430 protein-coding genes, 1 tRNA gene, 1 other RNA gene and 2 pseudogenes are annotated in these 437,930 nt (G+C 66.6%); 202 read left to right on the forward strand and 232 right to left on the reverse strand.

Going from position 1 to position 437,930, the window contains the following annotated elements; translation table 11 throughout:
• The first annotated feature begins 307 nt into the window (after positions 1-307).
• The 5 genes from QRN63_RS19800 to QRN63_RS19820 all read left to right on the forward strand — a co-directional run bounded on the left by QRN63_RS19800 (position 308) and on the right by QRN63_RS19820 (position 6,945).
• On the forward strand, positions 308-1,204 hold the full coding sequence (locus QRN63_RS19800; RefSeq protein WP_285032349.1) for a helix-turn-helix domain-containing protein: 897 nt from the start codon (positions 308-310) through the stop codon (positions 1,202-1,204).
• A gap of 161 nt (positions 1,205-1,365) precedes the next feature.
• Complete coding sequence (locus tag QRN63_RS19805) at positions 1,366-3,852, forward strand: Ig-like domain-containing protein (RefSeq protein WP_285032350.1); 2,487 nt, start codon at positions 1,366-1,368, stop codon at positions 3,850-3,852.
• Positions 3,849-5,060 (forward strand): cytochrome P450, encoded by a 1,212-nt coding sequence (locus tag QRN63_RS19810; protein ID WP_285032351.1) that lies wholly within the window; start codon positions 3,849-3,851, stop codon positions 5,058-5,060. The genes QRN63_RS19805 and QRN63_RS19810 overlap by 4 nt, the downstream gene beginning before the upstream one ends.
• Positions 5,057-5,248 (forward strand): ferredoxin, encoded by a 192-nt coding sequence (locus QRN63_RS19815; RefSeq protein WP_285032352.1) that lies wholly within the window; start codon positions 5,057-5,059, stop codon positions 5,246-5,248. Before QRN63_RS19810 ends, QRN63_RS19815 begins: the two co-directional genes overlap by 4 nt.
• 80 nt (positions 5,249-5,328) lie before the next feature.
• On the forward strand, positions 5,329-6,945 hold the full coding sequence (locus QRN63_RS19820; protein ID WP_267320537.1) for an AMP-binding protein: 1,617 nt from the start codon (positions 5,329-5,331) through the stop codon (positions 6,943-6,945).
• Here QRN63_RS19820 and QRN63_RS19825 read toward each other — a convergent pair.
• From QRN63_RS19825 to QRN63_RS19860, 8 genes are all read right to left on the reverse strand, one after another.
• Positions 6,942-7,625 carry a hypothetical protein gene (locus QRN63_RS19825; RefSeq protein ID WP_285032353.1) on the reverse strand — a complete coding sequence of 228 codons (684 nt, stop codon included), beginning with the start codon at positions 7,623-7,625 and terminating at the stop codon, positions 6,942-6,944. The two genes, QRN63_RS19820 and QRN63_RS19825, sit on opposite strands and share 4 nt — an antisense overlap.
• Before the next feature lie 116 nt (positions 7,626-7,741).
• Entirely contained in the window at positions 7,742-8,752 is a 1,011-nt protein-coding gene (locus QRN63_RS19830; RefSeq protein ID WP_285032355.1) for a methionine synthase, read from the reverse strand.
• 10 nt (positions 8,753-8,762) lie between these two features.
• Positions 8,763-9,107 (reverse strand): ArsR/SmtB family transcription factor, encoded by a 345-nt coding sequence (locus tag QRN63_RS19835; protein WP_285032356.1) that lies wholly within the window; start codon positions 9,105-9,107, stop codon positions 8,763-8,765.
• Positions 9,104-9,592, reverse strand: a complete 489-nt coding sequence (locus QRN63_RS19840) for an SRPBCC family protein (protein WP_267320533.1) — start codon at positions 9,590-9,592, stop codon at positions 9,104-9,106. Before QRN63_RS19840 ends, QRN63_RS19835 begins: the two co-directional genes overlap by 4 nt.
• Before the next feature lie 76 nt (positions 9,593-9,668).
• Entirely contained in the window at positions 9,669-10,736 is a 1,068-nt protein-coding gene (mnmA, locus tag QRN63_RS19845; RefSeq protein WP_285032358.1) for a tRNA 2-thiouridine(34) synthase MnmA, read from the reverse strand.
• Positions 10,737-10,738: 2 nt separating this feature from the next.
• Positions 10,739-11,926 carry a cysteine desulfurase family protein gene (locus QRN63_RS19850; protein ID WP_285032361.1) on the reverse strand — a complete coding sequence of 396 codons (1,188 nt, stop codon included), beginning with the start codon at positions 11,924-11,926 and terminating at the stop codon, positions 10,739-10,741.
• 33 nt (positions 11,927-11,959) lie between these two features.
• The gene (locus tag QRN63_RS19855) at positions 11,960-12,802 is read right to left on the reverse strand and encodes a lysophospholipid acyltransferase family protein (protein WP_267320541.1); all 843 of its coding nucleotides are present in this window, start codon (positions 12,800-12,802) and stop codon (positions 11,960-11,962) included.
• Between the two features lie 8 nt (positions 12,803-12,810).
• Positions 12,811-13,644, reverse strand: a complete 834-nt coding sequence (locus tag QRN63_RS19860; RefSeq protein ID WP_064981083.1) for a GNAT family N-acetyltransferase — start codon at positions 13,642-13,644, stop codon at positions 12,811-12,813.
• A 108-nt stretch (positions 13,645-13,752) separates the two neighbouring features.
• On the opposite strand from QRN63_RS19860, the gene QRN63_RS19865 reads away from it, so the two are divergent.
• Entirely contained in the window at positions 13,753-14,916 is a 1,164-nt protein-coding gene (locus tag QRN63_RS19865) for an NDMA-dependent alcohol dehydrogenase (RefSeq protein ID WP_285032366.1), read from the forward strand.
• Positions 14,917-15,041: 125 nt separating this feature from the next.
• Here QRN63_RS19865 and QRN63_RS19870 read toward each other — a convergent pair whose 3' ends face one another.
• The 3 genes from QRN63_RS19870 to QRN63_RS19880 are packed head-to-tail and all read right to left on the reverse strand — an operon-like array spanning position 15,042 to position 18,853.
• On the reverse strand, positions 15,042-16,502 hold the full coding sequence (locus QRN63_RS19870) for an aldehyde dehydrogenase (protein ID WP_285032368.1): 1,461 nt from the start codon (positions 16,500-16,502) through the stop codon (positions 15,042-15,044).
• Positions 16,499-18,265 (reverse strand): flavin-containing monooxygenase, encoded by a 1,767-nt coding sequence (locus QRN63_RS19875; protein WP_285032369.1) that lies wholly within the window; start codon positions 18,263-18,265, stop codon positions 16,499-16,501. The genes QRN63_RS19870 and QRN63_RS19875 overlap by 4 nt, the downstream gene beginning before the upstream one ends.
• 39 nt (positions 18,266-18,304) lie before the next feature.
• Positions 18,305-18,853, reverse strand: a complete 549-nt coding sequence (locus QRN63_RS19880; protein WP_285032371.1) for a sigma-70 family RNA polymerase sigma factor — start codon at positions 18,851-18,853, stop codon at positions 18,305-18,307.
• Between the two features lie 208 nt (positions 18,854-19,061).
• Here QRN63_RS19880 and QRN63_RS19885 point away from each other — a divergent pair, with 208 nt between their 5' ends.
• The gene (locus QRN63_RS19885) at positions 19,062-19,976 is read left to right on the forward strand and encodes an MBL fold metallo-hydrolase (protein ID WP_285032373.1); all 915 of its coding nucleotides are present in this window, start codon (positions 19,062-19,064) and stop codon (positions 19,974-19,976) included.
• A gap of 54 nt (positions 19,977-20,030) precedes the next feature.
• Here QRN63_RS19885 and QRN63_RS19890 read toward each other — a convergent pair whose 3' ends face one another.
• From QRN63_RS19890 to QRN63_RS19930, 9 genes are all read right to left on the reverse strand, one after another.
• Positions 20,031-20,750 (reverse strand): SDR family NAD(P)-dependent oxidoreductase, encoded by a 720-nt coding sequence (locus tag QRN63_RS19890; protein WP_267320543.1) that lies wholly within the window; start codon positions 20,748-20,750, stop codon positions 20,031-20,033.
• Entirely contained in the window at positions 20,747-21,490 is a 744-nt protein-coding gene (locus QRN63_RS19895; protein ID WP_267320544.1) for an SDR family oxidoreductase, read from the reverse strand. The genes QRN63_RS19890 and QRN63_RS19895 overlap by 4 nt, the downstream gene beginning before the upstream one ends.
• Before the next feature lie 96 nt (positions 21,491-21,586).
• Complete coding sequence (locus QRN63_RS19900; RefSeq protein WP_285032375.1) at positions 21,587-22,249, reverse strand: nitroreductase; 663 nt, start codon at positions 22,247-22,249, stop codon at positions 21,587-21,589.
• Positions 22,246-22,644 carry a cupin domain-containing protein gene (locus tag QRN63_RS19905; protein ID WP_285032378.1) on the reverse strand — a complete coding sequence of 133 codons (399 nt, stop codon included), beginning with the start codon at positions 22,642-22,644 and terminating at the stop codon, positions 22,246-22,248. The genes QRN63_RS19900 and QRN63_RS19905 overlap by 4 nt, the downstream gene beginning before the upstream one ends.
• A gap of 45 nt (positions 22,645-22,689) precedes the next feature.
• Positions 22,690-23,616 (reverse strand): MBL fold metallo-hydrolase, encoded by a 927-nt coding sequence (locus tag QRN63_RS19910; protein WP_285032380.1) that lies wholly within the window; start codon positions 23,614-23,616, stop codon positions 22,690-22,692.
• Between the two features lie 49 nt (positions 23,617-23,665).
• Positions 23,666-24,556 (reverse strand): hypothetical protein, encoded by an 891-nt coding sequence (locus QRN63_RS19915; RefSeq protein ID WP_285032382.1) that lies wholly within the window; start codon positions 24,554-24,556, stop codon positions 23,666-23,668.
• Positions 24,557-24,654: 98 nt separating this feature from the next.
• Positions 24,655-27,444 carry a helix-turn-helix transcriptional regulator gene (locus tag QRN63_RS19920; RefSeq protein ID WP_285032383.1) on the reverse strand — a complete coding sequence of 930 codons (2,790 nt, stop codon included), beginning with the start codon at positions 27,442-27,444 and terminating at the stop codon, positions 24,655-24,657.
• A gap of 103 nt (positions 27,445-27,547) precedes the next feature.
• Positions 27,548-28,504 (reverse strand): electron transfer flavoprotein subunit alpha/FixB family protein, encoded by a 957-nt coding sequence (locus tag QRN63_RS19925; RefSeq protein ID WP_267316582.1) that lies wholly within the window; start codon positions 28,502-28,504, stop codon positions 27,548-27,550.
• A 46-nt stretch (positions 28,505-28,550) separates the two neighbouring features.
• Positions 28,551-29,351 carry an electron transfer flavoprotein subunit beta/FixA family protein gene (locus tag QRN63_RS19930; protein ID WP_029119907.1) on the reverse strand — a complete coding sequence of 267 codons (801 nt, stop codon included), beginning with the start codon at positions 29,349-29,351 and terminating at the stop codon, positions 28,551-28,553.
• Positions 29,352-29,615: 264 nt separating this feature from the next.
• On the opposite strand from QRN63_RS19930, the gene QRN63_RS19935 reads away from it, so the two are divergent.
• The 4 genes from QRN63_RS19935 to QRN63_RS19950 are packed head-to-tail and all read left to right on the forward strand — an operon-like array spanning position 29,616 to position 34,783.
• Positions 29,616-30,416, forward strand: a complete 801-nt coding sequence (locus QRN63_RS19935; protein ID WP_502888166.1) for a class I SAM-dependent methyltransferase — start codon at positions 29,616-29,618, stop codon at positions 30,414-30,416.
• A gap of 29 nt (positions 30,417-30,445) precedes the next feature.
• Entirely contained in the window at positions 30,446-31,978 is a 1,533-nt protein-coding gene (locus tag QRN63_RS19940) for a 1,4-alpha-glucan branching protein domain-containing protein (protein ID WP_285032686.1), read from the forward strand.
• Between the two features lie 28 nt (positions 31,979-32,006).
• On the forward strand, positions 32,007-33,236 hold the full coding sequence (locus tag QRN63_RS19945) for a glycosyltransferase family 4 protein (RefSeq protein ID WP_267316581.1): 1,230 nt from the start codon (positions 32,007-32,009) through the stop codon (positions 33,234-33,236).
• Between the two features lie 59 nt (positions 33,237-33,295).
• Positions 33,296-34,783, forward strand: a complete 1,488-nt coding sequence (locus tag QRN63_RS19950) for a multicopper oxidase family protein (RefSeq protein WP_285032386.1) — start codon at positions 33,296-33,298, stop codon at positions 34,781-34,783.
• A 1-nt stretch (position 34,784) separates the two neighbouring features.
• Here the strand turns inward: QRN63_RS19950 and QRN63_RS19955 are convergent, their stop codons facing one another.
• Positions 34,785-35,522, reverse strand: a complete 738-nt coding sequence (locus QRN63_RS19955; protein ID WP_155903974.1) for an acyltransferase — start codon at positions 35,520-35,522, stop codon at positions 34,785-34,787.
• A 64-nt stretch (positions 35,523-35,586) separates the two neighbouring features.
• On the opposite strand from QRN63_RS19955, the gene QRN63_RS19960 reads away from it, so the two are divergent.
• The gene (locus tag QRN63_RS19960) at positions 35,587-36,894 is read left to right on the forward strand and encodes an outer membrane protein assembly factor BamB (protein WP_285032389.1); all 1,308 of its coding nucleotides are present in this window, start codon (positions 35,587-35,589) and stop codon (positions 36,892-36,894) included.
• A 55-nt stretch (positions 36,895-36,949) separates the two neighbouring features.
• On the opposite strand, the gene QRN63_RS19965 is transcribed toward QRN63_RS19960, so the two are convergent.
• The 8 genes from QRN63_RS19965 to QRN63_RS20000 form a co-directional block, all read right to left on the reverse strand.
• Positions 36,950-37,645: an esterase gene (locus QRN63_RS19965; protein WP_267316579.1), complete on the reverse strand. Its 696-nt coding sequence runs from the start codon at positions 37,643-37,645 to the stop codon at positions 36,950-36,952.
• A gap of 102 nt (positions 37,646-37,747) precedes the next feature.
• Complete coding sequence (locus QRN63_RS19970; RefSeq protein WP_285032392.1) at positions 37,748-38,965, reverse strand: THUMP-like domain-containing protein; 1,218 nt, start codon at positions 38,963-38,965, stop codon at positions 37,748-37,750.
• A gap of 39 nt (positions 38,966-39,004) precedes the next feature.
• Complete coding sequence (locus tag QRN63_RS19975) at positions 39,005-40,042, reverse strand: class I SAM-dependent methyltransferase (protein WP_285032394.1); 1,038 nt, start codon at positions 40,040-40,042, stop codon at positions 39,005-39,007.
• Between the two features lie 59 nt (positions 40,043-40,101).
• Positions 40,102-40,752 carry an enoyl-CoA hydratase gene (locus QRN63_RS19980; RefSeq protein ID WP_267316576.1) on the reverse strand — a complete coding sequence of 217 codons (651 nt, stop codon included), beginning with the start codon at positions 40,750-40,752 and terminating at the stop codon, positions 40,102-40,104.
• Positions 40,752-41,573, reverse strand: coding sequence for an NUDIX hydrolase (locus tag QRN63_RS19985; RefSeq protein WP_285032397.1), 822 nt, complete (start codon positions 41,571-41,573; stop codon positions 40,752-40,754). The genes QRN63_RS19980 and QRN63_RS19985 overlap by 1 nt, the downstream gene beginning before the upstream one ends.
• Complete coding sequence (locus QRN63_RS19990; protein WP_267316574.1) at positions 41,570-42,433, reverse strand: ABC transporter ATP-binding protein; 864 nt, start codon at positions 42,431-42,433, stop codon at positions 41,570-41,572. The genes QRN63_RS19985 and QRN63_RS19990 overlap by 4 nt, the downstream gene beginning before the upstream one ends.
• A complete protein-coding gene (gene yczE, locus QRN63_RS19995) occupies positions 42,403-43,023 on the reverse strand; it encodes a membrane protein YczE (RefSeq protein WP_410506034.1) in 621 nt (206 codons plus the stop codon). Before yczE ends, QRN63_RS19990 begins: the two co-directional genes overlap by 31 nt.
• 86 nt (positions 43,024-43,109) lie before the next feature.
• Positions 43,110-43,253, reverse strand: coding sequence for a hypothetical protein (locus tag QRN63_RS20000; protein WP_267316573.1), 144 nt, complete (start codon positions 43,251-43,253; stop codon positions 43,110-43,112).
• Positions 43,254-43,315: 62 nt separating this feature from the next.
• Between QRN63_RS20000 and yczR the strand changes: the two genes are divergently transcribed.
• A complete protein-coding gene (gene yczR, locus QRN63_RS20005) occupies positions 43,316-44,767 on the forward strand; it encodes a MocR-like transcription factor YczR (RefSeq protein WP_285032400.1) in 1,452 nt (483 codons plus the stop codon).
• 28 nt (positions 44,768-44,795) lie between these two features.
• Here yczR and QRN63_RS20010 read toward each other — a convergent pair whose 3' ends face one another.
• From QRN63_RS20010 to ctaD, 3 genes are all read right to left on the reverse strand, one after another.
• Positions 44,796-45,107: a hypothetical protein gene (locus QRN63_RS20010; protein ID WP_285032401.1), complete on the reverse strand. Its 312-nt coding sequence runs from the start codon at positions 45,105-45,107 to the stop codon at positions 44,796-44,798.
• Positions 45,108-45,202: 95 nt separating this feature from the next.
• Positions 45,203-46,441 (reverse strand): phosphoserine phosphatase SerB, encoded by a 1,239-nt coding sequence (gene serB / locus QRN63_RS20015; protein WP_267316570.1) that lies wholly within the window; start codon positions 46,439-46,441, stop codon positions 45,203-45,205.
• Between the two features lie 60 nt (positions 46,442-46,501).
• A complete protein-coding gene (ctaD, locus tag QRN63_RS20020) occupies positions 46,502-48,199 on the reverse strand; it encodes an aa3-type cytochrome oxidase subunit I (RefSeq protein ID WP_029119898.1) in 1,698 nt (565 codons plus the stop codon).
• Between the two features lie 211 nt (positions 48,200-48,410).
• On the opposite strand from ctaD, the gene QRN63_RS20025 reads away from it, so the two are divergent.
• On the forward strand, positions 48,411-49,514 hold the full coding sequence (locus QRN63_RS20025) for an ABC transporter substrate-binding protein (protein ID WP_285032404.1): 1,104 nt from the start codon (positions 48,411-48,413) through the stop codon (positions 49,512-49,514).
• On the opposite strand, the gene QRN63_RS20030 is transcribed toward QRN63_RS20025, so the two are convergent.
• From QRN63_RS20030 to QRN63_RS20080, 11 genes are read right to left on the reverse strand one after another with little or no spacing between them, the layout of a single operon-like run.
• Positions 49,515-50,552 carry an isopenicillin N synthase family dioxygenase gene (locus QRN63_RS20030; protein ID WP_285032406.1) on the reverse strand — a complete coding sequence of 346 codons (1,038 nt, stop codon included), beginning with the start codon at positions 50,550-50,552 and terminating at the stop codon, positions 49,515-49,517. It abuts the gene before it with no gap.
• A complete protein-coding gene (locus QRN63_RS20035; RefSeq protein WP_285032408.1) occupies positions 50,549-51,097 on the reverse strand; it encodes a hypothetical protein in 549 nt (182 codons plus the stop codon). Before QRN63_RS20035 ends, QRN63_RS20030 begins: the two co-directional genes overlap by 4 nt.
• The gene (gene alc / locus QRN63_RS20040; RefSeq protein ID WP_285032409.1) at positions 51,094-52,107 is read right to left on the reverse strand and encodes an allantoicase; all 1,014 of its coding nucleotides are present in this window, start codon (positions 52,105-52,107) and stop codon (positions 51,094-51,096) included. The genes QRN63_RS20035 and alc overlap by 4 nt, the downstream gene beginning before the upstream one ends.
• Positions 52,104-52,883, reverse strand: coding sequence for an aspartate/glutamate racemase family protein (locus tag QRN63_RS20045; RefSeq protein ID WP_267316565.1), 780 nt, complete (start codon positions 52,881-52,883; stop codon positions 52,104-52,106). Before QRN63_RS20045 ends, alc begins: the two co-directional genes overlap by 4 nt.
• Positions 52,880-54,172: an allantoinase AllB gene (gene allB / locus QRN63_RS20050; RefSeq protein ID WP_285032412.1), complete on the reverse strand. Its 1,293-nt coding sequence runs from the start codon at positions 54,170-54,172 to the stop codon at positions 52,880-52,882. The genes QRN63_RS20045 and allB overlap by 4 nt, the downstream gene beginning before the upstream one ends.
• The gene (locus QRN63_RS20055) at positions 54,172-55,002 is read right to left on the reverse strand and encodes an N-acyl homoserine lactonase family protein (RefSeq protein WP_267316563.1); all 831 of its coding nucleotides are present in this window, start codon (positions 55,000-55,002) and stop codon (positions 54,172-54,174) included. Before QRN63_RS20055 ends, allB begins: the two co-directional genes overlap by 1 nt.
• On the reverse strand, positions 55,002-56,606 hold the full coding sequence (locus QRN63_RS20060) for an ABC transporter substrate-binding protein (RefSeq protein WP_285032415.1): 1,605 nt from the start codon (positions 56,604-56,606) through the stop codon (positions 55,002-55,004). The genes QRN63_RS20055 and QRN63_RS20060 overlap by 1 nt, the downstream gene beginning before the upstream one ends.
• Positions 56,606-57,262: a cysteine hydrolase family protein gene (locus QRN63_RS20065; protein ID WP_267316561.1), complete on the reverse strand. Its 657-nt coding sequence runs from the start codon at positions 57,260-57,262 to the stop codon at positions 56,606-56,608. The genes QRN63_RS20060 and QRN63_RS20065 overlap by 1 nt, the downstream gene beginning before the upstream one ends.
• A complete protein-coding gene (locus QRN63_RS20070; RefSeq protein WP_267316560.1) occupies positions 57,263-58,267 on the reverse strand; it encodes an ABC transporter permease in 1,005 nt (334 codons plus the stop codon).
• Positions 58,268-58,322: 55 nt separating this feature from the next.
• On the reverse strand, positions 58,323-59,192 hold the full coding sequence (locus QRN63_RS20075) for an ABC transporter permease (RefSeq protein WP_285032418.1): 870 nt from the start codon (positions 59,190-59,192) through the stop codon (positions 58,323-58,325).
• Positions 59,192-61,171 carry a dipeptide ABC transporter ATP-binding protein gene (locus QRN63_RS20080; RefSeq protein WP_285032420.1) on the reverse strand — a complete coding sequence of 660 codons (1,980 nt, stop codon included), beginning with the start codon at positions 61,169-61,171 and terminating at the stop codon, positions 59,192-59,194. The genes QRN63_RS20075 and QRN63_RS20080 overlap by 1 nt, the downstream gene beginning before the upstream one ends.
• 223 nt (positions 61,172-61,394) lie before the next feature.
• Here QRN63_RS20080 and QRN63_RS20085 point away from each other — a divergent pair, with 223 nt between their 5' ends.
• The 3 genes from QRN63_RS20085 to QRN63_RS20095 all read left to right on the forward strand — a co-directional run bounded on the left by QRN63_RS20085 (position 61,395) and on the right by QRN63_RS20095 (position 63,563).
• Positions 61,395-62,072 (forward strand): TetR/AcrR family transcriptional regulator, encoded by a 678-nt coding sequence (locus tag QRN63_RS20085; protein ID WP_285032422.1) that lies wholly within the window; start codon positions 61,395-61,397, stop codon positions 62,070-62,072.
• A gap of 9 nt (positions 62,073-62,081) precedes the next feature.
• A complete protein-coding gene (locus QRN63_RS20090; protein WP_267316556.1) occupies positions 62,082-62,357 on the forward strand; it encodes a YciI family protein in 276 nt (91 codons plus the stop codon).
• A gap of 156 nt (positions 62,358-62,513) precedes the next feature.
• Positions 62,514-63,563: an NAD(P)-dependent alcohol dehydrogenase gene (locus QRN63_RS20095; RefSeq protein WP_064859062.1), complete on the forward strand. Its 1,050-nt coding sequence runs from the start codon at positions 62,514-62,516 to the stop codon at positions 63,561-63,563.
• Positions 63,564-63,657: 94 nt separating this feature from the next.
• Here QRN63_RS20095 and QRN63_RS20100 read toward each other — a convergent pair whose 3' ends face one another.
• Positions 63,658-64,875: an RNA polymerase sigma factor gene (locus tag QRN63_RS20100; RefSeq protein WP_410506033.1), complete on the reverse strand. Its 1,218-nt coding sequence runs from the start codon at positions 64,873-64,875 to the stop codon at positions 63,658-63,660.
• A gap of 43 nt (positions 64,876-64,918) precedes the next feature.
• Complete coding sequence (locus tag QRN63_RS20105) at positions 64,919-65,269, reverse strand: YciI family protein (RefSeq protein ID WP_267316554.1); 351 nt, start codon at positions 65,267-65,269, stop codon at positions 64,919-64,921.
• A gap of 129 nt (positions 65,270-65,398) precedes the next feature.
• Here QRN63_RS20105 and QRN63_RS20110 point away from each other — a divergent pair, with 129 nt between their 5' ends.
• Together QRN63_RS20110 and QRN63_RS20115 are read left to right on the forward strand one after the other, a co-directional pair.
• The gene (locus QRN63_RS20110; protein WP_267316553.1) at positions 65,399-65,593 is read left to right on the forward strand and encodes a hypothetical protein; all 195 of its coding nucleotides are present in this window, start codon (positions 65,399-65,401) and stop codon (positions 65,591-65,593) included.
• Positions 65,594-65,639: 46 nt separating this feature from the next.
• Positions 65,640-66,113: a hypothetical protein gene (locus tag QRN63_RS20115; protein ID WP_267316552.1), complete on the forward strand. Its 474-nt coding sequence runs from the start codon at positions 65,640-65,642 to the stop codon at positions 66,111-66,113.
• 10 nt (positions 66,114-66,123) lie between these two features.
• Here the strand turns inward: QRN63_RS20115 and QRN63_RS20120 are convergent, their stop codons facing one another.
• The 4 genes from QRN63_RS20120 to QRN63_RS20135 form a co-directional block, all read right to left on the reverse strand.
• Complete coding sequence (locus tag QRN63_RS20120) at positions 66,124-66,360, reverse strand: hypothetical protein (protein WP_285032428.1); 237 nt, start codon at positions 66,358-66,360, stop codon at positions 66,124-66,126.
• A 112-nt stretch (positions 66,361-66,472) separates the two neighbouring features.
• Entirely contained in the window at positions 66,473-67,435 is a 963-nt protein-coding gene (nrdF, locus tag QRN63_RS20125) for a class 1b ribonucleoside-diphosphate reductase subunit beta (protein ID WP_138249861.1), read from the reverse strand.
• A 134-nt stretch (positions 67,436-67,569) separates the two neighbouring features.
• Entirely contained in the window at positions 67,570-69,081 is a 1,512-nt protein-coding gene (locus tag QRN63_RS20130; protein WP_285032429.1) for a flavin-containing monooxygenase, read from the reverse strand.
• A 94-nt stretch (positions 69,082-69,175) separates the two neighbouring features.
• Complete coding sequence (locus QRN63_RS20135) at positions 69,176-69,910, reverse strand: TetR/AcrR family transcriptional regulator (protein ID WP_212814740.1); 735 nt, start codon at positions 69,908-69,910, stop codon at positions 69,176-69,178.
• Between the two features lie 252 nt (positions 69,911-70,162).
• Between QRN63_RS20135 and QRN63_RS20140 the strand changes: the two genes are divergently transcribed.
• A complete protein-coding gene (locus QRN63_RS20140) occupies positions 70,163-71,341 on the forward strand; it encodes an NAD(P)/FAD-dependent oxidoreductase (protein WP_285032431.1) in 1,179 nt (392 codons plus the stop codon).
• Here QRN63_RS20140 and QRN63_RS20145 read toward each other — a convergent pair whose 3' ends face one another.
• From QRN63_RS20145 to QRN63_RS20155, 3 genes are all read right to left on the reverse strand, one after another.
• Entirely contained in the window at positions 71,342-73,000 is a 1,659-nt protein-coding gene (locus QRN63_RS20145; RefSeq protein WP_285032433.1) for a PE-PPE domain-containing protein, read from the reverse strand. It abuts the gene before it with no gap.
• Between the two features lie 165 nt (positions 73,001-73,165).
• Positions 73,166-73,870 (reverse strand): TetR/AcrR family transcriptional regulator, encoded by a 705-nt coding sequence (locus QRN63_RS20150; protein WP_285032435.1) that lies wholly within the window; start codon positions 73,868-73,870, stop codon positions 73,166-73,168.
• 49 nt (positions 73,871-73,919) lie between these two features.
• Positions 73,920-74,648 carry a LysR family substrate-binding domain-containing protein gene (locus QRN63_RS20155; RefSeq protein ID WP_285032436.1) on the reverse strand — a complete coding sequence of 243 codons (729 nt, stop codon included), beginning with the start codon at positions 74,646-74,648 and terminating at the stop codon, positions 73,920-73,922.
• 60 nt (positions 74,649-74,708) lie between these two features.
• Here QRN63_RS20155 and QRN63_RS20160 point away from each other — a divergent pair, with 60 nt between their 5' ends.
• On the forward strand, positions 74,709-75,431 hold the full coding sequence (locus QRN63_RS20160; RefSeq protein ID WP_285032438.1) for a hypothetical protein: 723 nt from the start codon (positions 74,709-74,711) through the stop codon (positions 75,429-75,431).
• Here the strand turns inward: QRN63_RS20160 and QRN63_RS20165 are convergent.
• Positions 75,404-76,249, reverse strand: coding sequence for a hypothetical protein (locus tag QRN63_RS20165; RefSeq protein WP_285032440.1), 846 nt, complete (start codon positions 76,247-76,249; stop codon positions 75,404-75,406). The two genes, QRN63_RS20160 and QRN63_RS20165, sit on opposite strands and share 28 nt — an antisense overlap.
• 51 nt (positions 76,250-76,300) lie before the next feature.
• On the opposite strand from QRN63_RS20165, the gene QRN63_RS20170 reads away from it, so the two are divergent.
• Entirely contained in the window at positions 76,301-76,687 is a 387-nt protein-coding gene (locus QRN63_RS20170; protein ID WP_285032442.1) for a DUF5997 family protein, read from the forward strand.
• A gap of 35 nt (positions 76,688-76,722) precedes the next feature.
• Here QRN63_RS20170 and QRN63_RS20175 read toward each other — a convergent pair whose 3' ends face one another.
• Positions 76,723-77,181, reverse strand: coding sequence for a hypothetical protein (locus QRN63_RS20175; RefSeq protein ID WP_285032444.1), 459 nt, complete (start codon positions 77,179-77,181; stop codon positions 76,723-76,725).
• 196 nt (positions 77,182-77,377) lie between these two features.
• On the opposite strand from QRN63_RS20175, the gene QRN63_RS20180 reads away from it, so the two are divergent.
• The 3 genes from QRN63_RS20180 (at position 77,378) to QRN63_RS20190 (ending at position 79,210) form a co-directional block, all read left to right on the forward strand.
• Complete coding sequence (locus tag QRN63_RS20180; protein WP_285032446.1) at positions 77,378-78,256, forward strand: exodeoxyribonuclease III; 879 nt, start codon at positions 77,378-77,380, stop codon at positions 78,254-78,256.
• 89 nt (positions 78,257-78,345) lie between these two features.
• Positions 78,346-78,741, forward strand: coding sequence for a VOC family protein (locus QRN63_RS20185; RefSeq protein WP_285032448.1), 396 nt, complete (start codon positions 78,346-78,348; stop codon positions 78,739-78,741).
• 49 nt (positions 78,742-78,790) lie between these two features.
• Positions 78,791-79,210, forward strand: coding sequence for a cupin domain-containing protein (locus QRN63_RS20190; RefSeq protein WP_285032450.1), 420 nt, complete (start codon positions 78,791-78,793; stop codon positions 79,208-79,210).
• A gap of 10 nt (positions 79,211-79,220) precedes the next feature.
• On the opposite strand, the gene QRN63_RS20195 is transcribed toward QRN63_RS20190, so the two are convergent.
• From QRN63_RS20195 to QRN63_RS20235, 9 genes are all read right to left on the reverse strand, one after another.
• Positions 79,221-80,453 (reverse strand): PucR family transcriptional regulator, encoded by a 1,233-nt coding sequence (locus tag QRN63_RS20195; protein ID WP_285032451.1) that lies wholly within the window; start codon positions 80,451-80,453, stop codon positions 79,221-79,223.
• A 16-nt stretch (positions 80,454-80,469) separates the two neighbouring features.
• On the reverse strand, positions 80,470-81,330 hold the full coding sequence (locus QRN63_RS20200; RefSeq protein WP_285032453.1) for a phytanoyl-CoA dioxygenase family protein: 861 nt from the start codon (positions 81,328-81,330) through the stop codon (positions 80,470-80,472).
• 142 nt (positions 81,331-81,472) lie between these two features.
• Positions 81,473-83,020 carry an AMP-binding protein gene (locus QRN63_RS20205; protein WP_285032455.1) on the reverse strand — a complete coding sequence of 516 codons (1,548 nt, stop codon included), beginning with the start codon at positions 83,018-83,020 and terminating at the stop codon, positions 81,473-81,475.
• A complete protein-coding gene (locus tag QRN63_RS20210) occupies positions 83,017-84,054 on the reverse strand; it encodes a dihydrodipicolinate reductase (protein ID WP_285032457.1) in 1,038 nt (345 codons plus the stop codon). The genes QRN63_RS20205 and QRN63_RS20210 overlap by 4 nt, the downstream gene beginning before the upstream one ends.
• Before the next feature lie 42 nt (positions 84,055-84,096).
• Complete coding sequence (locus QRN63_RS20215; protein WP_285032459.1) at positions 84,097-85,524, reverse strand: APC family permease; 1,428 nt, start codon at positions 85,522-85,524, stop codon at positions 84,097-84,099.
• A gap of 2 nt (positions 85,525-85,526) precedes the next feature.
• Positions 85,527-86,642, reverse strand: a complete 1,116-nt coding sequence (locus tag QRN63_RS20220) for a Zn-dependent alcohol dehydrogenase (RefSeq protein ID WP_285032461.1) — start codon at positions 86,640-86,642, stop codon at positions 85,527-85,529.
• 59 nt (positions 86,643-86,701) lie between these two features.
• On the reverse strand, positions 86,702-88,051 hold the full coding sequence (locus tag QRN63_RS20225; RefSeq protein ID WP_285032688.1) for an NAD-dependent succinate-semialdehyde dehydrogenase: 1,350 nt from the start codon (positions 88,049-88,051) through the stop codon (positions 86,702-86,704).
• A gap of 2 nt (positions 88,052-88,053) precedes the next feature.
• Positions 88,054-89,616: a class I adenylate-forming enzyme family protein gene (locus QRN63_RS20230; protein ID WP_285032463.1), complete on the reverse strand. Its 1,563-nt coding sequence runs from the start codon at positions 89,614-89,616 to the stop codon at positions 88,054-88,056.
• Positions 89,613-90,755: a saccharopine dehydrogenase family protein gene (locus QRN63_RS20235; RefSeq protein WP_285032465.1), complete on the reverse strand. Its 1,143-nt coding sequence runs from the start codon at positions 90,753-90,755 to the stop codon at positions 89,613-89,615. The genes QRN63_RS20230 and QRN63_RS20235 overlap by 4 nt, the downstream gene beginning before the upstream one ends.
• Positions 90,756-91,015: 260 nt before the next feature.
• On the opposite strand from QRN63_RS20235, the gene QRN63_RS20240 reads away from it, so the two are divergent.
• The 5 genes from QRN63_RS20240 (at position 91,016) to QRN63_RS20260 (ending at position 95,574) form a co-directional block, all read left to right on the forward strand.
• Positions 91,016-91,702, forward strand: a complete 687-nt coding sequence (locus QRN63_RS20240) for a TetR/AcrR family transcriptional regulator (protein ID WP_285032467.1) — start codon at positions 91,016-91,018, stop codon at positions 91,700-91,702.
• A gap of 326 nt (positions 91,703-92,028) precedes the next feature.
• Positions 92,029-93,393 carry an MFS transporter gene (locus tag QRN63_RS20245; protein WP_285032468.1) on the forward strand — a complete coding sequence of 455 codons (1,365 nt, stop codon included), beginning with the start codon at positions 92,029-92,031 and terminating at the stop codon, positions 93,391-93,393.
• Positions 93,394-93,611: 218 nt separating this feature from the next.
• Entirely contained in the window at positions 93,612-94,316 is a 705-nt protein-coding gene (locus tag QRN63_RS20250) for a transporter (protein ID WP_285032469.1), read from the forward strand.
• A gap of 28 nt (positions 94,317-94,344) precedes the next feature.
• Positions 94,345-94,983 carry an MspA family porin gene (locus QRN63_RS20255; RefSeq protein ID WP_285032689.1) on the forward strand — a complete coding sequence of 213 codons (639 nt, stop codon included), beginning with the start codon at positions 94,345-94,347 and terminating at the stop codon, positions 94,981-94,983.
• A gap of 24 nt (positions 94,984-95,007) precedes the next feature.
• The gene (locus QRN63_RS20260) at positions 95,008-95,574 is read left to right on the forward strand and encodes a hypothetical protein (protein WP_285032470.1); all 567 of its coding nucleotides are present in this window, start codon (positions 95,008-95,010) and stop codon (positions 95,572-95,574) included.
• A gap of 273 nt (positions 95,575-95,847) precedes the next feature.
• On the opposite strand, the gene QRN63_RS20265 is transcribed toward QRN63_RS20260, so the two are convergent.
• The 3 genes from QRN63_RS20265 to QRN63_RS20275 form a co-directional block, all read right to left on the reverse strand.
• Complete coding sequence (locus QRN63_RS20265) at positions 95,848-97,149, reverse strand: NAD(P)/FAD-dependent oxidoreductase (protein ID WP_285032471.1); 1,302 nt, start codon at positions 97,147-97,149, stop codon at positions 95,848-95,850.
• A 197-nt stretch (positions 97,150-97,346) separates the two neighbouring features.
• Positions 97,347-98,552 carry a PucR family transcriptional regulator gene (locus QRN63_RS20270; protein WP_285032472.1) on the reverse strand — a complete coding sequence of 402 codons (1,206 nt, stop codon included), beginning with the start codon at positions 98,550-98,552 and terminating at the stop codon, positions 97,347-97,349.
• Positions 98,553-98,615: 63 nt separating this feature from the next.
• The gene (locus QRN63_RS20275) at positions 98,616-99,596 is read right to left on the reverse strand and encodes an SGNH/GDSL hydrolase family protein (RefSeq protein WP_285032473.1); all 981 of its coding nucleotides are present in this window, start codon (positions 99,594-99,596) and stop codon (positions 98,616-98,618) included.
• A 210-nt stretch (positions 99,597-99,806) separates the two neighbouring features.
• Between QRN63_RS20275 and QRN63_RS20280 the strand changes: the two genes are divergently transcribed.
• The 5 genes from QRN63_RS20280 (at position 99,807) to QRN63_RS20300 (ending at position 106,276) form a co-directional block, all read left to right on the forward strand.
• Entirely contained in the window at positions 99,807-101,378 is a 1,572-nt protein-coding gene (locus tag QRN63_RS20280) for a flavin-containing monooxygenase (protein ID WP_285032474.1), read from the forward strand.
• Positions 101,375-102,439: an alpha/beta hydrolase gene (locus QRN63_RS20285; RefSeq protein WP_285032475.1), complete on the forward strand. Its 1,065-nt coding sequence runs from the start codon at positions 101,375-101,377 to the stop codon at positions 102,437-102,439. Before QRN63_RS20280 ends, QRN63_RS20285 begins: the two co-directional genes overlap by 4 nt.
• 126 nt (positions 102,440-102,565) lie before the next feature.
• Complete coding sequence (locus QRN63_RS20290; RefSeq protein ID WP_285032476.1) at positions 102,566-103,918, forward strand: CitMHS family transporter; 1,353 nt, start codon at positions 102,566-102,568, stop codon at positions 103,916-103,918.
• Between the two features lie 50 nt (positions 103,919-103,968).
• Positions 103,969-105,612, forward strand: coding sequence for a sensor histidine kinase (locus QRN63_RS20295; protein ID WP_285032477.1), 1,644 nt, complete (start codon positions 103,969-103,971; stop codon positions 105,610-105,612).
• A complete protein-coding gene (locus tag QRN63_RS20300; RefSeq protein ID WP_285032478.1) occupies positions 105,602-106,276 on the forward strand; it encodes a response regulator in 675 nt (224 codons plus the stop codon). The genes QRN63_RS20295 and QRN63_RS20300 overlap by 11 nt, the downstream gene beginning before the upstream one ends.
• Here QRN63_RS20300 and QRN63_RS20305 read toward each other — a convergent pair.
• Positions 106,215-107,603 carry an amidohydrolase family protein gene (locus tag QRN63_RS20305; protein ID WP_502888170.1) on the reverse strand — a complete coding sequence of 463 codons (1,389 nt, stop codon included), beginning with the start codon at positions 107,601-107,603 and terminating at the stop codon, positions 106,215-106,217. The two genes, QRN63_RS20300 and QRN63_RS20305, sit on opposite strands and share 62 nt — an antisense overlap.
• Before the next feature lie 5 nt (positions 107,604-107,608).
• Positions 107,609-108,778: a nitrate ABC transporter substrate-binding protein gene (locus QRN63_RS20310; protein ID WP_285032480.1), complete on the reverse strand. Its 1,170-nt coding sequence runs from the start codon at positions 108,776-108,778 to the stop codon at positions 107,609-107,611.
• 226 nt (positions 108,779-109,004) lie between these two features.
• Between QRN63_RS20310 and QRN63_RS20315 the strand changes: the two genes are divergently transcribed.
• From QRN63_RS20315 to QRN63_RS20335, 5 genes are read left to right on the forward strand one after another with little or no spacing between them, the layout of a single operon-like run.
• Positions 109,005-109,796, forward strand: a complete 792-nt coding sequence (locus QRN63_RS20315; RefSeq protein WP_285032481.1) for an ABC transporter ATP-binding protein — start codon at positions 109,005-109,007, stop codon at positions 109,794-109,796.
• Positions 109,793-110,650: an ABC transporter permease gene (locus tag QRN63_RS20320; protein WP_502888167.1), complete on the forward strand. Its 858-nt coding sequence runs from the start codon at positions 109,793-109,795 to the stop codon at positions 110,648-110,650. Before QRN63_RS20315 ends, QRN63_RS20320 begins: the two co-directional genes overlap by 4 nt.
• A gap of 40 nt (positions 110,651-110,690) precedes the next feature.
• Positions 110,691-111,737: an isopenicillin N synthase family dioxygenase gene (locus tag QRN63_RS20325; protein WP_267316534.1), complete on the forward strand. Its 1,047-nt coding sequence runs from the start codon at positions 110,691-110,693 to the stop codon at positions 111,735-111,737.
• A gap of 38 nt (positions 111,738-111,775) precedes the next feature.
• Positions 111,776-112,768 carry an isopenicillin N synthase family dioxygenase gene (locus QRN63_RS20330; RefSeq protein WP_285032482.1) on the forward strand — a complete coding sequence of 331 codons (993 nt, stop codon included), beginning with the start codon at positions 111,776-111,778 and terminating at the stop codon, positions 112,766-112,768.
• A 41-nt stretch (positions 112,769-112,809) separates the two neighbouring features.
• Positions 112,810-113,469 carry a GntR family transcriptional regulator gene (locus QRN63_RS20335; RefSeq protein WP_267316532.1) on the forward strand — a complete coding sequence of 220 codons (660 nt, stop codon included), beginning with the start codon at positions 112,810-112,812 and terminating at the stop codon, positions 113,467-113,469.
• A gap of 38 nt (positions 113,470-113,507) precedes the next feature.
• On the opposite strand, the gene QRN63_RS20340 is transcribed toward QRN63_RS20335, so the two are convergent.
• The 4 genes from QRN63_RS20340 to nrdH form a co-directional block, all read right to left on the reverse strand.
• The gene (locus tag QRN63_RS20340; protein ID WP_285032483.1) at positions 113,508-114,638 is read right to left on the reverse strand and encodes a threonine synthase; all 1,131 of its coding nucleotides are present in this window, start codon (positions 114,636-114,638) and stop codon (positions 113,508-113,510) included.
• Positions 114,639-114,728: 90 nt separating this feature from the next.
• Positions 114,729-116,897 carry a class 1b ribonucleoside-diphosphate reductase subunit alpha gene (gene nrdE / locus QRN63_RS20345; RefSeq protein WP_285032484.1) on the reverse strand — a complete coding sequence of 723 codons (2,169 nt, stop codon included), beginning with the start codon at positions 116,895-116,897 and terminating at the stop codon, positions 114,729-114,731.
• The gene (gene nrdI, locus QRN63_RS20350; protein ID WP_267316529.1) at positions 116,864-117,316 is read right to left on the reverse strand and encodes a class Ib ribonucleoside-diphosphate reductase assembly flavoprotein NrdI; all 453 of its coding nucleotides are present in this window, start codon (positions 117,314-117,316) and stop codon (positions 116,864-116,866) included. The genes nrdE and nrdI overlap by 34 nt, the downstream gene beginning before the upstream one ends.
• Positions 117,317-117,347: 31 nt before the next feature.
• Positions 117,348-117,587 carry a glutaredoxin-like protein NrdH gene (nrdH, locus tag QRN63_RS20355; protein WP_020104016.1) on the reverse strand — a complete coding sequence of 80 codons (240 nt, stop codon included), beginning with the start codon at positions 117,585-117,587 and terminating at the stop codon, positions 117,348-117,350.
• A gap of 876 nt (positions 117,588-118,463) precedes the next feature.
• On the opposite strand from nrdH, the gene QRN63_RS20360 reads away from it, so the two are divergent.
• Positions 118,464-119,135 (forward strand): cutinase family protein, encoded by a 672-nt coding sequence (locus QRN63_RS20360; RefSeq protein ID WP_285032691.1) that lies wholly within the window; start codon positions 118,464-118,466, stop codon positions 119,133-119,135.
• A 3-nt stretch (positions 119,136-119,138) separates the two neighbouring features.
• Here the strand turns inward: QRN63_RS20360 and QRN63_RS20365 are convergent, their stop codons facing one another.
• The 7 genes from QRN63_RS20365 to QRN63_RS20395 all read right to left on the reverse strand — a co-directional run bounded on the left by QRN63_RS20365 (position 119,139) and on the right by QRN63_RS20395 (position 124,348).
• A complete protein-coding gene (locus tag QRN63_RS20365; RefSeq protein ID WP_267316684.1) occupies positions 119,139-119,483 on the reverse strand; it encodes a hypothetical protein in 345 nt (114 codons plus the stop codon).
• A gap of 32 nt (positions 119,484-119,515) precedes the next feature.
• A complete protein-coding gene (locus QRN63_RS20370; RefSeq protein WP_285032485.1) occupies positions 119,516-120,448 on the reverse strand; it encodes a metallophosphoesterase family protein in 933 nt (310 codons plus the stop codon).
• Complete coding sequence (locus QRN63_RS20375) at positions 120,445-120,921, reverse strand: cupredoxin domain-containing protein (protein ID WP_285032486.1); 477 nt, start codon at positions 120,919-120,921, stop codon at positions 120,445-120,447. Before QRN63_RS20375 ends, QRN63_RS20370 begins: the two co-directional genes overlap by 4 nt.
• Positions 120,922-120,990: 69 nt before the next feature.
• Positions 120,991-121,707, reverse strand: a complete 717-nt coding sequence (locus QRN63_RS20380) for a Rieske (2Fe-2S) protein (protein ID WP_285032487.1) — start codon at positions 121,705-121,707, stop codon at positions 120,991-120,993.
• Positions 121,704-122,249 carry an RNA polymerase sigma factor gene (locus QRN63_RS20385; RefSeq protein WP_267316525.1) on the reverse strand — a complete coding sequence of 182 codons (546 nt, stop codon included), beginning with the start codon at positions 122,247-122,249 and terminating at the stop codon, positions 121,704-121,706. The genes QRN63_RS20380 and QRN63_RS20385 overlap by 4 nt, the downstream gene beginning before the upstream one ends.
• A gap of 98 nt (positions 122,250-122,347) precedes the next feature.
• A complete protein-coding gene (locus QRN63_RS20390; protein ID WP_285032488.1) occupies positions 122,348-123,631 on the reverse strand; it encodes a PucR family transcriptional regulator in 1,284 nt (427 codons plus the stop codon).
• A 177-nt stretch (positions 123,632-123,808) separates the two neighbouring features.
• The gene (locus tag QRN63_RS20395; RefSeq protein ID WP_267316523.1) at positions 123,809-124,348 is read right to left on the reverse strand and encodes an NADPH-dependent FMN reductase; all 540 of its coding nucleotides are present in this window, start codon (positions 124,346-124,348) and stop codon (positions 123,809-123,811) included.
• 147 nt (positions 124,349-124,495) lie between these two features.
• Here QRN63_RS20395 and QRN63_RS20400 point away from each other — a divergent pair, with 147 nt between their 5' ends.
• The 3 genes from QRN63_RS20400 to QRN63_RS20410 are packed head-to-tail and all read left to right on the forward strand — an operon-like array spanning position 124,496 to position 127,276.
• On the forward strand, positions 124,496-125,086 hold the full coding sequence (locus tag QRN63_RS20400) for a TetR/AcrR family transcriptional regulator (RefSeq protein WP_267316683.1): 591 nt from the start codon (positions 124,496-124,498) through the stop codon (positions 125,084-125,086).
• Position 125,087: 1 nt separating this feature from the next.
• A complete protein-coding gene (locus QRN63_RS20405) occupies positions 125,088-126,122 on the forward strand; it encodes a DNA polymerase IV (protein WP_285032489.1) in 1,035 nt (344 codons plus the stop codon).
• Positions 126,116-127,276 (forward strand): AAA family ATPase, encoded by a 1,161-nt coding sequence (locus tag QRN63_RS20410; RefSeq protein WP_267316521.1) that lies wholly within the window; start codon positions 126,116-126,118, stop codon positions 127,274-127,276. The genes QRN63_RS20405 and QRN63_RS20410 overlap by 7 nt, the downstream gene beginning before the upstream one ends.
• Positions 127,277-127,295: 19 nt before the next feature.
• Here QRN63_RS20410 and QRN63_RS20415 read toward each other — a convergent pair whose 3' ends face one another.
• The gene (locus tag QRN63_RS20415; RefSeq protein WP_285032490.1) at positions 127,296-128,153 is read right to left on the reverse strand and encodes an SDR family oxidoreductase; all 858 of its coding nucleotides are present in this window, start codon (positions 128,151-128,153) and stop codon (positions 127,296-127,298) included.
• 9 nt (positions 128,154-128,162) lie between these two features.
• On the reverse strand, positions 128,163-128,795 hold the full coding sequence (locus QRN63_RS20420; protein WP_267316519.1) for a TetR/AcrR family transcriptional regulator: 633 nt from the start codon (positions 128,793-128,795) through the stop codon (positions 128,163-128,165).
• A 126-nt stretch (positions 128,796-128,921) separates the two neighbouring features.
• On the opposite strand from QRN63_RS20420, the gene QRN63_RS20425 reads away from it, so the two are divergent.
• Positions 128,922-130,403, forward strand: a complete 1,482-nt coding sequence (locus QRN63_RS20425) for a cytochrome P450 (protein ID WP_285032491.1) — start codon at positions 128,922-128,924, stop codon at positions 130,401-130,403.
• Positions 130,404-130,421: 18 nt separating this feature from the next.
• Here QRN63_RS20425 and QRN63_RS20430 read toward each other — a convergent pair whose 3' ends face one another.
• The 3 genes from QRN63_RS20430 to QRN63_RS20440 all read right to left on the reverse strand — a co-directional run bounded on the left by QRN63_RS20430 (position 130,422) and on the right by QRN63_RS20440 (position 132,863).
• Positions 130,422-130,901: a 2-isopropylmalate synthase gene (locus QRN63_RS20430; RefSeq protein WP_267316517.1), complete on the reverse strand. Its 480-nt coding sequence runs from the start codon at positions 130,899-130,901 to the stop codon at positions 130,422-130,424.
• Between the two features lie 154 nt (positions 130,902-131,055).
• A complete protein-coding gene (locus tag QRN63_RS20435) occupies positions 131,056-131,841 on the reverse strand; it encodes a Fic family protein (RefSeq protein ID WP_285032492.1) in 786 nt (261 codons plus the stop codon).
• A gap of 17 nt (positions 131,842-131,858) precedes the next feature.
• On the reverse strand, positions 131,859-132,863 hold the full coding sequence (locus tag QRN63_RS20440) for a putative nucleotidyltransferase substrate binding domain-containing protein (RefSeq protein WP_285032493.1): 1,005 nt from the start codon (positions 132,861-132,863) through the stop codon (positions 131,859-131,861).
• A 106-nt stretch (positions 132,864-132,969) separates the two neighbouring features.
• On the opposite strand from QRN63_RS20440, the gene QRN63_RS20445 reads away from it, so the two are divergent.
• Positions 132,970-133,719, forward strand: coding sequence for a sulfite exporter TauE/SafE family protein (locus tag QRN63_RS20445; RefSeq protein ID WP_285032494.1), 750 nt, complete (start codon positions 132,970-132,972; stop codon positions 133,717-133,719).
• Here the strand turns inward: QRN63_RS20445 and QRN63_RS20450 are convergent.
• A complete protein-coding gene (locus QRN63_RS20450; RefSeq protein ID WP_285032495.1) occupies positions 133,710-134,762 on the reverse strand; it encodes a phosphotransferase family protein in 1,053 nt (350 codons plus the stop codon). The two genes, QRN63_RS20445 and QRN63_RS20450, sit on opposite strands and share 10 nt — an antisense overlap.
• A 101-nt stretch (positions 134,763-134,863) precedes the next feature.
• Here QRN63_RS20450 and QRN63_RS20455 point away from each other — a divergent pair, with 101 nt between their 5' ends.
• From QRN63_RS20455 to QRN63_RS20480, 6 genes are all read left to right on the forward strand, one after another.
• On the forward strand, positions 134,864-136,390 hold the full coding sequence (locus QRN63_RS20455) for a molybdopterin-dependent oxidoreductase (RefSeq protein ID WP_285032496.1): 1,527 nt from the start codon (positions 134,864-134,866) through the stop codon (positions 136,388-136,390).
• A gap of 55 nt (positions 136,391-136,445) precedes the next feature.
• Positions 136,446-136,808: a GatB/YqeY domain-containing protein gene (locus QRN63_RS20460; protein WP_267316512.1), complete on the forward strand. Its 363-nt coding sequence runs from the start codon at positions 136,446-136,448 to the stop codon at positions 136,806-136,808.
• A gap of 32 nt (positions 136,809-136,840) precedes the next feature.
• Positions 136,841-138,367 (forward strand): ATP-dependent DNA ligase, encoded by a 1,527-nt coding sequence (locus QRN63_RS20465; RefSeq protein WP_285032497.1) that lies wholly within the window; start codon positions 136,841-136,843, stop codon positions 138,365-138,367.
• A 44-nt stretch (positions 138,368-138,411) separates the two neighbouring features.
• Positions 138,412-140,694, forward strand: a complete 2,283-nt coding sequence (locus QRN63_RS20470; protein WP_285032498.1) for a carbon starvation CstA family protein — start codon at positions 138,412-138,414, stop codon at positions 140,692-140,694.
• Positions 140,694-140,831: a YbdD/YjiX family protein gene (locus QRN63_RS20475; protein WP_410506014.1), complete on the forward strand. Its 138-nt coding sequence runs from the start codon at positions 140,694-140,696 to the stop codon at positions 140,829-140,831. Before QRN63_RS20470 ends, QRN63_RS20475 begins: the two co-directional genes overlap by 1 nt.
• A 262-nt stretch (positions 140,832-141,093) precedes the next feature.
• Positions 141,094-142,740: a medium-chain acyl-CoA ligase Mig gene (locus QRN63_RS20480; RefSeq protein ID WP_285032499.1), complete on the forward strand. Its 1,647-nt coding sequence runs from the start codon at positions 141,094-141,096 to the stop codon at positions 142,738-142,740.
• A 22-nt stretch (positions 142,741-142,762) separates the two neighbouring features.
• Here QRN63_RS20480 and QRN63_RS20485 read toward each other — a convergent pair whose 3' ends face one another.
• Together QRN63_RS20485 and sigI are read right to left on the reverse strand one after the other, a co-directional pair.
• Positions 142,763-143,131 (reverse strand): SpoIIAA family protein, encoded by a 369-nt coding sequence (locus tag QRN63_RS20485; protein WP_285032500.1) that lies wholly within the window; start codon positions 143,129-143,131, stop codon positions 142,763-142,765.
• 32 nt (positions 143,132-143,163) lie between these two features.
• Entirely contained in the window at positions 143,164-144,021 is an 858-nt protein-coding gene (sigI, locus tag QRN63_RS20490; RefSeq protein ID WP_285032501.1) for an RNA polymerase sigma factor SigI, read from the reverse strand.
• Positions 144,022-144,112: 91 nt separating this feature from the next.
• Here sigI and QRN63_RS20495 point away from each other — a divergent pair, with 91 nt between their 5' ends.
• Complete coding sequence (locus QRN63_RS20495; RefSeq protein ID WP_267316505.1) at positions 144,113-144,964, forward strand: NmrA family NAD(P)-binding protein; 852 nt, start codon at positions 144,113-144,115, stop codon at positions 144,962-144,964.
• Positions 144,957-145,415, forward strand: a complete 459-nt coding sequence (locus tag QRN63_RS20500) for a nitroreductase/quinone reductase family protein (RefSeq protein WP_267316504.1) — start codon at positions 144,957-144,959, stop codon at positions 145,413-145,415. Before QRN63_RS20495 ends, QRN63_RS20500 begins: the two co-directional genes overlap by 8 nt.
• Positions 145,416-145,454: 39 nt before the next feature.
• On the opposite strand, the gene QRN63_RS20505 is transcribed toward QRN63_RS20500, so the two are convergent.
• The 5 genes from QRN63_RS20505 to fabG form a co-directional block, all read right to left on the reverse strand.
• Entirely contained in the window at positions 145,455-146,798 is a 1,344-nt protein-coding gene (locus QRN63_RS20505; protein ID WP_267316503.1) for an MFS transporter, read from the reverse strand.
• A 142-nt stretch (positions 146,799-146,940) separates the two neighbouring features.
• Positions 146,941-147,633, reverse strand: a complete 693-nt coding sequence (locus tag QRN63_RS20510; protein WP_285032502.1) for a GntR family transcriptional regulator — start codon at positions 147,631-147,633, stop codon at positions 146,941-146,943.
• The gene (locus tag QRN63_RS20515; protein WP_285032503.1) at positions 147,617-148,810 is read right to left on the reverse strand and encodes an acyl-CoA dehydrogenase family protein; all 1,194 of its coding nucleotides are present in this window, start codon (positions 148,808-148,810) and stop codon (positions 147,617-147,619) included. The genes QRN63_RS20510 and QRN63_RS20515 overlap by 17 nt, the downstream gene beginning before the upstream one ends.
• Positions 148,811-148,840: 30 nt before the next feature.
• On the reverse strand, positions 148,841-150,061 hold the full coding sequence (locus QRN63_RS20520; RefSeq protein WP_285032504.1) for an acetyl-CoA C-acetyltransferase: 1,221 nt from the start codon (positions 150,059-150,061) through the stop codon (positions 148,841-148,843).
• The gene (fabG, locus tag QRN63_RS20525; protein ID WP_267316499.1) at positions 150,062-150,799 is read right to left on the reverse strand and encodes a 3-oxoacyl-ACP reductase FabG; all 738 of its coding nucleotides are present in this window, start codon (positions 150,797-150,799) and stop codon (positions 150,062-150,064) included.
• Between the two features lie 130 nt (positions 150,800-150,929).
• On the opposite strand from fabG, the gene QRN63_RS20530 reads away from it, so the two are divergent.
• Positions 150,930-152,126, forward strand: coding sequence for an acyl-CoA dehydrogenase family protein (locus QRN63_RS20530; protein WP_285032505.1), 1,197 nt, complete (start codon positions 150,930-150,932; stop codon positions 152,124-152,126).
• Positions 152,127-152,177: 51 nt separating this feature from the next.
• Here QRN63_RS20530 and QRN63_RS20535 read toward each other — a convergent pair whose 3' ends face one another.
• Positions 152,178-152,630 carry a MaoC family dehydratase gene (locus tag QRN63_RS20535; protein WP_285032506.1) on the reverse strand — a complete coding sequence of 151 codons (453 nt, stop codon included), beginning with the start codon at positions 152,628-152,630 and terminating at the stop codon, positions 152,178-152,180.
• Between the two features lie 379 nt (positions 152,631-153,009).
• Between QRN63_RS20535 and QRN63_RS20540 the strand changes: the two genes are divergently transcribed.
• The 3 genes from QRN63_RS20540 to QRN63_RS20550 are packed head-to-tail and all read left to right on the forward strand — an operon-like array spanning position 153,010 to position 157,754.
• Positions 153,010-153,726 (forward strand): hypothetical protein, encoded by a 717-nt coding sequence (locus QRN63_RS20540; RefSeq protein WP_267316496.1) that lies wholly within the window; start codon positions 153,010-153,012, stop codon positions 153,724-153,726.
• Positions 153,726-155,852 carry an Rv1355c family protein gene (locus tag QRN63_RS20545; RefSeq protein WP_285032507.1) on the forward strand — a complete coding sequence of 709 codons (2,127 nt, stop codon included), beginning with the start codon at positions 153,726-153,728 and terminating at the stop codon, positions 155,850-155,852. Before QRN63_RS20540 ends, QRN63_RS20545 begins: the two co-directional genes overlap by 1 nt.
• A gap of 12 nt (positions 155,853-155,864) precedes the next feature.
• On the forward strand, positions 155,865-157,754 hold the full coding sequence (locus QRN63_RS20550) for a putative bifunctional diguanylate cyclase/phosphodiesterase (RefSeq protein WP_267316494.1): 1,890 nt from the start codon (positions 155,865-155,867) through the stop codon (positions 157,752-157,754).
• A gap of 11 nt (positions 157,755-157,765) precedes the next feature.
• Here the strand turns inward: QRN63_RS20550 and QRN63_RS20555 are convergent, their stop codons facing one another.
• The gene (locus QRN63_RS20555) at positions 157,766-158,674 is read right to left on the reverse strand and encodes a hypothetical protein (RefSeq protein WP_285032508.1); all 909 of its coding nucleotides are present in this window, start codon (positions 158,672-158,674) and stop codon (positions 157,766-157,768) included.
• Between the two features lie 185 nt (positions 158,675-158,859).
• Here QRN63_RS20555 and QRN63_RS20560 point away from each other — a divergent pair, with 185 nt between their 5' ends.
• The 3 genes from QRN63_RS20560 to QRN63_RS20570 all read left to right on the forward strand — a co-directional run bounded on the left by QRN63_RS20560 (position 158,860) and on the right by QRN63_RS20570 (position 161,954).
• On the forward strand, positions 158,860-159,525 hold the full coding sequence (locus QRN63_RS20560; RefSeq protein WP_285032509.1) for a ScbR family autoregulator-binding transcription factor: 666 nt from the start codon (positions 158,860-158,862) through the stop codon (positions 159,523-159,525).
• Positions 159,526-159,596: 71 nt separating this feature from the next.
• Positions 159,597-160,829 (forward strand): acyl-CoA dehydrogenase family protein, encoded by a 1,233-nt coding sequence (locus tag QRN63_RS20565; protein WP_285032510.1) that lies wholly within the window; start codon positions 159,597-159,599, stop codon positions 160,827-160,829.
• The gene (locus tag QRN63_RS20570) at positions 160,830-161,954 is read left to right on the forward strand and encodes an acyl-CoA dehydrogenase family protein (RefSeq protein ID WP_267316490.1); all 1,125 of its coding nucleotides are present in this window, start codon (positions 160,830-160,832) and stop codon (positions 161,952-161,954) included. It abuts the gene before it with no gap.
• Between the two features lie 12 nt (positions 161,955-161,966).
• Here QRN63_RS20570 and QRN63_RS20575 read toward each other — a convergent pair whose 3' ends face one another.
• Positions 161,967-162,440: a YbaK/EbsC family protein gene (locus QRN63_RS20575; protein WP_267316489.1), complete on the reverse strand. Its 474-nt coding sequence runs from the start codon at positions 162,438-162,440 to the stop codon at positions 161,967-161,969.
• Between the two features lie 22 nt (positions 162,441-162,462).
• Positions 162,463-163,725, reverse strand: coding sequence for an amidohydrolase family protein (locus QRN63_RS20580; protein WP_267316488.1), 1,263 nt, complete (start codon positions 163,723-163,725; stop codon positions 162,463-162,465).
• A gap of 72 nt (positions 163,726-163,797) precedes the next feature.
• Between QRN63_RS20580 and QRN63_RS20585 the strand changes: the two genes are divergently transcribed.
• Complete coding sequence (locus QRN63_RS20585; protein WP_285032511.1) at positions 163,798-164,610, forward strand: AraC family transcriptional regulator; 813 nt, start codon at positions 163,798-163,800, stop codon at positions 164,608-164,610.
• A 3-nt stretch (positions 164,611-164,613) separates the two neighbouring features.
• Here the strand turns inward: QRN63_RS20585 and QRN63_RS20590 are convergent, their stop codons facing one another.
• The 4 genes from QRN63_RS20590 to QRN63_RS20605 form a co-directional block, all read right to left on the reverse strand.
• Entirely contained in the window at positions 164,614-165,255 is a 642-nt protein-coding gene (locus tag QRN63_RS20590) for a nucleoside/nucleotide kinase family protein (protein WP_285032512.1), read from the reverse strand.
• Positions 165,256-165,319: 64 nt separating this feature from the next.
• Positions 165,320-166,327, reverse strand: a complete 1,008-nt coding sequence (locus QRN63_RS20595) for a hypothetical protein (RefSeq protein ID WP_285032513.1) — start codon at positions 166,325-166,327, stop codon at positions 165,320-165,322.
• A complete protein-coding gene (locus QRN63_RS20600; RefSeq protein ID WP_285032514.1) occupies positions 166,324-167,505 on the reverse strand; it encodes a WXG100 family type VII secretion target in 1,182 nt (393 codons plus the stop codon). The genes QRN63_RS20595 and QRN63_RS20600 overlap by 4 nt, the downstream gene beginning before the upstream one ends.
• Positions 167,502-168,017 carry a WXG100 family type VII secretion target gene (locus QRN63_RS20605; protein ID WP_285032515.1) on the reverse strand — a complete coding sequence of 172 codons (516 nt, stop codon included), beginning with the start codon at positions 168,015-168,017 and terminating at the stop codon, positions 167,502-167,504. Before QRN63_RS20605 ends, QRN63_RS20600 begins: the two co-directional genes overlap by 4 nt.
• A 145-nt stretch (positions 168,018-168,162) precedes the next feature.
• Between QRN63_RS20605 and QRN63_RS20610 the strand changes: the two genes are divergently transcribed.
• Together QRN63_RS20610 and QRN63_RS20615 are read left to right on the forward strand one after the other, a co-directional pair.
• A complete protein-coding gene (locus QRN63_RS20610) occupies positions 168,163-168,336 on the forward strand; it encodes a zinc-binding dehydrogenase (RefSeq protein ID WP_267316483.1) in 174 nt (57 codons plus the stop codon).
• Positions 168,337-168,428: 92 nt separating this feature from the next.
• The gene (locus tag QRN63_RS20615; RefSeq protein ID WP_285032516.1) at positions 168,429-169,898 is read left to right on the forward strand and encodes an AMP-binding protein; all 1,470 of its coding nucleotides are present in this window, start codon (positions 168,429-168,431) and stop codon (positions 169,896-169,898) included.
• A 15-nt stretch (positions 169,899-169,913) separates the two neighbouring features.
• Here the strand turns inward: QRN63_RS20615 and QRN63_RS20620 are convergent, their stop codons facing one another.
• Positions 169,914-170,681, reverse strand: a complete 768-nt coding sequence (locus tag QRN63_RS20620; protein WP_267316481.1) for a DUF2127 domain-containing protein — start codon at positions 170,679-170,681, stop codon at positions 169,914-169,916.
• Positions 170,682-170,763: 82 nt separating this feature from the next.
• Between QRN63_RS20620 and QRN63_RS20625 the strand changes: the two genes are divergently transcribed.
• The 4 genes from QRN63_RS20625 to QRN63_RS20640 all read left to right on the forward strand — a co-directional run bounded on the left by QRN63_RS20625 (position 170,764) and on the right by QRN63_RS20640 (position 175,841).
• On the forward strand, positions 170,764-172,143 hold the full coding sequence (locus tag QRN63_RS20625) for a cryptochrome/photolyase family protein (protein ID WP_285032517.1): 1,380 nt from the start codon (positions 170,764-170,766) through the stop codon (positions 172,141-172,143).
• 280 nt (positions 172,144-172,423) lie between these two features.
• Positions 172,424-172,759 carry a hypothetical protein gene (locus tag QRN63_RS20630; RefSeq protein WP_267316479.1) on the forward strand — a complete coding sequence of 112 codons (336 nt, stop codon included), beginning with the start codon at positions 172,424-172,426 and terminating at the stop codon, positions 172,757-172,759.
• Positions 172,760-172,943: 184 nt separating this feature from the next.
• Positions 172,944-173,357: a hypothetical protein gene (locus tag QRN63_RS20635; protein ID WP_285032518.1), complete on the forward strand. Its 414-nt coding sequence runs from the start codon at positions 172,944-172,946 to the stop codon at positions 173,355-173,357.
• Between the two features lie 189 nt (positions 173,358-173,546).
• The gene (locus QRN63_RS20640; protein WP_285032519.1) at positions 173,547-175,841 is read left to right on the forward strand and encodes an alkaline phosphatase family protein; all 2,295 of its coding nucleotides are present in this window, start codon (positions 173,547-173,549) and stop codon (positions 175,839-175,841) included.
• A gap of 68 nt (positions 175,842-175,909) precedes the next feature.
• Here QRN63_RS20640 and QRN63_RS20645 read toward each other — a convergent pair whose 3' ends face one another.
• Complete coding sequence (locus tag QRN63_RS20645) at positions 175,910-177,673, reverse strand: acyl-CoA dehydrogenase (RefSeq protein ID WP_502888171.1); 1,764 nt, start codon at positions 177,671-177,673, stop codon at positions 175,910-175,912.
• 124 nt (positions 177,674-177,797) lie between these two features.
• On the opposite strand from QRN63_RS20645, the gene QRN63_RS20650 reads away from it, so the two are divergent.
• From QRN63_RS20650 to QRN63_RS20665, 4 genes are all read left to right on the forward strand, one after another.
• Positions 177,798-178,382 (forward strand): TetR/AcrR family transcriptional regulator, encoded by a 585-nt coding sequence (locus tag QRN63_RS20650; protein ID WP_285032521.1) that lies wholly within the window; start codon positions 177,798-177,800, stop codon positions 178,380-178,382.
• 123 nt (positions 178,383-178,505) lie between these two features.
• A complete protein-coding gene (locus tag QRN63_RS20655; protein WP_285032522.1) occupies positions 178,506-180,668 on the forward strand; it encodes an adenylate/guanylate cyclase domain-containing protein in 2,163 nt (720 codons plus the stop codon).
• Between the two features lie 2 nt (positions 180,669-180,670).
• A complete protein-coding gene (locus QRN63_RS20660) occupies positions 180,671-182,143 on the forward strand; it encodes a mechanosensitive ion channel domain-containing protein (protein WP_285032692.1) in 1,473 nt (490 codons plus the stop codon).
• Positions 182,144-182,200: 57 nt separating this feature from the next.
• A complete protein-coding gene (locus tag QRN63_RS20665; RefSeq protein WP_285032523.1) occupies positions 182,201-182,809 on the forward strand; it encodes a class I SAM-dependent methyltransferase in 609 nt (202 codons plus the stop codon).
• Positions 182,810-182,821: 12 nt separating this feature from the next.
• On the opposite strand, the gene QRN63_RS20670 is transcribed toward QRN63_RS20665, so the two are convergent.
• From QRN63_RS20670 to QRN63_RS20690, 5 genes and pseudogenes are all read right to left on the reverse strand, one after another.
• Positions 182,822-184,312 (reverse strand): class I adenylate-forming enzyme family protein, encoded by a 1,491-nt coding sequence (locus QRN63_RS20670; protein WP_285032524.1) that lies wholly within the window; start codon positions 184,310-184,312, stop codon positions 182,822-182,824.
• A gap of 12 nt (positions 184,313-184,324) precedes the next feature.
• A pseudogene (locus QRN63_RS20675) lies at positions 184,325-184,792 on the reverse strand (Rv1363c family protein); the annotation flags it as partial.
• A gap of 35 nt (positions 184,793-184,827) precedes the next feature.
• Positions 184,828-185,661 carry an Rv1363c family protein gene (locus tag QRN63_RS20680; RefSeq protein ID WP_285032525.1) on the reverse strand — a complete coding sequence of 278 codons (834 nt, stop codon included), beginning with the start codon at positions 185,659-185,661 and terminating at the stop codon, positions 184,828-184,830.
• 270 nt (positions 185,662-185,931) lie between these two features.
• On the reverse strand, positions 185,932-187,401 hold the full coding sequence (locus tag QRN63_RS20685; protein WP_285032526.1) for a FadD3 family acyl-CoA ligase: 1,470 nt from the start codon (positions 187,399-187,401) through the stop codon (positions 185,932-185,934).
• The gene (locus tag QRN63_RS20690) at positions 187,398-188,951 is read right to left on the reverse strand and encodes an AMP-binding protein (protein WP_285032527.1); all 1,554 of its coding nucleotides are present in this window, start codon (positions 188,949-188,951) and stop codon (positions 187,398-187,400) included. Before QRN63_RS20690 ends, QRN63_RS20685 begins: the two co-directional genes overlap by 4 nt.
• 159 nt (positions 188,952-189,110) lie before the next feature.
• Here QRN63_RS20690 and QRN63_RS20695 point away from each other — a divergent pair, with 159 nt between their 5' ends.
• A complete protein-coding gene (locus tag QRN63_RS20695; protein ID WP_285032528.1) occupies positions 189,111-190,508 on the forward strand; it encodes an HNH endonuclease signature motif containing protein in 1,398 nt (465 codons plus the stop codon).
• A 147-nt stretch (positions 190,509-190,655) separates the two neighbouring features.
• On the opposite strand, the gene QRN63_RS20700 is transcribed toward QRN63_RS20695, so the two are convergent.
• From QRN63_RS20700 to QRN63_RS20735, 8 genes are all read right to left on the reverse strand, one after another.
• Positions 190,656-191,924 (reverse strand): cytochrome P450, encoded by a 1,269-nt coding sequence (locus QRN63_RS20700; protein WP_285032529.1) that lies wholly within the window; start codon positions 191,922-191,924, stop codon positions 190,656-190,658.
• 16 nt (positions 191,925-191,940) lie between these two features.
• Positions 191,941-193,149, reverse strand: coding sequence for a cytochrome P450 (locus QRN63_RS20705; RefSeq protein WP_285032693.1), 1,209 nt, complete (start codon positions 193,147-193,149; stop codon positions 191,941-191,943).
• 5 nt (positions 193,150-193,154) lie between these two features.
• On the reverse strand, positions 193,155-194,618 hold the full coding sequence (locus QRN63_RS20710) for an aldehyde dehydrogenase family protein (protein ID WP_285032530.1): 1,464 nt from the start codon (positions 194,616-194,618) through the stop codon (positions 193,155-193,157).
• Complete coding sequence (locus QRN63_RS20715) at positions 194,611-195,468, reverse strand: SDR family oxidoreductase (RefSeq protein WP_285032531.1); 858 nt, start codon at positions 195,466-195,468, stop codon at positions 194,611-194,613. Before QRN63_RS20715 ends, QRN63_RS20710 begins: the two co-directional genes overlap by 8 nt.
• Positions 195,461-196,576: a spirocyclase AveC family protein gene (locus QRN63_RS20720; RefSeq protein WP_285032532.1), complete on the reverse strand. Its 1,116-nt coding sequence runs from the start codon at positions 196,574-196,576 to the stop codon at positions 195,461-195,463. The genes QRN63_RS20715 and QRN63_RS20720 overlap by 8 nt, the downstream gene beginning before the upstream one ends.
• 3 nt (positions 196,577-196,579) lie before the next feature.
• Positions 196,580-197,692 carry an ABC transporter substrate-binding protein gene (locus tag QRN63_RS20725; RefSeq protein ID WP_285032533.1) on the reverse strand — a complete coding sequence of 371 codons (1,113 nt, stop codon included), beginning with the start codon at positions 197,690-197,692 and terminating at the stop codon, positions 196,580-196,582.
• A gap of 102 nt (positions 197,693-197,794) precedes the next feature.
• Entirely contained in the window at positions 197,795-198,583 is a 789-nt protein-coding gene (locus QRN63_RS20730; protein WP_285032534.1) for a CbbQ/NirQ/NorQ/GpvN family protein, read from the reverse strand.
• Positions 198,580-200,301, reverse strand: coding sequence for a nitric oxide reductase activation protein NorD (locus tag QRN63_RS20735; protein WP_285032535.1), 1,722 nt, complete (start codon positions 200,299-200,301; stop codon positions 198,580-198,582). The genes QRN63_RS20730 and QRN63_RS20735 overlap by 4 nt, the downstream gene beginning before the upstream one ends.
• Positions 200,302-200,454: 153 nt before the next feature.
• Between QRN63_RS20735 and QRN63_RS20740 the strand changes: the two genes are divergently transcribed.
• From QRN63_RS20740 to QRN63_RS20750, 3 genes are all read left to right on the forward strand, one after another.
• A complete protein-coding gene (locus QRN63_RS20740) occupies positions 200,455-201,714 on the forward strand; it encodes a TetR/AcrR family transcriptional regulator (protein WP_285032536.1) in 1,260 nt (419 codons plus the stop codon).
• Between the two features lie 79 nt (positions 201,715-201,793).
• Entirely contained in the window at positions 201,794-202,558 is a 765-nt protein-coding gene (locus QRN63_RS20745) for an enoyl-CoA hydratase/isomerase family protein (RefSeq protein ID WP_285032537.1), read from the forward strand.
• Positions 202,559-202,569: 11 nt separating this feature from the next.
• A complete protein-coding gene (locus QRN63_RS20750) occupies positions 202,570-203,016 on the forward strand; it encodes a hypothetical protein (protein ID WP_285032538.1) in 447 nt (148 codons plus the stop codon).
• Here QRN63_RS20750 and QRN63_RS20755 read toward each other — a convergent pair.
• Genes QRN63_RS20755 through QRN63_RS20775 form a run of 5 tightly spaced genes read right to left on the reverse strand, consistent with a single transcriptional unit; the run spans position 203,010 to position 209,001 of the window.
• A complete protein-coding gene (locus tag QRN63_RS20755) occupies positions 203,010-204,470 on the reverse strand; it encodes an acyl-CoA synthetase (RefSeq protein ID WP_285032694.1) in 1,461 nt (486 codons plus the stop codon). The two genes, QRN63_RS20750 and QRN63_RS20755, sit on opposite strands and share 7 nt — an antisense overlap.
• The gene (locus tag QRN63_RS20760; RefSeq protein WP_267316456.1) at positions 204,467-205,234 is read right to left on the reverse strand and encodes an SDR family NAD(P)-dependent oxidoreductase; all 768 of its coding nucleotides are present in this window, start codon (positions 205,232-205,234) and stop codon (positions 204,467-204,469) included. The genes QRN63_RS20755 and QRN63_RS20760 overlap by 4 nt, the downstream gene beginning before the upstream one ends.
• The gene (locus tag QRN63_RS20765) at positions 205,225-206,682 is read right to left on the reverse strand and encodes an AMP-binding protein (protein ID WP_285032539.1); all 1,458 of its coding nucleotides are present in this window, start codon (positions 206,680-206,682) and stop codon (positions 205,225-205,227) included. The genes QRN63_RS20760 and QRN63_RS20765 overlap by 10 nt, the downstream gene beginning before the upstream one ends.
• A 7-nt stretch (positions 206,683-206,689) precedes the next feature.
• Positions 206,690-207,421, reverse strand: coding sequence for a GntR family transcriptional regulator (locus QRN63_RS20770; protein ID WP_285032540.1), 732 nt, complete (start codon positions 207,419-207,421; stop codon positions 206,690-206,692).
• Positions 207,418-209,001, reverse strand: a complete 1,584-nt coding sequence (locus tag QRN63_RS20775; protein WP_267316453.1) for a Vgb family protein — start codon at positions 208,999-209,001, stop codon at positions 207,418-207,420. Before QRN63_RS20775 ends, QRN63_RS20770 begins: the two co-directional genes overlap by 4 nt.
• Positions 209,002-209,139: 138 nt before the next feature.
• Between QRN63_RS20775 and QRN63_RS20780 the strand changes: the two genes are divergently transcribed.
• The 11 genes from QRN63_RS20780 to QRN63_RS20830 are packed head-to-tail and all read left to right on the forward strand — an operon-like array spanning position 209,140 to position 222,519.
• Entirely contained in the window at positions 209,140-209,991 is an 852-nt protein-coding gene (locus QRN63_RS20780) for an SDR family NAD(P)-dependent oxidoreductase (protein WP_285032541.1), read from the forward strand.
• Positions 209,991-211,331 (forward strand): aromatic ring-hydroxylating oxygenase subunit alpha, encoded by a 1,341-nt coding sequence (locus QRN63_RS20785; protein ID WP_285032542.1) that lies wholly within the window; start codon positions 209,991-209,993, stop codon positions 211,329-211,331. The genes QRN63_RS20780 and QRN63_RS20785 overlap by 1 nt, the downstream gene beginning before the upstream one ends.
• Positions 211,328-213,175: a flavin-containing monooxygenase gene (locus tag QRN63_RS20790; RefSeq protein ID WP_285032543.1), complete on the forward strand. Its 1,848-nt coding sequence runs from the start codon at positions 211,328-211,330 to the stop codon at positions 213,173-213,175. Before QRN63_RS20785 ends, QRN63_RS20790 begins: the two co-directional genes overlap by 4 nt.
• Positions 213,176-214,087: an SDR family NAD(P)-dependent oxidoreductase gene (locus QRN63_RS20795; RefSeq protein WP_285032544.1), complete on the forward strand. Its 912-nt coding sequence runs from the start codon at positions 213,176-213,178 to the stop codon at positions 214,085-214,087. It abuts the gene before it with no gap.
• Positions 214,088-214,106: 19 nt separating this feature from the next.
• Positions 214,107-215,222: a CaiB/BaiF CoA transferase family protein gene (locus QRN63_RS20800; protein WP_267316678.1), complete on the forward strand. Its 1,116-nt coding sequence runs from the start codon at positions 214,107-214,109 to the stop codon at positions 215,220-215,222.
• Positions 215,223-215,224: 2 nt separating this feature from the next.
• The gene (locus QRN63_RS20805) at positions 215,225-216,373 is read left to right on the forward strand and encodes an acyl-CoA dehydrogenase family protein (protein WP_285032545.1); all 1,149 of its coding nucleotides are present in this window, start codon (positions 215,225-215,227) and stop codon (positions 216,371-216,373) included.
• Positions 216,370-217,260, forward strand: coding sequence for an acyl-CoA dehydrogenase family protein (locus QRN63_RS20810; RefSeq protein ID WP_285032546.1), 891 nt, complete (start codon positions 216,370-216,372; stop codon positions 217,258-217,260). Before QRN63_RS20805 ends, QRN63_RS20810 begins: the two co-directional genes overlap by 4 nt.
• Positions 217,257-218,423: an acyl-CoA dehydrogenase family protein gene (locus QRN63_RS20815; RefSeq protein WP_285032547.1), complete on the forward strand. Its 1,167-nt coding sequence runs from the start codon at positions 217,257-217,259 to the stop codon at positions 218,421-218,423. The genes QRN63_RS20810 and QRN63_RS20815 overlap by 4 nt, the downstream gene beginning before the upstream one ends.
• On the forward strand, positions 218,420-219,367 hold the full coding sequence (locus QRN63_RS20820; RefSeq protein ID WP_267316446.1) for an acyl-CoA dehydrogenase family protein: 948 nt from the start codon (positions 218,420-218,422) through the stop codon (positions 219,365-219,367). Before QRN63_RS20815 ends, QRN63_RS20820 begins: the two co-directional genes overlap by 4 nt.
• Positions 219,368-219,377: 10 nt before the next feature.
• Positions 219,378-221,090 carry a thiamine pyrophosphate-binding protein gene (locus QRN63_RS20825; protein ID WP_285032548.1) on the forward strand — a complete coding sequence of 571 codons (1,713 nt, stop codon included), beginning with the start codon at positions 219,378-219,380 and terminating at the stop codon, positions 221,088-221,090.
• A 10-nt stretch (positions 221,091-221,100) separates the two neighbouring features.
• A complete protein-coding gene (locus QRN63_RS20830; protein WP_285032549.1) occupies positions 221,101-222,519 on the forward strand; it encodes an aldehyde dehydrogenase family protein in 1,419 nt (472 codons plus the stop codon).
• A gap of 50 nt (positions 222,520-222,569) precedes the next feature.
• Here QRN63_RS20830 and QRN63_RS20835 read toward each other — a convergent pair whose 3' ends face one another.
• From QRN63_RS20835 to QRN63_RS20875, 9 genes are all read right to left on the reverse strand, one after another.
• Positions 222,570-224,192 carry an MCE family protein gene (locus QRN63_RS20835; protein WP_267316443.1) on the reverse strand — a complete coding sequence of 541 codons (1,623 nt, stop codon included), beginning with the start codon at positions 224,190-224,192 and terminating at the stop codon, positions 222,570-222,572.
• Positions 224,192-225,403 carry an MCE family protein gene (locus QRN63_RS20840; protein WP_267316442.1) on the reverse strand — a complete coding sequence of 404 codons (1,212 nt, stop codon included), beginning with the start codon at positions 225,401-225,403 and terminating at the stop codon, positions 224,192-224,194. Before QRN63_RS20840 ends, QRN63_RS20835 begins: the two co-directional genes overlap by 1 nt.
• Positions 225,400-226,638 (reverse strand): MCE family protein, encoded by a 1,239-nt coding sequence (locus QRN63_RS20845; RefSeq protein ID WP_285032550.1) that lies wholly within the window; start codon positions 226,636-226,638, stop codon positions 225,400-225,402. The genes QRN63_RS20840 and QRN63_RS20845 overlap by 4 nt, the downstream gene beginning before the upstream one ends.
• A complete protein-coding gene (locus QRN63_RS20850; protein ID WP_267316440.1) occupies positions 226,638-227,756 on the reverse strand; it encodes an MCE family protein in 1,119 nt (372 codons plus the stop codon). Before QRN63_RS20850 ends, QRN63_RS20845 begins: the two co-directional genes overlap by 1 nt.
• Positions 227,757-228,773, reverse strand: a complete 1,017-nt coding sequence (locus tag QRN63_RS20855; RefSeq protein WP_285032551.1) for an MCE family protein — start codon at positions 228,771-228,773, stop codon at positions 227,757-227,759.
• Positions 228,770-229,960: an MCE family protein gene (locus tag QRN63_RS20860; RefSeq protein WP_267316438.1), complete on the reverse strand. Its 1,191-nt coding sequence runs from the start codon at positions 229,958-229,960 to the stop codon at positions 228,770-228,772. The genes QRN63_RS20855 and QRN63_RS20860 overlap by 4 nt, the downstream gene beginning before the upstream one ends.
• A 4-nt stretch (positions 229,961-229,964) precedes the next feature.
• Positions 229,965-230,822, reverse strand: coding sequence for an ABC transporter permease (locus tag QRN63_RS20865; RefSeq protein WP_285032552.1), 858 nt, complete (start codon positions 230,820-230,822; stop codon positions 229,965-229,967).
• A 7-nt stretch (positions 230,823-230,829) separates the two neighbouring features.
• Positions 230,830-231,645, reverse strand: coding sequence for an MlaE family ABC transporter permease (locus QRN63_RS20870; protein WP_267316436.1), 816 nt, complete (start codon positions 231,643-231,645; stop codon positions 230,830-230,832).
• Between the two features lie 195 nt (positions 231,646-231,840).
• Complete coding sequence (locus QRN63_RS20875) at positions 231,841-233,301, reverse strand: aldehyde dehydrogenase family protein (protein WP_267316435.1); 1,461 nt, start codon at positions 233,299-233,301, stop codon at positions 231,841-231,843.
• 118 nt (positions 233,302-233,419) lie between these two features.
• Between QRN63_RS20875 and QRN63_RS20880 the strand changes: the two genes are divergently transcribed.
• On the forward strand, positions 233,420-233,965 hold the full coding sequence (locus QRN63_RS20880) for a thioredoxin domain-containing protein (protein ID WP_285032553.1): 546 nt from the start codon (positions 233,420-233,422) through the stop codon (positions 233,963-233,965).
• Between the two features lie 99 nt (positions 233,966-234,064).
• Positions 234,065-234,478 carry a DUF732 domain-containing protein gene (locus tag QRN63_RS20885; protein WP_285032554.1) on the forward strand — a complete coding sequence of 138 codons (414 nt, stop codon included), beginning with the start codon at positions 234,065-234,067 and terminating at the stop codon, positions 234,476-234,478.
• Between the two features lie 82 nt (positions 234,479-234,560).
• On the opposite strand, the gene QRN63_RS20890 is transcribed toward QRN63_RS20885, so the two are convergent.
• Both QRN63_RS20890 and QRN63_RS20895 read right to left on the reverse strand, forming a co-directional pair.
• Positions 234,561-235,751, reverse strand: a complete 1,191-nt coding sequence (locus QRN63_RS20890; RefSeq protein WP_267316432.1) for an amidohydrolase family protein — start codon at positions 235,749-235,751, stop codon at positions 234,561-234,563.
• 86 nt (positions 235,752-235,837) lie between these two features.
• The gene (locus QRN63_RS20895) at positions 235,838-236,428 is read right to left on the reverse strand and encodes a TetR/AcrR family transcriptional regulator (protein ID WP_267316431.1); all 591 of its coding nucleotides are present in this window, start codon (positions 236,426-236,428) and stop codon (positions 235,838-235,840) included.
• A gap of 145 nt (positions 236,429-236,573) precedes the next feature.
• Here QRN63_RS20895 and QRN63_RS20900 point away from each other — a divergent pair, with 145 nt between their 5' ends.
• Positions 236,574-237,860 (forward strand): cytochrome P450, encoded by a 1,287-nt coding sequence (locus QRN63_RS20900; RefSeq protein ID WP_267316430.1) that lies wholly within the window; start codon positions 236,574-236,576, stop codon positions 237,858-237,860.
• A gap of 213 nt (positions 237,861-238,073) precedes the next feature.
• On the opposite strand, the gene QRN63_RS20905 is transcribed toward QRN63_RS20900, so the two are convergent.
• Positions 238,074-239,279 carry a CaiB/BaiF CoA transferase family protein gene (locus QRN63_RS20905; protein WP_267316429.1) on the reverse strand — a complete coding sequence of 402 codons (1,206 nt, stop codon included), beginning with the start codon at positions 239,277-239,279 and terminating at the stop codon, positions 238,074-238,076.
• Positions 239,280-239,526: 247 nt separating this feature from the next.
• On the opposite strand from QRN63_RS20905, the gene QRN63_RS20910 reads away from it, so the two are divergent.
• From QRN63_RS20910 to QRN63_RS20930, 5 genes are all read left to right on the forward strand, one after another.
• The gene (locus QRN63_RS20910; protein WP_285032555.1) at positions 239,527-240,225 is read left to right on the forward strand and encodes an SDR family NAD(P)-dependent oxidoreductase; all 699 of its coding nucleotides are present in this window, start codon (positions 239,527-239,529) and stop codon (positions 240,223-240,225) included.
• A 26-nt stretch (positions 240,226-240,251) separates the two neighbouring features.
• Entirely contained in the window at positions 240,252-241,112 is an 861-nt protein-coding gene (locus QRN63_RS20915; RefSeq protein ID WP_267316677.1) for a mycofactocin-coupled SDR family oxidoreductase, read from the forward strand.
• A 12-nt stretch (positions 241,113-241,124) separates the two neighbouring features.
• On the forward strand, positions 241,125-241,319 hold the full coding sequence (locus QRN63_RS20920) for a ferredoxin (RefSeq protein WP_138231335.1): 195 nt from the start codon (positions 241,125-241,127) through the stop codon (positions 241,317-241,319).
• 31 nt (positions 241,320-241,350) lie between these two features.
• Complete coding sequence (locus tag QRN63_RS20925; protein ID WP_267316427.1) at positions 241,351-242,694, forward strand: cytochrome P450; 1,344 nt, start codon at positions 241,351-241,353, stop codon at positions 242,692-242,694.
• A gap of 76 nt (positions 242,695-242,770) precedes the next feature.
• Positions 242,771-243,532 (forward strand): MerR family transcriptional regulator, encoded by a 762-nt coding sequence (locus QRN63_RS20930; RefSeq protein WP_285032695.1) that lies wholly within the window; start codon positions 242,771-242,773, stop codon positions 243,530-243,532.
• A gap of 20 nt (positions 243,533-243,552) precedes the next feature.
• On the opposite strand, the gene QRN63_RS20935 is transcribed toward QRN63_RS20930, so the two are convergent.
• Together QRN63_RS20935 and QRN63_RS20940 are read right to left on the reverse strand one after the other, a co-directional pair.
• Complete coding sequence (locus QRN63_RS20935) at positions 243,553-244,731, reverse strand: acyl-CoA dehydrogenase family protein (RefSeq protein WP_267316426.1); 1,179 nt, start codon at positions 244,729-244,731, stop codon at positions 243,553-243,555.
• Positions 244,715-245,713: an acyl-CoA dehydrogenase family protein gene (locus tag QRN63_RS20940; RefSeq protein WP_267316425.1), complete on the reverse strand. Its 999-nt coding sequence runs from the start codon at positions 245,711-245,713 to the stop codon at positions 244,715-244,717. Before QRN63_RS20940 ends, QRN63_RS20935 begins: the two co-directional genes overlap by 17 nt.
• A gap of 103 nt (positions 245,714-245,816) precedes the next feature.
• Here QRN63_RS20940 and QRN63_RS20945 point away from each other — a divergent pair, with 103 nt between their 5' ends.
• The 4 genes from QRN63_RS20945 to QRN63_RS20960 are packed head-to-tail and all read left to right on the forward strand — an operon-like array spanning position 245,817 to position 249,369.
• The gene (locus QRN63_RS20945) at positions 245,817-246,896 is read left to right on the forward strand and encodes an amidohydrolase family protein (protein WP_285032556.1); all 1,080 of its coding nucleotides are present in this window, start codon (positions 245,817-245,819) and stop codon (positions 246,894-246,896) included.
• 16 nt (positions 246,897-246,912) lie between these two features.
• Complete coding sequence (locus QRN63_RS20950; RefSeq protein ID WP_285032557.1) at positions 246,913-248,055, forward strand: amidohydrolase family protein; 1,143 nt, start codon at positions 246,913-246,915, stop codon at positions 248,053-248,055.
• A gap of 40 nt (positions 248,056-248,095) precedes the next feature.
• Positions 248,096-248,485, forward strand: a complete 390-nt coding sequence (locus QRN63_RS20955) for a Rieske (2Fe-2S) protein (protein ID WP_267316422.1) — start codon at positions 248,096-248,098, stop codon at positions 248,483-248,485.
• Entirely contained in the window at positions 248,482-249,369 is an 888-nt protein-coding gene (locus QRN63_RS20960; protein ID WP_285032558.1) for an alpha/beta fold hydrolase, read from the forward strand. The genes QRN63_RS20955 and QRN63_RS20960 overlap by 4 nt, the downstream gene beginning before the upstream one ends.
• Positions 249,370-249,371: 2 nt before the next feature.
• Here the strand turns inward: QRN63_RS20960 and QRN63_RS20965 are convergent, their stop codons facing one another.
• The gene (locus QRN63_RS20965) at positions 249,372-249,833 is read right to left on the reverse strand and encodes a hypothetical protein (protein WP_285032559.1); all 462 of its coding nucleotides are present in this window, start codon (positions 249,831-249,833) and stop codon (positions 249,372-249,374) included.
• On the opposite strand from QRN63_RS20965, the gene QRN63_RS20970 reads away from it, so the two are divergent.
• The 10 genes from QRN63_RS20970 to QRN63_RS21015 are packed head-to-tail and all read left to right on the forward strand — an operon-like array spanning position 249,832 to position 258,783.
• Positions 249,832-251,103: an NADH-ubiquinone oxidoreductase-F iron-sulfur binding region domain-containing protein gene (locus QRN63_RS20970; RefSeq protein WP_285032560.1), complete on the forward strand. Its 1,272-nt coding sequence runs from the start codon at positions 249,832-249,834 to the stop codon at positions 251,101-251,103. The two genes, QRN63_RS20965 and QRN63_RS20970, sit on opposite strands and share 2 nt — an antisense overlap.
• Positions 251,100-251,396: a ferredoxin gene (locus tag QRN63_RS20975; RefSeq protein ID WP_285032561.1), complete on the forward strand. Its 297-nt coding sequence runs from the start codon at positions 251,100-251,102 to the stop codon at positions 251,394-251,396. Before QRN63_RS20970 ends, QRN63_RS20975 begins: the two co-directional genes overlap by 4 nt.
• A 5-nt stretch (positions 251,397-251,401) precedes the next feature.
• Positions 251,402-253,045, forward strand: coding sequence for a thiolase C-terminal domain-containing protein (locus QRN63_RS20980; protein WP_285032562.1), 1,644 nt, complete (start codon positions 251,402-251,404; stop codon positions 253,043-253,045).
• Positions 253,042-253,956, forward strand: coding sequence for an alpha/beta hydrolase (locus QRN63_RS20985; RefSeq protein ID WP_285032563.1), 915 nt, complete (start codon positions 253,042-253,044; stop codon positions 253,954-253,956). The genes QRN63_RS20980 and QRN63_RS20985 overlap by 4 nt, the downstream gene beginning before the upstream one ends.
• Positions 253,956-254,774, forward strand: coding sequence for an NAD(P)-dependent oxidoreductase (locus QRN63_RS20990; RefSeq protein WP_285032564.1), 819 nt, complete (start codon positions 253,956-253,958; stop codon positions 254,772-254,774). Before QRN63_RS20985 ends, QRN63_RS20990 begins: the two co-directional genes overlap by 1 nt.
• A complete protein-coding gene (locus tag QRN63_RS20995; RefSeq protein ID WP_285032565.1) occupies positions 254,771-255,574 on the forward strand; it encodes an NAD(P)-dependent oxidoreductase in 804 nt (267 codons plus the stop codon). Before QRN63_RS20990 ends, QRN63_RS20995 begins: the two co-directional genes overlap by 4 nt.
• Positions 255,571-256,782, forward strand: a complete 1,212-nt coding sequence (locus QRN63_RS21000) for a cytochrome P450 (protein ID WP_267316413.1) — start codon at positions 255,571-255,573, stop codon at positions 256,780-256,782. Before QRN63_RS20995 ends, QRN63_RS21000 begins: the two co-directional genes overlap by 4 nt.
• Positions 256,779-256,982: a ferredoxin gene (locus QRN63_RS21005; RefSeq protein ID WP_285032566.1), complete on the forward strand. Its 204-nt coding sequence runs from the start codon at positions 256,779-256,781 to the stop codon at positions 256,980-256,982. The genes QRN63_RS21000 and QRN63_RS21005 overlap by 4 nt, the downstream gene beginning before the upstream one ends.
• Positions 256,979-258,031 (forward strand): NAD(P)H-dependent amine dehydrogenase family protein, encoded by a 1,053-nt coding sequence (locus QRN63_RS21010; protein ID WP_285032567.1) that lies wholly within the window; start codon positions 256,979-256,981, stop codon positions 258,029-258,031. The genes QRN63_RS21005 and QRN63_RS21010 overlap by 4 nt, the downstream gene beginning before the upstream one ends.
• The gene (locus QRN63_RS21015; protein WP_285032568.1) at positions 258,028-258,783 is read left to right on the forward strand and encodes an SDR family NAD(P)-dependent oxidoreductase; all 756 of its coding nucleotides are present in this window, start codon (positions 258,028-258,030) and stop codon (positions 258,781-258,783) included. Before QRN63_RS21010 ends, QRN63_RS21015 begins: the two co-directional genes overlap by 4 nt.
• Before the next feature lie 23 nt (positions 258,784-258,806).
• Here the strand turns inward: QRN63_RS21015 and QRN63_RS21020 are convergent, their stop codons facing one another.
• The 13 genes from QRN63_RS21020 to QRN63_RS21080 all read right to left on the reverse strand — a co-directional run bounded on the left by QRN63_RS21020 (position 258,807) and on the right by QRN63_RS21080 (position 269,103).
• Positions 258,807-259,097, reverse strand: coding sequence for a DUF1330 domain-containing protein (locus tag QRN63_RS21020; RefSeq protein WP_020102581.1), 291 nt, complete (start codon positions 259,095-259,097; stop codon positions 258,807-258,809).
• Positions 259,098-259,111: 14 nt separating this feature from the next.
• Positions 259,112-259,306 carry a ferredoxin gene (locus tag QRN63_RS21025; RefSeq protein ID WP_267316409.1) on the reverse strand — a complete coding sequence of 65 codons (195 nt, stop codon included), beginning with the start codon at positions 259,304-259,306 and terminating at the stop codon, positions 259,112-259,114.
• On the reverse strand, positions 259,303-260,592 hold the full coding sequence (locus QRN63_RS21030; protein WP_267316408.1) for a cytochrome P450: 1,290 nt from the start codon (positions 260,590-260,592) through the stop codon (positions 259,303-259,305). Before QRN63_RS21030 ends, QRN63_RS21025 begins: the two co-directional genes overlap by 4 nt.
• Positions 260,593-260,688: 96 nt before the next feature.
• Positions 260,689-261,534 (reverse strand): TauD/TfdA dioxygenase family protein, encoded by an 846-nt coding sequence (locus QRN63_RS21035; RefSeq protein WP_285032569.1) that lies wholly within the window; start codon positions 261,532-261,534, stop codon positions 260,689-260,691.
• Entirely contained in the window at positions 261,531-261,866 is a 336-nt protein-coding gene (locus QRN63_RS21040; RefSeq protein ID WP_267316406.1) for a hypothetical protein, read from the reverse strand. The genes QRN63_RS21035 and QRN63_RS21040 overlap by 4 nt, the downstream gene beginning before the upstream one ends.
• A gap of 2 nt (positions 261,867-261,868) precedes the next feature.
• Entirely contained in the window at positions 261,869-263,128 is a 1,260-nt protein-coding gene (locus QRN63_RS21045) for an aromatic ring-hydroxylating oxygenase subunit alpha (protein WP_285032570.1), read from the reverse strand.
• Positions 263,129-263,167: 39 nt separating this feature from the next.
• Positions 263,168-263,911: an SDR family NAD(P)-dependent oxidoreductase gene (locus tag QRN63_RS21050; protein WP_285032571.1), complete on the reverse strand. Its 744-nt coding sequence runs from the start codon at positions 263,909-263,911 to the stop codon at positions 263,168-263,170.
• Positions 263,912-263,919: 8 nt separating this feature from the next.
• Positions 263,920-264,936, reverse strand: a complete 1,017-nt coding sequence (locus QRN63_RS21055; protein WP_285032572.1) for a ferredoxin--NADP reductase — start codon at positions 264,934-264,936, stop codon at positions 263,920-263,922.
• 168 nt (positions 264,937-265,104) lie between these two features.
• A complete protein-coding gene (locus tag QRN63_RS21060) occupies positions 265,105-265,557 on the reverse strand; it encodes a MarR family winged helix-turn-helix transcriptional regulator (protein WP_267316402.1) in 453 nt (150 codons plus the stop codon).
• On the reverse strand, positions 265,557-266,816 hold the full coding sequence (locus QRN63_RS21065) for a metal-dependent hydrolase family protein (protein WP_285032573.1): 1,260 nt from the start codon (positions 266,814-266,816) through the stop codon (positions 265,557-265,559). Before QRN63_RS21065 ends, QRN63_RS21060 begins: the two co-directional genes overlap by 1 nt.
• Positions 266,813-267,142, reverse strand: a complete 330-nt coding sequence (locus QRN63_RS21070) for a hypothetical protein (protein WP_285032574.1) — start codon at positions 267,140-267,142, stop codon at positions 266,813-266,815. The genes QRN63_RS21065 and QRN63_RS21070 overlap by 4 nt, the downstream gene beginning before the upstream one ends.
• A gap of 2 nt (positions 267,143-267,144) precedes the next feature.
• Positions 267,145-268,410, reverse strand: coding sequence for an aromatic ring-hydroxylating oxygenase subunit alpha (locus QRN63_RS21075; RefSeq protein WP_285032575.1), 1,266 nt, complete (start codon positions 268,408-268,410; stop codon positions 267,145-267,147).
• Between the two features lie 90 nt (positions 268,411-268,500).
• On the reverse strand, positions 268,501-269,103 hold the full coding sequence (locus tag QRN63_RS21080; RefSeq protein WP_267316398.1) for a TetR/AcrR family transcriptional regulator: 603 nt from the start codon (positions 269,101-269,103) through the stop codon (positions 268,501-268,503).
• A gap of 90 nt (positions 269,104-269,193) precedes the next feature.
• On the opposite strand from QRN63_RS21080, the gene QRN63_RS21085 reads away from it, so the two are divergent.
• The 6 genes from QRN63_RS21085 to QRN63_RS21110 all read left to right on the forward strand — a co-directional run bounded on the left by QRN63_RS21085 (position 269,194) and on the right by QRN63_RS21110 (position 276,087).
• Positions 269,194-270,348, forward strand: a complete 1,155-nt coding sequence (locus tag QRN63_RS21085; RefSeq protein WP_285032576.1) for a spirocyclase AveC family protein — start codon at positions 269,194-269,196, stop codon at positions 270,346-270,348.
• Between the two features lie 6 nt (positions 270,349-270,354).
• Positions 270,355-271,509, forward strand: coding sequence for a spirocyclase AveC family protein (locus QRN63_RS21090; protein WP_285032577.1), 1,155 nt, complete (start codon positions 270,355-270,357; stop codon positions 271,507-271,509).
• A 1-nt stretch (position 271,510) separates the two neighbouring features.
• Positions 271,511-272,329 carry a CbbQ/NirQ/NorQ/GpvN family protein gene (locus tag QRN63_RS21095; protein ID WP_285032578.1) on the forward strand — a complete coding sequence of 273 codons (819 nt, stop codon included), beginning with the start codon at positions 271,511-271,513 and terminating at the stop codon, positions 272,327-272,329.
• Entirely contained in the window at positions 272,326-274,017 is a 1,692-nt protein-coding gene (locus QRN63_RS21100; protein WP_285032579.1) for a nitric oxide reductase activation protein NorD, read from the forward strand. Before QRN63_RS21095 ends, QRN63_RS21100 begins: the two co-directional genes overlap by 4 nt.
• Before the next feature lie 121 nt (positions 274,018-274,138).
• Positions 274,139-275,122, forward strand: a complete 984-nt coding sequence (locus tag QRN63_RS21105) for a phosphotransferase family protein (protein ID WP_285032696.1) — start codon at positions 274,139-274,141, stop codon at positions 275,120-275,122.
• Entirely contained in the window at positions 275,119-276,087 is a 969-nt protein-coding gene (locus tag QRN63_RS21110) for an NADPH:quinone oxidoreductase family protein (protein ID WP_285032580.1), read from the forward strand. Before QRN63_RS21105 ends, QRN63_RS21110 begins: the two co-directional genes overlap by 4 nt.
• On the opposite strand, the gene QRN63_RS21115 is transcribed toward QRN63_RS21110, so the two are convergent.
• From QRN63_RS21115 to QRN63_RS21150, 8 genes are all read right to left on the reverse strand, one after another.
• Entirely contained in the window at positions 276,084-276,581 is a 498-nt protein-coding gene (locus QRN63_RS21115) for a hypothetical protein (RefSeq protein ID WP_267316392.1), read from the reverse strand. The genes QRN63_RS21110 and QRN63_RS21115 overlap by 4 nt on opposite strands.
• Positions 276,581-277,183, reverse strand: coding sequence for a TetR/AcrR family transcriptional regulator (locus QRN63_RS21120; RefSeq protein ID WP_267316391.1), 603 nt, complete (start codon positions 277,181-277,183; stop codon positions 276,581-276,583). The genes QRN63_RS21115 and QRN63_RS21120 overlap by 1 nt, the downstream gene beginning before the upstream one ends.
• Positions 277,184-277,279: 96 nt before the next feature.
• Positions 277,280-278,428, reverse strand: a complete 1,149-nt coding sequence (locus tag QRN63_RS21125; RefSeq protein ID WP_285032581.1) for an acyl-CoA dehydrogenase family protein — start codon at positions 278,426-278,428, stop codon at positions 277,280-277,282.
• Positions 278,428-279,216, reverse strand: a complete 789-nt coding sequence (locus tag QRN63_RS21130; RefSeq protein ID WP_285032582.1) for an enoyl-CoA hydratase/isomerase family protein — start codon at positions 279,214-279,216, stop codon at positions 278,428-278,430. Before QRN63_RS21130 ends, QRN63_RS21125 begins: the two co-directional genes overlap by 1 nt.
• Entirely contained in the window at positions 279,213-280,379 is a 1,167-nt protein-coding gene (locus tag QRN63_RS21135; RefSeq protein ID WP_285032583.1) for a CaiB/BaiF CoA transferase family protein, read from the reverse strand. Before QRN63_RS21135 ends, QRN63_RS21130 begins: the two co-directional genes overlap by 4 nt.
• 56 nt (positions 280,380-280,435) lie before the next feature.
• Positions 280,436-281,194, reverse strand: a complete 759-nt coding sequence (locus tag QRN63_RS21140; protein WP_285032584.1) for an SDR family NAD(P)-dependent oxidoreductase — start codon at positions 281,192-281,194, stop codon at positions 280,436-280,438.
• Positions 281,195-281,209: 15 nt separating this feature from the next.
• Positions 281,210-282,376, reverse strand: a complete 1,167-nt coding sequence (locus tag QRN63_RS21145; protein ID WP_267316386.1) for an acyl-CoA dehydrogenase family protein — start codon at positions 282,374-282,376, stop codon at positions 281,210-281,212.
• A gap of 11 nt (positions 282,377-282,387) precedes the next feature.
• Positions 282,388-283,665: an amidohydrolase family protein gene (locus QRN63_RS21150; RefSeq protein ID WP_285032585.1), complete on the reverse strand. Its 1,278-nt coding sequence runs from the start codon at positions 283,663-283,665 to the stop codon at positions 282,388-282,390.
• Between the two features lie 204 nt (positions 283,666-283,869).
• Between QRN63_RS21150 and QRN63_RS21155 the strand changes: the two genes are divergently transcribed.
• Genes QRN63_RS21155 through QRN63_RS21185 form a run of 7 tightly spaced genes read left to right on the forward strand, consistent with a single transcriptional unit; the run spans position 283,870 to position 289,582 of the window.
• A complete protein-coding gene (locus tag QRN63_RS21155) occupies positions 283,870-284,400 on the forward strand; it encodes a carboxymuconolactone decarboxylase family protein (protein WP_285032586.1) in 531 nt (176 codons plus the stop codon).
• A 4-nt stretch (positions 284,401-284,404) separates the two neighbouring features.
• The gene (locus tag QRN63_RS21160; protein WP_285032587.1) at positions 284,405-285,721 is read left to right on the forward strand and encodes an aromatic ring-hydroxylating oxygenase subunit alpha; all 1,317 of its coding nucleotides are present in this window, start codon (positions 284,405-284,407) and stop codon (positions 285,719-285,721) included.
• A complete protein-coding gene (locus tag QRN63_RS21165) occupies positions 285,714-286,052 on the forward strand; it encodes a hypothetical protein (protein ID WP_267316382.1) in 339 nt (112 codons plus the stop codon). Before QRN63_RS21160 ends, QRN63_RS21165 begins: the two co-directional genes overlap by 8 nt.
• Positions 286,053-286,055: 3 nt before the next feature.
• Positions 286,056-287,267: a metal-dependent hydrolase family protein gene (locus QRN63_RS21170; RefSeq protein WP_267316381.1), complete on the forward strand. Its 1,212-nt coding sequence runs from the start codon at positions 286,056-286,058 to the stop codon at positions 287,265-287,267.
• Positions 287,254-287,670 carry a nuclear transport factor 2 family protein gene (locus QRN63_RS21175; protein ID WP_285032588.1) on the forward strand — a complete coding sequence of 139 codons (417 nt, stop codon included), beginning with the start codon at positions 287,254-287,256 and terminating at the stop codon, positions 287,668-287,670. Before QRN63_RS21170 ends, QRN63_RS21175 begins: the two co-directional genes overlap by 14 nt.
• Positions 287,667-288,770, forward strand: coding sequence for an acyl-CoA dehydrogenase family protein (locus QRN63_RS21180; RefSeq protein ID WP_285032589.1), 1,104 nt, complete (start codon positions 287,667-287,669; stop codon positions 288,768-288,770). Before QRN63_RS21175 ends, QRN63_RS21180 begins: the two co-directional genes overlap by 4 nt.
• 2 nt (positions 288,771-288,772) lie before the next feature.
• The gene (locus QRN63_RS21185) at positions 288,773-289,582 is read left to right on the forward strand and encodes an acyl-CoA dehydrogenase family protein (protein ID WP_285032590.1); all 810 of its coding nucleotides are present in this window, start codon (positions 288,773-288,775) and stop codon (positions 289,580-289,582) included.
• 657 nt (positions 289,583-290,239) lie between these two features.
• On the opposite strand, the gene QRN63_RS21190 is transcribed toward QRN63_RS21185, so the two are convergent.
• Positions 290,240-291,412 (reverse strand): acyl-CoA dehydrogenase family protein, encoded by a 1,173-nt coding sequence (locus QRN63_RS21190; protein WP_285032591.1) that lies wholly within the window; start codon positions 291,410-291,412, stop codon positions 290,240-290,242.
• Between the two features lie 161 nt (positions 291,413-291,573).
• Between QRN63_RS21190 and QRN63_RS21195 the strand changes: the two genes are divergently transcribed.
• The 3 genes from QRN63_RS21195 to QRN63_RS21205 are packed head-to-tail and all read left to right on the forward strand — an operon-like array spanning position 291,574 to position 293,975.
• Complete coding sequence (locus tag QRN63_RS21195) at positions 291,574-292,230, forward strand: TetR/AcrR family transcriptional regulator (protein WP_285032592.1); 657 nt, start codon at positions 291,574-291,576, stop codon at positions 292,228-292,230.
• A 43-nt stretch (positions 292,231-292,273) separates the two neighbouring features.
• The gene (locus tag QRN63_RS21200; protein ID WP_285032593.1) at positions 292,274-293,074 is read left to right on the forward strand and encodes an acyl-CoA thioesterase; all 801 of its coding nucleotides are present in this window, start codon (positions 292,274-292,276) and stop codon (positions 293,072-293,074) included.
• Positions 293,075-293,129: 55 nt separating this feature from the next.
• Complete coding sequence (locus QRN63_RS21205) at positions 293,130-293,975, forward strand: mycofactocin-coupled SDR family oxidoreductase (protein ID WP_285032594.1); 846 nt, start codon at positions 293,130-293,132, stop codon at positions 293,973-293,975.
• Between the two features lie 25 nt (positions 293,976-294,000).
• Here the strand turns inward: QRN63_RS21205 and QRN63_RS21210 are convergent, their stop codons facing one another.
• From QRN63_RS21210 to QRN63_RS21230, 5 genes are read right to left on the reverse strand one after another with little or no spacing between them, the layout of a single operon-like run.
• The gene (locus tag QRN63_RS21210; RefSeq protein ID WP_285032595.1) at positions 294,001-294,492 is read right to left on the reverse strand and encodes a nuclear transport factor 2 family protein; all 492 of its coding nucleotides are present in this window, start codon (positions 294,490-294,492) and stop codon (positions 294,001-294,003) included.
• A 4-nt stretch (positions 294,493-294,496) separates the two neighbouring features.
• On the reverse strand, positions 294,497-294,769 hold the full coding sequence (locus tag QRN63_RS21215) for a cytochrome C oxidase subunit IV family protein (RefSeq protein WP_285032596.1): 273 nt from the start codon (positions 294,767-294,769) through the stop codon (positions 294,497-294,499).
• Between the two features lies 1 nt (position 294,770).
• On the reverse strand, positions 294,771-295,349 hold the full coding sequence (locus QRN63_RS21220; RefSeq protein ID WP_285032597.1) for a cytochrome c oxidase subunit 3: 579 nt from the start codon (positions 295,347-295,349) through the stop codon (positions 294,771-294,773).
• Between the two features lie 2 nt (positions 295,350-295,351).
• Positions 295,352-296,092: a hypothetical protein gene (locus tag QRN63_RS21225; RefSeq protein WP_285032598.1), complete on the reverse strand. Its 741-nt coding sequence runs from the start codon at positions 296,090-296,092 to the stop codon at positions 295,352-295,354.
• Positions 296,089-296,724: a hypothetical protein gene (locus tag QRN63_RS21230; protein ID WP_267316674.1), complete on the reverse strand. Its 636-nt coding sequence runs from the start codon at positions 296,722-296,724 to the stop codon at positions 296,089-296,091. Before QRN63_RS21230 ends, QRN63_RS21225 begins: the two co-directional genes overlap by 4 nt.
• Before the next feature lie 156 nt (positions 296,725-296,880).
• On the opposite strand from QRN63_RS21230, the gene QRN63_RS21235 reads away from it, so the two are divergent.
• Positions 296,881-297,441: a TetR/AcrR family transcriptional regulator gene (locus QRN63_RS21235; RefSeq protein WP_285032599.1), complete on the forward strand. Its 561-nt coding sequence runs from the start codon at positions 296,881-296,883 to the stop codon at positions 297,439-297,441.
• Here the strand turns inward: QRN63_RS21235 and meaB are convergent.
• Positions 297,438-298,307 (reverse strand): methylmalonyl Co-A mutase-associated GTPase MeaB, encoded by an 870-nt coding sequence (gene meaB / locus QRN63_RS21240; RefSeq protein WP_285032600.1) that lies wholly within the window; start codon positions 298,305-298,307, stop codon positions 297,438-297,440. The genes QRN63_RS21235 and meaB overlap by 4 nt on opposite strands.
• Positions 298,308-298,393: 86 nt before the next feature.
• Here meaB and QRN63_RS21245 point away from each other — a divergent pair, with 86 nt between their 5' ends.
• Positions 298,394-299,158, forward strand: coding sequence for an SDR family NAD(P)-dependent oxidoreductase (locus tag QRN63_RS21245; RefSeq protein ID WP_267316368.1), 765 nt, complete (start codon positions 298,394-298,396; stop codon positions 299,156-299,158).
• A 46-nt stretch (positions 299,159-299,204) separates the two neighbouring features.
• On the opposite strand, the gene QRN63_RS21250 is transcribed toward QRN63_RS21245, so the two are convergent.
• From QRN63_RS21250 to QRN63_RS21265, 4 genes are read right to left on the reverse strand one after another with little or no spacing between them, the layout of a single operon-like run.
• Positions 299,205-299,969, reverse strand: coding sequence for an enoyl-CoA hydratase/isomerase family protein (locus QRN63_RS21250; protein ID WP_267316367.1), 765 nt, complete (start codon positions 299,967-299,969; stop codon positions 299,205-299,207).
• A 33-nt stretch (positions 299,970-300,002) separates the two neighbouring features.
• Positions 300,003-301,103: an acyl-CoA dehydrogenase family protein gene (locus tag QRN63_RS21255; RefSeq protein WP_285032601.1), complete on the reverse strand. Its 1,101-nt coding sequence runs from the start codon at positions 301,101-301,103 to the stop codon at positions 300,003-300,005.
• Entirely contained in the window at positions 301,090-301,905 is an 816-nt protein-coding gene (locus tag QRN63_RS21260) for an acyl-CoA dehydrogenase family protein (protein WP_285032602.1), read from the reverse strand. The genes QRN63_RS21255 and QRN63_RS21260 overlap by 14 nt, the downstream gene beginning before the upstream one ends.
• On the reverse strand, positions 301,890-303,254 hold the full coding sequence (locus QRN63_RS21265; protein WP_285032603.1) for a class I adenylate-forming enzyme family protein: 1,365 nt from the start codon (positions 303,252-303,254) through the stop codon (positions 301,890-301,892). Before QRN63_RS21265 ends, QRN63_RS21260 begins: the two co-directional genes overlap by 16 nt.
• 101 nt (positions 303,255-303,355) lie before the next feature.
• On the opposite strand from QRN63_RS21265, the gene QRN63_RS21270 reads away from it, so the two are divergent.
• Positions 303,356-303,676, forward strand: coding sequence for a 2Fe-2S iron-sulfur cluster-binding protein (locus QRN63_RS21270; RefSeq protein WP_267316363.1), 321 nt, complete (start codon positions 303,356-303,358; stop codon positions 303,674-303,676).
• Here QRN63_RS21270 and QRN63_RS21275 read toward each other — a convergent pair.
• From QRN63_RS21275 to QRN63_RS21290, 4 genes are read right to left on the reverse strand one after another with little or no spacing between them, the layout of a single operon-like run.
• On the reverse strand, positions 303,664-304,713 hold the full coding sequence (locus QRN63_RS21275; RefSeq protein ID WP_285032604.1) for a CaiB/BaiF CoA transferase family protein: 1,050 nt from the start codon (positions 304,711-304,713) through the stop codon (positions 303,664-303,666). The two genes, QRN63_RS21270 and QRN63_RS21275, sit on opposite strands and share 13 nt — an antisense overlap.
• Positions 304,710-305,666: an LLM class F420-dependent oxidoreductase gene (locus QRN63_RS21280; RefSeq protein ID WP_285032605.1), complete on the reverse strand. Its 957-nt coding sequence runs from the start codon at positions 305,664-305,666 to the stop codon at positions 304,710-304,712. The genes QRN63_RS21275 and QRN63_RS21280 overlap by 4 nt, the downstream gene beginning before the upstream one ends.
• Position 305,667: 1 nt before the next feature.
• Positions 305,668-306,069 carry a methylmalonyl-CoA mutase C-terminal domain-containing protein gene (locus QRN63_RS21285; RefSeq protein WP_285032606.1) on the reverse strand — a complete coding sequence of 134 codons (402 nt, stop codon included), beginning with the start codon at positions 306,067-306,069 and terminating at the stop codon, positions 305,668-305,670.
• A 25-nt stretch (positions 306,070-306,094) separates the two neighbouring features.
• Positions 306,095-307,672 carry a methylmalonyl-CoA mutase family protein gene (locus QRN63_RS21290; protein ID WP_267316359.1) on the reverse strand — a complete coding sequence of 526 codons (1,578 nt, stop codon included), beginning with the start codon at positions 307,670-307,672 and terminating at the stop codon, positions 306,095-306,097.
• Positions 307,673-307,742: 70 nt separating this feature from the next.
• On the opposite strand from QRN63_RS21290, the gene QRN63_RS21295 reads away from it, so the two are divergent.
• Positions 307,743-308,564, forward strand: a complete 822-nt coding sequence (locus tag QRN63_RS21295; RefSeq protein ID WP_285032607.1) for an SDR family oxidoreductase — start codon at positions 307,743-307,745, stop codon at positions 308,562-308,564.
• Here the strand turns inward: QRN63_RS21295 and QRN63_RS21300 are convergent.
• From QRN63_RS21300 to QRN63_RS21330, 7 genes are all read right to left on the reverse strand, one after another.
• Positions 308,561-308,977, reverse strand: a complete 417-nt coding sequence (locus tag QRN63_RS21300) for a hypothetical protein (RefSeq protein WP_285032608.1) — start codon at positions 308,975-308,977, stop codon at positions 308,561-308,563. The two genes, QRN63_RS21295 and QRN63_RS21300, sit on opposite strands and share 4 nt — an antisense overlap.
• Positions 308,978-309,055: 78 nt before the next feature.
• Entirely contained in the window at positions 309,056-309,964 is a 909-nt protein-coding gene (locus QRN63_RS21305; RefSeq protein ID WP_267316356.1) for an enoyl-CoA hydratase, read from the reverse strand.
• 28 nt (positions 309,965-309,992) lie between these two features.
• Positions 309,993-311,138 carry a thiolase family protein gene (locus QRN63_RS21310; protein WP_267316355.1) on the reverse strand — a complete coding sequence of 382 codons (1,146 nt, stop codon included), beginning with the start codon at positions 311,136-311,138 and terminating at the stop codon, positions 309,993-309,995.
• A complete protein-coding gene (locus QRN63_RS21315) occupies positions 311,135-311,554 on the reverse strand; it encodes a Zn-ribbon domain-containing OB-fold protein (protein ID WP_285032609.1) in 420 nt (139 codons plus the stop codon). Before QRN63_RS21315 ends, QRN63_RS21310 begins: the two co-directional genes overlap by 4 nt.
• Before the next feature lie 8 nt (positions 311,555-311,562).
• The gene (locus QRN63_RS21320) at positions 311,563-311,865 is read right to left on the reverse strand and encodes a hypothetical protein (protein ID WP_267316353.1); all 303 of its coding nucleotides are present in this window, start codon (positions 311,863-311,865) and stop codon (positions 311,563-311,565) included.
• A 37-nt stretch (positions 311,866-311,902) separates the two neighbouring features.
• Entirely contained in the window at positions 311,903-313,138 is a 1,236-nt protein-coding gene (locus QRN63_RS21325) for a cytochrome P450 (RefSeq protein ID WP_267316352.1), read from the reverse strand.
• A gap of 45 nt (positions 313,139-313,183) precedes the next feature.
• A complete protein-coding gene (locus QRN63_RS21330; protein WP_285032610.1) occupies positions 313,184-314,323 on the reverse strand; it encodes an NAD-dependent epimerase/dehydratase family protein in 1,140 nt (379 codons plus the stop codon).
• 192 nt (positions 314,324-314,515) lie between these two features.
• Between QRN63_RS21330 and QRN63_RS21335 the strand changes: the two genes are divergently transcribed.
• Positions 314,516-315,256, forward strand: coding sequence for a TetR/AcrR family transcriptional regulator (locus tag QRN63_RS21335; protein WP_267316350.1), 741 nt, complete (start codon positions 314,516-314,518; stop codon positions 315,254-315,256).
• A 6-nt stretch (positions 315,257-315,262) separates the two neighbouring features.
• Here QRN63_RS21335 and QRN63_RS21340 read toward each other — a convergent pair whose 3' ends face one another.
• The 5 genes from QRN63_RS21340 to QRN63_RS21360 all read right to left on the reverse strand — a co-directional run bounded on the left by QRN63_RS21340 (position 315,263) and on the right by QRN63_RS21360 (position 319,004).
• Positions 315,263-316,438, reverse strand: coding sequence for a thiolase family protein (locus QRN63_RS21340; RefSeq protein ID WP_285032611.1), 1,176 nt, complete (start codon positions 316,436-316,438; stop codon positions 315,263-315,265).
• A gap of 108 nt (positions 316,439-316,546) precedes the next feature.
• On the reverse strand, positions 316,547-317,404 hold the full coding sequence (locus QRN63_RS21345; protein WP_285032612.1) for an acyl-CoA thioesterase: 858 nt from the start codon (positions 317,402-317,404) through the stop codon (positions 316,547-316,549).
• On the reverse strand, positions 317,401-317,790 hold the full coding sequence (locus QRN63_RS21350) for a DUF427 domain-containing protein (protein WP_285032613.1): 390 nt from the start codon (positions 317,788-317,790) through the stop codon (positions 317,401-317,403). The genes QRN63_RS21345 and QRN63_RS21350 overlap by 4 nt, the downstream gene beginning before the upstream one ends.
• Positions 317,787-318,629, reverse strand: a complete 843-nt coding sequence (locus QRN63_RS21355; protein ID WP_285032614.1) for an LLM class flavin-dependent oxidoreductase — start codon at positions 318,627-318,629, stop codon at positions 317,787-317,789. Before QRN63_RS21355 ends, QRN63_RS21350 begins: the two co-directional genes overlap by 4 nt.
• Before the next feature lie 72 nt (positions 318,630-318,701).
• Positions 318,702-319,004 (reverse strand): DUF4333 domain-containing protein, encoded by a 303-nt coding sequence (locus QRN63_RS21360; protein WP_267316345.1) that lies wholly within the window; start codon positions 319,002-319,004, stop codon positions 318,702-318,704.
• A 162-nt stretch (positions 319,005-319,166) separates the two neighbouring features.
• Between QRN63_RS21360 and QRN63_RS21365 the strand changes: the two genes are divergently transcribed.
• Positions 319,167-319,502, forward strand: coding sequence for a hypothetical protein (locus tag QRN63_RS21365; RefSeq protein WP_285032615.1), 336 nt, complete (start codon positions 319,167-319,169; stop codon positions 319,500-319,502).
• 12 nt (positions 319,503-319,514) lie between these two features.
• Here the strand turns inward: QRN63_RS21365 and QRN63_RS21370 are convergent, their stop codons facing one another.
• The 6 genes from QRN63_RS21370 to pgm all read right to left on the reverse strand — a co-directional run bounded on the left by QRN63_RS21370 (position 319,515) and on the right by pgm (position 327,133).
• On the reverse strand, positions 319,515-321,200 hold the full coding sequence (locus QRN63_RS21370) for a patatin-like phospholipase family protein (RefSeq protein ID WP_285032616.1): 1,686 nt from the start codon (positions 321,198-321,200) through the stop codon (positions 319,515-319,517).
• Positions 321,201-321,270: 70 nt separating this feature from the next.
• Entirely contained in the window at positions 321,271-322,146 is an 876-nt protein-coding gene (locus QRN63_RS21375) for an alpha/beta fold hydrolase (RefSeq protein ID WP_285032617.1), read from the reverse strand.
• A gap of 126 nt (positions 322,147-322,272) precedes the next feature.
• Positions 322,273-323,724, reverse strand: coding sequence for a hypothetical protein (locus QRN63_RS21380; RefSeq protein ID WP_285032618.1), 1,452 nt, complete (start codon positions 323,722-323,724; stop codon positions 322,273-322,275).
• A gap of 389 nt (positions 323,725-324,113) precedes the next feature.
• Positions 324,114-324,186, reverse strand: a tRNA-Ala gene (locus QRN63_RS21385).
• 56 nt (positions 324,187-324,242) lie between these two features.
• Positions 324,243-325,502 carry an MFS transporter gene (locus tag QRN63_RS21390; RefSeq protein ID WP_267316341.1) on the reverse strand — a complete coding sequence of 420 codons (1,260 nt, stop codon included), beginning with the start codon at positions 325,500-325,502 and terminating at the stop codon, positions 324,243-324,245.
• Positions 325,499-327,133, reverse strand: a complete 1,635-nt coding sequence (pgm, locus tag QRN63_RS21395; RefSeq protein WP_285032619.1) for a phosphoglucomutase (alpha-D-glucose-1,6-bisphosphate-dependent) — start codon at positions 327,131-327,133, stop codon at positions 325,499-325,501. Before pgm ends, QRN63_RS21390 begins: the two co-directional genes overlap by 4 nt.
• 70 nt (positions 327,134-327,203) lie before the next feature.
• Between pgm and crcB (QRN63_RS21400) the strand changes: the two genes are divergently transcribed.
• From crcB (QRN63_RS21400) to mbtN, 6 genes and pseudogenes are all read left to right on the forward strand, one after another.
• On the forward strand, positions 327,204-327,602 hold the full coding sequence (crcB, locus tag QRN63_RS21400) for a fluoride efflux transporter CrcB (protein WP_285032620.1): 399 nt from the start codon (positions 327,204-327,206) through the stop codon (positions 327,600-327,602).
• Positions 327,599-327,964 (forward strand): fluoride efflux transporter CrcB, encoded by a 366-nt coding sequence (gene crcB, locus QRN63_RS21405; RefSeq protein ID WP_285032621.1) that lies wholly within the window; start codon positions 327,599-327,601, stop codon positions 327,962-327,964. Before crcB (QRN63_RS21400) ends, crcB (QRN63_RS21405) begins: the two co-directional genes overlap by 4 nt.
• Complete coding sequence (locus tag QRN63_RS21410) at positions 327,961-329,022, forward strand: putative PII-like signaling protein (RefSeq protein WP_285032622.1); 1,062 nt, start codon at positions 327,961-327,963, stop codon at positions 329,020-329,022. The genes crcB (QRN63_RS21405) and QRN63_RS21410 overlap by 4 nt, the downstream gene beginning before the upstream one ends.
• Before the next feature lie 41 nt (positions 329,023-329,063).
• A pseudogene (locus tag QRN63_RS21415) lies at positions 329,064-329,333 on the forward strand (acyl carrier protein); the annotation flags it as partial.
• 11 nt (positions 329,334-329,344) lie between these two features.
• Complete coding sequence (gene mbtM / locus QRN63_RS21420) at positions 329,345-330,907, forward strand: long-chain-fatty acid--ACP ligase MbtM (protein ID WP_285032697.1); 1,563 nt, start codon at positions 329,345-329,347, stop codon at positions 330,905-330,907.
• A complete protein-coding gene (gene mbtN / locus QRN63_RS21425) occupies positions 330,904-332,073 on the forward strand; it encodes a mycobactin biosynthesis acyl-ACP dehydrogenase MbtN (RefSeq protein WP_285032623.1) in 1,170 nt (389 codons plus the stop codon). The genes mbtM and mbtN overlap by 4 nt, the downstream gene beginning before the upstream one ends.
• On the opposite strand, the gene QRN63_RS21430 is transcribed toward mbtN, so the two are convergent.
• Both QRN63_RS21430 and QRN63_RS21435 read right to left on the reverse strand, forming a co-directional pair.
• Positions 332,063-332,755, reverse strand: coding sequence for a YceI family protein (locus QRN63_RS21430; protein WP_267316335.1), 693 nt, complete (start codon positions 332,753-332,755; stop codon positions 332,063-332,065). The genes mbtN and QRN63_RS21430 overlap by 11 nt on opposite strands.
• A gap of 28 nt (positions 332,756-332,783) precedes the next feature.
• Entirely contained in the window at positions 332,784-333,392 is a 609-nt protein-coding gene (locus tag QRN63_RS21435; RefSeq protein ID WP_267316334.1) for a GNAT family N-acetyltransferase, read from the reverse strand.
• Positions 333,393-333,630: 238 nt separating this feature from the next.
• Between QRN63_RS21435 and QRN63_RS21440 the strand changes: the two genes are divergently transcribed.
• Positions 333,631-333,963: a hemophore-related protein gene (locus QRN63_RS21440; protein ID WP_285032624.1), complete on the forward strand. Its 333-nt coding sequence runs from the start codon at positions 333,631-333,633 to the stop codon at positions 333,961-333,963.
• Between the two features lie 74 nt (positions 333,964-334,037).
• Here QRN63_RS21440 and QRN63_RS21445 read toward each other — a convergent pair whose 3' ends face one another.
• Positions 334,038-334,661 (reverse strand): TIGR03085 family metal-binding protein, encoded by a 624-nt coding sequence (locus QRN63_RS21445; protein WP_285032625.1) that lies wholly within the window; start codon positions 334,659-334,661, stop codon positions 334,038-334,040.
• Positions 334,662-334,891: 230 nt separating this feature from the next.
• Here QRN63_RS21445 and QRN63_RS21450 point away from each other — a divergent pair, with 230 nt between their 5' ends.
• Complete coding sequence (locus tag QRN63_RS21450) at positions 334,892-336,328, forward strand: glycoside hydrolase family 183 protein (protein ID WP_285032626.1); 1,437 nt, start codon at positions 334,892-334,894, stop codon at positions 336,326-336,328.
• A 19-nt stretch (positions 336,329-336,347) separates the two neighbouring features.
• Here QRN63_RS21450 and QRN63_RS21455 read toward each other — a convergent pair whose 3' ends face one another.
• From QRN63_RS21455 to QRN63_RS21480, 6 genes are all read right to left on the reverse strand, one after another.
• Complete coding sequence (locus QRN63_RS21455) at positions 336,348-337,094, reverse strand: alpha/beta fold hydrolase (RefSeq protein WP_285032627.1); 747 nt, start codon at positions 337,092-337,094, stop codon at positions 336,348-336,350.
• 70 nt (positions 337,095-337,164) lie between these two features.
• A complete protein-coding gene (locus tag QRN63_RS21460; protein ID WP_285032628.1) occupies positions 337,165-337,779 on the reverse strand; it encodes a hypothetical protein in 615 nt (204 codons plus the stop codon).
• A gap of 55 nt (positions 337,780-337,834) precedes the next feature.
• Positions 337,835-338,857 (reverse strand): bile salt hydrolase, encoded by a 1,023-nt coding sequence (locus tag QRN63_RS21465; RefSeq protein WP_285032629.1) that lies wholly within the window; start codon positions 338,855-338,857, stop codon positions 337,835-337,837.
• A 90-nt stretch (positions 338,858-338,947) separates the two neighbouring features.
• The gene (locus QRN63_RS21470; protein ID WP_285032630.1) at positions 338,948-339,418 is read right to left on the reverse strand and encodes a nuclear transport factor 2 family protein; all 471 of its coding nucleotides are present in this window, start codon (positions 339,416-339,418) and stop codon (positions 338,948-338,950) included.
• Positions 339,419-339,541: 123 nt separating this feature from the next.
• Positions 339,542-340,747, reverse strand: a complete 1,206-nt coding sequence (locus QRN63_RS21475; protein ID WP_285032631.1) for an alpha/beta hydrolase — start codon at positions 340,745-340,747, stop codon at positions 339,542-339,544.
• Positions 340,748-340,757: 10 nt separating this feature from the next.
• Positions 340,758-342,002, reverse strand: a complete 1,245-nt coding sequence (locus tag QRN63_RS21480) for a multidrug effflux MFS transporter (protein ID WP_285032632.1) — start codon at positions 342,000-342,002, stop codon at positions 340,758-340,760.
• A 126-nt stretch (positions 342,003-342,128) separates the two neighbouring features.
• On the opposite strand from QRN63_RS21480, the gene QRN63_RS21485 reads away from it, so the two are divergent.
• The 4 genes from QRN63_RS21485 to QRN63_RS21500 all read left to right on the forward strand — a co-directional run bounded on the left by QRN63_RS21485 (position 342,129) and on the right by QRN63_RS21500 (position 344,529).
• Positions 342,129-342,986, forward strand: coding sequence for a helix-turn-helix transcriptional regulator (locus QRN63_RS21485; protein WP_285032633.1), 858 nt, complete (start codon positions 342,129-342,131; stop codon positions 342,984-342,986).
• A gap of 67 nt (positions 342,987-343,053) precedes the next feature.
• Positions 343,054-343,512, forward strand: coding sequence for a PPOX class F420-dependent oxidoreductase (locus QRN63_RS21490; RefSeq protein WP_267316324.1), 459 nt, complete (start codon positions 343,054-343,056; stop codon positions 343,510-343,512).
• 122 nt (positions 343,513-343,634) lie between these two features.
• Entirely contained in the window at positions 343,635-344,069 is a 435-nt protein-coding gene (locus QRN63_RS21495) for a cupin domain-containing protein (protein ID WP_285032634.1), read from the forward strand.
• 34 nt (positions 344,070-344,103) lie between these two features.
• On the forward strand, positions 344,104-344,529 hold the full coding sequence (locus QRN63_RS21500) for a PPOX class F420-dependent oxidoreductase (protein ID WP_267316322.1): 426 nt from the start codon (positions 344,104-344,106) through the stop codon (positions 344,527-344,529).
• Between the two features lie 87 nt (positions 344,530-344,616).
• Here the strand turns inward: QRN63_RS21500 and ssrA are convergent.
• Both ssrA and QRN63_RS21510 read right to left on the reverse strand, forming a co-directional pair.
• Positions 344,617-344,988: a transfer-messenger RNA gene (ssrA, locus tag QRN63_RS21505) on the reverse strand.
• A gap of 92 nt (positions 344,989-345,080) precedes the next feature.
• Positions 345,081-345,932, reverse strand: a complete 852-nt coding sequence (locus QRN63_RS21510) for a maleylpyruvate isomerase family mycothiol-dependent enzyme (RefSeq protein ID WP_285032635.1) — start codon at positions 345,930-345,932, stop codon at positions 345,081-345,083.
• 81 nt (positions 345,933-346,013) lie between these two features.
• Here QRN63_RS21510 and QRN63_RS21515 point away from each other — a divergent pair, with 81 nt between their 5' ends.
• Complete coding sequence (locus QRN63_RS21515; protein ID WP_267316320.1) at positions 346,014-346,448, forward strand: helix-turn-helix transcriptional regulator; 435 nt, start codon at positions 346,014-346,016, stop codon at positions 346,446-346,448.
• Positions 346,449-346,468: 20 nt separating this feature from the next.
• Positions 346,469-346,879, forward strand: coding sequence for a VOC family protein (locus tag QRN63_RS21520; protein ID WP_267316319.1), 411 nt, complete (start codon positions 346,469-346,471; stop codon positions 346,877-346,879).
• A 7-nt stretch (positions 346,880-346,886) separates the two neighbouring features.
• On the opposite strand, the gene QRN63_RS21525 is transcribed toward QRN63_RS21520, so the two are convergent.
• Genes QRN63_RS21525 through prfB form a run of 7 tightly spaced genes read right to left on the reverse strand, consistent with a single transcriptional unit; the run spans position 346,887 to position 352,512 of the window.
• Positions 346,887-347,732 (reverse strand): DMT family transporter, encoded by an 846-nt coding sequence (locus QRN63_RS21525; protein ID WP_267316671.1) that lies wholly within the window; start codon positions 347,730-347,732, stop codon positions 346,887-346,889.
• Positions 347,729-348,226 carry an SsrA-binding protein SmpB gene (gene smpB, locus QRN63_RS21530; protein WP_267316318.1) on the reverse strand — a complete coding sequence of 166 codons (498 nt, stop codon included), beginning with the start codon at positions 348,224-348,226 and terminating at the stop codon, positions 347,729-347,731. The genes QRN63_RS21525 and smpB overlap by 4 nt, the downstream gene beginning before the upstream one ends.
• Positions 348,227-348,228: 2 nt before the next feature.
• Positions 348,229-349,125, reverse strand: coding sequence for a permease-like cell division protein FtsX (gene ftsX / locus QRN63_RS21535; protein ID WP_267316317.1), 897 nt, complete (start codon positions 349,123-349,125; stop codon positions 348,229-348,231).
• Complete coding sequence (gene ftsE / locus QRN63_RS21540) at positions 349,126-349,815, reverse strand: cell division ATP-binding protein FtsE (protein WP_020102687.1); 690 nt, start codon at positions 349,813-349,815, stop codon at positions 349,126-349,128.
• Between the two features lie 54 nt (positions 349,816-349,869).
• The gene (locus QRN63_RS21545; RefSeq protein WP_285032636.1) at positions 349,870-350,409 is read right to left on the reverse strand and encodes an Rv3103c family proline-rich protein; all 540 of its coding nucleotides are present in this window, start codon (positions 350,407-350,409) and stop codon (positions 349,870-349,872) included.
• Entirely contained in the window at positions 350,406-351,404 is a 999-nt protein-coding gene (locus QRN63_RS21550) for a mechanosensitive ion channel family protein (RefSeq protein ID WP_285032637.1), read from the reverse strand. Before QRN63_RS21550 ends, QRN63_RS21545 begins: the two co-directional genes overlap by 4 nt.
• Entirely contained in the window at positions 351,397-352,512 is a 1,116-nt protein-coding gene (prfB, locus tag QRN63_RS21555) for a peptide chain release factor 2 (RefSeq protein WP_166556183.1), read from the reverse strand. The genes QRN63_RS21550 and prfB overlap by 8 nt, the downstream gene beginning before the upstream one ends.
• A 149-nt stretch (positions 352,513-352,661) precedes the next feature.
• Between prfB and QRN63_RS21560 the strand changes: the two genes are divergently transcribed.
• Complete coding sequence (locus QRN63_RS21560; protein ID WP_267316314.1) at positions 352,662-354,050, forward strand: FAD-dependent oxidoreductase; 1,389 nt, start codon at positions 352,662-352,664, stop codon at positions 354,048-354,050.
• A gap of 39 nt (positions 354,051-354,089) precedes the next feature.
• Here the strand turns inward: QRN63_RS21560 and QRN63_RS21565 are convergent, their stop codons facing one another.
• Positions 354,090-354,446, reverse strand: coding sequence for a hypothetical protein (locus QRN63_RS21565; RefSeq protein ID WP_267316313.1), 357 nt, complete (start codon positions 354,444-354,446; stop codon positions 354,090-354,092).
• 215 nt (positions 354,447-354,661) lie between these two features.
• Positions 354,662-354,979 carry a hypothetical protein gene (locus tag QRN63_RS21570; RefSeq protein WP_267316312.1) on the reverse strand — a complete coding sequence of 106 codons (318 nt, stop codon included), beginning with the start codon at positions 354,977-354,979 and terminating at the stop codon, positions 354,662-354,664.
• A gap of 58 nt (positions 354,980-355,037) precedes the next feature.
• Here QRN63_RS21570 and hisN point away from each other — a divergent pair, with 58 nt between their 5' ends.
• The 3 genes from hisN (at position 355,038) to QRN63_RS21585 (ending at position 358,635) form a co-directional block, all read left to right on the forward strand.
• Entirely contained in the window at positions 355,038-355,814 is a 777-nt protein-coding gene (gene hisN, locus QRN63_RS21575) for a histidinol-phosphatase (RefSeq protein WP_285032638.1), read from the forward strand.
• 155 nt (positions 355,815-355,969) lie between these two features.
• Positions 355,970-357,376: an acyl-CoA dehydrogenase family protein gene (locus QRN63_RS21580; RefSeq protein WP_285032639.1), complete on the forward strand. Its 1,407-nt coding sequence runs from the start codon at positions 355,970-355,972 to the stop codon at positions 357,374-357,376.
• A gap of 47 nt (positions 357,377-357,423) precedes the next feature.
• Positions 357,424-358,635, forward strand: coding sequence for an acyl-CoA dehydrogenase family protein (locus QRN63_RS21585; protein ID WP_267316309.1), 1,212 nt, complete (start codon positions 357,424-357,426; stop codon positions 358,633-358,635).
• 111 nt (positions 358,636-358,746) lie between these two features.
• Here the strand turns inward: QRN63_RS21585 and QRN63_RS21590 are convergent, their stop codons facing one another.
• Complete coding sequence (locus tag QRN63_RS21590; RefSeq protein ID WP_138249936.1) at positions 358,747-359,736, reverse strand: esterase family protein; 990 nt, start codon at positions 359,734-359,736, stop codon at positions 358,747-358,749.
• Positions 359,737-360,027: 291 nt separating this feature from the next.
• Between QRN63_RS21590 and QRN63_RS21595 the strand changes: the two genes are divergently transcribed.
• The 26 genes from QRN63_RS21595 (at position 360,028) to nuoN (ending at position 385,665) form a co-directional block, all read left to right on the forward strand.
• Complete coding sequence (locus QRN63_RS21595) at positions 360,028-360,618, forward strand: TetR/AcrR family transcriptional regulator (protein ID WP_267316308.1); 591 nt, start codon at positions 360,028-360,030, stop codon at positions 360,616-360,618.
• 34 nt (positions 360,619-360,652) lie between these two features.
• A complete protein-coding gene (locus tag QRN63_RS21600) occupies positions 360,653-361,810 on the forward strand; it encodes an acyl-CoA dehydrogenase family protein (RefSeq protein ID WP_267316307.1) in 1,158 nt (385 codons plus the stop codon).
• Between the two features lie 26 nt (positions 361,811-361,836).
• On the forward strand, positions 361,837-362,223 hold the full coding sequence (locus tag QRN63_RS21605; RefSeq protein WP_285032640.1) for a nitroreductase/quinone reductase family protein: 387 nt from the start codon (positions 361,837-361,839) through the stop codon (positions 362,221-362,223).
• 88 nt (positions 362,224-362,311) lie between these two features.
• Positions 362,312-363,415: a homogentisate 1,2-dioxygenase gene (locus QRN63_RS21610; protein WP_285032641.1), complete on the forward strand. Its 1,104-nt coding sequence runs from the start codon at positions 362,312-362,314 to the stop codon at positions 363,413-363,415.
• Positions 363,416-363,449: 34 nt separating this feature from the next.
• Positions 363,450-364,640: an alpha/beta hydrolase family protein gene (locus QRN63_RS21615; RefSeq protein WP_285032642.1), complete on the forward strand. Its 1,191-nt coding sequence runs from the start codon at positions 363,450-363,452 to the stop codon at positions 364,638-364,640.
• The gene (locus QRN63_RS21620; protein WP_285032643.1) at positions 364,637-365,839 is read left to right on the forward strand and encodes a CaiB/BaiF CoA transferase family protein; all 1,203 of its coding nucleotides are present in this window, start codon (positions 364,637-364,639) and stop codon (positions 365,837-365,839) included. The genes QRN63_RS21615 and QRN63_RS21620 overlap by 4 nt, the downstream gene beginning before the upstream one ends.
• Positions 365,836-366,741 carry a hydroxymethylglutaryl-CoA lyase gene (locus QRN63_RS21625; protein ID WP_267316302.1) on the forward strand — a complete coding sequence of 302 codons (906 nt, stop codon included), beginning with the start codon at positions 365,836-365,838 and terminating at the stop codon, positions 366,739-366,741. Before QRN63_RS21620 ends, QRN63_RS21625 begins: the two co-directional genes overlap by 4 nt.
• Positions 366,742-366,743: 2 nt before the next feature.
• The gene (locus QRN63_RS21630; protein WP_267316301.1) at positions 366,744-367,355 is read left to right on the forward strand and encodes a TetR/AcrR family transcriptional regulator; all 612 of its coding nucleotides are present in this window, start codon (positions 366,744-366,746) and stop codon (positions 367,353-367,355) included.
• An 18-nt stretch (positions 367,356-367,373) separates the two neighbouring features.
• Entirely contained in the window at positions 367,374-368,612 is a 1,239-nt protein-coding gene (locus QRN63_RS21635; protein ID WP_267316300.1) for an acyl-CoA dehydrogenase family protein, read from the forward strand.
• On the forward strand, positions 368,609-369,568 hold the full coding sequence (locus tag QRN63_RS21640; protein WP_285032644.1) for a phosphotransferase family protein: 960 nt from the start codon (positions 368,609-368,611) through the stop codon (positions 369,566-369,568). Before QRN63_RS21635 ends, QRN63_RS21640 begins: the two co-directional genes overlap by 4 nt.
• The gene (locus tag QRN63_RS21645) at positions 369,565-369,906 is read left to right on the forward strand and encodes a DUF6285 domain-containing protein (RefSeq protein ID WP_267316298.1); all 342 of its coding nucleotides are present in this window, start codon (positions 369,565-369,567) and stop codon (positions 369,904-369,906) included. Before QRN63_RS21640 ends, QRN63_RS21645 begins: the two co-directional genes overlap by 4 nt.
• A gap of 46 nt (positions 369,907-369,952) precedes the next feature.
• Positions 369,953-370,345 carry an Rv3143 family two-component system response regulator gene (locus QRN63_RS21650; protein WP_267316297.1) on the forward strand — a complete coding sequence of 131 codons (393 nt, stop codon included), beginning with the start codon at positions 369,953-369,955 and terminating at the stop codon, positions 370,343-370,345.
• Between the two features lie 193 nt (positions 370,346-370,538).
• Complete coding sequence (locus QRN63_RS21655; protein ID WP_267316296.1) at positions 370,539-370,913, forward strand: NADH-quinone oxidoreductase subunit A; 375 nt, start codon at positions 370,539-370,541, stop codon at positions 370,911-370,913.
• An 11-nt stretch (positions 370,914-370,924) separates the two neighbouring features.
• Positions 370,925-371,482, forward strand: coding sequence for a NuoB/complex I 20 kDa subunit family protein (locus QRN63_RS21660; protein WP_029119553.1), 558 nt, complete (start codon positions 370,925-370,927; stop codon positions 371,480-371,482).
• The gene (locus tag QRN63_RS21665) at positions 371,479-372,153 is read left to right on the forward strand and encodes an NADH-quinone oxidoreductase subunit C (RefSeq protein ID WP_267316295.1); all 675 of its coding nucleotides are present in this window, start codon (positions 371,479-371,481) and stop codon (positions 372,151-372,153) included. The genes QRN63_RS21660 and QRN63_RS21665 overlap by 4 nt, the downstream gene beginning before the upstream one ends.
• A complete protein-coding gene (gene nuoD, locus QRN63_RS21670) occupies positions 372,153-373,481 on the forward strand; it encodes an NADH dehydrogenase (quinone) subunit D (RefSeq protein WP_267316294.1) in 1,329 nt (442 codons plus the stop codon). Before QRN63_RS21665 ends, nuoD begins: the two co-directional genes overlap by 1 nt.
• A complete protein-coding gene (gene nuoE / locus QRN63_RS21675; RefSeq protein WP_285032645.1) occupies positions 373,478-374,200 on the forward strand; it encodes an NADH-quinone oxidoreductase subunit NuoE in 723 nt (240 codons plus the stop codon). Before nuoD ends, nuoE begins: the two co-directional genes overlap by 4 nt.
• Complete coding sequence (nuoF, locus tag QRN63_RS21680) at positions 374,197-375,498, forward strand: NADH-quinone oxidoreductase subunit NuoF (RefSeq protein ID WP_285032646.1); 1,302 nt, start codon at positions 374,197-374,199, stop codon at positions 375,496-375,498. The genes nuoE and nuoF overlap by 4 nt, the downstream gene beginning before the upstream one ends.
• Positions 375,495-377,879, forward strand: a complete 2,385-nt coding sequence (locus QRN63_RS21685) for an NADH-quinone oxidoreductase subunit G (RefSeq protein ID WP_285032647.1) — start codon at positions 375,495-375,497, stop codon at positions 377,877-377,879. The genes nuoF and QRN63_RS21685 overlap by 4 nt, the downstream gene beginning before the upstream one ends.
• Positions 377,876-379,105: an NADH-quinone oxidoreductase subunit NuoH gene (gene nuoH, locus QRN63_RS21690; RefSeq protein ID WP_285032648.1), complete on the forward strand. Its 1,230-nt coding sequence runs from the start codon at positions 377,876-377,878 to the stop codon at positions 379,103-379,105. Before QRN63_RS21685 ends, nuoH begins: the two co-directional genes overlap by 4 nt.
• On the forward strand, positions 379,095-379,697 hold the full coding sequence (gene nuoI, locus QRN63_RS21695) for an NADH-quinone oxidoreductase subunit NuoI (RefSeq protein WP_285032649.1): 603 nt from the start codon (positions 379,095-379,097) through the stop codon (positions 379,695-379,697). The genes nuoH and nuoI overlap by 11 nt, the downstream gene beginning before the upstream one ends.
• Positions 379,694-380,416 (forward strand): NADH-quinone oxidoreductase subunit J, encoded by a 723-nt coding sequence (locus QRN63_RS21700; protein WP_285032650.1) that lies wholly within the window; start codon positions 379,694-379,696, stop codon positions 380,414-380,416. The genes nuoI and QRN63_RS21700 overlap by 4 nt, the downstream gene beginning before the upstream one ends.
• On the forward strand, positions 380,413-380,712 hold the full coding sequence (nuoK, locus tag QRN63_RS21705; RefSeq protein ID WP_285032651.1) for an NADH-quinone oxidoreductase subunit NuoK: 300 nt from the start codon (positions 380,413-380,415) through the stop codon (positions 380,710-380,712). Before QRN63_RS21700 ends, nuoK begins: the two co-directional genes overlap by 4 nt.
• A gap of 2 nt (positions 380,713-380,714) precedes the next feature.
• On the forward strand, positions 380,715-382,598 hold the full coding sequence (gene nuoL / locus QRN63_RS21710; protein ID WP_285032652.1) for an NADH-quinone oxidoreductase subunit L: 1,884 nt from the start codon (positions 380,715-380,717) through the stop codon (positions 382,596-382,598).
• Entirely contained in the window at positions 382,592-384,127 is a 1,536-nt protein-coding gene (locus tag QRN63_RS21715) for an NADH-quinone oxidoreductase subunit M (protein WP_285032653.1), read from the forward strand. The genes nuoL and QRN63_RS21715 overlap by 7 nt, the downstream gene beginning before the upstream one ends.
• A 5-nt stretch (positions 384,128-384,132) precedes the next feature.
• Positions 384,133-385,665 (forward strand): NADH-quinone oxidoreductase subunit NuoN, encoded by a 1,533-nt coding sequence (gene nuoN / locus QRN63_RS21720; RefSeq protein WP_285032698.1) that lies wholly within the window; start codon positions 384,133-384,135, stop codon positions 385,663-385,665.
• Between the two features lie 109 nt (positions 385,666-385,774).
• Here nuoN and QRN63_RS21725 read toward each other — a convergent pair whose 3' ends face one another.
• On the reverse strand, positions 385,775-387,013 hold the full coding sequence (locus QRN63_RS21725; RefSeq protein WP_285032654.1) for an HNH endonuclease: 1,239 nt from the start codon (positions 387,011-387,013) through the stop codon (positions 385,775-385,777).
• Between the two features lie 206 nt (positions 387,014-387,219).
• Here QRN63_RS21725 and QRN63_RS21730 point away from each other — a divergent pair, with 206 nt between their 5' ends.
• The 3 genes from QRN63_RS21730 (at position 387,220) to QRN63_RS21740 (ending at position 388,922) form a co-directional block, all read left to right on the forward strand.
• Entirely contained in the window at positions 387,220-387,702 is a 483-nt protein-coding gene (locus tag QRN63_RS21730) for a DUF2867 domain-containing protein (protein ID WP_285032655.1), read from the forward strand.
• Positions 387,699-388,193, forward strand: coding sequence for a polyketide cyclase (locus QRN63_RS21735; RefSeq protein WP_267316284.1), 495 nt, complete (start codon positions 387,699-387,701; stop codon positions 388,191-388,193). Before QRN63_RS21730 ends, QRN63_RS21735 begins: the two co-directional genes overlap by 4 nt.
• A 159-nt stretch (positions 388,194-388,352) precedes the next feature.
• Positions 388,353-388,922: a nitroreductase family protein gene (locus QRN63_RS21740; RefSeq protein ID WP_285032656.1), complete on the forward strand. Its 570-nt coding sequence runs from the start codon at positions 388,353-388,355 to the stop codon at positions 388,920-388,922.
• A gap of 65 nt (positions 388,923-388,987) precedes the next feature.
• On the opposite strand, the gene QRN63_RS21745 is transcribed toward QRN63_RS21740, so the two are convergent.
• Positions 388,988-389,557, reverse strand: coding sequence for a carboxymuconolactone decarboxylase family protein (locus tag QRN63_RS21745; protein WP_502888168.1), 570 nt, complete (start codon positions 389,555-389,557; stop codon positions 388,988-388,990).
• A 198-nt stretch (positions 389,558-389,755) separates the two neighbouring features.
• Here QRN63_RS21745 and pdxR point away from each other — a divergent pair, with 198 nt between their 5' ends.
• Positions 389,756-391,093, forward strand: a complete 1,338-nt coding sequence (gene pdxR / locus QRN63_RS21755; RefSeq protein WP_502888172.1) for a MocR-like pyridoxine biosynthesis transcription factor PdxR — start codon at positions 389,756-389,758, stop codon at positions 391,091-391,093.
• 18 nt (positions 391,094-391,111) lie between these two features.
• Complete coding sequence (locus QRN63_RS21760) at positions 391,112-391,561, forward strand: hypothetical protein (protein ID WP_285032659.1); 450 nt, start codon at positions 391,112-391,114, stop codon at positions 391,559-391,561.
• Here QRN63_RS21760 and QRN63_RS21765 read toward each other — a convergent pair.
• The 5 genes from QRN63_RS21765 to QRN63_RS21785 all read right to left on the reverse strand — a co-directional run bounded on the left by QRN63_RS21765 (position 391,528) and on the right by QRN63_RS21785 (position 394,981).
• On the reverse strand, positions 391,528-392,016 hold the full coding sequence (locus tag QRN63_RS21765; RefSeq protein WP_285032660.1) for an MBOE_33420 family protein: 489 nt from the start codon (positions 392,014-392,016) through the stop codon (positions 391,528-391,530). The two genes, QRN63_RS21760 and QRN63_RS21765, sit on opposite strands and share 34 nt — an antisense overlap.
• 95 nt (positions 392,017-392,111) lie before the next feature.
• The gene (locus tag QRN63_RS21770; protein WP_267316281.1) at positions 392,112-392,636 is read right to left on the reverse strand and encodes a hypothetical protein; all 525 of its coding nucleotides are present in this window, start codon (positions 392,634-392,636) and stop codon (positions 392,112-392,114) included.
• 312 nt (positions 392,637-392,948) lie between these two features.
• On the reverse strand, positions 392,949-393,464 hold the full coding sequence (locus tag QRN63_RS21775; RefSeq protein ID WP_267316280.1) for a hypothetical protein: 516 nt from the start codon (positions 393,462-393,464) through the stop codon (positions 392,949-392,951).
• Entirely contained in the window at positions 393,457-394,032 is a 576-nt protein-coding gene (locus QRN63_RS21780; RefSeq protein WP_285032661.1) for a hypothetical protein, read from the reverse strand. The genes QRN63_RS21775 and QRN63_RS21780 overlap by 8 nt, the downstream gene beginning before the upstream one ends.
• A 337-nt stretch (positions 394,033-394,369) precedes the next feature.
• On the reverse strand, positions 394,370-394,981 hold the full coding sequence (locus tag QRN63_RS21785; protein ID WP_267316278.1) for a TetR/AcrR family transcriptional regulator: 612 nt from the start codon (positions 394,979-394,981) through the stop codon (positions 394,370-394,372).
• Between the two features lie 87 nt (positions 394,982-395,068).
• Here QRN63_RS21785 and QRN63_RS21790 point away from each other — a divergent pair, with 87 nt between their 5' ends.
• Both QRN63_RS21790 and QRN63_RS21795 read left to right on the forward strand, forming a co-directional pair.
• A complete protein-coding gene (locus QRN63_RS21790; RefSeq protein WP_285032662.1) occupies positions 395,069-396,175 on the forward strand; it encodes a DmpA family aminopeptidase in 1,107 nt (368 codons plus the stop codon).
• Positions 396,172-397,593 carry an APC family permease gene (locus tag QRN63_RS21795; protein ID WP_285032663.1) on the forward strand — a complete coding sequence of 474 codons (1,422 nt, stop codon included), beginning with the start codon at positions 396,172-396,174 and terminating at the stop codon, positions 397,591-397,593. Before QRN63_RS21790 ends, QRN63_RS21795 begins: the two co-directional genes overlap by 4 nt.
• Before the next feature lie 64 nt (positions 397,594-397,657).
• Here the strand turns inward: QRN63_RS21795 and QRN63_RS21800 are convergent, their stop codons facing one another.
• Positions 397,658-398,329: a Crp/Fnr family transcriptional regulator gene (locus tag QRN63_RS21800; protein WP_285032664.1), complete on the reverse strand. Its 672-nt coding sequence runs from the start codon at positions 398,327-398,329 to the stop codon at positions 397,658-397,660.
• A 284-nt stretch (positions 398,330-398,613) separates the two neighbouring features.
• Here QRN63_RS21800 and QRN63_RS21805 point away from each other — a divergent pair, with 284 nt between their 5' ends.
• The 4 genes from QRN63_RS21805 to QRN63_RS21820 are packed head-to-tail and all read left to right on the forward strand — an operon-like array spanning position 398,614 to position 402,908.
• Complete coding sequence (locus QRN63_RS21805; RefSeq protein WP_285032665.1) at positions 398,614-399,306, forward strand: MspA family porin; 693 nt, start codon at positions 398,614-398,616, stop codon at positions 399,304-399,306.
• 2 nt (positions 399,307-399,308) lie between these two features.
• The gene (locus QRN63_RS21810) at positions 399,309-400,544 is read left to right on the forward strand and encodes a hypothetical protein (protein WP_285032666.1); all 1,236 of its coding nucleotides are present in this window, start codon (positions 399,309-399,311) and stop codon (positions 400,542-400,544) included.
• A gap of 47 nt (positions 400,545-400,591) precedes the next feature.
• Positions 400,592-401,827 (forward strand): hypothetical protein, encoded by a 1,236-nt coding sequence (locus QRN63_RS21815; protein ID WP_285032667.1) that lies wholly within the window; start codon positions 400,592-400,594, stop codon positions 401,825-401,827.
• Positions 401,828-401,879: 52 nt separating this feature from the next.
• Positions 401,880-402,908 (forward strand): LppU/SCO3897 family protein, encoded by a 1,029-nt coding sequence (locus QRN63_RS21820; protein ID WP_267316271.1) that lies wholly within the window; start codon positions 401,880-401,882, stop codon positions 402,906-402,908.
• Between the two features lie 937 nt (positions 402,909-403,845).
• Here the strand turns inward: QRN63_RS21820 and QRN63_RS21825 are convergent.
• On the reverse strand, positions 403,846-404,712 hold the full coding sequence (locus QRN63_RS21825) for a glycoside hydrolase family 16 protein (RefSeq protein ID WP_267316668.1): 867 nt from the start codon (positions 404,710-404,712) through the stop codon (positions 403,846-403,848).
• 202 nt (positions 404,713-404,914) lie between these two features.
• Entirely contained in the window at positions 404,915-405,523 is a 609-nt protein-coding gene (locus QRN63_RS21830) for a TetR/AcrR family transcriptional regulator (protein ID WP_267316270.1), read from the reverse strand.
• Between the two features lie 44 nt (positions 405,524-405,567).
• Here QRN63_RS21830 and QRN63_RS21835 point away from each other — a divergent pair, with 44 nt between their 5' ends.
• Positions 405,568-406,725 (forward strand): phosphotransferase family protein, encoded by a 1,158-nt coding sequence (locus tag QRN63_RS21835; RefSeq protein ID WP_285032668.1) that lies wholly within the window; start codon positions 405,568-405,570, stop codon positions 406,723-406,725.
• The gene (locus tag QRN63_RS21840; RefSeq protein ID WP_285032669.1) at positions 406,726-407,841 is read left to right on the forward strand and encodes an Rv3169 family protein; all 1,116 of its coding nucleotides are present in this window, start codon (positions 406,726-406,728) and stop codon (positions 407,839-407,841) included.
• A 73-nt stretch (positions 407,842-407,914) separates the two neighbouring features.
• On the opposite strand, the gene QRN63_RS21845 is transcribed toward QRN63_RS21840, so the two are convergent.
• The 3 genes from QRN63_RS21845 to QRN63_RS21855 form a co-directional block, all read right to left on the reverse strand.
• On the reverse strand, positions 407,915-408,283 hold the full coding sequence (locus tag QRN63_RS21845) for a DUF4345 domain-containing protein (protein WP_285032699.1): 369 nt from the start codon (positions 408,281-408,283) through the stop codon (positions 407,915-407,917).
• Positions 408,284-408,360: 77 nt separating this feature from the next.
• Positions 408,361-408,543, reverse strand: a complete 183-nt coding sequence (locus QRN63_RS21850; protein ID WP_285032670.1) for a hypothetical protein — start codon at positions 408,541-408,543, stop codon at positions 408,361-408,363.
• A gap of 139 nt (positions 408,544-408,682) precedes the next feature.
• A complete protein-coding gene (locus QRN63_RS21855; RefSeq protein ID WP_285032671.1) occupies positions 408,683-410,155 on the reverse strand; it encodes an acetyl-CoA acetyltransferase in 1,473 nt (490 codons plus the stop codon).
• A gap of 231 nt (positions 410,156-410,386) precedes the next feature.
• On the opposite strand from QRN63_RS21855, the gene QRN63_RS21860 reads away from it, so the two are divergent.
• The 5 genes from QRN63_RS21860 (at position 410,387) to QRN63_RS21880 (ending at position 416,428) form a co-directional block, all read left to right on the forward strand.
• Positions 410,387-411,490: an acyl-CoA dehydrogenase family protein gene (locus tag QRN63_RS21860; RefSeq protein ID WP_285032672.1), complete on the forward strand. Its 1,104-nt coding sequence runs from the start codon at positions 410,387-410,389 to the stop codon at positions 411,488-411,490.
• A gap of 1 nt (position 411,491) precedes the next feature.
• Positions 411,492-412,685 carry an acyl-CoA dehydrogenase family protein gene (locus tag QRN63_RS21865; protein WP_285032673.1) on the forward strand — a complete coding sequence of 398 codons (1,194 nt, stop codon included), beginning with the start codon at positions 411,492-411,494 and terminating at the stop codon, positions 412,683-412,685.
• A 5-nt stretch (positions 412,686-412,690) separates the two neighbouring features.
• On the forward strand, positions 412,691-415,075 hold the full coding sequence (locus QRN63_RS21870; RefSeq protein ID WP_285032674.1) for a CaiB/BaiF CoA-transferase family protein: 2,385 nt from the start codon (positions 412,691-412,693) through the stop codon (positions 415,073-415,075).
• Between the two features lie 12 nt (positions 415,076-415,087).
• The gene (locus QRN63_RS21875) at positions 415,088-415,999 is read left to right on the forward strand and encodes a LysR family transcriptional regulator (protein WP_285032675.1); all 912 of its coding nucleotides are present in this window, start codon (positions 415,088-415,090) and stop codon (positions 415,997-415,999) included.
• Between the two features lie 90 nt (positions 416,000-416,089).
• A complete protein-coding gene (locus QRN63_RS21880) occupies positions 416,090-416,428 on the forward strand; it encodes an MmcQ/YjbR family DNA-binding protein (RefSeq protein ID WP_267316261.1) in 339 nt (112 codons plus the stop codon).
• A 3-nt stretch (positions 416,429-416,431) separates the two neighbouring features.
• Here QRN63_RS21880 and QRN63_RS21885 read toward each other — a convergent pair whose 3' ends face one another.
• Genes QRN63_RS21885 through QRN63_RS21895 form a run of 3 tightly spaced genes read right to left on the reverse strand, consistent with a single transcriptional unit; the run spans position 416,432 to position 420,064 of the window.
• Positions 416,432-417,901: a flavin-containing monooxygenase gene (locus QRN63_RS21885; protein WP_267316260.1), complete on the reverse strand. Its 1,470-nt coding sequence runs from the start codon at positions 417,899-417,901 to the stop codon at positions 416,432-416,434.
• 55 nt (positions 417,902-417,956) lie between these two features.
• Positions 417,957-418,913, reverse strand: a complete 957-nt coding sequence (locus QRN63_RS21890; protein WP_285032676.1) for an alpha/beta fold hydrolase — start codon at positions 418,911-418,913, stop codon at positions 417,957-417,959.
• 59 nt (positions 418,914-418,972) lie between these two features.
• Complete coding sequence (locus tag QRN63_RS21895) at positions 418,973-420,064, reverse strand: NAD(P)-dependent alcohol dehydrogenase (protein WP_285032677.1); 1,092 nt, start codon at positions 420,062-420,064, stop codon at positions 418,973-418,975.
• A 69-nt stretch (positions 420,065-420,133) separates the two neighbouring features.
• Here QRN63_RS21895 and QRN63_RS21900 point away from each other — a divergent pair, with 69 nt between their 5' ends.
• Positions 420,134-420,988, forward strand: coding sequence for an EamA family transporter (locus tag QRN63_RS21900; protein ID WP_285032678.1), 855 nt, complete (start codon positions 420,134-420,136; stop codon positions 420,986-420,988).
• A 56-nt stretch (positions 420,989-421,044) separates the two neighbouring features.
• Positions 421,045-422,016: an NADPH:quinone oxidoreductase family protein gene (locus QRN63_RS21905; RefSeq protein ID WP_267316256.1), complete on the forward strand. Its 972-nt coding sequence runs from the start codon at positions 421,045-421,047 to the stop codon at positions 422,014-422,016.
• Here the strand turns inward: QRN63_RS21905 and QRN63_RS21910 are convergent.
• The 3 genes from QRN63_RS21910 to QRN63_RS21920 all read right to left on the reverse strand — a co-directional run bounded on the left by QRN63_RS21910 (position 422,003) and on the right by QRN63_RS21920 (position 427,222).
• Positions 422,003-423,547, reverse strand: coding sequence for a CocE/NonD family hydrolase (locus QRN63_RS21910; protein WP_410506028.1), 1,545 nt, complete (start codon positions 423,545-423,547; stop codon positions 422,003-422,005). The two genes, QRN63_RS21905 and QRN63_RS21910, sit on opposite strands and share 14 nt — an antisense overlap.
• A 210-nt stretch (positions 423,548-423,757) precedes the next feature.
• Complete coding sequence (locus tag QRN63_RS21915) at positions 423,758-425,587, reverse strand: acyl-CoA dehydrogenase (protein ID WP_267316254.1); 1,830 nt, start codon at positions 425,585-425,587, stop codon at positions 423,758-423,760.
• A 180-nt stretch (positions 425,588-425,767) separates the two neighbouring features.
• Positions 425,768-427,222 (reverse strand): aldehyde dehydrogenase family protein, encoded by a 1,455-nt coding sequence (locus QRN63_RS21920; RefSeq protein ID WP_285032679.1) that lies wholly within the window; start codon positions 427,220-427,222, stop codon positions 425,768-425,770.
• Positions 427,223-427,357: 135 nt separating this feature from the next.
• Between QRN63_RS21920 and QRN63_RS21925 the strand changes: the two genes are divergently transcribed.
• From QRN63_RS21925 to QRN63_RS21935, 3 genes are all read left to right on the forward strand, one after another.
• Positions 427,358-428,017, forward strand: coding sequence for a cysteine hydrolase family protein (locus QRN63_RS21925; protein ID WP_285032680.1), 660 nt, complete (start codon positions 427,358-427,360; stop codon positions 428,015-428,017).
• A 62-nt stretch (positions 428,018-428,079) separates the two neighbouring features.
• Positions 428,080-428,814, forward strand: coding sequence for a sulfite exporter TauE/SafE family protein (locus tag QRN63_RS21930; protein ID WP_502888169.1), 735 nt, complete (start codon positions 428,080-428,082; stop codon positions 428,812-428,814).
• 180 nt (positions 428,815-428,994) lie between these two features.
• Positions 428,995-429,834: a cutinase family protein gene (locus QRN63_RS21935; protein ID WP_323848779.1), complete on the forward strand. Its 840-nt coding sequence runs from the start codon at positions 428,995-428,997 to the stop codon at positions 429,832-429,834.
• A gap of 3 nt (positions 429,835-429,837) precedes the next feature.
• Here QRN63_RS21935 and QRN63_RS21940 read toward each other — a convergent pair whose 3' ends face one another.
• Positions 429,838-430,587: a hypothetical protein gene (locus tag QRN63_RS21940; RefSeq protein WP_267316251.1), complete on the reverse strand. Its 750-nt coding sequence runs from the start codon at positions 430,585-430,587 to the stop codon at positions 429,838-429,840.
• 116 nt (positions 430,588-430,703) lie between these two features.
• Between QRN63_RS21940 and QRN63_RS21945 the strand changes: the two genes are divergently transcribed.
• The 3 genes from QRN63_RS21945 to QRN63_RS21955 all read left to right on the forward strand — a co-directional run bounded on the left by QRN63_RS21945 (position 430,704) and on the right by QRN63_RS21955 (position 434,847).
• Positions 430,704-431,936, forward strand: a complete 1,233-nt coding sequence (locus tag QRN63_RS21945) for a PucR family transcriptional regulator (RefSeq protein WP_285032681.1) — start codon at positions 430,704-430,706, stop codon at positions 431,934-431,936.
• A gap of 206 nt (positions 431,937-432,142) precedes the next feature.
• Positions 432,143-433,969, forward strand: coding sequence for an amino acid permease (locus tag QRN63_RS21950; protein ID WP_285032682.1), 1,827 nt, complete (start codon positions 432,143-432,145; stop codon positions 433,967-433,969).
• Positions 433,966-434,847 (forward strand): universal stress protein, encoded by an 882-nt coding sequence (locus QRN63_RS21955; RefSeq protein ID WP_285032683.1) that lies wholly within the window; start codon positions 433,966-433,968, stop codon positions 434,845-434,847. The genes QRN63_RS21950 and QRN63_RS21955 overlap by 4 nt, the downstream gene beginning before the upstream one ends.
• Positions 434,848-434,924: 77 nt before the next feature.
• Here QRN63_RS21955 and QRN63_RS21960 read toward each other — a convergent pair whose 3' ends face one another.
• The gene (locus QRN63_RS21960; RefSeq protein WP_267316247.1) at positions 434,925-435,158 is read right to left on the reverse strand and encodes a hypothetical protein; all 234 of its coding nucleotides are present in this window, start codon (positions 435,156-435,158) and stop codon (positions 434,925-434,927) included.
• 340 nt (positions 435,159-435,498) lie between these two features.
• Between QRN63_RS21960 and QRN63_RS21965 the strand changes: the two genes are divergently transcribed.
• Entirely contained in the window at positions 435,499-436,524 is a 1,026-nt protein-coding gene (locus QRN63_RS21965; protein ID WP_285032684.1) for a DNA topoisomerase IB, read from the forward strand.
• Here QRN63_RS21965 and QRN63_RS21970 read toward each other — a convergent pair.
• Positions 436,513-437,712: an ROK family transcriptional regulator gene (locus QRN63_RS21970; RefSeq protein WP_267316245.1), complete on the reverse strand. Its 1,200-nt coding sequence runs from the start codon at positions 437,710-437,712 to the stop codon at positions 436,513-436,515. The genes QRN63_RS21965 and QRN63_RS21970 overlap by 12 nt on opposite strands.
• Positions 437,713-437,930: the final 218 nt, after the last annotated feature.

Here is a 437,930-nt window from a genome sequence, read left to right on the forward strand (position 1 = left end):
GAACTGTCACCGATGTCCTGATGCAGAACTGTCACCTATGTCCTGCGACATGACAAAATCATCAGGATCGTGACGCTAGTTACCTCGTGTGACCAGCGCGAACAAAGTGACCAGAGTTTTTTGGCGCGCGACCGCTCAGGACAAGACCAACCTGATCGACGGCCAGCACCCGGTCGGCGAAATGTTCGCAGTCGCGACACCGAGACTGCAGCCATTCACCAAACCGACCATCAGACGGGCTACGGTCCACAACTGCGACAACTATTCGTCATAAGATGCTGGCGTCACCAGATCGGCAGGAGCATCGATGTCACGCGGCACTCCGCTGGAAGACAACGCACGGACGGGCTCACCGCCCACCGACCGCGTCGTCAGCATCATCGAACTCCTGGCGCAGCAGTCCGAGCCCAGTTCCGTGGCCTCGATCGCGTCTCGCCTGGAACTCAACCGCGCGACGGTGACCTCGATCCTGCTGGCCCTGGAGCGTGCCGGTTGGGTTGTGCGCCTTGCTGACCGGAGTTACACGCTCGGGCCGGGCATGCTCGGCGTCGCCGAAGCCGTGCGCAACGCCCTACCCCTGCCGGACAACCACACCGAGGTCCTGCACGACCTGGCACATGCCACCAAGTGCGGTGTGTCGCTGGCGATGGTCGGCGCCACCGAGATGACGTTCGTGAGCGTGGTGCGCGGCGTCGGCCACATCCCGGGCGGCGTCGGTGTCGGCGTCCGCCTGCCGCTGACGCCGCCCGCCGGCGCATCGGTGATCGCGCGCCGCGACGCAGCCAGTCGACAACAGTGGCTGGCCGGCGCACCGCACGAGCTGCGCCCCGCGTTCAGCAACCTGCTCGATCAGCTCGGCAACGATGGTGTCGCAATATTCGATTTCGGCGACTCCAACCCCGAGGTGCTGGGCGTGCTGGGCGACGTCGCCGAGCTGCTCTCCGAGCACCCCCGACGCAGTGCGCTCCGGCAGCGAGTTTTCGAGACCCTGGTCAGCCTCGGCGGAAAGCCCTACAGCACGGTCCAGCTCGAATCACCCGAGCCACTCCCGGTGAGCTACCTCAGTACCGCCGTGGACAACGCCGCCGGCCATCCCGCCTACGAGATTCAGCTGGGGCCGCTGAATCCGTCGCTCAGCGCTGCCGATCGCGCGCGCTACATCCACGAATTGCGCTCGGCCGCAGCAAAGCTCGGTCAGCACTAGCCATCGCCACGTGCGCAACCCGTCGGCTGTCCGGCGGGCAATTGCGCGACCCACTCACCGGGAATCAATGCTTGCGCCGCCGCCGCCGGGATGCTTACCATCTGCGCGTTGCCAATTATTTGACAGTCAACTGACAATTATTCGTCACATTGGGAGTGTAGATGGACACAGCAACGACGCTGCATCGCATTGGAAGCCCGGCCGGATCGGGTCATGCCCGGTTCATCGGCCGCGTGGGCGCATTGGCCGTCGCCCTCGGCATCGGAGTCGCCGTCGCGAGCAGTCCCGCCGTCTGCCTGGCCGACACCGGCACCAGCGCCTCGACGTCGTCTGCCGACAACGCGCCGGCCACCAAGCCGAAGCGCGAGAAGCCCACGAAGAAGGTGAAAGCACCCAATCGGCAGAAGGATTCGTCAACCAAGGGCGATCAGGCCACCGCCACGACGACACCGGACAAGTCGGCGACGGAAGGCGCGCCGAAGCCCAGCGACAGCAATACACCTTCGACGGCCACTCCCGATGAAAAGCCCACCGCAACACAGCCACTGCCGGGGAAGGCATTCGAGTCCCGCACCGCCACGCCCAAGACGCCACGCCAGGACCGCCGTCACAGCCCGACGACCAAGCCGGTCGCGACAGTCGCCCAACCGGCCACCACCAAGCCGACCGCGAAAGCCACGCAGAAGCCCGCGTCGACGGCGACCGTGACGGCACCGAATCCGACTGGTGCCCAGACCTCCTCAGTCGCATCCGGCGCCACCACGGTGTCGTCGGCCCTGACCTCGGCGGCGACGAAGATCAATTCGATCACGGCCACAACTCAACCCGTCTCGACTGCCGCCACTGGCGGCAACTTCGTCACTCACGTGGTGTCCAGCCTGCTCGGCGCCATCGGGCTCGTCCCGCACGCCGGCACCAGCCCCACCGCCCCACCGCAGGCGCCGGTGCTGTGGACGCTGTTCAGCTGGATTCGCCGCGAGATCGGCAACACCTTCTTCAATGCCGCGCCAAAGCTCGCCTACAAGCAGACTGAGACCAGCCAGACGTTCGGCGGCGTCATCACAGGAGACCTCAAGGCCACCGACGCCAACGGCGACAAGCTCACCTACACCGTCGACAAGGGTCCGGCCAAGGGCGCCGTGACGGTCCGCCCGGACGGGACGTTCGCGTATACACCAAGTGACGCACTGGCATTCACCGGCGGCACGGACACGTTCACGGTCACCGTCGACGACCGGCCGGGCAATCCCTTCCACATCAACCTGCTGAAGTTGTTCCAGCCGAACGCCGGTGCCACGACCACCGAGACGGTCACCGTGACGGTGAAGCCCACCAGCCCGCTCGGCACCGCCGACCAGATCGCGCTGGAACAGAAGGCCCAGGAGATCGTCAACACCCCGCAGGTACAGGCTGCCATCCAGGCGCTCAAGGCCGCCTGGCTGGCGCATGCCCAGCAGCAGTTCGGCCTGGTTGGCGGCGTCGACGCCGAGAATCTCGCGCTGCTCGACCAGGCGGCGCGGGAGCAGGCGCTCAATGCCGCGATGACGGTGGTCAACAACGACCCCGACAACCCGCTGGTGATGGCCGTCGATATGCGCGCCCACAGTTGGTATGGCACCGATACCGCCGGCGGCCGGTTCATCTACGACAACCCCGACACCATCTACCGCACCATCCCGGTGCGCAGCGACTCGACATACGTGATCACTGGCAAGTATCTGGGCGGCATCCCCGTCGACGGAAACTTCGGCGTGTACGCCGACATCAGCGATGCCAAACCGATCGGAAATCTGTCGGCGCAGAACCTTGTGGTCAACGCCGATGGCACGTTCACCATCACAGCGGACGGAAATCCGACCGCGCCGGGCCAGACGAACCACATCTACCTGCCGCCGGATGCCCAGCAGATTTTCGTCCGCTACACGATGGCGGACTGGAACACCGAATCCGCGCCGAGTCTCACTGTCACCCGGACGAGCGGCCCGGCGGGATCGCGCGCGGAGACCTTCGACGAAATGGTCGCCCACACCGCCGACATCCTGGCCAATTTCGGCACCAGCGCCCACAACACGGCACTGGACATCGTCACCGTCAATCTGCAGACCGGTCAGCTCAAGCCGCCCAACACGCTGACCCAGCCGTTCAACTTCCCCGGCACCCTGGTGTCGCAAAAGCAGAGTCTCGGCTACTTCCAACTGGCCGACAATCAGGCCCTGGTCATCACCATCAATCCGGGCAACGCCGGGTATTTCGTGGTGCCGGTGACCAACGACTGGGAACTGTCGCCCGGCGACGGCACCGAGCAGACGAGCCTCAACAACGCGCAGTCCATCGCCAACGCGGACGGCACCTACACGCTCGTCATCTCGCCCGACGACCCCGGCGTGGCCAACTGGGTCTCCACGGGCGGCCTCAACCAGGGCACCCTCTACATCCGGTTCCAGGACCTCGACGCCACCTCATCGGCGGTGCCGATGATCGTCTCGCAGCAGGTCGTCACCCTCGATCAGCTCGGCACCGTGCTGCCGGACGGCACCAAATACCTCACCGACGCGCAGCGACAGGCCCAACTGGCGGCCCGCGTGGACGGCTACAACGACCGCTTCGGCCCCTACCCTCAGATCACCACAGGAGCACACTCCGTATGACCGCCACCGCCGTCACCTTCACTCCCGGTTCCGCCGCCACGTGGCGCGGCCCCTGGGCCATGTATGCCGCACTGCGCGAGCATGATCCGGTTCACCACGTCATCCCCGAGCATGCCCCCGACAAGGACTACTGGGTGCTGTCGCGCTATGCCGACATCTCGGCGGCGGCGAAGGACCACGGCACCTTCTCGTCGGCCGACGGTCTCACCTTCAACTATGACGACATGGAAGCCGTTGGCATCAAGGACAATCCGCCGATGGTGATGCAGGACCCGCCGGTCCACACCACCTTCCGGCGCCTGGTGGCCAAGGGATTCACCCCGCGGCAGGTCACCGCGGTGGAACCCAAGGTGCGCGAGTTCGTCATCGACCGCATCGAGAAGTTGCGCGCCAAAGGCACCGGCGACATCATCACCGAATTCCTCAAACCACTGCCGAGCATGGTGGTGGCGCACTATCTCGGTGTCCCGGAGCAGGATTGGGACCGCTTCGACGCGTGGACCGACGCCATCGTGGCCGCCAACGCCACCGGTCACCAGGCGAGCGCGGGACCAGCGGTTGCCGAAATCTTCGGCTACTTCAACGAATTGATCGCCTACCGCCAGAAGAATCCCGGGGACGACACCGTCTCCCATCTGGTGGAAGCGGGCTTCGGCGCGGACGGCGACATGTCCGGCATCCTGTCCATCCTGGGCTTCGCCTTCACCATGATCACCGGCGGCAACGACACCACGACCGGAATGCTCGGCGGTGCAGTGCAATTGCTCAGCGCCCGCCGTGACCAACGGCAGCTCCTCATCGACGATCCGGCGCTGATCCCGGATGCGGTCGAAGAACTGTTGCGGCTCACCTCGCCGGTGCAGGGCCTGGCCCGCATGACGACCCGCGACGTCGAGATCGAGGGCACCACCATTCCGGCCGGCCGCAAGACCTTCCTGTTGTACGGCTCGGGCAACCGCGACCACCGGCAGTTCGGCCCTGACGCCGAGGAATTGAATGTGCTGCGCCGCCCCGCTCAGATCCTCACGTTCAGCCACGGCAACCACCACTGTCTCGGCGCCGCGGCGGCTCGGATGCAGGCCCGCATCGCGCTCGAGGAACTGCTGACCCGGTGCCCGGATTTCGACGTCGACGCCGACGCGGTCGAGTACGCCGAAGGCAGCTATGTGCGCCGACCGACGCACCTTCCGTTCACGGCGCAGCCATGAGCCGGGTGGAGGTCGATCACGAGATTTGCATCGGCATGGGCATGTGCGAGGGCATCAGCGCGGCGTTCCGCGTCGGCGACAACGGCACGGTCGACATCGGTGACACCACCGATGTCGACCCGCTGGTACTGCGGCGGGCCGTGGCGTCTTGTCCGACGGCTGCGTTGCGCATGGCCGACGACATGTAACGCGGCGCCACAACCGGCCCTCCGGCGGCAACCAACCGGCATGACGCACGTCACCCCGGCATGGTTCGATCTAAGGCGCCATGACTATCGCGAGCCCTTTCCCCGAGGTCCAGATCCCGACGACGGCCGTCTACGAGTACATCTTCGGCGATCTCACGTCGGATGCCGATCGCATCGCGATCACCGAGGTCGCGACCGGTGCCGAGTACACGTACCGCGAACTGACGAGCCGGATCGAGGCATTCGCCGGGGCGCTGGCCGCCCGCGGGCTGGGTGTCGGCGACGTGGTGGGCCTGCTGGCACCCAACAGCGCCGCGTTCGCCGTCGCCTTCCACGGCATTCTGCGGTCCGGCGCCACCGCCACGACGATCAACGCACTGTTCACGGCGAAGGACATCGCCAAGCAGTTGACCGACTCCCGTGCCGCGATGCTGATCACCGTCACGGCGCTGGCACCGCAGGCGCTGCAGGCCGCCGGCGAGGTCGGGCTGGCGGCCGATCGCGTCGTCGTGCTCGACGGGCCCGGCACGGCGGCCGACGGTCATCCGAATGCCGGTGACCTGCTCGACGCCGCGCTGCCCGCACCCGAGGTGAGCTTCGACCCGGCCACCCACCTGGCGGCCCTGCCCTACAGTTCGGGCACCACGGGAAATCCCAAGGGCGTCATGCTCACCCACACGAACCTCGCGGCGAACGTCGCGCAGATTCGGCCCATCCAGGGCCTGGTCCCCGAGGACCGCGTGCTCGCGGTGTTGCCGTTCTTCCACATCTACGGCATGACGGTGCTGCTCAACTCCGTCCTGCACGCCCGGGCCCGGCTGGTCATCATGCCCAGCTTCGATCTGGCGCTGTTCCTCAAGACCATCCAGGACCACAAGTGCACGTTCGCGTTCATCGCACCGCCGGTCGCGGTGGCCCTGGCCAAGCACCCGATGGTCGACTCCTACCGGCTCGACTCCCTGAAGGGCCTGATGTCGGGTGCCGCGCCGCTCGATGACGACCTGGGCATGGCGGTCTCCGACCGGCTCGGCTGCCCCATCGTGCAGGGCTACGGCATGAGTGAGCTGAGCCCGGTGAGCCACTGCATGCCGTTCGACGGCGGCCGTGAACTCGTCGGCGCCGTCGCGCCATTGAGCTCGTGCGGCTGGACAGTGCCCAATGCCGTCAGCAAGATCGTCGAGCCGGATACGGGAGCCGAGATCAGCCGGCCCGAGCACGGCCTCAGCGAGGTCGGCGAACTGTGTTTCCGCGGGCCCAACGTCATGGCCGGTTACCTCAACAACGACGCCGCCACCCGGGAGACCATCGACGCCGACGGCTTCCTGCACACGGGTGACCTGGCCCGCGTCGACGCCAGCGGCTGCATCTACATCGTCGACCGGCTCAAGGAGCTCATCAAGTACAAGGGCTACCAGGTACCGCCGGCCGAGCTCGAGGCTGTGCTGCTGGCGCACCCCGCTATCGCCGACACCGCAGTGGTCGGGGTCCGCGATCCCGAATCGGGCGAGGAAGTGCCGAAGGCGTTCGTGGTGCTGCAACCGGAGGCGGCGTTGACGGGCGACGAGATCATGGAATTCGTCGCCGGCCAGGTCGCGCCGTACAAGAAGGTCCGGCAGGTCGCATTCATCGAAGCGATCCCGAAGTCCGCGGCCGGCAAGATTCTGCGCCGCGAACTGCGCGACATCCGCGAGGTCTAGCCCGAGATCGTCTGGCCGAGGTCGCGCGCGGCCTTGGCCTGGCGATACCCGACCACGAGTCCGACGAGTGGCATCAACACCAAGCCGGCCAGCCCGAAGAGGTCACCGCGCAGCTCGATCGGCTCGGCCGCGGCCCACACCGGGATCCCGGTGTGGTCGGCGGACAGCAGATCCGCGGCGCCGTCCTCGCTCGGCGCCGACGGTGCGTGCAGCTCGATGATGGGCGGCGCAGTGCCTGCGGCAGGAGACCACGTCCGGGCCGGTGCCGTGCCGGTGTGCTGCTCGGCGACGATCACGGGCTGCGGCGGGTTCGGCGGGCTGAAGGTCGGGACGGCGGCAGGGCTGTCGGACCCGCTGTTGGACTGGGCGCCGGACACGACGTTGTTGCCCCGCCCGCCGGCGTTGCCATTCGCCTTCGACGACGATTTCCCGGTCTTGGTCTGGCCGGCGACCGACGCAATGCCGCGCGAACCCGAACCACCGTTGGCTGAGGTGCTGTTGCCGGAGTTGTTGTGTGAGGCGCCGCTCCGGCTCGGCCCCTTGGCCGAACTGCCGTTGCCACCATTGCCGTTGGACCCGCCAGGGTCGGCGACGGCCACGGCCGGCGAGGCCCCGGCCAGCACCACAAACGCGGACACCGAAAGGCCGGCCACCGTCAGCAGCGCGTCCTCACGGCGCATGTCTGTCCCCGATCAGTTCCGCTGAGTCGCAACCCCCTGCGCACTCCGGATTCTCATCATGGCATGTCACCACGCCCCGGTTGACGATTTCCGCCGTTTGCCGGACGGGTCGGAACTCACGCGGCATCCGGGTCTTGCGCGATCCCGTCCGCGGCCTTGCGCAGCAGCGTCAGCGCGGTACGGGCCCACGTCTGCGTCGCGCCGGCAAGTCCGCAGGAGGGCGTCAGGCCGACGCGGTCGCGCAGCACGGCGCGGGGGAAGCCGAGCCGGTCGGTGACGCTCGCGGCCGTCGCGGCGACCTTCTCGACCGGCACCGGACGTTCCGGGGCAACGCCCGGCAGCACGCCGAGCATGATGGTCCGGCCCGCCTCCACCCACTCACCGATGCCGTCGAGGTCGGCCGCGGTCAGCGTCGCGGCATCGACCGATAGCGCGGTGAAAGCGGTGCGCGCCAAGGTTTTCCACGGCACGTCCGGCGCGCACACGTGAATGCTCGCCGGTCCCCCGGCGGTCGCGATGCACTGGTCGAGCAGGCTCGCGGCCAGCTGCGCGTCGATCGGCGCCACCGGCGACATCCGGGTCACCCCGGCGAGCCGTCCGGCCAGGGCAGCGGGCAATGACGGTTCGTCGAACTGCACCACCACCTCGGCGTCGCAACGCCGCGCCACCTCGGCGCGATGATGCGCGACGCCCTCGGCGAGCGAACCCGTCAGGTCGCGCACTGCGCCCGCATCGGTGATGGCCCGGTGACCGCCGGGCAACTCAAGTTCGGCGGCCAGCGTCAGCGGACCCGGCACCTGCACCTTGATGGTCCTACCGGTGCCGCGCAGCCCGGCCTTCTCCCACGCCTCTTCGAGGGCGTCGACGTCCTCGTCGAGCAGACCCGTGGCGCGGCGCACGACGGTGCCGCGGCCGGGCGCGATGCGGTATCCGCGGGGGACGGTGTCGATGCCGATGTCGACGAGCAGCGCGCCCGCCCGTCCGATGATGTCGGCGCCGACGCCACGCGCCGGGAGCTCCACCAGATGCGGCAGGGCGGGCAGCTCACCGACCACGACTGCCGCCGCTTCCCGGGCGACCGTCCCCGGCCACGAGCCGATACCGGTTGCCTGAGCGAAAACAGTCACGCTGCCAACACTATTCGATGGGCTCTGCGGGCTGGTCCTCCACATAGCTCCGCAGCCGGTCCAGGGCCCGGTCCCAGCGCTTCGACAGCGCGGTCAGGTACTCGCTGGCCTCGGCGAGCGGGTCCGGCTGGATCCGCCAGATGCGCTCACGCCCGTGCCGGCTGCTGGTCACCAGTCCCACCGCCTCCAACAGCAGCAGATGTTTGGTGGCCGCTTGCCGGGTCACCGGGATCACCTGTGTCACTTGCGAAGTCGAGCAGGGACCCGTTTCGCACAGTCGCACCACGATGCGCAGCCGATTGGGGTCGCCGAGCGCGTCGAACAGTGGCGCCCGGGCCTCGACAGCCGTACTCACACGAGCTCGTCCAGGTACTTGCGTACCAGTTTCGTCTGGGCTTCCCAGCCGCCGCTGTTGGCTTCGAATGCGGCGGCCCGGCGCTCGACCGGGATGCTGTCGAAGCCGGACTCGACGATCCGGAGCAGTACGCCGTCAGCGGTGTCGGTCAACGTGAACTCGACCAGCGTGGTCGGCTCGGCGTCGTAGTCGGCGCCTGGCTCGACGGCGTACGGATGCCAGCGGAACGCGAGCCGGCGCGGCGGCTCCACCGCGACGATGTGCCAGACGGACGACTGCCCCGCGTGCGGTTCCTGCGCGGCCGCGACCTCGTCGTCGACCTCCGTCGGGGTGATCACCCCGGACACCGATTCACCGGCGACGAACGGGCCATCGAAGCGCACGCCGAACCACCGGCCGAACTCTTCGGCGTTGGAGACGGCGCGCCACACCCGGTCGAGCGGTGCGCGCAGGGTGACTTCTTTTTCGATGCGATCGGAACTCATAAGCAACCTCCTGGTTGCCTTTCACGCTACGACCGATCAGCCGAATATGCAACCTTTTGGTTGCTTTGGGATGGGATCAGCGCGCGATGGTGGCGCTGCCGACGACCTCGTCACCCTCCGGGTCGCGCCGGTACAGCACCATGGTCTGACCTGGGGCGACGCCGCGCAGCGGAGTGCGGAGCTGCACATCGAGCACGCCGTCGCGGAACTCGGCGACGGCGTCGGCCAGGCCGCCGTGCGCCCGCACCTGGATCAGGCACTCGATGGGTCCGACCGGCTCCACACCCGAGGTGAACACCGGACGCTCGCCCGTCAGCGCGTGGATCTCGAGGTCCTCCACACCGCCGACGTGCACCGTCCCGGTCTCGGCGTCGATGCCCGTGACATAGCGCGGCAGACCGTCGGGTCCTGGACCCGCGATGCCCAGGCCCTTGCGCTGACCGATGGTGAACCCGTGCACGCCGTCGTGCTCGGCGAGCTTCGTACCGCCGGCATCAACGACAGCGCCCGGCCGGATGCCGATGCGCGCGCCGAGGAAGGCCCGGGTGTCACCGGACGGAATGAAGCAGATGTCGTGGCTGTCCGGCTTGTCCGCGACCGCCAACCCGCGCTCGGCGGCCTCCTGCCGAATCTGCGGCTTGGGGGTGTCGCCGATCGGGAACAGCGCGTGGCTGAGTTGCTCGGCGGTCAGCACACCGAGCACGTACGACTGGTCCTTGTCCGCGTCGACCGCACGACGCAGCCGGCCGTCCTCCAGCCGCGCGTAGTGCCCCGTCGCCACGGCGTCGAAACCGAGCGCCAGCGCACGCGCCGACAGCGCCGAGAACTTGATCTTCTCGTTGCAGCGCACGCATGGGTTCGGGGTCTCACCGCGGGCGTACGACTCGACGAAGTCGTCGATGACGTCCTCTTTGAAGCGGTCCGCGAAATCCCAGACGTAGAACGGAATTTCCAGGATGTCCGCGACACGGCGGGCGTCCCCGGCGTCCTCCTTCGAGCAGCAACCACGTGACCCGGTGCGCAGGGTGCCGGGCGCGCTGGACAGCGCCAGGTGCACGCCCACCACCTCGTGGCCGGCGTCGACCATGCGCGCCGCGGCCACCGAGGAGTCCACTCCCCCGCTCATCGCTACCAGAACCCGCATGACTACCTTCCCAACCCGGCACTGGCCAGTGCGGCCTGACGCGCCCGCTCGACCGCGGCCGGCAACACGGCCAGCGCGGCATCGATGTCGGCGTCAGAACTGGTGTGCCCCAACGAAAATCGGAGTGATCCGCGGGCGCTCGCCGGATCGGCGCCCATCGCGATCAGGACGTGCGACGGCTGCGCGACACCCGCCGTACAGGCCGAGCCCGTCGAACATTCGACGCCCTTGGCATCCAGCAGCATCAGCAGGGCATCGCCCTCGCAGCCGCGAAAAGTGAAGTGTGCGTTGCCCGGCAGCCGGTCCGCACCAGCGCCGCCGTTGAGCACGACGTCGTCGATACCGGACAGCACGCCGTCGACCAGGCGGTCGCGCAAGGCGCCGATCCGGGTCCGGTAGGCATCGAGTCCCTCCACCGCGACGAGTGCGGCAGCAGCCATGGCCACGACGCCCGCGACATCCGGTGTGCCCGAACGCACGTCACGCTCCTGGCCGCCGCCGTGCAGCAGCGGCACGCACGCGACGTCGCGGCGCAGCAGCAGCGCCCCGACACCGGTAGGTCCACCGAACTTGTGCGCCGCCACGCTCATGGCGGACAGTCCGCTCGCGGCAAAATCGACCGGCACGGCACCGATCGCCTGGATGGCGTCGCTGTGCATAGGTACGTCGAATTCAGCTGCGACAGTAGCCAATTCGGCGACAGGCTGGATGGTGCCGACCTCGTTGTTGGCCCACATCACGCTGACGAGTGCGACGTCGTCGTGGGTTTCGAGAATCTCGCGCAGGGCTTCGGCGGACGTGGCGCCGGTGGCGTCCACGGGCAGCCAGGTCACTTCCGCGCCCTCGTGTTCGACGAGCCACTCGACGGCGTCGAGTACCGCATGGTGCTCGATGGGCGACGTCACGATCCGGCGGCGTCCCGGGCAGCTGTCCCGGCGGGCCCAGAAGATGCCCTTGACCGCCAGGTTGTCACTCTCGGTGCCGCCGGCGGTGAAGATGACCTCGGAGGGCCGGGCGCCCAGCTGCTGGGCCAGGGACTCGCGGGCCTCCTCCATCCGGCGCCGTGCCGCCCGGCCCGACGTGTGCAGCGACGACGCGTTACCGCCGGCGGCCAGGACCGACGTCATCGCCTCGATGGCAGCGGGCTGCATCGGGGTCGTGGCGGCGTGGTCCAGGTATGCGGGGCTCATGGCCTGTCCAGGATACCGGCCAGGCCAAACCGGTCAGGCTGCCAGCACGTGCCCGTGAACAGCAGCGACGGGCAGCGGGCCGACCTGGTGCACCGCCGCCTGGCAGCGGCCGGCCAGATCGCGCCGGTCCGTACCGGGCAACTGCAGCGACTGCACCTGCATGTGGCACACCGTCAGCTTCGCGGTGATGACGCGCTTGATCGACGTCAGGAGCGAATCGTCGCCGATGAACGCCGGGATGGTCGACTGCGCGCCGTTGCGGTGCCGGTAGGTCAGCTGTAGGGGCTGAACGGGACGGCCGGTGTCGATCGCGGCCTGGAACATCGCCGGTGCGAAGGTGCCGTGCCCCAGGCCGCACCACGTGGTGCCCTCCGGGAACGCGACGACGGTCTGGCCGGCGGCGAGCCGGTCCCCGACGGTGCGGACGACGTCGGGCAGGCGACGCAGGCTGTGCCGGTCGATCGGGATGACCTTGAGCAGTCGGGCCACGAAGCCGAGTGCGGGCCACTCGATGAGGTCGGCGCGGGCCACGAACGAGCCGGGCATCACGGCGCCGATGGCGAAGATGTCGACCCAGGACACGTGCCCGGCGACCACCAGTACGCCGCTCAGGTTGCGGATGGGGCCACCGGAGACGCTGATCCGCACGCCGAGGCACCGCAGCATGAGCCGGCAGTACAGCCGCTGGATGCGGGACTTGCCGGGCAGCGGCACTGCCAGCAGCGGCAGCGCGGGTAGCAGCAGCATCGTCATGATCAGCCGGACGGTCGTGCGGAGCGCGACGACGAACGGGCGGCTGATGTGCACGGAGTCCACCCGGATGCAGCTGGCGTCGCACGACGCCTTGGGCAGCCAGGCGTGCTCCGCCGCCGTCACCGGCGTGGTCACTGGGCGGCCTTGTCGGTCGCGGCAGCTGCCGAACGCAGCCGGGTCAGGTAGCGGACGTCGGCTTCACGCTTGTCGAGCAGGGCCGGGAAGTCGCCGACACCGAAGTCGGGGTCGTAGGCCGGGTCGCCGCACACCTTGGCACCGAGGCGCAGGTAGCCGCGCATCAGCGGCGGCACCGTCACGCGGGCCGGCGGCTCGATGTCGTCGAGCAGCTTGCCGTCGATGATCACCGGGCGGTACGGGCGCACCTTGTATTCCGAGGCGTGCCGCTTGTTGACGAAGTCGCGGACACCGCGAATCTGGCTGGCCGGGGCCTCGTCCGGGCCGCCCTGGATGGGTACCGACACGCAGCCGGTGACGTAGTCGTAGCCGCTGTGGTCCAGGTAGGCCAGGATGCCGCCCCACATGAGCAGCACCACGGCGCCGTTGCGGTGGTCGGCGCGCACCACGGCGCGGCCCATCTCCACCAGTGACGGGCGCAGGCTATCGAGCGCGCTGACGTCGAATTCCGTTGCGGTGTAGAGCCCGCCCGCGGCGATGGCGCCGGGCGGCGGCAGCATGCGGTAGCAGCCCACGTACTCGCCGGTGTTGTCGTCGCGGACCAGCAGGTGGTCGCAGAACTCGTCGAATCGGTCGGCGTCCCGGCCACTTTCGAATCCGGGGCTGTCATCGGTGAGGGTGTAGCCCGGCTCAGAGGTGAACACGTGGTGACGAAGCCGTTGCGCGGCCTCGATGTGTTCCCGGTCGGCCGACAACAGCAGCGTGTAGCGCGGGGTGTCGGTCGACGAACTGGTGTCGTCAGGGGCGATGAGTACAGAACTAGTGCTCATGTTGTGCACGGTGACGGAGCCGTTCGGCGCGGCGGCATCAATCACGTAACGCGTTGATGACCGGTTGCGAAACATCACGGTCCGTTACATTCGGCGCATGATGCCGCGATGAGGAGCCGCGCCGCAATCGTCCGTGAGGTGGGCGGGGACTGGTCGGTGGAGGAATTCGAGCTCGACCCGCCGCGCACCGGTGAAGTGTTGCTGCAGATGGCGGCAGCCGGGCTCTGCCACTCCGATGACCACATCCGGTCGGGCCAATTGTCCGCGCCGAAAGGCGCTGCGGTGCCGAACATGCCGCCCACCATCGGTGGTCATGAGGGTTCGGCGGTGGTCCTGGAGGTCGGCCCGGGAGTGACGCGGTTCGCCCCCGGCGACCACGTGGTGACGTCGTTCCTCGCGGTGTGCGGGAAATGTCGTTGGTGCACAAGCGGTATGGAGTACCTGTGCGATGTCGGCGCGGGCACGCTGATACCGGGTATGCCCACCGACGGCACCTTCCGCCATCACAGCCTCGCCGGCGAGGAGCTGCGGCACACCTCGAAGATCGGAGCGTTCGCCGAACACACTGTGGTGGCGGCGGATTCGCTCGTGAAGATCGATCCGTCGTTGCCACTCGTACCCAGCGCGCTGCTGTCCTGCGCGGTGCCCACCGGTTATGGGTCCGCGGTCCGCCGCGCCGGCGTGCGTGCCGGTGACACCGTGGTGGTCATGGGCGTCGGCGGGATCGGTACCGCGGCCGTGCAAGGTGCGCACTTGGCTGGCGCTTCGCATGTCGTGGCGGTCGATCCTGTTGCTTTCAAGCGGGATTCGGCGTTCGGGTTCGGCGCGACGCACACGGCGGCGACGGTCGCCGAAGCTGTCGCGCTCGTACGGGATCTGACCCGCGGCGTGATGGCCGACGCGGTCGTCGTGTCACCGTCGATGATCGGTGGCGGTGACGTCGCCGATGCGTTGTCGTTGACCCGCAAGGGCGGAACCTGCGTGCTGACGGGGATGGCGGCACCGTCCGCCGGGACTGTCCAATTGGACCTGCAGGACCTGATCCTGATGAACAAGAACCTGTGCGGCACGCTCTTCGGTTCCTGCAACCCGACCACCGAAGTCCCGGCCCTCGCGCAGCTCTACCAGGAGGGCCGGCTCAAGCTCGACGAGATGATCACGCGCCGCTACCGGCTCGACGACATCAACGAGGCCTTCGATGACCTCTTGGGCGGCCGGGTGATCCGGGCCGTGCTGGATTTCACCCAGCCCGGGACTGCGTTGATCCTGTAACCAGGGCCACGGCCACTCGCACAAACGAGCCACAGGCACAGGGTCAACGTCGTCCGCGCCCCACCCAACGTTGATCCTGTAACTAGGGTCGTATCTACTCGCACAAATACTGCGTAGGTACAGGGTCAACGCGTGCTGGCAATGCCCCGGGCGATCAGCTTCGTCTCCAGGTACTCCTCGAAGCCGGCCAGGCCCATCTCGCGGCCGATGCCGGACTGCTTGTACCCGCCGAACGGCGCGTCCGGCGAGTACCAGACACCGCCGTTGACGTTGATGGTGCCGGTCCGCAGCCGCGATGTCACCCAGTCGACGCGGTCCTGGTCGGCGCCGACGACCGCGCCGGACAGGCCGTACGGCGAGTCGTTGGCGATGCGCACGGCGTCGGCATCGCCGTCGTGGGCGATGACAGTGAGCACCGGGCCGAAGATCTCTTCGCGCGCCACCCGGGCGTCGTTGGTGAGCCCGGCGATGACGGTCGGCTCGATGAAGAAGCCTCTGGTCCGGTCCGCCGGGCGGCCGCCACCACAGGCGAACGTGCCGCCCTCCTCGACCGCCAGCCGCAGATAGCCCTCGACCCGGTCACGCTGCCGCGCGGAGATCAAAGGGCCGCACAACGTTTTCGGATCGGCGGGATCACCGAAACCGATGCCGGACATCGCCGATGCCGCCGCGGCCACGGCCTCGTCGTAGCGGGCGCGGGGTACCAGGAGCCGGGTGGTGAAGGCGCAGCCCTGCCCGGCGTGCATCGCGACACCGGCAGCCGCGGCGGCACAGGCCGCGGGCAGGTCGGCGTCGTCGAGCACGATGTAGGCCGACTTGCCACCCAGTTCCAGGAACACCTTCTTGATGGTGTGCGACGCGGCCGCCATGACTGCCCGGCCGGTGGCCGTCGACCCGGTGAACGACACCAGGTCCACCCGCGGGTCTTCGGTGAGTTGGGCGCCGATCCGGTGGTCGCTGGAGGTGACGACGTTGATGACGCCGGCGGGAAAGTCGGTGCGGTCGTTGATGATCCGGCCCACTTCGGCGGCGCACCACGGCGTGTCCGGGGCGGCTTTGAGCACGACGGTGTTGCCTGCCGCCAGCGCGGGGCCGAGCTTGGCGAAGTTGATCTGGTGCGGGAAGTTCCACGGCGTGACGGCACCGACGACTCCGCACGGCTCGCGAACGACGGTGCGGCGAGTGGGTTTGCCGAACGGGCTGGCCTCCCCGAGATCGGTTGTCCATTCATAAATTTCGGCGAGATCGGCGACATAGCCCAGGCCATCGACCGGTGCCTGCAAGTGCCCGCCGTACGTCAGCGAGACCGGGGCACCGACCTCCGCCACGGTGATGGCCCTCAGGTGCTCGATCTCATCGTCGAGGGCCGCCCGCAACTGCCGCAGGCAGTGCACCCGCAACGCGGTGTCACGCGACCAGTCGGTGTCATCGAATGCGGTGCGGGCCGCGACGATGGCGCGGTCCAGATCGCCGGCATCCGCGTCGGCAGCGTGCCCCAGCGTCTCCTCGGTGGCCGGGTTGATCGTCGCGAACTCGCCACCGCTCCCTGGCACGAGCTGGCCGCCGATCAACAGGGCGGTGCTCACGTGATGACCAGCCCGTCAAGGGTTTCCGTGTCCCGCCACGCGGCGAGGATGTCCGCGTATTCGGTGGGACCGCCGAAGAAGAAGCTGTCCTGGTTCAGTCGGTCGCTGGGCTGGCCCTCCCGGTTGTAATAGCCGGGCGTACACGCCTCGCGCCGGCCGGAGATCACCACTGAACGCGCCACCACCTCACGGACCCAGCTGTCCTCGGCAGCCGCGCTCGCCTCCACCGCGGCGATGTCGTTCTTGAGTGCCCACGCGATGACCCACGCGGTATGCCGGGACTGGGTGTCGATCAGGTACGGGAAGTTCACCGTGAACCCCGACTGCGCGATGCTGGCGATGAAGCAGTTCGGAAAACCGTGGACGTGCAGGCCGTGCAGGGTCCGGACCCCGTCGGACCACTTGTCGCTCAGCGTCTTTCCGCCGCGCCCGATCACCTCGAAGCCAGTGCGCCGGGTGTAGTCGGTGCCGACCTCGAAGCCGGTGGCGAAGATCAGGCAGTCCAGCGGATATTCGGCGCCATCAACGACAACCCCGGCGGCGCTGATCTTCTCGATGCCGCGGCCCCGGGTGTCGACCAGGGTGACGTTGTCCCGGTTGAACGTCTGCAGGTACTCGTCGTGGAAACAGGGCCGCTTGCAGTAGTAGCCGTACCAGGGTTTGAGGCCGTCGGCCGTGGCCGGATCGGTCACCAGGGCGTCGATCCGTGCCCGGATCTGCTCCATCTTGGCGAAATCCGCCAGTTCGGCTGTCGATGCTCGCGGGTCGGTACCCTCCTTGGCGATCGGCATGGCCTTCGCCAGGCTGGTCCAGGCGTCGGCCACCAGGTCCTCGTCGGCTTGGCCACCGGCGGTGAGGATCTGGAAATTCTCGATGCGACGCTGCTGCCAGCCGGGTTCGAGCGTCGCCGCCCACGCCGGGTCGGTCGGCGCGTTGGCCCGCACATCGACCGTCGACGGTGTCCGCTGGAACACGAACAACTCCCCGACCGCGGGTGCCAGGCGCGGCACGCACTGGATCGACGTCGCGCCGGTCCCGATGATGCCGACGCGCTTGTCGGCCAGGTTCTCCAGGGCGGCACCGGTGTAGGCGTAGTCCCAGCGGCTGGTGTGGAACGCGTGGCCAGTGAAGTCGGTGATACCCACGATGCCGGGCAGTTTCGGCTTCTGCAGGTAACCATTGGCCATCGAGACGAAACGGGCCCGGATGGCGTCGCCGCGGTTGGTGGCGATCACCCATCGGGAATCGGCTGCATCCCAACGGATTTCCCGCACCTCGGTCTGCAGGCAGGCGTTGCGGTAGAGGTCGTAGTGCTGGGCGATGGCCTGGCAGTGCGCGAAAATCTCGGCGCCCTTGGCGTACTTCTCGGTCGGCAGGTAGCCCAGTTCTTCCAGCAGCGGCATGTACACGTACGACTCGACGTCACAGGCAATGCCGGGGTACCGGTTCCAATACCAGGTGCCACCCACGTCGGCCGCCTTGTCGATCAGCCGGATATCGGCCACACCCAGTTCCCGTAGTCGGGCGCCGGTCAGCAAGCCGCCGAAGCCGGCCCCGATGATCGCGACATCGACCTCGTCGGTAAGCGGCTCCCGGGTGAAAGCCGGTTCTGCCCAAGGGTCTTCACCGAACGCGGCGAACCGGCCGGCGATCTCCACATACTGGCCGATGCCGTCGGCCCGCAACCGCCGCGCGCGTTCCTCGGCGTACCGCTGCCGGAGTACGTCCGGGTCAAACGTCGCGCTGTCGCCGCCATGCGTCATCGATGCATACTGGAACACGTTTCAGTTTCTGGCAAGGGTTCAGGCGCTGTCCCGGTGGGCCAGCGCCACGCGCAGCTGCTGCCTGCCGCGCGAAACCCGCGACATCACCGTGCCCATCGGCACACCCATGAGGACAGCGGCCTCGGCATAGGTGTGTCCCTGCACCTCCACGTAGAACATGGCGGCGCGCGCACCTTCTGACAACTCCCCAAACGCGGTCTCGATATCCCCGTCCGCCATGAGGTCGAGCACCTCGACTTCCGCCGAACGGCGGGCTGTCGAGGGTTCATACCCACCGGCGGTGATCACCTCCAGGGGTACCTCCGGCGGGCGGGATTCCCGGTGACGATGCCTGCTGACCCACCGGTTGTGCAGGATGCGGAAGAGCCAGGCGTTGAGATTGGTGCCCTGCTGAAATGATCCGAAGCCCTGATAGGCGTGTAACAGGGTGTCCTGCAACAGATCTTCGGCGTCGGCTTCGCAGCGCGTCAGTCGGCGGGCCCCGCGCCCGAGCGCGTCGAGGAGCGGGACGGCCTCGATGACGAATCGGGCCGCGAGTTCCGAATCCGGCACCGGCACCGCCGTCACGATCAAAGCCTCCCGTCACCTGTGGCGGCGCCGATCGCGCCGCCGAACTCAGACTCGTCGGAAAGCGGCCGGCGCGAACCATTGGAAGTACGTGGTCGACAACCGAATCCGTGGTGCGTGATGGATGAGTTCGCGCGCCGGCGTGCGTTCAACCCCGCACAGGGTCAGATCCATGACGCTGCCGAATGATGTGCCAGAAGGAGACAACGTGAGCTTGGACAGCATTTCCCACCTCGATCGGACGGGGCTCGACGAGTTGGTTCCGTCGCGGTACGCGGTGCCGGTCGGCGACATCGACGTATTGGTGATCAGTGACGGCGTCCTGCCGATCACGGCATCGACGCTGGGCACCAACGTCCCCCCGGCCGAACTGACGGAATGGTTGGACGACAACTTCCTGCCACCCGAGATCGTCGACTGGCCGCTGAATATCGTGGTCGTCCGTAGCGGGGACCGCACGATCCTGGTCGACGCCGGGCTGGGGCTGGAATTTCCGGACTTCCCGCGGGCCGGGCAGACCATCCGGCGACTCGAAGCCGCCGGTGTCGATCTCGGCTCGGTGACCGACGTCGTGCTGACCCACATGCACATGGACCACGTCGGCGGGCTGATCACCGAAGGCGTGAAGGAGCGGTTCCGGCCGGACCTGCGCGTCCACGCGGCCACGGCCGAGGCCGAATTCTGGGCGGCACCTGACTTCTCACACACCGTCATGCCCGGGCCCATCCCGGACGTGCTGCGCCGGTGCGCCACGCAGTTCCTGGATCAGTACAGCGGCCAGCTGCGGACATTCGAGACGGATTACGAAGTGGCGCCGGGCGTTCTCCTCAGCCGCACCGGCGGACACACCCCGGGGCACAGCGTGGTGCGCCTGGAGTCGCGCGGCGAAAAGCTCACCTTCGCCGGCGATGCCGTGTTCGCCCCCGGTTTCGATAACCCCGAGTGGCAGAACGGCTTCGAGCACGACCCCGAAGAGGCGGCCCGCGTCCGCGTTCGCCTGCTACGGGAGGTCGCGGCCACCAAGGAGGCCCTTGTCGCCACGCACCTCCCGTTCCCGTCGGTGTGCCACGTAGCGGCCGTCGGTGACACCTTCCGGTGCGTGCCCGACGTCTGGGACTACTAACCCCAGCGACGAGAACGGCCCCCGGACAACAGATCCGGGGGCCGTTTTCGGCGGTCAGGCGGCGGCGCCGCCGCCATCGGCATGCAGCGTCGACCCGGTGATGAAACTCGACCGTGGCGACGCGAGGAACAGCACGGCCTGCGCGATCTCGCCCGGCTGTGCCGTCCGGCCGAGCGGCAGCGCGCGACCGAGTTCGTCGTTGGTGTCACCCCATTCGGCAGCCACGCCCGGTGTTGCCGTCGGCCCGGGCGCCACACTGTTGACGCGCACGCCCTGCGGTCCGAATTCTGTTGCCCACGTGCGGGTCAACGATTCCAGCGCCGCCTTGGAGGCGCTGTAACTGGATGCCCCGGGGACACCCTTGAACGCGACCATGGAGGTCACGTTGACGATGCTCCCCCGGCCTCGGCGCAACATGCCCGGTACCAGAGCTGCCACCAGGAAGTAGGCGCCGCGCACGTTGGTGTCGAAGGTGGACTCGAATGTCGCCACGTCCTGCTCCACGGTGAGCGCGCCCGGAAAACTGGCGGCGTTGTTGACCACGATGTCGACATCACCGCATTGGCGGGCAAGGCTTTTCACCGATTCGAGATCGGCCAGATCCGCGGCGATGAACCGCACCCCGAGCTCAGCGGCCGCGGCGGCGCCGCGGCCGGCGGAGCGTCCGGTGATGATGACCGACGCACCCTCGGCCGCGAGCAGGCGCGCGGTCTCGAACCCGATTCCCGCGGTCCCGCCCGTCACCAGCGCGGTCAGCCCGGCCAGCTCCGTCACTGCGTGGCCAGCCAGTCCGCCAGGTGCAGGTCCGAGATGATGGCGTCGCCGCTGGTGACCAGACCGGTGTCGCCGACCTTGGTGCCGAAGTAGACGGCTGCGGGGTCGACCACGATCGGCAGGCTTTCCCCGCGATGGGCCAGCGCCAGCTTGGCCAGGCCGGCGAACGTCAGCTTGTCCGGTCCACCGATGTTGACGATGCCGTTGACCGGAGCGGCCTGAGCAACCCGGGCCACTTCGGCGGCGACGTCGGCACCGGCGATCGGCTGGATCAGGCCCTCGGGCACCCGCACCTCGCCGTCGACGGTCAGCGATGCGGTGATCGCCTCGGCGAACTCATGGAACTGCGTGGCCCGCACGATCGTGTACGGCAGCCCCGACTCGGTGATGATGCGTTCCTGGGCGACCTTGGCCCGCATGTACCCGCTGTCGGGCAGGCCGTCGCACCCCACGATCGACAACGCGACGTAGTGCCCGACACGCGCGGCCGTGGCGGCGGCCGTCAGGTTGGTCGCCGACTTGGTGAAGAAGTCCAGCACCGGACCGTCGGAGAAGTCCGGCGAGTTGACGACGTCGACCAGCACGTCGGAACCGGCCAACGCCTCTGCCAGACCCGCGCCGGTCAGGACGTCAGCGCCGCTGTCCCGCGACGCCGCCACGGTTTCGTGGCCGGCTTCTTTGAGCAGCGCGACGACCTTCGAACCGATCTGGCCGCTGGCACCCATCACAGTGATCTTCATCAGACACACCCTTTCGATTTGTTTCGGTTGTGCGGCTTCCACACTGGCAGTCGCACAGGGCCCGCAGACCCCGGAAAGTCCGTAGTCCGCCGACCGTCAGTCGTCGAGGAACACCACGTTGTCGCTGAGCGGATTACGCGGCGTGTCAAGGTGGTTCGCCGGAAAGGCGGGGTCGGGGTAGCCGATCGAGATCCCGCACAGGATGGTGAGCTCCTCGGGGATGCCGAGCTGCGCACGCAGCACCGCCGGATAGAAACTGATCGACACCTGCGCACAACTCCCGAGGCCCCGCTCGGTCAACGCCAGCATGAGCGTCTGCAGGAACATCCCGACACCCATCGCATCGACAGCGCCGAAATCGCGGTGCATGCACACCACCCCGGCGACCGGGGCGCGGAAGAACTCCCAGTTACGCCGTTGCGCGGCCCAGCGGCCTGCCGCATCGCTGCGCTCGATGCCCATCGCGCCGTACACCAGGGCACCGCTTTCCCGACGCAGGTACGCAAATTGGGCCGGCAGGCCCGCCGAACCGACGGCGGGCGGTGCCGCGTCGACCGCAGCGAGGAGCGCGTCGACCAACCGTGCACGCCGGTCCCCGGTGGCGAAGTAGACGTGCCACGGCTGGGTATTGGAGTTCGATGGCGCCCGGATCGCCAGCTCCAGCGCCTCATCGAGCAGTTCCCGCGGAACCGGCTTGTCCGGCAAGAACATCCGTGATGACCGGCGCGACCGGACGATGTCGCCGAACCCGGTCGTCACCGGACTCGCCGGTCCTTGCGGGTCTCGAGTTCCTCGTCATCGACGATCACGAGCATCGGCACGCCGGGCGTGCAGATCATCGTCACCAGAAAGCGCAGTGGGACGTCAGTGCGGTTGTTGGCGTCCGAGTAGTGGATGATGTCGCCACCCGGCTCCCAGAACGCCTCGCCGGCCTTGATCACCCGCGGCGCTTCACCCTCCAATTCGAACAGCATCTCGCCCTCCAAGACATAACCGAACGACGGTCCTCCAGGGTGCCGGTGTGGCGGTGCTCCCGCGCTTCCCGCCGGCCACTCGATTATGGACGTCATCACGTGCGCATCGGCCGGAATGAACGGCGGCGTCACGGTCTGGATGGTCGTGATGGCCTTCATCAGGTCGGCGTTGTCGAACATTGTTTCTCCTCAGTTGAATTCGGTGATCTGACGGCCGACAGGCACTCACGACTCCCACACGGCCGGCACGCACCTGAAGGCGTTGCCCGCGGTCGCCACATGGCAGACCGACGGGAACGGCAGGTGCGTCGCGACCAGCGCCTCGCGAGTCGATGACAGCTCCTGCAACAGCTGGACGCGCACGCGCGCCGCTTCCTCGGGGTCGTGTTCGAAACCGTTGAACCAGTCCGGATGGTCGAATCCAGCCTGCAGCACGGCATCACCGGCGAACGTCAGGCGGTCACCGCCGGACGCCAGCCGGACCACACTGTGCCCCGGCGTGTGCCCGCCGGTGCGATGAACAAGCATTCCCGGCGCCACTTCGTACTCCGTCTCGAATGGCCGTAATACGTTGCGGTACTTGTCCAAAAACCTTGTGGCGGAAGATCGCATCGCGTCCTGCATCGCTTCGTTCACGTTGGTGTGGGAGAAATCGGGCGACTCCCAGAACTCTGCCTCCGCGGCCGCGGTGTGGATTCGCACGTCGGGGCGCAGCCGGTCCTTCACCCCTTCGACGAGCAGGCCGCCGACGTGATCGAAGTGCATGTGCGTGAGGACCACGTCGGTCACGTCCGCGAGGTCGACGCCGGCGGCCGCCAGACGCTCACCCCAATGCCCGGCCCGTGGCGTGAAGTCCTGGTAGTCGACGCCGACTCCGGCGTCGATGAGGATGGTCTGGTCTCCACGGCGGACGACAACCTGATTCAGCGGCAACGCGAGTTCGTCGGGCGGCAGGAACATGTCGTCCAACCAGGCGGCCCGCAGGTCCGGGTCGGCATTGGTGGCCAGCTGCGGAGACGACATCGGCAGGACGCCGTCGCTGATCACCACGACGTCGATGTCGCCGACCGTCAGCGCGTAATACGACGGCACCGGTTGGTCGGGTTCGCGGCCACCAGCCGGTGCGGTGGATGCCGCTGTCTGAAGCCTCATGCCTTGTCCCCTTCCACGGTCCCGGACCGCGTGGCCCTGGCTGCGGTATTCAGCTTCGTCGCGATGCAACCTGCTCGGACCCTTGAAAGCCCGTAGTCGAAACCGGGTGGAGCCACCGCGCGATATTGGCGACGTAGTCCTTGAAGATCGCCAGCCGCGCCGGGTCGTCCCCGATCTGCGTGCCGGGAAGATCGGACACGAACGACGGTGCACCCGCGGTGAGATCCCAGTTGTAGTCGGCGAAGTGGTGGAACGTGGACTCGGCGACCGCGCGCCCGATCGGGCGGCCGTCCGGTGACCGTTCCCCATCGACAGCGACGGCAAGGTTGAAGTGCCGGCCGGTCGCGGTACTGCGGCCTTTCGCGATGGCGCGGGCGAGCGGAGGATTCTGGGACACCATTCCCTCATGCGGATGCGCGGGGAACCATTCGACGTGCCCGCTTGCGGTGCGGTTCGTACGGAGCAGCTCGTGCGGCTCACCATCGATCAACACCGGTTGGTAGTCGCCATTGGCGCCGGAGTGGTAGTTGGGCCACGAGATGTGCGGATTGTCCTGGTCGTCGCAGCGCTCGTCGGGATCGAGGCTCGGGTCGTGGAATTCGTTGACCACACCGAGAAATCCGAGGCGGTTCAGGCAACAGCCGAGGTCCTGGTGATCGCGCGCGGTGAGTACACCGCCGCCGCGCTCGCGGAACCGCCGGATACCGTCGGCGTCGGCCGGCGTCAGGCCGTCACCGACATCGACTGCCAACAGCCACAACTGGTCGAAATCGAACTCGTCCAGCCGGCTCAGCACCGGGTCGTCGGCATGGCACGACCGGTTGCGTGCGGTCACGTCATGACCGCGCGCTCGCAGTTCGTCCGCCACCATCGAGAACCGGCTGATGTCCCAATCGTCGGCGCACTCGATGATGGTCGTCTGCAACAGGATGCGGGACACAGAACTCTCTTCGCTTCAAGGGTTTTCGCGGAATGCGATCAGCATGGCCGATCGCGGTCCACGGCGGACCCTTGGAAGTTCGTGGTCCGTGGCGCAGTTCAGCTCACGGGGAAGACCGTGCGCAATTGCCGCCGCGACGTGATGCCGAGCTTGACGAAGACCTTCCGCAGATGCCACTCGACGGTGTGCGTGCTGATGAACAGCTGGGCCCCGATCTCCTGGTTGGTCAGACCGCCGGCGGCCAGTTCGGCGATCTGGGCCTCTTGGGTTGTCAGCTCGTCACCGGAACTGACCGGCTCCTTGCGGACCTTCTTCCCAGCGGCGATCAGCTCGCGGCGCGTCCGTTCCGCGAATGCCTCGGCACCCATGCGGTTGAACATCTCGAACGCCGCTCCGAGGTGCTCTCGCGCTGCCACGCGACGGTTCATGCGGCGCAGCCATTCACCGTGACACAGATGGGCACGGGCCAGTAGGAAGACGACGCCGGTGCGCCCGAGCCGTTCGACGGCCTCGGTGTACTGCGCATCCGCGTCCTCGTCGGCGGCCACCAGGGCGCGCGCGTAGGCGAGCGCCCCCAGCCCCCAGTCGGTGCCGCTGGTACCCGCGCGCGCAGCCAGCCGCTGCACGGCCCACTCCGCAGTTCCCTTGTCCCCCAAACGCGTCGCGGCCTCGACGAGCTCGATCAGGCTCCAGCTGTAGAAGCCCAGATCGTCATACTCGCAACAGTTTCTGGCCGCGGCGAACGCTTCGGCGTAGCGCCCGAGTCCGTTGTAGAGGACAGCCGAAAGAAACCCTGTGACGCCGAGTGCCCGGCCTTCGCCACGTGCCGCCGCATCGGCCGCTGCGGACTCGATGGGGCCGATGGCGTCAGCCGCGATCCCCCGAAATGCCGCGAACGACAGCGAGTGGTACCGCAACGGCGCATAGTCGGTCGCCGCCGAGATGACGGCGGCCTCGGCGATAAGCGCTGCCGCCGTGTCGAATTCGCCTGCCAGCAGATGCACGCCGGCCCCGAACGCCAGCGCGGACGGAAGCACGGCCAGGGCGCCGGCATCGCGCGCCTGGCGAATCGCGGCGGTGGCCAGTAGTCGGTGGATGCCGTCGTCCCAGATCTCGTCGACGGCAGATTCCTGCACGATGGCCAGTCCCAGCGGCATCCACCGCAGGACCTGGCCGTCGGCGTCCTGTGCGTGCCGGCATATGAGCTCCAGCGCGGCACGCATCTGCTCGGTACCACCGCCGGTGGTGATGCGGCTGGCCACACCACTCAACAAGAGGTCGACGGGTCGGTCCAGGTCGGTTCCGTGGCCCAGCGCAGCCCCCGCGGCCTCGGCCACCTGTACCAGCATGTCCGGCCCGCCGAGCCGTCCGGCATACATCGCCGCGGCGAGAGCTTCGAGATACGTCTCTCGGGCGAGGCCGTCATCAAGCGACTCAAGACGTTTCGCAGCCGCCAGCAACGCCTGGACTGACTCACTGAGCGGCAGCACGCCGGCACCACCGCCACGGCTGCGAGCGAACTGCATCTGGGCCCGCAACCGATCCACTTGCGCCCGTTGCAGATCCGTCAGTGGCCCGAGTTCGGCGATCGACAGGAGTTCGTACGCCGCGGCCGGAGCCGCCGCGTCGCGTTTGGCCTGTGCCGCCGCGAGCGCCCTGGCCGCGCGCACTGCCGGGTCTGCAGTGAGCACCGTCGCACGTTCGAGAAAGGCCGCCGCCGCAGCGATGCCGCCCTTGCTCTGGGCCCGGCCGGCGGATCGCTCCAGGTCCGCGGCCACCGCGTCGTCGGGTCCTGCCGCCGCGTGGGCGAAATGCCACGCCCGACGGTCGGGGTCGTGCCGCGGATCGGTGGCCTCGGCCAGCGCCCGGTGGACCGATCGGCGCTCGTTCACATCGGCGGCACGATAGATCGCCGAACGCATCAACGGATGGCCGAACCGCACCCGCGCGCCGAACTCGATCAGACCCGCCGCCTCGGCCGGCGCCAGCGCACCGACGGACAGCCCCAAAGTCGTTGCGGCCCGCTGGAATAGCGCCGCATCCCCCACCGGATCGGCAGCAGCGAGGAACAACAGTCGCTGGGCAGCCGGTGGCAGCGCCTCGACGCGCCGCCGGTAGGCGTCCTCGAGCTGAACCATGACGCTGCGCCCAGCGCCCATGTTCCAGAAACCACCGGCGAGCTCGGCGGCAGAAACACTGCGGGGAATCTCGAGGAGTGCGAGCGGGATCCCCCGTGTCTCGGCGACAACGCGGTCGCGCACGCGCTCGTCGACACGCCCCAACAGCACCGAGTCCAGCAGGCCCCTGGCGTCGGCATCCGACAACCTCGTGACCGCCAGTTCCGGCAGGCTCCGCAGCGCCTGCGCTCCGGCATCGCGGGCCGCGAACAGCAGCACGACGGGCTCGGCGAGGAAGCGCCGCGCGACGAAGGCGAGGGTCTGCACCGACACCTCATCGAGCCACTGCGCGTCGTCGACCACACACAACAGCGGCTGGTCCGCCGTCGCGGCGGCCAGCAGGCTCAGCACCGCGAGCCCCACCAGGAAACGGTCCGGCGCCGCCCCGGCACCGCGGCCGAAGGCCACGTCCAACGCTTCGCGCTGCGGCGTCGGCAGCTCGTCCAGGTGATGCAGCAGCGGCCCGCACAGCTGCTGCAGGCCCGCGTATGCCAGCTCCATATCGGATTCGACGCCCGTCACCTGGACACAGCGAAATCCGCCAGCGGCGTCGACGGCATGCCGCAGCAGCGCGGTCTTCCCGATTCCCGCCTCGCCGCGCAGGACCAGCACCTGGCTGCTGCCCGACCGTGCGGCCGACAGCAGACCGCGCAGCGTCGTGATCTCTTTGTCGCGGCCGCGCAAGACCGGCCCGCGATCCTGGCTCGACATCGGCACCACCGTATCTAGTTGCTGTCAGTAGTCATCCCCGGACACGAAAGTGCCCCAAAACCGAGGTTTTGGGGCACTTTCGCTTCTGCTCACGCAGAGAAAACTAGCCCTTGCGAGCCTTGATGGCGTCGGTCAGCTGCGGGGCGACCTGGAACAGGTCACCCACGATGCCGAGGTCGGCGATCTCGAAGATCGGGGCCTCTTCGTCCTTGTTGACCGCGACGATGGTCTTGGACGTCTGCATGCCGGCGCGGTGCTGGATGGCGCCCGAGATGCCCAGGGCGATGTACAGCTGCGGGGCGACGGTCTTACCGGTCTGGCCGACCTGGAACTGACCGCCGTAGTAGCCCGAGTCGACCGCGGCACGCGAAGCACCGACGGCACCGCCGAGCGAGTCGGCCAGGGCCTCGACGACCGCGAAGTTGTCGGCGCTGCCGACACCACGGCCACCGGCGACCACGACGCTGGCCTCGGTGAGCTCCGGACGGTCACCGGCGACGGCCGGTTCGCGCTTGGTGATCTTGGTGGCGTTCTCGGCCTGGGCCGGAACCTCGACGTTGACGACCTCACCGGCGCCGTCGGCGGCTTCAGCTTCAATGGCACCCGGACGGACCGCGATCACCGGGAGCACGTCGTTGGCCTGCGCCTCGACGGTGTAGGCGCCACCGAAGATGCTGTGGACGCCGATGCCACCGGCCTTGACGTCGACGACGTCGACCAGCAGGCCGGCACCCAGGCGGGCGGCCAGCCGACCGGCGACCTCTTTGCCCTCGGTGCTGGCGACGGTCAGAACCGCGGCGGGGCCGGCCGATTCGACGAGAGCCTCCAGCACGTCGACGGTCGGGGTGACCAGGAAGTTGGCCGCGTCGGCCGACTCGGCGACGTAGATCTTGGCCGCACCGGCGGCCTTGAGGGCGTCGGTCAGCGGCGCGGCGGTGCCGGGGGCACCCACCACTACTGCCGACGGCTCACCGAGCACACGGGCAGCGGTGATCAGTTCGGTGCTCACCTTCTTGAGGGCACCATCGGCGTGCTCGACGAGCACAAGTACTTCAGCCATGCGTATTTGCCTCTGTGTCTTTCTGGAAGTTTCGGTGTGGTGGGGGCTAGATCAGCTTCTGACCAACGAGGTACTCGGCGATCTTGTTGCCGCCCTCGCCCTCGTCGGCGATCTTCTCGCCCGCGGCCTTGGCCGGCTTCGGCGTCGACGACAGCACCTTGCTGCTGGCGTTGGCGACACCGACCTCGTCGGCCTCGACACCGATCTCGGCCAGCGTCAGCACGGTGACCGGCTTCTTCTTGGCGGCCATGATGCCCTTGAACGACGGGAAGCGGGCCTCGCCGATGCGCTCGTTGACGCTCACGACGGCCGGCAGGGTGGCCTCCAGGCCGAAGACGCCCTCGTCGGTCTCGCGCTCGCCGGTGACCTTGCCGCCCTCGACGGAGATGCTGCGCAGGGAGGTCAGCTGCGGCAGGCCCAGCAGCTCGGCGATGACGGCCGGAACCGCGCCACCGACGCCGTCGGTGGACTCGTTGCCACCGATGACCAGCTCGGCACCCTCGATGGTGCCCAGCGCGCGGGCCAGGGTCCAACCGGTCTGGACGATGTCCGAGCCCTTGAGCTGGTCGTCCTTCACGTGCACCGCGTTGTCGGCGCCCATGGACAGAGCCTTGCGGATGGCCTCGGTGGCCCGCTCCGGTCCGACGGTCAGCACGGTGACGGTGCCGGCGCCGCCGGCGGCCTCTTCCTTCTCCTTGATCTGCAGCGCGGCCTCGACGGCGCGCTCGTTGATCTCGTCGAGCACCGCGTCCGCGGACTCGCGGTCGAGGGTGAAGTCGCCGTCGTTGAGCTTGCGCTCCGACTCATAGTCAGGGACCTGTTTGATCAGGACCACGATGTTCGTCATGGGTGTGGTTCGTCCTCCTCGATGAGGCCGGCGGTCGGCCTGGCATTCACGATTAACGCAACGACCAACATGTTACTACTCGGTAACTTATGTGGCATGGCGCAGGAACACCATAGCTGGTCGAACGCGGCCCGAGGATGCCGCCTTTTGTTTTCTTGACCACACTTGAAGGGGTTCGGCAGCATGGCAGAACCAGCAGGTGGGACGGCCCAACCGATCGGGCCTGGGAATTCATGGACCACTCTGAGCTAGCCTGCCTATCTAATGAGCACTTTTCCCGAAACCCAGCCGGACAGCCACGCGCAGTCAGTGCCAGTCATGCCACTGACCGGTGAGCGCACGGTCCCGGACCTGGCGGAGGAGAACTACTGGTTCCGGCGCCACGAGGTCGTGTACCGGCGACTGGTCGAACGCTGCCGTGACCGCGACGTGCTGGAGGCCGGAGCCGGCGAAGGCTACGGCGCCGACCTCATCGCCGATGTCGCGCGCCGGGTGATCGGGCTGGACTACGACGAGTCCTCGGTGGCGCACATCCGCGCGCGCTACCCGAGGGTCGAGATGCTGCACGGCAACCTGGCCGCGCTGCCGCTGCCCGACGCCTCGGTCGACATCGTGGTCAACTTCCAGGTGATCGAACACCTTTGGGACCAAGGACAATTCGTCGCCGAGTGCCTGCGGGTGCTGCGACCGGGTGGCGTGCTGCTGATGTCCACGCCCAACCGGATCACCTTCACCCCCGGCAGCGACACCCCGCTGAACCCGTTCCACACCCGGGAACTGAACGCCGCCGAGATGACGGAACTGCTGACCGAGCAGGGTTTCGTCATGGAGGCCATGCTCGGCGTCTATCACGGCGCCGGGCTGCGTGAGCTCGACGCCCGGCACGGCGGGTCCATCATCCAGGCCCAGATCGACCGCGCCGTGGCCGACGCGCCCTGGCCCGCAGATCTGCTCGCCGACGTCGCCGCGGTGACGATCGACGACTTCGATCTGCTGAACGCCGACGCCGCCGGTGTCGATATCGACGACAGCCTCGACCTGGTGGCAATCGCGGTGCGGCCGTGAGTGATTCATCGACCGCACCAGTACCGGGGATGTTCACCCTGGTGCTGCACACGCACCTGCCGTGGCTGGCGCACCATGGCCGCTGGCCCGTCGGCGAAGAGTGGCTGTACCAGTCGTGGGCAACGGCCTACCTGCCTCTGACGCGCGTGCTGCGCGAGCTGGCCGAGGAAGGTCGCGGCCACCTGCTGACCCTGGGCATGACGCCCGTCGTCACCGCTCAGCTCGACGATCCGTACTGCCTGGCCGGCATGCAGCAGTGGCTGTCCAACTGGCAGCTGCGCGCGCTGGAGGCGACGACTGTCCGCGACGGCGGCGGCGCACCCGAGACCTTCAACTCACCGGAAGCGTTACGCGCCTTCGGTGTTCACGAGCACCAGCAGGCCGGCGCGGCACTCGCCGAGTTCGCCGACCACTGGCAGCACGGCGGCAGCCCGGTCCTGCGGCAGCTCATCGGCGCGGGCACCATCGAACTTCTCGGCGGGCCGCTGTCGCATCCGTTCCAGCCGCTGCTCAACCCGCGGCTGCGCGAGTTCGCACTGCGCGAGGGCCTGGCCGACGCCGGCGCCCGCTTCGCGCACACCCCGGGCGGCATCTGGGCACCGGAATGCGCCTATGCCCCCGGTATGGAAACCGGCTACGCGGCCGCCGGCGTCACCCACTTCATGGTCGACGGCCCGTCGCTGCACGGCGACACCGCCCTCGGCCGCCCCGTGGGTGAGTCGGACGTCGTCGCCTTCGGCCGTGACCTGCAGGTCAGTTACCGCGTGTGGTCCCCCAAGTCCGGCTATCCGGGGCACCCGGCCTACCGCGACTTCCACACCTACGACCACCTCACCGGCCTCAAGCCGGCGCGGGTCACCGGCCGCACCATCCCGTCGGAGTCGAAGGCCCCCTACGAGCCCGAACGAGCCACCGCCGCCATCGACGCACACGTCACGGATTTCGTGAACACGGTGCGGCGCCGGCTGATCTCGGAGTCCGAGCGCGCCGGGCGCCCGGCGCACGTCGTCGCCGCGTTCGACACCGAACTGTTCGGGCACTGGTGGCATGAGGGACCGGAGTGGCTGGGGCGGGTATTGCGGGCGCTGCCGGCCGCGGGCGTCCAGGTCGGCACCCTGTCGGATGCGATCAACAGGGGCTTCGTCGGCTCCCCCGTCGAACTGCCGCCCAGTTCCTGGGGCTCGGGCAAGGACTGGCAGGTCTGGTCCGGCGAGCAGGTCGCCGACTTCGTGACACTCAACACCGAGGTCGTCGATACCGCGCTGACCACGGTGGACAAGGCCCTGGCGCAGGATTCGGCCTACCCGGCGCGGGACCGCGTCGCCGATCAGATCCTGCGGGAAGCCCTGCTGACCGTCTCGAGCGACTGGCCGTTCATGGTGAGCAAAGACACCGCGGCGGAATATGCTCGCTATCGCGCGCACCTGCACGCGCACGCCACCCGGGAGATCGCCGGTGCCCTTGCGTCTGGACGGCGCGATCAGGCCCAGAAGCTCGCGGAAGGTTGGAATCGCGCCGACGGACTGTTCGGCGCCCTGGACGCGCGGAGGTTGCCGCGATGAGCACTCGCGCGAAGAGCAGAAGGCACCGATGAAAATCCTCATGGTCTCGTGGGAGTACCCACCCGTGGTGATCGGTGGCCTCGGACGCCACGTCCACCATCTGGCTGTCGAATTGGCCGCCGTCGGCCACGAGGTCGTGGTGCTGTGCCGCCGACCCGCCGACACCGACCCGAGCACGCACCCAACCACCAACGAGGTGCACGAAGGCGTGTGGGTGATCTCCGCGGCCCTCGACCCGAACGAGTTCAAATTCGGCACCGACATGATGGCCTGGACACTGGCCATGGGGCACGCCATGATTCGCGCCGGACTGAGCCTGCGCGACTGGACCCCGGACGTCGTGCACGCCCACGACTGGCTGGTCGCCCACCCCGCCGTGACCCTGGCCGAGTTCTTCGATGTGCCACTGGTCTCGACGATCCACGCCACCGAGGCCGGCCGGCATTCGGGCTGGCTCTCCGGCCCGGTGAGCCGCCAGGTGCACTCGCTGGAATCGTGGCTCGTGCACGAGTCCGACTCGCTCATCACCTGCTCGGTGTCCATGGGCGAGGAGATCACCGAGCTGTTCGGACCCGAGCTGCCCGACGTGAGCGTGATCTGCAACGGCATCGACACCGCCGGCTGGCCGTTTGCGATGCGGCGCGAGCATGACGGCCCGGCCGAGCTGCTGTTCGTCGGCCGGCTCGAGTACGAGAAGGGCGTGCACGACGTCATCGCCGCCCTGCCCCGAATCCGCCGGACCCACCCCGGCACCACGCTGACCATCGCGGGCGACGGCACCCAGTACGACTGGCTGGTCGAGGAAGCCCGCAAGGCCAAGGTCAGCAAGGTGACGAATTTTGTTGGCCGCGTTGACCATTCAGGTCTGCTGGAACTGCTGCACCGGGCCGACGCCGCGGTCCTGCCGAGCCATTACGAACCGTTCGGCATCGTCGCGCTGGAAGCCGCCGCGGCCGGTACGCCACTGGTGACCTCCAACGTCGGCGGGCTCGGTGAAGCGGTGATCAACGGCAAGACGGGTGTCTCCTGTCCGCCGCGCAACGTCGGCGCGCTGGCGTCCGCGGTCCGCAAGGTGCTCGACGACCCCGCGGGCGCGCAGCAGCGCGCCCTCGCCGCGCGCGACCGGTTGAACCACGACTTCTCGTGGCAGCACGTTGCCGCCGAGACCTCGGACGTCTACCTGGCCGCCAAACGTGGCGAGCGCCTGCCGCACGCGCGTCGTCCCATCGTCGAACGGCCGCTGCCCGACCGCGGCTGAGGTTTCTCGCGAGCTGATCCGGCTTGACGGATATACCCCCCGGGGGTACAAACGGCAGAGTGTTCACTCGCCGTAGTTTCCTGATCGCCTCTGCCGTCACCGGCGCGTCCGCGCTGGCCGGCGCCGCCGCGTGCAGCAGGACGCCGTCCCCCGCCGCGGCCGGCGGCGTCGACCAGAAGGCCATTGCCGCGGCCGAGGCCGCCCGCCCGCACACCGGGCGCACCGTCTCGGTGGCGCTGCGCCCGCAGCCGGCGACCGTCGACCTCGGCGGGGTCACCGTCCAGACGCTCGCGTATGGCGACCAGGTGCCGGGCCCGCTGGTCCGCGCGTCGGTGGGCGACGAATTGTCGGTCCGCGTGTCCAACGGGCTCGACCATGACACTTCGGTGCACTGGCACGGCATCGCCCTGCGGGGCGACATGGACGGCGCGTCCCCCGCGACACCGAACATCAAGCCCGGCAACGACTTCACCTACACGTTCTCCGTCCCACACGCCGGCACCTACTGGGCACATCCGCACACCGGCCTCGACGCGGACTACGGGCTGTACCTGCCGGTGGTCATCGACGACCCCGCGGACGGCGGCCGTTATGACGCGGAATGGATTGTGGTGCTTGACGATTGGACTTCGGGCGCCGGCAAGTCACCCCAGCAGATCTACGACGGCCTGCGTGCCATGGCGGGCATGGGCGGCCACGACATGAGCGGCATGGGTGACATGCCCATGGCGACGAGCACGCTGCTCGGCGGTGACGCCGGCGACGTCAAGTACCCGTACTTCCTTGCCAATGGCCGGATTCCGTCCGCACCAACGGTTTTCAACGCCACGCCGGGCCAGCGCATCCGGCTGCGCATCATCAACGCCGGCGCCGACACCGCGTTCCGGGTGGCGCTGGCCGGGCACCGCATGACCGTCACTCATACCGACGGCTTCCCCGTCGACCCCGTGGACGTGGACGCACTGTTGCTCGGCATGGGTGAGCGCTACGACGTCATCGTCACGGCAGGTTCGGGCGTCTTCCCGATGGTGGCGGTGGCCGAAGGCAAGGACGGCGCTGCGCGAGCTCTGCTCGCCACCGGCGCCGGCACCGCGCCGGACCCCGCGTTCCGTCCGGCGGAGCTGAACCGGAAGGTCGGCACCGTCGCCGACTTCACGGCCGCTTCGGCCGTCGACCTCGGACCCCTCACGCCCGATGTCTCGCTGGCCGCGGAACTCACCGGCTCGATGATGAAGTACGACTGGGGCATCAACGGGCGGGGCTTCGACAACCGGCAGGTCCTGACCATCCGCCAGGGGCAGCGCGCCACCGTAACCTTCACCAACTCGACGACCATGTGGCATCCCATGCACCTGCACGGGCACACGTTCCAGGTGCTGCAGCCCGACGGCCGGCGCGGCCCGCGCAAGGACACGCTCATCGTGTTGCCCAAGCAGAAGCTGACCGTCGCGCTCGTCGCCGACAACCCCGGTGACTGGATGCTGCACTGCCACAACGCCTATCACCAGGAGGCGGGCATGATGACGACGCTCGACTACACGAGCTGAGTTACCGCGAGCTCTTCTTCCGCTCGATGTCGGCCAGGGCCCGGGCGAGTTCCTCGCGCTCGGCGGCCGAGGTCTCCCAGTCCAGCTTGCGGTTCCTGACCACCTTGGCCGGGGCACCCACAGCTATGGAGAAGTCCGGAATCTCGCCCTTGACCACCGCGTGGGCACCGAGCACGCAGCCGCGGCCGATGCTGGTGTTGCGCAGGATCGTCACCTTGGCGGCGACCCAGGTGTCCGGGCCGATCCGCACCGGGCCCTTGATGATGCCCTGGTCCTTGATCGGCAGCTCCATGCTGTCCATCTTGTGGTCGAAGTCGCAGACGTAGCACCAGTCGGCCATCAGCGCCGACTCACCGATCTCGATGTCGAGGTAGGTGTTGATGACGTTGTCGCGCCCAAGCACCACCTTGTCACCGAACCGCAGCGAGCCCTCATGGCAGCGGATGGTGTTCTTGTCGCCGATGTGGACCCACCGGCCGATCTCCATCTGCGCCAGTTCGGGGGTGCACTGAATCTCCACGCCCTTGCCGAGGAACACCATGCCGCGGGTGATGATGTGCGGGTTGGCCAGCTTGAATTTGAGCAGCCGGAAGTACCGCACCAGGTACCAGGGGGTGTACGCCTTGTTGTCGAGCACCCACTTCAGCGACTCACGGGTGAGGAAGCGCGCCTGCCGCGGATCGCGCAGCCGCGAACCTCGCCATCGTTTGTGAATCGGTGCGCCCCACATCGTCGTCATGGCCGGAAAGCCTACGCGAGGCGAAATCGGACATTCGCCGGTCTCGGGCTAGTCTCGGGACTCGATGCCTGCACACCGAATCCGCCGCCTCGCCGTCATTGCTGTTGCCGCGGTCACCTTGGCCGTTGCCGGGTGCGACAACACCGACTCCTGGGTCAAAGCGCACCCCTCGGACGGCTGGCCGGCGCAGTACGGCAACGCCGCCAACAGCAGCTACACCGCGCTGGCCGGGGCAAGCAGCCTGAAGCAGGACTGGGCGCGCTCGGCCAAGGGCAATATCGGCGCACAGGTGATCCTCGGCTCCGGTAGCTATCTGGCCATCAACGCCCAGTCGGCCAATGGTTGCTCGCTGATGGTGTGGGAAAGCGACCAGCACGGTCGCCAGCGCTGGTGCACGCGCCTCTGGCCGGGCCCGGGACCAGGTGGCCCGCTCTCCAGTCCCTTGTTCGATGGCTTCGACAACATGTACGTCGGCCAGCCCGGCGCGATCATGTCGTTCCCGCCGACGCAGTGGATCCGCTGGCGCCAGCCGGTGATCGGGATGCCGACGACACCGCGCATCCTGTCGCCCGGTCAGCTCCTCGTCATGACGCATCTGGGCCAGGTGCTGGTGTTCGACGCGCACCGCGGCCAGACCATCGGCGCCCCGCTGGACCTCGTCAGCGGCGTCGACCCCGCCGACTCGGCGCGCGGCCTCGCCGACTGCCAAGCCGCCAAAGCGGCCTGCCCCATCTCGGCGGCGCCCGCCTACTCCCCTGACACCAACATGGTGGTGCTGGGCCTGTGGCAGCCGGGGACCGATGCCCCTGCCCTCGTCGGGTTGCGCTATCACGAGGGCCAGACGCCGCTGCTGACCCGCGAATGGAGCAGCACCGCGGTCGGGGCCGGCCCGATCGCCAGCCCGGTGCTGTCCGCCGACGGCAAGACCGTGTACGTCAACGGCCGCGACCAGCACCTCTGGGCAGTGAACTCCGCCGACGGCAAGGCCAAATGGTCGGTCAATCTCGGCTTCCAGCCGCAGACACCGCCGTCGGTGACGCCGGACGGTCTGGTCGTCGCCGGAGGCGGGCCCCAGACCAAGCTCACCGCGGTCAAGGACAAGGGCGACAAGGGCGAGGTGGCGTGGACGCGTACCGACGTCGAGCCGCTGACGACGTCCACGCGCGCCGGTAGCGATGTCGGATACGTCGTGGTCCGCGACGGCCAGGCCGGCCAGGCGTTGGTGGTCTTCTCCCCCGCCGACGGCCACACCGTGAACAGCTACCCGCTACCGGGCGCCACGGGCTGGCCTGTCGGGGTGTCCGTCGGGCACGACAAGCGCGTCGTCACGGCGACGAGCGACGGCCAGGTCTACGCGTTCGCCCCGGCCTGATCAGCGATCTGTGCACGAAAATCCGCGGCCCGCGCGAAAAATCGTGCACGAATCGCTAGGCCAGCATCCCCTCGATCGGCGCTCGCGGCACCGTCACCTGCACCGCGCCGGCGGATTCCGGTAGCACCTGTCCCTGGCTGAAGAAGAAGATCAGCGAGTCGTTGGTGATCGCGAAGTTCTGGTAGGTCTCAGGGTCCAGCCCGGCTGCCGGCGGCAGCAGCACCGGCTGCGCGGACTGGCGGACCAATTCGCCCTGAACCATCGGCAGGATCACCGGAAACGGTTGTGCGCCAGGTGCGAACAGGTTCTCGATGGTGATCGGCTTGCGCTGGACCAGGTCCCACGTGAACGTCTTGTAGAACGTCTGCGGGTGCGCCCCACCGACATCCTGGAACGTCTTGAACACGACAGACTGGGTGTTGCGGGGCGGGATCGCCGCCGTGTACTGCGTCGCGGTGGTGTCGAGCTCGTACGAGGTTTCGTGCGGCCCAGGCATCTTCGCGACGTTGACATACCCGTCACGGGTCTGCGTGATGTAGTCGACGACCGCCTGCTGATCCGGGTAATCGATGGGATAGCTGATGTTGAGCGCGTAGCCACGGGTGGTGTCGCGAATCTGGCACATCCGCGAGCCGTCGAGGACGCCGCCCAGGTCCGGGCACTTCGCCGGGGTCGCGGCCGCAAGAGGCATGCCGAGCCAACCGACCGCGCCTGAAGCAGCGATCACTGCGGCGAGTGCGGGTAGGCGCATCTGGTGAATCCTCCGGGGATGAATGAATGGCGGCACATCGCCGCCGGTTCCAGCGTACCTGTCACCCCTACCCGTCCCGGGCATGAACTGCGATCAGGTGTTTCAGCGCGACGGCCGGCAAATGAAGGCCGTCGGCCGGGCGGCGGCCGCGGCGCCGATGCGCGTGATCACGACCGAGAGCTGCGCGCCCGACCGCTGTAGCTTCAGTTTGGCGCGCAACGTATCCGGGTCGACGTCGACGCCGCGCACCAGGATTTCGACGGCCGACGCCCCGTGCGCCGACAGCGCCTGCCGGAGCCGTTTCTCGTTGTAGGCGATCTGTTCGACAACCTCGAAACCCCTTGTGCCACTCGGCAACTCGTCGCCAGTGAGATACGCGATCGCCGGGTCCAGCTGCCACAGGCCATGCCGCGCCGCATAGTGGCGCACCAGGCCGGCCCGCACCACCGCACCGTCGGGGTCGACGATCCACCGCCCCGCGGGCCCCGAGGGGCAGTCGCCGGGATCGGCATCGGTGAACTCCTCGGCCACCGCGCCGGTCTTGTCCAGCACGGTGGCACGGCGGGTAACCCCGGCGGGGGCCAGCCCTGGTGACCACAGACACGCCTCCCGGACGCTGCCGGCCAGCGACGTGATCTGCACCTCGCCGCGGAATCCCAGCTCGGACAGCTGGCCGAAGTCGACGCCGGGAGCGCATTTCACCACCAGGTCGCGACCCCGGTAGACCTCGAGCAGCTCGTCCAGTGGCGGGGCGTAATCGCGGGGATCGAACTTGCGCCGTCCCGAACTGCGCCGGGCCGGGTCGACGACCACCACGGCGTCCCGCGTGATCGGGCGGAGCGCGTCGGCGCGACACAGCAGTGCGTGGGCGCCGACGTTGTGGCGCGCCATGGCCAGCCGGACCGCATCGAGATCGCTGCCGATGAGCGGGGACGCCGAGTCGTCGTCACCGCCGCCCGAACGGCTCAGGGCGGCAAGTTCGGTCCCGACAGAACACGTCGCGTCATGCACGGCGCGGCCGGACAGCCGCCGCGCCCGATGGACGGCGACGGCCCCGGCGGTGGCCTGCTGCAGCGCCTCGTCGGTGAACAGCCAACCGGTGACGTCGCCGAGCTCGCCGAGTTTTGCGGCGGCCCGACGCCGCAGCAGCACGGTCTCGACCAGCACTGCCGCGCGGTCACCGAAACGTGAACGCGCCCAGGCGATGTCGGATACCCGATGGGCATCTGTCAGCGGCCGGGCGGCCACCTCGGCGAGCGCCTCCTGACCGGCTCCGGTCAGGTAGGCGACATCGTCGAGCGTGAAGGCATAACCGCTCACGTCAGAGCGTCAGGAGCGTCGGGTCCGTCAGGGACACCGTCAGGACGGCTTGACCCCGGTGATCATCACGTTGTAGAACCAGCCCTTCGGCACGACGCGGCGCCACACGTTGGCATCGAACCAGCTCAGCGTGGTCCAGCCGCCGAACGCGAACTTGGCCCACTTGAAGCCGAGCTTGCCCGGGGGCACCGTCGACTCGAAGGTCCGCACCGGCCAGCCCAGCATGGCGGCGGTGAATTCCTCACTGGCGGTGGCGACTTCGACCGCACCGGCGTTGGTCGCCATGCGTTCCAGGTCGGCGGGCTCGAAGGTGTGCAGGTCGACGATCCACTCGAGCGCGGCGGCGCGGGAGTTCTCGTCGAGCTCCTCCTGCGGCCGGCGCCAGGACTCCAGGCCCGGCAGCTTCATGGCCGCGACGGTGGTCTTCCAGGTGAGATCCGCCAGGCGACGGGCGTAGAAGTTACCGACGGTGGTGGGCTCGCCGGCGAAGATGAACCGGCCACCCGGCTTGAGCACGCGGACGACCTCGCGCAGCGACAGTTCCACGTCGGGAATGTGGTGCAGCACCGCGTGTCCGACGACGAGGTCGAAGGTGTTGTCCTCGTAGGGGATTCCCTCCGCGTCGGCGACGCGGCCGTCGATGTCCAGGCCGAGGGCCTGGCCGTTGCGGGTGGCCACCTTGACCATGCCCGGGGACAGGTCGGTGACGGAGCCGCGGCGGGCGACGCCGGCCTGGATCAGGTTCAGCAGGAAGAAGCCGGTGCCACAGCCGAGTTCGAGGGCGCGGTCGTAGGGCAGCTGGCGCTGGACCTCGTCGGGCACGATGGCGTCGAAGCGGCCGCGGGCGTAGTCGATGCACCGCTGGTCGTACGAGATCGACCACTTGTCGTCGTAGCTCTCGGCTTCCCAGTCGTGGTACAGAATCTGGGCCAGCTTGGTGTCGTGGCGTGCCGCCTCGACCTGCTCGGCGGTCGCGTGCGGGTTGGGCGCCTGGTCAACAGCCTGCTCAACTACGTCGGATACCTTGGCGGCAGCGTCGGCTGCGGCGACCTCGGACGTCTGGTCGGTACTCGTCATGCAGGTCAGCCTAACTGCCCGGTCACCGGGAGTTCACATCCACGGTTCTGTACACCGGTTCAGCGAACCCCGAATGCCGCCTTTGCTGTGGCCAGCGCCTCGGGCGAGGAATCCAGGAACCTGCGCGCCCACTTGTGCGCCTCGTCGTAGACGTGGTCGGGCGCCACGAGTTGATCGATCAGACCGAGGGAAACCGCTTCCTCGGCGCCGGCGAACCGACCGCTGAACACCAGCTCCTTGGCCCGGCTGTCGCCGACGGCCGCGGCCAACCGCGCGGCCGCACCCTCGGCCGGCGCCCGGCCCGACAGGATTTCCGTCGACCCGACCTTGACGTTGTCGCCACTGATCCGCCAGTCGGCGGCCAGGGCCAGCGTCAGGCCGCTGCCGAGCGCATACCCGGTCACGGCCGCGACGGTGGGCCGTGGAATGGCAGCGACGGCGTCGACAGCGGCGCGGCATACCGCCCCGGCGACGCGTGCTTCCGCCGCGTCGAGCGTGCTGGTCTCGTGGTCGTCGTCGCCGGTGCAGAAGACCTCGTGGCCGCCGTGCACGATGACCGCGGTGACATCGGTCCGCTGGCCAAGCTCCTCGGCGGCCGCGGCGATCTCCCGGCACATCTGCCGGGTCAGCGCATTGCGTGGCGGCCTGGCCAGCAGCAGGGTGCCGACACCGTCGGTGATGTGGACCTGCACGAATTCGCCGATGTCCATCACTGCGCCCTGCTGCCGCGGGCCGCCTTGTACCGCTCGGCGTCGAAGAACTCGATGTCCCACGTGCCCTCACCCATGGTCAGGACGGGCTCGATCGGCTCGATCTTCCGCTCGTCCCTGAGCAGCTCGGCGACCGTGCGCCCGTCCAGCGAGCTCAATTGCGTCCAGGTCGGCGGCAGCAGGAACGAATGCCCCTCCTCGAACTCCGTGAGCGCAGCCGTCGGCGTGCGCCAGGCGACATGGTCGCTCTCGGTGTTGTTGCCGTCGGCGCGCTGACCGGCGGGCAGGGCGCCGACGAAGAAGAACGTGTCGTAGCGGCGGGTGCGTTCCTCTTTGGGGGTTATCCAGTTCGCCCACGGCCACAGCAGGTCCGCACGCAGCACCAGCTTCTCGCGGGCCAGGAACTCACCGAACGACAGCTCACGGCTTTCCAGTGCGGCCCGCGATTCGTGGTAGACGGTCGCGTCCGAGACGATGCCGTCCGGATCATCGGCCGGCCCGGCGAACAGCACGCCGGACTCCTCGAAGGTTTCGCGGGCGGCGGCACACACCAGCGCGCCGGCCAGCACCGGGTCCACTCCGAACTTCTCGGCCCACCAGGTGCGGTCGGGCCCGGTCCAGGCGATGTCGGCGTCGCCGGAGGCGACAAACAGGTCATAGTCCCGCTCGTCGACCCCGCCGCCGGGGAACACCGTCATACCGCCGGCGAAGGCCATCGACATGGTGCGGCGCATGAGAAAGACCTCGATGCCGGGCACACCGTCGCGCACCAGCATCACGGTCGCGGCCGGCCTGGGGTGCAAGGGGTCGAGTTCGGTCATATACGCCTCCTGTGCGCCGCGCGACTGCGGGTACGACGGGCGAAGTACCGCCCGTCGATGTACTCCAGGGCGATCGACTGACCGAAGGCCTGGGAGAGATTCTCGGACGTCAGTACGTCGGACAGCAGCCCGGCGCCGACCGCCTGCCCCTCGGAGAGCAGCAGGCAGTGCGTGAAGCCCTCCGGGATCTCCTCGACATGGTGGGTGACGAGCACCGAGGCCGGCGCATCGGCATCGGCAGCCAGATCCGCCAGCCGGGCCACCAGTTCTTCGCGCCCGCCGAGGTCAAGTCCGGCCGCCGGCTCGTCGAGCAGCAGCAGCTCCGGGTCCGTCATGAGCGACCGGGCGATCAGCACCCGCTTGCGCTCGCCCTCGGACAACGTGCCGTAGTGGCGGTCGGCGAGGTGTTCGGCGCCGATGCTCTCCAAGGTGTCCAGCGCGCGGTTGTAGTCGACGTCGTCGTACTGTTCGCGCCACCGGCCCAGCACCGCGTAACCCGCCGAGACCACCAGGTCCCGCACGACTTCGTCGTCCGGTATCCGCTGCGCGAGCGCCGAACTGCTGAGCCCGATCCGCGACCGCAGCTCGGACATGTCGGTGCGGCCCAGCCGCTCGCCCAGGACGAACGCTGTGCCCGAGGACGGATGCTCGACGGCGGCCGCCATGCGCAGCAGCGACGTCTTGCCGGCGCCGTTGGGGCCCAGGACGACCCAGCGTTCGTCGAGCTCCACCGACCAGTCGATCGGACCGACCAGGGTGGCTCCGCCGCGGCGCAATGTCACCCCGGAGAATTGGATCAGCAGGTCAGGATCGGGCTGGGCGTCGGGTTCTACGGAGTTGTCGCTGAGGGCGCCGGGCACTCGCTCATCGTAGCCACGGCCGGTTCAGCGACCCGGTCCCCCACCACGTGCGCCCATCCACTGGCCGCGAGCCAGCGACTCGGCGTGCACCGCAGCACAAGTTGCACCAGCGGCCCAATCCCCAAGGCGTACACCACGGTTCCGATGCCGACGGTGCCACCCAACAGCCACCCGGTGGCCAGTACGGTGACCTCGATGCCGGTCCGGACCAGGCGCACCGACCATCCGGTCCGGGCCACCAGCCCCGTCATCAGCCCGTCGCGCGGCCCTGGCCCCATCCCGGCACCGATGTACATCACCGTGCTCACGGCGTTGAGCACGACGGCGCCGACCATCATCGCCGTGCGCACCGGCAGCGTCGTCGGCTGCGGCAGCACCATCAGGGCGGCGTCGACCACGACGGAGATGACGATGACGTTCGCGACGGTGCCGACGCCGGGGCGGTTGCGCAGCGGGATCCAGCCCAGCAGCACCACGACGCCGACGAGCGCCGTGGCGCCGCCGATGGTCAACCCGGTGTGCTTGGCCAGGCCCTGATGGAAGACGTCCCACGGGTCCAGTCCCAACCCGGCGCGTACGAACAGCGCCATCGACAGGCCGTAGCCGCTCAGGCCGGCCAGCAGCAGCGCCGTGCGGACGGCTGTGGTCTTCACGCTGGTGCCGGCTGCTCGCGCCCTCACCGGTGGTCCTGGAACCGGACGCGGATGGCGTCCAGTTCGTGCCGCACCCGGGCGGCATCCAGATCGCGGACATCGGCGCGGTTGTCCCGCCGGGACCGGGCGCGCTTCTCAGCCAGTTTTGATAGCCAGTTCGTTCGCATGACACCAGTTTTCCGGCCAACTGGCTTGCCATTCAATAGCCAGTTGGCCAATACTGGCTTCAATGTCGATCGAGATGTCAGCCAGATCACTTGACGAAGTCCTTCTGGCACGCGAATTGGGCAACTGGCGCACCTCCAGCCTCAGCGGCCCCGCCTATCTGGGCCTGGCCGATGCCATCCGCCTGCTCATCGTCGACGGCCGGCTCCCCGTCGGCGCCCGGTATCCCAGCGAGCGTGCGCTGGCCGACGCCCTGCGCGTCTCCCGCACCACCGTCACCGCCGCCTATGCCCAACTGCGCGAGGACGGCTACCTCAACGCCCGGCGCGGCGCCCGCAGCACCACGGCGCTGCCGCCCACCGCGCCGACGACCAGTCCAGCACCCCTCACCAGAACCGGCACGCTGAGCCTGGCCGATGCCGCGCCCTCCGCACCGGCGGCCGCCACCGTCGAGGCCTTTACCCGCGCGGCCCAGCGCCTGGCACCGCACCTGCACGACATCGGCATCGAACTCACCGGCGTCGCCGAACTCCGCCAGGCCATCGCCGAAAGATATTGCGCCAGAGGCCTTCCCACCGATCCAGACGAGATCATGGTGACCACCGGGGCGCTCCACGCGATAAATCTCGTGCTGGCCACCTACGCCCGCCCCGGCGACCGGGTACTGATCGAGCAGCCGACGTACCACGGCGCCATCTCGCTCATCGCCGCATCCGGAGCCCGACCGGTGCCCGTCAGCATGGCCGAAGACGGCTGGGAACTGGATGCCGTGCAGGCCGCCATGCGGCAATTGGCTCCGAATCTGGCCTACCTGATCGTCGACAACCACAACCCGACCGGACTGAGCTTGCCCGCCCCGGGGCGCGAGCGCCTCGCCCGCATCATCTCCGAGACCCGCACCCGCACCATCATCGACGAAACCATCTGCGACATCTGGCTGGACGAGCCGCTGCCGCCGCCGCTGGCCTCCTATCTGGAGAGCCGCCGCGACCTGGTGGTCACGGTCGGCTCGATGTCGAAGTCGTTCTGGGGCGGCCTGCGGGTCGGCTGGATTCGCGCCGAACGGTCCACCCTGGCCGCCATCGCCGCGGTGCGGCCGACGATCGACCTCGGCACCGCCATCGTCGAACAGTTGGCGTCGGCCGAGCTGCTCCGCCAGGCCGATACCGTGCTGCCGGCCCGTCGCGACATGCTGCGAGCCCGGCGGCAGCTGGTGGGTTCGCTTCTGCAGGAACAACTTCCGGACTGGACGGCAAGCCCGTGCCACGGTGGCATGTCGATGTGGATGCGGCTGCCCGCACCGATGAGTTCAGCGCTGTCGGCAGCGGCGTCCCGGATGGGGCTCGTCATCCCGGGGGGTCCACGATTCGGGGTCGACGGCACGCTGGAGCGCTTCATCCGGGTGCCCTTCACGCAACCCGAGGAGCGTCTGCATGACTCGGTAGCCGTGCTGGCTCAGGCGTGGCGCAGCGTCACCGGCGCCGGTACGCCAGACGCGCAGGCCCTCATCGTCTGAGGCGGTCTGAGGCGGTCTGAAGCGACTCTTACTGCTGGCTCTGGATCAGGCCGATGCAGGTGCCGATGTGCTCGGGAGTGCAGGGAATACCGTTGACCGTCTGCAGGCCGCCGACCGACTGGGTGATCTGTGCACCTGTCCCGCTGTTGGACGTCTGCGGCGGCACCGACTGCGGGCCACTGCCATTCGCCGTGCCCTTGACGCACACGCCTTCGAAATGGCTCGGCACGGTCCCCCAGGGGCACGCGTAGGCCGGTGCGGCCGCCGTCACAGAGACGACCGACAAGGGGCCGGCGACCAACGCGACAGCACTCACACCAATCAGAACCGCACGCTTCATGTCACCATCTCCCACACACTTACGCAGCAAATCAATATCAATAGTCACCACTGTAACGTGACAGCGGCTCGGGTGTGCCCCCGCCGGGGAATCCCCTACGGAATGTCCACCCGCCGCACCACACCGTCCACCGCATCGGCGGCCTCGATCTCGCCACGCGTGATGCCCAGGATGAACAGCACGGTGTCGAGGTACGGGTGGTTCAGCGAGGCGTCGGCAACGGCCCGCAGCGCGGGCTTGGCGTTGAACGCCACCCCGAGGCCGGCGGCCGACAGCATGTCGATGTCGTTGGCGCCGTCGCCGACCGCGACGGTCTGCTCCATGGGTACGCCGGCCTGGTTGGCGAAGTCCCGCAGCGCCTTGGCCTTGCCCGGGCGGTCGACGATCGGGCCGGTCACCCGGCCGGTCAGCTTGCCGTCGACGATCTCCAGGTGGTTGGCCGCGACGAAGTCGAGCATCAGCTCCTCGGCCAGCGGCTCGATCACTTGACGGAACCCGCCGGACACCACGCCGCAGTGGTAACCCAGCCGGCGCAGCGTACGCAGCGTGGTCCGGGCACCCGGCGTCAGTTCGATCTGGTCGGCGACCTCGTCGACCACCTCGGCCGGCAGGCCGGCCAGGGTGGCGACGCGTTCCCGCAGCGACTCCTCGAAGTCCAGTTCGCCGCGCATGGCGGCCTCGGTGATCGCGGCGACCTTGGCCTCGGCGCCGGCGCGCGCGGCCAGCATCTCGATGACCTCGCCCTGGATGAGCGTCGAGTCGACGTCGAACACGATTAGCCGCTTGGCACGCCGGGCCAGACTGTAGTCCTCGAGCGCGATGTCGACGCCCTCGTCGACGGCGACGCGGGCCAGTGCGGTCTGCAGCTGCGCGTAGGCCCCGCCCACCTGTGGCACCGACACCCGCAGTTCCAGGCCCGTCACCGGGTAGTCGGAGACGCCGCGGATGAAGTCGATGTTGACCCCGAGCGCCGCGACCTCGCGGGCGACGACGGTGAACGCCTCGGCGGTGATGGGCCGGCCCAGCACGACGATGGTGTGGGTCGACGGTTCGGTCAGGACGGGCTGGTCGTCACTGCTGTCGATCGCGACATCGAGCCCCAGCTCGCCGATGGCCTGCTGGACGTCGGCCCGCAACACGTCACCGGCCACCTCGGCCGGCACTGCGACCAGCACGCCGAGCGTCAGGCGGCCACGGATGACCACCTGCTCTACGTTCAACAGCTCGACGTTGTGCCGCGACAGCACGCCGAACAGCGTCGACGTGACGCCCGGCTGGTCGAGTCCGGTGACGGTGATCAGCACCGACCCGTTTGCGTTGCTTTCCTGCGTCATCCGTTAGGTCCCCTAACGCAGAACCGCCCGCGCCTTAGGCGCGGGCGGGTCGGCTGATTTCTAGTGGTGCGATCGACCGATGTGCGCTTCGGCGCGCATCCGCTCGACCATGTGCGGGTAGTGCAGCTCGAACGCCGGGCGCTCCGAACGGATCCGGGGCAGCTCGGTGAAGTTGTGCCGCGGCGGCGGGCAGCTGGTGGCCCACTCCAGCGAGTTGCCGTAGCCCCAGGGGTCGTCGACCACGACGGGCTCGCCGTAACGCCAGCTCTTGAACACGTTCCACACGAACGGCAGCGTGGACAGGCCCAGGATGAAGGCACCGATGGTCGAGATCACGTTCAGCGTGGTGAAGCCGTCGCTGGGCAGGTAGTCGGCGTAACGACGCGGCATGCCCTCGTCACCGACCCAGTGCTGGACCAGGAAGGTGGTGTGGAAGCCGATGAAGGTCAGCCAGAAGTGCAGCTTGCCCAGACGCTCGTCGAGCAGCCGGCCCGTCATCTTCGGGAACCAGAAGTAGATGCCCGCGTAGGTGGCGAACACGATGGTGCCGAAGAGCACGTAGTGGAAGTGCGCGATGACGAAGTAGCTGTCCGTCACGTGGAAGTCCAGCGGCGGGCTGGCCAGCAGCACACCCGACAGACCACCCAGGAGGAAGGTGATGAGGAAGCCGACCGAGAAGAGCATGGGCGTCTCGAAGGTCAGCTGGCCCTTCCACATGGTGCCGATCCAGTTGAAGAACTTGATACCGGTCGGGACCGCGATCAGGAACGTCATGAAGGAGAAGAACGGCAGCAGGACGGCGCCGGTGGCGTACATGTGGTGCGCCCACACGGCGACCGACAGCGCGGCGATACCGAGCGTGGCGTAGATCAGGGTGGTGTAACCGAAGATCGGCTTGCGGCTGAACACCGGGAAGATCTCCGAGACGATGCCGAAGAACGGCAGCGCGATGATGTACACCTCGGGGTGGCCGAAGAACCAGAACAGGTGCTGCCACAGCAGGACGCCGCCGTTGGCGGGGTCGTAGATGTGTGCGCCCAGGTGGCGGTCGGCGGCCAGGCCGAACAGCGCGGCGGTCAGCAGCGGGAAGGCCAGCAGCACCAGGATCGAGGTCACCAGGATGTTCCAGGTGAAGATCGGCATGCGGAACATCGTCATACCCGGGCAGCGCATGCAGACCACGGTGGTGACCATGTTGACGGCACCCAGGATGGTGCCCAGACCACCGACGGCCAGGCCGACGATCCACAGGTCGCCACCGGCGCCGGGCGAGTGGATCGCGTCGGTCAGCGGCGAGTAGGCGGTCCAGCCGAAGTCAGCGGCACCACCGGGGGTGATGAAGCCGGCGATGGCGATCATGGCGCCGAAGAGGAACAGCCAGAACGAGAAGGCGTTCAGCCGCGGGAACGCGACGTCGGGGGCGCCGATCTGCAGCGGCAGCACCAGGTTGGCGAAGCCGAACACGATCGGGGTGGCGTAGAACAGCAGCATCACCGTGCCGTGCATGGTGAACAGCTGGTTGAACTGCTCGTTGCTCAGGAACTGCAGTCCCGGCATGGCCAGCTCGGTGCGCATGAACAGCGCCATCAGGCCACCGATGAAGAAGAACACGAAGCAGACGACGCAGTACATGATGCCGATCAGCTTGTGATCGGTGGTGGTCACCAGCTTGTAGATCAGGTTGCCCTTGGGGCCCATACGCTCCGGGAACGGGCGACGAGCCTCGAGTTCTCCGATTGGGGGCGCTTCGGCTACCAACAGATCCTCCAAATGTTCCGGGCGAATAGATCGAGCACACGGGGCATCCCATGTTGTCTGCCGGTGATCTTATCCCCCATCGCACAGCCTCGCGGCGAGGGTCCTACAAACTGTCGTAATTGGCTGGACCAGCTGTCGACACCGGCGTGGCGCCCGCAGCCGCGACCGCGCCTCATCTGGGCGCGACCGCGCGGGTGTTACCGTCGGCCACGTGCAGTTTCCGACTCCCCGTACCCGGCTGTCCAGCGCCAGCGCGGCGGTTCTCACCGCCCTGTGCGCGACGGCCACGACCGTCCTGACGGGCTGCTCGGGACACACCAGCGAACCTCAGGCAGCAAATCCGGCTCCCATCACCAGCACCACCCGTATCGCCACCGCGGGTGTGCTGGGAAACCAGCGTCGGCCCGACGACTCGTGCGCGCCCAACCCGGCGGCACTCGACGAGGGACCGCCCACCCGCCAGGTGCACCACGCCGCCGGCACCACCGATGTCAACGCCGACCCGCAGCGCATCGTCGTGCTCTCGGGCACGGCGCTCGACGCGCTGTGCGCGCTGGGTCTGCAGTCCCGGGTCGTCGCCGCGGCGACCCCGACGGATTCGTCGGGCCAGACGTCATACCTGGGCACCGTGATCCACAACGTGCCGGCGGCCGGCACGCGCGGCGCGCCCGACATGGCGGCCGTCAAGGCCGCCAACCCCGACCTGATCATCGGCTCGCAGGTGTCGGCAACGTCGGACACCTACGGCGCGTTGTCGGCGATCGCGCCGACGGTGCTCACCGGGGCGTCCGGCGCCGCCTGGCAGGACGATCTGCGGATGGTCGGCGCGGCGACCGGGCGCGGTGCCGCCGCGGGCGCACTGGTCGACGGTTTCAACGCCGACGCCACCAGGGTCGGCGGGCAGAACGACGCCTCACACTTCCAGGTGTCGGTCGTGCAGCTGACCGAGAGCACCATGCGAATCTTCGGCGCCAACAACTTCCCCGGCAGCGTGCTGGCCCGTGTCGGCGCGGATCGCCCTGCGCCACAGCGGTTCACCGACAAGCCGTACCGCGAGATCGACATCTCGAAGCTGCGGCCCGGCACCGATTTCTCGACTGCCGACGGTGACATCGTCTACATGTCGTTCGAGTCTCCGGCAGCCAAGGACAAGGCCGCCGCGTTGCTCGACAGCCCGGCCTGGAAGAAGCTCGCCGCCACCCGCGACAACCGGGTGTTCGTGGTGAACAACGAGGTGTGGCAGACCGGCCAGGGCATCGTGGCCGCCCGCGGCATGCTCGACGACCTGCACTGGCTCAACGCGCCCATCAACTAGTCATTGCGCGTCCTGCAACGCCTGCCGGCCGAACTGCCCGAGTTCCAGCGAGCCGTCGGGCAGCACCAGTTCGCCCGACTCGATGCGCTGTCGCAGGTAGGCGAACGTCTGCGCGGTCTGGGCGAACAGATGCTCACCTGCGCGCAGAGCGGAGCGGGGCTTGCCCGCTGAGGAAGCGAACTGCGGCAGCGGTTTCACCTCGGTGTGGTAGTCGACGTTGAAGAACAGCGGGAACGAATACCGCTCCTCGGCGACCTTGCGGACCCGGTGGCTCGTGGCGACGAAGGCGCCGTTGGTCCACAGCTCCAGCAGGTCCCCGACATTGACGACGAAGGTCCCCTCGACCGGCGGCACGTCGATCCACTCGCCCGCCCCGTTGAGCACCTCGAGGCCGGGGGCCGTCGGTTTGAGCAGCGTGAAGCATTCGTAGTCGGTGTGCGCGCCGATCCCGACACTGTCGTGGGCATCCGGGTTGTACGGATAGTGGATGAGCCGCAACTGGCTCGGCGTCTTGGTGGCGTGCCGGGAGAAGACCTCCGGGTCCTCACCGAGAGCGACGGCGAAGGCCCACAGGAGCCGCTGCCCCACATCGAGCACCGCCTGGTAGTAGGCGGTCACCGCATCGGCGAACCCGGGTAGGTCAGGCCACGCATTGGGACCCAGCATGGGGTTGCCGGCCAGATAGTCCGGATCGTCGGCGGGCAGGTCCAGCGCGGTGTCGAACGCTTCCTTCAGGTCCGGGACGGTGCCCTCCAGGCCCTCCTCGCCGACCGGCACATACCCGCGGTGACAGCGGGACAGCCCGATGTAGTCACGCATCTTGTCTTCCACCGGCAGCGCGAAGTACTCCTTCACCGCCGCCAGCATCGCGTCGAACAACGACTCGTCGACGCCGGTGCCGCTGATGTAGAAGAAGCCGACGTCGGCCGCCGCCCGGCCGATCTCGGCGGCGACGCGGTGCCGCTCGGCACGCTCGGGTGACGACAAACCGCTGATATCGATGATCGGCACCGACGTGAATGACGTTACGCCACTCATGAATTCACATTCCCTTCCGAGTAGTCCACCGTCCAGCGCACGCCGTTGGCCTGGAATTCGTCGCCGGCGCAGACCAGGCCGGCGAAGTCGATACCGAGAGCTCGCTGCTCGGCGCCACCGACGGCGCCGAGCACCACCCCGGTGCGGTCGGCCCAGCCGAACATGGCGCCGACCCGGACCAGTAGTGCTGCCGATGCCCCGGCGGGTCCGGACAGCTGCAGCGCGCCCGTCGGGCCGGCCTCGCCGGAGTCGCGGACCCAGTGCTCGACATAGTGTTCGTGCACGCCGGTCTCGACGAGAATGTCTCCCTCCCAATGCATTACGCCGGCATCGGGATTCGGGCCAGGCATCGTGGCGTCGAACTCTCGATGCCACTCGAAGACATCGGCATCCTGGTGCAGGGTGCCCGCGAAGCCACGGGAGTCCACGTAGGCCGTCGGCCCCTGCAGCCACAGCACACCCGGTTCGGTATCGCGGGTGCCGTCGACCTCGATCAGCAGCGTGCGGCGCCAGAGGCCGGCACACTCGGTCAGCAGTGGTGTCATGACGATTCCTCCCATCGGCGCTGCAACATCCGTAGCCCGTCCGCGGTGGGTACCCCCACGGCCCGCACCCGGGCGATCCCGCCATCCGGGTAGGCCTGCACGCGCAGTGCCGCCACGTCGGCCACGTCGACCGGGAACACCTGGCGCGCGTCGGCGAGCAGCCGTGTCCGGGGTAGCACCGGAACGTCGAAAGCGACCATCCCCCAGCCATGTTCGCGATCGGGACGGCTGCGGCTGCCCAGCACCGACACCTCCAGACTGGCGTTGAACACGAAGTACGAGGTGTCGACCTCGATGCGGCGCAGGTCGGCGGGGGCGGCGAACGAGACGATCACCGCGTCATGGGTTTCCGGTCCGACGTCACGGCGTCTGCGCGCCTCCCACCCGTCGCCCATGTTGTGCGGACGGTTCGGCATGATCAGCGACGTGGCACTGGAATAGAAACTGTCGCTGCACCATTCGACCCGGCCACCGTTCTCCAGGCCGGACACCTCGACGGTGATGTCACTCCAGGCCGCGGGATCCGGCACCACCTCGCCGTACGCCCGCAACCGGGCGACGCCGCCGTCGGACTGCAGTCGCAACCGCAGGTGCGTCCACCGCCGGCGGTCCTGGACGGCCAGCAGGTTCCGTGAATCCGCCTTGAGCACAGTCGATTCCACAATCTCTGTCCACGAGACAGCGGGGTCCGCCGGATCGTCGGTGCGCGCCAGTACGCAGGCGTCCACCGCGCAGGCGCTGGGGTGATTGCCCGAGAAGAACCGGGTGTCCACGTCAATGGTGTGCAGCCGGCCGGGTGTACCCAGCCGGATGATCGCCCAGTCGCCGGCCCGGCCGGCGTGGCGGCGGGTCTCCCAGCCGTCCACCACTTCCCCGCGCAGGTCGAAAGTACCGGGCACGAAAGCGGGTTCGGCCGGGTAAACCAGCCGCTCCTTGAATCCGAACGATTCGTCGCTGGCGGCCACCACACTGCCGCCGACGATGCGGGAGGCGAGATCGACGTTGGTCACCAGTCCTGCGCTTCCGATGAGCGCTTGCGCGAAGAGTCAATGGCTTCCGACAGCGGCCAGTGGCTACGCGGATTGTCCGGGCCCGGCGCGAACACGCCGGCCTTACTGGTGGACAGACCCAGACCGACAACAGCCTGTGCGAGGGCCACCGCGGCGGACACCCCGTCGACCGCGGGCACGCCGAGTTTGGCCGAGATCGCCGCCGTCACTCCCGCCATACCGGCGCAACCCAGGCAGATCACGTCGGCGCCGTCCTCGCTGATGGCGCGCGCCGCTTCGTCGACGATCGCCTGCACCGCGCCCGCGGGGTCGCCGTCCACGTCTGCGGTGCTCAGGCCGCACGCGCGGACCGAGGCGCAGTGCGCGTTCAGGCCGGCCAGCAGCAGCCGGTCCTCGATGGGCGGGATCGACCGGGCGAGCGTGGTGATCACCGAGAACCGCCGACCGATCAGGTGCGCGACGTGAGCGGCGCATTCCGCGATGTCGAACACCGGCACCGTCAGCATCTCGGCGAGCGCGTCGCGGCCGTGCTCGCCGAATCCGGCAAGGACGACAGCGTCGAAGTCGAAGTCACCGGACCGGGTCAGCCGGGCCACCAGGTCCATCACCCCGACCGCGGAAAGGTAGCTCTCGGCGGACGAGTCGATCGCCGCAGAGCCGAAATGCGGTGACAGACAGACGATCTCGGTGTCATCATGCGCCACGGATCGCGCGGCAGCCGCGATCTCGGCAGTCATCGCCGCCGAGGTGTTGGGGTTGAGCACCAGGATTCTCATACCGGCTCCCCCACCACCGCCGGCACCCCGGCAACCCAGGTCTGCAGCACCGAACCGCGCAGCGTGACACCGTCGTACGGGCTCACGGGGTGGCGGTGCCGCAGCGTCGCCGCCCGCACGGTGTCGAGGGCACTGGGATCGAATGCACATAGGTCGGCCCGCAGCCCGACTGCGATCCGGCCGCGGTCGGCGTAACCGGCCAGCGCTGCCGGGCGTTCCGACATCCACCGGCTGACGTCGGCCAGCCCGAAGCCGCGTGCGGCGGCCTGGGTCCACACCGCGCGCGGGCTGAGCTGCAACGAGCTGATCCCGCCGAATGCCCGCCCGAAATCCCCGGCGGCCTTGAGCCGCGGCGCGCACGGCGAATGGTCGGACACCACCAGATCCAGGGTGCCGTCGTGCAGCGCGGACCACAGCAGTTCCCGGTTGGCGCCATCCCGGATGGGTGGGCAGCAGGCGAATTCGGTGCCGCCGTCCTGCACGGCTTCGGCGGCGAATGTCAGGTAATGCGGGCAGGTTTCGGCCGTCACCGGAATCCCGGCCCGCCTGGCCTCGGCCAACCGACTCAGCACCGTGGCGCTGGAGACGTGCACGATGTGTGCCCGGGCCCCGGTCGCCGCTGCGGCGTCGATCACCAACGCCACGGCGTCGTCTTCGGCGGCATCGGGTCGCGACGCCAGGAACGACCGGTACTCCCGGCCCGATGGCGGTGGACCGGCATCGATCACCCGATTGCTCTCGGCGTGGACCAGCAGTACCGACCCCAGTTCTGCGATGCGCCGCATGGCATCCCGGAACTGCGCCGGGCTCAGGTGCGGAAAATTCGGGTTGCCCGAGTCGGCGAGAAAGCACTTGAAACCGCGTACCCCGGCCTGCGCCAGGTCGGCCAGACCGTCCAGGTTGTCCGGCACCACGCCGGCCCAATACCCGACGTCGACGTGGCAATTACCTTCTGCCGCGGCCTTTTTGGCGTCCAGCGCCGCGACGCTCGTGGTCACCGGTTCGCAGTCCAGTGGCATGTCCACCACGGTGGTGATGCCGGCCGCGGCCGCGGCCGCGGTGGCGGTCTCGAACCCCTCCCAGTCGGTACCCGGGTCGTTGATGTGCACGTGCGTGTCGACGAAGCCGGGTAGCAGCACCACCGATTCGGGCAACCGGACATCTTCCATCGCCGGGCAGTCGGCGTCGGCGTCGCCGAGGAAGGCGATGCGCCCCCGGTCGATGCCGACCGCGGCCGGGACCTGGTGACCGTCGACGAGCACCCTGTCGGCGCGCAGCACGCACTCCATCAGTGTCCACCGAATCTGTGGTGAAAATGCTCGGTGAGCTCGGGCCACACGTGTGGGTCATGGCCGGGAATCAGCTGAAACCCCCTGTCGGCAGCCAACTTCTTGAGTCGGCGGATCGGCTCGACGGTGTCCTGCGGGTCGACGTCGATGAACCCGCCGATGGCGAGCTCGTGCTCGATGTTCTCGGTGAGATCGGCGGCGTCGAAGGCGAAGACGAAGCCGTCACCGCCGACGGAGTCGTCGAGTTCGACGACGAAGCTCTGATGCCCCGGCGTGTGCCCGTAGGTGGGCACCGCGGTGATGCCCGGGGCGATCTCGGCTTCCCCGTCAGCCAGGCGCCAATCGATGTTCGGATCGTCGAAGTCCACGCGCACGATCGCGTTGCGTTCGGGTTCAGGGTGATTCGACAGCCCGTACTCGAGTTCGCGACGCTGGGCGTGCACCGGGACCTTGCCTGCGAACAGCTTGAGCCCGCCGGCGTGGTCGTGGTGCAGATGGCTGACGGCGACAGTGTGGATCTCGTCGAAATCCACCCCGACCTCCGCCAGCCGCTGCTCGATCGGCTCGCCCGGTCCGGGCAGCACCGGGCGGTACTCGACGGTCGGGAAGAACCGCCGGTAGAGCGCCGGGTCCCGCACGAGCGCGGTGTTGAATCCCGTGTCGAGCAGTACCCAACCGCCGTCGGTCTGCAGCAGCACTCCGGGCACCGGCTCCCGCATGCGCTCCTCCGGCGGTGCGCCGTACACCGACACCGACTTCGGCAGCTCCTCCCAGCCCAGGGTCAGCAGGATGATCCGCCGCACCCCGGGCTTGCCGACCAGAGTGGCCATCAGCCGACCGAAAGGGCGTTCAGGCGCAGCGAATTCGGGTTGGTGACCACGTGCGCCTGTTCGACGCCCTTGAGCCAGGGCTGGGCCACCATGAAGTCGTTGACGTCAGCGATGTTCAGCCAGCATCCGGTCTTGACGGCTTCCACACCGGCGGTGGAGAAGTCGGCATCGGCGTCGGTCGGCAGCCCCGCGGCCAGGGCGGCGGTGACCGGCGGCGCCGAGCACCCGAAGAAGTTCAGACCACCGTCGGCATCCCAGGAGATGTGGCCCCAGGTGTACGGCGACGGTGCGTCGGGCCAGCCGAGATAGGTCATGATCTCCGGCGCGGCCTGCCCGTCGGTGCCGACCCAGCCATAGATCTCCGACGTGGGGTACGCCTGCACCTTGGCGGTCAGGCCCGCCGCGGCCAGCTGAGTCTGAATCAGGTTGCTGATCAACTGGTTATCGGGGTTGCTCGAGTCGTAGCCGATGGTCACGGTCTTCTGATCGGCAGGCAGTTTGCCGGCGATACCGGACAGCGCCGATGCATCATGCGGGACCGATTGCTTGCCGTATTCGGCGGCCATCATGTTCGGCGGGTAGATCTGCTCGGCCTTCTTGCCGCGCCCGAAGTACGTCTGCTTCACCAACTCGTCGACGTCGATCGCCTGCATCACCGCGGCGCGGTTCTTGGCGTCGGTCATCATGCCCTTGCGCGGGTTGATGTACGCGTAGTTCGACATCATGGTCGGGAGTGAGTAGTTGGTGAACGACTTGTTGTTCAGGTAGGACTGGACCGCCGAGGACGGCAGGTCGTGCAGGATCGCGGCCACCTGACCGTTGTTGAACTGCAGCTGCTGCGCCGACACGTCGGTGATGACGGGAAGCTCGACCTTCTCGAAATACGGTTTGGTGCCCCAGTATTCTCCGAAGGCGGCCAGCGCGTAGTGGGAGCCCACCTGCGCGTCGGTCAGCACGAACGGACCCGTGCCGAGATCGTGGGTGGTCAGATAACCCTGGGCGTTGTCGGTGCCGGCGTTCTTCTTGAGGCCTTCGGGACTGAGCATGCGGGGCCCATAAGGACATGCGAGGTAGTCGAGAAACGCCGAGTTGGGCGCCTTCAGCGTGATGGTGACGCCGTAATCCCCTTGCGTGGTCACCGATTCCACGTCCTTGACCATGTAGGCCGGGCCCTGGTTGACGGCTACCCGGCGATCGAACGACGCTTTGACCGCCGCCGAGGTGAACGGGGTGCCGTCGTGGAACTTGACGCCCTCGCGCAGCTTGAACGTGAAGACCTTGTTGTCCGGCGACGCCGTCCAGCTCGTTGCCAGTAGCGGTTCCAGGACAGCCTTGTCGACACCGGCTTTGTACTGCAGCAGCCCTTCGTAGGTGTTGGTGGTCAGCAACAGACCTTGGCCCGCGTAGTAGATGTCAGGGTCCGGCGGCTGCCCCGGGTCCTGCAGGAACGACAGGTGCAGCACCTTGTCGGTGGGCGCGGCGTTCGGCGTGCCGCCGCCGGAATTCGAACCACCGCAACCGCTCAGCGTCAGCATCACGGCGGCACCGGCCGCGGCAATCCGCCAGCCTGCGCGCGCACGACCGGGGACCTTGTGGCTCTTCATCATCGGGCAGCTCCTTCGAGGGCGGGGTTGGACAGTTCGGGCGGACACATATCGGAAAAGGCGGCGATGATCTCGTCGGTGGTGCGCATGGCACCGGCCTGCAGGTACTCCATGGCGTCCAGAGCAGCGTCGTGGCGATACGTCGACGAGCCGCCCACGCAGTCGGTCACGACGCGGACGTAGAAGTCCCGCTGGTGCGCATCGGCGAAGGTGTAGTGCACGCACACGTCGGTGAGTCCGCCGATGAGGATGAGCGTCGACGCCCTCAGGCCCGACAGCACGATCTCGAAATCCGTTCCGATGAAACCGGAATAGCGGCGTTTGACGATATGGAACTCGTGGCCCGGCCCGTCGAAGTCGGGCAGCAGCGCGGGATGCAGCGGTGTGCCCGGCCGGCCGTCCACGCAGTGCTCGCCCTCGGCGCCGTCGAGTTCGCGACCGAAGTCGATCCCGTTGGCGCGGTGGACCTCCTGGAAGAACACGATCGGGATTCGCGCGGCGCGGGCGGCCGCGATGAGGCGCTGGGCCCGGGCGATCCGGTCGCCGTAACCGGCCATGTGCTCGATACCGACCAACTCGGCCGGCATGTCGCCGGACTCCTGCATGTCGACGACGACCAGGACGGGATTTCCTACGATGAGCGGCTGTTTCGGCACCTAACCTCCTGTGACTGCGATACGCGGATCGGCGGCGGCCTGCAGGAGGTCCACAACCGTATTGATGACGACGTAGAGCGCGCCGAGCATCAGCGTGACGCCGGCGATCGCCGGGAAGTCCGCCACCGGGATGCTCTGCGCCACGTACTGCCCGATGCCGGGCCAGCCGAACACCTGCTCGACCACCAACACGCCCGAAAACATCAGGCCCACTTGAAGTCCCGTCATCGACAAGGCGGCGCCGACCGAGTTGCGCAGCACATGCCTGGCCAGGATTCGGGTCTCGGACAGACCCTTGGCGCGGGCTGTCCGCGCGTAGTCGCTGTCGATGTCGGCCAGCAGGCTGCTCCGCAGCACCCGGCCGATGGCGACGGCCGGGCCGATCGCGATGACGAACGCCGGCAGGATGAGATGGTGCGCGGCGTCGGCCACGACATCGAGCCGCCCGTGGAGCAGACCGTCGACAGTCAACATGCCGGTCGGCCCGGTCGGCGGGCCCGGCACGGCACTGCGGCCGTTGGCCGGTACCCAGCCGAGGTCTTGATAGAAGACGATGAGGCCGAGGATGCCCAGCAGGAACATCGGCGCCGAGGAACCGGTGAACAGCACTGCCCGAAGCACATTGGCGCCGCGCCACTTCAAGGTCGTGCTGAACGCCAGCAGCACCGCGAGGACGACGGCGATCAGCATGCCGGCGAGGGCCAGCTCCAAGGTTGCCGGGACGAACGAGCCGAGGTCGGCCATCACCGCGTGCCGGGTCCGGTACGACGTGCCCAGGTCGCCGGTCGCGGCACCGGACAGGTAGTGCCAGAACTGCACCAGCACAGGGTCATTCAGTCCCAGCGCCGCGCGCCGTGCCGCCACCGCATCGGCCGAGGCCTGTGCGCCCAGTTGGGCCTTCACCGGATCCAGTGGCGAGATGTTCTGCAGGACGAACAGCACTGCCGTGAGGGCGACCAGGATGGCCACCATCGATCCCAACCGCGAGACCACGAAGGTCTTCATGCTTTCACCCACCTCTCTTCTTGCGCGCGCTCATCACCACCACCGGATCGTCGGACTATGTCGTCTTCATCAAATTGCGCAGGCAGTCGCCGGAGATGTTGGCGACCAGCGCCAGCACCAACACCCCCAGTCCCGGCATGACCGGAATCCACCACTGCTGCAGGAAGTAACTCAGATTGCGCGCGGAGTCGGCGCCGAGCTCCGGTGCGGGCGCGGCCTGGCCGAGCCCGAGGAAGGACAGACCGGCCAGGGTCAGGATCAGCGTGCCGATATCCAGGCTCGCGGCGACCAGGGCGTTGGGCACCGCACCAGGCAGCAGGTGCCGCGCCGCGAGCCGAAAACGGCTGACGCCGGCCAGTTTTGCGGCCTCGACGTGGGGGCGTGCGGCCAGCCGTGCCACCTCTCCGCGCACCAGCCGGGCATAGAACGGCCACCACACGATGGACACCGCGGTCAGGGTGTGAAGAAAGCTCGGTCCCAGCGCCGCGACCACGGCGATCGCCAGCACCGGAGCGGGCAGGGACAGGAAGCCGTCGGTGATGCGCATCAGCGTCGAGTCGATCCAGCCGCCGGCTGCCCCGGCGACCAGGCCCACGAGCCCGCCGATCAGCAGACCCAGCGCCACCACCGCCAGCGCGGCCAGCCAACTCGACCGCGCTCCATAGAGCACCCGGGACAGGATGTCGCGTCCGATGCTGTCGGTGCCGAGCAGGAACCCGTGCTCACCCGGGGCCTGCAACGGCATCCCGACCGGGATCAGCGGGTCGTGCGGAGCCAGCAGCGGCACCGCGACGACCGCCACCGTCAACAGGATGACGAGGGCGAATCCCGCGCGGTTGATGATCATCGACCGCGACTGCGGCAGGGCCGGTCGCAGCCGGCCACGACCGCGGGTCAGACTCGGGGCGGGGATCGCGATGGCCATCAGCGCACCTTCTCTTCGATACAGGCGACCTGGTGTGCGCCATCGGCTTTGCCCACGAGTCGGACATCGAGTTCGTCGCCGCTGCAGGCGTCGACCGCAATTGGGCATCTCGGATGGAACGCACACCCGGTCGGCGGTGACAGCGGGCTCGCCGGTTCACCTGGCAACACCCGCGATTCGCGGCCGAGGTCGGGGATCGCGTCGACCAGAGCGCGGGTGTAGGGATGTGTCGGACCTCCGATGACCTGTTCGGCCGGCCCGATTTCCACGATGCGGCCCAGGTACATCACGGCGATGCGATCGGCGACCACGCGAGCCACCGACAGGTCGTGCGTCACGAACACCACGGACATGTCCAGACCGCGGCGCAGGTCACCGATGAGGTTGAGCACCGAGGCGGCGAGTGACACGTCCAAGGCACTCGTGGGTTCGTCGCACAACAGCACAGCGGGTGGGACGACGGTGGCGCGAGCCAGCGAAACCCGTTGGCGCTGACCACCGGAAAGCTGGCCGGCACGTGACTTTGCGACCTCCGCGGGCAGCCCCACCCGGTCGAGCACCTCGATCACGGCATCGCGCCGCGCGGCCCGCGACAGTTTCCGGCCACGCAATCGCTCGGCGATCAACTCACCGACCGACAGCCACGGCGTGAGCGAGGCGCCGGCGTCCTGGAACACCATCTGCGGGCGCTGCTCCCCGGCCACCTCGACCGTGCCCGTGGTCGCCTTCTCCAGACCGGCGATCACCCGCAACAGCGTGGACTTTCCCGAACCGCTCTCCCCTACCAGTGCCACTGACTCGCCGTGCCCCACCCGCAGCGTCACGCCGCGCAATGCCTGGAGTTTCCCGCGCGGCGCCACGGCGAAGGTCTTGGTCACGTCGGTCACCGTGACCGCGGCGGGTTGGTCCGCGGCGGCCGGGCTCATCGACTGTGCGGCAACAAATTCCGGTCCGGCAGCCGCCGCTACCGGATCGTGTCCCTGCTGCTCCGGGGTCAGCAGGCAGGCGCTGACCCGGCCGGGACCGACGGAAGTCGGCTCGGGAGAGGATTTCTCACAGTTGTCGGTGGCCTGGTCACAGCGTGGGCTGAAGGCGCATCCGGGCAGCGGTGCCAGTGGGCTCGGCACAGCGCCCGGCATCGCCGCGAGCCGCCTGTCACGTGCGGTATCCAGCGTCAGCCGTGACCGCAGCAGTCCGCGGGTATAAGGGTGAGCAGGTGAGCTCAGGACCTCGCCGGCCGGGCCGACCTCGGCGATACGCCCGGCGTAGAGCACCGCGATGCGGTCCGAGATCTGCGCCGCCACCCCGAGGTCGTGGGTGATGAAGACAATGCTGCAACCGATTTCGTCGCGGAGTCGTTGCAGCAGCCTGAGCACCTGGGCCTGCACGGTGACATCCAGTGCGGTGGTCGGCTCGTCGGCGATGATGAGTTCCGGCGAGCCGGCGATCGCGATGGCGATCATCACGCGCTGCCGCAAGCCGCCGGAGAGTTCGTGAGGGTAGGCCCGCATCCGCCGCGCCGGGTCGGGTATGCCGACGGCGGTGAGCAGGCGCAGCGCTTCGTCGGCGCTGCCCGCCGCCTCGGCGACCTGCTTGCCGATCCGCATGGTCGGGTTGAGGGAGGTCATGGGGTCCTGGAACACCGCGCCCAGATCGAGGCGGCGAACTGTGCGCAGCGCCTTCGGGTCACCGTGCACCATGTCCGAGCCGGCCACCGCGATGCTGCCCTCGATCCGGGCGGACGCCGGCAGCAGGCCGAGCATGCCGAATCCCAATACGCTTTTCCCGGAACCTGATTCGCCCACCAGTCCGAGTATCTCGCCGCGCTGGACGGTCAGGGAGACGCCGCGCAGCGCGTGTACCTCACCGCCGTTGCGCGGGAACGTGACATGCAGGCCCGCCACGGTTGCCACCGCGTCCGGGTTCGACGACACGGCGGCGACCTGTGAGGTGTCCACCACCGAGACAGCAGTGCCCATGTGTGCTCTCCTGCGTTCTGATCGCCGTGCCGTGGGACATCCGTGACCGCTGGCCTGTCAGTTGACAGTTTTCTCCCCGGACCATCCCGCATGGTGTCGCCGAAGTAAGCACGATGTAAGCAACCAGGGCTCGTAGGTAACCGGCCGATATCCCAGGTTTCTGTCGCGTGACAGATACTGACCGGCGGTATCGATGACTGCCCGCGTGGACCACGATGAATGAATGTCGACCACCCACACAGGACGGCCTCGACTGCGGCCCCAGCGGCGCCCGGGCGTCACCGGACGAGACGAAATCCTCGATGCGGCAGGCGAATTGTTCACCACGCTGGGCTACGCGGGTACCTCGACGCGAACCATCGCCGATTCGGTCGGCATCAGGCAGGCGTCGTTGTACCACTACTTCAAGACCAAGGACGACATCCTGTGCGCCGTGCTGAGCCAGACCGTCGCCCCGACGCTGGCATTCATCCCAAGCCTGGTGAGCGCAACGCCGGCGTTGACCGCGACCGAGCACCTACACGCCCTGGCCGCGTTCGACGGCGAGCAATTACTCGGTGGCGCATGGAATCTGGGCGCGCTCTACCTGCTTCCCGAGCTGCGCGCCGATCGCCTGGAGCCGTTCTGGTCCGACCGCGAACGCCTCCGACAGCATTATCTGACCTTGAGCCGGGCAGTACTGCAACAGACCGGCGTTCATCCGGCAGCCGCCGACCTGCCGTTCCGGCTGGTCGAATCGCTCGTCAACATGTGGTCGGTACCGCATGGCCCCGAACGATCCGACCTGCCCATGCAGGTCGCCGATGCCGGCATGCGCGTCCTCGGCATCCCCGATGCCGCGACACCGGCCTTGCGGAGCCGAACCGGGCAGGTCATCGAACAACACAAGGACGCCGGATAACCTCATAGCGTGTTTCACGTACTGAACATCACCTACACGCAACCCTTGGACGTCGTGGACCAGGCCCGGCCCGCGCATCTGGAATGGCTCGGCAAACTGGTCGAGGAGCGCCGCATCCTTCTTGCCGGCCGTCTGGAATCGCAGGGTGGCGCCGTGCTGATCGCCTCGGACATGACCGCCGAAGAGGCCGACGCGCTCACTGCCAGCGACCCGTACGTGCACGCCGGTGTCGCCACTTACGAGCGCGTGAGCTTCAATGCCGGTTTCCGCGCGGACGGGCTCTAGCCGGAAATTCACAGCCGGATCCGGGATTAGTTGACCGCCGGCTGCCGTTGAGTGTGGTCAGGGCCTGACGCACTGCCCCACATATCGTTACCTTCGCTAATCTTTGTAGTAGGTAACCGCCGCTAGGCAAGCCGAGAATGAAGAGGATTGACACGCATGACCACGACTGTTTCCGCCTACGCCGCGACCTCAGCGACCAGCCCGCTGACCAAGACCACCATCGAGCGCCGTGACATCGGCCCGCACGACGTGGCATTCGACATCAAGTTCGCGGGCATCTGTCACTCGGACATCCACACCGTCAAGTCCGAATGGGGCCCGGCCAACTACCCCGTCGTACCCGGCCACGAGATCGCCGGTGTCGTCACCGCGGTCGGCTCCGAGGTGACCAAGTACAAGGTCGGCGACCACGTCGGCGTCGGCTGCTTCGTCGACTCGTGCCGCGAGTGCGAGAACTGCCTGGCCGGCCTGCAGCAGTACTGCACCGGCAAGGGCGGCAACATCGGCACGTACAACGCCACCGGCCGTGACGGCACGCCCACCTACGGCGGCTACAGCACCGCCATCGTCGTCGACGAGAACTACGTGCTGCGCATCCCGGACAGCATTCCGCTGGACAAGGCAGCTCCGCTGCTGTGCGCCGGCATCACCCTGTACTCGCCGCTGCGGCACTGGAACGCCGGCCCCGGCAAGAAGGTGGCGATCGTCGGTCTCGGCGGTCTGGGCCACGTCGGCGTGAAGCTCGCCGTCGCGATGGGCGCCGAGGTCACCGTGCTGAGCCAGTCGCTCAAGAAGATGGAAGACGGCTTGCGCCTGGGCGCGCACCACTACTACGCCACCAACGACCCGGACACCTTCAAGAAGCTGGCCGGCAGCTTCGACCTGATCATCAACACCGTGTCGGCGAACCTGAACATGGGTCTCTACCTGAACCTGCTCAAGTCCGACGGCACGCTCGTCGAGCTCGGTGCGCCCGAGAAGCCGCTGGAGGTTCCGGTGTTCCCGCTGATCGGCATGCGCCGCACCCTCGCCGGCTCATTGATCGGCGGCATCCCGGAGACCCAGGAGATGCTGGACTTCTGCGCCGAACACGACGTGACCCCGGAAATCGAGGTCATCGAGGCGTCGTACGTCAACGAGGCCTACGAGCGCGTCATCGCCAGTGACGTGCGGTACCGCTTCGTGATCGACACCGCGACCATCTAGCTCGCTGCACCAACGCTGTGCACGGCCGTCGGGTCGCCCGGTTCTCGGGTCGCCCGGCGGCCGTCGGCGATTTCCGTTCAGATCGCCTGTGCCGTCAATCACGACATTCCCGCGCCCGTCGTTCCAGATGTGCGCGCTCGGCCGGGTTGCGCGCAAGTTCGGCCGCACGGCTGAACTCGGCCCCGGCGCCGGCCCGATTTCCATTGCGCAACAACAGGTCCCCACGGACCGCGTGATACACCTCATACCCGTCCAGCTCGATGGTGTCGACGATCGCGAGAGCCGCCTCCGGTCCGCGGACTTCGGCGACGGCGACCGCGCGGTTGAGCGCCACCACCGGCGTCGGGTCCAGTAGCCACAGTTGGTCGTACAGCTCGAGTACCTGGCCCCAGTCGGTGTCCGCAGCGCGAGCGGCATCGGTATGCACGGCACCGATCGCCGCCTGCACCTGATAGCGGCCGACCCTGCTCTGCCCCGCGGCCGCCGCGGCGAGGCATCGCCGGACGATGGCGTGCCCCTCCGCGATCATCTTCCGGTCCCACAGCGACCGATCCTGATCAGGAAGCGGCACCAGGATCGCGCCGGTTTCAGGCCCCGCGTCGGCAGAGCGGGCCCGCCGCCGCCCGTGCGACAGCAGCATCAGGGCGAGCAGTCCCTGCAGCTCGAACTCGCCCGGCAGGAGCATCACGAGGATCCGGCCCAACCGGATGGCTTCCTCACACAAGTCGACACGCACTGCCTCTTCGCCCGCCGCAAGGTATCCGGCATTGAAGATCAGGTATACGACGCCGGCGACATCATCGATGCGTGCGGGTAACTCGGCGCCCTCGGGCACCCGGTACGGGATCCGCGCCGCGGCGATCTTCCGTTTGGCGCGCGTAATCCGTTGCGCCATCGTGCGTTCCGGCACGAGGTAGGCAGCGGCGACCTCGGCCACCGTCAACCCGCCGAGCAGCCGCAGGCTCAACGCCACCCGCGCCTCCGGCGCGAGCGCGGGGTGGCAGCAGGTGAACACCAGCCGCAACTGATCGTCAGTGATCAGCGGCGGCGGCTCGCCATCGGGGGCCACCCGCGAACCGTCTGCCTCGATCATCAGGTCGACACCCCGCCGCTCCCGGCGCAACCGGTCGATCGCCGCCCGGTGCGCCGTCGTGGTGAGCCAGCCGCCCGGGTTGGGCGGTGTGCCTTCCTCCGGCCATACCGTCACCGCCCGGATCAGCGCCTCGCTCGCGGCCTCCTCGGCCACGTCGATACTCCCGAATCGTCGTGTCAGTGCCGCGATGATTCGGTGATACTCCTCCCGGAACACCATCTCGACCGCCTCGACACCACCGGTCGCCGGGCCCGGCCGCACGCTAGGCGTCCGGCTCCGGTTGGAACGGGCGGACCTCAACGGGCCCCTCGCATGCCGCCGACGCCTCGCGCGCCAACGCCAGTGCCTCGTCCAAGTCGGCGGCGGTGAGTACCCAGAACCCGCCGATGTGCTCCTTGCCTTCCAGATACGGACCATCCGTGACGGCATTCTTCGCGGCGTCGACGACTGTCGCGGTGTCCGCGGGCATCAGGCCGCCGGCGAACACCCACCGCCCCTGCTCGGTGACCTTCTGGTTGAACGCGTCGACCTGCGTGTACATCCGCTGCATCTGGTCCTCTGACGGGGCCGGTGCGTCGACGTTGCCGTGCACGGTGAACAGGTACTGGGTCACGATGACTCCTTATTCGATGATGCGGCGGTCCGTTCCGCCGTCACAACTACCACGAACGGCCGGCATGCCGGTGCGACACCTCCCCGAAGAATTTTTCTGAATTCTCGCGAATCGACAAGAATCACTGCCATGTCCGACGATCCGGTAGATGTCCTGCGACGCTGGGAGCTCGCCGGCGGCGTCTGGCGGATCATCGGCCGCCGCGCACACGAACTGACCATCGGGCTGTTCCAGTGCGACGGCGGTGAGCGCGTCGACGTGATCCGCTCCGGCGGCGCCGCACTGCTCGCCTTCGTCGGCGACCGGGAATCCAGCGCCGACTGACCTGCCCTGTTGACGGAATTTACCGTCACGCACTAATACTTTGATCATGACGTCCGCTCGCCGCCGTGCCCCGCTGTCCCAGCTGGCTCTTGCCGGCGTGGCCATCGCCCTGCTGTCGGTGGGCGTCGCGCATGCCGATCCGGAGCCGGCCCCGGCTCCGGTGTCCGCAGGCGTCACCGGCGTCCTCAACGACTGGCAGAAATCCGTCTGTGCGCCAGGCAGTTTCAACCAGGACGATCCCGCCATCGCCGCCCGTGACTGGCCGGGCGCAGTCCGGGCGGGCACGTGCGCGAGCGCGGTGAACCCGGGCCTGACCAATGGCCTGTGGATCACGCAGTGGACCGCCAACACCGATATGACCTCGGCACTGCAGCGCAATTTCATGGCGCTGTTCGCGTCGGCCGTCAGCGATCAGACGGCGATCATCACCTTCGCGGTGGCCAGCCCCGAGGCCCGCAAATCCCTTGAGCCGCTGACGAAGTTCGGGTTCGTCATCCAGCCGGTGCCGCCGCTGGCCTGACGGCCCGGCGTCAGTGACTGTGGCTACCAGGACTGCTGTGACCGCCCGTGGTCGTCGTTCCACCCGGGTTGCCGGAATGGTCGTTGTTCACGTCCGACGGCACGTGACATTGGCCGGCGACGACGACCTGCCCCGGTTCGCACACGATGGTGTCGTCAGCGACCGCAGCCGGCGCTCCGATGCTGAGCGCCAGTGCGCCCAGCGCACCGGCAGCGAAAAGACGTGGGATGGAGGTCGATAGCGCCATGATTGGTCCGCCTGTTCTCGACGCGTAAAGAACAATATTAACGCCGAGCGAAATAATTGCGGGGCGCAATCGGCAAGCCGATACGCCCCGCAATCACAGCACTGAAATGCGCTTAGAAGTCCCAGTCCGAGTCTTCGGTGTTGACGGCCTTGCCGATCACGTACGAGCTACCCGAACCCGAGAAGAAGTCGTGGTTCTCGTCGGCATTCGGCGACAGCGCGGACAGGATCGCCGGGTTCACGTCGGTCTCGTCACGCGGGAACAGCGCTTCGTAGCCGAGGTTCATCAGCGCCTTGTTGGCGTTGTAGCGCAGGAACTTCTTGACGTCCTCGGTCAGGCCGACGCCGTCGTACAGGTCCTGGGTGTACTCCACCTCGTTGTCGTACAGCTCGAACAGCAGCTCGTACGTGTAGTCCTTGAGCTCGGTCCGCTTGGCCTCGTCGACCATGGTCAGACCGCGCTGGTACTTGTAGCCGATGTAGTAGCCGTGCACAGCCTCGTCACGAATGATCAGCCGGATCATGTCGGCGGTGTTTGTGAGCTTGGCGCGCGAGGACCAGTACATCGGCAGGTAGAAGCCCGAGTAGAACAGGAAGCTCTCGAGCAGAGTCGAGGCCACCTTGCGCTTGAGCGGCTCGTCACCCTTGTAGTACTTCATGACGATCTCGGCCTTGCGCTGCAGGTTCGGGTTCTCCTCCGACCAGCGGAACGCCTCGTCGATCTCGACGGTGGAACACAGCGTCGAGAAGATGTTGCTGTAGCTCTTGGCGTGCACCGACTCCATGAAGGCGATGTTGGTGTACACGGCCTGTTCGTGCGGGGTCAGCGCATCGGGGATCAGGCTGACGGCGCCGACGGTGCCCTGAATGGTGTCCAGCAGCGTCAGGCCCGTGAAAACCCGCATGGTGAGCTGCTTTTCACTGTCTGTCAGAGTGCCCCAGGACGGGATGTCGTTGGACACCGGCACCTTCTCCGGCAACCAGAAGTTGCCCGTGAGACGGTCCCAGACCTCCGCATCCTTCTCGTCCTGCACGCGGTTCCAGTTGATCGCGGAGGCCCGGTCGATCAGCTTCATACCTTCAGACACCGTGACCCCATTTCGCCTGGAACTCTGCTTGCCGGATCGGCACCACAGACACTACCCCTGGTGTTTCCCATCGACGAACACCGCTAAAAGTTGTGTTTTCGTGTCGCGCCGGCAAGGCCGCCTCAGCGGATGAACTCATACTCCGTCGACTGGAACTTCCGCGTCTCGAGCCAGTATTGCCAGGTCATGCCACTCCACAGGGTGCGGTTCACGCCATGGGAGTCCATGTACCAGCTGTGGCAACCACCGGTGCTCCACACCGTGCCGGCCAGGTTCTGCTGCAATTCGGCGTTGTACTCGTCCTGGGCGCGGCGGCTCGGCATCAGCGCGGCGGCGCCCGCCTTGTCGGCCGCGGCGATGGCCTGCGCGGCGTAGCGGATCTGCGACTCGATCATGAACACCACCGAGTTGTGGCCGAGCGCGGTGTTCGGGCCGAGGAGGAAGAACAGGTTCGGCATGTTCGCCACGGTGATGCCGCGGTGGGCCGCCATGCCCTCGCGATTCCACCGGTCGACCAGGTCCTCGCCCCCGAGACCCTTGATGTCGACGTAGGTGTACGAGTCGGTGACGTGGAAACCGGTGCACCACACCACGACATCGACGGGATGCAGGGCGCCGTCGCGGGTGACGATGCCGTCGGCGGTCATCCGCTCGATGCCCTCGGTGAAGACCTGCGTCTTCGGGTTGGCGATCCCGCGATAGTAGGTGTCGGAGTTCAGGATTCGCTTACAGCCCGCCACGTAGTTCGGGGTCAGCTTCCGCCGCAGCTCGGGGTCCTTGATGCTGCGGTTGATGTTCCATTTGCCCAGCAGCTCACCGATTTTCAGCAGGCGCGGCTGCTTGGTCATCGCGAAGCCGACGCCTTCGTGAATCCAGTAGATGGCGTCCCGCATCAGGGCCCGGGTACCCGGTACCCGGCGGAAGACGTCCTTCATCCACTCCGGAAAAGCGTTGTTGGGCCGGGGCATGACCCACGCCGGGGTGCGCTGGTACAAGTGCAGCTCGGCCACCTGGTCGACGATCGCGGGCACGATCTGAATGGCGCTGGCGCCGGTCCCGATAACCGCCACCCGCTTGCCCGTGATGTCGACACTGTGGTCCCACTGCGCGGAATGGAATGCGGCACCGGCAAATTCGTCGCTGCCTTCGATTTCGGGGATGGACGGGATGTGCAGCCCGCCGGCGCCGGAGATCAGGAACTGGGCGATGTACTCCTGGCCGCTGCCGTCGTAGATGTGCCAGCGCCGCTCGTCTTCGTCCCAGTGCGCGCGGTCGACGTGGGTGTTGAACCGGATGTTCCGGCGGAGGTTGTGCTTGTCGGTGACGCCCTTGAGGTAGTCGAAAATCTCCGGCTGGAACGACCACATGTGGGTCCAGTCGGCCTTCGGCTCGAACGAGAAGGAGTACATGTGCGACGGGATGTCGCATGCGCAGCCCGGGTAGGTGTTGTCGCGCCAGGTGCCGCCGACCTCGTCGGCCTTCTCCAGGATCAGGAAGTCTTTGGCGCCGAACCCCTGCTTGCGCAGTGCGATGCCCATGCCCAGCCCGGAGAAACCGGACCCGATGATCACCGCGCGCGTCACGATCGGCTCGGTGCGGACCTCGACGTCGGCCGACTGTTCGGAAACCGTCATGAACCTGCTCTTTCCTGGGAACGGCGGTACCAGATACTGCACAGTCTCCGGTCACGCCGCCCAGGTGTCAACGCACCTCGTCGGGAGCAGATTTTCAGCCGACGGATTCTTCGCGGCGGACCGCGTCGTGCACCGGCAGGTCCAGGTCGAACCGGATACCGAGCAGCCTGGCGGTGCCGTTGATGGCGCCGATCATGATGGTCGTCATGTGTGCAACGAACTGATCGCGGGGCAGCCGGCGGGGAGTCTCGTCACTACCGCCGAGCCACCAGTCGGTCGCCGATGCGGCCGCGCCGAACAGCGTGAACGCCGCCAGCTCGAAGATGGCTGAATCCAGGTCCATGTCCTTGAGTTCGCCGCTGATCATGGCGGCGATGGCCAGGGTGATGTCCCGGCCCCGGTTGACGGTCGTCATCGCGGCGGCGGACTGGTCGGCGAACCTGCCCTGCAGCAGGAAGCGCACCACGTTGGGGTGCTGGTCCACCAGATCCACGTAATGTTCGACGGCCCGGCCGATGATCTGCCCGGTCGAATCGTGCTCGATGTCGATGGACGGAATGACAGCCGCCCACAACATGTCGCGCATCCGCTCGCCGATCTGCGAGAACATGTCGGATTTGTCGGCGAAGTGCCGGTAGATCTTCGGCTTGGCGGTGCCGGCCTCTTCGGCGATCTCCCGCACGCTGACGTTGGGGCCGAGCCGGTCGATCGCGCGGAACGCGGCGTCGACGATCTCTTCGCGGACTTTGAGCCGGTGTTCGCGCCAGCGCTCGCTGCGGGCGTCCACCTTCTCGGGCGCACCCTTGGGCGGAGTGACCTTCACCTGCACGGTGACCGAGGGAACGTTCACGCCCGGCACACCAGGAACTTTCACCCCGGCCTGGATGCCGGTGCGTGGAAGAGATGGCCTGCGCACCCCGCCACTGTACCGGGCGAGCCAAATCTGACCTGCTCAGACTGCCCGGCGCGGCGCATGTCACAGATTCGGGCGCGTGGTCGCGCCCGTCGACTCACGGACTTCGCGCGTAGCATCGGCCTGAGGCACCGCCCGGTAGTACCGGCTTGACAGGGACTTGATCACATGACGCAGCGGTACGACGTCATCGTCGCCGGCGGAGGTCCGGCTGGGTCGGCGGCTGCCTGGCGTGCCGCACAGACCGGCGCGAGCGTGCTCGTCATCGACAAGGCCACCTTCCCGCGCGACAAGCCGTGCGGCGACGGCCTGACCGCCCGCGGGGTCAGCTACCTGCAGAAGATGGGCCTGGCAGATCAGGTCACCGAGTTCCACCGGATCAATCGCGTGACGGTGTTCAGCCCGCATGAGTGGGAGCTGTCGTTCCCGCGCCGCCCCGGTATGCCCGACCACGGCTGTACCGTCAGCCGAACCCACTTGGATGCCCTGTTGCTCGGCCATGCCGCGGCCGCGGGCGCGGAAGTACGGCAGGGTAGCGAGGTGGCGGGCGTCGAGCGCAGCGACGACGGCCGTGTCACCGGTGTGGTCCTCAAGGATGGCGAGACGGTGCACGCGGACGCCGTGATCGCCGCCGACGGCGCCTACTCCCCGATCAAACGGGCACTGCAGGTCGAGTCGGACTTCCATGGCTATTCGGCCATCGCGATTCGCGCCGAGATGCCTGCCGACCGGCCCGACTCCGACGCCCTGGAGATCTATCTCAAGCTGCTGTTCGACGGTGATCAACTGCCCGGCTACGGCTGGGTGTTCCCCATGGGCAACGGCTCCTTCAATATCGGGCTGGGCTACGTCAACAGCTACCGGAATTGGCAGGCCATCAACGCAACCCGGTTTCTCGGCGACTTCCTGAACACGCTGCCGCGTGACTGGGCGCTGCCGTCGATCGACGAATTGAAGAAGAACCGGAGCGTCCGGGCCTGGCGCCTGCCCATGGGATTCACCGCATGGCCGCCGTGGCGGCCCGGCGTCCTGTTCGCCGGTGATGCGCTGGGCGCCGGCAAGCCGGCCTCCGGTGCGGGCATCTCGAAAGCACTCGAATCCGGTTTGGCCGCAGGCGAATGCGCCGTCGCGGCACTTGCGAACGGCGGCCCCGACGACTTCACGAACTACCAGCAGCGGATCGAGGCCGCGTGGGGCCGCGAGTACCGGCGTGGCCGGTTGTTTCACAAGCTGGCCGGCATCCCCTGGGTGGCCGATGCCGGCCGCCGCGCGGTCGACAGTCGCGTCTTCCGCGATGTGCTGCTGAAGTCGCTGTACAAGAAGGCCGAGGGGCCGGCACACACCTGATTACGCTGCCGGCCGGGCGCCCTTCCCTGACGACGCGTGGTCGGCCTTCGTGCCAGCGGAGGCGTCCGATTTGGTTGTGCTCCTGGCGGATTCGCTTCGCCGATCACCGGCTTTGACGGACGGTGCGGTCGCGTCGGTACCGGTGTCTGCGTGACCGGCGTCCGCGGACTGCGGTCGCCGATCGCGGGTCTGCCGCACCGGCGCGACGGCGTCTGGTGTCGGGCGCACCGAGAGTGCGCGCTTGGCCGGTTTGCCCTTCGAGGCGGCCGGTGATGACGGGGCCGCACCAGAGGCCGGGTTGGAGTCCGACTCCCCCGACGTCGCCTGCGCCGTTCGCGGTGCCGTTACCGCGAGGCCGCGTCCGGTTGTCGGCACCGCCTGGGGTGTCGTTACGGAGGCGACGGACTTGACTGTGGTACTCGGCGGCGTTGCCGACGTCGGCTTCTGGCCGCCGACCACCTGCAACACCTTGGCCACCGGACGGGTGATATTGGTCAGCGCCGCAGTCAGATTCACCACCGATTGCCGAATCGCCTTGGCCAGTGGTGAGTTATCTACAGACTTCGCAGGATGCTCGGTGGTGGGTGTCGCCGGTTCGGTGGCATCCACCGTCGGTTGCGGCAAGGTCGGCGTATAGCGGCCGGTACGGAGAATCTGCATTGACTGTGCGAACGCCCCGGGCAGCTCTTTGAGGGCGGCAGTGATCTTGGCCTGCGGCGTGGTCCAGCTGAATTGCTTGACCTGGCTGGGATCCGCGGTGCGGTCATAGGCGCTTTCGATGATGACGCGCAGGACTGGGTCCATGGCGTCGACGAGCCGCTGCGCCCCGATCAGCGACGCGGCCAGACGCAGCGGTGCCAGCAGCGGCAGACGCTGCGGGAAGCTCACGTACGTGGTGTTGCCGACGGTGGTGCTCACCGCGTTGGGACTGGTCTTGGGCTCCAACGCATAGCCGGGAAGGACATGTTCGAACATGATGCCCAGCAAGGCGTTGACAATAGCCAGTGGGTTGAAATAGGCCGGGAAATCGGCGAATCCGTCGTACTGGTTCTGGTAGACCGTGGTCTGGAATGGGCTGTCGGACGGCCCCGGTCGTCCGAGCGGAAAGAGATCACCCAGGATCGGCATACGACTCCACGACGTGAAGCGCGACAGGATGCCGCCGTTCGGCTGGTACGGGTCGCCGATCAGGGTGAAGGCGTAGTCGCCCGCGTGGGCAACATAGGCCGGGTTCTTGGCCATGTCGGCGCGCGCGATCTCGGCGACCTGTGCACCCTGGGACATGCCTAGGATGGTGATCTTCTGACCAGAAGCCTGCTTGGCGATGTCCTGCTCGAGATATCCGGCACCGATGCGCTCGGACTGCTTCAGCGAGTGCGGCCAGTACGGGACGCCGGACAACCCCGGCAGCGCGGAAATGATCGGCCATTCGAGGTTGATCTGCCCCGGGTATGGCACAACGTGAAATGAATCTCCTTGCGGGACAGTCGTTCCGTAAAAGAACAACGGGATACTCAGCCCGAAGGGGTCGAACGATCCCCCGACTCCGATCGTGGTGTCGACGAGCCGTACGGCGGCCGTTGACACGATCGGAGCCGCGGGCGTTGACACGCCGACCACGGCCGCCGCGGCGATACCGACCGCGACACCCCTCGCCATGACCGTGGTCGTCCGTCGCGGTGATTGCACTTGTGTTGAGTTGACCCCCATAGCCGCAGGACGCTATAGCAATCGCCGGTTTCGAACAAGACCTCTTTTTGAAAACAAGAAGTCTTGCCAAAGCGGCCCGCGATCGGATGCACCGGGGTATGGCGCGGATTGCGATCAGCGCAATGAGGCGGTGATGCCGGCCCGCACCACTGCCATGAAGCTGGTCAGATTGCCGATGAGAGTGTCGATACTCGGCCGTGGTTCAGCGTCGGGCTCGTAGTCGTGCAACCAGTCGGCAACCGCCTCGAAGAGACCGCCGACGGTCAGGACCGCGAGCGCATGCAAGTCGAGCGCGGCATCGTCCGCGATCTCCGGGAACTCGCGACGCCGCCACAACTCTTCGACAAACGTTGCGGTCCAACGCCGGTTCTCGCGGCGCTGACGCTCGACCCGCGGCGAGATACCCGCGCATTCCCCGAACGCCACCACCGCAATCCGGGGGTCGTCGACCAGAGCGTGGGCGAACGCCGACAGCAGTAGGCGGACGGTCTCGTCGTCGTCATCCGGTGCGCTGGCGAGGATCTCGACAACCTGGCGTTCGATGCGCTCGGCGATCTGCCGGAGCAATTCGATGTAGCAGTCTTCCTTGCTGTCGAATGTCTCGTAGAACGCCTTGTTCCCCACGAACGCGTTCTGGCAGATCTGCTCGATCGAGGTGTTGGCATAACCGTCGCGGGCGATCAACTCGAACGCGGACGCCAGCAGTTGTTCCCGGCGGTGAACTCGACGCTGCTCGGCGTCGAGGCCACGAATCGTGCGCGGAGCTCGTGATGTCGCGGAGGTGGTGCGTTTACCTGCGCCCGCCGACGGTCTGCTCATGGCCTGGGAGTGTAGTGGCGCTGAGCAAACGCAATGGGCTACAACGGCGTCAGCGCCGACCGCGCTTGGCCTGGCCTGGTTTTCGGGGGACCTTGCTTGTCGCGACTTTGCCCGCCGCGGCCCGGGCAGCCTGCTTGGCGAGGGTCTTCTCCCGCGCGCTGCGTTTCGGCGCCGGCTCGGCCTGGCCCCGCGACGAACTGGCCTTACGGCCCCGCACGATGCCGATGAACTCCTCGACCAGTTCCGACTGCTCCCCTTCCGGAAAAGCCAGCGCGACGGGGCAGGTGGGCGCGTCGGTGATCGGCCGGTACGTGAGATCCTTGCGGTGATACAGCCGAGCGAGTGACTGCGGCACGATGAGGGCACCCATGCCGGTCGCGACGAGTTCTATTGCGCCCTCGGTGGTTTCGGGCCGGTACTCGACCGCGTTTCCCGGGGCATCCGCCCAGCCGACGACGTCGTCGAGCGGCACCAGGATCGGCTCGCCATCGAGGTCCGCGGCGGTGATCTCGTCGACCGCGGTGAGCACATGATCGGTCGGCACGACAGCCACCGTCGTCTCCTCATACAGCGAGATGACGGCGAGCCCCGTCATGTCGGCCGGCAGCCGGAGCAGCGCCACGTCGACGCCGCCGGCCCGCAGTGTGTCGGCCGCATCGGCCGCCGTCACCGGATGCAGAATCAGCGCTGCCTCGGGACGACGCTCGGCCCAGATCCGCGCCCACTTCGCGGGCGTCCCACCGGGGACGTACCCGAGAGTCAACGAGGCCGAGTTCACGGCCATCACGCTACCCAAACGCGCGTCGGGCGGTTCGTCGTCAGCGCCGATAATTGAGGGATGACCGGGCTCGGCGTCTTCACGTTCCATCTCGTCGAACTGCCGGTCACGTCGACGGTGCCGCTACTGCGGCGACCACCACAGCCCGACCGAGTGACCGGGCTGCGCTACGCAGAATGCCTATCCCTGATGCGGCTCGGTGCGCCGACCATCTCCCCCGACCGGCTGCAGCTGCGGCGGCTGGCAATGTTCGCCCGATGGGACGACGAGGCCGCGATCGACGCCTTTCTGGCCGGTCCAGGCGCGCGTCTCGCTGCCGGCTGGCATGTCCGGATGACGTTCCTGCGGCGCTGGTCCACGCTCGCGGCGCTCCCCGATCTACCGCAGGAGGCCGACGCCTCCGACGCTGACGAGCCCGTCGTCGCCGTCACCCTGGCCCGCATGCGGTTGCCCGAGGTACCGCGCTTCCTCGCCTGGGGCAAGCCGGTCGAGCGGTTGGTCCGTGATCATCCTGACGCCACCCTGGCGCTGGCGGCGGTGCGCCCGCCCCGCTCCATCTCCACCTTCTCGATCTGGAACTCAGTGCGAGCGATGACGGACATGGTGCACGGCCGTGATGGAGCGGCAGAGCTCGCCGAACCGGCGCGGCATGCCGCTGCGATGGCCGAACGCCGCCGCCGCGACTTCCACCGCGAGTTCGCGACCTACCGATTCCGCCCCATCTCCGAACACGGCTACTGGGACGGTCGTACCGGTTACGTGCCGAGGCGTTCCAGCTTGTAGTGCAGGCGGACGGCCGGCAGGTTCCACATTCGCAGCACATGGTCGGTACGGAGCACCTGCTCGCGGTCAACGTAGAGGTCGAACGTCTCGTGCACGGGCACGCGCCGCGCGAAATGGCGACCGCGATCGCGGACCAGGACGTACGCCCCGTCGGCACCCCACGGGCCCGCCGGGGACGACAGCCGCAGGCCACCGTCCGGCAGGTGCTGCGGCCGAAGAAAGACCTGGACGTTGCCCTCTTCCAACGGGAACGTCACGTGCACGCTGGCCCGATCGGCACCGGGAAGCGTTCTGCGCGAATAACATCCGCTGAACACGGTGTCGCCGTTTCCACGCAGGGTCCGGACCCAGCCGGCCGCGACCTGCGCGCCGGCACCGTCGGTGATCACCGACACCCGGCCATCGATGCCCCGCGCGACGTCGAGGGGGCGCATCGGTAGCGCCAGTTGCTGCACGCGCTTGCCGAACGCGCGCGAGATCAGTTCGCCGCCCGGCCAGAACAACGGTGACCAACTGCTCCACACCTCCATGCGCCAGCGCGCAGTGTGGGTGTAGAAGTCGTGAATCATCGGGTGGACGGCCGCGGCATCGAATCCGGGGCCGGACAGTCCTTCGAGGTCGGGCTGCAAACCGGCGTCGGGATCGTCGTCGCGCAGGGCGCCACCGCGCCGGGCCGCTTCGTCCCGCAGCCAGCTGTTCCCGCCACCCCGGGACCCGAGTGGCGCCTGCAGCCAGGCGTCGGCGCCCTCGAGATCGACGCCTCTGCCGGCTGCCCGCCAGAACTTGCGGGTCGCGAGATCCAGCCGCGAAAACTCCACATCGCGGATCGTACGGGGTTAACGCCGCGACCTAACGATAGGCTGATGCCCATGAGCAGGCCCAACGCGCAGTCCATGAAACCCGCCACCGCGGCGAAGAAGCTGGACGTGTACTTGCCCGCGACGCCTGCCGAGTTCCAGGAGAACGCGATCACGCGCGCCGAGCTGGCGGCCTTGCAGGCCGATCCGCCGCAGTGGCTCAAGGACCTCCGCAAGAACGGGCCGCACCCCAAGAACCTGGTGGCGGCCAAGCTCGGCGTTTCGATCGCCGGCCTCGCGCGCGGTGGCGTCGAGAAGGCGCTGACCACCGAGGAGATCGACGCGCTCCTCGAGGAGAAGCCGGACTGGCTGATCATCGAACGCGAGAGCTACCAGCAGGTGCTGCGCGAACAGCGACGCATCAAGGCGCTGCACGCGGATCAGGCGCGCGAAGCGTGACGGACCGGTAGCCACCGGTCCGTCACTGCAGGTACTCACCAGAGGTCGAAGCTGACATTGGTGCTCGGGTAGCGGCTGCTGAAGTTGTGATTGATCCAGTAGTTCTTGGCGAGAAACCCGGTGACACCGGTGTTCGCGACATTCGTGTTGGTCTTCGAGTTGCTGACCTCGTACGTGGCGGTCGGGCCGCCGGCGCCCACCCGGTAGGCGACGTGCATGTCGAGTGAATTACCTTGCGGCGCAACGGCTGTCACGATTTCGGTGGCGCCCGGTGCCAGCAACCGCTGAGGGCCGTCGACCCATTGGCCGTTAGGGCTCGTCCCGTCATCGACCAGGAACTGAACCTTGTCGGTGTGGTTGGTGATCGTCATGGCGATGGTCGGCTCGCCGGGATGAGTAACCGGCATGGTTCCCGCGTGGGCGACCGCGGCGAAGGACAGCGCGGCGGCGATCCCGGTTCCTGCTGCGGCGACACGAGCCGTCGTGATGTTCATGGGGCCTCCTGTACGTGAATGTTGTTTTCCGAGACGGGTTTTGGGACGTCTCTGTGACACCGCCAACTATTCCGCGAATGACGTCTTCCCGGATTCCCCCGAACAGCGGATTCGCCGGTTGAACCGCACTCCACCGATCGGCGGACATACCAAGTCCGCCGAACGGCCGCCACGGCGATCTGCTTGGGTAGAGGCGATGGCTACACCAAACGCTCCGCTGGGCATCGCCACGTTCAACGTCAACGGGATCCGGGCGGCACGCCGGCGCGGCTTCGACGCCTGGCTCGCCGGCCGCGGGCTCGACGTGGTGGCACTGCAAGAGTTGCGCTGCCCGCCCGAGCAGGTCGGCGAATTCGACGGCTATCACGCGGCGATCGACTCCGGCTCGATCCCGGGCCGCAACGGCGTCGCCATCCTGACGCGCGAGGCACCGTCGGACGTGCGGACCTGGGTGTCGCATCGGCCGCGCAGCCGGGGCCTCGGAGCGCATGCGCTCGAGGGTCGCTACCTCGAGGTCGACCTCGCGGACGCTCCCCTCACGGTGGCCTGTCTCTATCTGCCGAAGGGCGGCCTGCCCGCGCACCTGCAGCGGCCCGGCAACATGCGCGACATTCCGGACGGCGGCGCCAAGTACGAACGGAAGATGCGCTTTCTCGGGGCATTCGCGCGCGAGCTGAGCCGGAGTCGCCGGGCGGCGCTCGCCGCGGGCCGCGAATTCCTGCTGCTCGGCGACCTGAACGTGGCCCACCTGCCACACGATGTGACCAATTGGCGGGCTGCGCAGAAGATGGAGGGCTTCCTCCCCGAGGAGCGCGCCTGGCTCGACGCTCAGATCGGGCCACGCACGCTCGTCGATGTGGTCCGGACGCTGCACGGCGACCACCCCGGGCCGCTGTCCTGGTGGAGTTGGGCCGGCGAGTCGTTCGTCAAGGATGTGGGCTGGCGCATCGATCACCACCTGGCCACGCCGCGGCTCGCGCGGACCGCCGTGTCGGTGACGGTCGACAAGGAAGCCGCACCCGACGCGCGGTTGTCCGACCACGCGCCTGTGGTCGTGCGGTACGCCTTCCCCTGAACCGCCACGCGATGAGTTATGCGCGGGCCGGCTGTCTACCCCTGTGACGGCACCTGCTACCGGGTGCTGCGGACCACAGGAGCAGCCCGATGCACGCCATGATCTTCGTCCACCTGCCCGTCGCCGACGTCGCGCGCTCGCGAAAGTTCTTCTCCGGGCTCGGCTATTCGGTCGACGAGACGTTCAGCAGTGACAACGCAGTGACACTGGTGCTTGGCGAGAACCAGTTCGCAATGCTGACGCAGCGCGACGTCTTCGATTCCCTGCACCCGGCCGAGACTGCCGACGCGTCGAAGACGAAGGAGTGCGTCATCTGTCTGGCGGTCGACAGCCGCGGATGTGTCGACAGGCTGGTGGACGGTGCCCTGGCCGCGGGCGCCACGCCGGGCGACACCGACGACGAGGACTTCATGTACGGCCGCAGCTACCACGACCTCGACGGCCACTCCTGGCAGATCTTCTCGATGAACCTCGCGGCCACGTAGCCCAAAAACTGGCCTCGGCCGATCTTGCACACCGCTACGATTTCCCAGCATGCAGTCAGCATTCGCACAGGATCACGACCTGACGGACAGCCCGATCGATCCGTCATGGGTCGTCGACGGCAAGCCACGGGCACGGTCGCGGCGCTGGTACACCAGTGGTGACTCGGCAGTCGAGTTCTATATCTGGGACTGCTCGGCCGGCACCTTCGACTGGACATTCGTCGTAGAGGAGACGGTGCACATCGTCGCCGGCGAGGTCCGCATCGGCGATCCAGAGACCGGAACCTGGCTCCGGGCGGGCGATTCCGCGGTTTTCGCCGCCGGTACCACCTACCGGTGGCACGTCCCGGACTACGTCCGCAAGCACGCCACCCTGCGCACCCCGCTCCCGACGCTGCTGATCCGGGTGGGCCGCGTTGCGACGCGGGTCGGACGTCGCCTGGTGTCCACGATCCCGAGTCGCGGGTAGTTCGTCGGAGTCAATGTCCCCCACGCACGCCGAGCAACGTGAGGGCAGCGGCCACCTCGATCGGGTTGCGCGCAAAGGGTTTCGGCAGGAGTTCGTCGACACGCGCGAGGCGCCGGTCGATGGTGTTGCGGTGGGTGTACAACCGTTCGGCGGTGCTCGTCCGATTGAGTCCCTCATCGACGTAAGTCAGGACCGTCTGGTGCAGCACAGGGCTGGCGTCCTTCAATTCACCGAGCACGTCCGCCACGAACTGATCGGCCGACGACAGATCCGTCGACAACAGGTCCACGAGGTGGACGTCCTCGTAGCGCACGATGGACAGCGCGGAGCCCAGCCGCGCCAAGAGCCGTTGCGCTGCAGCGGCATCCATGTGCGTCCGCCGGAAGCCGCTCACCCCAGCGGCCGGGCGGCCCAGAGCTACGCGCACACCAGGTCGTCGTCCCAGGCGCTCGGCGAGATCAGCAGCTGTTGGCGTTGCCTTCGCCGGTATCCACAGCCACAACGCAGCGGTACCGGCGACCACCGTCAGTCGCCGGTCCGCGTCGCACGCCCGCATCACCTGTTCACTGGCGCGCTCGAGCAAGCCGACGTCCTGCTCCGAATCCACCCAGACCACTACGCCGATGTGCGAGCCGGTCAGCGCGTAGCCGAGCTGCGCTTCGGCGCGCGATGGTGCGATGTCCGCGCCCTGGAGCAGCAGTTCGACAGTGGCGTAGCGCTGCAGCTGTGAGCCACCGGCGAACTCTTCTCGGACACGGCCCACGTGTGCCGCCAGTTCCTCGATGGAATCGTCGATGAACGTCGCAAGCGAATTGCCCGTGATCTCGATGAGTTCACGAAGTTGCTCCGCATCGTTGGTCGCCTCGAAGCAGGCAGCCAGCCACCATTTCCAACCGACACGTTGAGCGGATCGCCACGACGCGACATCGTCGGTGGTCAGGCCACGCAGCACCACATCACGTGCGTAGGTGCGCATGGCGCTTCCCGTCGCGGGAGCGACCCGGCGGCCCGGTTCAGCGATGTTGGACGTCAGCCAATGCTTGAGGTTGGCGACCGTCAGGCTTGCGTCAGCCTCTGCGAGTACCGGGTCGTCGGCGATCGCCCGGTACCGCGAGTCGCGCAGGGACGCCGCGGTCAAGTCGGCGACCACTTCCCCGGACCTCGTCAGCATCGTCTCGGCCAGTTCGCGGATCAGTCGGCGGACCGGATCGGATGCATCGGGCCACAACTGATCCGGCGTCATGGCAACAGTCTGCCGCTTACAGACCGAGGTGATCGGCGAGTTCGCGGTAGTCGACCATCCACAGTCCCGGCGAGCCGGTCGGATACTGGGACCGGAAGCCGAGGATGCGCTGGACGCGCTCCGGCAGGGTTTTCACCACGTCGCGATCGACCAGGAACGGGTAGGCCTCCTCGCCGACCAGGAAGCCCGGGTTGAACGCGAAGGACACCGCGCGGCGGTACTCATCGGTGGTGACGTTGGCGCCACCGCCGTGGGCGGTCTTGCCGCTGAAGAAGAGGGCGTCGCCGGCGTTCATGATGGCGGGGACCGTCTGCTCGGGCGTCCCGCGATCCTGGAAATCGGGCCACTTGTGGCTGCCCGGGATGACGCGGGTGGCGCCGTTCTCCTCGGTGAAGTCCGTGAGGGCGATGAGGAAGTTGAGGGTGATCTCGGGGCCGGCGGGGCCCATGCCGACGAAGGGATACCAGTTCTCGAGGTCGCGGTGCAGGAACTGCGCGCGGTTGCCGGGGCCGATCTCGATGACCTGGGCGGTGGTCATCCAGTACGTGCCCGATTCCTCGAGGAAGGTCGCATCACACAGGGCATGCACCAGGTCGTGGTTGATGATCTCGTTCCGGAAGACCGGGCTGTGGGTGACCAGGTTCGTCAGGCGCTTGGTGTTGGCGCCGTGGAACTCGTTGACGATCTCGAGCTCGTGCTTGCCGCCGGGAGTCAGCGCGGTGAGGGGGGCTTCGATCTCGGCGTTGAACCGGGTGACCTGCTCCGGGGTCAGCAGGCCCTCGATGATCACCCCGCCGTCCTCGGTGACGACGGCGCGAATGTCCGCGACATCCGCGGTGTGGGGAAGCTTCCGGAGGTTCGAAACAGCGGTTGTCATCGCGTGATCTCTTTCTGCGAGTTGAACTTTGGGGGGGACGCCGAGCTGCTGGTGTGGCGTTCGTCTCACTATTGCCGTTGGGGCCGGTGGTGTGCCATGGCACCTCTCAACCAATCGAGCGGGCGGACGGTGCATGTTGCACCTATCGGTTGGGGTCGCCGGCCAGCTGCCGCTTCAGTTCGAATTTCTGAATCTTGCCGGTGGCCGTCTTGGGGAGTGCGGTGAACTCGATGCGGTCCGGGACCTTGAATTTCGCGACGCGGTCGAGCAGGTGGGCCCGCAGTTCCGCACTCGTGACAGCCGCACCTGGGCGAAGCGACACGAACGCCGCGGGCCGCTCACCCCAATGCTCGTGCGGCATGCCGACAACCGCGGCCTCCAGCACGGCGGGGTGCTCGAGGATGGCGCTCTCGATCTCGACCGAGCTGATGTTCTCGCCACCGGAGATGATGACATCCTTTGCGCGGTCACGGATTTCGAGGTAGCCGTCGGGGTGACGCACCGCGAGATCGCCACTGCGGAACCAGCCGTCCGGCACCGCTGCCGCAGTGGCGGCCATATCTCGGTAGTACGCGGGGGTGACGTTGTTTCCCCACAACGCGATCTCGCCGATCGTTGCACCGTCTGCGGGGACGTCCCGGCCCTTTTCGTCCACCACCCGAACGGGGTCGGTGACGATGTTGCCGACGCCCTGGCGGGCGTTCAGGCGGTCGCGCTCGTCAGCAGACGACGAGTCCCACTCCTGCTTCCATTCGTTGATGACGGCCGGGCCGTAGGTCTCGGTCATGCCGTAGAGATGGGTGACCGCGAGGCCGCAGGCACGGGCCCGCGCAAGCAGTGCGGGTGCGGGCGGCGCTCCGCCGGTGGCCACCCACACGGTTTGTTCCGCTCGCTTCGCAGGCGGCTGCGAGGTCATGGTCGACAGGACCGTCGGCGCCGCGCACATGTGGGTGATCGCGTGGTCCTCGACGGCGGTCCAGATCGCATACGCCTCGACCTTGGGCAGGCACACGTGGGTGGCGCCGGCCGCGGTGACCGCCCAGGTGAAGCACCACCCGTTGCAGTGGAACATCGGCAGCGTCCACAGATACGCCGAGTTGAGGTTCAGGCCCGAATGGAAGGCCATGGCCAGCGCCTGCAGGTACGTGCCGCGGTGGGTGTACACCACGCCCTTCGGCTTACCCGTGGTACCCGATGTGTAATTGATTGCCACCGTGGCGAATTCGTCGTCACAGGCAACATCCACCGGCGCTGCCGACGCCAGGTAGTGCTCGTATTGCTCACTGCCGGCGATGACCTTCACGGTGCCGCAGACCAACTCGGCCGCCTCCCGCGCGACCGCGATCAGCGGGTCCGTGGCGATCAGCACCTCGGCTCCGCTGTGCTCGAGGATGTATGCGATGTCCCCTGCGCTCAGGCGAGAGTTCAGCGGCACCAGAACCCCACCCGCGTAGGGCACCCCGTAATGCGCCTCGAGCATTTCCAGGGTGTTGTGCGCCAGCACCGCGACGCGGGCACCCGGCCCCAGTCCGTCGGCAACCAGCGCGCCCGCGAGGTGCCGGCAGCGCTCATGCAGATCGCGGTACGTCAGCACGCGTGCGCCGTCGATGACGGCGACCTTGTCCCCGTGCACCGCTGCGGCTCGATCGAGAAAACGCACCGGGTTCAGCGCCGACACTGCATGTGTCACAGCGATCCATCTTCAAGCAGCCGAGCACCTTTCGATGCCAGGGCACGTGTGGGCAGATCACCCATCGACAGAAACCCGCTGGGCGCGTCGATGACCGCCGTCACGGCATTGACCGCAGCTGCAATGGTGCTCACGAACGATTCGAAGCCGGTCAGTGATGTCAGCTCGATCGTCTGGTCAGCGCCTTCGATGCGGTAATCATCACCCGCGGTGAGCGAGTCGCTCGGGTCGAAGAAGCCGAACATGATCTCGAGGTCGATGACCGCACGGCCGCCGCGCAATCCGCGGGCGGCGTGGGTGACGGCCGCGATCTGGCCACGTTCGACGGTGACGTGCTCGCCGATCCGAGTGATCTCGCTGACCGTCGCGGGTGTCACCCGGTCGACCTCGATAGCGTCCAAGGTCCACCCGAGGCCGCTCGCCAGCGCGCCGATCGATTGTTCGAAACCGTAGTGGCCGACCACATCTCCAGATTCCTGTGCCGCGGCGAACTGCGCGGGCGTCAGTCCCAGGCCGAACTTCGACAGGATCGCCCCGTACCGCGACATGTTGGTGCGACGGCGGATGATCACGCGGTCGACACGTTGGGTGAGGGCGGTCAGCAGCAGGGGCAGGGTGTCCATGAGGACGCCGGGGTTGGCCCCGGTGCCCAGCACAGTGACACCGTGCGCTTTCGCGGTGTCATCGAGGCGACGCGAAATCTCCGGGTGACTCGACCACGGGTACGCCAGTTCCTCGCAGATGCTCATCACGTTGTACGCACGTTGCAGAAGCGGCACGATGGTGTCGGCGACGTGGTTCAGATCTGACGTCGTCGCGACGACCGCCAGGTCCGCTGGGGGCAGACCCGCGGGATCGTCGACGACGGTCACGCCAGTCGGCGCGCTGCCGACGAGGACGCCGAGATCCGTGCCGACGACCGCGGGATTGCGGTCGGCCGCACCGACGATCTCGACGTCGGTGCGTCGCAGCAGGGATTGCGCCATGGCGCGGCCGGTGGCGCCGAGGCCTACCATCACGAGTCGTTGTGTCATTTTTCGCTGTCTCTCAAAGGAATTCGTTGTCCCACGGTTTCGCTATTCTTGCCGGCCCGAGGCCGGCAGCAGTTTCCCGACGACGGGTCCGAGCGCGAAGGCGGCGATCAGGGAAACGATGATGACGACGGAGACCACCCGGCTGTTTCCGGCGAGCAGATCGAGGTTCAGCAGCATGATCGCCAGGATGGCCAGCAGCCCCGCCATGCCGAGAAGTGGCGCGATCAGTGTCCGCGTCACCGGCGCCCCGTGCGGTTCGCGCCGGAAGAAGGCCAGCACGGCCGAGCAGGTGAGGATGAGCAGCACGACGTATCCGATGGACCCCAGACCCGATGTCCACGTGTAGATTTCGCTCATCGGGTCGAGCCCGATCATGGTACCGCCGGCCAGCACAGCGCCGGTGGCGATCGCGACGGCCACCGCCCCGCGGTGCGGCGAGCCGTGCTTCGGGTGGCTCGCCGACAGGGTGGTCGGCAACAGGCCACGGGACGCCAGCGAGAAGGTGTAGCGGGCGAGGATGTTGTGCCACGTCAAGGCGGCCGCGAAGGTACTGGTGACGAACATCGCCACGGTCAGGTCGGCACCGACGCGCCCGAGGTACTGAAGCGCCACTGCGGAGAACAGGCCCTCGGGGTCGGCTGTCGCGGCTTGGACGACTCGACTGTCGCCCACGCCGCTGATCACCGCCCACGAGGTGAACGTGTAGAAGAGTCCCACCACGACCACCGAGATGATCGTCGCCCGGCGTACCGTCCGGGCGGGATCACGTGCCTCGTCCCGGAACACCGCCGCCGCCTCGATGCCGATGAAGCTCAGCACGGCGAAGATGAGGCCGACCCCGGGTGCGCCGCTGAATATCGTCTTCAGAGAGAACATCCCACCGGATAAGCCTTCCGGTCCACCGCCGCGCGCGACGATCCAAAAGTCCAGCGCGAGAACGATGCTCACCTCGGCAACCAGGAGGACACCCAGGACCTTGCCGGACAGCTCGACGTCCCGGTAGCCCAGGAACAACGTCAGCGCCAGTCCCACCCCGGCCCACAGCCACCATGGCGATGCGGGCCCGCCGTAGGACTTCAGCAGCGCGTCGACACCGGTCCCGAACAGGATGAACAGCCCGATGAAGATGCACGTATACGACAGCATGGCCAGATAGCCGGTGCCGATCCCGGCGGCTCGGCCCAGTCCCGCATGCACGTAGGAGTAGAACGCCCCCGCCGAGCGGACGAAGGGCGTCATCGTCGTGAAACCGATGACGAAGAGAAGCAGGACGACGAGGGTCGCCACGTAGCCGATGGGCAGGCCTGCGCCGTTCCCCAAGGCCAGGCCCAGCACCATCGGCCCGCCGACCACGCAGAGCGGGGCGGCCCCGGCGATGATCATGAGGGAGATCGAGCCGACGCCGAGCTTGCCGCTCAGTCGGGGCGTAGTACGGCTCTCAGCGGCGTTACCGCTTGTGGTGGTATCCATCATCAGAACCTGATCACCGAGCGGATGCCGACGCCGCGCTTCATCTCGTCGAACGCGTCATTGATCTCTGCCAGGTCGATGACCCGGGTCACGAGCGAGTCGAGATCGATGCGGCCCCGCATGTAGTGCTCGACGAGCAGCGGGAAGTCGGTGGCGGGCTTGCTCGAGCCGTAGTTCGAGCCGATGAGGGAAAGCTCTTGATCCGACATGACGAAGGGGTCGATCGTGACCTTCATACCGTCGGCCACCTGCCCCGCGACGACGGCGGTGCCACCTCGAGCCAGGACCGCATAGGCGGCTTCGATGGTCTGCGGCAGGCCGATGGCCTCGATGGCCACCTCGACGCCACGCCCGTCGGTGAGCTCCGCGATCCGGTCCGCCAGATTTTCCTGGGCGCTGTTGATGATGTCCGTGGCTCCGAAAACCCGCGCCTGCTTGAGCTTTTCGTCGGAGATGTCGGCGGCGATGATCTGCCGTGCGCCAACCAGACGCGCGCCCTGAATCGCGTTCAGCCCGACGCCGCCGCACCCGATGACCAACACGGTATCGCTGGGGCGGACCTTCGCAGTGTTGACCGCCGCGCCGACGCCGGTGGTGACGGCGCAGCCGATCAGCGCCGACTGTTCGAAGGGGGCGTCTTCCCGGATCGCGATCGCACCCGATTCGGGCACCATGACGTACTGGCCGAAGGTGCCGAGGCCGGCAAAGCTGAGGACGTCCGCGCCATCAGCCGCCGTGATCCGCGACCGGCCGTCGAACGAGAGGTGGTTGGCCGAATGTTGAGCGACCATGTCGCACAGGACGGGCCGGCCACTGATGCAGTACCGGCACCGGCGACAGGAGGGTGTCCAGGACAGCACGACGTGATCGCCCTTCTTCAGGGTCGTCACCCCGTCGCCCACGCTCTCGATGACACCGGCGCCTTCGTGGCCGAGAATCATCGGGGTGGGGACGTCCCATTCACCGGCAACAACGTGAAAATCGCTGTGGCACACTCCACTTGCCTTGAGTCGCACGAATACGTCGCCGGGCGGCGGGGTCGACGGGAGCGAGACGGTTTCGATGCTCAGCGGCGCGTTCGGCGTCCTGAAGACGGCGGCGTCGAATTCGATGGTCATGACAGATGTCCTTTGAGGGGTGGATGTGGTGGATCAGATGTGGCGGTGACGGTCGGCGGCTAGCCGCGAAGAGTGCGGATGAGCTTCTTGTTGGCGAACTCTTCGATCCCCGCCCGGCCGAGTTCGCGCCCGAAGCCGGATCGCTTGACGCCGCCGAACGGCAGCTCCATGCTGTCGAGGCCGACGCCGTTGACGAACACCATCCCGGCCTCGATCTGATCGGCGACCCGGATCGCCTGCTCAGGATCTGTGGTGAACACGTACGAGCCCAATCCGTAGGGCGTGTTGTTCGCCAGCTCGATGGCCTCGTCTTCGGACGCGGCCCGATAGATGGTGGCCACCGGACCGAACAGCTCCTCGGTCGACGACGGCGACGTCGGCGCTACGTCGGTCAGCACGGCGGGTGGGAAGAACGCCCCCTCTCGCTCGCCATCGCGAACCAGCGTCGCACCGTCTGCGACAGCGCGCCGGACCTGTTCTTCCAGTCGCTCGGCGGCAGCAACCGAGGACAGCGGAGCAAGCGAGCCGGCCTGGGCCAGAACTTGTTCCGTGAACGCATCGACGAACGGTTCGTACAGGTCGTCGGCAACGATGAACCGTTTTGCGGCGTTGCACGCTTGGCCCGCATTTTCGAATCGGGCGTCGACCGCGGCCCGCACGGTGGCATCGAGGTCATCGGTTGACAGCACGATGAACGGGTCAGAGCCACCCAATTCGAGCACCACCTTTTTCAGGTTGCGGCCCGCCACTTCCGCGACTGCGGCGCCGGCCCGCTCGGAACCGGTGAAGGACACACCTCGCACCCTGGGGTCCGCGATGGCGTCGGCGACCTGTTGGTTGGTCGCATAAACGTTGACGTAGCAGCCGTCGGGAAAGCCGGCGTCGGTGAAGATCCGTTGCAGGGCGGCCGCTGATTCCGGGCACTGCGGTGCGTGCTTGAGCACGATGGCATTCCCCAGTGCGAGATTGGGTCCGGCGAATCGGGCGACCTGGTAGTACGGGTAATTCCACGGCATGATGCCCAACAACACGCCGATGGGCTGGCGGCGGATGAACGCCGTCCCCTCGCCATCAATGAGCTCGATCGGCTCGTCCGCGAGAAACTGCTGGGCGTTGTCCGCGTAGTACTCGTAGATGGCTGCGCTGAATTCGACCTCACCGATGGCCTGGTCGAGGGACTTGCCCATCTCGCGGCGGATGATTTCGGCAAGTTCGCCGGCGCGCGAGTTGTGCAGTGCGGCAACGTTTCTCAGCAGATCAGCGCGCTCGCTGACAGACGTCTGCCTCGACCAATCCCGATAGGCGTTCGCGGCCACTTCAAGCGCCGCATCCACCTCTTCGTCCGTTGCGGTGGGGTACTCGCGTACCAACTCGCCGGTCGCCGGGTCGGTCACGGCATACCACGACATGTTCATTTCGCTGGCTCCTGTTCGTGCTCAATCGGTTTCGGTTGCCGTGCCGCTTCGAAGTCCGCACGCAAGGCCTTGCGATCGAACTTGCCGGAGGCGTTCAAGGGAAGCGCGTCGTACACGACCCAGCGGTCGGGAATCGCATAATCGGGCAGGCAGGCGCGCAGAAACCCGACGAGTTCCTGTTCGTCGAAATCCGCGCCGGCGCGGATTTCCACTGCTGCCGCGACGCGGTGCTGAAGAATGTCATCTGCGTACCCGAAAGCGCAGGCAGCGGCGATGGTTTCGTGCCTGGCGAGGTGCGACTCGACGAAGGTGGGCATGATCTTCTCGCCGCCGCGGTTGATGACATCATCGGCCCGGCCGTGCAGCCACAGCAGGCCGTCGCGGTCGATACGGCCGACATCGCCGGTGCGCAGCCACGGCCCGGTCATCTTCTCGGCCGTCAGCTGCGGCTCGTCCCAGTAACCGAGCATGCGCGTCGGCCCACTCAGCCACACTTCGCCCAATCCTCCCGGCGCCACGTCATCGCCCGACTCGTCGACAATGCGTAGCTGGACGCCGGGCAGCGGGAGTCCCACCGACTCGGCCTTCGTCGCCGCCAGGTCGCTGGGTAGGAACGTGCACACCGACGTGAACTCGCTCAGCCCGTACGCGTGCACGAGCTTCAGGTGTGGCCACCGCTGCTGCAGCTCTTGCACCCAGGCCTCGGGCATGGCGCTGCCGCCGTACATGATTGCGCGGACGCCACCGAAGATCGCGTCGGCCTCGTCGTGCAGCATCAGCATTCTCAGCATGCTCGGTACCGCCGCGAGGAAGGTGGCCGGGTGCGCTATCAGTTCTGCTGCCGCGTCGCCGGTTCGGTAGCGTCGCAGGAGACTGGTCGTCCCTCCGGATGCGACCATGTGCGCCAATTGATCCGCGAAGCCCGTGTTGTGAAAAATGGGTACGACGATCAGGGTGCTGTCGTCCGGTCCCGTTTCGAAGTAGTCCGAGAACGCGTATGCCAGCTCGGCCATCGCGGCGCTGCTGATGACCGCACCCTTGGGAGTTCCGGTGGTACCTGAGGTGAAGCTGATGAGGGCAGGAAACTCGCTCTCCTCTGAATGGTCGCTTGTGGCAACCGATTCGAGACTGTTGCGGCTGATCTCGCGCATAAGCGCCGACAGCTCCAGGCACTGGGTACCGGTCAGGGTGGCGAGATCGGTTCCACCGAGGCCGGCATCGTGCAGCACCAGCTTGGCGTCGACCTTCGCGACCTGCGCGACGACCTGACTCTGCGCGAGACGGGTATTCATCGGGACAACGATCACGTGGGCGCGTTGACACCCGAAAAACGCGACAACCCATTCCACGCTGTTTTCGCCGAGCAGCACAACGCGATCACCCACGCGCACACCGCGATCGAGGAGGAGGACGCCGAAGCGCGTCATCGCGTCGTCGAGTTCCGACCACGTCAGAATCGTTTCCCCGCAACGCAATGCGATGGCATTCGGCTGCGTGTCAGCCCAGTGCGCAACGGTGCCCGACAGGCTGGGGTGTCCGGTTTGCGGTGAGCGGATCATCGGCGTACTTCGGTCAGGGTTTGGATACCCGGCCCGAACCCGCCCAGCGACCGTCCGATGCGCTCGAACTCGCTGAGCGCGAACTGCCACGGTAGGACCTCCGGTCCCCACGCCCCCGGCGGCGGGCACTCGCGCAGCGCGGCGAGTGCGGCAACCGCAGCGCCGAGGCCGGTACCACGGGACATCGGCGCGTCGTCGATGAGTGCGAGCGCACCCTGGACCCGGGCGCCGTCGAGAACTTGAATCAGCAACGCTGTCAACGCTTTACCAGCCTTGGGCGCGGAGGAAGCCTGGTGGCGGGCCCACATCAGTTTCCAGAGGAACTCGGCAGGCTCGACATCGTGACCGGCGATGTCCACCAGGACGTCGTTGTGACCGAAGCCGATGCGACCCAGCGTCGAAAACGCCGCATTGGCCCAGTCGGGCCGCAGCGATCCCTTACAACTCGCGTTGCGCAACTGCGGGAAGAATCTGCTGAGCGTTCGCGGCTCCGGGTGCGCCGTGTCGAAGGCATCGATGACACCGAGTGGCTCGGGAAAGGTGAACGTGCCCGCGGTTTCCGGAACAAAGCCGGGTGACTGGACCCACTGACCGTCCCGCCACACCGAGCACGGCGTGACCGCCATGTGGAGCATGTGGCGCAGCGGAGCCAATCCGCCGGGGTCGCGCTCGTGTGTTGCCCACACCACCTGGACCCCGTCGCTGTCGGGAAATTCGTCGAGTAGACGGGCAGCGCACCAGTTGGACACCCCCGGCGACCATCCGGCACCGCTGATGAGCGCGACGCCGGCGCGCTGGGCATCGGCATCCAGAGCCAGGACGGTTTCGGTCGCCTCGAGGTCGTCACCGATATCGATGTAGGTCGTGCCCGACCGCAGCGCCGCCTGGGCCAGTCCGTCGGATCCGGCGAAGAACGGTCCGGAAAGGTTGAGCACCACGTCGACACCTTTGAGGTCCACCGACTCCGCGGTGACGTCGACGACGCGCCCGCGAACGCGTGCGGGATCCAGCGACTCGGCGCGCTGCACGGCTTCGGGCGCCCGATCCATTGCCAGGAACTGCGCATCCGGCAGTTGCTCGAGCAGAATCCGCAGTGCGGCGCTCCCCATCTGCCCCAGTCCGGCAATACCCACTGACACCATGTCGAACCTCTTCCAATGTCGCAGGTTCACCATCAGGACCTGCACGAACGAACATTCGTTAAGCTAGCGTTGGCCGCGGCTTCCGTCAATAGGTGGCGCGGAGTCAATTGCCGACAGCCCGAACACGACACTCCGCCAACCGCCGCCGCAGGCGGAACATCCGCTCGACACACAGACCGGCGACACCGGGCACACCGGTGAGCTCGGTCCGCACTCGAGCGCCGTAACCTTGGACCCAGCTGCCAACAGGAGGACAGATGACCGCCGCACGAGGATCCGCGACTCGGCCCGCCTCGAGTCCTTCGGAGCTCGACCGCTCAGCCGACATCGCGAACCTCGGCCGGGTCTTCGATCTGAATGTCATGCGCGAACGCATTTTGGCCGCGGCCATCACGAACGTCGCCGATCACGGGTTCGGTGCGTTCACGGTCCGGGAAGTCGCGGCCGTCGCCGGCATCAAAGCGCCCGGACTGTACAGCCATTTCCCATCGAAGGAGGCGATCCTCACCGAGGCGGTCTCCCGGGTGCTGGCCGACTTCCTGGAAAACTCAACGCATGTCGACGGTGTCGATCCCGAAGCAGACCTGCGCGAGACGGTACGACAACACGTGCTCTACCAAATGCACAACATGCACATCGCCCGCGTCGCCGATCTCGTCCTCTACACCGCCTCCGCCGGCCAGTTCTTGTCGACCGACGACTACGACAGACTGCTGGCCCTGCAGAGTGCCCACCTCAATCTGGTGCGCGATCGCGTGACGGCCTTTGCGCCCGACGTGTCAGAAACCAAGGTCACCGTTGCCTCGATGGCCATCATCGCGATGTGCGATCGAGTCGCGAACTGGTTCCCGGCAGACGGTGCGCGCGACCCCGAAGAACTGGCCGATCTGCATTGGCAGCTGATACGCGCCATGCTCGTCGGACTCGGCCCGGACCGCTCCTAACCGGCGCCCCCTGGGGTCACCGCCCCGCTCACCCGGCCGGCCACCCGAGGCGATTTCACGTCCGTTTTGCCGGCAACGCGTCGGGCCACCCGCCATCGATCCCATCGTGGCGAATCATCACTATACGCCTAAATCTCAAGGGCGCGAACGTCATTCGTGAATGTTCCGAAGAGCCGCGAACGACGAGACCAACCAGCCGTTGACATGACTTTCGCGCGGCAGTAACCTACGTCACTCATACGAACGAATATTCGTTCGGTCACACCTCTGGCAGTCCGCCGACGCAGTCGGGCGCAATCCGGATTTGATCAACAAAAGGACAGCAGATGAGTCTGCCCGAGTTGGCGGCCACGCGTGCCGCCGCCGCAGGTGCCGTCGCGTGGGTCTTGATTCGACGTAATACCAAACAGCGCAATATGTTTCATGCCCATACCGCATGGCCGACGGGTGTCACGGAAGAACGTGTGCGCCGCAACGGCATCGAGGACACGCTCGAAAGCCCCCGTATCGAGGCGCACGCGAAGAGCCGGTGGTCGGTCTTCACCGCGTACGGGCTCCTGGCCGCCGCCACCCAGGCACTCGTGGTGAACTACGCGCCCGTGACCGGCGACGCCGCCCGGCATTTCGGCGTGTCAATCGCCGCAATCGGTTGGCTGTCACAGGTTTTCCCGCTGATCTACGTGCTGCTCGCCATTCCCGCAGGCCTGGCACTCGATCGGTTCTTCCGCCCGGCCCTCATCGCAGGCGCGGTACTCACCGCGGCCGGCGCGTTCCTGCGGCTGGTCGCCGGTGACTTCACCTGGACGCTGATCGGACAAGTGGTCGCGGCGGTGGGCCAGCCTTTCGTCCTCAACGCGATCCCCGGCCTCGCCGTCAGCTACCTCGCCGTAAAGGACCGCGCCACCGGCATCGCCGCCGCGTCCTCCGCCACATTCGGTGGCATGGTCGTGGGATATCTGCTCGGCGCTTGCCTCCCGGGCGAAAACCACGTCCACACCTTGACCGTCATCACTGCGCTGCTCGCCCTCGACGCCGGGCTGTGTCTCCTAGCGGCACTTCGCTTCGCACAGCCACTGGGCGGCCCGGAGTCCATTCGCACGACCGGAGGAATCCGGGCCTTCCGCACCGCATTCGGCAACCGCTATCTGCGGCGCCTGTGCGCGGTCGTCGCCATCCCGATGGGCACGTTCATCGCGCTCGCGACCTTCGTACAGCCACTGCTCGAGCCCTCGGGTGTCTCGGAATCGACCGCCGGCCTCGTTTTGGCCGTCACCATGATTGCCGGGGTCATCGGCTGCGCCGTCGTACCGGTGTGGGCCGATCGACACCGCCGGGAAGTCCAGATCATGGGCGTCGGAATCGGTTTCACCGCGGTGGCGTGCCTGCACCTGGCGCTGGCACCCAGTACGACGATGGCCTTCCTCACCCTGATCGGAGTGGGTTTCGTGCTACTTCCTGCGCTGCCCATCGTGCTGGCACTGAGTGAGCGCCACGCGCCCGATGCCGAGAGCACCGCGGCGGGACTCATCTGGATGGCCGGCAATCTGGGCGGCGTCGTCATCGCCACGGCCGTCGGACTGCTCGTCCCGCATCCGGCGACAGCTTTTCTCACTCTGGCCGCGGCGACCCTCATCGCGATGCCGGCACTTCGCTGGTTCGACCGACTACAGCGCCACGAAACTGCCCCCTGAGCTCGTGGGCGGGCCGCCAACCAGAGTGGGCCACACAGCGGGAATTCAGATATGTGCACCCTGCACCGCTTCCGAAGCAAAAGGGGTGAGCACCGTCGTTGTGACCCAGCTCACCAGACCGCGACAGTAGTGCACCGCCCAACGAGCAACGGCGGGACATCTACCCCGTCACATACCGGCGTCCCGCCATCAACCGCACTTCGAGAGGAATTACCACCATGAAGGACCTCGTGTTCCTGGCAGCCGCTGTATGGCTGGCGGCCGTCGGCTACTACATCGGATGGAAGTTCATCCGCGACTACGGCAACTACCTGCTCGGCCTGGAATCCTTGATCGTCGGAGTTTCTGCCACCAATTTCCTCGTCGGGTCGTTGCTCGGCGCCACGGAGGGCGGGATCGCCTTCGACGTCTCCTTCTTCCTGGACGCGTTCTCCCGGTCCGTCGGTTTCACGCTGATCCTCGTCATGGGCCTGATGGCGGTCACCCATCGATACAAGCCGACGGTCGCTGTCGAGGTCGGTGTCTTCGGACTGGCCGCCGTCGCCGCGATGTTCCTGAGGAAGTTCCACGACGAGACTCTCCACGTCGGGCCGGCGACGTTCTACCTGATCGCCAATCTGCTGACGACAGCATTCCTGGCGTTCTTCGCCAAGAAAGTCTGGGACGCCGGCGCCCGGAAGCTCGCCATCGCAACAGGTTTGGTCACTGCGGCCGCGACGGGCATCGCGATCATCTACGACTTCTGCCCGCTCCCCGTCGACGACCAGAACCGCACGTTCTTCTACACCGCCGCGCTGGCGACGTGGGGCGCCCAGGGCGTCATCTACCTTCGTGCCTACCGCGCACTGCATTCCGCCAACGTCGCTGCGGACACACAGACGAGCTCGAGTCAGCGAGCACACCTCCGGCACAGCTTCGGATGATTTCGATACCCAAAATGAAAGGAAAACAATGAAATTGAAGGTCGGATCCGCGCCTGTCCTTGCCGCTGCGGCAGTAGCCGCGTCGGTGGCGAGCCTGTGCGCGGCACCTGCGGTACATGCCGCGCCGGTCGATATGGCTCCGCAGGTCTACGACAAGGTATCCCCGGACGGTTGGCATCTGAATCTTCAGATCAAGAACGAAGTGGTGAACTCCGTTCCCAATCTCGCTGCGGCGGCCAACTCCCGTGAAGCATTCGTCACCGCCACGGCGACGGCAACGGCAACGGGAGGCGGAAGTCCAATCCAGGACAGTCTTTTCATCCTCGGATATCAATTGGGTTGCCAATCGGACGTTTCGGCGGGTCTGGTCATGGGTGGCACGGGCGGCGTCGCGGGTTCAGCGGGCGTACCGTCCGGTGTCGGCGGCACCATCGGTGCAGCGGGTTTCTTGGAAACCATTGTCCAGCCCGGCGTCATCGTCGATCTGCCGATGACCAACATGGCGCTGAGCCCGGGCAACACCGCGTCGCTGGGCGTTGACAACCTGCACATCAAAGCCGACGCCTGTGGCGGCGACGTCAACATCCGCTCCTATGCGTACTTGCGGATCTCGACTGCGGCCAGCCATTTCTCATACGCCATCTACGGCGACCCGATCAAGATTTGACCGCCCATGAAAATGGAGAGCTCTGTGCCACAACTCCGAGTCAGTCGATTCATCGCGGGCAGTGCGATGATCCTCACGATGGGTTCAGTCTGCAGCGGTGTCGCGAGTGCGGACCCGATTCTGCCGTTTCTCCCGGGAACGCCCACCGCCCCCTATCCCGGGGCATACACCTACGAATTCGGCACGGGCGCATACACATATCCGCCGCACATGACCGACACCCGCGGGGTGAGAACCAGCGGTCCGACCGCAGACCCGACCCAAACCAGTGTCAGTCTGCCCAACAGCAAGCCGGGTCCGTCAGCGCCCAATCAATCGTTCATCCTCAATTACACCAACATGCGCTACGGGGTCCAAGGCGGCATCGTGCCTCCCGACAGCACCTCGGCCCTGATGCAGTCCGACACCGGCACGCTACCGGGCATGGTGTCCAGTGCAGGACCGTGGCCGCAGCCATTATTGGAAAGCCCCACCGGGACACCACCGAAAACCGGGGTGCCCACCGGCGAGGCGACGAATGCGGCCCCGCCGAGCTACCCGCAACTGGAGCCGCCCGCCCAGCCCGCGCCCACTGAGCAGCCCGGGCAATAGTGATGGCCACCGTGCTCAACTCAATCTGGATCCGCGCTGCGGCAGTTCTTCTCGTCGTCGGCATGTTCACCGCGGACTGCGGCAACGACGACCACCAGGCTCCCAGCTCACCCGCACCGACGAGCACCTCCCCGGTCCAACCCACAGAGAAAGGCCTGTCACCGCCCGAGGCTCCGCCGTTCACCTCACCACCCCCGCCGACCGACCCCAACAGAGCTGTTACGTCGCCCCCTGGTCGTTGACCAGGGGGCGCACCCCGCAAAGCCGCCCGCCTCAGGAGCGCAATCTGTCAATCTCGTCCGTAAGGCGGTCCAACGCCCACAGTGCACGTGCGCCGAGTGCGGAGAATTGCGGGTTGGGCGGGAAGGAGCTTCGGTCGTACCAGACGGCCCGCAGGTCCTCGTGCATCTCATCACCCGCCAACCGATCAGCCAACAGTGTGCCGAGGTAAGGAGCCTGGGTCATGCCATATCCGTTGCACCCGTTGGTGTAGAGCACTCGAGAGTTCGATCGGCCGGCGACCGGGAGCAGCGTCGGTGACATCCCGATCCAACCGCCCCAGGTCTTTTTCGGTGCGACATCACGCAATGACGGGAACGCCTCGCGGAAGCCGCGCAACAGGTCCGTTGCGACTGCCGGGTCGGTGGTCCTGGCACCCAGCGGGCCCTGCGGCGCCTGCACATTACGAGTTCCGAAAACGATCGTGTTGTGCGGAGTTTTCCGGAAATTCGAGACGATGAGGTTGTTCGAGACGAAACCTGCCGGATTCGTCCACCCGGTATTGTCCAGACGCTCCGGGTCTATCGGCTCCGTCTCCAGCAGAGAGACCCACACCGGAGCGGCCAGCCGGGGAGGCGCGAACGGCAGATCGGCCGAATAGCCGTTGGTGGCCAGCAGCACCCGGTCGGCATGCACCTTTCCACCCGGCACTGTGATGACGACCGAGGACCCGCCGGATTCCAGATCCTGCACCGGGGTCTGCTCGTAAACCCTTGCGCCGGAAGCCAAGAGCACATCCCGCAAGCCGAGCGCATACTTGCCCGCATTACACAGACCGCCCGCAGGTTCGTAGACTCCGCCGATGAACGCATGCGGCAACCCGAACTCGCGCCCGTCCACGTACTCGGCTTCACTGCCGAGGGCCCGAAGGGCGACGGCGGCACGCTCGGCATTCTTCGCCCGATGACGCGTCGTGCTGGCCATGCTGACCCAGCCGACACGGTTGTAGTCGCACTCGATCTGATGGCGTTCCAGCAGGTCTTCTGCGAAGCTCAGCGCCGACCTGGCGAATCGGGCAACTCCGGGCAACCGGCGCGGGTGTACTGCGGACAACATGCGCGGATCGCCACTGAGCGCATCACACAGGTACCCACCGTTGCGCGAGCTGGCTCCCCAGCCACAGATTCCGGCCTCGAGCACCACGACGTCGACGCCGCGCTCGGCCAACCGAAGGCCGGCAGCCATACCGCCCACACCAGCGCCGATGATCGCTACGTCACAACGAATTTCGCCCTGGAGAGCCGGAGCCGTTACCTCCGGCTTATCCACCCATCCCGTATCAAACAGGTATTCCATACCGGTCCCTTTCTGCGAAGACTTCACGATGACGCCCCGAGACTAGGGAGGACCACCCCATGACGGCATCGTCGCCGAGACCATCTTTGTGAATGAAAAACAGTGTCTACGGCACAGTTCGTCGGCCGAGCCCTCCGCCGACCGGCGCTGCGTTCAGTTCGATTCCGCAATCCTGCCGGCTGCTACCTGGTCGATTCTCAGGTCGATTTCGAGGCGGCCCTTTCGAAGCCGATGAGGACTACGAGATCGGCCACATCACGTGGATTATCAAGCGATTTGCCGGTGAGTTCCTGAATCTTGTTGAGTCTTTGGCGCACCGTGTTGGGGTGTCTATCGAGTGCTAGTGCGGTCAGCCGCACGGAACCGCCGCAGTCGAGCCATCGCTCAAATGTTTCGAGGAGATGCTCACGAGTTGCCTGTGGTAGCCGCAAGACTTCACGGAGAGTCTGTTCACTGAGCAGCCGCAGTACCTCTGGGGATGTTGCAACCGTCGCTGTGCGGGCCACGTTGTCGCCGAAGATCACCACTTGCTCGCGCTCGCTGGTCGTCTCAGCCGCGAGTTGGGCCAGCCGCCACCCCTTCGGGATTTCCAAGGCGGAAACCGGAATGCTGATGCCTGTGGACGAGGCTCCTAGACGGACCAACGCATCCTTCAATTGCCTTGCGCCGCTTTTGCTCTGAACAGCGATGATGCCGACCTGAGCTTCGGAGCCCAATCGCCACGCCGAGTCAAACGACTGCCGGCGCAGTAAGTTCTCGACATTTGGCAGCGGCGCCTCGCCCAGCTTTGCAACGATGACGACGGCCACGCAATAGAGCGGAGCCGTCGCGATCATCAATTCACCGAGCCTGGCAAAGGTTGTGTCGGGATCGGGCATCGCACCTGCCAGAAGCGCGTCGACGAGCACAGCGTTGCGCTCGGCGCGTTGCATCTTCCGGTTGGTCTCCACCTCCCGATACGCCCCCACGAGTGCTTCATCGATCTGGCTCATCAATTCCCAGTGCGCGGCTGTCACATCAACGGCCGTCTCCATCGACACCGCCCGGCTCCGCAGACTGATGAACAGGTGACGCCAATCCGAGTCGAACACCATTCGCCGCAGCGTTTGCGCGTCGGCAAGAGCAACCCGAGCCTCACAGCAGCGCGCTCCGAGCCCGCGGGCAAGCGCCAGATCCGGTGGGCGCCCTTCGATCAGAGACGCCACCACATCGGCGTTTATCCGCAGGATGCAGTCGATGACCTCCGAAAGCCGCATTCCGTCGGGTTCAGCGAACAAACCGCCGATCGAATCCTCCACGCGTTCGGCAACTTCAGCAATGCGCTCAATTTGTCCGTCCGAGATGACATCGGCCAGCAGAGTTCTGGCATCCACCGACATGTCATCCACACCGTCGCGTGCCACACGACGATGCTATCCCCGCCCGATCACAACCAAGGATTACAGCGCTGCACCCAGCTATGTCGGCTATCTCGCATCGAGGGTCTTGTTGATCTGCGCGGCGATTTCGGTCATGGCCCGCAGCGTCGGGTGATAGGCCATGGGCCCGTAATTCAGCGGACTCGCGGAAAACGTGTAGCCGTAAACCCACGGATCGGCCGCACAGATATCGTGCCCGCGAGTCAGGTCGGCTGCCGACACCAGCACAGACCCCGTCGCACGTGCGGCCTCTTCTGTTTTGGCGGCAAGCGTTTTCGCCAATTGTCGAGCTCTGTCGAACTGCGCGTCGGTGATGGGCAGCTTGGCAGGACAGTACCCGGCGTCGGGCAGGACGGTCGTGTAGTTGACGTACACGACCGTCGCCTTCGGCGCCCTCCGGTGCGCTTCGACACCGATTTCCGTCAAGCTCGCGCCCACCTGCGCTACCGCCCGGTCGCCATCGGCATCCGACTTCACATCACAGACGCCGAGCCGCCACGCCCACGACAACGCGCCAGGGTCTTTCGCACACGACCACGCGAACAAGTTCGGCAGGTAGTAGACGTCATTGCCGCCCGCTGTGATGGTGACGAGCTTCGTGTTCTCTCGGACCGCATCGAGCTGGGGTGGTTGGAAGAACTGCCCGCCGTGTAGCACGTTCTGCGCCGTTGCACCCGAGCACGTCATATCCGTGAGGTTCAGGTGGCGTAGCGCGGCCAGCTGATGCGCGTAGTTGTTGCCGGACCGGATGCAGAGGGCCGGGCTCGTCGGGTCACGGTCGGGGACGCCGGGACCGGCGCCGAACGAACTGCCGAGGGCCACGTAGTCATGGTTGCCGGCAGGCGCCCGCTTGCCCTGGTAGTAAATCACCGCGACCAGCCCACCGATCACCAGCAGCACGACCACCAGTAGTGCGCCAAATACCTTCAGCGCCAGCAACAAAGCCCGTCTCGACCGTGAGCGGGGTCCCTTCCGTTGCGGCGTGGTTCCGGGCTCATCGAACGAATCTCCGCCACGCTTCGCGTTCATTGCTGACCCTTTCGGTTCGCCGACGTGCAGGGAGTATCGCCCAAAGCGCGCGGATCAGCCAGTGCGGATCCGGGCGGCTCGCAGAGCGGTGCGAATCACACCATCGGCGGATAGAGGTTGTTGCATTTCGGTGTGGTGCGCACCACGTCGACCCCGGCAATCTGAGGCGCATCGCAAGGCGCCAGTGCCGGCGCAGGAAGGAAACGACAGATGAGCATCCCAGTACCCAGCCCGGAGTACTACGACGTCGTGATCATCGGCGGCGGCATCTCGGGAATCGGCGCGGCGGCGTATCTCACTAAGGAGTTCCCGACAAAGAAGATCGCACTGCTCGAGGGCCGTGCCGCCAGCGGCGGGACGTGGGATCTGTTCCGGTACCCCGGCATTCGCTCCGACTCGGACCTGCACACCTTCGCCTACGAGTTCAAGAGCTGGCGCGACGAGAAGGCGATCGCCGACGCACCGCTGATCCTGGACTACCTCAAGGAGACCGTCGAGGAGTACGGCCTCGACAGGATCATCAGGTATCGCCACCACGTGGTGGCCGCCGCGTGGTCGAGCGACGACGCGGAATGGGTGCTGACTGTCGAGGTCACCGATGCCACCGGTGCGGTGCACAGCGAGGTGATCAAGGCGGGGTGGGTCTACGCCGGCACGGGCTACTACCGGTACGACGAGGGGTACACCCCCGAGTTCGAGGGTCGGGACGACTTCGAGGGCGACATCATCCACCCGCAGTTCTGGCCCGAGGGCTACGACCACTCGGGCAAGAAGGTCGTCGTAATCGGCAGCGGCGCAACCGCAATCACGCTCATCCCGTCGCTGCTCAAGGGCGAGGGCGCAGCCGACCACGTCACCATGCTGCAGCGCACGCCGACGTACATCATGTCGCTGCCGCGCGTCGACACGCTGAGCCTCAAGCTCACTCGGCTCCTCGGAGAGCGGCGCGGCTACCTCGCGACCCGGTGGAAGAACGTGTTGCTCGACTGGGTGGTCGTCGAGCTGATGACCAGGTTCCCCAAGACCGCACGGCGCGTCATCCGTCACCTGAACAAAAAGCAACTGCCGGCGGGGTTCGACGTGGACCGGCACTTCAACCCACCGTATGACCCGTGGGACCAGCGGCTGTGCCTCGCGCCCGACGGCGACTTCTTCGCGTCGATCCGCGACGGCGGCGCGTCGGTGGTGACCGATCGGATCCGCCGCTTCACCAAGACCGGAATCGAGCTCGAGTCCGGCCAGGAACTGCCGGCCGACGTCATCGTCACCGCAACCGGACTGAACCTGCGGCTATTCGGTGGCATCGACCTGACCGTCGACGGGCGACCCGTCGAGCTGTCCGACGCGGTGGTGTACCGCGGTGCCCTGCTGTCGGGCATCCCGAACTGGATGATGGCGATCGGTTACACCAAATCGTCTTGGACACTGAAGATTTCGCTACTCGGCAAGAGCCTCATCGAACTCCTCCGGTACATGGACACCCATGGGTACGACACCGTCGCCCCGTATGCGGCCGAGGGCGTCGGCACGCGTTCGATCCTCGATCTGGACGCCGGCTACATGCAACGTGCCAAGCGGGCCCTGCCGCGTCAAGGCGACGCTCTGCCCTGGCAGATGCGGAACGTGTTCCTCGAGGACCGGAAGATGTACCGGGGGTCGATCATCGACGACAATCTGCGGTTCAGCTCGCGACTGGAGCGCGAACTCGCCGTCGGCGGCACACAAAGCGAGACTCGCCGCGCCGAGATCAGCCGGGCAGCCTCTGGACGAGCCGCGTCATGACGGCGATCATCGCGGCGTCCGCGGCACCGGACGGCCGATTGACGGGCCGCGAGTTGATGCAGCGCGCGCTGTTCACGGCGCTCGGCCGGGTTCCGCAAGCAGCCCTCCGCCGGCTGGTCCCGCCGACCGTCAACGCCCACGGCGACGTGATGGCGCCGGAGATCGCGCTGCTGATGCGTTTTGCCGCAGAGGAGCCTGATTTCAGCGATGGCACCGTGGCCGAGGCACGAGCCATCATGGAGAACGACTGCCGGGTCTTCGCGGACAAATCCGCGAACTTGGCCGTGGACGTGGACCCCGATATCGTTCTCCCCAGCGGCATTCGGGCCACCCTGTATCGGCCGAAGGTGCGCGCCAACGGGCTCGTACTGTTCCTGCACGGCGGCGGTTTCGTCCTCGGCAGTCGCGAGGCGTACGACTCCCCCGCCCGCCTCATCGCGGCCCGCGCCGGAGTCAACGTGCTGTCGGTCGAGTATCGGCTGGCTCCCGAGGCCCCCTTTCCCGCTGCGGTCGACGATGCCTGGGAGGCATGGCAATTCGCTGTCGGACACTGCCCGGACTGGGGCATCGATCCGGCGCGCATCGTCTTGCTGGGTGACAGTGCCGGCGCGAATCTCTGTGCGGTGCTGTCAAACCAGCTTCAGGACGAGGCACTTCGCCCCCGGATGCAGGTGTTGATGTATCCGGTCGTAGATGCCGTGGGCAGCTACCGCTCGCGTGCGGAGTTCGCGGACAACCCCGCCCTCACCGCCAAGCAGATCGAGTGGCTGTCCGAGCTGTACGTGCCCGATCCTGAGGACCGAACCGATCCGCGCGTCTCACCGATTCTTGCGGAGGACCTCTCCGGGGTGCCGCCGACACTCGTCACCGTCGCCGGTTTCGACACCTTGCGGGACGAGGCGATCGCATACGCCCAGCGGCTCAAGGACTTCGGCGTCCCGACCCGCCTGTTGCGGGAGGGCGGCCTGGTGCACGGGTATATCTCGATGACCCAGATCAGCCCAGCAGCCCGCGATGCGGTGAGCCGCGTCGCCGCCGCGATCCGACACGCCCTGCACTAGTCACCCGGCAGCACAACGCCGAGCGAAACGCGCAAAAGCGCGACTAATACGTACAAGCTCGCATTGTGATGCCGGTTACAGCGACCCTTCTGAGATTGCTCCAGTCACTCACTCAGGAGATAGCTGATGTTGGTTGCCCTCGGCCTGACCATGGTCGCCGCCTTCATGGTCGTCATCATGACCAAGCGCGCCACGCCCATCGTGGCGTTGATCGCCGTTCCCGTGACCTTCGGCCTGCTGGCCGGGGCGGGCAGCGGCATCGGGAAGATGATCACCGACGGCATCAAGGACCTGGCGCCCACCGCCGCGATGCTGTTCTTCGCGATCGTGTTCTTCGGCATCATGATCGATGTCGGACTGTTCGACCCGGTGATCCGCACCGTGATCCGCATGGTGGATCACGATCCGGCGCGACTGGTGGTCGGCACCGCGGTGCTCGCGGCGGTCGTCTCGCTCGACGGTGACGGTTCGACCACCTTCATCGTCACGGTCTCCGCGCTACTCCCGCTCTATTTGAAGCTGGGGGTGAGCCCGGTGGTGCTCACCGTGGTCGCCGGCTTGGCGAACGGCACCATGAACATTCTGCCGTGGGGCGGCCCGACCGCGCGCGCGGCGGCTGCACTGAAGATCTCTCCGTCCGAGGTGTTCGTCCCGATGATCCCGTCGCTGATCGCCGGAATGTTCATCGTGCTGGCGTTCGCATGGCACCTGGGAGTGCTGGAGCGCAAGCGGATCGGCTCGATCGTGGTTCGCGAGCGGGTCCTGGCCGGTGTCGGAGGTGGGTCGGAACCAACGGGCCTCGGTGGCGGCGACGCATTCGAGGGTGCCGCCGACGACTCGGGCGCGATCTCCGGTGAATTCGCTCGACCAAAACTGTTGTGGTTCAACGCGGTCGTCACCGTCGCACTGCTCGCGGTGCTCACCATGGACATCCTGCCCATCCCGGTGCTCTTCATGATCGCCGCCGCGGTGGCCCTCATGGCGAACTTCCCGCACGTGGCCGAACAGCAGGCCGCGATCACCCGGCATGCGTCGTCGATCGTGTCGGTGGTGGGCATGGTGCTCGCCGCCGCTGTGCTGACCGGAGTATTCAAGGGCACCGGCATGGTGGAGGCGGTGGCCACCTGGGTCACCGGCATCATCCCCGAGTCGATGGGTCCGCACCTGGGCGTGATCACCGGCGTGCTGTCCATCCCGTTCACGTTCCTGATGTCCAACGACGCCTTCTACTTCGGCGTCCTGCCGGTGCTCTCGGAGACCGCGAGCCACTACGGGATCAGCGCGGCCGAGATGGCGCGGGCCTCGATCACCGGACAGCCGTTTCACATGCAGAGCCCGCTGGTCCCAGCGATCCTGCTGCTGGTCGCCCTGGCCGGCGTGGGACTCGCCGATCATCACAAGAAGGTGTTGTGGCGTGCGGCGGTGGTCTCGCTGGTAATGCTGGTGGTGGGCGTCGCCCTCGGCCAGATACCGCTCTGACGCGCCGATCCGCGGCGGATCCGTCGTCGACAGCGATAGCCTCGACCCCCATGCCGAGGATCCGATTACGCACGCAGATCCTGATTCTGCAGATGGTGATCGTGACCGCCAGCCTGGCTGCCGGTTTCGGCATCATCATCCACCGCGCCGACACGCAGACCCGAACCGAATTCGCGCGTCGCGCCCAGGCCATCGCCGAGACGGTGGCCTCGGATCAGGAGGTCCAGGCCGGCGCAGCCGCCCAATCCGCAGCGCGTCGGGCCGGGCACCCGGCTTCGGCCGCCGAGCTGGCCACCGCCCCGCTGCAACGGCAGGCCGCGGCCATCACCGCCCGGACCGGAGTGCTGTTCGTGGTGATCGCCGACGACGCCGGCTACCGCATCGCACATCCAGACCCGACACAGCTGGATCGGCCTCTGAGCACCGATCCGTCCGCCGTCCTCGGTGGCGAGTCCGAACTGACCGTGCAGCACGGCACTCTCGGCGATTCGGTCCGCGCCAAGGCACCGATCCGCGGTCCAGACGGCACGGTCGTCGGCCTGGTGAGTGTCGGCGTGGCGATGGATACCGTCAATGCGGCCACCCACCGCACCCTGGTGCTCATGGTGACGTTGGTGGCGATTGCACTCACGGTGGGCGCTATCGGCTCGGCTCTGTTGACCAGGCGGTGGCGCCGCCTGACCCTGAGCCTGGAGCCCGAGGAAATGGCCGAGCTGATCCGCGAGCAGGACGCGGTATTGCATTCGGGCGCAGAGGGAGTCATCGCGATCGACGCGAAAGGCATCGCCCGGGTGATCAACGAGCGGGCGCGGGAGTTGCTCGGTATCACCGCTGCACCGGGGACACCGCTGCGCGATCTGGGACTGACGCCCCGCGTGGCTGCCGTCGCAGCGGAGCCGACGACGGTGCCGGTGGCCGCGGCCGTCAATGAACGCGTGGTGCTGGTGTCGTCCCGGCGGGTGCACCGCGACGGCACCGATCTGGGCACGGTGCTGACCGCAGTGGACCGCACCGACATCGAGGCACTCACCCGGGAGCTGGACTCGGTGCAAGCCATGAGCTCGGCGTTGCGGGCACAGCGCCACGAGTCGGCGAACCGCCTGCACGTGGTGGCAGGCCTGCTCCGCGACGACCGGACCGCCGAGGCGCTGAGCTACCTCGACGAGATCACCGGGCGAGCCGGCGTGGCCCCCGTGCCAGGTCTGGAACGGCTGGACGAACCACATCTGCGGGCGTTCGTCGGCGCCAAGGCCGCTCGTGCGCACGAGCGCGGCGTCGTGCTGCGGGTTGGCGAAGAGACGGCGCTGGTCGGCACACTCGCGCACCCGGTGGACACCACCACGGTGGTCGGGAATCTGCTCGACAACGCGATCGACGCGGCGGCCGAAAACGCGGCACCGGACGCGCACATCCCTGCGGTAGAGCTGGATCTGCTGCGCGACGGACATGATCTGGTGATCGTGGTGACCGACACCGGGCCCGGGTTCACTGTCGACGACCCCTTCCTCGAGGGGGTCACCACGCGATCCGACCCGACGGTGCCGGGCGGGCGCGGTATGGGCCTGGCCATCGCACGGCAAGTCGCGCGCGGACACGGTGGGGACGTCACCATCACCGCCCGCGGCGGCACGGACGGCGAGCCGACCACGGTGCTGGCCACGATTCCGGGAGGTGTTCTGGGCGATGACGCGTGAGCTGCGAATCCTGGTGGTGGACGACGACTTTCGGGTCGCGGCGCTGCACGCCTCGGTGGTGGACTCGATGCTCGGACTGGTCACGGTCGGCTCGGCGCGAACCATTGCGGAAGCCGGGACGATCCTGGCCGACGCCGAAGCCGCGCAGGCACCGGTGGATCTGGCGCTCGTCGACGTGTACCTACCGGACGGCTCCGGCATCGACTTGGTACGCAGCCTGCGTTGCGACGCGTTCATCTTGGGCGCTGCCGACGACGCGGCCAGCATCCGGGCCGGGTTCGCCGCCGGCGCCCTGCACTATCTCATCAAGCCGTTCCCGAACACCGAGTTGGCGCGCCGCCTGGCCGCATACACGGCCTATCGACGAATCCTCGACGGCCCACACCTGACTCAGGAGCAGATGGACTCCGCGGTCTCGGCGCTGCGGTCCGAGCGGCCGGCCACCAAGAAGGACGACAGCGCCCCGCTGACCGAGCGACTGATCGTGGACGCGCTCCGCGAGGCGGGTGAACCACTGCTGGCTGACGAGATCGCGCAACTGGTGGGCGTCGCGCCGGCGACGGCGCGGCGCTACCTCGCAGATCTGGTGCGGGCCGGCACCCTCACGATGGGCCTGCAGTATGGCTCCACCGGCCGTCCTCGACAGCGGTACGCCCTGACGTGACAAGTGCCGCCGTGAGGGCGTCCACGTCGATCCGCGTGCTGCTCCCGCCCGCGACAACCGCTTCACCGCCCACGAGAACGGTGTCGACGATGCGCGGCGTCCCGCAGGTCAGCAGCGTCGCGCCCGGGTCCGTCACAGGCAGGCACGCGAAGTCCCGGTCGAAACGCAGCAGGGTCAGGTCCGCGGGTCGCCCGACAGTGACCCCGCCCGGGACGTCCGCCACTGAGCCGCCGAGGGCGCGCGCGGCGCCATCGCAGGCGATCGAGAGCATGGTCGCGGTGTCGAACAGGTCCGCACGGCGGGCGTGCGCGCGCTGGACATACGCGCCCGCGCGCAACGTCTCGAGCATGTCCTGCCGGTCGTTGGACCCGGCACCGTCGACGCCTATCCCGACAGCGACGCCCTCGGCGAGCAACTCCGTGACCGGCGCGACGCCGGATCCCAGCCGCATGTTGGACACCGGGTTCCACGACACCGCCGCGCCGCCGGCGGCGAGCGTCCGGCGCGCGTACTCGTCCAGCTCGACGCCGTGCACCGCGAGGAGTCGCTCGCCGATCAATCCGCCCTCGGCGAGGTAGTCGACCGCCCGCATCCCGGCGTGCTCGCGACACAGCGCGTCGTCGGTGCCGGTCTCCGACAGGTGGATCATCGTGGTCAGCCCGCGCTCGGCGGCGAACTCCGCCGCGGACCGCATGCCCTGGATGGTGAGCGACCGCGGGTTCGGCACGGCCAGGCCGAGCCGCACCCGGTCGCTGGCGGCCGCGGCGAGGCGGTCGACGTCGTCCAGGGCGAAGTCCAGCGGTTGCATCAGCCGGGGATCGAATCCCCACTTGCGCGTGGGATCGGCCCGGTCGGCGATCCCCCTGCCGAGCACCGCCCGCACGCCGACATCGGCCAGCGCCGCGAGCACCGCGTCGTGCACCTCCCCGCTCGGATGCGGCCACATGTGCTCCACCAAAGTGGTGGTGCCCGAGAGCAGTCCCTCGAGCGCCGCGGCCACCGCCGCGAGGTACGCCCGCTCGGGAGTGACCGCGTTCATCGCCTCTCCCACGGCGAGCAGCCAGTGCAGGAGCGGCTGCCCTTCCCCGACCCCGCGGCACAGCGACTGCTGCAGGTGCGTATGGGTGTTGACGAATCCGGGGATCAGGTGCGCGCCCCTACCGTCGACGATGCCCGGACCAGGCGGCGGCGGGATGTGGTCGCGCACCGCGGCCACGGCACCGCCGGCGATCGCGACGTCGGCGTGCGCGCGCCACGCCTGGCCGGTCCACACCGTGACATCGGTGATGAGCCGCACCTGCTGGTCGACCAGCTGCGGCAGGGTCAGCGGCCTCACTTGATCCCGATGCCGCGGTCGCCGAACTGCGGGTCGAACAGGGTGGCGGGGTCGACCTTGGGGTCGACCTTCGCGCCCTGGGCGGCGAGGATCGGCGCAAGGTCGGTGACGAAGGCAGCAGCCCGAGCCGGGTCGTAGGTTGCCACCGAACCGTTCTCGTTCGCGATGAGCCCCTTCGACTTGAGAATTCCGGCGGCGTACTCGGCCTCGCCGATCGGGTACGGCGCGTTCGCCGTGTCCTTGGCGACCACCTCCGAGATGAGCTTGGCGGTGCCGCCGGGCGAGGTGACGAAGTCCGCGTCGGCCTGCTGGATGATCGGGACCAGCTTCTTCAAACAGGGCGCCAGCGCACCGAGCTTGTCGGCGCGGACGGAGACGTTCGAGGCGTACGGGTCGTAGCCCAGCTCGGAGAGGAGTCCGTACTGCACGGGCTTGTTCCAGGCGGGCGTGTCGTGCTCGTAGACCCACGGCTCCGAGGTGACGTATCCCTGCTGGACGATGGCGGGGTCGGCGACGAACCGGGCGGGGCTGCCGTCGTAGCTGGTGTCGAGCTGGGTCGGCTGGACGTACCCCTTGGCGAGCAGCCAGGTGGGAAAGGTCTGCTCCTTGGACACGACGACGGTGGCGCCCGATTCGGCGAGGCCCTTGAGCGTCAGCCCCGGGTGCTTGGCCGAATCCCACATCAGGATCGCCGGATTGTGGGTCAGCAGCGGGGCGACACCGACGACACGCTGGCTACCGCTCGCCGCCACCACTTGGTCGCCGTGCACCAGGCCGAGATCAATGGTGGAGTCGACGTACATCTGGGAGGCGACGGACTGGAAGCCGATCGCCGAGCCGCCGGACTTCAGTCGCAGTTTCACACCGGTGTCCTTGCCCTGCGCCACGAGCGTGCCGGTGACCGACTTGCCGGTGACGTCCACCGAGTAGTCGGCACCCAGCATCTGGAACAGGCCACCCATGTCGGCCTGGGGTCGCCACTGCAGCTGCACGGTCACCGTGGCAGGGCACACGTCGTTCAAACGCTGTGCGGGGGCGGCAGATTCGAACGAGACCGACGCTGCGGGACCGGCTGATGTGCCGCAGCCGGCGAGGGCCGCCGCACCGAGGCCGGCCACGGCGGCCACGGCGGCACAACGTGCGATCTGGAAGGGCGAGCTGGACATCTCTTCTCCTGCAATGGGACCGGGGCAGATGATCGACCCGGAGGAACGCCATGAGCCGGCGGGGACGATTACACACTCACCCACTGGTGAGTCGGTGGCAACTCCACTCGATGCATGTAACAAGAACTTCACAGCGCGGATATCCCACTAATTACATGCAATCTGCAGACTGGCTTTTGATCGCGGGCAGTCACTGCTCACGACGACGCCCATCCCGGAGGTTCTCGTGCCATCCCCCGCCCACCTCATCGACACTCGGAACGATGTCGACGCTCGCCACCTCAAAGCGGGCGACCAGGTCTCCTTCCACGACGTGTCCATGACCTACGCCACCGGCACCACAGCCCTGTCGTCGGTCACCCTGTCCGTCCGGCGCGGCGAATTCGTCGCCATCGTCGGGCCGTCGGGCTGCGGCAAGTCCACCCTCCTGCGCCTGGCCGCGGGACTCGAACGCCCGTCGGCGGGTCTGGTCGCCACCGGCACCTCGTCGGTGGGGTTCATCTTTCAGGCGGCGACGCTCATGCCGTGGGCGACGGTCCGCAAGAACGCTTCTCTGCTCGTGGAACTGGACGGCATGCCCGCCGCAGAGCGCACCGCACGGGTCGACGCGGCCCTCGCCTCCGTCGGTCTCGAGGAGTTCGCCCAGCAGCTGCCGAAATCACTGTCCGGAGGGATGCAGATGCGCGTCTCCCTCGCCCGCGCGCTCGCCCTTGAGCCCGAGCTCATGCTGCTCGACGAGCCCTTCGGGGCGCTGGACGAGCTGACACGCCAGGAGATGCAACTCCAGCTCCTGGAGCTGTGCGAACGCCGCGGGCTCACGTCCGTTTTCGTCACCCACTCGGTATCCGAGGCCGTCCTGCTCGCGGACAGGGTGATCGTCATGTCCGCCCGGCCCGGCCGAATCGCCGCCGATGTCGAGGTCGACCTGCCGCACCCTCGCGGTCCACTGCTGCGCTTCGAGCCGCAGTACACCGAGACCGTCGCCCGTATCTCGAAACTGCTGAGGGAGATCGCGTGACCGCCGCACTGGACCTGCCCCTGACGCGGACGACGAGCCCATCCACGCCCGCGCCGGCCTCCGTGTGGACCGCGCGAATCGGCCGGGGCGCCGTCGCCGTCGGCGCCCTGGCGGCCGGCATCGGCCTCTGGTACGCCGTGACGTACCTGGTGCTCAGCCCGTCTCGGCGGTTCCTCCTGCCCGCCCCGCACACCGTCCTCACCGAGTCGCTCCTGAACCCCGCCCACCTCCAGCCGATGCTCACGGCGCTGGGAGTGACAGCCAAGGTCGCCGGGATCGGCTTCCTCTTCACGACGCTCATCGGCGTCGCGGTCGGAGCGCTGATGAGTCAAACCTGGTGGCTCGAGCGCGCGATCTTCCCGTACGCCGTTGTGCTGCAGGTGGTTCCGATCCTCGCGATCACCCCGCTCCTCGGCCTGTGGTTCGGCTACAGCACCATGTCCCGGGTCGCGGTGTGCGTCATGATCGCCCTGTTCCCCATCATCACCAACACCCACTTCGGATTCCGCTCCGTCGACCCCGGCCTGCACGAACTGTTCACTCTGGGAAGGGCTTCACGGGTCCAGCGGCTCGTCCGGCTGGAGCTGCCCGCGGCGCTGCCGTCGATCCTGACCGGCCTTCGGATCGCCTCCGGCCAGGTGATCATCGGCGCCATCATCGGCGACATGTTCTTCGCACAGGGCAAGCCCGGCATCGGAACCCTGATGGACACCTTCCGCGCGCAGCTGCGGTCGACCGACCTCATCGCAGCGATCACCCTCGCCGCCGCCCTCGGCGTGGTCGTCTTCGTCGCATGTTCCGCGGTGTCGCGGCTCGCCGTCGGCCGCTGGCACACGTCCGGTGGCGCTCGATGACCACCCTCCTTTCCCCCTCGAGATGTGTTGGAGCACAAGGATGACCACCTTCACCGTCCCGCGTATCGACATCGCCCCCTACCTCGACCCTGCCGCGTCCAAGGACGCCGACCCCGCCTGCGCCGCCGTTGCCGCACGGATCGACGCCGCCTGCGCCGGCGTCGGCTTCCTTCAGGTGGTCGGGCACGGCATCCCCGCTGATGCGATCGACGGACTCGCCGCTGCGATCGACCAATTCTTCGGCGCGCCTACGGAATTCAAGCGCACCCTGCGCAGACCGGGCGAGAACCGCGGTTACACGCCGCCGAAGTCCGAGTCCCTGAGCATGAGCCTGGGCGTCGCTCCGGCCAACGCCATGAACGACTTCTACGAGGCGTTCACGCTGGGTACGGAGGCCACGGCCTACCCGCACGCGGACCTGCCGGTCGACGACTACCCGGACAACAGCTGGCCGGATCTTCTGGGATTCCGCGACGCCGTGGAGACCTACTTCCGCGAGGTGACGGTCCTGTCGCGGGCACTCTTGCGGGCCTGCTCCGACGCCCTGGGCCTGGGCACCGGGTACTTCGACCATCTCGTGGACCACTCGATCGACACGCTCAAGATGAACAACTACGCGCTCGCCCCCGGAGCGATCGAACTGGACGGCCCCCTCACCGGCATGGGTGCGCACACCGACTTCGGCATCCTCACCGTGCTGTGGGCCGATCAGGTTCCCGGCCTCGAGGTACTCGGCGCCGACTCCGTGTGGCACCCGGTGCAGCCGGACCCCGGAGCATTCCTGATCAACCTCGGCGACGCATTCGCGCGGTGGACCAACGATCGCTGGCGCTCCACCCTGCACCGCGTGGATCCGCCCGTCGTGGACGGACGAATCGAGCGGCGCCGTTCCGCGGCATTCTTCCTCGACGGCAACCACGACGCCGTCATCGAGCCGTTGCCCGGCACCGTCGAACCCGGGGCGAAGGGATACCCGCCGATCACCGTGGCCGCCCACCTGCAGGAGAAGCTCGCCGGGATGAAGACGGGACGCGCACCCGCTGGAGCCGATCGCGAAGCCGCGCGCCTGCTGGGCGCCCAGTCCTAATCCAACGACCTACCAAGACCTTTCGAGGAGACCGACAGATGAACGCGCAGTACGGAATGCAGGAACTGGACCTCGAGAGCCGCATGGGCGGCCTCGGAGTCGAGACCGAGCGCAGGGTCCCCCGGATCGACCTCACCGACCGCGAGGAGCGGCGCGAGGAGATCACCGATCAACTGTGGCGCGCCGCCACAGAGATCGGCTTCTTCCAACTGGTGGGCCACCCGATCCCACAGCATCTGGTGGATGCCGCGTTCGCCCGTGCCGCGGAGTTCTTCGCCCTCCCCGAAGAGACCAAAGCCGCTCTGCCGCTGGACAAACCCAACAACGTGGGCTGGGAGTTCTCCAGCCAGGTGCGGCCGTCGGTGGGCACGCCCGACCAGAAGGAGTCGTTCCAGATCACGCGACCGCACATGACCGGATTGTGGCCACAGGAACAGCAGCTTCCTGGGTTCCGCGACTTCATACTGGACTTCGAGTCACAGTGCTGGGAGCTGGCGATGTGGGTGCTGTCCTGCTTCGCCGACCGGCTGGGCTTCGACCGCGAATTCTTCACCCGCGCGCACGATCCGGAGTCGGACCAGTACCAGTCGACACTGCGACTCATCCATTACTACGCACTGCCCGACGAGTTACGCGGGGCCCCCGGCACCTGGCGCGCGGGTGCGCACACCGACTTCGACTGCCTCACACTGCTTTTCCAGCGCAACGGCCAAGGCGGATTGCAGGTGTGCCCGGGGCGGGAGGCCGACGCGCAGGAGTGGACACCCGTGGTGCCCTCCGACACCGCAATCACCTGCAACATCGGCGACATGCTGATGCGGTGGAGCGACGACCAGCTGCTCTCCACCTTTCACCGGGTGCGTGTGCCCGGCGCCGGCGAGTACGCCGGGCCGCGCTACTCGATTCCGTTCTTCGCTCAGGCCAATCGCGACGTCGTCATCGACCCGCCCGCGGGGACGTACCCGCCGATCACCGCGGCCGAGTACCTTCGTCAGCGGGTCGCCGCGAACTACGCCGGTCCGAGGGCATGAGCGCACCGGCCGCTGCCGGCGCCGCGAGGAGGTCGGTGCTGATGACTGCAGGGTCGGATTCCCTGCTCGGCGAAGCGGTGTACAAGCAGCTGCTGGACCGCATCTTCACGGGGCGGTTGCCGTCGGGCGCTCCGCTGAGCGTCCCGGCACTCGCAGCGGAGCTGGAGGTCAGCCGCAGTCCCGTCCGCGATTCGGTCCAGAGACTGGTCGCGGACGGGCTCGCAGTGCACACGCCGCACGCGGGCGCCCGGGTTGCGCACGTCGACGCCGCCGAGATCGCCGAGGTGTTTGCGGTGCGCGAGCTACTCGACGGGTACGCCGCCTCGGCGGCCACCATGCGGGCGACGACGGCCGAGGTCGACGAACTGGTGCGCCTCGTCGAAGACCAGAAGGAACGGCTCGCCGCTCCCGCCGACGCGCTCAACGAGGCCCGGTGGGACCTCGAATTCCACACCGCGGTGCGCGATCTCGCAGGCAACCGGCCCCTCAGCGAAGCGTTGCACCGGCTCGATGCCAAGGCCCACCTCTACAACAGCGGGCTGTGGTCCGACGACGCGGGACGCAGATTCGCCGTGGCCGAGCACGCCGCCATCGTCCACGCGATCCAGGTCGGTGACGCGGCGGCCGCGGAGCGTGCAGCGGCAGCGCACGTCGCCGCACTCGGAGTTCGGATGCGGCGCCTCGAAGGGACTACCGCCTGAGTGGTGGACGTCGACCCCAACCAGAAAGACCTCCGTCGTCACACGGTGGCAAGCAGGTGACCGGCCTTCAGCCCCGAACCAGTGAGAACGGCGACGACGGTGTCCGCGGCACTGATCTCTCCAGCTGCCCGTAACTGACGTAGCGCGGGCACGACCTGGGCGCTGGTGGGTTCGACGAACAGCCCGGTCCTGGCGAGCTGCCCGACCGCGGGCAGCAACTCGTCTTCTGGGACCGCGACAGCCGCCCCACCGCTGTCCCGGATCGCTTGCAGGACTTCACGATCCCGCACGGGCTGCGCGATGGCCGTGCCCTCGGCGACAGTCGTCGCCCATTGCTTTTCGACGACCTCAGCGCTCCCCTGCTCCAGTGCCTTGACGAGCGGGCAGCAATTCTCGGGTTGACTGACGAGGATTCGTGGCACGCGTTCGATCTCGCCCGCTCGATACAGTTCGCCGAAGCCGGTGGCGCAACCGAGGACCAGGCTGCCGGCCCCCGCGGGAACGAGAACCGCAGCGGGAGAACGAAAACCGAGGTCCTCCCAGATCTCGTAGGCGATCAGTTTGATGCCTTGCAGGAAATGCGGGTGCCAGTTGTGGCTTGCGTAGAACGTCGTGTCGGCGCGACGCACAGCCTCGTCGGCCACCTCCTGCCGGGTGCCGGAGACGAGTTCGATGTGGGCCCCGTGCCATCGGCTCTGCACGATCTTGTTCGGCGACGTCGCAGCCGGCACGAGGATGTGGGCTTCGATCCCTGCCGCCGCACAGTACGCGGCCACCGAGGATCCCCCGTTGCCGCTGGAGTCCTCGAGGGCACGGTCGATCCCGTGGTGCCGAAGGGCCGTTACCATCACCGCGACGCCTCGGTCCTTGAAACTGCCGGTGGGATTCATCGACTCGAGCTTCAGGCCGACGTCGATGCCGTCGAAGGTTCGATTGATCAACGGTGTCCGGCCCTCACCGAGGGTCACCGGGTCGATGTGCGCCAAGGGATCTGGCAGCGCCGCGCGATAGCGCCACTGCGAGTTGACCGCGGCGTCGATCTGCTCGCGGCCGATGCCCGGCAGCGGTTCGAAGACCAGCGGGCCGCCGTCGTCACCGCGCCAGCGGGGTTGGTCAGCGGGATACCGATGGCCGCTGCGGTCGACAAGACTCGGTCCCAGCGAGTTCACCGTCATCCCTTCCGTTCTCGGGACTACACGTAAATGTCCCCCAAAACCGTTGTCTTGGGGGACATTTGACGTCTGCTCGCGTTCAGAGCCTTACAACATGCAGCTGACGCAGTTGTCCACCTCAGTGCCTTCCAGCGCCATCTGACGCAGGCGGATGTAGTACAGCGTCTTGATACCCTTGCGCCAGGCGTAGATCTGCGCCTTGTTGACGTCACGCGTCGTGGCGGTGTCCTTGAAGAACAACGTCAGCGAAAGTCCTTGGTCCACATGCTGAGTGGCCGCGGCGTACGTGTCGATGATCTTCTCGTAGCCGATCTCGTACGCGTCCTTGTAGTACTCCAGGTTGTCGTTCGTCAGGTACGGCGCCGGGTAGTAGACGCGACCGATCTTGCCTTCCTTACGGATCTCGATCTTCGACGCGACCGGGTGGATCGAGCTGGTCGAGTGGTTGATGTACGAGATCGAGCCCGTCGGCGGAACCGCCTGCAGGTTCTGGTTGTAGATGCCGTGCGCCTGCACCGATTCCTTCAGCGAACGCCAATCATCCTGCGTCGGAATGTGAATGCCGGCATCGGCGAAGATCTGGCGCACCTTGTCGGTCTTCGGCGCCCACTCCCGCTCGGTGTACTTGTCGAAGAACTCACCCGAGGCGTACTTCGACTTCTCGAACCCGCCGAACTTCGTACCACGTTCGATCGCAATGCGGTTCGACGCGCGCAGTGCGTGGAACAGCACGGTGTAGAAGTAGATGTTGGTGAAGTCGATGCCCTCTTCGGAGCCGTAGTGAATCTGCTCACGGGCCAGGTAGCCGTGCAGGTTCATCTGCCCCAGGCCGATGGCGTGCGAGTCGTTGTTGCCCTGCTCGATCGACGGCACCGACCAGATGTGCGTCTGATCCGACACCGCGGTCAGCGCGCGGATCGACACCTCGATGGTCTGCGCGAAGTCCGGCGAATCCATGGCCTTGGCGATGTTCAGCGAGCCCAGGTTGCACGAGATGTCCTTGCCGACCTTGGCGTAGGACAGGTCCTCGTTGAACAGCGACGGCGTCGACACCTGCAGGATTTCCGAGCACAGGTTCGAGTGCGTGATCTTGCCATCGATGGGGTTGGCCCGGTTCACCGTGTCCTCGAACATGATGTACGGGTAGCCCGACTCGAACTGCAGCTCGGCGAGGGTCTGGAAGAACTCGCGCGCCTTGATCTTCGTCTTGCGGATGGCGCCGTTGTCGACCATCTCGTAGTACTTCTCGGTGACGTTGACGTCGGCGAACGGCAGCCCGTACACCTTCTCGACGTCGTACGGCGAGAAGAGGTACATGTCCTCGTTCTTCTTCGCCAGCTCGAACGTGATGTCCGGGATGACGACGCCCAGCGAGAGCGTCTTGATCCGGATCTTCTCGTCGGCGTTCTCCCGCTTGGTGTCGAGGAAGCGGTAGATGTCGGGGTGGTGCGCGTGCAGGTACACCGCACCCGCGCCCTGGCGGGCACCGAGCTGGTTGGCGTAGGAGAACGAGTCCTCCAGCAGCTTCATGATCGGGATGACGCCCGAGGACTGGTTCTCGATGTTCTTGATCGGCGCACCGTGCTCACGAATGTTGCTGAGCAGCAACGCAACTCCACCGCCGCGCTTGGACAGCTGCAGCGCCGAGTTGATCGAGCGGCCGATCGACTCCATGTTGTCCTCGATGCGCAGCAGGAAGCACGACACGGGCTCGCCGCGCTGCTTCTTGCCCGAGTTGAGGAACGTCGGGGTGGCCGGCTGGAAACGGCCGTCGATGATCTCGTCGACGAGCTTCTCGGCCAGCTCGGTGTCACCTGCAGCCAGGGTGAGGGCCACCATGACGACGCGATCCTCGAAGCGCTCCAGGTAGCGCTTGCCGTCGAAAGTCTTCAGCGTGTAGCTGGTGTAGTACTTGAACGCGCCCAGAAACGTCGGGAACCGGAACTTCTTGGCGAAGGCCCGGTCCAGCAGCTGCTTGACGAAGTTGCGGCTGTACTGGTCGAGCACCTCGCGCTCGTAGTACTCCTTCTCGATCAGGTAATCGAGCTTCTCGTCCTGGCTGTGAAAGAACACCGTGTTCTGGTTCACGTGCTGCAGGAAGTACTCCCGCGCCGCGAGCACGTCCTTGTCGAACTGGATCTTGCCGTCCGCGTCGTACAGGTTGAGCATCGCGTTGAGAGCGTGGTAGTCGCTCTCACCGGGCAGCGCGTGCGTGGTGGCGGCTACCGGTTCTGCAGCTGTGACGGTTGGTGGCACGAGAGTTCCTTCCAGAAATCTTCCAGACCCTCACGAACGGCGATGACGTCGTCCGGGGTTCCCATGAGTTCAAGGCGGTAGAGGTACGGAACACCACACTTACGGGAGACCACATTGCCCGCGTAAGCGAATTCAGCACCAAAGTTGTTGTTGCCCGCGGCGATAACGCCGCGGATCAACGACCGGTTGTGTTCATTGTTGAGAAAAGCGATGACCTGCTTCGGGACGTAGCCACCGTCGTTGATGTCCGGGGTGGCACGTCCGCCGCCATAGGTCGGGAGCACCAGGACGTAGGGCTCATCGATGACCCCGTCCTCGATACGTCCATGAATCGGGATGCGAGTGGCCGGGATGCCCAGCTTCTGGACGAAGCGGTGGGTGTTCTCGGACACGCTGGAGAAGTAGACGAGATTGCTCACTGTTCCTTCTCCTCCCCCGGTTGGTTGTTTTCTAGGCGGTGACCGCCACGGTGCTGAGCGCCTTGATCCGGTCGGGGCGGAAGCCCGACCAGTGCTCGCTGTCGGTCACCACGACCGGGGCCTGCAGGTAACCGAGCGCCAGCACGTACTCGCGGGCTTCGTCATCGATGCTGATGTCAACCTTCTCGTAAGCGATGCCCGCCTTGTCCAGCGCCTTGTAGGTGGCGTTGCACTGCACACATGCCGGCTTGGTGTACACGGTGACGGTCATCTCGGTACGACTCCTCTTCGAAGGCCTGGAAGCTGAACTGAACATGGCTGGCAACTGACGGGGTGGCGCTTTCCGCTGATATCCCCATCTGGATCAGCGGCCCGGCAACCCCTGAAATTCCCGCATCTCCGGTCGCCCCGGGCCACTCCGGTCAGAACGTCCGGGAATCCCCGTCCGACCGACTTTCCGGCCCCGGCCGACCCTCAAATTGTGGGGGCCTGTCGGTCCGTCAAACACTACACCTAGTGGGCGACAAACCGAACAGATACAAGATGTTCTGAACAACATTCGTGAAATTCCCAGGTCGTAAGGCCGAATCCGAGATACTCTCTCGGCGTGTCGCACATCACACCCGGGGGCGTGTCGTGCTCCGACTACCGGTTTATCACCAGCCACCGACAAGTTGCGGCGACGCGCCGCCCGCGACGCGCCGGGCCCGGCCCGCCGGAAGTGGCCAGCTACGCCGATTTCCGCGCGACGGGTGCCACAGCTGTGGTACGCGCGTGACGGACGTGACAAATGCGACTATCACCCCCGGCGCGGCGCGTTCGGCCCACACCCCCGCCGCCAGTACGGCCACCACTTCGGCGACCACACTGAGGACTGCATACGGTACCGGCTCCCAGCCCGTCTCCACGAATCCGAACAATCCGAACGTTCGTGACAGCCCGGGCTGTATTCGACTGGCACCACGGCCAGAGCCGCCTGCGCGCATCCCACATGAACAGCGTCGGCTCCAACTCGCTGCGTACTATCGCAACCAGGCAATCGGCATCCCGAAACGACGAAACGACGCAGAGGTTCGCCATGCACACCTTGCATTGCGCTGACGCCCCGAGCGCGCGCCACCGGCTCGGCACCCGCGGGCTCACGAGCATGTTCACCCTGATGTCCGGCGCGCTGGCCCTGATGGCCGCGCCGGCTCCCGCGGCCACCGCGGACGCCTGTCCGGATGCCGAAGTGATATTCGCCCGCGGCACCGGCGAACCGCCGGGCGTCGGCGGCATCGGCCAGGCCTTCGTCGATGCGGTGCGGGCCAAGAGCGGCACCAAATCGGTCAGCGTGTACCCGGTGAACTACCAGGCCAGTGCCGACTTCAACGACGGCGTCCAGTTCGCGCTCACCGTCATCGACGGAATCCGCGACGCCACCAACCACATTCAGGCTGTGGCCGCCACGTGCCCCGCCACCAAGATGGTGCTCGGCGGATTCTCCCAGGGCGCGGCGGTAGCTGCGTTCACCACGGCAGCCGACATCCCACCGGGCGTCCCGGCGGCCTTCGTACCGCCCCCGATGCCGCCCGAGGTGGCCGGTCACGTCGCGGCGGTGGCGCTGTTCGGGAAGCCCTCGAATCGGTTCCTCGGCGACGCCGGCGCGCCGCAGATCACCATCGGCCCGCTGTACGCGCCCAAGACCATCGATCAGTGCGCGAGCGGCGACACCATCTGTAACGGTGCACCCCCCGGGCAGCCCACCGCCGCGCACAACTCCTACATCGCCAACGGCATGGTCGCTCAAGCGGCACAATTCGCGGCCGGCCGACTGTAGTCGTCACTCGCCCGCGGTTGATCGCTGCCGCGTCCGCACCGCCCACGCGGCGACCGCCAGCACGGCCACGGTTTCGGCAACGGCGCTCACCAGTGCGTAAGGCGCTGGTTCCCAGCCTTTTTCAAGGAATCCGGCCAAACCCACGGTGCGGGACAGGGCGAACGCCCCCAGCGCGCCGGCCGAGAACACCCCGGAGGCCCAGAGGAACCACGTCGGACCGCCGGCCAAGATCAACACGCCCACGCTGCAGAACACCGCGGCCTGGACGAGGAAGCCGGCGCCGACCGTGGGGATGTGACCGTAGCCGTGCAGGTAGAGATAGGCGTGCACACCGCCGCTGACAACCATGGCCGCCGCGATCACCAGGCGGTAGACGATAGTCACAGCAGGGTCCGTTCTTTGAGCGCGAGCGTGTGTTGGCCGGTCTGATAGCTGACCTCGCGGATGCCGAGCGCGTCGTGCAGCTTGCCGGCCGGCAGGGTCAGCGGCTTGGGCGCCGGACCGTCGCCGGGATGCGGCAGCGGATACGCGGTCGTCGTGCCGCTGTGGAACGTGACGTTGCCCTCGGTCTTGGAAAACACCTGGTGCACATGGCCATTGAGACAGGTCACCGACGCGAACCGCTTGAGATAGCTCAAAGCCTGGGTCGCGTCGTCGGTTCCCCAGCCCCAATCGGGATACATCGCGAACAGCGGGATGTGGCTGAACACCACGATCGGTGTATCGCTCGACAGCGAGGCGACGTCCTTCTCCACGAACTCGAGCTGGTCGACGCCGAGGTGACCGAGCTTCTTGAGATTCAGCGTGTTCACCAGCGCGATGACGTGCACGCCCGCGATGTCGAAGCTGTACCAGCCGTCGCCGCGGGTGCCCGCCCCGAATGTCTTGCGGTACTTGGCCCCGGCGTCGTCGGCCGAATCATGTTCTCCCGGAACGGTGAACACGTGCGGGGTGCGGAGCCCGGTCATCATCTGCCGGACCTGATCGAACTGCTCCGGGGTGGCCAGATGGGTCAGGTCGCCCGTGTGGATGACGAAATCCGGCGTGTAGCCCAGGTTGTTGACGGTGTCGATGGCATGGGTGAACGACCCGGCGACGTCGGTGTTGGCGGCCCCGGTGAATCCGATGTGGCTGTCGCTGACCTGGGCGAAGCGCAGAGTGGGTTGCGCAGCCGGCGCGGACGAGCTGCCCGCGACGTGCGACAGCACTTCCCCGCCGACCACCGACAACCCCACGGTGGCGCCGAACCACGCCGTGTGCCGGAGCAGTTGCCGGCGGTTCATCTGCTGCGGGTCATCTTGTGCGTCAGTCATTTGACGACCACCGTTCCGTGCATGAAGGGATGAATCCCGCAGACGTAGGCGTACGTACCGGGCGTCGCGAACGTGTAGCTGAACGTGGCACCGGAACCCATTGTCGGAGAACGGAACTGACCACCTTCGGCGACGATGTTGTGCGGATCCTCGTCGTGGTTGGTCCAGGTCACCGTCGTGCCGGCGGGCACCGTCAACTCCGCGGGGGCAAAGGCGAAGTTGTCGACGTTGACGGCATTCGGCCCGGCCGGAGCGGGCGCGGGTTGGCCGGACTCGGGTGGGGCCATGGTCATCGACCCCATCGACCCCATCGCGGGCCCGGAACCGGCGCCCGGTCCGCTCATTCCGGGCGTCCCGCTGACATCGGAACTGAAAACAGGTGTGGGTGCTGCTTTTTGCTGCGGCGCCGTCGAGGTGCATGCGGCCAGGAACAGGACCGCGCCGGAGAGCGCAACCAGAGATCGTCGCGACACGACGGGAACCTCCGTAGTCGTCGGGTACGGGTGCGCCTGCGCACCCTCACCAACAGATACGGTGGCGGGTTACACGCCTGCCGCCGGCCAACTCGGCGGAGACGGCGCGAACACCTCGATCACGCCGTTCACCTCACGAACCTCGAACTTGGGCAACGGTTTCGGTGCTATCGGCAGCTGATGGGTCAGCACGTGCCCGTCGGTGGCGAACGACGTGGAATGGCACGGGCAGCGCAGCCGGTCGTCCGGCCCGTCGAACCAGAGCCGGCAGCCCTGATGCGTGCAGACACCCGAGATGCCCTGCACGTTCCCGTCGACCCTGCGCACGAACCCCACGACCGAGCCCAGGTCGAACGGATGCACTGCGCCCTCTGATACGTCGGAGCTGTCGGCGACCTTCTGCCAACTGCCCGCGGACGGCACCAGTTCCCGGCCTGCGGTGTCCTGATCGGACGGCCCACTGCGGGCCACCAACGCCCGGTCGACGGCCACCGCGGCGACCGCGGCACTGGCGGCCGCGGAAGTCCCGACGATCACCTGACGGCGGTTGGCGCGCAGCCAGCCCGGCTTCGGGGCCGCCGCTTGGTCGCCGTCGAACTGGGCGGCGAGCCGGCCCTGCAGATCGGCGAGGAATTCCGGACGCGGCTCGTCGGCGCCGGGCCGGGCCGCCTGCAGGTCGATCGCCGTCCGCATCTGCGCCGCGTCGAAGTCGTCGGGCGTGAACCCGGACGGCTTGCGCCCGCGCAGCAGATCGTCGAGGTACCGACGCAACCCGCGCGCGTTCATGGCTCGCCCTTCTCGTTGATCTGTGCCGCCAGCCGTAATGCCCGGTGTTGCAACACCTTTGCGTTGGCGACGCTGACACCGAGCTCCGCTGCGGACTCCTTGATCGACCTGGTCTGGAGAAATCGCAGCTCCAGTATGCGTCGATAGTTGTCCGGCAGGGCGTCCAACACCGCGGCGACACGGTCCGGCGCGGTACTGATCGACTCTTCGGCTTCCGGTGGCGCCTCGATATCGAGGTCGATGCAGGTGATCTCGCGCCCCATCGTCTCGCGCCAATGCGCGGCGAGCACCGTGCGCGCCGTGCTCCGCAGATAGGACCGCACCTCGGCGGCACTCGCCGTCAGCCGCAACGGCCGCAACGCGGCGAGAAACACCTCGGCGGTGAGGTCCTCTGCGTCGGCCTGATTGCCGACCCGCGCGTAGATCGTGCGGTACACCCACGTCGCGTTGTCCTGGTAGACGGATTCCCAGTCGGGATACCGGGAATCCGACGAGACCACGCGCAGTGGGGGTCGGTGCACAGGGTCACGCTGTGCAGACACATTGGCCCCGTCTCATCGGTGCGGCCCGGCACGCCCCGGGACCACTTCGACAAGTAGATAGCCACCGGGGTTACATCGGACCGCGACGGGCAACACCGTCACCCGCCGTCGTCCACCGGATCCAGCAGCCGGTCACCGAACAGACTGCACAGCAGCAACGCGACCTCGACGTCCAACCGGTCGTCCTCGATGGGCCGGCCCCGGCGTTCGATCGCCCGCTGCACCCGGTACTTCACCGAGTTCGTGTGCAGATGCAGTTCCTCGGCTGCGGCCTTGTTGCTGCCGCCCGCCTTGAGGAAGGCCTGCAGCGTCTCGCGCAGGCGCTGGTCGCCGTCCGTCGAACAGGCCAGTGGACCAAGCACTTCCGTGGCCCACGCCGACAGCGCATCGACGTTCGACCCCAGCAGCGCCGCGAGTGCGATACCGCGGTGGCCGAACGCCGTGAACCGGCGCCGCCGCGGACCCGACGCCACCGCGACGGCGCGGGCGTCTTCAGCCTGCCGATGCGACAGCCGGAAGCCGGCGACGCCCGACTGCGGAGTGCCGACGGCGACGTACGGCCCGTCGGCCGGCACCAGACTCCCCAGCCATGTCACCGCCTCCCCGATCGCTGCCGCGGGCACCGCGACCCAGGCCCATGCCGTGGCTCGATCGACCGAGATGAACAGCGGCGAGTCCGCCGCCCCGATCGACGCGGCGAACTGCTGAACCAGCCGCTCCATCTCGGCCAGCCGGTCCGCGGAGTCGTCGCACCACAGCACCACCGCGAGATGCGTGCGCTGCAACGGATACCGGATGGCCACCGTCGCGGCATCGATATCGACGTCGCCGCCGGCCAACAGCTCACGAATCTCCGTGATGCGTACGCTGTTTCGGTTCTCCAGCCAGCTCTCCCGAGCCTGCTGGTACACCTCGACGACCTCTTGCGAGATCCTGTCGATGTAGCTGAACGAGATCGTCGACATCACGTCGAAAACGTCCAGGCCCAGCCCCGGATCGAGTTCAGCGGCCCGAATCTCCTCGAGCACCTCTTTCAGCACCGCCTGATGGCCCAGCCGGTACGACCGCACCAGCACATTGGCCGAGATGTCCCGCTGCGCCAACCGGCGGGCATGCTCGAGCGCGGCCGCGGGGGCATGCAACAGGTCGATCGAGATTCCGTGCCGGGCCGCGGCGAAGAACGCATCGATGTTCGCCGACACCGAATCGGCCAGGACCTGCTGGAGTTGCTCTTCGTCGCGCAGCTCGCGGATATCCGCCACCAGCAGTTCCGAGACAGAGCGTGTGATTTCGGTGAGCCGAGCGTCCAATCGCGTGCCGATTCCGGCCACCGCGTCCGTCAACGCGTCACCCGCGCCGGTGCGGTCTGCGCCACCGGCCACGTTAACTGCCTGTTTTCCCGGCCACCCCCAAACCGTAGTTCGTCGTCGGTCCGTTTGTCCCCGAAGGACGACAGCTACCGGAGTTTTCGTCGTGATGCCGCTCAGCCGGCACACAGCGAAGGGCCGCCGGTACCCGTTCGCGGATACCGGCGGCCCTGGCGCTCACTCGAGGTGTGTTCAGCCGACCTCGGCGGCCAGCTTGGCGACCACGCCACGCACGCCGTCGACAACCTCGGCCGCCTCGCGGGGATGCTTGCCGTCGAACGCCGACGCCGGCAGGGACAGCTTGACGTCGACGACATCCGCACCGGCGATGCCGAACGACTTGCGGCTCTCGTCGTGTGCCCACACCCCGCCGTACTGGCCGAGGGCGGTTCCGATGACGGCCAGCGGCTTGCCGGTGACGGCGCCGGCGCCATACGGGCGCGACAGCCAGTCGATCGCGTTCTTCAGGACGGCCGGAATGGTGCCGTTGTACTCCGGGGTCACGGCCAGGATCGCGTCCGCGTCGCCCGCGATCTGACGCAGCGCGACGACTGCCGCCGGAACCGAGTCGTTGTCGATGTCTTCGTTGTAGAACGGCAGGTCGGCCAGCCCGTCCGCCACGCGTACCGTCACGCCGTCAGGCGCCGATTCGACCGCCACCTCGGCGAGCTGGCGATTCAGCGAGGCCGCGCGCAGGCTGCCGACCAGGACCAGGACCTTGGTATCTGCCATTTTCTTTCCCCTAGCTTGTCTCTGTGGACGGTTCCGGCGAACCGATCCTCGCACGAATCAACCGGACTACGGTCCGATTCATTCCGCCTGAGTTAAAGTTTTTTCATGAGCGACGGGGTGGCGCAACTGCGGCCCACGAACCTGCCGATGGCGAGTCTGCCGATGAGTCCGGCCGCGCCGGTCGAGCGCGGCGATGCGGCGCGCAACCGACTCCTCCTGCTCGAGGCCGCCCGCCGGCTCATCGCCGCGCGCGGCTCGGACGCCGTCACCATGGACGACATCGCGGCCGAGGCCGGTGTCGGCAAAGGCACCCTGTTCCGCCGGTTCGGCAGCCGCTCGGGCCTGATGCTCGTGCTCCTCGACGAGGACGAGCAAGTGGAGCAGAACGCCATGATGTTCGGCCCGCCGCCACTGGGTCCCGGCGCACCGCCGCTGGAACGACTGCTCGCCTACGGCCGCGACCGGCTGCAGTTTGCCTGGCAGCATCGCGCCCTGCTGTCCGACGCGGGGCGTGATCCACAGAGCCGTTTCGGGGCTGCTGCCGCCGTCCACCGCACCCACGTCCGGATGCTGCTGCATACCGCCGGCACCACAGGAGACCTGGACGCCCAGACCGATGCCCTCCTGGCGCTGCTCGACGCCGACTACGTCAGCCACCAGCTCGATGATCTGGGTCATAGCCTGCAGGCGCAGGGCGATGCCTGGGAAAGCGTGGCGCGCAAGCTTTGCGGGACCTGACATGACATGGGTACTGCACGTCGACCTCGATCAGTTCCTCGCGTCCGTCGAATTGCGCCGTCATCCCGAGCTGGTCGGGCAACCCGTCATCGTCGGCGGCAGCGGCGACCCCACCGAGCCCCGCAAGGTGGTCACCTGCGCTTCCTATGAGGCAAGGGACTTCGGTGTCCACGCCGGGATGCCACTGCGCACCGCCGCCCGTAAATGCCCCGAGGCCGTCTTCCTGCCCTCGGATGCGCCCGCCTACGACGAGGCCTCCGAACAGGTCATGGGCCTGTTGCGCGACCTCGGCCATCCGGTCGAGGTGTGGGGCTGGGACGAGGCGTATGTCGGTGCGGCCGTGGATGATCCGTTCGAGCTCGCCGAGAAGATTCGGGCCGTGATCGCTGCCGAGACCGGCCTGTCGTGCAGCGTCGGCATCAGCGACAACAAGCAGCGCGCCAAGGTCGCCACCGGATTCGGCAAGCCGGCCGGGGTTTTCGCGCTCACCGCCGAGAACTGGATGACGGTCATGGGCGAGCGGCCGGTCGACGCGCTCTGGGGCGTGGGCCCCAAGACCGCGAAAAAGCTTGCCGAACTGGACATCACCACCGTCGCGGAGTTGGCCCGCACCGATGCCGAGCTGCTCACGTCGGCCTTCGGCCCGACCACCGGGTTGTGGATTCTGTTGCTCGCCAAGGGCGGCGGCGACAGCAACGTGACGGCCGAACCGTGGGTGCCGCGCTCGCGCAGTCATGTGGTGACCTTCCCGGAGGACCTGACCGACATCGCCGAGATGGAAGCCGCGGTCAGCGATCTGGCCCGACGGACCCTCGATGAGATCGTCGAGCAGGGCCGCGTCGTGACCCGGGTGTCCGTGACCCTACGCACCAAAACGTTCTTCACCCGCACCAAGATTCGCAAATTGCCGGCTGCCGGTACCGATCCGGAGACCATCACCCGGACCGCGATCGACCTGCTGCACGAATTCGAACTGGACCGGCCGGTGCGGCTACTCGGGGTGCGGCTGGAGTTGGAGATGCCCGCCAAGTGCTGACCACGATCGCCATCCGGGGCTACCGATCGCTGCGCGAGATCGTCCTGCCGCTGTCGGAGCTGACCGTGGTGACAGGGGCCAACGGCACCGGCAAGTCGTCGGTGTACCGGGCGCTGGGCCTACTGGCCGACTGCGGACGCGGCGAGGTCATCGGATCCCTGGCCCGCGAAGGCGGATTGCAGTCGGTGCTGTGGGCCGGCCCGGAGAACACCAGCGGCGCGCGCCGGACCGGCACCACCGAGGGCACCAGCCGGACCCGGCCCGTCTCACTCGAACTCGGCTTCGCGGCAACTGATTTCGGTTATTTCATCGATCTCGGGCTGCCGCAGGATCCAGGACACAACTCGATGTTCGGTCAGGACCCGGAGATCAAGCGGGAGACGGTGTTCGCCGGGCCGTCTCCCCGGCCCAGCAGCGCGCTGGTCCGTCGCACCCGAACCTACGCCGAAGTGGCCTCCGATTCGGGCCGCGGCTTCGACGAGCTGACGCGCGCTCTGCCCAGCTACCGCAGCGTCCTGGCCGAATACGCCAATCCCGAGGCCCTGCCCGAGCTGGCCGCGGTGCGGGATCGGTTGCGCGACTGGCGCTTCTACGACGGCTTCCGCGTCGACCGGGATGCGCCGGCCCGCCGGCGCCAGGTGGGCACCCGGACCCCGGTGCTGAGCAACGACGGCAACGACCTCGCCGCCGCAGTCCAGACCATCCTCGAAGCCGGGTTCGACGATTTGCCGCGAGCGGTCGGCGACGCGTTCGACGGCGCCGAGATATCGGTGAGCTCCGACGGCGGTCTGTTCGAACTGCAGCTGCACCAACGGGGCATGCTCCGTCCGCTGCGCTCGGCCGAATTGTCCGACGGCACATTGCGATTTCTGCTCTGGGGCGCCGCGCTGCTGTCGCCGCAGCCGCCGGCGCTCATGGTGCTCAACGAGCCGGAGACATCCCTGCATCCCGACCTGGTGGGCCCACTGGCGGACATGATTGCCGCTGCCGCCCGCAAGACGCAGGTCGTCGTCGTCACCCACTCGGCACGGCTGCGGGAGCGGCTGGCCGCGTGCGACGCGAGCGAAGTCGAGCTCGTCAAGCAATGGGGCGAGACCCGGATCGACGGCCAGACCATGCTCAGTGTGCCGCCATGGGACTGGGGAAAGCGCTGAAGCTCAGCAGTTTTGGGGTTCAGCTGCGCTTCGGCCGCAATGCGCGTGTGAACAGCACGTTCACCTGGCGCATCGCCACACTGTAGGGCCACCAGGCCAGCCGCTTGAACAGATACAGCGCCCGGATGTCGGGCGAGGTGTAGATCATGAACCGGTTCCTGGCCACCCCGGACAGCAGCTTGTCGGCGGCCTGCTCCGGTGACACCGCGTGGCCGGCGAACCGGGCAACCCAGCGCTGCACCTGCGGGTCGTCGCGATCCACACCCGCGATCTGAACCGTCTGCACCAGAGGCGTTTTCACGGCGCCGGGCACCACGACCGACACTCCGATGCGGTGGCGTGCCAGGTCGAAGCGCAGTACCTCGCTGACCCCGCGCAGGCCGTACTTGCTGGCGCTGTAGGCGGCATGCCACGGCAGCGCGACGATGCCCGCGGCCGACGAGACATTGGCCAGCCGACCGCCGCGGCCGGCGGCCACCATGGGCGGGACCATGGTTTCGATGACGTGGATCGGTCCCATGAGATTGACGTCGACCATCGAGCGCCAGTGCTGATGGGTCAGCGTGCTGACGGTGCCCCAGGCTGAGATCCCGGCGATATTGAGCACCACGTCCATGGCCTCGTGCCGGCTGTGGATGTCGGCGGCGAAGGCCGCGACGGCGTCGTAGTCGGAGATGTCCAGGGCACGGTGTTCGGCCACCTCCCCGCCGAGCGCCCGGGCATCGGCCACGGTCTGGTCGAGGCCGGTGGCATCACGATCGGTCAGATAGAGGACCGCGCCCTGTTGAGCCAGCTTGAGCACCGTCGCCCGGCCGATACCGCTGGCCGCCCCCGTCACGAAACACCGCTTACCTGCGTAGCCGCTCCACCGCGTCATGGCCCGACCCTACACAGGCAGGTCTCCACCGCCCCATAACGCGCTGAGCCACAACCGCTCGACGATCTCCACGGCGCGTTGCGGGTCTCCGCCGCGTCCGATGAACGCGCTGTCGCGCGAGAGCGTGTATGCCGTTGTCGACACCAGGGTGCGGACCAGCGCCGGCAGGTCCTCTGAGATCGGGCGCCTGCCGGTGTCCTGCTGGACGAGGCCGACGATCTTGTCGATGACGCCGTCTTCGAAATCGGCCATCAGGTCGCGGATTTCGGCGTCTGTGTTCTGCGCGGCCGTACATGCCGCCATGATCGGGTCGTTGATGGCGTAGACCGCGGCCGCGCTGCCGACCATCCGCTTGGCGAAGGACGCCGGCGACTCGTCGGGCTCGCGCGGCGCGAAGTTATGGGTGAGTGTGTCGAGCTCCTCCATGGCCTCGGAGACGATCCGGGCCAGGACGGAGTACTTCGAGTCGAAGTAGAAGTAGAAGCCTGACCGCGCGACCCCGGCGCGCGCACTGATGGTGCTCACGGACAGCTCGGCGAACGGCCGCTCCTCCAACAGTTCGCGGACCGCGTTGACGATGGCGTCGCGTTGCCTGTCGCCTCGGCTGCGGCCCTTGTCGGCCATCTCGACTTCAGCGCTCATGGCGCCACGATGTCATCGCCGACACACCAATTCAAAACTTGACACGCGTCAAGTATGGCAGCCAAGATGACAAAAGGCGGTGACTTTCACCACAAACATGCCTCAAGAGCAGACAGGAATCCCTGGATGGCGACTATCAGCACCCCGAACTACCTCCTCGATCAGGCCATGCGGCGCCTCAAGCCGACGCCGGTCACGGTGCCCGGCATGGGCATCATCGAGCAGCGGCTGCTCGCCACTGAGTGGGACCAGTTCGTCCTCGCCGAGCCGCCGGCAGGCAGCGGCCTCAAGCCGATCATGGGCGACGCCGGACTGCCGATCATCGGCCACCTGATCGAGGTGTTCCGCGGCGGACCCGACTACGTCTTGTCGCTCTACCGCAAGCACGGCCCGCTGTACTACGCGCAGACGCCGGCGCTGTCACAGATCATGGCCCTCGGGCCGGATGCGACGCAGGCCGTGTTCTCCAACCGCAACAAGGATTTCTCGCAGCGCGCCTGGGATCCGGTGATCGGGCCGTTCTTCGAGGGCGGCCTCATGCTGCTCGATTTCGACGAGCACATGTTCCACCGCCGGATCATGCAGGAGGCATTCACCCGCTCGCGGCTGACGGGCTACGTGTCCCACATCGATTCCGTGGCGACCAAGGTGCTGGCCAACGACTGGGTGGCCGACGATCCCCGATTCCTGTTCCATCCGGCGGTCAAGGAGCTGACGCTCGACATCGCGTCCGAGGTGTTCATGGGACACCCCGCGGGGACCGACCACAAGCTCGTCACCACCATCAACCAGGCCTTCACCACCACAACCCGCGCCGGTAACGCGATCATCCGTAAGCCGGTGCGCCCCTTCGCCTGGTGGCGTGGCGTCCAGGCCCGCAAGACGCTCGAGGACTACTTCTCGAGCTCCATCGCCGAGAAGCGCCGCTCTGAGGGCACCGACATGTTCAGCGTGCTCTGTCATGCGCAGGACGAAGACGGGCAGACCTTCACCGACGACCAGATCGTCGCGCACATGATCTTCCTGATGATGGCCGCGCACGACACCACGACGTCGACGCTCACGACCATGGCCTACCACCTGGCAGCCAACCCGCAGTGGCAGGACAAACTCCGCGAGGAATCCGAGCGCATCGGTGACGCGCCCCTCGACATCGAGTCGCTGGAGAAGCTGGAAACCTATGACCTGGTGATCAACGAATCGCTGCGGTTGCAGACGCCGCTGGGCTTCAACTTCCGCCGCGCCGTCCGGGACACCGAGCTGTTGGGCTACTACATCCCGGCCGGCACCGATGTCGTCACCTGGCCCGGCATGAACCACCGCCTGTCCGAGCTGTGGACCGACCCCATGCGGTTCGACCCCGAACGGTTCGCCGAGCCGCGCAGCGAGCACAAGGCGCATCGCTACGCCTTCGCCCCGTTCGGTGGCGGTGCCCACAAGTGCATCGGCATGGTCTTCGGGCAATTGGAGATCAAGACCGTGATGCACCGACTGCTGCGCCGGTACCGCCTGGAGCTGACCCACCCGGGCTACGAGCCCTGGTACGACTACGGCGGCATGGCCGTGCCGGTCGACGGCATGCCGATCGTCTTGCGGCCCATTCGCTGATCCCCAGCCGAAACGGGACTAGGCGTGCAGCCGGTTGGCGCACGCGATCATCGCGCGCAGCGCCGACTGGACCGGGTCGCGGGCCCAGCCCATGGCCCACTCCGCGCGGACGCCGTCGCTGCCGTGGATGAAGGTCGCGATGCCGCCACCGACGGCGGGCAGTTGATGGAACTTGATCATCTCGACGGCCATGCCGCGCTCGTGCAGCATCGCGGTCAGGGCCGCGATCGGGCCGGTCGCGGCGGCTGTCGAGGTCGCGATGCGGTCTCCGACGGCGATGCTGGCGCGGTACCGGCGCGGTGCGGTGATGCCGCGGCGACGGTCGTCGTCGCCCGCAGCGCCCCAACTGCCCAGGCGGACCGGGCCACGCTGGTGTCCGTAGTGGTCGAGGAAGGTGTCGTGACACATCGTTTCGGCGTGTTCGCGCAGGTCACGAGGCAGCGGACGGTCAAACAGGTCCGCGAAACGCGTGGTGGAGATGGCGGTGGAGGTGAACATGCGTCGGTCTTTTCTGCTCGAAAGGAGTGACCGACAGGTAGTAGCGTCCGACCCACAGCGAGGGGTCGGTCAGGATCAGACCCCGCTGTGGGTACTGGCTACTACGAGCATGTGAAGCATGGTCGCCGAGGTTAGTCCGCGACCGTGCTCTGGGTCAAGGCGATTTCACCGCCGGATTGAGCAGCCACAGGAACGGCCGGTGGCTGAGGCGCCCGTCCCGGTGCAGCGGCATGCTGTCCCGCGCCGCGGAATACCAGGCGGCGCGGCTGACACCGGTGAAGTCCAATTGCCGCCCGCACCGGCCGGCGAGCGCGTGCAGCAGCAGCATGCCGGTGCGTCCGTTGCCTTCCCGGAACGGGTGAATCTGGTTGTACCGGGCGTACAGGCGCGCCAGCTCCCAGGCCAGCCTCGGGTTGTCGAGCTCTGTCCCGGTGTCCGCCAAACCCGTTGCGGAGGACTGGACTTCCGCCAACCCGGCGGCGACATCGACCTGCCAGGTGAACGCCGAGTCACCGCGGCGGATGTCGACGGTACGCAACTCCCCCGCCCACTCGTACACGTCACCGAACAGCTCCCGGTGCAGGGCGCGGATGTCGATCTCCGCCTCCGCCGCGGATTGCCGGCAGTGCCACAGCACCATGCGGCCCGCCGTCACCTGAAATTCCACTGCCGCCAGATCCGGTCCGTGCTGAATCCCGAACTTGTTGCGCAGCACCGATGTTCCGGGGATCAGATACGGCGCCCGGCGCCGCAGCAGCCGGCGACGGGCAGGCGCCGGTGGGTACTCGTCCCGGCACCGTGCGAGGTAGTCGTCGAAATCCAGTGTGCCGGAGGCCAGTGCACCCAGCTCGACGATGTGGGCGGGCTGGGGCTCCCAGCCTTCGATGCGCTGGGCGGCCAGGGTCTGGTGAACTGCGTGCTGTGCCGCGAGAGCGGTCACGCTGGCCTGTGCCACCATCAGCGGAACGCCGACGTCGAGGCGAGGTAGGTCAGTTTGCGGCTGATGCCGGCGATCTCGCGGGCCACACTGCGCAGCATGGCCCGCTCCTGTGGCGCCAGTTTCGACAGCATCACCTGGTCGCCACCCGCACGAGACGTCCACCGGAATCGAATCAAGGCGGCGAAACAGTCCAGCAGCGTCGAAACATCTTCGGCATCAAGTACATTCGCCGCTGCTGCGGCGTCGAGCCGATGCGGCGTCGACAGCGCGGTGGCGCCCGCGGACACCGCCGCCCACCGCGCGATCTTCACCAGCGGATCGATCGCCGCCAGTTTGAGGTCGACGGCGTCGGACTGATTGGCCAGCATGCGCAACCGGGAGGGAAACGTCGCCCGGAACGTGGTGGCGTCCTGCAGCAGGTACTGACGCGCCGGGTAGTTGGCGACGGCGGCGCGCACCACCTGCGCGCGCAGGAAGTCCTCGGCCACCCCGTCGTCTGCCGGCTGGACGGCGCGGCAATCGGCCAGCACACCGGTCATCACCACGCCGCGGTCCGCCCGCGGGTCGGACGTCCAGTGCGCGATGCCGTCGGACCATGCGCTCGCCGTTCGGCAGAACCGCGGCCGGCTGGCCAGCACACCGTTGGCGTCGGCGCGCACCCCGCACCGTTCCAGGACGGCGTGCACCTGCGCCGCTGCCGCCAGCGCCTCATCGCACGCGGCGTCGCCCGCGAGCACGACCAGGGTCTCGACGTCGGAACCCGCCACCGCCTCGCCCCGCGCGACACTGCCGGAAACGAACCACGACCAGGCGGGGCCGGGCGTCAGCCGGACGGCCGCGGCGAGACCGGATCGGAGCACCACCGACCACCCGGCCGCGACCTCGACCGCCGGGGCCGACGCGCGCGCCGCCGCCCGCGCCGCCTGCAGGCCCTGCTCGATTCCCGACCGCAGCGCGTCCTCGCCGTCCGCCGCGTGGATCACGGCGAGAGCGGCGTCGACGCCAAAATCACCGGAGGACATGCAGATGTTTCTATCGGACGACAGTTACCTGCGCGTTTCGTGCACGATTTCCCGCGGTCAACGCTGATTTTCGTGCACAAATCGCCGGGTTGTAGGGTTTGCCGCGATGAGCTGGCAGCACGCGTTACTTCTGCTCGCCGCCGGTATCGCAGGCGGCCTGACCGGGAGTATCGCCGGGCTGGCCTCCGTCGCGACGTACCCGGCCCTGCTGATGGTCGGGCTGCCGCCCGTGGCGGCGAACGTGACCAACACCGTCGCGCTGACGTTCAACACCATCGGATCGGTGTGGGGTTCGCTCCCTGAACTCCAGGGCATGGGTCCGTGGTTGCGCCGAGTGCTGCCGGCCGCCGCACTCGGCGGCGCGGTCGGCGCCGCACTGTTGCTGGCCCTTCCCGCCGAAGGATTCGAGGTTGTGGTCCCGATACTGCTCGGGCTGTCCTCGGTCACCATCGCCATCCCGCAACGCCGCGGCGCCGACACCGAACCCGGGCCGGCCCGGGCGGCCCTGATCACTGCCGCGATCTTCGCAATCTGCTTGTACGGCGGCTATTTCGGCGCGGCGGCCGGCGTGGTACTGCTCGCGCTGCTGCTGCACAGCGGCAGCGAGTCGATGGCCCACGCCAATGCCGCAAAGAACGTCATCCTCGGTGTGGCCAATGGCGTTGCCGCAGTGGGCTTCATCGCGCTCGCACCGGTGAACTGGATTGCCGTGGTCCCACTGGGCCTCGGGTGCCTGGTGGGTTCCCGGCTGGGCCCCGTCGTGGTGCGGCACACCCCGGCAACCCCGCTGCGGCTGGCCATCGCGGTCGCCGGTTTGGCACTGGCCGTCAAACTGGGCTACGACGCCTACCGGTAGGCGAACGGGTTGTCGCCCTTGGCCACCCGCACACCCAGGTGGATCAGCTCCGTGGCCGAGGCATGCAGCTTCTCCCCCGCCTCACGGTCGGCCAGGCCCGCCAGGAAACGCGACCAGGTGCCCTCGATGACGATGCCCAACTTGAAGCAGGCCATCGCGAGGTACCAGTCCAGATGCTCGGTGCGGCGGCCACCCGCGGCGAGATATGCGTCCAGCAGCTCATCCCGGCCGGCCAGGCCTCCGGCCTCCGCCAGCGCGGCGCCGACGACGATGGCGTTGGGCGCAGTCGGCCAGCACACCATCATCCAGCCCAGATCCAGCAGCGGGTCGCCGATGGTGCACATCTCCCAGTCGACGAACGCCGCCAGCTCCGGCCGGTCGCGGCGCAGCATGACGTTGTTGAGGTGGCAGTCGCCGTGCATGATGCCGGGCTCGCCATCAGGTGGCCGGTCGTCGGTCAGCCAGGTCGCCAGCTGGGCCACCCCGTCGAGCGATTCAGGGTCGTAGTGCTCATGCCGATAGCTCTGCAACAGCCCGACGAACTGTGGAACCTGCCGGGCCACAAACGATCCCGGCTTGCGGATGGCCGCGAGCGGGCTGCCTTCCCAGGCGACATTGCCGAGCTGCGCCAGGCTTCCCGCGTACGACAGCCCGACGTCGTGCCGCAGGCCCTGATCGGCGGCGTAGGCCCCCGACAACTCTTCGCCGGGGTTGAACCCGTCGACCTCGGCCATCAAATAGAAGACGACTCCGAGCACCGACGGGTCCTCACAGCCGGCGATGAAAGTGGGATGCGGCACCGACGTACCGGCCAGGGTCCGCAGTACCGCGATCTCGCGCTGCATGGTCTTGTCACTGGTCGGCCGCGGATGCAGCGGTGGACGGCGCAGCACCATCGGGCGGCCGTCGATGTGCAACCGCACCACGATGTTCTGGGTGCCGCCGGTCAGCGGCTCGACGTCGGTGACGTACTCACCCAGCCCCTCGGCGCGAATCCAGTTCTGGACGATGTCTCGGTCACGGTCGGTCAGAGTCGGCTGCATGATGCACCGATTCTGGCCCGGAATCAGCCGAACGGGCAGCCGATTCTTACGATCCGTTTTCATTTGGGCTCCGCCATCCGAGTGCGTCGTACTGTGGCGGTGTGGCACTTCGACTGGACCCGCACCGATCGCTCGCCGGTCTGACGGCCGCCGCCGTCGCGCTCGGAGTGGCCGCGCTCCTGGCGGTTCCGCTGGGGCCGCACGCCGATTCCCGCACCGCGGTCGGGTCGGTGGTCATCGACCTGACGCCGGGCCCGGTCAAAGAGTGGGCGATCCAGACCTTCGCAACCAACGACAAACTGTTTCTGACCGTGGCGGTGCTCGTGGTCATCGCGGTGATCGCCATGGCGGCAGCACAATTCGAGGACCGGAAGGTCGGCAGTATCGCCCTGGGGCTGGCCGGGGTACTGGGTGGCGCCGCGGTGCTGTCCCGCACCGGCGCCCGTCCCGTGGACGTCGTCCCGTCGCTCGTCGGCGCTGCCGCGGGCATCGCGGTCCTGCGACTGCTGGTCTCCGATCGCCTCAGTCGCCCGGCCCAGGAGCCCGAGGCACAAACCGATCCGGGCCGCCGCCGATCGCTGGCGGCGCTGGGTTTCCTGGCCGCCGGAACACTGGCCGGCGTCATCGGGACGGTGCTGGGCCGCGCCGCGTCGTCGGTCGCGGGTGACCGCAACGCCTACACCCCACCCGCCCCCAAGATGCCTGGCCCGCCGATACCCCCCGAGGTGCAGCCCGCCGGTGTGGACCTGCCGCCGTTCATCACCCCGAACGCCGACTTCTACCGGATCGACACGGCACTGTCCGTTCCTCAGGTGCAGCGGCAGGACTGGCGGCTGCGGATCCACGGGATGGTCGATCGCGAAGTCACCTTTCGCTTCGACGAACTGGCCCAGTTCGAGGCGATCGACAAGGTCGTCACGCTCACCTGCGTGTCGAACCCCGTGGGCGGCAACCTGATTTCGAACGCCACCTGGACCGGCTACCGGGTGCGCGACCTGCTGGCGCGGGCCGGCGTCCACTCCGACGCCGACATGGTGCTGTCCAAGTCCATCGACGGCTTCACCGCGGGCACGCCCGTCGAGGCGCTGACCGACAACCGGGACGCGTTGCTCGCCGTCGCCATGAACGGCGAGCCGCTGCCGACTGAACACGGCTACCCGGCGCGACTGGTGGTTCCCGGGTTGTACGGCTACGTCTCGGCGACCAAATGGCTCGTCGACCTCGAACTCACCAGATTCGATCGGGCCCAGGCCTATTGGACGCGGCTGGGCTGGTCGGCCCACGGGCCCATCAAGACCGAGTCCCGCATCGACGTGCCGCGCGCCGGGTCCGGCGTGCCGATGGGCACCGCGACATTCGGCGGCGTCGCATGGGCGCAGCACCGCGGCATCCGCGCAGTGGAGGTCCGCATCGACGACGGTCCATGGCGGCCGGCGACGCTGGGCGCCGCGTACTCGAATGACACCTGGCGGCTGTGGAGCTACACCTGGCAGGCAGACCAGCCCGGACACCACACCATCACCGTCCGCGCCACCGACAACACCGGAGCGGTACAGACCGCTGACATCGCCGGCGCCGTGCCCGACGGCGCCACGGGCTGGCACTCGGTGCCCTTCACCGTCGCCTGATCAGCATCCGAAATATTCGCTTGGCGAACCGGATCCGCATCACTACGGTTTCCGGATGACCGAACCCGCCCACCGGTGGCGCACCGACCTCCGGGCCCGGCTGACCGCGGCGCGCAAGGCGAAGGACGGAATTTCGACGGCGGCGCTCCGCAGCGCACTGAGTGCCATCGACAATGCCGAGACCCCGGACGTGCCCCTGCCGCGCGCCGGCGCCATTGCCGACAGCGCCCACGGTCTCGGCGCCGCAGAGGTCGCCCGCCGGCGCCTCACCGAGGACGACATCCGCAAGCTGATCGGAACCGAGGTCGACGAACGTCGCGCCGCGGCCGGACAACTACGCTCGGCCGGCCACGACGACCGCGCCGCGCAGGTCGAGGCCGAAGCCGCCGTGCTGCGTGAGCTACTCGTCAGCGACTGAACATTGTCGGTGCCCCGTGCCAAGCTGGGGTCGTGCTCCTCGTCGACGTCGCCACGGCCTCTGCCGAAGTCGGTGCGGTGTCTGCCCGGTCCGCGAAGATCGCCCGCATCGCAGCCCTCCTCGCGAGTGCGGCCGACGATCCGGCGACCGTCGCCCTCGTCGTCGACTGGCTCTCCGGTGAGCTGCCGCAACGGCAGATCGGGGTCGGCTGGGCGGCGCTGCGCTCGCTGCCGCCGCCGGCCGACGGCGCCCCGACGCTGACGGTCACCGAGGTCGACGCCGCGCTGACAGCCATCAGGGCGGTGGCGGGCCGGGGCTCGGGCGCCGCCCGCACCCAGCTGCTCCACGACTTGTTCGGAGCGGCCACCGCGGGCGAGCAGGCCTTCCTGCGCGGGTTGCTCAGCGGTGGGCTGCGCCAGGGCGCGTTGGCCGGGGTGATGGCCGACGCGGTGGCGAAGGCCGCCGCCATCCCGGCCGCCGACGTGCGCCGCGCCGCGATGCTGGGCGGCAACCTGGCCACCGTGGCGGCCGCGGCGATGTCCGACGGCGCCGCCGGCCTGCAGCGCTTCACTCTCACCGTCGGCCGGCCGGTGAGTCCCATGCTGGCCCAGACCGCGACCGGCGTCGGCGACGCCCTCGAAAAGCTTGGTGGCGCTGCGATATTCGAGACGAAGCTCGACGGCGTCCGGGTGCAGATCCATCGATCCGGCACCGAGGTGTCGGTCTACACCCGCAGCCTCGACGACATCACGGCCCGGGTGCCCGACGTGGTGGACGCGGTGCTGGCGCTGCCCGTGACGGAACTGATCGCGGATGCCGAGGCCCTCGCGATGCGCCCCGACGGCCGTCCGCACCGGTTCCAGGTGACGTCCTCCCGCATCGGCAAACGCTCCGATGATGGGGCGCAACCGCTTTCGGTGTACTTCTTCGACATCCTGCACCGTGACGGCACCGACCTGCTGGACCAGCCGGCCGAGTACCGCCGCCACGCGCTCGACGAGGTCGTGCCCGAGCCGCTGCGGGTGCGGCGCTGCGTCACCTCCGATCCGGTTGTCGCCCAGCAGTTCCTCGACGACACCCTGGCCGCCGGCCACGAAGGCGTGATGGCCAAGCACCCGGGGTCGCCGTACGAGGCGGGACGGCGTGGTGCCGGTTGGTTGAAGGTCAAGCCGGTGCACACGCTGGATCTGGTGGTGCTCGCGGTCGAATGGGGTTCCGGCCGGCGCACGGGCAAGCTGTCGAACATCCATCTGGGAGCGCGTGATCCGGACACCGGCGGCTACGTGATGCTGGGCAAGACCTTCAAGGGGATGACCGACGCGATGCTGGACTGGCAGACCGCGCGATTCACCGAACTGGCCGACGGGCCGCTGGACGGTTACGTCGTACGGCTGCGGCCGGAGCAGGTCGTCGAGATCGCGTTCGACGGTGTGCAGGGGTCCAGCCGTTACCCCGGCAAGATGGCGCTGCGGTTCGCCCGGGTGCTGCGCTACCGCGACGACAAGCGGCCCGAGGAGGCCGACACCATCGACACCGTCCGGTCGCTGTACGAACGCTGAGTGTTACCCCGCTTTTCGGAGCGGCCGATGACAGGATGTGGGGCATGTCGTCAGCCACTGCGCACCCCGACGAGTCCGTCGGGGACGTCACCTATGTGCGTACCGACCCGGACCTGCCACCGGTCGCGATCATCGACCGCTCACCAATCACGACCCGGCATCGGGTGATCTTCGGCGTCATCGCGGTACTCGCCGCCGTGGCATGGGCCGTCATCGCCTTCGCCCGTGGCGAGACGGTCAACGCGGTGTGGTTCGTCATCGCCGCGATCTGTACCTATGTCATCGGGTACCGCTTCTACGCGCGGCTGATCGAGATGAAGATCGTCAAACCCCGCGACGATCACGCCACCCCGGCCGAGCTCCTCGAGAACGACACCGACTACATGCCGACCGACCGCCGGGTCCTGTTCGGTCACCACTTCGCGGCGATCGCCGGCGCGGGCCCACTGGTCGGCCCGGTGCTGGCCATGCAGATGGGCTACCTACCGGGCACCATCTGGATCATCGTCGGCGCAGTCGTGGCCGGTTGTGTGCAGGACTACCTGGTGCTGGTCATCTCGACTCGGCGGCGTGGCCGATCGCTCGGCCAGATGGCGCGTGACGAGCTCGGGCCCGTCGGCGGTATCGCCGCGATCGTCGCCGTGCTGGTGATCATGGTCATCCTGCTGGCGGTGCTGGCCCTCGTCGTGGTCAATGCACTCGCCGAAAGCCCGTGGGGCGTGTTCTCCATCGCGATGACCATCCCGATCGCGATCTTCATGGGTCTGTATCTGCGGTACCTGCGGCCCGGCCGGGTGTCCGAGGTGACGCTCATCGGCGTCGCGCTGCTGTTGCTCGCGGTGGTCTCGGGCGGCTGGGTCGCCGAAACATCCTGGGGTGCAGACTGGTTCACGCTGTCCAAGGTGACCCTGTCGTGGTGCATCATCATCTACGGCCTTGCCGCCTCGGTGCTGCCGGTGTGGCTGCTGCTGGCGCCGCGCGACTATCTGTCGACGTTCATGAAGGTCGGCACCATCTCGCTGCTGGCCGTCGGCATCCTGATCGCCCACCCGGTCATGGCGGCTCCCGCGGTGTCGCAGTTCGCCACCCGCGCCGACGGTCCGGTGTTCGCCGGCGCACTGTTCCCGTTCCTGTTCATCACCATCGCGTGCGGTGCGCTGTCGGGTTTCCACTCCCTGATCTCGTCGGGCACCACGCCGAAGCTGCTCGAGAAGGAAGGACAGACGCGGCTGATCGGTTACGGCGGCATGCTGACGGAGTCATTCGTGGCGATCATGGCGCTGATCACCGCGGCGATCATCAACCAGCACCTGTACTTCGTGATCAACTCCCCCGGCGCCGCCACAGGCCCCACCGCAGCCACGGCGGCCACCTATGCCAATGGTCTCGGTCTGTCCGGGGATTCGATCACCGCACAGCAGATCACCACCGCAGCCACCGACGTCGGAGAACACTCCGTCGTTTCGCGTACCGGCGGCGCACCGACGCTGGCGCTGGGCATGTCCGAAGTGCTGCACCAGGTGTTCGGCGGGTCGAGCATGAAGGCGTTCTGGTACCACTTCGCGATCATGTTCGAGGCCCTGTTCATCCTCACCACCGTCGATGCCGGCACCCGCGTCGCGCGCTTCATGCTGTCCGATGCCCTGGGTAATCTCGGCGGGCCGCTGCGGAAGCTGCGCGATCCCAGCTGGCGTATCGGCGCGTGGAGCTGCAGTCTGCTGGTCGTCGCGGGCTGGGGCAGCATCCTGCTGATGGGCGTCACCGATCCCCTCGGCGGCATCAACACGCTGTTCCCGTTGTTCGGCATCGCCAACCAGCTGCTCGCGGCCATCGCGCTGACGGTCGTCACCGTCGTGGTGATCAAGAAGGGCCTGCTGAAGTGGGCCTGGATTCCCGGGCTGCCACTGTTCTGGGACGCCCTGGTGACGCTCACGGCGTCGTGGCAGAAGATCTTCTCCCACGACCCCAAAATCGGTTACTGGCAACAGCATTCGCAGTACCTGGCCGCCAAGGCGGCCGGCAAGACCAGCTTCGGCTCCGCGAAGAACCCCGACCAGATCGACGCCGTCATCCGGAACACGTTCATCCAGGGCACGCTGTCCATCGTGTTCGCACTGCTGGTGGTCATCGTCGTCGTGGTCGGCATCGTCGTCGCCCTGCAGGCCATCCGCGGCGGCGGCCGGCCACTGACCGATGACGAGCCGGTGCCGTCGCGGTTGTTCGCGCCGCGCGGCCTGATCGCCACCGACCTCGAGAAGGAGGTGCAGAAACAATGGGACGAGCTGCCGAGCTCGCACGCCAGATCAGTTGGTACTGGTCATCACTGATGGGCGACAACCACTACGCGCGGTACCTGGAACACCGTCGCCGCACCCACCCCGACGAACCGGTACTGACCGAGCGCGACTACTGGAAGGCCCGGCACCGCGCCGCCGATCGCAATCCGCAGGGCCGCTGCTGTTGACGCACGAACTGCCGCGTAACTGAAGACAGGAAGCGCAGCCGATCACGCTGCCGCACATGCTCGCGGGGATCACCGAAATCGCGGCCGTACCGGCGCCCATCTCGATGAGCCTCTGACCCGTCTACCCAACCTTCCGCACAGTGGACGCACACCGTCGTGGGCTGCTCACAGGGTGGTACCAAATGAGACGACCCTCACTCCGTGGTACTAAATTCGTGTATGGACAGATGTCCAGTTGCTATCCCCCAGCCTTAGGAGAAACGTGCTGTTCACGGTTTCCGACGTCACCGACGCCGTCGCTGCAGCCATCCCGGACCGGACCCTGATCGTTCAGGGCGATCGCCGCTTCACCTACGCCGAGGTTGTCAGCCGCGCCAACCGGCTCGCCGCCTACCTGCATGCACAGGGCCTGGGCGTGCACACCGAGCGCGATCAGCTGGCGGGCCACGAGGTCGGTCAGGACCTGGTGGGCATCTACGCGTACAACGGCCCCGAGTTCGTCGAGTCGCTGCTCGGCGCGTTCCGGGCCCGGGTGGCGCCGTTCAACGTCAACTACCGGTACGTCAAGGCCGAGCTGCAGTACCTGCTGAACGACGCGGGTGCCTCCGCCCTCATCTACCACGCCGCGTTCGCGCCGACGCTGGCTGAAGTCCTGCCGGACCTGCCGAACCTCAAGGTGCTGATCCAGATCGCCGACAGCTCGGGCAACGAGCTGCTGCCCGGCGCCGTCGACTACGAGACCATCGTCAACACCGACGTCCCTCCACCTCCGGTGACGCCGTCGCCCGACGACCTCTACGTGCTGTACACCGGCGGTACCACCGGTATGCCCAAGGGCGTGCTGTGGCGCCAGCACGACATCTTCATGGCCTCGTTCGGCGGCCGCAACGCGATGACGGGCGAGCCGGCGCAGTCGGCCCAGGAGATCGTCGACCGGGCATCGGCCGCGGGCGAGATGCGGATGATGATCCTGCCGCCGCTGATGCACGGCGCCGCGCAGTGGGGTGTGATGACCGGCATCAACAACGGTCAGACCATCGTGTTCGCCGAGGACGTCGAGGCCTTCAACGCCAAAGAGATCGTCGAGACCATCGCCCGCGAGAAGATCGCCATCGCAACGGTCGTCGGTGACGCCATGGCGCGGCCGCTGGTCACCGCCATCGAAGAAGCCATATCCGACGGCAGCCACGACCCGACGTCGCTCGTCGTGGTCGCCAACGGCGGAGCACTGTTCACACCGGCCGTGAAGGGCCGCCTGGTGGCCGCGCTGCCCAACGCGATGGTGATCGACGGCGTCGGTTCGTCGGAGACCGGCGCTCAGATGTCGCACGTGTCGACCAAGGCCAACGTCTCCAGCGGCACGTTCACCGCCGGTCCGGCCACCCGCATCGTCTCGGAGGACTTCTCCGCGCTCCTGGCGCCCGGTCACGAGGGCAACGGCTGGCTGGCCCAGGAGGGCTACGTGCCGCTCGGCTACAAGGGCGACGCCGCCAAGACGGCCAAGACGTTCCCGGTGATCGACGGCGTCCGGTACGCGGTGCCGGGTGACCGCGCCCGCCTGCTTGAGGGTGGCACCGTCGAGCTGCTCGGCCGCGACTCGGTGACCATCAACTCCGGCGGCGAGAAGATCTTCGCCGAGGAGGTCGAGTCCGCCATCGCCTCGCACCCGGCCGTGGTCGACGTCGTCGTCGCGGGACGGCCCAGCGAGCGGTGGGGCAACGAGGTCGTGGCCGTGGTGGCGGTGGCGGATGGCGCCGAGGTCGACGCCGCCGAACTGATCGAACACGCCTCGGAATCCATCGCGCGCTACAAGCTGCCCAAGGCCATCGTGTTCCGGCCGACCATCGTCCGCAGCCCCGCAGGCAAGGCCGACTACCGCTGGGCCAAGGAGCAGGCGCTGCAGAACTGAGTCCTGCCGCGCGCGAACGGACTCAGCCCGCGGCCCACTCCTTGGCGCGGTCCAGTTCGTCGAGGCCGAAGATCTGCAGTTCACCGGGGATCATCCAGGCCACGGTGTGCAGGGTGTGCGCCACCCACGGCTTGTCGGATACCACCGCGATGCGCTTGAACGCCGAGTGGTGTTTGAACAGCGCACCGAATCCGACCTTCAGATCCTCGACCAGCCCGCCCGGCCCGAAGCCCTCGTAGTCGGAGGCGATCACCTCGACGATCCGGATTTCCCCGCCGACGACGAGATCGTCCATGGTGGGCTCGAATTCACGGATGTCGTCACCGCTCACCCGGCCGGATACCCGAATGCCGGTCACGCCGTCGGGCATGTCTGACAGCACTTCGATCATGCCGCCACCCTACGTCCGGGCGCGACAAGTGATCACGCCCCGAATCGGGCCAACGGATCGGCGGTCGCCTCGATCTTGGCGACGAGCCCGTCGCGGATCGTCAGGACCACCACCGCGAAAAGCTGCCGGTCGGCGAATGCCAGCAGGACGGGTTGGCCGAGCGGGCCGGCAACCACGGTGGTGCCCGGGCCGAGATACAGCATGAGGTTCTCGGCGACCCGCTGCGGGCCGTGGTTGACGATCGGCGGAATCGGCGGGTCACTGAGTACCGTGCCGACGCCCCAAACCGTCGGGTCCAGCACGGCGGCCAGCGCCTGCACGTCACCGCCGGCGCAGGCGGTGATGAACTTCTCTGTGACGAGTTGATGTTCGCTCGCCTCGACCTCGTCGGCGCGCAAGTCGGTACCCGCCACCTTCGCCCGGGCCCGACGCGCCAGTTGCCGGCACGTGCCGACCGGCCGGCCGACGGTCTCCGCGATCGACTCGAACGGGACACCGAACACGTCGTGCAGGATGAACGCCACGCGCTCACCGGGGCTCAACTGCCGCAGCACCCGCAGCAGGGCACTCGACACCTCGTCGTCGAGGGTGACGCGGTCGGCGGGGTCCGGCTCATTCGAGGCCAGTGGCGGCATCTCGTCCTGCCCGGTCGGTTGTTCCCGCCGGGCCCGCGCCGACCGCACCAGGTCCAGGCACAGCCGGCCGGCGACGGTCGTCAGCCATGCGCGGACGTCCTCGATCTCGCCGGGCTCGGTGCGAGACAGCCGTAGAAACGCTTCCTGCGCAACGTCTTCGGCGTCGCCGACGTCACCGAGCATCTGGTACGCGAGATTGACCAGATACGGATGGTGGTGGCGCCAGGCCGCGGTGAACTCAGTGGTTTCTGTCATCAGTTGAAGACGATCCAGGGTGGTGAAAAGTTACCGCACCGCGTCATCCTTCGGGTCGTAACTTTCCCGACGGATACTCCGTCCTTGGTTCATGACAATTCTCATCACCGGGGCCACCGGCAACGTCGGCCGCCCACTCGTCGAACAGTTGCACGCCGCCGGCGTGAAAGTCCGTGCCGTCACCCGCAATCCGTCCCCACATTTCCCGCCCGGGGTCGAGACCGTCGCATCCGTCCGGGACGGCCTCGCCGGCGCCGGCGCGGTGTTTCTCAACTCCCGCGCCCTCGGTCCGGAGCTGACGTGGACGGTCGAGGCCGCCAAAGCCTCCGGAGCCAAATTGGTCGCGCTGTCCGCGATCAACGTCGACGAAGACTTCACCCGGCAGCCGTCGCGCCTGCGCGGCGACCGCAACCAGGAGGTCGAACAATTGGCTGTCGGCTCGGGACTGCCGTGGGTGAGTCTGCGGCCGGCGCTGTTCGCGACGAATTTCATCGGCATGTGGGCCGGGCAGCTGCAGGCCGGCGATGTCGTCGCCGGGCCCTACGCGTCCGCGTCCAGCGCCCCGATCGTCGAGGCCGACATCGCGGCCGTCGCCGCGCACGCCCTGCGCACCGACGACCTGAACGGTCGCAAGATTCCGCTGACGGGGCCGCAGTCGCTCACCAACGCCGAGTTGCTCGCCATCGTCGGCGAGGTACTGGGCCGCGCTCTGCACTACCGGGAAATTCCGGTGGAGCAGGTCCGAGAGCGGTTCGTCGCCATCGGCTTTCCCGCCGAGTTCGGCACCGCCTATACCGCGCTGCTGGCCGAAACCGTCGATACCCCGGCTCCGGTTACCGACGAGGTCGAGCGCATCCTCGGCCGCCCCGCGACGACGTTCGCCGAATGGGTGGGTCAGCACCGCGGCGCCTTCTCACGCACAGTGGAGACCAGCCATGTCTGAGCCGCGCACCCCGAATCCGCGACCCCCGCGCTACCTCAAGCAGATGAACAAAGTCGTTGTCGCCGTGGGGAAACTCGGCATCCCGGTCGGCCCCGCGATGGTGCTGACGGTCCCGGGCCGCAAGACCGGCACGCCCCGCAGCACCCCGATGACGCCTTTTGTCGTGCACGGCGAGATGTACGCCGTGGCGGGCTATCCGGGCGCGCACTGGGCTCTCAACGCCCGTGCGGCCGGCACCGGCACGTTGACGCGGGGCCGTAAGTCCCGGCCCGTGAAGATCACCGAGCTGACGGTCGATGAAGCACGGCCGGTGCTGCGTGAGTTTCCGGTGCAGGTGCCGGTCGGCGTGAAATTCGCCAAGAGCTCCGGCATGGTCACCGAGGGCACGCCTGACGAATTCGAGTCGCTGGCAGGCAGACTCGCGGTCTTCCGGTTCGACCCGCTGGGCTGATCCGGACACCCGCGCGCGAACACGCAACCCGCGAGGCCCTCAGCGGTACGCGCTGCCCTGCTCCTGGTCGAGGTAGGTGTCGGACTTGTTCTTCAGGAAGAACAGATACACCAGCAGCGAGGCCCCGATGCAGACGGTGACGTAGAGGATGAACAGCGGCACGTCGCCTCGGGCCTTGAGGGCCTGGTAGATCAGGGGCGCCGTGCCGCCGAAGATCGAATTGGCCAGCGCATAGCCGACGCCGACGCCCAGCGCCCGCACGTGGGCTGGGAACAGTTCGGACTTCACCAGCGCGTTGATCGACGTGTATCCGGTGAGGATGACGTACGCGGCGGCCACCAGCAGAAACGACATGATCGGCGAGTGCGTCTGTGGCAGGTAGGTGATCAGGACGTACGTGTAGACCAGCCCGCCGAATCCGAACCACAGAAGCAGAGGTTTGCGGCCTACCCGGTCGCTGATCATGCCGCCGACCGGCTGGATCAGCATCAAGAAGATCAGCCCGAGCAGGTTGATCCAGGTGGCGGTCATGGGTTGGTTCTTGTACGTCGCCTTGACGATCGCCGGCGCGTTGACGCTGTACGTATAGAACGCGACGGTACCGCCGAGCGTGATCAGGAAGCACAGCAGCAATGGCTTCCAGTAACGCGTGAACAGTTCACGAATCGAACCGGCGTTCGGATCCTTGCCCTCCTGGACCGCCTTGAGCGTCTCCTCGGAGAGCGACTCGTCCATGCTGCGCCGCAGCCAGAACACCACGACCGCCGCGACACCGCCGACCGCAAAGCCTATGCGCCAACCGAATTCGCTCACCTGCGCGGTGCTCAGTGCCGTGAGGATGATGAGCAAGGTGAATTGGGCGAGCACGTGCCCACCGACCAGTGTGACGTACTGGAACGAGGAGAAGAACCCGCGGCGTTCCCTGGTCGCCGCCTCCGACATATACGTCGCGGAGGTGCCGTACTCGCCGCCGGTGGCGAAGCCCTGCACCAGCCGGCAGATGATCAGGATGATCGGCGCCGCGGCGCCGATGCTGGCCCGCGACGGAACCAGGGCGATCACCACCGAACAGGCGGCCATCAGCGAAACACTGACCATCAGTGCCGCACGGCGGCCCCGGCGGTCGGCGAAGCGGCCGAAGAACCACGACCCGATCGGCCGGGTGATGAACGTGACCGCGAAGATCGCGTACACGTAGATGGTCGAATTCTGGTCGGCCTTGTCGAAGAACTGGTTCTCGAAGTAGGTCGCAAAGACGGTGTAGACGTAGACGTCGTACCACTCGACGAGGTTGCCCGACGACCCCCGGATGGTGTTCCAGATCGCGCGACGGGTCGCTGCGCGGCCCGACGGCGTCGGCGCGTCTTCGGTCGATACGGTCATGCTGTCTCCAACAGTGGGCAACGAATCGGGTGTGGGCACATCATTGCGGCGAACCGGCGGTAAGGAGTGGGATCGGGCCGCAGCGCCGTTTTCCTTGCACGATTCACAGATTCACCCAGACCGTACCCTCGGCGACACCGGCTCAGTGGGCTTTACGCTCGCGGATCACCCCGCGTTCGCAGAGGTGCTCGGTCAGCGGTGCCACACCGACCTCGAAGTGTTCGGCCATCGCCGTGCGGGCCGCGTCGCCGTCGCCGGCCTGCAGCGCGGCGATCACGCGCCGGTGGTCCCGGATCGACAAGTCCGGCCAGCCCTCGAGCGTCGGGAACACCGCCTCGGGCGCGTAACGGGTTATGCCTGACATGAATTGGGTCAGCTTGGGTGAATCGGCGATGACGTTGATCAGCCGGTGGAACTCGTGGTTGAGCTGCACCATGCGGTCGACGTCGGTGTGCTGGTACGCCTGCTCCAGCGCGTCCTGGATGCGGGTGAGCTCGGTGATCTGATCGGCCGAGATGTTCTCGGCGGCGCGGGCCGCCAGTTCCCCACCCACGAACGCCTGCACCATGGCCACGTCGGACACGTCGCGAGCGGTCACCTCCAGCACCATGAAGCCTCGTCGCGGATGTTGCACCAACAGCCCTTCGGCCCGCAGGTTCAGCAGCGCCTCACGGACCGGGGTGACGCTGACGCCCAGCTCGGTGGCCAGCTGGTCCAGCCTCAGGTACTCCCCCGCCGGGAACGCACCGTTGAAGATGCGGCGACGAACGTACCGCGCCACGTCGTGGGAAAGCTGTGCGGGCGCGGCGAATTGAGGTTCAGATGCGGTATTCATTGAGCAGGTTCTTGCTGATGATGGTCTTCTGGATTTCGCTGGTGCCCTCGCCGATCAACAGGAACGGCGCGTCCCGCATCAGACGTTCGATCTCGTATTCCTTCGAGTAACCGTAACCTCCGTGGATCCGGAAGCTCTGCTGGGTGACCTCCGAACAGAACTCACTGGCAAGATACTTCGCCATCCCGGCCGCGACGTCGTTGCGCTCGCCCGAGTCTTTGAGCCGCGCCGCGTTGACCATCATCAGATGTGCCGCTTCGACTTTGGTGGCCATCTCGGCGAGCTGGAAGGCGATGGCCTGGTGGTCGGCGATCGGCTTGCCGAACGTCTCCCGCTGCTGGGCGTAGCGCACCGCCAGTTCGAAGGCGCGGATGCCGACACCGCAGGCCCGCGCCGACACGTTGACGCGGCCGACCTCGATGCCGTCCATCATCTGGAAGAAACCCGCGCCGGGCTTGCCGCCCAGCACGTCGCCGGCGCCGGCGCGGTAGCCGTCGAAGATGAGCTCGGTGGTGTCGATGCCCTTGTAGCCCAGCTTGTCGATCTTGCCCGGGATGGTCAGGCCGGGCTTGACCTCACCGAAGCCGGTCGGCTTCTCGATGAGGAACGCGGTCAGGTTACGGTGCGGCTTGTCCGCGCCCTCATCGGTTTTCACCAGTGCCGCAACCAGAGTCGAGCTGCCGCCGTTGGTCAGCCACATCTTCTGTCCGGTGATCAAATAGCCACCGTCTTCGGTCCGCACGCCTCTGGTGCGGATCGCCGCGACGTCGGAACCCAGCTCCGGCTCGGACATCGAGAACGCGCCGCGTACCTCGCCGGTCGCCATGCGGGGCAGGTAGCGCTGCTTCTGTTCGTCGGTGCCGTGCTGACGGATCATGTAGGCGACGATGAAGTGGGTGTTGATGACGCCCGAGATGCTCATCCAGCCGCGGGCCAGTTCCTCGACGCACAGCGCGTACGTCAGCAGGGACTCACCGAGCCCGCCGTACTCCTGCGGGATCATCAGGCCGAACAGGCCCAGGTCTTTCATCTGATCGACGATGGCCTGCGGGTAGGAATCCGAGTGCTCCAACTCCTGAGCGACCGGAATGATCTCCCTGTCGACGAATTGCCGTACGGTGGCCACGATTTCGCGCTGCACCTCGGTGAGACCGGCGGTCTGGGCCAACTTACTCATGTGCGATCCCGCTTCGCTTCTCGCTGTCCGTCATGACTCGATCCGTTCGAATACGGCGGCCAGCCCCTGGCCGCCTCCGATGCACATGGTTTCCAGTCCATAGCGGCCGTCCCGCAGGTGCAGTTCGCGCGCCAGGGTCGCCAGCATCCGGCCGCCGGTCGCACCGACGGGATGACCGAGTGAGATACCCGAGCCCCGCACGTTCGTACGTTCCCAGTCCCCGTCGGTGAACTTCCATTCCCGGGTGCAGGCCAGCGCCTGCGCGGCGAAGGCCTCGTTGAGCTCGATCAGATCGATATCGGCAAGCGCCAGACCGGCTTTGGCCAGCGCCACCTCGGTGGCCGGGACCGGGCCGATGCCCATGATGTTCGGCGGCACTCCGGCCACGCCCCACGACACCAGCCGCACCAGGGGCTGAAGTCCGAGCTCCGCCGCGCGCTCCGGCGTGGTCACGATGCACATCGACGCCGCGTCGTTCTGTCCGCTGGAGTTGCCCGCCGTCACGGTGGCATCCGGATCATTCTTGCCCAGAACGGGTTTGAGCTCGGCCAGCGCCTCGGCGGTGGTGTCGGCGCGGGGATGCTCGTCGGTGTCGATAACTTCAACACCGGCACGGGAAGTGACGGTCACCGGCACGATCTCGTCGGCCAGCACGCCACTGCGCTGTGCCGCAACGGCTTTCTGGTGCGAACGCACCGCCAGGGCGTCCTGTTCCACCCGGGGGATCGCGTACTGCCGGCGCAGATTCTCGGCGGTCTCGAGCATGCCGCCGGGCACCGGATGATTCTTGCCGCCGGCGGTGGTCCGGCCACGGGCCAGCCCGTCGTGCACGGTGATGCCGCCGCGCGAGCCACCCCAGCGCATGTCGGTGGAATGAAAAGCGACGTTGCTCATCGACTCCGCACCACCGGCGATCACGAGATCGTTTGCGCCACTGGCCACCTGCATGCAGGCCTGGATGACGGCCTGCAGTCCCGACCCGCAGCGCCGGTCGACCTGCATACCGGGAACCGTGACGGGCAGCCCAGCGTCGAGCGCCACGACGCGGCCGATGGCCGGTGCCTCACTCGACGGGTAGCAGTGCCCCAGAACGACGTCCTGCACCGCGTCGGCCGGAATTCCGGTGCGCTGCAACAGGCCCTGCAGCGCCGCGACACCGAGCTCGACGGCGGTCAGCGACTTGAACATGCCGCCGTAGCGGCCGATCGGCGTACGTACCGGCGCACAGATGACAGGGCTGGTCGCGGTCATCTAGATGTGCCGTCCCCCGGTGATTTCCAGGACACAGCCGGTCATGTACGACGACATGTCCGACGCCAGGAACGTGACCACCGACGCCACCTCGCTGGGCTCTGCAGCCCGTCCCATCGGGATCTCCGCGAGCTTCTGGTCCCAGATCCGTTGTGGCATGGCCTCGGTCATCGCGGAGCGGATGAGGCCCGGCTGCACAGCGTTGACCCGCACCCCGAGGTGGGCGACCTCTTTGGCGGCCGCCTTGGTCAGGCCGACGATGCCCGCCTTGGCCGCCGAGTAATTGGTCTGGCCGATCAGGCCGACCTTGCCCGAGATCGACGAAATATTGATGATGGCACCGCTTTTCGCCTCCCGCATGACGCCCGCGGCCAACCGGGTGCCGTTCCAGCAGCCTTTCAGGTGCACGTCGATGACCTGATCGAACTGCTCCTCGGTCATCTTGCGCATGGTGGCGTCGCGAGTGATGCCGGCGTTGTTGACCATGATGTCCAAGCCGCCCCAGGCCACGGCGGCATCGATCAGTGCCTGCACGTCAGCGGCGGAGGTCACGTCGCACCGGACGGCTTTGGCCACCTCGGTGCCGCCGAGCTTCGCGACGGCCGCCTCGGTGGCGTCGAGGTTCAGGTCGCCGATCACGACCCGGGCGCCTTCGGCGATGAATCGTTCCGCGATCGCGTACCCGATTCCCTGGGCACCGCCGGTGATCACCGCGATACGTCCGTCAAGCAGCGGCATGGTCGTGCACTCCTCCTGATCGACTTGACCGGTCAGGTCAGCAGACCCCTCGACCGGCTTCATACATAAAATATGATATTTCTTGCATCAAACCAGAAGCGCCCTCGTGTTGCACAAGGAGACCCCCGACATGGCCGAACCCACCGGTTCACCCGCCGCAGAAGTCAGCGATCAGGATTTTCGCGACATCCTCGACGCGACGCGCCAGTTCGTCCGCACCGCAGTCGTGCCACGCGAACTGGAGATCATGAACGAGAACCGGGTGCCCGACGACATCCGCGATCAGGCCAAGAACATGGGCCTGTTCGGCTATGCCATCCCGCAGGAGTGGGGCGGCCTGGGACTCGATCTGGTCCAGGACGTCGAGATGGCGATGGAGTTGGGCTACACCACGCTGGCCGTGCGCTCGATGTTCGGCACCAACAACGGGATCGCCGGCCAGGTGCTGGTCGCGTTCGGCACCGACACACAGAAACAGCGCTGGCTGGAACCGATCGCCAGCGGAGACTGCGTGGCGTCGTTCGCACTGACAGAGTCCGGAGCCGGCTCCAACCCCGCAGGCCTGCGCACCAAGGCCGTGGCCGACGGGGACGGCTGGATCATCACCGGCCACAAGCGGTTCATCACCAACGCGCCGACCGCGAACCTGTTCGTGGTGTTCGCCCGGACCCGGCCGGCCGACGACGACGGGCCCGGCATCGCCGTGTTCCTCGTCCCCGCCGACGCCCCCGGCGTCGTGGTCGGGCCGAAAGACGCGAAGATGGGCCAGGAAGGGGCCTGGACCTCCGACATCACCTTCGATGACGTCCGAGTCGGCCCGGATGCGCTCATCGGCGGCAACGTGGACATCGGCTACCGCGCCGCGCTGACGTCATTGGCCCGAGGCCGGGTGCACATCGCCGCGGTGGCGGTGGGCGCGGCGCAACGTGCCCTCGACGAGTCGGTGACGTACGCCGCGACCGCCACCCAGGGCGGTACCGCGATCGGCGAATTCCAGCTGGTGCAGGCGATGCTGGCGGACATGCAGACCGGTGTGATGGCCGGGCGGGCCCTCGTCCGCGACGCCGCGCAATCATGGGTCAGCGGCGCCGACCGCCGGATCGCGCCGTCGGCTGCGAAGCTCTTCTGCACCGAGATGGTCGGCAGGGTCGCCGACCTGGCCGTGCAGGTGCACGGCGGCAGTGGGTACATGCGCGACGTGCCCGTCGAACGGATCTACCGCGACGTGCGTCTGCTGCGACTGTACGAGGGCACCAGCGAGATTCAGCGTCTGATCATCGGCGGTGGCCTGGTGAAGGCGGCGCAGCGCTCGGCTTCGGGCCGCTGACACGACAGCTCAGCGCCCCGGGCCGCGCTGTCACGTGGCCGCCACCAGCAATCATCCGATGATTCGCACGATCGACTCGACCACGGCGGCCGGCTTGTCCGATCCCTCGATTTCGACGGTCGCTGTCATGGTCGCCTGAACGGCACCGTCCAGCTCGTCGACTTTTGAAATGACGGCACCCGCGCGAACGTTTGCTCCGACCTTGACCGGTGTGATGAATCGCACCTTGTTATATCCGTAATTGACGGCCAGTGCGACGTTGTCGACGCGATAGAGCTGGTGCATGAAATGCGGTAGCAGTGAAAGCGTCAGCAAACCATGAGCAATTGTGCCGCCGAACGGGCCCGCGGCGGCGCGCTCAGGATCGATGTGAATCCACTGGTGATCATCGGTGGCATCGGCGAACAGATTCACCCGCTCCTGAGTGATTTCCATCCACTCCGTCGGCCCAAGCTGACTACCTGCTGCTGCGACGAACTCGGACAGATTGTCGAAGACCTTCACGCTTGCCCCTCTCCAAGCGGCCGCGTCCCGGGCCGCACCGCTAATACTTCTAACGCGTCCGTCAGGGCAGCACAATGCACAGATTTTCGGCCGACGCCACCTACTTAGCCGCTCAAAGTTCGCCGTCTCCGCGCATCGTATAGGCTAACCTGCAAATATAGAGATATTCGGGATTGCCAACGTCCTGCGCCCCAGCACACTCGTTTCGACCAATACTTCGGTACGTCGGAGGTCGACAGACAACGTTTCACCACTAGCTGGCTGCAGGACCCCAACAACCCCGATACTGAATTAGGGAATGCAGTCCGCGCGCGATGCGTTTACCGCAACCGACTGCCAACTGACGTTGCAGTGACTGCTCGAAACGAATGGGGCAACGATGTCGGTGGAGTATGTCGAATACGAATCCAGCGTCGATATTCGCTTTCCCGAAAACATCGTCTGGTCCGACGCCGATACCGATTGCAGCGTGGTGCTGTCGCAACCCGACACCGACCCAGAACTCTGGAACCGCTACGTCGATGCGGCTGAGCAGAGTTATCGCCGGCACGGTGTCGAATCGGCCGTCGACGCTGCCGCGATCCGCGACGGCGCGGACACCGCACTGTTCTGGACGGTCCTCGACCGCAGGGCCAACATGGTCGGCGGCCTGCGCGCCAAAGCCCCACTCAGCTGTGCCGATGACTCTCATGCCGTAGTGGAGTGGGCCGGCCGGCCGGGACTGGCCACGGTGCGCAAGATGATCAACGACCGGGTGCCATTCGGCGTCATGGAGATGAAAACCGCGTGGGTGTCCGACAATCGGGCCAGCCAGCACGCCATCACCAATCTCCTGGCCCGCACCGCGTACCACGCGACCAGCGTCATGGGCGTGCAGTTCGTGATGGCCACGGCGGCCCAGCACGTCCTGGAATTGTGGAAATCCGGCGGCGGCGTGGTGGCGCCCATTCCGGCCACGCCGTACCCCGACGAGCGCTACCGCACCAAGATGATGTGGTGGGATCGACGGACCATGGTCAATCATTCCCAGCCGGAGCAGATTACGAAGGCTCTGCACGAGATCGACGCGATATCAACCAGGCTGGTCGCCGGTTGATGGCAGCGCTGGACCCCAACCACATCTCCATCCTCGATCCCCAGAACCCCGCCGACGCGGAAGCACTCGAAGAACTGCTGCGCGATCCGGCGGTGAACACCGTCGACACCTGGGCCGACCAGTTCGCCGCGCTGGCCGAACTCCGGCCGGCGCCCACGTCCGATCTTCTCGACGAACCCGCCCGCTGGGTCTACTACCCGTGGCGCGCGGCCGTGCTGAAGCTGCTGGGCCCACGGTCCTATCGTCGCCTGCGCCTGGACCGAAACCGGCATCTGGCCACCAGCGGCGAACAGGACCGCCTGGGCCGCCTTCGCATCGGCATCGTCGGACTGAGCTCGGGCCATCTCATCGCTCATTCGCTCGCCGTGGCGGGGTTCTGCGGCGAGCTCCGGCTGACCGATTTCGACGCGCTGGGCGTGTCCAATCTCAACCGCATTCCCGCAACGGTTTTCGACATCGGCCTCAACAAGGCGACCGCCGCCATGCGCCGGATCGCCGAGCTCGATCCTTACCTCGCAGTCCGGTATTCGACCGCCGGATTGAGCGCCGAGTCCCTGGCGCCGTTCCTCGACGGACTCGACGTACTGGTCGAGCAGTGTGACTCGCTGGAGATGAAACTGCACCTGCGCCACGGCGCCCGGGCCCGCGGCATCCCGGTGCTGATGGCCACCAGCGACCGCGGCCTGATCGACGTCGAACGCTTCGATATCGACCCCAGCCGTCCGGTCTTCCACGGACTGCTCGGCGACATCGACCCCGAGACGATGGCGGGCCTGCCGATCGCGGAAAAGCTGCCGTACCTCATGCAGGTCTTCGACCCGGCCGGAGTTTCGCCGCGAATGGGTGCGTCCCTACTCGAGGTGGGCCGAACCCTGTCGGCCTGGCCCCAACTCGTCGGTGACGTAACCGTGGGAGCGGCAACCGTTTTGGAAGCCATCCGCCGGATCGGGCTGGACGAACCCCTGGCGTCGGGGCGGACCCAGGTCGACATCGGCGGTCTGCTCGGCGAGTTGGCCGAACCCACCCGACCGACCCCACCCGCCGACGTCGACGTACCGACGTCAGGTGCGGTCTCCACCGGGCTCGGTCAGGTCATCGACGCCGCCGTCGCCGCTGCGATCCGCGCGCCGTCGGGCGGCAATTCCCAGCCGTGGCACATCGCGGCGGCGGCCGACGGACTCGCCATCGGCATCGACCCCGCACGCACGTCGGCGATGGACATCGGCTTCCGGGGCAGTGCTGTCGCCGTCGGCGCCGCGGCGTTCAACGCGCGAGTTGCTGCCGCCGCCAACGGTTTTGCCACCGACGTGACCTACACCGAGCCCGACGGCGCGCACCCGCTGCAGGTCGCCCTCCGGCTGCGGCCGGGCGCGGCTCCTGAGCTTGCACGGTGGTACCCCGGAGTCTTCGAGCGGGAGACCAACCGCCACCGCGGGACAGGCGCACCGCTGGCACCCGAAGTGGCCGGAACATTGTCACGGGTGGCGCAGCAATACGACGCCCGCGCGCATGTCATGGTCGACCACGACGAGATCGCACACGTGGCAACGGTCTTCGCCGACGCCGACCGGATTCGCTACCTCACCCCCACACTGCACCGCGAGATGATCTCGGAACTGCGCTGGCCCGGAGACGACCTGGATTTCGGCATCGATGTCCGTTCGCTCGGTCTCGGTTCCGGCGATCTGGCCGTCCTGCCGCTGCTGCGCCGGACCGACGTCGTTGCGGCACTCGACGACTGGGATGCCGGCACGGTACTCGGGGACGACACACGTGATCGCATGCGTTCGAGCAGTGCGGTCGTCACGGTACTGACCCGTGGCGCGGCGCTGAGCGACCTCGCGCGTGGCGGTGCCGCCATGGTCGCCGTGTGGATGGCGGCGCAGGCCGCCGGACTGGCCGTGCAGCCGATGTCGCCGCCGTTCCTCTACGCCCACACCGGAACCGAGCTCGGCGAACTCTCCAGCAAGTACGCCGACGAACTACGCCGACTACAGGGCACGTTCAATACGTTGATCAGCAAAGGACAGGACGAGACGGTGGTGCTCGCGCTCCGAATATCGGCCGCGCCACGGGCTTCGGTACCGAGCCGCAGGAGCACCGCCTTCGAGGTCGGCGCAGGTTAAGCTGATCGTCTCATGTCCATCGACGAGTCTCCCCCTTCACTGGATCGCGTGGTCACGGAGGTTGCGACGCGGTTGATGGCGGCGGACTCCAGCAACTCCACCAAGGTGTACACGGACGTTCTGGAGATCCTGGTCAACTACTTCGGCGTCGACGTCAGCTTCCTGCGCCGCAATGACCATGAGATCGGTGCTTCGATACTCGTCGCGGAATGGCCACTGCGGCCGGAGATTCCGGAACCCGATCCGCTGCGCGTGGTGTACTTCGCCGACGCCGACCCGGTCTTCGCGGAGACCGAGCACCGCAAGACACCGCTCATCGTGCGGCCCGACCCGGAGCCCGACGACTACCAGCGCCGCATCGAGGCGGACCGCAACGTTCCCCAGATATCACTTGCAGCAACGCCTTTGGTGTCCGGCGAACGCACCACCGGAGCACTGGGCTTCGTCAAGTACGGCAACCGCGAATGGGTCACCGAAGAGATCAACGCACTGCAGGCCATCGCTTCGCTGTTGACCCAGGCCCAATCCCGGGTACTCGCCGAGGAGCAGCTCCGGTACCTGGCCGAACACGATGACCTGACCGGCCTGAACAACCGGCGCGCCCTCATCGCCCATCTCGATGCCCGGCTGCAGCCGGGCCAACCCGGGCCGGTGACCGCCCTCTTCTTCGACCTTGATCGACTCAAGGCCATCAATGACTATCTGGGGCACAGTGCGGGTGATTCGTTCATCCGTGTCTTCGCCCAGCGCCTCACCGAGGGGGTCGACAGCAAGACCGTGATCGCCCGGCTCGGCGGTGACGAGTTCGTGGTCGTCCCGGCAGAGCCGATATCCGCGGACAAGGCCGAAGCACTCGCCTACCAGCTTCAGGACTCGCTGCGCCGCCGCGTCTGGATCGACGGCGAACGGCTCACGCGGGCAGTGAGTGTCGGCGTCGCGTCCGGTATTCCGGGCTCCGACAACTCCTCCGACCTGTTGCGCCGGGCCGACCAAGCCGTCTTGAGCGCAAAGTCTGCCGGCGGCGACCGCGTCGCGGTGTTCACCACCGAGATGTCCCTGGAAACGGCCTACCGCAACGACATCGAGCTGCATCTGCAGGACGTCATCGAGAACGGCGCGCTGCTGTTGAACTATCTACCGGAAATCGACATGCGGACCGGGAAGCTGCTCGCGACCGAAGCGCTCGTGCGCTGGGACCACCCGACCCGCGGGCTACTCCCCCCGGCCGCATTCATCGGTATCGCCGAATCGATCAACCTGGCAGGCGAATTGGGCCGTTGGGTACTGCGCACGGCATGCCGTGAGTTCGCCCGGTGGCGCGAGGACTTCCAGGCATCGAAACCCGGCGGTGACGACTCCGATGATCGCGACGATTTCGAGTTGCGCGTCAACGTCTCCCCGGTCCAGCTGGTCACCGACGGCTTCGCCGAGTCGGTGGCCGACATCCTCGACGAATTCGGTCTCGACCGCGGATCGGTGTGCCTGGAGATCACGGAGAACGTCGTCGTCCAGGACAGTGAATCCTCCCGCGCCACCCTGGCCGATCTGCGCCGCACCGGGGTTCGGTTGGCGATCGACGACTTCGGCACCGGATACAGCGTGCTGTCCCACCTCAAGTCGCTGCCCGTCGACATCCTCAAGATCGATCGCAGTTTCGTGACCGACCTCGGGTCCAACCCCGGCGATCTGGCGATCGTCCGGGCGATCATCGCGCTGGCCGACTCGTTCGGACTTCAGATCGTCGCCGAGGGGGTCGAAACCAAAGCTGCCGCAATGACATTGCTGCGCCACGGCTGCTACCGGGCGCAGGGGTTCCTGCTGTCGCGGCCACTGCCGGGCGATCAGATGGCGACGCTGTACCGCAAGGGACGGGTGCCGATCCGGTTCACCAGCGAGATGTGAACCGAACAGCGCTAGCGCGCAACCAGTTCCACACGGGCGAATCTGCTGGCGGGCCGACCCACGATACAGACCTCGAGGGCGCCGGCCGGTGGCGCGGCGTCGGTCTCGGCGGGGACGCCACCGCCGGTGAAATCGGGCGAGATCACGACGGCGTGGCGTGCACGTACGAAGTACGGCCCGTCGGGGGTGTTCAGTTCCGCTCCGATCATCCGGCGGTCCTCGAACAGCAGCGCCTGCAGCGTGCTGGCCGCACTCACCGCGATGTCGCGTTCAGCCGCCGCCTCCGCGAGCCAGTCGAACAGTTCGTCCGGTCCGTCGCCGGTGCTCCATTCAATGGCGCCCAGGGAGGCCAGCCGGAGCGTCTTGCCCGTCGCGTCGCGCTGGGTCTCCGCGGACCAGCCGCGAACCGTGCTGTAGAGCGCGCCGGTGGCGGAGTCCAGGCACACCCGGGCCCAGTCGAGCAGTTGCGCGCCGAAGAACGTCTCGATGGTGCGCGTGTGCGTCTCGGACTCCGTCGGCTCGCGCACGGCACGGGCCGGCACCGACCGGCCGTTCGACGGCGGTGCGCTCGCGCCGACTTCGACCTCGGCGGTCACCGCGGCGAAATAGACGGCGGTGGCATCGGGCTGCGCATCGGATTCCGGCTCGGCCGCTTCGACCTCGCCGGGTCCGTCGGCTTCCGGGGCGGACTCGTCGTCGGGATTCGCGCGCGGCACGCCGAACTCGTCGATCCGCGCGTCGAGGACGGCGCCCAGAGTGACGCAGTGCACATCGTCGCCACGCAGCCACCGCCCGTGTTCGGCGTGCAGCGCTCCGGCAACCATCACATCTGCGGCGGCGTCCACCGCGGCAATGGCTGTGGCCAGGCCACCGATACCGGCGCCGACGCACAGCACGTCAACTTCTGCGTCCCAATCCAACCTGAATTCCCTGAGTTAAGCGTGAGCGAATTGCCACAATCCGACAGCCAGGGATCGATTTCGCCGTTGGGCTACTTTACATACTCGCGGAATGAACGACACCAACAACGGCCTACGTTATGGCACCCTTAGGATGATCCGGGGGGCTAGCCACTGAACGCGCGCTGACGGAAGGTGATCGACGAATGGGGCGCCAGCCGCGATCCGAAGTGACCCGACGCAAGATCATTGACTCTGCTGTCGATTTGATCAATGAGATCGGTTATCCCGCCGCCGGATTGGCTGACATCATCGAACGCGCCGAGCTGACCAAGGGCGCGCTCTACTACCATTTCGATTCCAAAGAAGCGCTGGCCACTGTCATCATCGAAGAGGCAATGGTTCTGCTGTACAACGTGTTCCAGTCTGCGCGGGACTCGGAGCACAGCGCGATGGAGTCACTGATCGTCGGCACGTTCACCACCAGTGATCTGCTGGCGACCAACCGGACCGCCCAGGCCGGCACCAAACTGCTGCGCACATTCGCGGGGTTCAACCCGACCGCACGACACAGCTACGTCAACTTCGTCGACCAGTTCACCTCGGACATCAAGCGCGCCGAGACGGACGGCGATCTCCGCCCCGGCGCAGACCCCGCCGATGTCGCGGGCACGCTGGTGGCCTGGATCCTCGGCGCGGAGCTGATGTCGAGTGCCGCATCCGACGGCCAGGATCTACGCGACCGGTTCACCCAGCAGTGGCGTGTCCTGATGCCGGCGATCGTCACCGCGGAATCTCTGGACCACCATCTGGCTTTCATGGCCTCGGTGTCGACGCGGCAGACAAACCCCGTGGAGCACACCGCCACCTGAACCCACATCGCTAACTAAGTACACTTCTTTGTTGCTAGGCTGCCATCAGCCCAAGCGACAGAGGAGTCTGCATGGACCTCAATTGGTCGGCCAGCGATCTGGCATTCCGCGATGAAGTACGTACGTTTCTGCAGGAAAACCTGACGCCGGACATCCAAGAAGCCGGCCGTCTCATGACCAGCGTCTACAGCGATCACGACGCGAGCCTCGCCTGGCAGCGCATCCTCCACGAACGCGGCTGGGCGGCACCGGCCTGGCCGGTCGAATACGGCGGCTGCGATTGGAGCCTGACGCAGCACTACATCTTCAGCCGCGAGTCGACCCTGGCCGGCGCGCCGTCACTGTCCCCGATGGGCATCCGCATGGTGGCCCACGCGATCATCCGTTTCGGCACCGCCGAACAGAAGGACTACTTCTTGCCCCGCATCCTGACCGGCGAGGTCTTCTTCTGCCAGGGCTACTCCGAGCCGGAAGCAGGGTCCGACCTGGCGGCGCTGAGCATGGCCGCCGTCTCCGACGGCGACGACCTGGTGTGCACCGGCAGCAAGATCTGGACCACCCACGCCACCGAGGCCAACTGGATGTTCGCGCTGGTGCGCACCACCCGCACCGCGAAGAAGCAACAGGGCATCACCTTCGTGCTGATCGACATGAGCACGCCGGGCATCGAGATCCGGCCGCTGGTGATGACGTCCGGCGAAGAGGTCCAGAACCAGGTGTTCTTCGACGAGGTCCGGGTGCCCAAGAGCAACGTCATCGGACAGATCGACGACGGCTGGACCGTCGCGAAGTACCTGCTCGAATTCGAGCGCGGCGGCGGTGCCGCCGCGCCGGGTCTGCAGGTGCTGGCCGACGAGATCGCCACCGCGGCGGCGCACGCGCCGGGCCCCGATGGCGGCCCACTTGTCGACGATGCCGCGTTCTCCCGCAAGCTCGCCGACGCGCGAATCCGTACGGAAGTGCTCGAGATTCTCGAATACCGGGTGTTGGCCGCGCTTGCCGGCGGCGGGCATCCGGGCGCAGCGTCGTCGATGTTGAAGGTGCTGTCCACGGAGTTGAGCCAGACCTTGACCGAACTGGCCATGGAGGCCGCCGGGCCCCGTGGCCGCGCGTACCAGCCGCATGCCACCCGCCCCGGCGGTCCGGTCGCCGAATTCACCCCTCCCCCAGACGGTTACGTCAGTGGCGAGGCCTGGCAGGCGGTCGCGCCACTGCGGTACTTCAACGACCGGGCCGGGTCGATCTACGCCGGCAGCAACGAAATTCAGCGCAATATCCTCGCCAAAGCAGAATTGGGGCTGTAGATGGACTTCACCTTCTCCGCGGAACAGGAACTTCTCCGGGACGGCCTGTCCAAGTTCCTGGCCGGCCGGTACGACCTCGAAACCAGCCGGGCGGCAGCGAAATCCGGCCCGGGCTGGCAGCCCGACATCTGGCAGTCGTTCGCCGAGGAACTCGGCATCCTCGGTGCCGCGCTGCCCGAGGAAGTAGGCGGCATCGGCGGTGGCCCCGTCGAGGTGATGCTGATCGCCGAAGCGCTGGGCCGCGCCCTTGCCATCGAACCGTACGTGGACACCGCGGTGGTCGCGGCCGGTCTGCTGCTGCGCTCCGGTAGCCCGGCCGCCACTCCCGTTTTGGAGGAAATCGCCTCCGGCACAGCGGTTGTCGCGCTCGCCGCGGCCGAGGCCCACAGCGGTGACCGGTGGCAGGACGTCCACACGACCGCCTCCCGCGACGGCGACGGCTGGGTACTGCGCGGCGACAAGATCATGGTGGTGAATGCACCGTTGGCCACGCATCTGCTCGTCACCGCGCAGACCGCGGGCGGCATCTCGCTGTTCCTGGTCGACATCTCCGGGCCCCGGGAGGGACTGGTCCTGCACAGCTACCGCACCGTCGACGACCGTCGCGCGGCCGATCTGGAACTCCGCGACGTCCGGCTGCCCGGGGACGCGCTGCTGGGCGCCGAAGGCGAGGCCTGGCCGTCGATCGCCCAGGCGCGCGACGAGGGTGCCGCCGCTGTGTGCGCCGAAGCCGTCGGCAACATGCGAAAGGTGTTGGCCGACACGGTCGAATACGCCAAGCAGCGCCAGCAGTTCGGCCAGCCGATCGGCAGTTTCCAGGCGCTGCAGCATCGGATGGTCGACATGCACATGGAGCTCGAACAGTCCGTGTCGGCGGTCTACCTGGCAGTGCTCAACCTGGGCGCCGATGCGCACACCCGAGCACGTTCGGTGTCCGCGGCCAAGGCCACCATCGGCCGCGCCGCGCGGTTCATCGGCCAGAACGCCGTACAGCTGCACGGCGGCATGGGAATGACCGAAGAACTCGCGATCGGCCATTACTTCAAGCGGCTCACCGCCGTTCAGTACGAATACGGTTCGACCGACCACCACGTGACCCGCTACGCCGAACTGACCCGCGGCTGAAGTCGGCGTCGGTCAGCGCACAACCGCCTCCAGGCCGTCTGTGACAACCAACAGCTGCGCATAAGTCAACGGCATCACCGAATTGGCGGTGCCCGCCGCAGCCCAGATCACCGGATGGTGGGCGAGCGTCTGATCGACGACGGTCCGCAGCCGCCCGGGATGTCCGGTGGGCGCGACGCCTCCGATCACCTGCCCGGTCGCTTCCAGTACCCGCTGCGGCGTGGCCTTGGTGATGGCATTCGCACCGAGAATGGTGGCGAGCCGCGCGGTGTCCACCCGATTACCGCCGCTGGACATCACCAACAGCGGTTCGCCGTCGCACTCGAAGACCAGACTGTTCGCGATGGCCGCGACCGCACAACCGAGTTGTTCTGCCGCGGCGGCCGCGGTCTTCACGTCGGCGTCGAGGATCCGAATCTCGGGTTCGATCCCTGCCTGCCGAAGAGCAGCGGCGACGCGCCCGTTGCGTTCATTCACAGTGGTCATCATTGCCCACATCGGTCACGGTCTACGCGCCGGTCAGCTGCTTCCGCTCGTACAACCGGGCCCACTCCGCACGCGGCCGGATCGACACGTCGACGTCGGCGGCCTTGGCGCGCAGGGCGCCTGCTGTCGCCTGGTCCTTCGGGGTCAGCTTGAACGGGTCCCAGCCGAAGAACCGGCAGGAGTTCTCCCAGGTGATCTTGTTGATGTCGGAATCGCTTGCGCCCGCGGCATTCAGCTCGGCCAGCACCTGCTCGGGGGCGTCGGGCCAGAAGCAGTCCGAGTGCGGGTAGTCGCACTCCCAGGCGATGATGTCGATGCCGATCTCGTGACGGAGCTTGAGCGACGTCTTGTCGGTGACGTAGCACGCCAGTGAATGCTCACGGAAGACGTCGCTGGGCAGCTTGTCCCCGAAGTCGCGGCGCAGCCATTTCTGGTTGGTGTAGTGCCGGTCGCTGCGATCCAGATAGAACGGGATCCAGCCGATGCCGCCCTCGGAGAACGCGAATTTCAGGTCCGGGTAGTTGCGCATCGCCGGGCCCCACAACAGGTCCTGGGCACACATCGCCGACACCTGAGTGGCCAGGATGATCAAGTTATCAATGGGCGCATTCGGGGCCATACTTATCGCGCCGAAGCCGGTGCCGATGTGCAGACACATCACGACGTTCTCCTCGGACAGGGTCCGGAACACCGGGCCCCAGTAGTCCTCGTCGAAGTAGCTGGGCAGGCCCTCCAGGTGCGGCAACTCGGGCATGGTCACGGCCCGGCAGCCCTTCGCGGCGACCCGCCGGATCTCGCGGCACATCGCCTCGGGATTCCAGGTCGGCAGAATCGCGATGGGGATGAACCGGTCCGGGTAGGAACCGGCCCATTCATCGATGTGCCAGTCGTTGTACGCCGAGACCATCACCAGGGTGGCCTCTTCGCGGTGCATGTTCAGGTGCCGGGCGGAGAAACCGGTGAAGGTCGGGAAGCACATCGAGGCCAGGATGCCGTTCCGGTTCATGTCCCGTACCCGTTCATGCACGTCATAGACGCCGGGACGCATTTCGGCGAACCCGGCGGGATCGCGGCCCCACTCCTCGGCCGGCCACGAGACCACGGCGTTGAGTCCGCTCACCCCTTGCGGGCGGCCCTGGTACATCCACTGGTCGACGCCTTTGTCGTCGGTGACGACGATCGGCGCCTCGGGCTTGTACTTGTCCGGAACATGGTTGACGAACATGTCGGGCGGCTCCACGACGTGGTCGTCGATGCTCACGAGGATGAGGTCGTCGGTCTGCATGTCTCAGTAGTACCGTCTACAGACGTGACCGTCTCTGCACTTTCGGACAGAGGTTTATCCCAAACGGCCAAAATGTCCGAGCGGCCGGTGATCGAGCTGCGCCGCGGTGGCCGCGCCCTCGGTGGCAGCTACCTCTACGAGGGCGACGCGCTGATCACCGGCTGGCACTCACATGAGGTCCACCAGATCGAATACGCGCTGCACGGCCTGGTCGAGGTGGAAACCGATGTGGCCCACTATCTGCTGCCGCCGCAACAGGCCGCCTGGATACCGGCGGGCCTGCCCCATCAGGCGGTGATGAACCCGGACGTCAAGACCGTTGCCGTGATGTTCGATCCCGGCCTGATCGCGGACCGGTCGGATCGGGCACGCATCATCGCCGTTTCCCCGCTGATCCGCGAGATGATGATCTACGCGTTGCGGTGGCCCATCGACCGGCCGGCCGGCGATGCCGTGTCGGACGGATTCTTTCGCACCTTCGCGCATCTGGTGGCCGAGGCGCTGGACCATGAAGCGCCACTGAGCCTGCCGACGTCCGAGCACCCGATCGTCGCCGCGGCGATGGCCTACACAAAAGCACATCTGGCCTCGGCAACGGCCGAACAGGTGAGCCGCGCCGTCTCGGTGTCGGAGCGGTCGCTACGCCGGCTGTTCCAGGAGTCCATCGGATTATCTTGGCGGACTTACCTTCTCAACGCCCGAATGCTCCGGGCGATGGCGTTGCTGACAGAGCCGGGACAGTCGGTGCAGGCCACTGCCACCGCGGTCGGCTTCGAGAGCCTCAGCGCGTTCACCCGCTGCTTCACCCAGTTCAGCGGGCAGTCACCGTCGGCTTATCGCCGCCAGACCGCAGAGACGACGCGCCCGCCGCACGAGTCGCGCTAGCGGTCACGGCCAATCGCCGTCATCGATTCCCCAGGCCCGATCACATCGGTCCGCGGTCTGGGCGATCAACCGCGCGTTCGGCTCGTCGACCGCGCGCACCCAATGCTCGGCGGCGATCAAACTCCGCCCGCCGGCGATGTGGCGCGCAAGCAGCCGTTTCCGTCGCACATCGTCAGCGCCCGTCAAGTAGTACAGCCGATCGATCAGCTGTCGCGCACCGGCAAAACCGTTGGACGGCAACGCCAGGTAGTTGCCCTCGGTGACCACCAGCCGGGCGGCCGCCGGCACGACCAACCCGGCCGCGACAGACTCCTCGAGCGCCCGATCGAACTGTGGCACATAGACATCAGCGGTCTGATAAGCGTCCCGCACGCGAGCCAGCGACACCAGGAAGCCGGCCGCGTCGAACGTGTCCGGGGCTCCCTTGCGCCCTCTTCGACCGAGCCGGGCCAGCTGTCCGTTGGAGAGATGAAACCCATCCATCGGCACCAGGGCAGCCAGATCGCGCTGAGCGGAATTGAATTCAGCGACCAGGCCCTCGGCCGCTGTCGACTTGCCGACACCCGGTGGCCCGGTCAGACCGACGACCACACGGCCCGACCGCTCCTCGAGCAGTCGGGCGACATCGTCCGTCAACGGGCCCATTGCGCGGACATTAGCCGCTCGGCGCGTCCAAGTCGAAGATGTAAAGCACGTGGCAGCGCCAGTGTCACCGGCGCGCAGGCTCGGGCGCACACGCGGTCAACAGCTCCTTGCCGTCCTTGTCTGCGACTTCAGCGGGACTCAACCAGCCGAAGCCCTGAAACCAGTAGGTATCCGGCGCATGTCGGCCCGACTCGGCAACTGCCGGGCCGAGGTCGGTTGTCGTGGTCCATGGCTCCCCGTTGGTGCGATAGACCCGCAACAGCACCGTTTTCCGGGTCCGCCAGTCGAACCCGCCGGGCAGCGGCCGTACCACGGCGAAGCCCGGATACGGTCCGGTAGCGGTCAGGGCATCGAAGGGCACCGCATTGCGTGAGTCGGCCGCCAGCACCAAATCCGTCTGACCGGGCTGGAATGTCAGAATCACGTCGTCCACCGGACCGCAGAACCGGCCGGGCCAGATTCGCAACGTCCCGTCGGTGACGCGCACCCCGAAAACCCTTGGCAGATGCCGGCCTTGAGCACGATCAGGTGAACACAGCGTCAGGAACTTCCTGCCGTCCTGCGCAGCGACGTCGGCTGGGTTGAGCCAGCCGATTCCCTCGAACCAGTAGGTATCGTGCGGATGCCGGTCCGACTCTTTGATCGCCTCACCCAGCTTGCCGGCGGCCCCGAATGCGCGTGGAGACTGCGGGAAGATGAACACGGTGTCCGCGGTGCGCCAATCGAATTGGGCAGGCAACGGCGTCACCACGTCGAACCCCGGGTAGGGTCCGCCGACCGTGAAGTACTCGACTTCGGATCCGGGATTCGGCGGCGCCTTGTGCGAACCAGCGGCTGCCGGCAACGGCGTTGCCTCGAGCTTCAACTCCGCTTTGTCGCGGCGGTCCATGTTGAAGGTGACGTTGACGGCCGTCGTGCCGCGACATGGCGAGCCGGTCCACAGCCGCAGTTGTCCGTCGGTCACCCGGACTCCGAACTGAACCGGCAGCGACGGTTTCCCCAGCGGGTCGCAGCCGGACGACGCCATCAGCGTCACGAAAGTCGCACTCAGGCAGAGGATTCGACGAATCACGAATAGCCCCCATCCGAAGCGCCGGCGTTGGTCTCGAACGGATTCCGGCGGCCGGTGAGCCTTTCGGCGCCCAGACCGATCGCGTACTGCTTGACGAATTCCACAGGTCCCAGCGCGGCCCACTGTTCCGAGTGCCGTTCTTCGTGATGCAGGATGCGATCGATGTCCATGTCCTGTTGGCGGGCCCCGCCGGGTCCGTCGTACCACATCTGACCCGACCCGATGATCTTGCGGAGTTGGTCGCCCGCATCCGCGGGATGGTCGATGTTGATCAGGAACACGTCACCGTAAGTGGACCCCGCCTGCTGGCTCAGCTGGTTCTGGATGAACCCGCCGCCCAGTCCCATCAGCATGCCGTTGGGCGTGGTGGCGAACCGCCCGCCGCTGCCCGCAAGCCGCGGAACCTGCTGGTAGCTCCAGGAATTCGCCGTCTGCCGGTCGGCGATGCGCCGCACCTCGTTCGCGGTGTAGGGCGTTTCGGCGAAGTCGGTGTTCGGGTTTCCCTTTTTGTAGCTGGTGCCCGCGTTCAGGATGTACGTCATCAGCACTGCCCGACGGGCGTCGTCGGCAGTGGTCCCCGCGGGCAGCAGGAAGTAGTTGTTGTCATCGCTGGGATCGGTGCTCGTCCGGTTGTTGTCGACGACGCGCTCCATGCCCTCGAGGATGTCGAAACTCGCCGGCGTGATGTGCTGCTGCCGTGCGACGTCGACGATGACCTGTGGCGGCACACCCTTTTTCGCGGCATTCTGCAGCCACTCGCGGTAGTACCCGGCACTCGTTCCGCTCAGCAGACCCGCATCGCGCAGTGCGTCCTCGTACTTGTTGACCGGGTCATATCCCGGTTCTCCGGGGTCATCACCGATTCGTGGGTCTTTCACTTCCGGCACATCGAACGGAATCCGTTCGGCGGCTGCGCGATCACCATGCTCGTAGAGGAACGCGGCCGATTCGAGCTTCCCCGCGAACGCGGACATACCCTGTCCGAGCACCTGCGCACGGCGCAGGAACGCATCCCCCGCCTCCCGGCATGCCTGGCCGCTGTCGAGTCCGGCCACCGGGCCCGCGGCGGCGGAGAGCTCGGGCCCGCCACCGTCGTTGAACAGCCCGCCGGCCAGCTCCGTCAACCCCCTCGCCGTTTCCCTCAGCGAGGCCACAACGACGGTCAACGGTGCGGTCATGCCAGCTCCCAACCGACCTTGCGCACCTGGTAGCCGGTGTCGCGATCGGCCGCTTCGAATTTCGCGAGCAGCAATTTGATCGCGTTCTCGACCTCGATCCGCTTGGCGGCGATCTGCAGCGCCTGGACCGGCGAAACCCGCGCATACCAGCGGAGCCAGAAGCCGGGTGTGACCCCACCCTCATCGGCGACGTCCCACTGCGACTCGGCGGCGTCGACTGCCTTCTTCAGACTGGCGCGGAGCGCGGCAAGCTGCGCGCCACCTGCCGCCAACGGTCCGGCCACGGCATCGAGGTGGTTCCGATACGCGGTCTGTTCGTCAAGTGATTCGCGGCCCTGCTTCTGCGCCGCATCGGCGGCGGCGCCGGTCCAGTCCTCGGCGAGGTGGGCGAATTGCGTTCGTGCCCGGTCGATCTGAGCATCGACACGCTGGGCCGCGGCGCGTGCGTTGAGGGATGCGGTCAGCAGCGATTCCGGATCGGAATTCATCACCTGCGACACCGTGTAGGGCATGGACCGTCCCCCGTTCCCATCGGTCTCACCATTGTCCCCCACCGGACGCAGGCCACCGGTCACCAAAATCGAACCGCCGAGACCGGGGTGTCACGAAGTGGGAACCTGGCTTCCACCGACCCCGCGGGCCGACTAAGACCGAATGGTGACCTCCCACGTCGCTCCCCCGCCGGACACAATGCAAGCAATCGTGCTGACCGAGGGCTGGCGCTACGTCGACGCCGCGGGACTGCCGGTGGCGGAGGTGGCTGACGCGCACCGCCTCGTCGAGGCCGGCCACGTCCGAGGAAAGGTCATCCTCGCCACACATACCGACTGAATTGTCCCACCAAAGCCCTTGGGACGGAGATGTATCCGAGCACCGGGCTGGTAGCGTGATGCGGACGTTCAGGCGAGGGCACGGGAGGCGTTGTGGGGCACGGCGCATTGCTCCATCACCTGGTGTCCGACGCCGCTGCCGCCGTGCCCGATCGTCCCGCCATCATCGCCGAAGACGGCACCGTCACGACGTTCGCGCAATTCGAGCGGTCGATCGCGGCGGTCGCCGGCTGGATCGCCTCCCAGACCGCGCGCGGCGACCGCGTCGCCGTGATCGCCGACAACGGCCCGGAGTACGCGACGCTCTACTACGCGGCGCCCCGCGCCGCATGCGTCCTCGTCCTGATCAACCAGCGGCTCAGCGCCGACGAGCAGGCCGCGCAACTGGCGACCGTGGATCCCGCCCTGATCCTGGGTGACGCCCGCTACCTGGAACCTCTGAACCGGCCCGACGCGATCGCGTTCGACGGCGAACAATGGATTGCGGCAACACAATCGACGCAGCGGCCCCGGCCCGACGAGCCGGACGCCGACGACCCCGTGTGGCTGCTCTTCACCAGCGGATCGACGGGGGCTCCGAAAGGTGTTGTGCACACACATCGTTCGATCACCGCAGCGGTCCGGGGCAGCATCGCCGGCAGGTCGGTCCGTCCGGGCGGTGTCTATCTGCTGCCGTTTCCCATGTGCCACATCGCCGGGTACAACATGCTGGTGCACCACGGCGCACAGTCGACGGTGCTGCCGGTGGCGGCATTCCGTCCCGATGCCTTCGCGGCCGCGGTGAACAGGTGCCAGGTGACCTCGTGCTCGCTGGCCCCGACCATGCTGCACAGCCTGCTGGCTCACCTGGACCAGACCGGCATCGATCTGCCGTCGCTGCGGGACATCGCCTACGGTTCGTCCGCCATCTCGGCCGACCTGCTGCGGCGTGCCCTCGACAGGCTCGACGTGGGATTCCACCAGGGCTACGGCATGACCGAAACCGGCGGCAACGTCACGTTTCTCGGCCCCGAGGACCATCGGGCGGGCGCCGCCGGTGACGCCGCCGTGCTCACCACCGCCGGCCGTCCCCACGCCGGCGTTCAGATCCGGATCGCGCCGAACGGCGAAATCCTGGTGCGCGGCGACCAGGTGGCGGTCCGGTACTGGCCCGACACGCCCACGACCGACGACGGCTGGTTGCATACCGGCGACGCCGGATACCTCGACGACGACGGCCGGCTCGTGGTGTCGGACCGGCTCAAGGACGTCATCATCACCGGCGGCGAGAACGTGTCCTCACGGGAAGTCGAAGATGTGCTGTCATCGCACCCCGACGTGGATCAGGTTGCGGTCGTCGCGGTCCCGGACCCGTATTGGGGCGAGGCGATCTGCGCGGTCGTGGTGCCCACCGCCGACAGCCGGCCCGATGCCGACACCCTCGTCACGCACGTGCGTAAACACATCGCGGCGTTCAAGCGCCCGCGGCACGTCGTTTTCGTCGACGCCCTGCCGCTCACCACCAATGGCAAGATCGCGAAACAGATACTGCGCGAACAGCTCCGGGCACAGTTCACCGACTAGCCCGGGCCGACCGGCTCAGGGTGTGGCCGTCGCCAGGCCCGCCCGCTCGACGCTCATCAGACTCTCGGTCTCGTGCTCCCGCCGGTACGCCGCACCGCCGCCGTTGAGGCCGAACAGCCGCTTGCTCCACAACAACCACAGCACCGCGATGATGTTCACCGCCAACATCGCCACCCGCAGCGCGGTGACCTTCTCGGTCAGCTCGTACACCTCCAGCGGCAGGAAGATACCGGTGGCCACCACCGCGAAGTACTCGCCCCAGCGCCACATCCCCCACAGCCCAACGGCTTCCACCAACTCGATCAACGCATACACCGCGATGCCGATCCCGATCCACAACAGGGTCGTGCCCGACATCGTGAAAGCGTCGTTGATGTGCCGAATGATCTTGGATCCGTCGATATTCCAGCCGATCTGGTCGGCCAGCGGGCGGAGCAGCGGCAGGTCCTTCTCGAACATGTCCCGCAGATGCACGCGCGCCGCTCGCACCCTGAACACGCCGTAGGACATCGCGGCCAGCAGTAGGAACCGGAAGACGCGCTCGACGGCCAGCACCCGCATCAGCACGCGGTCGCGCAGCAGGCGGCCGCGCGGAACCTCGGGTGCCGATTCCGCCGGCCCCTTCCCGCGTGGCGGACCGACGACGAACGTCTCGCAGCGCAGGCATCGCCACGCCTCACCGACCGGCGTCTGTACGTGCAGACGGGCAGCCAGCTCCGGTTCATCCGGGGCGAACGTTGCATGGCCGCGTAGTCCGCATGACCGCAGGGCGAAATCCACCATGCCGGTACCGTATCGACACGAGCTGAACGGAGCACGCGAATCCCCCCGTCGCGGTTCCGCCGGCCCATACGAAGATGGACCGATGCCGTCCCTACTGTGGTTCCGTCGCGACCTGCGACTGCATGACCTGCCGGCCCTGGCGGCTGCGATCGACCAGGACCGTGAGGTACTCGCCTGCTTTGTGCTCGACCCGCGTCTCGAAGCGTCGTCGGGTGCGCGCCGCCTCCAGTTCCTGGGCGACTGCCTGAGACATCTGCATGCCCAGCTGGACGGTCGGCTGCTGATCACCCGGGGACGCCCAGAAGAGCGAATTCCGCTGATCGCCAACGAGATCGGCGCAAGTGCCGTGCACATCTCGGCGGACTTCTCCCCGTTCGGCCGGCGCCGTGACGACCGGGTCCAGGACGCCCTGGATGACATCCCGCTGGTTCCCACCGGCTCTCCGTATCTGGTCTCGCCCGGGCGGGTCACCAAAGACGACGACAGTCCGTACCGGGTTTTCACGCCGTTCTTCCGCCGCTGGCAGGACCACGGTTGGCGGCAACCGGCCGGCACCGGTCCGCAATCTGCACAGTGGATCGATCCGGGCAGCCTGGCCTCCGGGGCCGCCGCAGTGGCGGACATCCCGGACAGCGGTGCGACGCCCCACTTCGCCGCCGGCGAGGAGGCGGCGCTGCGCCAGTGGCGACGATTCGTCGACGCGGGCCTCGGCGACTATGCCGAGAATCGCGATCTGCCCGGCATCGACGGCACGAGTCAGATGTCGGTGCACCTCAAGTTCGGGACCATTCACCCGCGCACCATGGCCGCCGGTCTCGACCTGAGCCACGGCAGCCACGTTGCGTACTTGCGCCAGCTGGCTTTTCGTGACTTCTATGCCGCGGTGCTCCACCACTGGCCCGACAGCGCCTGGCACAACTGGAGCCGCGACTTCGACGCCATCGAAACCGATACCGACGACGAAGCGGAGCGGCTCTTCGAAGCCTGGAAAGCCGGACAGACCGGGTTTCCGTTCGTCGACGCCGGCATGCGACAACTGCATCAGACGGGCTTCATGCCCAACCGGGTACGGATGATCACGGCGTCCTTTCTGGTCAAAGACCTGCACCTGCCGTGGCAGTGGGGTGCGCGCTGGTTCCTGGAGCAGCTGGTCGACGCCGACGTCGCCAACAACCAGCACGGCTGGCAGTGGTGCGCTGGCAGCGGCACCGATGCCGCGCCGTACTTCCGGGTGTTCAATCCGACAGCGCAAGGGCAGAAGTTCGACCCCGCGGGCGCCTACGTCCGCCGCTGGGTTCCCGAGTTGGCCGACGCCGCTGACGCCCACCTCAAATCCGGATCACGCCCGGCGAACTACCCGGCAGCGATCGTCGATCACGGCGAGGAACGCGCCGAGGCGCTCCGCCGGTATCAAGCGGTCGGGGCCCACCGCGCCGCGGGGCACACGACGCGGAAACCGTAGCGATACCCCGGCGTGTCGCAGCATCAATGGTGAGTGCCGGCCAATTGGCCAGTGCCGTCGCGGTTTTGCCGCACCGGGGGAAGGATGTCCATGCGTGCGGCGGACGGGCCGCTCCATTCGCGCTGTATCCGCTGTGGTGCGCTTTCGCCGCCGTGTTGTGCGGGCACATCTGGCAGCTGAACCGCAGGGCCGGCCAGCCGTAGCCGGCCAAGGTATGGCGCATCACAGGGCAATCGACTTACGCTGGCGTCCATCACGCCCGATCCATGCGGAGGCCAGGTTGCAGAATCCGGAAGCTTTTCTCGACCAGTTCGCCGATGACGCGGCCGGGCGGGTGTTCGCCGAGCCGTACCACACGCCCGATGGGTCGACTGTCATTCCCGTAGCCAAGGTCCGCCACGCCCGCACCGGGACGACGGCAAAACCTTTGGGCGTCTTCGTCATCCGTGACGATGGCACGACCTGGGTGCCTGCCGTGGATGCCGACCGGATCGCGTTGGTGGGCGTGGTGACGGGCCTGGTGGCCGCGACCATCGGCTGCCTCACGCTGCTCCGGCGTCCGCCGTGGCCGGACCTGTCCGACCACGGACATCCGGCTTCGCGCCGGCGCCACTGACGATCACCAGCGCTACGGCGCGGATTTCATCAGACAGATTCCATCCATCGACATACCGGCACCGCGTGGTTTCGCGACGGGGCCCATGGGTATGTGTTTTGCGGGGGTCGTGGAGTTGTTCGACCGCGGGACAGCGCGGAAGAGCGATTCCTCTTCATAACGACACACGCAAGGAGATCAACCCATGACCTTGAAGAAGACCGCAGCGCGTGCAGTCGCTACCAGCATGCTTGGTCTGGCGGGCCTCGGCGTCGGCGCCGGTCTCGCGCAGGCAGACCCGGTCGGTCCGATGCCGACGCCGCCGTTTCCGTCGCCCAACGTCCCCGGACCTGGCGTAAACGCCGGGGCGCCCGGCAATCCGCTCCCGCCGGGGCGCGGCTTCCTGCCGCCTCCGGGACACGGCGGCCCGATGCCCCAGGACCGTGTTCCGTTCACCGCGACACCGTCCTGGGTCCTGGTCCCGGTCGTCCCGCCGATGGGCACGCCGCCGGCACCGCCGCTCCCGGACTGGGCCACCGGCATGCAGGTGGTTTGGAACCCCGACCTGGGCGCTTGGGGCGTCTGGGACATGCAGGGCAGTTCGTTCATTCGCATCTAGCAGGCAACAAGCGGCCGCCACCCCGTCGTTCTGACGGGGTGGCGGCCCGCTTTCGACCACCGCCCCCGACACAATCCCGGGAAACTCTACGGATACTCCCAGCTGAATCCCAGGCAGAAATGCTAACTCGAGCGTCAATTCTTCCTACCGTTACCGCAGACCAACAGCGGGCGCGCGGAGGGAACGACCATGGGTGGCTCACGAAACATCGGCCGGGTCGGCGCCCTGGCAGTCTTTCTCGGCGTCGGCGTATCGATCGCGTCGGGGCAGACGATTGCCTACGCCGAGCCGTCGACATCGTCGGATACCTCACATGGCACGGCAGCAGGCCCCAGCAAGCCGGCCGCCGGCCACGCACCCACCCCTGCGACAGCGGCACCAACCGATGCCGCATCGGCATCGACGTCGGACCGATCGACGCCGTCCGCCCACAAGCCCAAGCGGCAGCCCAAGAACAAGAGCGCTGACAACAAGAGCGCCGATACGGCCGGCATACACCGTGACGCGAACCCCACCCGCCACACGGACGCCACCGCCAAGGAGACGCTGAACCCAACGGCCGCCCAATCCGTCAGCGCCACAACGAAAACCGATCGGCCGCGGCCCGCCGCGGCGGCGAACCATTCCCCCACACCGGCGGTCGCCGCGATCGCGGCCGTGCCGGCGACCGCATCAGGAGCCCGCTCCGCGGTACCGCTGGCTGCGCTCACGACGCCCACCGTGTCGGCCCCGACCCCACCCAACGTCATCAGCCAGATCGTCACCGCGGCAAAGCAACTCATCAGCGTCGCACTGCGGCCACTGGTATCGACGCTGCCGTCGAACGTACCCGCCAATTCGCCGGCCCTGTGGACGGTGCTCGCCTGGGTGCGTCGGCAGATCGAGACGAATCTCCTGCCACCCCACGTGGTTTCAGCCTGGAATGTGACCAGCCCCAACCTGCTGACCAACCCCGGCGCAGAACTCGGTGATCCGTCACTGTCCGGCGGCAGTACGGTGTCCATCCCCGGCTGGACCGTCACCGGCACACCGACTGTCATCCCCTACGGCACGAAGCGCCAGCTCCCGTTGGGCCTGCCGACGCCGGGGCCGACGCTGCCGGCCATCTTCAACTTCCCCAGCGATCGCCCCACCCCGGGCGACACTCAGTTCTTCGGCGGCGGCAATGTCGCGACGTCCACCCTGACGCAGACGGTCGACCTCAGCGGCGCCGCGAAGGGAATCGACTCCGGCACAACGCCATTCAAGCTGAGCGGGTTCCTGGGCGGCGCCATGATCGACCCGTCGGCCGCATCGGTGAAGGTGACGTTCCTCGACGCCACCGGGACGCAGCTGGGCGTCGGGAAGGTCGCGCCCGTCGGGCCCCTGGAGCGCTGGTTCCAGACGGGACTGCTCGAACGCAGCACCGAAGGCACCATCCCTGCCGGCACCCGTACCGCGCAGGTGGTCGTGACACTCAAGGACTCGAACCCGCTGACCGGCGGCTACAACAATGCCTTCGCCGATGATCTGTCCTTCACCGTCGGTGCGGCGCTGCCGGCCCCTCCGCCGCCGAAGCCGCCGACGTCGACCGTCGGCGCACTCGACCACGTGTTCATGGTGTATCTGGAGAACAAGGGCTACAAGGACATCGTCGGCAGCCCCAATGCGCCGTACCTCAACAGCCTCATCGACACCTACGGCGTCGCGGCCAACTACTACGCACTGACCCATCCGAGCGATCCGAACTACTACCCGATCCTCGGCGGCTCCGACTTCGGTCTCAGCTACAACTGCGCGACCAACTGCATCGACGCGACAAACCTGGCCGACAGAATCGAAGCTGCCGGCAAGACGTGGGCCGGGTATGCGCAGGGCATGTCCGCGGCCGGCCCCTACGTGTCGACGAGCGACTACGCGCCCGACCAGTTGCCGTTCCTGGCGTACCGCGACATCTACAACAACCAGGCCCGCGCCGACGCGCATCTGCATCCGCTGACCCAGATGGCGACCGATCTCTCGTCGTCGGCCACCACACCGAACTTCGCGTGGTTCGCGGCCAACGAGGCCAACAACGGCGAAGGCCCGCTCAACTTCCCCGGGGGTTATCTCAACTACATCGGCGCACTGCTCACCAACCACCAGTACAACGTCAAGGCCGCCGACCAGTTCGCTCAGCAGACCATCCCGGTCATTCTGAATTCGAAGGTGTGGAACGACCCGACACAAAAATCGGCCATCGTCGTCACATTCGACGAAGACACCGACAACCTGTCACTGGGCTTCGGCAACGGCGGCAATCGCGTTGTCACCGTGGTGATTCCATCACCGGGCGCCGTCAGCGCCGGGATGCGTTCTGGTAACTTCACCGCCACCGACTACGCCAACCACTACAGCCTGCTGCGCACCATCGAGGATTCGTTGAAGCTGGCGCCGCTGACCAACAACGACGCCTACGCCGTGCCGCTCAACGACTTCTGGGGCACCCCACCGGTCGTACCGTAGGCCGGAAACGAGCGTCGGACCCGAGGAAAACCTCGGGTCCGACGGCTACTTCCGGGTGGGGCCGGTGATCAGAACCAGTCGACCTGGGCCTCGACGGTGGTGCGGTCCAGGCTCTCCAGCAGGTCCAGCTGGGTCGTCACCTTCGGCAGTTCGTAACGGAAGAAGTACTGCGCGGCAGCACGTTTCCCGTCGTAGAAGTTGCCGGTGTTGCCGCCCGCGGCGCCCAGCTGCTCGAGCCAGATCCAGGCCATCACGATGTGGCCGGCGGCTTCGAGGTACGCGGTCGAGTTCGCCAGCGTGGTCTCGGGATCGCCCGCGGCCCACAGCGTCGCCGTGACCTCGGCAAGGCGGTCGGTCTGCGCCTGCAGCTCCCGTGCGTAGCCGGCGGTCGCCTCCGACTGCAGTGCGGTCTGGACGGTGTCGTTGATCCGCTTCTGCAGCAGCTTCAGGCCGGCGCCGCCCTGCATGACGACCTTGCGGCCGAGCAGGTCGATGCCGTGAATGCCATGCGTGCCTTCGTGAATGGCGTTCAGACGGTTGTCCCGGTACTGCTGCTCGACGTCGTACTCGGTGGTGTAGCCGTAGCCGCCGTGGATCTGGATGCCGAGGTTGTTGGCTTCCAGGCACCACTGCGACGGCCAGCTCTTGGCGATCGGGGTGAGGACCTCGAGCATCAGCTCGGCCTCGTCGCGCTCGGCGCCGGTGAGGATCTTGATCTGGTCGACAAGCCGTGCACAGTACAGGCCGAGCGCCAAAGCGCCTTCCACGTAAGACTTCTGGGCCAGCAGCATGCGCTTGACGTCGGCGTGCTCGATGATCGCGACCTGCGCGCGCGACGGATCCTTGTCGCCGACCGGGCGGCCCTGGGTACGGACCTTGGCGTACTCCAGCGACGTGAGGTAACCGGCGTAACCGATGGCGGTCGCCATGGAGCCGACGGCCACGCGGGCCTCGTTCATCATGTGGAACATGTAGGCCAGGCCACGGTGCTCCTCGCCCACGAGGTAGCCGACGGCGCCGGGCTCATCGGCGGGCTGGTGGCTGCCGTCACCGAAGTTCAGCAGGGCGTTGGTGGTGCCGTGGTTGCCCATCTTGTGGTTGAGGCTGACGAGCGCGACGTCGTTGCGGGTGCCGTCGGTCAGGAACTTCGGCACGATGAACAGCGAGATGCCCTTGACGCCGGGGCCGCCGCCGGGAACCTTGGCCAGGACCAGGTGCACGATGTTCTCGGACAGCTCGTGGTCACCACCGGTGATCCACATCTTGGTGCCGGTGACGCGGTAGGTGCCGTCGGCCGCCTTGGTGGCCTTGGTGCTGATGTCGGCGAGCGACGAGCCGGCATCCGGCTCGGACAGGCACATGGTGCCGAAGTAGCGACCCTCGAGCATCGGGCGGACCCAGGTGTCGATCTGCTCGTCGGTGCCGTACTCGGTCAGCAGGTTGGCGTTGCCGACGGTGAGGAACGCGTACGAGAAGGTGGAGGGGTTCGCCGCGCGGAAGAACGCCGCCGACGACTGTGCGACCACGTTGGGCAGCTGCATACCGCCGACGCGTTCGTCGAACGAGCTGGCCATCAGGCCCGCGGCGTTGAAGTCGTCGAGCGCCTGCTTGATCTCGTCGATCAGCACCACCTTGCCGCTGTCGTCGACGAACGGCGGGTTGTGGTCGGCCTTCTTGTTGTGCGGTGCGAAACGCTTGGTGGCGATGTCGGCGCTCAGATCGAGGACGGCATCGAACGTGTCCCGCGAATGCTCCGCGAAGTGCTCGTGCTTGGTGAGCTCGACGACGTCAAGCCACTCGTACAGCAAGAAGTCCAGGTCGCGCCGAGACATGAAATCAGTCACTGGGTTCTACCTTCCAATGCAGCCAGACATTAGCAGTCGCTCATTTCCTAAGCGATTGCTAATATCGCCTATCGGTCGGCTCCGTGTCAACTGTGTGTACGATCACCTGCACATGAAGACCGACCGGACCACCGACTCGGCCGCCGCCGAGCGCATCCGGCGCGCGGCCATCGAGGCGTTCGCCGAGTCCGGCTACGGCGGCAGCTCGACCCGTCAGATCGCCAAACGCCTCAACATGAGCGCGACGGCCATGTACCCGCACTACCGCTCGAAGGAAGAGCTGCTCTACGCCATTGCCCTGGAAGGGCACGGCAGCCTCCTGGCGACCCTGCGTGCCACCGACGACGCCGGCGCACCGTGCGCCGAGCGCTTCCACACGGTCGTCGCGGCCTTCGCCACGTGGCATGCGGAGAACAGCAAGCAAGCCAGGGTCGTGCAATACGAACTCCACGGCCTGACCCCGGCCCATTACCGCACCATCGCTCCACTGCGGCACCAGGTCACCGCCGTGATCGCCAACATCATCGAAACCGGTATGGCGACAGGCGAATTCCACGTCGACAACCTCGACGACGTCGTCATGGCGATCTCGTCGCTGTGCGTCGACGTCTGCCGCTGGTTCCCGTCGCGCACCCACCGCGATCCCCACAAACTGGGCGAGATCTACGCCCAGGTCGCCGCCCGCCTGGTGCGCTGACCGCACGCCGCGCAGCTCCCGCGAAATGGCGTCGGAGCGCCCGATTCTCCTGCTCTACCTGCCATAACCTGCCAGTCACCAGCGCTGATCATGATGTACTTGCTGCCGACGACAGGAGGCCCGATGGTCAACCCTCCACCGGAGGATCGCGACGCGGTCGCGGCGCCAGCGCCCGAGGTCCGGTTACGGCGCGTGCGCGGCAGATTCAGCATCCAGTCGAAGCTCATCGCGATGCTGCTGGGGGCCAGCATCGTGTCAGCCGCAGTGGTGGGATTCATCGGCTATCAGACCGGGCAGGCCTCATTACGTAACGCCGCATTCGACCGGCTGACACAGGTCCGCGAGACGCAGGCCCGGCAGTTCATTGTTCAGGTCTCCACGTTGAAGAAGGCTCTTCTCGTCTACACCAGCGGACCGGCGATGGGTGAAGCGGTGCAGGCATTCGGCACCGGCTTCAGTGAATTGGCCAATGTGCCAATCGATCCCGCTCAGCAGCAGAGCATCGTCAGTTACTACAACAACGATCTCATCAACCCGATCGAGCGGGCGACGGGTGCCAAACTCAATCTCGATGTGCTGTTGCCGTCGTCCAACGCGGCTCGTTATCTGCAGGCCCGCTACACCGTTCCCGCCGCACGGCCCGACGGGTCGGCTCCCGCTCCGGTCCCCAGCGCGTGGGCGGCCGCCGCCGATCGCTACGACCCGTTCTTCGAAAAGATCGTGGGCCTGTTCGGCTACGGCGACGCGCTGCTGATCGACCCGGCAGGCAACGTCGTCTACTCGGCGAAAAAGCGTGCCGACCTGGGCACCAACGTCTTGTCCGGGCCGTACGAGCAGGGCAATCTGCACGAGGCCTACGCGAAAGCCATGGGCGCCGATCGGGTTGACTACGTCTCGGTCACCGACTTTCAGACCTATCACCCGGCCGGCGACCACCCCGTTGCGTGGATGGGAGCGCCGGTCGTGGCGGGCGGCCGCACGATAGGCGTGCTGGCACTGCAGCTTCCGATCAACGGGATCAACGCGCTGATGACCTTCAACGGGAAGTGGCAGGAGAACGGTCTCGGCGCAACCGGAGAGACGTACCTCGCCGGCGCCGACAGTCTCATGCGGTCCAACTCCCGCCTGTTCGTGGAGGACCCGCAGAAGTATCAGCGCGCCGTCACCGCAGCCGGGACACCCGCCGCGATCGCCGAACGGGCGGTCCGACTCGGCGGCACGACCCTGATTCAGCCCGTCGGCGGTGACGCGACGCGGGCGGCCGAACGCGGCCAGTCCGGGGTGCTGATCGCGACCGACTACCTGGGCCAGGAGACGCTGCAGTCTTACGCACCGGTGACGGTCGGGCCCGACGTGACATGGTCGATCGTCGCGAAGATCGACACCGCCGAAGCGTTTGCGCCGGAACGGGTCTTCACCAGGACGATGGGCGTCGCCGTCACGGCCATCGTGATTCTCGACTGTCTGGCCGCCATGGCTCTGGCGCAGTTGTTCGTGCGCCCCATCCGCCGGCTCGAGGCCGGCGCACAGAAGGTCAGCCGGGGCGAGTACGACGACGTGATCCCGGCGCGGACCCGGGACGAATTCGGTGATCTGACCAAGACTTTCAATGACATGAGCCGGCTGCTGGGCATCAAAGACGATCTGCTGCGCCGCGAACGCCAAGAGAATGCGCAGTTGCTGCGGTCGCTGATGCCAGAGGCGGTCGCCGAACGGTATCGCCAGGGCGAGGAGACGATCAGCGAGAGCCATCAGGACGTCGCCGTGCTGTTCGCCGATATCGACGGCCTGGACGCCCTCGCCGGCGCGCTGCCGTCCGACGAATTCCTCAGTGTCGTCAACGAATTGGTCCGCCAGTTCGACGACGCCGCCGCACGCAACGGCGTCGAGCCCATGCGCATCCTGCGCAACGGCTACACCGCCAGTTGCGGTCTGAATGTGCCGCGACTGGACAACGTCGAGCGGACCGTGGCGTTCGCCATCGAGATGCAACGCATCGTGACCCGCCTGAACGCCGAGGACGATCTGCAGCTCGGCTTCCGGGCCGGTATCGACACCGGCCAGGTCACCAGCGGTCTGGTGGGCGGTGCCACGATGATGTACGACATGTGGGGCAGCGCGGTCGACCTCGCGTACCAGATCCAGGCCGGCGGCGGCGAACCCGGCATCTACATCACGTCGCGGGTGCGCGATGCCGTCCATGACACCCATCGGTTCACCCAGGCGGGACAGTTCACTGTCGGTGACGCGGAAGAGCCGGTCTGGCGGCTGCTGGGACGGCGGTGACCATGTACACGTCCGGGCCGTCATGGTTCTTGTGGGTCGCCGTCATCGCCATCGGCCTGCCGGCCAGCCTTATCGTGCTCACCGAGTGGCGCCGGTCCCTGCTGCGCCGGAACAGTCCGCTGGCTGCGCCCGTCGGACTCTTGCGCACCTACGTGCTGCCGGTCGTGGCGGTGCTGTTCCTGTTGCTGAAGGTGGCCGTCGTCCCCGCGCGCGACATGCCCATCCGGATCGTGGCCACCGTGTTGGTGTTCCTGACACTGCTGCTGGTGTTGTCCGGCCTGAGCAACACAGTGTTCGCGAACGCGCCAGAGACGTCATGGCGGAGCCGGATGCCGCGGATCTTCGTCGACGTGGCCCGCATGGTGCTGATCATCCTGGGGCTGGCGGTGATCTCCCGCTACATCTGGGGCGCCAACGTCAAGGGTGTGTTCACCGCAGTCGGCGTGAGCTCGGTGGTCATCGGCCTCATGCTGCAGCACTCTGTCGGCCAGATCGTGTCCGGTTTGTTCATGCTGTTCGAGCAGCCGTTCCGGATGGGTGACTGGCTGGACACCTCGGCGGCCCGCGGCCGCGTCGTCGAGGTGAACTGGCGTGCAGTCCACATCGAATCCAGCAGCGGTGTGCAGATCACCCCCAACTCGGTGCTGGCCGGCACGTCCTTCACCAACCTGAGCCGGCTGGCCACCTCGCACACCACCGTCACCACCACGTTCGCCGCAACGGATTCACCCGACCAGGTGTGTGCGACCCTCACACGGATCGCCACCAACCTGCCGCACCGCGGCGAGGGCGTCGAGCCGTCGACGGTGCCCATCGGCGATCACAAGTACCGCACCACCATCGGCCTGAAGTCCCCCGGTGACGACGACGTCGTGCAGGCGACGTTCCTGCGCTGGGCCTGGTACGCCGCCCGGCGCGAAAAGCTGCATCTCGACGGCGTCGCCGACGACTACTCCACACCGAAACGCCTCGAGGAGGCGCTCGACCAGGTCGCCGCACCGGCACTGCGGCTGAGCCAGAGCGACCAGCAGGCCCTGATGCCCTACGCGCGCCTGATCCGTTACGGCACAGGCGAACTCATTCACGAACCCGGTGAAGTTCCGAAGACCGTCACGGTGCTGGTCTCCGGAGGGATCCGGCTGACGGTGCCCGCGCCCGACGGGTCCGTCACCGCGGTTCGCAGCCTCGACAAGGGTGCCCTCCTCGGTGTTGCCGCGTTCACCCACCAGGCCAACCTGGCGTACGCACACGCCCTCGACGAAGTTGTGCTACTGCAGATCGAACACGACGAGATTCAGCGGCTGCTCACCGACCGGCCATTGCTGTCCCGGGAATTCGGCCGCCTCATCGACGAACGTCGCAGCGAGGTGCAGGCGGTCCGTGGCGCAGGGAAGAAGTCCATCCAAGCCGCTGCCGGCCAGGACATCGTGCCTGCGGTCGTGGCCCCTGGCGGTCAGAGATCGGGTTCCCCGTAACGCCCCGAGTGTCCTAGGCTCGTCTGCGTAAGTCCTCACTCACAGGAGGCGGATCTGATGAGCAAGTTCTACGAGTTTGCCTATGCCGTCGGGTTCACGCCGTGGGAGCAAGCCGCGAAGGTCAGCCTCGAGGCCACCCAGGAACTCTTTCAGCGCGAGGAAGCCGAACGCGGCGGGCCGGGCAAGGCGCTCGATGTCGGCTGTGGCAGCGGCCTCTACACCCTGGCACTGGCCGAGCGCGGCTGGGATGTCACCGGCGCCGACCTGGTCGACCGGGCCATCGACCGAGCCCGCCGCCGGCTCGCCGAGGCCGGCGCCGACGCGAAGATCGTCAAAGCCGACGCCACGGTCCTACCGGCAGATGCCGTCGGCGGCGACTTCGACTTCGTCCTCGACATCGGCTGTTTCCACGGGCTGACCGCCGAGCAGCGGTCGAGCATGGCCCGGGCGGTGACGGCGCGAACCAAACCGGACGCGACATTGCTGATGCTGGCGTTCAACAAGCCGGTCGGACCACCGTTCATGCCGGCGGGAGCCACACAGGAGCAGATCGAAAGGGCATTCACCGGCTGGGACATCATCGACGTGGTGACGCCGTCGACGTCGTCACTCCCGCGCCTCGCCCGCAGGGCCGAGCCCAGGTTCTACCGGCTGCGCAAGTCCTAGGACGCCGGGGCGTCACGCCGTCGCGACGCTCAATTCGCCCGCCAGTTCGCGGCGCAACACCTTGCCGGTCGGGGACGTCGGCAGCTCGTCGCGGAACACCACGCGGTCGGGCGTCCGGGAGCCGCGCAGAGCCGCCCGGACGTACTCGCGCAGCGCCTCGGGATCCGGTGACGTGTCCGCTTCGGGGACGACGACCGCGACGATGATCTGTCCCCATTCGGGGTCGGGCACACCGACCACCGCGACGTCGGACACCTGGGGATGTTCGACGAGGACGTCCTCCAGTTCGGCGGGCGCGATGTTCTCTCCCCCGCGGATGATGGTGTCGTCCGACCGGCCGTTGATGAACAGGAAGCCCTCGGCATCGAGCCAGGCGAGGTCGCGCGTCGGGAACCAGCCGTTCTCGTCGAGCACCGACCCGATGTCGGTGTATTTGCCCGACACCTGCTCGCCACGGATGAAGAGCTCACCGATCTCGCCGGGGCCCAACGGCTTACCGTCTTCGGCCCGGATCTCCACCTCGATACCCGGCACCGGCCGCCCGACCGAGCCCAGGCGCCGCTTGACCTCGGGGTCCGGCGACCCGTGCGCATCGCGGTGGTCCTCGGGGGTGAGGACGGCGATGGTCGAGCTCGTCTCCGTCAGCCCATAGGCGTTGACGAATCCCACGTCGGGCAACAGGTCGAGGGCCCGACGAGCAAGTGGCAGTGGGACTTTCGAGCCGCCGTAGGCAAGGTTGCGCAGGGAACTCGGGGCCGCCGCGCCGCGCACGAGTTCGGCGACGATACGGTCCAGCATGGTGGGCACCACTGTGCCCGACGTGACGCTTTCCGCGGCCGCCAGCCGTAGCCATTCGGCCGCGTCGAACTTGGGCAGGTACACCATCTTTCGGCCCGCGTACAGGTTCGACAGCGCCGCACTCACGCCGGCGATGTGGTAAGGCGGCACGCAGATCAGCGCGGCGTCCTGCGCGTCGGCAGAGTCGAATTCGACGGTGCCGGTGACGTAGCTGGTCAGATTGTGATGCGAGAGCTCGACGGCCTTCGGTTTGTTCGTCGTGCCGGAGGTGAACAGCACGATGGCGACGTCGTCGGGGTCGGCGAATTCGGCCGCGGCCTCGGCGGCGTTGGCCGCGTCCACGAAGGCTTGCGATTCCATTGCGCGACCGGCAGTCTCGGCGACGTCGGCGTATTCGTCGTCGTAGATCACCAAGGGGTCCGGCAATCGCGCGATGAGTTCGCGCAACGCGCCGGGGCTGAGCCGATAGTTCAGCGGCGTCAGCGGACGATTCGCCCGCGCCGCGGCGAAGATCAGCAAGGGCAGCATGGCGCCGCCGGTCCCGATGTACGCGACGCTGCCGGCGCCGGACGCCGCGACCACACCGCCACCGCCGTCGGCGAGCCGGTTCAAATCAGCTGTGGTCCAGCGGGTTTCGCCGGAGACGACGGCGACGCGGTCCGGATTGGCCGACGCCGCCATGTCGAGCAGGATCGCGAGACTCAACGATGACTCCGTCTAGATGGGATCGAACTTCGAAATCAGCCAGTTGCCACCGTTTTTGGCCATGGTCACCCGGACGCTGCTGGCGGCCAGGGTGGGCTGCGGCCGTTCGGTGCTGCGCGTTTCCTGGTCGATGAACAGCAGCACGACGGCCGATTCAGGTTGCAGTTCGGAGACGGCGGACTGCACGACGGACGCGGTCGTCTTCACGCCGCGTTGTTTTGCGGCCGGTGCCACGATCTGCTGGCTGAATTGGCTGTAATACGTGAGGAAGTCGCCGGTGAGATGCGACTTGGCAGCCGAGAAGTCCTTGTCCAACGAGTCAGGAGAGTAGGACAGCAGCGCCACCGCGCCGGCCGACGCCGCGTCGATCACCGTGCGTTCGGCTGCCGCGTCCGTCTGCTTGTCGGGCCGGTACTGCGTCCAGTACAGCGACCCCGCCAGGGCCCCCGACGCGACGACCAGCAGGGCGAGGACGACGGGCAGCCACCACTTCTTGATGCTCACGTTCTTGACGCTCACGGTACGAACTCCACCTTCGCCATCTTGAGCACGCCGCCATCGCGGTTCACTGTCACCTTCAGCCGCCACGCGCGCGGGTCGTTCTTCGCACCCGCCGAATTGGTGACCTCTGACGTCGCGGCGACGAGCACCACCGCGGAGTCCTCGGACATCGACTGCACCGCGGTGAGGTTGACGGTGCCCTTCGTCACGACCTTGGAGTCTTGTACCACCTTGACGAAATCTGTTGCCCGCGTGTTGAAGTCGGCTTTGAATTCGCCGGTGGAACTGTCGAGGATGCGCTGCACACCCTCCTTGGCGTTGTTGAAGTCCAGCGACGTCATGTTGACCACACCGAGCCGCGCCGCTGCGGTGAACTCGGCGGCCCGCTGCCGGTTGGTCTGGACACCGTGGTGGTGCCACATGATGGCGGCGCTGATGCCCAGCAGCGCGACAATGAGCAGCGCGGCCGAGCCGGCCGCGAGCAGGGTGCGAAGACGCCGCCGCGGCGGCACCTCCTCCGCCTGCTCGGCCACAGCGTCGGATTCAGCGTCGGTTTCGGCGTCGGCCACATCCGGCTCAGCCACCGCGGTCTCGGCTACTGCCGCCTCGCCCACGGCGGTCCCGTTCACTTCAGTCTCGTCCACGGCTACCGCGACGACCGGCACCCCGTCCGCGGCGGCCGACTCCTGCGCCTGCCGACGCAACCGGATGGCACGCGCACGGGCGCGTGCCGCCACGGCAGCTGCCTCGGCGGCTTCGGCTTCCGCCTCGGCCTCCTCTGCCAGGATCGCCGGATCGTCATTCAGTGCGTGGGCTAGCTCGTCGGCCATAGCGCTCTTCGGGGTCATGAGTCGGAGTCCAGTGCCGCCGACTCGACGGACTCCGTTATGCCTACCACTCGCCATGGGCACGTCACCGCCGGACTCGCGGTGGAGTGTCACGCCGACCTCCATCGTCGCCGCACCGTGACCGCATGGCGCCCTCCTGACCCAAACACAACATGCGAACGACGTTATCAGAAACGGTAATGCGATCGCTAGCAGGACGCGGAACTAAGCTTAAAAGCTGCCATCTAACTGCGAGAATATCATTCTCGTGATCTGCCCATATGGAAGTGATCAGAATCCCGCGCGGCGCTCCAACATCGGACCGGCCAGCGCGAACAGAGCATCCTTGGTGACCTTGCCGGTGGCGTTCTGCGGCAGCCCTTCGACGAACTCGACGAACCGCGGCGCCTTGTACCCCGCCATGCGCTCCCGGCTCCAGGTGATGAGCTGTTGTTCGGTCACTGGACCGGCGGGGACGACGAACGCCATGCCCACCTGCCCGAGCCGGTCGTCGGGAACACCGATGACCGCGACCTGATCGACCGCCGGATGCTCGAGCAAATAGCCTTCGATCTCCGCCGGATACGCGTTGAAGCCGCCCACGATGAACATGTCCTTCTTCCGGCCGATGATGTGCAGCCGGCCGCCCTCGTCGAACGCTCCGAGGTCACCGGTGTGCAGCCAACCGTCCGGGTCGACGGCCTCCCGGGTGGCGATCGGGTCATCGAGATAGCCGGCCATCACGGTGTAGCCCCGGACCAGTACTTCCCCGTCATCGGCGATGCGAACCTCGATCCCGTCCGACGGCCGACCCACCGTGGTGGCGATGTCCTCGAAGGAGTCACCCGGCCGCGACATCGTGGCCGTGCCGCATTCGGTCAGCCCGTACCCGGTGGCGAGGGTCTGGAAGGGCAGCTCGTGCAGGACGCGACGCACCAACTCCACCGGGATGTCGGCGGCGCCGGTGACTCCGGCCCGCAGTGTGGCGAGCCTGGACTTGTCCGGCACGGCGAGCAACGAATGATACAGCGTCGGCGGTCCGGGCAGCATCGTGATGCGTTCCCGCTCAACGAGTTCCACGACCTTGTCAGCATCGAACACCGCCATCGGCAGCATCGTCGCGCCCCGGATCAGCGCCGCGATGATGCCTGCCTTGTAGCCGAAGGTGTGGAAGAACGGGTTGACGATCAGGTACCGGTCGTTTTCGCGAAGGTCCACCCGGTCGCACCATTCGGCGTACTGCCGCAGCGTCTGCCGGTGGTTCATCATCACGCCCTTCGGGCGGCCGGTGGTGCCCGACGTGTAGATGATGTCGGCGATGTCGTCGCCGTCGATGTCCGGACACTCGAAGGGTTCGGCGCTGTCGAGAAATCCCGATCTGAGGTCAATGGCCGGCACCCCGGCGGGAGCCCCGAAATCTTGACCCAGGAAACCTTTCTCGACCAGCACCGCCTTGGCACCGCTACGGATGATGATGTCGGCGGCCTCTTCGATCTTGAACCGGGTGTTGACCGGGACCACGACACCCCCAGAGGTGACCAGGCCCAACGCGGCGATCACCCAGTTCGCCGAATTGGGCGCCCAGATGGCAACCCGGTCACCTTTCGTGACGCCCAGGGCATGGAACGCTCCGGCGGCCCGCCGGATGCGTTCCGCCAGTTCGGTATACGACAAACGCAGCGGCCCATCGATGAGTGCCTCTGCACCGCCGAACCTGTCGGCGGTACTCAGCACCATCTCGGGGATCGTGCGCCAGGTCATGACCGAAGTCCTTGCCGCACCAGGAATTTCTGCACCTTGCCGCTCGCGGTCCGCGGATAGTCCGCGACTTCGTGCAGTTCCTCCGGCCACTTCTGGCGCGCCACACCGGTATTCGCAAAGTGCTCGCGCACCTGCTCCAGCGTGGGCAGGACGTGGCCGGGCCGGACGCGCACCACGGCGGCCACGCGTTCGCCGAGCCGGGCATCGGGAGTGGCCACCACCACAGCGTCGGCGACGCTCTTCATGCCGAGCAGCACCTCTTCGACCTCGACGGCACTGACGTTCTCGCCGCCGCGGATGATGACGTCAGACTTGCGGTCGGTGATGGTGAGATAGCCGTCGTCGTCGACGAATCCGATATCGCCGGTGCGGTACCATCCAGCGTCGTCGAACGCCTTCGCAGTCAGCGCGTCGTCCGTATAGCCGAGGCACAGGTCTGGGCCGCGGCTGAAGATTTCGCCGTCGTCGTTCAGCCGAATTTCCACGCCTGGACGCGGATCACCGTCCGTGAAAAGACGTTTCGCCTCAGGTGCTGTCGGATGGGTGCCCGTGATGGACGGATGTTCGGTACTGCCGTAGGCCCGGTAGACGAAGACACCGAGATCCGACAACCGGCGCGTCACCGCCGCCGGAACCGAAGATCCGCCCAGGCCAACGGTTTTCAGCAACGAGCGGTGCTCGTCGGTACAGTCGGGATGGTCGAGCAGGCTGGTCACGAAGTACGGCGGTCCGCCGCCGACCGCCAGGCCGTCGCGTTTCATCAATGCCAGCACCTCGCCGGCGTCCCAGCTGTCGCAGAGGTTGATGGGTCGGCCCTCCAGCACTGGGATCAGGAACGCCCCGACCATGCCGATGAAGTGACCGACCGGCGCGACAGTCAGTTCCTTGCCCCGTTCGGTGGGATATCCCGCGTTGAGTTGCCGCGTCTCGCAGACCAGTGTCTGGTGACTGTGCACGACACCCTTCGGATTGCTCGTCGTGCCGGAGGTGTAGGCGATCAGCGCCGGTCCGGACGGATCGACCCGCAGGGTCCCCGCCATCGGTTCGTCGGCGAGCAGGTCGTCGAAATCGCGCCCCACCACCCCGACGATCGGCACGTCGGCGCACAGATCGGCATGGTGGGTAGGGCGTCCGGCATTGTCGGCGGTGATGAAGACCCGCGGGGCGGCATCGCCGAGGATGTGCGCCAATTCCTTGCGGCCGTAGAAGTGCACGATCGGGACGACGACGGCACCCAGGAACGCCGACGCCCAGAACACCGCGGCGGCTTCCATCCAATTCGGCAACTGGAAAGCCACCACATCGCCGGGTCCGACACCGCGCGCCCGCAAGCCCGCCGCGAGCCGACGAGCCACGCGCTCGGCCTCGGAATAGGTACCCGACCACGGCCGGACCGCCGAGTGGATCCGGAAGTCGGCGTCGGGAGCATCCCTCAGGCCGGCGGCCAGCAGGTCGCCGACAGTCTCGGTGGTCCACCAGCCGTTGTCTCGGTACCGGGCGGCGAGATCCGCGGGGACGGTGCGGTTTACGGGGCTGCGGAGACCAGTCATGACACTGGGGATCGTATTCTCCAAAATAGAGAATGCCAATATCGCGTGTTGGCCGTGCCTCGAAAAAACTTTGGTCACTTTGTTTGCCCTGGTCACGGTAGGTGACTGGGGCCACATTCGTCACAGCGACATGTCGGTGGTTCGAACTAGTGTTCGAGTATGGGATTCACTGATCCGGCTGTCATCGAGGAGGCGTACGCCGACCTCGACGCTGATGCCGCCCGGATCGCGTCGCTGGACTACAGCGGGTTGAGCGTGCCGGAGTTGCTGGCGTTGCAGTCTCGGCGCGAACGAGTGAAGTGCGCCGCCGAGGCGGTGGATCACCGCATCCTGGCTGCCCTGGTCGCCCAGACCGGCCCGAAAGAGATCGGCGGGAAAAACTGGGCCGATGTGCTGCGGATCCGGCTGCACATCGGCGCGAAGGAAGCGCGGCGCCGGGTTCGGGATATGGAGCATCTGGGCCCCCGCACTGGACTGACCGGTGAGGTGTTGCCACCCTTGTGGGAAGAAGCCGCCCGGGCCCAAGCTGATGGGGCGATCAACACCGAGCACGTCGAAGTCATCAGCCATTTCATGGCGAACCTGCCGAACTGGGTCGACCCCGCCACAACGGTGCAGTGCGAGCAGACCCTGGCCGCCGGAGCCCGGCACCAAACCCCCGAGGAATTGCGGGCCGCGGCGAACAAACTGCTCTACGAACTCGACCAGGACGGCCCCGAACCCGACGACACCGAACGCGACCGCACACGCGGCATCAGCCACGGTAAGCAACGCCGGGATGGGACCAGTGAGGTGTCCGGCACGCTCACCCCCGAATCGCGGGCGTATTGGGATGCGATCTACGACAAGTACGCCGCGCCGGGCATGTGCAATCCGGCTGATGAGACGCCCTGCTATTCGGGGACACCGACAGCCGAGCAGATCGCGAATGACACCAGGACGCTGGCGCAGCGTCAGCATGACGCGCAGATGTGGATCGCCCGCATGGCCCTGACCTCCGGCATGCTCGGCGAACACAACGGGCTCCCGGTCTCGGTGGTCGCCACCACCACGCTGCAGGAATTGCAGCGGGGTGCCGGGGTCGCCGTCACCCACACCGGCACCACACTGCCCATTGCGGACTTGATTCGGATGGCGTCGCGCTCGTACTGCTACCTGGCGGTGTTCGACCACCACACCAACATCCCCCTCTACCTGGGCCGCACCCGCCGCACCGCCACCCCCGGACAGCGGATCATGCTGTTCGCCCGCGACCGCGGCTGCACCCGACCCGGCTGCACCGCCCCCGCCTCGCGCTGCCAGGCCCACCACGCGGTGTGCAACTGGCGCGACGACGGGCAGACCGACATCACCGACCTGACCCTGGCCTGCGGCTGCGACAACGTCCTGGCCGACACCGGCGGCTGGACCACCACCATGAAAAACGGCCGAGCCCACTGGACCCCACCACCCCTACTGGACGTCGGCCAACCACGAACCAACCACTACCACCACCCCACCCTCTACCCCACCGAGAGCGAGGACGCCGATGGTGAAAGCGACAGTCCGACAAGCTAGTTGGCGGACAGGTACGCCCGTCGATATCGACGCGCACAGCACCCGGCGCGGCGCTGAATGCCGCGCGCGGGCGGCAGAGAGCCAGCGCGACTGGCACCGTAGCCACCATCTCGGCCCCGTAGAAGCTTCCACATCGGGAGACACGCGCTAGCCGGCGGGACTGAACTCCAGATGCAACTCGGTGAGCCCCCGCATCTGCCAGGTCGGCTCGTAGGTGTAGCGGCGTGCGTCCTCCGGGCCGTGGTGCTCCTCGCTGATACGGATGTCGGTCATCCGGTCGAGGATGCGGTTGAGCGAGATGCGGCCCTCGGCCCGCGCCAGCGGTGCACCGGGGCAGGAATGGCTCCCCCGGCCGAAGGCGATGTGTTCGCGCACGTTGGGCCGGTCCAGACGAAACTCATGCGGCTGCTCGAACTTTCGCTCATCCCGGTTGCTCGCCCCAGGCAGGAGCATGACCATTGAACCGGCGGGCACCGGCACCTCACCGACGGTCGTCGACGTGCGGGCCATCCGGAAGTGGCACTTGACCGGGCTCTCCATGCGCAGCGCCTCCTCCACGAAAAGCGTTATCAGATCGCGGTTTTCGCGCAGCAGCTTCGCCATATCCGGGTTGTCGCCGAGGACCTGCATACCGAAGCTCAGCAGCTTCGTGGTGGTCTCCTGGCCCGCGGCGAACACGAACGTCGCCAGCCGCACGACGTCGATGATCTCCGGCGTCGATCCGTCGGGGTATTTGGCCTGCGCCATCTCGGTCAGTACGTCCGCGCGCGGCTCGCGGCGACGCTCGGTGATGTACCCGGTGAACTTCTCGTCCAGCCATTCCAAGGGATTGTGCGCGCGCGTGACGGTGTCATCCGTGATATCGCCGACCACCTGCGTCCCGTTGACCGCGCGAAACTCGTCGTGGTCCGAACGCGGGATGCCCAGCAGGTCGGCGATCACGAGTCCGGAGAACGGCCGCGCATAGTCGGCAAGGAACTCACACGACCCGCGGGAGACGAACCGGTCCAGCAGTTGGTCGGACAGCTCCCACATGAAGTCTTCGTTTTCCTTGAGCCGCTTGGGCGTCAGCAGCCGGCTCAAGAGTCCGCGCGTGCGCGCGTGCAGAGCACCGTCCTGCGTGACGATGTGCTCGCTCATCGGAATCCGGTCGCGGTACGCCTCGAGCAATTCGCTGATGTCGTCGCCCTCGGGCTGAAAAGGCAAGCCGGAGAACGGCCCTGCCACCGACACGCACGACGAGAAGGCGCCGTCCTTGTAGACGGCGAGCGCTTCCGAGTGGCCCGACACCGCCAGCACGCCATGATTCGGTTGGTCCAGAACCGGGCATTTCGCCCGCAGCTCGTCGAAGTACGGGTACGGATCGTCGATCAGCGACGGATCGGCGAAGAAGTTGGTCGGCTCGATGTCGGTCATGTGCAGCTCCTTGATGTCAGCCGAAAAGCACCGGCAAGGCAGTGGGCGAGCGGAAGACCTGCCCGCGGATGTGCGGGTCCTCGGCCGCCGGGTCCAGGCGGAGTCCCGGCAGGCGGTCGAACAGCAGGTTCAACGCCACGCGCATCTCCAGCCGGGCGAGATGCATGCCCAGGCACACGTGCGCGCCGTGCCCCCACGAGATGGGAGTGCGGGCCGCCCGATAGATGTCGAAGCGGTCGGGATCGGGGTAGCGGTCGTCCTGCCGGTTCGCGGCCCCGAGCATCGGCATCACCGACGAGCCTGCCGGAATGTCCACTCCCCCAAGCACAGTGTCGTGTGCGGCGACCCGGGTTATGGTCAGCAGCGGAGCCTCCCAGCGCACCGCTTCCTCGATGGCCTGCGGAATCAGCGACCGATCGGCGCGGACGGCGTCGAGCTGGTGCGGGTGGGTCAGCAACCCCAGCAGCAGATTGCCCAGCGAACGATAGGTGGTCTCGACCCCGGCCGGGAGCAGCAGCCGCAGGAACGAGAAGATTTCGTCGTCGTCGAGCCGTTCCCCGTCGATCTCGGCCACGGCAAGACTGCTGATCAGATCATCCTGCGGGTCGACGCGTCGGGCGGCGAGGATCGGCGCGAAGTACTCCTCCAGCGCCTTCGAGGCGGCCTTGCCGCGTTCTGGATTGACGGTGAATGACAACAGCGAGATCGACCACCGCTGAAACTGTGGATAGTCCTCCTCTGGCAGCCCCAGCAGGCCGGCGATGATGCGGGTCGGATAGGGAAAGGTGAAGTCATTGACCAGGTCGACCCGGCCGTTGCCGGCGAAACCGTCGATCAGTTCGTTGCCGACGCGGCCGACCAGATTCTCTTCCCACCGCGCAAGCGCCTTCTGCGAAAAGGCCTTTGACACCAGCGCCCGGTGCCGCCCGTGCTCGGGCTCATCCATGCCGAGCATCACCCGCTTGCCGAGCACCTCACCGAACGCCTGGATCACGATGGCCGACGAGAAGGTCTCGTTGTCACGCAGCATCGTCGCGATGTCCTCGTGGCGGTACACGATGAACAGCGGCTTGCCCTCTTCACCCGGCATCACCGACATGTCGATGCGCTGGATGCCCTCCTCGCGGCGCAGCCGGGCCATCTCCGTGTACGGGTCGCGGACATCGCCGGACACGACGTCGTCGAACGCGCCGAAATCCTCGAGGTCGTCGAACAGATCCATGATTCTCCTTATGAAGCCGGGTACGAGACGGACTTGATCTCGGTGTACTGGTCGAAGCCGGCCGCGCCGTTCTGCCGGCCGACGCCACTGGCCTTGTAGCCGCCGAACGGCGCTTCGGCGCCGTACGCCGAGGTTCCGTTGAGACCGACGAAACCGGCCCGCAGCCGGCGCGCGACGGCGACCGAATGCTCGACAGACCCCGACATCACGTTGCCGGCGAGGCCGTACACGCTGTCGTTGGCGATGCGGACCGCGTCGTCCTCGTCGTCGAACGGGATCACCGCGAGCACCGGCCCGAAGATCTCCTCCTGCGCGATGGTCATCGAGTTGTCCACATCGACGAAAAGCGTTGGCCGGACCCAGAATCCCCTGTCAAACCCGGCGGGCGGTGCGGTGCCGCCGACCAAGCAGGTGGCGCCCTCGTCGATGCCCTTCTGGATGTAGCCGAGCACCCGATCGCGCTGCTTGGCCGAGATCACCGGACCGCAGAGGGTGGCGGCATCCTGCGGATCACCGGGCGCGACGTTCTCGTAGATCGACTTGAGGATCGCCACACCCTCGTCGTAGCGACTGCGCGGCAGCAGCATTCGCGTCGGGTTGGCGCAGCCCTGCCCGGCGTGCATGCACGGTGCGATACCGATGGCACAGGCGAGCCCGAAGTCGGCGTCCTCCAGGACGATGGTGGCGGACTTCCCGCCGAGTTCGAGGAACAGCCGCTTCATGGTGGCCGCGCCCTTCTCCATGATCCGCCTGCCGACCGGCGTCGAGCCGGTGAACGAGATCATGTCGACTTTCGGCGACAGCGTGAGTTCTTCACCGACGAGGTGATCGGAGGCCGTGACGACGTTGACGACACCGGGCGGGATGTCGGTCGACTCGCCGATCAGCCGACCCAGCCGGGTGGCGTGGAACGGGGTGTCGGGTGCGGGCTTGAGGACGACGGTGTTGCCGGTGGCGAGTGCCTGGGCCAACTTGTGGATGCTGACCTCGAACGGGAAGTTCCACGGGGTGATGGCGCCGACGACACCCACGGGTTCGCGCCACACCTTGCGGGTCGTCAGCTGTCCGGTGAGGGCGACGAACGCGTCACCCAGGTCGGTCTCCCAGGCGTACTCGTCCATCAGCTGAATCGGGTATTTCAGCGCGTCGGAGAGCGGGGCATCCAACTGCGGGCCGTAGGTGATGGCACGCGGGGCACCGGCCTCGAGGATGAGTTCCTCACGCAGCGCTTCTTTTTCGCTTTCCAGCGCGTCGTTGAGCTGCTGCAGGCAGCGCTTGCGCAACTCGAGGTTGGTTGACCAGTCGGTGTCGTCGAATGCCCGCCGGGCGGCGTCGATGGCCCGGAGCATGTCGGCCCTCGACCCGTCGGAGACCTCACCGATGATCTCCTCGGTGGCAGGGTTGATGTTGGCGAACGTGCCCGCTTCGCCGTCGACGAGCTTGCCGCCGATCAGCATGCGCGACTCAAACATGTTTCGGTATTCCCATCGCCACTCGGATGATTCGATGCATGACAAAGCCAGGCAGTATCTTGTTGGAGATCAGCAACATTCGTGCGTCGAGCCCCACGGGGTGTTTCGCGAAGGGCGCCGTTTCCCCCAGCGCCGCGGCGAGCCCGCGGGCGAACCGTTCGGGAGGCTGTGCCAGCCGCATCGCGGCCCGCCCGCGTTTGTCGATGTTGCGGTGATGCGGGGCATAGGGACCGTCGAAGTCGCGGTGATCGGTGGTCCCGGCGTCGGTGATGATATCGGTGTCGAATGTGCCGGTGACCAGGACGGTGACGCCCAGCCCGAACGGGGCCACCTCACCGGCCAGCGACTCCGCCCAGCGTTCGAGGGCTCCCTTCGCCGCGGAATACGCTGCGATGGCAGGCATTCCGCGGACCCCACCCTGGCTCGAGATCACCACGATGCGGCCATGGCCCACCGCCCGCATGGACGGCAACAGCGCCTTGGTGAGCAGCACCGGACCGGTCACATGGGTGGCCAGCATCTGGTCCCACAACTCGATGGGCGTCTCCTCGACCATGCCGGCCGCGGCGATTCCGGCATTGTGCACGACCGCATACGGGGCCCCGATCGCCTCCTCGATGAGTTTGGCCGCCGCGGCGATCGACGCCCGGTCCTGCAAATCGAGTGGCACGCCGATCAGACACGGGTCGTTGTCGCGGGCACCGACGGTCTCGCGGAGTCGTGGCATTCCGGTATCCGGGGTCCGCATCGCGGCGACCACCCGCCAGCCGTCCCGGTACAACCGCACTGCCGACGCGAAGCCCAGCCCCCGGGATGCGCCGGTGATGACGACGGTGCGGGGCTCAGCCATGATGTCCTTGCTCTGCGCACCGGTTGCTCGTGGACGCCAGCTCCACCGCGGGGCGGCCGTCCGGTTGTCCTGTCATCCAGGTCGACATGATGCCGACCGAATACGGTCCCTGCTGGCCGTTCTCTTCGTAATATCCTTGAGGGTCATAGACTTTGGCTTCCGGATATGGCCACGGGCACGCCACCGATGTCGCCAATCCGGACATACGGATGGCTGTGAATCCGGCGCCGTAGCAGAAGTAAGCGGCGTTCACGATGACGAACATGACCGTGAACATGCCGAGCACCGGCCGGCCGGCGAACAGCCGCACCCGTTGCGAAAGTTTCTCGGCCACCGTGCGGCCGGTGTCGTCGCGGTAGACCAGGATGCCCGCGGGGATCATGACGAAGGTGACCATCGTCGACTCCCACAGCAGCGGGAACTGGAACGTCGTGCCGGTGAAGATGGACCCGAACGGGATCACCTGCGAGTAGATGTACAGCCCGGTACGGACCAGGGTGAGTTCGAGCATCATGTCGAACAGGAAGCCGATGACGAAGATGAACCCGGCCAGCGTGACCAGTGGGTGGCGCCACACGAACGAGTCGACGGGCTTGCGGGCCTGAATCTTTCGCAGGATCCAGACTGCCGGAAAGTACGGCCCGAACTGGAACATGACGTAGCCGAGGACGATGAAGGGCTCGACCGTCGGCGACAGCGACACCCACGGCCAGTCCTCGGGCCAGTGCCACAGCGCCGGGTTGTAAACGGCGTACGGCGACCAGTTCATGTAGGGGTCCTGCCACACGATGGCGGTGGTGATGAAAGCCATCAGCACGATCGGACTGCCCGGATTGCGCCGCCATCCCCACACGCAGACGGCGACCAGGGCGGGCACCGAGAAGATGGTGAAGGCCTCCCACACCGTGATCCAGTGGTCGAACCCGAACAGGAAGTCGACGGGCCGCGGCGCTCCCTGCACGTCGGGGTTGGTGATCCGCGGTGACACCGCTCCGCGGCGCGCGTAGTGGGCGACGACGGCACTGAGCACGACGATGACGGCCGACCATACCCAGGGCCATGGTGAACGGCTCTGCCGCGGAGCGAGTTTGGTGTCCAGTGCGGTCATGCGTCACTCCTCGCCGAAACGGTCGACCAGGTGGGAATTGATGCCGTCGGCATCGAGTTGCCGCGCCACGAGATAGCCGGCGCCCATCCAGGCCCGACGGGTCCACTTGCCGAACGACACGCGGGTGCCCGGCGCGCCGGCAGCGGCCGGCATCATCTTCACGCGCTCCAGCGCCTCTTTGACGCCACGGGGGCTCAGCGGGTGCGCGTCGGTGAAGGCGCGAAGCAGGGCGCTCGCGACGTCGCGGTTGACGACGGGGACGCAGTACTCCGGCCTACGGCCGTAGGCCTTCTGGTAGTCGTCGAGGAAGCGCTGCCCGACGGGATTGGCCTCGTCGTACTGGTCGACGCCCGTCCATCCCATGAATGCCTGCCACATCACCGGGTTTATCCACGCATTCTGGAAAGCGGTGCTGGTGAACCGTGGCGGGTCCCAGTCCAGGGCCTGCAGTGCCGCGTTGAGGAACACGATGCCGAACCCGAAACCACAGTGCACCAATGCATCCGGCTTGGCGTCATGCATGGTCTTGACGACCTCGTGGACGTTCTGCGCCGTCTGGGCGATCTTCGCCTCGGCGATGATGCGAATACCTTTGCGCCGACAGGCATCCCGGAAGTGCTCGAGGTAGGTGTCCCCGACCAGCGAGTGCTCGATGAGCACACCCACTTCCCGGTATCCGGCCTTGGTCAGCTGGTCGGCCCAGAAGATCGGCTCGTCGGTCAGCGAGCCCTGGGGAAATGAGAACGTCCACTCACCCAGCCAGTCGTCGCTGCCGCTGACGCTTATCGCGGGAATCCGGAACCGCTCTTCGATGGCCTCGCGGGTGGGTACCGCGTTGTCACTGATGTGCGGTCCGAAGACCACGAGACACCCTTCGTCGACCAGTTCGCCGAAGGCGTCGATGACGGCCTTGACGGTCCCTTTCGGCAGACCTTCGACTTCCCTGTAGATGATCTGGACCGGGCGGTCGATGACACCTTCGGCCAGCGCCGTCTTGAACACCAGCTCGAAGGACTGTGACAGGTCGTCCTTCATCTCCTTCGGATACGCGTCCGGCAGCCGGAAATCCATCAGGTAACCCAGTTTGATGGGCTGCGCAGTGCTCTCGTAGGACATGCCACCTCCGTTGGAACCGGCCGGGGAGATATGAAACCTAATATTTGTTCTGAACGTAGCTGAGCACTCGCTCAGCGTCAATCACCAGATCCCGAAACCGGGTCAATCGCGCAGGTAAACGTCGCTCATCTCGTCGAGACCCCGGGCCACAACGGGGTCGTCGGTCAACGGGCCGGCGATCGCCGCACGCGCGGCCTCCTGCGCGGTCAATCCCTCTGCCATCAATCGTCCCGCGGCGATCAGCACCCGGGTTGAGGCGACCTCGCGCAGTCCTGCGGTCTCCAGCCGGCGGATCGCGTGCGCGAAGGCGACCAGACGGGCCGCGGCGTCACTGCCGACCGCGGCCTCATGGGCGACAATCTTCTCCTCGACTTCGGTTGCGGGAAAGGCGAATTCGATGGCAACCATGCGTTGCCGCGTCGAGTCCTTCAGGTCTTTCAGGACGCTCTGATAGCCCGGGTTGTACGACACCACCAGGCCGAAACCCGGTGCGGCATCGAGCGTGACACCGAGCCGTTCGAGGGGCAGCTGCCGACGGTGATCGGCCAGCGGATGCAGCACGACAGTGGTGTCCTGCCGCGCTTCGACCACCTCGTCGAGGTAGCAGATCGCCCCTTCACGCACGGCCCGCGTCAGTGGACCGTCGACCCATTCGGTCTCCCCGCCCCGAAGTAGGAATCGCCCGACCAGGTCGGCGGTGGTCAGGTCGTCGTGGCACGACACCGTGATGAGCGGGCGGCCCAGGTCGTAGGCCATCGCCTCGACGAATCGGGTCTTGCCGCAGCCGGTGGGTCCTTTCAGCACGATCGAAAGGCCCTGCCGGAAAGCCGCTTTGAACACGTTCTCCTCGTTGCCGACCGCGACGTAATAGGGCCGGGCTCCTGCCGTCATGCAGGCATTCCTTTCGGGTTGGGAACTTTCGGCATCCGTCGACGCACATCAGCGGATTGCAGTGCCGACCGGAACAGCGGGCCGATCGTGGCACTGAGCTGATCGAGCCGCGGCAGCGTCGCATGGGCGGCGCTGCCAAAAACCCTGCGTAGATCGTCGATGTCGGTGCCGGCACCGACGGTCAGGCACAGGCAGCCGATCCCCTGTCGCCGTGCTTCGGCAAGTGCGCGGCGGGCGTCGGCCGCGCCGTAGGCCCGCTCATAGCCGTGGTCGTAAGCCAGCCCGTCGGACAGCACGACCAGGAGTCGCCGTGCGGTGCCGCCGTCACGCTTGAGCACCGCGGTCCCGTGCCGGATGGCCGCGCCGAAGCGCGAGTAGGCGCCGGGGCGGAGGCCATGCAGGCGGCGCAGCACGGCCGCGTTCACGTCGTCGCCGAAACGCTTGACGGGCATCATCCGGACCGCCGAACGCCCTTGCGACTGAAAGGCATACAGGGCCACGCGGTCACCCAGGTCGTGCAACGCGACCATCAGCGCGGCGGCCGCCGCCCGTTGGTGGTCATGCACCGTCCGCCCCGCGGAGCTGGGTTGCCCGGCCGAGCCGGAGGTGTCGAGCAGCAGCAGTACCGACAGGTCTCGGCGGCGCCGGAGGCTGTCGATGTAGACCGCCTCGTCAGGAACCGAGCCGGCCCGGAACTCCGCCTGCGCCTCGACCGCCGCGTCGATGTCGATGTCGTCGCCCTGCGCCTGTCGGCGACAGCGATCGAGTCCGACGCCGAGCCGCGCCAACGGTCTGCGCAGGCCATGAGCGTCCGGTACCGGAGGCACCCCGGATCGGTCGGGCTCGGGCTCCACCTCCTGGACGGTGCACCAGCCTGTTCGGTAGCTGCGGCGATGGACGTCCCACTCCGGATATCTGAATCCGCCTGCTTCCCCGGCACTCCCCTCTTCTGGGGCAGTGGCCATCGACACCACGGCATGGCCGCCACCGACCGGCCCGGAACGGGACCGATGGGTCGGCGTATCGGCGCCGGGCGTGCCGCTGCCGGTGAGCTTGCGTGCCACCGACAGCATCTTGGCCAGCAACGTGCCCAGTCCGCCGCCACCGCCAACGGGGCTGGTGAAGATGTCTCCCGCATTCTCCGCGTCGTCGTCACCCTCGCTGTCGGCATCGCCGGGCAGTTCGACGAGTTCGGGTTGCCTCCCGGCCCGCGGGGCATGGTGGCCGTCTACAGCATTCTTGCTGGCCGCCAGAATATTTCGCGCCTTGATGGTGCCGAAGACCGCGGGCGGCTCGGCGATCGGTTCACGGCTCAGGGCCAGGGCCAGCGACGCCTCGGGCGATTCGCTGCGCGCGGCGACGGCGGTGTCGATGACTACGCGCACCGCGGGCGGCAGTAAAACGTCCATCTGCGCGAGCGCGCGGTGGCCCTCGATGGCCAGATACCGGGTGGCGACGGCACTGCGGCGACCGATGCGGCGCAGGAGGTCGGGTTCCAGGCTGCCGGCCGCCAACAGCGACGACTGCACCGCCAGGGCACACAGCTGATCGACCGTGGGCGCGGACGGATCGAGATACATCGTGTCGCCGTCGGTCCAGGTGGGCTGCCCCGGAACGGTCGCCACCACTTCCACGGGGCGGCCCGCCATCGCCGACGCCAAGAGGCCGAATCGCCGTACGCCGTCTTCCGTGGCGCCGCTGTCCACCGAATCTGTCATGCCTCGCCCATGCCTTGACCAAATATCTGTTCCACCATAGAGTCCGATTTTGACCGCAGTCAATGACGTCGTCGGGAGCACCCGCCCGAACTTCTGTTCCACGCTAGATTGTGTGGAGCGCGGCAGCTGATCGCGCAGGCACGGAGGGAGGACATGACTCACGCATACGACGACGGCACCCGTCGAACCGAAATCCTCCAGACCGCAGCGTCGCTCATCGCGTCGACCGGCCTACGTACCTCCCTGCAGGAAATCTCCACTGCCGCAGGCATTCTGCCAGGCAGCCTGTATCACCATTTCGAGTCCAAGGAGGCCATCCTCGTCGAGCTGATCCGGCGCTTCCACACCGATCTCGATCGCATCGGAACCACCGCGCAGGACCGCCTCGACGGACCCGACACCGCACCGTTTCCGGAGAAGATCGTCGCCCTCGGGTCCGCCATCGCCCGCTGCGCCGTCCAGCACGGCGCCGCGCTGCAGATGTCGTTCTACGAATCCCCCAGCGACAACCGCGAACTCGTCAAGCTGCTCAGCCAGCCGCACACCGCCGTCCGACAGGCCATGCTCAACACGCTGCGCGCCGGCAAGTGGGCCGGCTACCTGCGGCCCGAGACCTCCGACCTCCCTACGCTGGCCGACCGTATCTGCCAGTCGATGATGCACGTCGGCCTCGACGTGATCCGCAACAACGCGTCACCCGATCAGGTCGCGACCGTCATGTGCCGCATCATGCTCGGCGGTCTGGCCGGCCGGCTGCCCACCGACGCCGAACTCGACGACTCCCCCGCCCTCGCCGTCGCTGAGGCAGCCATCGAAACCTGGTCGGACGACGTGGTTTCCGAGGGCAGTGACCGGGCCGTCCATGTGCGCACCGTGGCCCGCGCCGAATTCGGCCGTCGCGGTTACGAAGTCACCACCATCCGGGACATCGCGGCGGCGGCCGGCATGGGGATCGGGACCGTGTACCGCCTCATCGGGTCCAAAGAAGAACTCCTGGCCTCCATCATGGCGTCCTTCGGGACGAAGGTCGGCGACGGGTTCGACCGTGTCCTGGGCACCGACGCGACGCCGGTGCAGAAGCTCGACGCGCTGAGTTGGGTCAACATCAACGCACTGGACCGGTTCCCGGACGAGTGGAAGATCCAGCTGGCCTGGATGCGGCAGTCACCACCCGATACCCCCGCCATCGGCCTGGCATTCACCGCCCGCATGCGGCAGTTGAAAGCCCTGGTGTCGGACGGGCTGCGGTCCGGCGACATTCGTATCGACAGCCCCAACCGTGAAATGCTGGCCCGCTGTGTCATGGATCTGCTGTGGGTGCCGCAGAACATCATCGCCACCGAGGGCAACCGTGCCGCACTGCTCACCGCGCGCGACACCATGCTCCGCGGCATCGCGGTCCGAGACGACTGAGAGCGCCATCACGCCGAGGCCGACTGATTGGTGATGCTATTCTCTCAAATGGAGAATGCCACTATCAGTTAGGTAGCGCATGCAGGGCGAGCGAAGCGACAGTGCCGTGAACGTCGAGTTCGACGGTGGGTTGGCCGTGCTGACCATCGACCGGCCGCATGCCCGCAACGCTATTTCGCTGGACACCATGGACCAGCTGAATGGTGCACTCGACGCCGTGGCCGAGGCCCGGGTGCTGGTCATCAAAGGTGCCGGTGAGCGTGCGTTCGTCTCCGGCGGTGACCTCAAGGAGCTGGCCGCCATCACGACGCACGACGGCGCCGCCGAGATGGCGTGGCGGATGCGCGCCATCTGTGACCGGCTGGTGAATTTTCCCGGCCCGGTGATCGCGGCCCTCAACGGGCACGCGCTCGGTGGGGGCGCAGAGTTCGCGACGGCCGCAGACATCAGACTCGCGGCCGAAGACATCAAGATCGGCTTCAACCAGGTGACACTGCAGATCATGCCGGCATGGGGCGGCGCCGAACGCCTGGCCGCCCTGGTGGGCACCGGCAGGGCGTTGCTGCTCGCGGGCACCGGCGAGGTCCTCACTGCGGGCGAGGCCGAGCGAATCGGATTGGTGGACAAGGTCTTCGAACGGTCACGCTTCGAGGAGAGCTGGCGGCAGGTGGCCCAGGCGCTGACGGCCGCCCCTGTGCGCGACATCAAGCGCGTCGTCCGGGGGCTGCCGCCTGCAGACGCCGTGGACGCCTTCGCCCGACATTGGGTTTCCGACGAGCACTGGGCGGCTGTCGACAACCGCACCAAACCGGTGCAGAGTCTTGACGCAGGACGCTCAGCCTGAAGGGAGCATTCGTGATTCGTCTGCTGCTTGCCGCAACGACGGCCGGTGCCGCGGCACTGGGTTTCGCGTCCTCGGCTGCCGCTGCGCCGCCACCGGCCCCCACCAGCTGCATCATCACGGGTTATATGGTCCCGATGGGCTGCGATCAGACCACAGCCGCCGCCAATGGCGTTCCGCGGTGGGGCAACTCCTGCAACGATCTCAACAAGTTGGCGTGGGACGACACCGATGTCGGCACGGTCATCGGTACCATCCGGTGCGACGGCAACGTGTGGGCCCGCATGGGACAACCGCCCGAGGGAGTACACCCCCTCGGCTCTCCATGCGGCGGCGACGACGGCGTACAGCCGTTCGAGTTCTCGCAGACGCCCGACAACCACCTCATCGTGTGCAACTGGATGCAGCCGCCGGAGACCCGGACCTGGGTGCCGTACAGCCCCAAGTGGTCGAGTTACTGAGCGAATTCGGCCAGCCGCGAACGTAATTCGCGTTTGAGGACCTTGCCATAGCTGTTCTTCGGCATCTCGTCGATGTGGATGTACCGCTTGGGCCGTTTGAAGCGCGCGATGCGCTCCAAGAGATGGGCGTCCAACGCGTCGGCCGGTGCGGTGCCGACGATGAACGCGACGACGACCTCGCCCCACTCGGGATCCGGGGCACCCACGACGGCGGCTTCCGCGACATCGGGATGTGTCAGCAGCACTTCCTCGACCTCGCGCGGATAGATGTTGCTCCCGCCACTGATCACCACGTCCTTCGAGCGGTCGCGCAGCGTCAGATAACCGCGGTCATCGAACGAACCCATGTCCCCCGTGTACAGCCAGCCGCCCCGCACCGCGTCGGCGGTGGCGGTGGGGTTGTTCCAATAGCCGGCCATGACAACGTCTCCGCGGCAGACGATTTCGCCGATCTCGCCGGCGTCGGCCCGCGTGCCGTCCTGCCGCAGCACCGCCACCTCGACACCGGAGCGGGCGTAGCCGACGGAGCCGAGGACCGCGTCGTCACCTGATTCGTGGTCGGCGCGGCGCAGACCGGTGATGGTCATCGGCGCCTCGCCTTGGCCGTACAGCTGTGCGAACACCGGACCGAACGCGGCCATCGCCTTCTTCAGCCCGTCGAGGTACATCGGCCCGCCGCCGTAGATGAGCGCACGCAGATTGCGTGGCCGGGCGCGACCGGTGCCGACCAGGCGCGCCACCATGGTCGGGGCCAGGAACGCACTGCTCCCCGGGTGGTGCTCGCAGAGGTCGAGGAATTCACCGGGCTCGAACGCGCTCGACTCCGGTACGACCTGGCGTGCGCCGCGCAGTACATACGGTGGGATGTAGAGCCCGGAGCCATGCGACATGGGCGCGCCGTGCAGGAGGCTGCAGTTCTCGTCGGGATCGTCGAGATCAGCCAGGTGGGCGAGTGTCATCGCCATCAGGTTGCGGTGGGACAGCATCGCGCCTTTGGAGCGGCCGGTGGTGCCGCTGGTGTAGAACAGCCAGGCCAGCGCAGCGGGGTCGGTGTCCGGCGGGTCGATGGGCGGTGCGACGAGACGCTGCGAATACCCCTCGGCACCAATGACTTCAGCCGGTCGCTCGAGCCGGGCCGCGATGGTGGGTGACGCAAAGATCAGCGACGCGCCGCTGTCATCGAGGATCTGCGCCATCTCGCGCGCATGCAGCTTGTAGTTGATCGGGACCGCCACGCATTCGGCGGCCCAGATCGCGAACAACAGCTCGACGATCTCGGGCCGGTTCTCACTGGCGATTGCGATCCGAGAACCCGGCGGGCCGAGCCCGGCCGCCAGGCGTGATGCGCGCTCCCGCAGCGCTTTCCACGTGTGCAGTTGGGTCCTACCCCGGTACACAGCGCCGCGGTCGCCGAATCGGGTGGCGGCGGTGTCCAGGACGGAGAACATGTTCACCGCGGGACCCACTCCGAGTCCAGTGCGTGGTCCGACAGATACTTGGTTGAACTCCAACCGCCGTCGACGACGATGGTCTGGCCGTTGATGAAGCTGCCTGCCTCCGAGCACAGGAACGCCACGGTGCCGGCGATGTCCTCGACACGGCCCAGCCGTTGATGCGGCGTCATCTCGACATTGATCTTGCGGAACCGCTCGTCGTCCAACCGGTGCGCGACCATTGGCGTCACCGTGACTCCGGGCGCCACTGCGTTGCAGCGGATTCCGAGCGCCCCGTACTGGCACGCGATATGCGTCGTCAACGCCGTCAACCCGCCTTTGGCCGCCGAGTACGCACCGCCGCGCAAGCCACCGACGACTGCGAACGTCGACGTGACGTTGATGATCGCCGATCCCGGAGTCAAGTGCGGAATGACCTCGCGAGCCAGCCGGAACGGCGCGCGCAGCATCAGACCCAGGGCGTAATCCAGTGCCTCGTCGTCGGTTTCGTGCAGCGGTTTCGGGCTGCCGACGCCGGCGTTGTTGACCAGGAAGTCGATCCGGCCCCACCGGCCGAGAGCGGCCTCGACGATGCGGGCCGGCGCGTCGCCCGCGGTGAGGTCGACGGCGAGGGTGGCGATACGGTCGGGGTCCGCTCGCTCGAGTTCTGCCAGTCGTGCCTCGTCCCGACCCGTCCCGAGGACGGCCATGCCGGCAGCAGCCAGCGTTGCCGCACAACCGAACCCGATTCCGCTGCTGGCTCCCGTGACTATCGCTACCTGCATGTCAGCCTCGCTCTGATCTGGTGCTTGAGGACCTTGCCCGCGTCATTCCTTGGGAGCGCATCCCACGTCTCGACCTGCTCGGGAATCTTGAATCGGGCGATGCCCTTGTCGGCGAGGAACCTTCGTAGTTCGGCGACCCCGGGTGGTTGCCCGCCGGCCGGGACGATGACGGCGCACGCGCGCTCCCCCGTCCGCTCGTCGGGTAATCCGACGATGGCGATCTCGGCGACTCCCGGGTGGTCGAGGAGGACGTCCTCGACTTCCTTGGGTGCGATGTTCTCCCCGTTGCGCACGATGATGTCTTTCGCCCGACCCGTCACCACCAGACAGTCACCGTCCCACCGGCCGAGGTCGCCTGTCCGGAAATAACCCTCGGCGTCGCGGGATTCGTCATGAGTGTGGTGGTAGCCGACAAGCATCTGGGGACCGCGCACCCGGATCTCGCCGTCAACCAAGCAGATGTCGGCAATCCCGGCGCGACCGTCGGTATCAGCTGCGGCATCCGGATCGTCGAGGGCGCCGACCGTGGTGACCGGAACCTCGGTGGAGCCGTAGACACGGCTGACCTTGGCCTGGTCGAAATAGGCGGTGGCCCTGCGGATCAACGGCGGCGGCACCGAGGCACCGCCACAGATGAAGACCTTCAGATCGGGTAGCCGGGTACCGGCCCGCTCGGCCGCGTCCAGGATCCGCTCCAGGAACGGCGTCGCGCCGGCGATGTGGGTGCAGCGTTCCGCAACCATGAGCGCCACTGCCGCGTCGGCATCCCAGCGCTCCATGAGCACGGCGGTGGTGCCGAGCAGCAGCGGGCACTCGAACGCGTAGATGGAGCCACCGACGTGGGCGACCGGCGAGGGGACGAGAAACGTGTCGCCCGGCTCGATCAGCCAGTGGTCGCGGAGTTGCCCGATCAGGGCGCCGATCGAGTTATGGCTGTGCAGTACGCCTTTGGTTCGCCCACTGGTGCCCGAGGTGTAGAGCAGCAGAGCGGGGGCGTCGGGAGCGACGGCCGGGAGCTCCCGTGGCGCTGCGGCTTTCGGCAGTGCGCCGTCGCGCACCACGACGATCTCCGGTGGCACAGCCATATCCGTCGTCGCCCGGGCCAGCATGGCGGCGTAGTCGTATCCGCGAAACTCTCCGGGGATGAAGATCATCCGGCTGCCCGCATCAGCGAGGATGAAGGCCAGCTCGCGGTCACGCAACGACGGCAGGATCGGGTTCACCACCATCCCGGCACGCAGCGCACCGAGGTAGACGACGGCGGCCTCCCACCAGTTCGGCAACATGAACGACACCACACTGCCGCGCGGCAAGCGGACCGCGAGATCCGCGGCCAGCGCGCACGCCGCGTCGTACAAAGTGGCGCCATCGACACGGTGCGCGCCGTCGATCAGGACGGTGCGGCTGTCGCCCGCGAGTTCGTGGAGGGCTTCGACGATTGTCCGCATCAGCGCCTCAGCTCTTGACCCGCCGCATCGTCATCGAATGCCGGTACCGCGCAGCGGGGTGGGTGTTGACGGTGACCTGAGCGATGTCGCCGTCCGACGTGCGATAGGTGCGTCGCATCTGCAGCGCGGCGGTCCCGGCCTCCACCTTGAGTTCGGAGGCGAGCTCGGGCGAAACGATGACGGCCGAAATCTCCTGGTGCACTTCGGCAATGGTGACGCCGAAGAGGTCCTCGATGAGCGGGAAGATCGGACCCGAATGCCGGTGCAGCAGCCGGCCGACGGCGGCGAATTCCCGGTTGATGTAGTAGTCGGTACGGCAGATGGGCGCACCGCTGCCGCTGCGAAAGCCCTCGACCGCCAGCCACTGCGAGCCGAGTGGCAGCCCGGTGCCGGCCTCGACGTCGGCGTCGATGGTCGACATGGCAGTGGAAGCGATCTCGAACTGCGCCCCCTCGGCGAAGGCCAACAGATCGTCGATCGACATCACGTCCTGCGCATAGGTGTTCGCCACCGATCTCGGCACCACCAGCGTTCCGGCGCGCGGTTTCGATTCGACCAGATTGTCGTCGCGCAGGCGTCGCAGTGCCTCCCGAATGGTGTAGCGGGACACCGCGAATCGCTCACACAGTTCGTGTTCGGTGGGCAGTTGCGAACCGACGGGATAGACCCCGTCGACGATCTCCTTGCGCAGCGTGCGTGCCACCTGCAGGTAGCGGTGTTCGGTGGTGGGGGCGGTCACGGGCGGTCCTGACGCAATGCCAGCACGCTGCCGTCGCCGTCGGCCGAGACGTAGAGCGTGCCGTCAGGCGCGACGGCGATACCCGCGAACGGACCCTGTGGTCCAGAGAACGGCGGTAGTCCTTTGAGAGGTTTGGGTGTCACCCCGGGTGGTGCGCCGACGGGCAGATCGGTGGCAATCGTGGTGCGGGCCTTGGTGCTCAGGTCGAACATGACCACTTCCTTGGCTCCGGCATCGACGATGTAGAGCGAACTGCCGGCAACGGCAATGCCCTGTGGTCGCCCCAGCCCGTCGACGACGACCTGGACGGCCGACCCCTTCACCTTCACCACGCGGCCGGCCGCCGACTCCGCGACCAGGACGCCGCCGTCGGGAGCGATCGCCACCCCGACCGGGTCGACCAGTCCGGCGGCCAGCACCTCCACGGTCCCGGCCGCCACGGCCAGCACCCGACCGGTGCCGAGTTCGGCGACCACCACGGCGTCACCGTCGACCGCGATGCCGTACAGCTGGTCGAATCCGTCTGCCAGTACCTCGGTTTCGGCCCGCGCGGGTGCATACCGGCTGATCTGGCCTCCCGACGTGGTCACCACGAACTGCCCGGCACCGCAGGAGGCCAGGCCCCGAACGAACCCGGGGTAGCCCGGCGAAAAGAGCATGCCGACCGTGTCGAGCGTGCCATCGGCGCGAGCGGCATAGAAGTACGTGCCATCGGCGACATACAGCCGCCCGTCGTCTCCGACGGCCAGGTCCAGAGGCCAGTTCAGCCCACCCGGCAGCAGCGCCCGAGTCGAGCCGTCGGCCAGGATTTCGGTGATCTCACCGGTGAAATTCGAGGCGAACAAACGGTTTCCGACGAAGGTCAGATTGTCGAGCCCCGGAGTCAGCTGCGCCAATACCTGCTGCGCGCCGCTGCGCGGGTCGATGCGCAGGACCTGTCCGGTGGCGACCTGGGTCGACACGAGGAAGCCGTCGGCATCGAACTTGACGGCGTCGGGCACCCCGAGACCCGTCGCAACCCGCTGCGGTGCACCGCCATCCGGATCGATCCGCCAAATCTCGTTGGCGCTCAACAGCGGAAAGTACAGCATCCCGTCCGGACCGACCTCCATCGCGTTCGGTGACGGCAGTTCGTCCAGCAGGATCTGTGCCACTGCCCCGCCCCGATCGAGTTCCAGAAGCCGGCCGCCGTCACGGCATTCGTTGACGAACAACCGATCTCGATACACGGTGATGCCGTTGGCACTGGGCAAGTCGTCCCTCAGCACACGGGTTTGGCCGGACGGGTCAAGCACACTGACGCGACCGTCCATCACCTCGGTGACATACAAATTTCCAGCCGAATCGAATGCGACGTCGTCGGGCGCGATGATGTCGCCACCCTTGGCCGCCACCGTCTCCAGCGCTCCGGTGACCGGGTCGAGCGCGCTGATCTGACTGCCGGTCACTTGCGCGACGTAGATGCGCCCATCGGAACCGGTGCGCAATCCGTTCGCACCGAACAGCCGACTCGGCGCAGTCACGCGCTCCAGGCGCCAGCCCTGCGCAACGCTCGGTCGGGTCGCGATGTAGCGGCTCATGACGGGCGACGGTATCAAGTCACAGTAGTCCAGACAATAGGACGAGTTTGCCGCGACGAATCTCTTGACGAGCCGATTCTCCCTGCGGAATAGTGTTCTCCAATATGCAGAACACGCTATGTTGTCCGGACAATTAGCATGTCGGCCGCAGAACTCTTGAGGTTGGACGGCCGCGTGGTCGTCGTCTCCGGGGCCGGTGGCGGTGGTATCGGAACCACCGTGACGCGGATGGCCGCTGAAGCCGGCGCCACGGTGATCGCCGTCAGCCGCTCGCAGAGCAACCTCGACGAGCACGTCGCGCCGTTGGCGGCTGCCGGTCTCGCCGTCGTCCCGGTCAGGGCCGACGCGTCCACCGACGACGGCATCGCCGAGGTCATCGATCGGGTGCGCCGCGTCGACGGCACGTTGCACGGCCTGGTGAACGTTGCCGGTGGTGCCGATCCCACGAGCTGGATGCCGTCGACGCGGGTTTCCCGGGCCGACTGGCGAGAGTTGTTCAGCCGTAATCTGGAGACCGCGTTCTTCATGAGCCAGGCCGTGGCCAATGAATTGCGCACCACATCCTGCCCCGGCTCCATCGTGTCGGTCTCGTCGGTCAGTGGCATGAATACCGCGCCGTTCCACATCGCGTACGGCACGGCCAAGGCCGCGATCGTCGCGATGACCCGGACCATGGCGGTCGAACTGGCCGCAGACGGCATCCGAGTCAATGCGGTCGCGCCCGGGGTCACCCAGACGGCCGCGTCGGCAACGTATGTCGACGACGATCCGGACCGCGATCACCGGGCCATCGCGTTGGGTCGCCGCGGCACCCCCGAAGAGCAGGCCGGCGCCATGCTGTTCCTGCTGTCGGACCTGTCGAGCTACATCACCGGGCAGACGCTGCTGGTCGACGGCGGCCTGAACCTCAAATGGAGCCACCTCGGCGCGGACAACACCTCGCTGTTTCTCAAAGACGAGTCGTTTCGCGCGACGATCAAGGAGATGTGATGGAGGAACTGTCGCAGCCGACGACCATCGGCGTCGAGGCCTACGTCAGCCCCGAATACGCCCGCGCCGAGCGGGATCGGTTGTGGCGCAAGGTATGGCAGCAGGTCGGACGCATCGAAGAGCTGCCGGACATCGGCAGCTATCTGACCTACGACATCCTCGACGACTCGATCATCATCGTGCGCACGGGGCCAACGGAATTCGCGGCGCATCACAATGTCTGCATGCATCGCGGACGCCGGTTGGTCGACACCCCGGACGGCGCGAAGAACGCCTGCGGACGCACCCCCAAGAGCTTCGTGTGCGGATTCCACGGCTGGACCTACGGACTCGACGGAGTGTGCACACACATCCGCGAACAGGACGATTGGCAGGGCGCGCTGACGCCGCAGAACACGCACCTGGCTCCGGTGCGCGTCGATACCTGGGGCGGCTGGCTGTTCATCAACATGGACGCCGACTGTGAACCGTTGGCGGACTACCTTTTTCCGGCCGCGAAGATCCTCGACCCGTTCCAGCTGGACAGAATGCGCTACAAATGGCGCAAGTGGCTGCCCTTCGACTGCAACTGGAAAGTCGCGATGGAGGCCTTCAACGAGACCTACCATGTGTTCACCACCCATCCGGAATTCAACCGGTTCGGCGAGTTCAAGGGCTGGGCCAAAGCGCAGGGCCGGCACAGCAACATCGGCTACGACGCACCCAAGGGCCTCGACGAGACCAAGTCGAAAATCCGGCTGGGCATCGGCGACCCGCGTATCTCGACCGCCGAAATGCAGGTCTACACAATGGAAGAGACCAACGCGACCACCACGCAAACCCTGGTCAACGCCGCCAAGCGCCTGGTCGACGAACTGCCGGCGGACACCCCCGCGGACAAAGTGCTTGAGCACTGGCTGTCCTCGGCGCGCCGCGACGATGAGGCGCGTGGCGTCATCTGGCCGACCATTCCCGCCGATGTCCTGGGCCAGAGCGGCACGGCATGGCAGCTCTTCCCCAACTTCCAGATCGGGCAGGGGCTGACCAGCGCGCTGTGCTACACCGCCCGGCCGGATCCGAGCTACGACCCGAACAGGTGCATCTTCGAGGTCGCGGTGTTCGAGCTGTACCCGAAAGGCCGAGAGCCGCAGACGGAATGGGAGTACACGCCGAAGGACAGCCCCAACTGGCTGTCGGTGCTGCCCCAGGACTTCTCGAACATGGCCGCGGTGCAACAGGGCATGAAGTCCGCCGGCTTCCCGGGCACCAAACCCAATCCGTACCGCGAACGCAGCACCGTGAATCTGCACCACCAACTGTCGAAGTACATGGGTACCGGCGAACCACAGGAGTTGCGATGACACTGTTCGACACCTGCGGGCCGACCCAGACGCCCGACGACGTCGACATCGACGCGATGCGCGAGAAATACGCGTATGAGCGGGCCAAGCGGGTCCGCCCCGAAGGCTCCGCCCAATACCTCGAAGCCGCTGGGGATTACGCCGAGTTCTCCGACAACGATCCGCACACCCCCGTGACGCCGCGGGCGCCGATCGATGCCGACCTCGAGGTGGTGATCCTGGGCGGCGGGATCGCCGGGCTGCTGGCCGGCGCCTATCTGGCAAAGGCCGGTGTCGAGGACGTGCACGTCATCGAGGCGGGTGGCGACTTCGGTGGGGTGTGGTACTGGAACCGATTCCCCGGAATCCAGTGCGACAACGACGCTTACTGCTACATCCCACTGCTGGAAGAGCTCGACTTCATGCCGTCGAAAAAGTTCGCCGATGGCGCCGAAATCCTCGCGCACTGCCAGAACATCGGGAAACACTTCGGGCTGTACGACGGCGCTATCTTCTCGACCCAGGTGCGCACCGTGCGCTGGGACGAAGAGATCAAGCGGTGGCGACTGACCACCAACCGGGGCGACGACATCCGCGCCCGCTTCGTGGTCATGACACAGGGTTCCTACAACCGGCCGAAGCTGCCAGGCGTCCCCGGCATCAAGGACTTTCACGGGCACGTCTTCCATTCGGCCCGTTGGGATTACGACTACACCGGCGGTGACGCGAGCGGTGGGCTCGACAAGCTCGCCGACAAACGCGTCGCCCTCGTGGGAACCGGGGCGACCGGCGTGCAACTCGTCCCGCACCTCAGCCGGGATGCCCAGCACCTCTACGTCTTTCAGCGCACGCCGTCGTCGGTCGACTTCCGCGGGAACGAACCCACCGACCCGGCGTGGGCAGCGTCGTTGCAGCCCGGCTGGCAGGCCGAGCGCAAGCGGAACTTCCACCGCTGGTCGCCATTCGAAGGTGTGGTGTTCGATGCGCCGGACCAGGTCTGCGATTTCTGGACCGAGCTGGGCCGCAACCTCACAGCCCGCATCGCGGCGAGCCCCGACCCCGCCGCCCTCGGCGTCGAGCAGATCATGGCGATGCGGGAGGAGGAGGACTACAAGATCATGGAGCGGCTGCGACGCCGTATCGCCGACCTGGTCGAGGACTCCGACACCGCCGAGGCGCTCAAGCCGTACTACCGCTTCATGTGCAAGCGGCCGACGTCCAGTGACGAGTACCTGCCCAGTTTCAACCGGCCCAACGTCAGCCTGGTCGACGTCTCTGAGTCCCAGGGCGTGGAGCGACTGACCCGCACCGGCATCGTCGCGAACGGCGTTGAGTACGAGGTGGATTGCGTCATCTTCGCCAGCGGTTTCGAGATCTCGACCGAGATCAGCCGCCGCTATGCGATGGAGGCGATCGAGGGCCGCGACGGAGTGTCCCTGTTCGACCACTGGCGCGAGCGCTACCAGACCCTGCACGGGATGACGAGCCGCGGCTTCCCCAACCAGTTCCACACCGGATTCATCCAGGGCGGCGTGTCGGCCAACACCACCGCGATGTTCGAGCAGCAGGCCGAGCACATCGCCTACATCATCGCCGAGGCCATCAAACGCGGCGCCACCACCGTCGAGCCCAGCCAGGACGGCCAGGACGCCTGGGTGGCCACCATCCGCGAACTCGCTTTCGACAATTCGGCATTCGACAACAGTTGCACGCCCGGCTACTACAACAACGAGGGCCGCGGCTTCGGGGATGCCACCCGGTCGTTCCTCGGCGAGGTCTACACGCCGGGCTTCTACGCGTTCGACGACCTGCTGAGGGCGTGGCGGGACGCCGGTGACCTCGACGGTCTGGTGCTGGGAAATTAGATGTCCAACTTGAGATTCGACGGCCGCGTCGCGATCGTCACCGGAGCCGGCCGAGGGTTGGGGCGCTCGTACGCGCTGCTGCTCGCGTCCCGTGGCGCCCGTGTGGTGGTCAACGATTCCGGCGGTGCCCTGTCGGGCGACGGGATCAACGCGGGCCCCGCCCACGAGGTGGTGCAGGAGATCACCGCGGCCGGCGGCCAGGCCATCGCATGCACCGACTCGGTGGCCACGCCCGCCGGTGGGCGAGCGATCATCGACGCCGCGCTGCAGGAGTACGGAGGGGTCGACGTTCTGATCCACAACGCCGGCAATGTCCGGCGCGCACCGCTACGCGATATGACATCCGACGACTTCGACGCCGTCCTCGACGTCCACCTGCGCGGCGCATTTCACGTTGTGCGAGCCGCATTTCCGGCGATGTGCGACGCCGGCCACGGCCGTATCGTGCTGACGTCGTCGATCGGAGGGCTGTACGGCAACCACCAGGTGGCGAACTACGCCGCCGCCAAGGCCGGCGTCATCGGATTGTCGAATGTCGTTGCTCTGGAGGGTGCTTCGGAGGGCGTCACCTGTAACGTCGTGGTCCCGGCAGCTGTCACCCGCATGGCCGAGGGCATCGACACGTCGTCCTATCCCCCGATGTCACCCGAGCTGGTGGCACCCGTGGTCGGCTGGCTGGCCCACGAATCCTGTTCGGTCACCGGCGAAATCTTCGTCGCGCTGGCGGGCCGGGTGGCGCGCGTCGTCATCTCCGAAACGCCTGGGGTGTACCGGCCGTCGTGGTCCATCGAGGACGTCGCCGCACAGTCGGCCGCCATCCGAGAGACCGATGACCCGGTGAGCTTTGCCGTCGTCCCCGACGGACACGGTGACCACATCCGCTACAGCTTCGCGATGGCCGCTCATGGCTAGCGGGCCAACCCGTGGTCCGTTGCACGGGGTACGCGTCGTCGACCTCACCGCCATGGTGATGGGGCCGTACTGCACGCAGATCATGGCCGACATGGGCGCCGACGTCGTCAAGATCGAACCGCCGCAAGGGGATGACACCCGGTTCATCTCGGTGGGGCCTGCCCCTGGCATGAGTGGCGTGTTCGTCAACGTAAACCGCGGTAAGCGCAGCGTGGTGCTGGACCTGCGCACCGATGCCGGTAGAGCCGCGCTGCGGGCGCTGTGCGAAACCGCCGACGTCTTCATCCATTCGATGCGGGCCAAGGCGATCGCCCGGCTGGGTTTCGGTTATGACGATGTGGCCGCGCTCAATCCGCGCATCGTCTACACCAACTGCTATGGCTACGGGCGCCGCGGACCGGACCGCGACCGCCCTGCTTATGACGACACCATTCAGGCCGAATGCGGCCTGCCCGCCGTCCAGGCCCAGCTCACCGGACAGGCCGACTACGTCGGGACCATCATGGCCGACAAGATTGCCGGGCTCACCGCGCTCTACGCCACCACCATGGCGTTGTTCCACCGCGAACGCACCGGAGAGGGCCAGGAGGTCGAGGTCGCGATGTTCGAGACCATGGCCTCCTTCATGCTCGTCGAACATGCCAACGGCGCCATGTTCGACCCTCCGCTGGGCCCTGCCGTCTACCCGCGCACCGTGGCACCCAACCGCCGTCCCTACCGCACCAGCGACGGCGAGATCGCCGCGCTGATCTACAACGACCGGCATTGGAAGGCATTCATCGACGCGGTGCAACCGCCCTGGGCCGACGACCAGTACGCCACGCTCGAACAACGGGCCCACGACATCGACACCGTGTACGGGCTGGTCGCCGAGACCATGAAGGAGCGGACGACTGCCGAATGGCTGGCGCTGTTCCGAACTTTGGAAATCCCCGCCGCACCGCTGAACACGCCCGACGCGTTGTTCGATGACCCCCACCTCAACGCCGTGGGCCTCTTCGAAACCGTCGACACCCCACACGGCCCGGTGCGCTTTCCCGGTGTGCCGACCTGGTTTTCCCGCACACCCGGCCGCGTCGCCGGTCCGGCGCCGCTGTTGGGCGCCGACACCGATGAGGTGTTGAGCGAGCTGTGAGCATGGACTTCGAGATGGGCCCCGAAGCCACGGCGCTGCGCCATCAGCTCCGTGAGCTGGTGAAACAGCATGTGCCGGAGGGCTTTCTGGGGGCGTTCACCGACGATCCGGCGGATCTTGCCGCGGCGCAGCGGTTCTGCCGTGTCCTGGCCGAGCAGGATCTGCTGTGCCTGGCCTGGCCGGAGGAGTTTGGTGGTCGGGGCGCGTCGGTGTGGGAGCAGACCGTCGTGCGCGAGGAGATGTGGGCACACCACGAGCCGCGGGGTGCCCAGTACATGGGCGTCAACTGGGTCGGCCCCATCATCATGCGCCACGGCACCCAACAGCAACGGCAGCAGCACCTGCCCCTGATCGCCCGTGGCGAAGTCATCTGGTGCCAGGGCTTCTCCGAACCGGAAGCCGGCTCGGACCTCGCGTCGCTGCGCACAGCCGCCCGGCCCGACGGCGACGGCTGGCGGATCACCGGCCAGAAGATCTGGACCTCCTACGCCACCATGGCGCAGTGGTGCTTCCTGCTGGCACGGACCTCGCGTCAGGAGAAGAAACAGCAGGGGCTCACGATTTTCCTTGTCCCGATGGATGATCCGGCCATCCAGGTCCGGCCCATCCGCACCATGCTCGGACCCCATCACCTCAACGAGGTGTTCATCGACGAGCTACGCGTCACCCCCGCCGACGTGCTCGGCACGGTCGATCAGGGCTGGTCGATCGTGCAGGACGTGATGTCCTTCGAACGGGTCGGCATCGCCCGCTACGCACGGTGCGAGCGGCTCCTCGCCGCCGCGCCGTCGGCCCTGACCGACCGGTGGCCGGCGCTTCCGGATGAGTTGCGCAGCAGGTGGGTACGCATGATGACGCACTGCCGCCGGGCCCGGCTGATGGCCTACCGGGTGGTGGCTCTGCAAGCCGCCGGGCAGGTGCAGCCGGGCGATGCGGCGGCTTACCGCATCGCTGTCACCCGCCTCGACCAGGACAGCGCCGAGGTCCTGACGGACCTGGCCGCGGAGGTCACCGCCGACACCACCTACACGCGATGGTTCAAGTCCGAGGTGGCCGACCATTGGCGCTATTCACAGGCGTCGACGGTGTCGTCGGGCAGCATCGAGATGCAGCGCATCCTGTTGTCCCGGGCAATGCTGGCGGCGCGATGAACCTCGACCTCGGTGAGCAGGCCAAAGAATATGGCCGACAGGCACTTCGGGCTTTCGAGGCGGCCGGGGGTGACGCCCTCGTGCAGCAGGCAGAGGCGAAACCCGACGTCCGGGCCGAACTCGTCGACGGCGTGCTGCGGGAGCTGGGCGTCTGGGACCTGAACCCGCGTGCCGACGCCGACGAACTAGAGGCGGCGGCAGCGCTCTGCCGCAGCGCCGGGTACTGGGCGCTGCCCTATCCGGTGGCCGAAACCTTTTCCCGGCCTGATGATCTCGAGGCCGACGGGTTATCGGTGGTGGCCGATGTCAACCCGGCCGCGCCAGTGGCCGGAATCGACGGCCGGTGGGCGGCCGTCACCGTCGCCGGCGTCCGCAGCGAGGTGGTCGGGTACGGACCGGCCGGACCGGCGTTCGTGACACCGCTCGAGCTCTCCGCTGTCGACGACCGTGGTGGCACTGACGTCGCACTGGCGCTGGTGCTGCCGAGCTGGACCCTGCTGGGCATGCTCGACCGTGCGATCGAGCTGACCGTCGCGCACGTCACCATGCGCAAGCAGTTCGGCGCGCCGCTGTCATCGTTCCAGGGCGTGCAGTTCCAGCTGACCGATGCAGAGGTGGAACGCAGCGGGCTGGACATCCTGGCCAAGCATGCGTTGTGGAGTGTCGGTACCGACCAGCCGGATGCCACCGATATTGCTCTGGCGCTGCGGATGTCGGCCATCGAGGCGGCCGACGTCGTCTTCCGGGTCTGCCATCAGCTGCACGGGGCTGTCGGCTTCTGCGACGAGACCACGCTGTCGTGGCTGTCCCGCCACAGCCAACCACTGCGCCGCCACCCGCTCGGGTTGTCGGCGACGAAAGCCGAGCTGACGCGGAGGATGTCGTGACGTCCGGCTTCCGTGAGCACGTGCGCGCCTGGTGCGACGAGCATGTCCCCCGCGACTGGCGCCGCACCCAAATCGGCGTCCCGGACACCGAATTCGTGCGTTTCCAGAAGTCCTGGTTCGCCGAGCTGCATGCCGCGGGCTTCGCCGTTCCGCACTGGCCCCGCGAATGGGGCGGCGGCATGAGCGCGGCCGATCAGATCGTGCTGTACCAGGAACTGGCCGCGCACGATGCACCGCGGCTGGTCCTGGCATTCGTCGGCATCCACCACGCCGCGGCGACCCTCCTGGCCGCGGGCACCGAAGAACAACGGCAGCAACATCTTCCGGCCATCCTCGACGGTGAGATCTGGGTGCAGGGGTTCTCCGAACCAGAGGCCGGCTCCGATCTGGCGAGCCTGCGGACCTCGGCCCGCCGGGTCGGCGACTCATACGTCGTCAACGGCCAGAAGCTGTGGGCCAGCGGCGGTGCGCAGGCCGACTGGTGCCTGCTGCTGGCGCGAACCGAACCGGATGCCCCGAAACGCAAGGGCATCTCGTACTTCCTGCTCGACATGACCAGCCCCGGCGTCGAAGTACGGCCGATCCGCAACGCGATGGGTGACTCGCACTTCTGTGAAATCTTCCTGACCGATGTGGTCATTCCGGCGGCGAACCTGGTGGGTGCGGAGAACACCGGCTGGCAGGTTGCACAAGAGACATTGGGCGCCGAGCGCGGCCTGACCATGCTGGAATTGTCGGAGCGCCTGGCCCACACCGGTTTCCGTCGCTTGGTCGAAACCTGTCCGACCGGCGATCCGGTGGTCGCCGACCGGCTGGCCCAATTGGAGATCGAGATCACCGGGCTGCGCGGCCTGTGCCGCCGGCTGGTGGAGAACTCTCATAAAGAAGGGGCGGCTTCGGTCAGCCCGGCCGATGCCTCGATCGTCAAGCTGTTCTACAGCGAATTACTGCAACGGCTCACCGATTTCGGCGTCGAAGCCGGCGGTCTGGAACTCCACACCGACCTCGCGAAGCCGATGTCGAGCGGCTGGGAGTCGGGCTCATGGTTGCTCGACTTTGTCGGGTCGTGGGAGTGGACCATTCCCGGTGGGGCCAGCGAGATTCAGCGCACCATCATCGGCGAGCGGGGCCTCGGTCTGCCGCGAGAGCTGAGTGCGCCATGACTGGTTTCGCTGAATTTCATGACGAGCTGCGATCGGTGGCGGCAGACCTGCTGGCCAAGAACCGGAATGTCGAGTGGCCGTCGTTGGTCGAAGCGGGTTGGGTCGGGCTGGAGGTTCCGGAGGAGTTCGGCGGCGCCGGTGCGACATTCGCCGAGGGCGCACTTATCTGCGGAGAACTGGGCCGGGCCGCCGCGGCCACCAGCTATCTGGGCAGCGCGGTGCTGACGGTCGGCCTGCTGAACATGTTGGCACCCAATGCCATTCGTGACGAACTGCTCAGCGGCGTGGCGTCCGGCAACATCCGGCTGGCCGTCGCCATGGCCGGGCAGGAGGGCTTTGTGCCCGACGCCGAAGGCGCCGATCAACTCCTGTGCGTCACCGCAGACGGGGTATCCGTCGTCGATGGCGATGCCGTCCCCCGGCCCGTGCTCGACGAGACACGGCGGCTGGCCACTGTGGCCCCCTCCGGCGCGGCCGAAACCTTACGGTTCGCCGCCGGGTCGGGCGACCCCCTGCGTCTCCTGCAGAATCGGGCAGCCGTGGCAATCGCCGCCGACAGCCTCGGTATCGCAGAAGCAATGCTCGCCGCCACGGTGGACTACGTCAAGGTGCGCCATCAGTTCGGCCGGCCGATCGGCTCCTTCCAGTCCGTCAAACACGCGTGCGCCGACATGCTGGTCAAGATCGACGTGGCGCGCGAACTCGTCCGCACCGCAGTCGGATCCGTCGTGTTGGGTCGCGACGACCCTGCTGCATCGATGGCCAAGGCCTACGCCACCGGTGTGGCCGTCGACATCGCGGGCAAGGCCATGCAATTACACGGCGGCATCGGCTACACGTGGGAAAGCGGCATCCACGTCTACCTCAAACGCGCCGCCCTCAACCGTTCGTTGTTCGGCACCCCTGCGACACATCGCAGGCAACTGGCCAAGCGCTACCAATAAGGAGTTTCAGATGGGTGTACCGGTCTACAAACGCATTCTCGACCTGTTCGAGGCCGAGGGCGTCAACACGTTGTTCGGCATTCCAGATCCGAACTTCGTGCACATGTTCACCGAGGCCGAAGCCCGCGGCTGGTCCGTTGTGGCACCGCACCACGAACTGAGCGCCGGCTTCATGGCCGAGGCCGCTTCGCGCATGACCGGGAAGCCGGGTCTGTGCATCGGCACGCTCGGACCGGGCGTCGCGAACATCGCCGGGGCGATGATGTGTGCCCTGGTGGAGAACTCTCCGGTCATCTTCCTCGGCGGACAGCGGGCGCGCATCACCGAGCGCCGCGTGCGCCGCGGACGTATCCAATTCGTCCAGCAGGAAGGGCTTTTCGCGCCATCGGTGAAATACAGCAGCTCCATCGAGTACGCCGATCAGACCGACGAGATCATCCACGAGGCGATCCGCCGCGCCATGTCGGGCACCCCGGGCCCGGCCTATGTCGAGTTTCCCTCACACGTGATCCTCGACGAGCTCGATGTGGCAGCGGCACCGCGTCCCGCGAGCTACCGGCTGGTGAACCAGGGCGCCGGCGCACGTGAGGTCGCCGAAGCCACGAAGCTGATCCGAGAGGCAAAGAGCCCGATCCTGCTGGTCGGTCACGGCGTGCACACCTCGCGCACTCAACAGGAGGTCAAGGAACTCGCCGAACTCATGAACTGCCCCGTCATCCAGACCTCCGGCGGCACGTCGTTCATCCCCGGCTTGCAGGACCGGACGTTCCCCTACCTGTTCTCCCCGGCCGCCAACCAGGCCGTCGAGGACTCCGACCTGTGCGTCGCACTGGGCACCGAACTCGGTGAACCCATGCACTACGGCCGGACGCAGCACTGGGCGGCAGGCAATGCCGACCGCAAATGGGTTTACGTCGAACAGGATCCGACCGCCATCGGCGTCAATCGTTCGTTCGACGTGGCGCTCGTCGGCGATCTGCGCGGCGTCGTCCCGCAGCTCGTCGAGGCACTGCGCGACACCCCGCGCGCGCCGTCGGCCAACCTCGACGCCCTGATCACGGCCGACGCCACCGAACTCACCCAACTCGCCGAGAATGCGCCGTCGGGGCGCTCGCCGATCCATTCGGCGCGCTATGTCGTCGAGGCCACCAAGGCGTTCAACGAACTCGAAGACGGCATCATGGTGCGCGACGGCGGCGCGACCGTGATCTTCCAGTGGACCTACTCCCAGTCCAAGCCGCGCGACGTCATCTGGAATCAGAACTTCGGCCACTTGGGTACCGGTCTCCCCTACGCTGTCGGCGCCTCGATCGCCGAGGGCCGTAAGCGCCCCGTCATGCTGCTGACCAGCGACTCGGCTTTCCTGTTCCACATCGCCGAGCTTGAAACCGCTGCGCGCGAGGGCCTTCCGCTGGTATGTGTAGTTGGGGTCGACCATCAGTGGGGCCTGGAGGTCGGCGTCTACAAGCGGACCTTCGAACAACCGTCGCCGCAGCCCGGCGTGCACTGGAGCAAGGACGTCCGGATGGACAAGATCGCCGAAGGTTTCGGGTGCCACGGCGAGTACGTTGAGAAGGAAGACGAGATCGGTCCGGCCATCGCGCGGGCCTACGCCAGCGGCAAGGTCGGAGTGGTGCACGTGTGCATCGATCCGAAGGCGAACTCTGAGGAGATGCCCAAATACGACCGATTCCGCACCTGGTACGCCGAGGGCACACAGTAAAGGAGAGGCAATGCGCGAGTATCTGCAGTTCTATATCGACGGAAACTGGGTCGACCCGGTCGAGCTGACCCCACTGGACGTCGAGAACCCCGCCACGGAAGAGGTGGCGGGCCGCATAGCCCTGGGCTCGGCGGCAGACGTGGACAAGGCGGTCGCCGCCGCCCGTCGTGCGTTCGGTTCGTGGTCGCAGACCAGCCGCGAAGAACGCCTCGACCTGCTGCAGGCGATCAGCGCGGAATACCTCAGGCGCCAAGGCGATCTCGCAGAGGCCGTCAGCGAGGAGATCGGCGCCCCGCCGGCCCTGGCCGCGGGCGCGCAGGTGCAGCTCGGCATCGGGCACCTGATGACGGCCATCGAGGTGCTCAAGAATTTCGAGTTCTCGCGGCAGCTCGGCAAGACCTTGATCTCCAGCGAGCCCATCGGCGTCTGTGGCCTGATCACGCCGTGGAACTGGCCGCTCAACCAGATCGCCGTGAAGGTGTTCCCCGCCTTGGCAACCGGCTGCACCGTGGTACTCAAGCCGTCGGAGGTCGCCCCGTTCTCCGCGCAGATCTTCACCGAGGTCATCGAAGCCGCCGGCGTACCTGCCGGGGTGTACAACCTGGTGTACGGCGACGGTGCCGGTGTGGGGGCGGCCATCTCGAGCCACCCCGGCATCGACATGGTGTCGTTCACCGGCTCGACACGCGCCGGTATCGAGGTAGCCAGGTCGGCCGCGCCGACCGTCAAGCGGGTCAGCCAGGAGCTCGGCGGCAAGAGCCCCAACATCGTGCTGGACGATGAGGCCTTCGCCACCAGCGTGGCAGCAGGTGTCTCGGCGATGATGCCGAACTCGGGCCAGAGCTGTAATGCGCCGTCACGGATGTTGGTGCCCAACTCCCGGATGGCCGAAGCCATTTCGATCGCCGCGGAGACCATCGACGGTGTGCAGGTGGCCGACGTCGACAACCCGAAAGCCATCGGACCCGTCGCCTCCCGCGCCCAGTTCGAGCGCATCCAGGGCCTCATCGCCAAGGGTGTCGCCGACGGTGCAAAGCTGGTCGCCGGCGGCGAGGGACGCCCCGCCGGGGTGGACCGCGGATTCTATGTCCGGCCAACGGTATTCGCCGACGTCGCCAACGACATGACCATCGCACGCGAGGAGATCTTCGGGCCGGTGCTCTGCATGCTGGGATACGACGACATCGACGATGCCGTCGACATCGCCAATGACACCGAATACGGCCTGGCCGGCTATGTTTCGGGAGCCGACCTCGACGCCGCTCGCGCGGTGGCACGCCGGATCCGGGCCGGCTGGATCTCGATCAACCACGCCTTTGACATGAATGCGCCGTTCGGCGGCTACAAGCACAGCGGCAACGGCCGCGAGTGGGGCGAGGCCGGTTTCCACGAGTACCTGGAGACCAAGAGCGTCCTCGGCCACGGGTAACCAGGGTTGGTCACGGGTGACCGCGGGCCGAATGCCCGCGGTCACCCGTTTCATGAGGTCAGCATGTCCTGCCAGGACTTCGGCGCGTTGCGGGTCGCCAGATCAGCCTGCCGCACCAATTGGCCGTCGGGGGCCATGTACTCGCCCGTGCGGGGGTCGTACTGCGCATAACCGAGGCCGCCGGTGAACGCGCTCGGAGCGGCCCCCGGCTCATCGACGGGAGGTGCGGCCGGCCGGGGCTCGACCGGGTCACCACCCGGGATCGGCGGGACGCTACCCGCGTTGCCCGACACACCCGGGCTGCTGACCGGATTCTGCGGTGGCAGCACCGGGTTGTTCGGCGGCGGTCCGGGCGGTGGGACGCCGGCGGCCGGCCCTCCGCCGACCGGTGCGTAGAGCCCCTGATCGGGGAACCACCGCGAATCCGGCGGCACCCCTTGCCTTTCCAGGCTCGGGTCACGCGGGTACGGGCCGACTATCGGCATCCGCTGCGCCAATGGCTCGTATTCCTTGTCGCTGTTGCAGATTTCGGCAGTCGGTGCGTACTTGCCCGGCTTGTTCATGCACGGGGTGTTGCGGATGCCGCGGACTGCGACCGGTGCGTCCTGCGGCAGTTTGCAATAGATGTCGTCGGGCAGGTCGATTGTCGTGGTGTCGTAGGCCGGCCGCCATGACGACGGCGGGAGGAATCCCGTCGTGCATGGCGGTGGGTCTTCCGCGCCGATCCGGAAACTGCCGATACCGAGACCACCGGCGTTGCGGAACGTGCCGTAAGAGATGACCGTCGACACGATCGGTGGCAGCAGCACCAGCGCTTGCTCCAAGCCGGGGCGGTAGGTCACGCCGAGCTGTCCCAGCGTCGTCAGATTGGCCAACAGCACCGGGACAGTGATTTTCAGCTTGTCGAAGAGCTTGGTCGCGTCGTCGGCCACCGCGGGCCCGCGGTCCAGCAGGCTGCGGATCTGGGGATCGTTGGTGACCAACTGACCGGTGACACCCGTCAGGCTGCGTGACCACACCCGCAGTGAATCTGCGCTCTGCACCTGGGAGTCCAGCAGTGGCGAGCTGTTCTCGATGAGCTGGCGTACCTTGTCGCGTTGTTCGTTCAGGCCGCCGACGAGTTTCCCGGACGAATCGGCCAGCGACTGCAGGTCGTAGTCGGCGCCGTTGAACGCCTTGTAGGTCTCGTCGAGCAACTGGTGCAGCTTGTCCTTCGGCAGGGTCGCGACCAGTTCGCTCGCGCGGTCCATCATCGGCCCGATCGGGGGCGGGACCGCGTCGGGCCCGCCCCGGACGACGGAACCGTCACGCAGGTAGGGCGCCGAGTCGGTGTGTGGCAGCAGATCGACGTACTGCTCCCCCACCGCCGAGACACTGCGCACGACGGCCGACAGATCGGCCGGGATCTTCTCCGCAGCGTCGAGCGACATCGTCGCGCGCACACCGGTTTTCGTCAGCTCGACGTCGGTGACGCGACCGACCTGCACACCGCGGTAGGTGACGTTGCTGAAGCGGTACAACCCCCCGGTGTCCGGCAGTTCGAGGGTGACGTTGTAGCGCCCGATGCCCGCGAGCGACTGCAGCTGCATGTAGCTGAAGGCCATCACGAAGACGCCGACAACGGAGGCGATCGTGAAGATCACCAACTGGATTCGGACAAAGCGCGACAGCATCAGTGTCCCCCTTGATCCGGGCCGAGCGCGGGTGCGGGTCCGGGCAACGGCGGCGGCGCCACTTCGGGTGGCCGAGGCGCGATGACCGCCGGCGGCGGCGCAACGCCGATGCCGAGCGGGTCCTTCGTCTGCTCGGCGTATCCCGGGTCGCCGATCGCGGCCTGAATCCCTTGGGTCGGGTCACCGAAGCGGGTACCCATCCACAGTTCCCGGCGGATGCGCGGCAGCGTCAGATCGAGCGTCGCCGAAAGGTTCAGGTAGTCACCCTTGATGTAGCGGTCGATGGCGGCCTGCCCATAGGGGAACGTCGTCGCCATGGCGAGTGACTTGTCGATGACGATTCCCACGTCGGCCAGCGACCGGGTGATCGGTTCCATGTGCCGGAGGTTCTCGACGAGGTCGGCCTGGGTGTCGTTGATCAACGATGTCGCGGTGTCGCTGAAGGTCCGCAATTTCGTCAGTGCCGCAGTGATATTCGGGCGCTGCGCCACCATGACCTCGAGTGCCTGCGGCATGACCCGCAGCGCCTCGGTGATGGCGTCGCGCTGGCCGGCGAAGGTACCGACCAGACCGTTCATGGCCTTGATCGTGGTGACGATGTCATCGCGTTGATCGTCGATGGTGCCGACAAACCGGTCCAGGCGACCGATGAGATCGCGGATCGATTCCTGGCGGCCGTCGAAGGCGTTGTTGAAGCTGTGGATGATGCCGCCGATCTGGCCGACGCCACCGCCATCGACAACCGTCGCCAGCGCCGCCAGGGTGCGTTCCGTCGACGGATAGGTCGACGACTGGTTCAGCGGGATGGTCGTTCCGGGCGCCAACCGGCCTGCCGGCGCCGTCCCGGGTACCGGGTCGAGCTCGACGTGCGTCGAACCCAGCAGGCTGGTCTGCCCGATTTTCGCGACGACATTGCCGGGCACCACGACGCCCGGCTTGACCAAGATGTCGACCTCGGCATGCCCGCGGACCACCTTCATGGGTCCGACGCTGCCGACCACGACATCGTCGATCATCACCGGTGAATTCGATTCCAGCGTACCGACATTGGCGAACTCGACGTGGTAGACCGTCGCTCCCGAGACGCGCCCCGGAGCGCCCGGTAGCGGCAGTGAATTCACGCCCTGCCAGGCACACCCGCTCAGCGGTGCCATGGCGCACACCGCCACGGCGAGCGGGCGCCAGACCCGGCGGGTGATCGAGCGCGTCATGAGGCGGGCCTTTCGGCCGGCAGCAGCATCCCAGGCAGCGTGGCCGGCGGCGGCGGTTCCGGGCCGGTGTAGCCGGGCATCAGCTTGGCCTCGCTGTAGATCAGCTGGTCGGGTCGCGGCGTGGGGCCCAGGAACGGGTTGAACGGGATCGGCAGGTAGTTGAAGTTCAAGAGCCGCAGCGCCGGGCCGAGATACTCTGCGCACTTCTTCGCGCCTTCTGCCGGATCGCCGCCCTGGATGCCCGCGATGGCGCTGCACACGAACTGGGCCGGATTGGAGAATCCGTTGACGCCGAACATACCCGAGGCTGTTCCGGACACCGGGTCGTAGATGTTGTAGAAGTTCGACATCACCGTCGGGAACACGTGGAGCAGCTCTTCGAGATCCTTCTTGCTTCCGGCCAGGGTCTGCGTGACGTCGGTCAGGCGGGCCACCGACTCGACGGTGCGGTTGTTGACGCTCGACATGAAACGCTGGATGTCCCCCACCGCGACGGACAGGTCACTCAGCGCAGCGTCCAGGTCGGAGCGACTCGAATCGAGGACGCTCGACAGTGTCGCCAACCGGTCCTCGAACTGCACGATCTGAGTGTTGCTGCCCTGCAACGCCGTAACGAAAACCTGCAGGTTCTTGATGGTGTCGACGATGTTGCCGCTGCCGTCTGCCAGGACCCGGCTCACGCCCGACAACTGCGCGAGCGTGTCGCGCAGTCGTTCACCGTTGCCGGCCATTGCATTTGCCGCGCTGTCGACGAAGCGCCCGGCCACGGACGTGTCCCCGGGCTTGGTCGGTCCGAGCTCGGCGACCAGCCTCGTCAGTTGTGCTTTGACTTCGTCCCATTCCACGGGCACGGCGGTGCGCGAGACCGGGATGACGGCGCCCTCCGCCAGCGTGGGACCCGTGGTGCGGTACGCCGGTGTCAGCTGGACGTACCGCGCGGCCACCAGGTTCTGCTGGACGATGACCGCTTTGACGTCGGCCGGGATCGGTACGTCCCGATCCACGTTCAGTGTCAGTTTGACCGTCTCGCCCTGGGGCTGGACATCCGACACCGTGCCTACCTTGACGCCGGATACCCGGACTTCGTCGCCGGAGTACAGACCGGTGACGCGGGTGAAGATGGCACCGAAGGTCCTGGGACCGAACATGTTCCGGTATCCGACGAAGATTCCGGCGACGACCGCGGCACCCACCAGCGCCACGGCCAGGATTCGTATCATCATCCGTCGCGTCATCAGTGCGGCACCTGTCCCACGGGCGGACCCTCGGTCTCTTCACGGTTGTAGCAATGATCGAAGCTGTACGGCGGCTTGAATCCGTTGCGTTCACCACCGCAGTTCGGCCAGGGGAACAGCGTCCGGGGCTGCACCCCGAGCGCCGCATCGATGAAGGGCTGGATCTCGTGTCCGTCGATCAGGTTCACGACGAACGCGTTGTAGTACCCGCCGTTGTTGACCGCTTCGCCCTGGGTCATCACGACCTTCTTCAGACCCGGGATCGCTTTCGAGATGTTGTCCTTGTTCTTCTCCAGCACGGCCACCACCGAATTGAGGCGATCCAGCGCCGGCGCCAGCTGTGCTTCGTTGTCGTGCACCATGGCCGACAGTTGCTTGGCCACCGCCGAGGTGTTGGCCAGTAGCGTCACGATGGCCTCGCGCCGCTCCACGAGCATTCCGAGCAGCGAATTCGCGTTCAGGATCAGGGTGTTGAGCTGGTCGCTGCGCTGCGACAGCACGTTCGTGACGTCCGCCGCGCTCTTCAAAAGCTCCGAGAGCGACTGGTTGCGATCGTTGAGCGAACGCGACAACCGGGACACCCCGTCGAAAGTCGGGCCGAGCTGGGGCGCGATCTGGTCGAGCGTCTGCGACAGCAGATCGAGCGACTGGCCCAGCTGGTTGGTGTCGGTCCCGGCGGTGTTCTTCGTCAGCTCATTGACCGCGTCCGTCAGTGAATACGGTGACGACGTCCGGGAGATCGGGATCACCGAACGTGGCTTGAGCGGCTTGTCGCCCGCCGACACCAGCGCGAGGGTGCGTGCGCCCAAGAGGGTTCCGGTTCGGATGTGGGCGGAGGTGTCGGACCCTAGGGACACTCGGCCATCGACCGTGAAACCGACCACGGCGTCACCGTTTTTCAGCGACACGTTCGATACCGTGCCGACCTTCATGCCTGACACCACGACGTTGTTGCCGACCTCCAGTCCGCCCGCCTCCGCGAAGACGGCCGAGTACCGTACCGACATCGCCCAGTCCTTGAACTTGTCCGGCGACAGGCCGATCAGGATCACCAGAATGACGGTCACGACGCCGATGATGCCGACCCGGATGAGGCGCGCATTACCGTACTTCAGCATCTACTGACACCTCCCCGCGTTGGACCTGACCCACGGCAGGACTACCACCCGACCTTCGCGGTCATTGACCCGGACGGTGAGGTCGCAGATGTAGTACTGGATCCAGCTGCCATATGCGCCGGTTCGCGCTTCCTTGCGGTAGTTCTCCGGTGCGCGTTGTAGTGCGTTGTCCAGGGTCTGCTTGTCCTGGTCCAGGTTGTTGCCGACCCGCAGCAGCTGGTTCACCGTGCCGGCCAAGGGTTTCCGCGTCTGGCCGAGCAGGTCGGAGATCGTGGCGGTGCCCTTGTCGAGGGAGTCGATGGCGGCGCCGACCGGGTCGCGGTCGGCCGACAACCCGCTGACCAGCCGCTCCAGCCGGTCGACGGCGGACGAGAACTTGTCACCGTCCCGCGCCATGGTCCCGATGAGTAGCTTCAGGTTGTCGATCAGCTGCGTGATCACCTCATTGTTGTCCGCGAGCGAGCCGCTGAACGAAGACGTATGCGACATCAGCGAATTGATCCCGTCGGCCTGTCCCTGGAACACCTGCAACAGCGACGAGGTCAACGCGTTCACGTCCTGCGGGTTGAGTCCCTGCACGACGGGCTTGAGACCGCCCAGCAGCAGATCCAGGTCCAGGGCGGGCGCCGTCCGCTCGATCGGGATCGTCGACCCGGCCGGCAGCACCTGGGTGGGCCCGGGCCCGTCGACGAGATCGAGATACCGATCGCCGACGAGATTCAGGTAGCGCACTTCCGCGCGGGTGCCGGCGGTGACCGGTATGGCGTTGTCGGCGTCGAACGTCACCGTCACCTTGCGGTCGTCCCCCAGCTCGAGTCCGGTCACGGTGCCGACGCGAATGCCGGCGACCCGCACCGAGTTCCCGGCCCGCAGGCTCGATGCGTCGGCGAACACCGCCTTGTATTCCTTGGTGGTTCCGGTTCGGGTCTCGCCGAGCACCATGAACAGGAACCCCGACGCGATCATCATCACGACGGCGAAGATGGCGAACTTGACCGCCGCTCCACGTGCGTTCATCGTCCGGGCTGCCCGATCTGTGCGGTGTTGCGCGGCGGGCCGTCGATGGGTCCGTACAACAGCTGCTTGAGCCCATCGCTGTTGAGAATGATGTTCTGGTTGCCGTATTTGAACGGGTTGGTGCCGGTGTCGGTGATGACGAAATTCGGATGCTGCTCGAACGCCACCGGCAGGACCTCGCAGCGCGGGCCGCCCTTCGCGCCCACTTTCGGTAGGTCGCCCGGGTAGCGGTACCGCTCATGGCCCCAAAGGAAGCTCGCCGACAGTGGCAGGCCGCCGGGGGTCGGGGCCTGCGGCTGAGAACTGAAGTCCGCCAAGCCCTTCAGTGAACACGTCAGGGCCGGGTTGTACTGGTCGAACAAGCCTGAGAGCGGCAGGAAGAGCCGCATCACGTTGGCCAGCGCCTGGTGGTTGGCGGCGAGGAAGGCATTGCCGGTGTCGGCAAAGGTGCTCATGCTCTTCAGCGTGTGGTCGAGGTCCTGCTGCTTGTCGACGATGGACTTGCTGATCCGGGTCGCGTTGCGCGTGATCTGTACGAGATCGCCCGCGGTCGCGTTGTAGGCGTCGAGCACCGTTGGCGCAGTGGATATCTCGTGCTGCATGGTCGGCAGCGCCGGTTCGATCGTCGCCAGGAGCGAATCCATGTTCACCAGCGTCTCGCCGAAAGCATTGCCACGGCCGGACATTCCGCGTGAAAGCGCGCCGAGGGTCTCGTTCAGCTTGGTGGGTTCGACTTCGGCCAAGACCGACGTCAGCTGCTCGAACACCGTGTTGATCTCGACGGTGACGTGGTCGACCGGCACCACGGCCCCGGCCGCCAAACTCTTCGGCGAAGGGGTCTCGGGTGCTTTGAATTCGACGAATTTCGCGCCGAACGCGGTGGACGAGGCGATGTCGACCGTGGCGTTCGCCGGGATGAGCCCGAGTTGGTCGGGGTTCATCTCCAGGTGCAGTTCGGCCTTGCCGTCGGGTCGTTCATCGATCGAGGCGACGCGGCCGACCTCGACGCCGCGCATCTTCACCTTCGCGTCCGGGTTCATCACCAGGCCGGCCCGCTCGGCGACCACCGTCACCGGCGCCGAGCCGGTGAACTGTCCGCTGAATCGCGCCAACGCGAAGGCGACAAGCGCCACGATCACCGTGACGACTCCCGCTCCGGCCAGCAGCCGCACCGCATCTTTTTTCATCCGCTCACCCCGACAAGTTGAAGTTGCCGTTGGTGCCGTAGATCGCCAGGGACACCAGCAAGGTGACCGAGACGGTCGCGATCAGTGACGTGCGCACCGCATTGCCGACCGCGACGCCCACGCCCGACGGTCCACCGGACGCGAAGAAGCCGTAGTAGGTGTGGATCAGCAGGATGACGAGCGCCATCAGGATCGCTTGCAGAAACGACCAGAGCAGGTCGACGGGATTGAGGAAGGTGGCGAAGTAATGGTCGTAGAGACCCGCGGACTGCCGGAACAGGTACACCGTCACGAACCGGCTCGCCAGGAAGGACAGGATCACCGCGATCGCGTACAGCGGCACGATCGCGACCATGCCCGCGACGATGCGGGTGCCGACGAGATAAGCCACCGGTGGGATCGCCATGGATTCAAGGGCATCGATCTCTTCGTTGATCCGCATCGCACCGAGCTGCGCGGTCGCGCCCGCGCCGAATGTCGCCGCCAGCCCGATGCCGGCGATCACCGGTGCGGAGATGCGGACGTTGATGAACGCCGCAAGGAACCCGGTCAGCGCCTCGATGCCGATATTGCCCAGTGAGCTGTACCCCTGCACCGCGAGCGTGCCGCCGGCCGCCAGGGTCAGGAAGCCGACGATGACGACGGTTCCGCCGATGAGTGCCAATGTTCCTGCGCCCATGCTGATCTCGGCGACGAGGCGGATGGTCTCGCGGCGGTAGCGCAGAGCCGCGAGCGGCGCGCCCACCAACGCCATCCAATAGAACATGCCGTGGTCGCCGATGCCGCCCAGGACGTCGGCGGGCTTGCGCAGCACGCGCATGAACCTCGGGAACCGGTGGCGCAGAATCACTTCGGTCGACATGACAGCCTCACTTCACCGTCATCCGGATACCGATGGCGGTGACCACCACATTGACGACGAACAACGCCATGAACGCGTAGACCACCGTTTCGTTGACCGCGTTGCCCACGGCCTTGGCGCCGCCACCGGAGATCGTCAGGCCGCGGTAGCACGCGATGAGTCCGGCGATCAGGCCGAACAGCGCGGCCTTGATACACGAGATGATCAGCTCAGGTACGCCCGTCAGCAGCGTGATGCCGGCCCCGAACGCGCCCGGGTTCACGTCCTGGACGAACACCGAAAACACGTAGCCGCCAAGGATTCCGATGATGCAGACCAGGCTGTTGAGCAGCAGCGCCACGATGCCGGAGGCCAGCATCCGCGGTGTCACCAGTCGCTGGACGGGATTGATGCCCAGCACCTCCATCGCCTGAATCTCCTCGCGGATGGTGCGCGAACCCAGATCCGCGCAGATCGCGGTGGCACCCGCGCCCGCGACGATGAGCACCGTCACCATCGGGCCGACCTGCGTGACGGCACCGAACGCCGCACCCGCGCCGGAGAGGTCCGCCGCCCCGAGTTCGCGCAGCAGGATGTTGAGGGTGAAGCTCACCAGCACGGTGAACGGGATGGCCACCAGCAGCGTCGGAATCAGCGAAACCCTTGCGATGAACCAGGATTGGTTGAGGAACTCCTGCAGGTGAAACGGGCGCTGGAAAATGAACCCGAAGGCGTCGGCGCCCATCGAGAACAGGCCGCCGACGGCCTGCATGGGCTTACCGAAGCCGCGGCCGAGCGCCGGCAGTCCCGACGACCAGTGGTCCTGTCCGTTACTCGCGGCCATCGGCCGGCCCTTCCACAATGGTCACCGCGGACACCGCGCCGACGATGGCGCCGTTTTTCACGCGTCCCCCTCACCTGTCGGCAGCATTGGGACCCCCGGTGTGGAGCGAGTATTCCTCACGCGACCACCCGCGGGGGCACAAATGCACATCCACGACGGGACGCTGCGCCGGACGTCAGGCATCGGCGCGGCACATCATGCAACCACCGTCGCAAACGTCTTCGACTCGAGGAACTCCTCGAGCCCCGCGGTTCCCATCTCCCGCCCGATGCCCGACTGCTTGTAACCGCCGAACGGGCTGTCGGGGCTGAAGTAGTTGCCGCCGTTGATGGAGAACGTCCCGGTCCGGATCCGGCGGGCCACCCTCAGCGCCCGATCCTGGCTGCCGAACACCGCGCCGGACAGGCCGTAGATGGAGTTGTTGGCAATGCGCACCGCGTCGTCGTCATCGTCGTACGCGATCACCGCGAGCACCGGGCCGAAGACTTCTTCCTGCGCGATCTCGCTGTCGGGATCGACGTTCGTCAGCAGGGTCGGGGTATAGAAGTAGCCGGGGTCGACCTTCTCGCCACCGGTCACGAGCGTCGCACCGGCCTCGACCGCGCGCCTGACCATGCCGTCGACCTTGTCGCGTTGCTTCTCACTGATCAGCGGGCCCATGTAGGTCTTGGGATCAGCCGGATCGCCGTACCGGACCAGGCCGAAATTGTTCTTCACCATCTCGACGATCTCGTCCTGGTGGGCGCGCGGCACGAGCAGTCGCGACGTCAGGGCACAGCCCTGGCCGGCGTGCGTGACCATGCTGAAGGCCGTGAACAATGCCGCGGTGCTGAAATCGGCGTCGTCGAGCACGATCGCCGCGGACTTGCCGCCGAGTTCGAGGAACACCCGCTTGAGGGTGTCGCTCGCGGCCGCCATGATGCGCCGGCCGGTCGGGGTGGATCCCGTGAACGTCACCATGTCGACATCCGTGCTGCTGGTCAGCGCGGCGCCGACGGCGGGATCGGCGCCGCTGAGCACGTTGACCACACCCGCCGGGATGTCGGTGTGGTTGGCGAGCAGCTCTCCCAATGCCAGCGTGACCAGCGGGGTGTCCGGCGCACTCTTCAGGATGACGGTGCATCCCGCGGCCAGCGCCGGCGCCAACTTGGCCAGCGCCAACTGATTCGGGTAGTTGTACGCGATGATCGCGGCCACGACTCCGCCGGCTTCCTTCTCCACCCAGCGGTGGTGCTGCATACCGCGAATCTCGACGTTGCCGAGGTCTTCGGTCATCGGATACGTCTTCAGCAGTTCGGCGTAGTAGCGCACGATGTCGATCGGCTGGTCGAGTTGCGCTCCGGCGCACAGCGCCGCGGTGGCGCCCACCTCCGCGGTGGTGAGCGCGGCGAGTTCGTCGCGGTGCTCCAAGAGGGCGCGATGGAACTGTTCGAGGCAATGCACCCGGAAGTCGGTATTCGTCGACCAGTCGGTGGTGTCGAAGGCCCGGCGCGCGGCGGCCACCGCCGCGTCGGCATCGGCCACCGTGGCGTCGGGGGCGTGGCCCAGCACTTCGCCGGTGGCCGGGTTGAGGGAGGCGAACGTGCGCTCAGCTGTCAGGAGTCGTCCGTCGATGAGTAGCCGTCGGCCGACTGCCTCAGCGGTATCCTGCGGCATCCATCCTCCTCGATTGCGGGAATGCCATTCTCATTTCATGGAAACATTACATTCAATAACCGAGAATGTGAACGAGATTGTGCCGACAGATTTGCCGCTGAGGCTCTACCGTATGTCTATGACGCCGCGAGCCTGGACCGCCGTGAAGAAGTTTGCAGTTCTCGCCGCGGCGGTCGTCGTGGCGGGTATGGTGCCGCTCGCCGCCGCACCGCCTGCCACCGCCGACGAAAAGCCGTTGGGTGACAACAATGCCCGCCTGAAGTTCTACGGGACCGAGCTCGGCGGCGGCCTGTTCGACGGCCGCACCCTGATCGGGAAACCGACGGTCATCTGGTTCTGGTCGCCGCCGTCCCTCTGCGGAATCTGCCTGGCCGAGGCCCCGGTGATCAGCCGCGTAGCCGCGGCAAATCCGCAGGTCAGCTTCCTCGGTGTCGCCGGCCGCGGCGCAGTCGGCGACATGCGCGGCATCGTCGCGAACAACAATCTGAAGTTCCCCAACCTGACGGACGCCAACGGTCAGCTGTGGCAGGCCTTCTACGTGCCGTGGCCACCGGCGTGGGCGTTCATCCGCCCCGACGGCGACGGCTACCTCATCAACGACATCACCGCACCGACGACCGAGGATGTGCTGTCGGCGCGGGTGGCCGCGCTGACCGCTCCGTGACGCGACGCATTCGGCTCACCAGATGAGCGAGAATGTTATTCTCATTGATTGAGAGCCTGTCGCTCGACAGGTCGGCCCACCACCCTGACGGAGCCGCCGATGCTCACCATCCATCTCCGCGGACTCGCGTTCGCCGCCTGCGTCGCCACATGCCTCACCGCAGCCGGGATGACTACTCCCCCGGCTCGCGCCGACCAGGGCGAGGACTACCTGCTGCAGGAACTGCGGAAAACGAATCTGAAGTGGATGGCGCCGGGCGGAGAACCCGAAATCCTCGGCATCGGCTACGACATCTGCGGCGACTGGGCTGCCGGTGTGCCTTACGCCGACGAGGTCGCGGGCCGCATCGGTCCGCCGGGCTGGTGGTCACAGCGCAACGCCCGATTCTTCATCGCACTGTCCACGCGGTCGCTGTGCCCGGGGTTCTTCCTGAACAAGGTGCCGCCGGCCGATCAGGAGCTGATCGTGCAGCCCAAGCCCACGTGGCCGCCAGATCCACTGCCGCGCAACTGACCACCCGACACCAGACGCCCGAAGACGACGATGGCGCCGCCGGCAGTTTTGCCGGCGGCGCCGTTTCGCGGTTGGCGTCAGCTCAGACGGTGACGAGCCGGGCGAGGTTGCCGCCCATGATCTTTGCCTGATCGTCGACGGGCAGGTGCTGCAGCGCGGTCACGTAGTGCGTGGGCTCGGCCAGACCCTCGGGGTGCGGCCAGTCGGAACCGTAGAGGACCTGATCCACGCCGACGAGGTTGATCAGGTCGTCGATGCCCTCTTCGTAGAAGGGGCTGACGTGGATGCGGTTCTTGATCTCCTCCATCGGATTGCCGAGGAAGGCCTCGGGCGCCTTCTTGTAGACCTCGGCCATCTGGTCGAGCAAGGGGAACATCCACTTCGACCCCGCCTCGACGATGCCGACCTTCAGCTTGGGGTGACGGAACAGCGCGCCGTGGATCACCCAAGAGGCCACCGCGTCCTGGATCGGGCGCCATTCATTGAGGATGGCCATCGCGTTGGTCTGGAACGGCAACATCTCCTGGGCCGCGCCGTCCCACTCGGAGGTGTAGCGCGAGTAGCCGCTGTCCGACGAGTGCATCCCGATGAAGACGTCATACTCGACGCACTTCTGCCAGAACGGATCGAACTCGGGAAGCGCGAACGACCGCGGACCGCGGAACCCGGGCACCGGCGCCGGCCGGACGAGGATGGCGCGGGCGCCGCGCTTGACACACCACTCCAGTTCCTCGATGGCCTTTTCCACGATGGGCAGGGTGATCACCGGGGTCGTGAAGATGCGGTTCTTGTAGTTGAAGCCCCACACCTCGTCCAGCCACTGGTTCAACGAGTGGATGAGGACGTGGATGGCGACGGGATCGTCGCGCAGCCGCTCCTCGATCAGGCTCGCCAGCGTCGGGAACATCAGCGTGCGGTCGAGACCCAACTGATCCATGAGCTCGAGCCGCGGCGCGGGCTCGAAGAAGGCCGGGATGGCCTTCATGGGCTCACCGAAGAGCTCACGCCGGGTCTTGCCCTCCGGGTTGCCGTACTTGAAGTACTCCTCCCAGGCGCCGGGCCGGGCCACCACCGAGAACGTGGGGTTCGGGATGTAGTTGCTGATCTGACCCCGGATCGCGATCTTGGTGCGTCCGTTGACCTCGACGTACTGGACGACGTCCTTGTACTCCTTGGGGAGGTACTTGGTCAGCGCCTCCGGCGGCTCGTAGAGGTGGTTGTCCGCGTCGAACAGCGGAAACGGAATATCGACCCGATGCGACAGTTGTCCCATGAAATTCTCCTTCGCGATTCATGAGAATCTTATTCTCATATGGCGCGAACACGCAATCACCTGACTGCGGTTGATGACGGAGCGGGCTAGCTTTCGGCGGCGGGATCGAGCTTGCGCAGGTGCCGATCGAAGTACGCGAGGATCTCGTCGTGCCCAACGGAGACCCCGAGGGCGGCCTCCATTGTCAGCAGCTGTGACATCCCGACGATCAGCGAGATCGCGACGATCGGCGGCAGCTCCTCGGTATCGATTCCGTATTTCTCCAGCACCGACCCGACCAACTCCGCCTGCCCTTCCAGGAACTGCCGCGCGGCACCGGCGATCTCGGACCCGAGTTCTTTGCGATGGTTGGCCAGCGCCGCATATTCCATGATCAGCGCAGTGTCGCGGTTCTCGATGAGGAAGGTCCACAGCGCCCGCAACGGGTTCGGCGCCAGCAGGATCAACGACTGCGCAGCCAACCCCTGCTCGGTTCGGCGGCGGAACGCCGCCAGGAACAGATCGTCCATGGTGCGGAAGTAGTAATGGACCAGTTGCGGCTTGAGGCCGGCCCGTTCGGCGACCCGCCGGGACGTCACCGCGGCGTACCCCTCGTCGAGCATCAACGCCTCGGCGGCGTCGAGTAGCGCCCCGCGATTCTTCGCCTCGGGTCCACCGATCCTTCGCTCCGATGCCATGCCGTCACAGTCCGTTCTCGATCGCCGCCGCGCCGATCGTAATTGTCCACATCCCGCCGTGTGACCTTGACCACGCCACAATCCAGATGCTAAGCAAGTGCCCAGCACTTTGGTTGCAAATCGATGCCTGGAGGCCAGCCCACACATGACGAACTTCGACGAGGTCGATTACTACACCGACCAGTCATTGGTGCCAGACCCGCACCCGTACTTCGACCATCTGCGCAACAAGTGCCCGGTGACCAGGGAAAACCACTACGGCGTCGTGGCCGTCACCGGCTGGGAAGAGGCCAACGCGGTCTACAAGGACGCCGACTCGTTCTCGGCATGCGTCGCGGTGACCGGGCCGTTCACCCCGCTGCCGTTCACCCCCGAGGGGGACGACATCTGCGCCCAGCTCGCCGAGCACCGCACGGCCATCCCGATGTTCGAGCACATGATCACCATGGACCCGCCCGAGCACACCCGAGCCCGCTCGCTGCTGTCCCGACTACTGACGCCCAAGCGCCTCAAAGAGAACGAGGATTTCATGTGGCGGCTCGCCGACCGCCATATCGACGAATTCATCGCCGACGGTAAATGCGAGTTCCTGGCCTCGTACGCGCGGCCGTTCTCCCTCCTCGTCGTTGCCGACCTGCTCGGCGTCCCCGAGGAGGACCACGAGGAGTTCCGTGAGGCGTTCGGCGCCGAGCGCCCCGGCAGTCGCGTCGGCGCGCTGGATCATGAGCCACTCGCGTCCAACCCGCTGGAGTGGGCCGACGAGAAAGTCGGCCAGTACCTCGAAGACCGCCGGAGTCATCCGCGTGACGACGTACTGACCTCACTGGCGACGGCCAAGTACGAGGACGGATCGACGCCCGAGATCAGCGACGTCGTCAAGACCGCGACATTCCTCTTCGGCGCCGGCCAGGAGACGACGGCCAAACTGCTCACCGCCGCGATGCGCTTCCTCGGCGAGCAGCCCGAGTTGCAGCAGCGGCTGCGCGAGGACCGTAGCCGTATCCCGAACTTCGTCGAAGAGTGTCTGCGCATGGAAAGCCCGGTCAAGACGCTGCACCGGCTGGCGCGGAAGTCGACGAAGGTCGGCGATGTGGACGCCCCGGCCGGCACCATCGTCATGATCAGCCCCGGCGCGGTCAACCGCGACCCGCGCCGATTCGACCAGCCCCACGAATTCCAGTTGGACCGCAAGAACGTTCGCGAACACCTGGCCTTCAGCCGGGGTGTGCACTCCTGCCCCGGGGCGCCGCTGGCCCGCGTCGAGGGCCGAGTGTCGCTGGAGCGGATTCTGGATCGCCTGGGCGACATCCAACTCGACGAAGCCGCGCATGGCCCGGAGGGCGACCGGCGGTACAACTACGAGCCGACCTTCGTCCTGCGTGGCGTGACCGATCTGCACATCAACTTCACACCCTTGGCGGCCAAGGCCTGAGCCCGCACCACAGGGTGGGTGGCACCGCGAATGTGCGCACAGATCGCCGGGTTCGTCGTGGCGACGGTCTGTGCGCACCGTCGCGGTGACCCACCTTCACGTGACCGTGCCCGCCGCCCCGGCATGTCCGATCCGGAGGCGTCAACTTTCCTTGCCGGTCACGGAAAGTTGACGCCCCCGATTCGCAAGTGCCGCAAGATAACCCGCGCTCCTTTAGGTAACCGCGCCGGCCGACTTGAGTTCGATGATCCGGTCCCAGTCCATCCCGAGCTCCAGCAAAATCTCCTCGGTCTGCTCGGCGAAACCGGGCGCAGGCCCGGTCTGTGGCGGGGTTACGTCGAATTGCACCGGGTTGGCCACCAATTCGAGCTCGCCCGCCTGCACCAGGTAGTCGTTCGCGCGGACCTGCGCGTCCTCGGCGGCCTGCAGGGTGTCCTGGACCGGTGCCCACGGACCGGAGAGGGTGGCGAACCGCTCCCGCCACTGCGCCAGCGTCTTGGTCGCCATCGCCTTGCTCAGAATCTCCACGGCCACCGCGGTATTGGCCGCGATGTCCTGCGCCGTCGCGAACCGTGGATCGTCGATGTACTCGTCCAGTTCCATGTGCCGGCATACGTCGGCCCAGAATTTGGTCGGTTGCATCATCACCAGCGAGATGATGCGCCCGTCGGCCGTTTCGTAAAGGCCGACAAGGGGATTGACGGGCGAGCCATGGACCCCGGGAGCCGGCGCCTCCATCAGCTGGCCGAGGTGCGACGTGAGCGCAACGGTGTGCCCCATGGACCACAGGCCACTGCCCAGCAGCGAGACGTCGACGACCGACGGCACGCCGGTCCGTTCCCGCTTGAAAAGTGCCGCCGCGATGCCGCCGGCCAGATTGGTCCCGGAAATGGTGTCGCCGTAGGCCGGTCCCGGCGGTGCGATCATGCCGGGCATACCGGGTGGCGTGATGGTCGCCGCGGTTCCGGCCCGGCACCAGAACGCCGTCATGTCGTAGCCGCCCTTTTCGGACTCGGCCCCGCGCGGACCCAGGGCGCTGCCGCGCGCATAGATGATCGCCGGGTTGACGGCCCGGATGTCGTCGACATCGATACCGAATTTCTTGCGGTGACCGGGCAGGAAGCTGGTCAGAAAGACATCGGCACGGCGCGCGAGCTCCAACAGGACCTCGCGGCCCTCGGGCACCGCCATATCGAGCCCGATGCTCCGCTTGCCGCGGTTGGCGTGCTCGATGTTGGGATTCGGGTCACCCTCGACGCGCAGTGTGCCGGTCTGCCGGAGGCCGCGCTGCGGGTCACCGGTCACCGCGTGCTCGACCTTGATCACGTCGGCACCCCACTCGCCCAAGACCGCACCGCCCGACGGCACGAAGCCGTACATCGCGACCTCCAGCACTCGGACACCATCCAAGGGCCCCATCCGATCTCCTCTGATCCGGAAATGTCATTCTGCAATTTCGATAACCATACTCGCACACGGCCAGTTTTCCGATGGGTATGCAACTTCCGGGCCGATCCTCAACCGATCACCGGCTTCCTTCGCCAAGAGAATCGGCGCAGGTGGAATCCCCTATCCACGATTCTGTTGCGGGAAATCGACGTTGGAGAGTATCGTTCTCAAAATCGGAAGGGAGATTTCTCTCAGTGATCTACATCGGTAGCCTGTCGTGAAGAATGCCGTCGTTACCGGAGGCGGGTCCGGCATTGGTCGCGCCATTGTGGCGCGCCTGCGCGCCGACGGCCTGAACGTCGCGACCCTCGACCTCAACCCGTCGGACGACGAGTTCGGCTTCACCGCCGATGTCACGGATCGAGCGCAGGTCGATGCCGCGCTCGACGGCATTCGCGAGAAACTCGGACCCGTCACGGTGCTGGTGAACTCCGCCGGCCTCGAGAAGTTCAAGCGGTTCACCGACCTGGAATTCGCGGACTGGCAACGCGTCATCGACGTCAACCTCAACGGTGTCTTCCACTGCATCCAGGCGGTACTGCCGGACATGCTGGAAGCGGGCTGGGGTCGCATCGTCAACATATCGTCGTCGAGCACCCACTCCGGGCAGCCGTATATGTCGCCCTACGTGGCCGCCAAATCGGCCGTCAACGGCCTGACCAAATCGCTGGCGCTGGAGTACGGGCCGTCCGGCATCACCGTCAACGCCGTGCCCCCCGGCTTCATCGACACCCCCATGCTGCGCAAGTCCGAAGAACGCGGGTACCTGAAGGTCCAGCAGAGCATCGATGCGACGCCCGTGCGCCGCATCGGCCGGCCCGAAGACATCGCCGCCGCGTGTGCGTTCCTGATCTCCGAAGAGGCCGGTTACATCACGGGGCAGATTCTGGGCGTCAACGGCGGACGAAACACATAGCAAGGGAAGGCTTTTCAATGACTTCAGTGGGACGGGTAGCGGGCAAGGTCGCCTTCATCACCGGCGCGGCACGCGGCCAGGGCCGCAGCCACGCGGTCCGACTGGCCGAAGAAGGCGCCGACATCATCGCCGTCGACCTGTGCGAGGACATCGAGTCCATCGGATACCCGATGGCCACGCCCGAAGATCTCGACGAGACCAGGAACCTGGTGGAGAAGACGGGCCAGCGCATCGTCACCGCACACGCCGACGTCCGCGAGGTCACACAGCTGCGAACGGCGCTCGAGGCCGGCTTGTCAGAGTTCGGCAAGGTCGACATCGTCCTCGCCCAGGCCGGCGTCGCCGGAATGAAAAGTGATGTGCCCCTGCAGGCCTGGATCGACACCATCAACACCAACCTGGTCGGCACCATCAACGCCATCCAGGTGTGTCTGCCCCATCTCAAGGAGGGCGCGGCCATCGTCGCGACCGGTTCGACAGCCGCCCTCATGGACGCCCACCTCAAGATGAACCCGGGCAACGACATCGGCGGCTTCGCCTACATGACGTCCAAACGTCTTCTCTCCCAGTACGCTCACGACCTGGCCACCGAGCTCTCGCCGCGCGGCATCCGGCTGAACGTGGTCCACCCCACCAACGTCAACACCGCGATGCTGCAGAGCCCGCCGATGTACAAGTCGTTCCGGCCCGACCTGCCGAATCCGACGCGCGAGGACGCCGAGCCGGCCTTCGGCATCCAGCAGGCCATGAAGATCAACTTCGTGGAACCGGAGGACATCAGCAACGCCATCCTGTGGCTGGTCTCCGACGAGGCCCGCTACATCACCGGCACCCAGTTGCGGGTCGATGCCGGTGGCTACCTCAAGTGGTACGACTACCACGTCTGATCGGGAGTGACAGTGAAGGTTTGGGTTGACGGGCAGCGCTGCCAGGGCCACACGCTGTGCGCGATGATCGCGCCGGATGCGTTCGTGCTCAACGATATCGACGGCACGTCGTCGCCGGTTGACGAGGTCGTGGCACCGGGGCTCGAAGACGCGGTCCGCGAGGCCGCGCACTCGTGCCCCGAACAGGCCATCACGATCGAGGACTAGCGAGTATGAGACCAGCAGGGAGACAGGAACTTTGAGCGTCCAGGACGAGCGCAAGAAGGACACCTTCCACTTCGACCGGCACACCCCGGAGTACCGACTGCAGTTCGAGCAGATCACCGCGGAGATGCAGGCGCAGTGCCCGGTGGCCTGGACCGATACCTACAACGGTCACTGGGTCGCCGCCGACAGCAAGCACGTCTTCGAGTTGGCGCGCTGCCCCGTCGTGTCCAATCACCACGACATCAGCGGCGAGACGCCGTTCCAGGGCATCACCATTCCGAAAGCCAGCCGGGCCAGCGTTGTCCGCGGCGGCATCCTCGAGATGGACGAGCCCGAGCACAGCACCTACCGCAGCGCCCTGAACCCCTACCTCTCGCCCGCGGCGATCAAGCGCTGGGAACCGTTCGTCGACGAGATCACCCGCGCCGCATTGGATGAACACATCGAAACGGGCCGCATCGACTTCGTCGAGCATCTCGCCAATGTGGTGCCGGCGGTGTTCACGCTGGCGATGATGGGTATCGAACTGAAGAAGTGGAACGTCTACAGCGAGCCCACGCACGCGTCGGTGTACACCCCCGAGCACGCGCCCGAACGCGAGAAGATCAACGAACAGCACCGCGAGATGGGGATCGACCTCATCAACAACATGATGGAGATCCGGCAGAATCCGCGGCCGGGCCTGGTCAACGCGCTGCTGCAGCTGCGCATCGACGGTGAGCCCGCGCCGGACATGGAGATCCTGGGCAATCTCGGTCTGATCATCGGCGGCGGTTTCGACACCACGACCGCCCTGACCGCGCACGCCCTGGAATGGCTCGGGGAACACCCCGACGACCGCGCGCGGCTCAGCCGTGAGCGTGCCACGCTGCTCAATCCCGCCACCGAGGAGTTCCTCCGCTTCTTCACCCCCGCCCCGGGCGACGGCCGCACGTTCGCCGACGATGTGGAGGTCGAAGGTCAGCAGTTCAAGCGGTACGAGCGGCTGTGGTTGTCGTGGGCGATGGCGAACCGGGACCCGGCGGTGTTCGATCAACCGAACGAGCTGATCATGGACCGAAAGGGCAACCGGCACTTCAGCTTCGGCATCGGCGTGCACCGCTGTGTCGGATCCAACGTGGCGCGCACGGTGTTCAAGTCCATGCTGACGGCGGTACTGGACCGAATGCCCGACTACGTGTGCGACCCCGAGGGCACCGTGCACTACGACAGCATCGGCGTCATCCAGGGCATGCGGAATCTGCCGGCGACGTTCACCGCGGGAAAGCGCCTGGGCCCGGGCCTCGACGAGACGTTGGAGAGGTTGCAGCGCATCTGTAATGAGCAGGAACTGGCCCGGCCCATCACCGAGCGCAAGGAAGCGGCCGTCATCTAGTCCGTCATCTAGGTTGGGACTTGACCCTCACGCGACGTGAGGCACCAGCCTTATCGATGTGACGCAGGAGATGCCGGTGGACGGACTCACCGTGGGCGAAGTCGCGCAGCGCTTCGGCATCACGGTCCGCACTCTTCACCACTATGACGACATCGGGTTGTTGACCCCGAGCCGCCGCAGCGCCTCGGGTTACCGGCTGTACACGTCGGCCGATCTGACACGCTTGTCCCAGATCATCGTCTATCGCCGGCTCGAGTTCCCGCTCGATGAGATCGCGAGCCTCCTCGACGAGGGCGACGAGGTCAGCCACCTGATTCGTCAGCGCGAACGCGTCATGTCCCAACTCGACGAGATGAAAGCACTCGTCGAGGCCATCGATCAGGCATTGGAGAAGACAATGACGAACACCCCCATGACCGACGACGACATGCGCGAGCTCTTCGGTGACGGGTTCGACGACTATCAGGCGGAAGCCGAGCAGAAGTGGGGCGAAACGCCGGAGTGGAAGGAATCGCAGCGCCGGGCCAAGTCTTACGGCAAGGAAGATTGGGTGCAGATCAAGGCCGAGGGCGAGGCCGTCGAGAAGGCGTTGTCCGACGCATTCCGCGCCGGGCTCCCGGCCGACTCGATCGAAGCGATGGACGCGGCCGAGCAGCACCGGCTCCACGTGAACCGGTGGTTCTACGACTGCCCGCCGGCCTTCCACCGCAATCTCGGCGACATGTACGTCAGCGACCCGAGGTACGTCGCCACGTACGACGAATCCTTCGGGCTCCCAGGCCTTGCGGCGTACTGCCGCGCGGCCATCCACGCGAACGCGGACCGAACCGGGCACTGACCGGTCCGGCCTCGCCGGTATCAGCGTGCCCGCGGCAGGCCCAGCACGTGCTGGGCGATGATGTTGCGCTGAATTTCGGAGGTACCGCCGGCGATGGTGCCACCGAAGCTGCGGGCGTAACGCTCGAACCAGCTGACGAAGTAGTGGTCGAGGTTCATGTGCTCGTACCGGCCCGACGTCGAGGGATGGTTGAGCCCCTCGATTCCCGCTGCGGACAACGCATTTTCGAGTGCGGTGCGCTCGGCCTCCGACCCCAGGAGCTTGAGCACCGACACCGACTGGGTGTCCATCTCGCCGCGGGAGGCGCGCGCCAGCGCTGCCGAACCCATAGCGCGCAGGGCGTGGTAATCCATGATGGTCGTGGCGTACTGGTCGCGCTCGAGTGCCGTGCGCGGCCGGAAGTCGGCGATCATGTTGGCGATCCGGTCGGCGAAACCCAGCCACATCATGGTGCGTTCATGACCGAGCGAACCGTTGGCCACGCCCCAGCCGCCATTGAGTGGCCCGACAAGGTTTTCGGCCGGAACCCTTGCGTCCGTGAAGAAGACCTCGTTGAAGTCCAGGTTCTCCTGACTGCACAGGTCCGCGAACGGCCGGCACACCACGCCGGGGGTATCGGTAGGGATGATGAGAACGCTGATGCCCTTGTGCTTCGGGGCGTCCGGGTCGGTGCGCACGAACGTCAGCAGGAAGTCGGCATCGTGTGCGCCGGAGGTCCACACCTTCTGTCCGTTGACGACGAAGTGGTCGCCGTCCAGCACCGCGCGGGTGCGCAACGAGGCCAGATCGGACCCGGCGCTCGGCTCGCTCATGCCGAGTGACGCCGTCTTCTCGCCCCGCAGCACCGGCACCGCCCAGCGGTGCTTCTGCTCCTCGCTGCCGAACGTAAGCAGCGACGCCGCAATGATATTCACACCCTGCGGGTTGAAGCTGTGGTAAATCCGGCGGCGGCACAGCTCATCGAGATGGACGAACTGCTGCACCACGGACGCGTTGCGACCGCCGAACTCCGGCGGCTGGGCCGGCAGCAGCCAGCCGTTGTCGAACAGCAGCCGTTGCCAGTCCCGCGCCCACTGCGGCATGTGCGACACCGACCGGGGTCGCTCCAAAGTGTCTGTCTCCGTGGGCAGATGCGCGTCGAGAAACGCAGAGAACTCGGCGCGGAAGGCTTCGACGTCGGCGTCATACGAGAGTTGCACGGTACTCCTCTGCGATCATTGCGCGGTGTTCTGCGGCGCCGCCGAGCATCAGCTCGCCGGCCTTGGCGCGCTTGAGCGCGAACTGCAGGTCGTTCTCCCAGGTGAATCCCATGGCTCCAAAGGACTGCAGACCCTGCCGGAACACCAGGGCCTGGCACTCCCCCGCCGACGCCTTGGCCATCGCCGCGGCCAGGCGCCGGCGCGGATCGTCGACGCTGATCGTCAGCGCGGCGAAGTACGACAACGCCCGGGCCCGTTCGATCGCGACGTGCATGTCCGCGGCCTTGTGCTGCAGCGCCTGAAACGATCCGATCGGGACGCCGAACTGATGGCGTTCCTTGATGTGCTCCAACACCAGGTCGAGGATGCGCTGGCAGGCACCGACCATGTGCACTGCCATACCGGTCAGCGCGACGTGACGGCCGCGCTCGGCATCGGTCCCGACACGCTCGGAGTCGGACACCCGGACCCCGTCGAATGACAGGTCGGCGATGTGCAGCACCGGGTCGAACACCAGGTCCCGACGCACGCCCACCGCCGCGGCATCGACGAGAAAGACGCCGGCCGCGGTCACCACGGCAAGCCGTTCAGCGCGGTCACCGTCCAGTACGTAGCGCGCCGTGCCGTCCAGCGCCCAGCCCTGGCCGTCGCGACGCGCCGAAACTCCTTGGTAGACCACAGCACCCGCTTGTTGCGGGTCGAAGCGATCACCGGCCAGCGGCGCGAACTGGGTCATCGTGGCCAGGAACGGCGTCGGATCGGTGGCCCGCCCGAGTTCCTCGAGCACAATGGCCAACTCGACGGCGTTCTCGGGTTCGGCCATCTCCGTCCAGCCGGCATCCACCCACGTGCCCCAGAGCGGAGCCGGGTCGGCGTCGTACTCGGCGATGGCCCGGATCAATGTCGGCGGGCACTGCTTGGTTACGGCATCGCGGACGGTCTCCTGCCATAACCGCTGATCAGCGTCGAACTCCAAAAGCATGCAGCGCCTCCTACGGCTAAATTCGGTCGCAAAAGTGAGAATAGCATTCTCTTTTGAGGTAATTAAGATTTACACTGAGTCGAGAGCTCGGGAGGGCAGCCAAGTGATCGACCACGGCGACGGGACGCGTACCCCCGTCATCGACGCCAGCGTGCACATCTTCTTCGGATCGAACCGGGACCTGCGCGACGTGCTGCGTGAACCGTTCAAGAGCCGCGGCTTCCCGGACTACGAGATGGATTGGTACGGCGCGCCCGGCGGCGAGTACGCGCCGGGTACCGAGGGGCCCGACGGGCAGTACCCCGGCTCCGACCCGGAGATCGTCGCCCACCACCTCTTCGAACAGCGCGGCGTCGATGTTGCTGTGCTGCATCCGATGTCGCGCGGCATCATGCCCGACCGACACCTCGGCAGCGCACTCGCCGCGGCGCACAACGAGATGCTGGTGTCACGCTGGCTGGAACACTCCGAATTCGGCGAGCGGTTCCGCGGCACCATCCGCATCAACCCCGACGACATCCCCGGCGCGCTGCGCGAGATCCAGAAGTACAAGGACCATCCCCGTGTCGTGCAGCTCGGCCTCCCGCTGCAGTCGCGGGAACTGTTCGGCAAGCCGCAGTTCTGGCCGTTATGGGAAGCCGCGATCGACGCGAAGCTGCCGGTCGCCGCGCACATCGAGGTCGGCGCAGGTATCGCCGCCGCACCGACGCCCTCGGGCGTGCCGAACACCTACGAGCAGTACGTCGGCTTCATGGCGCTCAACTTCCTCTACCACCTGATGAACATGATCGCCGAGGGGGTGTTCGAGCGGATGCCCGAGCTGAAGTTCGTCTGGGCCGACGGCGCCGCCGATCTGCTGACCCCGTTCATGTGGCGCATGGACTGCTTCGGCAGGCCGCATCTCGAGCAGACGCCGTGGGCACCGAAGATGCCGAGTGACTATCTGCCCGGCCACGTGTATTTCGTCCAGGGCGCGCTGGACGGGCCGGGCGACGCCGAATTCGCCGGCGACTGGCTGGGTTTCACCGGTAAGGACGACATGGTCCTGTACGGATCCAGTTATCCGCACTGGCAGCTCAACGACCTCACCGTGCCCAGCTCTTACAGCACTGCGCAGCGCGACAAGCTCTGCTGGCGAAATGCCGCCGATCTGTACGGCATCACCGTGCCGGTCGGCGTGTGAGGAAGGAAGGATCGCGATGAGCGTGACTGTCACCGAACGCAAACCGGCCGCCGAGCGGATCGCCGTGCGGTGCGTCGATTCCGATGTCCACCCGGCCCCGCGCCGGGGCGAGCTGATCCAGTACATCCCCGAACCCTGGCGCACCAAGTATTTCCTCAGCCGCAACGTCGGCGAGCAGATCTACTACGATGCCCCCGACTACGCGCACACGTACGCAATGCGCGTCGACGCCTTCCCGCCGGACGGTGAATTCGCCTGCAGTGACCCCGATCTGGCCTTCCAACAGCTGATCATGCAGGCCGGCGCCGACATCGCGATTCTGGAACCCGCGGCATATCCGGCCCGGATCGGGGGCGCCAACCACGCCCTCAATATGGCACTCAACGAATGGCAGCTCCATCACTGGCTCGACAGCCACAACAACTGGCACGAACGCTGGCGCGGCTCCATCTGCGTGGCGATCGAAGAGCCGAACCTCGCTGCCGCGGAGATCGAGCGTCTGGCCGGCCACCCGTTCCTGGGCCAGATTCTGATCAAAGCCGAGCCACGACCGGCATGGGGTGACCCGAAATACGATCCGGTGTGGGCCGCGGCCACCAAAGCCGGCATGCCGGTGAGCTGCCACCTCTCCCGCAGCCATCACGAAGAACTACCCATGCCGCCGGTCGGCATGCCGAGCTACAACCACGACTTCATGGTCACCTATTCGCTGCTCGCGGCCAACCAGGTGATGAGCATGATCTTCGACGGTCTCTTCGATCGGTTCCCCACGCTGCGAATCGTTTTCGTCGAGCACGCGTTCACCTGGATCCTGCCGCTGATGTGGCGCATGGACAGGATGTACGAGGCCCGCAAGCCCTGGCTCGACATCAAGCGCAAACCCAGCGAGTACGTGAAGGACCACATCAAGTTCACCACCCAGCCACTGGACTACCCCGAGGACAAGACCGAGCTCACCCGGGCGCTCGAGTGGATGGAGTGCGAGAAGATCCTGCTGTTCAGCTCGGACTACCCGCACTGGACCTTCGACGACCCCCGCTGGCTGGTCAAGCACCTGCCCGAGCACGCCCGGGAAGCGGTCATGTTCCGCAACGGCATCGAGACGTACAACCTGCCGACGACGGTGCCGGCACTCGAGGGACAGGTCCGGGTGTTCTGATGCGGCGGGCTGGAGCGCAGCGACCCGGGGATTCAGCACAGTGACCGAACCGAAAGAGCCCCGGCTCGCACAGGGGCGCGAGCACGTCGTGGCCACCGTCGACGAAATCCCGCCGGGGACACACAAATTGGTGCCCATCGGGCGGCACGGCGTCGGCGTGTACAACGTGGGTGGCGCCTTCTATGCCATCGCGAACTACTGTCCGCACGAGGGCGGTCCGCTGTGCTCGGGCCGCCCCCGCGGCCGGACCATCGTCGACGACAGCGTGCCGGGCGACGCCGTGATGGTGCGCGACCTTGAGTTCATCTACTGCCCCTGGCACCAGTGGGGCTTCGAATTGGCCACCGGGACAACGGCCGTGAAGCCGGAGTGGAGCATCCGGACCTACCCGGTGCGGGTCATCGGCAACGAGGTGCTGGTACAGGCATGACGCAACTGAAGCGCGGTGAGAAGGTCATCGAGATCAACGGTGGCAACGTCGTATACGAAATCCTGGGCAAAACCGGAGATTTCATCGCAGTGACACCCGGCGGCCGGTTCAGCAAGGACATTCCCGGTTTGCGTCCCCTGGCGCAGGCTCTGGCCAAGGGCGGCTACCGGGTGCTCCTGTGGGACCGGCCCAACTGCGGCAAGTCCGACGTGCAGTTCTACGGCCAGAGCGAATCGCACATGCGCGCCGAGACGCTGTACACGCTCATCGCCAAATTGGGGATCGGACCCTGCATCCTCGCCGGCGGATCGGGCGGCGCGCGGGACTCGATGCTCACCGCCATGCTCTATCCCGAGATCGTCACCAAGCTGGTGGTCTGGAACATTGTCGGTGGCGTCTACGGCTCCTTCGTGCTCGGCTCGTACTACATCGTGCCGAGCATCCTGGCCGTCCGCGGGGCGGGAATGAAAGGTGTTGCCCAGGTTGATGAGTGGCGTGACCGCATCGCCGACAACCCGGCCAACGCGGCGCGCCTGCAGTCCTACGATCCCGACGAATTCCTCAAGCTGATGCTGCGGTGGCTGAACGCGTTCGTGCCCAAACCCGGCCAGACCATCCCCGGGGTCGAAGACGAGATGTTCGACAACATCACGGTGCCGACCCTGATCATCCGTGGCGGCGAGAACGACCTCGATCACCCCAAGCGGACGTCACTGGAAGTCAGCTGCCTCATCAAAGGTTCGCAACTGATCGATCCACCGTGGCCGGAAGACGCCTGGGAGCGCGCCAACGAGGCCAGAGCAGCGGGAAAGGTCAAACACTTCAACATGTTCGACACCTGGGTGCAGGCCGCACCGCCGATCCTGAAGTTCCTCCGCCGATGACTTCACACCGTGCGGATGTGCACCTCACAATTCAGCGACGCCTCCAGCGCCGTGTGGATGCGGCTCTCGGGAATCCGTTCCAGATCGACTTCGGCCACAGTCACGGTGACGATGTCGAAGCCTTCGGCGCCGGGTTCGCGTGCCACTTCTCCGGTGATCCCGAATCGCGCCAGCACGCCGTGCGCGTCGTCATCGGTCCCACGACTGACGTAGGTGACGACACCGAGTTCCGGTGCGGTGCCGAACGCCTTGGCGCACAGGGCAACACCGGAGTCCGGCTCACGTCCGGCAATCAGCAGTTGCACCTGGCGGCGCCGGGTCGGCATTGCTGCCAGATCCACGTCGAGCACGTCCAGACCCGCCGCGGCGGCAAGCTGCTTGAGGACCGTCATGCCGTCCGCTAACTGCTCGGACGTGAGTTCACCCGCCGGGTCGACATCCACCCGTACCACCGCCGTGCGCATGCCGGTCAGCCTAACGGTGGCCGCCTGGCCGGGGCTCATACCTCGGCTGCTGCGTGATGGCGGTGAGACTTATCACGACTACGTCGCGGCCGGCGGCTACCGCGATCTCGCCGATCCCCAGCATCTGCTCGACCAGGTCGAGCGCTCCGGGCTCCGCGGCCGAGGTGGCGCCGCATTCCCCATGGCGGTCAAACTGCGTTCGGTCCGGGCGGGCGGAAGTGACCGGGGCGGAGCCGTCGTCGTCGCCAACGGCGAAGAGGGCGAGCCGGCGTCCATCAAAGACCGCTGGCTGCTGCGCAACCGGCCGCATCTGGTGCTGGACGGGTTACGGCTGGCGGCGACCATCGTCGGCGCCCAGCGCACGTACGTCTACGTGTCCGACCCCGCCGCTGCGGCCAGTGTGGAAGCCGCTGTCGCGCAGCGTAACCCGAGATCGGCTGTCGAAGTCGTGACTGTCGCGCCGGGGTACGTTGCCGGCGAGGAGACCGCTGCCGTCCGCGCCATCAACGGCGGCCCGGCCAAGCCAACCGACAAACCACCGCGCCCGTTCGAACAGGGTGTCGGCGCGCTGCCCACGCTGGTCAGCAATGTGGAGACCCTGGCAAACCTCCCCTACATCCATGCCCATGGCGGGGCGGACTTCAAGGCGATCGGCACCGCAGCCTCACCGGGTACGTTCCTGGCGACCATCACCGGAACGGGCCGGTCACCTGCCCTCTATGAGCTGCCGCACGGCGTCAGATTCGCCGACATGCTCGAATTCCACGGTGTGCCGGCCGAAATGGCAACAGGCGCCCTGATGGGCGGCTACTTCGCCGGCCTCCTGGGTCCCGGCGTGCGGGACGCGACACTAGACCATGACACGCTGCGCCAACTGGGTAGCGGTCTGGGCTGCGGCGCCATCTCGATCCTGAACGGCGACTGCCCGGTAGCGGTCGCCGCGTCGGTGCTGGCGTATTTCGACCGGGAGAACGCCGGGCAGTGCGGGTCGTGCTTCAACGGCACCGCGGCGATGGCCGCTGCCGCAGCGGGCCTGCGCGACGGCGTCGCAACGGGTGACGACATCGCACGACTGCGGCGGTGGTCCCGGGAACTGCGTGGGCGCGGCGCGTGCGCGACACTGGACGGTGCGGCCAACATGGCGGCCAGTCTCCTCGGTCACTTTCCCGACGATGTGGTGCGTCATCTGGAGAATGGTTGCCCGGCATGCCAATCCGGAGAATTCATCACCATGCGTCCCTACGAAGTGGAGGCGGTGATGACGGCATGAAGATCCGCCTGGACCGGACGATGTGCGACGGGTTCGGCGTCTGCGCCAAGCACGCGCCGTCGTACTTCTCCCTCGACGACTGGGGATACGCGTCACTCGTCGGCACCGGCGAGGTGCCCGAGGCGGACCAGCCCGCGGTGCTGCGCGCGCTGCTGGACTGCCCGGTGCACGCCATCATCGACATGGCCGGCGGCCCGATCGTGGTGCCCACATCCGTGCCGCTTCCCGGCGAGGCACCTGAGCCACACCCCGAGACCGAAGCCAACGAAGCAGAATGGGGATTTGTCCGTTGACTCGCATGCCACTGCCGCAGGTGACGCCCGAGAACGAGTTCTATTGGACCGCAGGGGCCGACGGTGCGCTGCGCTTCACCGAATGCGAGAACTGCAATGCGCTGATCCATCCCCCGGCGCCGGTCTGCCGGTACTGCCGCGAGCGAAAAATGGGCGTCCGCCAGGTATCCGGTCTCGCGACCCTCATCGGCTTCACGCTCAACGAACGATTCAGCATTCCCGGGCTGCCGGCACCCTACGTGGTCGCCCAGGTGGCTCTGGTAGAAGATCCGCGAGTTCGACTGACCACCAACATCGTCGACTGCGATCCCGAACAGCTGGCCCTGGGCCAGCAGGTGGAAGTCGTCTTCGAACAGCACGAGGACGTGTGGCTGCCGCTGTTCCGTCCGGTCGCCGACCAGCCGGCGCTGGCCCCGCTGCCGACCGACGCCATCGAACCGCAGGACTTCGCCAAACATGTGCGCCCGATGATCACCACCGAGAAGTTCGAGGACAAGGCTGCGATCACCGGTATCGGTGCCTCGCAGATGGGCCGCCGTCTCATGCTGGACCCGCTGGCGCTGACCATCGAGGCATGCGAGAACGCCATCGCCGACGCAGGACTGACCATCGGCGACATCGACGGGCTGTCCACCTGGCCCGGCGCCGGTCTCCCCGGCCCGTTCGGCGAGGGCGGGGTCACCGCGCTGGAAACTGCGCTGGGCCTCAAACCGACCTGGTACAACGGCGGTCCTGAGACATTCGGGCCCGGCGGCTCCGTCATCGCGGCCATGCTGGCCGTCGCCGGCGGGCTGGCCCGTCATGTGCTGTGCTTCCGCACCCTGTGGCAGGCCACCTATGACGAACTCATGAAGCAGGGCAAGGCCGCACCGATGGGTGGAACCCGGACCACCAGCTGGCAGATGCCGTTCGGCGCGACGTCGGCCGCACACACGCTGGCGCAGAACGCGCAACGCCACATGCACCGCTACGGCACAACCAAGGAGACGCTCGGCTGGATCGCGTTGAACCAGCGGGCGAATGCCGCGCTGAACCCGACGGCGATCTACCGCGATCCGATGACCATGGACGACTACCGCAGCGCCCGGCCGATCACCACGCCGTTCGGGCTCTACGACTGCGACGTGCCGTGCGACGCGTCGATCGCCGTCATCGTGTCGGCGGTCGACGTGGCCCGCGACACGGCCAAACCGCCGATCCGCGTCGAAGCGGTGGGCACCCAGATCCTCGAACCGATCGAGTGGGACCAGAGCACGCTGACCCACGAGCCGCAGGTGCTCGGCCAGGCCGCGCACCTGTGGACCCGAACCAGTCTGCGGCCCAAGGATGTTGACGTCGCCGAACTCTACGACGGGTTCACGTTCAACTGCCTGTCCTGGATCGAAGCGCTCGGCTTCTGCGGTATCGGGGAGGCCAAGGACTTCCTCGACGGCGGCACCAACATCGCCCGCGATGGCGTGCTGCCCCTGAACACCCACGGCGGTCAGCTCTCGCATGGCCGCACCCACGGCATGGGCCTGGTCTACGAGGCCATCTCGCAGTTGCGCGGCGAGGCCGGCGAACGTCAGGTCGCCGACGCCCGCGTCGCGGTGGTCAGCAGCGGTGGCCTCACCCCCAGCGGGGTGCTCCTCCTGCGGACCGACTCATGAGCGCGGCGAGTAGCGCAAGCGGATCGCCCGTCAGCCCCGTGCCGCGGATGGTCCGCGTCGGCGACGTCATGATGTCGGGACTGCTCGCCGAAGCGGAAACGCCACGCGCCGTCATCGTCGCGGTGCACGGGGGTGGCAGCAGCGCAGCGTATTTCGATTGCCCTGGCCACCCACGATTGTCTCTGCTGCGCACCGCGGCAGCGCTCGGGTATACCGTCGTCGCCCTCGACCGCCCCGGATACGGGGCATCCGGCGCCTACCCGGACGCGGTCGGGCAGCCGGCGCAGAGGGTTGCGCTGGCCTACGGCGCGGTCGACGCCATGCTGGGACCGCGCGATCGCGGCGCCGGCGTTTTCCTGCTCGGCCACTCCAACGGGTGCGAACTGGCCTTGCGCATGGCGGTCGACGAAAGAGCCGACCGGGCGGACGTTTTCGGCATCGCACTGGCCGGCACAGGTCTGCGTTATGAGGCCGCCGCACTGGAGATGCTCAAGTCGGCGTCGGTCACCCACCGGCCGCCCGGGTTGCGCGAACTGCTGTGGCAGCCGGCGGAGCTGTATCCGCCGCTGACGAACACGCCAAACGCCCGCAGCGGCGCCCGGTACGAAGCGGCGATGGTCCAGGATTGGCCCCGCAACGACTTCCCGGCGCTGGCCGCCGACGTTCAGGTGCCCGTGCACTTCACCGTCGCCGAACACGAGCGGGTGTGGCAATCGGATCCCGATGCCCTCGCGGCCATCAGCGGATTGTTCACCGCCGCACCGCGTGTGACGGTCCACCGGCAGGTCGGGGCCGGCCACAACATCAGTGTCTCGGTAGGGGCCGCGGCCTACCACCTCACCATCCTGGCGTTCATCGAGGAGTGTCTGGCCACCCAGGCCGGTACCACGGTCACATTGGAGGTCGGTTAGTGCGAGTCGGGTTCATCGGTCTCGGCAGCCAGGGGGCGCCGATGGCGCGCCGCATCGTGGCGGCCGGCTATCCGCTGACGTTGTGGGCCCGGCGGCCGGTCTCCGTCGAACCATTCGCCGACACGGCGGCCAAGGTCGTCGAGACACCCGCCGAGTTGGCCGCCGTCAGCGATCTGGTCTGCGTCTGCGTGGTCGGAGACGACGACGTCCGCCAGGTATTGGAAGGCGACGACGGTGTCCTCGCCGGGTTGGCGCCAGGCTGCGTGATTGCCATCCACAGCACCGTCCACCCCGACACCTGCCGAGAGCTGGCGGAAACCGCAGCAGCCAAGGGTGTTTCGGTGATCGACGCACCGGTGAGCGGTGGCGGGCCGGCGGCTGCCGAAGGTCGGCTCCTGGTCATGATCGGTGGCGATCCGGACGTCGTGGCACGCTGCCGCCCGGTGTTCGCCACCTATGCCGAGCCGATAGTCCACCTCGGCGGCGTCGGATCCGGGCAGGTGACCAAGCTCCTGAACAACCTGCTCTTCACGGCCCACATCGCGACGGCGAAGTCGACGCTGGACCTCGGCGCGGCACTGGGTGTGCCAGTGGACCGCCTCGCCGAGGTGATCACGCAGGGTTCGGCAAACAGCTTCGCGCTCGGCCGTATCGCGCAATTCGGCGGCAGCCTGGACGTCCTCAAGTCCGTGGCGGCGGACCTGCTGAAGAAGGACGTCGGCCTGATCGCGGACCTCGCCGAGACCGCCGGTGCCACGCCGGGCGCGGTACTCGAATCCGCCGACGCCGCACTGGGTTTGATGGGTCGTACCCGGTGAGCACGGTCGGCTTCGTCGGCGCGGGGCGCATGGGTGGCGCCATGGTCCGCCGCCTCGTCGCAGCCGGCCACCAGGTGAATGTCCTGGCCCGTTCTCGGGAGAAGAGCACTGCCATAACCGAACTCGGCGCGACACCGGTTGCCGATCTGGCCGCCGTCAGCGCGGACGCCGACGCGGTGATCCTCTGTGTCTTCACCGACGAGCAGGTCCGGACCGTCGTCGACGCCCTGACGCCAGAGCTGCGCGCAAGCACCGTCCTGGTCATCCACACCACCGGCAGCCCGCACACCACTGAAGCCATTGCCGCCCGCGGGATCGACGTCATCGACGCCCCCGTCAGCGGCGGGCCACACGACATCGCCGCGGGCCGGCTCACGTTGTTCGTCGGCGGGTCCGACGCCGCACTCGAGCGGGCCCGGCCGGTGCTGGCCAGCTATGGCGACCCCATCGTCCACGCCGGTCCGCCGGGCGCCGGTCAGCGAGTCAAGCTGATCAACAACGCATTGTTCGCCGCCCAGATCGGGTTGATCAGCGCCGCAGTCGAACTCGGTGAACAGCTCGGTGTTCCGGAACCGACACTGCTGGCGGCACTGCCCCACGCGAGCGCAGGCAGCCGCGCGCTGGACAGCATCGCGCGAGCGGGTTCGGCAGCCTCGTTCCGTGCGGTCGTCGGCGAGTTCCTGAGCAAGGACGTCGCGACGGCCCGGGCCACCGCAGCTGAGTTGGGCACCGGTCTGGGTGTCCTCGACACCATCATCGACACCGGCATGGCGCCGACGGGGGGGAGCAACACCGCATGACCGCAACGAAACTCGTGTTCGACCCGTTCTCCGAGGACTTCTTCAACGGACCGTGGGAGACCTACCGGCGAATGCGCACGGAAGCACCTGTGTACTACAGCGAGGAACACGACTTCTACGCGCTGTCCCGGCACGAGGACGTCGCTCCCGCCTACCGCGACTTCGAGACCTACTCGTCGGCGTACGGCACCGATCTCGCACAGGTGCGTACCGGACTCGAATTGCCGGGCAACATGCGAATGATCATCTTCATGGATCCGCCCGAACACCGGCACATCCGCAGCCTGCTGAACAAGGTGTTCACTCCGCGCGCGATCCAGTCCCAGCGCGACATGGTCCGGGCCAAAATCGACAAGTACCTGCACCGACTCGACCCCGACGGATTCGACGCCGTCCAGGACTTCACCGGACCGTTTCCGGTCGAAGTGATCACCAACATGATGGGCGTCCCCGATGAGCAGGCCCAGCAGGTCCGGTATTGGATCGATGAATCGCTGCACCGCGAGATCGGCCAGGTCGAAACCTCCGAACACGGTATCCAGGCTTACCTCGACAGCGCGGCTTTCTATTTCGAGCTCGCGCGCCAGCGCAAGGAAGTACCCGGCGACGACTTGATCAGCCGCCTTCTCGCCGCCGAGACCGAACGCGAAGACGGAACGGTCACCAAGCTCGAGGACTACGAAATCGCCGGATTCGCCTCGCTGTTGGGCGGCGCGGGTGCCGAGACCGTGACCAAGCTGGTCGGTAACGCCGTATACCTTTTCGCCCGGCATCCCGAGCAGTGGCAGAAGCTGCGCAGCGACCGCAGCAAGATTCCCGCCGCTGTCGAGGAACTCTTGCGGTACGAGGCGCCGGCACAGTACAACGTGCGCCGCAGCATGAAAGACGTGCATCTGCACGGTACGACGATTCCCGAGGGTGCACCGGTCTTCCTGCTCGGCGGTTCAGCCAACCGCGATCCCGAGGCGTGGACCGAACCGGACACCTTCGACATCGACCGCAACCACACCGAAGCCCAGAACCTCGGATTCGGATACGGCATTCACAGTTGTCTGGGAGCGGCACTGGCACGTATGGAGAGTGCCGTCGCGCTGGAGGCCCTGCTGGATTTCATGCCGCGCTACGAAATCGATTGGGACGGTTGTCAACGCGTCCACATGCAGAACGTGATGGGCTGGCAGAACATCCCGGTACGGGTGCTGCGATGAGCAAGGTCAGTGTCGACTTCGGGCTCTGCGAGAGCAACGGCGTCTGTGACGCCATCATCCCCGAAGTGTTCCATCTCGACGACCAGGACTACCTGCACATCCTGGCGGACGAGGTGACGCCGGCCAACCGGGATCGCATCCTCGAAGCGGTCCGCCAATGCCCGCGCCAGGCCATATCGATCATGGAGGATCCCGCATGAAGCCCTACCGCGTCGTCCAATGGACCACCGGGAACGTCGGCAAGAGCTCGGTCAAAGCCCTTGCCGCGCATCCGGACCTCGAACTCGTCGGCTGTTACGCCTGGTCACCGGACAAGGTCGGGGTCGACGTCGGTGAGCTGTGCGGGGTCGATCCGGTCGGCGTAGCGGCCACCAACGACGTCGACGCCCTGCTGGCGCAGAAGCCGGACTGTGTGGTCTACAACCCGATGTGGATCGATGTTGACGAAGTGGTGCGCATCCTGGAAGCCGGCGTGAATGTTGTCACGACCGCATCGTTCATCACCGGACACAACCTCGGTCGCGACCGGGACCGCATCATCGAGGCCTGCCGGGTCGGCGGCTCGACCATGTTCGGCTCCGGGGTCAGCCCGGGTTTTGCCGAGCTGCTGGCGATCGTCGGCGCGATGGCGTGCGACCGCGTCGACAAGGTGACCATCGCCGAATGCGCCGACACCACGTTCTACGACTCCCCCGCCACCGAAATCCCTTGCGGCTTCGGCATGCCGATCGATTCGCCGGACCTGTCGCCGATGGCCGCCGCGGGTACCGCGATCTTCGGCGAGGCGGTACGGCTGCTCGCCGACTCGCTCGGCGTCGAACTCGACGAGGTCCGGTGCGAAGCCGAATACGCCCAGACGACAGCCGATCTCGACCTGGGGTCTTGGACCATCGGGAAAGGCTGCGTCGCGGGTGTCGCGGCGAGCTGGCAGGGTGCGGTAGGCGGTAAGGTCGTCGTCGAACTCAAGGTGCGCTGGCGAAAAGGCCAGTCCCTGGAACCTGATTGGCAGCTCGACGCCGACGCCTGGACCATCACCATCGACGGCCGCCCGACCGTCACCATGAAGGTGAACTTCCTGCCACCGCCGGATTTCCAGGCGACGACAATGGCGGAGTTCATGACCCTCGGCCACATCATGACCGCGATGCCCGCCGTCAACGCCGTCCCGGCGGTTGTCGCCGCCGCGCCGGGAATTGCCACCTACAATGACCTGCCACTGACCCTGCCACGCATGAAAGGCCTTGTATGAAAGAAGGATTCGAGGACCGCGTCGTCGTGATCACAGGTGCGGGCTCGGGTATCGGACGCGCCACCGCCCTGGCATTCGCCAAGGCGGGCGCGCGCGTCGTCGCCACCGACATCAACGGTGACGCAGCCGGCGAAACCGCCGCGTTGATCGGCGACGCCGCCGTCGCCATCGCCGCGGATATCGCCGACGAGGAATCCGTAGCGCACGCGGTTACCGCGGCCCTCGACGCCTTCGGCCACATCGATGTGCTGTCCAACAACGCGGGCGTCATCGACACCATGGCGCTACCGGCCGATACCACGCTCGCCGAATGGGACCGGGTCATCCGGATCAATCTGACCGGCACGTTTATCGTGACGCACGCGGTGCTCCCCCACATGCTGAACCAACAGCGCGGCGTCATCGTCAACACCGGCTCGGCCGCCGGGGTACGCGGTGGCACGGCGGGCGCCGCGTACACCGCCTCTAAGCACGGCGTCATCGGCCTGACCCGCAGCATCGCCTGGTCCTACGCCAAGGACGGGATTCGGTGCAACGCGATCCTGCCCGGACCCACATTGACCGGAATCACCGGCAGCATCAGCGGATTCGACGAGACCGGGCAGGCCCGCCTGACGCCCATCATCTCGGCGGCCCCGAACATCGCCCTGCCCGAGCAGATGGCCGATGTGATCGTCTTCCTGGCCTCCGACGCCGCCGCATTCGTCAACGGCGCGATCGTGGCGGCCGACGGCGGGTGGTCAGCGGGCTGAGGCCCGCTGACTGCCGGCCCCTGTCAGGCCCCGAAGCCCGACAGGATCACGGCGTTGCAGTCCGCGGCCGACTGGCGGACCTTCGCCGCCGCCTGGTACGCGTCGGACTCGTACCAGGCCCGCGCGGCATCCACCGACTCGAACTCCAGCACGACGGTCTGGTTACCGTGCCAGCTGCCCTCGAGCACCTGGGGATTCTGGTCCACCGACACGATCGTCGCGGACGACATCGCCTTGCCGGCCAGCTTGGCGTACTCCGCCATGCCGGCAGGATCCTTGACGTCCTCGGTCAGGATCACATATCCCTTGGCCACTCGAATCTCCTTGACTAGTCGTTCTTCTCGACGATTGCTTGTTCCGGGCAGTTCGTGATGGCATCGCGAACCGCTACCTCGAGATCGGGGCCGATCTCCGCGGGGTCGGCGACCGCATAACCGTCGTCGGTCATGCTGAAAACATCGGGACACAGCGTGAGGCACATGCCGTGCCCACGGCACCGGTCCTCGTCGACGACAACCTTCATGACGCGCTCCCGGCAGGATCGAATTCGAGATGGAGGTCGATGATGCCACGCAGGATGTAGGTCGGAATGTATTGGTAACGGCGGTTTCCCGCCGGCCCGTGGTGTGCCTCGGAGATGCGGATGTCAGAGGTCCGGTCCAGAAGACGTTCCAGTGCCACGCGGGTCTCGGCCCGCGCCAACGGCGCACCTGGGCAGCTGTGGATGCCGCGCCCGAATGCCAGATGCTGGCGGGCGTTCTTGCGCTCGGCATCGAAGGTGTCGGGATCCTCGAACCGCCGCGGGTCGCGGTTGGCCGCGCCATTGATCACCATCAGCGTGCAGCCCGCGCCGATCGCCTCGTCACCGATCGTGGTCGGCACCCGCGAGAGCCGGAAGTCGCCCTTGACGGGACTCTCTATGCGCAGGCACTCCTCGATGAAATTCGGTAGCAGACTGCGGTCTTCGCGCAGTCTGGCCTGGATGTCGGGGCGCTCCCCGATTACCTTCAGCGCCGTGCTGAGCAGCCGGACAGTCGTCTCCTGACCGGCCGAGAACACATTCGTGGCCACGCGCACCACGTCGTCCACCGTCGGCATGGTGCCGTCGGGGAACGTGGCGGTCGCCAGACCCGTCAACACGTCGTCGCGGGGTTCGCGGCGGCGGTCCTCGACGTACACCGCGAAGGCCTCGTAGAGATACTCGAAAGGCGTTTTGGACAGCGTCTTTTCGTCGGTGCTGCCCAGCCCGCCGCCGTGAGTGCCCTTCGCGAGGCGCTCGAGCAATTCGGGGCAGTCCTCGTCGGGAACCCCCAGGAGGTCGGCGATGACGCGCAGCGTGAACGGCCCGGCAAACCCCTTGATGAACTCGCCCGCGCCGGGCGCCAGAAACTCACCCAGCATGTCGTCGGCGATCCGCCACATCGCGTCCTCGTTCTCCTTGAGGCGCTTGGGGGTGATCAGCCGCATCAGCAGAGCGCGGTGATTGGTGTGCGTCGGCGGGTCCAGCGTGGGCAGCTGGTCGCTGTACGGAATCTCGTCGCGGTGCTTCTCGATGAGTTCGGTGACATCGTCACCCTCGAGCGGTACCGGAAAGCCCGGGAACGGGCCCGTCACCGAGATGCACGACGAGAAGGTGTCGGCGTCGTTGTAGACATCGACCGCCTCCTGCCAGCCGGTGACCATCGTGACGCCGTGGTGCTCTTCACGCGCCACGGGGCACTTGTTGCGCAGGGCCGCGTAAAACGGGTACGGGTCGTCGGTCAGCCGATCATCCCGGAAGAAGTCGACCGCGGTGAGGTCTTCCGACACCTGTCCTCCATTCAAGCAAGATCACATGAGAATGTGATTCTCAAATATGGTGATTAGATTTCCACAGGACGTCGTCGGCGTCAATGCGGCTGACGCTCATTGGATCGGTTCGTCTCCGAGCACGGTGGTGCGCAGCATCTCCCGCGGCGATCCAGGGTCGTAAGGCGCGGCGCGGTGCAACACCCCGCGGTTGTCCCAGATGACGGTGTCCCCCACCGACCACGTGTGGCTGTACACCTTGTCGGGCGCCGTGGCGCGCTCCAGCAATTCGGCAAGCAGCGCTCGCCCCTCATCCGGATCCATGCCGACGACGTAGTCCGCCGACGCACCAAGGACCAGCGACTTGCGTCCGCTGCGGTGCGTCCAGACCAAAGGGTGCTCGTGGGTGCGCCGCGACCGCCACACCGCCAGCATCTCCGGCGACGGGTCGGGTGTGACGCGGCGTTGCGATGCCTCCAGCGAATGCACCACCCGCAGCTGCCCGTACCGCTGCTGTTCCTCGCCGCTCAATTCGTCATACGCACCATAGGAATTCGCGAACTCGGTCTCCCCGCCGGCGTCCGCCACCGCGACAGCCGAGAGGACGGTCGCCTTCTGCGGGCACGTGTCCTCGATGGGTGTGCAACCGTCGATGTGCCAGTCGAACGTCGCCCGCAAATAAGCCGCCGAGGCGTTCTTCGACGTGTCGAGGGTGATCGGGTAGATGCCCGCCACCCGATGGTGCCCGTCCGCGGAGTAATCGACAGGTCCGAGCCGACGGCAAAACGCAACCTGCTGCTGCGGATCAAGCCGCAGACCCCGAAAGACCAGAACGCCGTTGTCTTCCAAGGCATCCAGGACTGCCGTGGCCAGCGCACCGTCGGTGGCCAGTCGTTCGGCGTCGATGCCGATCACTTCCGCCCCGACCGACGACGTGAGCTTGTTGATGGTCAGGACGCTCACGGCACCGGCGCCCCGATGCGATTCATGACGGCGTCGGCCGAGTCGGCGGGCTTCTGGGTACCGAAGATCTCGACGGCCATCGACACCATGATCATCGAGTAGATGAGGTGCAGCAGGTTGAGCGCATCGTCCGGCAGATCCTCGAGGCCGAACTTGTCGCAGTAGTCGATGGCTTCTTCGAAGCGCGGCGTGAAGGCGTCGTAGAACTCCCGGATTTCGGCCATCGGAGTGTTGAGGCGCATTTCCCAGCGTTCGGGTTCGGTTGCCAGGCACCACTTCTCGGCGAACGATTCGAACTCGGCGAAGGCGCTGGGAAGTTTGGTTTCCGCCATGATCACACCCCCACCGGGGTCCGCTGGGCCTTGTACCGCTCGACCCAGTCGACAGACACCTTGTGCAGATGCCGAACCAGGATCTCCTGATCGGACAGCGGGTAGTCGTCGACGACGTCGTACTCCAGCGCGGCCTGGGTGCCGCCGAGCATGCCGGCGTCCTGCAGCGCGAACTCCTTGAGCACCACCGAGGCGACCTCGTGCTCGATGCGCTCGCGCACGGTCCGTGCCGGGTGAAAAGCGTTGTACGCCTCGAACTTATGGGTATTGTGCGACGTCGGCCAGTACCGGTACAGCAGATACCAGCCGTGGTAGATCAGGATCTCGAGATTGGGGAAGATCTGGAAGTTCGTGATGCCCCACGGTTCGATGCCGCCCGGGTTGAGGCCTGCCGAGAAGTGGGTCTCCGGGGTACGCCACGGGCCCACCAGGCCGCTGCGGGTGATCCGCTCGACCGGGTACATGTAGTCCGGATCGAGCTTCCAGCGCCGGGTACCCGCGGTCGACACGAGGCGGTGCGGCCCGTCGATCTGGAAGTGGCCGCACTCGAAGGAGGCATTTGGTTGACGCACCGCGCTCGGCACCTGCTGGGAGTGCAACGACGGGACGTGGTAGTACTCCTGGAACGCATCGGCGAAGATCTTCCAGTTGCTGTTGTTCTCCGCCGCAAAGTCGTAACGCTCGGTCATCAACCCGAACGGATAGTCGTCGAGCGCCGTGATCATAGGGCCGAGGAACTCGCGCAGGGTCCACTGCGGCTCGGGATCGAAGTTGATGAAGATGAAGCCGTTCCACACGTCACAGTGCACGGGCTTGAGGCCGTACCGCGAGCTGTCCAGCCCGAAGAACTCGCCCTCCTGCTGCACGAACGTCAGGTCGCCTTTGAGGTCGTACCGCCAGCCGTGGTACTTGCAGGTGAACTGCCGGCACCCGCCCCTGGTCTCCTCGTTCGGAAAGTCGTTCCACACCAGCTTGTTTCCGCGGTGGCGGCAGATGTTGTAGAAGGCGCGGATCTGTTGGTCCTTGCCTTTCACCACGATCACCGACGTCCTGGCGGCGTCGATCTCCTTGGTGAAGTAACTGCCGACGCGGGGCACTTCCTCGATCCGCCCGACGTTGAGCCACGCACGTTTGAAGACCGCTTCGCGCTCGAGTTCGTAGAACTCCGGCGAGGTCGAGTCGCGGAACGAAATCGGCCCGGTGCCGAGTTCTGGATAGTGCTCGGTCCAGCTGCCTTCCGCGGGCTTGGGCCACTTAGCCATGAACTCCTCCTCGAAGTTGTTCCATCACATCGCCTGCCGTCACATCACGGCCCCGCCGTTGACACCGAGGGTCTGCCCGGTGATGAAGCCGGCCTCCGGCGAGCACAAGAAGCCGACCGCAGCGGCGATGTCGTCACCGGTACCTAGATGTCCGACGGGGATGCTGGCCGCCATCTGCTCATTCGGGGGCAGGTTTCCCGCCGCCTGAGATTGGTGCTGCATGGGAGTCTCGATGCCCGACGGCGGCACGTTGTTCACAGTGATTCCGGCCGGGCCATATTCGCGGGCAAGCGATTTCGTCAGCGACAGCAGCGCGCCCTTCGATGCGGCGTAGTGCGCCATCCCTGGCGACCCACGCTGCGCGCTCGACGACGAGATCATCACGATGCGACCCCACCCCGCCGCCAGCATGTCGGGTATCGCGACCTGACAACAGTGGAACGTGCCGGTCAGATTGACGTCGATCAGCCGCTGCCACGAAGCCACGGTGATGTCGGTGAAGGCCGCGAAATCGACCACACCGGCACTGGTGACCAGGATGTGCACCGGCCCGAACTCGCTGCGCACCTTGGCGAAGGCGTCCTCCACGGAAACGCGGTTGCTGACGTCGGCGGCGATCCCGAGCGCTTCGACCCCGTCGGCGCGCAACGCTTCGGCGACCCGCTGCGCCGCTTCACCATTGAGGTCGAGGACGGCGACCTTGTGTCCCCGCCGCCCCAGCTCATGGCAGGCCGCCTCACCCATGCCCGACGCACCACCGGTCACCACAGCCACGCGTGTCATGTGCACTCCTACTCGTAAACCACTCGGACAGTCCTGCTGGTCGGCAGGGACTGGCAGGTCAGGACCCAGCCGTCGGCGACCTCGTCGTCGTCGAGGGCATCGTTGTTGAGCATGCGCGCACTGCCCTCGACGATGCGCGCCATACATGTTCCGCAGGAACCGGTTTCGCACGACGACGGCGCCCGCAACCCGGCGATTCGGGCCGTCTGCAGCAGGGTGTTCCCCGCCCGGTACTCGACGGTCGTCTTGCGGCGGTCGAGTTCGATGGCGACTTCCTCGGTGACCGAGGCGGCCGCATCCTCAGCGGTGACCTCAGCGATCTGGAAGCGCTCCAGGTGAATTCGGCTGCGCGGCGTCCCCGTCTGCATGACAGCGGATTCCACCGCGTCCATGAAAGGCCCGGGCCCGCAGATGTAGTACTCCGCGTCATCGGCGTCGGCGATGAAGGACGCGATGGCCTCCGGCCGCACGATGCCGTCGACGTCGTCGAGGTGGTGACGCACTGTCAACCGGTCAGGATGGGACTCGGCCAGTGCGGCAAGGGAATCGGCGAAGATCACCGATTCGCGGCTGCGGTTGGCATAGAACAACCGGATGCGCCGCGAGGTTCCGGCGAGTGCGGCGCCGATCAATGAGTGGATCGGCGTGATCCCGCTGCCGCCGGCGAAGGCGACGATGTCGCGCTCCCCGTCGCCCAGCACGAATCGCCCTTCGGGCGGCGCGGCATCGATGCGATCGCCGGCCGCGGCGGTGTCGTTGAGCCAGTTCGAGACCAGGCCGCCGCCGTCACGTTTGATCGTGATCTGCAGGTCGTCGCCGTTGTGGGGGGACGACGACATCGAGTAGCACCGCCGGTGCTGGTCGCCGTCCACCTGCACCCGCAGGGTCAGGAATTGCCCTGCCTGGTAACGGAATCGGGGCGCGCAGTCTTCGGGGATGTCGAGAACCAGCGACACGGCGTCGCCGGTTTCCCGCACCACCCGCTTGATGCGCAGTGACGCGAAATCGTCCACAAGATCAGCCATCTCGTCGAGAGTATCAAGTACTTGTTATTAGTATCAAGTGCTTGATACTTGGAACATTCTCTTGCGCGTGGCTCGCCGCTGACACAATGTCGGCCTCAGAGCGCGGTTGGGGCTATATACGGTTGAGGACGCTCTCAGACCGACATTGTGATCGAGGCGCAGTACTACTCAGTCCCCGATGTGGTCGGCAATGAGCTTGTGCCCGGTGCCCTGTTCTACGACGCGCGTCAGCAGTCGCTTCAGGGTCTCCTGCTCGTCGGCGGTGAGCACACCGAACACCGCTTCGTGCGCCTCGACGGCGTCACTGACAACAGCCGCCGCGGTCTTGCGCCCCTGCTCCGTCAGGAAGGCCTGCAGGATGCGGGCATGCTGCGGGTCCGTCTTGCGTTCCACGAGCCCACGATCCTCGAGCGCCTTGAGCGCCAACTGCACGCCCTGCGGCGTGATGAGCAGCCGGCGGGCCAGATCCGCGCCGGACAGCCCCGGCTCGTTGGCGAGTTGGCGCAGCACACCGATCTGGGCGGTGCTGACGCCATGACCGCTGACGGCCTCGTTCACCGATGTCAGCGAGAAGTAGAACGCCTGCTTGAGATGCCAGAGGAGGTTCTCGTCCAGGTCCACTACGCACCTCCATCGACCTGCTTGAAGATCTGCCCCGCTTTCATCACGAAGCGCACGTCCAGCGTACTGGCGATATCGCTGGACACGTCCCCGGGGACAGCCACGATGTCCGCGAGGAAGCCGGGGGCCAAGCGGCCGAGCTCATCGTCGGCGTCGATGAGTTCGGCGCTCGTGACGGTCGCGGCGCGGATGGCCTGCATCGGCGTCATGCCGCGGGAGACCAGCGCGCACAGCTCTTTCGCGTTCTGCCCGTGTGGTACCGCCGGTGCATCGGTTCCGCAGGCGATGCGGACCCCGGCGGCGATGGCCTTCGGCAGCATCGCCTGCGCCCGAGGAAACACCACCTCGGCTTTCTTGCGCAGCTCGGGCGCGATGCGATCGATCGCCATCGCCTCGGTGAGGTAGGTCGTCGACACCAGGAAGGTGCCGGTGTCGGCCATCAGCTTGATGGTGTCGTCGCTCGCCAGGAAGCCGTGTTCGATGCAGTCGATGCCGGCACGGATGCAGGCCCGGATCGCACTGTCCCCCACCGCGTGTGCGGCCACGCGCACCCCGGCTCGATGCGCCTCGTCGGCGATCGCGGCGAACTCGTCGTCGGAGTACTGCTGGGCACCCGGGGCGGTGCTGTGCGACATCACCCCGCCGGAGGCCGACACCTTGATCAGCTTGGCGCCGTGCCGGACCTGGTAGCGCACGCAGGCGCGGACCTCGTCGACGCCATTGGCGATGCCCTCCCCGACGGACAGCGGCATGATGCCCGGCGCCAGGCGCTGGAACACCGTCGGGTCCAGGTGACCTCCGTAGGGCGTGACGGCGTGGCCGGCCGGGTAGATCCGGGGCCCGGCATGCCAGCCCTGCTCGATCGCCCGCATCAGCGCGACATCCAGCAGGTAGCCGCCGGTCTTGACCATCAGCCCGAGGTTGCGCACGGTGGTGAATCCGGCGTCCAGCGTGGTGCGCGCGTTGACGGCACCGCGTAGCGTGCGATACGCCGGATCGTCCTGCACACCGTGCATCGGGCTGGGCAGCCCTTCCGGCCCGCCGGGCCCGCCGATGAGCAGGTTGAGCTCCATGTCCATCAGACCCGGCAGCAGCGTCACGTCGCCGAGGTCGACGACTTCTGCCGAATCCGGCACCGGTTCAACGGGATTGACGGCCTTGATGCGGTCGCCCTCGACCAGGATCACGGCCGGCGACCGCACCTCGCCGGTGTCGACGTCGGCCCAGCGGGCGGCGCGCAGGACGGTGAGTGCCGTCATGGGACCGGTTCGTAGACGCAGTCGAGTTTCGTGGCTCCGGAGTCGGGAACCCGAGGCTGCTTCCAGCACTCCACGGGGAACGACACCATGATCATGGAGTACAGCAGGTGCATGAGGTTCAGGACATCCTCGGGCATGTCATCGAGACTGAACTTGTCGCAGAACGCGATGGCGTCTTCCGCCCGCGGTGTTATCGCATCGTAGAACGCCTGCATCTGCGCCATGGAGCTGTCCAGCCGCTTGGCATAGCGCTGCGCCTCCGTCGGCAGGCACCACTCGGAAAACGTTTCCAGGTCGGCGAATTCGGCCGGCAGCTTCACCGTCATGCTCACACCCCCGCGGTCTTGCGCTGGTAGTCCTCGATCCAAGCTGCGGTCTCGTGGTGCAGGTGCCGGATCAGCACCTCCTGGTCGCACAGCAGGAATTCGTCGACGGTGCGGGACTCGATCATCGACTGCGTGGCCTCCAATGTGTTGGCGTCCTGCAGGCCGTATTCCTTGAATGTCACCGCCGCGAGCTCCTGGCCGATGCGCTCGCGCGGACTGCGTGCCGGCGGGAAATACAGCGTGCATTCGAAGGTGTGGGTGTTGTACGACGTCGGCCAGTAGTGGTAGGTCAGATACCAGCCCTGGCCCCAGAACAGCACGACGAAGTTGGGGAACAACTGGAACGAATCCAGGCCCCACGGATCACATTTCGCCGGATTGAGGCCGGCGGGCATCTCCCCAAGGTCCGGTGAGTCCCACGGCCCGAACAGCCCGCTCTGGCAGATGTCCTCCATGGGCTTGCGCATCTCTGCGCCCATCTCCCATACCCGCACCCCGGACGTGCTGACGAGACGGTGCGGCCCGTCGATGCGGTAGTGCGGCGCCTCGAAACCGGCCTGCGCCGCCGCCGCCGAATAGTTGGTCGGCGACTGGTTCGCATGCAGCACGGGTGCGTGGTAGAACTCCTGGAACGCATCCATGTAGAGTTTCCAATTCGCTTTGACCTCAGAGCGATACGTGAACTTCGAGGTCAACTTCTCGAACGGATAACCCTCCAGGCCCAGGATCATGGGGCCCAGGAAATCACGCAGCGACTGCTCGGGTTCGGGCGCGAAGTTGACGAAGATGAAGCCTTCCCAGACGTCGCAGTGCACGGGCACCAGGCCGTACCGCTCCTTATCGAGGTCGAAGAACTCGCCCTCCTGCTGCACGAACGTCAGATTGCCGTCGAGGTCGTACCGCCAGGCGTGGTACTTGCAGGTGAACTGCTTACAGAACCCCTTGGTCTCCTCCAGCGGCATGTCGTTCCACACCAGCTTGTTGCCCCGGTGCCGGCAGATGTTGTGAAACGCCTTCACCTCGCCGGCGTTGTTGCGCACCACGATGATCGAGGTGTTCACCACCTTGAGTTCTTTGGTGAAGTAGCTGCCCTTGCGCGGAAGTTGTTCGACGCGACCGACATTCAGCCACGCCCGCTTGAACACCGCTTTGCGTTCGATCTCGAACTGCTCGGGGCTGATCGAGTCCTCGTACGACACCGGGTCGGTGCCCAGCCGCGGATAGTGTTCGGTCCAACTGCCCTCGGGCGGCTTGGGAAACCGAGCCATGGCGCACTCCTTCTCGAGGTGACTTCACAGCCGACGGTATCTGCCCGGTGCCTCAATGACAAGTAGTTGATATTCAGCCCGGAGCGGGTGTCAGGCGAACTTGATGGCCGAGACGTACATGTCGACGACCGGCCGGAACAGGTCGACGCCGTCGAGCTCGTTACTCAACACGATGGCGTCGCTGGTGGCCAGCAGAATCTGCGCGAAAGTCGACGCGGGAATCAGGAGCGTGCCCCCCAGGCGGTCGACACCTTCGACGATGAAGCCGGCCAGTGCCTCGACCACCTCCGATCGCCTGGCCGCCACGCGGTCTCGCACTTCGGGGTTGCGCAGCAGATAGAGGGTGAATTCATAACCCAGCGCGGCGTGTTCGGCGCCACGGCCGCGACTGAGCTCGAGCCAGCGCTCGGCGATCTCGTCCCGCTCATGCGCCCCGACGCGCTCCGACCGCGACATCACTTCGGCGAACTTGTCGAAGTACTGGCGCCAGTAGCGGTCGTTGACCGCCAGGAACAGGTCTTCCTTGGTGGCGAAATGCTTGTAGATGGCGCCCTTGGTATAGCCGGCGACGGACGCGATCTCATCGAGAGTCGCTGGTGTGAAGCCCTTTTCGGCGAAGACGTCCTCAGCCGCATCCAGCAGCAGCGACCGCGTGTGTTCCAGTCGCCGTTCCCGCGTCCACCGCTCCACCATGGAAAAATTCTGCCACAGATTCCAAGATTCCCATTGGAAACTCAGATACTCATTGGTATCTTCAAGGCAACACGAACTCGAGGAGGCCTCGTGAGTGAAATGCTGAGCAAGAAATCCACTGTCACCGAGTCGCTGGGCGGAACCGCGAATCTCGTTGGCAGCCAAGCCCCGTCGACGCCGGTCAAGATCTGGGCGTTCTTCGGTGGCGCCCTGCTGCTGTTCCAGGTCTATGTCTGGACCCGTTGGGTCACCGGGCCGTATTTCACCCGCGTGCCCGCCGGTCCGACGGATCCACCGACATACATGAAGGTCATGCTGATGGTGAACTGCGCCTTCATGGTGGTGGGCTTCCCCGCCGCCGTGTGGTGGTTCCTCATCAGGCCGTGGCTGCGTGAGCGCCGCATCACGCTCGACGGCATGCTGTTCGTGTCGTGCGCGCTGTTCTTCTTCCAGGATCCCCTGCTCAATTACACCAACACCTGGTGCACGTACAACATGTGGATTTGGAACATGGGCTCCTGGACGTCGAACATCCCGAGCTGGGTCTCCCCTGAATCGCCCGGACACCAAGTGGGCGAACCACTTCCCATCAACATGCCCGGCTACGGCATGGTGCTGGTGACCCTGATGGTCGGCTGCTGGGCGATGCGCAAGATCAAGTCGCGCTGGCCGAACATCAGCAACTTCCGATTGATCATGGCGACATACGCCTTCTGCTTCTTGTTCGACTTCGTCATGGAGGGATTGATCCTGCTGCCGATCGGGCTCTTCGTCTACCCCGGTGCGATTCAAGCGGTGTCGTTCAACGCCGGCACCTACTACCAATGGCCCGTCTACGAGGGGCTCATGTGGGGCGCCGTCATGACCGCGTTGTGCTGTCTGCGGTTCTTCACCGACGATCGCGGCCGCACTGTCGTCGAACGGGGCCTCGACCACGTCCGCGGCGGCGTCTTCCGGCAGCAACTTGTCCGGTTCCTGGCGATCTTCGCCGCGTGCAGCGGCGCGTTCTTCTTCTTCTACAACGTCCCCGCGCAGTGGTTCGGCCTGCATGCCGACCCGTGGCCCGAGGACGTCCAGAAGCGGTCGTACTTCAGCCAGAGCGTTTGTGACGAACACACACCGTGCCCCAACCCGGTGCTGCCCATCCCGACCAAGCGCTCCGGCTATATCGACGTCAACGGCAAGCTCGTGCTCCCGCCGGGCCAGGAGATGCCCAAGGACGCCCCAGTTCAGATCGGGAAGTGACGCCGCATGAGTGATCTCTCACAGAGAAAAGCGGTTGTCACCGAACCGCTCAGCGGTGCGGCCCTCGGAACACCGCCCAAGATCACGCCCGTGCGGATCTGGGCCGCGGTCGGTGGCGCGATCCTGGCGTTCCAGCTCTACGTATGGACCAGGTGGGTGACGGGACCGAACTTCGAGCGGGTGCCCGCCGGCCCGAGCGACCCCCCGATGTACATGAAGGCCATCCTGTTCACCTGGACGGGCGTCATCATCGTCGGCCTGCCGGTTGCGGTGTGGTGGTTCATCATCCGGCCCTGGCGGCGCGAGCGACGCATCACCCTCGACGGCATGCTGCTGATCGCGTGCGGCCTGCTGTTCTTCCAGGACCCGCTGCTGAACTACGTCAACACCTGGAGCACGTACAACACCTGGATGTGGAACCGCGGTTCGTGGGTGCAGGACGTTCCCGGATGGATGTCGTTCGGCGAGCCCGGACGCATGATGGCCGAACCGTTCCTGATGAACGCACCCGGTTACTGCTTCATCCTGCTGTGCACGATGCTGGGCTGCTGGGTGATGCGCAAGGCAAAGGCGAAGTGGCCGGGCATCAACACCCTCGGCCTCATCGGCGTCGTCATTGTCTGGACGTTCTTCTTCGATTTCGTGATCGAGGGCCTGTTCCTCATGCCGATGGGGCTGTTCACCTACCCCGGCGCCATCCGGGCCCTGTCAGTCAATCCTGGGACGTACTACCAATGGCCGATCTACGAGGGTCTCATGTGGGGCGGCGTTCAGGCGGGCCTGTGCTGCCTGCGCTATTTCACCGACGACCGCGGCCGCACCTTCGTCGAACGCGGACTGGACACCGTACGCGGTGGCATTGTGACACAACAGATCACGCGCTTTCTGGCGATTTTCGCCGCCTGCAGCGCGTTCTTCTTCGTGTTGTACAACCTGCCCGCCCAATGGTTCGCCATGCACCAGGACCCCTGGCCCGAGGATCTGTTGAAGCGCTCGTATTTCCTGATGGGTGTCTGCGGCGACGGCACCGACCGGGCCTGCCCCGACCCGTCGATCCCGATTCCGCTACAGAACTCGAGCTACGTCGACATCCACGGCCAGCTGGTGACGCCAGAGGGTGTCACGCTTCCGAAACTCGTTCCCGTCGAGAAGGGCAAATGACTTGTTGAACAACACTTCTGCAGTTGTCAGACCGGTGCCGAGCGCACCGTTCTACCGCGCCATCGGCGACGAGGTAGAGGTTTTCCGGGCGGCGTCCCGCCGCGGCCTGCCCATGCTGCTGAAAGGCCCGACGGGATGCGGCAAGACCCGCTTCGTCGAGGCCATGGCCCACGAACTCGGGCGGGACCTGATCACCGTCGCCGGCCATGAGGACATGACGTCCGCGGACCTGGTGGGCCGATTCCTGCTCAAGGGCGGTGAAACCGTCTGGGTCGACGGACCTTTGACTCGTGCCGTGCGCGAGGGCGCCATCTGCTACCTCGACGAGATCGTGGAGGCGCGCCAGGACACCACCGTCGTCATCCACCCGCTGGCCGACCACCGCCGCGAGCTGCCGGTCGACCGCCTCGGCGTCACGTTGCCCGCGGCACCGGGCTTCCAGCTCGTCATCTCCTACAACCCCGGGTATCAGAGCGTCCTGAAGAACATCAAGGAGTCGACCCGGCAGCGATTCGTCGCCATCGAACTCGACTTCCCGCCCGCGGCCGCCGAGACGGAAATCGTGATGCACGAGGCGGGCATCGATGCCGAAACCGCCCGCAGCTTGGTGAAATTCGGCAACGCGATCCGCAACCTGGACGGCTCACCTCTTCGCGAAGTGGCGTCCACCCGCATGTTGATCCTGGCCGGCGAACTCGTCGCCGAAGGGCTGGGTATGCGCAGCGCCGTGCAGTCGGCCGTCGTCAAGGTGCTCTCCGACGATCATGACATCGTCCGCGCGCTGGGCGAGCTCGCGGACGCCGTCCTCCCCCGGCCGTGACCGATTCCGCCGGCCCGCAGCAGTTTCGGCTCCTCGCGACCCATGTCGCAGGCCGGCCGGTCGACATCGCCGAGGCACGAGGCGGCGAATCCGCGCACACCGACGGTCATGTCATCTATGTCTCGGCTGGGCCGGTGGCACGGCAGCGCAGCGAGATGCTGTTGCAGAGCGCCCTGCTGGGTGCGGGAAGCCTTGATGCGTCAAACGCGAAGGCACTCCGCGGCCGCCCCGCCATAGCGCGGCGCTACCTGGCGCTGGAAGGTCGCAGGGTCCTGGCAGACCTCGCCCGCGAACTGCCACTCGCCGTCGAACTCGGTGCCGGGGAGCCGATTACGGCCGACTCCGACGAGTCACTGCGAATCGCGAAGGGCCGCAGGACCGTCGACGACGCGCCGGACTGGTTCGGCGTCATCAAGCCCTCCCGGCTGCTGGCCGCACCGGTGGGTCCGGGCGCGCGGCCCACCGACAAGGACCTCCAACTCAAGTTCGAGGTTCCGGACGTCCTGGAAGACCTGGACGAGGAGGAATCGGACGGGGAGGCAGAAGACTCCGCGGACAGCAAGATCCTCAAGCTCTTCGAAGCACCGATGGCGTCCCGAACGATGTCTGACTTCCTGTCCAAGCTCTTCGGCAGTTCGAAGTCGAAGGGGCAGGACAACGCCGGCGCCGAGATGCAGATCGGCAGTGTGCGCCGCGTCGGCACGGCCGGTCCCGACGCGCGACCCCTGCCCACGCAGATCCGGTTCACCGACGACGGCCGTCCCGGTGCCACGCTGGGAGTCGGCGGCGCCCTGCATCCGGAGTGGGACGTCTTCGCGGGCCGGTACAAGGAGGATTGGTGTCGGGTAATCGATTTCCCGCTCACCGCGGCCGCCGACGTAGCGGCGGCGGGCGTGCCGCACGACGACATCCTGCGGCGGCGCCTGTCGCGCATCGGACTCGGCCCCAAGATCCTTCGCGGCCGGGCCGACGGCGACGAGCTGGACATCGAAGCCCTGATCGACCTGTTCGTCGACCTGCGCTCCGGCTTCTCTCCCCCGGAACACGTCTATCTGGAGCAGCGCAAGCTCTCCCGCAATCTGGGCGTGCTCATCCTCGTCGACGCCTCGGGTTCGGCCACCGAAACCGACGCCGGCGGACTGGCGGTCCACGAACACCAGCGCCGGGCAGCCGCCACCATGGCCGCCGTGCTCGAAGAGCTCGGTGACCGCGTGGCCGTCTACGGCTTCCGGTCGCAGGGCCGGCATGCCGTCCACCTGCCCGCCATCAAGCCGTTCGGGCAGCGGTTCGGCGCTGTGGGACGGGCCCGGCTGAATCAGCTTGAACCGTCGGGCTATACGCGACTGGGCGCCGCCATCCGTGGCGCGGGCGAGATCCTCAAGGAACAGGCGGGTACACCAAACCGGCTGCTCCTCGTCTTGTCCGACGGATTCCCCTACGACGACGGCTACGAGGGCCGCTACGCCGAAGCCGACGCCCACAAGGCGCTCGAAGAGCTGCGCGTGGACGGCGTTGCCTGCCTGTGCCTTTCCATCGGCGGCGCCGGTGAGACCGATGCGCTCGAACGCGTCTTCGGTTCCGCCAGCTATGCCAGTGCCGGCACGCTGGCCGAGTTGAGCCCCCGCATGGACGAGTTGTTCCTGTCGTCCCTACGCGAATTGGCCGCCCCGAAGCCGGCCGGCAGCTAGGCCAAACTTCTCAAGTACTTAACATTTGCGCCGTGGTGCGATATGACTGAACGGACGCTTTCGTGCCATCAGGCGACTGAGTGGGGAACTTGTGATCGACGTTGCGCGCCTTGCCGATTGGATGGACCGGTCGGGACTACCCGGCACAGGCGAACCCCTCGAAGCCACCTATCTGTCCGGCGGCACGCAGAACGTCATCTACCGGATCACCCGCGGCGATCACACCTGCGTACTCCGCATGCCGCCACCGGAGGCTCCGTCCGATCGCGACATGGGCGTCTTGCGCGAGTGGCGCATCATCGAGGCCCTCGACGGCACCGACGTGCCGCACACGGCCGCGATCGGAGTGTGTGCGGACGCGTCGGTGCTCGGCCGTCCGTTCTATCTCATGGGCCACGTCGACGGATGGTCGCCGATGGACCGGCACGGCGTCTGGCCGGAGCCGTTCGATGGCGACATCGCGGCGCGTGCGGGTTTGTCCTATCAATTGGCCGAAGGCATTGCGCTGCTTTCAAACGTCGACTGGAAAGCCAAGGGCCTGCACGACCTCGGCCGACCCGACGGCTTCCACGAGCGGCAGGTCGATCGGTGGATCGCCTTCTTCGAACGCATCAAGGGCCGCGAGATCGACGGCCTGGACGTCACCACCGAATGGCTGCGCAACCGCCGGCCCCTTGACTTCATCCCCGGGTTGATGCACGGCGACTATCAGTTCGCCAACGTGATGTACCGGCACGGCGCACCGGCCACCATGGCCGCGATCGTCGACTGGGAGATGGGCACGGTCGGTGATCCCAAGCTCGATCTGGGCTGGATGGTTCAGAGCTGGCCGGAGAACACCGATGCGCCCTCGGCCATGAACTACGTCGACATGCGTGGAATGCCCTCGCGCAGTGCGGTCGTCGACCACTACGAAAAAGTGTCCGGGCGCCAGGTCGACGACCTCGACTACTACCTCGTGCTTGCCAAATGGAAACTTGCGATCGTGCTGGAGCAGGGCTTCCAGCGGGCCGGCGACAATGAGAAGCTGCTCGCCTACGGACCGGTGATCACGTCCTTGATGCGTCAAGCAGCCGAGCTTGCCGAGTCCAGCGACTACCGGTGAAGGCCGTCGTCTGTCCCGAATACGGTCCGCCCGAGGTGGTTCGGGTCGACGACGTTCCGCCGCCTGCGCTGCCCGCGGGGCACATCCGGATCCGCGTCCACGTGGCCGCGGTGAATTTTCCCGACGTCCTGTTCATCGCCAATCGGTACCAGGTGAGCGTGCCGACGCCGTTCGTGCCCGGCAGTGAGTTCGCCGGCGTCGTCATCGAAGTCGCCGGTACCGCCGGCGATTTCGCAGTCGGCGACAGGGTGTCCGGCGCTGCGTTGTACGGCGCGTTCGCCGAAGAGGTGGTGGCGCCCGCCCACGGCCTCACCCGGATCCCCGACGGCGTCGACGACCGGACCGCCGCCGCATACGGCGTCGCACACGGCACCGCGTACCACGCGCTGCGCTCCGCGGCGCAGGTCCGCGCCGGCCAGGACCTGGTGGTGCTCGGCGCGGGCGGGGGTGTCGGTTTGGCTGCCGTGCAGCTGGGTGTCCTGCTCGGGGCAACTGTCACGGCGGTGGCATCGTCGGACGAAAAGCTCGTCGCGGCAGCAGCATACGGAGCCACTCACCTCGTGAAGCACGGTTCGCCGGACTTACGCGACGCGTTGCGCGAGGCCGTTCCGGACGGCGCCCACGCGGTCATCGACCCGGTCGGCGGCGACGTCTCCGAACCGGCGCTGCGATCACTGCGACCCGGCGGCCGCTTCGTCACCGTCGGCTTCGCCTCGGGCGTCATTCCGCGCATCCCGCTGAACCTGGTCCTCATCAAAGGCGCACACGTCATCGGATTCCAGCTCCGCGACATCCCGCCCGACGAATTCGACCGCAACCGAACCGAACTCGCCGCACTCCTGGTCGGGCGGCGAGTGGTGCCGCACATCGGCGCCGTCTACCGACTCGACGATGCCGCGCAGGCGCTGCGCCTGGTTGCCGACCGCAAGGCCATCGGCAAGGTCCTCATCAAGGTGGCCGATTAGCTCGCGGGGATCAGGTCCGCGGCAACCGAGGCCATCATGCCGATGCGGAATGTCTCGACAGAGCTCACCGCGCGCCGAATGCCACAGGCGGCGAGCGCCTGGGATTTGAAAGCCCTTGCTGCAGAGCTTAATTCGTGGTGGACGGCACCGATGCCGCGCAACTCGGCAGGACACTCATCACCCCACAACGTCACCTCGGTCTGACCGGCCGCCAGCGCCGCCAGCACTCCCCCGCGCACCCGGGCTTCGCTGTCGAAAAGGTGGGCCGCGACGGCCACCGTCTGGGGATGCGGCCGAGCCCGGCCCTCGATGAGCGCAGACTCGAGTTCCTCGGCATGGACGCCCAAGATCTGCAGTGGACGGTCATCCTCGTCGCTATCAGCGATCAGGACGGTGACGTCCCAGCCCGCGGTCACCCGGTCGAACATCCAGCCACCGGCATTCTCGACGGCTTCGGCGACCGTAGCGGCGACGACATCGAGGCGGTACCGCATCAAGGGACCGTCGGGGCGAGTTCCCGGCGTAATGACTCCACGTAGTCCTTGAATACGTCGGTCACGGGTATCGAAGGATCGAGCAACCACAATGTCTCCATTCCGTTGACAAAGGCCAAAATCTGTACCGCCTTTACGGCGGGGTCTATGTCGCTGCGATAGCGGCCTGTCTCCTGGGCTTCCCGGATGCCGTCGCTGAGGATTCTGAGCGCGGCCTGGTAGCGCCGGTGCATGCGGTCGTGCAGCGGGGCGTCGGGCAGGATGTTTTCGATCAACAGCACCGCGAACGTGCCGACGAGTTCCGGTGATCGCTCGAACCGCTCGGGTACCCGCATCAGCTCTTCGATCAGGTCGCCAGTGCGGTCGGCGTGGGCGTCGTCATCGGCATCGCGCGCGTCGAGCACTGCGTGCAACAGCTGTTCCTTGGATTCGAAGTGATGCAGCAATCCGGCAGGCGTCACGCCTGCCTCGCGGGCGATCTGCGCCAGAGATGTACTGCGCCAGCCGTTTCGGGCGAGTAGGCGTTGTGCAACTTCGAGGATCCGCGCCTTACGGTCGTCACCCTTGGCGAAGAGTGCGGCGTAGGGTCGAGGCTCCGTCACGCCCGCTCCCTTCGACCGAACCAACCTAGTGAACACACAGTAGGTTGGTTTGCGCGGTGTGACAAGGGTCTCAGCGGGATGAGTTTTCCGAGCTGTCTACAGCCCCAGTGATTTGGCGATGATCAGCTTCATGACCTCGCTCGTACCTGCGTAAATCCGGGCAACGCGGGCGTTCATGTAGAGCCGGGTGATCGGGTACTCCAGCATGTAGCCGTATCCGCCGAACAACTGGACGCAGCGGTCCACCACGCGAGCCTGGACCTCGGTGCAGAACAACTTCACCCGGGCCGCGTCGGCGCCGGACAGCTCGCCCGCGTTCAATTCGACGACGGCCTTGTCGACCATGGTCTGGGCCGCCTCGATCTCTGCCGACATGGCGGCGAGTTCGAACTTGGTGTTCTGGAACGATGCCACCGGCGTTCCGAATGCCTTGCGCTCCTTGACGTAATCAATCGTCGCCGCCACGGCCGCACGCGCCTGGCAGACGGAACCTACCGCGACCGTCATGCGTTCCTGCGGCAGGTTGTGGCCGAGGTAGCCGAACGCCTCGCCCTCATCCCCCAGCAGATTCGTGGCGGGCACCCGCACATCGGTGAAGGCGAGTTCGACGGTGTCCTGCTCCTTGCAGCCCATCTTGTCCAGGACCCGGCCTTTCTCGAAGCCCGGCATACCGTCCTCCACGACGATCAGGGACAGTCCGCGCCGCCGGTCTTCGGGATCGGTCGACGTGCGGGCCACCACGATCACCAGGTCGGCCAGTAGCCCTCCGGTGATGAAGGTCTTGGCGCCGTTGACGACATAGCTGTCGCCGTCACGGACCGCGGTGGTGCGCACCCCGGCGAGGTCGGAGCCCGTGCCGGGTTCGGTCATCGCGATGGCCGTCAGAAGGGTGCCGGCCGCCAGGCCGGGAAACCACCGGGCGCGCTGTTCGTCGTTGGCGTAGTGCAGGAAGTACGGCAGGATCACGTCGAGCTGCGTGCGGACCGTCGACAGCGTGACCAGGGCCCGTGCCGCCTCTTCTTGCAGCACCACGTTGTAGCGGTAGTCAGGCAGGCCGGATCCGCCGTACTCCTCCGGAATCGCCATCCCGAGCATGCCCAGTGAGCCCATCTGCTCGAAGATCGAACGGGGCATCCGCCCGGCCTTCTCCCAATCGGCGAAGTACGGCTCGACCTCCTTGGCGACGAAGTCGCGGACCAACTTCCGAAAAGCCTCGTGGTCTTCGGTGAACAGGTCGCGACGCATCAGGACTCCAATCGGGGCACGGCCCATCGGCCGGTGAATGTCGGTTCGTGTTTTGCCGCAAAGGCGGCATACGCCGTCGCGGCATCTGCGGTGGCGAAATTGACCGCCTGGGCGCGGGATTCGTTGGCGAGCGCTTCCCGCATGGTGGCATCGGCGCCCTGGTTCAACAGTGCTTTGGCCTGACCGAGCGCGACAGGCGGGCCCGCCGCCAACCGCGCGGCGAGATCGTCGACGAAGCCGTCGATCTCCGCCCCGGTCACCACCCACGTCACCAGGTTGAGCGCCTGCGCTTCGTCGGCGTCGATCGTCTCGGCCAGCAGCGCAAGTCTTTTCGCCTGTTGCAGTCCGACGATCTTGGGCAGCAGCCACGAGCCGCCGAGGTCCAGCGACAGTCCGCGCTTCGAAAAGATCTGGGAGAACCGCGATTCCGGGGTGGCGACGACGAAGTCGCAGCCGAGCGCCAGGTTCCAGCCCGCCCCGACGGCGACGCCCGTCACCTTGGCGATGGTGGGCAACGAGAGCTCGTGCAGTGCAACCGCGACATCGGTGAGCTTCTGCAGTTTGCGCAGCGGATGGATGTCCTCGGGCTCGGAGATGTCCGCTCCCGAGCAGAACGCTCCCCCGGCACCGGTGAGTACCACCGCCCGCAGCGCGGGGTCGCGGTCCGCCGCCCGGAACTCCTCGGCCAGGCGCACCCAGAGTTGGGGGTTGATGGCGTTCTTGCGCTCCGGACGGTTCAGAGTCAACGTCCGGACGCCGTCACGATCTGCGCGCAGCAGCACACTCATCCGATGACACCGCGCCCGCGCAGCTCGGTGATCTCTGCACCGGTGTAACCGAATTCGGCAAGGACTGCATCGGTGTGCTGGCCGAGACCGGGTACCGCACCCATCGGGAACTCGAAGCCGTCGATGATCGGCGGCGGCAGGATGGCCTCGATGGGGCCGGCGGGCGTATCGACCCGGCGCCAGCGGTCGCGCTCGGAGAGTTGCGGGTGCACCAGTACCTCGCTGGGCAGGTTGTACCGGGAGTTGCCGATGCCGGCGTCGTCGGCGATCTTCTGGACGTCCGCCAGATCGTTGGTGGCGCACCATGAGCCGATCGCCTCGTTCAGCACATCGCGGTGTTCGCACCGGCCGGAGTTGGTGGCGAACCGCGCGTCGTCGGCGAGATCAGGGCGCGCGATGATGTCGCGGGCCAGGCGCTGCCATTCGCGGTCGTTGGTGGTGCCCAGCACGACGGTCTGACCATCGGCCGTCGCGAACGCCCCATAGGGCGACACCGCGGGCGAGCTCATGCCCAGCGGCTGCTGGTCGATGCCGGAGTGTTTGGTGTACGTCAGCGGATATCCCATCAGTTCGGCCATGGTGTCGAACAGGCTGACGTTCACCGACGCGCCGCGGCGCGTCCGCCGGTCGCGCGAAAACAGCAGCGCCAGAATCGAAAGCGCCGAATACAGCCCGGACGAGATATCCGCGACGGGCGGTCCGGGTTTGGCCGGCGCTCCCGGTTGTCCGGTGATCGCACATGTCCCCGACTCGGCTTGTACCAGCAGGTCATAGGCCCGCTTGTGGGACAGCGGTCCGCCGGCCCCGTAGCCGTCGATCTCGACGGCGATCACGTGCGGATGTGAGTCGGCGAGATCGGCAGGTGAAATACCCAGTCGCGCAGTGGCACCCGGCGCCAGGTTCGACACGAGGACATCGGCTCCGTCCAGGAGCCGCCGCAGAACGGCCCGGCCGTCATCTGTCTTCAGATCGAGCGTCACGGACTCCTTGCCGCGATTGGCCCAGACGAAGTGCGCCGCTTGACCATTCACGACGTCGTCATAATCGCGGGCGAAATCCCCGCCCTTGGGGTTCTCCACCTTGATGACCCGGGCACCGAAGTCGGCGAGGGTGCGGGTGCACATCGGCGCGGACACAGCCTGCTCGAGGGCGATCACGGTCACGCCCGAAAGCGGCGCGGTGCCATCCCCCCGGTCGCTGCGCTCTTGCCCCCGAGGTGTCACATCACCGTCCCGCCGTCTACCGGCAGCACCTGGCCGGTGATGTACGACGCGGCATCGGAGGCCATGAAGACGAACGCGCCGGCGACCTCCTCGGGTTCGGCCCAGCGCTTCATCGGGATACGGTTCATCATGTTGGCCGCGAACTTCTCGTTGGTGCGGATGGTCTCGGTCATCGGCGTGGCTGCCAGCGGCGCCAGCGCGTTGACCGTGATGCTCTTGGTCGCGAGCTCGCGCGCAAGGGATTTGGTGAAACCGATGATTCCGGCCTTGGCGGCCGAATAGTTCACCTGGCCGAGCGTCCCGGTGAGCCCGGCCGCCGACGTGACATTGACGATGCGACCGGTACCGTCGGTCGGAAGGTACGACAGGACGGCCTGCGTGACGTTGAACGCGCCCATCACGTGGATGTCGAACAGCAACCGGAACGCGTCCTGCGTCGTCTTCTCGAACATCGCAGGTTTGGTGACGCCGGCGTTGTTGATCAGGATGTGCAGCTTTCCATCACCCAGCGCAGCCGCCTGTGCGGCGGCGGCATCCGCGGAGTCGCGGTCTGACACGTCGAGAGCCGCGGACTCGGCTCGCCCACCAGCCGTCGAAATGCGTTCCGCCACATCCGCTGCCGCGTCCTTGTCGAGATCGGTGACCAGCACCGCGGCCCCCGCAGCCGCCAGGGCCTCGGCCACCGCCGAGCCGATCCCCCCGGCGGCACCGGTGACCAGCGCCGCGCGCCCGGTCAGGTCGAAATAGGTCCTCATCAGTAGCACTCCATCTCAATAACTACGGGGCAGGCCGAGCACATGTTCGCCGAGGAAGTTCAGGATCATCTCCTGGCTCACCGGTGCGATCTTCATCAGACGGGATTCCCGGAAGTACCGCGACACGTGGTATTCCTCGGAATATCCCATGCCGCCGTGCAACTGCAGCGCTCGGTCGGCCGCGGCGAATCCCGCGTCGGCACAAAGGTATTTCGCGGTGTTCGCCTCGCGGCCACAGGGTTTCCCGTTGTCGTACAGCCACGTCGCCTTGCGCAGGATCAGCTCGGCCGCATCGAGCCGGGCGAGCGAGTCGGCCAGCGGGAACTGCAGACCCTGGTTCATGCCGATGGGGCGGTTGAACACAGTCCGCTCGTTGCCGTACTTGACCGCTTTCTCCAGCGCGACCCGTCCGATCCCCAGCGCTTCGGCCGCGATCAGCATCCGCTCCGGGTTGAGCCCGTCGAGGATGTATTTGAACCCCTGGCCTTCCTCGCCAACGCGGTGCTCGACCGGCACCATGAGGTCGTCGATGAAAACCTCGTTGGAGCTGACGGCGTTGCGGCCCATCTTGCGGATCGGCCGGATGTCCACGTGGTTACGGTCGAGGTCGGTCAGGAACAGGGTCATGCCGTCGGTCTTCTTGGTGACCTGGTCGTACGGCGTCGTACGGGTCAGCAACAGGATCTTCTCCGACTCAAGGGCTTTGGAGATCCAGACCTTGCGGCCGTTGATGCGGTACTGGTCACCTTCGCGCTTGGCGAACGTCGTGATGCGCGAAGTGTCCAGCCCGGCACCGGGTTCGGTGACGCCGAAGCAGACGTGCAGGTCGCCGTTGACGATGCGCGGCAGCGTCTCCTTCTTCATCTCCTCCGAGCCGTGCTTGACGACGGGCTGCATGCCGAAGATCGAGAGGTGAATGGCACTGGCGCCGTTCATCGCCGCACCGGACCGGGCCACCTCCTCGAGCAGCAGCGTCGCCTCGGTGATGCCCAGACCATGCCCGCCGTACTCCTCCGGGATTGTCATGCCGAGCCAACCGCCCTTGGCGATGGCGTCGTAGAACTCCTGGGGAAACTCGTGTGCCTGGTCCTTCTCCATCCAATAGTGGTCGTCGAATTTGGCCGCCAACTCCGCTACCGATGACCTGATGAGTTCCTGATCCTCGGACAGCGCGAAGTTCATGCCCGATGAGATCAACTGTTGGCCTCCGCCGCGGCGTGCAGCGCCTCGCCCCGAGCGCCCTGAGCGTGATGACTGAGCGCTTGAATCGACACGTCGTGCCCCTCGGCCGCCTTGCGCAACGCGCCCACGGTGGCCTGTTCACGCGAGATGTGCTGGAACGGATCGAAGTTGTACCACCGCATCGCGTTCTCGTGGGTGATCTTGTTGATCTCGTCGTCGGGAACACTGTTGGCGGTCAACACATCCCACAGTTCTTCGGGCGCGCCCGGCCACATCGAGTCGCTGTGCGGGTAGTCGGCCTCCCAACAGATGTTGTCGATGCCGATGTTGTTGCGCAGCGTGACACCGACAGGGTCGCTGATGAAGCACGTCAGGAAGTGCTCACGGAACACCTCACTGGGGATCTTGCCCTTGAAGTCCTGCTTGGTCCAGGTCGAGTGCATCTCGTAGGTGCGGTCCGCACGCTCGAGGAAGTACGGGATCCATCCGGTGCCGCCTTCGGACAGCGCGATCTTGAGATCCGGATATTCCTTGATGGGCCGCGACCACAGCAGGTCGGCGGCAGCCTGCACGATGTTCATGGGCTGCAGAGTGATCATGACGTCCAGCGGGGCGTCGGGCGCGGTCATGACCAGCTTGCCCGACGACCCGATGTGGATGTTCATCACCATTCCGGTGTCACAGAGCGCTTCCCACAGCGGGTTCCAGTACGGATCGTGGAAGCTGGGGTATCCCATGGCCGCCGGATTTTCGGTGAAGGTCAGCGCGTGCACGCCCTTCTTCGCGACGCGCCGCACCTCCTGCGCGCACTTCTCGGCATTCCAGATCACCGGGATGGCCATCGGGATGAAACGGGCCGGGTAGGCGCCGCACCACTCGTCGATGTGCCAGTCGTTGTAGGCCTGCACCAGCGCCAGCGAGAAGTCCTCGTCCTCGGTGGCGAACAGCCGGCCCGCGAAGCCCGGGAACGACGGGAAACAGATCGAGCCCAGGATGCCGCCGGCATTCATGTCCTTGACGCGCTCGTCGACGTTGTAACAGCCCGGCCGGATCTCATCAAGACCCTGCGGCTCCAGTCCGTACTCCTCCTTGGGGCGGCCGGCGACCGCGTTGAGCGCCACGTTCGGAATGACGACGTCGCGGAACTTCCACATGTCGCTGCCGTCGGCATTGTGCACGAGACGGGGCGCATCACCGAGGTACTTCGCGGGGAGGTGGTTCTGGAACATGTCCGGCGGTTCGACCAGGTGGTCGTCCACGCTGATGAGGATCATGTCTTCCTTGTTCATTACAAGCCTTCCTCAAGCTCAGTTCTCTATCTATGAAAACTAACTTCTCCTTCAGAGAGAATCAATGTCCACGGCCGCAGGTGCCTCCCGACCAGCCAACACACCAGCCGAAATGCCGCCCGCCGTTGACCCCGGCAACGAAACGTGCAAATGTATTAGTCAGAAATGAGAATCACATTCTCATCAACGAGAGGACCAGGCCTGATGCGGCTCCCCCCGCTTCCCGCAGACCGCTGGGACGACGAGGTCGACAAAGCGTTGGCCGGCCTCGTATCCGACGAGCAGCGCGATCCAGAACGAGTGAGCAATCTGATCGGCACACTCGCCCGCCACCCGAAGCTCGCCAGGCCTTACCTTCGGTACAGCTTCTACCTGCTGTACTCCTCGACACTGCCGGACCGGGTCCGCGAGCTCGCCATTCTGCGCGTCGCTCACCAGACCGGCAGCGAGTACGAATGGTCCCAGCACGTCAAGCTCGGTCGGCAGGCCGGACTGGCCGACGACGAGATCGACGCGGTCACCCGCGGCGAGGCCTGCGACGACTTCGAGCGAGCGATATTGATCGCCGCCGACGAACTGCTCGAGAAATACAACCTTTCCGATGCCACTTGGTCAGCGCTGAACGAGCGGCTCGAAGAGCGTCAGCTCATGGACCTGATGTTCACCATCGGTTCCTATGCGGCACTGGCAATGGCTTTCAACACATTTGGCGTAGAGCTGGACAAGGAGACGTAAACATATGGCCCACTTCCCCAAACCCGCTGCAGGCAGCTGGACCGAGAACTGGCCCGAACTGGGCACAGCACCGGTCGACTACACCGACTCCATCGACCCAGAACAGTGGAAACTGGAGCAGCAGGCCATCTTCCGTAAGACCTGGCTGCACGTCGGCCGGGTCGAACGACTGCCGAAGAAGGGCAGCTACTTCACCAGGGAGATGCCGTCGGTCGGTGCCGGCACGTCCATCATCGTAGTGAAGGACGAGAAAGACGGCGCCCAGACCGTGCGGGCGTTCTACAACATGTGCCGGCATCGCGGAAACAAGCTGGTGTGGAACGACTATCCCGGCGAGGAGGTATCCGGCTCCTGCAGGCAATTCACCTGCAAGTACCACGCGTGGCGGTACGCACTCAACGGCGACCTGACGTTCATCCAGCAGGAGCAGGAGTTCTTCGACGTCGACAAGGCCGACTACCCGCTGAAGCCCGTGCGCTGCGAGGTGTGGGAAGGCTTCATCTTCGTCAACTTCGACGACGACGCGGCGCCGTTGAACGAATACCTCGGCGATTTCGCAAAAGGCCTGGAGGGCTATCCCTTCCATGAGATGACCGAGGTCTACAGCTACCGCTCCGAGATCAAGGCGAACTGGAAGCTGTTCATCGACGCGTTCGTCGAGTTCTATCACGCGCCGATCCTGCACATGAAGCAGGCGACCAAGGAAGAGGCCGACAAGCTCGCGAAGGTCGGCTTCGAGGCGCTGCATTACGACATCAAGGGCGACCATTCGATGATCTCGTCCTGGGGCGGCATGAGCCCGCCCAAGGACCTGGGCATGGTGAAGCCGATCGAACGGATTCTGCACAGCGGCCTGTTCGGTCCGTGGGACCGGCCCGACATCAAGGGCATTCTGCCCGACGAACTCCCGCCGGCCGTCAATCCGGCGCGGCAGAAGACGTGGGGCCAGGACTCTTTCGAGTTCTTCCCCAACTTCACGCTGCTGCTGTGGGTGCCGGGCTGGTACCTCACCTACAACTACTGGCCGACGGGCGTCGACAGCCACATCTTCGAGGCGAACCTCTACTTCGTCCCACCGAAGAACACCCGGCAGCGGTTGTCGCAGGAGCTGGCTGCGGTGACGTTCAAGGAGTACGCCCTGCAGGACGCCAACACCCTCGAGGCCACCCAGACGCAGATCGGCACGCGGGCGGTCACCGAATTCCCGTTGTGCGATCAGGAGATTCTGCTACGCCATCTGCATCACACCGCGCACAAGTACGTCGACGAGTACAAATCCGCGCAGTCCGTGACGACCAACGGGAGAGTTGCACATGTCTGAGACCTCTTTGCTCCCAGCCGAATTTGCGGACCTCGAACGGTTCTCCGACTGGATTCTGGCGACCGAGCCGGAGCGCTACGCCAAGCGGCTGGCGTCCAGCATGGCCGAGATGCAGGACCTGTACGACGTCGGTATGGCACGTCTCGAAGAGGTCATGGTCTACCTGGACGCCCGATTCCCCCTGCACGACATGCCGGATGACGCCAAGCGGCTCATGCACCTGATGCAGTCGGTGGTCATGGTGTCCTTCCCGGTCGAGGTGTGGAAGCAGCCGCGCGTGCTCGACAGCGGGGCCGCGTGGGTCGAACTGGTGCGGGAGCCGGTGGTCTAGACCGTGCTCACCCTGAAAGCCGCAGGGCTGCTTGACGTCGACGCCGGGGAGATCGTGCGTCCCGCCATCGTCCGCGTTGACGGTGAGCGGATCGTAGGTGTCGGTGGGGCGGTTGAAGGTGAGGTCATCGATCTCGGCGACGTGATCCTGCTGCCCGGCCTGATGGACATGGAGGTCAACCTGCTCATGGGCGGCCGGGGCGAGAACCCCGGCCTGTCCCAGGTTCAGGATGATCCGCCGACCCGGGTGCTGCGCGCCGTCGGCAACGCGCGCCGCACCCTGCGCGCGGGATTCACCACCGTGCGCAACCTCGGTCTGTTCGTCAAGACCGGCGGATATCTGCTGGACGTCGCCCTGGGCAAGGCGATCGACGCCGGCTGGATCGACGGACCGCGCGTCGTGCCCGCGGGCCACGCCATCACCCCGACCGGCGGCCATCTGGACCCGACGATGTTCGCGGCATTCGCGCCGAACACCCTCGAACTGACCATCGAGGAGGGCATCGCCAACGGTGTCGACGAAATCCGCAAGGCCGTCCGCTACCAGATCAAGCACGGCGCCCAGCTGATCAAGGTCTGCTGTTCGGGTGGCGTCATGTCGATGACCGGTCCGCCTGGGGCACAGCACTATTCGGACGAGGAGCTGCGCGCGATCGTCGACGAGGCGCATCGGCGTGGGCTGCGCGTCGCCGCGCACACACACGGTGCAGAAGCGGTGATGCACGCAGTCGATGCCGGCATCGACTGCATCGAGCACGGCTTCCTGATCGACGACGAGGCCATCGCGTCGATGGTCGAGCACGGCACCTTCCTGGTCAGCACCCGGCGGCTGGCCGACGCGATGGATGTTTCGCACGCGCCACCGGAACTGCAGGCCAAGGCAGCCGAGATGTTCCCCATCGCCCGCAAGTCGATCCTGGCCGCCTACGAGGCCGGCGTGAAGGTCGCGGTCGGTACCGACGCGCCGGCCATCCCGCACGGCAAGAACGCCGATGAACTCGTCACCCTCGTTGAGTTGGGCCTGCCACCGCTCGCGGTACTGCGCGGTGCCACCTCCACCGCGGCCGAGTTGCTCAATGTCACAGACCGCGGCCGCATCGCCGAGGGCCTGCTGGCCGACATCATCGCGGTACCGGGAGATCCGTTGTCCGACATCAGCGTTACGCAACACGTCAGCTTCGTGATGAAAGGGGGAAAGATCTATGTCGGCAACTGACGAGATTGTCGCGATCCAACAACTCCTCGCCAAGTACGCCGTCACCATCACCCAAGGTGACATCGACGGCCTCGTGTCGGTGTTCACTCCCGACGGCACCTACAGCGCGTTCGGCGACACCTACCCGCTGGACCGGTTTCCCGAACTGGTCGATGCCGCACCCAAAGGCCTGTTCATGACCGGCACCGCGCTCGTCGACCTCGACGGGGACACCGCGACCGGGACCCAGCCGCTGTGCTTCGTCGAGCATTCCAGCCACGACATGCGGATCGGCTATTACCGCGACACCTACCTACGCACCGAGGACGGTTGGCGACTGCGCACCAGGGCAATGACTTTCATCCGCCGCAGTGGCGAACACGACTCCGGTAAGCCGCACGCGGTAGGCCGCCCCCGCCCGTGATCTCCGACATCTCCGAATTCCGGTCGAGCCTGACAGCTTGGCTCGACGAGCACGACCTGACCCCTGGGCCCGACCACTCGTTGGAAGGGCACCTGCGCCAGTTCGCGCGCGTGCAGAAGGCGCTGTATGACGCCGGGTGGAGCCGCTACGGGTGGCCCGAACACGCCGGCGGTCTCGGCGGTCCCGCGATCCTGCGGGCCGTCGTCGGCGAGGAGGTCGTCGGACGGCGGCTCGCCGAGCCCGGCCCGTACTCGATGCTCGAGGTGCTGGCGCCGACCATGATCGACTACGCGTCGCCCGAGTTGGCCGCCGAGATGGTGCCCAAGCTGCTCAGCGGCGAAGAACAATGGTGCCAAGGGTTTTCCGAGCCCGGCTCAGGGAGTGACCTGGCATCGTTGACAACCCGAGCGGTCCAGCGCGGTGACAAATGGATCATCAACGGGCAGAAGGTGTGGACGAGCTTCGCGCAGCACTCCCAGCGGTGCGTGCTGCTCACCCGAACAGGTGAGGGACACAACGGAATTACCGCGTTCTTCGTCGACACCGACTCCCCCGGTATCACCGTGCGCCCCCTGCGCACCATGCACGGCGTCGACGAATTCTGTGAGGTCTATTTCGACGACGTCGAGGTCGACGCGAGCCGGATGCTCGGAAAGCCCGGCGACGGTTGGCAACTCGCGATGGACCTACTCCCCTACGAACGGTCGACGTGTTTCTGGCAGCGCATCGCCTACCTGTACTCGCGGTTCGATGCGTTGATCCACGAGGTCAGGAATGAGGGGCAACCCGTCGATTCCGATCTGGGCGAGGTCTTTCTGGCCCTGCACACGTTGCGCTGCCGGTCCCGGGCCACCCAGCTTCGACTGGCACAGGGACACAAGTTGGGGCCGGACACCTCGATCGACAAGGTGCTGCTGGCCGGCGCTGAACAGCGGCTCTACGACGCTGCGCGCGATCTGCTGCCCGGATTCATCGAACTCGACGAAACACCCTGGCGCACCGAGTATCTGTACTCGCGCGCGGCCACCATCTACGGCGGCACCGCCGAAGTGCAGCGCAACATCATCGCCCGCCGACTACTCGATCTCGGGAAGGAGTGACCATGTCCACGCACCTCGACGCCGAGTCACTCGCGATGCTCGAAGACACCCTGCGCAAGACCATGCTGACCTGCTCCGGACCGGAACTGGACGCGGCACTGACCGAACTCGGCTGGGCCGAAATGCTCTCTGACATGGCCGATGTCGCGGTACCGCTGGTGTTCCGCCTCCTCGGCGAAACCGGTTCGCACGCATCAATTCTCATGGACGTCGTGCTGCATGCCACCGGCAATACCATCGGCGACACCGTGGAACTGCCGCTGCCGTATGCCGGCAATACCTGGGTGGTGTGGGACCGCGCTTCTCGGCGGCTCGAGCCCACCCTCGGCGGGTTGCCCCTGCGGCGCGAAGGCGAGGGCTATCCCATCCGGGTCGCCGAAGCCCGGATCGCCGTGGGCTGGTGGCTGGTCGGTTCGGCCCGGGCGATGCTGGCGCTGGCCCGTCAGCATGCGCTGGACCGGGTGCAGTTCGGCCGGCCGATCGCCGGTTTCCAGGCCATCCGGCACCGGCTCGCCGAGACCCTCATCGCCATCGAAGGCGCCGAAGCGACTCTGGCGCTGCCGATCTCGGACAGCCCCGACCTCGTCGCGCTGCTCGCCAAGGCGGCCGCCGGCAAGGCGGCGCTGACCGCAGCCAAGAACTGCCAGCAGGTGCTCGCCGGTATCGGGTTCACCGCAGAGCACGACTTTCACCACCACATGAAACGGGTGCTGGTCCTCGACGGATTACTGGGCAGCTCAAGGGAACTCACCAAGAAGGCCGGCGGCGGCCTGCGGGCCCGGGGCTCGGCACCGCGTTTGGCGCAGCTCTAGCCGCGAGCAGACGTAGAACTGTCGTTTTTCGGCTCCACTGACGTTTCCGTGGGTCGTTGATCCAGCCGACGAACCCGAAGAAATGCGTGAATTCAATCACCAGGCACGAACAGCCGCTGCGACTGAATCCAGGTACTTTTTCCGGCCGTCAGACGTCCCTGTGCTCAGTGTCGCCGGCAGTTCACCGCCTGGATTGAACACCCAGTACTTTTCCGGGCCGAACGCGACCATCTCGTCCATCTCGACGCGGCCGCCCCTCGGATCAGGGCACACCCAACGAACGGGTGCCGCCAATGTAACGCCAGGGCGAACTCCCAGCCGACTTCCCGCCATGGCGTTACATTCGCGGCCGCGGGGCGCCCAGACGTTGTCGCATCAGGAGGGCAACCTATCGCGCCCCTCGGAGGAGCGCGAGTATCTGATATGGCGGTGCCGCCGGTGACTGATGTGCCACCAACCGAGCCCGATCAGCGGAGTTCGGCACCACGAATGTGCAAACAGCTCACCGCTTTTGCGAAATCGACGCGCCAATTGCACATTCGTGAGCCTGCGCTGCCGGCCGCGCCTGCATTCACCCACGGATAGGTCACAAGAGCCCGTCTTTCATAGAAATCCGACAGTTTCACGGCTGGTCGCACCAACGGGGTTCGGCCGCCCTCACCTGGGCAGGCCGAGCACCCGCTGGGCGATGATGTTGCGCTGAATTTCCGAGGTGCCGCCGGCTATGGTGCCGGCGAAGCTGCGGACGTAGCGGTCGAACCAGCTGCCGGCATGCGGGTCGAGGTTCAGCGGCACGTGCGGTGAGGTCATGGCCGGATGGACGAGAGCGTCGGCGCCGGCGACGTCCATCGCAAGCTCGGACGCGGCCTGTACCGCCTCGGAGCCAAGGAGTTTCAGCACCGACATCCTCGCCACGTCCTCCTCTCCCCGTGCGGCGCGGGCCAGCGCGGCGGACCCCAGCAGGCGTAGCGACTGGTTGTCCATCACCAGGGTGGCGAACCGGGATCGGTCCCGCTCCGTCGTCGGCTCGATGTCCTCGACGAAGTCCTGCAATCGATCGGCGAACCCCATCCACAGCATCGTGCGCTCGTGCCCCAGTGACCCGTTTGCGACTCGCCAGCCCTCGTTCAATGGCCCGACGAGATTCTCGACCGGGACCCGCGCGTCGGTGAAGAACACCTCGTTGAAGTCGAGATCGTCGAAGTCGCAGGCGGAGGCGAACGGCCGGCGCACCACGCCCGGGGTGTCGGTCGGCACCAGCAGCACGCTGATGCCCTTGTGCTTGGGTGCGGCCGGATCGGTACGGACGAAGGCCAGGATGACGTCCGCATCGTGCGCACCGGAGGTCCATACCTTCTGCCCGTTGAGCACGAAATGATCCCCGTCGCGAACGGCGCGCGTGGACAGGGATGCGAGGTCCGATCCCGCGCCGGGTTCACTCATGCCCAGCGCCGCCGTCATGTCGGCACGCAGAATCGGTACGGCCCAACGCTGCTTCTGTTCCGGCGTACCGAACGACAACAGCGATGCGGCGATGATGCCGACACCCTGCGGATTGAAGCTGTGGTGAATCCGGCGCTTGGACATCTCCTCCTGGTGCACGTACTGCTGCAGCAGGGTGGCGTTGCGACCGCCGAACTCCGGCGGATTGCCGGGCAGCAGCCAGCCGTTGTCGAACAGCAGGCTTTGCCAGCGGCGCGCCCAGTCCGGAATGTGGGCCGTCGATCGCGGCCGGTCGACGGATTCAGCCTCGGTCGGCAGGTGTGCGTCGAGGAAGTCGATGAACTCTGCCCGGAACGCTTCGACATCTTCGCCGAACGTCAGCTGCATATCAGCAAACCCTTCCCGAGATCAGTACTTGAGAATACCATTCTCATCATGGGACAGTTACGATCTCCAACACAGAGCATGAGAAGGCCCGTGCCGAACAGCTACCAGGCCGTTCTCAGGTACAGTTCATGCATGTTCTCCGCTGATGACATGGGTGCATGATGACCAGCCCGACAGAAGATCCGGCCTGGAAGCAGCGCGCGGTCGAGCGCTCCATCAAGACGGCCAAACTCCGCGCCGCCCAACGCGTCCAGCGGTTCCTGGACGCGGCTCAATCGATCATCATCGAAAAGGGCAGCACCGACTTCACGGTCCAGGAGGTCGTCGACCGCTCCCGCCAGTCACTGCGGAGCTTCTACCTGCAGTTCGACGGCAAGCACGAACTGCTGCTGGCGCTTTTCGAAGACGCGTTGAGCCGCTCGGCCGACCAAATTCGGGCCGCCACCGAAGGCGAGACGGACCCGTTGCAGCGGTTGAAGATCGCCATCGAGTTGCTGTACGAACTGTGCCGTCCCGATCCGGCCGCCAAGCGTCCGTTGTTCACCGACTTCGCGCCCCGACTCCTGGTCACCCATCCGGCCGAGGTGAAGATCGCCCACGCCCCGCTGCTGGCGCTGCTCACCGAGCTGATGGAAAGTGCCAGCGCTGCAGGCGAATTGCGCTCGACGGTCAATCCGCGACGGATGGCCGCCATGACCATGCAGACCGTGATGTTCATCGCGCAATCCAGCGGCGGCACCGACGATGCAACAGCTCACCCCATCACCACGGACGAGGTCTGGGACTTCCTGGCGAACGGTTTTGCCGCACAAAAGTGAGAATAGGGTTCTCGCTTTCAAGAATTTGACTTACACTGCGTAGGTGCCCGAGCTTTGGACCGATCTTCTCGACTGCCTGAATCTCGTTCCGCAGTCGTCTGACGACGCAGGCCAATTCGAAGGGCGTAACCAGACTCTGGAGTACCACCGGATTTTCGGTGGGCAGCTCCTCGGTCAGTTCGTTCGCGCGGCCTGCCTGTCCACGCCCGACAAGGCGCTCAAATCCATCCACGCGGTGTTCCCCCGCGAAGGCCGCGCAGACGAACCCATCACCTACCAGGTGACGCGCCACCACGAAGGCCGCTCGTTCGCGACGCTGTCGATCGTCGCGACGCAGAGCAAGGGCGCGGTCGCGACCGCTTCGATCTCGATGCACGCCCCCGAAGACGGCCACGACCAACAGTTCGTCGACGACGTTCCCACCGTCCTGGGACCCGAGTACGACGCGCAGATCGATCTGATCCCCTGGGAGACCCGCTCCGCCGACAACCTCGACACGACCGTCGTGGGACCGGCCGAATACTCGTTGTGGATGCGCACCCCCGCCGTCGATGTGGAACTCGCACCGGCGCTGGCTGCGTACGCCACCGACCTGACGTTGATCGGTACCGCGATCCGTCCCTTGGACGGATTGAGCCAACGTGGCAACGGCACCGCTTTCACGTCGGCGGTGACCTCACACACCCTGTGGTTCCATCGCCCGTTCCGCACCGACGACTGGCTGCTGCTGCGCCAGCACAGCCCGCTGGCAGCACAAGGTCGCTGCTTCGGCCGTGGCGACATCCTGACCGTCGAGGGCGCACTGGTCGCCTCCTACGCGCAGGAAGCCCTCCTCCGGCTCTAGTGCCGGTCCCAGTCCACCGTAAACATCCACTGCTAGTGAGGAATTGAGGCATCACATGACCGGAAGAGTCGAAGGCAAGGTCGCGTTCATCACCGGGGCGGCCCGCGGCCAGGGCCGGGCCCACGCGGTAATGCAAGCCACCGAGGGCGCCGACATCATCGCTGTCGACATCTGCGGGCCCATCAGGCCGGGTGAAGAGTCCGCCATCCCGCCGTCGTCGCCCGAGGACCTGGCCCAGACCGCCGATCTGGTCAAGAGCCTCGGCCGCCGGATCTTCACCGCGCAGGTCGATGTGCGCGATTTCGACGCGCTGAAGTCCGCGGTGGATGCGGGAGTCGAGGAACTCGGACGCCTCGACACCATCATCGCCAATGCCGGCATCGGCAACGGTGGCAACCTGTTGCACGAGACCAGCATGTTGGACTGGGATGAGATGATCGACACCAATCTCTCCGGCGTCTGGAAGACCGTGAAAGCGGCTGTGCCACATATCATCGCCGGTGGACGTGGCGGATCCATCGTGCTCACGAGTTCGGTCGGCGGGCTGAAGGCCTACCCGATGTGCGGCAATTACGTCGCCGCCAAACACGGCGTCGTCGGCCTCATGCGGGGCTTCGCGGTCGAGTTGGGGTCCCACAACATCCGCGTCAACTCGGTCCACCCCACCCACGTCGCGACCGACATGCTGCACAACGAGGGCACGTTCAAGATGTTCCGGCCCGATCTGGAGAACCCGGGCGCCGACGACATGGCTCCCATCTGTCAGATGTTCCACACGTTGCCGATTCCGTGGGTCTACGCCGAGGACATCGCCAACGCGGCGCTCTTCCTGACGTCGGACGATGCGCGCTACATCACGGGTGTCACACTGCCGGTCGATGCCGGTAGCTGCCTGAAGTAGCCCGGCCGTCACCGCCGGCCGACGGCTAGCGGTGGCGGGACCACCGGCTGGCGGCATCGCGGAGGCGCGGCGAGATCCGCACCGAGAAAACAGGATTGAAGACATCTTCCCGTAGCCGCGTCAGTGCGGACGTCTTGATGCGCCAGTGACCGTCGGCCTTCTCGTACGTTTCGTGGTAGTGACCGTAGCCCTGCAGGTTCACTCCGGGAGCGAGCCGCACCACGTCGTTCAGCGCCCAGATACCCGTCGCGGTCGACGGCGACGTCAACTCGATCTCCGGGGCGTGGACCTGGTGCACGGTCGGTTGCGAGGGCCGGCCCAGTGTCCGCTGCAGGAAGTCCACGAATTCGTCTGCCCCGCTGATGATCTTGCCACCCGCCTGACTGGTGTCGCTGACGAAATCGTCGGTGAACAGCTCCCGCCAGGCCACCCAGTCCTTGGTGTCCAGCAGCCGGCAGTACCGGGCCTTCAGCTGCTTGATGGCCTCGATATCGGCCCATGCCACCGGGTCGGTCATGCGATCACCAGACATAGATCACCACGATCGCACCGAACAGCGCGGCGAGCCAGCCATCAGTCGCCAACCTGAGCCACAGAGGCGCGGTCCGCACCTCCATGAACTCCTGGATGATCAGGCGGGACTTGACGAGCGCCAACGTCAGCACCGCGGCGGTGATCGCGGTACTCGCGGTCACCGGCTCAGCATGATGGGCGGGCGCCAGGAACCACGACACGATCGTGATGGCCGACAGCCCCGCCCAGACAGCGGTGGTACGTGCGGCAGCAGCAGTCATGTCACCTCATCACGTAGAGCAGGGCGAAGATGACGACCCAGAGCAGATCAACCATATGCCAGTAGGTCGCTCCGGTCTCCACTGGGCCAACCCGTTTTCCATGGCGCAGTTCGGTGTAGGCAACGGCGAGGAACACCAGGCCGATGGCGACGTGGAACAGGTGCACGCCGGTGAGCATGTAGTAGTACATGAAGAAGTTGTTGCTCGGAAAGGTATGTCCCTGAGCAATTTTCGCCGACCACTCGTAGGCCTTGACGAGGATGAAGACGACGCCACATGCTCCGCCGCCCACCGTCAGTTTCCGCGCCCGGCCGAATTCGCCGCCACGGGTCAGCTGCACGGCGCGGGCCACGAACCACGAACTGGCCAGCAGCACCAGCGTGTTGACGACACCGATGTTCAGGCTCAGGTGCCGCTGCGACTCGATGAACAGGTCCCGCTCCTGGTGGCGCGAGACCATGAAGATGACGAAGTAGGCGCCGAAGATCACGAAGTCGCCCAGGACGAAGACCCAGAGGTCCTTGTTGGCGGGCAGACGCCTCGTCGATGTCGGAGCCGAGGTGGCCGAAGTGGCAGTCATGGTCAGTCCTGCACCTGCTCGCTGGGCGACTGGTTCTTGATGGCCGTGTACAGCAGGCGGATCATGCAGAACTCCCACACCACGAAAACCACCGTGCCGAGGTAGAAGCTGATGGATCCGTTCCACGCCAGTGGTCCGGACCGGAAGACGAAAACCGGGCCGGCGAGCAGTTCCGTGACGATCATCCAGATGGACATGTAGGCAAGCCATTTCGGCAGGACGTCATTGCGGTCGAGGAAGATCGCCAGCGCCAGCACCATGTTCTGCGTGCAGAAGCACCCGAGGGAGCCGACGAACGACAGCAGGCACCAGTCGTAGAGCATCACCATGATCTGCGGATCACGATCGGGCCGCAGCGCCGCCGCCACGAATGCAAAGGCGGGAATCAGGCAGCCCGGCAGACCGCCGACCACCAGTGAACCGATGTACGCATAGGCGAAGACGGGGCTGACCGACATCCGCTTGATCTGTTGTGCGATCAGCCCGTTGGCAACGCTGGCAAAACCGATGAAGAACATCAGCAGCGCGAAACCGATCCGGATGGACAGCGAATGGTCGACGAAGAACTGGACGATCTGGGCTTGCGTGATGTCGGGCCGCGGCGGTGGCATCACCCGCGTCAGCACCACGAAGATGAGCCCGAAGATGTTGTAGAAGACCGGAATCGTCCACCAGGCGATCCACTGATCGATCTTCGGCTTCTGCGGCCACGCCGGGGCCGTCCATACCGGGGCTACGGTCATGTCGACCTTGCCTGTGCACCGATCGCCGAGCGCACCACCGCGAACATGACGACGAGATACAAACAGAAGGCGCCGAGGCGCAGCCAGAACGACACGACGCCGTTCCAGGCCAGTGGCCCGTCCGTGACGATCACCGCACACACTGCGGGCGTCATCGCCGCGGCGATGAGCACGTTGAATCCGGCCACCCAACGCGGGAAGATCGGCACTGGCCGGCGGTCGAGGTAAACCCCCAGTGCCAGGCAGAGATTCATCACGACGACCGCCCCCACCGGTGCGGTGAACACCAGCCAGGCCATATCGTTGAGCAGCAGGATCAGCTGGGGGTCGCGCCCGGGCCGGTAGGCCGCGATGAGCCAGAAGATGTCGGCGATGGCGAACAGCGTCGCTCCCGTGGCGGCGGCACCGAGGTAGCTGTAGGCCAATACGTGACTCGGCAACGACATTCGCTTCATCTGCACCACGATGGTCATGAAGAACGGGATCAGCATGATGGCGCACAGGTTGAACGTGACCATCGAGAACCTGATCGCCATGGTGTGCTGCGTGTAGAACTCGGCCACCTGGACGGCGGTCAGGCTCGGTGGCATCGGCGGCAGAAACCCGGGGAAGGCGACGAACGCCACCGCCATCACGGCGCCGAAAACTGGCACCAGCCAAAGGCTTATCCATTGGGGTCGTAAGTCCACCCGGGGACTCCCTCCATCCACCGCTCGGTTGCCGATCGGCTACTCCGGACGGTAGCCGATCGGCAACCGAATGGTCAATGCTCCGCTACGCTTCGGCATGTGGGGAGATTCAGCGACATCACGCGCAGCGCCGCACAGACGCGCGTACTCGATGCCGCACTCACCCTGATCGCCGAGCACGGCGTCAGCGGCACGTCGCTGCAGATGATCGCCGACACCATGGGCGTCACCAAGGCCGCCGTCTACAAGCAGTTCAAGACCAAGGAAGAGATCGTCGTCGCCATCACCGAGCGCGAACTCGGCAAGCTCGAGGATGCCCTCGACGCCGCCGAGGCAACGGGCCAGGCGGCGCAGGCCCGGGAAGTGTTGCTCGACAGGGTGATCGACCTGGCCATCGACCGCCGCGGCGCGGTGAACGTACTGCAGTTCGACCCTGTCATCATCCGGCTCCAGGCCGAACACGAGCCGTTTCAGCGGTTCGTCGAGCGGCTGTACGGCGCACTGCTGGGCACCGATGACGGCGTCGCCGCGAGGCTGCACGCGGCGATGTTGTCGAGCGCCATCAGCGTGGCAGTGATGCACCCGTTGGTCGCAGACATCGACGACGACACCCTGCGCGTGCAACTCAAAGGGATGACGCGGCGGATGCTCGGTCTCTAGCCGCGCCCTCCGAAAAGTCGCTCGGCGGCCGAGTACGGGTCGTCTCCTCCGCCCGCGACCGCTTCTGCGAGCCGATCGAGGTCGGGATGACCCCGCAGGCGGGTGAGCGCCAGCGACAAGATCTGCGCGCGGGCGCGGGCGGTGCGGCGCTCCGGGCTGTCGGCGCGATGATGCGCGTCGATCGCCTCGATCAGCTCGGGCAAGCCGTCTCCTTGTGCCGCAACGAATTTGAGGATCGGCACCGCAGTCTCCGCGTGCAGGTCTCGGACCGTCTGGTCGGCGCCGTCACGGTCCGCTTTGTTCACGACGACGATGTCCGCGACTTCGAGCAGCCCGGCCTTGGCGGCCTGGACGGCATCACCGGCACCGGGATTGAGGATCACGATGGTCGGGTCGGCGATGGCGGCAACCTCGACCTCGGACTGCCCCACACCGACGGTTTCGAGCACGATCAGGTCATAGGCCAGCGCGGCGAGCACCCGAATGGCGGCCGGCACCGCGGCGGCCAGTCCGCCGAGATGGCCCCGGGTGGCGACCGACCGGATCAGCACGTCCGGGTCGTTGATGTGCGCGGCCATCCGGATCCGGTCACCCAACAACGCACCCCCGCTGTACGGCGACGACGGGTCGACAGCCAACACAGCCACCCGCAGCCCGCGCTCGCGGTAGGCCCCGACCAGCACACCGACCGTCGTCGACTTTCCCGCGCCGGGCGGCCCGGTGACCCCCAGGATCCGCGGCGGCGCCGCGCTGCCGAGGGCGTCGAGAACCTCAGTCCGGCGCGGACTCTCGACCAGGCTCAGCAGCCGGCCGGCTGCGCGGAGGGAACCGCCGCGGGCCGCCGCGATGAGCTCATCGATCGTCATTGTCCGCACTCTATCGGACCCACCCCCTTGATTGAGAATGTTATTCTCCACAATAGAGAGCATTCTTTGCACGAAGGGTAGGCGGTATGGAGATCAGTGGAAGCTCGGCCATCGTCGTCGGAGGCACCGGCGGGCTCGGTGAAGCAACAGTGCGACGCCTCGTCACTGCGGGCGCGAAGGTCGTCGTCGCCGACGTGGCCGACGACAAGGGCAAGGCACTGCAAGATGAGCTCGGCATCCGTTACGTCCACACCGACGCCACGTCCGAGGAATCGGTGCAGGCCGCCATCGCGGAGGCCGAATCCCTTGGTCCGCTGCGGATTTCAGTGGACACCCACGGCGGTCCGGCCGCCGGTGGACGGCTGATCGGCAAGGACGGTTCGCCGCTCGGACTGGAAGGCTTCGAGAAGACCATCAAGTTCTACCTGACCGCGGTGTTCAACGTGATGCGCCTGGCGGCAGCCGCCATCGCCAAGACCGACCCGCTCGAGGAAGGCGCGCGCGGCGTCATCATCAACACCGCCTCGATCGCCGGCATGGAAGGCCAGATCGGCCAACTCCCCTACTCTGCCGCCAAGGGCGGCGTGCTCGGCATGACGCTGGTCGCCGCCCGTGACCTGTCGCCGCTCGGCATCCGCGTCGTCAGTATCGCGCCGGGCACCATCAACACTCCCGCCTACGGCCAGTCGGCCGACCAGCTCGAGAAGTACTGGGCCCCGCAGATTCCGTTCCCCAAGCGCATGGGCCGCTCGACGGAGTACGCGCAACTGGCGCAGAGCATCATCGAGAACGATTACCTCAACGGAGAAGTCATCCGGCTCGACGGCGCGCTGCGGTTCCCGCCGCGCTAGCCGAACCGTCTGTGGGGCTCCCGCCGGCGCCGTGAGCCCCACAGCGCTAGCCCTTGGCGATCAGTCCGTCGACGATCTTGTTGAAGTCGGCCGTGCCGAAGGACACGTACTCGGCCAGGTTCGCGTAGTCCAGTGACGCCATGACCGAACGCTCCAGCTGGATGTTCATCAGGCGCTTGGTGGCCTCGACGGCCTGCTTGGGCAACTCGGCGAGTTGCTTGGCGCAGGCAATGGCCTCGGCCAGCGGGTCTGCGACGACGTGGTTCGCCAGGCCGAGTTCGAGAGCGCGAGCCGCCTTGATGCGCACACCCGTCAGGGCAAACTCTTTGGCCTGCAACAGACTTATCTGCGATCCCCACACCAGCGGGCCGCCGTCGGCCGCGACCAGGCCGATCTGCACGTGCGGATCGGCGAAGAACGCGTTCTCGGCCATGTACACGATGTCCGACAGCGCGGCGAGGCTGCACCCGAGGCCCACTGCGGGACCGTTGACCGCAGCGATGACCGGAATACGGCAACGGACCATGCCGACGACGAGGTCGCGGCCGTGCTTGATGGTCTTCTGACGCAGGGCTTCGTCGTTGCGCAGCTCGTTGAGGTAGTTGAAATCACCGCCCGCGGAGAATGCCCGGCCCGCACCGGTGATCACCGCGGCGCGCGCGTCGGCGTCCTCGTTGAGCGCCTCCCAGATGCTCGCCAGTCCGACATGCAGCGGGTCGTTGACCGCGTTGAGCTCGTCCGGTCGGTTCAGCGTGATGATCCGCAGCGGACCGTCCGCACGGACGTCGATTTCGGTTGGCATGCCGTACAAGTCAGTTCCTTCCGTTCTTCGCGCAAGCGCTCATCACAATCCCAGACCCAAAATGCGTTGCGCGATGATGTTTTTCTGAATCTGTGACGTGCCGCCCATGACGCTCTGGGCGCGGCTGTACATATAGGCGCCGAACAATTCGGGATCCGCGGTACCCACGGTCGCCAGGACCGCGTGGCCGACGGACTGTTCGGTCCACGTCATGAGCAGCTTGTCGAGTGAGCCATTCGGACCGTGCGTGATGCCGTCGAGCTGCTCGGACAGCCGCCTGCGCACGTGCAGGCGCAGCATCTCGGTCTGCACCCATGCCCACGACAGCGCCTCCGGCGGCGGACCGTCGACCCGGGAGGCCAACTGTCGCACCAGCTTTCCGTAGCGCGCCGAGAATCCGAGAGTCGAGGGCTCGCGCTCGTGGCTGACGACCGTCATCGCGAGCTTCCAACCCTCGCCCGGCGCCCCGACCATGTTCTCCGCCGGCACCCGTGCGCCGTCGAACAGCACCTGGCCGAATTCCTTGGTGACGCCGCTGATCATCTTCAACGGCCGCTGCTCGATGCCCGGCTGGTGCATCGACACAATGAACGCGGAGATGCATTTATGTTTGGGCAAGTGCTTGGCTTCAGCCTTATCCGTGCGCGCCAGCACCAGGCACCAGTCGGCCACGTCCGAGTAGCTCGTCCAGACCTTGTGCCCGTGGATCACGTACTCGTCACCGTCGCGGGTGGCCGTCGTCGTCAGCGACGCAAGATCCGAACCTGCACCGGGCTCGGAGAAGCCCTGGCACCAGCGCTCGGTGCCGTTGATCATCCCGGGCAGAAACCGTTGCTGCAGTTCCTTGCTGCCGTGATGTCCCAGCCCGACCACGAGGTAGCCGAGACTCGGCCGCGCCGGCGCGCCCGCCTTCGCGATCTCCTCGTCGACGATCACGTCGTACACCGGCGGCAGTTCCTGGCCGCCGAATTCCTTGGGCCACGAGGTGCCGAAGAAGCCGGCGCCGTAGAGCGCGCGGTGCCAATCACCTTGGGCGGCCCAGTATTCGTCGCCTGAGGTCGGGAACTTGCCCTTCTGTTCGGTCAGCCAGTTGCGAAGACGGTCCCGGAAAGCGGCTTCCTCCGGCGAATCACGAAAGTCCAATGGTCAGCTCCTCGAGTTTGGCGTGCCACAGTTCGGTGGCAGTGAGCACGCGACGCAGGTACACGTGCGCTAGACATTCCCAGGTGTTGCCGATGCCGCCGTGCACCTGGATCGACGTCTCGCAGACCGTCAATGCCGCACGGGCACAGTAGATTTTGGCGATGCGCGCGGCCTCGATCGCTTCGGCGGCAGGGACCGCGTCGACGGTCCACGCCGCATGCCGCAGCACGCTGACCGATCCTTCGATGAGCGCGAGGCTTTCGGCCAGCAGATGCGCGACGGCCTGATAGGAGCCGATGGGCGAACCGTACTGTTCGCGGACCTTGGCGTAGTCGACGGCAAGGGCATGCACCCCACGCGCGGCACCGACCAGGTCGGCGCACGTGACCGTGAGGGCCAGCGCGTACCACCGGCCGGCGTCCTCGGCGGCCAGCTCGCTCAGCTCCGGCGGCGATTCGGCCACGCCGGTCAGTCCTCCCAGCAGGTCGACCGAATTCGGTTGCGCACCAGGGGCTTCGGGTGCCCGGCCGAGCACCCGCCCGAGTTCGTCGGCCAGCACCGGACCGAGGAACGGCACGTCGACCAGTCCACGGGCGAATTCCTCGGCGACGACGGCCACCTCGACACCGGAGGCCCCGTCGGATCGCAGGGTCCGGAAACCGGTGCTGTCGACGGCCTTCTCGAGTTGCGCGCGGCGGCTGGCGTCATCGAGGTCGGCAACCGAGTGCACGCCGAAGTCAGCAGCCAATTCAGCTGCCGATTCAGCGAGTTGCCGTTGTTCGGCGGTCAGACGGACGTCCACAGGCGCTCCTTGAGCACTCGGCGCAACACCTTCCCTGAAGGCAGCCGCGGGATTTCGGGTACGAACACAACGCGGCTCAGCCGCTTGTAGGAGGCCAGCCGGTGGCCGACCAAGTCCATCAATTCGGTATCGGAGACCGGGGCGGTCGTGGTCACCGCAGCCACAACTGCCTCGCCGTCCTGTGGGTCGGGCAGCCCGAACACCGCGCAGTCGGCGACCGCGGGGTGCGAGTGCAGGACCGCCTCGACCTCGGCCGGGGCGACCTGGAAGCCGCGAACCTTGATCATTTCCTTGCGGCGGTCGGTGATCCGTAGTCGTCCTGAGTCGTCGAAGTGCCCGATGTCCCCGGTGTGGAACCAGCCGTCGACGATGACCGTCGACGTTTCTTCCGCGGGCAGGTAGCCGGCCATCATTGCCGCAGAACGCACCTGAATCTCTCCCGACTCGTCGATGCGCACGTCGACGCCGGGTACCGGCCTGCCGACAGTGTCCATTCGTCCGCCGCTGAGGTCATCGCACGCGATGACGACCAATTCGGTTGCCCCATAGGCGGTTACCCAGCCCACGCCGGTTCGGCGGGTGACATCCTCGGCCACCGCGGCAGTCACCGGCGTCGCGCACCACATCAGGTACCGCAGCGACGAGAGATCGTAGGTTTCCAGCCGTGGATGGGCCGCGAGGGCCAGGGCGATCGGCGCGACGGTCATTTCGATGGTGATCCGGTCGGATTCGATGTGACGCAGCATGGCCTCGACATCGAATCGCGGGTGCAACCGGACCCACGCACCCGCATCGAGGACCGTCATGATGTTGAGCAGACCCAGGATGTGTGACGGCGGGGTCATCACCTGCAACCGGTCCGCGGCGGACAGCCCGAGCGCAACCCGCCACTGGCGCACCGCCGCGGCCAGCCCGCGGTGGGTGTGGCGGACGGCCTTGGGCATGCCGGTGGTACCGGAGCTGAAGGCCAGGACCGCATCGGAATCCGGTGCCGGCGCATCGCAGCGAGGGTCGCCCCCCATGATGGGCTCATCGACATGCAGCATCGGCATCAGCTCGGCAAGGACAGGGCTGTCACCGACCGCATGCGACGGTGCCGTCAGCGCCAGCGCGTGCTGCACCTCGGCCTGGCGCCACGACGGACTCAGCAGCACCGCGGCGGCACCCAGGCGCCAGATGGCGTGCAGCGCAATCACGAACTCCGGGCGGGTCGAGGACATCAGGGCGACGCGGTCGCCGGTACCGACACCACGATCAGCCAAGACGGTGGCCATCCCGCCTGCGAGAGCGTCGAGTTCCGCCCGGCTGTACTCCCGCTGATCGAAGGCGAGCACCGCACCGTCAGCCACGTCGCGCCCGCCCCTTCCTCAAGAGTGAGAAGATCTCCGGTTGATACCGAGAATCATATTCTCCTATAGTTAGAACGACAATACGCGACGATAGGACGACGATGGGGCCAGCCACGACGACGCCACACACCGGCATGGACGCAGGCACGGGCACGATCACCATCCATCTGGACCGGCAACAGGTGTCGGTCCCCCGCGTCGGTGACGAGACACTGCTGGACAGTGCGCGGCGGGCCGGCCTGGCACCACCGTTCTCCTGCGAGGCCGGCAACTGCGGCACCTGCATCGCCAGGTTGACCGAAGGCACCGCGACCATGCGCAACAACGAAGCTCTGGACGAGGACGAAGTCGCAGAGGGCTATGTCCTGACCTGCCAGGCGGTGCCGGATACCGCGTCGGTGACCGTGCGCTACGACGACTGAGCCGGTGGAGCCGCCGGAGGCCGGTACTGCGGCTCGTAACCCGCCACCTTGATGGGGCTACCGATCAAGCGGTAATCGCCTGCAGTGACGATGACTTCCGGCGTGACCTCCAGCGCCTCGGGCAACGTACGGACCGCGGCGGCGGGAATCCCGAGTGCCCGCAGCCGTTTCTCCCACCCGGCGGCGGTATCGGTGGACAGCACCTTGTCGACCAGCGCGAGCACCTCATCCCGGCTCGCCGCCCGCTCCGCCATCGTGGTGAACGGGATCTGACCGTCGCTGCCGATACCCGCCTCCCCCACAAACGATTTCCAGAAGCCGTCGTGGGTGATGAACAGCGCCAGATACCCGTCGGCAGTCTCGAAGAGCTGCGCGGGAACGTAATACGAGTGCGCGCCGTTCGGGTGGCGGCGCGGATGAATACCGTCGTTGAGGTAAGCCGCAGCCCGGTAGTTCAGTTGCGACAGCATCACGTCGCGCAGGCACACCTCGACCTGACCGCCTCGCCCCGACACGATCTGCGCGAGCAGACCCAGTGCCGCCGCCATGCCGGTGGAGTTGTCGGCCGACGAGTAGCCGGGCAGCGTCGGTGGTCCATCCGGGTCACCGGTCATGGCCGCCACCCCGGTCGCCGCCTGGATGACGTAGTCGAATGCCGGGTCGTCGCCGCCGTCGAGCCCGAAGCCCGTCATCGCGACACAGACGATCTTCTCGTTGAACCTGCGCAGCGTCTCGTACGTCAGGCCGAGTCGCCGGATCACCGACGGTTTCATATTCACCAGTAGCGCATGGGATTCGGCGACCAGCTCGCCGAGCCGGGCCTTGCCGGCATCGGTCGCCAGGTCCAGGCAGATGCTGGTCTTGTTCCGGTTGAGACTGGCGAAGTAGCTGTCGCCGACCTGCCGGGAAATCTCCCCACCGGGTGGCTCGACCTTGATCACCTCGGCACCGAGATCGGCCAGCAGCATCGTCGCGTACGGCCCGGCGAGCATGACGCCGACCTCGATGATGCGGATACCTGCGAGAGGACCGCTCATCGCACGTGCTTGGCGAGCTCGGCGATCACGTCGCGCGTACGGTTCTTCGACTCGATCAACTCCTCTCGGCTCTCACCGATCGGCAGCAACCGCACCGACAGGTCCGTCACACCGGCATCGGCAAACTGCTTGAACCGCTTGAGAATCGACTCCTCGTCACCGGCCGCGCAGAGGTCGCCTACGCTGCGGGCTTCCCCGCGATCCAGCAGCTTCTGGTAGTTCGGCGACGTCTCGGCCTCGGCGAGGATGCGGTTGGCCCGGTCCTTGGCCGCCTCGATCTCCGAGTTGGCGCACAGCGTGACCGGGATGCCGGCGACGATGCGCGGCGCCGGCCGACCCGCTTCGGCGGCAGCCTTGTTGATCTTCGGTGCGATGTGCTCGCCGATCGCTTTCTCGTCGGCCATCCACAGCGAGGTGCCATCCGCCTGCTCTCCCGCGATCTGCAGCATCACCGGGCCCAACGCGGACACCAGCACCGGCATCGGGGTGTCGGCGGCGAGCACAGTCGGGTTGTGGACGGTGAACGAATCGTTCTCCACGTCAACAGGTCCCGGCCCGGCGATGGCGGTGTTCAGCACCTGCAGGTAGTCGCGCGTGTAGGCAGCGGGCTTGTCGTAGGGCAGGCCCAGCATGTCGCGGACGATCCAGTGATGCGACGGGCCGACACCCAGGGCCAGCCGGCCGCCCGACATGGCATGTACCGAAAGCGCCTGGCGGGCCAGGGCTATCGGATGCTGTGCCTGCAGCGGCACCACCGCGGTGCCGAGCTCGATGCGCGACGTGTTCGCCGCCATCAGCGCCACCATGGTCAGACAGTCGAAGTCATTGGGGACCTGCGGCATCCATGCGCTGTCGAGACCCGCGCTCTCCGCCCACTGGATATCGGAGACCAGCTTGGAGGCCTTGCGCGCCATGTCGCCGCGCTCGGCTCCGATCATCACACCGAGGCGCATGTCAGCCCACCGCGCTTTCCGACGTCAGCTTGCGCACTTCCGCAACCAAGGTGTCCAGGCCGGTGCCGGTCGGAAACACCGCTGCCGCACCGACTTCGAGCAGCTTCGACACATCGCCCAGCGGGATGGTGCCGCCCACGACGACCGCGATGTCAGCGGCGTCGGCGGCACGCAACGCCTCGACGGTCCGCGCCGTCAGCGCCAGGTGCGCCCCCGACAGGATCGACAGGCCGACCAGCGCGACGTCCTCCTGCAACGCGATCGACACGATGTCCTCGATCCGCTGCCGGATGCCGGTATAGATCACCTCGAAGCCCGCGTCGCGCAGCGTCCGGGCCACGATCTTGGCGCCGCGGTCGTGGCCGTCCAGACCGGGCTTGGCCACCAGGACGCGTACTGACATCAGATTGCTCCTCGCGTGCGCAGCATCAGAACACCACCGGCTGCTGGAACTCGCCCCACACCGACTTCAACGTCGACACCATCTCTCCCACTGTGCAGTAAGCATTCGCGCAATCGATCAGGCGATGCATCAAGTTGTCGTCCCCATCGGCCGAACGCGCCAGTGCCGCAAGGGCTTCCTTCACTGCGACGTCGTCACGTTCGGCCTTCACCTTGGCCAGCCGCTTGAGCTGCTTGTCGCGGCCCTCGGCGTCGAGTTCGTAGGTGGCGAGATCGGGCGCCGGCTCCTCGACGACGAACTTGTTCACCCCGACCACCGGGCGCTCCCCCGATTCGGTCTCCTGGTGAATCTTGAACGCCTCGTCGGCGATCAACCCCTGCAGGTAGCCGTCCTCGATGCAGCGCACCATGCCGCCGTGCGACTCGAGATCGTGCATGATCTCGATGATCTTCTCTTCGGTGGCGTCGGTGAGCGCTTCGACGAAATACGAGCCGCCCAATGGGTCCGCCACCTTCGCGACACCGGTTTCGTAGGCCAGGATCTGCTGGGTCCGCAGCGCGAGTGTCGCGGACTCCTCGCTGGGTAGCGCAAACGGCTCGTCCCACGCCGCGGTGAACATCGACTGCACACCGCCGAGCACCGACGCCAGCGCCTCATAGGCAACCCGCACCAGGTTGTTCTGCGCCTGCGGGGCGTACAGCGACGCACCGCCGGAGACGCAGCCGAACCGGAACATCGAGGCCTTGTCGGTGGTGGCGCCGTAGCGCTCGCGCACGATGGTGGCCCAACGGCGCCGTCCGGCACGGTATTTGGCGATCTCCTCGAAGAAGTCGCCGTGCGTGTAGAAGAAGAACGAGATCTGCGGCGCAAACTTGTCGATGGTCATGCGACCGCGCTCGACGACGGTGTCGCAGTAGGTGACGCCATCGGCCAGCGTGAACGCCATCTCCTGCACGGCGTTGGCGCCCGCATCGCGGAAGTGCGCACCCGCCACCGAAATCGCGTTGAACCGCGGTACCTCGGCGGCGCAGAACTCGATGGTGTCGGCGATGAGACGCAGCGACGGCGCGGGCGGCCAGATCCAGGTCCCCCGCGATGCGTACTCCTTGAGGATGTCGTTCTGGATTGTGCCGGTGAGCTTTTCGCGCGGCACGCCCTTCTTCTCGGCGGCGGCGACGTAGAAGGCCAGCAGGATGGCGGCGGTGCCGTTGATCGTGAAGCTGGTGCTGATCTTGTCCAGCGGGATGCCGTCGAACAGGACCTCGGCGTCGGCCAGCGTGTCGACCGCGACACCGACACGGCCGACCTCCTCGCCGTACTCCTCGTCATCGGAGTCGTAGCCGCACTGGGTGGGGAGGTCGAGGGCCACCGAGAGCCCCGTCCCGCCCTGATCCAGTAGGTACCGGTAGCGCTGATTCGACTCCTCGGCGGTACCGAAACCCGAGTACTGGCGGAAGGTCCACAGCTTGCCGCGGTATCCGGACGCGAAGTTGCCCCGGGTGAACGGAAACTCACCCGGCTGGGGCGGATCGACCTGTCGATCCTCGGGTCCGTAGACCGGTTTCAGCGGTATTCCGGACGGAGTCTGGCCATCGTTATCCATCAGTGAATAACGTACTTGCAAAAAAAGAGAATGCCAATACCATTCTCGGCAACAGCTGCTGAGGAGGACGATGACGGACCGCACACTCGCCGACAAGACCATGGTGATCTCCGGCGCAAGTAGGGGTATCGGGCTCGCGATAGCCGTCGCCGCCGCCGCGCAGGGCGCCAACGTCGTGCTTCTCGCGAAGACTGCCGAGCCGCACCCCCGGTTGCCCGGCACCGTCTACACCGCGGCCGAAGACATCGAGGCCGCGGGCGGAATGGCCGCCGCGGTCGTGGGCGACATCCGCTCCGAGGACGACGTCAACCGGGCCGTCGACGTGGCGGTCGAGCGCTTCGGCGGCGTCGACATCTGCGTCAACAACGCGAGCGCCATCGGCGTGGAGCCGACGGAGGCGTTGTCCGCCAAGAAATTCGACCTGATGCAGCAGGTCAACATCCGGGGCACGTTCCTGCTGACCAAGGCCGCACTGCCGCACCTGCGCAAATCGGCCAACGCTCACGTGCTGACCATCGCGCCGCCGCTGAATCTCAGCCCGCGGTGGTTGGGCGCGCACCCCTCGTACACGCTGTCGAAGTACGGCATGACGCTGCTGTCCATGGGCTGGGCAGCCGAATACGCCGACGCCGGTATCGCATTCAACTGCCTGTGGCCCGAGACCTATATCGCCACGTCAGCGGTGTCCAACATGGCCGACGGAGCCGCGCTCTTGAACTCGTCGCGCAGCCCGGCGATCATGGGTGACGCGGCCGTCCAGATCGTGAGCCGACCGGCGACCGACTGCACCGCAGGCTGTTTCATCGACGCCGACGTCCTCCGCGAGGCCGGCCACGACCTGACCCCATACGGCGGCGGCGCCGACCCGATCCCGGATCTGTTCCTGGGCTAGAAGTTCGAGTTGGGGTTGTCGTAATGGTCGCCGCGAATCCACCGCGACGTCCCCGTGCCACTGCGATCCAGCTTGGGGCCGCAGAACAGGAACAGGCCGTCGGGCGCCTGGGCCATCTGATTGAACGGTTGGTCGCAGGGCGTGTCGAATTCACGGATGCCGGCCACCGGCAACGCCCGAAAGTAGCGTGGCGACAACCCGCGCGCCGAGTCACAGAAGACGACCCGGCCCCAGTCGGTGGTGGCGAACACGAAGTAGGTGACGTTGTCGCAGTCAGCACCGAGCCCGACGACGCGGTTGATCCCCGGTACGCACGACGGATCGTCGCACTGAACCGGGTCGGCCGACGCAGCCGCCGGCCAATGCAAACCGATGAGCGCCAAGGCACCCGCTGCACAGCAGAACCGTCGCATGGGGCGAGCGTACCTCGAAGACACTCTCCATTTTCGGCAATGATGCTCTCGAATTAGCATAATTGGAATACCGATTGATCAGTCCCCGCCGCGGACCTGGTCTTTGGATGCGGGCACCACGGGCGGTGCGGTGCGCCAGTTCGGCAGGCCGTCTTCCTCCAGCCCCACCGGGAATCCGTTCTCGTGCACCTGCGCCCAGTGACTGTGGTTCAGCTCGTGCAGCGTGAAGCAGGCGTTCAGGGAGTTGTAGAAACCCATGTTGTCCTGCGTCTGGTTCACCGATTCTTTGATCAGCAGGGCGGCCATGGTGGGCACCGCCGCGATGCGGCGGGCGAATTCCAGGGTGCGGTCGGCAAGTTCGTCAGCAGGGAACACCTTGCTCACCATGCCCATACGGTGGGCTTCGTCCACCGACAGGCTGTCGCCGGTGAGCATCAGCTCTTTCGTCTTGCGCGGGCCGAATTCCCATGGATGCGCAAAGTATTCGACGCCGCACATGCCCAGCCGGGTACCCACCACGTCGGCGAACGTGGTGTTGTCGGCCGCGACGATCAGGTCGCATGCCCACATCAGCATGAGTGAGGCGGCGTAGACGTCACCGTGCACCTGGGCGACGGTGATCTTGCGCAGGTTGCGCCACCGGCGGGTGTTCTCGAAGTAGTAATGCCATTCCTGCAGCATCAGCATCTCCGCGCCCGAACGGGTGGCGCCGTTGATCCGGAAGCTCGGATGCTGGTCGGGCCCGGGCGCGCGTTCGGCGCGGGACTGCGACGAGCCGAGATCGTGGCCGGAGGAGAACATCGGCCCCAGACCGCCGAGGATGACGACCCGGACGGTGTCGTCGGCCTCGGCCTGCAGGAACGCCTCGTGCAGCTCGGTCAGCATGCCGCGACTCTGCGCGTTGCGAGTATCCGGGCGGTTCAACATGATTCGGGCGATGGTGCCCTCGTCGAGGGTTTCGTACGTGACGTACTTGTAGTCGGTCACAGATGGCGCCTTTCGGTAGGAGCCGCAACTAGAGAGACAGGATGGTCGCCGAGGCGGTACCCGGCGCACCGTACACCTGCGCCAGCCCGACGCGGGGGTTACCCGGAACCTGCCGCTCCCCCGCCTCACCGCGCAGCTGGCGCACCAGCTCGTGCATCTGACGCAGACCCGACGCGCCGATCGGCTCGCCGTTGGCGATCAGTCCGCCATCGGTATTGATCGGCAACGACCCGTGAATCTCGGTGGCGCCGTCGGCCAGCAACTTCTCCTGTTCGCCGTCGGCACACAGCCCGGTCTCGGCCATGTGGATGACCTCCGCGCCGGCATCGGTGTCCTGCAGCTGCGCGATGTCGACGTCCTCGGGCCCGATGCCGGCGGCCTCATAGGCCGCCTTGGCGGCGTAGACCGTCGGCGACACGTCCTCGTCGAGCGGCGCGGAGGTGGCATGCACCTCGTACGCGCCGTAGGTGCGGGTGCGAATCTCGCTGGCGCGCACATACACCGGCTTGTCGGTGTAGCGGTGGGCGATATCCGCCCGGCACATGATGACCGCGGCGGCGCCCTCGTCGGGCGCGCAGAACATGTACTGGCGCAACGGGTAGTTGAGCACCGGCGAGGCCATGATCTCGTCGACGGTGATCTCCTTGCGCCGGAACGCATTCGGGTTCAGGATGCCGTTCCGGAAGTTCTTGTTGGCCACCCGCGCCAGCGTCTCCTCGGAGATGCCGTGCTTGTGGAGGTAGTGGTTGGCCTTCATCCCGAAGAACTTCGTGGTGACGAACTGACCATTGTTGGCGTACCACTGCGGCAGCGCGAGCTTGGCCGGGTCGTCGGTGAAGGCGCCACGCGGGTGCTTGTCCAACCCGATGGCGATACCGATGTCGTACTTGCCCAAGCGGATGGTGTCGGCGGTCTGCTGGATGGCACTCGCCGCGGTGGCGCAGGCGTTGAACACGTTGGTGAACGTGATGCCCGTCAGCCCTACCAGGCGCGTCACCGCATCGGGGTTGGACACCTCGTAGCTGCCACCGAAGCCGAACTGGATGTCCTTCCACTCCAGCTTCGCGTCGGTCAACGCGCTCTGGATCGCCTCGGCGCCCATCTCCATGGCGGTCTTGTCGAACCGGCCGAACGGATGGATACCGACACCGATGATCGCTACGTCGTTGCTCATGCCGCCACCGGCTTGAACCAGAAGGTGACCAGCTCATTGCCGTCGGCATCGGTGGCGAAAGGCGCCATGGTGAGTTCGACCTCCATACCGAATTCCAGCTTCGCCGGATCGTTTTCAGTGAGTCGGCCCTCGACCCGGACGACGTCACCGAGTTGCACCAGCCCGACGCCGAACGGTACGAAGTCCTTGCCGATCGGCCCCGCGTACGGTGCGCCGGGCGGGAATCCCTGTGTGGTCCAAGCGATCACCGTGCCGCGACGCGGCAGCAGTACGTCGGACATCTCGGCCCTACTGCATTTCGGGCAGCGGTCCTGGCGGGGGAATGTGGTCGCCGCGCAGGCACCGCACCGGCTGCCGATCAGCTGCGGCTCAGCATCCGGCCACGTCGAGATTTCCGGGGCAAGCGCCTTCTGCATCGTCACTCCTAATCGCTCGCGGGGAGGGGTTTGGCTTCTTTGAGGGCGAGGGGTGTCGACCCGACGCTCAGCGTGCCCGCGCCGGCCTTCGTGACCAGCACCTCCGCCGCGGTGTCGTCGACATAGCGCTTACCCATCACGGTGCCGCTGCACAGCTCGGGGTCAGGAGCCACCGCATCGCCGACCTCGGCATCGAGCGCCACCATCGGGGCACCACCGCACCGCAGGTCATCGAGGCTGTCACCAGTCCGGACGACGATCACCTGGGTGTCACAGACCTGACTCCGCAGCCGGCTACCTGTCTTGACCATGAGAATCAGATTATCAGATAGGAGAACGCTACTTCCATCAAGTCAGCGAGTAGCGGATCGGCAGGTGTTTCAGACCGCCGACGAAGATGGTCGCGGTGTGCTGCGGAGTGCCCGCCAGCTCGATCGATCGCAGCCTCGGGATCAGCTCGGAAAAGAAACTGGTGACCTCCATACGCGCAAGGGCCGCACCCAGACAGAAGTGGACGCCGTAGCCGAACGCCACATGCTTGTTGGGGTCACGACCCACGTCGAAACGGAACGGGTCACCGAAGGTCTCTTCGTCGCGGTTGGCCGAGACGTATGACAGCAGCACCGACTCCCCCGCCGTGATCGGCACGCCCCGGACGGTCGTGTCCGCGCGCGCGGTGCGCATGAATTCCTTCACCGGCGTCACCCAGCGGATCATCTCTTCCGTCGCCAGTGGCATCAGGCCGGGGTCCTCCTGCAGCCGCACAAGCTGATCCGGATTCTCGATCAGTGCATGCAGGCCACCGGAGACCACGGCGCTGGTGGTGTCATGGCCGGCGGTCGCGATGATCACGTAGTACGAGACAGTGTCGATGTCCCCCAACGGTTCTCCCTCGAGACGCGCGTTGGCGATGGCCGACGCCAGGTCGCCGGTGGGGCTCTCGCGGCGGGCGGCGGTCAACGCGGTGAAGTAGTTGAACATCTCGAACAGCGCCGCACCCTTCTCCTCGGGAGTGACGCCCCGGGAGAATTCCGAATCGTCGGCGCCGAACAGTTCCTGGGTGTACTTGAGCATCCGGGGGAAGTCGGATTCGGGCAGTCCGAGCAGCGACATGATCACGTACAGCGGGTAATTCACCGCCACCTCTTGGACGAAGTCGCACTCGCTGCCCAACTCCAGCATCCGGTCGACGTAGCGTTTGGCGAGTTCATCGACACGAACACGCAAGTCCCGCATGGCCTTCGGCCGGAACCAGTCGGCGCCGATGGCGCGGACCAGCCGATGCTGCGGGTCGTCCATGTGAATCAGCGTGCTGATGCCCAGCGCCGCCTGATGCTCGTCGGCCGCGGAGGTCATCAGCACCGGCCGCGGCGAATTCGTGAACAACGTGTTGGCCCGTTCGATCGCCATGACGTCGTCGTGTTTGGTGATGGCCCAGAACGGCTTGTAGCCGGGCACGTCGACCTTTGACACCGGCGCGTGGGCACGCAGGAACGACAGTGCCGCATGGAGTTTCGGTTCATCGGCGTAGGCGGACGGGTCAGCGAACACACCAGCAGCGTCGGCTATGGTCGGGGCACTCATGGGCGGCTCCTTCACTGTTGCGACGCCGACATGCCAGCGCGGAGACTAGCTGCGTTCGTCCACGCCTTGTCGTCGGACCTTACTGCTTGCCAAAGCGCCCGTTCCGTAAGTCTTTTCGATCAGCGCCCATGGATCGGCATAGGGACCGCGTCCCTCCAGTTTCCGTTGGATCGCGAGGAGCGTGCGCAGCACCGGACGGATCGCCGGTCCCAACACCTTCAGCGCAGCGCGGGCTCGCCCGAGGGATTCCGCAATCCAGGACAGCGTCTCGGTCCACGAATGCTCCTGGAATTGCAGCAACTCCTGCGCTTCGGTGGTGTCGAAAAACCCGGTGAAGCCCCAGCCCCGGTCATCGCCCGGGTCACCGGGCAGACTCGCCGACGGCCCGAGGCGCCCGATGCCGACCGCATGCATGATGTCGTCCTCGACATCGCGGAAAGCATGCAGATGGGTGTCGTCACCGCCGATCAGCAGCGTCTTGCCGTTCACCGCATCGCGGCGGTCGACGGCGTTGGCGAAGGCGAGTGCGACGTCGCGGGCATCGACCGTGTGCAGCTGATTGTCCCGCGGTGTCGCGCGCATGAGCACGAGGTAGTCGGAGCTGAAGCTCGACATGACGTCGGTCGAGATCACTCCCCCCAGACGCAGGACTGCATACGGCAGCCCGCTGGCGCGTACCACCTCTTCGGCGAGCACTTTGTCCTCGCCGTATTGGTCGATCGGGTTCAGCGGGGTCTCGGCGGTGATGCGCTGCGGATGGGTGTACCGGTTGCGTGAGCCGTAAACCGACGCACTCGATGCGTCAACGAACAGCGGAAGCTCCGGAAGGGATCGCGCAGCCGCCACCAGATTGTGGGTCCCGTCGACGTTGATCTTGCGTGCCAGCAACGGGTTTCGGTAAGACGCGGGAGCCAGCATGGCGGCGAGGTGCACGATGGCCGCCGGCTTGTGCCGGCTCACACACTCGGCGATGGTGTCCGCGTCGAGCAGATTGGCGTACGCGACCACGAGTGTGCCGTCGCGTGACTGGGTGGCGAGCTCGCCGGCGACCGCGGTGGTCTTGTCGTTCTGCAGGTCCATGGCGATGACGGTTCGCCCTCGTCTGAGCAGGATCTCGGCGCACCGCTTCCCGACTTGTCCGAAGGCGCCGGTGATCAGTACAACGTCGGCAATCTGGTCGCTCACGTCTTCCTTTCCGTTACGTGCCGGTCCCGCTGGGGGCACGCTTCTCTGCGAAGGCACTGGCCACGGCTTGCCCTCCCCGCTCCACAGAAGTACTTACCATAAGTCTTACAGTAGATAGCCGGGGCAGTCGAGAGGACAGCACACGGTAGATTCAGCAGTTGCGCAGCATCGATCGTGATGGAGGTGCCCACAGTGGCAAAGGTGGCAACCGCCGAGAAGCGCCAACGGCGCGAGCGAGGTTCGATCAACCCCGACGACATCATCAACGGCGCATTTGAACTCGCAGAACAGGTTTCGATCGACAACCTCAGCATGCCGCTACTGGGCAAACACCTCGGCGTGGGCGTCACGAGCATCTATTGGTACTTCCGCAAGAAGGACGATCTGCTCAACGCCATGACCGACCGCGCCCTGCGCGAGTACGTATTCGCCACACCGTATGTCGAAGCCAAGGATTGGCGATCGACACTGCGGAACCACGCCCGTACGATGCGTGAGGCATTTGTGGCCAACCCGATTCTGTGCGACCTGATCCTCATCCGCTCTGCGCTCAGTCCGCGTGCCGCCCGCGTGGGCATGCAAGCCGTGGAAAAAGCCATTGCCAGCCTGGTGGAAGCCGGATTACCGCCGCAGAGCGCTTTCGACATCTACTCAGCGGTGTCGGTTCACGTCCGCGGATCGGCTGTGCTGCAACGCCTTCGCGAAAAGAACCTGGCCGACGAAAATCGGCTGGGCGATATCCAGGACGCCATGACCGTCGATGCCGAGACCACCCCGTTGCTCGCCCGCGCCGTTCAGGAGGGCCACCACTTGGGCACCGTCGACGAGAGCAATTTCGACTTCGGACTCGAGTGCATCCTCGATCAGGCCGAACGACTGATCGAGGCCAACAAGAAGCCGGCGCCCCGCAGTCGCAAGGCGCCGCGCTCCTGAGCCGGGTCAGACCTCGATGACGACGGCGCCGCCCTGGCCTCCGCCGGCACACATCGCGGCAACACCGATGCCGCCACCGCGACGCTGCAGCTCATAGACGAGTGTGGTCACCATCCGAGCGCCCGACGCTGCGATGGGATGCCCCAGACTGCAACCGCTTCCGGAGAAATTGACCTTCTCCTCGTCAAGACGGAATTCCTTGCACGCTGCGATCGATACCGACGCGAACGCTTCGTTGACCTCCCATAGCGCAACGTCGGACGGTTGCAGTCCGGCACGCTGCAGCACCTTGTCGATGGCCCGCAGCGCGCCCAGGCCGGTGTCCCGCGGCGCGACGCCGGCGGCCGCCCACGCGCGCACGATGGCCATCTTCGTCAGATTCTCCGCCTCGGCGTAGGCGGCGTCGACGATCGCCACCGCGGCGGCGGCGTCGTTGGTGCCGCTGCTGTTGCCGGCGGTTATCGAGAAGCCTTCGATCTCGGGGTGCAGCGGCTTCAAGGCGGCGAGCTTCTCGGCGGTGGTGTCCCGACGGGGATGCTCATCGACACTGAAGTCGATGACCGAGCCGTCCGGTAGCTGCACCTTCAGCGGCACGATCTCGTCGAGGAACTTGCCCGCATCGATCGCGGCAATGGCGCGCTGATGCGACCGTGCTGCCCAGGCGTCCATCTCTTCACGGGTGATGCCCATGGCCTGCGCAGTGTTCCAGCCGACCGTGATCGACATGTCCTTGGCCGGCGCATCCGGCGTCTCGACGTGCGTCGGCGGCATCCACCGCTCTTCGAATTTCAGTTCCGGCCCCGGAATGCGCCAGTTCACCAGCGGCGTCATCGACAGCGACTGCACGCCGCCGGCGATCAGGACGCGCTCCATGCCCGAGCCGATCTGCGCGGATGCGTTGCCGATGGCGGTGAGACTACCCGCGCAGTGCCGATTCACTGCCTGACCGGGCACCTGCTGCAGACCGCTCGCGTCGGCCGCATACCGGGCGAGATCGCCACCACCATAATGAGATTCAGCGAAGATGAGGTCATCGATCGCATTCGGGTCGACGCCGGACCGACGCACCACCTCGGGAAGCACCGTGGTGATCAGCGTCTCCGGCGGGGTGTTGACGAGGGTCCCTTTGAAAGAGCGGCCGATCGCTGTCCGGGCAGCACCGACGATGACGGGTGTGGGCATTGCTCGACCTCAGTTCCTTGGATTGTAAGTATTACTGTTGCGCTCACAGTATATGAGACGTGACCGAACTCGGCGGTACCGTCACAGCGGGCATCGCTTACCATGCGACTACAACCGCGCCGTTGCGGCGACTGCAACGTCAGTGGTCCGCAACGGACGGATCATCCCCTCCTGCGTGAACGAGGCGATCAGCCTGCCGTCCTCGGTGTGGACTTGTCCACGCACATAAGACATTCCGGCGCCAACCTGGGTGCTTTCGTGGGAGTACAGCAGCCAACCGTCCCACCCGACGGGTTCGTGGAAGGACACGGTGACCGTCATCGGCGCGGTCGACACCGTGAGGTGGGCCTGACTGGTGCCGACGCCCGCGTGCGCACGCATGGTCGTCGAGATCGACAGGTGGCCGGTGAAGTGCGCGAGCAGCGCCTTGGCCAGGTCATCCCGACGCGGGATGGGGTCATAGTGCAGCCACGCGTGCAACTCAGGTGGGCCGACCTCGTCGGGACTGTTGACGTCGACGACATCGACGAGGCGAAGTTCACGGCCGATCATCGGCATGGGGCTCGGATTCGACTCGGCGGGCGGCGCGATGGCGGGCAGATCCGCATGATGGCGGATCACGTCGGGTGTCGGGGTGTCGGCCAGCACCGTCACCGTCGCGCAGCGGCGGCCGTCCTGCTCCACGGCCACCACCGCGGCGGCAAAGCTCCGGCCGTCGTTGACCACGTCGACCACGAAGTCGACCGGTAGATCGACCTGCACGGCCCGGCCGAAGATCGCGTGGGCGGAGCGAATCGTTTTGGCCGGCAACTGTTTTGCGACCGCGACGATCGACTGTGCCAACAGCTGCGTGCCGTCGACGATGGCGCGTTCGCCACCGTCGCTGAAGCCACGGAATCGTCCAGGGCCTGCAGGCTGGACGTCGAACACCTCGAGCATTCCGGTGACGGAGGACGGAGTGGTCATGCGTGCCCGTATCCGAGGACGGCAGGGTGGGCCTGGGCCACGCGAACGACAACTCGGTCCTGATAAAACGCAATGTGGTCACGCAGCCGCGCCACCTGTTGCGCCGGATCCTCGTAGCTCCAGCACACCGGTTCGTCTCCATCGTTGGCGAATCGCCAGTAGGTGGCCTGCCCTTTGAACGGGCAGCGGCTCGTAGCGTCTGGATCTCTGCGCAGTTCGATCTGCACATCCGAGCGTGGGAAGTAGAACACCAGGCCGTGGTCCTGCTCGTCGACGAGCAATGCCGCGGTCGTCGAGGCGACGAGCCGTCCGTCATACTCGGCCGTGATCCTGTTGCGGCGGCGATGGATATCGACACGGTAGTCGGGGCGGTCCGCGAAACTCATGCCGCTTTCACCACCGTCTCGGCGAACTCCCGCAAGGTATCGGCCTGAGCGAAATCGGCGAACCAGACGTAAAACCGTTCGGCACCAAGGTCACTCATCCGCCCGAAGTGGTCGGTCAGCTCGTCGGCCGTCCCGCAGGCCAGTCCGCCTCCGAGGTACCCGAATCGGCGGGTGCTCGTCTCGGTGACCGTCGTGCGGTCCGCTCCGGACCCGACGAAGCCGACCATCTGCTGCACCGACACCCGCGCGTCCCCGGCGTGCGCGCGTAGCTCCTCGAGCCGGTCGAGGTGACTACACGGCAGGTTCCACCAATCGGCATGTCTGCGAACCAGTTCCATGGTCTTCTTGCCCACACCGCCGAGCACCAGGGGAATCGGGTGTTCGCGGCGCGGGTACTGGGCGTTGTCGCCGTCGTCGCCCCAGTACTGCCGGATCAGCGCCAGATCATGTTCGAGCCGGCGGAAGCGGGCCGGGGCGTCGTGGGCGTTGTCGATATCGAAGCGCTCGAACTCGGCCGGCATCGATCCGGCGCCCAGGCCGAGCTCGAATCGCCCGCCCGATGCCGCGGACATCGTGACGGCGTGCTTGGCGAGCACCGCAGGGTGACGGAAACCATCACACAGGACCAGATGTCCGACGCGCAGTCGCTGCGTGTGCGCCGCGACCCACGCGGCGATCGCCGTGGCGTCCCAGATTCCCCGGTCCGGGGCACCGGGCGCTTCGAGGTGGTCGATGAAGGCGATGCCGTCGAAACCCGACGCCTCGGCAACCTGCGCGCGCTCGACGATCTCGCCGACGCTGAGCCGCACCTGCGGCAGAAACAAGAACCATTCGGCCATGACCCTGCCACGATACCGCGACCGAAAGTAATGTTCTACCTATTCGATAATGACATTCTCATATGACTGGCTTCAGCTCCGGCTCGTCTTGATCTCGAAGCCGACCTTCTCGCCGTCGACGCTGGTGATCTTCAAGTGGGCCTTGTACGGACCTTCCGGTCCGGTGAAGGTGCAGTCGAACTCACCGCCGACCTTGGCATCGACGCCGGACGGGCACTTGACGTCGGTCGGGTGGAATCCGGTCTTGCTGCTCACCATGTCGGTCACCGACTGGGCGGCGCCTTCGGGCTTGATGGTCGAGGTGCAGGCGCTCAATTGCAGCGCCAGGGCCCCGACGATGACGGTGGTGCCGATGAAACCGGTGGATCGGATCATGGCAGGAAGGTAGCTACGTGCAGTTGGAAATGGATTGGAGGCCGACTCTGCGCGGCGCGCGAAATCGGTCGGCAAAAAGTGTCTCGCTTCGGTTCGGTGGTTGCTCCTACCAATAGGCGGGCCTCACCGTGTGGCCCGAACCAGGAATGGGAGACGACGCTCATGACCAACACCCGCAACACGAGGACAAACCGGCTCATCGCCGCGGTCGGCGTAGCAGCGGCACCCGCGCTCATGCTCATCGCATCGAGTTGGACCGCTGCCCCTGCTTTCGCAGTCTGTAACGAGGGCACGCCGAACTGCCAGCAGGTCGATTTCGGGCATCAGAGGGCGCAAGACCAGATCAACGACGCCTTACTGAGCGGACAGTGCGCAGGACCGGACGGCTTCTGCGATGACAGCATTCCGGGCAGCGATGTAAAGCCTCAGCAAGGCGCGCCGAAGCCCCCGACCAAGACCGCCGTCCATACTCCGGTCACGACCAGCGTCCGGAAGTAGACGGATCGAGCGCTACTGCGACCGCCGGAAGCGTTCTCCGACAGTCGCAACCCGACGACGCACACGAGTCACCCGCGGAACGTATTCGGCGGCTCGCCTGGCCCCGTCCAGAATCGTGGCCATCGACTGCAACGGGGCCGAGACGCGAACCGGAGTGCGATCGACCTGCGGCGCCCGATCTCCCTCCCACCACACCGGCTCGGTCAGCCGCCGCACGAAGGGCACCGAACTTTCAACCGACGCGTTGCCCCACTCGATAGCGCGATCGATGGCCTCCGGCGCGGCCGCCAGCGTGACCGGCGACAGCGTCGGACTGAACCGGATGACGCGGTCGGCGAACGGCGCGTTGCGCACCATCTGCAACTGCAGAGCCTGCGTAATCGGTTGCAACCAAAGGTGTCTCGGATTCCATTGCGGGTGGAAGCAGTCCCAGCCGATGTAGCACGCATTACGGGTGCCGAGGCGGCCGTCCTGAATACGCTTCCACGCCAGCTCGATCGGGACGTTGCTGGCCGCTCCCCCGTCGACCAACGCGGCGACGTCCTTCTCCACGAGCAGCTGATCGAGGAGACCCCACATCCGCGGGTCGCTGGACTCATGATGCAGAATCCCCGGGATCGCCGACGAAAAGCTAGCAGCGTCAACGACATTGAATTCAGCTGTCAGATCGTCGCCGCCGAGCACAATCGGCTTGACGACGCGGGAGTCGATGAACGCGGCGACCTGCCACAGCCGGTTGACTGCACCCGGCGCGTAGCCGAGTTTGAGGTGTTCGAGCGCTCGCACCCCCATCATCGTGAAATGCGACGGATGGAACTGTCCGGGCAGCCGGTCGAAGGACTGCTTCCGAACGCCGGCGACGACGGTCTCGTACGGAATCGCGAGATCGGTCAGCCGCATCGGCTCACCGTCTTCGCGCGTGAACATCTCCTTGGCGAACTCGTTGAACTGCAACGAGAACAGTCCGTTAAGACCGTGGCGGCGACGAGTCCTGGCCGGGGCCAGGACGCCGCGGTACGTCACGGTCTTCGCCCACGCGACGTAGTCCTCGATCGGCACCGGCAGCACGCGGGCCATCACGCTACCGACGATCGCCCCGAACGAGTTGGTCAGCATGTACGCCGGCGGCAGACCCGCGGCGAGCATGCGCTGCATGCCGCCCAGGTAGACGTAGCCGGCGCCACCCCCGCCACCCAGCACGGCGACATAGGTCTTGTACCCGAGCTCGGTGTCGAGTTCGTCCGCCGAGAAATCATTGGCGTGGCGCTCCAGCAGCCGCGATCGTTCGTACTCGACGTCCTCGGCGAAGCTCAGGAGGACGGCCTTCGCGGCGTCCAATCGTTCCTGTGCGGTGGTGCGCCCCCGGAGCGGGTTGTACAGCGCGTCGATCACCCGCTGCCGGAAGCCGGCGATCTCGTCGCCGACGGTGACGTCGCCGCGGCCGCGCGTGCCGCCCGGACCGGCAGCACCTGGTTCGAACACTGTCAGACGGGCGAAGCTCAGGAGGTAGCGCAGACGCCGGAACTGTTCGGGGCTGAGCACGTCGGGGCATTCGAGGTCGGCGCGGACGAGCGCGGCCTCCATGTGCTGCAGCGCCAGGGTGGGGTTGCTCCCCGGAAGGCCGGGCGGTTCCGCTTCTTCTATCACCGCCAGCTCGCTGGCGCTCTCGCCGAACGGTGCGAGTTCGGAATTCACCATCGGATCATTCTTCGTCACCCGGCACCGGGCGGAGGCGGTTGGGACGGATTGCCAGAACTGCCCGGCGACATCAACTCTGCCGCGAGTCGGCCAGCACGTCCGAGAGCCACTTGATCACGAGTTCGGGCTGCTCGTCGATGATGAAGTGACCGCAATCGGGCACTTCGGTGATGTTCAGGTCGTCGGCGTGGTCCTTGAAGCCCTCCAGCAGCGACGGGTGCACCGCCACGTCGTCGAGACCGAACAGCACCCGCACCGGCATCGCGAGCTTCTGGTCGTCATAGGGACCGCGCGCCAGTTTCGCGAACTCCTTGCCGACCATCGCCCGGTAGATTTTGGAACCCGCCACCCGACGGTCCCGGTCCCGGAAGCAGCTGCGGAAGAAGTCCACCGATTCCTGCGGCATGCCGCTGCGACGGATGAACCACCACAGCGCCGGCGACAGATGCGACAGCGGTCCCACGACGGGCGCGCCCACGACAAGCTGGTACGCGAGCTTGTGGGCATGCCGTGCCACCCGGCCCGGCTCCTGCCACACCGGCGGGATGTTGAGGATCGCCAACCGCTTGACGCGGGCCGGCGCCTTCAGCGCCACCAGCTGCGCGGTCCAGCCGCCCCAGTCATGGCCCACCAGATCGAAGGAGTCCAGCCCCAGCGCAGTCGCCGCGGCGAGCACGTCGGAGGCGAACTGCTCCTTCTCGTAACCCTTCGGGGTGACCTCGCTCCAGCCGGCGCCGCGCAGGTCCATGGCGTGCACCCGGTAGCCGGCATCGGCCAGCGCCGGGATGACCCGGTGCCACATGAACCAGTTCTCCGGCCAACCGTGCAGAAGTACGACCGGGCGCCCGTCCTCGGGTCCGGCCACGGCAACGTGGATATTCACATCGCCGGCCTGCACATATTCATGGGTCACGCCATCGACAGTCGGCATGCTGCGCTGAGTCATGCGGGTATCTTACCGTGCGGTAAGTTCCGCTGGCGAGAGCCGGGTGATGATGCCCGTGAACGGGAAAGCCCGACCTGACCGCCCTTTGGCGACGTCGTGTTCGAGACGTCGACCCACGATGCGCCACTAGAGGAACAACGTCGGCTTGCCCTGCATCGACGGTGCCGGATCGACGCCCAGGACATTGGCCAAGAGGGACGGCGCGACGTCCAGAACGTCGACCGCCGTGCGTGAGGGGTCTCTGCGTACCCCGGCTCCGGCAGCCAGCAAGGTGCCCTCGGGGATGTGGAATCCGGTGTTGGTGCCGCCGGGGCGCACTCGGATGTGCAAGCCGAGGTCGGCGGGTTTGCCGGTGGCAGCAGCATCCGAGCCGGCCGCCCGGTACTGCAGGGTGGCATCGGCGTCGGCGCCCTTCGCCGGGTCGACGGCGAACGTCACCGTCCTGCCTTCGGCACGGACGCGGTCGAACAACGGCCCTCGACTGCCGATGGTGACCGACTCCAGCGGGATCACCGCGGCCGATGCCGCTGCCTCGGACGCGAACGCCAGCGACACCATCGGGTACATGGCCAGACCGGCGCTGGCGGGGTGCAGTCCCAAGCCCGACACGAACGCGGCCGCGTCGTCGAGCATGAAACACCGGCCGCCGAACGTGTCGGCTTCGACCGGCCCCTGGCCCATGCTTGCTGCCAACACCAGCATCGACTGTGGGTGTTTTGCCAGGTACGTGCGGATGCGCCCGATCTGGTGGTCGGCGATGTCCATGGCTCCGACGATGAAGCTGCCGTACACCTCGTCACGGTTGTACTCGTACTTCTCGGTGTAGCCCGGCATCCCGTCACCCCAGAATCGGTGCATCAGGCCGGCGACGTGATTGGTGAAGAAGATCGACAGCTGGGGGCCGTGCTTGCGGTGGGCACGCCAGTACAGGTCGAAGCCCAACGGCGCCTGCATGGCCGAGCGGAATGCTTTATAACGCGGGTCCCTGCGCTCCTTGATCAGGTGGGTCGCCAGCGTGGTGGCCGTGCGCGACGTCAGACCATTGCGCAGCAGGTCCACCGCGGTACCACCGAGCATCTTCAGGTTCAGCACCTCGGCGGGTGCAGCACCATACGCGCCTGTCATGGCGAGGTTGAAGGTCTGAAAGCGTTCCAGCGACGGCGGGTAGGTCGAGCCGTCCCGGCTGAACGTGTCCGGCACGTAGAAGCCGCCGTGCTTGAACCGGCGGGCCGGCCAGCTCTGCATGGGACCGAACAGGCCGACGGACAGGCCTGCGGCCTCCGCGACGTCCCAGATCGGGTCGCCCTTGAATGTGGTCGGGTCCTGCCCCAGATCGACGGAGTTGTGGGCGTAGGTCGACGTGTGCAGCGTCGGCCAGGTGCGCCACGGCTGCAGGCCCATCTGCTCTTCGCGATCTTCGTGCACCGTGGTCAGCGACTGCCCCTCGCGGAGCAGAGCCGCAATATGCGAGGTGGGCCGATTTTTCACGTAGATATCGACAACGTCCCACGGAACCTCGTTGAGTTCATAGAGAATGACATCTCTGCGCGGGCGGTCCAAGGGGGCTGGTCCCTTCATTCCGCAATAGTTTGCTGTAGACAACGCTAAGCGCGTCGTCACCAGAGCGTCGCCCTACGCCACACAACCACGCATGGCGCGGAAACCGGATAGCGCCAAGGAAATCCGGTCACATCGTCGCGGCGCAGGCTGTGCTGTCACCGAGTGTTTGCTGTCGCCAAAATACGGCCTGTAAGTTTGCTGTGTCAAGGATTTGAGTGCAATGGTGAAGTCACCGGCGACGTGCCGTCGCCAACTCGTGACGACACGGGCGGGCGATGACCTACCAGCGCGCCGCCGCCACGCGCGTGCGACCCCAGTCGTAGAACCGAGCCCGGGCATCCCGGCGCTCGACCAAAGTCCGGAAACGAGAAAACCCGCCCTGACCGGAGTCAGAACGGGTTTACTTGTGGAGCTAAGGGGACTCGAACCCCTGACCCCCACACTGCCAGTGTGGTGCGCTACCAGCTGCGCCATAGCCCCTTAAGTGGTGCCTGATGAAGCTACACCACTGGCACCACCGTCGACAAAACGGCTGGTCAGAGCGACCCTTCTACCGGTTCATGGCCCAGTGGACAGATCGGGGTCTCCTCGTCGTCACCGGAATGACGCGTTTCCGGTGCCAGTGCCCAACACACCGCGGCCGCCAGCAGGACCACCCCGCCGACCGCGAATGCGGCGGTGAAGGACACATGCTGGGCGATCTGTCCGGCGGCCAGGGAGCCGACGATGGTGCCGAGGTCCGACATCATCTGAAAGGTCGCCACGGCGGTGCCGCCGCGGGCCCGGTTGCCGATGATGTCCGCGACGGCGGCCTGCTGCGGCGAGATGAAGGTGCCGCTCGCCGCACCGGTCACGAACGCGATCACCAGGAACACCGGCAGCGACGTCGTCCAGCCGAGCAGCATCGTCGACACGGCAGACACCGCCAGCCCGGCGATCAGCAGCTTCCGCCGGCCGATCCGATCGGACAGGTGCCCACTGGGAATCACGGCACACACATTGCCGACCGCGAACATGGCGAGAACCAGGCCGGCCACGCCCGCGCTGCGGTGCAGCACGTCGACCACGAACAGTGGCACCAGCGCCACCCGCAGACCCAGCGCGGCCCACCCCGCCGCCAGGTTCGACAGCAGCGCGGCCTGGTACGCACGGTTGCGCAGCACGGCTCGCACCGACACCGTCGGCCCCGTTTCCACGTCCGGAGCAGCCAGCGTCGAGTTCCGCAGGCTGACGAACACGACGGCCGCCGCGACGGTCAGCGCCACCCCGTAGATGACGAACGGCACGGACAGCCCCAGCCCGGCGGTCAGGCTGCCGAGCACCGGACCGGCTACGCCACCGATCATGAAGGCACTCGAGAACAACCCAGCCACGCGGCCGCGGGCGTCCAACGGCGACAGCCGGATCATCAGCGCCAGGGACGACACCGTGAACATCGTCGAGCCGGCGCCACCGAGGGATCGGAACAGCAGCAGCTGCCAGTACGTCTGTGCGAACGCGCAGGCCAGCGTCGACAACGCGACGATCAGCAGGCCGGTGAGGTAGACGCGTCGCTCGCCGAGTTTCTGCACCAACACGCCGCTGGGTGGGGCGAAGATCAGGCGCATCGCGGCGAACGCGGTGATGACGAACGTCGCCGCGCTGATGCTGACACCGAAGTTGCGGGCGTACGCCGGCAGTACCGGGGCCACCACGCCGTAGCCGAGTGCGATGACGACGTTGGCGCCCGCCAGCACCCAGATCTCGGCGGGAAGTCGGGTCGGGGCCGGACAGTCGCCCTCCGTGACAGCGCTCACGCTATGACTGTATTCACCACTTCCCGCGCGGCGGCCTGGACCTGCGCCAGATGTTCGGGGCCCTGGAACGACTCGGCGTAGATCTTGTAGACGTCCTCGGTGCCCGACGGCCGCGCGGCGAACCAGGCGTTCTCGGTCGTCACCTTCAGCCCGCCGAGCGGGGCCCCGTTGCCGGGTGCCGTGGTGAGTTTGGCGATGATCGGTTCACCGGCCAGCTCGGTCGCGGTGACCTGCTCGGCCGACAGCTTGGCCAATCTCGCCTTCTGTTCGCGATTGGCCGGCGCATCGATGCGGGCGTAGGTCGGGGCACCGTACTTCTCGGTCAGCTCGGCGTAGCGCTGCGACGGTGACTTACCGGTGACCGCGAGGATTTCCGAGGCCAGCAGCGCCAGGATGATGCCGTCCTTGTCGGTGGTCCAGACGGTCCCGTCGGTCCGCAGGAATGACGCGCCGGCGCTCTCTTCTCCACCGAATCCGATCGTGCCACTGAGTAATCCGTCGACGAACCACTTGAAGCCGACCGGCACCTCGACGAGCTTTCGCCCGAGCCCGGCCACCACCCGGTCGATGATCGACGAGCTGACGGCGGTCTTGCCGACTGCCGTGGCACCCGGCCACCCCGCTCGATGCGTGTACAGGTAGTCGATGGCCACGGCGAGATAGTGGTTCGGGTTGAGCAGCCCGCCGTCGGGCGTGACGATGCCGTGCCGGTCGGAGTCCGCGTCGTTGCCGGTGGCGATCTGGTAGCGGTCCCGATTCGCGATCAGTGACGCCATGGCGTTCGGCGAGCTGCAGTCCATCCGAATCTTGCCGTCGGTGTCGAGCGTCATGAACCGCCAGGTGGCGTCCACCAGTGGGTTGACCACGGTCAGGTCCAGCTGGTGCCGTTCGGCGATGGCGGCCCAGTAGTCGACGCTGGCCCCACCCAGCGGGTCCGCGCCGATGCGCACCCCCTCAGCGCGAATGGCATGCAGGTCAACCACATTCGGCAGGTCCTCGACGTACGCATTGAGGTAGTCATGCCGTTCCGTCGAGCCCAGCGCGCGCGCCAGCGGCATCCGCTTCACATCGCGCAGGCCGTCGCGCAAAATCTCGTTGGCACGCTTGGCGATCACACTCGTCGCGTCGGTGTCGGCCGGACCACCGTTGGGCGGGTTGTATTTGAACCCACCGTCGCGCGGCGGGTTGTGCGATGGAGTGACGACGATGCCGTCGGCGAGGTCGCCTTCCCGGCCGCGATTGAAAGCCAGGATCGCGTGGCTGACCGCCGGCGTGGGCGTGTAGCGGTCGGCGGCGTCGATCATCGCGACGACCTCGTTGCCCGCCAGGACCTCCAGCGCCGAGACCCACGCCGGCTCGGACAAGGCGTGGGTGTCGCGGCCGATGAACAGCGGCCCGGTGGTGCCCTGCGCGGCGCGGTACTCGACGATCGCCTGCGTGGTCGCCAGGATGTGCGGCTCGTTGAACGCCGCGTCCAGGCTCGAGCCGCGGTGGCCCGACGTGCCGAAGACCACCTGCTGGTCGACGTTGTCGGGGTCGGGCGCCACCGTGTAGTAGGCGGTGACCACGTGGGCCACATCGATCAGGTCATCTGGCTGGGCCGGTTGGCCGGCGCGCGGGTTGGCCGTCATGGCCTCGATTCTGCTACCGGTTCTCCCCCGGTGTGCACCTGTCGGCGTTCGGCCACCATACTTTTGCTTCATGTTCGGCCACGACAACCGAGAATTGGCCGCCGTGTTCGTCGGGGGCGCCGTCGGCACCCTCGCGCGTGCCGCCCTCGCCGTGTTCGCCGCGCCCCATCCCGCGCACTGGCCCTGGCCCACGTTCGTCGTCAACATCGCCGGCGCGTTCCTGCTCGGCTACTTCACGACCCGGCTGCTGGAACGGCTACCCGTGTCGAGCTATCAGCGTCCACTGCTCGGCACGGGCGTGTGCGGTGGCCTGACCACATTCAGCACCATGCAGGTCGAGACGGTGCGGATGCTCCAGCACAAGGCCTACGGGCTGGCCGCGGGCTACACCGTGGCGAGCATCGTCGCCGGACTGGCCGCGGTGTACCTGGCCACGGTCCTGGTGCGACGGGTCCGGGTGCGGGGATGACGGCGGTCATCTGGCTGGGCGTCGCCCTCATCGGCGGCGTGGGCGCCGTGGCGCGGTTCCTGGTGGACCGCGCGGTGTCGAAACGCAAGAGCAGCAGCTTCCCGTTCGGCACCTTCGTGGTGAACCTCAGCGGCGCCTGGTTGCTCGGCTTCTTCGGCGGGCTGGCGCTGAGTCCAAATGCCGCACTGCTCGCCGGTACCGCGTTCGTCGGCGCCTACACGACGTTCTCGACATGGATGCTGGAGTCCCAACGCCTCGGCGAGGAACGACAGGTGTGGTTCGCACTGGCCAATATCGTGGCGAGCGTGGTGCTGGGCCTGGCCGCCGCGGCGCTGGGAATATGGATGGGCGGTTTGCTGTGAGCGACTCCGCGGACTACCTGAAACTCACGACGTATTTCGGTGAGCGACAACGTGTTTCCGGTCGCTTCCTGGCCGAGGAGCTGCTCGATCTCTACAGTGCCGAGAATGTCGCCACCAGTGTGGTACTGCGCGGCATCGCCGGTTTCGGGCCACGGCACCAGCTGCGCACCGACCAGACTCTGAGTCAGTCCGAGGACCTGCCGGTGGCCATCGCCGCGGTGGACACCGCCGACAAGATCACCGGTCTCGCCGAGCGAACAGTGGAGCTGACGACGCGCGGACTGGTCACGCTCGAACGCGCTCGCCTGCTCACGACCGCCCGGGTGGGCGCGCACACCAAGCTCACCGTCTATGTCGGCCGCCAGCACCGGATCGACGGCCGGCCGGCTCACATCGCGGTGTGCGACCTGCTCCACAGCAACGGATTCGCCTGCGCCGCTGTCTTTCTCGGGGTAGACGGCACGGTCCGCGGCCGCCGCGAGCGGGCCCGCTTCCTGAACCGGAACCTGGATGTTCCCGTCATGATCATCGCGGTCGGCGACGGTGACCGCGCTGTCGCGGTCCTGCCGGAGCTCGAACGGCTGCTGCCCGACCCGTTGGTGACTGTCGAGCGAGCCGAGCTGTGCAAGCAGGCGGGGGCACTAGTGTGCCGTCCCGGTGTACTTCCGGCACACGACGCCGACGGGAATTCGTTGTGGCAGAAGCTCATGGTGTACACCACCGAGGACACCCTGCACGGCGCCGAGCCCGTACACCGCGAGATCGTGCGCCGACTGCGTGCCATCGAAGCCACCCGCGGCGTCACGGTCCTGCGTGGCATCTGGGGCTTCCACGACGGCCACACGCCGCACGGTGACAGGCTGTTTCAGCTCGGCCGCCGGGTTCCTGTCACGACCATCGTGGTCGATACCCCCGAAAACATCGCCACCGCTTTCGATCTCATCGACGAGGTGACCTCCGCGCACGGCGTGGTCACCTGTGAACGCGTGCCGGCGCTGGTCTCCGTCGACAACGGAAACCGGGACGGTGGTACCAGTCTGGGAAGCTTCCTCGCGTAGAAGGTAAGCCTAGCCTAAACACCTCCTGTCGACTACGGTCCCTCGACATGGAGTCAACAACTGAATCGGTAAGCGCCGGCTTGGCCAAGATCATGCAGGACGACATGGGCGTGGACATCAGACGCGTCACCCGCGAATCACGACTCATCAACGACGTCGGTTTGGACTCGGTGGCTTTCGCCGTGGGCATGGTCGCCATCGAAGACCGCTTCGGCGTCGCGCTGTCCGAGGAAGACCTGCTGAGCAGCGAAACCGTCGGCGACCTCGAAGACGCGATCGCCGCGAAACTTCCTACCGCCCAACGCTCATGAGCGCCTCGAGCCTGGCATCCGCCCTGTCCCGGGTGATGACCCGGTCCACGCGCGACCTGGTGACCCTCGACCCGAAAACCGGTGACTGGCAACGACATCCCTGGCAGGAGGTGCACACCCGCGCCGAGAACGTCGCCGCGCACGTCGACGGTCAAAGCCGGATCGGCCTGGTCGGCGAACCCACGGCGGAGTTCCTGTCCGGCATCTACGGCGCGATCTTCGCCGGCGCCGCCGTGTCCATCCTTCCCGGACCGGTACGCGGCGCCGACACCGCCACCTGGGCCGACGCCACCCTGAACAGGTTCGCCGGAATCGGCATCCGCACCGTGCTCAGCCACGGCAGGCATCTCGACCTGTTACGCATCGGCACCGGCGATGTGCAACTGCACGACGTCAATACCGTTGCCCACGAGCGTCGTTCGACGACATTCGTTCCCTCGCGGACCGCTGACATCGGCATCCTGCAGGGCACGGCGGGGTCGACCGGCACGCCCCGCACTGCGCAGATCCCCGCGGATGCGGCGTTGGCGAATCTGCGCGGACTGGTCTCGCGGATCAGCGTTACCGACGCAGACCGTGGACATTCGTGGCTGCCGATCTACCACGACATGGGCCTGGCATTCATGCTCACGATGACGCTCGGCGGCGGCGAGCTGTGGCAGGCGCCCACCACGGCTTTCTCGGCGTCACCGTTCAACTGGCTCAAATGGTTGACCGAGAGCCAGGCCACCATGACCGCGGCGCCGAACATGGCTTTCGGGTTGCTCGGCAAGTACGCCCGCCTGGTCAGCGATGTGGACTTGGGAGCGCTGAGATTCGCGCTCAACGGCGGCGAACCCGTCGACTGTGACGGCACCAATCGATTCGCGGCCGAGATGGCCAAGTTCGGCTTCGATGCGAATGCCCTGTGCCCGTCGTACGGGCTCGCCGAATCGACATGCGCGGTAACCGTTCCCGTGCCAGGTGGCGGGCTGCGCTGCGACGACGTCACCGTGGCCATCGACAGCGGGACCATGGTGCGCAGGTACGCGGTACTCGGCCGGCCGATCGACGGCATGGAAGTCCGCATCGCGCCCACCGATGTGCCCCACGAACTCACCGGACGCAATGTGGGCGAAGTGCAGGTACGCGGCACCTCGATGATGGCCGGCTATCTCGGGCAAGATCCCATCGATCGCGAAACCTGGTTCGCCACTGGCGATCTCGGCTACGTTACCGATGACGGTCTGGTGGTGTGCGGCCGGCTCAAAGAACTCATCACCGTCGCCGGGCGCAATATCTTTCCCACCGAGATCGAGCAGGTCGCCGCCCGTGCCGACGGCGTGCGCGAGGGCGCCGTCGTCGCTGTGGGAACCGGCGACGCCGGTGCCCGGCAAGGTTTGGTGATCGCCGCGGAGTTCAAGGGCGACGACGAGTCGAGCGCCCGCAGCCAAGTGGTGTCACTGGTCGCCTCCGAGTGCGGCATCGTGCCGGCAGACGTGGTGTTCCTCGAACCGGGGTCGCTGCCGCGAACCTCATCGGGCAAGCTCCGACGTCTCGAAGTCAGACGCACCCTGGAAGCGGTGGGCTCGTGACCACTGCCGAGACGTGCACCACCGAGGGCTACCGGGAACTGCTGGGTGAGGTCTTCGATGACCGGGTGCGCCAATGGACCGCCGAAGCCGAAGAATCCGAACGCTTTCCGCGCGAGCTCATCGAATACCTGGGCCGATCCGAGGTTTTCGCCGCCAAGTGGGGCGACAGTGAACACCCGGACGTGGCGAAGGTGTTCGCGCTCGCCGAGGAACTCGGCAAGCTCGGGTCCGCGGGAATCGGCGTCGGAGTCAGCCTGCATGACTCGGCCATCGCCATCCTGCGCAGATTCGGCAAGTCGGACTATCTGCGCGATATCGCCGCGCAGGCCATCCGCGGCGATGCCGTGCTGTGCATCGGCGCGTCGGAAGAGTCCGGTGGTTCGGACCTCCAGATCGTCGAGACCGAAGTCACCTCCGCTCGCGGCGGTTTCGAGGTTCGTGGCATCAAGAAGTTCGTGTCGCTGTCGCCCATTGCCGATCACATCATGGTTGTCGCGCGGAGCGTCGACCACGACCGGCAGAGCCGCCACGGCAGCGTCGTGGTGATCTCCGTGCCGACCACCCAGGTCGACGTGCAGACGCCCTATCGCAAGGTGGGTGCCGGTCCGCTCGATACCGCGGCGGTCCACATCGACACCTGGGTGCCGGCAGAAGCGTTGGTGGCGCGGGCGGGTACCGGCCTGGCCGCCATCTCCTGGGGGTTGGCGCAGGAGCGGCTGTCGGTCGCCGGTCAGATCGAGGCCAACTGCCGCAGGATCATCGGGATCACGTTGGCCCGCATGATGAAACGACGCCAGTTCGGCCACACCCTGTACGAGCATCAAGCGCTGCGGATGCGCCTGGCCGACCTGCACGCTCGGATCGATCTGCTGCGCTACGGCTTGGCTGGCCTGGCCGCGCAGGGACGTATGGACCTGCGCGCGGCCGCGGCCATCAAGGTCACCGCGGCGCGGCTGGGCGTCGAGGTCGTCGACGAGTGCATGCACATCTTCGGCGGCGCCGGATACCTGGTGGACGAGACGCCTTTGGGCCGGTGGTGGCGCGACATGAAGCTCGCGCGGGTTGGCGGCGGCACCGACGAGGTGCTCTGGGAACTCGTGGCGGCGGGGATGCGGCCCGACTACGAGGGGTACGACGCAGTGACGTCGTCACCGTTCATCGCTTGACGAGATTCACCAGGAATTCGATGGTGACGATGGGATCGACGGCGAGCAGTCCGACCGGCGGCGCCGGTGGGACGATGCCGTAATCGGCGAAGGTGACCGGGATTTGGCCCACGGCCACGACCCCGTTGCCCGACCGCTGTACATCCAGTCGCACCGCAACCTGCCGGGCGACGCCCTTGAGCGTCAGTTGCGCCGACACCTCCATCGTGGTGGGCGCGCCGTCGCCGGAGATGGACGACAGGTTGACCGGGTCGAGGACCGCGAGTTTGGCCGTCGGGAACTTTGCGGCATCCATCACGTCGGTGCCGCGGAACCTGTCGTCGCGGCCACGGTGCGGTGACTGCATGGTTGCCACGTCGACCACGAAGCTCGCTGCCTGCAGGGTGCCACCGGCGACGGTGGCGTCACCCCGGACCGAATTGGTCCGTCCGGTGACGGTGACGGTTTCCCACAACAGGTGTTGCCGGGCGCGGTAACCGGCCTGAGAGCGGTTGGCCTCGTCATCGGGTCCCGCGGCCACGATCCATTTACCGTCGAGGTTCGTCGTTGCCGGACGAAGCGTGGAAGGCAGGGTAAGGGCCGGAGCCGGTGCGCCTTCCATCTGGGTTCGGTAGAACCACGGTCCCGCGCACACCCCGACGACGGCGAGCACTGCCAGCAACAGCAGAAGCCTTTTTGCCACTCCCTCTATATACAGGGCAGCTCCGACGTCAGCTGGATGGGCGCGCCAGCGCGTACAGCGCCATCCTGCGGTTCGCCATGTCGTGTTCACCGAGGAATTCGGCGCCGCCATGCTCGACCAGCCGGCGCGCACCGGTGTTGCGGTGGTCGGGATCGAACATCACCCGACGGCATGACGGCACCAGTTCGAACAGACTCGCCAGCACCTGGGGCATCAACAGCGGTCCCAGGCCCCGATTGACGAAGCGCTCATCTGCGATGGCGGCATGCAGCCCCAGATCGTAGGGATCGGCGTCGTATCGCGGAGCGATGGAATCCTTGGCGGCCCAGTACAGCTCGAGGTAGCCCATGGCCTTGTCCTGGTAGCTCACCAGCAACGGCCGCGAGTACTCACCGTCGAGTTGCGCCTGGACGTGTCGCCGCCACCATTCCGGCGGTCGGTCGTATTCCCAGGCCTGCGCCAGATGCGGTCGGTTCATCCATTCGGACAGCATCTCGGCATCGGCATCGGCGTCGACAAGGCGCACGGCCCACGGGCTTGCGAGCTGCGGAACGGGTGGAGCACCCACCGCTCGCACTTCAGCGGACAGTGAGGTCAACTCGCGCGGTAGCACCGGCCCCTGATCAATCTCGGTCATTTCAGCGGCGAGCCTACCCGATTTTGTTTAGGTTAGGTTTGCCTACATCAAGTCGCTGCAGCTGGTCGATTCCTGCACCACGACCGTCACCGCTCACGCCTCTGACGACACCCAGAAATCGCGCGGACTGCTTGTTCAGACGCTGTAACGCTCAGCCACAGACGGTCGATAGAGCTGCTAACGTAGTCATCAATCACTTTGGTCGCATCGGTTAGCTGGTGCGGGAGGGGAATACACAATGTCTTTCACCACTCGGATGATGGTCGGCGCGGGCTCGGCACTGGTCGCTGTCATGGCCAGCGGCGCTGTCGCCACCGCTCAGCCGGACCCCACCCCGATCATGTACTCGACCTGCACCTACCCGCAGGTGATCGCCGCTCTGACCGCGCTCGACCCGGGTGCTGCCGCCGAGCTGCAGGCAAACCCGATCGGCGTCGGCTACCTGCACCAGCTGATCGCCTCCGGTCCGCAGCAGCGTAAGGCCCTGATCACGCGGGCGTACAACACCCCGGGCGCCGCTCAGTACACCGACCTGGTGCTGAACGTCGCCAACACCTGCAACAGCTTCTGATCAGAAGCCAGAACAACGCAGCTCGATCCCTCGGGATCGAGCTGCGTTGTGTTTTCCGGGCCATGCCCCGATAGTCAGAATCCGCGGTTCGAACCCCGGACCGCGGCGACGGCCTCGTCAGGTCCGGTGAAGGCCACCTGAGCCGGGCCCCGGCCTGCCGCGAAGAGCAGCAGTTCGCCCGGTGTGCCGGTCACCGTCACCTCGACGCCGCGGCCGGCCGCGGCCAGGCGACGACCGTCCGGGGTCACCAGCACGATCCGCGCCGGTGCATGCCTGATCCCCATGCGCGCCATGTTCGCCACCTGCCCCGCCAACGCGGACACCAGCCGGTCGTCGAGCTCCCGCGGCTCCCAGGTGGGCTGGGCGCGGCGGACATCCTCGTTGTGAATGAACATCTCGGCAACGTTGACGAAGGGGTCGAGCAGTTTGAACGGCGAGTACAGCGGCGGCCCCGCAGCGATCATGTCGACAAGCTTTTCCCAGTCCGTGGATGCCGTCACCTGCGCCTGAACTCGTTCGGTGTAGCCCGCCAGTTGCGGCACCAGAATTCCTGGCGCGGCGTCGAGCCGGCGTTCCCGCACCACGAGATGCGCGGCCAGATCACGAGCGGTCCAGCCCTCGCACAAGGTGGGCGCATCGGGCCCGTGCTCGCGCAGGGATTCGACGAGTGCGGCACGTTCCCGTTGAGCGGCGGTCATGGCTGGAGTCTAGGTCGGGCGACGATCAGGTGGCGAGGCGCGAGCGGCTGTGTTCCGCCGCTGCGACGCGGGTCACGTTGGCCAGGCAAACGCCAGGTGAACGATCGCGACGTGGTTACAGATGGGTACCCATCCGCACAGCGGGGGCCTCAACAGCCCCATTGATAACTATGGTCACAAAAGCCCCTCGCCGGCGTCCGAGCGCCGCCTGCCATCCGAAAGGTGTGACCGTGTCGCCGCGTCCTCGCATTGCATCGGTGGCTTTGACGGCTGCCGTCGTTCTCGGTGGAGCTGTCGGCATCGCGCCGCCACGTGCAGCCGCCGACCCGTGCACCGGCCCGAATGCGGGGGTCCTGCCACCGAACGGCGTGCCCTCGAGCGGCGTCATGCGGCCGCCCGCGGGCGGCCACCGACCGAGCAACGCGAACGATAAGGCCCCGCTGCCGACGCTGGGCAAGTTGTCCCGATCGCTGCTCAGCGTATTCACCCAGGGCACCGTGCAGCAGCAGGCCGGTGTGCTGCCCGGCCAGCCACGGGTGCCGCAGCCGCCGGTCCAACCGCGCGTGGCACAGCCCGCCCCCGCCGCAGCGCAGCCCCAGCCCGGCGCACAACCAGCGCCGCCCATCGACGCCGGCACCACGTCCCTGGTCGGCTGGGTCACCGGCGACCAGAGCGCAGGCGGCGACACCCTGCAACGGTTCGGCATCTCCGGCACCGACCTCGGCATCATGTGGGACAACGGCGACCCGGTGAACAACCAGGTGCTGATGATGTTCGGCGACACGTACGGCTACTGCGCCACCCCTAACCAGCAGTGGCGCTACAACACCATGTTCCGTACGAGCGACCGCACGCTGTCGCACGGCGTCCACATCCCGCCCGGGTCGGTGACCAACCCCTACTCCGGCTCCCCCGAGTGGCAGCCGAATCTGGCCAAGCAGACCATCCCCACCATCCGCTGGGCGCCCGTCGAGAAGGGCATCATCCCGACTTCCGGTGTCTCGGTGGGCAAGACGCAGTACGCCAGTTTCATGTCGATCAAGAACTGGGACAGCGCCGGCGCGTGGACCACGAACTACTCGGCGATCGCCGTCTCCAACGACAACGGCCAGAACTGGGGCGTATACCCCAGCAGCGTCCGCCCGATGGCGCCCGACAGCGTCTCGCGCGTGGCCTACCTGCCCGGCAACGAGAACTTCCAGCAGGGTGCGTTCCTCAAGGGCAGCGACGGCTACATCTACTCGTACGGAACCCCTGCCGGCCGAGCCGGATCCGCATATGTGTCCCGGGTACCACAGAACTTGTTGCCGGACATGAGCAAGTACGAGTACTGGAACAACGAGAGCCAGTCCTGGGTGCCCAACAACCCCGCTGCGGCGTCGCCGGTCATCCCTGGCCCGGTCGGTGAGATGTCGGTGCAGTACAACACCTACCTGAAGCAGTACCTGGTGATGTACTGCAACAACCTGTCCGATGTGGTGATCCGGACGGCGCCGACACCGCAAGGGCCCTGGGGCCCAGAGCAATTGGTCGTCTCGTCGCAGCAGTTCCCGGGCGGCGTCTACGCGCCGTACCTGCACCCGTGGTCCAACGGTCGCGACCTGTACTTCACGCTGTCGCTGTGGTCGGCGTACAACGTGATGTTGCTGCACACCGTACTGCCTTGAACCAGTTGAGTTTTGGCGTTCAGTCGAGAGTGGCCCAGAACTCGGTGAGCGCGGCCGCGCCGCGCGCCGGGTCCTGCAACATCCACCAGTGCCCGAGCCCGTCGAGCACCGTGGCGCGCGCGCCCGCGCGTTCGGCTGCGCGGTAACGGATTTCGTCGGAGCCGATGTACGGGTCAGCGGTGGCCAGCAACGCAAGACCCGGCCTGGCCCGCAACTTCCCGAGGTCCCGCCCGGCCTCCGCCATCGCAGGTTGGCGCGCCGAGCGGTACAACGCCAGGATCGCCCGGCCCATCTCCGGACCCTGCGCGGCGGCGAGAGCCGTGGCGACGTCCAGCGGCATGCCCAGCGCGACCATCTGGGCGGCGCGGTCCTCGACGCTGCCGCCGAGCATCGTTTCGACCAACTGCTCCCCCTCGCCTGGCGTCTGCCACACCTGGGCCAGGTCGTGCCAGACGTAGTCCGGGTCGAGTATCCCGACCACGTCCGTCACCCAACTTCGGACGAGTTCAGGTCGGTGCATGACGGCAGTCAGCACATGGCCGCCGCCCCAGTCGTGACCGACGAGGTCGACCGGCTCCCCGATGGCTTCCAGCTCAGCCTCGAGCCAATCCCGGTACGCGAGATAGGTCGCCGCGAAGTCGTCGGGCAACGGGGCGCCGAATCCCGGCGGCGACAAGCGCACCACGTCGTCCCGGCCGAGCGCATCGGCCAGCGGACCCCAGATCGCATCGGTTTCCGGATTGCCATGCACCAGAACGACAGTCATGAGGCCATCCTGGCACTGCCGCGATCGTCCTCGCCACAAATCGGCACAAGACGCCCAGGCCGCGAGCTGCCTAGGTTCTCGGTGGCGGGGTGGCCGCCGGGCCCAGCAGATCGTTGCTGTTGTTCGACGAGGTGCGCCGCCACCTCCCGTACAGCGGCAACTCGCGCAATGACTCCCCACCGACCGACCACCGTCGGGCCACGAAGCGGATGACGGTCCGCACGTAGCGGTTCGTCTCTGAGTACCAACGCCACTCGTACGGTCGGTCAGCCTGCAACCAGCGCGCGAGCGCTTCGGATTCGACGCCCTGCAGGTACGGTCGGACCCAGGTGACAGTCACCCACGTCTGCGCTGCCACACCGCCGGGAAGCCGGAAGGTCCAGTCGATCGGATCGTCACCGGCAATCATGGTGTGGCGCAATGCCGGTGGCGCCGGCGCCGCGCTCTCGGGCACGCCGAACAGCTGCACCGTCACGTTGTGGAAGACCGCAGGACCACCGACCTCGAACCGCACCCGGTAGGTGTCGGCCCCGTCGTCGCGGCACACGGAGAACGCCGCCAAGCCGCCGACCGCGACATAGCGCGCGAACACCAGTCCGCTCACGGCCATGACAATCCGGCGTACCGCGAGCAGCACCGTGAACGTCGCGACGGTCAACGCGACGACCCGCCACATGAGGTCCATCCGGACAGCGTGTCAGAGCGTCAACAGCCCGTCATGGCAATGGCGGACACACCGCTCAATCCGCCGTGTTCGTCTTCTCCAGTTCGCGCAGCAGTGACAACGACAGGAAGGTCATCGGTCCCGTGTCCTTGAACTTGCCGCCGACGTTGCCCGCGATGCCGCCCTGGACAGCGAGGTCGCTGATCAGGTCGAGTTTGAGCTGCGGGCCACCCGCGCTGAAGTCGAGGTCCGCGAGATCGACCCACACGATGTTGGGGCGGGTGGTGGATTCGTAGACATAGCGTCGGTTGGTCAGGTCCATGACCACCTGCCAGATCGTCTGCGACGCATCGGGCTTGCCCGGATCCGGGATCCGGAAGGGCTGGGCGGCGTTGCGGATCACCGAGAACATGCCGGCGATCGCTTCCACCTGACTGTCCGGCGTGGGTAACCGGCCGACGTAGTAGGTGGCTCGCGCGAATCTGTCGGAGGCCAGCGTCGAACCCGGCAGCGGCGCCGAGCCACCGAGGCCCTCGAAGTTCTTCACCAGCTCGAGCTGCTGATCGAAGGTGGGCGAGTTCGTCATCACCCGAAAGTCCTTGCTGTGGTACACCTTCGGCCGGCCTTCGAGGTACTCGATGATCGCCGAGTCGCCGGTGGCGTCATCGAGGGCCAGGTGAATGGTGGGCGGCTCGCCACCGGTGGGGTCGTCCAGTTGGACCACCTGCACGTCGGTCTCGGCGATCCACGCGACGGCCTCGGCCACCGTCGCGAAGTTGTCGAGGAAGTACTGCAGCCAGATCGCCTGGCTCAGCTGGGTCCGAGAGTCATCCGGTGTGCCGTAGGTGGATTCGGCCAGCCACAGCACGTGACCGGCCAACCCCGCTTCGTTGATGCCGTCCACCGAGATGATGTCGAAGGCGGTGGCGATCACGCTGCCGTACCTGGAGGTCCAGGTGAGCTTGCCGGTGACGCCGTCGTCACGGGTCACGCCACGCGGTTGCTTCCACAGGTTGGTCATGAGGTCGCGGTGGAAGTCCATGTTGCGGCCGACCAGAACCGCATCGCCCGCGTCAGGCCAGATGACTCGTGTGCACACCGGCGCAAGACTACTTTCCGCGCACCACAGCCGTGCTGATCCCAGCCGCGCCGAGCATGGTGACGAATTGGGCACCGCGGCGCGCGAGCACTAGGCCCAGCGGTTCGCCAGCAGCTTGAAACTGGGCATGTCTTCCAGAGACACGAGCGCCTCGTAGATCCGCTGATACCCGGTGCTGGCGATCCGCCACGACCCGTCCTCGTCCTTGCGATAGGTGTCGGCGTAGTAGCCCGAGCCGCGGATCATCGCGTGATCCGGGACGATCACCGTGTCCTCGAAAACCCACGAGCCGTGCGCGGTGGTGTCGGAGTCGATCACGATCTCGGGGTGGCTGGCGATGTGGGTCGTGATGATGCCGTTGTCGAGGTTCGTCCGCATGAAGTCGACGACGGCGTCCCGACCCTCGTAATGCACGGGCTCACCCATCGCGTGGGTGCCGTAGCGGGTGACGACATCTGCAGCGAGACAATCGCCGAAGGCATCCCAATCCTTGAGGTCCAAGGTCCGGAAGTACCGGTATTTGAGTTGACGAATGTCTTCGATTGCCGCCGAGCTGCCCATCCCGCGACACTAGAACACGTTTCAGTTCTTGTAAATGGATTGGCACCCGCATGGCGATACCAGCACTACGGTGAGTCTTCCATCCATGCCGTGCTTTCTCGATCACCAGGACCAGGCGGCTGGTCAGGCAAGATGCTGCCGGTAGAACTGCGTCAGCCGACCGAACGGAATCAGGTCGACGCGGTCATACAGATCCACATGGCCGGCGCCGGGAACCAGCACCAGCTCCTTGGGTTCCGCAGCACGCCGATAAGCGTCTTGAGTGAATTCCAACGAGTGCGCCTGGTCGCCGGCGACGAACATCATCGGCCGTGGCGAGATGGTCTCGATCTCCTCGAACGGGTAGTAGTTCAAGAAGCGCACGTTGCTCGTGAGTGTCGGATGTGTGGTGGTGTTGGACCGGTGGCCGCGAGCGGTGCGGTAGAAATCGAAGAACTCCCGCTCCACCGCGTTGGACTGATCGGTGAGCTGTTCTGGTGTACCACCGGTGAATTCGGTACGTCCGCCGGCAAATTCGACGTCTCGCTGGGCGGCAGCCGCCGTCAGCATCGCGCGGCGTTGATCGAGGGTGACGGCACGACGCAGACCGTAACGACTGGCCGCGCCCATGTCGTACATGCTCACTGTGCCAACGGCCTTGATCCGCGGATCGATCTTCGCGGCGCTGATGAGGTAGCTGCCGCTACCGCAGATTCCGAGCGCGCCGATCCGTTCCCGGTCGACGTAGCTCAGCGTACGTAGGTAATCGACTCCCGCACTGAAGGTTTCGGCGTAGTTGTCCGGGGCGACCAGGTTGCGCTGCTCCCCTTCACTGCCACCCCAGTACGGCAGGTCGACGGCGAGGGTGACGAAACCCTGCTCAGCGAGCTTCTGCGCGTACAGGTTGGCGGACTGTTCCTTGACCGCACCCATCGGGTGACTCACCACCACCGCGGGATTGTGACCCTCGCGGTCCAAGTCCTTGGGTACGAACAGGTTTGAGGACAAACGCTGTCCGAACTGATTGCGGAACGTGACCTCGTCGGCGGTCACCCGGTCGCTGACGAAGAAGTTGTCGGCACCCCGGGTGGTGTCGCCCGGCGGGAGGCTCGTATCGGGCCGAGGGAGACGAGCAGGCTTGCTGGTCGGGATACCGCCCGCGGCAGTCGACGGTGAGCCAGGGCTGTCGGGATCCCCCGGCGAGCAGCCGGGCACTGCGAGCAGGCCGGCGGACGCTACACCGACGCCCGTGAGCCGCATCATGGCGCGTCGATTCAGACGTGGGTTGGGCGTTTGATTCATGTCCTCGACCCGGACATCGCCAGGGCCGTACATGGTGACTCCACGCATGGCGTTCCTCTCAATATTGTTCTGAATGTCGAAGATTCGCCGGTGCCAGCACCCTGAGTGCCAGCCCGGATCCGATTGCAAGGATCGTCACGATGGCCGCCATCGGAACTGCCGACTCGGTGCCACCGAGGCCGGCCAGCGGCGCGATGACACCGGCTAGGCACCACTGCAGGAAGCCCAGCAGTGCGGACCCGGCGCCGGGATGATCGGGCACGGCATCGGAGGCCAGCGCACCGGCGTTGGGGCCGACGAGCCCCTGCGCGCTCATCAGGATGAAGAACCCGGCCAAGGCGACCGGCAGGGGCATGGCGAACCAGATCGCACCGATCAAGAGCACCGCTCCGGCAGCGGCGCTCACCACCAGACCGATGCCGACCAACGTGCGGGTGGACACCCGGTTGGCGAGGCGCGCGGCCGCCAGGGTGGCAATCGTCAAACCGGCTGCGTTGAAAGCGAAGTCGATCGAGTAGACCACCGGCGACAGCCCATTCATCGACTGTAGGACGTACGCCGACGTGGCGACGTAGGCGAAGATCATTCCCATCGACGATCCGAACACCAACAGATAGCCGACAAACCGGCGGTGACGCAGAACCGCTGCGGTCGTCTCCTTTATGTGGCTGAGTCCACCACTGTGCCGATTGTCTGCGGGCAACGTCTCAGTGACCCCGAGTGCAACGGCGACAAACATCAACGCTGACAGTCCGGCGACCAACCAGAACGACACCCGCCAGTGCGAGAACTGCAAGATCACTCCGCCGAGCAACGGTCCCGCGATCGGCGCGATGCCGCCGACACCTGCCACCAAGTTCATCGCCCGCACCAACTCCGCCCCGCGAGTCAGATCCACGACGATCGAACGTGCGATCACCATCGCCCAGCCGCCGCTGAAGCCCTGCAGCAATCGCGAAAGCATCATCACGCCGATGGTGGGGCTGTAGGCACATAGCGCCGACGCCACCGTCAGCACGGCGAGCGACACCAGCAGCGGTGTCCGTCGGCCGATCCGGTCCGATGCCGGCCCACCCACCAACTGCCCCAGCGCCATACCGACGAAGAACGTCGTCAAAGTCAGCTGCACCTGCGTAGCCGATGCCAGCAGGTCGCGGCCCACCAGTGGGAAAGCGGGCACGTACATGTCCGTCGCCAACGGCGCGATCGCGGTGATCAGCACGATCGTGCCCAAGACCGTGGCACTCAGCGCCACTGTGTTGCGACCCCCGCCCTGGCGAGACTGGTCGATCGTCCGGATCATCAGCGTCCTCTCGATGTCGGTATCGACATCAATGCAACAACCGTCAGCGATGGTGAAGAAGTCACTGACGTGAGGTGTACTCGCAGGGCACCCCTCATCAGGCGTGGCGCCGGTAACGTCGAATCGGTGAACAACAAGGCCGAGGTGCGGGAGTTCCTGACCACCCGGCGAGCGAAGCTGTCGCCCGCCGACGTCGGTCTGCCTGAGGTCGGCGGGCGACGGGTGCCCGGTCTGCGCCGCGGAGAGGTCGCCGCGCTCGCCGGGGTCAGCATCGAGTACTACTCCAAGCTGGAACGCGGCCAGATCGCGGGCGCGTCGTCCTCGGTCCTGGAGGCCATCGCTCAGGCGCTACGGCTCGATGACACCGAACGCGCCCACTTGTTCGACCTCGCTCGGGCCGCTGATGGGATTCCCACCTCCGGCCGGTCTCGTCGCCGGGCGAGCAAACCCGGGACCGGACGACCCAGCCTCTATTGGGCGCTCGACGCCATTACCGGCGGCGTCGCCTTCGTCCGCAACCAGCAGCAGGATCTGTTGGCCACCAACGCACTCGGACGGATCTTCTATTCGCCACTCATCGGTGACGGCGGCCGGACACCCAATCTGGCGCGGTTCCAATTCCTCGATCCGGTATCACGGGACTTCTACCCGGACTGGGAACTGTTCGCGCACATGTGCGTATCGATCATGCGGGCCGAAGCCGGACGCGATCCGCACGACCGCGGACTGCAAGACCTGGTCGGCGAACTATCGACCCAGAGCGAAACCTTCCGTCGGCTCTGGGGCGCGCACGATGTCCGGACACACGGTGCCGGCACAAAACGATTCCACCATCCCGATGTCGGCGAATTGGTCCTGGCCTACGAGGAACTCGCGATCACCGCTGAGCCGGGTCACGTGCTCATGGTCTATACCGCCGAGCCCGGTTCCCCATCGTCGGAGAAACTCCAGCTGCTGGCGTCGCTGGCGGCGACCCGGGTATGACGTCGCCCACCCCGGAGATTAAACCTTTGTCCCACAATTTATTTCAATCTCGACGAGGAAAGTGAGCATGGCACCAAAATTCGCGTCAGCTGACAAAGTCGATCTATCGGAGCTGGTCGACTTCATCCGAGACAGACACAAGATGATCTTGACGACGTTTCGAGCGGACGGGGCGCTGCAAAGCTCGCCCGTCACCGGCGGTTTGGATGCATCTGGCCGAGTGGTCATCGCAAGCTATCCGCAACGAGCCAAGTGCGTGAATATCCGCCGACGACCCACCGCCAGCGTGCTCGTGCTCTCGGACGAATTCAATGGCGCCTATGTACAGATCGATGGAGACGCCGAAGTCATCGATCTTCCCGACGCCGTCGAACTGCTCGTCGATTACTACCGCGCGATCGCCGGCGAGCATCCGAACTGGTCCGAGTACCGCCAGGCCATGGTCGACCAGGGAAAGTGCTTGATCCGGGTCACGCCAAGCCGCTGGGGACCGCTGGCAACGGGCGGCTTCCCGCCACCACGCTGACCGCGGTTCGCGCGTGTCGGTTCGCATCTCCGGCACATAAAGCCAGCTGACGTCGCACCCGGCCAGATGGTCAATGAACAGTGCTGCACCACTTGCCGTCCAACGAGAACCGAGGAAAACGCATGGCAGAGAACAATTTCGACCAGATCTTCCCGCTCGGAGAGCCGAACGATGCATACGCGCAGTACTTCGTCGGGCAGAGCTATCTGGCTGCGCTGACCGGCGGCAGCGTGCCGGTGAGCAACGTGTCCTTCGAACCCGGCTGCCGCAACAATTGGCATATCCATCACGGCACGAGCGGTGGCGGCGATCAGATTCTGTTGTGCACGGCGGGCTCCGGCTGGTACCAGGCCGAAGACCAGGAGCCTGTGAGTATGGAGCCGGGGTCGGTGATCCGGGTGCCGGCCGGTACCAAGCACTGGCACGGTGCGAAGGCTGACTCGTGGTTCTCCCACGTCGCATTCATCACCCCTGGCCAGGACGTCAGCAACGAATGGCTCGAGCCGGTGACCGACGAGGTGTACGGGCAACTGCCGAAGCATAACGCCGGGGGTTGATCTCAACCTTGGTTGAGGTTCTAGCGTGGAATGCATGTCCTTCAAACCACACGAAATCGAATACCTGAAGGCGGCAGACCTCGGGCGACTGGCCACGATCCAGCCCGACGGTACACCGCAGGTCAGCCCCGTGGGCTTCACCTACAACGAGGAACTGGGCACAATCGACATCTCGGGCTACAACATGGCCAAGAGCCAGAAGTTCCGCAACCTCGTCCAGCACGACAAGGTGGCCTTCGTCGTTGACGACATCGCCTCGCGCGACCCGTGGCGCGTACGTTGCCTGGAGATACGCGGCACCGCACAGCAGGCCGTGAGAGCGTCGGGACAACATGGCCCCGCAGGCGATGCCCTCGATTCCGCGATCATCCGCATCACGCCCCGTCGCATCATCAGTTTCGGCATCGACGACACCGATACCGAACCCCACCTGCTCAAGTCGGACAGCCGCAACGTGTGAGCCCGGCGTGGGACGGAACCCGGCGACCGGGTACAGGAAAAGGCCAGGGTGCATTTGCGCCCTGGCCTTCCTTTACTGCTTATTGAGTTGTGGAGCTGCCGGGAATTGAACCCGGGTCCTACGGCATTCCCTCAAGACTTCTCCGTGCGCAGTTCGCTATGCCTCTACTTGGATCTCCCGGTCACGCGAACAAGCCGAGATGACGATCCCAGTCGCTGTTTGATGTCCCCACAGGTTCCGCGACCGAACCCGTGGGTGGTTCCCTCTAGTCGATGCCAGGGTCCGGGCCGAGGGCGCTCCCGGTCTGACAGACACGCGGTCGCTACTTAGGCAGCGAGGGCGTAGTCGCGCTGATGAGAATCGGCGCTTAATTGGTTACAACGACGCTTACGGTGGTCTCTTGCCTGCACCGGCACGCTTCCCTTGATTCGATGCGCGAAGTCGAAACCGTTCAGCCCCTCGCACCCCCGCCGACTTTCGGCAGGACACTCCATCATACCGGTTGCTCCGACAAGCTCCACCAAATATCCAACCGCGGCCAAATGACCAGCTCAGATGACGTAAGCCAGGTTCTCCACGATGCGCTGCCCAACTTCGGCGTCGCCCTCGAACTCGATGCTCACAGGCCGCACCGCACCCAGCGGCCGTCCGCCGCACAGCCGCGTGAACTGCCAGCCGTCCATCCGGATCACGGTCGGCTCGGCACCGCCGAAGTCCGGCACGACCGCGGCACGGCCGTCGACCGCGACGCGGATGGTGCGCGCCATGGGACCGGTCAGTTGGATTTCGACCCGCGCACCGTCGGGCGCTCCCCCGCGTTTGGCGACGACGAACCCCATCATCGTCTCGATCTCGTCGAGCGACAGCTGTGCTTCCGGCTTCTGCAACGCGGCGTCCGACGCCACGCGCGCCACGGATTCGCGGATGTCCTGCTCGTGCATCCACGAGTCGAACGTCCGGATCCGCATGAAGCGTCCGACGCTGTCCTGCCCGGCCGGCGTCATCGTCGGGGTGTTCCACTCCTCGTCCGACATCGCGGTCAGTGTCGCCCGCCGGTCGTCGGTGACGGCCCGGAACTTCTCCAACAGCTCGGCGCTCGAGAGCGCGGCCATCGACCGGTTCCAGCATTCGTTCATCACACCGATGGGGTTGTGGACGTGGTCGAGTTCGGAGACGTCCATGTCGGCCTCCGGCACCGGCTCGCCCTTGAGCATCAGCTCGGTGCCGATGATGTGCGCGACCACATCGCGGACATGCCAGCCGGGCAGCTCGGTCTGCGTGGTCAGCAGTTCGGCTTCGGAAATGGTGGACAACAACGTGTCCAGGTCGTCCCACACCCCGAACAGGGCGGGCAAGACGTCGGACTTCTCCAGAACGGTCACGGGTCGCGTTGAGCTGCTCACCGGCTGACCGTACGACGACAGACCCCCTCCGCACCGGGAAATCCGCGATGCGTCCCAATTCCGTCATGCGACGATGGCCCCATGGGTGACGACCGGGCGGAGGCACAACGCCTACGGGACATCACGGTGATCCGCAGGGTGCGCGACCGCATCGACCGCGAGTACGCCAAGCCGTTGAATGTCGAGGAGCTGGCACGCGGCGCGCACATGTCAGCCGGCCACCTCAGCCGGGAGTTCCGGCGCATCTACGGGGAATCGCCCTACTCGTACCTGATGACGCGACGCATCGAGCGGGCCATGACGCTGCTCCGCCGCGGCGATCTCAGCGTCACGGATGTCTGCTTCGCCGTTGGCTTTTCATCGCTGGGCACATTCAGCACCCGATTCGCCGAGCTGGTCGGCGTGGCGCCCAGCGTGTACCGCCGCGACCATTCGCAGGCGGCCGACGGCATTCCCGCCTGCCTGGCCCGTCAGGTCACCAGACCGATCAGGAATCAAGAAGCACCGCCGCACTGACCGCCACTACCGTGACGGGCATGGACATCTCGATTCACTACGCATTCCTGCCCCACACCGACGCCGAGGCCGCGCTCAAGTTCTACCGCGACGACCTCGGCTTCGAGGTTCGCAAAGACGTTGGCTACCAAGACATGCGGTGGATCACCGTCGGCCCGCCCGGGCAGCCGGGCACGTCGATCGTGCTGCACCCGCCGGCCGCCGACCCCGGCATCACCGACGACGAGCGTCGCACCATCCTGGAGCTGCTCGCCAAGGGCTCCTACGGCGCTGCCGTCACGCTGGCCACCGATGATCTCGACAAGCTGTTCGCGCGCCTGGAAGCCGCCGGCGCCGATGTCCTGCAGGAACCCACCGACCAGGATTACGGCGTGCGCGACTGCGCATTTCGCGATCCGACGGGCAACCTGATCCGGATCAACCAGCTCTGATAAGCGGCTATCCTGCGGCGATCATCGCGACCGAGCCCAACGCCAGCGCCATGCCGACGGCCTGCCAGGCCCGCACGCGCTCCTTGAGCACCACCATGGCCAGGGCGACGGTCGCCGCGGGATAGAGCGAGATCAACACACTCGCCAACGACAGCATCGAGGCCTGCAGCGCCAGCAGCATCCCCACGTTCGCGATGACGTCGAGTGCCGCCGCAACGAGGGCCAGTTTCAGCGGAAGTCCGCGCGGCAGAGCGAAATTGCGGGTCGCCACCGCGGCGATCATCACCACGGCGGTGGCCGCGAAGCGGGCGAACACCAACGGCCAGAGCTTCGCGTCGTGCGGTACCTGATGGATCACCGCGAAGCTCAGCCCGAAGGTCAAGCCGGAGCCGACGGTCAGCCAGGCGACCTTGGCGGTGAACCGGTGCGGCGTCTCGTCCTCATCAGTGGCCTGCGCACTCACCAGCGCGACCGCGACCAACGCCAGCGCGATCCCGGCGATCGCCACCGGACTGGGCCGCTCCCCCATTGCGACACCGACGCCGATCGGCCCCGCCGACACCAGGATCGCGGTCAGCGGAGAGACGACCGATATCGGTCCGGCGCCCAGTGCCGCATAGAACCACCAGATGCCGAACGCCTGCAGGACGCCGCACAAGATGCCCCACATGACCGCGGTCGACGAAACCTGGCCGCCGACAACGCACGCCATCACCGTCAGCAGCACGCCGGCGATCGGGTACGACACCAGCACCACCCGCAGTGCGGCGACGCGCCGTGCCGCGATGCCGCCGACGAAATCGCTGATGCCATAGCCCAGCGCGGACAGCAGCGCCAGCAGAACCCCGGTCAGATCTTGCCCTTGAAACGTCGGCCCATCTCGCGGGTGATCTCCCGCTGCGCGTCGCGCTTGGCGATGTCCTGGCGCTTGTCGTGCGCTTCTTTACCGCGGGCCAGCGCCAATTCGACCTTGACCCGGCCGTCGGAGAAGTACAGCTTCAGCGGCACCAGCGTGAAGTTGCCGTCGCGCAGCTTGCCGACCAGCATGTCGATCTGCTTGCGGTGCAACAACAGTTTTCGGTTGCGTCGCGGCGCATGGTTGGTCCAGGTGCCGTGGTGGTACTCGGCGATGTGCAGGTTGCGCAGCCACACCTCGCCGTCGTCGACGGTGGCGAACGCGTCGGCCAGGGATGCCAGGCCCTCGCGCAGGCTCTTCACCTCGGTACCGACCAGCGCGATACCCGCCTCGTAGGTATCGATGATCGAATAGTTATGCCGCGCTTTGCGGTTGGTCGCGACGACGGAATTGTTGCCCGTCTTGTCCTTGTCGTCCTTCTTCTTCGCCATCACTACCGCCGGATGTACGCGCGCAGCGTGACGTAAGCGGTGATGCCTGCCATACCGAGGCCCAACAACAACATCAACGGCGCGCAATAGACGAGGACGTCGGCGTAGTCGACCTTGGCGATCAAACCGGCTTGATAGAACTGGTTGAGCACATCCTCGAGGAACATCGCACGGACGATGATCAACCCGACGATGGCGAGGACCACACCGACCAACGCGGCCAGCAACGCTTCGATGAAGAACGGCAATTGGGTATACCAGCGCGTGGCGCCGACCAGCCTCATGATGCTGATCTCCGTACTGCGGGTACGGGCCGCGATCAACACGGTGTTGGCGATCAGCAGGGTGGCGGCGATCGCCTGCACAAGCGCCACCGCAAAGGCAGTGGCGCTGATGCCGTCGAGAATCCCGAACAGCCGGTCGACCAGTTCTTTCTGGTCGGTCACCTGGCGCACGCCGGGGCGTCCGCGCAGCGCGTCCTCGAATCCCTTGTGCTGCTCGGGATTATCGAGCTTGACGACGAACGACGCCGGGAACGCCTTCTTGCTCGCGTAATCCTTGAACGCCGGGATGCGGCGGACCGCGTCGTCGTACGCCTGGTCCCGGTTCATGTACCGCACCGACTTGACGTCCTTGCGGTCGTCGATCAGCTTGCGCAGCGACTTGCACGGGTCGGCGTCGCAGTTGGGGTCGTTGGACGAGACGTCGTCGGTCAGGAAGACCTGGCTCTCCACGCGATCCAGGTAGATCTGCTTGGACTGGTCGGCCAGGCGGACGATCAGCAGACCACCGCCGAACAGGCCGATGGAGATCGCGGTCGTCAGGATCATGGCGACCGTCATGGTGACGTTGCGACGAAATCCAGTCAGGACTTCATTGACGAGAAAGCCGAAGCGCACTTAGCGATCCATTCCGTAGACGCCGCTCTGCTCATCACGGATGAGGCGGCCGAGTTCGAGTTCGATGACGCGCTGACGCATCGAGTCGACGATGTGATGGTCGTGGGTGGCCATCACGACCGTCGTACCGGTGCGGTTGATCCGCTCCAGCAGGTCCATGATGTCGTTGCTCGTCTCGGGGTCCAAGTTGCCGGTGGGTTCGTCGGCCAGGAGCACCAGCGGCCGGTTGACGAAGGCCCGGGCGATCGCGACCCGCTGCTGTTCGCCACCGGACAACTCGCCGGGCAGCCGGTTGGCCTTGCCCGACAGGCCCACCATCTCCAGCACATCGGGCACGATGCGGTTGATGGTGTCCGGGCGCTTGCCGATCACCTCGAGCGCGAAGGCCACGTTCTCGAACACCGTCTTCTGCTGCAGCAGCCGGAAATCCTGGAACACGCAGCCGAGCACCTGGCGCAGGCTCGGGATGTGCCGGCTGGGCAGCTTGTTGACGTGGAACTTGGAGACGCGGATGTCACCCGAGGTCGGCACCTCGGCACCGAGCAGCAGACGCATGAACGTCGACTTCCCGGAACCGGACGGGCCGATGAGAAAGACGAACTCACCCTTGTCGATCTTGAGCGACACGTTGTCCAGGGCTGGGCGTGCCGAAGACTTGTAGTTCTTGCTCACGTGGTCGAGGGTGATCATCACGGCACGCCAGTGTAGTCGGACGCCGAGGTGTGACGGCTGAGGCTGTTGCTGCTAGCTCGGCGCGGGCGCCGCACCGGGCGAAATGATGGTGGTCGTGACCGGGCCGTCGGGCGGCGCCGCGGCCGGGAGCGGGCCGGGCGGCGGTGAGGGCGCGGGAGCCGGAGGCGGCGCCAGGCCGGGCAGCACCGGCAGCGTGATCGGCGGCAGGCCTGGCGCCGGGGTGATGACCGTCGTGGTGGGCGGCGCCGTCGTGCTGGACGTGGTCGACGTCGTGGTGGTCGTTGTGGTCGTGTCGGTCGTCTCGGTGGTCTCGGTGGTCTCCGTCGGCGTCGGCCGGTACGTCGACTTCGGGCGGGTGTTCACGTCGGTACGCGGCACCCAGGTGTAGTCGGGGTTGGGCACGAAGCCCGGTGGTACCACCGCGGGAGTCGGTGGCGGCGGCGGTGGCGGCGGTGCATAGGTCTGGTGCAGCCAGTACGCCACGAAGAAGGCCACGATCAGGCCGACTGTCGACGTCCGGACCCGCCCCAGGATGTACGCGGGCCAGGCACGGTCCGCACGTTTGACCGCGATCCGGGAAAGAGCGTTCATCGTGGCCCGTCCCCCGGCCCCTGAGTCTTGTCCTCCGCGCCGCCGACCGTGGCGGGATGCACCATGGCCTCCACTTCGGGCTCGTGGTCGGCAGGGCTCTCGATACCGGCCCGGCCGAAGGCGGAAACGACCATCACGCGCAGCCGGCGGCCGACCTCGAACTGCTTACCCGGTAGCGTCCGCGCCACCATCCGCAGGTTCACGGTGTCCAGTTCGATGCTCTCCACACCCATCAGCTGCGGCTTGTCCAGGAGCAGCGCCCGCAATTGGAAATCCTCCATCGCGCGTTCACACACCCGGTTCAGGACGTCGTTGACCTTGCCCAGATCGGCCGTCGTGGGCACCGGGATGTCGACGACCGCACGGGCCCAGTCCTTCGACAGGTTGACGGTCTTGGCGATCTGCCCGTTCGGGATGGTGTAGACCTCGCCGTCGCTCGAGCGCAGCTTGGTGACGCGCAGCGTGACGTCTTCGACGGTGCCCTCGGCCGGAATGGTGATGCCGCTGACGGTCAGTGCGACGAGGTCACCGAAGCCGTATTGCTTCTCGGTGATGATGAAGAACCCGGCCAGCAGGTCCTGCACGATGCGCTGCGCACCGAAACCCAGCGCGGCGCCCAGTACCGCGGCGGGAGCGACCAGCGAGCCGATCGGTATGCCGAGGATTTCGGTGATGTCGACGAGCACCACCACCGATACCAGCGCGATGGTCACCCACGAGATCACCGAGGCGACGGCCTGCCGGTGCTTGGTCGTCTCCGAGCGGACCAGCGCGTCACTCTCCTGGAACCGCTCGTCGATGCGGGCGGTGATCCGGTGCGTGAGCCAGCCGACGAACCGCGAGATCAGCATCGCCGCGATGACGAGCATGACGATCCGCAATCCGCGGGTGATGATCCACTCGCCGATGGAGCCTCGCCAGAAGTTGTGCCATTGCCCGGCCCACCAGCCGAATGACTCCGGTTGGCTAGCGGCAATCAGAGAGAAATTAGTCATCTTCTTTTCGGTTGCGCCAGCGGATTCCGGCTTCCAGGAAGCCGTCGATGTCGCCGTCGAGCACCGCGGCCGGATTTCCGACCTCGAACTCGGTGCGCAGGTCCTTCACCATCTGGTAGGGGTGCAGCACGTACGAGCGCATCTGGTTGCCCCACGAGCTGCCGCCGTCGCCCTTCAGCGCGTCCATCTCGGCACGCTCTTCCTGGCGTTTGCGTTCCAGCAGCTTGGCGCTGAGCACTCGCATCGCAGACACCTTGTTCTGCAGCTGCGATTTTTCGTTCTGACAGGTCACGACGATCCCCGTCGGGATATGCGTGAGCCGGACCGCCGAGTCGGTGGTGTTCACCGACTGACCACCCGGACCGCTGGAGCGGTAGACGTCGACCCGGATATCGCCTTCCGGGATGTCGATGGAGTCGGCGGTCTCGACGACCGGCAGCACCTCGACGTCGGCGAACGACGTCTGACGGCGACTCTGGTTGTCGAAGGGGCTGATCCGCACGAGCCGGTGGGTGCCCTGCTCCACCGACAGCGTGCCGTAGGCGAACGGGGTGTGCACCGCGAACGTCGCGCTCTTGATGCCCGCCTCCTCCGCATACGACGTGTCGAAAACCTCGACCGGATACCCGTGCTTCTCGGCCCAGCGGATGTACATGCGCATCAGCATCTCGGCCCAGTCGGCAGCGTCGACGCCACCGGCGCCGGAGCGGATGGTGACGACAGCTTCCCGCTCGTCGTATTCCCCCGACAGCAGCGTTCGAACCTCGAGCGCCTCGATGTCCTCACGCAGCTTGGCCAATTCGGCATCGGCGTCGGCGATGGCGTCGGTCTTGGCCGCGCCCTCTTCCTCCTCGGCCAGCTCGTAGAGCACCGGCAGGTCCTCGACCCGTCCGCGCAGCTCCTCGACCCGGCGCAGTTCGCCCTGGGCGTGCGACAGGCTGCTGGTCACTTTCTGGGCGTTGGCCTGGTCGTCCCACAGCTTCGGATCGGATGCCTCGTCTTCGAGTTTGGCGATCCGCGCGCGCAGACCTTCGACGTCGAGCACCCGCTCCACAGTCGTCAGAGTGCTGTCGAGGGCGGCAATGTCGGCTTGACGGTCGAGGTCCACAAAGGATGAGGGTACCGACCAGTGAGACGGACTTTCACATTGCGAGCCCTGATCGCATAGACCGGTTTAGCATCGCCCTGTAACCCGCTCGGCCGCGTCGCGACAGCCCCTTGCGCGCACTGAGCAGAACAAGAAGGCAAACCATACATATGCGCCCTTACCATGTGGCGGTTGTCGGATCCGGCCCGTCAGGGTTTTTCGCTGCCGCGTCACTGTTGAAATTCGCCGACGCCAAGGCCGCCGCTGCGGCCGATTCAGAAGAACCGATCGACGTGCGCATCGACATGCTCGAGATGCTGCCCACCCCCTGGGGTCTGGTGCGCTCCGGCGTGGCTCCGGACCACCCGAAGATCAAGACGGTGACGGCGCAGTTCGACAAGATCGCCGACGATCCGCGGTTCCGGTTCTTCGGCAATGTCACCGTGGGTGAGCACGTACAGGCTGCCGAGCTTTCGGAGCGGTACGACGCGGTCATCTACGCCATCGGCGCCCAGTCCGACCGGCCGCTCGGTATCCCCGGTGAGGAACTGGAAGGCAGTGTGGCTGCCGTCGACTTCGTCGGCTGGTACAACGCACATCCGCATTTCGCGGCCATGAACCCCGATGTCACGCAGGACCGGGCCGTGGTCGTCGGCAACGGCAACGTGGCGCTGGATGTGGCCCGAATCCTCGTCAGCGATCCGGGCGAGCTGGCCGCCACCGACATCGCCGATCACGCACTGACGGCCCTCGGGGCGCGCGGCGTCCGCGAGGTCGTGATCGTCGGCCGGCGCGGCCCGCTGCAGGCCCCGTTCACGACGCTGGAACTGCGCGAGCTCGGGGACCTCGCGGCCATGGCCGACGTCGACGTCATCGTCGATCCGGCCGATGTCGACGGCATCACCGATGCGGACCTCGAAGCGTCGGGCAAGACCGTGCGGCAGAACATCAAGATTCTGCGCAGCTACGCCGAACGCGGGGCCCTCGGGCGCGAGCGCCGCATCGTGTTCAAGTTCCAGACCTCGCCCATCGAGATCAAGGGCACCGGGCGGGTCGAGTCAATCGTGTTGGGCCACAACGATTTGGTCGACGACGGCGGCCGCATCGTCGCCAAGGACAGCGGCCACCGCGAGGAACTGCCGGCCCAGCTGGTGGTGCGTGCCGTGGGCTACCGCGGCGTGCCGACGGCAGGTCTGCCGTTCGACGAGCGCGCCGCGACCATCCCCCACACCGACGGCCGAGTCGAGGGCAGCCGCAACGAGTACGTCGTCGGCTGGATCAAGCGTGGGCCGTCGGGCGTGATCGGCAGCAACAAGAAGGACTCGCAGGACACCGTCAACACCCTGATCGAAGACATCTGCGGCGCCGAGCTGGCCGATTTCGCGGCCACGCACAGCGAGGATCTGGCGGCCTGGTTCCTGTCGCGGCAGCCGGCCCTGGTGACCAACGACCACTGGCGCCTGATCGACGCGCACGAGCGGTCGGCCGGCGAAGGGCAGAACCGCCCGCGGGTGAAGCTGACAGATGTGGCGCACATGCTGCGGGTCGCGCACGGCTGACCAGCCGCGCGCTCCCGTCGGCGGTGCCCGCCCGGCCGTCTAGTGGCCTGGGCGCAGGAGGCCCTGCACGGCGAACGTCGTCAGGTTGCCGCCAGAGTTCAGCAGCGACGACGTCGCCGTCGAGCCGGACAAAACGCCGGAGCTCAACGAACCCACGCCGGCCTGCAGGCCGCCGGCGTTGATCGCGGCGATGCCCTCGAGTCCACCGATGTTGTGGGTGGCGAAGTGCTGCGTGAAGCCGAGCTCACCGCCGACAGCGCTGCCCAGCCCGTCGAGCGGCCCGCCGTCGGCTGCTGCCACGCCGGCCGGCGCGAGCAGCAGCAATCCGCCTGCGGCCAGGCCCATTCCGATCATCTTGGTGGCCCTACCGGTCGACGACATCTGAGACTTGGCCATGTGCGTTGTTGTCCCCTTCTGCGGAAAACTCTGTCCGACGGTCGAATCCGAGCACTGCACACCGGGTGGCTAGCAAGCTCGATGCGATAGCTGATGGATCGCATAGGGAATCTATTAGCACAGTGCATCCGTCAGATTGACTCGTTTTCGGGAAATGCCCGAGGGTGCTGAGCAAACTGCCGAGCGGCGTGAGGCAACGGCGAGTAGAGGGACGACTACGACTGCGGGGCGTGCGGCGCGAAGTTCCAGTTGTCGGGGTTCTTGGGCGAATAGACGACGGGCACCAACTGGCCCACCGCGGGCCACTCGGCCACATCGATGGCGATCCGGCCGTAGACCTCGTGCTCATTCACACTGGGGCCGTTGATGACGCCGGCGACGGTGACGAACTGCTCCCCCGCCGCGTCGGGCCGCGGGCTGACGCCGGTGATCAACAGCGTCCCGCTCTCGCCACTCCGCGTCCGCCGCAGCCATGGGGCGGCCAGCAGTACGAGCGCTCCGAGCAAGACAATGAGCACGACGAATTCCCACACGTACTCATGGTAGGACTGCAGCCATGAGTACCCAGCAAGTAGCGAAGGCGGATTGCGCATGAGCAATGTCGCAGACGACCTCACTCTCGCCCTGAAATTGGCCGATCAGGCCGATGCCGTGACGTTGGACCGCTTCGGCGCGCTGGATCTGCACATCGAGACCAAGCCGGACCTGACCCCGGTGACCGATGCCGACCAGTCCGTGGAACGGGTGCTGCGCGAGACCCTGGCCGCGGCCCGGCCAGATGATGCGTTGCTGGGCGAAGAGTACGGGGGCACAGCGGTTTTCGCGGGCCGGCAGTGGGTCATCGACCCGATCGACGGCACCAAGAACTTCGTCCGCGGTGTGCCGGTGTGGGCCACGCTGATTGCGCTGCTCGAGGACGGCGTGCCGGTCGTCGGCGTCGTCAGCGCGCCGGCCCTCGGGCGCCGGTGGTGGGCCGGCACCGGCGAAGGTGCGTTCAGTTCGTTCGGCGGGCGGACGCGGCCCATCTCGGTCTCGGGCGTCGACGCACTCGACGCGGCGAGCCTGTCCTACTCGGATCTGACCACCGGCTGGGAAGACCGGCGCGACGCATTCGTCGCACTGACCGACGCGGTGTGGCGGGTGCGGGCGTACGGCGACTTCTGGTCGTACTGCCTACTGGCCGAAGGCGCGGTCGACATCGCCGTCGAACCGGAGGTCAAGCTCTGGGATCTGGCCGCGTTGGACGTCGTCATCCGGGAGGCCGGCGGGTCGTTCACCAACCTGGCCGGCGCGCCGGGGCCGCACGGCGGCAGCTCTGTCGCGACCAACGGGCTACTGCACGGGACGGTGCTTGCCGCCCTCTCCTGATTCCGGAATCTGTGCACGAAAACCCGCGTTCAGCGCGGGTTTTCGTGCATCAGCCGCCAGCCCGCAAATGTGAATTTGATAACACGAGCGTCGTACCTTACTCCGGAGTAAGATACGGTCATAGCGCACTGCCCCAACGACGCGAGGCTGTCGAAATGACCAACACCCTTCCTCAGAACGGCACATCTGCCGGTTCCGCCCAGCGCCCCGTGCGCAAGGGCCCGGAGAGCGCCATCGGACTCCAGCGACACAAGCGGACGGCGACCGACATCGGTCTGGCGCTGATCACACCTTTTGTCGGCCAGGAGTTCCTGGACAAGTACAACCTGCGCGAGCCCATGAACCGCGGCCTGAAGTACGGCATCAAGACGGCGTTCTCCACCGCCGGCGCCGCAGGCCGGACGTTCAAGCGCATTCCCGGAATCAACGGCGCCCCGACGCGCCTGATGCCGGGCGGCTCGGACTACTTCGACCTGAATCCGGACGAAGACCAGCAGATGATCGTGGACACCGTCCGCGAGTTCTCCGCCGAGATCCTGCGGCCGGCCGCACATGACGCCGACGCGGCCGCGGCCTACCCGGCCGATCTGATCGCCAAGTCCGCCGAGCTCGGCATCACCGCCATCAACGTGCCCGAGGACTTCGACGGCATCGCCGCCTCCCAGAGCACCGTCACCACGGCACTCGTCGCCGAGGCCCTCGCCTACGGCGACATGGGTCTGGCCCTGCCGATCCTGGCCCCCGGCGGCGTGGCGTCGGCCCTGACCCGTTGGGGCAGCGCCGGTCAGCAGGCCACCTACCTCCCGTCGTTCGCCGGCGAGAACGTACCGCAGGCGTGTGTCGCGATCGCCGAACCGCATGCACTGTTCGACCCCACCGCACTGCGAACCACCGCGGTCCGCACCCCCAGCGGTTACCGCCTGAACGGCGTCAAGTCCCTGGTTCCGGCCGCCGCCGACGCCGAGCTGTTCATCATCGGCGCGCAGCTCGACGGCAAGCCTGCACTGTTCATCGTCGAGTCGGGCTCCGAAGGGCTGTCGATCACGGCCGACCCGAGCATGGGCATCCGCGCCGCGGCCCTGGGCAAGATCGAGCTGGACAACGTCGCAGTCCCGCTGGCCAACCGCCTCGGCGAGGACGACGCGACCGACAACGACTACTCCGAAGCCATCGCGCTGTCCCGATTGGGTTGGGCCGCACTGGCAGTCGGCACCTCCCACGCGGTGCTCGACTACGTGGTGCCCTACGTCAAGGAGCGCCAGGCGTTCGGCGAGCCGATCGCCAACCGCCAGGCGGTGGCGTTCATGTGCGCCAACATCGCCATCGAACTGGACGGCCTGCGCCTGATCGTCTGGCGCGGTGCCTCGCGCGCCGAGCAGGGCATGACCTTCCTGCGTGAAGGCGCACTGGCCAAGCGGTTCGCCGCCGACAAGGGCATGCAGATCGGCCTCGACGGCGTGCAGCTGCTCGGTGGCCATGGCTACACCAAGGAACACCCGGTTGAGCGCTGGTACCGCGATCTGCGGGCACTCGGTGTCGCCGAGGGTGTCGTCGTCCTGTAGCCCGCCACGAACCCCCAACTCTTCCGAACTCACCCGAAAGACCAATCATGGCAATCAATCTGGAACTGCCCCGCAAGCTGAAGGCGGTCGCGGAAAAGGGTCATCAAGGCGCCGCCGAGATGCTCCGCCCGATCTCCCGTAAGTACGACCTCGCCGAGCACGCATACCCGTCGGAGCTCGACACCCTGGCCAGCCTGTTCGAGGGCGTGCAGGAGTCGAACACCGTCTCGGTGGCCGGCGCCGGCTTCTCGGCCAACGAGTCCAAGAGCAAGCACGCAAACGTCAACGGCGCCAACATGTCTGCGCTGCTGAATGCGCTCGAAGTCAGCTGGGGCGACGTCGCCCTGCTGTTGACCGTGCCCTACCAGGGCCTGGGCAACGCCGCCATCTCGGCGGTCGCCACCAAGGAGCAGCTGTCCAAGTGGGGCAAGGTGTGGGCCGCCATGGCCATCACCGAGCCCAGCTTCGGTTCCGACTCCGCGGCGGTCACCACCACCGCCGTGCTCGACGGCGACGAGTACGTCATCAACGGCGAAAAGATCTTCGTCACCGCCGGCTCGCGCGCCACCCACATCGTCGTGTGGGCAACGGTCGACAAGTCGCTCGGCCGAGCCGCCATCAAGTCGTTCGTCGTGCCGCGCGAGCACCCCGGCGTCATCGTCGAGCGCCTGGAGCACAAGCTGGGCATCAAGGCCTCCGACACCGCGGTTATCCGCTTCGACAACTGCCGGGTCCCGAAGGATTACCTCCTGGGTGATCCGGAGGTCAAGGTGGACAAGGGTTTCGGCGGGGTCATGGAGACCTTCGACAACACCCGTCCGATGGTGGCCGCCATGGCGATCGGCGTGGGCCGCGCCGCCCTGGAGGAGCTGCGGGCAATCCTGACCGACGCGGGCATCGAGATCTCGTACGACAAGCCGGCCCACGCCCAGAGCGCCCCGGCCGCCGAGTTCCTCCGGATGGAGTCCGACTGGGAGGCCGCGTACCTGCTGTCGCTGCGCGCCGCCTGGCAGGCCGACAACAAGATCCCGAACTCGAAGGAAGCGTCCATGAGCAAGGCCAAGGCCGGGCGCATGGGCACCGACGTCACCCTCAAGGCCGTCGAATTGGCCGGCACCACCGGCTATTCCGAGACCACCCTGCTGGAGAAGTGGGCGCGCGACTCGAAGATTCTCGACATCTTCGAGGGCACGCAGCAGATTCAGCAGCTCGTCGTGGCGCGCCGCCTGCTGGGACTGTCGTCGGCACAGCTCAAGTGACCGGTGCCCCGGTAGCCCGGCACCGGCTGGGCTACCGGAGCGCGGTAGGTGTTACACCGTGACAAAAGCAAACGGCCCCGGGATTGCTCCCGGGGCCGTTTGCTGTCGCGGTTACGAGGACGGGTTGGCGCCCAGCACGCGCTGCAGGTCAGGCTTCATGGCCTGCAGCTGCTGGCCCCAGTAGCCCCAGTCGTGGGTGCCGCTGTCGGGGAAGTTGAACACACCGTTGTTACCGCCGGCGGCCAGGTAGTTGTCCTGGAACGTGCGGTTGGTGCGGATGGTCAGGCCCTCGAGGAACTTGGCCGGCACGTTGTCGCCACCGAGCTCGCTGGGGTTGCCGTTACCGCAGTAGACCCACAGGCGGGTGTTGTTGGCGACGAGCCGCGGGATGTTGACCATCGGGTCGTTGCGCTGCCAGGCGTTATTGGGGTCGCCCGTCGAGCCCCACATGTCGTCGGCCTTGTAGCCGCCGGCGTCGCCCATCGAGACGTTGATCAGGAACGGCCACCAGCCCTCGGACGGGTTCAGGAAGCCCGACATCGAACCGGCGTAGATGAACTGGTCGGGGTGCCAGATCGCCAGGGTCATGGACGACGAGCCGGCCATCGAGAGGCCGACTGCGGCGCTACCGGTCGGCTTGACCTCGCGGTTGGCCTGCAGCCACTGCGGCAGCTCCGAGGTCAGGAAGGTCTCCCACTTGTAGGTGGAGCAGCCCGCCTTGCCACACGCCGGCTTGTACCAGTCGGTGTAGAAGCTGGACTGGCCACCCACCGGCATCACGATCGACAGACCGGAGCCGAGGTACCACTCGAAGGCGGCGGTGTTGATGTCCCAGCCGTTGTAGTCGTCCTGTGCGCGCAGACCGTCGAGCAGATACACCGCCGGCGACCCGTTGCCGCCACTCTGGAACTGCACCTTGATGTCGCGTCCCATGGACGGCGACGGCACCTGGAGGTATTCGACCGGCAGACCGGGACGCGAGAACGCACCGGCGGTCGCCGTCTGGCCGGCAAGTCCGATGAGACCCGGGAGCAGGGCGGCGGCCGAGACGGCGCCGGCGACCCTGCGCGCCCAGCGGCCGCGAAGCTTGTCAACGAACATTCACAATCCCATTTCAGTATCAGGTACCGGGTATCGTGCCCACTCGACGCACTGGGACGGCGTTGGTGGCACGGCTGCGTTTTCTCGCAGCCGTTGACGGCGGCTCAGCCTGGTACGGGAACTGAACGCACCGAATGATTCAGTTGTAGGTATGGGCAGTAAAACACGCGCCGGACGCGCCGAGGAACCCCCGACTCCGGCTTGAGACCAGGTTGTTGCGGACTTCGTACCGTTCAGCTATCACCCTGACGCAGAGCTACTTCGCGTTCATCCGGCCGTAGGCTGCCGTTTGTGACGAGCGATCGGGATCATGTCGACGAGCTGACAGACGCCCGCGCCGGCGGCCGATTGGGTATCGACGACTGGCGCGCGGCCGGGTACGCGATCCTGGCAGAAGAGGGCCTGAAGGCGCTGAAGATCGACCGGTTGTGCGCTCGACTGAATGTCACCAAAGGCAGTTTTTACTGGCATTTCACCAACATCGCCGCCTACCGGGCGGCCCTCATCCAGGGCTGGGGAGAGCTGCGCGATGCCGACCGCAGCCAGATCGAAGAGATCGGCGCCCTGGCCCCGCGTGACCGGCTGGTCCGCATGATGAATTCGCTGGTCAGCCCCAGACATTGGACCCTGGAACGGGCCATGCGGGAATGGGCGCGCTCGGACGAGGCCGTCGCCGAGAGCGTGCGTGCCGCGGACCGGCGCATTCTCGCCGCGGTCCGGCGTGCGTTCGAGGATTACGGCTTCGACGCCGACGAGGCCGAGTTGCGGGCCGACGCCACCTTCGCTGTCGGCATCGGGTTCCTGCACCTCTCGGGCGACTCCCCGCATCCGCGACTGGCCGCCCGCAGCGAACGATTCCTCGACCTGATGCTCGCAACCTGACTTCCATACTAAAAGGTATGGTACGGTCCGGCGCATGTTGAGTACGCAGGCCGGGATCACTGATGAGTTCGTAACCGCACTCGGCGAACGTGCCGCCGAGGCCGAGAAACTCCGGCGCCTCCCCGACGACACCGTGAGCGATCTGATCGCGTCCGGATTCACCGAGCTTCTGGTGCCCGCCCGTTTCGGCGGGCAGGAGGCGCCGTTCCCCGACATCCTCGATCCGGTGCGCCGTCTCGCCCACGGCTGTACCTCGAGTGCGTGGACCATCGGGTTCCTGACCCTGCACAACTGGATGCTGGCGCTGTTCGGCGAGCAGGCCCAGCGGGAGGCGTTCGACAGTCGCCCCTTCCTGGCACCGGCACCCCTCGCCCCGACCGGCAGAGGGCTGCCCGCCGACGGCGGCATCCGATTGTCCGGGCGCTGGTCCTGGGCCACCGGGGTCATGCACGGCAATTGGATCATCGTCGCGGCGCTCTGCGGGCCGGATGACGGCATCTACCCCGCCCTCGCGCTCCTGCCGATCAGCGCCGTCACCGTCGAGGACGTCTGGCACACCGACGGGATGCGGGCCACCGGATCGAACGACGTCGTCGTCGCGGACGTCTTTGTGCCCGAACATCGACTGGTCAAGGTGACCGACATATATGCCGGCACCGCGCCCGGCGCCGGACTGCATGACAGCGCCACCTACCGCTGGCCGATGGTGCCGGCGCTGGCCCTGCTCGCCGCCATGCCCGCCCTGGGCAGCGCTGAACAGGTCACCGAGAACTATGCACAACGGTTGGCCGAACGGGTACTGCCGTACGAGGGCGTGATGCAGAAGGACAAGCCGATCGCCCAGTCGCACCTGGCCGGAGCGCAGGTGCGACTGCGGTCATTGCGCGCACTGCTCGCCGATACCGTCGGGGAGATAGAGGAGATCGTCGTCGCGGGCGATGCGGTCGAGAAGCCCGTCCGCGCGCAGGCTCGGCTGGCGGCCGCGCACATCGTCGCCGAATCGCGCGCGGTGATCGGCGACCTCATGGGCGCCGGCGGGGCCAGCATCCATTTCCTGTCCAGCCCGATGCAGCGCTTCAAGCGCGACGTCGACGTGCTGGCCGGGCATGTGGTGTTCGACTACGACACGAGCCGGGAACTGGCCGGGGCCCTCGCGCTCGGCATGAAAATCCCGCGAACGTCGATGATCTGAGCAACACGAGGGTGTGAAATAGCCAGATGCCAAACTCGCAGCCCGCTTTCACCAACTTCTTCCAGAAGCGGATCGCCAATCCCGTCATGCGGCGGCTGCCGTTTCAGACTCTGCTCGAGACCACCGGGCGCAAGTCCGGCGAACCCCGTCGCACCCCGCTGGGCGGCAAGATCGTCGACGGGCATTTCTGGTTCGTGTCGGAATTCGGTGCGCAGTCCCAGTACATCCGCAATATCCAGGCCGACCCCCGGGTTCGGGTGCGGTTGCGTGGCAGGTGGCACAGCGGGACTGCACACCTGGTTCCCGACGACGACGCGGCCGCGCGACTGCGCGAATTGCCGCAGTTCAACAGCTTCGGTGTGCGTACGTTCGGCACCAACCTGCTGACCGTGCGAGTCGATCTGGACGGTTAGGCCGTGCCCGATCTCCATCGATTCATTGACATCCTCCCATAAGTGAAACTAACGTCACTTTTAGTTCCAGCCACGTACAGGAGCAAGCATGGAATCCTTCGTCCACCTGCGCAAAGGCAAGACTCCCAAGCGAGTTCACGCCGACCTGGATGGCCTCAAAGACGATGAACTCGGGCGCGGCGGCTTCGTCGGACGCACCGCCAACATGTACCGGCGCAATGATCCGACCGCGTACCGCACCGTCGGCCCGCTGCGGCCGACCGACGTCCTGTCCTCCGAACTGAAGCCGCCGGATGCGACCGACGCGGCGGGCGCTCCCCTGCTCATGTTCTCCAACGCCGACTGCCAGGTGCTGCTGAGCCGACGGAGTGCGGAGATGCCGTTCTTCGTCCGGTACGTCGACGGCGATCTGCTGCTGTTCGTGCACAAGGGTTCCGGGCTGCTGGAGACCGAATTCGGCCCGCTGCGCTACCGCGCGGGCGACTGGGTCTACATCCCCAAGGCCTGTACGTTCCGGCAGGTGCCCGACAGCGGCGAAGACGGGGTGTCGACTTTCCTGATGATCCAGGCCACCGACGACTTCCGGGTGCCGCCCGCGGGGATCTTGGGCCGGCACTTCCCGTTCGACCCGGCGCAGGTCACCATCCCCGAACCCGAGCCGATCGACGACGACCGCCGTGACGAGTACGAGGTGCGCCTCTACCACGAAGGCGGGCCTACTTCGCTTTTCTACCAACACAATCCGCTCGACGTGGAGGGCTGGCGGGGCGACAACTTCCCGTTCATCTTCAACATCGAGGACTACACCGTCATCACGTCCGAGAGCGTGCACCTGCCGCCGACGGTGCATCTGTTCATGCAGGCGACCGGGGTCTACGTGATGAACTTCCTGCCCAAGCCGGCAGAAAGTGTGCCGGGTACCGAGCGCACCCCCTGGTATCACCGCAACGTCGACTACGACGAGATCGCGTTCTTCCACGCCGGCTCGCTGTACGGCATCCCGATGCCACCGGGCCTCATTTCCCATGCGCCGCAAGGTGTTCACCACGGCGCACCGGAAGCCGCGCGTGAACGCGCCCGTCGCAAGTTCGACCAATACGACCGCGTCGACTGGTCGGTGATCGCCATCGACACCCGCCGACGTCTGACGCCATCCGCCGAAATCCTCGCAGGCGATCTGGGACAGCACTAGTGATGAGCGCGTGCGCGAAGAACAAAGGACAGCGATGACAACGATCGATTCACCCGTCAAGCACGACTATGAGCGCATCCCGTATCTGGTTGCGTACCAGAACAACTCGGCGGTCCGGGATGTCTACGGTGGCGTCGCGGAACTCGTGGTGCTGGAGAGCTATCTGCTGAAGCCGAAAGCCAAGCCGAGCGACACCGTCCTGGTGTTCATGCACCCCATCGGGGGCGGCGCCTACCTGCCGATGATCAACGCCCTGGCCCGCGCCGGCCACCACGTCATCTACTGCAACAGCCGGTTCCGCGGCACCGACTCCGCGCTGCTGATGGAGAAGGTGGTCGAGGACCTCGGCGAGTGCATCAAGGACGCCAAGAACCGGCTTGGCTACTCGAAGGTCGTCCTGGCCGGGTGGAGTGGCGGCGGCTCGCTGTCGGTGTTCTACCAGCAGCAGGCGCAGCGCCCGACGGTGACGGCCAGCCCCTCCGGGGACGGGCCCGACCTGACCAAGCTGGGCCTGATCCCGGCGGACGGCCTGATGCTGCTGGCCGCCCATATCAGCCGGCACGGCACCATGACCGAATGGATGGACGCCTCGATCCTCGACGAGAACGACCCGTCGAAGCGCGATCCGGAACTTGATCTCTACAACCCGGACAACCCGAACCAACCGCCGTACACCCCCGAGTTCCTGCAGCGGTATCACGACGCACAGGTCGCCCGAAATCGGCGAATCACCAAGTGGGTCAAGGAAAAACTCGCGGAGCTCAGGGCCGCGGGTCGCCCCGATGACGAGTTCGCGTTCGTCGTGCACGGGACGATGGCCGACCCGCGGTGGCTCGACCCGACGGTCGATCCCAACGAACGTACCCCCGGACAGTGCTATCTGGGGGATCCTCGAGTGGTGAACATGAGCCCCGTCGGCCTGGCCCGATTCTGTACGTTGCGCAGCTGGCTGTCGCAGTGGAGTTACGACGATGCCAACGGTGACGCCGTCAAGGCGGGTCCGGACATCGCGGTGCCGACACTGGTGATCGGCAATCTCGCCGATGACGCCTGCACACCCAGCCACACCCGCCGGCTGTTCGAGGCGATCGGGCACGAAGATAAGGAGATGCACGAGATTCCTGGCGCCAATCACTACTACTCCGGGCCGGATCAGCGCGGCACGCTGCGGCAGGCGGTCGGCATCTGCACGGATTGGCTGCACCGACAGGGGTTCTCACTATGACGGCCGGCGCTCTGGACGGCATCAGGGTCCTCGAACTCGGCACCCTGATCTCCGGGCCGTTCGCCGGCCGGTTGCTCGGCGACATGGGCGCCGAGGTCCTCAAGATCGAGTTGCCGTCCGCCCCCGACCCGCTACGGACGTGGGGCCAGGCCGAGCTCGACGGACACCGATTCTTCTGGACGGTCCACGCGCGCAACAAGAAAGCGGTCACCCTGGACCTGCGTACCGAGCGCGGCCGGGAACTGTTCCTCGACCTGGTCGAACAGTCCGATGTGATCGTGGAGAACTTCCGGCCGGGCACCCTCGAGAAATGGCACCTGGGTTACGACGTTCTGCGGGAACGCAATCGGGGCATCATCCTGGTGCGGGTGTCGGGCTACGGTCAGACGGGCCCGGACGCCGGCAAGGCCGGCTACGCGTCGGTCGCCGAGGCGGCCAGCGGGCTGCGGCACATGAACGGTTTCCCCGGCGGTCCCCCGCCGCGCCTCGCGTTGTCGCTGGGTGACAGCCTCGCCGGCATGTTCGCGGCGCAGGGCGCGCTCGCCGCGCTGTACCGGCGCAGCGTCACGGGCGAGGGACAGGTGGTCGACACCGCGCTGACCGAATCCTGTTTGGCCATCCAGGAATCCACCATTCCGGACTACGACATCGGCGGCGTGGTGCGCGGACCGTCGGGCACCCGGCTGGAAGGCATCGCGCCGTCGAACATCTACCAGAGTGCCAACGGCAGCTGGGTGGTGATCGCAGCCAACCAGGACACGGTGTTCCGACGGCTGTGCCAGGCCATGGACCGGCCCGAACTGGCGACCGACGAGCGGTTCGCCGACCACCTGGCGCGTGGCCGCAACCAGGACGAACTCGACAAGATCATCGGTGACTGGGCCGCGCAGCGTGAGCCCCACGACATCATCGCCACCCTGTCGGAGGCCGGGGTGATCAGCGGCCCCATCAACACCGTCGCCGAGGTGGTGCACGACCCACAGCTGCAGGCGCGCAACATGATTGCCGACCACTGGGACGAGCGCGTGCAACGCAACGTGAAGGGTCCCGGTGTCGTTCCAGTGCTGTCGGACACGCCCGGAACCATTCGCAACGGTGGTTCGGCGCGGCCGGGTCAGGACAACGAAGAAGTGTTCGGCGGGCTCCTCGGTCTCGACGCCGAGCAGTTGGCGGCACTGCGCGAGGAGGGCGTGATGTGACCGGCCTACCAGCCCACGTGACAGTCCGCGAGGTGTGCCTGCGCGACGGCCTGCAACTGGAAGACCCGATTCCGTTGTCCGCCAAGATCGAACTGCTCGAGGCCATCGTTGCCACCGGCGTACAGGAGGTCGAGGCGACCGCGTTCGTCTCGCCGTCCAAGGTGCCCGCACTGGCCGACGCCGCCGAGCTGGCCGCGACGCTGGGCGCATTTCCCAATGTCGAGTTCTCCGCGCTCGTGGCAGGACCCGGCGGCGCCGGCCGTGCGCTCGCGGCGGGCATGCGGTCGCTGGAATACGTGGTGTCCGCCGCAGACAGCCACAGCCAGGCGAACGTCGGACGGTCCACCGCCGAGTCCACGGCACTGATCTCCGATATCGTGCGCCTGGCCCACGACAGCGGCGCCAGTGCCGAGGTCATCATCGCCACCGCGTGGGACTGCCCCTTCGACGGCCCGACCGATCCGAACCAGGTAGTCGAGATCGCTTCAGCTGCACGGGAATTCGGTGCAGACCGCGTCGCCATCGCAGACACCATCGGCACCACGACCCCGAGGCGCGTCACCGACCTGATCACCCGCGTCCGCCCGGTCATCGGTGACCTGCCGCTCGGCGCCCACTTCCACAACACCCGGGGTTCCGGGCTGGCCAGCGCCTACGCGGCCGTGCAGGCCGGTGTGACCCGGCTCGACGCCTCGGTGGGTGGGCTGGGCGGCTGCCCGTTCGCGCCGGGCGCGACCGGCAACATCGCGACCGAGGATCTGGTCTATCTGTTGCGGGACAGCGGCATCGACACCGGCATCGACCTGAACGCAGCGATCGACGCGGCCAGGGTGGCGCAACGGGTTGTCGGCCATGAGCTGCCCAGCGCCCTGCTGCGCGCCGGCGACCGGCTACTGGGCTGAACATGCCGGCCGACGCACTGACCGCCAAGGGCCGACAGACCCGCGAGGCCATCGAACTCGCGGCGCGGAAGCTGTTCGCCGAGCGTGGCTTTCACGGCACCACACTGGCCGACATCACGTCGGCCGCGGGCAAGTCGTCGGCGGTGTTCTACCGCTACTTCAACGACAAGGAAGACCTGCTGGCCGCCCTGGCCGAGTCGTTCTTGCACGACATCGTCACCCCCTCCGGCATGAGTGTGCCGCTGCCGGAATCCCCCGAGGACACCGACTACTTCACCACGGTCGTGACGGGGTACTGGAACCTCTTCAAGCAGAACATCGGCATCATGATCGCGGTCGCCCAATTGGGTGCCACACAGCCGCGATTCGCCAAGGTGCAGCACGAGTTCCGCCGCTTCGGCATGGACATGGTCGGCGACTCGGTGCGCCACGCCGCCGAGCAAGGCTACGCGCAGGGCCTCAACGCCGAACACATCGCCGCCGCCATCGCGCTGCTGTTCGAGAACTTCACCGTCGTGGTGGTCGGCAACCCGGGATCCGAGCTGCAGATCAGCGACGAGGACGCCATCACCACATTGTCGACCATCTGGAAGAAAACCCTGTACGGCTTCTGACCGAAAGTAGAGATCACCGTGGATTTCGCTCTACCGGAACATCTTCCGGGACTGCTGGCCGAGATGGACGCCTTCATCGAGGCGGAGATCAAACCGCTGGAACGGGAGAACCTGCAGTACTTCGACCGGCGCCGCGAATTCGCCAGGACGGACCTCGAGAACGGCGGCGTGCCGGCCAGGGATTGGGAGGATCTGCTCGACGAGATGCGCCGCCGCGCCGACGCCGCCGGGTGGCTGCGGTACGGCCTGCCCAGCGAGTTCGGCGGACGTGACGGCACCAACCTGGACATGGCCGTCATCCGGGAGCACTTGGCTCACAAGGGACTCGGTCTGCACAACGACCTGCAGGACGAATCGTCGATCGTCGGGAACTTCCCGCAGGTCATCATGATGAGCCGGTTCGGCACCGCGGCGCAGCAGGCCGAATGGGTCGAGGCCATGATCACCGGTGAGCGGTCGATGGCGTTCGGGCTCACCGAACCCGACCACGGCAGCGACGCCACGTGGCTGGAGACCACCGCGGTCAAGGACGGCGACGGCTGGATCATCAACGGCCGCAAGCGCTGGAACACCGGCGTCCACCGGGCCACCCACGACCTGATCTTCGCCCGCACGTCGGGCGAACCCGGCCAGGCGGTAGGCATCACGGCCTTCCTGGTCCCCACCGACACCCCGGGTTTCACCGTGCCGTACTACTGGTGGACGTTCAACATGCCGAGCGATCACGGCGAGGTCGAGCTGAAAGATGTTCGCGTGCCGGACGATGCGGTGCTCGGCGACGTGGACCATGGCTTGGAGGTCGGCCAGACGTTCCTGCACGAGAACCGCATCCGCCAGGCCGCCAGCAGTCTGGGCGCCGCGCAGTACTGCATCGACCGGGCCGCGCAGTACGCCGGCGAGCGCGTCGTGTTCGGTAAACCCCTGGCGGTGAACCAGGCCGTGCAGTGGCCGCTGGCCGAGTTGCAGACGGAGGCCCAGATGGTCCGCCTGCTGGTGTATTACGCCGCCTGGCACCTCGATCGGGATCACCACATGGAGGTCTCCGACAAGGTGTCGATGGCCAACTACCGCGCCAACAGATTGGTGTGCGAGGCGGCCGACCGCGCCATGCAGATTCACGGCGGCATCGGGTACAGCCGGCACGAGCCGTTCGAGCACATCTACCGGCACCACCGCCGCTACCGGATCACCGAAGGCGCGGAAGAGATTCAGATCCGCCGGGTGGCACAGCGGATGCTGAAGTTCGGGCGCAAATGATCGACGCCGGCGCACTTACCAGGGTGCTGGCGCCCGGCCTCGGCGAAGTCGGCATCGAGAACCTGCGCGAGTTGACAGGCGGGGCCAGCCGCGCGACGTGGGCGTTCTCGGCGACCACCGCAACCGGTGCGCGTGAGTTGATCCTGCGCGTCGGACCGCCCGACGAGGTCCACGCCGGCATGGAACTGGAGGCCGCCGCGCTGTCCCGGGCCGCGGCCACGGGTGCGCCGGTGCCCCAGGTGCTGGCAGCCAGCAACTCGTCGGAGGCCCTGGGCAATCCGTTCCTGGTGTGCGACTTCGTGCCCGGCGAGACCATCGTCCGGAAGATCCAGCGGGCACTCGATGACGACGGCCGGGCCACCCTTCTCACGCAATGCGCCCAAGCGCTGGCGGCCATCCACCGTGCCGACCCCGCCGGCATCGGGCTGTCGAGCGAAGACCAATTGAGTTCGTGGCGGCGCGAACTCGACGACATCGGTGACACCACAGCCACTTTCGAGTGGGCTTTCCGCTGGTTGGCGCGCAATCAACCGTCGGACTCCGGCGCGGCGGTGCTGGTTCACGGCGACTTCCGGATGGGCAACCTGATCGTCGACGGCAACCGGCTCGCGACGGTGCTGGATTGGGAGCTCACCCATCTGGGCTCGCGCACCGAGGACCTGGCCTGGTTCTGCGTTCGGGCCTGGCGGTTCGGAGCGCCGCGGACCCTGGACGCCGGCGGCCTGGGCAGTATCGAGGACTTCCTGACCGCCTACGAGCACGCAAGCGGAATCACCGTGGACCGCAAAGCCTTTCACTGGTGGCTGGTGTCCGCCACCTTACGCTGGGGCATCATCTGCCGGTACCAGGCGCAACGGCACCTGTCCGGGCAGGCCAGGTCCGTGGAGTTGGCGACCATCGGCCGTCGCGTATGCGAAACCGAATGGGACCTGCTGGGCCTCCTGGAGGACCGATGAGCCATTACCGTCCCACCGCCGCCGAACTGGTCGCCGCGGTGGCCGAGTTTCTCGAGACAGAAGTACGCGATGCCACTGCACCCGATAGTCGGCTCGCCGACGCCGGCGCCGTGAATTTCCATGCCCGCGTCGCGGCCAATGCGCTGCGGATCGTCGAGCGGGAGCTACGCCAAACGAGCCCGGGTCCCGAGCTGCTGGGCTTCTCCGACGAGCAGGCCCTGGCGCACGCCATTCGCGACGGGCAGTTCGACGACCGTGGTCCAGAACTCGAGCCGGCGCTGCGGGCCCTGGTGCGTCATCGGCTCGACGTGGCCCACCCAGGCTATGGCGACGAGTAGGCAAAACCCGACCTGCCTGGTCACCGTACTGTCGTAGCCTGAGCAGGTGGCCGACTCCGCGCTCAAGATCCTGGTGTACAGCGACAACCCGAACACCCGCGACCGGGTGCGCACTGCGCTGGGACGACGCATCCACCCGGACCTGCCCGACCTGACGTACCTCGACGTGGCGACGGCGCCCGTCGTGGTGAGTTCCGTCGACGCGGGCGGGATCGACTTGGCGATCCTCGACGGCGAGGCCACACCCGCGGGTGGGATGGGGCTCGCCAAGCAGCTCAAGGATGAGGTCGCGAACTGCCCGCCGATCGTGGTGCTCACCGGCCGCCCGGACGACGCCTGGCTGGCATCCTGGTCGCGCGCGGAGGCCGCGGTGCCCCACCCGATCGACCCGATCCGGCTGGGTGAGGCAGTGGTGGCGGTGCTGTCTCCACAGCGCTGAAACCGTGCGTTAACCAGCACGAAATGGCCTGTGGCCGTTCACTCTTCGCGTCAGCGGCGATGCGGCGCGGGAACGTCAGGAACTGATCATGATCCTAGCCAAAATGCGGCGGCCGTTCCGTTAACCGAGCTAAGCTGTGGGCCAGCTCACATCGACTGCTCGACGAGGGAGCCACACAGGGCATGACGAACGCATGAACGTCTACATCCCCATCCTGGTACTCGGCGCGATCGCCGCGGCGTTCGCGGTGGGTTCGGTCGGAATTGCGCTGGTCATCGGCCCCCGGCGGTACAACCGGGCGAAGCTGGAGGCCTACGAGTGCGGCATCGAACCGATGGCGCCGGGTTCCCCTGGCCATGAGACGACCGGTCAGCGGTTTCCGGTCAAGTACTACCTGACCGCCATGCTGTTCATCGTCTTCGACATCGAGATCGTCTTCCTGTATCCCTGGGCCGTTTCCTTCGAATCGTTGGGGGTGTTCGCGCTGGTGGAGATGTTGCTGTTCATGCTGACGGTGTTCGTTGCCTACGCATACATCTGGCGCCGCGGCGGACTGAGCTGGGACTGAGGACAGCACCCATGGGACTCGAAGAACGCCTGCCCGGCGGCATCCTGCTGTCCACTGTCGAGAAGGTCGCAGGCTATGTACGCAAGGGCTCGCTCTGGCCCGCTACCTTCGGGCTCGCGTGCTGCGCCATCGAGATGATGGCCACCGCGGGCCCGCGCTTCGACATCGCGCGCTTCGGCATGGAGCGGTTCTCCGCGACGCCGCGCCAGGCTGATCTGATGATCGTCGCGGGCCGCGTGAGCCAGAAGATGGCACCGGTACTGCGTCAGGTGTACGACCAGATGGCCGAGCCCAAGTGGGTGCTGGCCATGGGCGTGTGCGCCTCCTCGGGCGGGATGTTCAACAACTACGCGGTGGTGCAGGGCGTCGATCACATCGTGCCCGTCGACATCTACCTGCCCGGCTGCCCGCCCCGGCCGGAAATGCTGCTCAACGCAATCCTGAAGCTGCACGCCAAGATTCAGGAGATGCCGCTGGGCGTCAACCGGGCCGAGGCCATCGCCGCGGCCGAGGAAGCCGCCCTGCAGGCCCGTCCCACCATCGAGCTGAAGGGACTGTTGCGGTCATGACGGACGCGCCCGACCAGGTGGGACCCGAGGTGATCGGGACGCGGCGCGGCATGTTCGGTGTGCGCGGCAGCGGCGACACCTCGGGTTACGGCCGGCTGGTCCGGGAGGTGGCCCTGCCCGGCAGCTCCCCCCGGCCGTACGGCGGCTACTTCGACGACGTCGTCGACACGTTGGCGGCGGCCCTGGGCGCCGACGAGTTCGGCGCCGCGATCGAGCGCGTCGTAGTGTTCCGCGACGAGCTGACCCTCGAGGTCCGGCGCGATCGCCTGGTCGCGGTGGCCCAGGTGCTGCGCAACGAGCTGTTGTTCGAGCTGTGTCTCGGAGTGTCCGGCGTGCACTACCCCGATGACACCGGTCGCGAATTGCACGCTGTCTACCCGCTGATGTCCATCACCCACAACCGCCGGATTCGCGTCGAGGTGTGCGCTCCGGACGCCGATCCGCATGTGCCGTCGCTGTATTCGGTCTATCCGACGACCGACTGGCATGAGCGGGAAACCTACGATTTCTTCGGCATCATCTTCGACGGCCATCCCGCCCTGACCCGCATCGAGATGCCCGACGACTGGGTGGGCCATCCGCAGCGCAAGGACTACCCGCTCGGCGGAATCCCGGTCGAGTACCACGGTGCGAAAATCCCGCCCCCGGACGAGCGGCGGGCCTACAACTGATGACTGTCGACAACGAACCCGATGGCCGCGAACGTGTGGTCACCGTCGGCGGTCAGGACTGGGCCGACGTCGTGGCAGCGGCACGTGAGAGCGCGGTCGCCGGCGAGCGCATCGTGGTCAACATGGGGCCCCAGCATCCGTCCACCCACGGCGTGCTGCGCCTGATCCTGGAGATCGACGGCGAGACCATCACCGAAGCCCGGTGCGGAATCGGCTACCTGCATACCGGAATCGAGAAGAACCTCGAGTACCGCACCTGGACGCAGGGCGTCACGTTCGTGACCCGGATGGACTACCTGTCCCCCTTCTTCAACGAGACGGCGTACTGCCTCGGCGTCGAGAAGCTGCTCGGAGTCACCGACGACATCCCCGAGCGTGCCAGCGTCATCCGCGTGCTGCTCATGGAACTCAACCGCATCTCGTCGCACCTGGTCGCGCTGGCTACCGGCGGTATGGAACTGGGCTCCATGTCGGCCATGTTCTTCGGGTTCCGGGAACGCGAACTGGTGCTGTCGATCTTCGAGACCATCACCGGCCTCCGGATGAACCACGCGTACATCCGCCCCGGTGGGCTGGCGGCCGACCTGCCCGACGACGCGCTGCCCCAGCTTCGGGAGCTGCTGCAGCTGCTGCCGAAACGGTTGCGCGACATGGAGAACCTGCTCAACGAGAACTACATCTGGAAGGCGCGCACCCAGGGCGTCGGTTACCTGGACCTGACCGGATGCATGGCGCTGGGCATCACCGGCCCGATACTGCGGTCGACGGGGCTGCCGCACGATCTGCGCAAGTCGCAGCCGTACTGCGGGTACGAGTCGTATGACTTCGACGTCATCACCGACGACCAGTGTGACGCCTACGGCCGCTACATGATTCGCGTCCGCGAGATGCGCGAGTCCATCAAGATCGTCGAGCAGTGTGTGGACCGGTTGGGTCGGTCGGGGCCCGGGCCGGTGATGATCACCGACAAGAAGCTCGCCTGGCCCGCTGACCTGAAGGTAGGCCCCGACGGCCTGGGCAACTCGAAGGAACACATCGCCAAGATCATGGGCTCGTCGATGGAGGCCCTGATCCATCACTTCAAGCTGGTGACCGAGGGCATCCGGGTACCCGCCGGGCAGGTGTACGTCGCCGTCGAATCGCCGCGCGGCGAGCTGGGCGTGCACATGGTCTCCGATGGCGGCACGCGGCCCTACCGGGTGCATTACCGCGACCCCTCGTTCACGAATCTGCAGGCGGTGTCGGTGATGTGCGAGGGATCCATGGTCGCCGACGCCATCGCGGCGGTGGCGTCGATCGATCCGGTGATGGGAGGCGTGGACAGGTGACCGCTATCGAACTGCGTCTCGGGCCCCGTCCGGACGAGCCCGGCCCACCGATCGGTCAAGGGCCGCAGTCCTATTCGGCCGAAGTGAACGAACGGCTGGCCGCCGATGCCGTAGCGATCATCGCCCGCTACCCCAGTGCCCGCTCCGCGCTGCTGCCGCTGCTCCACCTCGTCCAATCCGAGGACGGGTATCTGACGCCCGCCGGAATCTCTTTCTGTGCAGCGCAATTGGACCTCAGCACCGCCGAGGTCACCGCGGTCGCGACGTTCTACTCCATGTACCGGCGCACCCCGACAGGCGAGTATCTCGTCGGGGTCTGCACCAACACGCTGTGCGCCATCATGGGCGGCGACGCCATCCTCGAGTCACTGGAGGAACATCTGGGTCTCGGCGCCGGCGAGACCACCGCGGACGGCCGGGTCACGCTGGAACACATCGAATGCAACGCCGCCTGCGACTACGCACCAGTAGTCATGGTGAACTGGGAGTTCTTCGACAACCAAACCCCCGGTTCCGCACGCGATCTCGTCGACTCGTTACGTGCCGGCGAGCCGGTCACGCCGACCCGCGGCGCGACCCTCTGCACCTTCAAGGACACCGCACGCATCCTCGCCGGCTTTCCTGATGAACGCCCGGGCAGCAACGACGCCGAACCGGGCGCGGCCACCCTGGCCGGGTTGCGCGTGGCGCAGGAGCGCGGGATGGAGGCGCCGCAATGACACTTGCGCCGGTGCTGAGCAGGCATTGGGACCAGCCGCAGTCGTGGACGCTGCAGAGCTACGTCCGGCAGGGCGGCTACCAGGCGCTGCGGACGGTGTTGCGGATGCACACCGCGGAAGTCATTGCACTGGTGAAGGATTCCGGACTACGCGGCCGCGGCGGTGCGGGTTTCCCCACAGGGACAAAGTGGTCGTTCATCTCCCCCGATGACGGCCGGCCGCACTATTTGGTGGTCAACGCGGACGAATCCGAACCCGGGACGTGCAAGGACATTCCGCTGATGCTCGCGTCGCCGCATGCTCTGGTGGAAGGCGCGATCATCGCGTCGTACGCCATCGGCGCCCGGCACGCATTCATCTACGTGCGCGGTGAGGTGGTTCCGGTCCTGCGGCGGCTGCAGGGTGCCGTGGCCGAGGCCTATGCGAACGGCTACCTCGGCACCAACATCGCCGGCACCGGGTTCGATCTGGATCTGGTGGTCCACGCCGGGGCGGGTGCGTACATCTGCGGCGAGGAGACCGCGCTGCTCGACTCCTTGGAGGGCAGGCGCGGCCAACCCCGGTTGCGTCCACCTTTTCCCGCGGTCGCCGGGCTGTACGCCTGCCCGACCGTGGTCAACAACGTCGAATCGATTGCCAGTGTCCCGTCGGTGATCCGCGGTGGCATCGACTGGTTCCGGTCCATGGGGTCGGAAAAGTCGCCGGGCTTCACGCTGTACTCGCTGTCAGGCCACGTCACCAGGCCCGGGCAATACGAAGCACCCCTGGGGATTTCGCTGCGGGAACTGCTGGAGTACGCCGGTGGGGTGCGGGCCGGGCACCAGTTGAAGTTCTGGACTCCGGGCGGCTCGTCGACGCCCATGCTCACCCCCGAACACCTGGACATCCCGCTGGACTACGAAGGAATGGCCGGCGTCGGCTCGATGCTGGGCACCAAGGCCCTGCAGATTTTCGACGAGACGACCTGCGTGGTGCGGGCCGTCCGGCGGTGGACCCAGTTCTACGCGCACGAATCCTGCGGCAAGTGCACGCCGTGCCGCGAAGGCACCTACTGGCTGGCGCAGATCTACGCCCGGCTGGAGAACGGCCAGGCCCAGGCGGCCGATCTGGACAAACTGCTCGACATTTCCGACGCCATCCTCGGCAAGTCGTTCTGCGCCCTCGGGGACGGTGCGGCCAGCCCGATCATGTCCTCGCTCAAGTACTTCCGCGACGAGTACGTCGCGCATCTCAACGGCGGCTGCCCCTTCGACCCGCACGCCGCCACGCTCTTCGCCACGGAAGGAGCGGGCGCATGACGGTGACCGAGCCGGCCAAGGACGCGGCTGCGGTCGAGATGGTGACACTGACCATCGACGACCAGCAGATCAGCGTGCCCAAGGGCACGTTGGTGATTCGCGCAGCCGAGCTCATCGGGGTCCAGATTCCCCGGTTCTGCGATCACCCCCTGCTGGACCCGGTGGGCGCCTGCCGGCAGTGCCTCGTCGAGGTGGAGGGCCAGCGGAAACCGTTGGCGTCGTGCACCACCACGGTCACCCCGGACATGGTCGTGCGTACCCAAGTGACATCGGCGGCCGCCGACAAGGCCCAGCACGGCGTGATGGAACTGCTGCTGATCAACCATCCGCTGGACTGCCCCGTGTGCGACAAGGGCGGCGAATGCCCGCTGCAGAACCAGGCGATGTCCAACGGCCGCAGCGATTCTCGCTTCGATGACGTCAAGCGCACCTATCCCAAGCCCATCAACCTGTCGGCGCAGGTCCTGCTCGACCGGGAACGCTGCGTGCTGTGCGCGCGCTGCACGCGGTTCTCGAATCAGGTTGCCGGCGACCCGTTCATCGAACTTCTGGAACGCGGCGCACTGCAGCAGGTCGGGATCGGCAACGACGCGCCGTTCGACTCGTACTTCTCCGGCAACACCGTGCAGATCTGTCCCGTCGGCGCCCTGACCGGGACCGCGTACCGGTTCCGGGCCCGGCCATTTGATCTGGTCTCCTCCCCCAGCGTCTGCGAACACTGCGCCTCGGGCTGTGCGCAGCGCACCGATCACCGACGCGGAACGGTATTGCGCCGACTGGCGGGTGACGATCCCGAGGTCAACGAGGAGTGGAACTGCGACAAGGGCCGCTGGGCCTTCACCTACGCGACGCAGGGTGACCGGATCACCACGCCCTTGATCCGCGAGGCGGACGGCACCCAGCGCCCGGCATCCTGGCCCGAGGCCGTCGCCGTCGCGGTGCGCGGTTTGTCGGGGGCGGGCGCCCGGACCGGCGTGCTCGTCGGCGGGCGACTCACCACCGAAGACGCCTACGCGTACGCGAAGTACGCGCGGATAGTGCTGGGCACCAACGACATCGACTTCCGCAACCGGGTACACAGCGCTGAGGAGGCCCAGTTCCTGGCGGCCACCGTCGCGGGCCGGCCGATGCAAGTGACGTACGCCGACCTGGAAAAGGCGCCCGTGGTGCTGCTCGTCGCGTTCGAGCCGGAAGACGAATCACCGATCGTCTATCTGCGGCTGCGCAAGGCCTTCCGCAAGCACGGCCTGAAAGTCGTTGCGGTGGCGCCGTTCGCGAGCCGGGGTCTGGAGAACATGGGTGGCACGCTGATCTCGGCCGCACCCGGCCGCGAACCCCGCGCTCTCGACGCCATCGAGGTACTGCCGCCCGGCTCGGTCATCCTCACCGGTGAGCGGCTGGCCGGTGTGCCAGGCGGGTTCTCGGCGGTGGCCCGGCTGGCCGAACGCACGGGCGCAAGCGTCGGTTGGGTCCCGCGGCGGGCCGGCGAGCGCGGTGCGCTGGAAGCCGGCGCGGCCCCGAATCTGTTGCCCGGCGGCCGTCTCGTGACCGACCTGCCATCACGCACCGAAGTTGCCGTCGCCTGGCACGTCGACGAACTGCCCGACGCACCGGGCCGCGACACCACCGCGATCCTCGCCGCCGCAGCGGACGGTGACCTCGATGCTGTCCTGGTCGCCGGTGTCGAGCTGGCCGATCTACCCGAGCCGGAACTGGCCCGGCAGTCACTCGGTGCCGCGAAGTTCGTGGTGAGCATGGAGGTACGCCGCAGCGCCGTCACCGATCTCGCGCACGTGGTGTTCCCGGTCGCACCCGTGGTCGAGAAGGCCGGTAGTTTCGTGAACTGGGAAGGGCGCCAACGCACATTCGGCGCGGCGCTGCCGCCCGCCACGCGGGCGGACATGGGGGTACTGGCCGCGCTCGCCGACGAGCACTGCATCGATCTGGGTCTGCGCGATGTCGCGGCGGTGCGCAACGAGATGACCCGACTCGGGTGCTGGACCGGGCCACGGCCCGCCGCACCGGAGTTCACCGCGCCCCCGAACCCGGTGCCGGGACCTGGGCAGGCGGTCCTCGCCGGCTGGCGGATGCTGTTGGACGCCGGCAGGCTGCAGGACGGCGAGCCGCATCTGGCCGCCACGGCGCGGCCGGCGGTGGCCCGGCTGTCGGCCGACACGGCCGCGAGCGTCGGCGCGGCCGAGACCGTCACGGTCAGCACCGATCGCGGCAGCCTCACCCTGCCGCTCGAGATCACCGACATGCCGACCGGTGTGGTGTGGCTGCCGCTGAACTCGCCGGGGTCGACGGTCCATGCCACGCTCGGTGTCGCCCCCGGCGCGGTCGTCTCGATCAGCGGGGTCAGTGACGGGACGAGGTCATGAACTACCCCGACCTGTCGTCCTTCGGCCTCGACCCGTGGTGGCTGGTTCTCGCCAAAGCCCTTGGCATTTTCGTCTTCCTGGTGCTGACGGTGCTCGTCGCCATCCTGCTCGAGCGCAGAGTGCTCAGCTGGATGCAGATGCGCATCGGGCCGAACCGGGTGGGGCCGTTCGGGTTACTGCAGAGCCTCGCCGACGGCATCAAGCTCGCGCTGAAGGAAGGGCTCGTCCCGGCCGGGGTGGACAAGCCGATCTACCTGCTGGCGCCGATCATCTCGGTGATCCCGGCGATCATGGCGTTCGCCGTGATCCCGATGGGACCGCTCGTCCATGTCTTCGGGCACGAGACGCCGCTGCAGCTGACCGACCTGCCGGTCGCGGTGTTGTACGTCCTCGCGGTCACGTCGATCGGGGTCTACGGAATCGTGTTGGCGGGCTGGGCTTCCGGCTCGACCTATCCCCTGCTCGGCGGCCTGCGGTCCAGCGCACAGGTCATCTCGTACGAGATCGCCATGGCACTGTCGTTCGCCGCGGTATTCCTGTACGCGGGCACCATGTCGACGTCGCAGATCGTCGCATCACAACAGGGCCGCTGGTACGTCTTCCTGCTGCTGCCGTCGTTCCTGATCTACGTGGTCTCGATGGTCGGCGAAACGAACCGGGCACCTTTCGACCTGCCCGAAGCCGAGGGCGAGCTGGTCGGCGGTTTCCACACCGAGTACTCGTCCCTGAAGTTCGCGATGTTCATGCTCGCGGAGTACGTCAACATGACGACGGTCTCCGCACTGGCCACCACCCTGTTCCTCGGTGGCTGGCAGGCGCCCTGGCCGCTGAGCCTCATTCCTGGAGCCAACACCGGCTGGTGGCCGCTGCTGTGGTTCGTCGGCAAGGTGTGGGCGTTCCTGTTCCTGTTCATGTGGCTCCGTGCCACGCTCCCCCGCCTGCGCTACGACCAGTTCATGGCGTTGGGCTGGAAGGTGCTCATCCCGATCTCGCTGGCGTGGATCATGCTCGTCAGCATCGTGCGGACGCTGCGCCTGCAGGGATACGACAGCTGGCCCGTGGTACTCGCGTTCGCCGCCGCCATCGCGATGGCCGCCATGGCCGGTGCGCTGTGGAACACTCTGCGGCGCAAGTCAGCTCACACTCCGGCACCGGCTGTCGAACCCCAGCCCGGCGCATTCCCGGTGCCGCCCATCCCGGCCAAGGAGGTACATCATGCCCGGTAGGCCCAAATTCATCGATGCCATCGCGGGCTTCGGAGTCACCTTCGGGACCATGTTCAAGAAGCCGGTCACCGAACAGTATCCCGAGGAGCCCGGCCCGGTGGCTCCGCGCTATCACGGCCGGCATCAGCTCAACCGCTACGACGACGGCCTCGAGAAGTGCATCGGCTGCGAGCTGTGCGCATGGGCCTGCCCCGCGGACGCGATCTTCGTCGAGGGCGCGGACAACACGGATGGGACGAGCGAAGCGACGGGGGAAATAACACAGTCACAACGGTTTTCCCCCGGCGAGCGGTACGGCCGGGTGTACCAGATCAACTATCTGCGGTGTATCGGCTGCGGCCTGTGCATCGAGGCCTGCCCGACCCGGGCGCTGACCATGACCAACGACTACGAGATGGCCGACGACAACCGGTCCGACCTGATCTACGGCAAGGACAAGCTCCTGGCCCCGCTGAAACCCGACATGACCGCGCCACCCCACGCGATGGCCGAGGGCAGCACCGACGAGGACTACTACCGCGGCAACATCACGGCTTCGGGCCTTTCGCGGCCCGCCGCGGACGGCCTGACGCGGCGCGAGGCGGCCAAGTGACCGGAGAGGCGGTGACGTTCTGGGTGCTCGGTACCGTGTCGGTGCTCGGCGCCGTCGCCATGGTTGCCGCACCCAAGGCGGTGTACTCGGCAATGTTCCTGGCCAGCACCATGATCAGCCTGGCGATGCTCTACATCGCCCAGGACGCGGTGTTCCTCGGCGTCGTGCAGGTGGTGGTCTACACCGGCGCGGTCATGATGTTGTTCCTGTTCGTCCTCATGCTCATCGGTGTCGATTCTGCGGACTCGCTCATCGAAACCATTCGGGGACAACGCGTTGCCGCCGTCGTGGCCGGCGTCGGATTCGGCATCGCGGTGATCGCCGGTATCGGCAGCCTCGGCGCCAACTACAGCGCAGGATCGGTTGGCCTGGAGCACGCGAACCGGGCCGGCAATGTCCAAGGCCTGGCGGTGCTGATCTTCACCCGCTACCTTTGGGCCTTCGAGACCACCAGCGCCCTGCTCATCACCGCGGCGCTGGGCGCCATGGTGCTGACCCACCGCGAACGGTTCGAGCACCGAAAGACCCAGCGCGAGCTCGCAATCGAGCGGTTCGCCGCCGGCGGACATCCGACACCGCGACCCAACCCCGGGGTGTACGCGCGGCACAACGCCGTCGACATCCTGGCCAGGCTCCCCGACGGCTCGGACGCCGACATGTCCGTCAGCGCCGTCCTGCCCCGGCGCAGTGTGTCGATGAACGATGGGAACGCCTCATGAACCCCGCCAATTATCTGTATCTCTCGGCGCTGCTGTTCACCATCGGCGCGGCCGGTGTGCTGCTGCGCCGCAACGCCATCGTCATGTTCATGTGCGTCGAATTGATGCTCAACGCCGCCAATCTGGCGTTCGTCACGTTCTCCCGGATGCACGGCGAACTCGATGGCCAGGTGGTGGCGTTCTTCACCATGGTGGTGGCCGCATGTGAGGTGGTGGTGGGACTGGCGATCATCATGACCATCTTCCGTTCCCGACGGTCGGCGTCAGTGGACGCCGCGAGCCTGCTGAAGCAGTGACCATGACGACATCCGTGTGGCTTCTGATCGCGCTGCCCCTCGCCGGCGCGGCGATCCTGCTGCTCGGCGGCAAGGCCACCGACGCCTGGGGTCATCTCCTCGGCTGCGCCACGGTGGTCGGCGCCTTCCTTGCCGCCGCGACCCAGTTCGTGGCAATGTCGGGGCGCGACAACGACTCCCGGCTGGTGCACGAGACGTTGTTCTCCTGGGTTCCGGTCGCCCAACTCCAGGTCGATTTCGGATTACGCATGGACCAACTGTCGGTGTGTTTCGTCCTGCTCATCACCGGCGTCGGCGCACTGATCCACATCTATTCGATCGGCTACATGGCGCATGACCCGGCCCGGCGCCGCTTTTTCGCCTACCTCAACCTGTTCGTCGCGGCCATGCTGCTGCTGGTCCTGGCCGACAACTACCTCGGTCTGTACGTCGGCTGGGAAGGCGTCGGCCTGGCGTCGTACCTGCTGATCGGGTTCTGGTCGCACAAGCCGTCGGCAGCGACGGCCGCGAAGAAGGCGTTCGTCGTCAACCGCGTCGGTGACATCGGACTGGCGCTGGCCCTGGCGGCGATGTTCGCCCACACCGGAACCCTCTCGTACACGGGTGTTTTCGCACAGGCACCGCATCTCGCCGCGGCGACCACCACGCTCATCGGGCTGCTGTTGCTGCTGGCGGCGTGCGGCAAGTCGGCTCAGGTACCGCTGCAGTCCTGGCTCGGGGACGCGATGGAGGGTCCGACACCGGTGTCGGCGCTGATCCACGCGGCCACCATGGTCACCGCCGGTGTGTACCTGGTGGTGCGGTCGGCCCCGGTCTTCAACCAATCCGCGGACGCCCGGCTGGCGGTCGCGGTCGTCGGGGCGGTCACGCTGTTGTTCGGCGCGGTGATCGGCTGCGCCAAGGATGACATCAAGAAGGCCCTCGCGGCGTCGACGATGAGCCAGATCGGCTACATGATGCTGGCCGCAGGTTTGGGCCCGACGGGATATGCGCTCGCGATCCTGCATCTGTTGGCGCACGGTTTCTTCAAGGCCGGTCTGTTCCTCGGTGCCGGTTCGGTGATGCACGCCATGGACGACGAGACCGACATGCGCCGCTACGGCGGACTGCGCACCGCCATGCCCGTCACGTTCGCCACGTTCGGCATGGGTTATCTCGCGATCATCGGTATCCCGCCGCTGTCCGGGTTCTTCTCGAAAGACCCCATCATCGAGACCGCGTTCGCGGCCGGGGGCGCCAGAGGCCTGCTGTTCGGCGGCGCGGCCCTGCTGGGCGCGGGCATCACCGCGTTCTACATGACCCGCGTGATGCTGATGACGTTCTTCGGGGAAAAGCGTTGGCGCGCAGAGGCACATCCCCACGAGTCGCCTTCGGTCATGGGCTGGCCGATGGTGGTGCTGGCCGCCGGGTCGATCGGTGCCGGCGCCATGCTTGCCGTCGGCGGGAGGTTGGAGCACTGGCTCGAACCGATCGTCGGCTACGAAGAGCCCGAGCACGCCATCCCCGCGTGGCTGCTCACCGTCGTCACGCTCGCGGTTGTCGGTGTCGGTGTCGCGATCGCCTACCGGATGTATGCGCGCCAACCGGTTCCGATCAGCGCGCCCGTCGACGTCTCCGGGCTCACGGTCGCCGCGCGCAACGACTTGTACGGCGACGCGTTCAACGAGCGGGCACTGATGGCGCCGGGCCGGCGGCTCACCAAAGACCTGGTCGACTTCGACGACGTCGCCGTGGACGGCGTCACGCGCGAACTCGCCGCGCTGGTCCGCAACGGGTCGCAGGACCTTCGACGCTGGCAGAACGGGTTCGCCCGGTCCTATGCGCTGTCCATGTTGGCCGGAGCGGCATTGATTGCGGCCGCCATTCTCACGGTGAGGGTGTGGTGACCGGAATGTGGTGGCTGACGGCGTTGTGGGCCGTCCCGATGGCCGGTGGGGCGGCAGTGATCCTGTTGCCTGCCGCGGCAAGGGCTTTCGCGCGCTGGGCCGCGCTCGCGGTGTCGCTGGTGGTGCTCGTCATCGCGCTGGTGCTGACGCTGCGGTTCGACCCGGCCGGGGCGCGCTACCAGTTCGTCGAGAACCACCCGTGGATCCCGTCGTTCGGCACCGGATACATCCTCGGGGTCGACGGCGTGGCCCTGGTGCTGGTCGCGCTGACCGCCGTCCTGGTACCGCTGCTGATCATCGCGGGCTGGAATGACGCAGGCACACAAGCCAAATCGACGCACGCCTACTTCGCGCTGATTCTCGCCGTCGAATCGATGGTGCTGATCTCCCTGGTGTCACTGGACATCCTGCTGTTCTACGTGTTCTTCGAAGCCATGCTGATCCCGATGTACTTCCTCATCGGTGGCTTCGGCGCGGACCGGCCGGCGGCATCCAAGGCGGCGGTGAAGTTCCTGCTGTACAACCTGTTCGGTGGCCTGATCATGTTGGCCGCGGTCATCGGGCTGTACGTGGCCACCGCCAACAGTCCCGCCTTCACCCACGGCTCCTTCGATTTCCGCGCCATCGCGGACGCCGTGCGCTACGGCAGTCTGAACATCAGCCCGGGGATCGCCAACGCGCTGTTCGGCGGGTTCATGTTCGCGTTCGCGGTCAAGGCGCCCCTGTGGCCGCTGCACCGTTGGCTGCCCGACGCCGCAGTGCACGCCACGCCGGCCACCGCCGTCTTGATGATGGCTGTCGTCGACAAGGTGGGCACGTTCGGCATGCTCCGCTACTGCCTGCAGCTCTTCCCATCGTCCGCAGCGACATTCCGGCCGTTGATCATTGCCCTGGCTGTCATCGGCATCGTCTACGGGGCCATCGTGGCCATCGGCCAAACGGACGTCATGCGCCTGATCTCGTACACCTCGATCTCGCACTTCGGCTTCATCATTCTGGGCATCTTCGCGATGACCGAGCAGGCGCAGTCGGGCGCCGCGCTGTACATGGTCAACCACGGCATCTCGACCGCCGCGCTTTTCCTCATCGCCGGGTTCCTGGTGTCCCGCCGGGGATCTCGGGCCATCGCCGACTACGGCGGTGTACAGGGCGTCGCACCTGTCCTCGCCGGCACCTTCCTGGTCGCCGGATTGGCGACGCTGTCGCTGCCCGGCCTGGCACCGTTCATCAGCGAATTCCTCGTCCTCGTCGGCACATTCATCCACTACCCGGCCGTCACCGCCGTCGCGGCCACGGCCCTGGTGCTCTCCGCGCTCTACATCCTGTGGATGTACCAGCGGATGATGACCGGACCCGTCGCCGCCGGCAACGACAAGCTACGCGACCTCGTGCCGCGGGAACTGGCCGTAGTGGTCCCGCTGGTTGCCCTGCTGCTGGTGCTCGGCGTCTACCCCAAGCCCGCGCTGGACATCATCAATCCGGCTGTCGGGCATACCTCGTCGAGCAGCGCCCAGGGGGTCGCCCGGTGACACCCATCCCCGCGCCGTCCGTCGAGTACGGCCTGCTGTCCCCGATGCTGATCGTGTTCGGCATCGCGCTGGCAGGTGTACTCGTGGAGGCCTTCGCACCGCGCTCGGTGCGGTACCGCGCGCAGGTTGCGCTGAGCATCGGCGGCCAGGCGGTGGCGCTGGTGGCCGTGGTCTCCCAGGCGCTGCAGCTGGGTTCGGCGATCGGCCGGCCCGCGGTCCTCGGGGCGATCGCCATCGATCGTCCGGCGCTGTTCCTGCAGGGCACCCTGCTCGGGGTCAGTCTGTTGGCGACCTTGCTGATGGCACAACGGGTTCCGGACGGCAGCGGGCTGGCCGCGTTCACTCCACAGGCCGCGACGGTGCCCGACAGCGCCGCTGAGCAGATCGCCCTCAAAACCGGTGTCACCCAGACCGAGGTATTCCCGCTGGCGATGTTCGCGCTCGGCGGCATGATGCTGTTCGGCGCATCCGACGATCTGCTGACGATGTTCGTCGCGCTCGAGGTGCTGTCCCTGCCGCTGTACCTGATGTGCGGTCTGGCCCGGCGAAATAGGCTGCTGTCACAGGAAGCTTCGCTGAAGTACTTTCTGCTGGGGGCGTTTTCGTCGGCGTTCTTCCTCTTCGGCGTCGCGATGCTCTACGGCTACTCGGGCAGTCTGAGCCTCACGGGCGTTGCTGCCGGCCGCGGACCGGCCGCCCTGGGCCTCGTCGGCATCGCACTACTGTGCGTCGGGCTGTTGTTCAAAGTCGGTGCGGTGCCATTCCATTCGTGGGTGCCCGACGTCTATCAAGGGGCGCCCACGCCGGTGACGGCCTTCATGGCGTCCGCCACCAAGATCGCCGCATTCGGCGCCTTGCTGCGGGTCTGCTACGTGGCGCTGCCCGCGCTGGCCAATGACTGGCGGCCGGTGCTGTCGATCATCGCGGTGTTGTCCATGGCGGTGGGTACGGTGATCGCCATCGCGCAGGACGACGTCAAGCGCATGCTGGCGTACTCGTCAGTGGCACACACCGGTTTCATCCTCACCGGCGTGATCGCGCTCAACGACAGCGGGCTGTCAGCCTCGTTGTTCTACCTGTTCGCCTATGGGTTCAGCACCCTCGGTGCATTCGCGGTCGTCAGCGTGGTGCGCCGCGCCGACGGTGACGAGGAAGGTGACCTGCGCCGGTGGGCCGGACTCGGACGCCGCCATCCATTCTTCGGTGTGGTGTTCGCGCTGTTCCTGCTGGCCTTCGCCGGCATTCCGCTGACCAGTGGATTCGTCAGCAAGTTCGCCGTCTTCAAGGCCGCGGCCGAAGGTGGCGCCTCATCTCTGGTCGTTATCGGTGTGGTCGTCAGTGCCATCGCCGCGTACTTCTACGTCCGGGTGATCGTCCTGATGTTCTTCACCGATCCGGTCGAGGACGGCCCAGAGGTGCAGTCGGGCACGCTGAGTACCGCGATGATCGGGCTCACCGCCTTCGTGACGCTGGCGCTGGGTGCCGTCCCGCAACCGGTGCTGGACCTGGCCAACCACGCGGGCCAGTTCCTGCGCTGAGCAGCTGACCAACCGCCGACCTGCGCGACCGGCAACGGGCCGGCACCCAGCCCCGAACACTGTTGAATTATCAAGGTGCAGATCAGGTTTCAGGCTGCGCGCGAGGCGGTTAGGCCGCCGCGTCGAGTCGCATGGTGCGGCGGTTGTATGCGGGGATGGGTGTGCGTTGTGGGTTGACGGTGGCGGGTGGGATGAGCCAGGGGTGTCGGTCGAGGCCCATGACGACGTCCCAGCCGTCGTGGTGGACGTTGGCGTGGCACGCCGGGCACAGCAGGCAGCCGTTGCCCTGAGATGTCTCGCCGCCGTGGGTCCAGTGCACGATGTGATGGGCGTGGGTGCGGCCCGGGGGTGCGCCGCATTTGATGCAGCACTGATCGCGCAGATACAACGCTTTCCGGAGGTGCGGCGGGAACAGCCGTTTCTCCCGCCCCATGTCCAGGGGCACCTGCTCGCCATCCACGACGACGGTCGTCACAGCCGTGTCGCAGGTCAGCCGTTCCAGGGTCATGGTGCTGATCGACCCTATGAACGCCAACTCCGCCAAGTCCGGGGTGCCGGCGGGCACCGTCACCAACAACTGGGTACGTGGCGCGGACGCGACGTCCCCGCCGCGGGCGGCGATGTCGAGCACCGCCTCCAGGGCATCGGCGCGGCGCCGGCTGGCGGATCGGGTGTCGGGGCTGCCGTCGGGTTCGGGTCGCGGCGCCGACAGCTCTTCCACCGCGGCGACCAGCTTCGCGCCGACTTCGGCATCCAGATCCGCCCGCACCTGCAGCCGCCCGTCACTGGTCACCCGGTGATCGAGGGTGTTGACCGACCGATCCTCCGCGGCCGGCAACCCACCTTCGGCGGCGGCGGCGCGGTTGCCGAGTTTTCGGGCCCGGTCCGCGATCGCGGCCGGGGTGGCTCCGGAGAAGAACTGCCCCAACAAATCCGTCACCTGGCGAAACCGGGCCGCCTCGTCCACCTCACCGGGGGAGCGGGCTCGAATGTGGTTGATGCCTTTGACGATCGCATCGACATGCTCACCCGAGACCGCCCCATCGCGGGCATGGACGGCCAATGTCGGCAATATCGGTAGTGCGCCGCCGACCCGGATCAGGCGTTCGGCCACCGACGGCGCACACCCCAGAGTGATCAGCAGCTCTCGCATCGTGCGCCCCTGCCCCGCGGCCACCCCACAGCGGTCCAGCACCCCGGTCAACTTCGCCAACAGATGATCCGCAACGCCACGCATCCTCAACAGACACTGCGCTACCTCCAGTGCGTCGTCCCCGGCCATCTCGTCAGGAAGGACCACGTCACGAAGGTGGTCGAGAAGGGGATTGAGATCCGGTGCGATTCCCATGCCTAATTGTATCGAACACCTGTTCGAACAGCAAGTGGTTTTCCGGCGTACCAAGACATCGGTGACAATCCGCCGCTCGCGGCCGTCGCGCCGGCCTAACACTCGTTGAACTCGCCTTCGGCGCGCGGTGCCCACCCGAGTGGTACCCAGTTCTGCCATGAAACTGGCCCCTGACAAGCGGCCAATGAGTACCTAGCCTCGTAACCATGGCGACGGAGTTGGCAGTTGGGCATGCCCGCCAGGTGAGCCTGGCAGGTGTCGCCCCGCCTCCACACCTCCAGCAGGCCGACTACCTCGATGTCTTCGAAGTCACCATCGGCGAATCCGACGTTCGCACTCCTGAGATGCTGGCGCGGGAGGCGCTCGAGCACTCCGCACCACCTATCCGCGAGGGGATCCGGTTCGCGCACAAGGCGTTCCTGCTGTTCCGGCTCGGGCCGGCGGATTCACCGCAGCATGTCCTCGGGTGGCGGATCGCAGAGTCGACGCCCGATGCAGTTCGCCTGGAGGCGAATTCGCCGCTGATGAACGGAACATTGATCCTGCGGCGAGCGAATGCCTCGACAGGCCAACTCATCACCGCACTGCACTACAAACACCGGCGGGCTGCGGCGGTGGTCTGGCGGGCCATCGGCCCCATCCATCGTGCAGCCGCCCCGTACCTGATGAACAAAGTGGTCATCCGATGATCGGTGACCGCTGGGGCGTCACCGACGCCGAGACCATGGCGCGCTACGGCTGCGATAACTACGTCGCCAGCCCCGCACTCGAGGCGTGGCGTGGAGTGTCCGTGAATACCACGCCAGATCGGTTGTGGCCGTGGGTTGTTCAAGTTCGCCTGGCACCGTACTCCTACGACTGGATCGACAACCTGGGCCGGGAATCTCCGCGCGAGCTGTACAACCTGGACGATCCTCGACCCGGTGATCCATTCACCGCGAGCGCCGGCCGACCACTGGGCAAGGTGCTCTCGGTGGACCATCAGGTGCAGTTGACGGCGCAGATCATCGGCGCTCACATGTCCTATCGGCTGACGCCGATCGACGAACACAGCACTCGGCTGGTACTGAAAGTGACTGCACCGCAATCTTGGCGGCTCGCCGCCCCCCTGCTCAGCGTGGGCGATCTCGTCATGGCGCGGCGGCAGCTGCTCAACTTGAAGCAGCTCGCCGAAAAGTAGCGGACGCCCGATTTGTGATGCAGGTCACATCATGGACCTGTCGCGAAATGCGCTCCAGATGCATCTCAAGGATCTCGCCCAACGGCTCCAACGGACACCACTAGTTTCTGCTACGCCACATTGGTTGTGAAACAAGGTGTTTCCGCTCATGATGCTGGTGTGACGGAGTGTGAGAATGCCGCGGCTGATCGAGTCCACCCGCTCTTGGCGGAGCGGTTCAGCCCGGTGTCGTTCGACCGGGCCGCGTCCCTGAGTGATGTTCAGGTCGACATACTGCTCGAGGCCGCCCGGTTGACGCCATCGGCCGGAAACTCCCAGCCATGGATGTTCATCGTGGGTCGGCGTGATGACCCGATCCACTCGCGGATCGCAAGTCACCTGGCACCCAGCTCAGCGCGATGGGCTCTCGATGCTGCGCTGCTGGTCGTGAATCTGGCTCATGTCCTCGTCGAGGACACGGACTGGGAGTTCTCCGAGTTTGCGCGATATGACCTCGGACAAGCCGTCGCCCACATGACGATTCAGGGCCTGGTCATGGGACTCGGTGCGCATCAGTTCCGCGCGTTCGATCGCGCTGCCGTCGCCCGCGAGTTCGGTGTCCCGGCCGCGTGGGAGGTGACGTCGATGACGGCTTTGGGGCCGGCAGCGCGTCCGTCGGACGAGGAGACCGAGCCTGCCCCGGGCCGGGCTCGAATGTCACGACGCGAAATCACCTGGGCCAGAGCATGATCGCATCAGCCGCGAACCGCAGCGGCTGCTCAACTGTCTGATGGCGACGCTGAAGAACAGCGGCATCATGCGACGGAATCATTTGCGCCACTTCGGGTCTCGGGCTGCGGGATCAGACATACCGTTCCGCCCGCCGTGTCCATCGGCCGAATGCCCAGCCCCTGGTTCAGCCGGCCACGCTGGTTCTCCCAGGCGATTTCAGCAGCGATCTCCGTCAACTGCGCCTTACTCAGGTGTGTGAGCAGCTCCTCGCGCAGGCCTTCTGAGATGATCGCCGGCGTACGGGACATCTCTTCAGCGAATTGAATGCACAGCTTCTCGAGGTGCGTGAACTCGCCGCTGTCGCGGTACGTCACCAGGGCGATCAGCTTCTCCTCCGAGAACCCCTCACTGCGGCCGAGCGTGTCAGAGATGTCGATGCAGAATTCACAATGGGTCAACATCGCCGCCTTGATTCCCGCGAGCAGCTTCAGTTCGGTGGGCGCCCGGCCGCTGAACAGCAGCGCCATTTCGTAGAGCCCGTTCGCCGCCGCGATGAGCGGGCGCCGGATCAGCCAACCCGGTAAGTCCCAACGATTTTGGCGGGACTTCGCCAGGACCACAAGGTGTACCCAGATGCGCTTCAGGATTCTCACGACGTGTTCTCCTCGATTCCGTTGCCGGCGGACGGCGGCGGTATAGCCTCATGCTAGGTCGCCATTGGACACAGGTTAGGAACCAATATTTCGGCTGAAACGGGTACCACTTCAGGTCCGGAGCTGCTCATCGAGCTGGACCGGACCAGTGGTGCCGACGCACTGCATCGCCAGCTGGCCGACGGTCTGCGGGACGCGATCCGAACCGGCCGGCTCGCGCCGAAGACCCGACTGCCCTCCAGTCGCGTGCTCGCCGCCGACCTTCAGGTGTCGCGACGCCTCGTCGTCGACGCATACAGCCAACTCGTCGCCGAGGGCTTCCTGCAGAGCCAACAAGGTTCTGGCACCACGGTTACCGCCGTCGACACGACTGCCGGGATGTCGCAACCCTCGCGTCCAGACCGTCGAACATTCGACATAGACTTCGCGCCCGGGGTGCCCGACCTTTCGAGTTTCCCCCGGCACAGTTGGTTACGCGCGCTGCGCCAGGGGCTGTCCTCCATCGAATCCCAGTCCCTGGGATACACCTCCCCCAAGGGTCTGCCCGACGCCCGCACCGCGGTGTCGGACTACCTGCGACGCACCCGAGGTGTGCTGGCCGATCCACAGCGCGTCGTGTTGTGTTCCGGGGCGACGCAGGCCATCGCGCTACTCGCTCACGTGCTGCGAAATCGCTCCGTTGCGATGGAGGATCCCGGATTCTGGTTGCACCGCATGGTTTTCCGCCACCACGGCATCGAGCCGCTCCCGATTCCGGTCGATGACGACGGGCTCGACGTGACGGCGCTCGCCAACACCACGGCATCGACAGTGCTGACGACCCCCGCCCACCAATCCCCGACCGGCATCGTCCTGTCCCCTGCCCGTCGCACCGCGCTGCTCGAATGGGCACGGGCGGGCAATCTGGTCATCGAGGATGACTACGATGCCGAATATCGCTACGACCGGGCACCTGTCGGCGCGCTGCATGCCCTGGCGCCGGACCGTGTCATCTATCTCGGCTCTGTGAGCAAGACACTGGCACCCGGCTTGCGGCTCGGTTGGATGGTCCTGCCCCCGGACCTTGTCAGGCCCGTGGTGTCGGCGAAAAGTCTCGCCGACACCGGCAGTTCGGTCATGGATCAGCTCGCCTTCGCGGCCCTGCTCCGTTCCGGTGACTACGATCGGCATCTGCGGCTCATGCGCCGCCGATATCTGGCCCGGCGCAACTACCTGCTGCACGCACTGCGCGAGTATCTGCCAGACGCCACGGTGCTCGGTGCCGCGGCGGGCGTCCATCTCACGGTGCGTCTACCCGACGACTGCGACATCGAAGACATCGTGCGCCGAGCCGCAAGCCGGCGTGTGCGGATCGATCCGCTGTCGTGGTGCTACACCGAACCCGACTGTGCCCCGCCGGGATTGATACTCGGCTACGCCAATCTGACTGAGTCACAGATCGATACCGGCGTACGGGCCATCGCCGCCGCGGTCGGCCACTCCTCGCAAGTGGTACCCGATATCAATGGGAAAGTGGCGCCTGACTCCGGACCATGAGGCACCTAGCCTCGGAGCATGACGACGCAGACCTCGTTGCGGATCGTGTTGGTCATCTGTGTGGCCCTCGGCCTGATAACTCTGGTCTTGGGCATCTGGGCGTTCGTCGCGCCGATGTCATTCTTCGAAGTGCTCGCACCGTTCGAGCCCTACAACCGCCATTTTCTGCATGACGCCGGCGTCCTGCAGATCGGTGTCGGAGTGGCGATGCTGCTGGCCGCGGCCCGGCGTTCGCCCGTGGAAGTGGCACTCGGCGGCTTCATTGCGTTCGAAGCACTCCACGTCGTGTCGCACGTGATCGACAGAGCACTCGGCGGCAGGCCGGCCTTCGACATCCCGGCCCTGACAGTGCTGACCGTCGCAGGTCTGGCCGCGCTGATCGTCGGTCGACGGCAGCGCGGCAACACCCAGCCCACGACGCCCACACCAACCGACTACGCGGGCGTCAAGGTGAACGGCAGCCAGTAGGTCCCGGCCCCGTCACCGGGGCAGCCCGGCGCTGCCACGGTGAACGTCCGCTCCCCGGTGAAACTGCCGTCACCGTCGGGTTTCAGGAAATCAGACCGGAATGCCGTCACCGCAACACCATTCGGGCCGCAATGGAACGGATAGTCCCCTGAGGACTCCCAGCGGTCACCCGCCCAGCGATAGTCGAACAGCGCGGGTGCGTTCGGATTCTCTTTGAGCTCAGTCACTCTCAGCCAGTGCGCAACACAACCGCGGGCGTCGCACACGGTCCGGAACTGGGCCGCCTGCGTCGAGGGGTCCGAGGTATCAGGGCGACCGTTGAATGTTTGACGCGAATGATCGAGGAACGTGTCGTAGCTCCCGTACAGCGGCACCGGTTCTGGTCGGTCGGCGTGCGCCTGCGGGACGGCCACCAACGACGCCAAGGCCAGGGTCACACAGATTTTCGGCAGCATGACTCTGAATAGCACACTGCCCGAAGTTCCGGGTCGATCTCGCACAGGCGAGCCGCGGCCCTACGTCACGATCAGTCTCACGTACTACCGGGCGGCTAACATCGGAGTCGCCACCGATCGACCGTGTTCCGCAATGTGTAGGTATGCCAGGAATCTCCGTGCAGTAGCAGGGTGACCTCGCTGGGTCCTGATGGTGGGTAACCGACACCGGAGTCGTCGAAACAGATGGCGTCTATGTCGTTGCCCACGAACACGCTGACGCCGATCACACCAGATGGGCCGACCAGCAACTCCCGGTCCGGGTTGCGGCGATCGCCGATTGCCAACAATCCGCCGGCGATGTTGAGGTGGCCATCAAATGCTCGGACGCCAAGCCCACCGGTGTCCGAACCCGAGAGCACGCGGACCCGGATCTGCCGGCCAACGACGTCACATTCGTGGGCACTCATCGTCCGTACCCACAGCGCCTGCTGCACCGGTGCGGGTTCAGGGTCGATATCTGCCTGTACGTAGGCACCCGTAATTCCTTGCACCCCAGCGTCTTCGATTACCACAACGTCGCGGTCGGGTGCGATCAGAATGTCGCACAGCAGCTTGTTCGTAGCCGTTCGCGCGGCCATGTCTCCTCTTTCCGCCGCCAAATATGACAATTACATTTCCCTCGACTTCGCGAGCGCGCCTCATGCCGAGCGAGAGTCGATGCTGCTCAATCTGCCCACGGATCGTCCGCGAAGTACTGCCCCGGATCGTGTGGACTGCTCCGGTCGGCCGTCTCTCCCGGTTGGCGAGCGGGGCCCGTGATCGCCACCCAGAACAGCATCGGTACCGACGCGAGACACCGCAGAATCCTCGGAACGTAGCGAAACATTTTGTTCCCCTTGGTCTATCGGGTGGCTCCGGCGGCGTCAGTCGCATTCACGCCTGCGGGCCCGTCACACACTGGTCGAAATCGATAGCGCGGCAGCAAATTCGAGAAGTCGTCCCATTTCTTCCTGGCCATCGTCTGTGTTCTTGTCGAAGAGGTAGCACTCGAGGTAGTGCTGACTGTCCTCGGGAGTGGTCCGGGTGGTGCTGTTGACTATCGGCGTGTACAGCCGGAGCCGCACCGACACCAGCTCGTGAGAACCGTCGGGCAGGACGTCATAGTCGGTGTGCAAAGCCTGATCACTCAGCCGCGAGAGCAGCACGGTCCGCACCGAGGACTGGAACATCGGGTGCGGCAATCGATCATCGTGACCAGCGCATTCCGTGTCAGAACCGTGCCAGAGGATCAACCGCCGACCGTCGGTGACCGCGACTTCCTGCCACGTCGGGCGCTGGGTGAGTACGAACGAGTAGACAGCATCGAAGTTGATGAAAGCGCGCAAATTGTTCAGCGCCGCTTCGGGATTGCGGACGCCGAGCATTACCGCCTGCTGAAGCTGCCTGTGCGATGCCCAATCACCCATGTGCGGCGAGCACCCTTCCGAATTGAATCAGCCGTTCCATCTGCGCTCGACCGCCGTCGGTCACAGACTTCGTGAACAGCAGTTCTTCGCTGAAAGACTCCGTCCTCGATGGGGTCTTGGCCAGCGTGTAGTCAGCCGTAGTGGTCACCAACCGCAGTTCGACACTGTGCAGCGACCGCCCGCCACGGTGGTCGACGCGATAGCCAACCTTGAGGTTGCGGTCGGTCAACGCGGACAACGGAATCGAGCGCAGCGTGGATGTCAGCAAGGGTGCGCCGGGCTCGGGATCGTCGTCGTCGGTGAGTTCATCGTCACCCATCCACAGCAGCAATGTCCGGCCGTCTGTCACAGCGACCTCCTGGTACAGCGATTCCCGCGAATCCTCTTGTTCGAGCGTGCGTTCCATGACGAAGGCCCTGATCGCGGTCGGATCCATCACTCGGTACAACGCTTCCACCGCGATTGCCGGATCGCGCAGGTACGCCTCCGCTGCTTGCGCCAAATCCGAGTAGGGTGCCCAGTCCTGGTGAGTGGCCGGCCCGGCGGGTTGATCGGGTGATTCGGTCATCGACGTCAGCTCCCGGACGGCCCCAGCACGCGCGGTGCGGGCAGCACCCTCGTCGGCGAGCAACCACCCATGACCACATCCCCTGTCCAGCGGACCAACCTTGCGTACACCCGTCGCCGATGACGAGCCTGTGCAAGGTGTAGTCGGGAATCAGAGGCAAAACCGAACGGTGATCTGGCTCACAAACTGGCGGTGGTGCTGAAAACTGGTCTCCCCCGCCGGCCGCAACACCATGTTCTGCGGATGGAATCCCGGCGAACCGATTGTCCTGAACCCGTGGCGGTAACAAAGGATCCAGCCGGACGAGCTGTTCGCCAACCAGTAATCAGCGTGCAGCTCAGTCGATCTCGGGAAGCGGCACCCCGACCACAAGCTCCGCATACTGGCGCATCAGCCGCAGCGCCGTCGCGCGGCTCAGGTCCGGATCGCGTGCGGCGATCCGGTAGCCGAAGTAGTCCTCCATCGACATCAAGGTCATGGCAATATCACGCGCCGGGTGCCGCAAGCGGAACACTCCGCTGTCTTGGCCGCCCGACAGCAGATCGGCGTACAGACCGACCTGCCGGTGATAAATGCCCTGTACGTCGCTGCGCTGGTCAAGCTCGAAGCCAGCCGACAGCACCGCCCGCCAGATCGCACGCCACTCCGCGTCCTCGGGCCCGGTCGGCAGGCCGGCAGCCATCGTCATCACCAGCTGCTCGCGCACATCGGTCGATGACCTCTGCAACTCAAGCCGCGCATCGTAGAACCGCACGTCGGAACGCAGCGCCAGCTCGGAGAGCAGCTGCGTCACGTCTTTGAAGTAGTACCGCACCGCGTTGGTGGTCAGCCCCAGTTCCTCGGCGACATCGGCCAGCTTGAGGGTGGCCAGGTCGTGTCGCTCGATCAGTGCGATCGCGGCATCCATGATGTCGCGACGCCGCTCCTCCTGCTTGTTGGGCCGGGCCATGGCACCAATCTTGCCCGTTCTATTGCGAGACGGAGCACGCGGGCGCATAGTTCTTTTCCACTTAGGAAAAAAACTCTGGGAGGGGTAATGCGAGCCAGAGATCTCGGCGTGGTCATCGGGGAGCATCCCACCGGCCCGGCCAATGCCATCACCGACGTCGCGGGCGTCCGGGTCGGGCACACCACCCTGCAGTACGACGGCGTCAACACCGGCGTCACCGTCGTCGTCCCGCATGACGACATCTGGACCGAGCCGGTGTTCGCCGGTTCACACCGCCTCAACGGCAGCGGTGAACTCACCGGCCTGGAGTGGATCCGCGAATCCGGCGAGCTCACGAGCGCTATCGGGCTGACCAACACCCACAGCGTCGGCGTCGTGCGCGACGAACTGGTGGCCGCCCAGGTCCGCGCCCGCGGCGCAGGCCTCTACTGGTCGCTGCCGGTCGTCGGCGAAACCTACGATGGCCTCCTCAACGACATCAACGGCTTTCACGTCCGTCCCGAGCACGCCCGCCAAGCGCTCGAGGCGGCGTCCACGGCACCGCCCGCCGAGGGCAACGTGGGCGGCGGCACCGGGATGATCTGCCACGGCTTCAAAGGTGGCATCGGTACCGCATCGCGCAGCACCGAGACAGCCGTCGGGCGGTACACCGTCGGGGTGCTCGTCCAGGCCAACCACGGCCGGCGGGAACGACTCCGGATCAACGGCGTGCCGGTCGGCGAACTCATCGGAGCCAGCCAGGTGCCGCTGCCGGACCTGCCCAAGCAGTACGCCCCGGGATCGGGCTCGATCATCGTCATCATCGCCACCGACGCCCCGCTACTCCCCCATCAGTGCACCCGATTGGCGCAGCGCTCGGCGCTGGCGGTGGGCCGCCTCGGCGGCACCGGCGAGCAGTACAGCGGTGACCTGATGCTCGCGTTCTCGACAGGTAACCGCGGCATCCCACCGTATGCGTGGGACGAGGACACCTCCACCACACACCCAGAAGTGGCCTTGCGGATGGTCGCACCGCAGCTGATGACCCGGCTGTTCGATCTCACCATCGAGGCCACCGAGGAGGCGATCGTCAACGCGATGGTCGCCGCCACCACCATGACCGGACACAACGGTTTCACCGCCCACGCCATCGACCACGATCTGCTGCGCCAGGCATTGCACCCCGATACCTCTGCACCCGAGGAGATTTCATGACCACTGCACCAGCCGAGACGCAAGGGCGGCGGCTTTCCGGGCGCCTGGGCCCCGTCGGCATCGTCTTCATGGTTGTCGCGGCTGCCGCCCCGCTGACTGTCATCGGCGGCAACATGCCGTTGGCGATGGGCCTGGGCAACGGCGCCGGCGCACCCGTGGGATTCCTGATCGCCGCCCTGGTGCTGCTGGTCTTCAGCGTCGGCTTCGTGACCATGACGCCACACGTCCCCGAGGCCGGGGCATTCTTCTCTTATGTGACCGTCGGCTTGGGCGAGCGCATGGGCAAAGGCATCGCGGTTGTCGCGCTGATCGCCTACACCGCCATCCAGATCGGCATCTACGGCTACATCGGATGGGCCATCTCCGACACTGTCGCCCACTACCACGGCCCGGTAATCCCTTGGCCCGTCTACTCATTCGTCGTACTGGCGATTGTCGCCGTGCTCGGCTACCGGCACATCGAGCTGAGTGCCAAAGTCCTGGGCGTGGCGTTGGCCCTTGAGATCGGCATCGTGGTCGTGCTCGACGCGGTGATGGTCGCCAACCCCAGCCCGGCCGGTGTTACCTTCACCTCCTTCGAACCCGCCACCTTCACTCAGGGCACCATCGGCATCGCCATCCTGTTCGCCCTCACCGGGTTCATCGGATTCGAGGCCACCGCCGTTTTCCGCGATGAAGCCCGCGATCCCGAGCAGACCATCCCGCGCGCTACCTACGCCGCGGTGATCATTATCGGCGCGTTCTACGCCATCACGGTGTGGGCGTTCGTGGTGGCCGTCGGGCCGGATCAGGTGGCCACCGTGGCGAAGAAAACCCTCGCGGGCGAAGGCAACATGCTGCTGGACACCACTGGCGACATGCTGGGCACCGTCGGCCGCGACATCGTCAACGTCCTCCTGCTGAGCAGCCTGTTCGCCTGCGTGCTGTCGTTCCACAACGTGATCGCGCGCTATCAGTTCGTGTTGGCCGGCAAGGGCCTGCTGCCCGCACGGCTGGCCAAGGTACATGACGACCACGAATCACCGTCGTTCTCCTCGCTGGTGCAAACGGCCACCGCCGCAATCATTGTCGCCGTACTGGCGATCCTCGGCATCGATCCGCTGGTCGGGGTGTTCGGCTCGATGGCCGGCGTCGCAACGGTTGGCATGGTCCTACTGATGCTGACCACTTCGGTGGCAGTGTTGGTGTTCTTCCTGCGTAACCGAGAGCTGGGGACGGACGGTTTGTGGACGAAGCGCATCGGCCCGGCGTTGGCGGTGCTCGGACTGCTGGGCAGCCTCTGGCTGGTGCTGTCGAACTTCACCCTGGTCACCGGTGGCAGCGCGACGCTCAGCACGGTCCTAGCCGCGGTCCCGTTCCTCGGGCTCGTCGTCGGATTTGTGGCCTGGCGACCGTCGCGGGCGCTGTCGGCCAACTAGCAACGACAACCAACCAAGTACTCGGGTTCCCGCATCGAGCCCATCACGCCCGCGCGTCCCGACATCATCTCGCGCGCTTGGCCAGCGCAGCTGGATCGACAATGCTGATCGTCTTGCTGTGCATACGGATCCAGCCTCGATCGACGAATGCAGCGAAAGCTTTGTTGGCCGATTCGCGGGTTGAGCCCGCGAGCTGGGCAAGTTCGTTCTGGTTGAGCTGATGGTCGATTCGCAGTGTGCCGTTGTCTGATTCGCCGAATCGGTTGGCTAGGTCGAGGAGCAGGGTGGCGAGGCGTCCGGGAACGTCGTTGAACGTCTGGTCGCACAGCTTGTTGGTGGTTCGGCGCAGACGGCGTGCCAGCAGGCGGAGCATCTGTTCGGCAGCCTCGGGTTTCTGGCTCATCCACGACAGCAGTGCTGTACGCGTCATTGTCGCGGCTCGTACAGCGGTGATTGTGGTGACAGACGATGTGCGGGGCCCAGGGTCGAGGAGGGCGAGTTCACCGAAAACATCCGAGGGCCCAAGGACGGCGATCAGGCTATCGGAGTTTCTGCTTACGCACGCGACTTTGACTCTGCCGGAGGTGATGATGTACAGCCGGTCACCGGCATCACCTTCGCGAAACACGTTGCACCTCTGAGGAAATGACACCCATTCAAGCTGGTCGACCGCCGCGGCCAGAACATCCGGACCGACGCCTTGGAAGATGCTGGCGCGCGCCAACGCTACGTTCACCGCAGGCCCATCCTGGCCGATGCCATCCCTAGACACAATGCACGCTCATCGTTATCTCCCATTTGCTAGCACCGCCCGACCGCTCGCTTTCCTAGATTAACTATCAGGTTTGCTGCTAATACCTCGCGAGCGTACGGGTTGACGCGCCAGTCAGCTTATGCGATTGTTCGCGGTATTGAGTGAAAGGCCAAGCGAGCCGGGGGGCTTGGGGCTGGTCTTCACAGGGGGATTCATACATGGTCGAATTTGGGGTGCCCTCGCGGCACTTGGCGGCGGTGGCAGCAATGTTCGCTGTATCCGTCGTGGCTTGTGTATGCGCGGCGGGTGTGGTGATCGCTGATCCGCAGCCGATGCCGGACAGGTGGACGCAGTTCGTCACCGATGACGGCTGGGTGGTGGATGTGAACACCACCAACGAGGTGATCAACCACATCGACAATCTGGCCGGCGCGTCCAACTCGTGGCAGGCCCGGATCACCTTGCGGTCAGAAGCCCGCATCACCGGCACCGGCGGCGCCGTCATCCAGGACGCCCAGCTCGAATCCGGCTATTTCGTAGGGTGCCGCACCGACTCCTCGCCCGGTGTCGAGGTCGGCGCCGATATCGGCATCACCCCTTACCAGCAGATCAACGGCCAGGTCTACGGCGGCGGCTACGGGCAGGGCCAAGGCGGCGCCGGCGGTGGAGGAGGCGGCGGCGGCGGCTTCGCCGGCGCATCCGCCGGGGCGACCCTCGGGGTGCAGGAACATCTCGGCGGGTATATCCGGGTACTGCTCAAACCCGGTGGGCTGGCGCAAGTTCCGATGGACCGGATCAGCTTGCGCAGCATGCACGCGGTGTCCAACCTGCGCGATCAGAACATCGAAGCCGATGGGTGCGGCGGCCAGGTGAAAATCCAGTCCTACACCACCATCCGGGTGCGCACCGACAACGGCAACGACACCCAGACCCTCTACGGCGAACCCAAGGACTTGTGATCGTGGCAACCGCATTGCGTGTCGAACACCAGCGACGGTCCCTCGTCCAACGCGCGGCCGTCACCGCAGCGGTGTTTCTCACCATGACCAGCGTCGGTGGTGTCGTCAGCGTCGCCGGCACCGCCGGCGCAGACCCCGCGGCACCGGCACCGCCTCCCGTACCCGTGCCGGTGCCGCGGCCCATGCCCGAAGACCCCGGGCGGGTCAATCCCATTGGCGGAGCTCGGGTTTCCTCCACCACGCCGCAGGGCGAAACCGCCGGCATGGAACGACCCCTGGCCGCCCAGGTCGAACGCGGCGCGGCGACGGTGCCGATGTGGGCCAAGGACGGCATCTTCGCACCCACCGCGCACCCCAACCGGCAGATCGCCATCCACCTACCAGGGGAAGTCACATTGGGTCCGGCTGCCTGGCTACCGGGTGGCGGTGCGGTCTACGGCTCGAACGACGTTGATTACCAAGTCGTCCCGTACGCCGGTGGCGGCGTCGATATCACCGTGACCCGCAAGACCGTCTTCTCCGCCTCCACGATCCCATTCGGGGTCAAAATGCCTGCCGCGACGCACCTTCGGCAGGGTAACAACGTGGTTTTGGTGGAAACCGATGCCGCACCGGGCAATCCGGCCCGCGTGATCGGCACCTTCAGCATTCCGGCGACCACCGACGCCAACCAAGCCCTCGTCGGCGTGACACCCACGCTGGGGCCGGGTTTCCCGCCAGGAGAATCCAACCTCACCATTGACCTCGGCCCGACAAGCATTTTCGCGTTTCCTGTCACCATCACCCTGTCCTACCGAGCCTCCGACGCCGCGACCACCGGCGCACCAGCCCCCAACTGGGCCGGACTGCCAGCCGGAACACCCGCCACTGCGGTCACTCCCCCCGCGCCGACTGGGTATGTGACCGACCCGACCGGCGCCCACCGACCCGACGGTGTGGATCCCTCCGTCTATGCGCAGCGCCATTCCGGGCACTGCCAAGGCGGGCCCGACACTTATGCCTCGGGCGATGGGCGTTCGGCGAACTTCGTAGCCGCCTGCCAGACGCAACAACTCTGTCTCGCAAGCACTCCCACACGCACGTCGGTGGACTCGTGCAACGACCGCCTGCTGGCCCACATGTCGATCCAGTGCGTGACGGTGTTCGGTCAAACCGGCGACGACTACGACGCCTGCATCCGCACCGCCTCCGACGAAGTCGCCTGGGCCAAAGCCAATATGGCCGGCGGACCAGGCTGACCCGATCCGCTTCGTTGCAGAAGTATTGAGCCAGAGAGGAACGGCCCGTGACGCCGACGAGACAACGTCAATCACTGCTTACGCCGCGTCGCCGGCGGGTGATCGCGGTCCCTGCGATTGCGGCGGTTTTGCTCGCCGCTGTCATCACCACCACTCATGATGACCGCAGTTCAGTGTTGTCGGCGCTGCCCGGTGCCACTGGACAACCAGCACCCACTGGCCCCACGGGCGGCGACTCGGGTGGAGGCATGGGCGGGCCGCCTTTCCCGATGCAGCCACCGGATATGCCAGGCGGCCCATCGAACGGGGACAACGGTGGTGCGTATCCGGCCCCGGACCAAGGCAATGGTGTTTCAATCTACAATTCGGATGCCCCGAAAAGCCCCGGAAGCCAGGATGGCTATCAGAAGGGCACCAACAACCCGCAGCAGTTGCAGCCAGCCAACGGCACACAGCCGCCCGATTACGATGCGCCACTGCAAACCGCGGCACAGCCGTCGCTCGCTCCGACGCAGGCACCACGCAGCGCCGCACCACAACAGCGGCAGCCCAGCCCGGCGCAGCAACCGGAGGATGAAAAACCAAGTTCACCGAAGGGGACTCAAGGGCCGACCGCGCTCGAATCGTCAGTGCCACCCACATCGACGAATTCGCCTAACAGTGGCTCCGATCAGGAACAAAGCCGCGATAATTTCAGGTGTCTCAATGCAGCTCCCGTTATCCAGTTCAACTCCATGAGGGGCACGGTTATGATCGGTCTGATCGATGGCGGGCAATGCAATAGCTGCGATACCGAAAAGCCGAGGGAAAAACCCAACAACTGCGGCAACGATTTCGTAACGGGTGTAGGGCTCCGTCCCGCCAGCCCCGGCGCCGAGGGCGGATTGGAATCGATCATGGTCTATCCCACCCAGAAAGCACGCATGGTCGCGTTGAACTCCGGAGGCGGTGTCCTGTTTGCTGACACGCCTCCCGAGCTAAAACAGCTCCCCGCTACCTTGGCGAACGGGTCCGAGGCCGCATTCACAATGTGGGGTGAAATAGCGTGTCATGCTCAAGCAAGTAACTTGATGAGTCCGTCTGATCCATCGAAATCAGTCTATGATCGCATTCAGCAGAATCCGGATAGTATTTTTCAACAATTTATGTGTCACTTTTATGGTGCGCAAAAGAAATTTTGGGATGCTGACGGCGGATACGCCAAGCCATCCTGGAACTTGGAATGGGCTCGCCCGGCCGAAGGTACGTTCAGCATTGCATTCGGGTTTCATCCATGCAATTAACAGGCCAGGCGATTACTACGTCATGTTCGAGTGAAATATCGAGGAGCGTGAAATGACGCGTTACGCAAAGTGGGTTGCCGCGATCAGCACGGCCGTAGCGATCGTCTGGTTCTACTTCTGGTGCACCGCGCCTAATGTGGTAGGTATCGACGGGCCGGAACGGCCGCGAATACCCGCCGGCCTGGCTATTGCTGTTGCAGTGTCGCTGCTAGGGTGGTGGGGCGTATTAGTGTCGCGAGCCGCACGCAAAGATGGGCACTCTCTCCGCAGTCGCTCCATCGTCGGCGCATTTGCACTGGTGGCTATCCCTCTACTGTTATCCGTATTCCTCGTCATCTTCTCCAATGAAGTTTTCGGAGTAATGCTGTTCCTGACGGTGGGGATCCCCGCATTTCTCGGCGCGTCGCTGGTTTCCTTTGGCGACAACAGTCGCACTGCTTCCGGTTCGAAGATCGACGAATATTTGAACGAACCAGCGAAGGGGAGGCGCGCCAAGGTTCGCAGAAGAGTACTGTGGGCAATAGCGGGGCTGCTCGTTATCATTGGCGCGTTGCTCGCCTTTATTGGAATTCCATTTTCCAATTTTGAATCGGAAAAGTCTAGCGAATCTTCAGCGGTTTCCAAAAGTGATAACTTCTCCAACATCCGTGGCGAATTTCGCGGCACATCCCAGCGATCTCCCTTGGGCACAGTCGGTGACTGCGTCTCCATTACTGGGCCGAGTAGAAATGAGGCGATCGTCCAGCAAGTTAATTGCGGCGATAAATCGGCCGCGTATCGAATCTTCCAGCTGGCGGAACAACCTGGCGACTGCGCTGTTGATTCGGATCAGCGGTATGCGCCCAGGCGGACAGACGAAGGAAGCCTCATCCTCTGCCTGGATTACAACTGGGCTCACGGACTATGCATCTTCCCCGGAAATAGCCATGGACTCTGGCACGCAGTTCGTGATGACTGTAGATCCGGCGGCGAACAACCTATCGAGGTGCGATACGACACGGCGAATGCCCAGGGATGCCCTACGGGCGGGTACCCACATCAGGTACGAAGATTCACCGTATGCTCCACGTTACTGCCATAGAGGCCATCGGCCGGACGCTGATGACACCGCCGCGGCCCCTCAGCCTTTCGCCGATTGATCGTATGCAGGCTTCGTCCGAAATGCGCTTGCCCGATTCAAGCGGGCGCATCACGGGTGTGGTCTTAAAGTGGTCGAATGGGGCCTAGTAGTAACCGGGAAATCTCTAGCCAACCTGGTCGACGAGATCAATCGCCTGACAAGTTCGCGCCCCACGCGCGCCAGATGTTGAGTGCCTACGCCGCGTTGGGAACCGGCCCGCTTGAGTTGATCGGTTCCGCGTTCGGTCGCCTCATCGACAAGACTCGCCGGGCACCTGAGCCGATTCGGCGACTACTTTGGGGCCAGCGACGCTAGCTGCCCATGGGAACCGTCATCCGCGCGGCGCTCCGGGGGTCTACCGGCTGGGCCATACATTCAGCACGTTGGGTGGTCGAAGGATTACGTCGGTGGTGACACGCCCAGCTCTGTGCTCGGCAACATGAGTTCCCATCCGATAGCCCGGTGATGATCGAAAACGATGGAACCCAAGGGCTTCCCGGCGCAGTCACGCTCAGCACAGCAGGCTGACCTACATCGCCTCAGCGGCCACAGCCGCCAAACAGATACTGTCCGCCCACGATGAGCGCGACGGTGACCATCAAAGCCACCACGACCGGCCACCAACGAGCGACGCGCCACCACGGCCGGTCGCGCCGCCAGAAGTCCCCCACGACGATTCCCCCTGAATACACACGCTTTGACACCCGACAGCAGTGTCGGCGTCCTGCGAGGTGTAGTCGGCGGCTCGTCCTGAAACCGAACGACAACTGACGGTGATCTCGCGCACAGCAGGTATCGGCGCCGGCCAAAAGCCGGCACGACCGGCTGGCTAGCGCCAGAGATCACGGGCGCCCCAGGCTAGAGACCCGGGCAACACCGGCCATCGCCGGAGCCTTGATCAGAAGACGCGGATCCAGTCGATCAGCATCTCGGCGGGGTAATTGCCGCCACCGGGCTCGCGGCCGCCGGAGCCACCGACAGCGAGATTGAACACCGGGGCCAAGGTGTAGCCCGGATCGTTGAAGGGCCAGTCGTCCAATGAATTGGCCGGCACCGTGAAAAACGGCTCTTGCCCCGGCGCGTAGTCCTTCCAGAAGTACATTCCGGTCGGCTGCCAGGTCATCCGCCAGGTATGCCACCCACTGTCAATGGGGTGCGGATCGGTGGCGAACGACGTGCCGTCCAACCGGGCGTGCACCGTCGTCCCCGACGGCCAGTCCCGGTTGCCGTACCACTCGACCAGATCGACCTCACCGCCGCGGGCCGGATCGTCATTGAGCAGCCAGAAGGCCGGCCAGGCGCCGTCGGTCAGGCAGTTCAGCTTGATCCGCGCCTCCCAGGTGGTGCCGACTCCACCGCGCCAGTTTCCGACGACCTTGGCGCTCGCGTAACGCTCCTGAATGTTCGCCCCCGGACCACGGGTGGCCCTAATGACGAGGTTGCCCTTGCCGTCCTGGAACACGTGCTCCTGATCGGTCACGTAACGGCCCATGTTGTACGGCTGGTCCCATTCGACGGGGTTCCGGATGACCTCGCGCTCGGGCACGATGAACCACCACGCCGGATCCGGAGGTGCACCCGCAGGGCCGTTGAATTCGTCCCGGAACAGCATCGCCGGGCCTGCCGATGAGCCGGCAGGCGCGGCCCCCGGGCCAGTTCCCGGGCCCGGGGCAACGGGCAACGGGTCGGCGTCAGCCTTCGGGGAACCCAGCACGGTGGTAACCGCGCCCAGGCCAACCATCATCATGATCTTGCGACGATCCATGTCCGGCACATCAGCAATCGTAGGCGACGCAACGTCGCGACACCGTGAGCACGTAACCCGATCGCGGACGTGTTCGCGCTCGTCGCCGCGGCGGATTTCCACCGCAGTTCGCTCTCTGCGGCCCGCAGGCACGCGGATGACGATGTCCAGACCAGTGCCGGGCAACACCGAGATCACGTACAGGAAGTTCCGGACGAAACCGTCAAACCCCGCTGATCACACCATGTGTCACGATGGCCGCCGTCTCGTCGACCCATTGCTCGTCGAGTTCGCTCTCCGGATGTAGCAGCATCCGCAGCATCGTTGCGCCACCGATGATTTCGATGAGCCGTTCTGGCTTGACGTCGGCCTGCACCTCGCCGCGCTCGATGCCGTGCTCCAGCCGGACCCGCACGACGTCGAACAGCCCGTGGAAGCGTGCGACGACCCGGGCGTTGAGTTCCTCGTCGGCGCTCATGTCGGCCATCAATCCGGGTAGCGCCGCCCGCACCGCAGGACTGGTGAACACATCACGCGCCGCGGCGATCATGGCGCGGATGTCACCGACGATGTCCCCTTCCGGGGTCCCCAGCGCGGACGGCGTCGTCGGGAACGCCGCTTCATGCACCAACTCGGCCTTGCTCGACCAGCGGCGGTACAGCGCCGTCTTCGTGGTACCCGCACGCTCGGCGATCGCCGCCATTGTCAGGTTGGCGTAGCCGACTTCAGGCAGCAGTTCGGCGGCAGCGGTCAGCACCGCGGCATCGATCCGGCGGTCGCGGGGCCGCCCCGCGCCAGAGGGCTTGTCAACCGGTTGCAGGTCTGATTTCATAACGCTACGCATCGTATCGTAATTACCTCGGGAAGGAAGGTTCAGTGCCGAACCAACCGGCGGAAGGCTCCGTCACGGTCGAAACGAACGTCGACCATATTCAGCGCTCCAGCCGCGACGTGACAACAGTTCCGGACATCCTGTCACAGTGGCTGTCCACAGTGATGGAAGGCGGCATCAAGCCCGACATCACCGTCGAGAGCGGAGTCGATTCCAATGGAATGTCCTCCGAGACAATCATTCTCACGGGCCGCTGGACCGAGAACGGCACGCCGGTGGAGCAAAAGTGGGTCGCCCGGGTCGCGCCGACCGCCGAGGACGTCCCCGTCTTCTCCTCCTACCGCCTGGACCACCAGTTCGACGTCATGCGCATGGCCGCCGAACTCACCGACGTCCCCGTCCCGCGTGTCCGCTGGCTCGAGAACACCGGTGAGGTCCTCGGTTCGCCCTTCTTCCTGATGGACTGCGTCGATGGCGTGGTCCCGCCGGACGTCATGCCGTACACCTTCGGCGGCAACTGGTTCGCCGACGCCACCCCGGAGCAGCAACGCACCTTGCAGGACAGCACCGTCGAGGCCATCGCCAAGCTGCACTCGATCCCCGACGCGGAAAAGACCTTCGGCTTCCTCCAGGAAATCGACCCACCGGGCGACACCGCGCTACGCCGCCACTTCGGCTGGCTCAAGGACTGGTACCAATTCGCGGCGTCAGGCCTGGGCCGCTCGCCGTTGGTCGAGCGCGCCCTCGTCTGGCTGGAGGACAACTTCCCCGAGGACGTGGCGGCGTCTGAATCAGTTCTGGTGTGGGGTGATTCGCGCATCGGCAACGTCATGTACCAGGACTTCCGCCCGTCCGCGGTCCTGGACTGGGAAATGGCCACCGTCGGCCCGCGTGAGTTCGACGTCTCGTGGATCATCTTCGCGCACAAGGTGTTCCAGGAGCTGGGTGGTCTGGCCGGGCTACCCGGCCTGCCGAACGTGCTGCGTGAAGAGGATGTGCGCGCGACGTACAAGGACTTCACCGGCGTCGAGGTCGGCGACCTGCACTGGTTCTACATCTACTCCGGCGTGGTGTGGTGTTGCGTGTTCATGCGCACCGGGGCCCGCCGCGTGCACTTCGGCGAGATGGAACAGCCCGAGGATCTCGAGTCGCTCTTCTACCACAAGTCTTTGCTGGAGAAGCTCCTGGAAGGAACCGCCTGAATGCTCGGCCCCATGGACGAATATCCGATCCACCAGGTCCCTCAGCCCATCGCGTGGCCGGGATCCAGCGACCGGAACTTCTACGACCGCTGTTACTTCAATGCCCACGACCGCACGGGCGACATCTTCGTCATCACCGGCATGGGCTACTACCCCAACCTCGGGGTCAAGGACGCCTACTTCCTCGTTCGCCGCGGTGACACTCAAACAGCAATCCACCTGTCCGACGCCATCGACCAGGACCGGTTGAACCAGCACGTCGTCGGCTACCGCATCGAGGTCACCGACCCGCTGCACCAGGTACGCATCGTGCTCGACGAGACCGAGGGTATTGCCGCCGACCTGACGTGGAACGGCCTGTTCGACGTCGTGCAGGAGCAGCCGCACATCATGCGGCAGGGAAATCGGGTCACGCTGAATGCGCAGCGCTTCGCTCAACTGGGCTCCTGGAGCGGCACCCTCGCCATCGACGGCGAAGACATCAAGGTCAGCCCGGACACGTGGATCGGCTCACGCGACCGGTCCTGGGGCATCCGCCCCGTCGGTGAGGCCGAGCCGGCCGGCCGGCCGGCGGATCCGCCGTTCGAAGGTATGTGGTGGCTGTACGTGCCGATCGCGTTCGAAGAGTTCTCGCTCGTGATGATCATCCAGGAGGCCCCGGACGGCTTCCGGTCGCTCAACGACTGCAGCCGCGTCTGGAAGGACGGGCGCGTCGAGCAGCTCGGCTGGCCGCGCGTGAAAATCCACTACGTCTCCGGAACCCGCATCCCCACCGGGGCCACCATCGAGGCGACGGCGCTGGACGGCACACCCGTCCGCTTCGACGTGGAATCCAAGCTGCCGGTGCCGATCCATGTGGGCGGCGGCTACGGCGGTGACGCCGACTGGCTGCACGGCATGTGGAAGGGCGAGAAGTTCACCGAGCGCCTCACCTACGACATGACCGACCCCGGCATCATCGCGCGCTCCGGCTTCGGCGTCATCGACCACGTCGGCCGTGCGGTGTGCCATGAGGGCAGCAAGCCGCCCACCGAAGGGTGGGGTCTGTTCGAGCACGGCGCGCTCGGCCGGCACGACCCGTCGGGCTTCCCCGACTGGCTGACCATGGCCCCCTAGATTTGCTCGCTTACGAGCAAACAGAAATGTCCTCGGCACAATGGCGTGCCGGGGACGTTTCTGTCTGGCCCTGCTACCTGGCCCACAGCAATGACGCCGCGAGCATCACTTCGACGACACCATAAAACTGGTTGGGGTAGAACGACGTTCGGTCTCCGGCGAGCGCTGCACACACTCGCCCGAAGGCCATACCGAGTAACGCGACACTCACGGTGACCACAATGCCGAGACGGACCTGCTCCGGCGCCGCGATGGCGTACCCGAGGATCGCCGCGATGGCCAACCCGAAACCCCCGTACACCGCCCGCACCTCGGCCCGAGATGCCGCTTCGCCCAGCGTGATTCCGAATGGTCGCAACATCTGCGCCGGCGCCGTCAGTGCCCGCAGGCCCATGCCCGCAAAGAACACCGCATTGACACCGACAACAACATTGGAAGCCACTGACACCGTTACCTCCTGACGACGGTGCGACGGCAACCAGCATGACGCACGTGAGTCATGTCGTCAGACGAAACGACTCAGAGTCGCCACATTTCGCGCTCGGTGGCGGCCTGCTCGAATGCCTTATGGCGAAAAGCCTCCGGCTGGCGCACTTTCGCGGCCAGATGCACTCGGGTCACGAACGCGGCGGTCTTGTCCGACCACCAGTGCATCGCGGCCGCGGCGGGGTGGACGCCAACCGGCACAGAGTTGGTAGCCATCGCGGTATCCCTTCACGAACTCCGACAATGCTTTTGAGACCGCACACCTCGGCGACGGGCAAGGTCGGCACTGGTGCACAGGTTCAGCGACGGAGCTCGTCGATCTATTCCCTGTGGCACGCCGGTGTTCGCTGCCGGCTTACTCCAGCCCGGCGGTGCCGTCCGGTTTGACGGTCACGGCCGCTCCGGCGAGGTCCTCGCGGGTACTGGCCTCGGCCTGCGACGCATCGGTGATCACCGCCAACGCCCGGCTGCCGCTGGGGGTGCGGACAGCCACGAATACCTTCTCGGGCACCCCCTCACGGGTCACCGGCGTGGTCCAGGTTTCCACCGTGCCAGTGCCCGACCAGTCCTCTTCTGCCACCGCCGTCGGCTCGGCATCGACCTCCGATTGCACGTCCTCCCAACGGAACTCGTGCGCAGGCGGCTCAGTGCTGTAGACGCCGAAGCTGTGCTTGGTCAGGTACCCGCCGTTGGCGGTGATCAACCCGACCTGGCCGGGATTGGCCGTCAGCCGCCCGGCCATGGTGGCGATCGAATGCGACACGTAGTTGTTCCACGGCCCACCGGCGAACGTCAGGCCGCCGGTGACGGTCAGTGGCCGCGCCGGATCATCGAGCGCCAGACCGAGCTCACGCGCCGCCACCTGCACCGCCGACGGGAAGCACGAGTACACGTCGATCGCATCGATGTCGTCGATGCCGAGCCCCGTCAACTCCAGCACCCGACGGCCGGCGATCCGAATGGCCGGCGACCCGGAAAAGCTCGCGCGCTCCCCGATCAGATAGGTGTCGTGAGCGTCGGTGCCGGCGTAGGGAAAGACCCACCGCTCCCTGGGAATCTGCAGTTGCCCGGCCTTGCCCACCGAGGTGAGGATCAGGGCGGCGCCCTGGTCGACCATGTTGTTGGAGTTCATCAGCTTGGTGTAGGGCCAGCTGATCATCCGGTTGTCCGGGCCGGGTTGCCAGATCTGCTCGGCCGGAACAACTTCGGGGCTCCAGGCATGCGGATTGCTTGCCGCCACTTGACTGAACCGCGACCACAGTTCGCCGATCCGTTGCCGGTGCTCCTCCGGGGCCTCCCCCGCAGCGATCCGCAAGGCCTGCTCGAACATCGGGTACACGTGGGACGGGGCCACCAGTCCGATCCGGAGTTCGGCTGGACCGGCCATGGTGAACTCGGGGTCGCTGGGTGCCATCGGCACCGACTCCTCCTGCTCGGTGCCGGTCAGCCGCTCGCCGCGTGCCTTCAGTCGCGTCCGGGTCCGCCAGGTTTCGCCACCGGCGATCAGCACGACGTCGTGGCGGCCCTGCTGGATGTCCAGGCACGCCTGATTCACCAGCGACTGCGGGATGTTGCCGCCGACCGGGGTGTACCGCGTGACGGCGCCGGGTGCGCCGATGCGCTCCGCCAACAACAGACCGGGGTCTCGATAACGCACCGACAGCAGGTTGACGACCCGGACGGCGTCGACCGCCTCGAGGACGCGGGCGTCCGCGGCGGCGCGGGCCGCCGCTTCCATTAGGTCGACCGGCTCGCCGCCCGGATTCTCGTCGTGCTGGTTGACCTGGCCATAGCCGACGAGTATCGGGGTTCTGGGATCAAGTGACACTGATGTTTCCTCTTCTGTGCCGGGTCTTCTCCGGGATTACCTCCACCTTGGCGGCCTCTGGGCGGCACTGTAAACGACCAGCGCGGAAACCCGCACATGAGCGTTCGGGACATCTATTCACCGTCAAGGGCGCCAGATGTCGCGTGAGGAAACGTGTAGGTGTCGCACAATGCGATTTACAGGGCGGCGGCGACGGCATTGCATGGACCTGACATGCAGAAGGGTGAACACATGACGATGAGCGTGGCCGAACGCGCCGAACTCGCCGCAGCCGTCAAGGACCTGCTCAGTGAACATTGCACCGAAGCCGACGTCCGCCGGGTGATGAGCACCGACGACGGATTCGATCGCGACCTGTGGCACAAGTTGGCCGCGCAGGGCGTGGCGGGCCTGATTGTCGACCCGGAATACGGCGGCGTCGGGCTGGGTGCGCAAGAGCTGGAGGCGGTAGCCGAGGTCACCGGTGCAGCCTTGCTTCCCGCCCCGTTCCTGTCGAGTGCGGTGTTCGCCACGGCCCTGATCCAGGCCGCCGGCAGCGGCGACGACAAGGCGCGGCTTTTGCCTGCGTTGGCCGAAGGCTCCTCGATCGCCACCGTGGCCGTCACCGGACCCCGGGGCACGTGGGCGCCGGATGGTGTTGCGGTTCAGGCAGTTCGGCGCGGCGACCGGTACGAGCTCACGGGCAGCGCGCACTATGTGCCCGATGGGCAGATCGCCGACGTCGTCGTCGCCGTCGCGAGGACCGACGACGGCATCGCGATCTTCGAGGTCGCCCCGGACGCGCCCGGCTTCGACCGCACCGCCGCAACGGTTTTCGACCCCACCGTCCGGCTGTCGACATACACCTTCCACCAGACCCCGGCCCGTCGCATCGGCACCGGAGGCTGGGCGGCTGTCGAATACGCGCTGTCCCTCACGGTGATCGCCCTCGCCGGGGAACAAGTCGGCGGGGCCCGCCACCTGTTCGATGTCACTGTCGACTACCTCAAGACCCGCATCCAATTCGGGCGGCCCATCGGCAGTTTCCAGGCACTCAAGCACATGGCGGCCGATCTCTTGCTGGAAGTCGAATCCGCCACCTCAGCCGCGCAACATGCCGCCGCGCAATTCGCCACCGACCCGGCGAGCGCAGACGGTCCCGTCGCGTTGGCCGGATTCGCTTGCGCGGAGGCGTATCACACCACGGCCATGCAATCGATCCAGATGCACGGCGGCATCGGCTTCACCTGGGAGCACCCCGCGCATCTGTTCCTGCGCCGGGCGCGCACCGGCCGTCAACTGTTCGGCAGCTCACGCGACCATCGTGAGCGCTACCTGGCAGCAAAGGGCGCCTGATATGACCACCACCGCACCGAATCCTGATGACCTGCGCACCGAGGTGCGCAACTGGCTCGCGCAGAACTGGACCGCGTTGTCACCGTCCGACGATCCGTGGATCAGTTCGCCCGAGGAAATCGCCTGGCGCGAAAAGGTTCTCGACGCCGGCTACGCCGTACCCACCTATCCGGCCGACTGGTTCGGCCGCGGGTACCCCAGCAAGCTCGCCGCGGTGATCCACCAGGAATTCCGCGCCGTCAAGGCCCCCGGCGCCTGTCAGGACAAGCACAACATTCCCGCCAACACGCTGTTCGCGTTCGGTTCGGATGAGCTGAAACACGAACTGCTACGGGACTTTCTGACCGGGGCGGCACGCACCTGCCTGCTCTACAGCGAGCCCGGCGCCGGATCCGATCTGGCCGGGGTGAGCACCACGGCGGTGCGCGACGGCGACAGCTGGGTGGTGACCGGCCAGAAGGTGTGGACCTCCGGAGCGGCGACGTCCGAGTACGGTCTGCTGATAGCACGCACCGACTGGGATGCGCCGAAGCACAAGGGCATGAGCTACTTCATCATCCCGATGCGGCAGCCCGGCATCGAGGTGCGGCCGCTGGTCCAGATCACCGGCGAGGCGCACTTCAACGAGGTGTTCATCTCCGACGCCACCGTGCCGCACGCAAATCTCATCGGCGGAGAAGGCAACGGCTGGCGCGTCCTGCAGACCGCCCTGGCGTACGAACGCTCCATCATGGGCGACGGCGGACGCGGATCACGCAACAAGTCCAAGGCCGACAGCCTCGTGGAACTGGCGCGCGAGCACGGACGCCTCGATGACCCCGCCCTGCGGGAGCGGCTCGCGGATGTGCTGGCGCTCCGGGAACTCAACCGGCTCAACAATCTTCGCGCCAAAGCAGCCACCAGCCAGGGCACGTCGAGTTCGATCATGTCGCTGGGCAAGCTCGCGATGTCGCGAATCCTGCACTCCGAGGCCGCGCTGAAGACCGAGATCATCGGGACCCAATCGCTGTTGGCGGGTCCCGACAACCCCGAAGCCGACGACGTTAACTTTCTGTCCCTCAACGCGTTCTTCAGCTCGATCGGCGGCGGCACCGACCAGATTCAGCGCACCATCATCGGCGAACGCGTACTGGGGCTGGCGAAGGAACCCGAGACCGATCGCGATATCCCATTCCGTCAGGCGCGACGCAGTTGACGACCGTGGCCTACGACCCGCCCCTGGCCGGGGTCGAGATTCTCGATCTCACCGCCGGACCCATCACGGCAGTCGGCCGGCTACTGGCTGATCTCGGCGCCCACGTCACGTCGGTGCAGCTGGTCGGCGTGACCGCGTCCGACACCACGGGGCCACGTATCGACGGGGTGCCCATCGGCACCGCCATCAATCGCCACGGCATCCCCACGGTCGAGATCGATACGTCGACCCCCGCCGGGCGGCAGGCGTGGGCCGAGTTGCTGGCGACCGCCGACATCCTCATCGAGAACACGCGCCCGGGGTCGGCGGCAGAGGAGTCCTTGGCGATCAAGCAGATTCACGCGGACCATCCGGCATTGGTCATCCTCTCCATCAGTGATTTCGGCCGCGATACGCGTTATCGCGATTGGCAGGCCACCACGCCCGTGCTCCACGCGTTGACCAGCGAGCTGTCCCGTTCCGGCATCCCGGGACAGATACCGCTGGTGCCACCGAGCGCAGACCTGCCGTATCACGTCGCCGCGGCCCAGGCGGCCTTCGTCACTCTCTGCGTGTTCCTGGATCGGCTGCGCACGGGTACAGGCGATCTCATCGATTTCTCGGTGCTCGAGGGAGCGATGCAGACCCTCGACCCACCGTTCGGCACTGCGGGCAGTGCGGCGGCCGGCGTGCCCATCAGCGAACAGAAGCGGAATTGGGTTGCCGAGCAGCAGCGCTATCCGATCTTCAAATGCAAGGACGGCCATGTCCGCATGTGCGTACTGGCAAAACGCCAGTGGCAGAGCATGTTCGAGTGGATGGGGTGCCCGGAAGAATTCGCCGACCCGAAGTTCAACAGCCTCCGCGAGCGCTTCGCGTCGGCGACCCTCTTCGGCGCCATCGAGGCGTTCTGTGCCGACAAGACGCGCGCGGAGCTGGAACTGGCCGGCCAACGGCACGGCGTGCCGACGGCCGCGGTGCTGAGCCTGGCCGAGGTCTTGTCCACGGAACAGGTTGCCGCGCGCGGCTTCTTCCGCGAGACCGAACTCTCCCCCGGCCTGACGGCACCTGTGCCGGTCGGCGTCGTCGAGATCGACGGGCACCGGGCCAGCAGCCTGAACATCAAGGCACCGAGTCACCGACGGCTCCGCGACGCGCCCACTCTCACCGCGCGCGCCCGTAGCGATCTCGGGCTGCCGCTGGAGGGACTGCGCGTACTAGACCTCGGCGTCATCGTCGTCGGCAGCGACACCGGCCGCCTGTTCGCCGACCTCGGCGCCGACGTCGTCAAGATCGAGAATTCCGCCTTCCCCGACGGGCTGCGCATCAGCCTCACCCGGATGACGCAGGCCTACGCCGCCGGTCACCGCAACAAGCGGTCGATCGGCATCGACCTACGATCCGAGCACGGGCGGGCGCTGGCACATCAGCTGGTGGCGCAGTCCGACGTCGTGCTGAGCAACTTCAAACCCGGTGTGGCAGCAGCGCTCGGAATGGACTTCGCCACGCTGCAGCAGGTGAATCCGGGCATCGTCGTCGTCGACAGCTCGGCGTACGGGCCCACCGGACCGTGGGCGAAACGACTCGGCTACGGACCGTTGGTCCGCGCCGCGGCGGGCTTCACCGAGCTGTGGACGTACCCGGATTACCCAGATGCCTTCTGCGACACCGTCACGGTGTACCCCGACCACGTGGCCGCGCGGATAGGCGCGCTGAGTGCCGTCGCGCTGCTGCTGCGCCGCGAACGCAGCGGCCTCGGTGGATCAGCGAGCATCGCGCAAGCCGAGGTGATGCTCAGTCACCTGGCCGACGACATCGCCGCCGAGGTACTCACGAGCCGAGGTCATGCTCCCGGTGATCAGCCGCTCCACGACGCGCCTTGGGGCCTGTTTCCCGGCGCCGGCGACGACGCATGGATCTCGGTGACGGTCCGCGACGACACCGACTGGTCGGCCTTGTGCGCGGTGATCGACCGGCCCGACCTCGGCGCCGACGCCGAGCTGGGTTCCCGGGTCGGGCGGCACCGTCAGCGCGCGCGGCTCGATGAGGCACTCGGCGCGTGGACGTCGCGGCGCACACCGACGGACGCGATGGCGCAGTTGCAAGCCGCGGGCGTCCCGGCCGGCGCCGTACTGCACGCGGCCGAGGTTCCCACCTGGGACTACTACGTAGAGCGACGGACATTCCGCGAGGAACTGCATCCACATGGGGCGACACCGTTCATGATGGAGAACGTGCAAATCCACGCCGACCTCATTTCCGATCCCCCGCTGGGGCAGGCGCCGCTGCTCGGGGAGCAGACCCGCGAGGTCGCGGCCGAGCTGCTCGGACTGGACGACGCCGGGATCGACGACCTGATCGGGCGCGGCGTCCTCGAAGTACCTGCGGCAGCGGCACATTCGGGACGGTAACCGACACCCGCAATGGAAATCGATTTCACCCGGCTTCGCTACTTCGTCGCAGTCGCCGAAGAGCTGCATTTCAAGCGCGCCGCCGACCGGTTGATGATCACCCCGCCGCCGTTGAGCAAGCAGATCAAACTATTGGAGCGCGAACTCGGTGGGGAGCTTTTCGAGCGGACGTATCACGACGTCCGGCTGACGCCGCTGGGCATGCAGCTGCTGGAACCGGCACGTGACATCCTGCGGCGGGTCGAGGAGCTGAAGTCCACCGCGTCTCGAATCACGCAGGCGAGCAGCCCGATTCGTATCGGGGCGACCGCTTATGCGCCGTCGGATTTCACGGCCAGGTTCGAGCAGGCGGTGGCCGGCCTGGCGATGTCCACCGAGTTCAGCGTGCCCGGGTCAGCGGCTGAGGTCATCGCAAAGCTGGTTTCCGGGCATCTCGACCTCGGCCTGATCCACCTGCCGGCCGCCGACAAGCGCATCCGGCACCGAGTGGTGGCCACCTATCCGGGTGCGGCCGCGGTGCGGTTCGACGATCCGTTGGCCGCCAACGACATCATCGCCATCGAGGACCTGCGCGACCGCGACGTGGTGATCGACTTCGCGCGGCCCAATCCCGTGGTGCTGGCGCAGATGGCGCGCGGCCTCAACGAGCGGGGCGTCACACGCATCGTGCGGGCCGTCGGCCAGCTCGGCGGCGAGCTGGAGATGGCCAGCCACGTGTTCAACCGATACCTCGTCGCGCTGGTCAGCTACGCGCCCGCCTCCACGCTGGGCCGAATCTTCTCGCCGCCCGAGTTCAAGCTGATCCCGATCGACGAAAGCACATGGGCCCCGGCCAAAATCGCGCTGGCGTGGGCGCCGGACCGGCTGAGCGATCCGGGCGAGATCGAAGCTGTTGTCGAACAACTCGCCGTCGCCCTCGCTTGACCTGCGCGAGGCGATCATCTGTCAGCTCCCGCCGGTAGGCTGCCTCGACGGACAAACTCCACCACAGCAAGCCCCGGAAGGTTCGAAACCGTGCTCGACGCCGATGACGTGCGCCGCATCGCGCTGTCGCTTCCCGAGACCCGCGAGAAAGAGCGTTGGGGCCATCCGACGTTCGATGTCGCACGCAAGATGTTCGTCACCGTGCCCGACGATGAGACCTCTTTTGCGGTGCGCTGCCCCAGGTTTGACCGCGAAGAGTTGATCGCCGCCGAGCCGCACAAATTCTGGGTGCCGCGACACGAAGCTGCGTCGTCGTGGGTGCGGGTGCGGCTCGAGGCCCTCGACGACGAGCAGGAACTGACCGACATTCTCACCGATTCCTGGCGACTGGCAGCCCCGGCCAGACTCACCGAACAGCAAGAGTCCTGAAAATCAGACCCGCTGCGTCACCCGGCCGAAGACCATGGACTCTTCGATGCGGTCGAAGCGGTGGTCGATCACGTCGAGCACATAGTTGTGCCGGACGTGCCACGGGCGATGGGTGCCTGACTTCGGCAGCGCGTGGGGGTTGCGGTTGATGTAGCCCGCGTCGAGATCGAAGGTCTTCTTCTCGTCCATCGGGACGTCACCCAGATGTGGGTAGGCGTGCGTGTAGCCGTGAGAGTCCATGTACGCCACCAGCTTTGCGAAGGCACGGGCGGTCATGTCGGCGCGCAGGGTCCACGATGCGTTGGTGTAACCCAGGCACCATGCCATGTTCGGCACGTCCTCGAGCAGGAACTCCTTGTAGACGTAGCGGTCAGACGGTGTGATCGCGACGCCGTCGACCGACAGGGAGATGCCACCGAGCGCCTGAAGCTCCAGTCCCGTCGCGGTGACGATGATGTCGGCGTCGATCCGGGCACCGGATTTCAGCACGATGCCGTCCGCGTCGACGTGCGAGATGTGGTCGGTGACGACCTCGGCGCGGCCGTCGCCGATGGCCGTGAAGATGTCGCGGTCGAGCACGGCGCAGAGGCGTTGGTCCCAGGGGTCGTACTTCGGGTTGAAGTGCACGTCCACGGGGTAGCCGGCCGGCAGTGCGGCCACGGCCCGGCTACGGATGAGCCGGCGCCCACCCTTGGGGAACTTGCGGAGCAAGTTGTAGCTGAGGACGCTGATCAGCACGTTCCGGAACCACACGATACGGTGAGCGATCTTGTCCGGCAACAGCTTCCGGATCAGGCTGACCATCGGGTCGATCTGCCACTGCGACATCAGATAGGTGGGCGACCGCTGCAGCATGGTCACCTTCGCGGCGGTCTTCGCCATGGCAGGCACCAGGCTGACGGCGGTCGCGCCGCTGCCGATCACCACCACCTTCTTGCCGGCGTAATCGAGTGACTCCGGCCAGAACTGCGGGTGCACAACCTCGCCGGCGAACGTGTCGATGCCCGGAAAATCCGGGGTGTAGCCCTGGTCGTAGTTGTAATACCCGGTGCCGCAGAACAGGAATCGGGCGCGGTAGGACTTGGCCTCGCCGTCCTGCAGGGTCTGCACCGTCCAGGTGTCGGTCGTCGAATCCCAGTCGGCCGACTGCACATGGGTGTTGAAGTTGATGTGCCGGTCGATGCCGTGCGTGTGTGCGGCGGTGGTCAGGTATTCGCGGATGTGATCGCCGTCAGCGATGTTCTCCGGCCGCGTCCACGGCTGGTACGGGAAGCTGAGCGTGAAGATATCGCTGTCCGAGCGAATGCCGGGATAGCGGAACAGGTCCCAGGTGCCACCGATGCGTGCGCGCCGCTCCAGGACCGTGTACGTCAGTTGCGGGTTGCGCTGGTGCAGCCGGTACGCGGCGCCGATGCCGGAGATTCCGGCACCGATGATCAGCACATCGAAGTACTCGCCGTCGCTGGCCGTCATGAGTCTCCCTTGATCAAATCCGGTACCGCCGGTATCACCTTAGGACACGACGGTCCTACGCCGTCGAGCTGTGTGCCGTCCCGACGAGCAGCGCCCGCAAATGCTGATTGACCTGTTCGGGACGTTCCAGGTTCGCGCAGTGGCCGCCGCCCAGTTCGACGAACGACCACAGATTCGGCACGTTCCTGGCAATGCGGCGGGATGCCGCGATGGGCAGCAACCGGTCTTTGGTGCTACCGATGACCAGCGTCGGCACCGTCAGATTGTCGAGGCTGATGTGATGCGCATCGAGGTTGTCCACCAGAGCGTTCACCCATCCGCTGCGGCCGGCCGCGGAGGTGCCCATGAACAGTTCGTAGACGTAGTCGGCGACGGCAGGGTCGGCATCTCGCCCGACGGCGATCATGGCGACGAACTGGCGCGCCGCCTTCCGTGAACCCGGCACCAGCGGCGCGCCGCCGAAGGTCTTGAGGATGCGGCCGGCAGCGTAGGCCCGGGACTTCGCCAGCGAGTTCGGGACCTGCGCCAGCTGGACCAGCTTCAGCAGGTCGCCGGTGGTGGTGTTGATCAGGGCGACAGCGTCCGCACACTCGCTGACACGCTGCGGGTAGCGCTGCGCCCAGGATGTGATGGCGATGCCACCCATCGAGTGTCCGGCGATGACGGCCCGCTCCCCTGGCCTGAGCGTCGCGCTCAACACCGCATCGAGGTCGGCTGCGAGGAAGTCCAGGTTGTACTTGTAGCGGCCCTTGGGAGCCTCGCTCTGGCCGTGCCCGCGGTGGTCGTACGCGATCACCCGGTAGTCGGTCGCCAGGTCCGCGATCTGGTTGCCCCATACGCCGATGGCGCAGGTGATGCCGTGCGCGAACACGATCGGCTGCCCATGTTCGGGGCCGAACACCTCGGCGTGCAGCCGGGTGCCGTCGACGGCCTTGATTTCCATGGACCGGCCTGGTGGCAGGGCTGCGGGACGTCCGGGTTTGACCAGTTGGGCTCGGGTGAAGGCGGTCATACTGCTCCGTTCGGGTTCGGCGACGTTGCCGGCGGGACATCCCGTACCAGCGAGCCTACCTAAATAACCAGCACCGGCTTGACAACGCGACCGGCCGTGGCGTCGGCCCAGGCGTCGGCGAACCCGTCGAACGGGTACTTCCGTACGAGTTTGTCGACGGGCAGCTCGCCCCGAAGGACGTGCCCGGCCAGCCGCGGGATGAAGCTGTGCGGCTCGCTGTCACCTTCGATCACACCCTGTACCCGTAGCCCGTTGGCCAGGATCAGCCCGACCGGCAGCTCCGCTGTCATGGCACCCAGACCGACCAGAGCCAGCGTGCCGCACTTGCGCAGCAGCGTCAGCGCCGTCGTGATGACGTCGCCGCGCGCGGTGGTGTCGACGGCCGCTGTCGCGCCGCCACCGGTGAGGTCCAAGATCTCGGCAGACAGCTGTTCCGATGACGAGTCGACAGCACCCGTCGCACCCAATTCGATTGCCAGTGAACGACGTTCGGCGATCGGATCGACGGCGACGATCGCCTTGCATCCCACTATGCGGGCCGCCATCACCGCCGACAGGCCGACACCGCCCGCGCCGTAGACCACCACGGCGTCGTCCGGTCCCGCGGCCAGGGTGTTGAGGACAGCGCCCGCGCCGGTCTGCACACTGCAGCCCAACGGCGCCGCCAGCGCCGGGTCGATCGAGTCCGGCAGCACGACGACGTTGGAGGTGTTCGCGAGCGCGTGGGTGGCGAAGCTGGACTGGCCGAAGAACCCGCCCCGAACCGGCGCGCCGTCCAGTCTCAGCGCGCTCGTTTCGTCGCCGCGGTCACCGGCCATATTCAGTTTCGCCGCGTTGTCGCAGTATGCGGGCTTGCCGCCCGCGCAGCTGGGGCAGCGGGCACAACTCGCCATCGTCAGCACCACCTGCTGCCCGACGTCGACGCGCGCGTCCGGCCCGACCGCGAAGACCGTGCCGGCGCCCTCATGGCCGAACACCATGGGCAGGCGCTTTTCCGGCCAACGACCCGACATCGTGATGTCGGTGTGGCAGATGCCGACCGCATCAATGCCGACCAGCACCTCGTCGCCCTGCGGTTCGCGAATCTGGACGTCGGTCAGTTCCGGAGCGGAACCCGGGCGAAGCAACACCGCGGCACGTGCGTCGATCATTCCCGGATCGTAGGTGGGCGGTAACCTGCGCCGGATGACCGGTCTCGTCAAACGTCGGGCACCACGGCGATGAAACGCGGTCCGTTGCCGTCATGGTCGGTGCCCTTCGTCTTTGTCACCGGTGCGGCGTCGCAGTACCTCGGCGCCGCGATCGGCGTGTTCCTCTTTTCGACCACCCAGCCGGCGACGGTGGCATGGCTGCGCGCCGCAGCCGGCGCGCTGGTATTGATGGCGTGGCGCCGGCCATGGCGGATGCGGTTGACGCGACGCCGGATCGCGATCGCGACCCTTTTCGGGCTGATCACCGTCGGCATGAACATCGCGTTCTACGAGGCCCTGGCACGAATACCGCTCGGCACCGCTGTCGCGGTGGAATTCATCGGGCCGACCCTTGTTGCCACACTCGGCTCACGCCGGCCCCGTGATCTCCTCGCGGCAGCCCTCGCCGCCGGCGGCGTCGCCCTGTTGGCCGGCATCGAATTCACCTCTGAACTCGCCGGGGTGGCATGGGCACTGGCCGCCGCGGCGCTGTGGGCCGGCTACATCCTCGTGGGTAAACGCGTGGCTGACACCCACGGCGGGCTGGACACCCTGGCCCTCGGAATGTCCACCGCGGCGGCCATTTTGGGTCCGGTGATCATCGGTCTGCAGGCGCACACGAACTCTGCGGTGTTCTTCGAACCTCGCACCTGGCTGCTCGGCCTTGGCGTCGGATTACTGTCGACGGCCATCCCTTACGGCCTCGACCAGGTCGTCCTGCGCCAGGTCGGTCAAGCGAGGTTCGCGATCTTACTGGCACTGTTGCCGGTGACGGCCACCATCATCGGGCTGACCGTCCTGCATCAAGTGCCGGCGATCGGCGAGATCGCCGGCATCGGATTGGTGGTTGCCGGCCTTTTACTCGGTGCCCGGGGCGCACGGTGAAGGCGGCATGCGACAGTGACAGTGACTCACCGGCAGCCCTACAGGAGAAGAGCACCATGCGCGCCATTCAGATCGCCCGGTTGGACGGCCCGTCAGCAGCCGAACTGAACGAGATTCCCGAACCCGACGGCGCCGGCGCCGTGGTGATCGAGGTGCACGCCGCCGGTGTCGCCTTCCCGGATGCGCTGCAGTCCCGCGGTCTTTATCAGCACAAGCCCGAGTTGCCGTACACCCCCGGCGCCGAGCTCGCGGGCGTGGTGCGCAGCGCACCCGAGGGCGCGCACGTGGCGGCCGGAGACCGGGTCGCGGCGCTGACCATGTTGTCCGGCGCGATGGCGGAAGTCGTTGCGCTACCGGCTGATCGGGTGTTCAAGCTGCCGGACACGGTGTCGTTCGAGGCCGGCGCCGGCCTGCTGTTCAACGACCTGACGGTGCACTGCGCGCTGCGTACCCGCGGCCGGCTGACACCGGGTGAGACGGTGCTGGTGCACGGCGCCGCCGGCGGCATCGGCACGTCGACGCTGCGGCTGGCCCCCGCGTTCGGGGCCGCCCGCACCATCGCGGTGGTGAGCTCGCAGGACAAAGCCGAAATCGCCCGCGCCGCCGGCGCTTCCGATGTCGTGCTGGCCGACGGTTTCAAAGACGCGGTGCGTGAGTTGACCGGCGGCCGGGGCGTCGATCTGATCCTCGACCCGGTGGGTGGCGACCGCTTCACCGATTCCCTGCGGACGCTGGCACCGGGCGGCCGGCTGCTGGTGGTGGGATTCACCGGCGGCGATATCCCGACGGTCAAGGTGAACCGGCTGCTGCTCAACAACGTCGACGCGGTGGGTGTCGGTTGGGGTGCGTGGGCCATGACCCACCCGGGTTATCTCGCCGAGCAGTGGGAGGAGCTGGAGCCGCTGCTGGCCTCCGGTGCGGTGGTCCCGCCGGCGCCCGAAGTCTATCCGCTGGAGCGGGCCGCGGACGCCATTGCCTCGCTGGAAAACCGTTCCGCCAAGGGCAAAGTGGTCGTCACGTTGCGCTGACCGGCAGCACCAGCCGGGACTGCCCGCCGTCGCCGTGTGCGACGGTGTGCACCGAGGGCACCATCCGGGTTGCGGTCCCCAGCGGATCGCCGGTGCCAAGATTGCGCGCGAACCGCGGGAAACAGCCGCCGGCCACCAGCAGCCGGATCCGGTGACCGGCCGCGAATCGGTATGCGGTGGCGTCGAGTTCCAGGCGCAGCAGCGCCTCGGGGGCGTCAGCCGTCGTGAGCCTCAGGTAGCCGTCGGTCACGTTGGTCGAATGTCCATCGGGCCCAACGTCACTGATGCGCACGAACACGTCGGCGTGCGGATTGTCGGTGCGATGGTCCAGCTCGACGTAAGGCGCGCCGATGACGTCGAGGTCGGCGGGCAGCACGGGACTGGTGAAGGACAGGACGTCCGATCGCTCGGCCAGCGCGGTGTCGTCGATGTAACCCGACTTGCCGGAAACCAGAAGGCGCCCACCGATACTCGGTGTGGGGTCGGCCGGGTCGTAGACGAACGCGGACGGCGTCCCGCTGTCCGGCGGAGTCTCGGCCAGCGCCGCGCCGGGGTGTAGGTGCCAGACCCGTTCGGCAGTCGGTGGCGGCCACTCCTGCATGTCGAGCCAGTCACCGCCGGCGACGCAGATCCGCACCGGGGCTGCGGCGCGGCGGGATCCGTCGAGCCACAGCACGGATTCCTTGATGGCCTCGGTACCACCGGATCCGTGCGTCCACGGGCCCACCGTGAGTGCCACTTCGACGCCGCGGGCCCGCAGCCGCCGGTACTGCTCGAGGGTCTGGTCCACGAACACGTCCTGCCAGCCGGTGATCAGCAACACCGGGCCGCGCAGGTTGTCGAGTGCGGCCGCCACACCGTTCTCGGCCCAGTACGGCGACGACGGATCCGGCTGTTCGAGCCAGGCGTTGAACCACGGGGTGCGTCCGCCCAGGAGTTCGGCCGCGGCCGGGTCGAGCGGCAAGGTCTCCAGGACCGGCTTGAGGGTTCGCGGCGTCGCCATGCCGCGGAGGATCTGACGGATCCAGCCACCCCGGTGCTGCCACGCGACCTGATAGCTCCAGCCCAGGAAATCGCCGAGCGCGAATGACCCGGTACTCCACACCGAGTGGCCGAAGTCGTGGGGCGCCATGGTGATCACCGAGGTGGTCAGGTCGGCAGGCTGATCGACCAGGAGTGCCAGCTGGGTGAAACCCAGGTAGGACGCCCCGACGGTGGCGAATTCTCCCCCGTACCAAGGCTGTTCGCGCAGCCACTGGACCGTGTCGGCACCGTCGTCGACTTCGTGGCGACCGGGCTCGAACGCACCGTCGGACCCGAAGGTGCCGCGCGTGCTCTGCAACACGACGTGGAAACCCTGCCCCGCGTACAGCCCGGCGAACACCCGGTTGGGCAGGCCGTCACGGCCGTAGGGCCCCCGCATCAACAACGTGCCGGCGGGCTTGCGGGTACGCGGCGCGTAGTGATCGGCCAGCAGGACCGCGCCGTCACGCATCGGCACCGGAAGCGACCGTTCCACCCGGAAGCTCATGGCCCGCGGCAAACCCAGGCGCCGGGTCAGTGCGCGGGCACCGAGCCACGCCAGGGTGTCGCGTCGCACGTCACACTCTCCTCGTCCTGTCGTGGGCCTTGGACCATTTTCCACGGCGGCACCAGATTCACAGCAATTCCGGGCCGGAACTGTGATCTGTTCGACGGAAAGGAAGTGTTGCGCGCCAACGCCTCCGATCAGCTGGACGGGCTAGAAGGCGGCGTTCTCCAGCTCCATGACGTCGGTGTCGAGCGTCTCGATCACCTCACGCACCGAGCTCAGCAACGGCAGCACGTTCTTGGCGAAGAACTTCGCCACCGCCACCTTGCCGGTATAGAAGGCGTGGTCCCGTTCGGTGGCTCCGGCGAGCGCCGCCTGCGCGATCTGAGCGGCGTGAATCAACCGCCAACCGATCATCAGGTCGCCGACCGCGAGCAGGAACCGCACCGAGCCCAGGCCCACCTTGTACAGCTGCTCGGGATCGCCCTGGGCAGCCATGAGGTAACCCGTCAGCGCTGCAGCCATCGCCTGGACGTCTGCCAGAGCCGTTGCCAGCCGGTCGGTTTCGGCCTTCAACTCCGGCCCGGCGCCGTCGATGGTTGCCGTGATCTGGCTCGACACGTGGGCCAGGGCCGCCCCCTGGTCGCGGATGATCTTGCGGAAGAAGAAGTCCAGCGACTGGATGGCCGTCGTGCCCTCATACAGCGCGTCGATGCGGGCGTCGCGGATGTACTGCTCGATCGGATAGTCCTGCAGGAACCCGGACCCGCCGAGGGTCTGCAGCGATTCGGAGAGCATCTCGTAGGCACGCTCGGAACCGACGCCCTTGACGATCGGCAGCAGCAGGTCGTTCACCCGGTGCGCCAGATCGGCGTCGGCGCCCGAAACGAGTTGCGCGACATCGGCGTTCTGGTAGGCCGCGGTGTACAGGTAGACCGAACGGAGGCCTTCGGCGTAGGCCTTCTGCGTCATCAGGCTGCGTCGGACATCAGGGTGTTCGATGATCGCCACGCGCGGCGCGGTCTTGTCGGCCATCTGGGTGAGATCGGCGCCCTGGATGCGTTCCTTGGCGTAGGCCAGCGCGTTGAGGTAGCCCGTGGACAGCGTGCCGGCGGCCTTGACGCCCACCGTCATCCGGGCGTTCTCGATGACCTTGAACATCTGCGCGATGCCGTTGTGCACGCCGCCGACGAGGTAGCCGACGGCGGGCTTTCCGTGGGCGCCGAACGTCAGCTCACAGGTGGGCGAGGACTTGATGCCCATCTTGTGTTCCAGGCCGGTGACGTACACGCCGTTGCGCTCGCCCAACTCGAGGGTCTCGGAGTCGAACAGGTAATTGGGGACGAAGAACAGACTGAGCCCCTTGGTGCCCGGGCCCGCGCCAACGGGGCGGGCCAACACCAGATGGAAGACGTTCTCGGCGGTGTCACCGACGTCGCCGCCGGAAATGAAGCGCTTGACGCCTTCGATGTGCCAGGTGCCGTCGGGCTGTTCGATGGCCTTGGCCCGTCCCGCCCCGACATCGGACCCGGCGTCCGGCTCGGTCAGCACCATGGTGCCCGCCCAGCCCTTGTCCATGGCCGTCCGCGCCCAGTGTTGCTGCTCCTCGGTGCCGACCTCGGCCAGCGTGTGCGCCATCGCCGGCCCCAGGCCGTACAGGAAGGTCGCCGACGGGTTCGCGCTGATGAGCATTTCCTGCGTCGCCCACACCAGCGCCGCCGGTGCCGGCGTCCCACCGGCGCGCTCATCGAGGCCCAGCCGCCACCACTCGGCCTCCTTGACCACCCGCACGGTCTTGGCCAGTTCCTCGGACACCGTGATGCGGTGCTCGTCAGGCAGGAACACCGGCGGGTTGCGGTCGGCTTCGACAAACGTCTCGGCGACAACGCCTTCGGCCAGTTTCGAGACCTCGTCGAGGATCGACCGCGCCGTCTCGGCATCGAGGTCGCCGTAGTCACCCGCATCCAGGGCCGCACCCAGCGGCAGCACTTCGAACAGATTGAATTCGATATCGCGCAAGTTGGCGATGTAGTGGCTCACACACCAAGGATTGGCGGCGACCAGAACGTACGCAACCGTAGGTTGCGCCAACCTACGGTTGCGTAGCCGAAGGGTCCGAGGTCACGCCGTGCCGTGACCTCCGTCACACGAGGGCTGACGTGGAGTTGTGCACGATTCTTCGCGGTCAGCGCGGACAATCGTGCACAAATCGCGAGCCGACTACAGCTGGACGACGACGCTCTTGTTCTTGAGATAGGCCTCGAGCCCCTCCCGGCCGAACTCCTGGCCCCAGCCGGACTGTTTGTAACCGCCGAAGGGCAGGTCGTGGTCAAAGACCAACTGGCAGTTAACCTGAACGCTGCCGGCCTGCAGGCGCTTGACGATGCGGTGCGCCCGGCTGACGTTGGTGGTCCACGCGGTCGCCGCCAGTCCGTAGCTGGTGTCGTTGGCCATGGCGACGGCCTCGTCCTCGGTGTCGAACGGCAGGATGCTGACCACCGGCCCGAAGATCTCCTGCCGGTAGAGGCGCATGCCGGGGTCGACGTTGGTCAGCACGGTCGGGTGCACGAAGAAGCCCTTGCGGTCCAGCCGGTAGCCGCCGGCGACGATCTCGACGCCGTCGCTACGGCCTTCGTCGATGAAGCCGAGGACCCGGTTGAGTTGTTTGGCGCTGATCAGCGGGCCGCTCATCACGCCCTCTTCATCGGGCCCGCCGTACTTCATGAAGTTGGCGACGTTGGCAATACCCTCGACCACCTGGTCGTAGACGCCGCGCTGCACGAAAATCCTTGAGCCGCAGACACATCCCTGGCCGGAGTGGATGAAGATGCCCATGGCCGCGCCGAAGATGGCCTTGTCCAGGTCGGCGTCGTCGAAGATCAGCACCGGCGACTTGCCGCCGAGTTCCAGCATGACCTTCTTCAGGTTGCCCGCCGAGGCCTTGACGATCTCCTTGCCGACTTCGGTCGAGCCGGTGAAGGCGACCTTCTCGACGTCGGGATGCGCGGTGATGGCAGCACCCGCGGTGTGGCCGTACCCGGTGATCAGGTTGACGACGCCTTCGGGCACGCCGGCCTCGTGGATCAGCCGGTCCAGCAGCAGCGCCGAAAGTGGTGTCTCCTCAGCCGGTTTCACCAGACTGCTGCAGCCCGCGGCCAGCGCCGGGGCGATCTTGGCGCAGGCGTTGAAGATGGGGCCGTTCCACGGGAAGATCAGGCCGACGACGCCGTAGGGCTCACGCAGCGTGTAACCGTGCTGGTCGACGTAGGCATCCGAGGCGATGCCGCTGGTGCGGATGTCGTAGGCGGTGCCGTTGATCTTGGAACACCAGCCGGCGTAGTAGCGGAAGAACTCGGCGCAGGTCGGGACGACGAGCTCGGACTGCATCTTCATCATGCCGGTGTTGGCGGAGTCGATGGCCGCGAACTCAGCGGCGTGCTCGTCGATCAGGTCGGCGATGCGCCAGAGGATCTTGGCGCGTTCCCGGCCGGGCAGGCCGGACCAGACACCGGCCTCGAAGGACGACTTGGCACGGGCGACGGCCTCGTCGACGAACTCGGGGCCGCAATCGGTGAATTCGCCGATCTGCTCCTCGCTCACCGGATCGATGATCGGGATGAGCTCGCCCGTACCCGGGCGTTTCTGGATGTCCTCCAAGACCGACTGCAGCGTCATCGCGTGCCTCTCATCGTCAGCGAGCGCGCGTCCCGGGGCGGACGCGCAACAAATGCTGTGCAGTTGCTTAGCATTGCCGTCGTCGGGTCGTCAAGAGTGGCCCGTGTCGGCGCTTTGTCTGGGAAGATCGGGAACGTGTCCGCCGAGCACAACTACACCTCCCCTGACCTGGCACGCAGCGCTCTGGTGCTGATCGACGTGCAGAACGACTTCATCTCCGGGGCGGCACCCGTTCACGGCACTGCCGAACTGCTTCCCACGATGGCGCGGCTACTCAGGGCGTTCCGCGCCGCGCACCGGCCGATCGTGCACGTGATCCGGATGTACGTTCCCGGCGGTAGCGACGCCGACCCACCCCGACGCGCCGCGGTCGAGGCCGGTCAGCAGATCGCCGCACCACACACCGACGGCGCAGCCATCCCTCACTTCCTGCTGTCACACCCGCTCGACTACGACTCGCTACTGGCCGGCGGTATCCAACGCGCCGACCCGAACGAGGTCGTCATGTTCAAACCACGCTGGTCGGCGTTCTATCGCACCGCACTGGAAGAGCATCTGCGCGACCTCGCGGTGAACACCGTCGTGGTGGCCGGCTGCAACCTGCCGAACTGCCCCCGCGCCACCCTGTTCGACGCCTCCGAGCGGGACTTCCGCGCCGCGCTGGTCACCGACGCCACCTCCCAGGTGACGCCCGAGCGGCTCGCCGACCTGGCGCTCATCGGCATCGAGACACTGACCACCGCGGACATCGAGCAGTTCTTCGAGGGCACTGCAACCCCACAGGAACCGCAGTGAAGAATTCACGGGGTGAGATCGCACAGTAAGACGCGCCCCTGACCGCCCTCGCGATCACCGCGGTGCTGCTGGCCGGCATCGCCGCGGGAGTGATCAACGCCGTGGTCGGCTCCGGCAGCCTGATCACCTTCCCGGTCCTGATGGCCGTCGGTTACCCACCGCTGGTCGCCAACATGTCCAACTCCGTGGGACTGGTGCCGGGCAACTTCACCGGCGCCTACGGCTACCGGCACGAGCTCGGCGGCCAGGGTGCCCGCATCCTCCGGCTCGGCGTGGTCTCGCTGGCCGGGGCGATAGTCGGTGCGGTACTGCTCCTCAAGCTGCCGCCCGGCGCATTCACCGCGGTCGTGCCGTGGCTGATCCTGCTGGCCGGCGTCCTGGTGCTGGTGCAGCCCCTGCTGCGCCGCGCGCTGGATTCGCGGCGCGGCGCGCCGCGGTCCACCGACCATGCCGCCCCGCTGTACGCGGGCGTGTTCGGGTGCGCCGTGTACGGCGGCTATTTCGGTGCGGCGCAAGGCATCATCATGATGGCCCTGTTCGGGTTGTTCGTCTCCGAAGATCTGCAGCGCCTCAACGGCGTCAAGAACATCTCTGTGGGACTGGTCAATTCAGTTGCCGCCATCATCTTCATCGTCGTCGGCCAGGTGGCCTGGCTGCCGGTCCTGCTGCTGGCCGTCGGCTCGACAATCGGTGGCTACATCGGGGCGCGGATCGGACGCCGCTTGCCCCCCAACGCCTTACGCGCCTGCATCGTCGTGGTCAGCATCGTCGCGTTCACCGTCATGATGCTGAGGTAGCGGGAAACAGCCGCCGAATTCGGCACTGCTAACACGCAATAACGGACTTTTGGTATGTCACGATTCGAACGCGCCGGGCGCAGCTAACGCGCGGACGGGGTTCCGCTGTGTCAGCATGGACCGGTGAGGCCAAGCAAAAGCAGAAGCCGAATCAGCAGTCTCGCGACAGCCGCAGTCCTGGTGGCACCACCAGGACTGATGTCCGCGGCGCTACTACCGGCAGCACATGCGGCCGACTGCCCCGACGCCCAGGTCATCTTCGCCCGCGGTACCGACGAAGCACCCGGGCCCGGCGGGGTGGGAACGGCGTTCATCAATTCGTTGCGCACCGCCATCAGCCCCAAAACCCTTGACGTGTATGCGGTCGATTATCCGGCGACCACCGACTTCCCCACCGCCGTCGACGGAATCCGTGACGCCCGTAGGCAGATCGTGACCACCGCTGCGGCCTGCCCACGAACCAAGATGGTGCTCGGCGGGTTCTCCCAGGGTGCCGCTGTTGCGGGCTTCGTCACGGCGGGCACCATTCCCGACGGAGTCTCCGCCGCAGAGGTGCCGGCTCCCATGCCCCCGGACGTCGCGGATCACGTTGCGGCCGTTGCCTTGTTCGGCAAACCCTCCCCACGGTTCATGCGCGCCATCGGCTCCCCCTCCGTCACGGTCGGCCCGGTGTACCAGCCCAAGACCACCGACATCTGCGCCCCCAACGACCTGGTGTGCGACGCGCACGGCTCGAGCTTCGACGCCCACAACAGTTACGTGGACAGCGGATTGGTCACCCAGGGCGTCAACTTCGCGGTGAGCCAACTGCAGGCAGGGTGGGCGGCCGACGCACTGGCCGGACCCGCACCGTGGTCATCGACGACAGTGCAGGCCGCCGATCAGGCCGGGCGCGGTCAGTCGACGCCCGCCGGCACCCCTGCGAACACCGCGGCGCCGGCCCACATGCCGGCAAGCGCGCCGTGGCTCCCGGGACCGGAGCAGCCGGCATCGGCACCGGAAGCAGCACCAGCCCCGTAGCCGTTACCGGAACTGCACGCCCCGGCGCCGCACCCACCAGTGGGCGAACAGCGTCCCGGCGATCCACACGACGATCGCGATACCAAGATGCACAGCACTTTTGGTGTCGCGGCCGAGGACGGGCCCGACGACGTGCGCGAGGGCGGTCGGTAGCCGCCGCCACAGTTCACGGTGTTCGACGCCGCCGATCGGGTCGGCCACGAAATACAGGGCGTACGGCAACGCCAGCGACGACAACCAGAACGCGATACGGCGCCGGTCATGGCGCTGGCTCCACCTCTGCACCAGCGGAACTTCGGCCACCGGCAGCAGTACCGACACCGCGTTGCCCACGCCCAGCCAGGACACGATCGGCACCGCGACATTCGGGATCGTCACGCCGAGCCGGGCCGGGGTTTCCAACCAGACGGTGAGCACCGCGGCGACGGTCAGCGTCGGAACTCCGATGAGAATCAGCAGTGCCAGGTTCTTCTGCAGCAATATCCGCCACGGCGCCACCGATTCGGCCAGCCTGCGCTGGACCCGATCATGGTCGGCGCCAAGCACATTGGTGGTCGTCGTGTCGGCGAGCACGAATGACGAGAAGTACGTGCCGACCAGGATCACCCAGTCCTGGTGATGCCGTCCCCCGGAGGTCAACGGCTGCACGGCGAGCCAGAGCAGGGCGAGCACGATGTTGGCTGCCACGCCCAGCAGCCAACTGCGCGGCGGCGTGAAGGCCCACCGCACTTCCGACCACACTGCGGGCAACATCGTCCATCTCCACCGTCAACGCCCCGTCCGCCGCGGAGTGCGTGCGACGATACCGGCACCACACGTTGCGGTTCCTGTGAGCGCAGTGCCGCCGACACAGATCCGAATGGGAGCGCATGGCGGAACCGCACGGCACCGATCCCAGTGCCCACATTCAGCTGATCGTCGACCTGCTGGCCCGATCACTGAATCGCGCGGTGCTGCTGGACGACACGGCGATGACGCCGATGACCTTCAGCCGGCAGCTGGGGACCGTCGACGACGTGCGGATGCACAGCCTCCTCGAGCGCGCGACGAAACCCGAAGTCATAGCCGAGCTTCAGGCCTTAGGCATCGACGACGCCGACCCGGGCGTCGCGATCCCGCCGCTGCCCCGGTACGGCATGGTGGCGCGGTACTGCGTGCCGGTGCGGTCGGCCGCCGCCCACTTCGGCTACTTGTGGGTGATCGACCCGCAGCAGTCACTGAGCGCGGCCGAGCGTGCCCTGGCAGACCAGGCCGGTGCCGATCTGGTGGCGATCCTCGACCGGCGCCAGACCACCGAGCGTGCCGTCGAATCCGCGCGGCAGGTTCTGCTGACCCGGCTGTTGTCAGCCGGTGTCGACGAGCCCCTCGACGTGGTGCTGCGTGAGCTCGGTGCCCACGACATGGCGCAGCCGGACAGCCTGCTCACCGTCTTCGCGTTCGTCCCGTCCGGGGACGCCGCGGAGACCGAGCAGCGCCTCATCGCACTGCGACTGCGGCTGTCCGCCGTCGAACGGACGCACAACTGGTTCGTCCTGCCGGGCAATCCCGTGAGCGTCTTCGCCTTCTGCCCCGCACACGTGCGGGTCCCGCCCCAGCGACTCACCGAGACCGTGACCTCGTCGATCCAGGCCGTCTTCGACGATGCGCCGGCCATCGGATGGTCCGGTACCCGGCTGCCCCTGACCCAGGCCGCCCGGGCATTTCGGGACGCCCGGCTGGCCTGCGCCCTGGCTGCCGCTGGCGCCGGTCCGGGCGGGGCGGCGCTGGACTGGACCGCCGCCGGGTCGTGGCGGGCGGTCGCGCTGCTCGCCGACAGCCTCGCGGACACTCCCCACGAACTCGACGCGCTGGTTCATCCGGGCATCACCGGGCTCTTGGCCGAGGGACGCGACGACCTGATCCAGACGCTCGAGGCCTATCTGTCCTCCGGCGGTGACGCCCGGCGCGCCGCCGACACCATGCACCTGCATCGCTCGACGCTGTACTACCGCCTGGAGAAGATCACCCAGGCCCTCGGTGACGACGTCACCGACCTCACCGACGGCGAGGCCCGGTTCGATCTCATGCTCAGCATTCGGCTGGCCCGGCTGCGCCGGCCCTGACATACCGGGCCGGGCCGCGGCCGTCCGACTCCTGTCGGAAAAACGGCCGGATGTTGCGACAAGCTCGCACCCGTTCGGCCCACGCGTGCCGTATCGATCGGCTTAGTATTCGCACACGCCAAAACGTGGTGCAGCTCACATCGTCTGTTGGGCGTGGGCTGAAAACGCCCTGACAAACGCCGTCAGGGCAGCGCGAAGGAGACGACGTGAGCGGGACACCCACCCTGAACAAGGCGCTGAGTCAGCGCCAGCTGTCAATGATCGCGATCGGCGGCGTGATCGGCGCCGGCCTGTTCGTCGGCTCAGGTGTCGTCATCAAAGACACCGGGCCGGGCACGTTCATCACCTATGCGCTCGCCGGCCTGCTGATCATCATGGTGATGCGCATGCTCGCCGAAATGGCGGTGGCCAACCCCTCGACAGGTTCGTTCGCCGACTACGCCCGCAATGCCCTGGGTAATTGGGCCGGCTTTTCGATCGGCTGGCTGTACTGGTACTTCTGGGTGATCGTGGTCGGCTTCGAGGCGATCGCCGGAGCGAAGATCATCAAGTATTGGCTGCCGGGGGCGCCCATCTGGCTGACAGCGCTACTGCTGTTGATCGCGATGACGGCGACGAACCTGTTCTCGGTGTCATCGTTCGGCGAGTTCGAGTTCTGGTTCGCCAGCATCAAGGTTGCGGCCATCGTCGTGTTCATCGGCCTCGGCTCGTGTTTCGTGCTCGGTCTGTGGCCGCACAAGTCGATGGATTTCTCGAACCTCACCGCCCACGGCGGGTTCTTCCCGCTGGGCTCGTCCGCGGTCACCGTCGGTGTCGTCACCGTGATCTTCTCGATGGTGGGCGCCGAGATCGCGACCATCGCCGCCGCTGAATCCACGGACCCCGAACGTGCGGTCGCCAAGGCCGCCAACTCGGTCATCATGCGCATCGCGATCTTCTTCGTCGGCTCGGCGTTCCTGCTGGTGACCATCCTGCCGTGGAACGGCAAGCAGCTCGCCGCGTCGCCGTTCGTGTCGGCCTTCACCGCGATGGGTATCCCCTACGCCGACCACATCATGAACGCGGTCGTCCTCACAGCCGTGCTGAGCTGTCTGAACTCGGGCATGTACACCGCTTCGCGCATGCTGTTCGTGCTGGCCGCCCGCCGAGAGGCGCCTGCCCAGCTCGTCTCCGTGACCCGCCGCGGAGTTCCCGCCGCCGCCATCCTCACGTCGTCGGTCATCGGATTCCTGGGTGTCATCGCCTCGGCCTTCTCACCCGATTTCATCTTCAAGTTCCTGCTGGATTCCAGCGGTGCGGTCATCCTCTTCGTCTACCTGCTGATCGCGATTTCCCAGATCGTGCTCCGGTACCGCGACGGTGGCCACAAGCTCAAAGTCAAGATGTGGCTCTTCCCCGTATTGTCCATCGTCACGGCCTTGGCGATGACCGCGATCCTGGTGCAGATGTTCGTCCAGGGCGGCGACAACCGGCGGGCCCTGACGCTGAGCCTGTTGTCCTGGGCTGTGGTGATCGGGCTGTTCTTCGCCAACCGCTGGTTCAACTCCCGTCGGCCGGTGCCGGAGCCCGTCACCGCGACCGAGCGGCCGCACCGAGTGCTGGTGCTGGCCAACGAAACCGTCGGCTCCGTCGAGCTGCTGGACGAACTGCGCGCCATCGGTGCCGACAATGCGACGACCTATCACGTCGTCGTGCCGGTGAGCCCGATCGAGACCGGCGCCGCCGCCTCACACAGCCCCCTCGATGTCTGGGAAGCCACCAAAGTCCTTGCCCAGCAACGCCTCGACCAGACGCTGGCCGCGCTGCACTCGGCGAACCTGGAAGCCGACGGTGAACTGGGTGACTACCGCCCGCTGCGCGCCCTGGCAGCCGCCGTCGCCGAATTCGATCCGGACCAGATCGTCATCGCGACGGAGCCGCCGGAGCAGTCGATCTGGCACCGCTTCGACGTGGTCGACCGCGCCCGTTCCGACTACCACATCCCGGTGACCAACGTGATCGCGATGGCACCCTCCGAGGAGCCTGTCGCGTGACGATCATCGCCGGGTTCAGCGCGTCCCGGCAAGGCAGCGCACCGATCAACCTCGCCGTGCAGATCGCCCGGACCACCGGCGAGAAGGTCATCGCGGCGGCGGTTCTCGAACGCTCGTGGCCACCGCGCAACGACCCGGTCGAGGACGAGTACCTGCGGCACGTGAAGGCGCAGACGGCCCAGTCCTTACAGGCTGTCGTCGACGGCCTGCCCGGGCGCCCGGACGTCCCGACGCTGGTGCACGAATCCGGTTCCATCCCAACAGGTCTGCTCGAGCTGGCCCAGGAGTTTCAGGCCCGGGCCGTGGTGCTCGGGTCGTCGTCGTCCGGACTGCTGGGACGGGTGGCGCTCGGCAGCGTGACAGAGCGGTTGGTACACACCGCGCAGGTGCCGGTGGCGATCGCGCCGCGCGGATATGCCTTCAGCCACGAGCCGATCCGTCGGCTCACGGCGGCCTACGGCGGTGAAGCCGACACCAACGGTTTGATCCGGGCGGCCGCGGAGCTGTCCCAGGCCTGGAATGCCCGGCTGCGGATCGTGGCGTTCACCGTGCGCCCCGCGTGGGCGTTCGGTGGGCCCTCACTCGAGGTGGGTGCCGAGGACATGGTGGTCGCGCAGTGGTCGAAGCGCACGGCCGACGAAGTCACCAAGCAGCTCAACAAGGTTCGTGAAAACCTGGCGGTACCCGACGTGGACTTGGTCGTCAGCAGCGGGCGGGATTGGCAGCAGGCCGTGGAGAACACGGGCTGGGCATCAGGTGACGTGCTGCTGCTCGGATCGGGCGCGGCCGGACAGTCGGCGCGGGTGTTCCTCGGCTCGGCAGCGGCGAAGATTCTGCGTCATTCACCGGTCCCGGTGATGATCATGCCCCGCGCCTGAGCCTCCTGCGCCGAAAGGCCAATTGCTGCACGCTGTCGTGAATTTGCGTGTCGCAACTGGCCTTTCGGCGTTTGCCGCTAGCTCTTGCCGTAGGGGGCCGCCTTGACGACCGGGCTGGCCGAAGGGGTCACCGGCACGGTCGGCGGGGCCGTGGAGGTCGTGGTGGCGCCGCCGTCGATCCGCGGGGCCAGTGGCTGCTGCTGCTCGGCGGCTGCCACCGCGGCGGCACCCATCGCCACTACAGCAGTGGCGCCGACTACGGCTGCGATGCGACGGACCATGGCGGCGTTGTACAGACGTGCAGAAGACATCAATTTCCTCAATGTGTTTGTTGCTGTGCTGGATTGGCGCGCGCGGCCACCAGCCACTGCACCGCCGATCGCCTTGTCCGCAGTCTGCGCAACGCGGAGCGTGAGTGGCTCGGGCCAACAACAAGCAATCGGTTGACGGGAAATCTGCCGTGAAGCGCCCGCGGCGTCAACACCCAGCCGAAATGTTGAGCAGACTGCTCAGAGTGTGACGTGGCACACTGTGATCCACGCAACATTCTGACCGGTTACGCACCAGTACAGCGTTCGACCCGGAAGGTGTCGCCGATGGCGATCCGGGGTAAGGACCGACGGTGCGACACAGACACCGGGCAGGTTTGCCATGAGGCTGCGCCATAGCGACATCACGTCGCCCGGGATCACGCGGAGACGGCGCGGCAACGGCTTCTCCTACTACGACGCCGCCGGGGCGCCTGTCACCAACGAAGAGACGTTGCAACGGATTCGGGACCTCGTGATACCGCCGGCGTGGCGAAAAGTCTGGATCAGCCCCCACCGCAACGGGCATATCCAGGCGGTGGGCACCGACGTCGCCGGGCGCCGGCAGTATCTCTATCACGCCGTGTGGCAACAGGAACGCACCGAGGAGAAGTTCGACCGCGTACTCCAGCTCTCCACGGCACTGCCCGAGTGGCGTGACCGGATCGCCGCCGACCTCACCGGCCGCGGACTGCACCGCGAGCGCGTGCTCGCACTCGCCCTGCATCTGATCGACCTCGGGTACTTCCGCGCCGGCGGCGAGGAGTACGCCCAGGACAATGATTCGTGCGGGCTGGCCACGCTGCGCTGCGAACACGTCGAGGTGCGCAGCGGCACAGTGATATTCGACTATCCCGCAAAAAGCGGCGTGCAGCGTCACCTGGAACTGGCAGACCGCCAAGTGGTCCGGGCAGTCCGGGCACTACGCCGCGGACGCGGCCCGACCGAGCGGTTCTTGTACTGCCGCAGCGGTTCGGAGTGCGTGGAGCTGCATGCCGACGACCTGAATGCCCGATTCAAAGAGCTCGTCGGCGACGAGTACAGCGTCAAGGACCTGAGGACGTGGCATGGCACGGTGCTGGCCGCCGCGGCCTTCGCCGCCGCCGCGCCGGCGGAAACGAAGACAGCCATCCGTCGTGCCCGGACTGCGGTCTTTCGCGAGGTCGCCGAAGAACTCGGCAACACCCCTGCGGTGGCACGTAGTTCGTACGTCGACCCGAGAGTGGTCTCGGCGTACGAACGAGGCCTGACGATTTCCGCGGCCGTCAAGCGCGCAGAGAAGCAGCGGAACGACGCCGCAGTTCAGGAGATCCTGGAAAGGGCCACCAGAAAACTCATCCGACGGGTGGCGAGAACATCAGGCACCTGAGTGCTGGAGCCTGGTCTGCAGGGACGTGTCGATCATCGGCGGGCTCAAGATGTGATCGAGCACCGTGGTCGCGCAGCCGATGATGCCGACGCGCTCTTGAAGCACCGACGGGACGACCTGCAGCGTACGGGTGGCAAGCGTGCTGGCGTTGCCGTACAAGGTCTCTCGCAGACCCGCAACGAACACGTCGTAGGCGCCGACCATGTCACCGGCCACGACCAACACGGCGGGGTTGATCAGGTTGACCGCAGCCGCCAGCACTTCGCCAACATGGCGGCCACTGTCACGAATCTTGCTGCGGGCCTTCGCATCTCCACTCTGCGCCAACGCCACGACGTCACGCAGATGACCCACGCCGTACCCATCCCGGCGCAGATCGCGCACGATCGCCCAGCCGCCGGCGACCGCCTCTACACAACCCGTGTCACCGCAACGGCACGAAATACCGGCAGCGGCAGCGATCTTGCTGTGCCCGAAGTCCCCGGCGGCCTGCACCGCGCCACGCCGGAGCCGGCCACCCATCACGATGCCGGCGCCCAGTCCGGTGGACGCTTTGACGACCAGCATGTCCTGCACATCGGCAAATCCGAACCGGCGTTCGGCCAGCGCGATCACATTGGCGTCGTTGTCCATGACCACCGGCGCATCGGTGAGGTGCTGGAAGTACGGCGCCAATGGCACGCCGTCCCAACCGCTCATGTTCGGCGAATCCAAGCTCGCTCCGAGGTGCCGATCGACCGTGCCCGGCAGACTGAGACCGATACCGAAGATACGGTCGCCGCGGCGCCGGGAATCGTCGAGCAGCTCACCGAGCCGCTTCACCAGATCGGGCATCAGATCGTCCGGGCCCATACCCGGCTCCTGATCGATGTCGGCGGTAGCGAGGATGCCACCGGCGAGATTGCACAGTGCCAGCTGGGTACGGCTGCGCCCGATGGCCACGGCGAAGACGATGCCGGCATCGACGTTGAACATGAGCTGCGCGGCCGGGCGTCCGCCCGTCGACGCCGCGTGCTCGGGCTCGATCACCAGATTGTCGGCTTCCAGCGCGGCGATGCGCGCGGTCACCGCGGTGCGGGACAGGCCGGTGATTCGGCCGATCTCACTACGGGTAATGGCCCCGTGATCCCTGATCACGGCGAACACCTCGCCGGCAGTAGGTGACACCGACGTGCCGCTGAGCGCCATGGCTGCCATTGAAGCAAGGCGGCATGTGCCGGCGCAAGCGTAAGTCAGGGTTGGTTAGGTATTTGAAATACATAATGGGGTTGCGGAAAAACGCAACGGGTGTATGGTTCGTCCTGAAACGATCAAGCGAGGAGCATCAGCAGTGACTATTCGGATCGGCGTCAACGGTTTCGGGCGTATCGGGCGTAATTTTTTCCGGGCTTTGGATGCGCAGAAAG

The sequence above is a fragment of the Mycolicibacterium sp. lyk4-40-TYG-92 genome, assembly GCF_030209435.1.
GTDB lineage: Bacteria > Actinomycetota > Actinomycetes > Mycobacteriales > Mycobacteriaceae > Mycobacterium.

Bases quoted from the DNA above. Each gene is read 5' to 3' on its own strand.
- QRN63_RS19800 (WP_285032349.1), top strand. From the start codon at position 308: ATGTCACGCGGCACTCCGCTGGAAGACAACGCACGGACGGGCTCACCG.
- QRN63_RS19805 (WP_285032350.1), top strand. From the start codon at position 1,366: ATGGACACAGCAACGACGCTGCATCGCATTGGAAGCCCGGCCGGATCG.
- QRN63_RS19810 (WP_285032351.1), top strand. From the start codon at position 3,849: ATGACCGCCACCGCCGTCACCTTCACTCCCGGTTCCGCCGCCACGTGG.
- QRN63_RS19815 (WP_285032352.1), top strand. From the start codon at position 5,057: ATGAGCCGGGTGGAGGTCGATCACGAGATTTGCATCGGCATGGGCATG.
- QRN63_RS19820 (WP_267320537.1), top strand. From the start codon at position 5,329: ATGACTATCGCGAGCCCTTTCCCCGAGGTCCAGATCCCGACGACGGCC.
- QRN63_RS19825 (WP_285032353.1), bottom strand. From the start codon at position 7,625: ATGCGCCGTGAGGACGCGCTGCTGACGGTGGCCGGCCTTTCGGTGTCC.
- QRN63_RS19840 (WP_267320533.1), bottom strand. From the start codon at position 9,592: ATGAGTTCCGATCGCATCGAAAAAGAAGTCACCCTGCGCGCACCGCTC.
- mnmA (WP_285032358.1), bottom strand. From the start codon at position 10,736: ATGCGGGTTCTGGTAGCGATGAGCGGGGGAGTGGACTCCTCGGTGGCC.
- QRN63_RS19850 (WP_285032361.1), bottom strand. From the start codon at position 11,926: ATGAGCCCCGCATACCTGGACCACGCCGCCACGACCCCGATGCAGCCC.
- QRN63_RS19860 (WP_064981083.1), bottom strand. From the start codon at position 13,644: ATGAGCACTAGTTCTGTACTCATCGCCCCTGACGACACCAGTTCGTCG.
- QRN63_RS19865 (WP_285032366.1), top strand. From the start codon at position 13,753: ATGAGGAGCCGCGCCGCAATCGTCCGTGAGGTGGGCGGGGACTGGTCG.
- QRN63_RS19875 (WP_285032369.1), bottom strand. From the start codon at position 18,265: ATGACGCATGGCGGCGACAGCGCGACGTTTGACCCGGACGTACTCCGG.
- QRN63_RS19895 (WP_267320544.1), bottom strand. From the start codon at position 21,490: ATGAAGATCACTGTGATGGGTGCCAGCGGCCAGATCGGTTCGAAGGTC.
- QRN63_RS19905 (WP_285032378.1), bottom strand. From the start codon at position 22,644: ATGTTCGACAACGCCGACCTGATGAAGGCCATCACGACCATCCAGACC.
- QRN63_RS19910 (WP_285032380.1), bottom strand. From the start codon at position 23,616: ATGAGGCTTCAGACAGCGGCATCCACCGCACCGGCTGGTGGCCGCGAA.
- QRN63_RS19920 (WP_285032383.1), bottom strand. From the start codon at position 27,444: ATGTCGAGCCAGGATCGCGGGCCGGTCTTGCGCGGCCGCGACAAAGAG.
- QRN63_RS19925 (WP_267316582.1), bottom strand. From the start codon at position 28,504: ATGGCTGAAGTACTTGTGCTCGTCGAGCACGCCGATGGTGCCCTCAAG.
- QRN63_RS19930 (WP_029119907.1), bottom strand. From the start codon at position 29,351: ATGACGAACATCGTGGTCCTGATCAAACAGGTCCCTGACTATGAGTCG.
- QRN63_RS19935 (WP_502888166.1), top strand. From the start codon at position 29,616: ATGAGCACTTTTCCCGAAACCCAGCCGGACAGCCACGCGCAGTCAGTG.
- QRN63_RS19940 (WP_285032686.1), top strand. From the start codon at position 30,446: ATGTTCACCCTGGTGCTGCACACGCACCTGCCGTGGCTGGCGCACCAT.
- QRN63_RS19945 (WP_267316581.1), top strand. From the start codon at position 32,007: ATGAAAATCCTCATGGTCTCGTGGGAGTACCCACCCGTGGTGATCGGT.
- QRN63_RS19955 (WP_155903974.1), bottom strand. From the start codon at position 35,522: ATGACGACGATGTGGGGCGCACCGATTCACAAACGATGGCGAGGTTCG.
- QRN63_RS19960 (WP_285032389.1), top strand. From the start codon at position 35,587: ATGCCTGCACACCGAATCCGCCGCCTCGCCGTCATTGCTGTTGCCGCG.
- QRN63_RS19965 (WP_267316579.1), bottom strand. From the start codon at position 37,645: ATGCGCCTACCCGCACTCGCCGCAGTGATCGCTGCTTCAGGCGCGGTC.
- QRN63_RS19975 (WP_285032394.1), bottom strand. From the start codon at position 40,042: ATGACGAGTACCGACCAGACGTCCGAGGTCGCCGCAGCCGACGCTGCC.
- QRN63_RS19980 (WP_267316576.1), bottom strand. From the start codon at position 40,752: ATGGACATCGGCGAATTCGTGCAGGTCCACATCACCGACGGTGTCGGC.
- QRN63_RS19985 (WP_285032397.1), bottom strand. From the start codon at position 41,573: ATGACCGAACTCGACCCCTTGCACCCCAGGCCGGCCGCGACCGTGATG.
- yczE (WP_410506034.1), bottom strand. From the start codon at position 43,023: ATGGCGCTGTTCGTACGCGCCGGGTTGGGACTGGACCCGTGGGACGTC.
- QRN63_RS20000 (WP_267316573.1), bottom strand. From the start codon at position 43,253: ATGCGAACGAACTGGCTATCAAAACTGGCTGAGAAGCGCGCCCGGTCC.
- yczR (WP_285032400.1), top strand. From the start codon at position 43,316: ATGTCGATCGAGATGTCAGCCAGATCACTTGACGAAGTCCTTCTGGCA.
- QRN63_RS20010 (WP_285032401.1), bottom strand. From the start codon at position 45,107: ATGAAGCGTGCGGTTCTGATTGGTGTGAGTGCTGTCGCGTTGGTCGCC.
- serB (WP_267316570.1), bottom strand. From the start codon at position 46,441: ATGACGCAGGAAAGCAACGCAAACGGGTCGGTGCTGATCACCGTCACC.
- QRN63_RS20030 (WP_285032406.1), bottom strand. From the start codon at position 50,552: ATGAGTGGCGTAACGTCATTCACGTCGGTGCCGATCATCGATATCAGC.
- QRN63_RS20035 (WP_285032408.1), bottom strand. From the start codon at position 51,097: ATGACACCACTGCTGACCGAGTGTGCCGGCCTCTGGCGCCGCACGCTG.
- QRN63_RS20045 (WP_267316565.1), bottom strand. From the start codon at position 52,883: ATGAGAATCCTGGTGCTCAACCCCAACACCTCGGCGGCGATGACTGCC.
- allB (WP_285032412.1), bottom strand. From the start codon at position 54,172: ATGGAGTGCGTGCTGCGCGCCGACAGGGTGCTCGTCGACGGTCACCAG.
- QRN63_RS20055 (WP_267316563.1), bottom strand. From the start codon at position 55,002: ATGGCCACTCTGGTCGGCAAGCCCGGGGTGCGGCGGATCATCCTGCTG.
- QRN63_RS20060 (WP_285032415.1), bottom strand. From the start codon at position 56,606: ATGAAGAGCCACAAGGTCCCCGGTCGTGCGCGCGCAGGCTGGCGGATT.
- QRN63_RS20070 (WP_267316560.1), bottom strand. From the start codon at position 58,267: ATGAAGACCTTCGTGGTCTCGCGGTTGGGATCGATGGTGGCCATCCTG.
- QRN63_RS20075 (WP_285032418.1), bottom strand. From the start codon at position 59,192: ATGGCCATCGCGATCCCCGCCCCGAGTCTGACCCGCGGTCGTGGCCGG.
- QRN63_RS20080 (WP_285032420.1), bottom strand. From the start codon at position 61,171: ATGGGCACTGCTGTCTCGGTGGTGGACACCTCACAGGTCGCCGCCGTG.
- QRN63_RS20085 (WP_285032422.1), top strand. From the start codon at position 61,395: ATGTCGACCACCCACACAGGACGGCCTCGACTGCGGCCCCAGCGGCGC.
- QRN63_RS20095 (WP_064859062.1), top strand. From the start codon at position 62,514: ATGACCACGACTGTTTCCGCCTACGCCGCGACCTCAGCGACCAGCCCG.
- QRN63_RS20100 (WP_410506033.1), bottom strand. From the start codon at position 64,875: ATGGTGTTCCGGGAGGAGTATCACCGAATCATCGCGGCACTGACACGA.
- QRN63_RS20110 (WP_267316553.1), top strand. From the start codon at position 65,399: ATGTCCGACGATCCGGTAGATGTCCTGCGACGCTGGGAGCTCGCCGGC.
- QRN63_RS20115 (WP_267316552.1), top strand. From the start codon at position 65,640: ATGACGTCCGCTCGCCGCCGTGCCCCGCTGTCCCAGCTGGCTCTTGCC.
- QRN63_RS20120 (WP_285032428.1), bottom strand. From the start codon at position 66,360: ATGGCGCTATCGACCTCCATCCCACGTCTTTTCGCTGCCGGTGCGCTG.
- nrdF (WP_138249861.1), bottom strand. From the start codon at position 67,435: ATGAAGCTGATCGACCGGGCCTCCGCGATCAACTGGAACCGCGTGCAG.
- QRN63_RS20130 (WP_285032429.1), bottom strand. From the start codon at position 69,081: ATGACGGTTTCCGAACAGTCGGCCGACGTCGAGGTCCGCACCGAGCCG.
- QRN63_RS20140 (WP_285032431.1), top strand. From the start codon at position 70,163: ATGACGCAGCGGTACGACGTCATCGTCGCCGGCGGAGGTCCGGCTGGG.
- QRN63_RS20145 (WP_285032433.1), bottom strand. From the start codon at position 73,000: ATGGCGAGGGGTGTCGCGGTCGGTATCGCCGCGGCGGCCGTGGTCGGC.
- QRN63_RS20150 (WP_285032435.1), bottom strand. From the start codon at position 73,870: ATGAGCAGACCGTCGGCGGGCGCAGGTAAACGCACCACCTCCGCGACA.
- QRN63_RS20160 (WP_285032438.1), top strand. From the start codon at position 74,709: ATGACCGGGCTCGGCGTCTTCACGTTCCATCTCGTCGAACTGCCGGTC.
- QRN63_RS20170 (WP_285032442.1), top strand. From the start codon at position 76,301: ATGAGCAGGCCCAACGCGCAGTCCATGAAACCCGCCACCGCGGCGAAG.
- QRN63_RS20175 (WP_285032444.1), bottom strand. From the start codon at position 77,181: ATGAACATCACGACGGCTCGTGTCGCCGCAGCAGGAACCGGGATCGCC.
- QRN63_RS20180 (WP_285032446.1), top strand. From the start codon at position 77,378: ATGGCTACACCAAACGCTCCGCTGGGCATCGCCACGTTCAACGTCAAC.
- QRN63_RS20185 (WP_285032448.1), top strand. From the start codon at position 78,346: ATGCACGCCATGATCTTCGTCCACCTGCCCGTCGCCGACGTCGCGCGC.
- QRN63_RS20190 (WP_285032450.1), top strand. From the start codon at position 78,791: ATGCAGTCAGCATTCGCACAGGATCACGACCTGACGGACAGCCCGATC.
- QRN63_RS20195 (WP_285032451.1), bottom strand. From the start codon at position 80,453: ATGACGCCGGATCAGTTGTGGCCCGATGCATCCGATCCGGTCCGCCGA.
- QRN63_RS20200 (WP_285032453.1), bottom strand. From the start codon at position 81,330: ATGACAACCGCTGTTTCGAACCTCCGGAAGCTTCCCCACACCGCGGAT.
- QRN63_RS20210 (WP_285032457.1), bottom strand. From the start codon at position 84,054: ATGACACAACGACTCGTGATGGTAGGCCTCGGCGCCACCGGCCGCGCC.
- QRN63_RS20215 (WP_285032459.1), bottom strand. From the start codon at position 85,524: ATGGATACCACCACAAGCGGTAACGCCGCTGAGAGCCGTACTACGCCC.
- QRN63_RS20220 (WP_285032461.1), bottom strand. From the start codon at position 86,642: ATGACCATCGAATTCGACGCCGCCGTCTTCAGGACGCCGAACGCGCCG.
- QRN63_RS20225 (WP_285032688.1), bottom strand. From the start codon at position 88,051: ATGTCGTGGTATGCCGTGACCGACCCGGCGACCGGCGAGTTGGTACGC.
- QRN63_RS20230 (WP_285032463.1), bottom strand. From the start codon at position 89,616: ATGATCCGCTCACCGCAAACCGGACACCCCAGCCTGTCGGGCACCGTT.
- QRN63_RS20240 (WP_285032467.1), top strand. From the start codon at position 91,016: ATGACCGCCGCACGAGGATCCGCGACTCGGCCCGCCTCGAGTCCTTCG.
- QRN63_RS20245 (WP_285032468.1), top strand. From the start codon at position 92,029: ATGAGTCTGCCCGAGTTGGCGGCCACGCGTGCCGCCGCCGCAGGTGCC.
- QRN63_RS20250 (WP_285032469.1), top strand. From the start codon at position 93,612: ATGAAGGACCTCGTGTTCCTGGCAGCCGCTGTATGGCTGGCGGCCGTC.
- QRN63_RS20255 (WP_285032689.1), top strand. From the start codon at position 94,345: ATGAAATTGAAGGTCGGATCCGCGCCTGTCCTTGCCGCTGCGGCAGTA.
- QRN63_RS20265 (WP_285032471.1), bottom strand. From the start codon at position 97,149: ATGGAATACCTGTTTGATACGGGATGGGTGGATAAGCCGGAGGTAACG.
- QRN63_RS20275 (WP_285032473.1), bottom strand. From the start codon at position 99,596: ATGAACGCGAAGCGTGGCGGAGATTCGTTCGATGAGCCCGGAACCACG.
- QRN63_RS20280 (WP_285032474.1), top strand. From the start codon at position 99,807: ATGAGCATCCCAGTACCCAGCCCGGAGTACTACGACGTCGTGATCATC.
- QRN63_RS20285 (WP_285032475.1), top strand. From the start codon at position 101,375: ATGACGGCGATCATCGCGGCGTCCGCGGCACCGGACGGCCGATTGACG.
- QRN63_RS20290 (WP_285032476.1), top strand. From the start codon at position 102,566: ATGTTGGTTGCCCTCGGCCTGACCATGGTCGCCGCCTTCATGGTCGTC.
- QRN63_RS20295 (WP_285032477.1), top strand. From the start codon at position 103,969: ATGCCGAGGATCCGATTACGCACGCAGATCCTGATTCTGCAGATGGTG.
- QRN63_RS20300 (WP_285032478.1), top strand. From the start codon at position 105,602: ATGACGCGTGAGCTGCGAATCCTGGTGGTGGACGACGACTTTCGGGTC.
- QRN63_RS20310 (WP_285032480.1), bottom strand. From the start codon at position 108,778: ATGTCCAGCTCGCCCTTCCAGATCGCACGTTGTGCCGCCGTGGCCGCC.
- QRN63_RS20325 (WP_267316534.1), top strand. From the start codon at position 110,691: ATGACCACCTTCACCGTCCCGCGTATCGACATCGCCCCCTACCTCGAC.
- QRN63_RS20330 (WP_285032482.1), top strand. From the start codon at position 111,776: ATGAACGCGCAGTACGGAATGCAGGAACTGGACCTCGAGAGCCGCATG.
- QRN63_RS20335 (WP_267316532.1), top strand. From the start codon at position 112,810: ATGACTGCAGGGTCGGATTCCCTGCTCGGCGAAGCGGTGTACAAGCAG.
- nrdH (WP_020104016.1), bottom strand. From the start codon at position 117,587: ATGACCGTCACCGTGTACACCAAGCCGGCATGTGTGCAGTGCAACGCC.
- QRN63_RS20360 (WP_285032691.1), top strand. From the start codon at position 118,464: ATGTTCACCCTGATGTCCGGCGCGCTGGCCCTGATGGCCGCGCCGGCT.
- QRN63_RS20365 (WP_267316684.1), bottom strand. From the start codon at position 119,483: ATGGTTGTCAGCGGCGGTGTGCACGCCTATCTCTACCTGCACGGCTAC.
- QRN63_RS20370 (WP_285032485.1), bottom strand. From the start codon at position 120,448: ATGACTGACGCACAAGATGACCCGCAGCAGATGAACCGCCGGCAACTG.
- QRN63_RS20380 (WP_285032487.1), bottom strand. From the start codon at position 121,707: ATGAACGCGCGCGGGTTGCGTCGGTACCTCGACGATCTGCTGCGCGGG.
- QRN63_RS20395 (WP_267316523.1), bottom strand. From the start codon at position 124,348: ATGGCAGATACCAAGGTCCTGGTCCTGGTCGGCAGCCTGCGCGCGGCC.
- QRN63_RS20400 (WP_267316683.1), top strand. From the start codon at position 124,496: ATGGCGAGTCTGCCGATGAGTCCGGCCGCGCCGGTCGAGCGCGGCGAT.
- QRN63_RS20405 (WP_285032489.1), top strand. From the start codon at position 125,088: ATGACATGGGTACTGCACGTCGACCTCGATCAGTTCCTCGCGTCCGTC.
- QRN63_RS20415 (WP_285032490.1), bottom strand. From the start codon at position 128,153: ATGACGCGGTGGAGCGGCTACGCAGGTAAGCGGTGTTTCGTGACGGGG.
- QRN63_RS20420 (WP_267316519.1), bottom strand. From the start codon at position 128,795: ATGAGCGCTGAAGTCGAGATGGCCGACAAGGGCCGCAGCCGAGGCGAC.
- QRN63_RS20425 (WP_285032491.1), top strand. From the start codon at position 128,922: ATGGCGACTATCAGCACCCCGAACTACCTCCTCGATCAGGCCATGCGG.
- QRN63_RS20430 (WP_267316517.1), bottom strand. From the start codon at position 130,901: ATGTTCACCTCCACCGCCATCTCCACCACGCGTTTCGCGGACCTGTTT.
- QRN63_RS20440 (WP_285032493.1), bottom strand. From the start codon at position 132,863: ATGTCCTCCGGTGATTTTGGCGTCGACGCCGCTCTCGCCGTGATCCAC.
- QRN63_RS20445 (WP_285032494.1), top strand. From the start codon at position 132,970: ATGAGCTGGCAGCACGCGTTACTTCTGCTCGCCGCCGGTATCGCAGGC.
- QRN63_RS20450 (WP_285032495.1), bottom strand. From the start codon at position 134,762: ATGCAGCCGACTCTGACCGACCGTGACCGAGACATCGTCCAGAACTGG.
- QRN63_RS20460 (WP_267316512.1), top strand. From the start codon at position 136,446: ATGACCGAACCCGCCCACCGGTGGCGCACCGACCTCCGGGCCCGGCTG.
- QRN63_RS20470 (WP_285032498.1), top strand. From the start codon at position 138,412: ATGTCGTCAGCCACTGCGCACCCCGACGAGTCCGTCGGGGACGTCACC.
- QRN63_RS20475 (WP_410506014.1), top strand. From the start codon at position 140,694: ATGGGCGACAACCACTACGCGCGGTACCTGGAACACCGTCGCCGCACC.
- QRN63_RS20485 (WP_285032500.1), bottom strand. From the start codon at position 143,131: ATGATCGAAGTGCTGTCAGACATGCCCGACGGCGTGACCGGCATTCGG.
- sigI (WP_285032501.1), bottom strand. From the start codon at position 144,021: ATGACAGAAACCACTGAGTTCACCGCGGCCTGGCGCCACCACCATCCG.
- QRN63_RS20495 (WP_267316505.1), top strand. From the start codon at position 144,113: ATGACAATTCTCATCACCGGGGCCACCGGCAACGTCGGCCGCCCACTC.
- QRN63_RS20500 (WP_267316504.1), top strand. From the start codon at position 144,957: ATGTCTGAGCCGCGCACCCCGAATCCGCGACCCCCGCGCTACCTCAAG.
- QRN63_RS20505 (WP_267316503.1), bottom strand. From the start codon at position 146,798: ATGACCGTATCGACCGAAGACGCGCCGACGCCGTCGGGCCGCGCAGCG.
- QRN63_RS20510 (WP_285032502.1), bottom strand. From the start codon at position 147,633: ATGAATACCGCATCTGAACCTCAATTCGCCGCGCCCGCACAGCTTTCC.
- QRN63_RS20515 (WP_285032503.1), bottom strand. From the start codon at position 148,810: ATGAGTAAGTTGGCCCAGACCGCCGGTCTCACCGAGGTGCAGCGCGAA.
- QRN63_RS20520 (WP_285032504.1), bottom strand. From the start codon at position 150,061: ATGACCGCGACCAGCCCTGTCATCTGTGCGCCGGTACGTACGCCGATC.
- fabG (WP_267316499.1), bottom strand. From the start codon at position 150,799: ATGCCGCTGCTTGACGGACGTATCGCGGTGATCACCGGCGGTGCCCAG.
- QRN63_RS20530 (WP_285032505.1), top strand. From the start codon at position 150,930: ATGGCCGAACCCACCGGTTCACCCGCCGCAGAAGTCAGCGATCAGGAT.
- QRN63_RS20540 (WP_267316496.1), top strand. From the start codon at position 153,010: ATGTCGGTGGAGTATGTCGAATACGAATCCAGCGTCGATATTCGCTTT.
- QRN63_RS20545 (WP_285032507.1), top strand. From the start codon at position 153,726: ATGGCAGCGCTGGACCCCAACCACATCTCCATCCTCGATCCCCAGAAC.
- QRN63_RS20550 (WP_267316494.1), top strand. From the start codon at position 155,865: ATGTCCATCGACGAGTCTCCCCCTTCACTGGATCGCGTGGTCACGGAG.
- QRN63_RS20560 (WP_285032509.1), top strand. From the start codon at position 158,860: ATGGGGCGCCAGCCGCGATCCGAAGTGACCCGACGCAAGATCATTGAC.
- QRN63_RS20565 (WP_285032510.1), top strand. From the start codon at position 159,597: ATGGACCTCAATTGGTCGGCCAGCGATCTGGCATTCCGCGATGAAGTA.
- QRN63_RS20570 (WP_267316490.1), top strand. From the start codon at position 160,830: ATGGACTTCACCTTCTCCGCGGAACAGGAACTTCTCCGGGACGGCCTG.
- QRN63_RS20575 (WP_267316489.1), bottom strand. From the start codon at position 162,440: ATGACCACTGTGAATGAACGCAACGGGCGCGTCGCCGCTGCTCTTCGG.
- QRN63_RS20580 (WP_267316488.1), bottom strand. From the start codon at position 163,725: ATGCAGACCGACGACCTCATCCTCGTGAGCATCGACGACCACGTCGTG.
- QRN63_RS20585 (WP_285032511.1), top strand. From the start codon at position 163,798: ATGTCCGAGCGGCCGGTGATCGAGCTGCGCCGCGGTGGCCGCGCCCTC.
- QRN63_RS20590 (WP_285032512.1), bottom strand. From the start codon at position 165,255: ATGGGCCCGTTGACGGACGATGTCGCCCGACTGCTCGAGGAGCGGTCG.
- QRN63_RS20600 (WP_285032514.1), bottom strand. From the start codon at position 167,505: ATGACCGCACCGTTGACCGTCGTTGTGGCCTCGCTGAGGGAAACGGCG.
- QRN63_RS20605 (WP_285032515.1), bottom strand. From the start codon at position 168,017: ATGCCCTACACGGTGTCGCAGGTGATGAATTCCGATCCGGAATCGCTG.
- QRN63_RS20620 (WP_267316481.1), bottom strand. From the start codon at position 170,681: ATGGTGGATTTCGCCCTGCGGTCATGCGGACTACGCGGCCATGCAACG.
- QRN63_RS20625 (WP_285032517.1), top strand. From the start codon at position 170,764: ATGCCGTCCCTACTGTGGTTCCGTCGCGACCTGCGACTGCATGACCTG.
- QRN63_RS20635 (WP_285032518.1), top strand. From the start codon at position 172,944: ATGACCTTGAAGAAGACCGCAGCGCGTGCAGTCGCTACCAGCATGCTT.
- QRN63_RS20640 (WP_285032519.1), top strand. From the start codon at position 173,547: ATGGGTGGCTCACGAAACATCGGCCGGGTCGGCGCCCTGGCAGTCTTT.
- QRN63_RS20645 (WP_502888171.1), bottom strand. From the start codon at position 177,673: ATGTCTCGGCGCGACCTGGACTTCTTGCTGTACGAGTGGCTTGACGTC.
- QRN63_RS20650 (WP_285032521.1), top strand. From the start codon at position 177,798: ATGAAGACCGACCGGACCACCGACTCGGCCGCCGCCGAGCGCATCCGG.
- QRN63_RS20655 (WP_285032522.1), top strand. From the start codon at position 178,506: ATGGTCAACCCTCCACCGGAGGATCGCGACGCGGTCGCGGCGCCAGCG.
- QRN63_RS20660 (WP_285032692.1), top strand. From the start codon at position 180,671: ATGTACACGTCCGGGCCGTCATGGTTCTTGTGGGTCGCCGTCATCGCC.
- QRN63_RS20665 (WP_285032523.1), top strand. From the start codon at position 182,201: ATGAGCAAGTTCTACGAGTTTGCCTATGCCGTCGGGTTCACGCCGTGG.
- QRN63_RS20680 (WP_285032525.1), bottom strand. From the start codon at position 185,661: ATGACCCCGAAGAGCGCTATGGCCGACGAGCTAGCCCACGCACTGAAT.
- QRN63_RS20685 (WP_285032526.1), bottom strand. From the start codon at position 187,401: ATGACCTGGCGCACGATCCCCGAGATGGTGCTGAGTACCGCCGACAGG.
- QRN63_RS20690 (WP_285032527.1), bottom strand. From the start codon at position 188,951: ATGACTGGTCTCCGCAGCCCCGTAAACCGCACCGTCCCCGCGGATCTC.
- QRN63_RS20695 (WP_285032528.1), top strand. From the start codon at position 189,111: ATGGGATTCACTGATCCGGCTGTCATCGAGGAGGCGTACGCCGACCTC.
- QRN63_RS20700 (WP_285032529.1), bottom strand. From the start codon at position 191,924: ATGACCGACATCGAGCCGACCAACTTCTTCGCCGATCCGTCGCTGATC.
- QRN63_RS20710 (WP_285032530.1), bottom strand. From the start codon at position 194,618: ATGTTTGAGTCGCGCATGCTGATCGGCGGCAAGCTCGTCGACGGCGAA.
- QRN63_RS20715 (WP_285032531.1), bottom strand. From the start codon at position 195,468: ATGGCTGAGCCCCGCACCGTCGTCATCACCGGCGCATCCCGGGGGCTG.
- QRN63_RS20720 (WP_285032532.1), bottom strand. From the start codon at position 196,576: ATGACCGCACTGGACACCAAACTCGCTCCGCGGCAGAGCCGTTCACCA.
- QRN63_RS20725 (WP_285032533.1), bottom strand. From the start codon at position 197,692: ATGTCCTACGAGAGCACTGCGCAGCCCATCAAACTGGGTTACCTGATG.
- QRN63_RS20730 (WP_285032534.1), bottom strand. From the start codon at position 198,583: ATGACGGCAGGAGCCCGGCCCTATTACGTCGCGGTCGGCAACGAGGAG.
- QRN63_RS20735 (WP_285032535.1), bottom strand. From the start codon at position 200,301: ATGACAGATTCGGTGGACAGCGGCGCCACGGAAGACGGCGTACGGCGA.
- QRN63_RS20740 (WP_285032536.1), top strand. From the start codon at position 200,455: ATGACTCACGCATACGACGACGGCACCCGTCGAACCGAAATCCTCCAG.
- QRN63_RS20745 (WP_285032537.1), top strand. From the start codon at position 201,794: ATGCAGGGCGAGCGAAGCGACAGTGCCGTGAACGTCGAGTTCGACGGT.
- QRN63_RS20760 (WP_267316456.1), bottom strand. From the start codon at position 205,234: ATGCAGGTAGCGATAGTCACGGGAGCCAGCAGCGGAATCGGGTTCGGT.
- QRN63_RS20765 (WP_285032539.1), bottom strand. From the start codon at position 206,682: ATGCGGACAATCGTCGAAGCCCTCCACGAACTCGCGGGCGACAGCCGC.
- QRN63_RS20775 (WP_267316453.1), bottom strand. From the start codon at position 209,001: ATGAGCCGCTACATCGCGACCCGACCGAGCGTTGCGCAGGGCTGGCGC.
- QRN63_RS20780 (WP_285032541.1), top strand. From the start codon at position 209,140: ATGTCGGCCGCAGAACTCTTGAGGTTGGACGGCCGCGTGGTCGTCGTC.
- QRN63_RS20785 (WP_285032542.1), top strand. From the start codon at position 209,991: ATGGAGGAACTGTCGCAGCCGACGACCATCGGCGTCGAGGCCTACGTC.
- QRN63_RS20790 (WP_285032543.1), top strand. From the start codon at position 211,328: ATGACACTGTTCGACACCTGCGGGCCGACCCAGACGCCCGACGACGTC.
- QRN63_RS20795 (WP_285032544.1), top strand. From the start codon at position 213,176: ATGTCCAACTTGAGATTCGACGGCCGCGTCGCGATCGTCACCGGAGCC.
- QRN63_RS20805 (WP_285032545.1), top strand. From the start codon at position 215,225: ATGGACTTCGAGATGGGCCCCGAAGCCACGGCGCTGCGCCATCAGCTC.
- QRN63_RS20810 (WP_285032546.1), top strand. From the start codon at position 216,370: ATGAACCTCGACCTCGGTGAGCAGGCCAAAGAATATGGCCGACAGGCA.
- QRN63_RS20820 (WP_267316446.1), top strand. From the start codon at position 218,420: ATGACTGGTTTCGCTGAATTTCATGACGAGCTGCGATCGGTGGCGGCA.
- QRN63_RS20825 (WP_285032548.1), top strand. From the start codon at position 219,378: ATGGGTGTACCGGTCTACAAACGCATTCTCGACCTGTTCGAGGCCGAG.
- QRN63_RS20830 (WP_285032549.1), top strand. From the start codon at position 221,101: ATGCGCGAGTATCTGCAGTTCTATATCGACGGAAACTGGGTCGACCCG.
- QRN63_RS20835 (WP_267316443.1), bottom strand. From the start codon at position 224,192: ATGCTGTCGCGCTTTGTCCGAATCCAGTTGGTGATCTTCACGATCGCC.
- QRN63_RS20840 (WP_267316442.1), bottom strand. From the start codon at position 225,403: ATGACGCGCTCGATCACCCGCCGGGTCTGGCGCCCGCTCGCCGTGGCG.
- QRN63_RS20845 (WP_285032550.1), bottom strand. From the start codon at position 226,638: ATGACGCGACGGATGATGATACGAATCCTGGCCGTGGCGCTGGTGGGT.
- QRN63_RS20850 (WP_267316440.1), bottom strand. From the start codon at position 227,756: ATGCTGAAGTACGGTAATGCGCGCCTCATCCGGGTCGGCATCATCGGC.
- QRN63_RS20855 (WP_285032551.1), bottom strand. From the start codon at position 228,773: ATGAACGCACGTGGAGCGGCGGTCAAGTTCGCCATCTTCGCCGTCGTG.
- QRN63_RS20860 (WP_267316438.1), bottom strand. From the start codon at position 229,960: ATGAAAAAAGATGCGGTGCGGCTGCTGGCCGGAGCGGGAGTCGTCACG.
- QRN63_RS20865 (WP_285032552.1), bottom strand. From the start codon at position 230,822: ATGTCGACCGAAGTGATTCTGCGCCACCGGTTCCCGAGGTTCATGCGC.
- QRN63_RS20870 (WP_267316436.1), bottom strand. From the start codon at position 231,645: ATGGCCGCGAGTAACGGACAGGACCACTGGTCGTCGGGACTGCCGGCG.
- QRN63_RS20875 (WP_267316435.1), bottom strand. From the start codon at position 233,301: ATGCCGCAGGATACCGCTGAGGCAGTCGGCCGACGGCTACTCATCGAC.
- QRN63_RS20880 (WP_285032553.1), top strand. From the start codon at position 233,420: ATGACGCCGCGAGCCTGGACCGCCGTGAAGAAGTTTGCAGTTCTCGCC.
- QRN63_RS20885 (WP_285032554.1), top strand. From the start codon at position 234,065: ATGCTCACCATCCATCTCCGCGGACTCGCGTTCGCCGCCTGCGTCGCC.
- QRN63_RS20890 (WP_267316432.1), bottom strand. From the start codon at position 235,751: ATGGGACAACTGTCGCATCGGGTCGATATTCCGTTTCCGCTGTTCGAC.
- QRN63_RS20895 (WP_267316431.1), bottom strand. From the start codon at position 236,428: ATGGCATCGGAGCGAAGGATCGGTGGACCCGAGGCGAAGAATCGCGGG.
- QRN63_RS20900 (WP_267316430.1), top strand. From the start codon at position 236,574: ATGACGAACTTCGACGAGGTCGATTACTACACCGACCAGTCATTGGTG.
- QRN63_RS20905 (WP_267316429.1), bottom strand. From the start codon at position 239,279: ATGGGGCCCTTGGATGGTGTCCGAGTGCTGGAGGTCGCGATGTACGGC.
- QRN63_RS20940 (WP_267316425.1), bottom strand. From the start codon at position 245,713: ATGCTTTTGGAGTTCGACGCTGATCAGCGGTTATGGCAGGAGACCGTC.
- QRN63_RS20950 (WP_285032557.1), top strand. From the start codon at position 246,913: ATGAGCGTGACTGTCACCGAACGCAAACCGGCCGCCGAGCGGATCGCC.
- QRN63_RS20960 (WP_285032558.1), top strand. From the start codon at position 248,482: ATGACGCAACTGAAGCGCGGTGAGAAGGTCATCGAGATCAACGGTGGC.
- QRN63_RS20970 (WP_285032560.1), top strand. From the start codon at position 249,832: ATGCCGGTCAGCCTAACGGTGGCCGCCTGGCCGGGGCTCATACCTCGG.
- QRN63_RS20965 (WP_285032559.1), bottom strand. From the start codon at position 249,833: ATGCGCACGGCGGTGGTACGGGTGGATGTCGACCCGGCGGGTGAACTC.
- QRN63_RS20975 (WP_285032561.1), top strand. From the start codon at position 251,100: ATGAAGATCCGCCTGGACCGGACGATGTGCGACGGGTTCGGCGTCTGC.
- QRN63_RS20980 (WP_285032562.1), top strand. From the start codon at position 251,402: ATGCCACTGCCGCAGGTGACGCCCGAGAACGAGTTCTATTGGACCGCA.
- QRN63_RS20985 (WP_285032563.1), top strand. From the start codon at position 253,042: ATGAGCGCGGCGAGTAGCGCAAGCGGATCGCCCGTCAGCCCCGTGCCG.
- QRN63_RS21000 (WP_267316413.1), top strand. From the start codon at position 255,571: ATGACCGCAACGAAACTCGTGTTCGACCCGTTCTCCGAGGACTTCTTC.
- QRN63_RS21005 (WP_285032566.1), top strand. From the start codon at position 256,779: ATGAGCAAGGTCAGTGTCGACTTCGGGCTCTGCGAGAGCAACGGCGTC.
- QRN63_RS21010 (WP_285032567.1), top strand. From the start codon at position 256,979: ATGAAGCCCTACCGCGTCGTCCAATGGACCACCGGGAACGTCGGCAAG.
- QRN63_RS21015 (WP_285032568.1), top strand. From the start codon at position 258,028: ATGAAAGAAGGATTCGAGGACCGCGTCGTCGTGATCACAGGTGCGGGC.
- QRN63_RS21025 (WP_267316409.1), bottom strand. From the start codon at position 259,306: ATGAAGGTTGTCGTCGACGAGGACCGGTGCCGTGGGCACGGCATGTGC.
- QRN63_RS21040 (WP_267316406.1), bottom strand. From the start codon at position 261,866: ATGGCGGAAACCAAACTTCCCAGCGCCTTCGCCGAGTTCGAATCGTTC.
- QRN63_RS21045 (WP_285032570.1), bottom strand. From the start codon at position 263,128: ATGGCTAAGTGGCCCAAGCCCGCGGAAGGCAGCTGGACCGAGCACTAT.
- QRN63_RS21050 (WP_285032571.1), bottom strand. From the start codon at position 263,911: ATGACACGCGTGGCTGTGGTGACCGGTGGTGCGTCGGGCATGGGTGAG.
- QRN63_RS21055 (WP_285032572.1), bottom strand. From the start codon at position 264,936: ATGGCTGATCTTGTGGACGATTTCGCGTCACTGCGCATCAAGCGGGTG.
- QRN63_RS21065 (WP_285032573.1), bottom strand. From the start codon at position 266,816: ATGACGGCACTCACCGTCCTGCGCGCCGCCCGCTGGGCCGACGTCGAC.
- QRN63_RS21070 (WP_285032574.1), bottom strand. From the start codon at position 267,142: ATGACGGTGAAGCTGCCGGCCGAATTCGCCGACCTGGAAACGTTTTCC.
- QRN63_RS21075 (WP_285032575.1), bottom strand. From the start codon at position 268,410: ATGGCTCGGTTTCCCAAGCCGCCCGAGGGCAGTTGGACCGAACACTAT.
- QRN63_RS21080 (WP_267316398.1), bottom strand. From the start codon at position 269,103: ATGGTGGAGCGGTGGACGCGGGAACGGCGACTGGAACACACGCGGTCG.
- QRN63_RS21090 (WP_285032577.1), top strand. From the start codon at position 270,355: ATGAGTGATCTCTCACAGAGAAAAGCGGTTGTCACCGAACCGCTCAGC.
- QRN63_RS21105 (WP_285032696.1), top strand. From the start codon at position 274,139: ATGGACCGGTCGGGACTACCCGGCACAGGCGAACCCCTCGAAGCCACC.
- QRN63_RS21115 (WP_267316392.1), bottom strand. From the start codon at position 276,581: ATGCGGTACCGCCTCGATGTCGTCGCCGCTACGGTCGCCGAAGCCGTC.
- QRN63_RS21125 (WP_285032581.1), bottom strand. From the start codon at position 278,428: ATGCGTCGCGACCTGTTCACCGAAGACCACGAGGCTTTTCGGAAGTTG.
- QRN63_RS21130 (WP_285032582.1), bottom strand. From the start codon at position 279,216: ATGAGTGTGCTGCTGCGCGCAGATCGTGACGGCGTCCGGACGTTGACT.
- QRN63_RS21140 (WP_285032584.1), bottom strand. From the start codon at position 281,194: ATGAGGACCTATTTCGACCTGACCGGGCGCGCGGCGCTGGTCACCGGT.
- QRN63_RS21145 (WP_267316386.1), bottom strand. From the start codon at position 282,376: ATGAACTTCGCGCTGTCCGAGGATCAGGAACTCATCAGGTCATCGGTA.
- QRN63_RS21150 (WP_285032585.1), bottom strand. From the start codon at position 283,665: ATGAACAAGGAAGACATGATCCTCATCAGCGTGGACGACCACCTGGTC.
- QRN63_RS21155 (WP_285032586.1), top strand. From the start codon at position 283,870: ATGCGGCTCCCCCCGCTTCCCGCAGACCGCTGGGACGACGAGGTCGAC.
- QRN63_RS21160 (WP_285032587.1), top strand. From the start codon at position 284,405: ATGGCCCACTTCCCCAAACCCGCTGCAGGCAGCTGGACCGAGAACTGG.
- QRN63_RS21165 (WP_267316382.1), top strand. From the start codon at position 285,714: ATGTCTGAGACCTCTTTGCTCCCAGCCGAATTTGCGGACCTCGAACGG.
- QRN63_RS21175 (WP_285032588.1), top strand. From the start codon at position 287,254: ATGTCGGCAACTGACGAGATTGTCGCGATCCAACAACTCCTCGCCAAG.
- QRN63_RS21185 (WP_285032590.1), top strand. From the start codon at position 288,773: ATGTCCACGCACCTCGACGCCGAGTCACTCGCGATGCTCGAAGACACC.
- QRN63_RS21190 (WP_285032591.1), bottom strand. From the start codon at position 291,412: ATGCAGCTGACGTTCGGCGAAGATGTCGAAGCGTTCCGGGCAGAGTTC.
- QRN63_RS21195 (WP_285032592.1), top strand. From the start codon at position 291,574: ATGACCAGCCCGACAGAAGATCCGGCCTGGAAGCAGCGCGCGGTCGAG.
- QRN63_RS21205 (WP_285032594.1), top strand. From the start codon at position 293,130: ATGACCGGAAGAGTCGAAGGCAAGGTCGCGTTCATCACCGGGGCGGCC.
- QRN63_RS21210 (WP_285032595.1), bottom strand. From the start codon at position 294,492: ATGACCGACCCGGTGGCATGGGCCGATATCGAGGCCATCAAGCAGCTG.
- QRN63_RS21215 (WP_285032596.1), bottom strand. From the start codon at position 294,769: ATGACTGCTGCTGCCGCACGTACCACCGCTGTCTGGGCGGGGCTGTCG.
- QRN63_RS21220 (WP_285032597.1), bottom strand. From the start codon at position 295,349: ATGACTGCCACTTCGGCCACCTCGGCTCCGACATCGACGAGGCGTCTG.
- QRN63_RS21225 (WP_285032598.1), bottom strand. From the start codon at position 296,092: ATGACCGTAGCCCCGGTATGGACGGCCCCGGCGTGGCCGCAGAAGCCG.
- QRN63_RS21230 (WP_267316674.1), bottom strand. From the start codon at position 296,724: ATGGCGGTGGCGTTCGTCGCCTTCCCCGGGTTTCTGCCGCCGATGCCA.
- meaB (WP_285032600.1), bottom strand. From the start codon at position 298,307: ATGACGATCGATGAGCTCATCGCGGCGGCCCGCGGCGGTTCCCTCCGC.
- QRN63_RS21245 (WP_267316368.1), top strand. From the start codon at position 298,394: ATGGAGATCAGTGGAAGCTCGGCCATCGTCGTCGGAGGCACCGGCGGG.
- QRN63_RS21270 (WP_267316363.1), top strand. From the start codon at position 303,356: ATGGGGCCAGCCACGACGACGCCACACACCGGCATGGACGCAGGCACG.
- QRN63_RS21275 (WP_285032604.1), bottom strand. From the start codon at position 304,713: ATGAGCGGTCCTCTCGCAGGTATCCGCATCATCGAGGTCGGCGTCATG.
- QRN63_RS21280 (WP_285032605.1), bottom strand. From the start codon at position 305,666: ATGCGCCTCGGTGTGATGATCGGAGCCGAGCGCGGCGACATGGCGCGC.
- QRN63_RS21285 (WP_285032606.1), bottom strand. From the start codon at position 306,069: ATGTCAGTACGCGTCCTGGTGGCCAAGCCCGGTCTGGACGGCCACGAC.
- QRN63_RS21290 (WP_267316359.1), bottom strand. From the start codon at position 307,672: ATGGATAACGATGGCCAGACTCCGTCCGGAATACCGCTGAAACCGGTC.
- QRN63_RS21295 (WP_285032607.1), top strand. From the start codon at position 307,743: ATGACGGACCGCACACTCGCCGACAAGACCATGGTGATCTCCGGCGCA.
- QRN63_RS21300 (WP_285032608.1), bottom strand. From the start codon at position 308,977: ATGCGACGGTTCTGCTGTGCAGCGGGTGCCTTGGCGCTCATCGGTTTG.
- QRN63_RS21310 (WP_267316355.1), bottom strand. From the start codon at position 311,138: ATGAGCAACGACGTAGCGATCATCGGTGTCGGTATCCATCCGTTCGGC.
- QRN63_RS21315 (WP_285032609.1), bottom strand. From the start codon at position 311,554: ATGCAGAAGGCGCTTGCCCCGGAAATCTCGACGTGGCCGGATGCTGAG.
- QRN63_RS21320 (WP_267316353.1), bottom strand. From the start codon at position 311,865: ATGGTCAAGACAGGTAGCCGGCTGCGGAGTCAGGTCTGTGACACCCAG.
- QRN63_RS21325 (WP_267316352.1), bottom strand. From the start codon at position 313,138: ATGAGTGCCCCGACCATAGCCGACGCTGCTGGTGTGTTCGCTGACCCG.
- QRN63_RS21340 (WP_285032611.1), bottom strand. From the start codon at position 316,438: ATGCCCACACCCGTCATCGTCGGTGCTGCCCGGACAGCGATCGGCCGC.
- QRN63_RS21345 (WP_285032612.1), bottom strand. From the start codon at position 317,404: ATGACCACTCCGTCCTCCGTCACCGGAATGCTCGAGGTGTTCGACGTC.
- QRN63_RS21350 (WP_285032613.1), bottom strand. From the start codon at position 317,790: ATGAGTTTCGCGGACCGCCCCGACTACCGTGTCGATATCCATCGCCGC.
- QRN63_RS21355 (WP_285032614.1), bottom strand. From the start codon at position 318,629: ATGGCCGAATGGTTCTTGTTTCTGCCGCAGGTGCGGCTCAGCGTCGGC.
- QRN63_RS21360 (WP_267316345.1), bottom strand. From the start codon at position 319,004: ATGATCCGATCCACCGGTTTCATCGGCACCACCGTCATCGTCGGGGCC.
- QRN63_RS21365 (WP_285032615.1), top strand. From the start codon at position 319,167: ATGACCAACACCCGCAACACGAGGACAAACCGGCTCATCGCCGCGGTC.
- QRN63_RS21370 (WP_285032616.1), bottom strand. From the start codon at position 321,200: ATGGTGAATTCCGAACTCGCACCGTTCGGCGAGAGCGCCAGCGAGCTG.
- QRN63_RS21375 (WP_285032617.1), bottom strand. From the start codon at position 322,146: ATGACTCAGCGCAGCATGCCGACTGTCGATGGCGTGACCCATGAATAT.
- QRN63_RS21380 (WP_285032618.1), bottom strand. From the start codon at position 323,724: ATGAAGGGACCAGCCCCCTTGGACCGCCCGCGCAGAGATGTCATTCTC.
- pgm (WP_285032619.1), bottom strand. From the start codon at position 327,133: ATGACGGCCAACCCGCGCGCCGGCCAACCGGCCCAGCCAGATGACCTG.
- crcB (WP_285032620.1), top strand. From the start codon at position 327,204: ATGTTCGGCCACGACAACCGAGAATTGGCCGCCGTGTTCGTCGGGGGC.
- crcB (WP_285032621.1), top strand. From the start codon at position 327,599: ATGACGGCGGTCATCTGGCTGGGCGTCGCCCTCATCGGCGGCGTGGGC.
- QRN63_RS21435 (WP_267316334.1), bottom strand. From the start codon at position 333,392: ATGACCGAGATTGATCAGGGGCCGGTGCTACCGCGCGAGTTGACCTCA.
- QRN63_RS21440 (WP_285032624.1), top strand. From the start codon at position 333,631: ATGTCTTTCACCACTCGGATGATGGTCGGCGCGGGCTCGGCACTGGTC.
- QRN63_RS21445 (WP_285032625.1), bottom strand. From the start codon at position 334,661: ATGACCGCCGCTCAACGGGAACGTGCCGCACTCGTCGAATCCCTGCGC.
- QRN63_RS21455 (WP_285032627.1), bottom strand. From the start codon at position 337,094: ATGACTGTCGTTCTGGTGCATGGCAATCCGGAAACCGATGCGATCTGG.
- QRN63_RS21460 (WP_285032628.1), bottom strand. From the start codon at position 337,779: ATGGACCTCATGTGGCGGGTCGTCGCGTTGACCGTCGCGACGTTCACG.
- QRN63_RS21470 (WP_285032630.1), bottom strand. From the start codon at position 339,418: ATGGGCAGCTCGGCGGCAATCGAAGACATTCGTCAACTCAAATACCGG.
- QRN63_RS21475 (WP_285032631.1), bottom strand. From the start codon at position 340,747: ATGCGTGGAGTCACCATGTACGGCCCTGGCGATGTCCGGGTCGAGGAC.
- QRN63_RS21480 (WP_285032632.1), bottom strand. From the start codon at position 342,002: ATGATCCGGACGATCGACCAGTCTCGCCAGGGCGGGGGTCGCAACACA.
- QRN63_RS21490 (WP_267316324.1), top strand. From the start codon at position 343,054: ATGGCACCAAAATTCGCGTCAGCTGACAAAGTCGATCTATCGGAGCTG.
- QRN63_RS21495 (WP_285032634.1), top strand. From the start codon at position 343,635: ATGGCAGAGAACAATTTCGACCAGATCTTCCCGCTCGGAGAGCCGAAC.
- QRN63_RS21500 (WP_267316322.1), top strand. From the start codon at position 344,104: ATGTCCTTCAAACCACACGAAATCGAATACCTGAAGGCGGCAGACCTC.
- QRN63_RS21515 (WP_267316320.1), top strand. From the start codon at position 346,014: ATGGGTGACGACCGGGCGGAGGCACAACGCCTACGGGACATCACGGTG.
- QRN63_RS21520 (WP_267316319.1), top strand. From the start codon at position 346,469: ATGGACATCTCGATTCACTACGCATTCCTGCCCCACACCGACGCCGAG.
- smpB (WP_267316318.1), bottom strand. From the start codon at position 348,226: ATGGCGAAGAAGAAGGACGACAAGGACAAGACGGGCAACAATTCCGTC.
- ftsE (WP_020102687.1), bottom strand. From the start codon at position 349,815: ATGATCACCCTCGACCACGTGAGCAAGAACTACAAGTCTTCGGCACGC.
- QRN63_RS21545 (WP_285032636.1), bottom strand. From the start codon at position 350,409: ATGAACGCTCTTTCCCGGATCGCGGTCAAACGTGCGGACCGTGCCTGG.
- QRN63_RS21550 (WP_285032637.1), bottom strand. From the start codon at position 351,404: ATGACTAATTTCTCTCTGATTGCCGCTAGCCAACCGGAGTCATTCGGC.
- QRN63_RS21560 (WP_267316314.1), top strand. From the start codon at position 352,662: ATGCGCCCTTACCATGTGGCGGTTGTCGGATCCGGCCCGTCAGGGTTT.
- QRN63_RS21565 (WP_267316313.1), bottom strand. From the start codon at position 354,446: ATGGCCAAGTCTCAGATGTCGTCGACCGGTAGGGCCACCAAGATGATC.
- hisN (WP_285032638.1), top strand. From the start codon at position 355,038: ATGAGCAATGTCGCAGACGACCTCACTCTCGCCCTGAAATTGGCCGAT.
- QRN63_RS21580 (WP_285032639.1), top strand. From the start codon at position 355,970: ATGACCAACACCCTTCCTCAGAACGGCACATCTGCCGGTTCCGCCCAG.
- QRN63_RS21585 (WP_267316309.1), top strand. From the start codon at position 357,424: ATGGCAATCAATCTGGAACTGCCCCGCAAGCTGAAGGCGGTCGCGGAA.
- QRN63_RS21590 (WP_138249936.1), bottom strand. From the start codon at position 359,736: ATGTTCGTTGACAAGCTTCGCGGCCGCTGGGCGCGCAGGGTCGCCGGC.
- QRN63_RS21600 (WP_267316307.1), top strand. From the start codon at position 360,653: ATGTTGAGTACGCAGGCCGGGATCACTGATGAGTTCGTAACCGCACTC.
- QRN63_RS21605 (WP_285032640.1), top strand. From the start codon at position 361,837: ATGCCAAACTCGCAGCCCGCTTTCACCAACTTCTTCCAGAAGCGGATC.
- QRN63_RS21610 (WP_285032641.1), top strand. From the start codon at position 362,312: ATGGAATCCTTCGTCCACCTGCGCAAAGGCAAGACTCCCAAGCGAGTT.
- QRN63_RS21615 (WP_285032642.1), top strand. From the start codon at position 363,450: ATGACAACGATCGATTCACCCGTCAAGCACGACTATGAGCGCATCCCG.
- QRN63_RS21620 (WP_285032643.1), top strand. From the start codon at position 364,637: ATGACGGCCGGCGCTCTGGACGGCATCAGGGTCCTCGAACTCGGCACC.
- QRN63_RS21630 (WP_267316301.1), top strand. From the start codon at position 366,744: ATGCCGGCCGACGCACTGACCGCCAAGGGCCGACAGACCCGCGAGGCC.
- QRN63_RS21640 (WP_285032644.1), top strand. From the start codon at position 368,609: ATGATCGACGCCGGCGCACTTACCAGGGTGCTGGCGCCCGGCCTCGGC.
- QRN63_RS21645 (WP_267316298.1), top strand. From the start codon at position 369,565: ATGAGCCATTACCGTCCCACCGCCGCCGAACTGGTCGCCGCGGTGGCC.
- QRN63_RS21655 (WP_267316296.1), top strand. From the start codon at position 370,539: ATGAACGTCTACATCCCCATCCTGGTACTCGGCGCGATCGCCGCGGCG.
- QRN63_RS21660 (WP_029119553.1), top strand. From the start codon at position 370,925: ATGGGACTCGAAGAACGCCTGCCCGGCGGCATCCTGCTGTCCACTGTC.
- QRN63_RS21665 (WP_267316295.1), top strand. From the start codon at position 371,479: ATGACGGACGCGCCCGACCAGGTGGGACCCGAGGTGATCGGGACGCGG.
- nuoD (WP_267316294.1), top strand. From the start codon at position 372,153: ATGACTGTCGACAACGAACCCGATGGCCGCGAACGTGTGGTCACCGTC.
- nuoF (WP_285032646.1), top strand. From the start codon at position 374,197: ATGACACTTGCGCCGGTGCTGAGCAGGCATTGGGACCAGCCGCAGTCG.
- QRN63_RS21685 (WP_285032647.1), top strand. From the start codon at position 375,495: ATGACGGTGACCGAGCCGGCCAAGGACGCGGCTGCGGTCGAGATGGTG.
- nuoH (WP_285032648.1), top strand. From the start codon at position 377,876: ATGAACTACCCCGACCTGTCGTCCTTCGGCCTCGACCCGTGGTGGCTG.
- nuoI (WP_285032649.1), top strand. From the start codon at position 379,095: ATGCCCGGTAGGCCCAAATTCATCGATGCCATCGCGGGCTTCGGAGTC.
- nuoK (WP_285032651.1), top strand. From the start codon at position 380,413: ATGAACCCCGCCAATTATCTGTATCTCTCGGCGCTGCTGTTCACCATC.
- nuoL (WP_285032652.1), top strand. From the start codon at position 380,715: ATGACGACATCCGTGTGGCTTCTGATCGCGCTGCCCCTCGCCGGCGCG.
- QRN63_RS21725 (WP_285032654.1), bottom strand. From the start codon at position 387,013: ATGGGAATCGCACCGGATCTCAATCCCCTTCTCGACCACCTTCGTGAC.
- QRN63_RS21730 (WP_285032655.1), top strand. From the start codon at position 387,220: ATGGCGACGGAGTTGGCAGTTGGGCATGCCCGCCAGGTGAGCCTGGCA.
- QRN63_RS21735 (WP_267316284.1), top strand. From the start codon at position 387,699: ATGATCGGTGACCGCTGGGGCGTCACCGACGCCGAGACCATGGCGCGC.
- QRN63_RS21760 (WP_285032659.1), top strand. From the start codon at position 391,112: ATGACGACGCAGACCTCGTTGCGGATCGTGTTGGTCATCTGTGTGGCC.
- QRN63_RS21765 (WP_285032660.1), bottom strand. From the start codon at position 392,016: ATGCTGCCGAAAATCTGTGTGACCCTGGCCTTGGCGTCGTTGGTGGCC.
- QRN63_RS21770 (WP_267316281.1), bottom strand. From the start codon at position 392,636: ATGGCCGCGCGAACGGCTACGAACAAGCTGCTGTGCGACATTCTGATC.
- QRN63_RS21775 (WP_267316280.1), bottom strand. From the start codon at position 393,464: ATGGGTGATTGGGCATCGCACAGGCAGCTTCAGCAGGCGGTAATGCTC.
- QRN63_RS21780 (WP_285032661.1), bottom strand. From the start codon at position 394,032: ATGACCGAATCACCCGATCAACCCGCCGGGCCGGCCACTCACCAGGAC.
- QRN63_RS21785 (WP_267316278.1), bottom strand. From the start codon at position 394,981: ATGGCCCGGCCCAACAAGCAGGAGGAGCGGCGTCGCGACATCATGGAT.
- QRN63_RS21790 (WP_285032662.1), top strand. From the start codon at position 395,069: ATGCGAGCCAGAGATCTCGGCGTGGTCATCGGGGAGCATCCCACCGGC.
- QRN63_RS21795 (WP_285032663.1), top strand. From the start codon at position 396,172: ATGACCACTGCACCAGCCGAGACGCAAGGGCGGCGGCTTTCCGGGCGC.
- QRN63_RS21805 (WP_285032665.1), top strand. From the start codon at position 398,614: ATGTTCGCTGTATCCGTCGTGGCTTGTGTATGCGCGGCGGGTGTGGTG.
- QRN63_RS21820 (WP_267316271.1), top strand. From the start codon at position 401,880: ATGACGCGTTACGCAAAGTGGGTTGCCGCGATCAGCACGGCCGTAGCG.
- QRN63_RS21825 (WP_267316668.1), bottom strand. From the start codon at position 404,712: ATGGATCGTCGCAAGATCATGATGATGGTTGGCCTGGGCGCGGTTACC.
- QRN63_RS21830 (WP_267316270.1), bottom strand. From the start codon at position 405,523: ATGAAATCAGACCTGCAACCGGTTGACAAGCCCTCTGGCGCGGGGCGG.
- QRN63_RS21840 (WP_285032669.1), top strand. From the start codon at position 406,726: ATGCTCGGCCCCATGGACGAATATCCGATCCACCAGGTCCCTCAGCCC.
- QRN63_RS21850 (WP_285032670.1), bottom strand. From the start codon at position 408,543: ATGGCTACCAACTCTGTGCCGGTTGGCGTCCACCCCGCCGCGGCCGCG.
- QRN63_RS21860 (WP_285032672.1), top strand. From the start codon at position 410,387: ATGACGATGAGCGTGGCCGAACGCGCCGAACTCGCCGCAGCCGTCAAG.
- QRN63_RS21865 (WP_285032673.1), top strand. From the start codon at position 411,492: ATGACCACCACCGCACCGAATCCTGATGACCTGCGCACCGAGGTGCGC.
- QRN63_RS21875 (WP_285032675.1), top strand. From the start codon at position 415,088: ATGGAAATCGATTTCACCCGGCTTCGCTACTTCGTCGCAGTCGCCGAA.
- QRN63_RS21885 (WP_267316260.1), bottom strand. From the start codon at position 417,901: ATGACGGCCAGCGACGGCGAGTACTTCGATGTGCTGATCATCGGTGCC.
- QRN63_RS21890 (WP_285032676.1), bottom strand. From the start codon at position 418,913: ATGACCGCCTTCACCCGAGCCCAACTGGTCAAACCCGGACGTCCCGCA.
- QRN63_RS21895 (WP_285032677.1), bottom strand. From the start codon at position 420,064: ATGATCGACGCACGTGCCGCGGTGTTGCTTCGCCCGGGTTCCGCTCCG.
- QRN63_RS21900 (WP_285032678.1), top strand. From the start codon at position 420,134: ATGAAACGCGGTCCGTTGCCGTCATGGTCGGTGCCCTTCGTCTTTGTC.
- QRN63_RS21905 (WP_267316256.1), top strand. From the start codon at position 421,045: ATGCGCGCCATTCAGATCGCCCGGTTGGACGGCCCGTCAGCAGCCGAA.
- QRN63_RS21910 (WP_410506028.1), bottom strand. From the start codon at position 423,547: ATGAGCTTCCGGGTGGAACGGTCGCTTCCGGTGCCGATGCGTGACGGC.
- QRN63_RS21920 (WP_285032679.1), bottom strand. From the start codon at position 427,222: ATGACGCTGCAGTCGGTCTTGGAGGACATCCAGAAACGCCCGGGTACG.
- QRN63_RS21940 (WP_267316251.1), bottom strand. From the start codon at position 430,587: ATGTTGCCCGCAGTGTGGTCGGAAGTGCGGTGGGCCTTCACGCCGCCG.
- QRN63_RS21945 (WP_285032681.1), top strand. From the start codon at position 430,704: ATGGCGGAACCGCACGGCACCGATCCCAGTGCCCACATTCAGCTGATC.
- QRN63_RS21960 (WP_267316247.1), bottom strand. From the start codon at position 435,158: ATGTCTTCTGCACGTCTGTACAACGCCGCCATGGTCCGTCGCATCGCA.
- QRN63_RS21965 (WP_285032684.1), top strand. From the start codon at position 435,499: ATGAGGCTGCGCCATAGCGACATCACGTCGCCCGGGATCACGCGGAGA.
- QRN63_RS21970 (WP_267316245.1), bottom strand. From the start codon at position 437,712: ATGGCGCTCAGCGGCACGTCGGTGTCACCTACTGCCGGCGAGGTGTTC.